Genomic DNA, 455162 nt, shown 5'->3' on the forward strand with positions numbered 1-455162 from the left:
CCAGGCTCTGGTCCACCGGACGGGTCGACAGGCGCAGGTAAGCGGAAGTCCCGTCGGGACGGCCGAGCCGCGAAAGCGAAGCCAGCAGGGTCCACTCGACGTCCAGCGCGAACGCGGGCTCGTACGTCACGCAACCCGGCTGCTCCAGCCCGACCGACGGCGTGGTCACCGACTGGTGCGCACCGCCTTCGGGTGCGAGCGTGACGCCGGACGGGGTACCGACCAAAATGGACTGTCCGCCGCCGTAGATGCCGAACGACCACGGTTCCAGCGCGCGCTCCACGAAGGGGTCGTAAAGCACCCCGATCGGCAGCAGCGGACGGCCCCAGCGCGACCACGTCGTGCCCAGTTCGCCGAGCGCGCTCACCAGGTTCACCTCGGCGATGCCCAGTTCCAGGTGCTGTCCGCTGGGCCGCTCGCGCCAGTGCAGGATCGTTTCCGGGTCGTCGGCGAACCAGTCGACGCGCTCCTGCGGCGACCACACGCCGACCTTGTTGACCCAGCCGCCGAGGTTGGTGCTGGACGAGACGTCCGGGCACAGCGTCACCACGAGTTCCGCGGCCTCGGGCGCTTCGCGGGTCAGGTCGAGCAGCGCGCGGCCGAGCGCGGCCTGCGTGGTGGTGCGGCCGGACGGCGTGCGGCCGATGTCGGACGGCAGGGCCGGAACCGGTTGCAGCTCAACGGGTTCCCGTTCCAGCCGGGCCGCGGTCGAAGCGCACAGCTGCGCGGCCGCGGAGCCCTCGGCGAACTTCTGCCACGGGTTGTCCGGCGAGATTCCGACGCGCTCGGCCAGCGAGCCCAGCTGCTCGGCGGTCAGCAGCGACGAGTGGTTCTGCGGGTGTCCTTCGCTGGCGAGGCCGAATCCCTTGACCGTATAAGCGAAAACGACGGTCGGCCGGTGGTCGTCGATGGCGTCGAACGTGTCCAGCAGCGCGGACAGGTCGTGGCCGCCGAGGTTCCGGATGGCGGCGTGCAGCGTGTCGTCGTCGAGGGTGTCCAGCAGCGGAGCCAGTTCCGGCGTCGTCAGGCGTTCGCGCAGCTGCGCCGGGGTGCAGCGGAGCAGCCGCTGGTACTCCGGGTTCGACATCTCGTCGATGCGCCGGCGCAGCGCCGAACCGCCCGGCCGCTCGAACAGGTCCTGCAGCAGCCGCCCGTACTTGACGGTCAGCACCTGCCAGCCGGCCGCCTCGAACATGCCCTGCAGCCGGGTCGCGCCGATGTTCGGGACCACGCGGTCGAGCGACTGCCGGTTCAGGTCGACGATCCACACGACCTCGCCCAGTTCGGCCACGTTCGGGTCGAGGACGGCTTCCCAGCACGCGCCCTCGTCCAGTTCCGCGTCGCCGACCAGCGAGTACTGCCGTCCGGCGCCCGCGCCGCCGCCGTGCGATTCGACGTAGCGCCGTGCCAGCGCGCCCCAGATCGGGGCGGTCGCGCCGATGCCGACCGAACCGGTGGAGTAGTCGACCTGGTCCGGGTCCTTCGAGCGCGACGGGTAGCTCTGCAGGCCGCCGAACTCGCGCAGCGTCGTCAGGTACTTCTCGTCGAGGTCGCCGAGGAGGTAGTTGATCGCGTGCAGCACGGGGGAGGCGTGCGGCTTGACCGAGACCCGGTCCTGCGCGCGCAGCCGGGCGAACCACAGCGCGGTCATGATCGACACCATCGAGGCGCTGGACGCCTGGTGCCCGCCGACCTTGAGCCCGGTCGGATTGGGCCGCACCCGGTTCGCGTGGTCGATGATCGCGGTCGACAGCCACAGCACCCGGTCCTGCACCTCGCGCAGGACGGTCACCGTGTCGTTGTCCGGAAGGCGTTCGGGGGCGGCGCTGCTCACGAAGGATCGGACCTTTCTTGGGCGGAAAGTTCAGGCCAGTCCAGCAGAGCTGGGTAGGGTGCACAACAAGCGCGTTCAACATTGCGCAGAACGCCCAAGTCAGCACCGCACGGTGCGGAGAGGATTGCGCAGCATGCCCAGCACTCAGCGGCTCGACGCCACCGACGCCCGGATCCTGCTCGCGCTCGGCCGCACCCCGCGCGCCACCGCGGTCGCGCTCGCCGACGAACTGGGCCTGTCCCGCAACACCGTGCAGAGCAGGCTCGCCCGGCTCGAGCAGGGCGACGCGCTGCGCTCGGCCGAACACCGGATCGATCCGGCCGCGCTCGGCTACCCGCTCACCGCGTTCGTGACCGTGCAGGCGCGGCAGCGGCTGCTGGACGAGGTCGGCCGCGCGCTCGCCGCGGTGCCCGAGGTGCTGCAGGTGCGCGGATTGACCGGCGCGCAGGACCTGCTGGTGCACGTGGTCGCGACCGACGCGGACGACCTGTACCGGATCGCCGGGGAAATCCTGGAGATCCCCGGCGTCGAGCGCACCAACAACGCGCTCGTCATGCGCGAGATGGTGCCTTACCGGCTCACTCCGCTGCTCGAGCGCGCTGCCCAGCGCTGAGGGTCACGTCTGGTCGTCGGCCGCGCGCTCACGGCGGTGCTGCAGCATGGTCCGGTGCGCCCAGACCAGCAGCGGCGCGGCGAGCAGTCCCCACAGGAACCAGCCGGTCTCCCCGCCCATCAGGCCGAAGACCAGCATCATCGCGGCGGTGACCTCGGCGAGCACGAGGATCTTCTGCCATCGCCGGGTCTGCACCGGCGGCACGCCTTGGCTCAGCGTCGCGGCGAACACGGGGTCGCTCGCGGCGAGTTCCTCTTCGATCTTCCGCAGGGCGCTGCGGTCGCGATGGGGCAGCATGATCCCCTCCTCGGGCAGGACGGGCCGGTGATCGCTCAAGTACCAGTGGAGTACCCGGCCGGGGGCGCCGTCAAGCCCGGGTTTTCGCAGGAATAATCGCCCGCGCCCGGGGCCGTTGCAAACTGAAACACGTTCTAATACCGTGCCGGGGGTGAGATACGGGATCGTGCTGTTCACCAGCGACCGGGGCATCTCCCCGGCGGCGGCCGCGCAGGCCGCGGAAGAGGCCGGGTTCGCGACCTTCTACGTGCCCGAGCACACCCACATCCCGATCCGGCGGGACGCCCCGCATCCCCGGACCGGCGACTCCTCGCTGCCGGACGACCGCTATCTGCGCACGCTCGACCCGTGGGTCGCGCTCGCCAGCGCGGTGCCGGTGACCTCGACGATCCGGCTGGCGACCGCGGTCGCGCTGCCGGTGGAGAGCGACCCGATCACGCTGGCCAAGACCGTGGCGACGCTGGACCACCTGTCCGGCGGCCGGGTCACGCTCGGCGTCGGGTTCGGCTGGAACACCGACGAGCTCGCCGACCACGGCGTGCCCGGGAAGCGGCGGCGGACTGCGCTGCGCGAGTACCTCGAGGCGATGCGCGCGCTGTGGACTGAGGAAGAGGCGAGCTACGCGGGCGAGTTCGTCGAGTTCGGGCCGAGCTGGGCGTGGCCGAAACCGGTGCAGCCCAAGGTGCCGGTGGTCGTCGGCGCGGGCGGCACCGAGCGCACGTTCCGGTGGATCGCGCGCCACAGCGACGGCTGGCTGACCACGCCGGGCGAGGGCGACATCACTGGGAAAGTCGCGCAGTTGCGCGAAATCTGGCGCGAGGAAGGCCGCGAGGGCGAGCCGGAGGTGATCGCGCTCGGTCCGCGCCCGGATCCGGAGGGGCTCGCCAAGCTCGAGGAGGCGGGCGTGACCGAGGTCGTGTTCGGGCTGCCGGACCGCTCGCCGGGCGAGGTCGAAGCGTGGCTGGACCGGCTCGCCGGGAAGCTCGGGCAGCTGGCCGGAGCCTGACCGCGTCCATTTCGCACGGCGCTACCTCGTTAAGAAGAAAACCGCGCGCTGAAATCGCGAATAGCGCCTGAACGGGTGAACTGGGCGTTCGCGCGTCATTCCGGGGAACGCCTTCCCTCTTGTTTCGTGTGGCGGTGACCGGCCGGCACGCCCCCCGACCGGCCGGTCACCGCTTCGCCCGTCCGCGGCGGCGAGGCGAATGGCGCCGCGGGGCGCCGCCCGGGACACTGGTCCGGTGCGCATTCCCGTTCCCCGGACCGAAACGTGACCCCCGAACTGGCCGAACTGGCCGCCGCCCATGGAGTCGCCACCCACTACGAAAACTCCGACCAAGTCGAAGTACAGGTAGATCCCGACGTCGTGATCGCGGTATTGGCGCAGCTGGACGTCGATGCCAGTACTCCACAGGCAATTCAGCGAGAATTGGCCGCGGTGCAAGAAGCGAGCGCGGCGCGCGTGCTGCCGCCGACGGTGGTGGTGCGCGCCGGGCAAGAACGCGAACTCGGCCAAGCCGCGAGGATTGAGCTCGAAGACGGCACGACGCGTGACGTCGGCGCCACCCTTCCGGCTGACCTTCCGCTCGGCTGGCACCGGATCAAGACCGCGGAGCAACGGGTTTCGCTGGTCGTCGTCCCGGACCGGCTGCCCGCGGTGCCGCCCGCGTGGGGCTGGATGCTCCAGCTTTACGCGCTGCATTCCGAACGGTCGTGGGGGATGGGCGATTTCGGCGATCTCGCCGAGATGGCGTCCCGGTCGGCCGCCGAGCTGGGCGCGGGCGTGCTGCTCGTCAACCCGGTGCAGGCGATCAGTCCGGCGCATCCGGTCGAACGGTCGCCGTATTCGCCGTCGAGCCGCCGGTTCGCGAACCCGCTGTACCTGCGGGTGACCGACACCGAAGCGTTCGCCCGCGCCGACGAGGACACCCGGCGGCGGGTGCTGGCGCTCGCGCCCGATCCGATCGGCGAGCTGATCGACTACGACGCCGTGTGGACCGCGAAACGGGCCGCGCTCGAGCTCTTGCGCCCGCACCATCCGCACCCGGTCGACCTGGACGACGACCTTCGCGATTTCGCCGCGTTCGGCGCGCTCGCCGAGGTGCACGGCAGCGATTGGCGCGAGTGGCCCGAGCCGTTGCGCGATCCCGGCAGCGCCGAGGTGGCCGCCGCGCGCGAGGAGCTGGCCGAGCGGATCGAGTTCCACGGCTGGCTTCAACAGCTCTGTCACGAGCAGCTGGACACTGTCCGCCGTGCCGCGCGCGAGGCGGGCATGCCGGTCGGCGTCGTGCACGACCTGCCGGTCGGCGTGCATCCGGGCGGCGCGGACACCTGGGCGCTGCGGGACGTTTTCGCCGCCCAGGTGCGGGTCGGCGCGCCGCCGGACGCGTTCAACCAGCAGGGCCAGGACTGGAATCTGCCGCCGTGGCGGCCGGACCGGCTCGCCGAAGCCGGGTACGCGCCGTTCCGCGACGTCGTGCGCGGCGTGTTGCAGCACGCCGACGGGATCCGGGTGGACCACGTCGCCGGCATGTGGCGGCTGTGGTGGATTCCGCCGGGCGAACCGGCTGGTCGCGGCACGTACGTGCATTACGACGCCGAAGCGATGCTCGGCGTCCTCGCCCTGGAGGCGCACCGTGCGGGCGCGGTCGTGGTGGGGGAGGACCTCGGCACCGTCGAGGACACCGTCACCGAGACCATGCACGAACGCGGCCTGCTCAGCTCCGCGGTGCTGTGGTTCCAGCGCGACTGGGACGCGCCCGGCAAGCCGTTCGTCCGCCCGGACCGCTGGGACCCGGACGCGATGGCCAGCATTTCGACGCACGACCTGCCGACCGTGTCCGGCTGGCTCGACGCCGAGCACGTCCGGGTCCGCGCCGAACTCGGCCAGCTCGACCGCCCGGCGGAGCAGGAGTACGCCGAGGCGGCGGCCGAACGCCGGGCGTTGCTCGAACTGGTTGCGAGCGAAGGAATTCCGGACGACGACTTGGTGGTCGCCCTGCACACGCTGCTCGCCTCGGCGGCGTCGCGGCTGGTGCTCACCGCGCCCGCGGACGTCGCGGGCGAACGGCGCCAGCCGAATCTGCCGGGCACCGTGGATGAGTACCCTAACTGGCGCATCCCGCTTCCCGTCACCGTGGACGGGTTCTTCGCCGATCCGCGGGTGCGGGCGGCGGTCGCTCCGCTGGCCGCGGCCCGCCCGCTGCGCTGAACCCCCGAAAAGCCTGTCCGGACAACGTAAACCGATGCCCAAGGAGAAGCCCTGTGCGGCCCTGGCCCGGAAAGCCCTACCCGCTCGGCGCGACCTACGACGGCGTGGGGACGAACTTCGCGCTGTTCTCCGAGGTCGCCGAGCACGTCGATCTCTGCCTGTTCGACGACGAGGGCAACGAAACCCGCGCGCGGCTGGAGGAGGTCGACGGGTTCGTCCACCACGGCTACCTGCTCGGCGTCGGCCCCGGGCAGCGCTACGGATTCCGGGTCCACGGGCCGTACGACCCGAGCCGCGGCCTGCGCTGCAACCCGGGCAAGCTGCTGATCGACCCGTACGCCAAGGCGCTGTCCCGCGGCGTCGACTGGTCCGAGGCGCTGTTCAGCTACCGCTTCGACGACCCGGAACAGCTCAACGAGGACGATTCGGCCGGTCACGTGCCGTACTCGCTCGTGGTGAGCCCGTTCTTCGACTGGGCCAACGACCGCGCGCCGCGCGTGCCGTATCACGAGACGGTCATTTACGAGACGCACGTGCGCGGCATGACGATGACGCACCCGTTCGTCCCCGAGCGGCTGCGCGGCACGTACGCCGGGCTGGCGCACCCGGCGGTGGTCGAGCACCTGCAGAAACTCGGCGTGACCACGGTGGAGCTGATGCCGGTGCACCAGTTCGTGACCGACCACGGCCTCGACGAGAAGGGCCTGCGCAACTACTGGGGCTACAACACGATCGGGTACTTCGCGCCGCATGACGCCTACGCCGCGATGCAGGGCCAGGGCGGGCAGGTGCAGGAGTTCAAGGGCATGGTCCGCGCCCTGCACGAGGCGGGCATCGAGGTCATCCTCGACGTGGTCTACAACCACACCGCCGAAGGCAACCACCTCGGCCCGACGCTGTCCATGCGCGGCATCGACAACGAGGCGTACTACCGCCTGGTCGAGGACGATCCGCAGTACTACATGGACTACACCGGCACCGGGAACTCGCTCAACGTGCGCAGCCCGCACACATTGCAGCTGATCATGGATTCGCTGCGGTACTGGGTGACCGAGATGCACGTGGACGGCTTCCGGTTCGACCTCGCCTCCGCGCTGGCCCGCGAGTTCTACGACGTCGACCGGCTGTCGACGTTCTTCGACCTCGTGCAGCAGGACCCGATCGTGAGCCAGGTGAAGCTGATCGCCGAACCGTGGGACGTCGGGCCCGGCGGCTACCAGGTCGGCAACTTCCCGCCGCTGTGGACGGAATGGAACGGGCAGTACCGCGACACCGTGCGCGACTTCTGGCGCGGCGAACCGTCCACCCTCGGCGAGTTCGCGTCGCGGATCACCGGTTCGTCGGACCTGTACCAGGACGACGGCCGCCGCCCGTTCGCGTCGATCAACTTCGTCACCGCGCACGACGGGTTCACGCTCACCGATCTGGTGTCCTACAACGAAAAGCACAACGAGGCCAACGGCGAGGACAACCGCGACGGCGCGGACGACAACCGGTCGTGGAACTGCGGCGTCGAGGGCCCGACCGACGACGAAGAGGTGCTCGCGCTGCGCGCCCGGCAGCGGCGGAACCTGCTCGCCACGCTGCTGCTGTCGCAAGGCGTGCCGATGCTGCTGCACGGCGACGAACTGGGCCGGACCCAGCAGGGCAACAACAACGCCTACTGCCAGGACACCGAACTGTCCTGGATGGACTGGGAGCTCGCCACGGAGAACGCCGACCTGGTCGAGTTCACCGGCGCGCTCGCCGCGTTCCGCAAGGCGCACCCGGTGTTCCGCCGCCGCCGGTTCTTCCAGGGCAAGCCGGTGCGCAAGGGCGAGGAACTGGGCGACATCGCCTGGTTCACCCCGGCCGGCGAGGAGATGACCGAGCAGAACTGGGACGACGCGTTCGGCAAGTCCGTGGTGATCTTCCTGAACGGGGAAGGGATCCCGGACCTCGACCCGCGCGGGATGCCGGTGGAGGACGATTCGTTCCTGCTCGCGTTCAACGCGCACTGGGAGGACATCGCGATGACGCTGCCGGGCAACGGCTACGGTCGCGAATGGACAGTCGTGGTGGACACCCGGACCGGGGCGGTCGGGGACTGTGGCGTCGAACCGGTCGAAGGCGGCGGCAAGTTCACGCTCGCCGCGCGTTCGCTCGTGGTTCTCCAGCGCACGGCGAAGGAGAGCGAATGAGCACGCCGTCCTCGACGTACCGGGTGCAGTTGCGGCCGGAGTTCGGCTTCGCCGACGCCGCCGCGATCGTGGAGTACCTGCGCGAGCTGGGCGTCGGGGCGTTGTACGGCTCGCCGATGCTCGACGCGACACCCGGGTCGACGCACGGTTACGACGTCACCGATCCGACGCGCGCCCGGGGAGAACTGGGCGGCGAAGAAGCGCGAAAGGCGTTGGCAGCGCGGCTGAAAGACGCCGGGCTCGGGTTCGTCGTGGACATCGTGCCGAACCACATGTCGGTCGAGGTCGCGAAGGCGAACCAGTGGTGGTGGGACGTTCTCCGGAACGGCCGGGAGTCGCCGTACGCGTCGTTCTTCGACATCGACTGGAGCCGCGGCAGGCTGCTGCTGCCGGTGCTCGGCGAGGACAACGACGTGCTGACCGTCGAAGGTGACGAACTCGTCTACTACGACCATCGTTTCCCGATCGCGCCCGGAACCGGCGACGGCACGCCGGCCGAGGTGCACGCGCGCCAGCATTACGAGCTGGTCGGCTGGCGGCGCGGCAACCGGGAGCTGAACTACCGAAGGTTCTTCGACATCACGAACCTGGCCGCGGTCGCCGTCGAGCGGCCGGAGGTGTTCGCCGAAACGCACGGCGAGGTGCTGCGCTGGGTGTCCGACGGCGACGTCACCGGCCTGCGCGTGGACCATCCGGACGGCCTCGCCGACCCCGGCGGCTACTTCCGGCGGCTCCGCGAGGGCGCGCCCGGGGCGTGGCTGGTCGCGGAGAAGATCCTGCACCCGGGCGAGGCGCTGCCGCAGAGCTGGCCGGTCGACGGGACCACCGGATACGACGCGTTGCGCGAGATCACCGGGGTGTTCGTGGACCCGGCCGCCGCGTCGGTGTTCACCCGGCTTGCCGCCGAACAGGGCGTGCGCACCGACTACCACGCGGTCGAGGAGAACGCGCGGAGGTTGGTGACCGACGGCATCCTGGTCGCCGAGGTGCACCGGATCGCGGCGCTGCTGCAAGGCGTGGACGCCGGTGCGGCCCGCGCCGCCGTCGCCGAGGTGATGATCGCGTTCCCGGTCTACCGTTCGTACCTTCCCGAGGGGGCCGGCCACTGGGCGACTGCCGTGGCGCGGGCCCGCAAGCGGCGGCCGGAACTGGCCCCGGCGCTCGACGCGCTCGACAGCCAGGTGCGCGGCGCGCCCGACGGCGAGCTGGCGACGCGGATCCAGCAGACGTCCGGCATGGTCGTCGCGAAGGGCACCGAGGACACGACCTTCTACCGGTTCACCCGGTTCGCCGCACTGAACGAGGTCGGCGGCAACCCGGACCGGTTCGGGCTGAGCACCGGGGAATTCCACCCGCTGGCCGCGGGCCGGGCGGCCGCGGCCCCGGCCACGATGACCACGCTGACCACGCACGACACGAAGCGGTCCGAGGACACCCGCGCCCGGATGGCGGCGCTCTCGGAGGTCGCGGACGAGTTCGCCGTCGCGGTCCGCCGCTGGACGGCCGCGCGCGGGATCGACGAGCCCGCGCTGAATCTCCTGGCCTGGCAGACGCTCGTCGGCGCGTGGCCGATCTCGCCGGAGCGGCTGCGCGACTACCTCGACAAGGCCGCGAAGGAAGCGAAACTCCGCACCTCCTGGACGGAGCACGACGAGGGCTTCGAACGCGCCGTCGCCGAGTGGCCGTCCGCGGTGCTGGACGACGCCGCTTTGGCGGCCGACGTCGAGTCGTTCGTGAAGCGGGTGCGCGGCGCGGGCTGGACGAACTCGCTGGGGCAGAAGCTGCTGCAACTGGCCGGACCCGGCGTGCCGGACGTTTACCAGGGCACCGAGCTGTGGGACTACTCGCTGGTCGACCCGGACAATCGCCGCGAGGTCGACTACGCCGCCCGGCGCGCCCTTCTCGACCGCATCCAGGGCGGCGAACAGCCGGAGATCGACGAGACTGGCGCGGCGAAACTGCTGGTGGTGCACCGCGCGCTGACCCTGCGCCGAGACCGGCCGGAGCTCTTCACCGGATACCGGCCGCTGCAGGCCGAAGGCGTTGCCGCGGAACACCTTCTGGCCTTCGAACGCGGTGCCGGCCTGACCGTCGCGGTCACGCGGCTGCCGCTGGGTCTGGACCGGGCGGGCGGCTGGCGCGACACCGTTCTGCCGCTGCGCGCCGGGGAATGGACCGACGTGCTGACCGGTCGCGGGGTCGGCGATGCCCCGCAGGCGTCCGCGTTGTTCGAGCGGTACCCGGTCGCGCTTCTGGTGCGGGAGGACTCCTGATGTTCCGCGTATGGGCCCTGTCGGCCGAGCGCGTCCGCGTCCGCGTGGACGGAACCGACCACGAGATGACCGCCGCCGGGGACGGGTGGTGGCAGGCCGACGTCACCGGCACCGATTACGCCTTCTTGCTCGGCGACGACGACCGCCCGCTGCCGGACCCGCGTTCGCTGCGCCAGCCGAACGGCGTGCACGAAGCGTCGCGGGTCTACGACCATTCGGCGTTCGAGTGGACCGACCAGTCGTGGACCGGGCGGCAGCTGCCCGGCGGCGTGGTCTACGAACTGCATGTCGGCACCTTCACCGAAGCGGGCACGTTCGACGCGGTCATCGACCGGCTCGGGCACCTGGTCGACCTCGGCGTCACGCACGTCGAACTGCTGCCGGTGAACTCCTTCGACGGCACCGCGGGCTGGGGCTACGACGGCGTCCTGTGGGGCGCGGCGCACGAACCGTACGGCGGTCCCGACGGGCTGAAACGCCTGGTCGACGCGTGTCACGCACGCGGGCTCGCGGTCCTGCTCGACGTCGTCTACAACCACCTCGGCCCGTCCGGCGCTTACCTCGACCGGTTCGGCCCGTACTTCGCCGGCCGCACCGACTGGGGCGCCGGGCTGAACCTCGACGGCCCGGGTTCCGACGAAGTCCGCCGCTATGTCATCGACAACGCGCTGGGCTGGCTGCGCGACTTCCACTTCGACGGCCTCCGCCTGGACGCCGTGCACGCGCTGGTCGACAACCGCGCCGTGCACCTGCTGGAGGAACTGTCCGCCGAGGTCGACGCGCTCTCGGCGGCCCTGAACCGCCCGCTGACGCTGATCGCCGAGTCCGACCAGAACGACCCCAAGCTCGTCACGACGCGCGACGCCGGCGGCTACGGCCTGCACGCGCAGTGGTCCGACGACCTGCACCACGCGCTGCACGTCCGGCTCACCGGCGAAACCACCGGCTACTACACCGATTTCGCCGAGCCCGGCGCGCTGGCCAAGACCCTGCGGGAGGCATTTTTCCACGCCGGGACCTGGTCGTCGTTCCGCTCGCGCGTCCACGGCCGCCCGCTGGACCGGCGCGTCGCCCCCGGCCACCGGTTCCTGGCGTATTTGCAGGACCACGACCAGATCGGCAACCGCGCGACCGGCGACCGGCTGTCCGCGACCGTTTCGCCCGGTCTGCTCGCCTGCGGCGCGGCGGTGGTGTTCTGCTCGCCGTTCACGCCGATGCTGTTCATGGGGGAGGAGTGGGCCGCGGAGACGCCGTGGCAGTTCTTCGCGTCGTTCCCGGACCCGGAACTGGCCGAGGCCGTCCGCACCGGCCGCCGCCGCGAGTTCGCCCGGCACGGCTGGGGCGAAACGGACGTTCCCGACCCGATGGACCCGGCCACCGTCGCCCGCTCGCGGCTCGACTGGACCGAACCGGGCAAACCGGGCCACCGGGAAATCCTCGGCCTGTACCGGACGCTGATCCGCCTCCGCCGCGCGCATCCGGAGCTGACCGATCCGCGGCTGGACCGCGTCGTGGTGGAGACCCCGCCGGACGATGCGTGGCTGATACTGCACCGGGGCACGCTGCGCCTGGCGTGCAACTTCGGAGCGAAGCCGGTCGAGGTTCCGGTGGCGGGGGAGGTGCTGGCTTCGTGGGGCAACCCCGAGGTCGGCGACGCGACGGTGCTGCCCGCGGAGTCGTTCGTGCTGGTCGCTACCCGGTGTAGCCCTGCAGCATCTTCGTGAGCGTCTCGGCCATCCGGTCGCGAAGCTCTTGCGGCGCAACCACTTCCGCCAACGGACCGAGCCGCAGCAGGTCGTGCACGGCTTGGTCGGGCTGCTCGACCGGAACGATCACCCGAGTCCACCCGTCCGCTTCGACAACGCCGCCCGCAGCCGCGCGGGCAACCGCAGGTTCGGCGAGCTGCGGCAGGAGTCGCATCCCTTCCGGCGACACCCGCAGTACCGCCTCGCCACGGTGCCGGCGGGCGTCGAAATCGTCGAGGTACTCCGACCAGTAGCCGCCCAGATCGAACCCCTCGGCCCGGTCGAAGGTCTCGTCCAGCATCGCCGCCTCGACGATCCGCGCCACCCGGTAAGTCCGGAACTCGCCGGAATGCCGGGCGACCAGGTACCAGTGCCCGGCCTTGAGCACCACACCGTGCGGCTCGACGGTCCGGGCGACTTCGCGGGGCGCGGCCCAGCGCTGATACCGGATCCGGACGCGCCGCTGCTGCCACGCCGCGTCCGAGACCGTCGGCAGCTGCGGCGTGGCCTCCCTGTCGTGGTACCAGGACGCCGCGTCCAGATGGAACCGCTCGCGGACCCGGTCGGCGTGGGACCGCAGTTCGGCCGGGAGCGCGGCCAGCAGTTTGCGCTCCGTGTTCGCCGCGACCGGCCCCAGCCCCAGCCCGGAAGCCGCGGCGGGCAGCCCGGTGAGGAAGAGCGCCTCGGCTTCTTGCCTGGTCAGACCGGTCAGCTGGGTGCGGTACCCGTCGACCAGCCGGTATCCGCCGTCGTGGCCGGGCTCGCCGTACACCGGGATCCCGGCGGCGCTCAACGCCTCGATGTCGCGGTAGACCGTGCGCGGCGAGACCTCCAGCCGGGCGGCCAGTTCGGCGGCGGTCCTCGGCTGGCGGGCCTGCAGCAGCAACAGGAGGGAGACGAGCCGGCTCGCGCGCATGCGGCCAGCATGCCCCGGTCCACTGACAGAACCTGTCAGGGATCCCGAGGGCACGCCCGGCGCGAACCCCTACTGCCGCCGCTGTCGGCCCAGGTCATCACCCCTGCTCCGGGCAAGTTCAGCCAAGCGCCGGAGCCCGTCGCCGCCGAGGGTTTGAAAGGATCGGCGCATGGCACAGCGACCCGCATCCGACAACCAGGTCCTCGCCGGACGTCCGTTCCCGCTCGGCGCCCACCCGGAGGCGGGCGGCGTCCGGTTCGCGGTGACGTCCGCCGTCGCCGACGCGGTCGAGGTGTGCCTCATCGGCGACGACGGTTCCGAGCGGCGGATCGAACTGACCGAACGCACGTTCGGCGTCTGGCACGGGCTCGTCCCGGGCGTCACCGTCGGTCAGCACTACGGCTACCGCGTGCACGGCCCGTACGACCCGGCGCACGGCTACCGCTGCAACCCGGCCAAGCTCCTCGTCGACCCGTACGCGCGCCGGATCGACGGCAAGCTCGCCAGCCTGCACGCCGCGCAGGGCTTCACCGGGGACCCCGAGCGCGGTCCGATGTCCACTGTGGACTCGCTGGGGGCGGTGCCGCTGTCGGTCGTCGCCTCGCCGGGCGGGCAGGACACCGGGGTCAAGCCCGAGGTGCCGTTCGAGGAGTCGGTGATCTGCGAACTGCACGTGAAGGGGTTCACCCAGCAGCATCCCTTCATCCCGGAAGCGCTGCGCGGCACGTACCTCGGCCTCGCGCACCCGGTCGCGATCGAGCACCTGACCCGGCTCGGCGTGACGACCGTCGAACTGCTGCCGGTGCACGCGTTCGCCGACGAGCCCGCGCTGATCCGCTCGGGGCGGCACAACTACTGGGGCTACTCGCCGCTGGGCTACTTCGCGCCGCACGCGGGCTACGCGAGCGAACCGGGCCGCGAGATCGAGGAATTCCGCACGATGGTGGCGGCCCTGCACGCGGCAGGCATCGAGGTGCTGCTCGACGTCGTCTTCAACCACACCTGCGAGGGCGGCCCGGACGGCCCGACGCTCTCGCTGCGCGGCCTCGACGCCCCGGCGTACTACCTGCACACCCGCCGCGGGCACATGGCCGACCTCACCGGCTGCGGCAACACCCTCGACGCCGGTTCGCCGACGGTCGTCCGGCTGGTCACCGATTCGCTGCGGTACTGGACGCAGGAGATGGGCGTCGACGGGTTCCGCTTCGACCTGGCGAGCACGCTCGGCCGGCCGCGCGGCGAGATGTTCGACCGCGAGTCGACGATGCTGACCGCGATCACCACCGACCCGGTGCTGTCGCGCTGCAAGCTGATCGCCGAACCGTGGGACGCGACCGGCGAGGGCTACCGCGTCGGCGACTTCGGCGCGCAGTGGGCCGAGTGGAACGGCCGCTACCGCGACACCGTCCGCGACTTCTGGCGCGGCGCGACCGGCGTGCGGGACCTCGCGTACCGGCTGTCCGGCTCGTCCGATCTGTACGACCACAACCTGCGCCGCCCGTGGCAGTCGATCAACTTCGTCACCGCGCACGACGGCTTCACGCTGCGGGACCTGGTGTCCTACAACGAAAAGCACAACGAGGCCAACGGCGAGGACAACCGCGACGGCACGAACGACAACCGCTCGTGGAACCACGGCGCGGAGGGCGAGACCGACGACGCGGCGATCGTCGCGCTGCGCACCCGCCAGGCGCGCAACCTGTTCGCGACGCTGCTGCTGTCCACCGGCACCCCGATGTTCACCGCGGGCGACGAGATGTGGCGGACCCAGCACGGCAACAACAACGCCTACTGCCTCGACGACGAAACGTCGTGGGTCGACTGGACCCCGACCGAGGCCTCGGAGCCGATGCTCGACTTCGCCCGCCGCGTGGTCCGGCTGCGCGCGCACAGCCCGGCCTTGCGGCAGCCGGAGTTCTTCGAGGGGCGCACCACGGTCACCGGCAAGCCCGATCTCGTCTGGTTCCGCCCGGACGGCGAGGAATTCGACGAGATCGACTGGTTCGACGAGGACCGCCGCACGCTCTGCATGTGGATCGACGGGTCGAACAGCCAGGCGCGCAACCGCGAGGGCGCGCTCGTCACCGACCACTCGTGGCTGCTGGTGCTGCACGCGGGCGCGGAACCGGCGGAGATCGTGCTGCCCGGCCCGGAGTACGGCGAGACTTTCAAGCCCACTTTGGACACCAGCACCGCCGACGGCACCCCGGCCAACCCCGGAGTGCTGGAGCCGAAGGCGCGGATCACGGTCGAGGCGCGGTCGCTGCTGTTGCTGCGCGCGCCGCGGGACACGGTGGAGATCCCGCAGCTGTAAGGAGCCCGAGTCCGAGAAGTCCGGGCGCTTCGCGTGATCGCCGCGGGCGTCATGGGGCATCCTGACTGCAGTCAGCCGCCGCCGAGAAACCGTCACCCGGACATCCGCACCGATACTCACCGGTAATCACCGGAACGCGCCGCCGATTGTTAACGCAATTCGGCGAGCGTGTTGCGGGCGGGGGACGGGAATGCGTCCGGGAGTTCCGCCGAATGGGGGCGTTTCGCCCGACCGGGTGGCGGGAAAATCAGAAAAAGGCCCCGCTGTCAACGGCTTTGGAGGAATCAGGCACACTGACCGTGCTCGCGGAAGCACACTCCGACCACCCTCCCACCCACCGTGAAAAAGGGGCATCGCCATGACCGGCAGGCTCGGGATCGACGACGTCGCACCCATTGTCAGCTGCGGCCGGTATCCGGCCAAAGCCGTTGCGGGCGAACATTTCCCCGTCACCGCCACGGTCTGGCGGGAGGGCCACGACGCGGTCGCCGCGACGGTCGCCTGGCGCGGTCCGGGCGACCGCGCCGCGCGCCAGACGCGGATGGCCGAACAGGGCCGCGGGCTCGACCGGTTCGGCGCGGTGATCGTGCCCGACGCCGAGGGCATGTGGACCTACCGGGTGGACGCGTGGAGCGATCCGTGGGCCACCTGGGAACACGCGGTCGAGGTGAAGATCGCCGCCGGGCAGGGGCCGGGGGAGCTGGCGAACGACCTGGAAAGCGGGGCGCTGCTGCTCGACCGCGTGTCCCGCCGCCCGGAGCGCCGGGCCGAGCGCCCGCTGCTCGCCGGTGCCGCGGCCGCGCTGCGCGACGACGAACGCGATCTCGCCGAGCGCGTCGGGCCCGCGCTCTCGCCCGAGGTCCGCCAGCTCATGCACGACTTCCCGGTGCGCGAGCTGATCACCAAGGGCCGCGTGCTGAAGCTGTGGGTCGACCGCAAACGCGCCGCTTTCGGTTCCTGGTACGAATTCTTCCCCCGCTCCACCGGCGGGGTCGACGCGCTGGGCCGCGCGGTGCACGGCACCTTCGCCACCGCCGAGCGCGAACTGGACCGCGTCGCGGGCATGGGTTTCGACGTCGTCTACCTGCCGCCGGTGCACCCCATCGGCCGGGTGAACCGCAAGGGCCCCAACAACACTCTCGACGCGACGCCGGACGACGTCGGCTCGCCGTGGGCGATCGGCGCGGACGAGGGCGGGCACGACGCGATCCACCCGGAGCTCGGCACGCTCGAGGATTTCGACGCCTTCGTGGCGCGCGCGGAGGAACTCGGCCTCGAGGTCGCGCTCGACCTCGCGCTGCAGGCCGCGCCGGACCACCCGTGGGTCGTCAAGTACCCGGAGTTCTTCACCACCCGCCCGGACGGCACCATCGCGTACGCGGAGAACCCGCCGAAGAAGTACCAGGACATCTACCCGGTCAACTTCGACAACGACCCGCGCGGCATCTACGACGAGGTGCTGCGCGTCGTGCTGCACTGGGTGTCGCACGGGGTGCGGATCTTCCGGGTCGACAACCCGCACACCAAGCCGCCGGACTTCTGGGCCTGGCTGATCCAGTCGGTGAAGGACGCGCATCCGGACGTGCTGTTCCTCGCCGAGGCGTTCACCCGCCCGGCCCGGCTGTGGGGACTCGCGAAGCTCGGTTTCACCCAGAGCTACACGTATTTCACCTGGCGCACCACGAAAGAAGAGCTCACCGAGTTCGGCACGGACCTCGTCGAGCACTGGGACCACGGCCGGCCGAACCTGTTCGTCAACACTCCGGACATCCTGCACGAATCGCTGCAGCACGGCGGCCCGGGCATGTTCGCGCTGCGCGCCGCGCTCGCCGCGACGATGTCGCCGACCTGGGGCGTGTACTCCGGCTACGAGCTGTTCGAATCCGAGGCGGTGCGGCCGGGCAGCGAGGAGTACCTCGACTCCGAGAAGTACCAGCTGCGCCCGCGCGATTTCGCCCGCGCGCTCGCCGAGGGCCGTTCGCTGGAACCGTGGCTGACCCGGCTCAACGCCGTCCGCCGCGCGCATCCGGCGCTGCAGGGCATGCGGTCGCTGCGCTTCCACCACATCGACAACGACGCGCTGCTCGCTTACTCCAAACAGGACCCGGCGACCGGCGACACGGTCGTCGCGATCGTGAACCTCGACCCGCACGACGCGCGAGAGGGCACGCTCTGGCTCGACCTGCCCGCGCTCGGCTTCGACTGGACCGAGCGGCTCATCGCGCACGACGAGGTCACCGGCGAGACGTGGGACTGGGGCCAGGCGAACTTCGTCCGGCTCGAACCGTGGCGGGCGGTGGCGCACATCGTGGCGCTGCGCCGCAGGCTCGCGGCCTGACGCCGCGGCCGCTCCGACCCCCGTGGTTATGCCGGAGCCGAACGGGATAACCACTACTCAGCACACGCGACTCACGACAAGGTGGAACGGATGGACGAGGAGAGCCGGCCCGGCGCCGCGGCGGGACTGGCGGATGTGCCGCACACGGGGGAGGCGGTGACCGCCGACGGCCTGCTGGTCGAACCGCAGGCGGACGACTTCGCGCACGCGCACGCGGCGCCGAAGGACCCCGAATGGTTCAAGAGCGCGGTGTTCTACGAGGTGCTGGTGCGCGCCTTCGCCGATTCGAACGGCGACGGCACCGGCGACCTGCGCGGCCTGGCGGGCAGGCTGGACTACCTCGCCTGGCTCGGGGTGGACTGCCTGTGGCTGCCGCCGTTCTACGCCTCGCCGCTGCGCGACGGCGGTTACGACATCAGCGATTTCCGGGCCGTGCTGCCGGAATTCGGCAGCGTCGAGGACTTCGTGTACCTGCTCGACGAGGCGCACCGGCGCGGCATCCGGGTGATCACCGACCTGGTGCTCAACCACACCTCGGACGCGCATCCGTGGTTCCAGCAGTCGCGCTCGGACCCGGACGGCCCCTACGGCGACTACTACGTGTGGAGCGACGACGATTCCCGCTACGCCGACGCGCGGATCATCTTCGTCGACACCGAAACGTCGAACTGGACCTACGACCCGGTGCGCGGCCAGTTCTACTGGCACCGGTTCTTCACCCACCAGCCGGACCTGAACTACGAGAACCCGGCCGTGCAGGACGCGATGATCGACGTGCTGCGGTTCTGGCTCGACATCGGCATCGACGGCTTCCGCCTCGACGCCGTGCCGTACCTGTTCGAACAGGAAGGCACGAACTGCGAGAACCTGCCGCGCACGCACGATTTCCTCAAGCGGTGCCGCAAAGTCGTCGACGACGAGTACCCCGGCCGGATCCTGCTCGCCGAGGCGAACCAGTGGCCCAGCGACGTGGTCGAGTACTTCGGCGACGCGGAGTCCGGCGGCGACGAATGCCACATGGCGTTCCACTTCCCGCTGATGCCGCGGATCTTCATGGCGGTGCGCCGGGAGTCGCGGTTCCCGATCTCGGAGATCCTGCTGCAGACGCCGCAGATCCCGTCCGGCACGCAGTGGGGCATCTTCCTGCGCAACCACGACGAGCTGACGCTCGAGATGGTCAGCGACGAAGAGCGCGACTACATGTACTCCGAATACGCCAAAGACCCGCGGATGAAGGCCAACATCGGCATCCGCCGCAGGCTCGCCCCGCTGCTGGACAACGACCGCAACCAGCAGGAGCTGTTCACCGCGCTGCTGCTGTCGCTGCCCGGCTCGCCGGTGCTCTACTACGGCGACGAGATCGGGATGGGCGACAACATCTGGCTCGGCGACCGCGACGCCGTCCGCACCCCGATGCAGTGGACCCCGGACCGCAACGCCGGGTTCTCCACCTGCGACCCCGGCCGGATCTACCTGCCGGTGATCATGGACCCGGTGTACGGGCACCAGGCGCTGAACGTCGAGGCGCAGGCCGACAACGCGGCGTCGCTGCTGAACTGGACGCGCCGGATGATCGAGGTCCGCAAACAGCACCACGCGTTCGGCCAGGGCGATTTCACCGACCTCGGCGGCTCGAACCCCAGCGTGCTCGCCTACCAGCGCCGGTGGCTGCGCCCGGACGGCCGCGAGGACGTCGTGGTGTGCGTCAACAACCTGTCCCGTTTCCCGCAGCCGGTGGAACTGGACCTGTCCGCGCACCAGGGCGCGACGCCGGTCGAGCTGACCGGCGGGGTGCGCTTCCCGGACATCGGCGAGCTGCCGTACCTGCTCACGCTGCCCGGCCACGGGTTCTACTGGTTCCAGCTGCTCGAGCCGGAAGAATGAGGTGAGTCCGCTGTCACCCCACGGTTCCCCGCCTGACCTGTCCGACCTGCCCGAACCTCCCGAGCTGTCCGGGGCGCTGGCCGCCCTGCTGCCGGACTGGCTGCCCGCGCAGCGCTGGTTCGCGGGCAAGGACCGGCCGGTCGACGAGGTCCGCCCGGCGAGCCTCACCGTGCTGGCGGGCCCGGATCCGCTGCTGGTGCACGCGGTCGTCGACGTGGTGCAGGGCGACCGGACCGAGCCGTACCAGCTGCTGGTCGGCCGCCGGTCCAGGGTTCCCGAGGTGGCGTCGGCGGCGCTGCTCGGCGAGCGGTTCTACGAGGCGAGCGGCGACGCGGACCTCACCGCCGGGCTGCTGGACCGGATGGCGGCGGGCGGGTCCGCCGGGACGCTGCGGTTCGCCGCGGAACCGGACGCGACGCTCGAACCCGGGCTGCGCTCGCGGCCGATCACCGCGGAGCAGAGCAACACTTCGCTCGTTTACGGCGGGCAGTACATCCTCAAGCTGTTCCGCAAGCTCAGCCCGGGCCTGAACAAGGACCTGCTGCTGCACCGCGCGCTGCAAAGCGCGGGCTGCAAGCACGTGGCGCGCGTGGTCGGCTCGATCTCCGGCGAACTGCACGGCGAACCCGCGACGATGGGGATGCTGCAGGAGTTCCTGCCGGACGCGGTCGACGGCTGGGCGATGGCGACCACGAGCGTCCGGGACCTGCTGGCCGATCCGGACCAGCCCGCGGCCGAGGCGGGCGGCGACTTCGCCGGGGAGTCCGAGCGGCTCGGCGCCGCGGTGGCCGAGGTGCACGCGGACCTCGCGACCGCGCTGGGCACCGAGCCCGCGGACGGCGACGAGCTGGACCGCACGGTGCGCGCGATGACCGAACGGCTCGACCAGGTGTCCGAGGCGGTCCCGGAACTGGCGGTGCACGCGCCCGCGCTGCGCGAGGTGTTCGAGGCCGTGCGCGCGCACGAGGCGCCGATCTCGCTGCAGTACATCCACGGCGATCTGCACTTGGGCCAGGTGCTGCGTACCGTCAACGGATGGCTGTTGCTGGACTTCGAAGGCGAACCGGCCGCCCCGGTCGCGGAACGGCACGCGCTGCGCTCGCCGCTGCGCGACGTCGCGGGCATGCTCCGGTCCTTCGACTACGCGGCGCACCAGCGGCTCGTCGGGCAGCCCGAGAACGCGGACGTGACCCGGCACGCGATGGAATGGGCCCGCCGCAACCGCGCCGCGTTCTGCGCCGGGTACGCCCGCGCCGGCGGCCCGGTCGGCGACCCGCAGGAGCACGCGGACCTGCTTCGCGCCTTTGAACTGGACAAAGCGGTGTACGAGGTCGCCTACGAGCACGCGAACCGGCCGGACTGGCTGAGCGTGCCGCTGGCGGCGATCGCCCGCAGCACCGACGGAAGCGAGTGACCCCCGTGAACGCTGTCCCCGCGGATCTGCCCTCGGCGGCCCCGTCTCCGCTCGACATCGACCGGCTGCTGGCGGGCGAGCACCACGACCCGCATTCGGTGCTCGGCGTGCACACCGCCGGCGGCGACATCGTCGTGCGTGCGCTGCGCCCGGGCGCGACGTCGGTGTCGGTCGTCGCGGGCGAGCGCCGCGTTCCGCTGGACCGCGTGGCGGACGCGCTGTTCGCCGCGACGCTGCCGGAGCACCCGGGCGACTACCGGATCGAAGTCGGCTACGACAACCACACTGTCGTCACCGACGACCCGTACCGCTGGCTGCCGACGGTGGGGGAGCTGGACCAGCACCTCATCGGCGAAGGACGGCACGAACGGCTGTGGGACGTGCTCGGCGCGCACGTGCGCCGGTACGACACCCCGAACGGCGTCGTCGAGGGCGTGTCCTTCGCGGTGTGGGCGCCGACCGCGCGCGGCGTGCGGGTGATCGGCGACTTCAACGCGTGGGAGGGCCGCGGCCACCCGATGCGCTCGCTCGGGTCCTCGGGCGTGTGGGAGCTGTTCGTGCCCGGCGTGCCGGTCGGCAGCTGCTACAAGTTCCGCATCCTCGGCGCGGACGGGCACTGGCACGAGAAGGCCGACCCGATGGCGTTCGCCACCGAGGTGCCGCCCGCGACCGCGTCGAAGGTGACCGAATCGGAGTACACCTGGGGCGACGGCGACTGGGTCGCCCGGCGCGAGGCGACCGACTGGGCGGACGCGCCGATGAGCGTGTACGAGGTGCACCTCGGCTCGTGGCGGCCCGGGCTCGGCTACCGCGAACTGGCCGACCAACTGGCCGACTACGTCGAGGAAACCGGCTTCACCCACGTCGAATTCCTGCCGGTGGCCGAGCATCCGTTCGGCGGCTCGTGGGGCTACCAGGTCACCTCCTACTACGCGCCGACGTCGCGCTTCGGTTCGCCGGACGACTTCCGGTACCTCGTCGACCACCTGCACCAGCGCGGCATCGGCGTGCTCGTCGACTGGGTCCCCGCGCATTTCCCGCGCGACATCTGGGCGCTTGCGCGGTTCGACGGCAGCCCGCTGTACGAGCACGAGGACCCGCGCCGCGGCGAGCAGCCGGACTGGGGCACGCTCGTGTTCAACTTCGGCCGCAACGAGGTGCGCAACTTCCTCGTCGCGAACGCGCTGTTCTGGCTGGAGGAGTTCCACCTCGACGGCCTGCGCGTGGACGCGGTCGCCTCGATGCTGTACCTCGACTACTCGCGCAAGGACGGCGAGTGGCTGCCGAACGAATACGGCGGCCGGGAAAACCTCGACGCGGTGCGGTTTCTGCAGGAGCTGAACGCGACTGTCTACAAGCGACACCCGGGCGTCGTGATGGTCGCCGAGGAATCCACCGCCTGGCCCGGCGTCACCCGTCCGACGCATCTGGGCGGCCTGGGATTCGGCTTCAAGTGGAACATGGGGTGGATGCACGACACGCTCCGCTACCTGTCGCACGAGCCGATCCACCGGGCGTACCACCACAACGAGATGACCTTCTCGCTCGTGTACGCGTGGAGCGAGAACTTCGTGCTGCCGCTGTCGCACGACGAAGTGGTGCACGGCAAGGGTTCGCTGTGGGAACGGATGCCGGGCGACGACTGGAACAAGGCCGCCGGGCTGCGCTCGCTGCTGGCGTTCATGTGGGCGCATCCGGGCAAGCAGCTGCTGTTCATGGGCGGCGAATTCGGCCAGCCGCGCGAATGGTCGGAGTCGCGGTCCCTGGACTGGCACCTGCTGGAAACCCCGCTGCACCGCGGAGTGCGCGACCTGATCCGGCAGCTGAACGCGATCTACCGGGACACCGCTGCGCTGTTCAGCGGCGACGTCCGGCCCGACGGCTTCCGCTGGATCGACGCGAACGACTCGGCCGGAAACGTGCTGAGCTTCCTGCGCCTGGGCGCGGACGGCTCGCGGCTGGCCTGCATCGCGAACTTCGCCGGAGTGCCGCACCACGACTACCGGGTGGGCCTCCCGTCGGCGGGCCGGTGGACCGAGGTGCTGAACACGGACGCGGAGTCCTTCGGCGGATCCGGGGTCGGGAACCTGGGCGCGGTGGAGGCGACCGAGGAGCCGTGGCACGGCCAGCCCGCGTCGGCGGTGCTGCAACTGCCGCCGAGCGGGGTGTTGTGGCTGCTGGAGGAGCGTCCGTCCGTCGAGGAGTGACCCTTTCGGCCCACTGCCGCTGGTCGTGAGGTGGCCCTGCGTGAGGGTGGCCCTCACGCACGGCGGCGGGTCGTGAGGGGAACCCTGGGGGAGTCAGCGTCTGTGAGGGTGGCCCTCACGGACGGCGGCGTCGGGTCGTTAGGGGAACCCTGCGGGAATCAGCGTCCGTGAAGGTGGCCCTCACGGACCTCGCCGAGACCGGCCCGGCGCGCCAGGCCGGTTTCGGCCCGGACCGGTGCCGGTTGCCCGTCCATCCCTCCCGGATTGCCCGGAATTCCTCCCGTCAGCGCCTTTCGCCGGTCGCGGTCGGAAAATGACCCACGCGACGTCTTGCCGGTGAAGGCGCTGGTGGGCATACTTTGTTGCCATCCACAACAAACCCGGGGTGGCGCCGCCAGGCCGCCCCTCGAGTGATTGAGGGATGACAATGACGTCCACGCCCACCTCCTCCCGCTGGCGGCGGCTCGCGATCCCCGCGGCGCTCGCCCTCGCCGGCGCGGTCGCGCTGACGCCCGCGGGGCACGCCGCCCCCGCCGCCGCCGCCCCGGCCGCCGGGTTCTCCGACGATTTCGACGGCCCGGCGGGTTCGCCCGCAGACGGCAGCAAGTGGACCTACGAAACCGGCGACAACAACGGCAACAACCACGAACGGCAGTGGTACACCGCGGGCGCGGCGAACGGCGCGCTCGACGGCCAAGGCCACCTCGTGATCACCGCGAAGAAAGAGAATTCCGGCAACACCTGCTGGTACGGCGCGTGCCAGTACACCTCGGCGCGGCTGAACACGTCCGGCAAATTCAGCCAGGCGTACGGGCACATGGAAGTGCGGATGAAACTGCCGCGCGGGCAAGGGATGTGGCCGGCGTTCTGGATGCTCGGCGGCGGGCAATGGCCGGACGACGGCGAGATCGACGTCATGGAGAACATCGGCAAGGAGCCGAACACCGTGCACGGCACGATCCACGGCCCCGGCTACTCGGGTGCGGGCGGCATCGGCGCGGCGTTCAACGGCCCGAATTTCTCCGACGACTTCCACACCTACGCGGTCGACTGGTCGCCGAACAAGATCGTCTGGCTGGTCGACGGGCAGGCCTACCAGACCCGCACCCCGGCGGACCTCAACGGCAAGAAATGGGTGTACGACCACCCGTTCTTCCTGATCCTCAACCTCGCGGTGGGCGGCGACTGGCCGGGCGACCCGGACGGCAGCACGCAGTTCCCGCAACAGCTGGTGGTCGACTACGTGCACGTGAGCTGACCACCCTCGCCGCCGGAACCACGGCGGCGCGGAGAAGGCGCGGTCTCCGCGGGCCCCGTCCGGCTCTTCCCGAGCCGGGCGGGGCTTTTCCGTGCCCGGTTCCGGGTACACAGCTTCCGCACGGATCACGGCAAGGAAAATCTCAGGTAGCGGGTGTTTGCTGAGCTGGCGGAGGGTGACGAGACGCGGGAGCGGACGATGAACGAGCAGGAGCGCGGCGGGCACGACCAGGGACAGCCCGGCTACGGCGGGCAGGCGCATCCTTATTCGCCGGGGCAGCCGTACCAGCAGGGCTGGGCACAGCAGCAGGCTTGGGGCACTCCGCCGCCCGGCGCGTACGGTCCCCAGCCGGGCGGCCAGTACGCCGGTCAGCCTTATCCGACGCAGCAGCTGCCGCGGCATCGTGCACCACACCCGTTGCGGACCGCGGCCGTCACGGTCGGCGCGATCGTGGTGGCGGTCGCCGTCGGGCTCGGGGTCGGGCATTTCGTGTGGACGCCGTCCGCGCCGTCCGGCGTGTCCGGGAACCAGAACTTCGGCTCGATCGGCAACCAGACCAACCCGTCGAACACGGCGATCGACCCGCAGGCGATCGCGAAGAAGGTCAGCGCGGGCATCGTCAACATCAACACCGAGCTGGGCTACCAGGGCGCGGCCGCGGCGGGCACCGGCATCGTGCTCACCTCCGACGGCGAGGTGCTCACGAACAACCACGTCGTCGAGGGCGCGACCAGCATCAAGGTCACCGACATCGGCAACGGCCAGACGTACACCGCCTCCGTGCTCGGCTACGACCGCAGCCACGACGTCGCGGTGCTCAAGCTGGCCGGCGCGTCCGGGCTGGCGACGGAGACGCTCGGCGATTCGTCGTCGGTGAAGGTCGGCGACGCGGTTGTCGGCCTCGGCAACGCGGGCGGTGCCGGGGGAGCGCCGATCCCGGCCGGCGGGCGGGTGACCGCGCTGAACCAGTCGATCACCGCGTCGGACGAATCGAACAGCTCGTCCGAGAAGCTGCAGGGCCTGATCCAGGTCGACGCGAACATCCAGTCCGGCGATTCCGGCGGCCCGCTCGTGAACGCGCAGGGCCAGGTCGTCGGCGTGGACACCGCGGCGTCGGCCGGGTACCAGTTCAACGGCGGCGGACGGCGCGGCCACGGCGGGCTCGGCAACGGCTTCCCCGGCGACAACTCCCAGGGCTCCCAAGGCGGCTCGCAGGGCTCCCCGGGCGACTCGCAGGGCGACGGCTCCCAGGGTTCGAGCGGGAACGAGGGCTACGCGATCCCGATCAACCAGGCGATCTCCCTCGCCCACCAGATCGTCGGCGGCACCGGCTCCGACACCGTCCACATCGGAAAGAGCGCGTTCCTCGGCGTGACCGTCAGCGATGCCGGACAGCAGCAACAGCAGGGCGGAACCGGTTCGGGCGCGGTGATCCAGCAGGTCGTCCCCGACGGCGCGGCCGCGAAGGCCGGCTTGGCCGCCGGCGACGTGATCACCGCGGTGGACGGCAAAGCAGTCGACTCGCCCACCGCGCTGACCACCCTGATGGACCAGCACCACCCCGGCGACAAGCTGACGGTGACCGTCGTCGGCCAGACCGGTCAGCAGCAGGATGTCACCGTCGTGCCCGCCGAGGGCCCCGTGGGCTGACTCGCCGGCGGTCCGGACGGCTGGATCGATCAGTCGTCCGGATACCGCGTGTCGAGCGAAACCTCCTCCCACGCCGCGAGATCGGCGAGCTGCTGCTCGAGCTTCGCCCGGATCCGGGCCACCGCCTCGGGCCCGAGCGGCAGCCGCAGCGGCGCGTCCGGGGTGTCGACCAGTTTGAGAATGGCCTCGGCGGCCTTCGCCGGATCGTTCGGCTGCGCGCCGTCCTGCGCGGAAAACCGTTGGCGCATCACGCCTGCCGGGGTGTCGCGGTAATCGTCGATGGGCTCGGAGAACGTCATCGACCGCCCGGCGAAGTCCGTCCGGAACGGCCCCGGTTCCACCAGGCTCACCCGGATCCCCAGCGGCGCGACCTCCCCGGCGAGCGCCTCGGACATCCCTTCGAGCGCGAACTTCGACGTCGCGTACAGCGCGTGCCCCGGGTTCCCGACGACTCCGCCGACCGACGACAACTGCACGATGTGCCCGCTGCGCTGCGCCCGCAGATGCGGCAGCACCGCACGCGTGACGTTGAGGACGCCGAACACGTTGGTCTCGAGGACCTGCCGGGCCTGCTCGTCGGTCAGTTCTTCAAGCGCCCCGACCAGCCCGTGCCCGGCGTTGTTGACCAGCACGTCGATCCGCCCGTACTCGGCGATCGCCGCGCTCACCGCCGCTTCCACCGACGCCGGATCAGTGACGTCCAGCCGGGCCGTGAACGTCTTCAGGTCTTCGAGCACACTCGTGTCGCGAGCCGTGGCCACGACCTTTTCTCCGCGCGCCAGCACGGTTTCCGCGAGCACGCGGCCGAATCCGCTGCTCGCTCCCGTGATGAACCAGACGCGTCCGGACATTGCGGACCTCCCCAGGACCAGTTACTTTGATACTCAAATCAAACTACCTTGAGTATCGAGGGAGTGTCCAGTTGGACTCAGTGGGGGCGGGCCTGCCCGAGTGGCTGGCCGTGATGCCCGACGGCGTGGACGAACAGGTCGAAGCGGCCCGCCAGCGGATCGGACGGCTGTCGCGGCAGTTCGAGCAGGTACTGCGCGGGGTCGCGGAGGAATACGGCTTCAGCGTGGGGGATTGGCAGGCATTGTCGGCGTTGCACCGCTCCGGCCGCGCGGCCGTCCTCACGCCCAAGGAACTGGCCGACCGCCTAGGCGTCACCTCCGGAACCGTCACGGTCCGCGTCGACCGCCTGGAACGGGCAGGCTTGGTAGAACGAGTCGCCGCGTCCTCGGACGGCCGGAGCCGCCCCGTCCGCCTGACCCGCAAAGGCCGCGCCCGCTGGGCCGCCGCCACCCGGAAACGCACCGAACGGGAACGGTCTCTGTTCAACGCGGTCCTGAACGAGGCCGACCTGTCCGACCTGAACGCTCTCCTCTCCCGCCTGCTGACCCGCTTCGAAACCGAGTTCGGCCTGTCCTCCCAGCACGATGCCCTCCGCCCCGAGTGACAGTTTTTTGTCGGTGGGCGGCGCTAGCGTGAGCGGTACCTGACTGGAGGGAAGATCCGATGACCACTCTCGACAACCGGCCGAACACCGCACTGCTAGTCGTCGACGTCCAGAACGGCGTCGTCGAGGACTCGCACGAACGAGACAACGTCGTGGCGAACGTGGCCGCACTGGTGGACAAGGCCCGGGAGGCCGAGGTTCCCGTGGTGTGGGTCCAGCACAACGGCGAAGGCTTGGCTAAGGGAAGCCCGGAATGGGGCCTGGTCCCGGAACTGACGCCGTCGCCGTCCGAGCCCTTGGTGGAGAAGACGTACGGGGATTCCTTCGAAGACACCACCCTGGAGTCGATCCTCGCCGAGTTGCGGATCGGACACCTGGTGGTCAGCGGAGCCCAAACGGACGCCTGCATCCGCTCCACCCTGCACGGCGCCTTCGTCCGCGGCTACGACGCGACCTTGGTGAGCGACGCCCACACCACGGGCGACCGCACGAAGTGGGGCGCGCCGCCGCCCGCGCAGGTCATCGCGCACACCAACTTGTATTGGACCCACCAAACCGCCCCCGGCCGGACTGCGGGCACTGTCGCCACGAAGGAGGTCGCCTTCAAGCCTGGCGCGTGAGACCGGCGGGGATCCTGGAAGGTTGCCGCGGGGCGGAGTCTTTCGCGTCCGGCACGTGGGACCGGCGGGCTGCGGGCTGGAACTGTCGTCCGGAGCCGGAGCAGCCCTGGTCGCGAGAGGTCACGGCTCGGAGCGTGAGACCGTCTACGGGAGCTGGAGGCGGAGGGACTCGAACATCATCCAGCCCGGGTCAGCCGATCTGCACGGGGGAGCGCGAGCCGAACCCACAAGGCGGAGAGCCGGGACCGGCGGATCGTCCGTGCCGGGCGGCGCGCGACGTCTCGCACGCGGAGCGTGCGCTGGCCGATTGCGTTCGCGGGGTGAGCTCGGCTGGTGGGCTGCGGCTGGCCGGGCGCGTTCGCGGGGCGGACTCGGTCGGCGGGCTGCGGCTGGCCGGTTGCGTTCGCGGGGTGAGCTCGGCTGGCGGGCTGCGGCTGGCCGGTTGCGTTCGCGGGGTGAGCTCGGCTGGCGGGCTGCGGCTGGCCGGTTGCGTTCGCGGCGTGAGCTCGGTCGGCAGGCCGCGGCTGGTCGGGCGCATGCGCGGGGTGGGCTCGGCTGGCGCGCGACGGCTGGCCGGTTGCAGTTGCGGGGCGGACTCGGTCGGCGGGTTGCGGGTGGCCGGGCGCATTCGCAGGGCGCGCCTGGCTCGGTGTCGGGCGGCGGGCTGCGACCGGCCGAGCGGGTCTGCGAGTTGAGCCTGGCTGGAGGGCCGGAGCAGGTCGGAGCGGAAGCCAGCTTGCCCGGTCGAACCGGGCCGGTCGTCCCGGTTCAGCGGAATGCCGGAGCGGGCCGTCGTACGGCGAGGGCGGCATCCCGCAAGTGACCCCAGCGCTCAACCCCGCGGTGCGCTCGAATCGTCATGCGGTCCGTGGCGCCCGGTCATGCTCGTGCGACACGAACAAGACCGATTCAGTCGCACCGCCGATCCATCCCCAACCCCGCCAACCGCACAGTGCACGGAAACCAAGCAAGCATTTGTCCGTCACATCCAACGAGTCAATCCCGCTTGCTCGCAACCGAAACCCTCTCACTCACCGGAACCCGACAACCCCGAGCCGCCCCTCCCCTCGCGAGCCGACCGAGCCGGAAACCCCTCTGCCACCACGGCTTTCCCCGCCAGACTCCCCGCCCGAAGACCACGAACCCGCGCCCTGTACCGGAAATGCCCGCCCGCCATGCCCCAGGGTCCCTCCGCACCGTGCGAAGCCGACCAGTTACGGTGGCGTGCGTGTCCTCGTTCCGTCCGGTGAGCGTGTCTTCGGGGAACCGGCGGATCAGCTGGGACCTCGTGCGCGGTGGGTGCGTCGTGCTGGTGCTGCTGTACCACGCGACCTTCATGAGCGTCGTCGTGCATCCCGAGCTCGGGCCGCGGCGGTTCGTGTTCCCGCATCAGATCGGGGCGAGCCTGCTGCTCGTGATTTCCGCGTACTTCGCCGCCGTCACGATCGGGCGCGGGTCGCTCGGCCGGTACTGGTGGGGGCGGATCGCGCGGTTGCTGCCGCCGTTTCTCGCCGCCGTCGTCGTGATCTACTTCGCGCTGCGGTACCTCTCGCCGCCCGGCTGGTTCAGCCCGCGGTTCGGCGACCTCGTCGGCAACCTGCTGATGCTCTGGAACTGGAAACCCGCCGTCTACCCCTTCCTCGACGGCTCGCACTGGACGATTCCCCTCCAGCTCATGGCGTTCACCGTCGCCGCGCTGCTCTATCGCGGCAGCTGGGGGCACGGCCGCAAGTTCCGCGTCGTCATGTGGGCCGCCCTGCTCGTCCCGCTCGCGCAGTGGCCGCTGCGCATCTCCGGTCCGCCCGAGTGGTACCGGGTCGTCGTCGACGGCTTCGGATTCCACCGCTGGCACCTGTTCGTCGCCGGCATCGCGGTCTGGCTCTGGACCAAAAAACGGGTGTCCACGACCGAATTCGTGCTGCTGGAAGTCCTGTGCGTCACCGCGCACGCCCTGCACGGCGCGGCCGTCACCCCGGCCGGGATCGACGTCGAATGGGGCTCGACGCTCGGCATCGCGACCGGGATCGCGGTGATCTCGCTGGCCGCGGCGGGCCCGGACTGGAACCGGTTCCTCCCGGCCTTCGTCCAGCGCGCGATCACCTGGTTCGCGGGGATCTCCTACGGCGTCTTCCTGATCCACCAGGCCATCGGCTACCTCGTGCTGCACTGGCTGTCCGGCTTCGGCGTCGACCCGCTGCTGCAGACCGCCGCCATGATCACCACCGGCGTCGTCCTCGGCTGGGCCCTCACCCGCCTGGTCGAACGCCCCGCCCACCGCTTCCTCATGCGCGGCTACGACACCTGGACCGCCCGGCGCCGGCCCGGCGACGAACCAGTCCCAGTCACCGCGGGACCCCGCGCCTGATCAGGTCCGCAGGCTAGGCCCGGAGTCCGGCACCCCGGCATAGTCGGGCAGTTCGACGCCGTTGATCGCGCGATCGATCAGCGCGGTCAACGCCTCCATATCCGGCTCCGGTGCCGGTTCGGCGTCCGGCCGCGGGACGGCGCGGCTCTCCGCGTGCAACCGGCCGATCTCCTGGTTGGCCTCGACGAACGAGCGCATCCGGGCCTCGTACCCAGCGAACCCGACCCCGGGATCCCACTGGGCGGCAGCCAGTTCTCCGGCGAGCAGATAGGCGCCGACCAGAGCCAGCCCGGTGCCCGCACCGGACATCGGCGACGAGCTGTACGCCGCGTCGCCGATCAGCCCCACCCGGCCGTCCGACCAGCGGTCCATCACCACCTGGGCGACCTGGTCGAGGTAAAAGTCCGGGGTGTCGTCCAGGTGCGTGAGAATGCGCGGCGCGAGCCAGCCCAGCCCGGCCGTCTGCTCGCGCAGCAGGCGTTTCTGTCCCTCGACATCGCGGTAATCGACGTCGAATCCGGCCGCGGGGAAGGTGAACATGGCCATCGCCCTCGTGGCGTCCCGGATCGGCCGCAGACCGACGGCCCGCGCGGACGCCTGGTCCTGGTACTCGATGAACCAGCGGTCCAGCCCGAACTCGTTGGGCACGCTGTAGAAGGCCAGCACGAGCCCGAGATGCCGGACGAACTTCTCGCGCGGCCCGAATACCGCCGCGCGCAGTGCCGAGTGCAGCCCGTCCGCCCCGATCACCAGGTCGAAGCGCCGCTGCCCGCCGCTCGCGAAGGTGACGTCGACGCCGTCCGCGTCCTGGACGAGATCGGCGATCCGGTCGCCGAAGACGTACTCGACGCCGTCGCGGGTGTCGTCGTAAAGGACCTGGGACAGGTCTCCCCGCAGGATCTCGATTTCCGCGATGTACCCGTCGCCGCCGTCGTCGTCGGCGCGGTAGGTCTCCAGCACGTTCCCGTCGACGTCCACGGTGTGCGCACCCGCGGTGTCCGTGCGGGCCGCGCGCACCGCCTCGTCCAGCCCCATCCGCCGGATGACCTCCTTGGCCACCCCGCGCGCATCGACCGCCTGACCGCCGGGACGCAAGCCAGGAGCCCGCTCCACCACGGTCACCTCGGCTCCCCGCCGACGCAGCCAATGGGCCAACGCAGGCCCCGCGATGCTCGCTCCGGCCACCAACACCCTGCTACCGCTCACCGCGGCCCCCCTCGCCTCCGGATGACGGTGGGGAGTCTACGGCGAGCGACGCCCGCGCAGGCGCTCCGCAGCCATCGAGGGCGGATGGCCGGGTGCCGCGATCGAGGGCCGACACGGGGTTGCCAGCCGCGAAGGTGCCAACCGGCGAAGTTGTGCCAGACGGCTCCAGGCTGAGAGGGAGCGAGCCCGCGAAGATGCGAGCCTGCGAAGGCGTCGGGGCGCGAAGAAGGTGCGAGCCCGCATGGGTGCCAGGCCCCAAAGACCGCCAGGTCGCGAGGGTGCCAGCCGTGAAGGCGTCAGGCCGCGAAGATGCGAGCCCGCGACGGCTCCAGACTGCGAAGGCGCGAGCCCGCCGAGGTGCCAGCCCGCAAAGGCACGAGGCGGCAAAGACACCAACCCTCGAAGTCGCCAGCCCCGCCAAGGCACCAGCCCGCGAAGTGTCAGCCCGCGAAGTGTCAGCCCGCGAAGGTGTCAGGCCGCGAAGGTGCCAGGCCGCGAAGGTGCCAGCCCGCGAAGGTGCCAGCCCGCGAAGATGCCAGCCGCGAAGGTGCCAGCCCGCCAAGGCACCAGCCCACAACGGCATCAACCCGGCCACCAACCCGCGCACTCCTCGCCCTACAACGCGAACGCGATGCCCCGCACCACCAGCGCCGCGAAGAACACCACCGTGAACGCCAGGTCGAATCCGACCCCGCCCGCCCGTACCGGCGGCAGCACCCGGCGCACCGGGGCGATCACCGGTTCGGTGGCGCGGTGGCTGATCCGGCGCACCTGGCCGAGCCACGCGGGCCCGGTCGCGACCAGGCGGGTCCAGTCCAGGACCATCCGCACCACCAGCACCACGATGAACACGGTCAGGACATACCCGACCAGGGTCCCGATCAGGCTCATCGCACACCTCGCGTCTCCGGCAACGTTCTCACCCCCTCCAACGTCCGGCGGTCCCGCGAAGTGTCCGGTTCACCGGATTTCTCAGCCGATTGCCAGGATCCGCCCGATCGGGTATCGAGGAGAGTTCCGGGGAAGGGAGCGGCGGGTGCGCAGTGCGGCGTGGTTCGGGGCGTCCGGCCGGGCGGGGATGATCCACCGCTCGTGGATGCGGTCCCAGGGGTTCGGCCCGGAGGTGTTCGACGGCAGGCCGGTGATCGGGATCGCGGTGAGCGCTTCCGAGCTGGCCCCGTGCAACGTCCACCTCGACCGGGTCGCCGAGGCGGTCAAGCGCGGCGTCTGGCAGGCGGGCGGCTTCCCGCTCGCGTTCCCGACGATGGCGACCGGCGAGACGCTCATGCGCCCCACCGCGATGCTCTACCGCAACCTGATGGCGATGGAGGTCGAGGAGCTGATCCGCGCCAATCCGCTCGACGGCGTCGTCCTGCTTTCCGGCTGCGACAAGACGACCCCGGCGATGCTGATGGGCGCGGCGAGCGTCGACCTGCCCGCGGTGATGGTCACCGGCGGCCCGATGCTCAACGGCAAGTTCCGCGGCGGCGACGTCGGCTCGGGCACGCACGTCTGGAAGTTCGAGGAAGAGCGCAAAGCCGGCCGGATGACCGAGGAGGAGTGCTTCTTCGCCGAAGGCTGCATGGCCCGCTCGAACGGCCACTGCATGACCATGGGCACCGCCTCGACGATGGCCTGTCTCGCCGAAGCGCTCGGCATGCAGCTGCCCGGTTCGGCGACCTGGCCCGCGGTCGACGCGCGGCGGTTCGAGACCGCGCAGGCGGCCGGGCAGCGGATTGTCGCGATGGTGCGGGAAGACCTGCGCCCGTCCGGGATCCTGACCCGCGCGGCGTTCGAGAACGCGATCCGCGTCAACGCGGCGATCGGCGGGTCCACCAACGCGATCGTGCACCTTCTCGCGCTGGCCGGGCGCGTCGGCGTCCCGCTCGCGATGGGCGACTTCGACGAACTGGGCCGAGCCGTCCCCACGTTGGTGAACCTGATGCCGTCGGGGAAGTTCCTGATGGAGGATTTCTGTTACGCGGGAGGGGTTCCCGTGGTGCTGACGAGGCTCGCCGAAGCCGGGCTGCTGCACACCGACGTCCAAACGGTCGCCGGAAAGACGAGAGAACCCGCGGAGTGCTGGAACGACGAGGTGATCACGACTGTCGACGCGCCGTTCCAGCCGCCCGGCACCGGAACCGCTGTGCTCACCGGGAATCTCGCCCCGGAAGGCGCGGTGCTGAAGCAGTCGGCCGCGTCGCCGGAGCTGCTCACGCACACCGGCCCGGCGCTGGTCTTCGACACCGCCGAGGACTACCACCGCGTCGTCGACGATCCGGACCTGCCCGTCACCCCTGAAACGATCCTCGTGATCCGCGGCGCGGGCCCGAAGGGCTACCCGGGCATGCCGGAGGTCGCGAACGTCCCGGTGCCGAAGAAGCTGATCGAACGGGGGATCACGGACGTGGTGCGGATCTGCGACGGCCGGATGTCCGGCACCGGCTACGGCACGGTCGTGCTGCACGTGAGCCCGGAATCGGCGGTCGGCGGCCCGCTCGCGCTCGTCCGCACCGGCGACCGGATCACGCTCGACACCCCGGCCCGCCGGCTGACCCTGCACGTGCCCGACGAGGAACTCGCCGCCCGCCGCGCAGCGTGGACGCCGCCGGAAAGCCCGTACCGAAGCGGATACACCTGGCTTTACCGCGAGCACGTCACCCAGGCCCACCTCGGCGCGGACTTCGATTTCCTGCACGGCACCCGCGGTTCCGCCGTGCCGAGGGATTCGCACTGATGCGCCGCCTCCTGAAAACCGCCGCGGGCTGGCAGGTCACCGACGGCGAGTCCACCGGCGCACTCCCGCCCGGGACAACGCTCGGCTCCCTGCTGGCACTGTCCGCCGAAGACTTCGCCGAAGCGCTGGCAGTCGAGCTGACGCCGGGAGAACCGGGCGAGCCGCGAGCGCCGGTCGACGATGACACCGAGGTGTGGGCCGCTGGAGTCACCTACGAGGTGTCGCGCGAGGCGCGGATGGAGGAGAGCGGCGACGCGGACGTCTACGCCCGGGTCTACGAAGCGGAACGTCCGGAGCTGTTCTTCAAGAGCGTCGGGCACCGCGTGCGCGGGCCGGGGGAGCCGATCGGCGTCCGCGAAGATTCCACTTGGGACGTTCCGGAACCCGAATTGGCATTGGTGTGCAACGCGAACGCGGAGATCGTCGGCTACACGATCGTCAACGACGTGAGTTCGCGCAGCATCGAAGGCGAGAACCCGCTGTACCTGCCGCAGGCCAAGATGTACCGCGGCTCGTGCGCGGCCGGGCCGTGGATCGTGCCCGCGCAAGACATCCCGGATCCGTATGCGCTCGGCATCACCGTGTCGATCCACCGCGCCGGAGGGCTGCTCTGGGCAGGGGAGACGTCCACCGCGCGGCTGCACCGCCGGTTCACGGATCTGGTCGCGTGGCTCTATCGCGGCGACGTTTTCCCGCGCGGAGCCGTCCTGGCCACCGGTACATCCGCCGTTCCCGGCCCGGACGTCACGCTCGAGGCGGACGACGAGGTCACCATCATGATCGAGGGCATCGGCGCCCTCCGGAACCCGGTCCGGCGGGGCTGGTTCGCCTGACCTCCTCTTGACGCGGCCCCGCGCGTTCGGTTATTCAATCTCAGTTCACATATCTGTGGAGTATTCATATTCTTGAACGGAGTTGCGGTGCTGCCTCCTTCCCGGTCTTCCCGTCCGCGTCGTCTCGCGGCGGTTCTCGCGACGGTCGCGGGGCTGCTCGCGTCCACTGCCGGAGCGGCGACCGCCGCGCCCGCGCCGAGGTCGTGTTCGTTCGTCTGCGTGCCGGACACTGTGGTGCTCGACGGCCTGCACCTGGCAGGCAACAAGATCGGCCTGATGGCCGGCAACCCGACGCTGCGCACGTCGCTGTCGAACCTGCTTAAGCAGGCCGACGACGCGCTGACCAAGGGCCCGTGGACGGTCGTCGACAAGGAGCGCGTCCCGCCGAGCGGCGACAAGCACGACTACCTCAGCCTCGCCCCGTACTACTGGCCGAGCCAGCCGAAAACGCCGGAAAACCCGCAGGGCTGCCCGTACGTCGACCGCGACGGCCAGGTCAACCCCGAGATGAAGAACGTGCCGGACAAGGCCGAGCGGCTCGTCGCGTTCAACTCGATCTACCAGCTTTCGCTCGCCTGGTACTACACCGGCAAGGCCGAGTACGCCCAGCGCGCCGCGCTCGACCTGCGCACCTGGTTCCTCGACGCGGCAACGAAAATGAACCCGAACCTGAACTTCGCGCAGGGCATCCCGTGCAAGACCGACGGGCGCGGGATCGGCATCATCGAGTTCTCCTACACCTTCACCCAGGTCCTCGACGCCGCGCGGATCCTCGAAGCGGGCGCGCCCGGCTGGACGAAGGCCGACGGCAAGGCGTTCCGCGGCTGGTCGGCCGACTTCCTGACCTGGTTGCGCACCAGCAAGAACGGCACCGACGAGGCGAAGGCGACCAACAACCACGGCACCTTCTACGACCTGCTGACCGCGGCGACCGCGAGCTACGTCGGCCAGCGCGACCTGGCCCGCACGATCGTCCGCGACTCCGGCAAGGCCCGGATCGACCACCAGATCGCCGCGGACGGCGGCCAGCCCGAGGAATCCACCCGCACGCGGACGTACCACTACCACACGTTCAACCTGGTCGCGCTGACTCGCCTGGCGCAGCTGGGCAAGCACCTGGGCGTCAACCTGTGGGGCTACCGGAATCCGCAGGGCGGCAGCATTTTCGCCGCCGTCGACCACCTGCTCCCGGCGGCGACCGGGGCCGCGCCGTGGCCGTTGCCGGACATCCATTTCATCCAGTACGCCGCCCTCGACAGCGTGCACGCCGCCGCCGACGCGGGGGACTGGAAGGCCCGGGCCGCGGTCGGCCGCATCCCGGCCCCGCCCGGCGGCGACCTGTTCCCGGTGCGCCCGGCGGCCGAGCAGCTGGACGACGTTTCCACCACCTGAGCCCGCTTTTCACCCGGACGCGGCACCCGCCGCGTCCGGGTTCCCGGCGGCGGTCATGGAACGATTCAGAAGGACCGATTCGCCGGAACGGGAAAGGGAAACGCCGTGATCAAGACCAGCCGGAGCAACGGCTCCGGGGCCCGGCGGGTGACGTTCGTCCTGCCGCTCGACACCCCGCCCGGCCCGGTGAGCGTGGTCGGCGACTTCAACGACTGGCAGCCCGGACGCCACGAACTCCGCAAACGCTCGAACGGCACGCGCTCGGCCGCGGTGGAAGTCCCGCCGGGCGCCCGGATCCGCTTCCGCTACCTGGCCGACGGCGGCCGCTGGCTGGACGACCCGGACGCCACCGCGCGCGACGGGCGGGATTGCTTGTACGTCGCGGATTGACCCGGCCCGCGGGGCGCGGTCGGTTGCGGCGAATGCGGCTCGGCTCCCGCGAACGAGGCGGGGATCGCACTCTGCTCGCCGGGCGGGATTGCCTGTACTTCGAGGGCTGATTCGGCCTGCGTGGCGGGCGCGGGGGGTTGCTGCGAATGCGGTCGGCTCCCGCGAACGGGGTGGGGGGGCCGCGCTCTGCTCGGCGAACGGGGCTGCCTGTACATCGCGGACTGGCCCGGTCTGCGCGGCGGGGCGCGGGCGGTTGCGGCGAATGCGGCTCGGCTCCCGCGAACGGGGCGGGGAATCACGCCTTGCCCGGTGAGCGGCCGAAGGTTGCTTCGCGCGTGGGCGATTCCTCGGTGCCGGACAAGATTTCCGGCGGTGAACGCTCGCTCCGGAGCGACATTCCCCCAGAGCGACCTTTGCCCCCGGAGACCGACGTTGCCTCCGCAACGACGCGTGCCCCGGCGAGTAGCTCGTGCGGCGTGCATCAGGCGAACGACGTCTGAGCAACCCCACGCAAAGCTGGGCACGCAGCGATGGCCCCAGCGAAAGTCATGCAGCGATCCTCGCGTGCGTTTAAGCCGGTGAGAACCAGCACCCCCAAGCACGAACCCTGAGCCACACCTCACCCCGCTCTAGTTTTGGAGCATCCGCTCCATTACCATCCACCCATGCCCCGCCCCCGGATCCACGATCCCGAGCTGATCCTCGACACCGCCGAGCGTCTCATCGCCGACCTCGGTCCCGAGGCGCTCACCGTCCGGCGGCTCGCGCTGGAGGCGGGCGTCCCGAACAGCACGATCTACCACGCCTTCGCCAACCTCCCCGCCCTGATCGGCCGGACCTGGCTCCGCGCCGCCACCTTCTTTCTCGACGAACAAGAACGGCTGGTCGACGAAGCCGCAAACCCGATCGAAGCAGTGGTCGCAGCGGCCGACACCCCAGCCGTAGTAGCCGACGCACGACCGGACGCGGCGCGGATGATGATCGCCGTCCCCTCGAAGCGGGTGCTGGGGCCGCAGCTTCCGGAAGACGTAGCGGAAGCCTTGCACGCCTTGGACAAACGCCTCGTCCGCCTCTTGGTCCGCCTCGCCCGCCAGCTCTGGAACCGCGGCGACGGGCAAGCCGTAGAAGTCATCACCGCCTGCGTCGTGGACCTCCCGACGGCCCTGCTCCGCCGCGAACTCGCCACCGGTCCCGCCAGCAGGGAAAGCCGGGAACGGCTGGCCGCGGCGGTCCGCGCGATCCTCGCACTCCAACCCCCGGAAAAGTCCAGAAAGGACTGAAATGCCCACCCTCACCACCACCGGCGCCGTCCACGTTCTCGACTTCGGCGCCGACGAAAACCGTTTCGCCCCAACGTGGCTGGAGGAAGTCCACGCGCACCTCGACACGGTCACCGCGGGCAAGGAACCCGCCGCGCTCGTCACGATCGGCAGCGGCAAGTACTACTCCAACGGCCTCGACCTCGACTGGCTCACCAGCCACCCCGGCGACGCGGGCAAATACGTGACCAGCATCCACGAACTCCTCGCCCGCGTGCTCGCCCTCCCGGTCCCGACGATCGCGGCGGTCAACGGGCACGCTTTCGGCGGTGGCGCGATGCTCGCGATGGCTCACGATTTCCGCGTCATGCGCGAGGACCGCGGCTACTTCTGCTTCCCCGAGGCCGACATCAACCTCCCCTTCACGCCAGGGATGGCCGCGCTCGTCCAGGCGAAGCTCACCCCGGCCGCCGCAGTCGCGTCGATGACCACTGGGAGCCGGTTCGGCGGTCCGCAAGCGAAGGCGCTCGGCCTGGTCGACGCGACCGCCGCGCTGGACGACCTGCGGACGGCCGCGGTCGACCGGGTCGCTCCGCTCGCGGGCAAGGACCGCGGCACGCTCGGGGCGATCAAGTCCACTATGTTCGGTCCGGCGCTGACCGCGTTGCGGGAGGCGGGGAACTGATCGGGTAGGCTCGCGTACGCGCGGCGGTGGGGCTCGCCGCTCCGGGAATCGCCCGGACAACCGCGGCCGGGGGCCGCCAACAGTCCCTACTCGAACGGTGACGCGTGTCCGTGGAGTAGGAGAAGACTGTGCCTGAAGAACCTCTCGACCCCGACGTCGACCTCCGGGATCCCGTGCAGCAACGCGAACTCGTCCGGCACCACGTGTCGGTGCTCGGGGTGATCGCGCTCGGCGGCGGGCTCGGCGCGCTGGCCCGCTACGGCCTCGCCCAGGCCCTTCCCACCGAGACCGGCGGCTTCCCGTGGGCGACCTTCTGGACGAACGTCGCCGGCTGCTTCCTCATCGGCGTGCTGATGGTGCTGGTCACCGAGGCGTGGTCGGCGCACCGGCTGGTGCGGCCGTTCCTCGGCGTCGGCGTCCTCGGCGGCTTCACCACTTTCTCCACGTACGCGGTCGAAGCGCGCAATCTGCTGCGGCCGGACACCGTGCCGGTCGCCTTCGGCTATCTCGGCGGAACGCTCGCCGCCGCGCTGCTCGCCGTCCTGCTGGGCCACGCGATCACCCGCAAGCTGGTCCCGGTGGAGGTGGCTGTCTGATGACCGTCCTCCTCGTCTTCCTCGGCGCCGCGGTCGGAGCACCGATGCGGTACCTGACCGACCGGGCCGTCCAGTCCCGGCACCAGAGCCTGTTCCCGTGGGGCACGTTCACCGTCAACCTGATCGGCTGTGTCCTGCTCGGCGGGCTCGCCGGTGCCGGGACTGCGCTGCCCGCGGCGGTTTACTCGCTGCTCGGCACCGGATTCTGCGGCGCGCTCACGACGTACAGCACGTTCAGCTACGAAACCGTCCGGCTGGTCGAGCGCCAGTCGTACTTCGCCGCGGCGGCGAACGTGGTCGTCAGCGTCGCGGCGGGCGTCGGCGCGGCGGCGTTCGCGTACGAGGCTGTCCACGCCTTGGTCGGGTAAGAGTGCGGGTTGCACAGCCGGATGGTCCAGGCTGTGCAGATCGCACGGTGACCTCGCCGGAGCTGCTGCTTACCGTGCTGGGAACCGTTCCCCTCCAGGATGAGGAGGTCGCCATGGCCTCGGCTGTCGGTGTCGACGATTACGCGCTGACCAGGGTGCCCGATTCCGCCCGTTACTCGTGGTGGTCGGTCGCTGTGCAGCGGTTCGGCCAGGTTTCCGCGCTGTCGCAGTTCCTGCTCGGCGCCACCATCGGCTTCGGGATGAGCTTCGGGAACGCCGTGCTGGCGTTCACGCTCGGCTCGGTCATCCTCGAGCTGATCACCATTCTCGTCGGCGTGATCGGCGTCCGCGAAGGCCTCACCACCTCGATGATCGCGCGCTGGACCGGCTTCGGCCGCGGCGGTTCCGCGCTCATCGGGCTGGCCATCGGGATCAGCCTGATCGGGTGGTTCGGCATCCAGTCCGCGGTGTCCGCGCAGGGCCTCGCCGCGCTGGTCGGCGGACTGCCGGAGTGGGGCTGGGCGCTCGTGTTCGGCCTGGTGGTGACCGCGATCGTGGTCCGCGGCTTCCACTCGATGGCGTGGACGGCGTACCTGATGGTGCCCGCGTTCCTGGTCCTGGTCGGCTGGTCGGTGGTCTCCGAACTGACCCGGCACGACCTCGGCGCGCTCGTGGCGTCCGCGCCGCCCGGCCCGACGCTGTCGCTGTTGCAGGGCACGACGCTGGTCGCGGGCGGGTTCATCGTCGGCGCGGTGATCACGCCGGACATGACCCGGTTCAACCGCACCACCGGCGACGTCGTCAAGCAGACGCTCGTCGGCGTCACCCTCGGCGAGTACGTGATCGGCCTGGCCGGCGTGCTGCTCGCGCACGCGGTCGGCACGGCGCAGATCACCACGATCGTCACGTCGTCGGTCGGCTGGGTCGGGCTGCTGATCGTCATCGCGGGCACGATGAAGATCAACGACTGGAACCTGTACTCGTCCGGGCTCGGCGTCGTGAACTTCATCGGCACCGTCTCCGGGAAACGGGCGCACCGCGGCCTGGTCACCGCCGTGCTCGGCGTGGTGGGCAGCGTGCTCGCCGCGGCCGGGATCCTCTCGAAGTTCACCGATTTCCTGACCGTGCTCGGGGTCGCGTTCCCGCCCATCGCCGGGATCATGGTCGCGGAGTACTTCGTGGTGAAGCAGTGGCGCGGCGACCTGGAGGAGGCCAGGGCGCGGGGCGCGGTGCCCGCCGACGCCCCGGTGTGGGTGCCCGCGACGATCGTCGTCTGGATCGCCGCCGCGCTGTTCGGCGAGTTCGTGGACTGGGGGCTGCCCAGCATCAACTCGCTCGTCGTCGCTTTCGTTCTGTACGTGGCCGCCGGGAAGCTCGGCCTGGTCCGCGGGGTCGGCAAGAGCCGGACCGCGGACGCCGAACCGGCCCCGGCCGCCTGATTCCGTCACCTGGAAGGGGATTTCTCCGTGCGCATCGGCATCGACGTCGGCGGGACCAACACCGACGCGGTCCTGCTGGACGGCCGCGAGGTGCTCGCCTCGATCAAGACCAGCACCACCGAGGACGTCACCTCGGGCATCGTCGCCGCGATCGACGGGCTGCAGCGGCAGCGGGCGTTCGACCCGGCCGCGGTGCGGGCGGTCATGATCGGCACCACGCACTTCATCAACGCGCTCGTCGAGGCGCACCGGCTGGCCCCGACCGCGGCGGTGCGGCTCAGCCTGCCCGCGGGCGCGTCGCTGCCGCCGATGGTGGACTGGCCGCAGCGGCTGGTCGACGCGGTGTCCGGGCGCAGCTACCTGGTGCACGGCGGCCACGAGTTCGACGGACGGCACATCGCCGAACTGGACGAAAGCGAACTGCGCAAGGCCGCCGACGACATGGGCTCGGCCGGCGTGCGCAGCGTCGCGATCACGTCGGTGTTCTCGCCGGTGAACGCGGAGTTCGAGGCCCGGGCGGCGGAGATCATCTCGTCGCAGCTGCCGGACGTCGCGATCTCGCTGTCCCACGAAATCGGCCGGATCGGCTTGCTGGAGCGGGAAAACGCGACCGTCATCAACGCCGCGCTGCGCGAGCTGGCGGCGCACATCGTGGACGGTCTGGCCGCGTCGGTGACCGGCGCGGGCATCACCGCGCCGCTGTACCTGAGCCAGAACGACGGCACGCTGATGGACGTCGACTTCGCCCGCCGCTACCCGGTGGCGACCTTCGCGTCCGGCCCGACGAACTCGATGCGCGGCGCGGCGGTGCTGTCTGGTTTGGATACTTGCGCGGTGGTCGACGTCGGCGGCACCACGAGCGACGTCGGCGTGCTGCGGCAGGGCTTCCCGCGCGAGGCGACCACGGACGTCAGCGTCGCCGGGATCCGCACGAACTTCCGGATGCCGGACGTCCTTTCGATCGGCATCGGCGGCGGCAGCCGGGTGCGCGGCGACGCGTCCGGCGTGACCGTCGGACCGGATTCCGTCGGGTACGAGCTGACCTCGAAGGCGCTCGTGTTCGGCGGAGACACCTTGACCGCCACGGACATCGCGGTCGCCGCCGGGCGGGCCGAGATCGGCGACCCGGCGCTGGTCGCGCACCTCGACCGGGACTTCGTGCGGGCCGCGCTGGACCGGATCGCGGCGGACGTTTCCGACGTCGTGGACCGGATGCGCACGTCGTCCGAGCCGCTTCCGGTGGTCGCCGTCGGCGGCGGCTCGGTGCTGCTGCCGGACGAGCTGGCCGGTTCCGGCGAGGTCCGCCGGCCGGACCACTACGCGGTGGCCAACGCGATCGGCGCGGCGATCGCGCAGATCGGCGGCGAGGTCGACCGGGTGTACGTGATCGAGCCCGGCCGTCGCGAGGCCGTGGTGGACGAGGCGAAGCAGGAAGCGGTCGACCGTGCGGTGGCCGCCGGGGCGAGCCCGGCGTCCGTCGGCATCGTCGACTTCGACGAGGTGCCGATCCCGTACCTGCCCGGCAACGCGACCCGGATCCGGGTCAAGGCGGTCGGCGACTTGCAGCTGGGGGCGTGAACGATGGCTGAGATTACCGAGAAGGACTTGGACGACATCGCGCGCGGCGCGGCGATCCTCGGCACCGGAGGCGGGGGAGACCCGTACATCGGCCGGCTGCTGGCGCATTCCGCGGTCCGCGAGCACGGTTCGGTGCCGCTGGTGAAACTGTCCGAATTGGACGACGACGCCGTGGTGCTGCCGGTCGCGATGATGGGCGCGCCGACGGTGATGGTGGAGAAACTGCCGTCCGCCGAACAGGTCGGGCTCGCCGCCCGGACGCTCGCCACCTATCTGGGCAAGGAACTCACGCACATCGCCTGCGCCGAAGCGGGCGGCGTGAACTCGCTGATCCCGGTCGTCGCGGCGGCGCAGCTCGGCCTGCCGCTCGTGGACGCGGACGGCATGGGCCGCGCGTTCCCGGAGCTGCAGATGGTTTTGCCGACCCTGTACGGAATCCGCGCGACCCCGATGTCCATCGCGGACGAGAAGGGCAACCGCGGCGTACTGGACACTGTGGACAATCACTGGGCGGAGCGGCTGGCCCGGTCGGCGACCATCGACATGGGCTGCTCGGCGATGATCAGCAACTACGCGATGTCCGGCGCGCAGGCCCGCGAATCGATGGTGCCCGGAACGCTGACTTTGTGCGCGGAACTCGGCGCGCTCGTGCGGCAGGCCCGCGAGGAGCACGAGAACCCGGTGGATCGCGTGGTGGAGCGGCTGCGCGGCCGGACGCTGTTCAGCGGCAAGGTCGTGGATGTCGCCCGCCGCACCGTCACCGGGTTCGCCCGCGGCGAGGCCCGGCTGTCTGGCATGGACGGTGACACCGGCACGGAAATGCTGCTGCGGTTCCAGAACGAGCACCTGGTGGCCGAGGTCGACGGCGAGGTGCGCGCTTCGGTGCCGGACCTGATCTGCACGCTCGACCGCGAATCCGGCGAGGCCGTCACCACCGAAGGCCTGCGCTACGGCCAGCGGGTCACGGTGATCGCGGCTCCGGCGGACCCGCGCTGGCACACCCCGGAAGGCATCGCGCTGGCCGGTCCGCGGTACTTCGGCTACGACCTGGACCCGATCGGGGTCGCGGGATGAGCTGGACCCTGACCGAAGACCACCTCGAGGATCTCGCCCGCGGCGCGGCCGTCCTCGGCACCGGTGGCGGCGGCGACCCGTACGTCGGGCGGCTGCTGGTGCGCGAGGCGATCCGCGAGCATGGACCCGTCACCGTGCTCGACCCGGACGACCTGGACGACGACGCCCTCGTCATCCCGACCGCGCAGATGGGCGCGCCGACCGTCGTGCACGAGAAGCTCCCGAACGGCGCCGAACCCGAGCTTGCCTTGCGGGCGCTGGAAAAACACCTCGGCACGAAGGCCGACGCGACGATGCCGATCGAATGCGGCGGGATCAACTCGATGATCCCGCTGGTCGTCGGCGCACGGCTCGGGTTGCCGGTGGTCGACGCCGACGGCATGGGCCGGGCGTTCCCGGAGCTGCAGATGGAAACGTTCGGCGTGTACGGCGTCCCCGGTTCGCCGATGGGCATCGCCGGGGAACGCGGCGAAACCACGCTGATCGACACCGGCGCCGACAACCGGCGGATGGAATGGCTCGCGCGCGGGATTACCATCCGGCTCGGCGGGGTCGCGCACATCGCCGAGTACTCGATGAGCGGCGCGGACGTCAAACGCACCGCCGTGCCGCGGACGCTCTCGCTCGCACTGAGCGTCGGCCGGGCGATTCGCCTTGCCCGCGAAGGGAATGCCGACCCCGTGGCTGCGCTGGCGACCGCGCTCGGCGACACGTTGTACTCGCATCTGCGGGTGTTGTTCCGGGGCAAAGTGTCCGATGTGGAGCGCCGGACCGAAGAAGGATTCGCTAGGGGACGCGCGGCGGCGGTGTCCTTCGACGGTGAGCACAAGCTGGAAATCCTGTTCCAGAACGAGAACCTGGTCGCGCTTGTCGACGGCGAGGTGCGCTGCATGGTGCCCGACCTGATCTGCGTGCTGGAGGCGGAATCCGCCGAGCCGATCACCACCGAGACGCTGCGTTACGGCCAGCGGGTCACGGTGGTGGGAATCTCGACGCCGCCGCTCATGCGCACTCCGGAGGCGCTAGCCACGTTCGGCCCGTCCGCGTTCGGCCTGGCGCACGATTTCATACCGGTGGAGGTGGCTTCGTGAGTTCGCTGGACGGCCGGGTGGTCGTGGTGCTCGGCGGCGGGTCCGGGATCGGGCTGGAGGTCGCCCGGCGTGCGACGGCGGCTGGCGCGCTCGTCCACCTCGGCGGCCGGACCGGCGACAAGCTCCGAGCCGCTGCGGCGGAGCTGGGTCCGACCGCGACCTGGCAGGCGGTGGACACTACCGACCAGGCGTCGCTCGCCGAGTTCTTCGGCGCGCTGGACGGGGTCGACCACCTGTTCACGCCCGCCGCGTCCTACACCGTCGGCCCGATGCGGGACCTGAGCGACGCGGAGGCGGAAAGCCCGTTCGTCACCAAGTTCTGGGGCCAGTACCACGCGGTGAAGCACGCCGCGCCGAAGCTCTCGGACGACGCTTCGGTGGTGCTGATGTCCGGGGTCGCGAGCGTGCGCCCGCCCGCCGCGGCACCGGCGTACATCGCGTGCAACGCGGCGATCGAGGGGCTCGGCCGCGGGCTCGCGGTGGAACTGGCACCGGTCCGGGTGAACGTCGTGTCGCCGGGCACGATCGACGGGAACCTGTGGGCCGGGCGCCCGGCGGCCGCGCGGGAGGCGAGTTTCGCGCAGTACCGCGCGGACACCCTGCTGCACCGCGTCGGCCGGGAGTCCGAAGTGGCCGATGCCGTGCTGTACCTGTTCACCAGCACTTACACCACCGGTTCGACGCTGTATCCGGACGGCGGCTACAGCTTCCGCTGATACGCTGACCAGCCATGCGCATCACCGCCGCGGACGTGCCGGCACTCGAACGCGGCGTCGCGCTGCTCGGGTCCGGCGGGGGCGGCGACACCGTCACTGCGGCGGTGCTGCTGCGGCGGCTGACCGAATCCGGCCGCGAACCGCTCGTGCGCCCGATCGCGGACCTGCCGCCGGACACCCTGGTGGTCCCGGTCGGAATCGTCGGCGCGACCGCCGCGTTCGCCGAGAAACTGCCGAGCGGCGACGAGTTCGCCTCGGCGATCAAGGCGATCGAACGCTGGACCGGGCAGCGCGCGCAGGCGTTGATGACCATCGAGATCGGCGGTCTCAACGGCCTGCTTCCGCTGGTGATCGCCCAGGAGCTGGGGCTGCCCTGCGTGGACGCGGACCTGTCCGGACGCGGGCTGCCGCGGCTCGACCAGCTCTCGGTCGCCGCGACCGGCCGCGGCGTCGCCCCGGCCGCGATGGCCGAACCCGGCGGCCGGGTGGTGGTGCTCGCCGCCGCGGCGGCCTCGGTGGTCGAGAGCGGGATCCGCGCGTTCCTGGCCAGCTCCGGCGGCTGGGCGGCGATCGCGCTGGCCCCGATCCCGGCCGGCGAGCTGGCCGACCACACGGTGCCCGGCACGACGAGCGAGGCGCTCGCCCTCGGCTCCCGCGTGCTCGCGGCGGGGGAGAGCCCGGACCTCGCCGCGCTGGAAACCGCCCTGGACGGCCAGGTTCTCGCCCGCGGCCGGGTGCTGGAGGTGTCGCGGCACATCGGCCCCGGCCAGCACGGCCACCCGGGCTTCGGCCGCGGCTCGGCGACGCTGGCCGATCACCGCGACGGCGCGCTGCTGCGGCTGGAAATGGAGAACGAGTACCTGCTCGCGCTGCGGGACGGGCTGCCGGTGGCGTCCACTCCGGACGTTCTCTCGGTGCTCGACCGCCGCACCGGCGTCCCGCTGCAGTGCGACGCGATCCGCGCCGGAGTGGAGGTGGACGTCGTGTGCCTGGCCGCGTCCCCGTTCTGGACCGACCCGCGACGACGTCCGCTGCTGGAGCCGCGCGCATACGGAATCGACTGCGATCCGGTGGTAGCCCAGTGATTCTCCGCCAGCTGCTCGCGCTGCCTTCGTGGGCTGGTCCCGTCCGGGTGTGCTCCGGAGAGTCCGGTTTGGACCGTCCACTCAAGACGGTCAAGGCCGCGCTCGACGCGTCCGGCACGCCCGCTCCCGGCGAACTGGTAGTCGTCGTCCGCCCGCTCGGTTCCGATTGGCAGATCGACGCACTCCTGCGCCGCTGCGCCGACGCCCAAGCCGCCGGAGTCCTGCTTCCCGGAGCCGAACCCCTTGCCGCGTCACGACTCCTGGCCGAACGGCTGTCGGTTCCGCTGCTGGTCACGTCCGCCGATCCGCTCGATCTGCTCGTGGACGCCCGCCTCGCCCTGGCCGCCCCGGACATCGACCGCGCCGAGGCAGTGCTCGCCGCACATCGCGCGCTAGGGGAGCGGTTGCGGCCACCCGAAGAAATCGTGACCGTGCTGCGCCGACTGCTGGACGCTCCCGTCGCTGTCCTCGACGACCGCGGCGAAGTGCTCGCCGGAGAACTCGCCGAGGCCGCCCGCGTGCGAGTGCACGAGCCAGTCCCGCAACGCGTCACCCTCGCGGACGGCGTTCTGCTGGCGCATCCCGCAGTGCTGCCGCAGCCGTCGGTCTGGCTGGCCGCCGAGCTGACCGGCGCGAAGGCCCCGCGCGCGGACGTCGTCGCCGCGACGCTGGCCGTCGCCGCCGGTGCCGTGCAGCGCTGGCTGCTGGCCCACCGCCTGGAACTGGAACGCGACGCCCGTTCCCGGTCCGCGCTGCTGGGCGACCTGCTGCGCCACGACACCGAACCCGGTGCCGACCTGCGCCGACGCGCGGCAGACGCGGGCTGGCGACTCGGCGGCTGGCACGTCGGCCTGCGCATCGGCGTGCCCGCAGACGTCGACACGGTCTCCCGCACGCAGGAGGTCGTGCGCGCGCTCCGGGCGGAGTCGATCGACGCGGTCACCGTCGAACACGGCGAGGGCTGGACCGGCTGGGTCACCTTCGAACAGGAACCGACCGCGGAACGGGTGCGGGCGCTGTCCGCGCGGCTGCGGGCGGTGCACCACAGCCTGCGCCGCACCCTCGACGCACACCTCGGCGTCGGCCGCCCGCACGCCGACGGTCTCACCGCGACAGTCGCCGAAGCCACCGACGCCGCGCGCCTCGCCGCGACCCGTCCGGAGACCGGGCATTTCCTGCACGTAGACCAGCTCGGCATGGCGCAGCTGCTTCTGGAATGGACGCGCACGGACACCTTCGAGCCTGCCGCGCGTGCGTTGCTCGCTCCGCTGGTTTCCGTGCCGGGCGATCTGATCCGCACTCTCGCGGCGTATCTCGACGTGGAGTCTTCGCTGGCGGAAACCGCGACTGTGCTGGGGATTCACCGGAACACGGTCGCGGCGCGGATCAGCCGGATCGAGCAGTTGCTGCAGGTCGACCTGTCGCGTCCGGACGAACGGCTGGCGCTGCATCTGGCCGCTCGTGCGGTGATCCTCGCCCGGTCCGGTGAGTAGTACTGACAGGACCAGTTACGGCCTTGGGCAGCGCCCGGGCGGAAGGCAGACTCGAGGCATGGGCAAGAACGACCTGGGCGATTTCCTGCGGGCCCGCCGCGGCGGGCTGAAGCCGGACGAGATCGGTCTTCCGGACGGATTCGACGGCGGACGGCGGGTTTCCGGCCTGCGCCGCAGCGAGGTCGCGCAGCTGGCCGGGGTCAGCACCGAGTACTACACCCGGCTGGAACAGGGCCGCGCGCGGCAGCCGTCCGAGCAGGTGCTGCACGCACTCTGCGACGCGCTGCGGTTCGACGACATCGAGCGGCGGCATCTGTTCGCTCTCGCGGGCGCCACGGCCGAACGCCTCGACCAGGCCGAGCATGCGTCCCGGCTGCGTCCGGCGCTGCGGCAGGTGCTGGACTCGATGGAGCTCGCGTCGGCGTTCGTCAGCGACCGGAACCTGACGGTCGTCGGCGGGAACGCGTTGTGGGCCTTGCTGTTTCCCGACGTGGCCGAGTTGCCGCGACGGGAACGCAGCATGGCGCGCTGGACGTTGCTCGATCCGCGGGCCCGCCTGGTGTGGCGGGACTGGGAACGCGTCGCCCGCGACTACGTGCACGGGCTGCGGCTGGCCGCGGCCGCGCAGCCGCGGAACCAGCACATCGCCAACCTGATCGGCGAGCTGATGATGCGGTCGCCCGAGTTCCCGGCGTGGTGGTCGGAACACCGCGTCCAGGAACGCAGCACCGGTCTCAAACGCCTGCGCCATCCCGTCGCCGGAGATCTCGAACTCCAGTACGAGATCTTCACCTCGGTCGCCGACCCGGGCCAGTCGATGGTCGTCTACAGCGCGCCGGCCGGTTCGCCTTCGCAGGAACGGCTGCGGCTGCTCGCCAGCTGGGGCCGCGAACCGGCCGCTCCCGCCGAGTCCTGACCTTCGCCCATCCTCGGGCCCCGCTGTCCTCGCGGGGTCCATGCCGTCCTGCCATTTTCACGAAAGGACCTTGAGCAGTGAGCAAAACTTTCCTGATCACCGGCGTCAGCACCGGCCTCGGACGGGCCGTCGCCCGACGCGCCCTCGCCGCCGGACACCAGGTCGCGGGCACCGTGCGCACCCAAGCGCACGCGGCCGATTTCCGGGCACTGGACCCCGAACGCGCCCGCGCCTTCGTCCTCGACCTGACCGACGCGGACCGGATCGTACCCACCGTGCGGGAGGTCGAAGCGGAACTGGGCCCGGTCGACGTGCTCGTCGCCAACGCCGGATACGGGCTCGAAGGCACCTTCGAGGAATCGTCGATGGCGGAGCTGCGCCGCCAGTTCGAGGTCAACGTCTTCGGCACGGTCGCGACGATCAAGGCGGTCCTGCCCGGCATGCGCGAACGGCGCGACGGCCAGATCTTCGTGATCACCTCGATGGGCGGGCACACCACGTTCCCCGGCCTGGCGTTCTACGAGGGCAGCAAGCACGCGCTGGAAGGCATCACCGACACCCTCGCCCAGGAGGTCACGCAGTTCGGCGTGCGGGTGACCGCGGTGGCTCCCGGCGCGTTCAAAACCGACTGGGCGGGCCGGTCGCTGGTCCGCGCCCCGCGCAGCATCGCCGACTACGACGCCCTGTTCGACCCGATCCGGACCCGCCGCCAAGCCCTCGCCGGACAGGGGATCGGCGACCCCGACCGCGCGGGCGACGCGATTCTGCGGCTGCTGGACGTGGAAAACCCGCCGGTGCACCTGCTGCTGGGCTCGGACGCGCTGCGGCTGGTCACCGCCGGACGCCAGCGCGTGCAGGAGGACTTCGACGCCTGGCAGGACCTGACTCTCTCCACCGACTCCGTCGACGGCGGCGTCACCGTGGCCTGATGCTCGCCGGTGCGGGGAACCCTGGGATGGCAAGGGGGTTCAGGGTTCCCCGCACCGCGGGTCAGACGCGCCCGCGCACGAGGTCGATCAACCGCCCGAGCACGTGCTCGCCCGACGCGCGGAGGCCGTTGTGCTCGTACTCGTTGGTGATCCACGGCCGCAGCGTCGGGATCAGCCGCGCGGTTTCCTCGGAGAACACCCGCTCGACGTACATGTCGTTGGCGTAGATCGCGGCCGCAGCCGGGACCGTGCACTCGCGCAGCACGTCCGCGTCGTACAGCCGCGGCCACTCGTGCGCGGCGAGCAGTTCGGCGGTCTCCTTCATCGGCCGGAGGCTGTGGAGGTCGTCGAAGAGCGAGGGGAACACGTGCTCGCCGGTGAACAGCGTCCGGTCGGTGCGGAACTCGTCCGGCAGCACGCGCTCGGCGGACCAGCGGGTGGCGAACCCGTCGGAGTACGACGACTCGTGGATGACCGAATACAACGGATTGCGCGCACTGAACGGCAGCGAGCTGGCGACGTCGTAGGCGAAGGCGGGGGACTTCGGGTCGCGTTCGAGCAGGTAGTGCAGCGCCTCCTCGCCGCCGCTGGCACCGAAGAGGTAACCGAGCTGCTGGAACAACCGCGCGGTCAGCGGACTGCCGTCGGGCAGGACCACGGCCCCGTCGTCGAGCAACGGCAGCAGCGCTTCGACGCGCTCGCGATCGCCCGGGTAGCGGAGGTAGTACTGGCGGTTGCGCTCGAGGAGATTGGCGAACGTCGCGGTGTAGACGTCGTCCGGATGCCGCGCGATCGGCGGCAGCCCGCCGGTGAAGAAGGCCTCGGCCAGCCCGTCGGGGTATTGAGAAAGGTAAGCGAGCGTGCAGAACCCCCCGAACGACTGGCCGAGCACGCTCCACTTCTCGACGCCCAGCTGCTGCCGGATGAACTCCGCGTCGCGCACGATCGCGTCCGCGCGGAAGTGGGTGAGATAGTCGGCCTGCTCGGCCGGAGTGCCCGGCAGCGTGCCGACCGGCGTGGAGCGCCCGGTGCCGCGCTGGTCGAGCATCAGCACCCGGTATTCCCGCAACGCCCGCGGCAGCCAGCTCGGCGCGCCTCGCGACGGCCGCGGCGCCTCGTGCCCGGGACCGCCTTGGAGATACACGAGAAACGGCCGGTCGAGCCCGTCCGGATCAGCGACCTCGCGCGCGAAGACGGTGATCTTCGCGCCGTCCGGACGGGAATGGTCGAGGGGGACGGAGAACTCGTGCTCGGTCAGCACGAGGCCGGGAATGCGCACGGTGGTTGCCATACGGGCGATTCAACCAGAACGGGCGACGGGGAAGCCACGGAGTTTGGCAGGGCGGGTCTATTGTGGACGGTCGTGCTGCCGGGATTGGCCAGCCGAGCCCGGTGGCGGATGCTTGCCGCGCGCCCGTCCCGGTCTTTCCCGCTTGGCTGCGCCGCTGCGGCGCGGAGTGTCCGCCGCGCTGAGCCCAAGCCGGGAAACGGCGTTACTCCTTGCCCATCGACCGGCGGATCTCGGCCAGCTTGTCCTTCGCCGCCTCCTTGCGGTCGGCGATTTTCTTGTCCAGCGACTGCAGATCCTCCGGCCCGCCGATTCCCGCGAGCTCCTGCGAACCGACCGAAATGGTGTAGCGCTTCTCGATCCGGTCCCGCACGAAGTCGAACGACGGGGCGCCGTTGTCGCTGTAGTCGGGCTCGGGGAGGTCAGCGGGCGGCGTGCCGGGACTCTCCACGATCTCCGCGTCGAGCGGCTGCTGCTCGCCGGGCTTGTCCGCGCTCATCGTCTCGCCTCTTCTCGGTTCGTCGGCTCCGCCTTCGACCCTAGCCGACCTCGCGCGGACGGGTGGATGTTTCGCCGCCGCCGGTGTGCGGTAGCCCATCAGGGAGAGAAAGGAGCCCGCGATGCTTCGCCCCCGCTCGACCGCGCCGCCCGCCCCGCCCGAGCCCGTCCCGCCAGGCCCGGTGGAACCCGATCCGGTGACGCCGGGACCGGACCGCCCGCTTCCCGACCCCGAACCCCTCCCGCCGGAATCCGAACCCGGCCCCGAACTGGCGACGGCCGGTCCGTTGTGGACGGTGCGGCCGGAGTGATCGGGGTGCTCCGGCGGGCAAGCCTCATCCGGTAGCCAGGTCGCCTGGCGGGCCGAGTTCTCCGCCCAGCAAGCCTCCGAATCCCCGTAGCCAGGCCGGAGCGAGCCGGGTTCTCCTGCGGGCAGGCCTCCTGATCCGGTAGCCAGGTTGCCAGGCGAGTCGGGTTCTCCGGCGAGCAGCCGTCCCGATCCGGTAACCAGGTCGCCTGGCCAGCCGGGATGCGGAGGGGCTGGATTCTCTGGCGAGCAAGCCTCCCGATCCCGTAACCAGGCCGCCTGACCAGCTGGGACGCGGAGGGTCCGGGTTCTCCGGCGAGCAAGCCCCGGTCCCGTAGCCAGGCCCAGGCGTCCGGCCAACCGGGATGTGGACGGTCCAGCCGGAGCGAGCCGGGTTATCCAGCAATCAACCCCTCCCGATCCCGCAGCCAGCCGGGCATCGCGAGCGAGCCCTCCGGATCAGCCGCGGAAGCCACCAGCCTCCAGGGCCGCGTCCACCTTCGCCCGGTGCGCCTCCGCCCACTCGTCGAGCGTCTGCGCCTCCTCCTTGGCCAGTTTCGCCCGCGCGTCCGCCAGCACCTGCGCCGCATCGGCCGCGGGCACCACGACCACGCCTTCCTCATCCGCCACGACTATGTCCCCGGGGTGCACCGTCACCCCGCCGCACCGGGCGGGCTCGCCGAGCGGCGTCACCTTGGCTTTCGTCCCGGGAATCGGGATCACGCCCCGCGCGAACACCGGGAAACGCGCCTCGCGGACCTCCGACAGGTCGCGGATCACGCCGTCCAGGACGAAGCCTGCGATGCCGCGGCGCTGGGCGGTCGCGCAGACGTTGCCGCCGGCCAGCGCGTAGTCGACGTCGCCGGATTCCGCGACGATCACCGCTCCGGCGGGCGCGCGGTGGATGGCCGCGTGCAGCATGAGGTTGTCTCCCGGCGGGCAGCGCACCGGGTACGCGGGCCCGGCGATCCGCGGCGCCGGACCCCACAAGGGCCGCACGCCGTAGTCGAGCACCTGGCCGCGGCCGAGCAGGTCGGCGAGGGTCGTGGTCGGGATGTCGGCGAAACCGTCTTCCATGGACGGCGATGCTCTCACGCACGGCCCGGCCGGATACCGTTCCGTGGCACCGATCACGGAGGAGAAGATGGCTTTCCGGCACACCGTCGCGACGTCCCCGGTCGGCGACCTCACCCTGGTCGCCGACGGCAGCGCGCTGGTCGCCGTCTACTTCGACGGCCACAGCCGGACCCCGCGTTTCCCGGACTTCGGCCCGCGCGCCGACGACGGTTTCGCCGACGCGACTCGGCAGCTCGACGAGTACTTCACCGGCCGGCGCCGGACCTTCGACCTCGAACTGGACCTGCGCGGCTCCGAGTTCGAACGCCGCGTCTGGCAGCTGCTCACCCGCATCCCCTACGGCGAGACGCGCACCTACCGCGACCTGGCCGTCGAACTGGGCGAGCCCGGCGCGGCGCAGGCGGTCGGCAACGCGAACGGCTGGAATCCGCTGAGCATCGTCGTGCCGTGCCACCGGGTGGTCGGCAGCAGCGGCGGTCTCACCGGGTACGCGGGCGGCGTCGACCGGAAACGGTTCCTGCTGCAGCTGGAGGAACCGCCCGCCGACGACGCCGGACGCCTGTTCTGAGGCTTACCCCAGCGAGGCGCGACCGTGCTTCCAATACCCCTGGAACGAGATCGCCTGCTTCGGCACCCTGCGCTCGCGCGTGAGGAACCGCCGCGCGCCGGTGGCCAGCCCGCTCTCCCCGGCGACCCACGTGTAGCCCGGAGGATCGGAAAGATCGAGCTGGCCGAGGACGTCGAGCGCGAGCCGCCCGGGCAGCCGGTCGTCCTCGCGGACCAGCCACTGCACTTCGGTGCCGAGCGGCACGTCGACCGCCTGGATGTCGTCCCGCGCCCCGACTTCCAGCAAGACGGTGGCCCGCAGACCCGGCGATGACTCCAAGATCGCCAACGCCGCCGGAATCGCGCTCTCGTCGGCGAGAAGGAGCTGCGTGACGCCCTCCGGCGGCAGATAAGTGATCCCCTCGTCGAGAATCCCGACCTCGTCGCCCGGCCGCGCGTTCTCGGCGAACTGCGAGGCCGGACCGCCGTCGCCGTGCACCGCGAACTCGATGTCCACCTCGCCGGGCCGCGTCGCCCGGATCGTGTAATTCCGCACCCACGGCCGGGACGCGGCGCTCATGAGCATGTGCTGCGCGAGCCAGCGATTGCTCGAAGCGGTGGGAAGACGGAGCCCGCGCTGCCCCTCGCGCGGGAAGAACAACCGGCACCATTGATCGAACCCGAGCGGCGCGAAGTCCTCGAGATCCTCCCCGCCGACGGTGAGGGTGACGAAATGCGTGGACGTCCGTTCAGCTCGCAGCACGGACGCCCGGAGCAGCCGCCTGCTGTCAGGCGTGCGGCGCTGGGGGAGGGTCGGCATGGTGGGTCCCGCTTCACTTAGGTAAGGCTTACCTGTCTCACGCTAGCCAGTGGTGCGACGAGACGGCAAGGGCCGAAATCTCCCTGGTCGAAGCTGTGTGTACTCCTCGCCTAATGCGGATGCGTCCGTTCGGGCCAGCGCATCGGGTGTCACGCTCTCCTGTTGATCACTCTCCGTATCACTCTTGTGGGTGACTGTTGACTGCTCAATAACCAGGGCTGGTGTGACACTTTGTGTATGCCTGCGTGGCGGACTGGGGTGCCGAGCTCGAGTTTCTCCGGCTGGCGACTGTGCGAATGAACGTGCATCTTCCCGTGTCAGAGCCGGTTCGCCGCAGTTAGCGGGCACGCCAAGAGGTCTGGACAAGTCGCGGCTAGAGTGTCCGCCGGATGTCGAATCGGTGACCGCGAAGAGTAGCGAAAACCGTCACTCGAACCGCTGGGCGACGCTGAGGGACCGTTCACCGCGACACTGCCAGTAGAGCTGGCTGGTGACGCACCGTCTTCGCCAGGATGAGCGCATCCGGGACCCGCTCCGCACGACGGCTGGGGCTCCGGACAACCGTCGGGGCCGGTCCGCCGGCCGGAAGAGAAAGGGATGACGACCTCATGACGGTGGTTCCCTGCCTCGCCGACCAACCGCGCCGAACCGGCGAGCCGCCCGCGCGGGCGGAAGGCGCGGTGCTGGTCCGGGAGCCTCAGCCGAATCGAGGGTCCGCTGGGGAAGCGGCGCTGCCTCGCGACCCGGAGAGCCTGGCGCGGCCCGCGGAGAAGATGCAGGACAGCGGCGCGAACGAGCAGGAAAAGCCCCTGCCGCCGGACGACGCGGCCGATGCAGATGCCAGCGCGGCCGCGGGCGGCGCAGCCAAGCCAGGTGCCGCGGCGAAGCCCGCCCTGGCTGCAGGCGACTCGGCGAAACCCAAGCTGGCTGGCGGCACTGTAGCCGAGCCCGCCCGGTCCGGCGAGGCAGCATCAAGCGGCTTGGCGAACCCCAACCCGCCCGCAAAAACCACAGCCGACCCTGCCCGGGCCGGCGACGGAGCGGCAAGCAACCAGCGGATTCCCGACCCGCCCGCGAACACCGCAGCCGACCCTGCCCGGTCCGGCGACGCGGCGGCAAGCAATCAGACGATTGCCAACCCGCCCGCGAACACCGCAGCCGACCCTGCTCGGTCCGGCAAGGCAGCGGGGAGCGGCTTGGCGGACCCCAGCCCGCCTGCAAGCTCCACAACCGACCCCGCCCGGTTCCGTGGCGCAGCGGCAAGCAACCAGACGATTCCCAACCCGCCCGCAAGCACCGCAGCCGAGCCCGGCCGTTCCGGTGAGGCAGGGCCAAGCGGCTCGGCGAAACCCAAGCTGCATGGCAGCACGACAGCCGACCCCGCCCGTTCCGGCGACACAACGGCAAGCAAACAGCCGCTCCCGGCCGCCCCCACCACCCCGCAGCCGCCCCACCGAACCACCCCGACCCCGACCACCCCGCCCGAGTCCGGGTCGTCGTCGACTGCGATCCCTTCTCCCGTCCTCCTCGCCGGGTGGCGACCAGGGAAGAGATGGTCGCCTCCGCGCACCGCGTGCTGGCTCGGCGCAAGCCCGGGCGGCATCGCAAGCCCGACACTCGCGAGCCCTGGATGTCCCGGGCCGCGGATTTCGTCGTCGCCTGGGCGGCCACGCTCCGGATGGCGTTGCTTCTCCTCGCCGGGACCGCGTTCCTCAGCGGTCTCGTGCTGATGAACAGCCCCATCGCGGGCGCCGCGGTGACCCTGGTCGCGGGCGTCGCGGCGTGGGCAGCCCGGCCGCGGAAGTCGCCGACGCATCGCTGCTGAAAAATGTCGAACCCGCGCCAGGCCGTTCGACGAGGATGTGACGGCTGGACGAAGCCAGCCCCAACCGAGGAGCGGTCAATGCGTTTCCTGATGATGCACCGGCTCGACGAGAGCGCCCCCGAGGCCTGGAACCCCAGCCCCGAGTTCATGGAGAAAATGGGCGCGTTCATCCAGGACTGGACCGAACGCGGCATCCTGATCACCGCCGAGGGCGTGCACCCGTCGGAGAGGGGCGCGATCGTCCGCAAACCTCGCGGCGCGGCCCCGAAGGCGACGGACGGGCCGTTCACCGAGGCCAAGGAGGTCATCGGCGGGTTCGCCCTGGTCAACGCCGCGGACCGGGCGCAGGCGGTCCAGTACGCGAGCGAGTACGCGGACCTGTTCGACGAGATCGAGGTCGAGGTCCGCCAGGTCGTGGAGTTCGACGACCTCCCGGACCTGACCGCGGAATAGCCCAGCGCGCCGGGCATCCGGCGGCATTCTCGAGCCAGGTCTTTGTCATTCGTTGACCCGCACCGCGTCTCGGGCGGATCTTCGTTCCGGGGGAACGGGGTCCGAGGAGGCAGCGGTGCGGGTCATGCTCACGGCGGTCCTGACAACGATGTCGGCGCTGCTGCCGGTCCACGCGAAAGCGACCCGGCCGGCGGCGAACATCGTGGTGTGCAACAAATACTGCGACGACCGCGCTGCCGACCAGGCGTCCAGCGACCGGATCGCAGTCACGACGGCGCTCGACGACCGCGTCCTCCAGTTGCACTTCGCCGACGCAGACCCGATGGGCTGGGCCGTCGTCGACCACTCGCGCCCCGGCGACCGGGTGTGGCTCGACCGGTCCTTCGACGGCGGCGCGACCTGGGACGGCGGCGCGCAGCTCGGGCTCACCACCGCGCCCTCCGGGGTCGGCGGCTGGCGCACCCAGATGTACAACAACGACGACTGGAACAACCGCGGCGTCGGCGCCCTGCGCGCGTGCGGCAGCGCCATCGACACTGGCCGCATCGCTTGTACGCCTTGGGCGCGCACCCGCTGGAACGCGGCGAACCGTGCGCAAGCGGCGGCGACCGCGATGATGGCGCTCTACGACAACAGCACCGGCTACTTCCGCAACGGCGGCGGCTGGGGCACCGCGGTGTCGCTCGCCGCGGTGATCCGCAACGCGTCGGTCAGCCGGATGGCCAGCTACGACTACGCGATGGCGACGACGTACGACAAGAACGTCAACGCCGGCCGCGGCCAGTTCCGCAACGAGTTCTCCGATGACACCGGCTGGTGGGCGATGGCGTGGCTCGACGCCTACGACCGCACCGGCCAGCAGCGCTACCTAGCCACGGCGAAGGCCGATGCCGACCACATGCAGACCTTCTGGACCAGCGACTGCGGCGGCGGCATCCACTGGAAAGAAGGCCTGACGTACAAGGCGTCCATCTCCAACAGCCTTTACATCGAGGTCAACGCGACGATCGCCGACCGCACCGGCGACGCGACCTACCGGACCCGGGCGCAACAAGGCTGGGATTGGTTCCGCGGCAAGGGACTCATCGGGTCCGACGGTCTGGTGGTGGACGGCGTCGACGGTGCCAGCTGCGCCGCGGTCGGGCAGCGCTACACCTACAACCAAGGCGTATTCGTTTCCGGCCTCACAGCGCTGTCCAAGGTGACCGGAGACCAGAACCTGATCAGCACTGCCCGCTCAGTGGCCGACGAGACGACCCGCACCGGGTCGTTCTTCACCGGCTCCGACGGCATCGTCCACGACCCGGGCGAGGGCAGCAGCTGCACCGACGACGGGTCGTACTTCAAAGCCGGACTCGTCCGCGGACTGTCCGAACTGGACGCCGCGACAGCCGACGCGCCCTACCGGGATTTCCTGGCCAGGCAAGCGGATTCCGCCTACGCCCATTCCCGCAACGACTTCGACCAGTACTCGCGTGCGTGGTCCGCCAGCGGGGACAAAGGCCCGGGTTGCCAGGCCGCGGCGCTCGTCCTGATGACCGCCACGTACTAGCCCCGTTAGTGACCGACAGCACACCCGCCTCCGCAAGGCCCGTCCGGGTACGGTTGACGGTGCCACGGAATCCTGCGTGGTGCGTGCGGACGGGGAAGGGCGATCGTGGAGCTGAAGGTCGGGTACAAGGCGTCGGCGGAACAGTTCGGGCCTCGCGAGCTGGTGGAGTTCGCGGTGCGGGCCGAGGAGCTGGGGCTGGACTCGGTGTGGGTGTCGGACCATTTCCTGCCGTGGCGGCACGAGGGCGGGCACGCGCCGTGGGCGCTGGCGTGGATGCCGGCGGTGGCGGAGCGGACCAGCCGGGTGCTGATCGGGACGAGCGTGCTGACGCCGACGTTCCGGTACAACCCGGCGGTGATCGCGCAGGCGTTCGCGACGATGGCGCTGCTGTCGAACGACCGGGTGATCCTGGGCGCGGGCACGGGCGAGGCGTTGAACGAGATCGCGGTGTCGGGCCGGGAGTGGCCGGAGTTCAAGGAGCGGTTCGCGCGGCTGCGGGAGTCGGTGCGGCTGATGCGCGAGCTGTGGAGCAAGGACAGCGTCGACTTCGAGGGCGACTACTACCAGCTGGTCAACGCGAAGATCTACGACCGGCCGGAGCGTCCGGTGCCGGTGTACATCGCGGCGGGCGGTCCGGTGGTGGCGAAGTACGCGGGCCGTGCGGGCGACGGGATGATCTGCACGTCGGGCAAGGGCATGGACCTCTACACCGAGAAGCTGATGCCGGCGATGGCCGACGGCGCGGCCGCGGGGGAGCGGGACGCGGCGAAGGTGGACCGGATGATCGAGATCAAGATGTCGTACGACCGGGATCCGGAGAAGGCGCTGGCGAACACGCGGTTCTGGGCGCCGTTGTCGTTGAGCGCGGAGCAGAAGCACACGGTGTCGTCGGCGGAGGAGATGGAGCGGCTGGCGGACGAGCTGCCGATCGAGCAGGTCGCGAAGCGGTGGATCGTCGCGTCCGACCCGGACGAGGCGGTCGCGCAGATCAAGCCGTACCTCGACGCGGGCCTGAACCACCTCGTGTTCCACGGCCCCGGGCACGACCAGGAGCGTTACCTGTCGCAGTTCGCCGAGGACGTGCTGCCGCGGCTGCGCGCGCTGTCCTGACCGCGGTTTCCCGTCTTCGCTAGGGAAAAGGCCGGTCCGAGGTCCGCACCAGGCGTGCGGACCCCGGCCGCGGTCACTGCCGCCTGAACCGCCTTCTGCGGGCCGCCACCAGGAAGGCCGTGCCTCCGGCGACGAGCGCCCCGCCGAGGATCAGCAGCATCGGCAGGAGCGGAATCCCGGTCGAGGCCAGCGAATCCGTGTCCGTCGCGTCCGAGGCGGGCGGATGGGCTGCCGGGGGAGCCGGGTTCGGGCTCGTGCCCGGTGGCGCCGACGACGTGGGCGGACCCGGCGGCAACGGAAGATAGACGCCGGCGTCGATGGTGTGGTCGACCCCGCCCGCCTCGGCGGGAGCGGTCACCGGCGCGTAGCCGTTGCAGAGCGGTCCGGACTTCGGCGGCACGACGTTCGAATCGTGCGCCCGGTCCGGTCCGGCGGTCGGGAGCGTGAACCGCAGATCGGTCGCCGGCGGCGTCCCGGGCACGTTGTCGGTCGCCGCGGTGCAGACGTCGAACTGCACGGTGTACTTCTCGCCCGGCTTCAGCTGGTATTCCGCGCCGACGCCGCCGAAGTAGTACTCGCCCGCCTTGTCGGTCCGGGTGCTGGCGACCTTCGCGCCGTCGGCGTCCAGCAGGTTGACCGTCGCCTTGGCGAGCGGGACCTCGTCGGTGCGGTTCGGGTCCTGGACGCCGTTGTGGTCGCCGTCGAACCACACGAGGTTGCCGATCTGGATCGGCGCGTTCGCCGCCTGGTAGGCGATGTCGCCGAGGCCGCCCGCCTTGCCGAAGCTGTTCGCCGGGCCCACGAACGCGTACCCGTGCTTCGGATTGTCCTGCCCCGGCCCGATGCCGGAGTCGACGTCGTAGTAGCCGACGCCGTCGGAGCTGACGTACTGCGCCGGGTCCATCTGGGTGCTGATCACCCATTGCTGCTGCGGGACGTAGGCGACCGACCCCTGCGAGGACTCCTGGTGCACGCCGTTGCCGGACCGGTTCGGATCGTAGAAGTCGCCGGGGAAGTACTCGACGACGCCGGGCGGTTCGTGGCCGTTCGTCTCGGGCTTGCCGTGGTTCGGGCAGGCCCCGGTGCCTTCCCAGTCGTATCCGCCGCCGGGCGCCGCGCACGCCATGGTGATGTCGCCGCCGGACATCCCGGTCCGGACCGTGTCGTCGGTGGGCCGCGGGTCTTTGCCGGAGCCGAAGACGTCCATGAACCGGTCGCGGAAGCCGAGGATCATCGAGCCGTCGCGGGTGAACGCCAGGCTCGCCAGTTCCGGCTGCGGGTTGATCCCCGCGCCCTTCCGGATGAACTTGTCCCACGAGGAGAACGAGGTGTCCCAGGGGTTCCAGTGGTCCATGCTGTCGTCCGGGTCCGGGACCGTGATGACGTAGCCGCGCCGGTAGTCGAGGCCGTGGGTGAGGACCGGGGTGAATTTCGCGCCGTCGTAGGTGTAGACCACGGCCTTCAAATCCTCGCGCCGCTTAGTGCTTTCCGCCGAGCAGACGCCGCCGACGTACAGTTTCGCGTCGTGCGCGGCGACCGCGAACGGCCGCCAGTCGTTGGGCACGGCACAATCCGGGGCCGGGATCGGGACGGTCTTGCCCGGTTTCGCGGTGGCTCCGGTCGCGTCGAAACTGAGCAGGCTCCGGGTCGCCAGGCTCACCGCGTACAGCGTTTTGCCGTCCTCGGTGAGCGCGATCCCGCCGAGGCTTTCTTTTCCGGGGACGTCCACGAAGTGCTGGTCTTTGAGCATGTCGACCTTGCCGTGCGCGGTGACCTCGGCATCCGGCACTTTCGCGAACAATGTGGGCGCGCCGCCGCCGAGCGGCGTGGTGTAAATAGCGCCGCCGCCTTCGGGGCCGTAGGTGGTGAAGCGTTTCGCGAACGCCGCCTGGAAAATGCGGTCGCGGTATTTGTCGTAGGCCAAGCCCCACGTGGTGCCGACCTGGGCCTGGGTGTTCAGCACGGTCGGGCAGGCCGAGTCGGCCGGGCAGGTGCCGCGGAGACTGCGGTCGAAAGCGACCAGCGCGCGGCTGTTCGGATCGGGCGCGCTGCCGTCGCTGTTCACCGCCGGGCTTTGCACCGGAACGTAATACCGGGCGTCGGGCGGAGTGTGGTCGGCCGGGTTCCAGACGCCGGTGATCACCGAAACGTCTTTGCCTTCCCGCAGATCCACGAACGTCGTGAAACTGTCGAAGTGGTTTTTCTCCGTCGACGCGGGCGCGGCCCGCAAATACGCGCGATACGGATCCGGAACGGAAACGTCGACGCGGTACCGGCCGCCGGCGAGCGGGGCGGCCGGGTCCACCACGACCTTGCCCGCCGCGTCGGTGCGGCCGCGCACCTGATGTCCGGCGGGGTCGGTGACCAGCACGGACATGCCCGGCTGCGGGGTGTCCATGGCGGCGTTGACGATGCCGGTGCCGAAGAAATCCCGGAGCACCTGGACGGTCAGCGTGCCGTCCTCGGCGGCAGCGGCGGCGCCGGTGGTCACCGTCATCGTGCTGCCGCCCAGCATTAAGACAGCGGCGGCGGCGCGCGCCAGCCTGAATCTGCCACTCGGTCTTCTGCCACCTCGGGTCATGACTGCGGGATCTCCGTTCTCTGCGCGGAATATTCGCGCGGCGTGGCGCAAAGCTGTAACAGTGAACCAGAAAACGGTCAGTCCGGGTACGGCACCGGGACACACGGACCGGGTGAATCGAAAACCCTGCTACGGTCACTCGCTGTGCTGGGAAAACGGATCGCGCGCCGGTGGATCGTCGTCGCCGCGGCAGTGACAGTCGCGCTCGGCGCGGGAATATTCTGGTATGCCGCCGCGGGTTCCCCGGATTCCGGCCCGCGCGCGGTCACCGCGGACGAGGCGAGCCGGCTCGCGATCGCGCGATTCCGCAATTACCAGAAACAAGGCCGCTCGGTGACGATCAGTGTCCCCGGCGCGGCGGGCGAACTCGTGATTACCGGTTCGGCCGATTACCGCGCCAAGTCCGGTTACGGAGTGCTGAAAGGCAAGGGGCGCAACGACTCCGGCAATGGTCTGATCCGGTGGACCGCCAGCCGGATCGAACTGCGCCCGCTGGCCGTCGTCCCGGATTTCCCTCCGGGGAAACCGCCTTCGGACGGCTGGTTCGGCCGCCCGCTCAACCCGTCCGCGGGCGCACTCGACCGCGCATTGGCGATTCTTCTCGGCCTCGGCAGCGACCGGCCGGACAACGCGCAATTGCTGCCGCAGAACGGTGCCGAATGGGTAGCGGCCGATCAGGTGAACGGACATCCGGTCGACGTCTTCACCGGCCCGGATTCGCGCGACCGCCCCGGCAGCGCGGGAAAAGTCCGGTACTGGCTCGACGCGGACGGCGTCATGTACCGGGTGCAGGCCGCGATCCCGGGAGAAACGGATCCGGTCGTCATTTCCTTCGACACGCACGAATTCACCGCGGTGCCTTCTGTTCGGTGAGGTTTTCTTCGAGTGCGGTGTTGTCGCGGGTTGGGCGATTCCTTAAGCGGCGGCCACGGACGCGCGGTCGGCCAGCAACGACGCCGCTGGTGCTTGGATTTTCGCGACGTCCGGAAACTCCGGCACTGCCGGGACGACCGTGGGTCCAGCCGTGCGCGCGTCCGGAAACTGCGGCTGCAACGGCGGCGCCGCGACCTCGGTAAACGGAATTCCCGCGGGCGGTTTCGCCCTCGTCCACATCCCCGAGGGCGAGGCGGCGGCCGCGGGACAAGCGGCGCTGGTCGGCAGTCCCTCCGGAATCGTGTGCAGCGGCCCGGAATCAACGCAGTTTCCGCTGCCCTTGGTCGCGCCGGGGAACGTCCAGCCGACGTCGAGGCCGTTCGCCGCGAAGACGTCGCCGACGATCCGGTTGCCGTTCGGCGGAATGTCCTGGGTCGCGGTGAGGACGACCCCGGCGTTCGGGTTCCCGGCGATCCGGTTGCGCAGCACCTGGTTGCCGCTGCCGCCGTCGATGCCGATCCCGATGCCCCAGCCGCCGTCGGCCTGCTCCGGCGTCGCCGCCTGCCCGTTGGCCGCGACCAGGTTGCCCGCGAGCACGGAATCCTGCTGCGGCAACAGCTTCTCCTGGTGATCGGAGTTGCTGGTGGCCCCGACCCGGTTCCCGCTGAACCGGTTCCCGACGACGTACATCTCGCCGCTGGCGTTCGTCCCCTCGTACCCGACCGCGTTGAGTTCCGCGACGTTGTCCCGCACCACCGTCCGGCACGGTTTGCATTGGCCGACATAGATTCCGGAATCAGCGCCGCCGGACGCGTAGGACTGCTCGATCACTCCATTCTGCGCGGAAAACGCATAGATTCCGTAGAGCCCGTTGCGGGTCGCGGTGACGTGCGAGACCAGGAACGAACTGAGGAAACGGATCGGCTCGTCCCCGGTGTCGTACCCGCCGCCGTGGCCCGGCAGCCCGTCGGCGGCTTTACCCGAACCGGTCACGAGCACGCCGTTCTGCGTGTGATTCCGGACGGTCAGATTCTCGACGGCGACGCCCGGCGCGGACACGACGACGCCGTTGTCCCGCTTCAGCTGCCCGTCGACGACCACTTTTTCCCGCACTTCGCCGCGCAGCGTGACCCTCGGCGTCGTGATTTTCACCGTTTCGTGGTACTCGCCGGGCGCGACGAGCACGAGATCTCCCGCCTGAGCCAGGGAAACCGCGGCGGAAATGGTCGGCGCGTCGGCCGGAACGCGGATCGTGACACCCGCCCCGTCCGGCCGGTGCCCCTCGGCGGAGGAAGAACCACAACCGCTGACCAGCGCGGCGGACAGCCCCAGGATCGCCACCATGGCGAGAAAACGCATGCGCCCAGTCTGGCATGAGCGCCGGTTTCCGTTGGGGTGATTGTCAGCCGGGGCGGCGGTCGGGCGCTTGGTTGGGGTTGTGCTGCGCGGGCGCGGGGGAGTGGGGTGCGCTGGCGGCCGGGTGCGGGATCGGGTGTTGTTCGGCCGGAGTCGCGGGAAATGCGGAGACGGGCGTGATGAGGGGGGCGGCAGTTGAGCGCGGGGAACGGATGGTGCGTTGGCGAGGTCGCGGGTGGTGGGGGACTGGCGATGAGGTCGTCGGTTGAGCGCCGGGTGCTGCGGGATTCGCGGGTGCTGGGGTTGGCGGTTCAGCGCGGAGTGCTGCGGGATTCGCGGTGTGCTGGGACTGGAGATGGGGGGGTCGGTTGAGTGCGGGGGGGATTCGTGGGTGCGGGGGAGGGAGTGGTGGGGGTCGGCGGTCGGGTGCGGGCGTGCGTCCTGCGCTGCCGGAGTCGCGGCGCGTGCGGGATCGGGGGTTGCGAGTTGGGGCGGGCGCCGCGCTGCCGGACTCGCCTACTTCCGCCGTTGATGCAGCAGCGGCATGCGGTTCATCTCGGGGTAGCGGACTCTGCCGGGACTCTCGTCGCGGGTCGCGAGCGGTGCGCCACCTCGCCGGGCTGCCGAGCAAACACCCGTTTGCCGAGCCGAATTCGCCTGCCGCATCGGGATCTGTCACGCTGCCCGTCGTGAATTCCGCTGAGCGCCGCCCTTCCCGGCGGGCTTTTCTCGGGGCGGCGGTGACCGCCGGACTCGCCGCCGGGTGTCATGCGGCTCCCGTGTCCGACGTCGAGAACCGGTCCGGTCCGATTGTGCCTACCGGGGCGCATCAAGCCGGGATCATCGCGCCGCAGCAGCCGCAATCGCATCTTTTGGTCGTCAGTGCGGAGGTTTCCGTTGCACCAGGGCCACTTCTCGCCGGATTGGGGCGGCAGATCCTGGCTGCGACTGCGGGGAAGGACGAGCGGCTGCTGGGCTTGCCCGCGGGCGACCTGACCGTGACGGTCGGGGTCGGGCCGAGGCTGGTCCGGGCCGTGGATCCGCATCTGCCGGGCGCGCAAGACCTCCCTCCGGCCGCCCGCGAGGAGATTGCTCCTGCCGACCGCGGCGGGGATTTGCTGCTTCAGATCTGCGCCAGCGACCCGTTGGTCCCGCCGATCGTCGCGGCTGCGCTCCTGGCGACGCCGGGCGTGCGCGAGCGCTGGCGGCAGTCCGGAGCGCGCGGGCCGCACATCCCGGTCTCGGACGGGCAGACCGCGCCGAGGAACGTCTTGGGGTTTGTCGACGGGATCGTCGGCCCGCGCACGCCGGTCGAGCAGCAGCGGGATCTGTGGATCGCCGGACCGGCGCCGGTGGCTGGCGGCACGATCGCGGTCGTCCGGCGGATGGTTCTCGATGTGGCGCGGTTCGCGGCGTTGCCGGTCGCGGAGCAGGAAGCCGTGTTCGGCCGCCGGAGGGACACCGGGGTTCCGCTGTCGGGCGGCGCCATCGGGGACGGGCCGGAGCTGGGCGCGAAAACGCCGGACGGCCGTTATCTCGTCCCCGCCGGCGCCCATATCCGCCGGGCGCACGCGAACGTCGTGGGGGCGGGGCTCATGCTGCGCCGCAGTTACAGCATGGACGCGCCGGCGCCCGGCCTGCTGTTCGTGAGCTTCCAGAACGATCTGCACACGTTCACCGCGACGCTGGCGAGCATGGAGGCGGCGGACGAGCTGCTGCCGTTCACGACCACCACCGCGAGCGGGACCTTCCTGGTCCTTCCCGGCTTCGACGAACACCGGCCGCTGGGGTCGACCTTGCTCCCGGCGTGAAGCACGGGGGCACGGAAAAGCCCTGCCTCTCCGAGGAGAAGGCAGGGCTTCCAAATAATGCTGGTGCGCGATACTGGGATTGAACCAGTGACCTCTTCCGTGTCAGGGAAGCGCTCTCCCGCTGAGCTAATCGCGCGAGGTGGAGACGGGATTCGAACCCGTGTACACGGCTTTGCAGGCCGTTGCCTCGCCTCTCGGCCACTCCACCGCATGGGGCTTTAGCCCTCCGAGCGGACGACGGGATTCGAACCCGCGACCCTCACCTTGGCAAGGTGATGCGCTACCAGCTGCGCTACGTCCGCACTACCTCGGGTCCGAGGCGGTGCCGGTATTCCGGTCCGCACCCCGTCGCCGTGGTGTGAAGAAACCATATCGGACCCCGGCAACCGTCCTGGCACCGGGGGGTTGTTGGCCCGCTCGCGGGCCGGTGATCAGGCCAGATCGTTCGGGATCAGGTGGGTGAGCGCGTCGTCGACGTCGACCCACAGGTGCTCGTTGCCCGGCAGCACGACGTCGTACGTGCGGTCGAGGAAATCGGCCAGCTCCTGCGCGGACGCCTCGAACATGGCGTGCCCGGACGGCGAGTTCAGCTCGATCAGGACCGACTCCGGGTCCTCCACCGAGGGCCGGATGCGGACGTCCCCGTCGCCCGCGTCGGCGAGGAGGCCGTCGGCGAGCAGGTCGCGCGCGTAGACCCATTCGACCCAGCCGGCCCGCCCGGTGCGGAAGGCGGCGACGACGGCATAGGGGTCGCGGGTGTCGTAGCGCAGCTCCACCTTCACCGGAACCGCCGGGGTCCGCGGCGCCAGCAGGTCGAAGACCGCCGTCGAGCGGAGCGTCACGTGATCGTTGCGCATCGTCGTACCCTTCGTCTCCCTTCCCGGCCCGGACGACCGAGGACAACGGTGAGACGCACCAGGAGCCCGGATCCGTCGCGAGTGCGCTCGAGATCACCCGTTCGAGACCGTCTGCCCCGAGGTCCGTCCGGTCCGTCGCCGTCCGTGCCGCGCAGCCTTCAGCGGGCGCCCGGTGGGGAGCCACCAGTACATCTTGCGCGGTTCGGCCGCTGTGCGATAGCACCGTCGCACGGATGTCGCGGACGCCCGCACGCGCCCCCGCCCGGGCAAGGCCTTGGTTAGCTCGGGATTGTTCGGACGGTATTCGCTGGCAGACGCGCTGTAGTCGGATCAAACCACCCGTTTGCAGGCCCCCGAAAGTCGTGGGGTAGGCTGGATCCGCACCGCGAGCGGGCGATTAGCTCAGCGGGAGAGCGCTTCGTTCACACCGAAGAGGTCACTGGTTCGATCCCAGTATCGCCCACCAGCAGCATCCGATGGCCTGCCGACGATCTTCGCCGGCAGGCCATCGGCGTCTCCAGGGCTGGCCGCTCCCGTCCGGGCTGACACGTTGCGTCGCGCATGGCGTGCGCGAGAAGACGGTGGGGCCAGCCAGTTCAGGAACCTCTCGTCGAGATCCGGCACTGCCCGTCGGCGCACGTCCGTTCCAGGCGGCCCCGCGAGAGCGTCTGCGCCAGCCCGATCGCCCAGCACGTCGGACATCCGCGCAGGGCCAGCACGCCCGCGGGCAGGAACAGCACGCTCGCCCATCCGAGCACCGGGGCCAGCGCGATCGACGCGGCGATCAGGCCGAATCCGATCGCCCCGCGGGCGAGATGGACGGGCAGGGACTTGCTGGCGAACGACGGTCGGGTGCTCATCGGTCTTCCTCCGGGAGATCCAGGCGGGCGCGCACGGCGGTGCGGGCACGGTGCAGGCGCGACTTCATCGCCGCCGTGCTCAGGCCGAGCGACTTGGCGACGGTCTTACCCGGCAGACCCTGGATGTCGCGCATGATCAGCACGCCGCGCTGATCGGCGGGCAGCGCGGCGACGGCGGCGGACAGACGTTCGACCTCGAGCCTGCTCAGCACGTCTTCCTCGGCGGACGGGCCGGCTGCTTCCGGGACCGGCTCGTCGCGCTGCACCAAAGCCCGCGCCCGCCGCAGGCATTCGTTGCGCACGATCCGGAACATCCACGACGCGAGCGCGGCCGTCGCCCGCAGCGTTCCGATCTTGCGGAACAGGACGATCATCGCCTCCTGCGCCGCGTCCTCGGCGTCCTGGCTGCTCGCGCACAACGAGAACGCGAACCGCCGCACGTGCGGGTACGCGCCGGACACCAGCACGGCGATCGACGCCTCGTCGCCGCGCTGCGCCGCCGCCACGAGCTGCTCTGCCGGCCAGGGCTCAGCCACGCTTCGACCTTCCGCGCGCTCGCAGGAAACCACGCAACTGCACACCAGGACCGCCACGACTGCCGCCGCGACAATGATCAGGGTCATCGAGCCTCCTTCGTCGTGCCGGCCTCGTGGCCGCACGTCCATAAGAGCGACCGGCCCGGCGAAAGGATTCGGCCTTCGCCGCACGAGGTTCGGAAGCTGTGCTAATTTAGCCGTGCGCCCCGTATGGGCCTACGCATGGAGGTAGCGGCTAACCAGCCAGCACAGAGATCGGGCTCTCCGTCTCTCGCAGTTCCGCGGATCCGTCGACCGGATCGCTGCGCCATGCCTTGTGCCTGCGGGGTCTTTTCGCGTGCCCTTTTCTGTGCTCGACTCCTCCTTTCCGAAAACCCGAAAGGAATTGTGTGAGCAACGATTTTCACCGCCGGCTGATCGCCGAGTTCCGGGCGAATCGCGGTGCCCTCGGCGGCATGTTCGAAGGCTGGTCGCTGGCGGTGCTGACGACGACCGGCGCGCGGACCGGCCTGCCCCGAGAGGTGCTCCTCGGCTACCTGGAGATCGAGGGAAACGGAGTGGTCGTAGCCTCGGCGAACGGCGCGGACCGCCATCCCGGCTGGTACCACAACATCCGCCGGAACCCGCTGGTGACCGTCGAGGTGGGCGGCGAGACCTACCAGGCGATGGCGGCCATTCCGCAAGGTGCCGCGTACGAGAAGCTTTTCGCGCAGGTAATCGCGCAGGCTCCGGGTTACGGCGATTACCAGGCGAAGACGACCCGGGAAATTCCGGCGGTTGTTGTGCATCGGATCGACGAGCGCGTCAAAGGAATGGGCGATTGGCTCGTCGAAGTGCACCAATGGTTTCGCGCGGAGTTGCGGGCGTTGCGCGAGCAGGCGGACGACCTGGCCAACGGCCGCGCGACGGCGATCGTCCGGCCGGAACCGGACCTGGCGCAGGAGATGCGGACCCACTGCCTCAGCTTCTGCACCGCGCTGCGCAGGCATCACGTCGGCGAGGACTCCGTGGTTTTCCCTGCGCTGGCCGAGCAGTTCCCCGCGCTCGCGCCGGTGATCGCGCAGCTCGCCGAGCAGCACCAGGTGGTGGCGCGCCTGCAGGACTCGATCCGGGAACTGGTCGAGAGCTTCGTCCCCGGTGAATCCGACCCGGTGCGGCTGCGTGCGGAGTTGGAGCGGCTCGCCGGTGAGTTGGAGGCGCACTTCGAGTTCGAGGAGCAAGCGGTGGTGACTGCGCTCAATGCCACGGCTGCCGCTCCGCCGACTGCCTGAGCCGAGGCAGCTTCATTCTGGGAGGGGGCGCTCTCCGATTCGGAGGGAGTGAGCCAGGACTCGGCCGGGTGTCCAGTGTGGACTTGATCGCGGTGAGAACACGGCGGCAGTCCGCGAAAAATGTGCGGCGGACGCCCGGCCCGGCAGGTGGAGGGCCTCCTCGGATGGTTCAGACCAGCCGAATGGCCGCAAACCGGGCGGCCCTCCGCATTCCGGAGCGGATTGTGCTGCGGGCAAGGGAAATCGGCGGGTCGGCGGAGAGCTTGTGCCCGAACGGCGGTTGGGGCCGGGCGCATGCTCGGGTGATGACCCGCGCGGGGGAGCTGATTTGGCTGCGGGCTCGCTGGGCCGTTCGGTGTAGGTAGTGGGAAACTTGACTACAGCGGGTAATTTCCGTTGCCGGGTGAGCGTGACCCATCGTGACATCCCCGTTATCTTCCCGGTGCTTCCTGACGGGAAAGACTCGCAGGCCGTGGCTGGAAAATCTCTGTAACACCGCTCGCTGACCACCCGATACCTTGGCGAGTGTCACACCTTCGGCGACGTGGAGCCGGACCGTCTCGTGATCACCGGTTGTGATCATCGGCCCTGACTCAGCGTGCCGGTGGCGATCAGGTCCGGGGAGCTTGCGCAGCGCGGGAGGACTGATGGAAGAACCGGTGCGGTCATGGCCCGCGGACAGCGTCGGGCTGCCGCGGGTCGACCTCAGGGCGGTTCCCGCGCCGCCGGTCGACGTGGCGGTGCCGCCGCCCGGCCGGGTCGCGGAAGACCGGCTCGACTCCGCCGCCGAGCACCGGCTGGAGCCTGTCGGCAAGCACCGGCTCGACCCCGCCGCCGAGGACCGCGTGGATCCCGCCGCGGAAGACCGGCTCGATCCCGTCCCGGCGTCCTCGCCGGAAGAAGGCGATCCGCCGAAAACGCACGCCGCGGAGTGGGAGAAACGCTACCGCCGGACGGTCATCGTGTCGGATCTCGTCGCGGCGTGCGTGGTGATCGCGATCAGCGCCTTCGTCATCGACCGGCTGGCGCCGCACGACATGCACGCGTTCGGCACCGCGTTCGCGATCCTCTGCGCCCTTCCGGCCAGCCGGGCCTGGAGTGCCCGGGTGCTGGGGGAGGGTCCCGAGGAGTACCGCACGCTGGGTCGGGCGCTGATCACTGCGGCGGTCTTGGTCGCGTTCGGCGGACTGCTGTTCGGCGCGCTCGAAGTGCAGCCCTGGGTGTTTTTCGTAGTCCCCGCTGTCGCCTTAGTGCTGTTTCCCCAGCGATACGTGCTCCGCCAGATCTTGCACCGGAGACGGCGGCGCGGGCTGTGCCTGCTGCCGGTCATGGCGGCGGGCAGCGCGGAAACGGTCGCGGACCTGATCAAGCGGACGCGGACCGAAGCGCACGTCGGATGGCGGGTCGAGGCGGTCTGCACGTCCACCGGGCACGGGGAGATCGACGGGGTTCCGGTCGTCGGGCGGCTGGAGGAGCTGTCCCGGCACGTGCGCCGCGGCGGGTACCGGGTCGTCGCCATCACAGCCGACCAGTACTGGAATCCCGAGCGGCTGCAGCGGCTCGCCTGGGATCTCGAAGGCACCTCGTCGGAAATGGTCGTCGCGCCGGTGCTGATGGAGGTCGCCGGGCCGCGGCTGAACGTCAGCGGAGTCCTGGGCATGCCGCTGCTTCGGGTGACCGCGCCCGCGTTCACCGGCGGGCGCCGGTTGGTCAAAGAGGTCGTCGACCGCTGCGGCGCGACCTTGCTGCTGGCGCTGTTCTCCCCGGTGCTGCTGGCGATCGCGGTGGCGGTGAAGGCGGGCGACCGCGGTCCGGTGGTCTACCGGCAGCGGCGCATCGGCAAGGACGGCGAAGCGTTCACCATGCTCAAATTCCGCACCATGGTCGTGAACGCGCACCTCATCCGGCGCGACCTGGAGAACGCGAACGAAGGCGCAGGGCCGCTTTTCAAAATGAAGAAGGACCCGCGGGTCACCAAGGTCGGCGGGCTGCTGCGCCGGTACTCGCTCGACGAGCTGCCGCAGCTGTTCAACGTCGTCTCCGGGCGGATGTCGCTGGTCGGGCCCCGGCCGCCGCTGCCGGAGGAGACGGCGACGTACGCTCCGGCCGCGCGCCGCAGGCTGCTGGTGAAGCCGGGGCTGACCGGGCTGTGGCAGGTGAGCGGGCGCAGCGACCTTTCCTGGGACGAGAGCATCCGGCTCGACCTGCGCTACGTCGAGGACTGGTCGCTGGCACTGGACCTGGTGATCCTCTGGAAGACCTTCCGCGCGGTCCTCGCCGGGCAGGGCGCCTACTGACCTGCGAAGATCGTTCCTTCCGCGGCCGCCGGCCCCGTAACGGGCCGGCGGCCTTCCTGTGCGCTGAGTCACAACCGGGCCGTGAGCGAAATAGTCAAGCGTTCAACCATGTTGGTGCCGTGCGTAGGCGACAGCACGGAAGGAACGCCGAACCGATGACTACTTTCGCAGAGTCCCAGCAGCTGCAGGTGCCCGCCGAGGTGCAGGACCTGCTGTTCCGCGAGGCGCGCACGGCCAACAGCTTCAGCTCGGAGCCGGTGACCGACGAGCAGGTCCGCGCGATCTACGACCTCGTCAAGTGGGCCCCGACCTCGATGAACACCCAGCCGCTGCGCGCGCTGGTGATCCGCAGCGACGAGGCCAAGCAGCGCCTGCTGCCGCACATGGCCGAGGGCAACCGCGCGAAGACCGAGGCCGCGCCGCTGACCGTGATCCTCGCCGCGGACGTCGACTTCCACGAGAACATCCCGCAGACCTTCCCGCACAACCCCGGGGTGAAGGACATGTTCGCCGAGGAGTCCGGCCGCGTCGAGTTCTCCAAGCTGAACTCGCTGCTGCAGGTCGGCTACTTCATCATCGGCGTGCGCGCCGCCGGGCTGGCCGCGGGCCCGATGACCGGCTTCGACGCCGCGGGCGTCGACAAGGAGTTCTTCTCCGGCAACAACTGGCGTTCGCTCGTCGCGGTGAACATCGGCAAGCCGGGCGAGAACCCGTGGTTCGACCGCCTGCCGCGGCTCGACTTCGACCAGGTCGTCGACACTCTCTGATCCTTCCCGCGCCGCCGGGAGGCCGCCCCGCACGCCCGGGGCGGCCTTTCGGCGTCCGGGGGCAGTGTTGGCTGACGGCGGTCGAATCGGCGAACCCGCCGACGGCTAGCATCAGCGGAAGCCGTTTCAGTCACATCTCCCAAAGGAGTCCGATCGTGTCCCAACCGTCGTCAGCTGCCGCCGTACCCGCCCCGCGCGTGGTGGTGCCGGCGGGCACTACGGCGGGCGCCGCGGTGCGCGAAGCCGGGCTGCCCACCAAGGGCCCGGACACGATCGTCGTCGTCCGCGACGCCGATGGGAAGCTGCGCGACCTCGCGTGGGCGCCGGAAGCCGAAGCCCAGGTCGAGGCCGTCGCGGCGAACACCGAGGACGGCCGCAGCGTGATCCGGCACTCCGCCGCGCACGTGCTCGCCCAGGCCGTGCAGCAGGAATTCCCGGACGCCAAGCTCGGCATCGGCCCGCCGGTGCGCGACGGCTTCTACTACGACTTCGCCGTCGAAAAGCCGTTCACGCCCGAGGATCTGCAGAAGCTCGAGAAGCGGATGAAGCAGATCGTCAAGGGCGCGCAGCAGTTCTCGCGCCGCGTGTTCGCCTCCGCCGACGAGGCCAAAGAGGAACTGGCGAACGAGCCGTTCAAGCTCGAGCTGGTGGACCTCAAGTCCGATGTGGACGCTGTGGACACCAGCGAGGTCATGGAGGTGGACAGTTCCTCCTCTGGCGAGCTGACCATCTACGACAACCTCGACCCGCGCACCAAGGAGCGCGTGTGGAGCGACCTCTGCCGCGGCCCGCACGTGCCCACCACCAAGTTCATCCCGGCCTTCAAGCTCACCCGGGTGGCCGCCGCGTACTGGCGCGGCAACGAGAAAAACCCGCAGCTGCAACGGATCTACGGCACCGCGTGGGAATCGGCCGAGGCGCAGGACGCCCACCTCGAGCGCATCGCCGAGGCGGAGCGCCGCGACCACCGCAAGCTCGGCGCGGAGCTGGACCTGTTCTCCTTCCCCGAGGAGATCGGCTCCGGCCTGCCGGTGTTCCACCCCAAGGGCGGCATCATCCGCCGCGAACTGGAGAACTACTCGCGCCGCCGCCACGAGGAGGCCGGCTACGAGTTCGTGAACACGCCGCACATCTCCAAGGGCGACCTGTTCCACACCTCCGGGCACCTCCCGTACTACGCGGACACCATGTTCCCGCCGGTGCAGTTCGAGGAAGAGGACTACTACCTCAAGGCCATGAACTGCCCGATGCACAACCTGATCTTCCGCTCGCGCGGGCGGTCCTACCGCGAACTGCCGCTGCGGCTGTTCGAATTCGGCACCGTCTACCGCTACGAGAAGTCCGGCGTCGTGCACGGCCTCACCCGCGTGCGCGGCCTGACGATGGACGATTCGCACATCTACTGCACCAAGGAGCAGATGCCGTCCGAACTGCGGTCGCTGCTCAAGTTCGTGCTGGACCTGCTGGCCGACTACGGCCTGTCCGACTTCTACCTCGAACTGTCCACCCGGGGCGACTCGGACAAGTTCATCGGCGAGGACTGGGAGTGGGAGGAGGCCACCGAGACGCTGCGCCAGGCCGCCGTCGACTCCGGCCTCGAACTGGTGCCGGACCCGGGCGGCGCGGCCTTCTACGGCCCGAAGATCTCGGTGCAGGCGAAGGACGCCATCGGCCGCACCTGGCAGATGTCGACCATCCAGCTCGACTTCAACCAGAACAAGCGGTTCGGCCTCGAGTACACCGCGTCCGACGGCAGCCGCCAGCGGCCGATCATGATCCACCGCGCGCTGTTCGGCTCGATCGAGCGGTTCTTCGGCGTGCTGACCGAGCACTACGCGGGCGCGTTCCCAGCGTGGCTGTCGCCGGTGCAGACGGTCGCCATCCCGATCACCGCCGACCAGGTCGAGTACCTGCGCGGCGTGGAGAAGGCGTTGCGCGCCAAGGGGATCCGCGTCGAGGTCGACGCGAGCGACGACCGGATGCAGAAGAAGATCCGCACGCACACCACGCAGAAGGTGCCGTTCCTGCTGCTGGCCGGCGCGAAGGACGCGGAGGCGGGCGCGGTGTCGTTCCGGTTCCGCGACGGCGGCCAGATCAACGGGATCCCGGTGGACCAGGCGGTCGACGCGATCGCCGAATGGGTCGAGCGCCGGGAGAACGCGTCGCCGTCGGCCGAGGCCGTGGAGAAGATCCTGAAGTGACCGAGCCGGAACTCGTCGAACAGGACGGGGTCGGGGTCCCGGACGCGCTGCAGCGGCTGTGGACCCCGCACCGGATGGCCTACATCCGCGGCCAGGACAAGCCCGAGGGCGAGGAGTCCGACGGCTGCCCGTTCTGCCGTCTGCCCGGTCTCGGCGACGACAAGCGCGCGCTGATCGTCGCGCGAGGCGAAACCGTGTTCGCGGTGCTGAACCTGTACCCGTACAACCCGGGGCACCTGATGGTGGTCCCGTACCGGCACGTCGCGGACTACCCGGACCTGACGCCCGAGGAGACGCGCGAGCTGGCCGAGTTCACCCAGCACGCGATGGGCGTCATCCGGGCGGTCTCGGCGGCGCACGGGTTCAACATCGGGATGAACCAGGGCGTGATCGCCGGGGCGGGCATCGCCGCGCACCTGCACCAGCACCTGGTGCCGCGCTGGGGCGGCGACGCGAACTTCATGCCGGTGATCGGGCACACGAAGGTGCTGCCGCAGCTGCTCGGCGAAACCCGCGACCTGCTCGCGGGCGCGTGGTGAGGCCCGTAGCGCGGCGGTAATTGAGTGCTCAACCAGCGTATGATGACGATATGTCCGAACCACGCTGGCTGACCGACGAAGAGCAGCGGGTCTGGCGCGCCTACGCCCAGGCCAGTTCGCTGCTGCACGCCCACCTCGAAGGACAGCTGCAGCACGAGTCGGGCATGCCGCACACGTACTACGAGGTGCTCGTCGCGCTGTCCGAAGCGGAGGGACGGCGGCTGCGGATGAGCGAACTCGCGTCGGTGCGCGGTTCGTCGCGCAGCAGGCTGTCGCACGCGGTGGCGCGGCTGGAGGCGAAGGGCTGGGTCCAGCGCGAGTCGTGCCCCACGGACAAGCGAGGGTCGTGGGCGGTGCTCACCGACTCCGGGTTCGCCGCGCTGGAGGAGGCCGCGCCCGGGCACGTCGAGGCGGTCCGGGAGACGCTGTTCGACCAGCTGAGCGCCGAGCAGGTGCGCCAGCTCGGCGAGATTTCCGAGGCGATCCTGGCCGGGCTGCGGCCCAAGTGCCAGGCCGTCCGGGAGGCCGAGGAGGCGGCTGAATTGGCCGCGCCGCTCGCCGAACTGCCGAAATCCGGCTGACGTTCCGGCGGGTCGCGGGCGGGCGGGTCCGGTTCGGACAGCGGGGTCGATAGGCTTTCGTCGCCCACCCGCCCCCGAATCAGGTGCACAGACGAGGAAGATGCTCAACATTTTCGCCCGTGCCTCGGTCTCCCGTGTGACGGACCCGATCGGCGCCGCCCTGGTCCGCGCCGGACTGACCCCGAACGCGATGACCGTGCTCGGCACCGCGGGCGCCGTCGCGTGCGCGCTGGCGTTCTTCCCGCAGGGGATGCTGCTGTGGGGCACGTTCACCGTGTGGGGCTTCGCCATGCTCGACCTGCTCGACGGCGCGATGGCCCGCGCCCGCGGGTACGGCACGCCCTTCGGCGCGGTGCTCGACGCGACGTGCGACCGGCTGGTCGACGGCGCGCTGTTCGCCGCGATCGCGTGGTGGTGCTTCGTCCAGGACCACAACAACCGGGCCGCGGCCGCCGCGCTGATCTGCCTCGTGCTGGCCCAGGTCATTTCCTACGTGAAGGCGCGCGCCGAAGCGTCCGGCCTCGAAGCCGACGGCGGGCTGGTGGAACGCGCGGAGCGGCTCATCATCGCCCTCGTCGGCACCGGGCTGCACGGCTTGGGCGTGCCCTACACCGTCGAGATCACGCTGTGGCTGCTCGCCGTGCTGTCGGTGGTCACGCTGCTGCAGCGGGCCGCGGCGGTGGCGAGCGCGGCGCGGGCGGCCGCGGCGAAACAGGCCGACTCATCGGCAGGCGGGGCGCAACCGTGAGCACACTGTCCCAGCGGCTCAGCGAGTTCGGCTACGCGACGGGCTGGCGGTTCGTCCGGCGGGTGCCGAAGTCGTTCGGGTCGGCGACCTTCGCCTTCGGCGCCGACATGGCCGCGCGGCGCGGCGGCGGGGGAGTGCGGCAGCTGCGCGCCAACCTCGCGCGCGTCGTGCCGCAGGCAGGCGAAGCGGAGCTGGACGAGCTGGTGCGGCGCGCGATGCGGTCGTACGCGCGGTACTGGTTCGAGACCTTCCGGCTCCCGGCGATGGACCACGCGGCGGTCGCGAAGCAGGTGACGGTGACCGGCGCGGAGAACATCGACGCCGCGCTCGCCGAGGGCAACGGCGCGGTGATGACGCTGCCCCACAGCGGGAACTGGGACATCGCCGGAGTCTGGCTCGCGAGTTACGCGGGCACCTTCACCACAGTCGCGGAACGGCTCAAGCCCGAATCGCTGTACCGCCGGTTCGTGTCGTTCCGGGAGTCGCTCGGCTTCGAGATCGTGCCGCTGACCGGCGACAGCGCGGCGATGCGGCTGCTGCTGCGGCGGCTGCGCGAGAACAAGGTGGTGGTCCTGCTGGGGGACCGGGACCTGACGTCGTCCGGGATCCCGGTGCGGTTTTTCGGCGAGCAGACCCACCTGCCGCCCGGCCCGGCGCGGCTCGCGGCCACCACCGGCGCGGCGCTGCTGCCGACCGGCTGCTGGTTCACCGAGGACGGCTGGGAGATCCGGATCCACCCGCGCATCCGCGTCACCGCGCGGGCCGAGGTGCCCGCCGCGACACAGGCGCTGGCCGACGTGTTCGCCGGCGACATCGCCGCGCATCCGGCCGACTGGCACATGCTGCAGCCGTTCTGGCCCGCCGACGCGGCGGCGACGGCGCTGGAAGAAGCGAGCTGACCCGGGTGGCGCGCGGGTTGAAGATCGGGATCGTGTGCCCGTACTCGTTCGACGTTCCGGGCGGGGTCCAGGGACACGTGATCGACCTGGCGAAGGCGCTGCTCGAACGCGGGCACCGGGTGTCGGTGCTGGCCCCGGCGGACGAGGACGCGCAGCTGCCGGATTTCGTGCACCCGGCGGGCAAGGCGCTGGGGATCCCGTACAACGGCTCGGTCGCGCGGCTGCAGTTCGGGCCGGTTTCCTACGCCCGGGTGCGGCGCTGGATCCGGGACAACGGCTTCGACGTGCTGCACCTGCACGAACCGGCCGCGCCGAGCCTGTCGCTGCTGGCGCTGAAGGTCGCGGACGGGCCGATCGTGGCCACCTTCCACACCGCGACGACGCGCTCGCGGACGCTGGCGGCGTTCCAGCCGGTGCTGCGTCCGCTGCTGGAGAAGATCACCGCGCGGATCGCGGTGTCCGCGCTGGCCCGGCGGGTGCAGGTGGAGCACGCGGGCGGCGACGCGGTCGAGATCCCGAACGGCGTGGACGTCGACTTCTTTTCCCGCGCGCTGCCGCTGGACGGCTACCCGCGGGCGGGCGGGACGATCGGGTTCGTCGGCCGGTTCACCGAACCGCGCAAGGGCATGGACGTGCTGCTGGAGGCCGCGCGGCGGCTGCTGCCGGAGTTCGAGGACCTGCGGCTGCTCGTGGTCGGCCGCGGCGAGCCGGAGCAGTTGCGGCGGATGGCCGGGCCGCAGCTGTGGCCGCACATCGAGCTGCTGGGCCAGGTCGACGACGAGACGAAGGCGCGTGCGCTGCGCAGCGTGGACGTCTACTGCGCACCCAACACCGGCGGCGAAAGCTTCGGGATGATCCTCACCGAGGCGATGGCGGCGGGAACCGCGGTGCTGGCGAGCGGCCTCGACTCGTTCCGCCGCGTCCTCGACGACGGCCGCGCCGGAATGCTCACCACGACCGGCGACCCGGTCTCCCTGGCCGACGGCCTGCGCGAACTCCTGGGCGACCCGGCGCACCGCGCGTCGCTCGCCGCCGCGGCAGGAGAGCGGGTGACCGCGTACGACTGGGGGGTCGTGGTCACGCAGGTGCTGCGGGTGTACGAGACGGCCATCGCGGCGGATCCCCGGCTGGTCGCGGCGGGGGAGCGGGAGCTCGCGTGACGGTGCTGGTGTGGCTGCTCGTGGCGGCGGCCGCGATCGTGGTGCTCGGCGGGCTGTTCCTGGTCGCGACTGCGAACCGGCTCGACCGCCTGCACGTCCGGACCGACGCGGGCTGGGCCGCTCTGGAAGCCGCTCTCGCGCGCCGAGCCGTGGTTGCCCGAGCCGTCGCCGCGGTCCTGCACGACGGTGCTGAACTGCACGCTGCAGCCGCTCGCGCCGAAGCTGCCGCGCGGCCGGACCGCGAGGCCGCGGAGAACGAACTGACGCTGGTCCTGGCCCCGATCGACCGGTCCCGGCTGCCGGTCGTGCTCGCCGAGGAACTGACCGACGCCGAACACCGCGTCGTCATCGCCCGCCGCGTGCACAACGACGCGGTGCGGGACACGCTGGCGCTGCGGCGGCGGCGGAAGGTGCGGTACTTCAAGCTCGCCGGGACCGCGCCGCTGCCGGAGTACTTCGAATTCGCCGAGCCGGACCTCTGAGGCAGACTGAGGCGCATGACGACCGAACCCGATGCCTGCGCCGTCGCACACGGCGAGGTCGAAGAACCGCCCGCCGAACGGACCCTGGTGGCCGTGTTCGCCTCGCCGGTGGCCCGGTACCTGCTGCGCTACGCGGCCGACCTGGGCTACCACGCCGTGCTGTTCGAGCCGGACGAGGCGCGGGCCAGCGATGTCCCGGAAGGCGTCGAAGTCCGCACCACCGCGCCGTCTCCGGGAGCGGACGCGGACGTCGTCGTGACCGACCACCACCGCCCGGAACTCGGAACAGTCCTGCAAGCCGCACTGGCGACGCCGACGCGGTGGGTGGGCGTGCTGGGCAACCCGCGGCATCCGGGACCGCACGTGGAAGCCCTGCGCGCACTGGGCGTGGCGGAACCGGACATCGCGCGGGTGCACCGGCCGGTCGGGCTGAACATCGGCTCGCGCACCCCGGCGGAAATCGCGATCGCGACGCTGGCCGGATTGGTGGCGGACCGCAACGGGCGGCCGGGCGGCTTCGAGTTCTGACTCGCGAGCGGCGATGCGCCCCAATGCCACATTGGGTGCGTCCCATGCACCCAATGTGGCATTGGGGCGCTTGCCTCGTGGCAGGTCGTGAGCGGCGGTGCCGGTTCTAACCGGCATCAACACGCACGAGACGCGCTCAGGTCGGTACCGCCGCCCCCTGCGGCATCGGCTCGAACCGGGCGTGCCGCCGGGTGAACGTGGCCGTTCCCGAGGTCAGCGAGCGCAGATCCACCGCGTACCGCAGCAGTTCCGCCGCGGGCACCTCGGCGTGCACGACGGTGTGCCCGCCTTCGCCGGATTCCGTGCCCAGCACGCGGCCACGGCGGGAGGACAGGTCGCCCAGCACCGTGCCCAGGTGTTCGTCCGGCAGGCTCACCTCGACCGTGTCCAGCGGTTCCAGCAGCGAGATCCGGCTGGCCGCCGCCGCTTCCCGCAGGGCGAGCGCGCCCGCGGTCTGGAACGCCGCGTCCGACGAGTCGACGCTGTGCGCCTTCCCGTCGGTCAGCGTCACGCGCACGTCCACCACCGGATAGCCGTCCTGGACGCCGCGTTGCAGCTGCGCGCGCACGCCCTTCTCGACGCTCGGGATGAACTGGTGCGGCACCGCGCCGCCGACCACCTTGTCCACGAACTCGAATCCGCCGCCGCGCGGCAGCGGCTCGACTTCGATGTCGCACACCGCGAACTGCCCGTGCCCGCCGGACTGCTTCACGTGCCGTCCGTGGCCTCGCGCCGGTTTCGCGAACGTGGCGCGCAGGCTGATCCGCACCGGCTCGGTGCCGACGTCCGCGCCGCCCGCGCGCAGCCGCGACAGGACCACCTCCGCGTGCGCCTCGCCCATGCACCACAGCACGAGCTGCCCGGTTTCCGCGTTCCGTTCCAGGCGCAGGGTCGGATCGCCCGCGACGAGCCGGGAAAGGTTGCGGGACAACGTGTCCTCGTCGCTGCGGGACTTCGCGACGACGGCGACCGGCAGCAGCGGTTCGGGCATCCGCCACGGTTTGATCAGCAGCGGATCGTCCGGCGACGACACCGTGTCGCCGGTTTCGGCGGACCCCACTTTGGTGAGCGCGCACAGATCGCCCGCGACGCAGAACGGCACCTCGCGCAGGTTCGCGCCGAGCGGCGAGTAGAGGTGGGCGACGCGTTCGTCGGCGTCGTGGTCTTCGTGGCCGCGTTCGGCGAGGCCGTGGCCGGAGACGTGCACCGGGTGCTCCGGCCGCAGCGTCCCGGAAAACACCCGGACGAGCGAAACCCGTCCCACGTACGAGTCGACCGCGGTGCGCACGACCTCGGCGGCGAGCGGCCCGTCCGGATCGGCGGACAGCGCGGCGTGCTCGGCGCCGTCGGGGCTGGTCACGCCGGGCGGGGTGTGCTCCAGCGGCGAGGGGAAGGCGCGCACGATGCCGTCGAGCACCTCGGCGAGCCCGACCCCGCTGGTCGCGCACACCGGGATGACCGGGTGGAACGAACCGCGCGCGACGGCCGTCTCGAGGTCGGCGATCAGCACGTCCTCGGCGATCTCCTCGCCGCCGAGGTAGCGGTCCATGAGGGTCTCGTCCTCGCTCTCGGCGATGATGCCCTCGATCAGCTCGTTGCGGGCTTCGGCGAACTCCTCGGCCACGGCCGGGTCCGGCTCGCCCACGCGCGGCGGGTAGCCGGCGGAATAGTCGTAGCGGCGCTGGGTGACGAGGCCGACCAGGCCGTCCGGCGCCGGAAGGTACAGCGGCAGCACGCCCGCGCCGAAGGCGGCTTGGCAGGCGGCGATCTCGGCGAGCGGGTCGGCGCGGTGGTGGTCGAGCCGGGACACGACGACGGCGCGCGGCATGCCCACCGACGCGCATTCCTCCCACACCGCGACGGTGGCGGCGTCCACGCCCTCGGCGGCGCAGACGACGAACAGCGCGGCGTCCGCGGCGCGCAGCCCGGCGCGCAGCTCGCCCACGAAATCGGCGTACCCCGGGGTGTCGATGAGGTTGATTTTGTGCCCGGCGTGCAGCACCGGGGCGACGGAAAGCCCGACCGAGCGCTGCTGGCGCACCGCGGCGGGGTCGTGGTCGCACACCGTGGTGCCCTCGACGACCGAACCGGCGCGCGGCACCGTGCCGGACGCGGCGAGCAGTGCCTCGGTGAGCGTGGTCTTCCCGGAACCGGAAGGCCCGACGAGGACGACGTTGCGCACCTTGGCGGGGTCGTCCACAGCGACGGCGGCCCCGGGGTCGGCACTCCTGTTCTGCTTGTCGGCCATGACGGCCTCCTCAGCGACGGCGGATGGAAGAACTGTGTCTCCGATCACACACCCGCGACCCGCCGGGAAGCAAGGCGAACGGCCCGGGACCAGCCGTTCGCTGACCGCGGGATGCGGGCGCGCCAGTCCGGTCGAGTCCACTGTGGACAGCGGAAAGCGTACTGTCTACAAAGGATTCACCGGCTCATTGCCGCCGGATTCATCCGGAACGCCGGACTGCTGCCGGGGTGGGCGAGTGGCGATTCTTGGGCGGAACGCGGAATTTCCGGAAAGCGGGCACCGGAAATGGGGACCCATGCGCCGAAGTTGATAAATTAACGACCTTCGTCGGTTGTCCGGAGTGGGAAAAAACCCGACTCTTGGCGGGGTTCGATCCCATTCCACTTCCGAATCCGGCCCCCACCCCCGGGCCTGATCCGGCCTGTCCGGAGGAGAACACCGCCGATGAAATCGCGCCGACCGCTCGTGCTGCTCGCAGCCGGGGTGCTGGCCGGGGCCGTCACCACGGCCACCGCAGCACACGCGCAACCGCTCGAACCGCAGAGTCCGCAGGCCGCCGAAGCCATGGCGGCCACCGCCGCGCAGGCGCTGGTCGCCTCCCGGCCCGCCGCGCTGCACGCCGGCAAGGACGACGTTTTCCAGCAGCACAAGGTGATCTCGTCGGTCAACGGCCTGAAATACGTGCCGTACGACCGCTCGTACAAGGGTCTCCCGGTGATCGGCGGCGACTTCGTCGTGGCCACGAACTCGGCCGGGCAGGTGCTCGCCACCTCGGTCGCGCAGACCGCCGCGATCGACCTGCCCAGCACGTCGCCGAAGCTGACCGCCAAGCAGGCCGAAGCGATCGCCCGCACTCAAGTGCCCACAGTGGACAGCGTGCAGCCCGCGACGCTCGCCACTTATGCCTTGGGCAGCCCGAAACTCGCCTGGACGACCCGGGTGACCGGGCGGAACGCGGAAGGGCCGAGCAAGCTGGACGTCGTCGTCGACGCGATGACCGGAAAGGTTCTGCACACGCAGGAACACGTGGCGTACGGCGACGCGCAGGGCGTGTGGAACGGCCCGGAGCCGCTGCACCTCGACACGTCCTCGGACGGCGCGGGCGGATACTCGATGACCGACCCGAACATCGCGAACCTCAGCTGCCAGGACGCGGACACCCAGCAGACCTTCACCAAGTCGACGGACAGCTGGGGCAACGGCGACGAGACCGACCGGGAAACCGGCTGCGCCGACGCGCTGTACGGCATCCAGCAAGAGAACAAGATGCTGTCGCAATGGCTGGGCCGCAACAGCTTCGACGGCAACGGCGGCGCCTGGCCGATCCGCGTCGGCCTCAACGAGCAGAACGCCTACTACGACGGCACCCAGGTCCAGGTCGGGAACAACACCGCGGGCCAGTGGATCGGCTCGCTCGACGTGATCGGGCACGAGTTCGGCCACGGCATCGACGACCACACCCCGGGCAGCATGTCCGGCAGCGGCACCCAGGAATTCGTCGCGGACGTCTTCGGCGCCTCGTCGGAGTGGTTCGCGAACGAGCCCGCGCCGTACGCGGTCCCGGACTTCCTTGTCGGCAACCAGGTGAACCTCGTCGGCAGCGGGCCGATCCGCAACATGTACGACCCGTCCCAGCTCGGCCACGCGAACTGCTACGACAGCTCGATTCCCGGCACCGAGGTGCATGCCGCGGCCGGCCCCGGCAACCACTGGTTCTACCTCCTCGCCGAGGGGTCGAACCCGACCAACGGCCAGCCGACCAGCCCGACCTGCAACAACTCGACGGTCACCGGGCTCGGCGTGAAGACCGCGGTGCAGATCTTCTACAACGCGATGCTGCTCAAGACCAGCGGCAGCTCCTACCAGAGCTACCGCACCTGGACGCTGACCGCGGCGAAGAACCTGTTCCCCAACGGCTGCACCGAATTCAACTCGGTGAAGGCGGCGTGGGACGCGGTGAGCGTGTCGGCCCAGCCGGACGAACCGACGTGCGGCGCGGTCGGCACGACCGGTTCGCGGGCTGTTTCCGTTCGATGAACCGAAACTGATTTCCCCGCCGATCAGGCGCGGGGGACGAGCATTCGTCTCCCGCGCCTGATCGGTATTTTCCCGCCGGAAGATTGAGCGCGGAAAATTCCGCCGGGAATTCGCTGCGCAATTGTTCCGGGAACGGTTACGGCACCCCGGCGAGCCGGAGCAGCGCCGCCGTCGCCGCCGCTGCGATCACGACCACCACGAACGGGGCCTTCCGCCACGCGAGCACCCCGCCCACCAGCACGCCGGCGGGCCGGGCGATTCCGGCGAATTCGTGCCCCTCGGTCAGCGCACTGGTCGCGACCAGCGCGGCGAGCAGCACCACCGCCGACAGCGTCATCAGCCGTTCGGCCCTCGGGGACAATCGCACTTTCGTGCGCAGCAGCGGCCCGGCGAGCCGGAACGCGAACGTCCCGGCCGCCAGCACGAGCGTCGCGATGATCAGTTCCGCGCCGTCCATCAGTGCGCTCCTTCCAGGGACTTCGGCTCCTTCGCGGCGGCGCCCGCGACCACTCCGACCAGCGCCAGCAGCACCGGCAGGCCCGCCGGGAGCAGGGGAGTGGCCGCGAGCGCGACCACCACGCCGATCAGCACCGGCAGCCGCGACGCCCGGTCCTTCAGCGATGGCAGCACCAGCGCCAGCAGCACCGCCGGGAAGGCGGCGTCCAGGCCGAACGCGTCGGTGTCGCTGATCGCGGACCCGGCGAACGCGCCCACGACGACCCCGAGGTTCCAGCACACGAAGAGCCCGGCGCCGCACGCCCAGTACGCCGCCCGCCGCCGGGCCGCGTCGCGCTGGGTCAGCGCGAACGCCACCGATTCGTCGATCATCAGGTGGCTTCCGGCCAGCCGTCCGAGCAGCCCGCGCCCGAGCGCGTCGCCGACCGCGAAGCCGAACGGCACGTGCCGCGCGTTCACCAGCAGTCCCGCGGCCACCGCGGCGAGCGGATTGCCGCCCGAGGCGACGATGCCGACGAACATGAACTGCGACGCGCCGGCGAAAACCAGCAGGGAGAGCAGCATCGGCGCCCACAGCGGGAAGCCGGAGCCCACCGCGATGGCGCCGTAGGACACGCCTACGAGGGTGTCGGCCAGGCACACGAGACCGATGTCGCGGGCGAGGCCGCGGTCGAGTGTTCGCCAAATCGAACGCATAGTGTCCTATGCTGAACACGTCGGGGCCTGTTCGTCAAGGCGAACGAGAAGACTGATGGAGCGAACACACATGCCGAACGAGAGCACGGGTGCGCCGCTGGAGATCATCGCGGCGTCCCTGCGCCGCGAGCGGGCCCGCGCCGGCCTCTCGCTGACCGAGGTCGCGCGCCGGGCCGGCCTGGCGAAATCCACGTTGTCCCAGCTGGAATCGGGGGCGGGCAACCCGAGCGTGGAGACGCTGTGGGCGCTCGGCGTCGCGCTGGACGTGCCGTTCTCCCGGCTGGTCGAACCGGAGCGGCAGGAGGTGAAGGTGATCCGCGCGGGCAAGGGCCCGACGGTGTTCGCCGAACACGCCGACTACGCGTGCACGCTGCTGTCCGCGTGCCCGTCCGCGGCTCGCCGGGACATCTACCTGGTCAGCGCCGAGCCCGGCGTCCCGCGGCGGTCGGATCCGCACATGAGCGGCGTGGTCGAGCACACCGTCCTGTGCGCCGGCCGCGCGCGGATCGGCATCATGGACGACCCGGTTGAGCTGCTGCCGGGGGACTACATCTGCTATCCGGGGGACGTGCCGCACATCTTCGAGGCACTGGAACCGGGGACGTTCGGGGTGGAGATCTCCGAGTACAACTGAGCGCCCGCGCAGCTCAGGTTCAAAGCCGTGAGGGGAACCCCGACGGAATCAGATTCCCCCAGGGTTCCCCTCACGTACCGCGGCGGGCACCCGCGCGAAGGCGACGAGATCGCGGCCCATTGCTAAAGCGCGAGCCGTCCGATGCTGCCGGACTCGTCCGTATCGAGTCCTTCGAGGCCGCGCGACCAACGCGGTCGTCTACAGCGAATGCGCGCGGATCCGCGTTTACCCGGGCGAACCCACTGGGGTCGAATGCCGCTTCACCAACCCGGTTTTCCCCGGGACGACGCTGTCGGTCCACGCGGGCCGGACGCTTCGCGATGCCGTCGCCTTCGAGGTCCGCACGACAGACGGGACACCGGTTCTCGCGGACGGCGTTCTCGCGTTCTCGTGAATGGCACCTGTACACCGGCGTCCGGATAGCGCAGAGTCCCTGTCGGACGAAACCATCGGCCAGGAGGTGTGATGACCGGCGAGGAAATCGTGCTAGGTCCCCTGCCCAAGGGGATCACGCCCGCCCGCGAGGGCATGCGGAACAAGGTGTGGAACGTGCTCGGCCACACCTACTCGATGAAGGCGGCCAGCGAATCGAGCTTCGCGTTCGAGACCCTCGATCCGCCCGGCACCGGGGTGCCGCCGCACGTCCATCCGACCCAGGACGAGCACATCTACATCCTGGAGGGCGTCTTCACGCTCTACCTCGACGGCCAGTGGGAGACCGCCGGTCCCGGCGACACCGTGCGGATGCCGAAGGGGCTCCCGCACGCTTATTACAACCGCAGCGAGGGCATGACCCGGGGGCTGTTCTGGGTGAGCCCGGCGGGGAAGCTCGCGACGCTGTTCGACAAGCTGCACAACCTGACCGACCCGGCCGAGGTGGTCCGGGTGTCGGCGCTGCACGACGTCGACTTCCTGCCGCCCGGTTCGGTGGAGGGCGCCTGACCTCAGGTGCGGTTCACCTGCTGCTGGGACGCCCCGGAAGCCTGTGCGTAGCCGCTGACGATCGCGTCGAGCGTCGCCGCGTCGATGACGTCCTCGAGACGGTCGAAGCCGTCCGGCGCGCGCCGCTCGACCTCGTCGATGACGTTTTCCGGGCCGCCCCGGCGGTTGCGCAGCACGATCTCGCCGGTGGCGGCCAGCCGGTCGGCTTCGTACGCGCGCAGCGCCTCGGCGGGATCGGCGTGCCGCGTCAGCTGCGCGGCGAGACTGGACGCGTCGAGAATCGCCTGGCCGGCGCCGTTGGAGCCCATCGGGTACATCGGATGGGCGGCGTCGCCGAGCAGCGTCACGCGTCCGTGCGACCAGGCGGGCAGCGGATCCCGGTCGCACATCGGGAACTCAAAGATCTCCTCGGTGGCCTCGGCCAGCGCGGCGTGGTCGACCTCCGGGCACCGGAACTTCCCGACGTGCCGGGCGAGCTCCGCGCGGTCGCCGGGCTTGGCCCAGTCCTGCCGGTCCGGGGGAGGGTCGCCGGGCCGCCCGGTCTGAACGCAGACCGCCCAGTTGGTGAGCCGGGTGCCCGCGCTCCGGCCCGGCCCGATCGGGTAGATCACCAGCTTGGCCGCGGTGCCGCCGGAGACGATCATCGAAGCGCCGCCGCCGAACGCGGGCCAGTCGGTGGCGCCGCGCCACATCAAGACCCCGTTCCAGCGCGGCGGCCCTTCCTCGGGGAACAGGAGTGACCGCGCGGCCGAGTGGATCCCGTCGGCCGCCACCAGGACGTCCCCGGCCACGGTCACCTCTTCGCCGCTTCCCCGCTCCGCGAAACGCACCCGCACGCCCTGCGCGTCCTGCTCGAACCCAGTCAGCCGATGCCCGGTCCGCACCGCCTCCGGACCGAGGCGGGTCTGGACCGCTTGCAGCAGCATGTTCCGCAGCCTGCCGCGGTGCAGGCAGTACTGGGGGAGCGTGAACCCGGCGTCGAGCCCGCACGGCTTGCGCAGGATCACCTGCCCGAGCCGATGGGTGTAGAACAGCTCGCGGGTGCGGATCCCGATCTCGTCCAGCTGACCGAGCAACCCGAGCGCGGCGAGCTCCTTGACCGCGTGCGGCAAGGCATTGATCCCGACCCCGAGCTCGGCGACGCGGGTGCTCTGTTCGTACACCGCGCATTCGATGCCTTCGCGGTGCAGCCGCAGGGCAGCGGTCAGCCCGCCGATGCCCGCGCCGGCGATGACGACCTTCACGTGCGGCCTCCCGTCCTCGACTGCCCAGGGTGGCGGAGAGCGGGGTGGCGCGCTACCGCCGACCGGAGGTGCGACGGATTCGCTCTGGTGCGGACAGCTTTCGTAACGGTCGATCGGGTCATTGCGACTTGTGTGCTGCGATCGAGAAGAAAGCCTTCGGTGCGGTCGCGTCGTCATGCTGATCGACCGGGAGTTCCTTGATGAGACCAAGTTCGTCGTTGCTGCTCTGCGCGGTGGCGACCGCAGCGGCGCTTTCCGCCGGCTGCTCCGGGAATGGCGATGCCGCGGTGGCGAGCGCACCGCCAACGGTCACCGTGACCGTTACTACGGAGGCGTCGTCCGCCGCGCCGTCCATGCCCGAGGCGGCACAGTCCGCCGGGTCGACCGGCCCGCGGGGCAATCCGGTGAAGAAGGTCGGCGAGGTCGTGCACTTCTCGCGTTCTTCGGCTGTCGCGCCGACGGATCCGTCGTTCACCGTCACCAAGATCGCGAAGCAGCGGTCGAAGTACGGCTCCGAACAGGTCATGGCGGTGATGGTGCACGTGGAGACCAGCACCGACTCCGAACTGAACAGCGGCCTGAGCCTGGCGCTGGGCCCGGTCGTCTACGTCACGGATCCGGACAGCAGCGAGAGCAAATCGCCGCACGGGGCGATGCGGCTGGGGGAGATGCCGGGGACGTTCGGCCGAGACAAGAAGTACGACTTCGGGTTCGAGTACAAGCTCGCGGACGTGTACGACCACGGATGGCTGACGATCAACAGCAACGGCGGGCCGGGTTCGGGGATCGACATCCAGTACGACCTCCGTTGAGTATTGCCGCTTTCCTCAACGAGTTCCCGGCAATCACCGATCGAAGCGATTCAGCCGAAGGGCCCCGGCCCGGCGGCGACGTCGCGATTGGACAGTCCTCGTCCGAGCGGGCGCAGGACGGCGCCGCTGCGGGGCGGGAAACCGCGGAGAGTTCGTGGCCCCGCCCTTCGCGGGGGCGGGGCCGATATCGGTCAGGCGCGGATCTGCTTGGCTCCGCCGCTGCCGCCGATGGCGATCTTGCGCGGCTTGGCCTGTTCGGCGATCGGCACCCGCAGGGTGAGCACGCCCGCGTCGTAGTCGGCTTTGATGCTGTCGGTGTCGAGGGTGTCGCCGAGGAACAGCTGGCGGGAGAACACCCCGCGCGGCCGCTCGGAGACCTGGACCTCCGCGTCCTCGCCGTACTCGGGCCTGCGTTCGGCCTTGACGGTCAGCACGTTGCGCTCGACGTCCAGGTCGATCGACTCCGGCGCGACGCCGGGCAGGTCGAACTGCACGACGTAGTCGTTGCCGGACCGGTAGGCGTCCATCGGCATCACCGCCGGACGGGTGGCGGTGCCGTTGCCGCCGAAGAACTGCTGGGTCAGCCGATCGAGCTCCCGGAACGGGTCAGTTCGCATCAACATGACCATGCGCCTCCCTTTCTCCTTCCCACGTGCCCGCCGCCGGGGCGGGCGTTCGCTTGTCGGGGCTGTCGCGGAGATCCGGCCCCGCCGGACGCAAGCGGCGGGGCCGGAACCAGTTCGGGTGAAAAGCAACCGTGCTGTGCTGTGCTGTGCGGCGACGGGGCGGTCGCGGGACCACGTCACGAGACGCGATGCCGGGGCTGTGCGAGCCTCTTCGGCCGGGCGTCGTGGCAGACCTTCCCCGTCTCCGGTATCACCTCCCCAGAGATGTCACGGCTGTCGGGTGTGGCGCCTGCTGTTCGCCGGAGGAGAACGCTCCCGGTGCTCGGGCGGCCAAGCCCGCCACACGCTCGCCGGAACCCGCTCCTCGGCTGCGTTTCCGGTGCTGCGCGGGGGAAAGTCGTTGGGGTGCAACGGCGGGAGCACGGCGGCGGTCACGATCGCCTCGAACTCGGCGCGCAACCAGACCGGATCGGCGCAGATCAGCTCGACGAATTCGCGGGCAGTCGCGCCTTGGCGGCTGATGGTGTCCGGCATCGTCGATCACTCCCAGGCTACGTGGTTTCGGCACCCAGGTCAGCTATCGCGTATATCCATTTCTATAGCGCGCACTGGAGATTGTGTCAAGCGGCGAGTGCAGACAATTTTGTCCACGGCCGGGCAGGCCGCGTCGGCCGCCGTCTCGGTACTGTCCCTTCCCATGCCCACCACCGAGGTCACCGCAGATCTGGTCCGCGACCTGCTCCGGGACCAGCACCCGGATCTCGCCGGTCTGCCGATCCGCGAGGTGGCGGGCGGCTGGGGCAACCAGATGTGGCGGCTCGGGGACGAACTCGCCGTCCGCGTGCAGCGCATGGACCCCACCCCGCAGCTTCAGCTCAAGGAGCGCCGGTGGCTGCCGGTGCTGGCCCCGCGTCTGCCGCTCCCGGTGCCGGCGCCCGTGCGGTTCGGCGAACCGTCCGAGCGTTTCCCGAAGCACTGGACCGTGATGACGTGGGTCCCCGGCGAACCGCTCGACCACGGCACGATCAGCCGCGGCGCCCACGCGGCTGACACGCTCGCGGATTTCCTCCGGGCACTCCACGTGGAAGCCCCCGCCGACGCGCCGATCGCCGCGGATCGCGGTGCCCATCCCCGGGATTGCGCGGGCGGCTTCGAGGAGTTCTTTAAGGCTGTTGCTCTCGACAGCCTCGCGGACGACGTCCGGGCAGTCTGGGACGACGCCGTCGCGGCCCGCGCGTGGGAGGGTCCGCCGGTGTGGGTGCACGGCGACCTGCATCCGGCGAATGTCGTTGTCTCGGAAGGAACCCTCTCGGGCATCGTGGACTTCGGGGACCTATTCGCCGGAGACCCGGCGTGGGATCTCGCCGCCGCCTGGGTGCTGCTGCCCGCGGGCACGGCCGCGCGGTTCTTCGAGAGCTACGCGCGGGCGGACGAGGCGGCGATCCGGCGTGCCCGCGGGCTGGCCGCGACGAAGAGCCTCTTCCTGATCCTCATGGGACAGAACGGGGACCAGGGCCTGCCCGGCGGGAAACCGCACTGGGGTCCTGCGGGCCGGGCGGCGCTGGAGCGGGTCTTGCGGGGGCTTTGACGGGTCAGTCCCACCACAGCGCGACGGCCAGCTCGCGGCGGGCGGCTTCCGCGTAGAAATCGCGCAGAATGGCATGCTGCTCGCCCAGAATTTCCGCCAGGTCGCCGATCACGTCCAGCGCGATCGAGCCCAGTTCGGCCTCGATCTGCTCCGGGTCCGACGGCACGGCGGCGCGGACCTCCTCCGGAGTGATGCCGTGCAACGCTTCGGCCACCGCCGCGACGTGCCGGGGCTCCAGCGCGGTCACCGGATGTCCGTCGATCGAGTAGAGAACGTCTCGGTAGGCCGGATTGACTTCTTCGTCACCGTCGAACCCGCGCCGCAACAGCGCGAGGGTCTGGTCGTCGGCTCCGGCCAGTTTCCAGGCTGGTTTCAGGGTGGCTGGCCACCAGTTCAGGTCGCAGTAGTCCCTTTTCGGAACCGCCGTGAAAGAGCACAGCTCGCCCAGCGTTTCCGCCGACTGCCGACAGGCGGCGAGATGCGCGGCGGAAATGCGGGCGAGCTGCTGGGTCACGGCCATGCGCTGATTATCGTCCACGGAGGATCCGACGCCGCGAGGACGCCAAGTCGGCGACTTACAGCTTCGCCGCGAGCTCCGTCCACCCGGGAGCGCCGATCCGGACGAACATCGGCGTCGTGTCCAGCGGCGCCGCGTAATCGTGCAGGGTCCGGCCGCCGATTTCGACTCGCTTGGTGTGCGGGTCGAACCACAGTCCCGAAGGCAGCGCGATGTCGCGGGAGGCGCCCGCGGTGATCATCGGGGCCGCCAGCAGGGCGGGGCCGAGCATCCACTCGTCGTCGACGGTGTCGAAGCGGTGGTCGGCGGGGAAGTCGAAGTACACCGGCCGCATGATCGGCGTGCCGTCCGCGACCGCTTGCTGTACCTGGGTTTTCAGGTAGCCCGCCAGTTTTGCGTGGGTGCGGACCGCGTCGGCGTACAGTTTCGCGGTGTCGGCCGGGTAGGCGACCGGCTTGCCGGTGGTGGTGTCGACCGTCGTCACCGGGGACGTCGACGCGTACATCAGCGGCATCAGCGACGCGGCCTGCGCCCAGCGCACGAGCACCTCGCGCGACGGCGGCGGCATGCTGTTCGAGCCGCCGATCATGTCCGTCTCGACGAACGGGTAGCCATTGGCCGAGATCGCCGACGCCCGGCGCAGCGAGGTGCGCAGGCCGTTCCACGTGGTGTCCGCGTCGACCGCCCGGATCACGAAGCCGTAGCGCTGGTTGCCCCAGTGCGTGCGGATGCCCGCGCCCTGCTGGTCGAACGCGTCGGTCATGTCCGCGCCGAGCTTCTGGTAGTCCTGCGGGGTCAGGTTCCCGGTGGCGGCGCAGCGGTCGTCGAAGAAGCGGGTGTCGAACTTGAAGCCGTCGACGCCGTAGTCGGCCATCAGCTTGCGCAGGTTGCCGGTGTACCACTCGCGGGCCTGCGGATTGCCGAGGTCGATGATGCCCGCGGTGCCGTTCCACCAGGTCACCGTGCACGGCTGGGCCGGATTTCCCTTGGCGCGCACCAGATAGCCGTGGTCGCGGGCGTAGGCGTAGTTCGCCGAGTCGAGGTTGATCCAGAACGTGGTCCAGAGGCCGAATTTCTGGCCCATCGCGTGGATGCCGTCGGCCAGTTTCTTCGGGTCCGGGAACGTCTTCGGGTCGAAGGTCAGGTTGCCGTAGTTGGATTCCCATTTGTCGTCGAGCTGCACGGTGTGCCCGGCGACGCCCGCGGCTTTCAGGTCCCGTGCCCACGAAAGCACTTTGTCCTGGTCGATGTCGCGGTAGTACTGCGCCCAGGAATTCCACAGTGGACTCGCGTACTCGGCGTCGGTCGCGTCGCTCTTGGCGGGCTTGCCGACCTCGCCGACGTAGTCGTCGTACACCGCTCGACGGTTCGACTCCACGAACACCGTGCTCGAGTATTCCGCGGAGTTCGTCACGGTCAGGTCGGCGCGGCCGCCTGCCATCGCGACTTTCATCGGCTGCGCGGTGCGAACGAAAAGCCCGACCGATTTCGAGGTGAAGAAGTAGGGTTCCTGCATCATGTAGCTGGCGGGGGAGAACTCCGGCTCGTCCACCGTTCCGGCGGAAAGCGGATACGGCTGGGCCTTTCCTTCGCTGGTTTCGCCGCCGCCATACCAGTAGCCGGACGTCGTGAGGTCGAAGTGGGTCGCGCGCTGTCCGGCGGCGAGTCCGTCGACTGTCCACTTCAGATCGAACCGGTCCTGGTGCGGGGTGATCCGCAAGGTCACCGGGCGGCCCGCCGTGCTGTCGGCGGTGGCGACGACGGTCGCGCCGTCTCGCGAGATCGACCGCACGCGCGTTGCCACGCCGCTGTCGAAGGTGAACGCGTCGGACGCGGTGCGCAGCAATTGTTCGCCGCCGCGCGTAAGACTCAGGCCGAGGCGGGCGGTGTCGATGCGCAGCTGGTAGCCGGGGGAGTCGGGACCGCGCGGCACGGAGATCGAGGTGAGCGGTTGCGCCGCGGCAGGAGTCGCGACGGAGCCGGTGAGGATGAGCCCGGCCGCCGCGTACGCGAGTCGTCGAGGCACTGGAGCCTCCTATTCTGCGTGAATATGCTCAAGGTGACGCTCGAACTTGCAGTAGTAAGCACATCGCGCAGCGGCTTTGTCAAGGCCCGGTGAGCGGGAACGCGGCGCGGAACGGGGGTGTCCTGAATGGACCCGGGCACGACAGAGCCGCCGTCCGCGGGAGCAGCGGCGGACGGCGGGCCGGAGCCGGGTTTCAGGCGATCTGGACCGGGATTCCGGCGGCCTTGAGCGCGGCGGTGACGTCGGGATCGGCGTCGCTGTCGGTCACGACTTCGTGGATGTCGGTGATGTCGCAGATGCGGGCGAAGGCGCGGCGGCCGAGTTTCGAGCTGTCCGCCACCGCCACCACGCGGGCGGCGTTGTTGACCATGAGCCGGTTGATGTCCGCTTCGCCTTCGTGGCAGGCGAACGCGCCCGCGGCCGGGTGCAGCGCGTCCACGCCGAGGAACAGCAGGTCCAGGCTGAGCTGGCTGAGCACCAGGGTCGCCAGCGGGCCGCTCAGTTCGAAGGACTGCGGGCGGGCGACCCCTCCGGTGACGACGATCTTCATGTTCGGCCGCACCGCGAGCTCGTGGGCGATGTTGAGCGCGTTGGTCACGATGGTGAGGCCGGGGGCGTCGGCGAGGTCCGCGCGCATGGCCAGCGCCCGCGCCACGCCCGCGGTCGTGGTGCCGCCGTTGAGGCCGACGACCATGCCGTTGGACACCAGTGCCGCGGCCGCGGCGCTGATCCGCTGTTTTTCCGGGGCGTGGCGGGCGGTTTTGTACCGCAGCGGCAGGTCGTAGGCGAGGTCGTTCGCGACGGCTCCGCCGTGGGTGCGGGTGAGCAGCTGCTGTTCGGCGAGATGGTCCAGGTCGCGGCGGATCGTGGCGGCGGAGACGTTCAGCTCCGCGGCCACCTCTTCGACGTCGAGTTTCTCCCGCTTCGCCAAGAGGTCCAACAGTGTGCTCAACCGTTCATGCCGAGCCATCGGCTTGTGCTCCCTTCGACCCATTCCCTGCGCGCCCGCCGCCGCGCCATTGTTCACCCATCTGGCCGGTCGCGCTCATCCGGCCCCACCACCGGTTTTCATCCGGAAATCGTATTCGGCGGGCAGCGGGCCAGGCGAGATCGCGTGCCACACATCGCTCAGCGACGTCTCTCCCTCGCGGATCCCGGGCACGGTGAAGCCGCGCTCGTAGACCTCGCGCGCCCCTTCGAGATCGCCGAGCGCGAGCGAGGTTCGCGCCCGCAGCAACGCGAACCGGCCCTCGGCCGGCCACGGTTCGAGCATTTCCCGTGCGGCGCCGGGATCTCCGGCGGCGAGCTGCGCGGCGACGGCTTCCACGGCGAGCGGAGCCAGTTTCGGCAGCAGGTCCAGTGCCTGCCGGTAGTACTCCGCGGCGCGCGCCGGATCGTCCTGGGCGACGGCGAGGTTGCGCCACGCCCAGCCGTTCGGCTCTGCCTCAAGCGACCGGTGCCACGCGGCCTTCGCGCCGTCGCGGTCGCCTGCCGCCCACCGCGCGATTCCCCGGTGGTACCAGGTGAGCCAGCCCTCGCCGGGTACCGCCTCCAGCAGTTCTGCCCAGTGACGGTTGACCAGGGTGTCCGGCGGTTCGGCGGCGGGGTCGGCCCGGGGTGCCACGCCATCGAGCAAATCCAGCCACGGTTGCTGGGCCGCGCCGAGACTGTCCTCGGGAAACGGCGTCCCGGGGAGTTCCGTCAGCATCCGGCGGGTTTCCAGCGCGCCCCAGCCGGATCCGGTTGCCAGGAGTTCTCGTGGCGCGGCATCGGCGGCTGCACGCCATTCTCGCCAGCGCCGGTCCAATTCCTCCGCGGCGGGCAGTTCGGCGGCGACCGAGGCGAGCGCGGCGGGCCAGTCCGGTCCGTGCGTGATCTCCGGGTCGGCCGCGACCGGGCCGTAGCTTTCCAGCCAGTCCCACGAGGCGCCCGCGGGCAGCCGCAGGTGTTCGAGCTGCGTCCGCGCCAGCCCGGCCTGGATTTCGAGGTAGCCCTCCATGCCCGGGGCGAGCCATTCCTGCCACCGCCGCCCGCCCGCGGATTCGCCCCACACGAACAGTTTCCGCCCGCGCAGCCGCGCCGTGGACGCCTGCCCGAGCCCGTATCCGGCTGCGTCGACGGCGGCGATCCACGGCGGACCGTCGACCTCGAAGAAGTAGTCGGCCGCCGTCTGTGCCCGGGCGGGATAGGTGAGTTCGTCCGCGACGTCGACGAGTTCCAGCCGCCCGGAGTAGCCGTAGTGCCAGGCTCGCGCGGCCGGGGCCAGCACGCGGGTCCCGGCCGTCTGCGTCACCGCGGTGTTGGACCACCAGTACACCGGCACGTCGTGGGCGTGCGGGTTGCGGATCCGCACGCCCACGAACAGCTGCCGCGACCCGTCGGGAAGCCAGAAATCCAGCTGATACGGCAGGTCGCGGGTGCGTTCCCACTCCCAGAGCCGCAGCACCGGTTCGCCGCCGGGGCCGGGTGCTTCGGCGGCGAACATCGGCGCGCAGGTCAGCGTGGTGTGCCCGGTGCTGCCGAGGTTCCACTCGACGCCGCCGGCGAACCACGCGTCGCGCAGCGCCAGGTTCGCCGGCTGGAACACCGGGTTGCGGTACACCAGGTCCCGGCCGGTTTCCTTGTCCAGCAGCGAATGCAGCCGCCCGCCGAGCCCGGGCAGGACGGTGGCGCGCAGCCGCTCGTTCTCCAGCACGAGCGCGGGCAGCCGCTGTTCCGTCCGGTCGCGGCCGTACCCGTCCTGCATCCGGCACGGCAGCACCGTGTCCAGCCTGCCGTAGGAAAGGTTCGCCGCCAGGTCCGCGGGCAGTTCGTCCACGTTGGACACCGAAGCCGCGGGTTCGGTCCGCAGCAGCGGCGGCAGCGGGTTCTCCGGGCCGAGTTCGGCCGCCGGGAGCACGAGTTCGGTGCGGCTGATCGTGCTCATGCGTCCGGCAGCCGTTCGCCGGTGGCGGCGTCGAACAAGTGCGCCGCGCCGGTCCGCGGGGCCAGTGAGATTTCCTCGCCGCGCTTCCACGGTGCCATGCCCGGAGTACGGACGGTCAGCACCCGGTCCCCGGTCCGGCAGTAGAGGTACTGGTCGCTGCCGAGTTCCTCGACCACTTCGACGACCGCGCGGTATCCGGCGCCGCCGATGTCCCAGCCTTCCGGGCGCACGCCGACGACGATCCCCGGCCCGGTCAGCGCGGACCGCTGGGCGGGGGTGAGCGGGAGCGTGCCGTCGCCCGCCGCCGCGCCGGAACCGTCCACTGTGGTCTCGATGAGGTTCATCGCGGGGGAGCCGATGAAGCCCGCGACGAACACGTTGCGCGGCCGCTCGAACAGCCCGACCGGGGAATCGCATTGCTGCAGCACGCCGTCGCGCAGCACGGCCACCCGGTCGCCCATGGTCATCGCCTCGATCTGGTCGTGCGTGACGTACAGCGTGGTGGTGCCGAGCCGCCGTTGCAGCGAGGCGATCTGCGTGCGGGTCTGCACCCGCAGCTTGGCGTCCAGATTGGACAGCGGCTCGTCCATCAGGAACACGCTCGGCTCCCGCACGATCGCCCGGCCCATCGCCACCCGCTGCCGTTGCCCGCCGGACAGCTTCGCCGGGCGGCGGTCGAGGTATTCGGTCAGGTCCAGGGTGGTCGCGGCTTCGCGGACGCGGCGGTCCCGTTCGTCCTTCGGCATGCGCGCGAGCTTGAGGTGGAAACCGATGTTCTCCGCGACGGTCATGTGCGGGTAGAGCGCGTAGTTCTGGAACACCATCGCGATGTCCCGTTCCTTCGGCGGGAGTTCGGTGACGTCCTTGTCGCCGATGCGGATCGAGCCCTCGTCCACGCCCTCCAGCCCGGCGAGCATCCGCAGGGTGGTCGATTTGCCGCAGCCGGACGGGCCGACCAGCACGAGGAATTCGCCGTCGGCGACCTCGAGGTCGAGCCCGTCCACTGCGGGGCGTTCGACCCCGGCGTAGTAGCGGGTGGTGTCGGTGAAGCTCACGGTGGCCATCGAAGTCCTACTTTCCGGCGCCGAGGGTCAGGCCGGTGATGATCCGGCGGGCGAGCACGACGTAGAGCAGCAGCATCGGGAGCACGACGATCGCCACCCCGGCGATCAGCCCGCCGTACTCGGACTGGTAGCTCGCCGCGCCGTAGAAGGTGAACAGCGCGCGCGAGAGCGTGAAGTGGGCCTGGTCCTTGAGGAACACGATCACCAGCAGGGTTTCGTTCCACAGCCCGATCGCGTTGAGCGTCAGCGCGGTGACCACGCCGCCGCGGGCCAGCGGCAGCACCACCGACACGAACACCCGCACCGGCGAGGCGCCGTCGAGCACCGCCGCCTCTTCGATTTCGTCGGGCAGCGACCGGAAGAACCCGGTCAGCAGGAACACCGTGAACGGGATCGACAGGGCGACGTAGAGCACGAACAGCCCGTATTGGTTGTCCAGGTGGATCTCGCTGAACGCGACGAAAAGCGGGATGATCACGGTCTGGAACGGCACCCCCATGCCGATCGCGACGCCGTTGGTCAGCACGCCCGAACCGCGCACCCCGAGCCGGGTGAGCGCGTATGCGCACGGGGCGGAGACCGCGACCGTGGCGATCGTCGCCAGCCCGACGAGGACCACTGTGGACAGTACGGCGTCGCCGAATCCGGCGTTGTTCCAGGCGTAGACGAAATTCCGGAACGGCTTGCCGACGTGAAACCATTGGTACGGCAGGGCGAACGGCTTGGTGAAGATCTCCACCGGGGTCTTGAACGACGCGGTGATCAGCCAGTACAGCACCAGCAGGTTGCCCGCGGTGAACAGCCACACGAGCACGGAGCCGAGCAGCCGCAGCGGGCTGAGCCTGCGGCTGCCGGGAGCCGGGCGGGGACGGCGCGGCGGGGTGCGCCGGGGCTTGCCCGGGGCGGAGCCGCGCGGCGGTGCTTCCGTGACGGTCACAGGGTCTCCTTCAGAACTGGATGGCGTCACGGCGCATCAACCGGCGCAGGAGGACGACGAGGATCGAGACGAGCGCGATCATCGCGACCGCGCAGGCGCAGGCCGCGCCGAAGTCCGGCGTGCCGTTCGAGCCGAAGGTCCGGTCGAACACGTAGATGCCGAGCGTCCACGCCCGGTTCGGCGGCGCGTAGGTGCCCGGCCCGGCGAGCACGAAGACGAGTTCGAAGATCTTGAGCGCGTTGATCGTCCACAGCACCCCGGCCACGCCCACCACGTCCCAGGTGAGCGGGAGCGTGATGGAGCGGAACTTCTGCCAGGGCGAGGCCCCGCCCAGGTCCGCGTCCTCGTAGAGGTACGGCGGGATCTGGTCGACCGCGGCCATCAGGATGGTGATGTAGAAGCCGGAACTGGCCCAGATCAGCGACGCGGTCACGACGCCGGTCACGTTCTCCGGCGCGAGGAACTTCGCCGCGTCCGCGCCGAGGTGCTCCAGCACGTAGTTGGCGAGCCCCTGTTTGCCCGGCTGGTACTTGAACACGAAGCCGAGGAACATGCCGAGCGCGACCGGGGCGACGATGTTCGGGAAGAACAGGATCGCCCGCACGATCTTCCCGCCGCGCATGTCCCGCAGCACCATGGTGAACAGGAACGCGAGCAGGAAAGTGCCGATGCCGCCGAGGAAGACGTAGATCAGCGTGTTGCCGAAGGCGTAGCGGAACGCGTCGCTCTGCCACATCCGCACGTAGTTCCCGACGCCCTGCGGCCGCGGCGTGTCGCCCGCGCCGGACCAGCTGGTGAAGCTGAGCACCACGGTCGCGATCGTCGGCAGCACCAGGAACGCGAGGTAGAGCGCCAGCGCGGGGGCGGCGAACGGCCAGAACAGCTTGCGTTTGCGGCTCAGGTGCGGCCCGAGCGCGGGCCGCCGCCCGGCCCGGGCCGCCTCCGTGACAGTCGCCATCAGTGCTGGTTCTTCCAGAAGGCGGCGGACTTCTGCGCGAGCTGCGCCACGAACGCCTCCGGGGTCAGCTGTCCCTTGAGCAGCGCGGTGTCGGCGGGGTCGAACACGTCGGTCTGCCATTTGCCGCCGGCGATCGCGTCGATGCCGTCGTACTGCAGCACGTGCTCCTTCTTCTGGTCGTCCATCACGGTCTTGACCGGCTTCAGGTCGTCCGGCACCGCGAGGTCGGGCCGGGGCACCAGGTTGTCGGCCACCGCGGGGATGCCGGCGAGGTTGCCCTTGTTGAGGAAGTAGGCGATGAACGCCTTGGCCGCGTCGGCGTTCTTGGCCTTCTTGGGCACGGCGAAGCCGATCGACATCTGCTCGACGGTGTCGTGCGTGGCGCCGGGCGGCATCGGGAACTGGAACGAGCCGTAGTCGATCTTCGTGCCCGCGCCCTGCTTGTCCAGGTATTCGCGGGTTTCGCTGGGCGCCCAGGTGCCGACGTACAGGAACCGCGCGTCGCCGTCCGCCCAGCGCTGCTGGATCTGCGGGAACTTGGCCGCGTCCCAGCCGTCGATGAAGTACTTCGAGATCCGCGCGGTCTGCGCGGCGGCCTCGCGGAACCCGGGCACGTCGGTCCACGCGCGGCCGGTCGGGTCCTGCGCCGCCTTCGCCAGCCCGCCCGCGCCGACGTAGCGTTCGGCCAGCTGGGTGAAGTAGTACATGTTGTAGAACGGGATGTCGCCGTCCTGGCTGACCGCCGCCTTGCCGTCCGCCTTCGCCTTGTCGAACAGGCCGATCAGCTCGTCCACGGTCTTCGGCTGGCCGAGCGCGCCGCCCGCCGTCGCCTTGTCGTACCACCAGGCGCTGGACTGGATCTCGTACGGCACGAGGAAGCTGTGCCCCTCGTGGTCCTTGTTCTGCGGGAAGTCGTACGAGGTGAGGGAGAGGACGTCCTTGACCGTCTTGTCGCCTTCGCCGATCTTCATGCCGTACACGTCGTCGAGGCTCTGCGTGCCGCCCGGGGTCATGATCGCCGCGCCGACCTTGCTGACGTCCTGATCGAACAGGTCGGGCACGGTGCCGGTGTTGAGCGCCGGGACCAGGTTCTGGGTGTAGGCCTTGCGGCCGAGCCACTGCACGTCGACCTTCACGCCGGTCTTGTCCTGGAAGCACTTCAGCGCTTTTTGCAGCACCTTGCCCTGCGGCTCGTCCGCGGTCCACATGGACCAGTACACGAGCTGCCCGCCGCCGGCCGGTTTCGCCGCCGGCTCCGGACAGGGCGAGGAAAGGAACTCGGCCGCGCCGGGGAGCGCGTTCTCCCCGGTGCCGTCGCCCGCCGCGTCGCCGCTGCCGCACCCGGCGAGCAGCAGCGTCGCCGCTAAGGTCGAGCCCACGAGCTTGTGAAACCGCATCAGCCACCACCTGATCGAGGTCGAAGACCACACACTCAGTGCGTGTTGCTGCGCATTTTTGGCGCTTACCAATCACTTGTCAACATTTTCTCTCAGGTTCGCGGTGGCATCGTGACCCACGGGCGGAAACGGCCCGACCTGCTCGAAGCAGGTCGAATGGCGGGTTGACAGTGCACAATCGATCACTAAAGCTGTGTGAACTTGTTCGTTCTTGTCGGTTGTTGATGCCGATCGCCTGCGAGGAACCGAGCCATGCCACGCTTCCGCACTTCGTTGACCGCCGGTGCGGTCCTGGCCCTCACCGCCGGGACCTGCACCGTGCCCCTGGCCGCGCACGCCGACCCCGGCTACTCCGTGTCGGTCGGGGCCGTCGCCGAATACCCGTACCCGACGGACACCCCGGCCGCCCCGTTCCTGGACCGGGACGGGACCTTCTATTTCCAGCAGTCCGCCGCCCTCTACGGCAAGGACGGCCTGCGGGTCTGGGACTTCTACACCGGCAAGGACTTCGACTCGGCCAAGCGCGACGCGAGCCTGAGCGACGCGGTGAACCCGGCCGAGCCGCGCGACCGCAACAACGACACGACCTGGCGGTGCAACACGAGCCCGACCGGACGCGAGGCGACCGACCCGCCCGCCGGGTCGAGCTACACCCAGAAGAACTTCTGCGATCTCGTCGGCGCCTGGGTCGATCCGGATACCGGTGACTGGTACGGCTTGGTGCACAACGAGTTCACCCCCGAACCCTTCGGCGCCTATTCGTTCTCCCACTACGACGCGATCGACTGGGCGGTGTCGGCCGACCGGGGCCGCACCTGGCGGATCGGCGGGCACGCGATCACGTCGCCGTACTCGACGAAACGCGGCGACACGGCGGCGTTCCCGAACGAGACGTTCGACTACGGCGATGGCGATCCGCGGCTGTTCGCCGATCCGAAGTCCGGCTACTTCTACGTCTATTACGGTTCCCGCGTCGTCACGAAGGCCGGTCAGGGCGGCGGCGGGTTCAGCGGCCTCGCGCACGTGGCCCGCGCGCCGATGTCCGGGAAGATGGGCACCGGAACGTGGCAGAAGTGGTACGACGGCCGATGGGCGCAGCCGGGGGTCGGCGGCAAGGAAAGCAACCTCGTGCCCACGGACGTCGACCCTCTCGGCTACACGCCGTCGGAGAAGGACTACAACCCGGCGAACACCGGCACCGCGGCCCAGCAGGTAGCCGCCGGAACGCTGCCGCGGAAATCCGACCTGTTTGTCATGAACATCGCCTACGACGCGCACCTCGGGCTGTACATCGGCGAGCCGGAGGCGGTCGATGCGGTCGGGCCGCAGCGGTTCTACGCGACCGAGGACCTGGCGAACCCGAAGTGGCGGCTGATCGGCGACACCGGTTCGTACCGGGACCAGTCGTGGTACCGCTGGTTCGTCGACTCGGGGAGCAAGACCACCGGGACGATCGTGGGCAAGACCTTCCGGTCGTATTGCTCGATCTCGTGCACGGACGGCCGCGACGGCGTTTACGCGGACGTGACCATCACGTCCGCCGCACCGGCCGCCTCCCCGGTCGACCCGAACCGCGTCTACCGGATCGGCTCCGGCCGCGTGCTCGCCCAGTCCGGCCGCACCGGCACCACGTCCGTGCCCTCGTGGCTGGCCGGCGATGGAGCGAACTGGCGGTTCACCCCGGTCGGCGACGGTTCTTACCGCATCACCAACGCCGCGAGCGGTCTGGCACTGGGAGTTCCGGGCCGTGCCTGGGGGACCGCGCCGACCCTGAGCGCCGGTTCCGGCGTTGCCCAGCAATGGTTCCTGGTCCCGGCGAACGGCGGGACACGGCTGGTCAACCGCTCCAGCGGGCTGGTGCTGGCGCTTTCGGCCGAGCCGGGACGGCGGAGCGAGACCACGCCGGTGCGCGCTTGGACCGACCGCACCGGCAGCCTGGCCGGCGACGGCCGGACCGCGGGCGAGCAGATCGTGCAGCTGACGCCGCGCCGCTGACCTCATCCGCCTGTCCGTGAAGGGCTCCTTGAAGGAATCTGATTCCCGCAAGGAGCCCTTCACGGACGGTCAGGCGATCGCGACAGTGAAAACGTGCAGCGCCGAGTTCGACGGCAGGGTGACCGCGACGGCCCGTTTGCCCGGGTCGAGCGGGACGGAATTCGCGAACACCCGGTAGGCCACCGTCGGATAGGCCGGACCGGACTTCGTGTTCTTGCCCTGCACCGAGGCGACCGTGGTCGCGCCGTACTGGGCCGGGTCGGCGCAGCACCAGTTCGGGAAGCCGAGTTCGGCCTGGCTCGTGCTGCCGTCGGCGTACCGGACGACGACCTGCCCCTTCGCCGCGGACCCGGTCCCAGTGCCGGTCAGGACCAGCTTGGCGCCGCTGCCCTGCACGGCGACGGTCTGGCCGCCAGCGACGACGTTGTCCGGCTTCCCGGTCCCGGCGTTGGGCCAGGTCGCCTGAGCGCCGTCCGCGGTGAACTGCGCTCCCGGTTTCAAGCCCGCTTCGGCGAGGCCCTCCGCGCGGAAGCTGCTGCCGCTGCCGTCGAGGTCGCCGTTCGCGGCGTGTGCCGCGTCAGTGACCCCGACGTTCCCGTACGCCGCGGCCACCGTCGCGTACGGCACCGTGACCATCGCTGACCCGGTCGCTTCGTGCGTGCTCAGCCGGGCCTGGTACTTCGCGGTGGCGGTCAGCTCATAGTCCGCCGGACGCAGACCCGCGTCCGGGGTGAGCCGCACCGGCACCTGCACCGTCTGACCCGGCCACACGAGCGCCGGAGCCTTCGATGCCTCCGCGTGGAAACCGTTGGCCTGCACGGACAATGCCACGTCACGCACCGGCAGTGGGGTGCTGTTGGTGAAGCTGGCGGTGGCCGACACGGCCTGGCCCGGAGCGGCCGTCGCGGGAGCGGAAAGCCGCACTGAGGCGTTGTCGTCGGCGGGGAAGAACCCGCCGACCGCGCTTGCCCCGAGCAACCGGATGTCCTGAGCGGCACCGGAATCGACCGAGCCGGTCTTCACCCGCACCACGCCGCGCGCGGACGGGTCGTACCACCAGCCGGACGGGGCTTGGTCCAGCTCCGCCTTGCTGGCGTACTGCCGCAGCATGCCGTGGCCGCCTAGTACCGCCGCCGGCTTCGTTCCCGTGTGGACGGACAGCTGGTAGTTCCGCGCCGCCGGTTTGCCGGGATAGGACCCGGCGCTCGCGCCGATCCCGACGGTCACCGTGCCCGGGCCGGATTCCGGCGCGTCTACCGTGAACGTCTGCCGGGCCTGCTCGCCGCGCTGGTAGCCGCGCGTGACGCCGTCGTCCTCGGTGAGGGTGAAGCTGCTCTTGCCCTGCGGGTACACGTCGACGTCCAGCCGGCTCTTGTCGCGGGTCTGCCAGGACGTCGTGCCCTCCGCCCACATCGGCACGACAGCGCCGCCGCGGACGAACAGCGGCAGCTTGTCCAGCGGCGCGTCGTAACCGTCCACAGTGGTCGGGCCGGTGTAGGTCTTGCCGCTCCAGTAGTCCGTCCAGGTGCCCTTGGGCAGGTAGATGCCGTTGCGCACGGACGAACTGTCGTAGACCGGGGCGACCAGGAAGTCCGTGCCGGACAGGAATTCGTACTTCGCCTTGTCGGTCCAGGCGTTCGGGTCGTCGGGATACTCCAGGGCCAGCGGCCGGACCTGGCCGACGCCGGTCTGGTGCGCCTGCACCGAGTAGCTGTAGGTATAGGGCAGCAGCCGTTCCTTGAGCAGCAGGTACTTGCGGTTGATCGAGGTGAACGGCTCGCCCTGGCGCCAGGGCTGCTTGTCCGACTTCGCCCAGCCGTCCATGGTCATCGCGACCGGGAGGAAGGACTTCCACTGCAGGTCGCGGACGTAGGTCTGCGGGCTGCCGCCGAAGATGCCGTCGATGTCGCCGGTGTTGTAGGCGATGCCGGACAGCGTCGAACCGGCGTAAGTCGGGATCTGCCACTTGATGTAGTCGTAGGAGCCGGACTGGTCTCCGCTCCAGAGCACGCCGCATCGTTGCGCGCCCGCCCAGCTCACCGGCTGCCAGACGAACCCGCGCGCGTCGCTGTTGTCCTCGATGCCCTTGTGCGCGGTGTCGCAGGCGTCGAGGGCGAACTGGTACCCGGGGCCGACCCAGGCGACGTCCAGTTTGCGCACGCGGACTCCGGCCTTGACCTCCTCGGCCTGGTTGGGCACGCCGTTCTCGGTCCAGAGGCCGAGCTGCATCTTGTTGTCCCGCAAGCCTTCGCCGGTCTGCTGGAGGTTTTCGTATCCGCAGCCGTAGCCGTCGTTGACCAGCATCCAGCCGTTGGGCATGCCGTGTTCGGGATAGCCCTCGGCGACCTGCACCGCGTCGAGGGTGTGCCGTTCGCCGCGGTTCGCGTTGTGCAGGTAGCAGTCGGAATCGCCGGTCTCCAGGCCGTAGATGGGTGGGAGGAACGGTTTGCCGACCAGGTCGGTGTAGCCGGAGATGACGTCCTTGAGCCCGTCGCCGACGACGTAGGTGGCGTCGAAGCGGCGCTCGTCGTGGGTCGTGCGGACCGGATCGGCGAACGAGTAGCTGCCGGGGGAGAAGGTGTTGCGCAGCACGCCGTACCCGGTCGTCGAGGCGTAGAACGGCTGGGAGTTGGGCGCGCCGCCGTCGTTCCAGTTGTCGTCGGCGAAAATCTTGATGGTCTGGTCGCGGTGGCTGAACCGGCCGTTCTGCTCCCCGCCGCCGACGTACTGTTCGGCGGCGCCGCGGGCGAGCGTCTGCGTGGTGGTGTCCCCGGTCCAGGACAGCGGCGCGGACTCGGCCCAGAGCTGCTTGCGGTCCGCGCCGTCGTAGAGGGCGAACTTCAACGGGTGCTTGTAGGCGCGGAGCGTGGCCTTGCCGGTGCCGATGGCCCAGTAGGCGCCGCGGTCGGTGCGCTTCGGCGGCACGGGGGCCTTGCCGTTCGGCAGCACGATCTTGCTGCCCGCCGGATCGGTGAAGGTCCCGTCCGGCGCGAGCCAGACCCGGACGGCAGCCGCCGAGGGGAAGCTGACCCGGACGGCCGCGGCGCCCGCGGTCAGGGTGGTCACCGGGCCGTCGGCGGAGACGCCGGTCAGGTCGCCGAGCCGCCCGGCGGGGGCGGTGGCGGCGTGGGCGGAGGAGGGGGTCGCGACGGCCAGCAGAACCAGCGCTGAGCCCAGACATCGCAGGGATTGCATAAATATGCTCATTGCATACCTCTCTTGCGCATTAAAATGCACATGGCGCTTCTGTATAGCGCACTCAGGCAACGAAAGTCACCGGCCGAAGCGGTGGAGCAGACTTCCGTCGGTATCGAGGTCCGGGGGTGCCCGCCAAGCCGGATCTGGTGGGCGGCAGGCAGATCCGCGCGGTGCCGCTTTCCGGCACCGCGTCAGCCTGGCCCGAACCTCCCGGTTTCCTTACCCGGCCAGCAACCGGAGCAGCCGCGCCGTCTCCGCCGCCACCGCGGAACGGCCGAGCCGTACGTACTTGCGCGGGTCGACCGCCTCGGGCTGTTCGTCCAGGAACTGCCGGACCGCGCCGGTGAACAGCCCGTTGAGGTGCGTCGAGATGTTGATTTTCGCCATCCCGGCAGCCACCGCGCCGCGCAGTTCGTCGTCGGAAAGCCCGGAGGAGCCGTGCAGCACCAAGGGAACCGGGACGGCGTCCCGCAGCCGCGTCACCAGTCCGCGGTCGACCGAGGCGGTGCGCGACAGCATCGCGTGCGACGTGCCGACCGCCACGGCCAGCGCGTCGACCCCGGTGGCGGCGACGAACTCCGCCGCCTCGTCCGGATCAGTGCGGGCGCCCGGCGCGTGCACGCCGTCCTTGCCGCCGACCTCGCCCAGTTCGGCTTCCACCGCGACTCCCGCCGCGTGGCAGAGGTCCGCCACCTCGCGGGTGCTGCGCACATTGTCCGCATAGGACAGTCGCGAACCGTCGTACATCACGCTGTGCACGCCCAGTTCGATGCCTTCGCGGACCAGTCCGGTGTCCTCGATGTGGTCGAGATGCACGAGCACCTCCACCGACGCCCGGCGCGCGATCTCCAGCGACGCCGCGGTGATCGGGGCCAGCCCGCCGTGATAGGTCACGCAGTTCTCGCTGATCTGCAGGATCACCGGCAATCGCGCCTGTTCGGCTCCGGAGACGATGGCCTCGGCGTGCTCCAGCAGGATCACGTTGAACGCGCCCACCGCGCCGCCCCGGTCCTGGGCCGAGGCGAGCAACCGGGCGAAGGCGGGACGGGTGATCATGCGGACGCTCCGTTCAGGAATCGGCGGTACGCGGACAGATCGATCTCTCCGGCGACCGGACGCAACACCGCGGCCGCACCGGCCGCGGCGGCCTGGCGCAGCGCCTCGTCCAGTGGCAGCCCGCGCACGAGCGCCGCGGCCAGTCCGGCAGTCGCCGCGTCCCCGGCACCGGTGGGGTTGCCGCGCACACCGGGCACGCCAGGAACCGAGATGACCTCGGCCCCGGTGTAGGCGGCGATGCCGTCCTCACCGCGTGACACCACAACCAGCCCGGCCCCGAGCCTGGACAACTCGGCGGCACCCGAGGCTGCATCGACGGCACCGGTGGCGGACAGGAGTTCCTCTCGATTCGGCTTAACATCGGCCCCGGCCCGCGCGGCGGCCAGCAACGCGGGCCCGGACGAATCGACCAGTGCCCGGACCCCGGCTTCCCGGGCCAGCCGAACCCAGTCGCCGACCAGTTCCGGCGCGGCGTTCCGGGGCAGGGAACCGGAAATCACGAGCAGCTCCGCGTCCCGCAGCCGGGTGGCGAGTAACGCCGCGAACCGTTCCCATTCGGCGGCGGACAGTTGAGGCCCCGGCTCGGCGTACACCGTGGGATGTCCGTCGCCGATGACCGTGACCGTCGACCGGGTCTCGGCTTCGCACGCAATCGCGTCGAACGGAACCGCCAGCGCCGAGCCGAGCCAGCGTCCCGCGTCGCCGTCGAGCGGGAGCACTGCGTGCACGGGAATGTCCAGTGCCGCAAGGACATGGGCGACATTCACGCCTTTGCCGCCAGCGCGCCGCTGCACGTCGAGCACCCGGTTCGTGCCGCCGAGGATGTGGGCGCCGACCCGGTAGGTGATGTCGACCGCGGGGTTGGGCGTGGCGACGATGATCATGGCAGTGCCAACAACGTCGCACCCACCACAGCAGCCCGATCCCCGTGGTGCGCCTGGACAATCGCAGGCGCGCGCAGCGCCCCGAGCCGATGCGCGACCTCGCGGGCGAGCGGGTCGAGCAGCAGCGCACCCGCCTCGGCGAGGCCGCCGCCCACGACCACGGTCGTGCAGCCGGCCACGGCGGTCGCCCAGGCGATCGGCTCCGCGAGCGCGCGGACGCACTCCTCCCACGCCTCGACCGCCGCCGGGTCTCCGTCGCGAACCCGTGCGGCGACAGCGGCCGCGTCCGAGGCTCTGGCTCGGCGCGCGAGTCCGGACGCCGACGCGACCTCCTCGACGCGCCGGCCGTCGGGCAGTCGGATCTGGCCGACTTCGCCTGCCCACGGGCCCGCGTCGAGCACCTCGCCGCGCACCACCAGCGCGGTCGCGAAGCCGGTGCCGACCGGGGCGAACAGCACCGGTCCCGAGTCGCCGGCCGCCGCTCCGGTGCGGGCTTCGGCGAGCGCACCCGCGCGGACGTCCTGCCCGAACGCGAGCGGGACGTCGAGGCGAGCGGAGACGAGGTCGTGGACCGGGACGTCGTCCCAGCCGAGATTGACCGCCTTCACGCACCGTCCGGCGCGTTCGTCCACGATCCCCGGGACCACCAGCCCCACCGCCTCGACCGGATAGCGCGCGGCGGCCCGGGCCACCAGGTCGGCGAGCGCCGCGGGGTCGCCGAACGGGGTCGGTTCGCGCCATTCTGCGGACACGGAACGGCCGTCGGTCACGCGCATCTTCACGGTCGTGCCGCCGACGTCGACGCCGAGGACGGCCATCAGGCGAGGATGACCGAACGGGTCAGCGACCGCGGCCGATCGGGATCGAGCCCGCGCCGCCGCGCGAGCGCCACCGCGAACCGCTGCGCCACGACCAGCCCGGCGAGCGGGTCGAGGTCGTGGTGCACGAACCGGGCCCCGGTGCGGGCGATCTCGGCGGCCAGCCCGTCCGGGGTCTCGCCGAACGACCACACGAGCCTGCCGGGCTGCGCGATGGCGATCGGGCCGTGCCGGTAGTCCATCGCGGGATAGGCCTCGGCCCAGAACTGCGCCGCTTCCCGGGTTTTGAGCGCGGCCTCGCAACTGATGCCGACCGCGGCCGCGCGCCCGATGAAGGTGACCTGTTCGGCGTCGAGCAGATCGTCGACCGGTTCCAGCAGCGCGCGTTCAGCCTGCCGCGCCAGCTCGTCGATGTCGTCGCCGAGGCCAGCGCGCAGCAGCGCGAGCGTGCTCGTGGCGAAGCGGGTCTGCACCACCGAACGTTCGTCGGCGAACGGCAGCTCGACCACTTCCGCCGCGACCGAGGCCGCCGGCCCGTCGCCCACCGCGGTGATCAGCGTGGTGGGCTGCCCAGCCAGCGCGGAGAGCAGTTCGATGATTTCGGTCGTGGTGCCGGACCGGGAGATCGCGACCACCCGGTCGTACTCCCGGCCGGCCGGGTACTCGGACCCGGCGAACGCGTCGGTGACGCCGAGGCCCCGCTGCTCCCGCATGGCGGCGTAGCTCATCGCGACGAACCAGCTGGTGCCGCATCCGACGACGGCCACCCGCTCGCCAGGCTGCGGCAGCACTCGGGCGGCGGGCCCGGCGCAGTCCGCGGCGGCGCGCCACATCTGCGGCTGGGAGGCCAGTTCGGCGGCAACAAAGGAACCCGGCGCGGAAAGCGCATCGGACTCGGAGGACTCGGTCGAGAACGACTCGGGGGAGGACGGCTCTGACATGAAGGCCCTTCGGTCCGTGAACTGAGCGCGGCCCTCAGTGTAGACGATCGTTTCTGCGTGAAGTGAGCGATTTGCATCATCTTCAATCATCACGGATGGACTGTTGTGAGCGTCCGAACGTCGCGGAGCGGCAACGCGGCTACGAGCGCTGCCTGGTTTGGCCGTAGAAGGGCAGAACGTAGAAAAGCGCGAGCGGTGAGGGACGGGTGTCCCTCACCGCTCGCGCAGTCAGTTCAGATGGAGCGGCTACGTCACCAGCCGCGCTCGGCGAGGCGGTGCGGCTCCGGCACGTCCTCGACGTTAATTCCGACCATGGCTTCGCCGAGCCCGCGCGAAACCTTCGCCAGCACGTCCGGGTCGTCGTGGAACGTCGTGGCCTTCACGATCGCCTCCGCGCGCTGCGCCGGGTTGCCGGACTTGAAGATGCCCGAACCGACGAACACGCCTTCCGCACCGAGCTGCATCATCATCGCGGCGTCGGCCGGGGTGGCGATGCCGCCCGCGGTGAACAGCACGACCGGGAGCTTGCCCGCCTCGGCCACCTCGCGGACCAGCTCGTACGGCGCCTGCAGTTCCTTGGCCGCGACGAACAGCTCGTCCTCGGGCAGGGACTGCAGGCGGCGGATCTCGCCGCGGATCTTGCGCATGTGCGTGGTCGCGTTCGAGACGTCGCCGGTGCCGGCCTCGCCCTTCGAACGGATCATCGCCGCGCCCTCGGTGATGCGGCGGAGCGCTTCGCCGAGGTTGGTCGCGCCGCAGACGAAGGGCACGGTGAACGCCCACTTGTCGATGTGGTTCGCGTAGTCGGCGGGGGTGAGCACCTCGGACTCGTCGATGTAGTCGACGCCGAGCGACTGCAGCACCTGCGCCTCGACGAAGTGCCCGATCCGCGCCTTCGCCATGACCGGGATCGACACCGCTTCGATGATGCCGTCGATGAGGTCCGGGTCGCTCATCCGGGCGACGCCGCCCTGGGCGCGGATGTCCGCGGGGACGCGCTCCAGCGCCATGACGGCGACCGCGCCCGCGTCCTCGGCGATCTTGGCCTGGTCGGCGGTCACGACGTCCATGATCACGCCGCCCTTGAGCATCTCCGCCATGCCGCGCTTGACCTTCGCGGTGCCGGTGACGGTCTGGGGTTCGGCGTTCTGCTGCTGCGACACCTTGCGGGCCTTTCTCGGGGGAGCTGAATGGGTCTTCTCCTCCAGCGTAAGACGACGGTGGACCGCTGAGGCAGGCCATTGCGCGGCTATCTCGGAAGGCCACTTTCCACGCCGAAAGATCCACTTGGGCTCGGTCACTTTTCCTCCGGGAAGCGTTGACCTGGGGCTTCCGGAACGGCCTACCATGGGAGACGAGGCCGGCCCGCAGGAGACGGGCTGCCTCGATGCCAGGGGAGACCACCTTCGAGGTGGCCACTGGCGACAGATTTCAGCAGTCCACTTCACGTCGGCCCGGGAGCGGCCGCCGGAGCGCTCCGCGAGTGGGCGGCGGCCCCGGTGCTGCCCGCCTGACCTGCCCGGTTGCGTTCCGGACGGCCCCCCTAAGCTGATGCGAACGTCTCACGGGAGGTCGGGTGGCGACAGCTACGGGAGCACGGCCGGCGGTCGGCGTGCTCGCCCTGCAAGGCGCCGTGCGCGAGCACGTCGCGATGCTGGAGAGCGCGGGGGCGCGCGCGGTTCCGGTGCGCCGCCCGTCCGAGCTGTCCAAGGTGGACGGCCTGGTGCTGCCGGGCGGGGAGTCCACCACGATGTCGCGGCTGCTCGAGACCTTCGAGCTGCTCGAACCGCTGCGCGAGCGGATCGCCGGCGGCCTGCCCGCGTTCGGCTCGTGCGCCGGGATGATCCTGCTGGCCCGCCAGGTGCTCGACGGGCGCCCGGACCAGCAGCAGCTCGGCGGGCTCGACGTCGTCGTGCGCCGCAACGCGTTCGGCAGGCAGGTCGACTCCTTCGAGGCCGACCTCCCGTTCGCCGGGCTGCCCGGCGGGCCGCTGCACGCGGTGTTCATCCGGGCCCCGTGGGTCGAGAAGGCGGGAGCCGGGGTCGAGGTGCTGGCCACCGTGCCGGACCCGGAGGACCCGCCGGACGGGCCGAGGGCGGATAGGATCGTCGCCGTCCGGCAGGGGGCGGTGGTGGCCACGGCGTTCCACCCGGAGATCACCCGGGACGAGCGCGTGCACCGGCTGTTCGTCGAGCTCGTGCGGAAAGCCTGAGCAAGGATTGCGGCGGCCGCGCCGGGAGGCACGCGGCCGCGGGAACAGATGGAGGAAAGATGAGCGGCCACTCCAAGTGGGCCACGACGAAGCACAAGAAGGCGAACCTCGACGCCAAGCGGGGCAAGCTCTTCGCGCGGCTGATCAAGAACATCGAGGTCGCCGCCCGCACCGGGACCGGGGGAGGGGACCCGGACGGCAACCCCACGCTCTACGACGCCATCCAGAAGGCGAAGAAGAACTCCGTCCCGCAGGACAACATCGAGCGCGCGCGCAAGCGCGGCGCCGGCGAGGAGGCGGGCGGCGCCGACTGGCAGAACATCACGTACGAGGGCTACGGCCCGAACGGCGTGGCGGTGCTGATCGAGTGCCTCACCGACAACAAGAACCGCGCCGCGATGGAGGTCCGCACCGCGCTCACGCGCAACAACGGCTCGCTCGCCGACCCGGGTTCGGTCGCCTACATGTTCAACCGCAAGGGCGTCGTGATCATGCCCAAGGCGGACGCGACCGAGGACGACGTCCTCATGGCGGTCCTCGACGCGGGCGCCGAGGAGGTCAACGACCTCGACGAGAGCTTCGAGATCGTCTCCGAGGGCACCGACCTCGTCCCGGTCCGCAAGGCGCTGCAGGAAGCCGGGTTCGAGTACGAATCGGCCGAGCTGACCTTCCTGCCGTCGGTGAGCGTGCCGCTCGACGTCGACGGCGCGAAGAAGGTCTTCAAGCTGATCGACGCGCTCGAGGACTGCGACGACGTGCAGAACGTCTATGCCAACTTCGACGTGTCCGACGAGGTCATGGCCGAGGTGGACTGATCTCGGCGGTGGGACGGGCAACGTCTACGCGCTGTGCCGGATTCCGCGTCTCCGTCGAGGTCATGGCCGAGGTGGACTGATGTCGGCGGTGGGACGGGCAACGTCTACGCGCTGTGCCGGATTCCGCGTCTCCGTCGAGGTCATGGCCGAGGTGGACTGATCCAATCGCACGCGACACGGCCGCGCTCCCGGCACTCCGGGGGCGCGGCCGTTTTCGTGCAAGGTTTCCCTTGCCGCGCAACGGAAACCGCGAAAATCCTTGGCGCAGGCGGAAAATGACCGGCGCGGGGACTGGGCTCGGGCGCGCGGGTGGGGCAGAATGTCCGCCGTGACGACCTCCGCCCTCACCGAGCAAGAGCAGAGCCTCATCGCCTGGATCGAGACCCAGGCAAGGGAACGGGGCAACGCGGTCATCGCCGTGCCCGCCGACGACCAAGGGGCCGGCTACTGCTTCACCGCGTGCGCGTGGGCGTTGCACAACGTGCCCGAAGCGGTCGTGATCGGGCTGCCCGACCACATGGCCCCGGTGCTGCTCGACGCGTACGTCGACCGCTCCGCCAACGGCGAGATCTTCGAGGTCGGCAAACGCTACGACGATTTCTTCGAGGGCGCGCCGGTGATCTTCGAGCGCGTCGCGAAAGGCCACTACCCGGAGTACTTCGGGTCCGCGTTCCTCGTCTACCCGGACGGCGACTTCCCGGCGCTGCAGATGATCGTCGCGACGCCGGACGGGCACTTCCCGTGGCACGCCGACGCGCCCGAGGGCTTCGCCGAATGGCAGCCGGTGCTCACCGAAAGCGGCGACCCGGAGAGCTGGACCCCCGGCGTCGACGGCCCCTGACCGCGGCTCCCGGCTAGCCCAGCGCGGCCAGGTCGTCGGCGGCGTCCGGAAAGCGCTCGGCCAGCGTCGCCGGATCGGCGAACTCCACGCAGTCGTCGGTGTAAGGCGGCACCACCACGGTGCCCAGCAGGCTCCACGCGCCCAGCGACACCGTGGCCTGCCATGTCCCCGCGGGCACCACCACCTGCGGGCGCTCCCCGGCGGCCACGTCGCTGCCCAGTACCGGGCGCGTCACCTCGCCGTCCGGATGCAGCAGGAGCATCCGCGCTGGCGAACCGGCGTGGTGCACGAACACCTCGACCCGGTCGAGCCGGTGCGGCGCGGAGATCTCGGGCGCGGTGAGCAGGTAGTAGATCGCCGAACCTTCGGGGGCGCGCCAGCTTTCCGCGAACCGGCCGCCCTCCACCGGCAACGGTTCCAGCCCCAGGTGCTTGACGTAGTCCTCCGGTCCCGGCATGGCCCCATCGTGCGCACGGAGCGGATCCGGCGTCCACCTCGGCCGCCGTTTTCGCGTGTCCGTCCGCCGGGCCGCGCTCGGCGACCGTTAGCCTGCATCTCGAACTAATGTTCGCGCGGGCGAAGGAGAAACGGTGCGGGTGCTCGGGGTCGACCCCGGTCTGACCAGGTGCGGCCTCGGCGTGGTCGACGGCGGCAAGGGCCGGTCGGTGCGCCCGGTCGCGGTCGGGGTCGTGCGCACGCCCGCCGACCAGGATCTCGCGCAGCGGCTGCTCGGCGTCGCCGACGAGGTGGAGCGCTGGCTCGACAAGTACCGGCCCGAAGCGGTTGCCGTCGAGCGGGTGTTCGCGCAGCACAACGTCCGCACCGCGATGGGCACCGCGCAGGCGGGCGGGGTCGTGGCGCTGTCGGCGGCGCGGCGCGGGCTGCCGGTCGTCTTCCACACGCCCAGCGAGGTCAAGGCCGCCGTCACCGGGTCCGGCCGCGCGGACAAAGCACAGGTCACCACCATGGTGATGCGGCTGCTCGGGCTCGAGGTCAAACCGCATCCGGCGGACGCGGCCGACGCGCTCGCGCTCGCCATCTGCCACCTCTGGCGCGAGCCGATGCGGGTCCGGCTCGCCGAGGCCGAGGCCCGCGCGGCCGAACTGGTCCGCGCGCACAAGGCGCGGCTCGCGGCCGCGGCCAAGGCGGCCGGAACCACCACGAAGCAGAACGAAACAGGAGCACGACGATGATCTCCTCGGTACGCGGCGAAGTGCTGTCCGTCGGGCTCGACCACGTGGTGGTCGAGGTCGGCGGCGTCGGCCTCGCCGTGCAGGCCACCCCGGCGACGCTGGCCACGCTGCGCCGCGGCGAGCAGACGCGGCTGCACACCGCGCTGGTCGTGCGCGAGGACTCGCTGACCCTCTTCGGGTTCGCCGAGGAGGACGCGCGCGAGCTGTTCGGCCTGCTCCAGACGGTGTCCGGGATCGGGCCGCGGCTCGCGCTGGCGACGCTGGCCGTGCTGGAGCCGGACAAGCTGCGCGCGGCGCTCGTCGAAGGCAACATCACCGTGCTCACCCAGGTCCCCGGCATCGGCCGCAAGGGAGCCGAACGGCTCAGCCTCGAACTGCGGGACAAGGTCACCGCGCTCGGCGGCGCCGCCGACGCCCCGGTGGTGACCGCGCCCGGCGCGCTGCGCGGCGAGGTGGTCGAAGCACTGGCCGGGCTCGGTTTCCCGGCCAAGCAGGCCGAGCAGGCGGTGGACAAGGTGCTGTCCGAGGGCGACGGGCACACCACGTCGTCGGTGCTGCGCGCGGCGCTGGCCGCGCTGGGCCGCAAGCGGTAGCCGCCGATGAACCACGAAGTCACCGAGTTCGACACCGGCGGGTACGAGGCGGACGACGAAACCCTGTCCGCGCTCGCCCAGACCGGCGAACGCGACCTGGAAACCTCGCTCCGGCCGCGCAAACTGGACGAGTTCGTCGGCCAGGAACGCGTCCGCGAGCAGCTGGAGCTGGTGCTGGAGAGCGCCCGGCGGCGCGACGTCCCGCCCGACCACGTGCTGCTGTCCGGCCCGCCCGGCCTCGGCAAGACGAGCATGGCGATGATCGTCGCCGCCGAACTGGGCGCGGCCATCCGGATCACCTCCGGGCCCGCCCTGGAACGCGCGGGCGACCTGGCCGCGATGCTGTCCAACCTCGCGCCCGGCGACGTCCTGTTCATCGACGAGATCCACCGCATCGCCCGGCCCGCCGAGGAGATGCTGTACCTCGCGATGGAGGACTTCCGGGTCGACGTCGTCGTCGGCAAGGGGCCGGGGGCGACCAGCATCCCGCTGGAGATCGCGCCGTTCACGCTGGTCGGGGCCACCACCCGGTCCGGATCGCTGACCGGCCCGCTGCGCGACCGGTTCGGCTTCACCGGCCAGATGGAGTTCTACTCCGCGGCCGAGCTGGAACTGGTCGTCCGCCGCGCCGCGACCATCCTCGGCATCGAAATCGACCGCGACGGCTGCGCCGAGATCGCCGGCCGTTCGCGCGGCACCCCGCGCATCGCCAACCGGCTGCTGCGCCGGGTCCGCGACTACGCCGAGGTGCGCGCCGACGGCAAGGTGACCCTCGAGGTCGCGCAGGCCGCGCTGAAGGTCTACGACGTCGACGAACTGGGCCTGGACCGGCTGGACCGGGCTGTGCTCGGCGCGCTGACCCGCTCGTTCGGTGGGGGACCGGTGGGCATTTCGACGCTCGCGGTCGCCGTCGGCGAGGAGGCCACCACCGTCGAGGAGGTGTGCGAGCCTTACCTGGTCCGGGCCGGTATGCTCGCCCGCACTCCGCGCGGCCGGGTCGCGACCGCGGCCGCGTGGCACCACCTCGGGCTCGTGCCGCCGCCGGAAGCGGGACGTCCCGAGGCGGGCGGTCCGACGCTGTTCGACCAGGCCTGACAAGGGCGGACAGCGGCCCGGGTGGTGGCGTTTCCGCCGGTACCTGGCACACTCGAACACAGCACATCCGTCGAAACCGGACGCGGGCAGCCGAGAAAGGCGTCCGTCGAGGAGAGTCATGAACCAGTTACTGCTGCCGTTGCTGCTGCTGCTCGTGGTGGCCGTGCCGCTCGTCATGGGCACCCGCAAGCAGAAGAAGCAGCAGGCGGCTCAGCAGGAGATGCAGAACAGCATCGCCCCGGGCGACCGCGTGATGACCACGTCGGGCCTGTACGGCACGGTCGCCGACACGAGCAGCGAGACCACGATCGACATCGAGATCGCGCCGGGCGTCGTCACCACCTGGCTGCGGCTCGCGGTGCGCGAGAAGGTCGAGCCGGTCGTCGAGACCGAGGAGAACGAGGACTCGGCCGAGACCGAGACCGCGGGCATCGAGTCGGCCGCGCCTGCCGCGTCGTCTTCGGAGGCCCCGGCCCAGGAGTCGATCTCCGCCGAGGAGAAGCAGACCTCCGGTGCGCAGGTGGCGCCCCCGCTCGAGCACGGGAAGAAGTAGCCTCCGGGCTTCACCGGGCAGTGATCCGCCCACAGCCTACGAAAGTCGGTACGGGCGAACGCCGGGCTCACGCAGCACCGAGTACTGTCTCGGTGCTGCGTGCGTGTCCGCCGTCATAGTTCACGCCCAGCCGCGTCCGGGGGACCCCCTTCCGGCTCGCGCACCCGAACCACTTGGGGTCCATCCAGTCCGTGCCAGTTCGAGGAGACCGAAGCACAGTGGCACCATCGGCCGGGCATCTCCGCCCGGGACGCTATCTCGCCTTCTTCGCCCTGATCGTGGTCGTGCTGTACGCCTTGGTGTTCTTCACCGGCAGCGGCAAAGCGACGCCGAAACTCGGCATCGACCTCCAGGGCGGCACCCGGGTCACGCTCACCGCGCGCACGCCCGACGGCGGCCAGCCCACCCGCGACTCGCTGAACCAGGCGCGCCAGATCATCGAGACCCGCGTCAACGGGATCGGCGTCGGCGGCACCGAGGTGGTGCTCGACGGCAACAACATCGTGATCACGGTGCCGGGCGAGCAGGGCGACGAGGCGAAGAACCTGGGCCGGACCGCCAAGCTCGGGATCCGCGAGGTGATCACCTCGGTCCCGAACACCCCGGCCGCGCCGCCCTCGGCTCCCGCCTCCGGCGCCCCGAGCGCCCCGGCGACCGCGCCGAGCAAGCCCGCCGGCGGCGGGGGAGCGGAAGGCGCCCCGGCGCAGCAGCCGCCGAGCACGACGCCGTCGGCCCCGGCCTCGGGAGCAGGCGGCCAGGACGCGGGCAAGAACCCGATCGAGCAGGCCCGCGCCGTGCGCCAGGCTCCCGCCCTGATGCCGAAGGACCCGAAGAACCAGCAGGAGGCCGCCGCCGCGCAGGCCGCGCAGCAGAAGGCGCTCGCCTCGCTCACCTGCGCGCCGAACGCCGCGGACCCGCTGGAGGGCAACGACCTGCCGAACCAGCCGCTGGTCACCTGCGGCGACAAGGACGCCACCAAGTACGTGCTCGGCCCGGAGATCATCCCCGGCACCGAGATCGCCAACGCCAACTCCGGCTACGACCAGCAGCGCGGCCAGTGGATCGTCGACCTGAGCTTCAAGAGCGCGGGCGGCAAGACCTGGGGCGACTTCACGTCGGCCAACATCGGCAAGCAGGCGGCGTTCGTGCTCGACACGGACGTGGTGTCCGCGCCGACCGTGCAGAACGCCATCCTCGGCGGCAACACGCAGATCACCGGCAAGTTCACCCAGACCGACGCGAAGAACCTGGCGGACATCCTCAAGTACGGTTCGCTGCCGCTGTCGTTCGACTCGTCCGACGCCACCACGGTGTCCGCGACGCTGGGCTACGCCTCGCTGCAGGCCGGCCTGATCGCCGGCGCGATCGGCCTCGCGGTCGTGTTCGTCTACTGCCTGTTCTACTACCGGCTGCTCGGCATCCTCACGATCTGGTCGCTGGTGCTGTCCGGGCTGCTCGTCTACGCGGTGCTGGTGCTGCTCGGGCGGTGGATCGGGTACACGCTCGACCTCGCGGGCGTCGCCGGCCTGATCATCGCGATCGGCATCACCGCGGACTCGTTCGTCATCTACTTCGAACGCCTGAAAGACGAGATCCGGGAGGGCCGGACGTTCCGGTCCGCGGTGCCGCGCGGCTGGGCGAGGGCGCGGCGCACGATCCTGGCCTCGGACGCGGTCAGCTTCCTCGCCGCCGCGATCCTGTACATCATCGCGGTCGGCGACGTGCAGGGCTTCGCGTTCACCCTCGGCATGTCGACGGTGCTCGACCTGGTGGTCGTCTACCTGGTCACGCATCCGCTCGTGGCGATGGTGTCGACCTCGAAGTCGAAGTTCCTGTCCAACCCCCGGAATCTCGGCCTCGGCGCCGTCCAGAAGCTCGGCGCGCAGCGCAAGTCCACGCGCCCCGCTCCCGGCCGCCGCGCGAACGTGAAGGAGGCCTGACGTGAGCGACGAAACCGCGGGCGTCACCTCGGACAGCCCCGACGGCCCGACCGGCCAGGGCAGCACGGCGGCCCAGCCCGCCAAGAAGGAAAGCTTCTTCCACCGGCTCTACGTCGGCACCGGCGCGGTCGACATCGTCGGCTCGCGCAAGCGCTGGTACATGTTCTTCGCGCTGCTGCTCCTGGTGTGCATCGGCTCGATGATCTTCCGCGGCTTCAACGTCGGCATCGAGTTCGAGGGCGGCACGCAGATCCAGCTGCCCGCGCACGGTTCGCACGGCCAGATCACCCAGGACCAGGTGATCAAGTCGTTCAACACCGCGCTGGGCGAGGCGCCGGCGGAGACCCAGACGGTCGGCACCGGCAACGCGTCGACCATCCAGACCCGCTCCGAGACGCTGACCGCGGACCAGGTCGCGAAGGTCAAGAAGCAGATCTTCGAGGACCTCGGCCCGATCGGCAGCAACGGCAAGTCGAGCGAGCAGGCGATCAGCGACAGCGCGGTGAGCGCGTCGTGGGGCGACGAGATCTCGCGCCAGGCCCTGATCGCGCTCGCCGTGTTCCTGGTCGCCGTCGTGATCTTCCTGGCGATCTACTTCGACACCAGGATGGCGTTCGCGGCGCTCATCTCGCTGCTGCACGACATCGTGGTCACCGCGGGCGTGTACTCGCTGGTGGGCTTCGAGGTCACGCCCGCGACGGTGATCGGCCTGCTGACGATCCTCGGGTTCTCGCTGTACGACACCGTGGTGGTGTTCGACAAGGTCCGGGAGAACACCCGCGGCCTGCTCGGCCTGTCGCGGCGCACGTACGCGGAGGCGGCGAACCTGGCGCTGAACCAGACCCTGATGCGGTCGTTCAACACCGCGTTCATCGCCCTGCTGCCGATCCTGGGCCTGCTGATCGTCGGCTACATCCTGCTCGGCTCGGGCACGCTGCAGGACCTGGCGCTGGTGCAGCTCACCGGTACCTTGGTGGGCGTCCTGTCGTCGGTCGCGCTGGCGACCCCGCTGCTGGTCGACTTCAAGATGCGCGACCCGCAGTACCGCCAGCAGGCCGAGCGCGTCGCCGCCCGCCGGGCGAAGGCAGCCAAGCGCGAAGCCGCCGACGACGACTTCGACTCGGCCGACGAGGACCAGCTGGCCGCCGAACTCCGCAAGGAGAAGGCCATGGCCGCCGCGGCCGGCGTCCCGGCGCGGCACCCGAAGCAGCGTCCGTCGGGGAAGAAGAAGCGCTGACCCCGATGAAGCTCGACGAGGCATTGGACCTGATCGCCGAAGTCCCGGACTTCCCGGAACCAGGCGTCCTGTTCCGCGATCTCAGCCCGCTGTTCGCCGACGGCCCCGGCTTCGCCGCCGTCGCCGACGCACTGGCGAACACCCTCGACCCGGCCACCGACCTGGTGGCCGGAGTCGAGGCCCGCGGCTTTCTCTTGGCCGCAGCAGTCGGCTACTCCCGCGGCATGGGCGTGGTGCTGGTGCGGAAACCAGGCAAACTCCCGTCGGTAGCAGGCCGAGTGGACTACTCCCTGGAGTACGGCACCGCCAGCGTCGAACTCCCCGCCAACGTCGTAAAACCAGGCCAACGCATCGCAGTCATGGACGACGTCCTGGCCACCGGCGGCACCGTGGCAGCAACGGCGAAACTCCTGGAAGACGCAGGCGCAACGCTCACCGGCATTTCAGTAGTACTGGAACTGGCAGCACTCAACGGCCGCGCCGCCCTGGACGGCCGCACAGTGCACACCCTCCGCACCGTCTAGCCTCCCGCAGACTTGTCCGTGAGGGCCACCCTCATTGACCCTGATTCCCTGAGGGTTCCCCTCACGCCCCTCCTCCCGGCCGTCAGGGACCCCTTCACGGACTTGGATTCCCTCAAGGAGCCCTTCACAGCCCGCCCCACCTCACTGCCGGGGATGCCGCCCCAATGCGGCATTGGGTGCATCCCACGCACCGAACGCCGCATTGGGGCGCTAGCCCCGACCCCATCCCAACCGCACCGGTGCACCCAACGAGCGAGGCGCCCAGCCCCTCCCGCGCACCCCGATACGAAGCTCATCTGCGGTTCGGGGGTGCTTGTCAAGGCATCTTTCCCGCCTTGACAAGCACCCCCGAACCGTCAGCACAATCAAGCTTCGGGGTGCCCCACGCAACCAAAAGCCGATGTCGCCGCCAGGCGACGAGCCGAACAACTCACCCCAACACCCCGTCACCACCCCGACCAAAAGACCAACCGGTTACCCTGAAGGTTCGAGGCCGCACGAAGCAGCTGGAGGTGCGGGTGAGCCAAGAGCTCGACGCCAACGTCCCCGCCAAAGGCGGTGCGACTCCCGCCAGGAACGGCGCCACCGCCGCGGACACCGGGCGGCCCAACGGAGCCGCGCCCAACCCCTCCGCGACCCGCCGCGTCCGCGCCCGCCTGGCCAGGCGGATCACCGCCCAACGAGCCGCCCCGGTCAAACAGGTCCTCGAGCCCCTGGCGGTCATCCACCGCGAACTCCACCCGAACTCCGACCTGGGCCAGCTCCAGCGCGCCTACGACGTAGCCGAAGAACTCCACCGCGAACAACGCCGCAAATCCGGCGACCCGTACATCACCCACCCCCTCGCGGTAGCCACCATCCTCGCCGAACTGGGCATGGACACCACCACGCTCGTCGCAGCTCTCCTGCACGACACCGTGGAAGACACCGGCTACTCCCTGGAACAGCTCAAGGCCGATTTCGGCGACAAGGTCGGCGAGCTGGTCGACGGCGTCACGAAGCTGGACAAGGTCAAACTCGGCACCTCGGCCGAGGCGGAGACGATCCGCAAAATGGTGATCGCGATGGCGAAGGACCCGCGCGTCCTGGTCATCAAGCTCGCCGACCGGCTGCACAACATGCGCACGATGCGCTTCCTGCCGCCGGAGAAGCAGGCCCGCAAGGCGCGCGAAACGCTCGAGGTGCTCGCCCCGCTGGCGCACCGGCTCGGCATGGCCACGGTGAAGTGGGAGCTGGAAGACCTCGCGTTCGCGATCCTGCAGCCGAAGAAGTACGACGAGATCGTGCGGCTGGTCGCCGACCGCGCGCCGTCGCGCGACACCTATCTGCGCAAGGTGATCGCGGACCTCACGAACAACCTGGTGTCGTCGCGGATCACCGCGAAGGTCGAGGGACGGCCGAAGCACTACTACTCGATCCACCAGAAGATGATCGTCCGCGGCCGCGACCTCGACGACATCCACGACCTGGTCGGCGTGCGGATCCTGGTCGAGGACGTGCGCGACTGCTACGCCGCGATGGGCGTGGTGCACGCGCTGTGGCAGCCGGTCCCCGGCCGGTTCAAGGACTACATCGCACAGCCGCGGTTCGGCGTCTACCAGTCGCTGCACACGACGGTGATCGGGCCGGACGGCAAACCGCTCGAGGTGCAGATCCGCACCTACGACATGCACCGCACCGCCGAGTACGGCATCGCCGCGCACTGGCGGTACAAGGAAACCAAGGGCACGCACGCCAGCAACAACGCGATGGAGCTGGACGAGATCGCGTGGATGCGGCAGCTGCTCGACTGGCAGCGCGAGGCCGCGGACCCGGGCGACTTCCTCGAATCGCTGCGCTACGAACTGGCCGCGCGCGAGATCTTCGTGTTCACGCCGAAGGGCGACGTCATCACGCTGCCGGCGGATTCGACGCCGGTGGACTTCGCGTACGCGGTGCACACCGAGGTCGGCCACCGCTGCATCGGCGCGCGCGTGAACGGCAGGCTGGTCGCGCTCGAGCGGAAGCTCGAGAACGGCGAGGTCGTCGAGATCTTCACGTCCAAGGCGGAGAGCGCCGGGCCGAGCCGCGACTGGCTGCAGTTCGCCGGTTCGCCGAAGGCGCGCGCGAAGATCCGGCAGTGGTTCGCGAAGGAACGCCGCGACGAGGCGATCGACGCGGGCAAGGAAGCGATCACCAAGGAGATCCGCAAGGTCGGGCTGCCGATCCAGCGGCTCGTGTCGGCGGAGTCGATGGGCTCGGTCGCCACCGAGCTGCGGCACGGCGACATTTCGTCGCTGTACGCGGCCGTCGGCGAGGGCCACACGAGCGCGAAGCACGTGGTGCAGCGGCTCGTCGCGCTGATCGGCGGGGTCGAGGAGGCCGAGGAGGAGCTGGCCGAACGGGCCACGCCGTCCACGGTCACGCGCCGCCGCGGTTCGAACGACGTGGGCGTCATCGTGAAGGGCGCGAGCGACGTCTGGGCGAAGCTGGCACGCTGCTGCACGCCGGTGCCGGGCGACGAGATCCTCGGCTTCGTGACGCGCGGCGGCGGCGTGAGCGTGCACCGGACCGACTGCACGAACGCGGACGACCTGCGGACCCAGCCCGAGCGCTTGGTCGAGGTGGAGTGGGCGCCGTCGTCGTCCTCGGTGTTCCTGGTGGCGATCCAGGTCGAAGCCCTCGACCGGCACCGGCTGCTGTCGGACGTCACGAAGGTGCTGGCGGACGAGAAGGTGAACATCCTGTCGGCCTCGGTGACGACCTCGCGGGACCGCGTGGCGGTGAGCCGGTTCTCGTTCGAGATGGGCGATCCGAAGCACCTCGGGCACGTGCTGAAGGTCGTGCGCGGGGTCGAGGGTGTGTACGACGTGTACCGGGTGACCTCGGCTTCGTAGGTCAGAACGCCGTGGCGACGAGCGCGGCCAGCGGTGGGAGTGCCTGGGCGAGTGCCCCGGCGCGTCCCGCACCGCGTGGGCGGCTCAGCGCGAGCAGGTCGGACACGCCCAGTGCGATGCCGGCGAGTGTCATGAAGGCGCAGCTGTAGAGCAGGAGCACGCGTCCACCCGCGGGGTCGCCGGTGTGCAGCAGCACCAGTCCGGTCGCCGGTCCGGCGGCAAGGAACAGGTTGTACCAGCCGACGTTGAACGACCAGAGCCGCGTGGCGGGCAGGTTTTCCGCAGGGATCCGGAAAATGCCCGCGTGCACGCCCGGGCGTTCGAACAGCAGGACTTCCCACGCGAAGGCCAGCAGGTGGACCAGAACGGCGATCCCGGCGAACACCTGCACCGCGGCGTTCACGGCGCCTGCTCCGCGAAGGCGACCCCGTGCCGCGCGGCGATGGCGCCGAGCAGCGGCACCGCGTCGGGCCACGGGGCGCCGGACGGGACGGTGGCGTCGATTTCGCGGAAGAACCGGCCCATCGCGTCGTCCGGGGTGAGCACGAGGAACTTCGCGTGCGGCGTGTGCACCGTGAAGGTGTTCGGGGTGCCTGCCGGGATGTGCACGAACGAACCCGGCCCCAGGTCGTGGAGTTCGCCGTCGAGGCAGACGGTGATCCGGCCGGACAGGACGTAGAGGCCCTTCGTCCACGGGTCGGCGTGCGGCGGGACGGCGGGGCCGCGCGGGGCGTCGATCTCGAACAGTTCGTAGCCGCCGGTGTCCGCGGCGGACGCTTTCACCGTCGCGGTCGAGTCTTGCGTGTCCAGTTCCGGGCCTTCGCCCGCTGCGCTGAGAGTCATGCCGCCGAAGGTAGAAACGCCGGGGGAGCGGGACCATCCCGGAATTCAGGGATACCCGCGCGGGAGGAGCGCGCGCATACTTCGTCGGGTGTGGGAAGGCCGGGCGCGGAGCGTGCGGCGGGAGCTGGCGGCTCTCGCCGCGGCCGGTCGCGGGGTCGCCGAGCTGCACGGCGCGGCCATCGAACTGGTCGAGCGGATCGTGCCCGCCGAACTGACCTGCTGGGCGTCGCTGGACCCGGACACCGCCGTGATCAGCTCGATGACCAGCGGCCGGGCGCGGATCCCGGGGCAGTACGAACCGCTGCTGGCGACGTACGAGTACGACGGTGCGGAACCGCACGCCTTCGCGCAGCTCGCCCGCCGTTCCGTGCCGGTGGCGCGGCTGTCCGACCTGCCACGCCGCGAACGCGAGCGCAGCGGCCGGTGGACGCAGGTGTGGCGGCCGCTCGGGCTGGAGAGCGAACTGCGCGTCGGGTTCCGCGCGGACGGCGTCTGCTGGGCCGCGGCAGGTCTGGTGCGCCGCGGCGAGTTCAGCGACCGCGAGGTGGAATTCCTGCTGTCGATCGGGCCGACGCTGGCCGCGGCCACCCGGGTGGCCGCGCTGGCGCGAGGGGCGGCTCCGGCGGCGGAACCGGCGATCGTCGTGGTCGGTCCGGACGGTCGCCGCCGCGGCGCGACTGACGGGGTCGCCGCGTGGGAGTCCGAATTGGACGCGATCGCCGACGGCCGGTTCGCGGTGCTGCTGCGCGCGGTCGCGACCGGGGCGCAGGCGGCGGCGAGCGGGACGTTCCGGGCCCGGGTCCGCGACGCGCACGGCGGCTGGATTGTGTTGCAGGCCAGCAGATTGGTCGCCGCCGACGACGCACGCGACCTCGTCGTGACGATCCGCCGCGCTTCCGGCGGAGAGCTGCTGGACGTGCTGCTCGCGGCGTATCGGCTGACCGCGCGCGAACGCGACGTGTGCCGGGAAGTCCTGTCCGGACTGTCCACTTCGGACATCGCGGCCCGGCTGGGGATCTCGGCGAACACCGTGCAGGACCATCTGAAGTCGGTGTTCGGCAAGGTCGGCGTGCGCAGCCGGGGCGAGCTGACCGCTCGGCTGTCCGGTTAGCCCCGGTGACCTGTCCCACAGCGGGACGGTGGTGCGGGCGCATTAGGGTGCTGGGCATGACGGACGGACTCGAGTTCACCCGCGACGGCGCCGTGGCCCGGCTGACGTTCTCCCGCCCGGAGAAGATGAACGCGATCACCCGCGGCATGTGGGCGGCGATCCCGGGCGTGGCGGCCGAGGTCGAGGCCGATCCCGAGCTGAAGGTGCTCGTGCTGACCGGGGCCGGACGGCATTTCTCCGCCGGTGCCGACATCGGCGAGTTCCGCGAGTTGCGCTCGACCGCCGAGGCCGCCGCGAAGTACGACGAGGCCGTGGACAGCGCGGTGGCGGCGCTGACCGCGATGCGGAAGCCGACCGTCGCGATGGTCCAGGGCAACTGCATCGGCGGCGGCTGCCAGATCTCGGTCGCCTGCGATTTCCGGTTCGCCGCGGACGACGCGCGCTTCGGCATCACCCCGGCCAAACTCGGCATCGTCTACCACTTCGCCTCGACGCGGCAGCTGGTGTCGCTGGTCGGTCCGGCGAACGCCAAGTACTTCCTGCTGTCCGGCGAACTGGTCGACGCGCCCCGGGCGCGCGAGATCGGGCTGGTCAACGACGTTTTCCCGGCCGCGGACCTGGACTCCGCGACGGCCCGGTTCACCGAGACCCTGTGCGGGCGGTCGCAGGCCTCGGTCCGCGGGATGAACCGGATCATCGAGAAGATCGTCGCGGGGCAGGAGAAGACCGACGACGAGGTCGAGGAGATCCGGCTCGCCGCGCTGCACGGGGAGGACTACGCGGAGGGCGTGGACGCGTTCCTGAACCGGCGCGCGCCGAAGTTCACTTACCGCTGACCGGCACGGATAACCCGTTGACGGCTCAGCGAGACTGAAGCTTGTGGCGCTGACCATCCATCACCGCAGTCAGAACCCGGAGATCTTCCGGGCGACCGACCACGCCGACTTCGACCGGTCGTGGCCGGTGTTCATGCAGCACAACCCGACCGGGCACCTATATTACGGCGAACTCGACCCGGTCGCCGACTACGTGCTGCTCGCGACCGACGGCGACGAACCGGTCGCCAAGGCCTACTCGACACCGTTCGCGTTCGGCGGCCCCGGCCGCGAGACGCTGCCCGACGGCGGGTGGGACGAGGTGATCCGCTGGCAGCACGCCGACCGGCTCGCCGGCCGCGAACGCACCGCGGCGACTGCGCTGGAGATCGTCGTCCGCAAGGAACGGCAGGGCACCGGACTTGCCTCGGTGATGGTGAACGCGTTGCGGGACAACGCTTTCCGCCTCGGGCACGACGTGCTCTACGCCCCGGTGCGGCCGTCGCAGAAGGCGGACGAACCCGAGACGCCGATGAGCGAGTACGCGTACCGGGTGCGCGACGACGGCTTGCCTTACGACGCGTGGCTGCGGGTGCACGTGCGCGCGGGCGGGCGGATCGTGAAGGTATGCCCGGTGTCGATGACCATCCCCGGCACGCTCGCGCAGTGGCGGGAGTGGACGGGGCTGCCTTTCGATGCGGATGGCCCGGTGGTCGTGGAAGGTGCGTTGAGTCCGGTGCTGGTGTCGGTGGCGCAGGACTCGGCGGTGTATGTCGAGCCGAACGTGTGGGTGGAGCACCGGAGGCCGTGAGGCTGGGTCAGATCTCGTCCCAGGGGGCGGCTTCGTAAGCCGTGGTCAGCAGTTCGGTGGCGGTGGGCGAGGTGCGCAGCGGGACGTCGTCGACCGAGGCGACCAGGCGGCCGATCGTCGCCGAGTTGGTCAGGAACATCGCGTCGAACTCCGGGAGTTCCGCCGGGTAGACCGGCCGCGTCTCCTGCGGCACCCCGGCAGCGCGCAGCTGGTCCTCCAGTACCAGGTACGTGATTCCCGGCAGCACCTTGGCTTCCGGCCACACGATCGTCCCGTCGCGCAGGAAGCCGACGTTCCAGATCGTCGCCTCGCTGATCCGGCCGTCGTCGGCAAGGAACACCGCGTCGTCGTAACCGGCGAGGACGGCCGCGCGCGAATGGTGCGTCAGGCCGAAGCCGCCGAGATGCTTCACGTGCGGCAGATCCCGTTGGTAGGAAACGGATCGCAGCCGCATCGGCGTGGCGACGTGCGAGCGCGGCGGCGCGGTGCGCACGAGGATTTCGGGCGTCATCGCGGGGTCGTGCGGAGACGAGCGCGAGAAAATGATCACCCGCACCGACAAGTCGCCCTGACCGGCGACGAGCCGCCGGACGTAGCGGCGGACCAGGTCCGTGTCCAGTTCGCTGCCGAACACCTCGCGGGTGTTCGCCGCGAGCCGGTCGAGGTGGAAGCGGAGGCCGCGCACGCGCCCGTCGCGGACCTGCATCGCGGTGAAATGGCCGTAGCTGGTCGCTGCGGCGGCGAGATCGGCGGCGCCAGGAGCGGCGCCGCCGATCTCGACCCGGCCGGTCACGTCAGGAAACCGTGACCGCGGTGAACTTGACCTGCTGCTTGGGCTCGCCGGTCGACCCGTCCTGGCCGATCGCGCCGATGCCGTTCTTCGCGATCTTGTCGAGCACCTTCAGGCCCTCGTCGGAGATGCTGCCGAAGATCGTGTACTGCGGCTGCAGCGGCGCGTTGCCGTAGACCATGAAGAACTGGCTGCCGCCGCTGTTCGGCTGGCCGGTGTTGGCCATCGCGAGGATGCCGCGGCCGTACTTCGCGGTGTCGATGAACTCGTCCGGCACGGTGAATCCCGGGCCGCCGCGGCCGTCGGTCGTCACGTCGCCCTTCGCGTCCGGGTCGCCGCACTGCAGCATCTGCAGGTCGGTGACGCCGAGCCGGTGGCAGATCGTGTCGGTGTAGAAGCCCTGCTTCGCGAGGGCCTCGAACGCCTGCACGGTGCACGGCGCGAGCGCGCGGTCGAGCGTCATCGGGATGTCGCCCTGGGTGGTCTTCATCGTGATGTTCACGGTCCCGGACGAGGACACGCTCTTGCCGTCCGGCGCGGTCGCCTTCTTGCCCGACGGCGGCTTGCCGCTCGGGTCGGCCGGGTACGAGCACGTCGTCGGGTTCGGCAGCGCCTTGGGGCGCTTGGGGAGCGCGGTGCGCTCGGTGGGGATGTTCGTGACGCTCGGGACCGGCGGCGCGGAACTCGACGGCGGCGCGGCGGCCTGCTGGTCGCCGCTGCCCCCGCTGTTCACGATCCACACCACGAGACCGGCGACGATGAGGACCACACCGCCGACCACTCCAGCGCCCACGATCTTGCGTCGCTTCGCCTGTTCCGCCCGGCGCACGAGCTGCCGCTCGAGTTTGCGCTTTGCGGCTTCTCGGCGCTGCTGGTTGGTCGCCACCCGCCCTCCAGTTTCCGCTCGAAGTCACACGTCTGAGGTAGCGGCAGTGTATGGGCACAGCCTGTTAGGACTCCGTACAGGGGCGGCTAGTCTTCACCGGGTCGTGATCAAGGCCGCTTCCGGGGAGGAGGGTTCGGTGCTCGTCGCCGGGTTCGCCGCGGGTCCGCTGCGCTCGAATTGCTATCTGCTGGCCCCCGCCGCCGGGGGGCCGTGCCTCGTCGTCGACCCGGGCGAGGGGGCCGCCGGGCCGCTGGCCGAAGCGCTGGCGGAGCACGACCTGACGCCGGTCGCGCTGCTCGCCACGCACGGCCATCCGGACCACGTCGGCGCGGCCGCAGAGCTTTCGCGCGCTTTTGCCGCACCGGTCCGGCTCCATCCGGGCGACGCCGACTGGTACGACGGGCCCTTCGAACCGCTCGCGCCGGGAGAGATCGAGACGGCCGGGCTGACGCTCGGCGTGCTCCCGCTGCCCGGGCACACGCCGGGTTCGGTGGCCTTCACCGTCGAGACCGGCGAGGGTGGCAGGCTGGTGTTCACGGGGGACACGCTTTTCGCCGGATCGGTCGGGCGCACCGGCGGATCCGGCGCCGACCTGGAGAATTCGTTGCGCACACTGCTCACGCTCGCCGACGACACCGTCGTGCTGCCCGGCCACGGACCGGCCACGACCATCGGCCGCGAGCGCGCCGCCAACCCCTTCGTGCCGGGAGCCGCGCAGTGATCGAGAAGCCGGCGGAACGCCTGCCGCTGTTCGCCGACGAGCCGAAGCTGCGCCGGCGCCGCGCGTGGTCCGGCGTCTTCGGCGTGCTGATCCTGGCCGCGGCGTTCGGCGGGATCGCCGGGTTGATCGGCGGACAGCTGACCGGGCTGATCGTGGCGGCGGTCGTCGCGCTGCCGCTCATTTACGTGGTCCTCTACGCGTACCGCCGCCGGATCTGGCTGGAAGGCACGACGCTGGTGGTGCGCACGTGGGGCATCCGGCGGGTGGACCTGCTTTCCGCACCCAGGCTGGACGTGGTGATCAGCGACGTGCGCGGCACCCGGACCGTGGCGCTGCTGGTGAACGCGGGCCACCGGCGGCGCGCGGTGAAGCTCGACCTGGCGGTCTTTTCCGGAACCGGCGGACGAGAGCTGGGAGCGCTGCAGCTGCGTCGGCTGGCGGACGCGGTGCTGAACAACACCGAGGCGAACGGGCTGGTGTTTTCGGAGCTGCTGGTTGCGGAGCTGCGGGCGGAGGCTCGCGGGGACGCGGTGGCGGAACGGCCCTTGTACCGGCTGGCTTCGGCGGCTCCTTCGGGGAAGTATTTGCAGCGGTTTCCCATGGAGGCGGTTAGCCGCTTTGTCGCGACGTTGGGTTGAGTTGGCTGGGGTTGAGCTGGCCGAGGTTGAGCTGGCCGGGGTTGAGTTTGGGAGTGGATCTCACCGGCTGTGTTTGATGGCGCCGGCTCCGCCGTCGCGTGCGGGATCGCCTTTATGCCGACGTTTGGGCTGAGCGGCGGGAGGGGCCTGCGGCCTGTCCCGCCGCTCAGCCCAAACGTCGGCGCGATCCCGCAGGCCGTCCACGCGGGCGTGGATGCGGTCCAGCTGGTCGGTCAGCTCGGGGAGTTCTTCGGCGACGTAGGAGAGCAGCCGTTCGAGGTGGCGCAGGGTCGCGCGGACCTCGTCGAGTGCGGTGGCGATCCGCGGGACTGTTTCGGCCGCTTCCAGCACCGACGCGAACAGGCGGCGGATCAGGTGCACGGTGACGCGGGGTCCGGCCAGGACGGCTGAGAACACAGCCCCTCCTCGGGTGCGGGGTCGCGGTCTTCGTACCTCATCCGCGACGCCCGCGCCCGGCCGGGTCAGTCCCCGTGTGGCTAGTGTGATTCAGCGGGTTTGGTGGTGCTGATGAGGTGCTCCACGGGCTCGCGGGCGGCGATCAAGGCGGCCAGGACCGTCGTCACCGGCACGGCCGCGACGATGCCGACCGAACCGGCCAGCGTCCGGATGATCTCCGCGGCGATGTCCTCGCTGCCGAGCAGCGCACCGAGGCCGACGCCGGAGATCGCGGAGTACAGCATCACCGGCAGCGCGGCCCCGGCGTAGGCCATCACCAGCGTGTTCACCGCGGAGCCGACGTGGTCGCGGCCGATCCGCAGGCCCGAGCTGTACAGCTCGCGCCAGCTGAGCGAAGGGTTCGCGCGGCGCAGTTCCCAGACCGCGCTGGTCTGGGTGATCGTCACGTCGTCGAGCACGCCCAGCGCGCCGATCACGATCCCGGCCAGCAGCAGGCCCCGCGCGTCGATGCCGTGGCCGAGCGAGGCGATCAGCGTCGTGGTGCTGTCGTCGAGGCCGGTGAGCGACGCGGCGGCGGAGAAGATCGCCGACAGGATCCCGATCAGCGCGAGGCTGACCAGGGTGCCCAGCACGGCGACCGAGGTTCTCGCGGACAGGCCGTGCGTCAGGTACAGGGCGAGGAACATGATCGCGCCCGCCCCGGCGATCGCCACCACCAGCGGGTTCTCCCCGGCGAGGATCGAGGGCAGCACGAACAGCACGATCACGACGAAGCTCAGCACCAGCGCGACCAGCGCGGCCAGCCCCTGCCAGCGGCCGAGCACTAGCACGGCCACCGCGAACAGCGCGGCGAGCAGGACCAGCGGCGTGCCGCGCTGGAAATCGACGAGCGTGAACGACTGCGGATCGAGCGGATTGCCGCCGTTGTAGGCGAGCACGACCTTGTCGCCCGCGGAGAACCGCGGCGTGCTCGGCTCGATCGGGACGGTCAGCCGCACCGGTTTCCCCGCCGCCGGGCCGTCGGACATCTGCAGGTCGACAGTGAGGCACGGTTTCGTGTCCGGGTCCGGCTGCGAGCCGACCTGGACCTGGCCGGGCTGCAGGCACGGGCCGGACGTCGCGGTCGTGATCGCCGCCTGGACCGGCGTGCCTTGCGGCACCGCGCTCTTCGGCAGCGAACTGCCCCACGGGTACAGGACGATCATGCCGACGACGGTCGCCAGCGCCAGCGGGGCGAGAAGCCAGATCAGGAGTTTGCGGACCCGCTGCGACGCCGGGGCGGCCGGGCCGTGGCCGTGCCCATGACCGTGGCCGTGCCCGGCGGGCGGCGGAATTTCCTTGGCCGGAGCGGGATCGGGACTGTCCTTTTCGGACTGCGGCGGCCGGGCCGGGGGACGGCGGCGGGTGCCGGGAGGCGGGGTGTCGCCGGGGCGGCGGGGCAGGCGCAGCTCGCCGGATTGGGCGCCGCTGCGGGAATCGGCGGAGCGCGGGGTGCCCGGTTGCGCGGAGCGCGCGGCGCCGGGTTGGGCGGGCCGTGGCGCGGCGGCACGCGGACGCCGGGGTTCGCCGGGCCGTTCGGCTCGCCGTCCCGGTTCGCCGGTGCGCCCGGGATTGCCTGATCGCTCAACGGCTTGCCCAGACTCCGCCGATCGCGCGGGATTGCGCTCGACGGGCCGCCCGGGCTCACCCGGTCGGCCGGGTTCTGCCGATCGCTCAACGGCTCGGCCGGACTCTGCCGATCGTTCGGGGTTGCGCTCGACGGGTCGTCCAGAGTCCGCCGATCGCTCGGGGTTGCGCTCGGGCCGCCCGGGTTCCGCCGATCGCTCGGGGCTGCCGGGCCGCTCCACCGGCCATCCGGGATCGCCGGTGCGTTCAGGATTGCTGGGTCGTCCGGGCTCAGCCGCCCGTCCGGGGCGCTCGGCCGCTCGCCCGGGGTCGGCTCGGCGCACCCGGCGCGGTCCCTCCGACCGGGCGCGCGGCGGCGCGGCGGGTGGCACGGCGGAGGACGGGGACGCGGGTTCGCCCGGCACTCGCGGCAGCGGGCCGGTGTCGTCGGGGTCCTGGTCGGGGTAGTCGTGCGGTGCCACGGCGGACATCCTGCCCTCCCGGCTCGCGGTTCACCCGTACCGGGTGGGGGAGGAAGCGGGCGTTTCGTTCAGGCGTGCGCAGAACGCAGGTGCACTCGCCGGTAAGCCGAGGGTGGGGTGTCGAAATGGTCCAGGAACGCTTGCCGGAGCGTCTCCGTGGAACCGAAACCGCAGCGTCGCGCGATCGCGGCGAGCGGGAGGTCGGTGCCGGACAGCAGGCGGGCGGCGTGTTCCGCGCGCACGGTCCGCACGTATTTCCCCGGCGTGGTGCCGAGGTGGGCGTCGAACAGCCGGGTCAGCTGGCGGGTGCTGATGCCGGCCTGGTTCGCGAGCGCGTGGGCGCCGAGGTCGTCGGCGAGGTGTTCGGCGACGTACGCGGTGAGGTCGCGGACCTGCCGGTGCTCCGGCGGCGGACCCGCGAGGAACATGCTCACCTGCGCCTGGTTTCCGGGCCGCTGCAAGTACGTGACCAGCGACCGGGCGGTCTCGCGGGCGAGCGTCGGGCCGTGGTCCTCCTCGACGAACGCGAGGGTGAGGTCGAGCCCGCTGGTGACGCCCGCGGAGGTGTAGACGTCGCCGTGCCGCACGAAAAGCGGCACCGGGTCCACGGTCACCGACGGATATTGCTCGGCGAGCCGCGACGCGTGCGACCAGTGCGTGGTGGCGCGCCGGCCGCTCAGCAGCCCGGCCGCGGCGAGCACGGTCGCCCCGGTGCAGACCGACGCCGTGCGCTTGCTCTGCTGCGAAAGCCGTCGCACGTGGGCGAGCAGCCGCTCGTCCTTGGCGGCGGCGAGATGGCCCAGCCCGCCCGCGACGACGAACGTGTCGAGCGGCCCGCGGACCTGGTCGATCCGGACGTGCGGGGCGAGCGTGAGCCCGGACTGGCAGGCGAAGGGGAGCCCGTCGACGGTGGCGAGCCGGACCTCGTACGGCCGGGCCGCGCCCAGCCGGGTGGCGGCGTCGAAAACGTCGGACACGCAGGCGATGTCGAGCAGTTCGGCGTCGGGGTACCCGAGGATCACGACCTGCCGGGCGGTACTCGGCATGGCCGCACCGTAGCAGCTCGCCCGGCCGGATCAACCAGGTTCGCAGGATTCCGGACACGCGTGTCCCGTGAGGCCCGCGGGCTCGGGAGGGTGGCGGCATGACCCAGAAAACCTTCGCGTTCGTCGTCTACCCCGGCCTGACGCCGCTCGACCTGGTGGGACCGCTGCAGGTGATCGCCGGCTACGCGGCGGCCGACCAGTCGGTCCGCGTGGCGGTCGTGGGCGAAACCCTGGAACCCACCGGCACTGACACGCCGTTGCGGATCGCGCCGAGCCACACCTTCGACCAGGTTCCGGACCCGTCGTGGGTGCTGGTCCCCGGCGGCGGCGCGCCGACGCTGCGCGCGCTCGGGGACGAGAAGCTCATCGGCTATCTCCGCCGCGCCGCGACCTCCGCCGAGCTGATGACCTCCGTGTGCACCGGTTCGCTGCTGCTGGGCCAAGCGGGGCTGCTTGAGGGCCGTGAGGCGACCACGCACTGGACGTTCCTGGAGACCCTGCGCGCGTTCGGCGCCACGCCGGTCCGGCAGCGCTGGGCGGACACCGGTTCGGTGATCACCGCCGCTGGCGTGTCGGCGGGCATCGACCTGGCGTTGCACCTGGTGGAGCGGATGAGCGGAGCGGACACTGCGCGGCTCGTGCAGTTCGGCATCGAATACGACCCGCAACCGCCGCTCGGCCCGCTTGACTGGTCGCTCGCTCCGCGCGAGCAGATGCGGCCGTTCGTCGACCACTCGGTCCGGGAGGGTCTCGCCGGTCAGCCGGAGCTGCGGGACAAGCTGCTGGCGCACCAGTGACGTTCCGGTGAATTGCCCCACCCACCTGGGGCAGCACGGTTTGCCCGGGCCGCGCGGACGCGTACCGTTCCGCCAATGGGTGCTCGCGGGGCTGCCGGTCTGACCGTCTTCACCAGCCGGAGGGACGGGGACATCGTGCTGGTCACGGCGGCGGGGGAGATCGACATCGCGTCGGTGGGGCAGTTCCGCTCCGCGCTCTCGGCTGCCTCCGGGGCGGGCGGCAAACTGGTGGTGGACCTGTCGCGGGTCGGCTATCTCAGCTGTGCCGGGCTGCGCGCGCTCGAAGAGACGAGCCGCGCCCGGCCCGCGCTTTCGATCGTGGCGACCGGACCGCTCGTGCTGCGCGCTTTCGCCGTCTCCGGGATCGAGGCCCCGGTGCGCAGCGGCCTGCGCGAGGCGTGCGCCGCCGCGGGGGCGTGAATCCCCGGCCGGAATCTGGGTACCCGTGGGGTGGAACCGAGATCTGCTGAGGTGATCCCAGATGTCCACCAGCACGATGTCCGGCAAGACCGCGGTCTCCGGGGGCGCAGCGGGCCTCGCTGTGCTGGCCGGGCTGTACCTGATCGCCGCGCCGTGGCTGCTGCGCTTCGGCGGGGCGGCCGAACTCGCGGTGAGCAACACGGTCGCCGGGCTGGCGATCGTCGTTTTCGCTGCCATGCGGGCGCGGGATTCCGGCGCGCAGGCGCTGACCTGGGTGCTGCCGGTGCTCGGCGCGTGGGCCGCGGTGTCTCCGTTTCTCCTTCGCTACGGCGACGAGACACTGCCGTCGACCGGCGCGGTGATCGGCAACGTGATCGCCGGGGTCCTCGTGGCGGCCGGCGGCGCGGCGTTGCTGCTGCGCCGCCGCTGACGTCAGCTGAGCGCGTCGGCGAGCCAGCGGCTCCAGACCGCGGTTTCGGCGGTCTCGTCGACGTCCGGCCGGAACAGGTGATGTCCGACCGCGACCGGCATGCCGAGCAGCGACCGTTCGTGGAACCGGTAGAGGGCGTCCTCGGTGCGGACTCCGGCGTAGTTCGGGGTCGAGTAGTCGAGGACGCCCTCGACCGCCGCGTCGCCGACGCTGAACTGGACCGGTTGCCCCGCTGAGGGTTCGGCGGGCAAACCGAGCGCCGCCAGCAGCTTCGGCCAGGCGTCGCGGCTCGCCGACGAGGCCGGGCCGTCCGCGGTCACGTACGTCGCGAAGCGGCCGGGGAAGTGCGCCAGCAGTTCGGCGAGCGTGTGCAGGTACATCTCCCAGCCGACGGCGAAGGACTCGTGGTACTCGTCGTCCCAGCCGTCCTGGACGAACCCGCGGTGCACGAACCGGAGTACGGAAGTGCCGCCTTCGGCCGCTTCCACGAGGAACTCCATCGCGTCGAACGTGCCGTCCTCGGCGGCTTCGCCCCGGTAGGCGAACCTGCGCGGGGGATCCCACGCGGTGATCTCCGCCTCGGTGCGCATTTCGCCGAGGCTGAACCGGATCCGCTTCGCCGCGGCGTCGACCTCGTGGCGGCCCATGAACCACGAGTCGATGCCCGGCCCGGTCGCGACGGCCTCCCACACGGCCTCGGGCTCCGCGGGCAGCTGAACCTCTTTGCGCACCTCGAACTCGCGTGGCATCTGCGGCGTCCCTCCTCGTGGTCGTCCCGATCACCGTGCCATTGACAATAATACCTGTCAATGCGGTGGCGGTTCCCCTGATCGGTGCCAGACTGCGAAGGGACTCTCACGAAGGGACGCAGAAGCATGGCGACGGTGGCCGACCAGTTGATCGACGTTCTGGTGCAATCCGGGGTGCGCCGGATCTACGGGGTGGTGGGCGACAGCCTCAACCCGGTGGTGGACGCGGTGCGCCGCACCGGGGGCTCGGCGCGCGGCGGGATCGACTGGGTGCACGTGCGCAACGAGGAGGCCGGCGCGTTCGCCGCCGCGGCCGAGGCGCAGCTCACCGGGCGGCTCGCGGTGTGCGCGGGCAGCTGCGGGCCGGGCAACCTGCATCTGCTGCAAGGGGTTTACGACGCGCACCGCTCGGGCGCGCCGGTGCTCGCGCTCGCGTCGCACATTCCCTCCACGCAGATCGGGACCGGGTTCTTCCAGGAGACCCATCCGCAGCAGCTGTTCGCGGAGTGCTCGCACTACTGCGAGATGGTGAGCTCGCCGGAGCAGATGCCGCGGCTGGCTCGGATCGCAGTGCAGAACGCGGTCGGGCGTCGCGGTGCCGCGGTGCTGGTGCTGCCTGGCGACGTGTCGCACGAGCCCGCCGCGCACGCCACCGGCGAGTCGGCTTCGCTGGGGAGCCCGCCTGCTGTGGTGCCTGCGGAGGCTGACATCGCTCGGCTCGCCGATCGGATCGATCGGGCCGAGAAGGTCATGATCATGGCGGGTGCTGGTTGTCGCAATGCGCACGACGAGGTGCTCGCGCTCGCGGAGGCGGTCGGGGCTCCTGTGGGGCATTCGTTGCGGGGCAAGGAGTTCGTGCAGTACTCGAATCCGTTCGACGTGGGGATGAGCGGGTTGCTCGGGTACGGGGCCTGTTACGAGGCGATGCACGAGGCTGATCTCGTGTTGCTGCTGGGCACGGACTTCCCGTACGACAACTTCCTGCCGCAGCGGAATACCGTGCAGGTGGATATCGATCCGGCGCGGATGGGGCGTCGATCGGTGTTGGAGTTCGGGGTGCAGGGGGATGTCGGGGCGACGATCCGGGCGGTGCTGCCTCGGTTGCGCGAGCGCAGTGACCGGTCGTTCCTGCATGCCATGCTGCGCAAGCATGAGCGGGGGCTGCAGCGGGTGGTCGATGCTTACACCAATGAGGTGTCGAAGCACATTCCGTTGCATCCGGAGTACGTCGCTGACGTGCTGGATGAGGAAGCTGCTGAGGACGCGGTGTTCACTGTGGACACTGGGATGTGCAATGTGTGGGCGGCTCGGTATATCACGCCTAATGGGCGGCGGCGGATTCTCGGGTCGTTTGTGCACGGGAGCATGGCTAATGCGTTGCCGCATGCCATTGGGGCGCAGGCTGCTGATCCTGGGCGGCAGGTCGTCGCTATGTGCGGGGACGGTGGGCTGGCGATGTTGATGGGGGAGTTGTTGACGCTTAAGACGCATGCCTTGCCCGTTAAGGCTGTGGTGTTCAACAACTCTTCGCTCGGGATGGTGAAGCTGGAGATGCTCGTGGACGGGTTGCCGGAGTTCGGCACCGACCATGATCAGGTGGATTTCGCGGGGATTGCCCGGGCGGCCGGGTTGTATGCGCGGCGGGTGGAGAAGCCCGGGGAGGTTCGGGACGGGATCCGGGATATTCTGGCGCATGACGGGCCTGCGGTGCTGGATGTGGTTACGGATCCTAATGCGTTGTCTATTCCGCCTAATATTACTGCTGCGCAGGTTAAGGGGTTTGCGTTGGCGGCTAGTAAGACTGTGTTGAGTGGGGGAGTGGGGAAGATGCTGGAGTTGGCTAAGTCTAATTTGCGGAATATTCCTCGGATTTGAGGGGGTGGGTGCTGGGCGGCTCGTCGCCTGGCGGCGACATTGCGCGCGGTGGTTGCGTGGGGCACCCCGAAGCTTGATTGTGCTGACGGTCGGTGGGTGCTTGTCAAGGCGGGAAAGATGCCTTGACAAGCACCCACCGACCGCAGGGGAGCTTCGTATCGGGGTGCGGGGGAGGGCTGGGTGCCTCGCTCGTTGGGTGCATCGGCTGCGGTTTAGGGCCGTGAGGGGAACCCTGAGGGAATTGGATTCCCTCAGGGTTCCCCTCACGTACGTGGGTTTGCTTTTTTTATTCCGTTTCTGCCATGGCTTCTGCGAATTGGGCTGCGTACAGGCGGGAGTAGGCGCCGCCTGCGTTGATGAGGGTTTCGTGGTTGCCTTGTTCTACGATGTTGCCGTTTTCCATTACCAGGATTACGTCTGCGTCCCTGATGGTGGACAGGCGGTGGGCGATCACGAAGCTCGTGCGGCCGGTGCGCAGGGAGTTCATGGCGTGCTGGATCAGGACCTCGGTGCGGGTGTCCACCGAGCTGGTCGCCTCGTCCAGGATGAGGATCGCCGGCTTTGCCAGGAAGGCTCGGGCGACCGTGATCAGCTGCTTTTCGCCTGCGCTGACGGTGCCGCCCTCGTCGTCCAGGACGGTGTCGTAGCCGTCGGGGAGGGTGCGGACGAAGCGGTCCACGTAGGTTGCCTTCGCGGCTTCGATGACCTCTTCGCGGGTCACGTTGTCCGCGCCGTACGCGATGTTTTCCGCGATCGTGCCGCCGAACAGCCAGGCGTCTTGCAGGACCATGCCCGTCTTCGAGCGCAGTTCCTCGCGGTCCATCGCCTTGATGTCGACGCCGTCCAGAGTGATCCGGCCGCCGTCGATTTCGTAGAAGCGCATCAGGAGGTTGACCAGCGTGGTCTTGCCCGCGCCGGTCGGGCCGACGATCGCGACCGTGTGGCCGGGGTCGACCGACAGCGACAGGTCTTCGATCAGCGGCGTGTCCTTCAGGTAGCGGAACGACACGTGCTCGAATTCGACCTGCCCGCGCACGACCTCCGGGCGCTGCGGGTGCTCCGGCTCCGGTTCCTGCTCCTTGGCGTCCAGCAGCGCGAACACCCGCTCGGCCGAGGCGACGCCGGACTGCAGCAGGTTCGCCATGCTCGCGATCTGCGTGACCGGCTGGCTGAACTGGCGCGAGTACTGGATGAACGCCTGCACGTCGCCCAGCGTCAGCGTGCCCGAAGCGACCCGCAGGGCGCCGACGACGGCGACCAGCACGTAGCTCAGGTTGCCGATGAACATCATGCCCGGCTGGATCGTGCCGGAGATGAACGACGCCTTGAAGCTCGCCTCGTACAGCGCCTCGTTCTGCTGCCGGAAGACCTCCTCGGCCTCCTTGCCTCGGCCGAAGACGTGCACCAGCGAGTGGCCCGAGTACATCTCCTCGATGTGCGCGTTGAGCTTCCCGGTCGTCGACCACTGCCGGATGAACTGCGGCTGCGCGCGTTTGCCGATCTTGGCCGCGACGAACACCGACACCGGCACCGTCAGCAGCACGATCGCGCCCAGCAGCGGCGAGATGACGAACATCATCACCAGCACGCCCAGCACAGTGAACAGCGACGTGACGATCTGCGACAGCGTCTGCTGCAGCGACTGCGCCAGGTTGTCGATGTCGTTGGTGACCCGGCTCAGCACCTCGCCGCGCGGCTGGCGGTCGAAGTAGCGCAGCGGCAGCCGCGCGAACTTCTCCTCGATGTCCTGGCGCAGCCGGAACACCGCGCCCTGCACCAGGTTCGTCGTGAGCCGCGCCTGGATGACGCCCAGGAACGACGCGAAGACGTACAGCGCCAGTACGATCATCAGCACCTGGCCGACCGCGGTGAAGTCGACGCCGTGGCCGGGCATCAGGTCGACGCTGGTGAACATGTCGGCCAGGGTGTTCTCCCCGCGCGCCCGCAGGCCCTCGATCACCTGCTCCTTGGTCGCGCCCGCGGGCAGATGCCTGCTGGTCACGCCGGCGAAGATCAGGTCCGTCGCCCGGGCCAGCACCTTCGGGCCGAGCACGGTCAGCGCGACGCCGATCGCGCCGAGCACCAGCACTCCGGTCAGAGCCGCCCGTTGCGGGCGAAGCAGCCGCAGCAATCGCGCTAGCGAGCCTTTGAAGTCGAGGGCTTTCTCCGCGGGCATGCCCGCGGACATCATCCGGCCGGGTCCCGCTGTGGGTTGCGGCCGGGTCTTGTCGCGCGCGACGGCGGCTGGTTCGTCGTCGTCGTGCGCGGTCGCGGTTTTCGTTTCCTCGCTCACGCCGCCTCCTGCTCGGTCAGCTGCGAAAGCACGATTTCCCGATAGGTTTCGTTGGTGTCCATCAGCTCGTGGTGGGTTCCGGTGCCGACGACGCGGCCGTCGTCGAGCACGATGATCCGGTCCGCGCCGCGGATCGTGCTGACCCGCTGCGCGACGATGACGACCGTCGCGTCCTGGGTTTCTTCGGTGAGCGCACGGCGCAGCGCGGCGTCGGTGGCGTAGTCGAGCGCGCTGAACGAATCGTCGAACAGGTAGATCTCCGGCCGGTGCACCAGCATCCGCGCGATCGCGAGCCGCTGCCGCTGCCCGCCCGAGACGTTGGTGCCGCCCTGGGCGATGGGGGAGTCGAGACCCTGTTCCATCCGTTCGACGAAGTCCTTGCCCTGCGCGACTTCCAGCGCGTGCCAGAGCTCCTCGTCCGTCGCGTCCGGATTGCCGTAGCGGAGGTTGCTGGCGACCGTTCCGGCGAACAGGTACGGCTTCTGCGGCACCATGCTGACCACCGACGACAGCACTGTCGGGTCGAGCCGGCGCACGTCGACGCCGTCCACCCGGACCGAGCCCTCGGTGGCGTCCATCAGCCGCGGGATGAGGTTGAGCAGCGTCGTCTTGCCGCTGCCCGTGCTGCCGATGATCGCGGTGGTCTCGCCCGGCCGGGCGAACAGGGAAACGTCGTGCAGCACCGGCTTTTCCGCGCCGGGGTACCGGAATCCGACGCCGGTCAGGTCGAGGTGGCCGCGCTCGGCCGCGGCCGCGACCGGCTCGTCCGGCGGGCGCACGCTCGACTCGGTGTCCAGCACCTCGGTGATCCGCTCGGCGCTGACCTCCGCGCGCGGCACCATCATGAACATGAAGGTGGCCATCATGACCGCCATCAGGATCTGCAGCAGATAGGCCAGGAACGCGGTGAGCGCGCCGATCTGCATGGCCCCGCTGTCGACCCGCTGCCCGCCGAACCACAGCACGGCGACGCTCGACACGTTCACCACCAGCATCACGGTGGGGAACATCAGCGCGATCAGCCTGCCGACCCGCAGCGACACGGTGAACAGCTCGTCGTTGGCCCGGCCGAAACGCTCGCGCTCGTGCTTGTCCCGCACGAACGCGCGGATCACCCGGATGCCCATGATCTGCTCGCGCATGACCTGGTTGATCCGGTCGAGGCGCACCTGCATGAGCCGGAACGCCGAGCGCATCCGCATGACGATGAGCCCGATCGCGACGCCCAGCACCGGCACGATGACGACGAGCAGCGACGACAGCGGGACGTCCTGCTGCAGCGCGAGCAGGATGCCGCCGACGCACATGATCGGCGCGGACACCATCAGCGTGAAGGTGAGCGCGGCGAGCAGCTGGATCTGCTGGACGTCGTTGGTGGTGCGGGTGATCAGCGACGGCGTGCCGAACTTCCCGATCTCGCGGGCGGAGAACGCCTGCACGCGGTGGAAGACTCCGGCGCGGATGTCGCGGCCGACGGCCGAGGCGGTGCGGGACCCGTAGTAGACGGCCCCGATCAACCCGGCGATCTGCACCAGTGTGATCAGCAGCATCACGCCGCCGATCTTCACGATGTAGCCGGTGTCGCCTTTGACGAGGCCGCCGTCGATGATGTCGGCGTTGAGCGTGGGCAGGTACAGCGCGGCGATCGTCTGCACCAGTTGCAGCGCGACGACGACCCACAGCGCCGCCCGGTAAGGGCGCAGGTAGCTGCGCAACAGTTTGACCAGCACGGTCGGGTACTCCCCCAAAAAAGTGAATGGCGTCGGTTCGGGTCTAGCGGGCCGCGGCGGGCGCGGCGAGTGCCGGCATCCCGGCGGCGGCCTCCCTCAGGAGGCCGGTGAAGGCCGATACGAACTCTTCGTCGGAGTAGTCCGAATTGAGCCAGGTTTCGAAGGCGATGCGCGAAGCGTTCTGCACAATGCTCGCCATCAGCCGGGCGTGCAACGGATTTGCGTGCTCGCCCGCCCGCTCGGCGATGGCGTCGGCCAGCACCCGCTCGACGGTGGCGAACGCGCGCAGCATCTCGGCGAACAGCGCGCCGTTCTCCATCAGCGCGCGGACCCGCCGCACTTGCTCGCGCTTCGGGCGGTCGTCCTCGTTGAACCGGGTGATCGAGGCGTTGACGACCGCGTCCCACAGCGGCTCGTCGGCGGGCCTCGCCAGGAGCGCTTCGCGCACGTTCTCCTGCCGTTCGACGATGAACGCGCAGACAGCTTCCTCCTTGCTGGAAAAGTAGTTGTTGAAGGTGCGCGGGGAGACGCCCACCTCGTTCGCGATGTCCTCCACCCGCAACTGGTCGACGCCCCGCTCGAGCGCGATCCGGAGCGCCGCTTCGGCGAGCGCCCTCCGCGCGGCTCGTTTCTTGCGCTCGCGCAGGCCCAGGGGTGCGGTGGTGGTCACCGGGTCGAGAGTAGCAGCGAAAGTTGCGCGATGCGAAAAATTATGCGGACCGCGAAAAGTTGCGTTCTCGCAGGGGGCGGGTCGAGGTGCGGAGACGGCGTTCTCGCTGTGCCAGGATGAACACATGTTCGATGGCTTGCGCACGATCGTGTATCCCGCCGCCGATCTGGCCGCGGCCAAGGAGTGGTGGACGCGGGTGCTCGGGGTGCCGCCGTACTTCGACGAGCCGTTCTACGTCGGGTATAGCGTCCACGGCTACGAACTGGCTCTCGATCCGAACGGCCGCGCGGAAAACGGCGACGGTCCGGTGACGTACTGGGCAGTGCCCGACGTGGAAGCCGCCGTGGCGAAGCTGATCGAGGAGGGCGCGGCCGAACACTCAGCGGTGACCGATTTCGGCGGCGGGATCCGCACCGCACTGGTGCGCGCGCCGGACGGGAACCTGGTCGGGGTGATCGAAAACCCGCATTTCCCGGGCACTCCGGCTTGAGAAGAGCGCTGGCCGCGGCCGTCGTGCTGGTGCTGCTCGGCACCGGACTGGTCGCGGCTCAGTCGTCGGCGCCGACGCCGCGGACGTATCTTCTCGGCGCGCTGAACCTGCTGCGGACGCACTCGATGGACCGGGACCGGGTGGACTGGCCGCGCGTGGAGGCCGAGGCGTTGCGTGCCGCGGAAGGGGCTTCGACCTTCTCCGAGACCTATCCGGCGATCCAGACGGTGATCTCCGAACTGGGCAATCAGCACACGAAACTGCTCAGCCCCGCGCAAGCGAAGGCACCGCTCGCGACGACGATCGCGGTGCCGTCGAGCCGAGTCGAGAACGGCGTCGCGATGCTGACGATTCCCGGCCTCATCGCCGACCCGGCGGGGGAGCGCCGGTACATCGAGGCCGGGGCAGCGGCGCTGCGGGCGGTCGAAGCGCAGGCCACGTGCGGGTGGATCGTCGATCTCCGCGACGACACCGGCGGCACCATGTGGCCGATGCTGACCGTGCTGGCCCCGTTGCTGGGGGACGGCGTCGCGGGCTCGTTCGCCGGGCCGGGGCTGGCTCCGCAGTTCTGGACCGTCCGCGACGGGCGGTCCTGGTCGGGCGAGCGCCCGGGCACGGAAGAGGTCAATCCGGTCCGGCTGAGCCGCCCGGCGCCGCCCGTCGCGGTGCTGACGTCGCGTGTCACCGCGAGTTCGGGCGAAGCGACGCTGATCGCCTTCCGCGGGCTCGCCCGGGCCGCGACGTTCGGCGGCCCCACCGCGGGGTACGCCACCGGCAACGACGTCTTCGATCTGGCAGACGGGGCGAAACTGCTCGTCACCAGCGTGGCCGACGTAGACCGGACCGGGCGGGTATACGGGCCGGTCCCGATCGCGCCCGACTTCCCGACGCAAGACCCGGAGACCGCCGCCGGTGAGTGGCTGCGCACTCGCGGCGCCTGTGCGTAGGGGCCCGGACCTGCGCGGACTGTCGGATTCGGACGATCGCGGCTACGGTGGTCACCGAGCGTGAATACGTACCGGCGGACGGCGGAGGTGCGCGGCATGCGGTCGATGTGGAAGGGCTCGGTGTCCTTCGGGCTGGTCAGCATCCCGATCCAGCTGTACGCGGCGACCGAGAACAAGAACGTGTCGCTGCGCCAGGTGCACGTCGCCGACGGCGGGCGGATCCAGTACAAGCGGTTCTGCTCGATCGACGGCGAGGAGGTGCCCTACTCCGACATCGCCAAGGGCTACGAGTTGCCCGACGGCGAGATGGTCGTGATCACCGACGCCGACCTCGCCGAGCTGCCGCTGCCGACCCAGCGTTCGATCGATGTGCTCGAGTTCGTGCCGCTGGAGTCGATCGACCCGATCCGGTTCGACCGCACCTACTACCTGGAGCCGCAGAAGAACGCGGTGAAGCCGTACGTGGTGCTGCGCGACGCGCTGCAGAAGGCGAGCCACGTGGCGATCGCGAAGGTCGCCGTGCGCCAGCGGGAGAGCCTGGCGCTGCTGCGGGTCGTGGACGACGTGCTCGTGATGACCACGATGCTGTGGGCCGACGAGGTCCGGGTCCCGGATTTCCCGTTCCTGCACGAGGATCCGCCGCAGGTCCGCCCGCAGGAGGTGACGATGGCGGGGTCGCTGATCGACTCGCTGTCGGAGCCGGTGTTCGAACCGGAGAAGTACTCGGACTCCTACCGGGAAGCGCTCGAGGCGATGATCGAGGCGAAGGCGGGCGGCGGCGAGACGGTCGGCGCGCCGAAGCAGGGGGAGAAGGCCGAGGTCGTCGACCTGATGGCGGCGCTGGAGGCGAGCGTCTCGGCGGCGAAGAAGACCCGCGGGCCCGCCAAGGAGACGAAGAAGGCCGCCGGCGACGGCAAGGCGGCGGCGAAGAAGCCGGCGTCGCGGGCCCGGCGGCCGAAGAGCGCCTGAGTCCGCCGCGGGGTGTTCCGCGCCGCGGAACAGTGAAATTTCACTGCTGCCGTCCGGAAAATGCCGATCGTCACGCCGGGTGAGCGACTGCGGCGGACTTCACCGGACCGGGGCGCCGACACGCCGCCGGGTATCCTGCGACGGCGAGATTTCCAGTGGTACCAAGGAGGAGTCCGGCCCCGGAGCAACGGGGCCGGGGACCCGAATACCTGAGCGGAAGGCGGCTGAGCATGGAGTGCGCGTTCTGCACGAGCGGCATCGACCACTGTCACGGCACCCTGGTGGTCCACCCGGACCGCGGGTTCAGCGAGTGCACCGATCCGTCCTGCCTCGACCTGGACCGGGTCCGGCACGGCCTGATCATCGACTGTCACACCCTCGACGCGGGGTGCGCCTGCACCGGAGCGGAGAAATCCCTGCTGCGGCAGGCTTCCTGACCGTCGCCGGGGCCCCGGCCGCCACGCTGCGCGGCCGGGGCGGCTTTACCCGATCGGGTAGCTTGCCGTGTACAAGCTGCTTGGCGATGTGCTAACACTACCGGGGGTCCTTCGGCTCTCCCTCCCCCTCGGAGCCGGAGGACCCCTTTTTTCCCGGCGAGGCCGGCGGCGCGGTCAGTAGCGGTAATGGTCCAGTTTGTACGGTCCGTCCACGTCGACGCCGATGTACTCCGCCTGTTCCTTGCTCAGCTTGGTCAGCCGGACGCCGAGCGCGTCCAGGTGCAGCCGCGCGACCTTCTCGTCCAGGTGCTTCGGCAGCCGGTACACGTCGTTCGCGTACTCGCCGGGCTTGGCGAACAGTTCGATCTGCGCGAGCACCTGGTTCGCGAACGACGCGGACATCACGAACGACGGGTGCCCGGTCGCGTTGCCGAGGTTCATCAGCCTGCCCTCGGACAGCACGATGATCGCGTGCCCGTCCGGGAACCGCCACGTGTGCACCTGCGGTTTGACCTCGGTCTTGACGATGCCCGGGACCTTCGCCAGCCCGGCCATGTCGATCTCGTTGTCGAAGTGGCCGACGTTCGCCACGATCGCCTGGTGCTTCATCCGCCCCATCTGCGCGGCGGAGATGATCCCGAAGTTGCCGGTGGTGGTGAGGAAAATGTCGGCGCGCTCCACGACGTCGTCGAGTTCGACCACGTCGAGCCCGTCCATCGCGGCCTGCAGCGCGCAGATCGGGTCGATCTCGGTCACCACGACGCGCGCGCCCTGTCCGCGCAGCGCCTCCGCCGCGCCCTTGCCGACGTCGCCGTACCCGCACACGACGGCGTACTTCCCGCCGATCATCACGTCCGTGCCGCGGTTGAGGCCGTCCGGGAGCGAATGGCGGATTCCGTACCTGTTGTCGAACTTCGACTTCGTGACCGAGTCGTTGACGTTCATCGCCGGGAACAGCAGTTCGCCGGTAGCCGCGAGCTGGTACAGCCGGTTCACGCCCGCCGTGGTCTCCTCGGTGACCCCGCGCATCGCGCCGGCGATCCGCGTGAACCGCTGCGGGTCCTCGGCGAGGCTGGCCGCGAGGGTGCGCAGCAGGATCCGGTAGTCCTCCGGGTCGTCCTCGTGCGCGGCGGGCACCGCGCCCGCCTTCTCGAACTCGGCTCCCTTGTGGACGAGCAGGGTCGCGTCGCCGCCGTCGTCCAGGATCATGTTCGGCAGTTCGCCGCCGGGAAAACGGAAAAGCTGGTCGGTGCACCACCAGTATTCGTCGAGGGTCTCGCCCTTCCACGCGAATACCGCGGTGCCCTCGGGACGCTCCGGCGTGCCGTTCGGCCCGACGACGACCGCCGCGGCCGCCTCGTCCTGGGTGGAGAAGATGTTGCAGGACACCCAGCGCACCTCGGCGCCGAGCGCGACGAGCGTTTCGATCAGCACCGCGGTCTGCACGGTCATGTGCAGCGAGCCCGCGATGCGCGCGCCCTTGAGCGGCTGGGCGTCCGCGAACTCGCGGCGCAGCGCCATCAGGCCGGGCATTTCGTGCTCGGCGAGGTCGAGCTGGATGCGTCCGGCCGCGGCGAGCGACAGGTCGGCGACCGCGAACTCCAAGGCGTCGACGGTACGCAGGGTGGGCGACATTTTTCCGTTCCTTTCAGGGGTTTTTGGGGCATGACGGAGCACGGGCACCGTGCCGGTGCTCGGAAAACGGAGGCGCGCGCGGTGCGGATCAGGCCAGAATGGCGGGCATGGCAGAGCGCGCGTTGAGTTTTGGGGCAGTGGCGGAGGCGTACGAGCGGTACCGCCCGGGATATCCCGCCGAGTTAGCCGAAAAGGTGCTGGACTACGCGGGTGCGCCGGTCTCCGACGCCCTCGAAATCGGGGCGGGGACAGGGAAAGCGACCCGGTTGTTCGCGGGACGGGGGATCGCGGTCACCGCGACCGATCCGGATCCGGCGATGCTCGCCGAACTGCGCAAGCACCTGCCCGCCGACGTCGAGACCCGCCGCGGCGCGCTGGAGGACCTGCGGCCGGACCGGCAGTACGGGCTGGTGTACTCGGCCGCGGCGCTGCACTGGACGGACCCGGCCGGGCGGTGGCCGCGCATCGCCGCCCTGCTCGCGCCGGGCGGGGTGTTCGCGTCGATCGGCGGGCCGATCGGGCCGGCGGATCCCGTTGTGCGGAAAGCGGTCGACGACGCTCAGGCCCCGTTCCTGGAGAGCGCTGAGGTCCCGTCGCCGGACGGCACGCCGCCGGAGAACGCACTGCAGTGGCCGGGCACGGAACTCGAGCAGTCCGAGTTGTTCGCCGACGTCCGGCAGGTCGTCGTCCAGGAACGGATGACGGTGAGCGCGGACGAGCTGATCGGTCTGTTCTCCACGGTTTCGGCGTACCTGGTGCTGCCGATTTCGGTGCGGGAGCAGGTTTTCTCGCGGATCCGGCAGGTCCTGCCGGAGACGGTCGACCTGGTCGCCGACCACACGGCCCACCTCGCGCGACGGCGCTGAGGGGGCCGGAACACCGAGTGGCACGCGACACCTCCTGAACCAGGAGGCGCCCTTCTCTCGAAGTCCCGCGGGCCGAGCGTGGCGGGGAAACCCCGTCGCAGCGCCTCTCGGCCCGGAGCCGCGCCCCGGCGGGCGCGTCGGTTTCCACCTTGGCAAGCCCGGTCGGGACCTGTCAAGCGCGCGGGAATTCGGCGCGGACGCCGAGCAGCCGCACCGGTTTGCCGAAAGCGAAGCGGCCCAACAGGTCTTGCGCCGCCGCGGCGAGCACCGCCGGATCCGACGACGGTGCGGGCAGCGTCACGCTGTGGGTGTGGGTGAGGAACGGCGCGAACCGCACCTTGACCGCGACGCGCGCCGCCGGACGTCCCTCGTTGGCGACGTCCTGTGCGACGCGTCCGGCCAGGGTCGCGGTCTCCCTGGCGATGGCGTCCGGGTCGGTGAGGTCTTGCTGGAATGTCGTTTCCCTGCTTCGGGAACGCGCGACGTACGGGGTCGCGCTCACCTCGGCGTCGCCGATGCCGCCGGCCAGCAGCCGGTACCACGGACCCAGCTTCGGACCGAACCGCGCGGCGAGCGCGTCCGGGTCGGCGGCGGCGAGGGCGAGCACGGTGGAATACCCGGCTTCGGCGAGTTTCTTCGCGGTTTTCCGGCCGATTCCCCATAACGCGTCAGTGGGCCGTTCCGCCATGACGTCCCACCAGTTTTCCTGGGTGAGCCGGTAAATTCCGGCCGGTTTCGCGAACCCGGTGGCGAGTTTGGCGCGGAGTTTGTTGTCGCCGATTCCGACCGACGACGAAAGCCCGGTTTCCTCCTCTATGCCGCGCCGGATTTCGGCGGCGAGCGCTTCGGGATCGTCGGCGGTCGCGCCGAGGAAGGCTTCGTCCCAGCCGAGCACCTCGACGACCACCGGGAACTCCCGCAGCCGGGCCATGACGCGGTCGGAGACCTCCTGGTACGCCGGGGCGTCGACGGGGAGGAGGACCGCGTCCGGACAGCGTTTGACGGCCAGCCGCAGCGGCATGCCGGAATCGACGCCGAACTCGCGCGCCTCGTACGACGCGGTCGCCACGACGGCGCGCTCGGCCGGATCGCCGTTCCCGCCGACGATCACCGGCCGCCCGCGCAGCTCCGGCCGCCGCGCGACCTCGACGGCGGCGATGAACTGGTCGAGGTCGACGTGCAGCACCCAATCGGACACTGGACCAGTGTGCGGTGCGCGGGGCCGGCGGCGCATCCAGAGGCGCCGGGCCGGTTGGTCGCGTGGCGTCCCCGCGGGAAGTACGTGAGGGGAACCCTGGGGGAATCAGATTCCCGGAGGGTGGCCCTCACGGACTTCTCCGGGCCGATCGGGCGAAGTCACCCGCGGCAGCGCGCGACGTGCGCCGCGACCCCGCCCGCCGCGGCGAAGAGGGCACAGACGGTCAGCGCCGGGCTCGACGCGGCGATCCCGGCGACCAGGAGACCGCACGCGGCGACGTCCAGCAGGATCGCGAAGGCGGTCAGCAGCGCGGCGGAGCGGGCCGGTTTGCCGCGGCGCAGGGCGGCGGCCAGCTCCGGGTCGCTGGTTTCGAACCAGCGCTCGATCTTGTCCAGCTCGACGCGTTCGTGGTGACTGAGCATGGAGTCTCCTTCGGCGGCCCGCGTGCCGTCCCGGAGGAAGTACCCGCTCCGTGCCCTGGTGAATCGGGTCACCCCCGATTCACCCGACTGCCCGAACTCCGCGCGGAATCCGGCGGTTCCGGTCACGGTGCGCGGTCGGCCGGACCGTCCACAAAGGTCACGGAGCGCAAGCGGGCTCCGGTCCGGTGTAGCCCTCCCGTGACGAATCGTCGATGCCGACCTCGCACGGGATCGACGGGTCCACGCGGTTGCCTTCGACGTGGGCTCCGGTGGAGTGGATGGCCAAGCCGATCGCGTGGTCCGGGCCCGCCGCGAAGGTGTTGCCGGTGATAGCGGCCTGCTGTACGTCCTCGAACATCAGCGTCTGCGAAGCCACGAGCGTTTCGCAGAAATTGTCCTTGATCAGGAAATCCGTGGTGTGGCCTTTTCCGTCGCCTTCGCCGTCGTTCGGGCCCTCCGCCATCAGGCACATGTTGTCGATTTTCTCGCAGCGGTTTCCTTCGATCCGGACGTGATTGCTCGGCGGGCTGTCGCTGGAGAAGGTCTGCATGCAGTCGGCGTGCGCGCCGTCGCGGTTCGAGGTCTGGCTGATCGTGTTGTGCTCGATGGCGATGTAGTCGCCGAAGAACCGGATGCCGTCACCGTCTCCGCCGTGCGGGGCGGTGATTCTGGTGTTCTTCAGCGTCACGTGGTCGCCGCGGATTTCCACGCCGGGCGCGGACGGTCTTTCGAGGGTGAATCCGTCGACGACGACCCAGTCGGCGTCGACGTCGATGCCGGGGACGGATCTCCCGCCGCCGGAATAGACGCGCGGGTGGTCCGGCGTGCCGCCTGCGGTGATGTGCAGCCGGGAACCGGCGTGCGCGGACGGGGCGAAAGCCGCGGCCAGCACCGCGGTGACGGCCAGGACGAGGGTGCGCATGGGTCTCCTCTTCTTCGCTCGGACGGGGGACGCGGCGAAGATAGGGCCGGACGGCGGGAGGGGTCCCCGGGCCGCTTCCGGCGAACGCGCGTGATGCAGTATCGTTACTGCGAGTTACCTCACAGGGGTCGGACCACGCCGAGGGGAGCGTCGGTGCACGGGGACCAGCTCATCGCGGACCGGTACCGGCTGCTGGAGCGCGTCGGCAGCGGCGGCATGGGCGTCGTCTGGCGGGCGCGCGACGACCGGCTCGGCCGGGAGGTGGCGCTCAAGCAGGCCCGGCTGTCCGACGTGGTGAGCGGGCGGACGCTGCGCCGCGAGGCCCGGCTGGCGGCCGGGGTGCTGCACCCGAACGTGGTCACCTTCTTCGACGTCGCCGCCGACGGGGACGAGCTGTGGCTGGTGATGGAGTACGTCCCGGCGCGCAGCCTCGCGGAAATCCTCGCCGCGGAAGGAAGACTGCCTGCGCGCACGGTCGCCGAGATCGGCGTGCAGATCGCGGCGGCGCTCGGCGCGGTGCACGCGCACGGCATCGTGCACCGCGACGTCAAGCCGGGCAACGTCCTGATCGCCGCCGACGGCCGCGCGAAGCTCACCGATTTCGGCATCTCCCGTTCGGTCCGCACGGACGAGACGGTCACCGATTCGCCGCTCATCGGCGGCACGCCGGACTACCTCGCCCCGGAGGTCGCGCAAGGGCATCCGCCCACCGCGGACTCGGACATTTTTTCCTTGGGGGCAACGCTTTTCGCCGCCGTCGAGGGCGCGCCGCCGTTCTCCGGCGGCAACGAGTACGCCACCATCCGCCGGGTCGCCGAGGGCGCGGTCCCGCGGGCGCGGCACGCGGACGGTCTCGCGCCGGCGCTGGAACTGCTGATGCGGCGCGACCCCGCCGAACGCCCGACCGCGGTGTCGGCGGGGGAACTGCTCGCGGAGGGAATCGACGCGCTGCCGGTCGACGTGCCGAAACGGCGGCGCACCCGGCGCGGACTGCTGCTCGCCGGAGTGGCGGCCGCGGCGGTCGCGGTCGTGGTCGCCACGTATTTCGTGACGCGCCCGGCCAAGACCGAGGCGACTCCGCCTGCGGCGCAGCCGAAGCTCGGAATCGGTCCCGACCCGCGGGCCGCCGACCCGTGCCGGCTGGTCGATCCCGCGCCGCTGAAGCCGTTCGGCGATCCGGAAGTGGTTCCCGACTACGGGAACTTCAACCGCTGCGACGTGCTCCTGCATCACGGCGACCGCGAAGCGGACGTCCTGGTGGAGCTGGAGGACCCGCCGGGTTCCGCGATCGAGGGCGCGCAGTCGAAGTCCGGGCCGTTCGCGGTTTTCGCCGCGTCGTCGCCGGACCAGTGCGAGCGGACGATTCAGCTGCAGGACCGGTTCGCGGTGAAGGTGACGGCCAAGCAGAACGACGGGTACAACCTCGACCTCTGCCGGGCCGCCGACACCGCGGTCGCTTCGGCGACGAAAGCCATGGCCGCGGCTGGGGTTCCGCCGCGCGCGACGGCGTTCCCGGCGGGTTCGCTGGCGTACATGGACGCGTGCTCGCTCCTGGACTCGATCGGGATCTCCGCCACGGCCGGGGTCGAGGCGCCAGTCCGGATCGAGCGCGGCTTCGGCGGCTGGTGGTGCGACTGGAAGAGCCCGGCGAGCGACCGCTCGGTCACCGTCATGTTCGACCGGGACCAGCCGCCGGACAGCACGACCGGCCAGCTTGTGCAGGTCGGCGGGCACGACGCGTATCTCAAGACCGACGAGTTCGCGACGGACACCTGCCAGGCGGTCCTCGTCTACCGTTCCTACACCGACGCGCACGGGGACCCGAGGGTGGAACGCCTTCGGGTCGTGGTGCACGGAAAACCGCCCTCGGAGCGGCTGTGCGCGCCAGTGTCCACATTGGCCGGTTCGCTGGCCGGAAAGCTGCCGAAGACATGACCGCGTTTCCCGGCGGCCCGCCGGAAGAGCTGGGCCCGGACCACGGCAGCCTCGCGCACGGCGTCCCGCCCTCGCCGCCGGGCACGATCTTCGCGCTCGCGGTGACCGGCGGCGTGCGGATGCCGCCGCGCGACGGCAGGCAGGTGCTGTTCGGGCGCAACCGCGACGACGTGCACGTGTGCGTCGGCGAGGACGACCGGAAGGTCAGCCGGCAGCAGGGGTTCCTGGTGCGCCGCCGGGATTGCTGGTGGATCCACAACACCGGGAAGCTGCCGATCCGGCTGCCCGGTTCGCGGCTGCTGTTCCCCGAGGAGGAACCGGTGCCGCTGGCCGAGGGCTACACCGCGGCGTTCGTGCGCGGTTCGGCCGGGCGCGAGCACCTGCTGGAGGTGTACGTCGCGGGCGCGGACGGGCGCCGCCCGGATTCGCGGCCGCAGGACGTCACCGAACCGCCGCGGATGTGGCGGCTGACGCCGGACGAACGGCTCGTCCTCGTCTCGCTCGCGCAGCGGTATCTGCTGCAGGACCAGTACCCGCAGCCGCTCGCGTGGCGGCAGGTCGCGGCGCAGCTGTCCGAGCTCAAACCGGAAGGACGCTGGAGCGGCAAGCGCGTCGAGCACCTCGTCGGCGCCGTGCGCGCCCGGCTGGCCCGCGCCGGGGTGGCCGGGCTGACCAGGGAAGAGGTCGGCGAACCGGTCGGGAACGCGCTCAACGACAACCTCATCAAGGAACTCCTGCTGTCGACGTCGCTGGTCCCGCCGGACCTGGCTTTGCTCGAACCCGGCGACGATCCGGGAGGGGTCCCGGCCCCGCCTGCTTGACTCGCGGTGCGCGGCGGATCCGGCCCCGCGCCCCCGGCGGGCCGTCGCGGCCGACCGGGGTCCGGCAGCGGCTCCGCAGGGGGTGTCCGTGGCAGGGGAGGCGATGCGGACGCTGCCCGCGGGACACCCGAGCCTCGCGCTCGGGTTCGCGTCGCCGCCGGGCACGCTGGTGGTGCTGGGACGCGCGGGGGGAGTCCTGGTGCCGCCGGCGGCGCGGGGGCCGGTCACGTTCGGGCGGAACACCGCCGAGGTGACGGTTCCGCTCGGCGAGGACGACCGCCGGGTCAGCCGCCGCCACGGCGTGCTGGAGCGGCACGCGGGCCGGTGGTGGGTGCGAGCGACCGGCAAGGTGCCGCTGCGGCTGCCGCGGTCGCGGCTGGTGTTCGCCGGGGCCGCGCCGGTTCCGCTGCCGCCCGGCTATCTCCCGGTGTACGCGCGCGGTTCGGGGGACCGCGAGCACGTGCTGGAGATCCGGATCGCCGACGGGACGCCGTCGCCGCTCCCGGCCGGGCGGCTGCGGCCGGACGAACGGCTCGTGCTCGCGATGGTGGCGCGCGCGTTCCTGCGGCGGGAGGAACGGCCGCGCCCGGTGCCGGTTCGGCTGGCCGCGAGCCGGTTGTCCGCGCTGGATCCGGACGGCGGGTGGACCGCGGAAGCGGTGGCGGGGGTGCTGGATTCGGTGCGGTTCCGGTTCCGGCCGGGCTCGCCGGACGAGGATCTGGTGGCGGCGCTCGTTTCGGCGGCGGTGCTGGTGCCGCCGGACCTGGCGTTGCTGTCGCCCGAGCTGCCGCCGGTGGGGGAGGAAGGGTGGATGCCGTCCACGTGGGGGAGTTAGCCGGTCGTCCGGCCCGGTCGAGCGGAGTACGCTTGCCGCGGCCGCGATCCCGGTGCGGCCCAGACGGGCGATCGGGCGCCGGACACCGGGAGTTTCCGCCGCCCGCGCCCGTACCAGGCGTTGTCGCTCCCGAATGGGCGGGGGAGCCGCAGAGGTCCGTGAGGGGAACCCTCACGGAATCAGATTCCGTGAGGGTTCCCCTCACGGGCAGCTCGGTCGGAGTGCGGGCGGGGCAGGTTCGCGGAGGCGATGCCTGCGAAGCGATGCGGATCATCGGCCGTCGGCGCTGCCCTCGCCGCTGAGAAACCTCATCGGGCGGAAGCCAGCCATCCGGGGAACGAGCTGCGCGGGACCGGCGGCGAACAATTCCCGGCGTCCGGCCATGCCCGCGAGCCGACGTGACCTTGGCCGCAGTCCGGGACCGCGTTTCTGTCGGTGGTTCTGAGTAGGGTCGGAGTCACCGAGGGGAGAGGAGTTGCCCGATGACGACAGTCCCGCAGGTGCGCACGCGAGTACGGATCCCGTTGCGGTTCGGCGAAGGGCCCGCGGTCGAGTCCGAGGCGGTCACGTTCACCGGGCTGTCCGACGGGCTCGAGCATCTTGCCTTCGTGCTGGGGAAACCCGGCCCGGTGCCGTTGGTGCGCCTGCATTCGGAATGCCTCACCGGAGACGTCTTCGGATCCGCGCGCTGCGATTGCGGCCCGCAGCTGGCGGAGTCGGTCGCGCGGATTTCCGAGGCGGGCGGGTACCTGCTCTACTTGCGCCAGGAGGGTCGCGGAATCGGGCTGTACAACAAGCTCGACGCGTACGCGCTGCAGGATTCCGGTCTGGACACCTACGCGGCGAATTCCGCGCTCGGCCTGCCGGAAGACGCCCGCGACTACACCGCGGCCGCGCAAATGCTCAGCCTGTTCGGCGTTCAGCAGCTCGATCTGCTGTCGAACAACCCGGACAAGGCGGCTCAGCTGGCGCGGCACGGCATCGACGTGCGCGAACGGGTCCGCACCGGCGTTTTCGCGAACGAGAACAACGTCCGGTACCTGCGCGCGAAAGCCGAGCAGACCGGGCACACGCTCGCGTTGCCGTTCGAGGACTGGCCGGCTAGTTCGGCGGTGTGAGGGCGGAGATCCGGGTGAGGCCGGCGTCGCCGCGTCGCCAGTCGAGGGTGCGGAGGGCCAGGTAGCGCACAGGCTGGGCGAGCGCGACGGAGGCGGTGCGTTTTCGGTCGGGGCGGGCAGCTTCGGCGTAGGTGAGGCCGTCGGTGCTGGTCTCGATCATGGTGGCGGGCACGCGTCCTGCGGTCCAGGCGAGTTCGACGGTCGCGATCTGAAGCGGTGCGCCTAGGTCCACCACCATCCGGCCGCCAGGGCCGGGTTGCCAGGCTGTCGCCGGGTTGTCGTCGACGGCGGCGTCTGGGCTGGTCATCCCGGGCGGCAGCGGTTCGGCAGGGAAGGTCACGGCCCCGAGTGCGCGGTCGTTCAGCGGGTACGGCCGGATCTCGGCGAAGACGACCGGCACGGTGCGGCGCGGCGGCAGCGTGACGATGCGCGGACGGCCGCCGGTCGGAGTCACGGTCACGACTGCCGGGAGCAGTCCGGGCGGCGCGGTCAGGTCGACTCGGCTGGCGTCGTGCACTACCGCGGTCAGGCCGGGCGGGACGGCGCTGCCGGACCTGCCGCGCACGGTGAATCGGGGCGGTTCGATCCGGCCTTCGGCGGGGGCCAGTTCGTAGCTGAACGAGCTGCCGGACGCGGTGACCTTTTGCGTGCCTCGGTACAGGAGCAAGGCGGTGCGATCCTGGGGCAGGGAAGCGGTTCCGGTCGCGATGCGGTCGGAAAGGTTGGCCAGCACCAGGAAATCGTCCGTGACGCTCGCGTGGACTCCGGAGGCGGTGGCGCGAGCGCGCCGGGCGAGCTTCGGCAGGTCCGCGCGTCCGGGGTACAGCTCGGCCAGCAGCGGCGCGGGCGCACCGGCGGACAGCGTGACGTGGTCGTTCGTGACGGTGAGCGGATTCGGGCTGGTGACGACGATTCCGGCCCGGCCGTCGATGTCGAGCCAGCCGCCGGTGCTGTGCAGCGCGGGCTTCGGATAGGTCGCGACGGAGGTCCAGGCGACGCCGTCGGGCGATGTTTCGATCCGGTACTTCCGCCCGGCTGCGGCCTCCCAGCTCAGCCGGACCCGGTCAACCCGTTGTGCCGCACCGAGATCGACGGCAAGCCAGCTGTCCGCGCGCGGTCGGTCCGATGTGGACACTGCCCAACGCGTGGCGGAATTGCCGTCGGTGGCGTACTTCGCCTCCTTGCCCGGCGCGGCCGACGACGCGGACGCGGTTCCGGCCAGGGCGAGATCAGGGCCGTCGCCGTTGTGGACTTCGAATGACCAGAGCGAGTAGCCGTACTGCGGATCCGGCTGCACGCCGAGCATCCGCACATGGCGCGCGATCACCGGTGGGAAGGTCAGGTCGTCGGTGCGCGCGCCGGTCGGCCCGGACTGTGCGGCGAGCGTCACCGAGCCCTCGGCGGCGGTGTAGGTGCGGTCGCCGTCGAGGCCGGGAACGCCTGGCATGGCTAGGTTGTAGACGTTGAGCACGCCTTCGTCCGACGTGACGCCGGTGCTGGCGTAGACCGCGGCACCGGTGGGGAGCGTGGCGAAGGCGGCGTACCCGGTGTCGAACCGCAGCACGCCGAAAGTGCCGTCAAATCCGTCGCGGACTTTGCGGTACGTCGTGGCGTGGCGTTCGCGCACGGCGATGTTCGTGGCGGGCAGCAGCATCGGGTTGGCGCCGCCGAGGACGAAGAGCCAGTCGTCGTGGTTCGGCTGCCAGGCGAATTTCACGAAGCCGGGTTTGGTGACGGTCGCGGCCCACGCGGCGGGGGAGCGCTGCGCCAGGAGACCCGGCCCGGTCCCGAAGTCGGCGGCGCGAGCGGCGTGGGCGTCGAATTCGTCCTTGCGTACCGCGTTGACCGGGCCGCCGTGCCCGGCGCGCCATTCGTGCAGCAGGTAGCTGATGGCGAGTTCGGCGCGGGCCTCCGGTTCGTACTTGGGTTCGCCGGAGAACTTCGTGATCCGGTCGACCGGTGGGTACGCCTGGTACGGCTCCAGCCGCGCGGCGAGCTGGGCCTCGGCGTAGGCGGCGTGCCGGTCGCCGAGGACTTGCGCGCGGAAGGCCAGCGGGATGACGTCCCGGCCGTAGAGGTGTTCGCGGTCGGCGACCATCGGCATCAGCGGTTCGCCCGCGTCGCTGGTCATCAGGAGCATGGTGCGCCACAGCAGTTCGCCGTTCGGCTGCGAGGTGAGCACCTCGGGCAGCGGGACTCCGGCAGTGAGGAAGTGCATCGCGTTGCGGCCGGACGTGCGCCAGAGTTCTTCCTGGTAGTGCGGGCCGAACGAGCCGTGGTTCTCGACGAGGAACGTGTCGTACAGGTTGGTCGCGGTGTTGGCGCTGACCGGCTTTCCGTCGACGAGCCGGGGGTTCGCCAGATCCGCCGCGGGCAGGCCGCCTTCGTTGCGGCTCCAAGAACCGAAAGCCGCGCGCCATTCGGGGGCGCGCGGATCGTCCGGCGCCCAGGCGAGCGCGGGGGCGAGCGACTGCGCGTAGACGCCCATCTCTTCCAGCTTGGTGTCGCCGACGTAGCCGCCGCGCAGGCCGTTGGGCGTCCAGTCGCCGGAGGCGGGGTCGTTGCCGGTGCCGAGGCCGGCCGTGTAGGCGGCCTGTTCGGTGGCGATGCGTTCGACGTTCCGTTGCGTCGCCGCGTCCAGCTCTGTCCACAAGAGACGGGCGGCGAGCTGGAAGTAGGACTGGAAGGTGGTGTCGAAGAACAGTTTCCGGCCCCACTCGGTCCCGCCGGTGAGCCGGTTCGAGGCGGCGAAGTGCTTGATAGTGGCGAGGGTGTGCGCGCGGAGGGTTTCGCGGTCGACTCCGGCGACGGCGGCGTCGTAGCCGTCGCGGGTCAGCAGGAGCGCGTTGCCGAGGACGACCGCGAAGGTGAAGTCGCGAGCCGGGTAGATCCCGGCGGCGCGGTCGAACTGCTGCTCGGCCCAGCGGGTGTGCCGGAGCAGGACCCGCAGGTAGGTCGCGGCGACGGGATCCGGAGCGGGCCGGGCCGCCGCTCGCGCTGTTCCCGAGGCCAGGAGGACCGCGGCTCCGGCGCCCGCGAAACCGAGCGCCTGCCGCCGGGTGAACCCGTCCATCCCGCGTCCTCCCGAACCGTTGACAACCTTGTCAGCGCGGATTCTCTGCGGCGGCCGGGCGACCGGGCAACCCTCCCGGCCGATCCCGTCCGGTTTCGGACAATGTCGTATAACGCCCTATACGTTGCGCCGATGAGCTTCGGCCCGGCTGGCGGGCGTCCGGGAGCGGCATGTTGAGATGACAACGTGATCACTGGCCCCGGCGGATTCCTGCTCCTCGTGCTGGCCGGGGTCGGGGCCGGGCTGACCGGCGCGACCGCGGGCCTGGCGTCGCTGGTGTCGTACCCGGCACTGCTCGCCGCCGGACTGCCGCCGGTCGTCGCCAACATGACCAACACCGTCGCGATGCTGGGCACGACCGCCGGGGCGGCGGTCGGCGCGCGTCCGGAGTTGAAGGGGCAAGGCCGACGGCTGCTGCCGTTGTGCCTGATCACCACGGCAGGCGGGGCATGCGGCGGGCTGGTGCTGCTGGTCAGCTCGCCGGACGCGTTCACCGTCGTCGTGCCGTGGCTGATCGGCGGCGCTTCGGTCGTGCTGATGGCCGGTCCGCGGCTGCGACGCATGGCCGAGCACAGCGAGCACCGGGGAATCGGCCCGCTCACCGGGATCGCCGCGTTCCTGGTCGGGGTGTACGGCGGCTATTTCGGAGCCGCGGCCGGGGTGCTGATGCTCGCGCTGCTGACGACGGTGTGGAGCCAGTCGCTGGCCCGCACGAACGCGGCGAAGAACATCGCGACCGGCACCGCGAACCTGATCGCCGCGCTGGTGTTCGCCTTCACCGGAAAGGTCTTCTGGCCCGCGGCGATCGCGGTGTGCCTCGGCTCGGTCGCGGGCTCGTGGCTGGGCTCGATCCTGGTGCGCTACCTGCCCGCGACGCCGCTGCGCATCGCGATCGGACTGGGCGGGCTTTCTTTGGCGGTGGTGCTGGGTTGGCAGGCTTGCTCGGGCTGAGCAACAGACGGATGTCTGGCCGCTACTGCGGGGACAAGACGGAGGGGCGCCGAAATGACTCAGCCAACCGAGGTTGACTACGTCCCCGCCGCCAGAGCACTCCGGCTGCTCCAGCGCGCACACGATCGGTGGCGGGAAGATCTCGCTGCGTTCGACGGCAAACGTTTCGAGGACGGGCTGACCCGCGAGGAGGCGGGACTTCTCCTGCACGGCGGAGCCGTGGAGGCGCTCGTTCGGGTGCGGGGCCTGTCCGATTGGTGCGACACCATGCCGGGCTACAGCGCTCGGCATATGGCCGGGTCCCGCTATGCGGTGAACCGGTCGATCCGCCAGCTGGTCGATTTCACGGAGGTGGCTGGTGCGATGCGCTTCCCGTTGCGGCCTGGCAAGAGCGGCATCTTCACCACGTTCGCAGAGGTCCGTTGGGCCGGGGAGCAGTTCCTGCCTCCTGAGGACAGTGAACTGCGCGGCCAGCTCCCGCTGCGCAGAGCCTGTTTGGAGCACCTCGCCGGTCAGAACATCGCGGGCACGCTGAAGTCGCTCCGGACCTGGTTCGAGGAGCGACTCCCAGCGGGGGACCCACGGTCGCGGAAGCCGCCTGCCGCGCCCCGGTGATCACCGAACCGCCTCAGCCGCCGACCCGATCCGATCCGTGCGCTATCTTCCGCCACGCCGCCGCAGACTCTCCCGCACCGCGGTTTCGGCGTGGCAGATCCGTTCGGGCTGACGCGGGGCGGCACATGCGGGCATAGTCGGCGGGGTACCCGAGCAGGAGGACAGATGAGCATTGTCGGCACCCGGGTGGTGCGCGTCGAAGACGAGAAGCTGATCACCGCGGGCGGAACGTACGTCGACGACCTCAAGGAAGAAGCGCTGGACGGCGCCGTGCACGCGGTCTTCGTGCGCAGCCCGATCGCGCACGCGCGGATCGTCGGCATCGACGTCGAGGAAGCACGCACCGCGCCGGGCGTGGTCGGGGTCTACACCGCGGCCGATCTCGATCTCGGACCGGGCAAGGCCGGGCCCGTCGCCGAGCCGTACCTGGCGAAAGACGTCGTGCGGTACGTCGGCGAGGCGGTCGCGCTGGTGCTCACCGAGGAGCGGTACCAGCTCGCCGACGCCGCCGAACTGGTCGATGTGGACTACGACCCGCTGGACGCGGTCGCGGACTTCGACACCGCGCTCGCCGACGAGACGCTGGTGTTCCCGGACCACGGCACCAACGTGGTCCACACGAACGGCCCGGAGGAGTTCGACGATTCGGTGTTCGAGGGCTGCGAAGTCGTCGTCACCGAGGAAATCCTCAACCAGCGCGTGGCCCCGGCCCCGGTCGAGCCGCGCGGGGCGGCGGTCGCGTGGGGCGAGGACGGGCGGGTCACGCTGTGGCTGTCCACGCAGAACGCGCAGATCGGCCGGAGCATGGTGGCCGGCGGGCTCGGCATCGGCGAGGACCTGGTGCGCGTGATCACGCCGGACGTCGGCGGCGGGTTCGGCGCGAAGATCGGCGCGGATCCGGAAGCGGTGCTGCTCGCCTGGGCGGCGAAGCAGGCCGGACGCGCGGTGCGGTGGGCCGAATCGCGCAGCGAGAACCTCACCTCGATGACGCACGGCCGCGCGCAGCGCAACACCGTCACCATCGGCGGCAAACGCGACGGAACCGTGCTGGCGTACCGGCTCGACGTCCTCCAGGACACCGGTGCGTACCCGCGGGCGCTGTTCCTGCCGACGCTCACCGAGATGATGGCCCCGGGCGTCTACCGGTTCCCGGTCGTGCAGACGCGCAGCCGCGGCGTGGTCACCACGACCACGCCGATCGCGGCCTACCGCGGCGCGGGCCGTCCGGAAGCGACGGCTGCGGTCGAGCGCGCGATCGACCTGTTCGCCGCGGAAATCGGCATGGACCCGGCCGACGTCCGGCGGGTCAACTTCATCCGGCCCGAGGAATTCCCTTACCAGACACCGACTGGCGGCTCCTACGACACCGGCGAGTACGCCGCGGCGCTCGACAAGGTGCTCGACGCGGCGGGATACGCGCAGCTGCGCGAAGAACAGCGGAAGCGCCGGGCCGCCGGGGATCCGGTGGCGCTGGGGCTCGGCATCGCCGCGTACGTGGAGATCACCGGCGGCGACGCGTCGGGCGAGAGCGGCCGGGTCGACGTGCACCCGGACGGTTCGGTCACCGCGTGGACCGGCAGTTCCCCGCACGGGCAGGGGCTCGGGACGTCGCTGGGGATGCTGCTGTCGGACCAGCTGGGCGTGCCGCTGGACAAGATCACCGTCCGGCACGGCGACACCGACGAGGTCCCGCGCGCGATCGGCACGTTCGGTTCGCGGTCGCTGCAGCTCGGCGGTTCGGCGATCCGGCAGGCGGCCGAGGAGGTCGTGGCGCAGGCCCGCCAGGTCGCGGCCGAACTGCTCGAAGCCGCGCCGGACGACCTGGAGCTGGACGCCGAACGCGGCGTGTGGCAGGTCCGCGGCGCGCCGTCCAGCACGACGCTCGACTGGGCCCGCGTCGCCGCCGAGGCCGACGGGTTCACCGCGGACGTCTGGTTCGGCGACGGCGCGCCGACGTTCCCGTTCGGCGCGCACCTCGCGGTCGTCGAGGTCGACACCGAGACCGGCAAGGTCGAGGTCCGCCGGCTGGTCGCGCTCGACGACGCGGGCCCGATCGTGAACCCGCTGACCTTCCGCGGCCAGCGGCACGGCGGGCTCGGCCAGGGCATCGCGCAGGCGCTGCTCGAGGTGATGAGCTACGACGCGGACGGCAACCCGACGACGGCGACGCTGGCCGACTACTCGTTCGTCACCGCGCCCGAGCTGCCCGATTTCGAACTGGTGGACATGGAGACGCCGACGACCCGGAACCTGCTGGGGGTCAAGGGGATCGGCGAGGCGGCGACCATCGGGTCGACGCCCGCGGTGCACAACGCGGTGGTGGACGCGCTCGCCCACCTCGGCGTGGCGCACCTGGACATGCCGACCACCCCGCTGCGGGTGTGGACGGCCCTGAACGACGCTAGGAAGGCGAACTGACGTGCGGGTCTCGATCGAGGTGAACGGGAAGACGGTCGAGCAGGAGGTGCCGGACCGCACCCTGCTCGTGCACTACCTGCGGGACACCGCGGGGCTCACCGGCACGAACATCGGCTGCGACACCACGTCCTGCGGGGCGTGCACGGTGCTGCTCGACGGCGAATCGGTGAAGTCCTGCACGGTGCTGGCCGCGCAGGCGGACGGGCACGAAGTGACCACTGTGGAGGGTCTCGCCGGGGACGAGGGGCTGCACCCGGTGCAGCGCGCGTTCCGCGAGCAGCACGGCCTGCAGTGCGGGTTCTGCACGCCCGGCATGATGATGGCGACGGTGTCGCTGCTGAAGGAAAACCCGAAGCCGACGCGCGACGAGGCCCGCGCGGCGCTGGAGGGCAACCTCTGCCGCTGCACCGGCTACCACAACATCGTGAGCGCCGTGATCGACGCGTCCGGACAGGAGGTGGCGCAGTGATCCCGGCCGGGTTCGTCTACCGGCGCGCGTCCACTGTGGACGAGGCGCTCGCGCTGCTCGCCGAGCACGGCGAGGACGCGAAACTGCTCGCGGGCGGGCATTCGCTGCTGCCGCTGATGAAACTCCGGTTCGCCGCGCCGGAGGTCGTGGTGGACATCGCGCCGCTGCGGGAGCTGAAGTTCGTCCGGACCGACGGCGACGAGGTGGTGATCGGGGCGCTGTCCCGGTACCACGATCTCGAGCACGACCCGGTGCTCGCCGAGCACGCGCCGCTGATCGCGCACGTGTCCGGTTCGGTCGGCGACCCGCAGGTGCGCCATCGCGGGACGATCGGCGGGTCGCTGGTGCACGCCGACTCGGCGGCCGACCTGCCCGCGGCGGTGCTCGCGGCGGACGGCACGCTCGTCGCGCGCGGACCGCGGGGGGAGCGGCGGATCCCGGCCGCGGAGTTCTTCCTCGGGCCGTTCACCACGCCGCTGGAGCCGGACGAACTGCTCACCGAGATCCGGCTGCCGAGCCAGGCCGGACTCGGCTGGGGCTTCGAGAAGTTCACCCGCCGGGCCATCGACTGGGCGATCGTCGGCGTCGCGGTCGCCGGGCGTTCGGTCGGCCTGATCAACATGGGCGGCATGCCGCTGCGGGCGTCGGCGACCGAACGCGCGCTGGCCGACGGGGCGACCGCGGCGGAGGCGGCGAAACTGGCCGCGGAGGACACCTCGCCGCCGGACGAACCGCACGCCACGGCCGAGTACCGCCGGCACCTCGCGCGAGTCCTCACCGGCCGCGCTCTCGCTGCCGCCGGAATCGCCTGACCCGTCCGTGAAGGACTCCTTGGGGGAATCTGATTCCCCCAAGGAGTCCTTCACGGCTTTCCGTGCCGGGAAAGCGACGGCTGATTTCCGCCAGCGACGGACCGGCGGCGGTGGCCAGACTGGGCGCTGTGAACACGACTTTTCCCGCGCACACAGCGATCGAGCCCGGCATCCTCTACTTCGGCACCCCGGTGGTGCTGCTCTCGACGTCCAATGAGGACGGTTCGGCCAACCTGGCCCCGATGTCGTCGGCGTTCTGGCTCGGCTGGCGCGCGATGCTCGGCCTCGGCGCCCGCTCGAAGACCACGCTCAACCTCCTGCGCACGCGCGAATGCGTGCTGAACCTGCCGTCCTCGGCGATGGCCGCCGCGGTGGACCGGCTGGCGCTGACCACCGGGTCCGATCCGGTGCCGCCGCGCAAGGAAGAGCGCGGCTACTTCCACGTCGCGGACAAGTTCGGCCGCGCCGGGCTCACGCCGGTGCCGTCCGAGACCGTCGCGCCGCCGCGGGTCGCCGAGTGCCCGGTCGCGATGGAAGCGGTGCTGGAATCCGTGCACCCGTTCGCCGAGGACGACGAGGCGCAGCGCGGCGGCATCGTCGGGCTGGAAGTGCGCGTGCAGCGGGTGTTCGTGCACGACGACATCCGGACGCCGGGCACGGACGACCACGTCGACCCGGACGCGTGGCGGCCGCTGATCATGAGCTTCCAGAAGCTGTACGGGCTGGGGCCGCAGGTGCACGAGTCGACGCTCGCGCAGATCCCGGAGCGGATGTACCGCTCGCCGGACATCGAACGGGCGCGCGGAGTCTCCTGACCCCGTGTCCACTGTGGAGCGACGACCCGGCGAAACGAGGGCGAAGAACAGGCGAACAACTCGGTAAAACCGGGCACCGCAAGGGGCCGCCGCGATCCGCGGCGGCCTTTTGTCAGCTTTCTCGCATCAAGGAATTTCCGCCGCTTCCGGGTCGCGCGTCAAGCGGCGCGCGCGGCGAAACCGCAGGTCGTGTCTCTTCGGACATGGCCCTCGGTACATTGGGGCAGCCGTCCCCGTGGTGATCACCGCCCCCTGCCGGACTGATAGTCTTTCCCCATTGCGAATCCCAGGCACGGCAACGCAATTCGGCGTCACTCGCAAGGGTGCCGGAGCGGCCGTGCCCGACCCGGCTGTGGGAAGGATGCCCTCGGGATGGCGGACAGGTTCGAGTTCGTTCTCGACGTCGTCGAAGCTTTGGTGATCGGGGAGGCGACCGGCGGGAACATCCGCCAGTTCCCGCTGCGGATCGGTACCGTGCCCGCGGAACCGGACCGGTACGTCCAGGTCGCGAAGGTGGTCAACGACGCGATCGAGGCGCGCAGGCTCTCCAGCGGAGACGAGCTGAGCCCCTACGTGCGCACCGCCTTCGACCTGCTCGCGAAGCCGCGGGTGTCGGTCGCGGTCAGCGGGATCGACGGGCTCGGCGCGGACATCGCGGTGGTCGCGCTCACCGACGGCAGGCAGGCGCTCGGGATCACCCAGGACCCGAAGACCGACGAGCTGCTGTTCTCCCTCTTCGACGACGAGGAGCTCGTCGAGGTGATCGCCGGCGTGCTGCCCCAGGCGCGCCCGGCGAGCACCGGCGCGCACACGATCCGCCAGGCGGCCTCGCAGGAGGTCTCCGCGATGACCGCGCGCCGGCGGGCCGAGGCGGCCGAGGACGAGGAAGAGACCGACGCGTTCGGGATGATCGAGGTCAGCGGGCGCGTGCAGCCGCGCCGCCCGGACCCGCGGGTCTCTCGCGCCGCCCCCGGCGGGGTCGAGGTGCTCGAACGCGTGCTGGCGCAGCCGCGGCTCGGCGGCGGGCACATCGCGGTGAGCGGCTGGGGCCGGCACGGCGAGCGGCGCGGCGGCGCCCCGATCGGGTGGCTCGACACCGCCGACGGCCGCTACCTGATCAAGTCGGCCGTCAGCGAGGCGGGCGACCTGACCGCGGAGTACGTGCCCGCCGGGAGCCGCGAGCTCAAGCGCGCCGTGCAGCAGGCGGTTTCCGAGGTTTACTGATCATTCCCCCTTGCAAGCGGCGACAGTTCACGAGGAGAACGAGGTCCCGATGACCGACGAGGCACCGATGGCGATGGAAGCGAGGACGGCCCCCGTGGCCCCGGTGGGCTTCTCGCTGCCCGCGCGCCAGCTGAAGACGCTGGCCGAGCGCGGATCGTTCGCGGTGGACGACAGCACCGGCGACAAGATGATCGCCGCGCTCCAGGGCGTGCTCGACGCGCTCGAGGCGCACGTGCACCTGATCGAGAAGATCGCCGGGGTGCCGGCGATGTCGAAGAGCCCGGCCGGGATGTTCGTCAGCAAGCACATGGCCGAGACCGCGCGCGACCAGCAGGGCCTGGTCACCCAGCTGCAGGCGGCGCACCGGGAGTTCCCGACCTACGTCGAGGCGATCAAGCTCGCGAAGAAGAACTACAAGGAGCGGGAGCACAGCTCGCGGGAGGCCTTCGAGCGCATCCACCGCACCGCCGAGGAACAGGGCTGAAGGGGAGACCAGTGGCCGACAAGAAAGCACCGACCGCCGAGTCCGTCTCCGATCCGTCCTCGACGGACTACGACCCGGGCAACACCGCGCTCTACAACCCGACGCTGGACCCGTCGTCGAAGTACTACATCGGCCCGGTCCGCCCGGACGACGTGGCCTCGGGCGACCAGCTGCGCGAGGACGCGACGACCAAGATCGACGCCATTTTCAACGGCTGGCTGCTGCCGAACGTCCAGGGCAAGGCGCGCGACCAGCTGATCCAGGCGATGTACCAGCGGAACCTGGAAGAATCGAAGAAACATCTCGGCAAAGACCTCGAGATGCGCGATCCGGGCGCCGCGCCGAGCACCGACTGGAAGAACGCGACGCACGAGCAGATGATCCAGGCCATCACCACGGACGCGGACCCGGCCGCGGTGGCCGAGTCGTCGGAGGCGTGGGTGAGCCTCGGCAACGAACTGGCGACGCACCAGAAGAACCTCGGCGACGCGATCAACGCGAGCACCTCGAACTGGAAGGGCGACGCGGGCGACGCGGCGCGCGTGCACCTCGCCAACGTGGGCAAGTGGCTCGGCACCACCGCGCAGGGCGCGACGCTCACCGGGCGCCAGCAGGAGGTGCACTCGCAGGCGCTCAACGAGACGCAGAAGGCGATGAACGCCAACCCGCCGGTGCAGTTCTCGGCGCAGGACGCGAACAAAGTCCTGATGACGATCAAGGACCCGACCGCGTACGTCCTGGCCTACTCCTCGGCGATGAAGACCTTCACCGACCAGCAGGCCGCCCGCGAGCAGGCCGCGCAGATCATGACGCGGTACGACCAGACCATCGGCGGCGCGGTGGCGACGCCGCGGTTCGCCGAACCGCCGAAGCTGCCCGCCGAGACGGAGCGGTTCCGGCCCACGATCCAGGGCACCCCGATGAAGCCCGGCGGGGGCGCGGGCGCTCCGGGCGGGGTGCGGGTCGGCCCGGACGGCCGCCCGATCGGCCCCGACGGCAACCCGATCGGCCCGCCCGGGACCACGGTCGGCCCGAACGGGCAGCTCATCGGACCGGACGGGCGCCCGCTGGGTCCCGACGGCAAGCCGATCGGCCCGGCGGGCACCACAGTGGGCCCGAACGGGCAGCCGATCGGTCCCGACGGACGGCCGATCGGACCGGACGGCAAGCCGTACGGCGGCGGAAGCGGCGGCCCGGGCAGCGTCACCGGCGGACCCGGCGGGCAGCAGCCCGAGCACAGGTTCGACCCGGCGTCGCTGAAGATCCCGGAGGGCGGCCCCGGCGGCGGAAGCCCGGGCGGCGGCGGCCCCGGCGGGTCGTTCCCGCCGATCCCGGGTTCGGGCGACCCCGGTTCGACGAAGGCGCAGGGCTTCACCCCGCCGAACATCCCGCCCATCCCGGGCGGCGGCGGGCCCGGCGGCTCGACCTTCACTCCGCCGAACATCCCGCCGATCCCCGGCGGCGGCAACCCGGGCGGCGGCCCGGCCTTCACCCAGCCGCCCATCCCGACCATTCCGACCGTGCCGACCGGCAAGGACGGCGACCCGTACAAGTCGAACCCGTACAAGCCGCAGCCGTTCAAGCCCTCGATCCCCGAGGGACCCGGCGGGATCAAGCCGTTCAACCCCGGCAAGATCGGCCCGGACGGCAAACCGCTGTTCCCGGGCGGCGGCACCGGGCCGAGCGGGGAGAAGCTCGGCGGCATCGGCAAGGTCGGCGGCGTCAACGGCGAGAGCATCAGCAGCAGGCTCGGCGGCGGCGCGGGCGGACTCGGCGGCGCGAAGGGCGGCCCGGGCTCCGGAGGCGCGTTCAGCGGGGCGGGCGGTTCCGGCCCGGCCGAGGAGGGCGTCGCCGGGCGCGGCGGTTCCGGTTCGGGAGCCGCGGGCGGCAAGGGCGCGGCCGGCGCTCCCGGCATGGGAGCCATGGGCGGCGGCAAGGGCGGCAAGGGCCCGGAGGACAAGGAACACAAGGTCGCGAGCTTCGTCGAGGCGGACGACCCGTCGTTCTTCGCACCCGACGAGGTCGTCGCCCCGCCGGTGATCGGCGACTGGAAGAACAAGGACTGGAAGTGAGGCGGTGATGAGCGGAGGCGCACAGGGGTTCCGCGTAGAACCCGACGACCTCGTGGCGCACGCGAGCCACCTGGACGGCCTGGTGGACCGGCTGAACACCGCGGCGCAGGCGGCGGACTACGCGATGTCCGACGACGCGTACGGGCTGCTGTGCGCGTTCCTCCCGCCGATCATCAACCCGACCGGGGAGAAGGCGAAGGAAGCGATCAGCGGGGCGATCGAGGGCGTCCAGGCGACCGCGGACAACGTGCGGACGGCCGCGAAGTCGTACCAGGAGGGCGACGAGGGCCAGTCGAAGCCCTTCAAGAAGGTGGCGACCGAGGGGATGCTCAGCAAGACCGACAGCGGGGAGCTCAAGGAGCGGTTCCGGGTCGGCGGCGTGCAGGCTCCGACCGGGCAGAACGTGCCGTTCACCCGGGACGCCATGCCCGCGGAGGCCCGGTACGAGAGCGCGGAGCCGTTGCAGCCGAAGGAACGGGTCGACGTCGCGCCGGACGAGACGTAACGAAACGGTGGCGCTCTCGCGGCGCGGCGGCGGGCGGGTACCGTCAACGGACGGCCCCGCCCGTCGCGGCGAGGACTAGACCCGCCCGCAGCGGCGCGGGTGACGGGATTCGAGGAGAACGAAAAGCATGACCAGCGCGGGTGGGCTGGGCGACCTGATCAGGGACCCCGACGACGCAATCCGGCGAATGGACGAATGGGCGGCCGGGTTCGCCCGCAAGGCGGAGCGCTACGCGGCGGCCCAGCAGGAAACCGAGCAGCTGCGGCTGACCGCGACGAGCCCGGACGGGACCGTCAAGGTCACCGTCGGGGCCGACGGGGTCGTGTCGGACCTGGTGTTCAGTTCCCGCACGCGCACCATCCCGCCGGAGGAGCTCTCCAGGATGGTGCTCGAGACGATGCGCAAGGCGCAGTCGGGCATCACCGACCGGGTGGCCGAGGTCATGGGCCGCAGCCTCGGCGACGAGGACCCGGACACGCGCGCCGTCATGCTCGATTCGCTCCGCAACCGCTTCCCGGACCCCGACCCGGACCCGGCCGACCAGGCCGACGCCCCGGACGAGCAGCCGGAGCCGCCCGCGTCGCCGCCCCCGGCAGGCGGAGCGAACCGTCCGCCCGCGTCGCCGCCCGCACCGGGCGGGCCCGCTACGCCGCCGCCGGGCCGCCGTCCGGGCGGCATCGACCCGGACGAGCAGGACAACAACCCCTGGTGAGTCCTGGCGCTTAGGTGCGCAGACGTTCGTGAGGGGAACCCTCAGGGAATCAGATTCCTTCAGGGTTCCCCTCACGCACGTCAAGACCCGCGCACTGTCCTGTGTGGACTGTCCGATGTGGACGCCGAGGTCAGAGAACCTGTTTGCGGTCGGCCAGATAGCGCAGGTACAGCAGCGCCAGCACCGCGCCGCCGACCAGCACCTTGCCCCACTCCGCCGGGTCGGCGTAGGCCGGGCCGCACGAAGGGGGCGAGTCCTGGCCCGGGCCGCACTCGCGACGGGGTCCGGCGGAGAAAAGCGGCTGCCACACCAGGAACACCCCCACGGCCAGCACGCCGAACGCCACCAGCACCTGCACTGACCGCCGCGACACCGCAGACCCCCTCCGCCTGAACACGAAGAAGATCGCCGTGGCCCGGTGCCGTGTTACCGGGCATGCCGGATAGTCAGAGCTGCGGCAGCGGAACCTCGGCCGCCAGGTCCTCGGGAGCCGACAGCCGCCACGCCTCGTACACGAGTTCGGCCAGTTCGTCGGCCTCGATGCCGCTCAGTTGCACCACCACCCAGCCGAATCCGCCGGACGTGAACTGCTCCTCGAACACGTCCGGCCGTTCGGCGACGAGCGCCTGCTGTTCCGCGATGGTCTGCTTGAGCCCGACCGTGTCCGTGCGCGGCCAGTGGTAGCCGAAGCGCTTTCCGCGCACGCTGAACGACGTGTAGTCGCGGCCGCTGCCGCGTTCGACCTCGCGCAGCTTGCGGATGATCCGTTCGAAATCCTTGCTCGGCACCGGTCCCGGCCCCCTCCGTCGTGGACCCGGCCATCTTACGGCGGCGGATCCGCGCGGTTCGGCTTACGGTGGTGCGCGGAGGTGCCCGAATGTCCGAAGTGGCCGGCGGCATGCCGCCCGCGATCGAGCCGATGCTGGCGTCGCCCGACGGCGGCACGCTGCGCGACGGCCCGGCGTACGCGTACGAGTTCAAATGGGACGGTTACCGGGCGACCATGCGCGTCGCCCCGGACGGAAGCACCCTGCTGACCAGCCGCAACGACAACGACTTCACCACCAGGTTCCCGCAGCTGGCCGGCGCGCTCGGCGACGCGCTCGGGGGACGGCCCGCGGTGCTGGACGGCGAGATCGTCGCGCTCGACGAGCACGGCCGCCCCGACTTCGGGCTCCTGCAGAACCGCACCTGGCAGGCGGTCGCGTACTTCGCCTTCGATCTCCTGAGCTTCGGCGGCGAAAGCCTGCTCGACGCGCCGTACGAGGAACGCCGCGAGCGGCTCGCCGAGATCGAACCGCCGGACCGGCAGCTGGTCGCGATCACGCCCTGGTACCGGCACCGCGATCTCGCTGCCGACGGCATGACGCCGGCCGGTCTGCTGGACGTCGCGCGGAAAATGATGCTCGAAGGCTTGATGGTGAAGGCCCGCACGTCGCGGTACCACCCGGGACGGCGCAGTCCGGACTGGCTCAAGCATCCGCTGGTGCAGACGACCGAGGTGATCGTCGGCGGCTGGCGTGCGGGCCAGGGCAGGCGCGAGGGCACGATCGGCGCGCTGCTGCTGGGCGCGCACGACCCGGCGTCGGGGGAGCTGCGGTACCTCGGGGACGTCGGCACCGGCTTCACCGACGCGATGCTGAAAGACCTTCAGGCGCAGCTGGTTCCCTTGGAGCGCAAGACAAGCCCGTTCGCCGACCAGGTGCCGCGGGACCGGGCGCGCGGCGCGCACTGGCTGAACCCGGAGGTCGTCGGCGAGGTGGTGTACCGCCGTCTCACCCCGGGGGACGGGCGGTTGCGGCACACGGCGTGGCGGGGGTTGCGGCCGGAACGGCGTCCGGACGAGGTCGAGGTTCCGGCACGGTAGCGGTCACCCGGCGTCGCGCAGTCCGGTGATCAACAGCCCGGCCAGCCGGCGCGCGTCGTAGCTGTCGTCGGCTTCCGCGCCGATGCACAGGTTCCCGACGCCGCGCATCAGGTGCACCGCCTCCAGGTCGGTCTGGATTTCCCCGGCCTTCGTGGCCGCGTCGAGCAGTTCGGTGCACACCGGGACCAGCCGCTCGAGGAAGTACGCGTGCAGTGCCTCGAAGCCGCTGTGGTCGGACTGCATGATCCCGGCCAGCCCGTGCTTCGTGACGAGGAAGTCGACGAACAAGTCGATCCACTGCGCGAGCGCGGCGTGCGGGGACGCGTTGTCCGCCAGCAGCTTCGGGCCCGCGTCGGCGCACGCTTCGACCTGGTGCCGGTAGACCGCGATGATCAGGTCCGCGCGGGTGGGGAAGTGCCGGTAGATCGTGCCCACGCCGACGCCCGCCCTGCTCGCGACGTCGCGCACCGGCGCGTCCACTCCGGACTCGACGAACACCGCCGCCGCCGCGTCGAGCAGGGTTTTCTCGTTGCGCCGGGCGTCCGCCCGTTTCGCCCTGGCCCCCGCGTTCTCGCCCACGTGCCGCTCCCTCCGCATGCCGCCGGTAGACAAGCGGAACAGTGTTCCGTATAGTTACCGGAGCAACGTTCCGTTTGCTCATGATGCCAGACCGGGCCCTCGGCCACCACACCCATTCGTGCCCGGACGGCGAAAGAAGGTATTCCCATGTCCGCTGTACAGCTCCCGGCTCCGGCCGTCTCGGTGAAGCCCGTGCGGCTCGACGCGCCGGGCCGCGGCGAGGACCTGCTGGTGCGCGTGTCCGCCCCGGCCGCCGGGCAGGACCTGCCGGTGATCGTGTTCTCGCACGGTTTCGGCTCGTCCCTGGACGGTTACGGCCCGCTCGCCGACTACTGGGCCGCGCACGGATTCGTTGTCGTGCAACCGACTCACCTAGATTCGCGGACCCGCGCGCTGCCCGCGGACGACCCGCGCACGCCGGTCATCTGGCGGTTGCGGGTCGAGGATCTGCGGCACGTCATCGACCAGCTCGACACCGTCGAAGCGGCGCTGCCCGGGCTGGCGGGGCGGGTCGACCACAGCCGGATCGCCGTCGCCGGGCACTCCTGGGGCGCGCAGTCGGCGAGCATGCTGCTGGGCGCGCGCATCGTCGAGGCGGACGGCAGCGTCGGCGAGGATCTGTCCGATTCGCGGGTGTCTGCCGGGGTGCTGTTCGCCGTCACCGGCGTCGGCGGCGCGGACCTGTCGCCGTTCGCTGCCGAGCATTTCCCGTTCATGAGCCCGGATTTCACCGGACTGAAGGTGCCCGCGCTGATCGTCGCGGGCGACCAGGACGACTCGATGCTGTCCGTGCGCGGCCCGGACTGGTTCACCGACGCGTACCGGCTCAGCCCGGGGGAGAAGAGCCTGCTGACGCTCTTCGGCGCGGAGCACTCGCTCGGCGGCATCTCCGGCTACGAGGCCAAGGAAACCACCGACGAACACCCCGAACGCGTCGCGCTGCAACAGCGGCTGACCACGGCGTATCTCCGCAGCGCGCTCATTCCCGGCGACGACAGCTGGACCGGCGTCGAAGCCAGCCCGCTCGGCCGCGTCGAATCACACGAGTGAAAGGACTTCCCGCGATGACCACGAAGCCGCAGTTCGGCATCATGACCGCGCCGATGCAGACCAGCTACGCCGCGCTCCAGCAGGTCTGGCGTGAGGCGGACGCGATCCCGGCTATCGAGCACGCCTGGCTGTTCGACCATCTCCTGCCGATCGCCGGAGAACTGGACGGCCCGATTTTCGAAGGCTGGACGCTGCTTTCGGCGCTGGCCGCGCAGACCGAACGGCTCAGGCTCGGGCTTTTGGTGACCAGCAACCGATTCCGCCCGCCGGCGATGCTGGCGAAGATCGCCGCGACCGTCGACGTCGTGTCCGGCGGACGGCTCGACTTCGGCATCGGCGTCGGCTCCCGGCCGAGCCATCCGCTGGCTCGCCGGGAGTACGAAGCGCACGGCCTGCCGTACCTGGAAACCGGCGACGCGGTGGGCCGGTTCGCCGAGGCGTGCACCGTGATCCGGAAGCTGTGGACCGAGGACAAGCCGTTCGATTTCGCCGGCGAACACGTCCAATTGACCGGTGCGTTCGGCAACCCGAAGCCGGTGCAGCGCCCGCATCCGCCGTTCGTCATCGGCGGCCGGGCCCGTGCGACGCTGCGGGTGGTCGCCGAGCATGCCGACGTCTGGAACATCCCGGGCGGGGACATCGCGGACGCCGTCGAACGCAACGCGATGCTGAACGAGTACTGCACGGAAATCGGCCGCGACCCGGCGGAGATCACGCGCTCGATCCACCTGCCGGTGTCCTACGACGACCCCGCTCTCACCCGGGCGGCGATCGGGGAGGCGCTGGAGGCCGGGTTCAGTCACGTCGTGCTGGGGCTGTCCACGCCGTACCCGGCCGGGGTCGCGCAGTGGGTGGCGGACGAGTTGATCGCCAAGGCGGGTTAGGCGGTTTCTCAGCGGGCGGCTCGCTGGAGCCGAAGCTGCCAGCTCAGCCCGGCGTCCACGTTCCGTCCGCGGGAGGAACCGAGTTTCCGCGAGAATGGCCCCATGAGCGAACCCGCACCGCAGGTGCTCGACGATCTGCTGGCCCTCGCCCCGGTCGAGGAGGGAAAGCTGGGCCACCGCACGGTGCTCGACGCCGACGGCGTCCGGGTCATCGTGCTCGCGTTCGAGCAGGGCCACGTCCTCAAAGAACACCGCGCACCCCGCGCGCTCCTGCTGCAGGCCCTCGACGGGCATCTCCGGCTCACCGCCGCCGGGCAGACTGTCGACCTGCGGCCGGGCGGGGTGGTGCACCTTCCGCCGTCGATGCCGCACGCGGTGGAAGCGGTCGCGGACTCGCGGTTGTCGTTGACCCTGCTGGGCGGCTGAAGCGCCCGCCTTCCGGTGGTCGACCGGAGGGGATCCGCCGTGCCAAGATGACGCGCCTGAACGAGAAGGGGGCTCGGCAGTGGTGCTTGAGCAGGAAGTGAACACGGCGGGGCGGATCCGGCGGGTGGCGCTCGCCAGCGCGATCGGGACGACCATCGAGTGGTACGACTATTTCGCCTACAGCACGGCGACCGCCCTGGTCTTCAACAAGCTGTTCTTCCCGTCGCTTTCCCCGGCGTCCGGCACGCTCGCCGCGTTCGCGACGCTCGGGGTCGGGTTCGTCGCGCGGCCGCTGGGCGGGATCGTCTGGGGCCACTTCGGCGACCGCGTGGGGCGCAAGGCGATGCTGGTCGCCTCGCTGGTGCTGATGGGGCTCGCGACCGCGGGCGTCGGCGTGTTGCCGACCTACCACCAGGCCGGCGTCATCGCGCCGGTGCTGCTCGTCGTTCTCCGGGTGCTGCAAGGGGTTTCGGCGGGCGGCGAATGGGGCGGCGCGGCGCTCATGGCGGTCGAGCACGCGCCCGAGGGCAAACGCGGCCGGTACGGGTCCTTCTCGCAGATCGGTGTCCCGGCCGGGCTGATTCTGGCGCAGCTGGTGTTCTTCGCGGTGAACAACTCGCTGTCCCCGGACGACTTCCGGTCGTGGGGCTGGCGGATCCCGTTCCTGGTCAGCCTCGTGCTGGTGGCGGTCGGGCTGGTGATCCGGCTGCGCGTGGAGGAAAGCCCGGTGTTCGCGAAGCTGCGCAGCAGCGGCGAGCGGAGCCGGCTGCCGATCGTGGAGGTGCTGCGCGCGCGGCCGAAGCAGGTGCTCGCCGCGGCGGTCAGCTTCATCGCGAACACCGCGCTGGGCTACATCTTCTTCGCTTACCTGCTGTCGTACGGCACTTCGGTGCTGAAGCTGTCCAGCACGACGATGCTGGTCGTGGTGATCGTCGGCAGCGTCGTGTGGCTGGTGAGCATCGTCGCGGCGGCGATCTGGTCGGACTCGGTCGGCCGGAAACCCGTCTATCTCGCCGGTTCCGTGCTGCTGGTCGTGTGGTCGATCCCGTTCTTCCTGCTCGTGGACACCGCGCAGCCGTGGCTGCTGATCGTCGCGGTGGCGGTGCTGAACGTCGGCCTCGGCGCGACTTACGGACCGCAGTCGGCGCTGTTCTCGGAGCTGTTCGAATCCCGGTTCCGCTACAGCGGATCGTCGTTCGCCTACGCCGTGGGCGCGGTGCTGGGCGGCGGGTTCGCCCCGCTGATCGCGGCCGCGCTGCAGAGTTCGACCGGGACGTCGTTGTCCGTGTCGCTCTACATGGTGGGCGTCGGCGTGCTCAGCCTCCTTGCCGTGCTGGCGTTCCCGCGCAAACCGCTGGTGCCGGTCACAGCAGAGTGAGCGGCACCGCGTCGGCCATCCGCTGGTACCCGGCGTCGTTCGGGTGCAGGTGGTCGCCGGAGTCGTAGGCGGGAAGCATCGCGAGCGGATCGGCGGGATCGCGCACGGCGGCGTCGAAGTCGACGACGCCGTCGTAGATCCCGCTGGTCCGGATGAACGCGTTCACCGCCTGCCGGGTCTTCTCCAGCGTCGGGTCGTAGATCTTCCAGCCTTTGAACGGCGTCAGCGTGCCGCCGATGACCCGGATGCCCTGCGCCTTGGCCTGCGCGACGACCTGCCGCAGCGCGGAGACGATCATCGCCGGATCGGTCTGGTGCGGGTTCTGCTGGATGTCGTTGATGCCTTCGAGCACGATCAGCGTGCGGACGTCGCCGCTGGTCAGCACGTCGCCGGCGAGCCGGGAGAGGGCGTTGCGCCCCGAGGTGCCGCCGTCGAGCAGCAGCCGGTTGCCGCTGATCCCGGCGTTGAGGACGCCGAGCCGTCCGTGCAGCCGGTCGCTCAGCAGGTCCGGCCAGCGGCGGTTCGCGCCGGGCGTGGAGTGCGCGCCGTCGGTGATCGAATCGCCGAGCGTCACGACGGTGCCGCGCGCGGGCCCGCGGACGTCGACCTCGCTGACGTAGTGCCACACCGCGGTTTGCTCGGTGAAGGACGCGCCGGACTCCTCGGCCGCGAAGTCGCCGGCGCGGGTGAAGAACGACGTCTGCTGGGCGAGCGGATGGTAGGTGACCGGACCGGACGGCGTCGGCACGTACGTGGTCACGAGGAGGTCGGCGTCGGCCGGAACGCGCAGCCACGCCGGGTCGCTCAGCACCTCGGCCCCGGGCGGAACGACCACAGTGGACTGTCCGCCGAACGTCAGCGTGCGCATCGTGCCGCCGGCCGCGCGCGGACCGTCGGCGGCGACGGCGAGCGTCACGTGGCCGAAGGTGAGCGGCGCGGTGCCGAAGGCGTTGGAAAGCCTTACCCTGGCCTGATTCCCGCCTGCGCTGGTGTGCACGACGTTGCGGATCGAGTAGTTCGGATACCCCTGCGGCGTGTTCGCCACCGCGGCCGCGGGCGACGCCGCCCACGTGCCGACCCAGCCGTGCGCCGCCAGGTCGCCCTCGGCGCTGCTCGACGCGGTGACCGAGCCCAGCGTGAGCACGGCGGCCGTGCCCAGAATCAGGATCCGTTTCATGGAGACACTGTGCGCGCGCCCGCGCGCCGCGGCATCCGCGGTCCCGGTCATCGGGTCGACAGAAAACCGGACAGGTTTTGCCTCCGGACGGGGGATACGACGGTGGTGGACCAGCCGAAAGGGGTTCACCATAGAGTGATGACAGAATCACAATGGGTATCGTTGTCCGGAAGTCTGCGTCCCGCACTGGCCGAAGCCGAGGTGCTCGGCCCGCTCGACGCGGATGCCACCGTCACCGCGACCGTCGTCCTGCGGCGCCGCGCCGAACTGGATGTGGCCGCGCTGAGCGAGCCGCTCGCCCCGGAGGACTTCGCCGACCGCTACGGGGCCAGCGCCGACGATCTCGACCTGGTGCGTACCGTCCTCACCGACGCCGGGCTCACCGTCACCGACACGCACGCCGGATCGCGCCGCGTCTCGGTCCGGGGCCCGGCGCGCGCGATGACGGCCGCGTTCAAGACCGAACTGAACCGGGTCCGCCACGGCGAGTCCGGCGAATTCGCCGCGCGCACCGGGGAACTGGAAGTGCCCGCCTCGCTCGGGGACGTTGTCGTCGCCGTGCTCGGCCTCGACGAACGGCCGCAAGCGCGGGCGATGTTCCGGCTGCACAAGGAAGCCGCCGGACAGGGCTACACCCCGGACCAAGTCGGCCAGCTGTACGGGTTCCCGGCCGACGCCGACGGCACCGGGCAGACCGTCGCGGTCATCGAACTCGGCGGGGGATACAAGCCGGAGGATCTCCAGAAGTACTTCGCCGGCTTGAAGATCACCGAACCGAAGGTGACCGCGGCCGGGGTCGACGGCGGCAAGAACGCGCCGACCGGCGACCCGAATTCGGCCGACGGGGAAGTGCTGCTCGACATCGAGGTGATCGGCGCGCTCGCCCCGGGAGCCGCGCAGGTCGTGTACTTCGCGCCGAACACCGACCAGGGCTTCCTGGACGCGGTGAGCACCGCGGTGCACGCGACGCCGACGCCGGTCGCGGTCAGCATCAGCTGGGGACAGTCCGAGGACCAGTGGACGCCGCAGGCCCGCACCGCGATGGACCAGGCGTTCGCCGACGCCGCGGCGCTCGGCGTGACGGTGTGCTGCGCGTCCGGCGACAACGGCAGCGCCGACGGGCAGACCGACGGGGCACAGCACGTCGATTTCCCCGCGTCGAGCCCGCACGCGCTCGCCTGCGGCGGCACCAAGCTCGACGGGACCCCACCGTCCACAGTGAACTCGGAGACGGTCTGGAACACCTCCGGCGGCGGGTCGACGGGCGGCGGCGTGAGCGACGCGTTCCCGGTGCCGGACTACCAGCAGGCCGCGGGCGTGCCCGCTCGGGCAGGCGACGGAAAACCGGGCCGCGGCGTCCCGGACGTGGCGGGCAACGCGGATCCGGCGACGGGGTACCAGGTCCTGGTCGACGGACAGCAGATCGTCGTCGGCGGCACGAGCGCGGTTTCGCCGCTGTGGTCGGCGCTGCTGGCGAGGCTGGCGCAGTCGGCGGGGAGCGGCTTCGGACTGGTGCACAGCAAGCTGTACGCCGGTGTCGGCGCGGGCAAGGTGCAGCCGGGATTCCGCGACATCACCGAGGGCAGCAACGGCGCGTACTCGGCCGCCGCCGGCTGGGACGCGTGCACCGGGCTCGGGGTGCCGGACGGGGCGGCGCTGCAGAAGGTTCTGGGAGGTAAAGCGTCCTGAATGGACAGTCGGGACCGGTCGGCCGCTACTGGCTGTCGCGGTCGAGGAGTTCGATGATCCGGCCGAGCGAGGCGTTCACCGAGGCGAAGCCCTGTCGCATCTCTTCTCGGAGGTCGACCTGGTCTTCGCGAAGCGCGTTGAGCGTGCCTGTGTGAGCGCATCCGCGACGAGCGGCGGGATCGCTCGCATCATCGTCAGCCATGCCGTCGATACTACGAAGCCGGTGGCTGCTCACCGCGGATCGGGCAGGCCGATCCGCACTGGCCCCGGCAGCCCGTGGCGACGGATGCGAAATCCGTCCACCGCGAGTTCGTCGTCGTTCGCAACCTTTCGCTCCGCTCGCCCGTAGAGGAGAGGGGAGCGAAAGGCGGGAGCGGACGGATGCGCGGGAAGATCGTCGCGATCGTGCTGGCCGGGGCGGCGGTGGTCGCGGCCGGGTGCGGAGCGCCGGCGGAACCGGAGGCCCAGGCGGCCGGGCTGCCGCTGGCGCCGTCGCCGGAACTGCCGACGCCGCCGGTGCGGCACACCCCGCCGAGCCCCTCGTGCTCAGTGGTCACCGGTGCGTGCGCGAGCCTTTCGCTGCGGCGCGCGTGGCTGATGGAGAACGGCAGGGCGGTGCGGTCGGTCCCGATGGAGCCGGGCGGGCCTGGCCAGCCGACTCCGGTCGGGACGTTCCGGGTGGCGTGGAAGGACCGCGTCCACCGCAGCGACGAGTACGGCGACGAGATGCCGAGCTCGGTGTTCTTCGCCCCGGGCGGCATCGCGTTCCACGCCGGGCCGCTCGACCGTCCGTCGCACGGCTGCATCCACCTCGCCGACGAGGACGCGGCGCTGTTCTTCGACCGGCTGCCGGTGGGGGCCGAGGTCGAGGTGGACAGGTGACCGGCCGGGTCAGCCCGCCTGGCCGATGTTGACCATCCAGGAGATGCCGAACCGGTCGGTGCAGGCGCCGAATTCGTCGCCCCACATCTGCTTTTCCAGCGGAACCGCCACCGTTCCGCCGTCGGACAGCTTTTCCCAGCAGCGGCGCAGCAGGTCGCCGTCGTCGCCGCTGAGGCTGATCGAGATGTTCGTGCCCGGGTTGTGCTCCATGCCGGGCGGCACGTCGGAGGCCATGAGCGTGAAGCCGTTCTCGCCCTCCAGCATCGCGTGCATGATGTTGTCCGCGTTGCCGGCCTCCGCGGGTGCGCCTGCCTCCCCGTAGGTGTTCAGCGCGAGATCGCCGCCGAACAGGTCGTGGTAGTACTCCATCGCCTCCCGGGCGTTGCCCGCGAAGCTGATGTACGGGTTGAGTTTCGAGGCCATCGGGTCCTCCTCAGGTGCTGGACAGGCCCGAATCGTCGCAGATCCGCGGGGGCGCGACAACGGGATCGAGCCCGGTCGGGCGACCCCCGTCGCGGGCGTGCTCAGGGGTCGCCGGTGAGCTTGTCGCGCAGTTGTTCGAGCGTCTGCGACAGCAGCCGGGACACGTGCATCTGGGAGATGCCGACCTGCTCGGCGATCTGGGTCTGGGTGAGACCGCCGAAGAACCGCATCACCAGGATCGCGCGCTCCCGCTTCGGCAGTTCGCGCAGCAGCGGCTGGAGGGCCTCGTGGTTCTCGATGTGCTCGATCTCGGGGTCGTCGCTGCCGAGCGTGTCGGCGAGCAGCAGCGGTTCGGCGTCGTCGTGCACCGGCTTGTCCACCGACAAGGTCTGGTACGCGTGGCCCGCGACCAGCCCTTCGTGGACCTCGGAGAGCTCGAGGCCGAGGTGCTCGGCCAGTTCGGTGGGCGTCGGCGCGCGGCCGAGCGTCTGCGACAGGGTCGCCGAACCCCGGCTGAGCGCGAGGTGCAGTTCCTTGAGCCGCCGCGGCACGCGGACCGACCAGCCGGTGTCGCGGAAGTACCGGCGGATCTCGCCCATGATCGTGGGCACGGCGAAGGACAGGAAGTCCGGGCCGCGGTCCGGGGTGAACCGGTCGATCGCGTTGATCAGGCCGATCCGGGCGACCTGGACGAGGTCCTCGCGGGGTTCGCCGCGTCCGGTGAACCGGGTCGCGATGTGCTCGGCGACCGGCAGGAATTCGGTGACGAGCTGTTCGCGCAGCCGCGGCCGCTGCCCGTCGTCGGCGGGCAGAGCGGCGAGCTCCTCGAACAGCGGCGCGGTGTGCGCGTATTCGTCACGGTGGCGGGTGACGGGCTGCTGGTTCACCCGCTCGCCTCCCGGTGCAGGTCGAGGTCGAGGGTCAGCGCGTACCCGTCGTCGGCGGCGTCCGGCACGCAGCGCGCGGACACGTTCGCGGCCAGCGTGGTCAGCACGTGCCAGCCGAAACTTCGCTCGCTCGGCGGCTCCGGCTGCCGGGTGCGCGTCTTGACGGTGAACCGGATCCCTTCGGGCGAGACAGTGAACTGGCAGGTCATCGCCGCCCCGGGGGCGGCCGTCGAAACAACCTGGGCGCACGCCTCGTCGACCGCCATCTTGGCGTCGGCGATGGCGTCGAGCCCGTAATCGGCCCGCGCGGCGACCGCCTGCGCGAGCATGCGGACAAGCGGGATCTGGTAAGTCTCCGCCGGAAGCCGCAGCTCGATCACCTCGTCGAGCAAACGGTCCACGGCTGGCATGCCGCCGCTGGCGCGGCTGCCGGGTCCCTCGTCGTTCATGGCTCCCGCATACCCAGACAGGGCCCGATCGACACCTGCGCCAGGGATTCCGGTTTGTGCGCCGCGGCACGTTTACGGCGGGCTCGTGCCGGTCCGCGCCGGCTGCCCGGGTGAATCCGGCGTGATGCGCGCGGCGATTTCGCGTGACAAAACGCCGGACGTTGGGTAGTCAGCAGGGAGGACCTTTTCGGAAGCGGGGTGACCCCCATGGTGCAGGTGCGCGTGCAGGGACTGGCCGTGGTGGCGCAGGAGTCGGCGCCGGTCGTGCTGCTGCGCGAGGAATCCGGCTCGCGCCGCTGGCTCGCCATCACCATCGGCGCGCCGGAAGCGCAGGAACTGGCCGCCGCGCAGGAACACGTCGTGTCCGCGCGGCCGGGGACGGTCGAGCTGATCATCGAGGTGCTGGCGGCGCTGGGCCAGAGCGTGGAACGGGTCGAGATCACCCAGCTGCTGGACAGCATCTTCCACGCGGACCTCGTCCTGTCCGGCGGCGCGCGCGTCTCGGCCCGCCCGAGCGACGCGATCGCGATCGGCCTGCGCACGCATGCCCCGCTGGAAGTCGCGGAAGCGGTGCTCGACGAGGCAGCGGTCGACGTGACGGTGGCGGCGGGCGACGAAACCGCTCTCGACGCGGCTGCCGACCTGGAGGAACCGGCCGAGGCGACCGAGGACGAGATCCGCCGCTTCCGGGACTTGCTGGACGACGTGAGCCCGGAGGACTTCCGCGACCCGGACGCGTGAGTCTCGGTCCGTGGTTCGCCGCTTGCGGGATCTTCTGGACGAGGTGAGCGCGGAGTTTTTCCGCGACGCGGACGCGTGAGCTTCGGCCCGCAGTTCGCTGCTTGCGGGATCTGCTGGACGAGGTGAGCGCGGAGGACTTCCGCGACGCGGACGCGTGAGTTCTCGGTCCGTGGTTCGCTGCTTGTGGGATCTGCTGGACGACGTGAGTGCGGGGTCTTTCCGCGGACGCCCTCGGGTTCGTTGTCTGCCGGTTCCGGGATTTGGTGGGCGAAGTGAGCGCGGAGGTTTTCCGCGATCCCGACGTGCGGGCCTTGGCCCGCGGTCCGCTGTGTCCTCAGTGGACGGTCAGGCCTTCCCGGCGGGCCGGGGCAGCGGGATCTCGGTGAGCCCCTCGGCGGCGCCGGACCGCACGCAGTCCAGGGGGAAGAGCGAGAACAGCCGCCGGACCGTCGGGGCGGTGCCCTGGTCGACGTAGAAGTCCTTGTCCGCTCCCGCAGCCAGGAGTTTCAACCGGATCAGGACGCGCAGCCCCGCGACGCCGAGGAAGGTCGTCCGGCGCAGGTCGACGATCACCAGGCTGACGGTGCTCCGCAGCCGCGCCTCGACGACCTCGGCCAGCCGGGGCGCGGTGGCCAGGTCGACCTCCCCGGAAACCTCGACGACGGCGGTCCCCGGAGCGGGGTGGCCCACGCGCAGCCGAAGCATCCCCGTCGGGTCCGAGGGAAGCGCGGGCAGTCGGGCAATGTGCGCGGCGGTCATCACGGCACTCTCTCTGAGCCGCGCACAGGGCTGCGGCGGAATGCCGGACCGGCCGGCACCGGGCATCCCGGAGCGCGGGACGTATCACGGTGGCTGGAGGCTCAACCACCCCCCACCGTAGCTCTCCCGAGCGGCCGAGGGAAGCCGCCGAAGGGGGACGACCGGCGGGCGGGCGGTGGTTGAACGATCAGGCAACTGCGGGGGATCGCTGGTGTGCGGGCTGGAAACGGTGGCGGGAAAGATGATTCGGTGGCGGCGGGGGAGTTTCTCGCTGGCAGTGGCAGTGGCGGGGGTCGGGTGGAGAGGTGCTGAGCGGATTTCGTTGCCGTGCACGAGGACACTCGCGGCCGGGTTCGGCCGTGCCTCAACCGGCGGGTGCGGTTGTCCCTCGGCACGGGAAGACTTCCGCGCCCCGCTGGCCCGGATAGCCCCGATCTGCCGCTGCCGCACGGGCAATCCCAGACGGTACGAATCCGGCTACCGCGCGCAAGCCCAGCTGGTTCCGCGTTGCCGCGACACGGCTGTTACGGCGGCACCAATTCGGCCACCGCGCAAGCCCAACGACAATTTGGCTACCGCGCAAGCTCAACCGGCTCGGCTCTGCTGCGACACCTCCGTTCTCGCCGGGTACTCGCGCCCGGTCCGGCGGCGCGGGTTCGGCTGCTGCGCGCGAGCACAACTGGCTCGGCCGCGCCTCGAGGCGGTTGCTGCGCTCCCGCAGGCGTGGTCAGGCGAGGTGGGCTTGGTTGCTGCGGGCGAGCCCAGCTGGCTCGACCGCACCTCGAACCGACAGGCACCCGCACCGCGTGAACCCCGCCGCCGTAGGCAAAGTCCTGCCCGGTCAACCCCCGATCCGAGGCGGTCCGGCGTCCACGACCTTCAGCGAGAGATCCAGCGGATCGAAGTGGATCAGCGATTCCATCCACCACGTCATCCCCGCCTCCGCGAGCGCCGCGAGATCCACCGTCGCCGGTTCCTCCCACGCCGGGCTCGCGTTGCCGGACACCGCGACCTCATAGGGACGATCCGACGGCCGCACTCGAGCAACCAAACTGGCCAGCTCCGCAGGCGGCAACGGCTGAGGCCCAGGAAGCGGGAAAATCCCGTCACTCCCCGCGGCGGCACGCCGGAGAACCCGCTCATGCTGGGTCGTGCATGCAGTCCATACCGGAATGGGGTACGGCTCCGGGTCGGCGGCATCGAGGGACACCCGGTAATGCGAGCCCTCGTGCCGCAAAGCCTCCCCGGCCCACATCGCGCGGATGATGTCCATCGCCTCGTCCGTTCGCGACGACAGTTCGGCGGGCGAGGACGGATCGCCGAAGCGGCTGAAGTCGCCGGTTTCGTCCGAGCCGATGCCGGTTCCCAGGATCAGCCGGCCGCGGGACAGGCGGGCGAGCGTCGCGGCTTGCCGGGCCAGGAGCCACGGGCGGCGGCGGCTCGGCGGCGTGACCATCGGGCCCAGCAGCACCGTGCTGGTCGCCTGCGCGATGGCGGCCAGGGTGGTCCACGTGTCGGCGATCGGCGGCATCGCGGGCACCACGTGGTCCCACAGGAACACGCCGTCCCAGCCCGCGGCTTCGGCTCGGACGGCCAGGTCGACCAAGGCGGCCGGATCGCCGAACGGGCCGAAAGGCGGCAGGTAGAGGCCATAGCGGACGTGGTCGGTCATAGGAGATCCCCCTCCGGATCGGTTGAACAGCACCGTATCGGGAGACACCGACAAAAAACGGGCCCGAGATCTTCTTCCGGCATCCGCCGTTCGGACGTTGCCCGCTCACCAGACCCTAGGTTACGGTGACCTATGTGTGGACCGACGTGCTCCTGCTCGCGAAGCTCGCCGAGCGGCCGTGGCACGGCTACGAGCTGCGCAAGCAGATCGAGGAATCCAGCGGCCGCACGCTGTCGAACAACTCGCTTTACCCAGCGCTGCGGCGCTTCGCCGAGGCAGGCGCGGTGACCCGGACCGCCGAGCCGCAGGAGGGCCGTCCGCCGCGGCACGTGTACACGATCACCGACGTCGGGCGGGAGCTGCTGCACGATCTGCTCGCCGACCTGCCGCCGGAGCTGGCGGGCGATCCGGCCGAGTTCCTGGCGCGGCTGGCGGGATTCGGCAGGCTCACCCCGGAGGAACGGCTGCGCGTGCTGGACGCCCGCCAGGCCGCCGTCGCGGCGCAGCGGGACCGGCTCGCCAAGCTCGGCGCGGGGCAGGCCGATCCGTGGAGCCGGCTCGTGCTGGCCGAGGTGCAGCGTCGCGCCGAGAACGAACAGGACTGGCTCGCGTCGTTGCGCACGCGGGCGGGCTGACCCGAGGAGGACCCCGCATGTCTACCCCCACCCAGCTGCCGTTCGCGAGGCCGAACGTCCTGGACATCGCGCCGCTGTACGAAGTCCTGCGCCGCGAAGGCCCGATCGTCCCGGTGACGACCCCGGCGGGCGACCCGGCCTGGCTCGTCACCGCGTACGAGCAGGCCCGGGAAGTGTTCGCGGACAACCGCTTCGGCCGTTCCCACCCGCATCCCGAGGACGCCTCGACGGTCTCCGACGCCGCGGTGCTCAACGGGCCGCAGGGCGATTTCGAGACCGAGGAGCGGGAGCACGCCCGGCTGCGCCGCCTGCTCGTCCCGGCGTTCTCGGCGAACCGGATGCGCCGCCTCGGCAGCCGGATCCAGGAACTGACCGATCGCTGCCTCGACGGGATGGAAGCCGCGGGCTCGCCGGCGAATCTGCACGAGCACCTGTCGTTCCCCTTGCCGGTGCTGGTGATCTGCGAACTCCTCGGCGTCCCGTACGAAGACCGCGAGAAGTTCCGCGACCTCTCCGACCGCATCGGCGTGCTCGACAGCGGCGGCGACGCCGAGGTGGCGATGACCGAGTTCACCGCCTACATGTCCGGCCTCGCCGACGCGAAACGCGCCGACCCGGGCCAGGACGTCGTCTCGGACCTGGTCGCCGCGCAGGCCGACGACCCGACGTTCACCGACGACGACCTCGGCAGGCTCGCCGCCGGATTGCTGTTCGCCGGCCACGAGACCACGTCGAACCGGATCGACCTCGGCGTGTTGTTCCTGCTCACCGACCTCGCCCGCCGCGACGCGCTGGCCGCCGACCCCGATGCGCGCGTGCACGCCACCGTCGAGGAGATCCTGCGGATGTCCGCGCCCGGTGGGCTCGGGCTGCTCCGGTACGCGCACGAGGACGTCGAGATCGGCGGCGTCCGGATCCCGCGCGGCGACGCGGTGATGATCTCGACCGCGTCCGCCAACCGCGACCCGTCGGTGTTCGCCGACGCGCACGAGTTCGACGCGGACCGCAAACCCAACTCCCACATCGCTTTCGGCTACGGCGGCTACTTCTGCATCGGAGCCAGCCTCGCCCGCACGGAACTGCGCGTGGTGTTCACGACGTTGTTCCGCCGCTTCCCGAACCTCCGCCTCGCCGTGCCCGCCGACGAGCTGGAAGTGCGCTCGAACCGCCTCACCGGCGGGGTTTCGCAGGTCCCGGTTGTGTGGTGACGTCAGACTGACTCGATCGTGGCGCTTCCGGTGTTGACGAACGGATGCGTGGCACTCACGGTGATCGTGCCGGGGGTGCCGCGCATCGAACGGACCCACACCGCGGCCGCACCGCCGAGCGCGCCGAAGTCCAGGTAGGGGTCGCCGATCAGCACGCCGGGCCCCGTCGCCGAGACCGCCAGCACCCCGCGCGCATGCGGACGCGGAGCGCCGTACCGGTCGAGCAAGCGCAGCGCGACCCGGGTGGTGTCCGCGCCGTCGGCGACGAGCTGGTCGTCGTCGGCGGTCACCGTGATCGTGTCGTACGCCGGGTCCGCGCTGAATCGCCTGCGCAGCACGGTTTGCCCGCCGATCCGGCCTTCGATCGTCAGCTCCGGGCGCGCTCGGCCGTTCACCCGCAGATCCACCGGGAACGGCGGATACGCCAGGTGCGGAAACCGGGCGCGATCAGGGTGCACGGTGACCGGGCGCTTGCCCGCGACAGTCACCACCAGCACCTCGCAGTTCGACCAGATGATCGCGTCGCGACCCGGCCCGCCCGGCGGGGAGCCCGGGCCGAAATCCCAGTAGAAGGCCGGTTCGATCACCGCGCCGCGGGACGGATCGCGTTGCGCCCGGTAGAACGCCGCGCCCAGTTTGGGGATCCGGAAGAAGTCCATCACGCCGGGGTATTTCACGCCGCGATAGTGGTGGTACCAGCCGGAGGGATAGTCGAAACCGCACCAGCCCAGCAGGCCGCTGTAGTGCGGATCGGACGCGGCGTGGTCGTGCACCCAGGCGTGCAGCATGCTCTGTTCCCGTTGCACCGCCGGGGGATCCGTCCGCCGGAAGTACGCGGAGCCGACGAGCGTGCCGATCGCTTCGCTGACCAGGTACGGAACCCCGCGCCGCGGCGGGCGCAGCGGAGGCGGCGAACCCGGCGGACGCGGGCGGCTGTAGTCGTTGAACGAGAACACCCCGCCGGCCGCTTTCACCGGGTACAGCGGCGAAACGTAACCGCGCTCGCCCGCGACCGCGCCGGTGCACGGCCGCATCGGGTCGAGTTCCGCGGCGAGCTGGTCGGTTCTCCCGTACAGCGCGTATTGGCCCAGCGTCTCGTTCACCCGGGTGCCCCACACGACGATCGACGGATGGTTGCGGTCGCGCACGATCATGTCGTGCACGTCGCGCACCGCCAGCTCCTGCCACGCGGTGTCGCCGACGTGGTCCCAGCCCGGCAGTTCCTCCCACACCAGGATGCCGAGTTCGTCGCAGGCGTCGAGGAACGACGTCGCCTGCGGATAGTGCGAGCAGCGCACCATTGTGCAGTTCAGTTCTTCTTTCAGCAGCTGAGCGTCCCGGCGCTGCACCCGGTCCGGCATCGCGCCGCCGACGAACGGGTACCACTGGTGCCGGTTGAGCCCGAACAGCTTGAGCGGCCGCCCGTTCAGCCGGAAACCGTCCACAGTGAACTGAGCGTCGCGCAACCCGGTGCGCACGGGGTAGGTGTGCACCTTCCGGCCGTCGACCGCGAGGGTGACGAGAATGTCGCACAACGCCGGATCGTCCAGGTCCCACAACTGCACCGCCTCGAGGCCCTGCAACGACACCGTGACCTGGGTGTCGCCCTTCGGCAGGCCGGTGAGATCGGTGTAGGAGGACGCGACTTCCGCACCGTGCTGGCTGAGCGTGGCGGTAAGCCGAACGGGGCCTTTGACCGCCTTCGCCGAATCTACCGTGCAATGCAGCAGCACCTCGCGGTTCGGCGTCAGCACGGCGATCTGCTGCGCGTACACATCGGACAGATACGTCTGCGGTACGCCGGTCAGCCGGACTTCGCGGTACAGCCCGGCCGGCTGGTAGAAGTCGATGGCCGTCGGGTGCGGGAATTCCGGCAGATCCGGCGGCGTGTTCTGCTGCCAGCGGCCGTCGACGACCACCGCGAGCACGTTGTCCTTGTCCGTCAGCAGGCCGGTGACCTCGCAGCGCAGCGGCAGGTAACCGCCGCTGCGCATCGCGACGCGGCGGCCGTTGAGATACACGGTCGCCGCGCTGAGCACCCCGTCGAACTGGAGGAACGCCCGGTTCCGGCGCAGCTGCGCGGGCGCGAGGAAATGCTGCCGGTACACCCAGACGTGCTGCCAGTCCGACGGGTCCCAGTCCTGCCAGGACAGCGGAACCACGCAGTGCGGCACCGAAACCAGCGCCATCGCGCTGTCGTCGAAGTCCGGATCGGTGCTGCCCGCCGTGTACGGCCCGAAAAGCCAGTCCGCGCCGAACCCGTCCCGCGCCACCGGGGGCGCGGGACGGGAAAGCGCGGCCGCGAGCGCGCCCGAACCGGCGAGCACCGCGCCGGCCCCGAGCAGGAAACCTCGCCGGGGGTGCGCGGCGAGCCAGGGGGCCCGCCCGGAAGATTCGTCCGTCATCCCCGCCGACGGGCGATTCCGGGACGGGGCGCGGAAGATCCGCCGGAAAGCGTCGACGCGTGCATGGGCGCGAGCTTACTTCCCGTGCTGTTCAGAAAAGGTCAGCTGTTCAGCAGAGGTCGGCGAGCCGGTCGACCTGGCCGGGATCGCTGCCCCAGCAGTAGAGCATCACCTCGTCCGCGCCGAGATCGCGGTACGCGCGGACCGCGGCGCGGATGTCGCCGGGCGTGGTGAGCATTCCGCTCACCATGTGCTCCGCCATTTCGGTGAACGCGTAGTACGCGTGCATTGCCGTTTTCGCTTCGTCCGCGACGGAATCCGGGCCGACCGCGACGTTCACCTGCGCGACGAGCCGCGGTTCGCCCTTGCGGCCGTGGTCCCGCCAGTCGCGGCGCACGGCGTCGAACAGCCCGCCGACCCACGATGGGGGAGCGGCGGCGAGCAGCCCGTCGCCCCAGCGGGCGACGCGGGCCAGCGCCTGGGGTTTGAACGCGCCGATCAGCAGCTCCGGGCCGCCTTCGCGGGCCGGTGCCGGGCCGATCGGACCGGCCTCGGTGCTGTACGGCGCGCCGGACCACAGCCGGTACAGGTCGGCGAGCTGCCGGTCGAGACGGCGGCCGCGCTCGCGCAGCGGGGTGCCGGCGGCGTGGTGGTCGTCCTCGCGGCCGCCGACGCCGACGCCGAGCACGAACCGGCCGCCGCTCATCCGGTCGAGCGTGGCGGTCTGCTTGGCGAGCAGCGCGGTCTCGCGCAGCGGGGCGAGCAGGACCTCGGTCTGCAGCCGGATGCGGGTGGTCGCGCCGGCCAGCACGGCGAGCGCGGTGAGCGGTTCGGGATTGTCGTAGACGAGGCGGTCGAGCAGCCCGAGCGTGCTGAACGGGCCGGCGTCCGCGCGGCGCGCCCAGTCGAGCAGGGCGGCGGGGTCGCTGACGGGCAGGCCAATGCCGATGGACATCGGAGAACCTCCGGTAAAACGGGTCGACAACTACAGGGTTGCCGCCCGCTCCTGGACCTGAATGTCTTCAAGCTGGCCGGTCCGCTCTGCGGCGTACTTCCGGGGACCGTTCCATCGGAGTGCCCGCAGCTTATCCGGCGGCGCTCGGGCTGGGCAACGCGTTTTCCAGCACGGCCAGCAGCTCGGTGAGCGCGGGGCCGAGCGGCAGGTCCGCGCGGACGGTCGCGTGCTCGTCGCCGCGGGTCTGGCCGCGGTTGACGATCACCACGGGTTTGCCGGCTTTCGCGGCCCGCCGGACAAACCGCAGGCCGGACATGACCGTGAGCGAAGATCCGAGCACCAGCACCGCGGATGCCTCGTCGACCATCCGGTAGCACCGCTCCACGCGGGTGCGCGGCACGTTCTCGCCGAAGAACACCACGTCCGGTTTCAGCACTCCGGAGCAACTGGTGCAGGGCACGGTGCGAAAGGTGCGGACGACCTCCTGGGCGAGCTCGACGTCGCCGTCCGGGTTGATCCGCGTTGCCACGGCGCCGAAATCCGGATTCGCCGCGCGCAGCCGGGCGTCGAGGTCTTCGCGCGCGGTGGTGCGGCGGCAGTCGAGGCAGACGACGCGGTCGAGGTTGCCGTGCAGTTCGACCACGCCGGGAGTGCCAGCCGCGCGGTGCAGGCCGTCGACGTTCTGGGTGATGACGCCGGAGACCCAGCCGCCCGCGCGCAGTGCGGAAACGGCTCGGTGCCCGTCGTTCGGCGCGGCCCGCGCGATGGTGCGCCAGCCGAGGTGGCTGCGCGCCCAGTAACGCTGGCGGCCCGCCTCGCTGGCGACGAATTCGCCGTACGTCATGGGCGTGTGGTTGCGGAGACTGCCGGTTTCGCCGCGGTAGTCAGGTATGCCGGATTCGGTGGAGAGGCCCGCGCCGCTGAGCACGAGCACCCGCCGCCCGGCGACGATCTCGGCCACGTCCGCGACCGTGCCCGTGCGAGGCAGCGGTTCGCCAGGTCCGGCCCAGGTCAGCGTCGGTCGCGTGCGCACGCCGCCAGTCTAGCGACCGCTCTCCCGGAAACCGGGCGATTGGTTTTCCGCGCGGCTGGGTACCAAAGGCCACATGTGGTTCGCGCTGGCTACCCCCGTGGTCGTGATGGTCGCCGCCGTGCTCATGGAATCCGTGGAGCGACATTGCCTGCGGACTCCGAGCGGGGCGGTCCGGCGTCCGGTCGAACGGGCGGCGCTGCGGGAAGCGTCGATGCCGGTCGTAGCCGTCGGGGCGGCTCGGCTCAGGCAGCGGACCGCCTGAACGCCCACGGGCCGGAGGGGCCGGTGTTCTTGGGAGGAACACCGACCCTCCAGCCTGCGGGCGAGGCCCGCGCTCTCCCCGTCGGGGTGGGAGAGCGCGGGCCCCTTTTTTCTTCAGGCGCGGAACCCGTTGGTGTTCTAGCGAAACCTAGCGCGCGGCGTCCTGGGTGAGCTGCCGGTACCAGTCGTCGTACGGGTGGTTGGTCGCCGGGTAGTTGACCAGCGGATCGGTGGCCAGGCCGGCGTTGTCGAAGTCCCAGCCGCGGACGACGTGCCCGCTCTTGCGCGCAGCGACCAAAAACGCTGAATCCTTCGCCGGAGCCCCGTAGAACAGCCCGTCCTGGAGCTCAGCCGGGTCGCCCTGCTGGTATTCGTCGAACGCCACCTGCTGGTACTGCACACGGCCGCCGGCGACGAGATCCGTGGAGTACCGCAGGGTTTGCACCGGGGTGGAACCGTCGGCGCCGGTGACGACAGAGATTCGCCCCGCGTTTGCCTTGTCGTAACGCGGATCGGACGTTTTCGCGTTGCCGGTCCAGGTCACGGTCTCGCCGGAGAGGGTGCCGCGCCACTGCCAGTTCTGGTCGCTCGACTGGCTGCGGTGGATTTCGCGGAGCCCGGAGCTGGTGAACGCAACGGTCGGCAGCACGCCGTTGTCGTACTGATGGCTTGCCGACCAGCGGATTTCGCCGTCCGCGCCGAGCTGTCCGGTGTGGTACCAGAGGGTGGTGGCGCTCGGCGACTGGTGCACCTCGACGATCCGGCCGGAGTCGTCCAGCGCGACCGCCGGGGTCTGGCCGCTGTCGTAACGGCCGTGGCGCTGCCACGTGACGCGCCCGTCGGCGCCGAGTTGCCCGGTCCAGTACCAGAGCGCGCCGCCGCCGGAATCGTGCACCTCGACGACCTGGCCGCGGCTGTTGACCGCGACCGCCGGGTGGTACCCGACGTCCCGGCGGTACGCGGCGCGCGTGCCGCCGTCGCCCGACAGCAGCGGGAGGACTTTGCCGCGCAAGGAATCCGTGGTCGCTCCGGTCCGGTAGGCGGCGGGGGAGAGCAACCGCGGCCCGAATGCGGCACTCAGTTCGGCGTTGACCGCGGCCAGGTTTCCGGCGGCGAACGAGTCGTTGTCGGTGAGGTCGTCCTTCAGGTCCAGCATGACGACGATCGGCGCCGCGTCCGGGTGCGCGGCCGACCAGGTGTTCACCACGCCGAGCCAGTCGCGGAGGCTGTCGGACGCGGGGTTGCCCGCGTGGTCGACCAGGTCGCCGGGCGAGCTGTGGCCGATCCCGTAGTCGTGCCGGGTGGCGTAACCGTTGTCGTGGATGTCGAATTCGATGAACCGGACACCGTGGTCGAGCTGGTAGGAGATGGACCCCTTCGCTCCGTCGACGTTGCCGGAGTAGCTGTTGTGCGTCGCGGCGAAGATGGTGTCGGAGAAGGGCTGCGCGGCGTTCGCGGGCGCGGCGCCGAGCGCGGTGACGGCGGCAGCGGTGAGCGCGATGGTGCTTAATCGGTGCATTCAAACCCCCAGGTCGGCTGGACAACCGGCGAAATACTGGCGATCTTGGCAGAGATTCATGGCATGTTCTGGGGATGCAGGAAAACGACGAGGAAACCTTCGCCGGGCACGTCGCCGAGCTGTTGTCCGGTTTGCCCGGAGTCGAAGCGGTGGCGCTGGGCGGTTCGCGGGCGCGCGGCACCCATCGGCCGGACAGCGACTGGGACTACGCGGTGTACTACCGCGGCGCGTTCGACCCGGACGACCTGCGCGCGCTCGGCCTGCCGGGCGAGGTGTCCGGCCTGGGCGAATGGGGCGGTGGGGTCTTCAACGGCGGCGCGTGGCTGACCGTGCAGGGACGGCCGGTGGACGTGCACTACCGCGACCTGGACGTGGTCGAGCACGAGCTGGCCGAGGCGGAGAAGGGCCGGTTCCATTGGGAGCCGCTGGCGTTCCACCTGGCCGGGATCCCGAGTTACCTGGTGGTGGCGGAGCTGGCGCTGAACCGGGTCGTGCGCGGGGAACTGCCGAGGCCAGAGTATCCGGAGCTGTTGCGGGAAAACGCCCCCAAGTTCTGGCGCGCTTCGGCGGCGCGGACGTTGGAGTACGCGAAGGCCGCGTACGTGCGGCACGGCCGGGTCGCGGAGGCCGCGGCGTCGGTCGGCGTGGCGGCGATGCAGACCGGGCACGCGGTGCTGGCCGCGAAGGGAGAGTGGGTGACGAACGAGAAAACCTTGCTGGAACGGGCGGGTTTGCGCGCACTGGACGACGTGGTGGCGGGGATGGGGCACGACCTGCCGGGGGCGTTCGCGACCGCGTGCGCGTTGCTCGGCCAGGCGGGCGGAGCCGCGTAACCCGGAAAACCCTGATGGCGCAACGGTTTCCGCTCGCCAAACCTCGCCGGACGGCACGGATCCGTTTCATTTCGCCGGTTTCGGGTATATGACCGCAGCACGGCTGCGGCCGCCGCGCCGTGGCGAGCCGCACCTGCTGAACGGAGGAACGCCCTATGCCAGAGTCCGAGCCGGTCGCGAAGGATCCGGACAAGGGATACGTAGCGCTGCTCGGCTGGTCGCTCAACGCGGTCGAGGCGCTCGACCGGTTCGACCGCCGCTACGTCGTGGTCGCCCCGGACTGGGCGGAGAAGTACTGCGTGGAACACGACATCCCGTACGTGTCGTGGAATTTCGAGCGGCTCAACGACCGGTCGATGGAGATCGCCGAGATCCTGCACGAGGAAGGCGTCGACGTCGCCATCCCGCTGTTCGAGGAGACGGTCGAGTGGGCGGGCGCGATCAACTCGGTGCTGATGGACAACCCGCGCCTGTTCGGCCAGGCGATGCTGCTGCGGGACAAGGCGCTGATGAAGCGGCGCGCGCAGCTCGGCGGCATCCGGGTCGGGATCTTCGAGGAGGCGCACGCCCGAGACGACGTCGTCCGGTTCCTCAAGCGGGTCAACCAGACGCTGCTCAAGCTCGACGGCGACCCGAACGACCCCATCCACCTCAAGGCGTTCGACAAGGCGGGCTGCCTCGGCCACCGCGTCATCCGCACCCCGGACGAGATCGACTCGATCCCGGAGGAGGAGTTCCCGGTCCTGATGGAATCGCACCTCGACGGCTGGGAGTTCGCGGTCGAGGCGTGGATCCACAACGGCAAGGTCAAGTTCCTGAACATCTCGGAGTACGTCACGCTCGGCTACTCGGTGTTCGTGCCGGCGACCCCCGAGCTGGAGCGGTACCGGCCGCAGATCACCGCCCAGATCGAGAAGCTCGTCAAGACCTTCGACATCGAGTTCGGCTTCGTGCACCCGGAGTACTTCGTCACCAGCGACGGCGAGATGTACTTCGGCGAGGTCGCCTACCGGCCGCCCGGGTTCAAGGTCTTCGAGCTGCTCGAACGGGCCTACGGCTTCAACGCCTACCAGGCGCTCGTCCTGTCCTTCGACCCGAAAACGACGGAGGAGGAGATCGACGCCTTCTTCCCGCGGGAGGTCGTCGACGCGACCGGCGTCGCGGGCTGTTTCGGTGTGTACCCTCGCCGTCGGGTGGTCAGCGAGCTGCGGATCCCCCAGCAGACCGAGGACGACGACTACTACGAGTCGCACGACCTGACCGCGCCGCTGGAGGAGACGGTCACGAAGAGGACCGCGTTCGGCACGCACTGGGGTCTGCTGTACTTCTTCGGGGACGACGCCTACCGGATGCGCGACCTGCTGAAGGAACAGGAAGAACTGGACTTCTACGTCTGAGCACGGACGAGTCCGCCACCCCGACCGAAGGACGCACTTGGAGCCGAACGCCGACGTCACCGGCACGACTGCGACGCTGGCCAAACGCGTGGCGTCGCTCGACGACGCGGTCGCGGCCATGGCCGCGACCCGCGACTTCGGCAAGCACACGAAGCTGCGCCGGGTGCTGGAGGCGCTGCGGCGGGTGCTGCTCCAGCCGGACGGCGCGGCCGCGGTCCGGGCGAGGGCGCGGGCGCTGGAGGAGGCCGGGGTTTTCCAGGGCACCGACTGGGACACCCCGGAGATCCTGATCCCCGCGCTGGTCGGCCCTGGCCTGCACAGCGGGAACTCCGACACCGTGGTGATCGAGGCGACCAGCGAACTGCGGATGCTCGCGGTCGCGTGCGGCGACTACGAGCATCCGACGCTGCCCGCCGAGGACGCCCGCGTGTTCCTGTCGCAGGTGCTCGGGGCGAACCTGGAGCTGCTGTTCACGCCGCCCAGCGAAGCGGAGCGGACCCGGCAGGGCCGGACTGCGCAGCTGATCCGCGACCTGCTGCGGTACCTCGCCGACCAGATCGGCTACGACAGCATCCTGGACAAGGTGGTCGAGGAGATCTGGCGGATCCTGCGCCAGCGCCCGATCCAGGTCGACCAGGTCAAATCGCTGATCACGCGGATCTCGATCTACCGCGGCGACCCGGACGTCGACCTGGGCGGTTCGTCGGTGCAGGGCCTCGACCGGCTCATCACCAGCCTGTTCGGGACCACCGAGGCGTGCCGGGAGGACCCGGGCGTCGACGTCTTCCGGGCGCGGCTCGAGGCAATGGACGCGGCGAGCCTGCAGTACGAGGCGACCGGGTTCGCCCGGGCCATGCACGACACCGGCCTGGTGTCGCCGTACCACGCCGAACTGCTGCGGTACCTCGCGCACGAGAGCGACTACCTCGTCGGCGAAGCGCTCGGCCTGTCCGACGTGGGCCGGAACTGCCTGATGCGCTACCACGACCTGGTCCACCGGCTGATCGAGGAAGCCGTGCACCCGCAGACCGCGCAGTGCGTCTACGGGCTGGCGCTGCTGCTCGACCGCGGCATCCTCTACGAACCGCCGGTCGTGCCCGCGCTGTGGCGGCAGCTTGCGCTGGAGCTGTCGACCGCCGCCCGGGAACGGCTCGCGCTCGTGTTCGGCGACCAGCCGAGGCCCGAGGCGCGGCTGCTCGCGGGCGTGCTATCGATGCTGGGCCAGCCGCTCGGCGTCGGACAGGGCGACAACCCGACCTGCCAGTCGGCGCGGGCGCTGTCGATGTGGGCCTACAACGACCCGGACTACCTGCTGCAGGTCGTGGTGTGGGCGGCGCGCGACGACGAGGTCGTCATGCACTTCGAAGGACAGCCGGTGTCGTCGAAGGAAAGCGGGGCCGGGCTGTCCGAGTCGCTGCCCGCCGACCTGGACCCGGTGTCGTCGCTCGTGGTGCCCCATCTCGACCGGATCTACGCCGAGATGGGCCGCCGCTGCGCCGACCGGCCGGGCGACCCGCACCGCTGGGTCAACCCCGAGTTCCACGGCTGGTGGGCCGCTCGGGGCTTCCGCATCAACGTGGACGTCGCCACCGGAAAACTGATCGACCTCGACGACTTCCTGCGGCAGTTCCACGCGAGCTACCACCCGTCCTACAACGGCGAGCAGCCGCTGATCCACCCGCAGCCGGCCGGGATCGCGGTCACCGACAGCGCCGCCCGCTACGTCGGCTGGCACGCGATCACGATCCTGCGCATCGCGCCCGATCCCGACGACGTGATGCGGGTGTACTTCTACAACCCGAACAACGACAGCGGCCAGGACTGGGGCGACGGCGTGGTGGTTTCGACCGCGGGCAGCGGCGAGCGGTTCGGCGAGGCCTCGCTGCCGTTCGACCAGTTCGCGTCCCGGCTCTACATCTTCCACGTCGACCCTCGGGAACACGGCGAGCCGGAGAAGGTGCCCGCCGAGGACGTCGCGCGGATCATCGGTTATCTCGAGCGCAGCTGGGGCGCGGACCGGCTGCCTGCCGGGAGTTTGCAGGCGGAGCCGCCGCAGAAGTGACCCTCTGCTGTCCACAATGGACTGTGGGCTGTTTTCGCGGATCCGGTTTTTGTCGGTGGTGCCTGTCATCATGGCCGCAGTCGATCTTGGAGGCGTGATGACAGGCTTACTGACCGAGTTGGCATGGCTGGATGATTACGGGCCGCTGCAGGACATCTTCTGTGTTTCGTTCGTGCGCGGGCTCGATCCGCCCGAGGTGGTGCGGCGGTTCGGTGGCGTCGGCGGCGAGCAGATGACGTTCGGGGAATTGAACAATCTGGTCGCCGGGTACGTCGCGCAGACCCAGGGCGGGAACGGCGGAGGGTACGTCGGCGTGGTGTCGTCCGGCGAATGGAGTGTCGCCGTCGAACCGTGGGGGTGGCAGGGGAATTTGCCGGAAGTCGTTGCCAGGCTTTCGAAAGACTGCGAGGTCGTTGCTGTGAACCGGCACGACTACGCCGAGGCGCACTTCGTGCACGCGGTGGACGGCACGGTCGTCGCTGGTTTCACTCCGCGCCTGCCGAGCCGGACGTACGGCAGCGAACCGGACCGGCTGCTCCCGGTGATGCGCGAGGCTGGGTTGGATCCTGGCCGGGATGAACGGCCGTCGAACCCGATAGCTGCGGCTTTCGCGGTGGCGGCGGGGGTGACCGGGGTGGTGTTTACGCCGGAGATGTTGGAGCGGTTGTTGCTGGTGGGGGATATCCGGACCTAGGTGCGTCGCATCTGCTTGCCGTGCTGGGGCTTTTGGTGACCGGCGACCTGCGATTGGTCAACGTGTTTGCTGGCCGGGATGTCGTGGTCAGGAGACGAGCACCTGGCGGTTGAGTGTGACGGCAGCTGGTGGACTGCTTCTGGCGCTCGCCGGTCGAGGCTCGGCGGAGGGCCGATTAGTCGTGCCCGGTTACCGCATGAATCGGTTCTGCCCGGTGCTGATCGCGCTGTTGCTCCGCGAACTGAGACGTGTTCCGGGCGGGTGGGCGGTGCGGTTCTGTGGTGTGTTTGCGTGCTTGAGTAGGGAGGTGGGGCGTTACGTCCGGCATTGATTCGGCTTCCCGTGGGGTGAACGGCGGTGCGTCGGGTCCGTGAGGTCGGTGCGCGGTGTGGTTCTGCCCTTCCTTGTGGCGCAACCTTCGCGAGGTTCGTGCGCGACTCTGCGAGTTCGGTTCTGTCCAGCTGTAATTCGGCTCCGGTATCCACGTCACGGCCTCTGCCGGGTCGAGCGGGGCGGTTCTGCTGTCCGGTTAACCGTCGTGAGGCTTGCGCGCGGTTCTGATGCGAGGTTGGTGTGCGACTCTGCGAGCGAGTTCGGTTCTGTCCGGGAGCAGTTCGGCTCCGGGATCCCCGCCGTGGCGTCTGCTGGGTCGGGCGGGTGGTTCTGCTGTCCGGCTGACCGTCGTGAGGTTCGCGCGCGGTTCAGGCGCGAGGTTGGTGTGCGGCTCTGCGAGCGAGTTCGGTTCTGTCCAGCAGCACTTCGGCTCCGGAATCCCCGCCGCGGTCTCTGCCGGGTCGAGCGGGGCGGTTCTGCCGTGCCCAGCTAACCGTCGTGAGGCTTGCGCGCGGTTCAGAGCGTGAACTCGGCTCCATCCGGCGGCACGTCCGCTCCAGCGCCGACCACCGCAGCGTGCTCCGCGCCGTGCGGATCCACGACGGGGTTCGTGTTGTTCAGATGCGTGTAAGCCCACCGGCCGACCCCTGGGCGGTTCGCGAGCATCGGCAGCGTCGTGGTGATCGGCACGTGGCCCATCGCCTGCTGGGCGGCTGGGTTGGCGCTGTCGGTCGCCGTGCTGAATTCGCTGCCGCTGTAGAAGGTGCCGTCCAGGAGGACGAGGCTCGCGCCGTCGGTGAACTCGTCGAAGCCGGGTGGCCAGGTGCGCAGGCAGGGCGCGTAGACGAGCGTGCCGCCGGTTGCCGGGTCGTGGATGCGGTAGGCGACGACCCACGGGCCGGGACGGGCGGAGGCGCGGGCGTATTTCGGTTGTTTGTCGCTGATCGGGAAGGAAGTGATCACGAGGCCGTCGAGGGTGGTTTCGGTGGAGGCGTGCCAGGTCCAGTCGTGGTACTCGCCGATGATGGGACGGGCCGGGAAGTGGTCGGTCAGTGCGTGCAGGGCGGCGGCGGGGGCATGGACGGTCAGCGCCGTCGCCTCGCGGAGCATGAGCAGGCCGAGGGTGTGGTCCAGCTCGGCGTCGGTGAGCAGGACCGTCCGCAGGGGCGTCTCGCGCGGGCCCGGTCCGGCTCGCAACGCTGGTGTGGCCAGGATTTGCGCGCGGATGTCCGGTGAGGCGTTGAGGAGGTGCCAGACACGGCCCTCCGCGCTGAAGGCGACGCTGTCCTGCGTACGCGAAGGCGAGCCGGACGTGCATTGCGAGCAGGCGCAATTCCACTGGGGAAAGCCGCCGCCGGCCGCGGTGCCCAGGAGGATGACCTTCATCGGGCTGGGCCACGCATAATCAGGTCCGGAGTGGACGGTGCGGTGAGAATGAGGTCGACCATGCCGCGGTGCGGGGAGCGGGAGCACACGGGGTCGGCGTTCGCCGCGTCGCCGGTGAGCTGGAATGCCTGGCAGCGGCAGCCGCCGAAGTCGGTGGCGCGGCGGTCGCAGGTGCGGCACGGGTCGCGCATCCAGTCCTCGCCGCGGTAGGCGTTGAAGGACTCCGAGCGGTACCAGATGTCGGCCAAGGCGGTCTCGCGGACGTTGTCGAGCGTGAGCGTGGTGATTGCGCTGGCGGCGGGGCAGGGCAGGACGGTGCCGTCGGGCGCGATGGTGAGTTGCCGCGCGCCCCAGCCGTGCATGCACGGTTTGGGGAACGGCTCGTAGTAGTCGGCGACGACGTAGATGATTTCCATCGTGCCGCGGAGGCGTTCGACGGCTGCGCGGACGATGGGTTCCGCGGCGGCGAGTTGCGCGCGGGTCGGCATCAGCGCGTCGCGGTTGCGCAGGGCCCAGCCGTAGTACTGGGTGTTGGCCAGTTCGAGCCGGTCCGCGCCCATCGACTCGGCGAGCGCGATGATGTCGGCCAGCTGGTCGTGGTTCTGCCGGTGCAGCACCACGTTGACGGTCAGCGGCAGGCCCGAGGCTTTCACGAGCTCGGCGGCGGCCAGCTTCCGGTCGAAGGCTTTCGCGCCGGCGAGCAGGTTCGCCCGGTCCGGGGTCGCGGCTTGGGCCGAGAGCTGGACGTGCGCGAGACCTCGGTCGACGAGATCGGTCAGCCGGGACTCGGTCAGGCCCAGGCCGGAGGTGACGAGGTTGACGTAGCAGCCGAGGTCGCTCGCGTGCGTGACGAGATGCGGAAGGTCGGGGCGCGCCAACGGTTCTCCGCCGGAGAGGTGGACCTGGAGCACGCCCAGTTCCCGGGCCTGGGTCAGTGCGTCGATCCATTCAGCGGTGGACATTTCCGCGGACCGGCTGACGAGTTCCACCGGATTCGAGCAGTACGAGCAGTGCAGGGGGCAGCGGTGCGTCAGTTCGGCGAGCAGCCCGAGCGGTGCGGTCACGTCCATTCGATCACCCGCCGTTGTCCGAACCGGGCCAATACGGTGAGGACGTCACTCTCCTGGACGCCTTGATAGCGGCTGCGCAAGGTGGCGACGATGCCGGACACCGAGGTGGCACCGTCGCAGAGTTCGAGGACCGCGGTGGCGGTGGAATTCGGTACCAGCACGCCTTCCGGGAACAGCAGCACCTGCGTCCCGCGCACGTGATCGAACGTCAGGCGGACGCCGACGCGCAGTTTCGGCACCGATGCGGTCGTGATGGTGTCCATCGGCTCACTCCTCGGCCGCAGCGCGTTCGATGGCGTCGAGCATCGACCACAGGACATCGCACTTGAACGACAGCGCGGCCACCGCTTTCTCCTGCTGTTCGCGCGTGACGCAGTGCTGTACGACAATGTCCAAAGTGTCCTTGCCCTCGCCGGAAACCTTGTCGATCCGGTTGGTGAAGTACGCCAGGTCGGCGCGGGAAATCCAGGAATAGTTCGCCAGGACGTCGACCACCCGCTGCTGCATCAGGTGCCCGGCGAACATCTCGGTCAAGCCGGAGGCGACGGCTTCCACCCAGGGTTTGGTGCGTGCGAAGGTGACGTAGGCGTCGACGGCGAACCGGACACCGGGGGCGACGTGTCGCTCGTCGAGGACTTCGGCGCGGTCCAGGCCGACCGCGGCGCACAGTCGCAGCCAGCGTTCGGCTCCGCCTTCGCCTTCGACGGCGCCGTCGTGGTAGACGATCCGGTCGAGCCAAATCCGGCGGATTTCCGGGATCGGGCAATTGCTGATGATGGCCGCGTCTTTCTGCGGCAGCACGCATTGGTAGTACCAGCGGTTCGCGGCCCAGAGCCGCAATTCGCGCTCGGTCAGTTCGCCGGCGTGCATCCGCCGGTGGAACGGATGGCTGCCCCAATACCGGTCGGCGAGGCCGCGCAGGGCTCCGGTGAACTCCGCCGGACTCATCGGGTGCACAGTGGACATTCGCTCCTCCGGGATTCTCGCTCAGCGGTAAGGTTTTCCGGGACGGACGGGACCGCGGCGGACCGGTCCCGTCCGGCGGGTCACTCCTCCCGGCGGGCCGCGTAGGCGGTGACCTCCATCGGGGTTTCGTACTCGACGAAGTCGGGTGCGGTCCACATCTCGACGGGTTCGGGCATGGGAAACTCGCTTTCCTTCGGTGGTGCACCGGTGAGCGGGGCAGTGGTCCCCGCCCCGAACGCCGTCACCCTAAAAGCGCACGGCGGCCGGTCGCCAGGGGTGCGGGGCGATTTTCCCGCCGACTTTATAAAGGTTCCTTCCTATGGCGCAGCGCCGGTCACGCTGGGGCGCCGCCGCCGGTTGTCCGCCCGACAGAAACCTTGCGGCGGCGCGGAAACCTCCTTACGCCGCTTGACATCGGGCCCGCGAACGGCCGAATAATAGGGTTCAAGTGCGGGTGACAACGATGTCAGAGGCTACGGGAGCGACGTGACCCAGGTGAATCGCAGGCGGTTTCTGTCCGGCGGGATTGCTGTCGCGAGCGGCGGTGTGCTCGGCGCGTTGGGAGTGTCCGGCACCGCCGAGGCAGCTCCGGACGCGCGTCCGCCTCAGGTCGGCGGCGAGATCGGCAGTGGCTGGACCTTTGTCGCGGCCGACGGCACGGCTGCGGACGGGAGTGTGCTCGCCAGCGCGAAGGACGTCGCTGGGTTGAAGCCCGCCGTTGTCCCGGGGACTCCGCTGACGAGCATGATCGCCAACGGCGAGTATCCCGATCCGTTGTACGGCCACATCGTGACCGACACCGTCCCGGACACCCTCAAGGACACCGGCTACTGGTACCGGGTCGCGTTCCGGGTGCCGCGGCTGGTGCCAGGGCAGCGGTTCTGGCTGCAGTTCGACGGGATCAACTACCTCGGGACTGTGTGGCTCAACGGGACCAGGGTCGGCACGGTCGAGGGCGCGTTCAAGCGCGCGGTCTTCGACGTCACGGACATCGTGGCCGAGGCGGACGGGGTCGCTTGGCTGGCGGTGCTGGTCGGGAAGCTCGACTACACCGATCCGCCCGCATTGCCGAGTTACGCCAGCGGGGTGACGCGCGGCGGGCGCAACGGCGGTCCGACCGGGATCACGCTGAAGAACGGGCCGACGTTCTTCTGCACCGCCGGGTGGGACTGGCTGCCCACCATTCCGGACCGGGATCTGGGGATCTGGCAGCCGGTCACCTGGCGTACCACGGGGCCGGTGCGGGTGGCTGATGTCCAGGTCACCTCGACGCTGTCGCAGGATTTGCGGACGGCGGAGGTCTCGGTCTCGCTCGCGGTGGACAGTGCTGCCGGGAAGTCCGTGATGGTGACGGGGTCCCTTGACGGGCGGGGGTTCCGGCGGACGGTCAGTGTTCCGGCGGGGGCGTCGTCGGTGAAGCTGACGTCGAAGGAGATCGCCTGTCTGCGGGTGGATCGGCCGAAGCTGTGGTGGCCCAACGGGTATGGGGAGCCGTATCGGTACCGGCTGACGGTCGGGGTCGAGTCCGGCGGGCAGGTGCACGACGAACGGACGGTGGACTTCGGGATCCGGCGGATCGAGTACACGACGCCGATTCGGTCGCCGTCCGGGGCGGTGACGCAGTGTCTGGCGATCACGGTCAACAATCAGCCGATCCTGGTGATGGGCGGGAACTGGGGGCTGGACGAGGCGCTCAAGCGGATCCCTCGGGAGCGGTTGCGGGCGCAGGTCCGGTTGCATCGGGACGCTAATCTCAACTTGATCCGGAACTGGAACGGGCAGAGCAGTACCGAGGACTTCTTTGCTGCCTGCGACGAGTACGGAATTCTGGTCTGGCAGGACTTCTTCTGTTCCACTGAGGGGCCGCCTGCGGAGAATATTGAGCGGGATCTCGCCAATATCCGGGATTGCATTGTGCGGTTTCGCAATCATCCGTCGATCCTGCTGTGGTGCGGTGGCAACGAGGGGCCGCCGCCGCAGCCGTTGATCGACGGACTGGACGCGCTGGTTGCCGAGCTGGATCCGCAGCGGGTGGTGTTGACTAGTTCTGCCGGGGATACCGGGGAGAATCCGGTTGACGGGTACCGGTCTGGCGGGCCGTACCACTGGGTGCCGCCTGCCAAGCATTTCGCGTTGAATGACGGTACGCAGTGGCCGCCGTTTCATAATGAGGTCGGGTCTTATTCTATTCCTACGTTGGAGTTCATGCGGAAGATGCTTCCGGAGGCTTCGTGGGAGCATCCGGATGATTTCTGGGCTGATCGGGATGTCAACGGGAACGGCGGGAATGGGGGTGGTGCGGGGTATCTTCGGCTGACTGGCGAGCGGTATGGGGAGGTCCGGAATCTTGCGGATTTCGCGCGTAAGTCGCAGTTGATGAATTACGAGTGTATTCGGGCTATTTACGAGGCTCCGGTTGCTTATATGCGGAGTGTTGGGCCTTATCCGCGTACTGGGGTCATCATGTGGATGACTAATCCTGCGCAGCCTAGTTTTGTCTGGCAGATGTACAGTCATGATTTGGAGGCGCATTCGTCGTTCTATGCGGTTCAGCATGCTTGTCGGCGGGTTAACGTGGTGCTGGATGCGCGGAACTTCGATGTGATTGTGGCTAATCATTCCCGGGCTGTGGTTCGGGGGAGTGTTGAAGCCTCGTTTTACGGGGTCGACGGGGTGGAGTTCGCTCGTGCCTCGATGCCGGTGGGCGGGGTGGCTGGGTCTGACCGTGCTGTGGTTGGGCGGGCGGCTTCGGAGGTTGGTGCTGCGCCGTCTGAGGTTGCTTTTGTTCGGTTGGTGCTTCGGGATTCGCGTGGATCGGAGGTTGTTCGGAGTTTCTATTGGGTGGAGAAGCCTGGGCTGGAGGCTGGGTTTGCCGGGTTGGAGGGGATGCCTGGGGCGGCTGTTTCGGTGATCGCCGGGGTTTCGCGCGGGGGCGACGGGGCTGAGGTGGCGGTGGATGTGCGGAATGTCGGCGAGTCGGTGGCGTTGATGGTGCATTTGCAGGTTTATGACGTGCGGACTGGGGAGCGGGTTCTTCCTGCGACGTTCAGTGACAATTATTTGAATTTGGTCGGCGGGGACGCGGCGAGTGTTCGGGTTCGGTTGGATGAGGGGCAGGTTCGGCGGCATCCGCGGGTTGGGGTTCGGGTGGATGGGTGGAAGCTTGATCAGGGGGCGTCTCGGTTGCGGGGGCGAGGGGTGGAGGTGACGTTCAATCGGGATGCTTTGGAGGTGAGTCCGGAGGTTCGGACGTTTCGGGGGTGAGGTTCGGCTCGTCGCCTCCGGCGACATTGCTTTGAGGGGTTGCGTGGGGCACCCCGAAGGTTGATTGTGCTGACGGTTCGGGGGTGCTTGTCAAGGCGGGAAAGATGCCTTGACAAGCACCCCCGAACCGCAGGGAGGCTTCGTATCGGGGTGCGGGGGAGGGGCTGGGTGCCTCGATAGCGGGTGCATCGGCTGCGGTCTCGTGGGTGGTCGGGGCTAGCGCCCCAACGCCACATTGGGTGCATCCGACGCACCCAATGTGGCGTTCGGTGCGTGAGATGCACCCAATGCCGCATTGGGGCGGCATCCGAGCGGCGGGCAGCCGGGCGGGTCCGTGAAGGGCTCCTTGAGGGAATCCAAGTCCGTGAAGGGGCCCCTCACGCCCGGCGGCTGGTCGTGAGGGGAACCCTGAGGGAATCAGAGTCAATGAGGGTGGCCCTCACGGACCTCGGGGCGGGGAGCGCCGGGCTCGCGTCCAGTGTGGACGGTCCGGGGGAAGTTGGGTTGCCGTGTTCGCGGGACTGGCGGATGATGGGCGGCCAGTCCCCGTCCTGTTCCACCGCAGCCCCGGAGGCACGCGATCGCCGGCAACGCCGCCGAACCCGGGCGCACGGTCTTGAGCCGCGCGTTCGCGGTGCTGGATTCGTTTCTTTCCGGCCGACCCGAGCAGACTCACGGCGAGATCACCCGGGCGACCGGGCTCGCGCCTGCCACGGTGCATCGGCTGCTGGCCGAGCTGACCGGGTGGGGCGCGTTGGAGCGCACCGGCCGAGGGCGGTACCGGATCGGGCTTCGGTTGTGGCAGCTCGGGGCGCAGGCACCGGGCGGGCGGGAGCTGCGGGACGTCGCGCTGCCGTTTCTGCAGGATCTGCTGCAGGTGACGCACGAGGTCGTCCATCTGGTCGTGCTGGACGGGGACCGGGCGCTGTATCTGGAAAAGCTCGAGGCGCATCCGGATGTCGTGGTGACCTCGCGGGTCGGGCTGCGGCTTCCGTTGCACGCGGCGGGGCCGGGCAAGGTGCTGCTCGCGCACGCGCCGCCGGAATGTCTCGAGAGCATTCTCGCCGGCGGGCTGGAGCGCAGGGCCAGCGGGACGATCACGGACCCGGCGCGGCTGCGGCAGGTGCTGGCGGAGGTCCGGCTGCAGGGGTTCTGCATCTCCCGCAACGAGATGACCGAGGGCGCGTCGTCGGTCGCTGCTCCGGTGCGCGGGCCCGGCGATCAGGTCGTCGCGGCGATTTCCGTGGTGGTGCCCAGTTGCACGCCGAATCTGTCGCCGCTCGTGCCGGTGGTCCGGATGGCCGCGCTGGGGGTCACGCGGGCGTTGCAAGGCTGAGGAACTTTTCCGCTGAGTGGAAGAGGGGCTGGGCGGCGGAAGATCGAGCCGGGAGACTCCGGACCGCTCGTTGCCGTCACTGCCGAGGAGAAGTCCGTGAGCCCTGCCCCGACCGTTCGCGACGCCGCGTTCGACGTGCTGCGCCGGTTCGGCGCCACGACGGTGTTCGCCAATCCCGGGTCGACCGAGATCGCGCTGCTCACCGACCTGCCCGACGACCTCGAGTTCGTGCTGGCGCTGCACGAGGGTTCGGTGGTCGGCATGGCGACCGGCTGGGCGCTCGCGAACGACCGGCCCGCGGTCGCGATCCTGCACACCACCGCGGGGCTCGGGAACGCGGTCGGCGCGCTCGCGACCGCGCGGGTCAACCGTGCGCCGCTGGTCGTGCTCGTCGGGCAGCAGGACCGCCGCCACCTCGCGCTGGAGCCGTTCCTCACCGGCCATCGGCTCGACGATCTTGCCCGGCCCACGCCGGTGTGGATCGCGGAACCGCCGCGGGCGCAGGACGTTCCGGGCGCGCTCGCCCGCGCCTGGCACGAGGCGCGCGAGCACCGCGGCCCGGCGCTGGTGATCGTGCCGATGGACGACTGGTCGGAGCTGGCGGGCGTGGACGAGCCGCTGCCCGCCCCGGCGAAGCTGGTCCGCGCGAACGCCGCCGAGCCCGCGGTGCTGGCCGAGCTGGCGGAATTCCTCGGTACCGCAACCAATCCGGTAATCGTGACGGGTGCGGGGGCCGACGACGCCGAATCGTGGCGCGGCCTGACCACGCTGGCGGAAAAGCTCGCGTGCCCGGTGTGGCAGGAGGCGTTCGGGGCGCGCGCCGGATTCCCGCAGGACCATCCGCAGTTCGCCGGGCATCTGCCGCCGGGCCGGGAAGGACTGCGGAAAGCGTTGTCCGGACACGACGCGGTGCTGTCGGTCGGCGCACCGGTTTTCCGCCAGTACCCGCGCGAACCGGGACAGCTGACCGAACCGGGCACCCGCATCGCGGTGGTCACGGACGATCCGAACGAAGCGCACCGCAGCCCGGTCGACCTCGCCGTGCTGGCGCGGCCGTCGGCGGTGTGCGGGCCGTTGGCGGAGCTGGTTCCGGCGCGGGAAGCGGGCACCGAAAAGATCGGCCGGACGGTCGAGTTGCCCGGGGCGCCGGAGGCGGGTGCGCCGCTGGGACCGGACCACGTGTTCGGCCTGCTCGCGCGCCGATTGCCCCAGGACACGGTGCTGGTCGAGGAATCGCCGTCGAGCCGTCCGCTGCTGCACGCGTACGTCCCGGCGCGCGAACCGCTCGGGTTCCTCAGCGCGGCCATGGGCGGGCTGGGCTTCGGCATTCCGGCGGCGATCGGGCTGCGGATGGGCGGGCTGAAGCGTCCGGTGGTCGCGGTGATCGGGGACGGTTCGTCGCTGTACTCGATCCAGTCGTTGTGGAGCGCCGCGCATTACGGCGTCGGCGTTCTCGTGATCGTGCTGTCCAACGGCGGCTACGCGATCATGGACAAACTCGCCGTGCGGCACGGCGAACGCACGGCCGGGGGCGGAAAAGCGCCGTGGCCCGGGTTCGATGAGGTCAGCGTGAGCGGGCTCGCGAAATCGCTCGGCTGCCCGGCGCGGCGCGCGGAAACCTACGAGGAACTGGAGTCGGTGTTGAACGAGGTGCTGCCGACGCTGGCCGCGCGCACGGAGCCGCTGGTGCTGGAAGTGGCGGTGACGGCATGACGTTGCTCGGAACCGGATGGCAGGGCCGGATCTTCTCCGGCGGCTGGATCCCCGGCGCAGGCGGGGAATACGACGCGGTCGAGCCCGCTACCGGGAACACCCTGGCCCGAGTGGGCGCGGCGGCTCCGGAAGACGTCGCCAACGCAGCGGCGGCGGCGCAGGAAGCACAGCGGGAGTGGGCTGCGAAGCCATACGACCAGCGGGCGCGGGTGCTGCGCCGGGCTGCGCGGCTTTTCGAGGACCACGGCGACGAGATCGACGACTGGCTTGTCCGCGAATCCGGTGCCACGCGGGCGTTCGCGCAGTTCCAGACCCGCGCGGTCGCGGCCGAGGAATGCCACGAGGCGGCGGCGCTCGCCGCACATCCGTACGGGGAACTGTTGCGTTCCAGCCAGCCTCGGCTGTCGATGGCGCGCCGGGTTCCGGCCGGGGTGGTCGGCGTGATCTCGCCGTTCAACGCGCCGGTGATCCTCTCCATCCGCGCGATCGCGCCCGCCTTGGCGCTCGGCAACGCGGTGCTGGCGAAGCCCGACCCGCGCACGGCGGTGTGCGGCGGTGTCGTGCTGGCCCGGATCTTCGAGGAAGCCGGTCTGCCCGAAGGCCTGTTCCACCTGCTGCCCGGCGGCGCGGACGTCGGCGCCGCGCTGGTCGAGGACCCGCTGGTGCGCGTCATCGCGTTCACCGGTTCCACGAACGCGGGCCGCAAGATCGCCGCGGCGGCGGGGGAGCGGCTCAAGCGCGTGCACCTCGAACTCGGCGGCAACTCGGCGCTCGTCGTGCTCGCGGACGCGGACGTCGAACAGGCCGCGTCGGTCGGCGCGTTCGGTTCGTTCAACCACTCCGGGCAGATCTGCATGGCGACCGGACGCCACCTGGTCGCCGCCGAAATCGCCGACGACTACGCGGCCGCGCTCGCCGAGCACGCGGCCAAGCTGACCGTCGGCAACCCGGCGACCGGCGACGTCGCGCTCGGCCCGCTGATCGACGCGGGACAACGCGACCGCGTGCACTCGGTGGTCACCGGGAGCGCGGAGGCTGGCGCGAAGATCGCGACCGGCGGCACCTACGAGGACCTGTTCTACCGCCCGACCGTCCTCACCGACGTCCCGCTCGCCGCGCCCGCCTACGCCCAGGAGGTGTTCGGCCCGGTCGCGCCGGTCGTGCCGTTCTCCACAGTGGACGAAGCAGTGCGCCTGGCCGGCGGTACCGAGTACGGGCTGTCGCTGGGCATCCTGACCCGGGACGCCGCGCGGGGGCTGGCACTGGCCGAGCGGATCCCGTCCGGTCTGGTGCACGTCAACGACCAGACGGTCAACGACGAGGCCCTCGCCCCGTTCGGCGGGGTGGGGGATTCGGGAACCGGCTCCCGGCACGGCGGCGCGCAGGCCAACCTGGAGGCGTTCACCGAAACCCAGTGGGTCACCGTGCGCGGCGACCTTCCGCAGTACCCGTTCTAGAAGCAATCCGGCCCAGGTCCCCTCCGACGACGCAGGTGATGACATGACGGTCTCGACTGATCCCCGGGCGCGCCACGCCCGCTGGGTGGCCCCGCTGTGCTGGACGGCGGTGGCGCTCGAAGGGTTCGACCTGGTGGTGCTGGGCGTCGTGCTGCCCGCGCTGCTCAAGGACAAAGCGTGGGGGCTCGACCCCAACACGGCGTCGCTGATCTCCGCGGTCGGGCTGCTCGGCGTGGCGGTCGGCGCGTTCTCGATCGGCCCGCTCAGCGACCTGTTCGGCCGGCGGGGAATGATGCTGCTGACCGTGGCCAGCTTCTCGGTCTGCACGCTGCTCTGCGCGTTCGCGAACGGGCCGTGGCTGTTCGGCGTGCTGCGGTTCCTGGCCGGGCTCGGGCTCGGCGGCGTGCTGCCGACCGCGCTGGCGCTGATCACCGAGTACGCGCGGATCGGCCGCGGCGGCAGCGCGACCACCGTGCTGATGACCGGCTACCACGTCGGCGCAGTGCTCACCGCGCTGCTCGGAATCCTGGTGCTGCAACGGCTCGGCTGGCAGTGGATGTTCGTCATCGGGGCCGCGCCCGCACTGATCCTCGTGCCGCTGATGATGAAGTTCCTGCCCGAATCGAAGGCGCTGGAACGGGCGAAGGAAGCCCGGCGCAACCGCAACCCGCTCGGCGTCCTGTTCCGGCACGGCTACGGCCGCGCGACCATCGCGTTCTGGGTGACGTCGTTCATGGGGCTGCTGCTGGTCTACGGCCTGAACACCTGGCTGCCGCAGATCATGCGCGCGGCGGGCTACGAACTCGGCGCGGCGCTGGCGCTGCTGCTGGTGCTGAACGTCGGCGCGGTCATCGGCCTGCTGGTCGGCGGCCGGGTCGCGGACAAGATCGGCTACCGCCGTTCGACCATCCTGTGGTTCGCCGCGGCGGCGGTGTTCCTGGCGCTGCTGAGCATCAAGCTGCCCGGGGCGAGCGTGTACGCCGGCGTGCTGCTGGCCGGGATCTTCACCTTCAGCTCGCAGGTGCTGGTCTACGTGTACATCGCCCGCGTGTACCCCGCCGAAGCACGCGGCACCGGGCTCGGCGCGGCGAGCGGGATCGGCCGGTTCGGCGCGATGTCCGGGCCGCTGGTGACCGGGCTGCTGCTGTCGGCGGGGCTGGCGTATCCGTGGGGCTTCTACCTGTTCGCGGCGGTGGCGGTGATGGGGGCGCTCGCGATCGCGGCGGTGAACCGGGACCCGGCTCCGGACGCCCCGGCGGACAGCCCGGCGCCGCGCGTGGAGACGGCTCCGGAGAGCTGAGCTATTCGGCGGTCGTCTGGGCGATCCGGTCGCTGTCGGTGTCGTAGTCGAAGAGCTCGGCGTACCGGCCCCAGTCGATCGCCGTGTCCAGTTGCTGCCGGGCGTCGGCGGCGGAGAAGCCGCGGCGGAGCAGGTCGAGGAAGAACTCCGCGCGCAGCGTGCCGTCCGAGCTGGCGGTGAGCGCGTTGACGATGGTGCGGACCAGTGGCGCCCGGTCGCGGACCTGACCGGCGAAGATCTTCTTGCTGGTCTGGATGTCCGCGGTGGTGAAGGCGGTGCCGACCGGGGTCAGGTGCAGGTCGCCGCCCGCCACGAACAGGAGGTCGAGCAGGGCTGCCGCGTCGACGAGCGGCAGCAGGTCGTCGACCTCGAAGCTCAGTTCGGCGGCGAGATCCGGCAGGTCGGCGTGTCCGCCGCGGGCGTGCACCAGTTCCACGAGCCCGGCGAGGCCGCCGACCGACGCGGGCGGCAGCGGCCGTGCGGTGGGCGTGGCCTGCGCGGGTTCGACGGCCGCCGGATCGCGTCCGGTCAGCAGGTCGTAGAGCCGTTCGACCAGCGCGGCGAACGCGGGGGATTTGCGGTCGCGCGGCCGGGCGAGGTCGATCTCCACCTCCGCACGCAGCTTCCCGGGGTTGGCGCCGAGGACCAGCACCCGGTCGGCGAGCAGTACTGCCTCCTCGATGTTATGCGTGACGATGCAGACGGCTTTCGTCGGGAAATCGTCGCGCTGCCACAGGCTCATCAGTTCGGTGCGCAGGTTTTCCGCGGTCAGCACGTCGAGCGCGGAGAACGGTTCGTCCATCAGCAGGACGTCCGGTTCGAGCACAAGCGCACGGGCGAAGCCGACGCGCTGCCGCATCCCGCCGGAAAGTTCCTTGGGGTATGCGGATTCGAAACCGTCGAGGCCGATCAGGTCGATCGCCTGCAACGCACGGTCGCGGCGCGATTTCGGCGGGATGCCGCGCGCGGCGAGGCCGAGTTCGACGTTGTCCTGCACGGTCAGCCACGGCATCAGCGCGAACGTCTGGAACACCATCGCGGTACCCGGATTGGCGCCGTCGAGTTCTTCGCCGCGATAACGCACGGTGCCGCGGGTCGGGCCGATCAGCCCGGCGATCGTGCGCAGCAGCGTCGATTTCCCGCTGCCGGACCGGCCGAGCAGCGCGACGATCTCGCCCGCGCGCAGGTCGAGCGTGATGTCGTCGAGGACGCGCAGTTCGTCACCCGCCGAACCGGGGAAGCTTTTGCTGACGTGCTCGACGGACACGAGGACTTCGGACATGAGGATACCTTTCAGGACAGGGAGAACCGGCGTTCGGCGAGGCGGTACAGCCGCCGCCAGAAGAGCCGGTTGAGGCCGACGACGTACAGGCTCATCACCGCGACGCCGAGCAGGATCCGCCCGGAATCGCCGGAGCCGGTCGCGTCGGCGATGTACGCGCCGAGGCCGGTCGCGGTGAGCGTGACCCCGTTGTAGGACACGATTTCCGCGACGATGGAGGCGTTCCACGCGCCGCCCGCCGCGGTGATCCCACCGGTGACGTAGCTCGGGAAGATCGCGGGCAGCACGAGCCGACGCCACCACAGCGCTCGCGGCAGCCGCAGGTTCGCCGACGCCTCGCGCAGGTCGTGCGGAATGGCCGAAGCGCCCGCGATGACGTTGAACAGGATGTACCACTGGGCGCCGAGGCTCATCAGCAGGATGCCGCCCCAGTCCAGGGAAATCCCGGTCGCCACGAGCACGGCGGTGATCAGCGGGAACAGGAAGTTCGCCGGGAACGACGCGAGCACCTGCACGACCGGCTGGGCGAGCCGCGACACCCGCGGGTTCATCCCGATCCACACGCCGATCGGCACCCACACGAGCGTGCCGACGACCACCAGCGTCACCACCCGTGCGAACGTGATCAGGCCGAGCAGCAGCACGTGCCCGATCTCGCCGTATCCGGTGGTCTCGCCGATGAACAGCACCATGCGCACCGCGCCGTAGAGGATCAGCCCGAAAACCACGACGCTGAACACGATGTCCGCGGCGCGCCGGCGGGCGGGGGAGAACCGCAGCGGGTACTCGGCGAGCCCGAAAACCGCCAGCGCGCGGTCGAGCGGGAACACCAGTTTGCCGAGCACCCGGCCGAGCAGTGCCGGGATCCGCGAGCGGCGCAGCAGGTCGAGTACCAGGCTGCGAGGTGCCTCGGCGGCTTCGGAGTTTTCGATGCGGAACCGCTCCGACCACGCGGTGAGCGGTCGCCAGAACAGCACGTTCACACCGACGACCAGGACCACCATCGCACCGACGGCCAGCAGCACCTTGCCGAGATCGCCCTCTTCGGAAGCGGTCGCGACGTACGCGCCGATTCCGGGCAGCGCGAACTTCTGGTTGTTGACGCTGAGCGCTTCGGAGGCGGTGAGGAAGAACCAGCCGCCGCCGAAGCTCATCATGCCGTTCCAGACCAGCGGGATCAGGCCGCTCGGCACGTCGACGCGCCAGAACCGCTGCCAGCGGGACAGCCGCAGCAGCCGGGACGCCTCGTCGAGGTCGCGCGGCTGCGAGACCAGCGAATGGTGGAACGCGAAGGTCATGTTCCACGCCTGCGAGGTGAAGATCGCGAAGATCGACGCGCATTCCAGGCCCAGTTGCGAGCCGGGGAACAGCGCGATGAACCCGGTGATCGTCACCGACAGGAACCCGAGCACCGGCACCGACTGCAGGATGTCGAGTGCGGGAAGCAGGATCTTTTCCGTGCGCCGCAGCCGGGCCGCCGCGGTCGCGTAGACGAAGGTGAATCCGACCGACAGCACGAGCGCGACGAACATCCGCAGCAGCGAACGTCCGGCGTAGTAAGGGAGTTCGGCCGGATCAGTGGACACTGTGGACGGTGCGGTCGCCGGAGTCCACGCCGTGGCGGCACCGTGCGCGAGCCGCACGATCAGCCACAACGCCGCGGCGGCGCCGAGGAACACCGCCACGTCGGCGACCGTGCGGCGCGGCCGGACGAGCGCGCCGCGGGTGGGGAAGGTACGCAGCATTGGTCTAGTTCTCGCTGTCCTGGTCGGTGTAGGAGAGTTCGGCTTGCCAGCGCACGCTGGTCACCGACGGCTCCATGGACAGCCGGCTCACCGCCGACTCCATTTGCTTGTCGTCGCGCTGATCGGCGGACAGTTCGGCGCGCACCTGCACCTGCCCGGCGGTGTCGGTATTGGTGCTGGTGACCGATTGCAGCGCGAAATCAGTGCGTGCCAACGCCTGCACGAGCAACGCGCGCACGTGCGCTTCGGAATCGTCCTTGGTCACCGCCAGGAAGGTGTACGACGTCGGGGTTTCGCGGCCGGTCGCCGGACGACGGTCGACCACGCGGCCGAGCGGGCGCAGCGCGATGTTCACCGCCATCACCACGGCGGTGCCCGCGCCAGCGGCTGTGTACAGCCCGGCTCCGGCGAGCGCGCCCACCGCGGCGGAGCACCACAATGTCGCCGCTGTGTTGAGCCCGCGCACGGTCAATCCTTCGCGTAGAATCACGCCCGCGCCGAGAAAACCGATTCCGGAAACAATTTGCGCGGCAACCCGGGTGGGGTCGGCGCTCGCTCCGCTGAAACCGTGCGCGGACAGCAGCACGAACAGCGTCGCACCGGCCGCGACCAGCGCGTTCGTCCGCAAGCCGGCCATCCGGGCACGGTATTGGCGTTCAAATCCGATCACTGTGCCGAGGCCCACTCCGGCGCCAAGGCGCAGCAACATCTCCGCAGTCGTCATCTGCGCTCCCACTGGTTGGTGCGAAAAGTTCAGAAATAGTCGGGAAAAACCGGAAAAAGGACGGTTACCACCACGCGCGCTGGCGTGCGTAACCGCGTTTCGCTGCCTGGGCGGCCAGCGCGTACCCGGCCAGCACGAGCACCAGCCACAGCAGGTAGCTGGCGGGCAGCGCCTGCATGCGCAACGGCCCGGCGAGCGGCGACAGCGGCACCAGCAAACCGACGAGCGCGGCGGCTGCCGTCGCCAGCACGACCGGGCGGCTGGCGCGCAGGGGAGTCCCGCGTCCGCGCAAGACAAGCACGACCAGCAGCTGCGAGAGCAGCCCCTCGCCGAACCAGCCGGTCTGGAACAGCAGCGGATCCGCGCCCGCGCCGAAGACGTGCCACAGCACGGCGAACGTCGCGAGGTCGAACAGCGACGACAGCGGGCCGAACACGAGCATGAAGCCGGTCAGCCCGCGAGCGTCCCAGCGGCGCGGTTCGCTGAGGTAGTCCTCGTCCACCCGGTCCCACGCGAGCGCGAGCTGAGCCAGGTCGTAGAGCAGGTTCGACACCACGAGCTGGATCGGCAGGATGGGCAGGAACGGCAGGAACGCGCTCGCGGCGAGCACCGACAGCACGTTGCCGAAGTTGGACGCGGCGGTGATGTTGACGTACTTCAGCGTGTTGCCGAGCGTCCGCCGTCCTTCGGCCACGCCGCGGGCGAGCACGCCGAGGTCGCGTTCCAGCAGCACGAGGTCCGCCGCGTCCTTGGCCGCGTCGGTGGCGGTGTCCGGAGCGATCCCGACGTCGGCGGTGCGCAGCGCGGTGACGTCGTTGACTCCGTCGCCGACAAAGCCGACCGCACGGCCGTTCTCGCGCAACGCGGTGACCACGCGGGCCTTGTGCGCTGGCGTGAGCTTCGCGAATACGGTGGTGTCCTTGACGATCTCGCGCAGTTCGGCGTCGTCCGCCGCTTCGACCTGGCGGCCGAGCACGACCTCGCCGACCGGGATGCCCGCCGAATCCGCGACGCGCGCGGCCACGTGCCGGTTGTCGCCGGTCAGCACCTTCAGCGCGACCCCTTGCTCGCCAAGGGTTTTCACCGCGTTGACGACGCCGTCGCGGACCGGGTCGACGAATCCCACGAAACCGACGAGGATCATCTCGTTCTCGTCAGTTTCGTCAAATCCGCCGAGCCTGGGTTCGACTTCCCGCGCGGCCACCGCGAGCACCCGCATGCCGTGTTCGGCGTACGCGCGCACCAGTTCCTCTGCGCCGATGCGGGCGGCGTCGTCGAATTCGGCGACGACACCGTCGCGGCGCGCGTGGCTGCAGCGCGGCAGGATCTCGTCCGGGTCGCCCTTGCTGATCAGCAGGTGCTCGCTGCCGCGCCGGACCACGACGCTGGCCCGGCGGCGCGCGTGGTCGAAGCCGATCTCGGCGACGCCGGTGAACAGCGCGTCGGCGACCAGGTCGTCTTCGCCGTCGAACAGCGTCTCGATCGCCTCGTCCAGTCGGTCGTGCCGGTCGGTCTGGAAGCGCACCGCGAGGCCCGCGTACTCGGCCGCTTCGCCGTCCGGGCTGCCGGAATAGTCGACGCTGTGCGCGTAGGCGATCCGGTCCTCGGTGAGGGTGCCGGTCTTGTCGACGCACAGCACGTCCATCGCGGCGAGATCCTGAATGGCGTTGAGCCGCTTGACAATCACCTGCCGCCGGGACAGCGCGGCCGCGCCCCGGGCGAGGTTCGTGGTCACGATGACCGGCAGCATCTCCGGCGTGAGACCGACCGCGACGGCGACCGCGAACATCCCGGCCTGCGCCCAGTCCCCGGTGACCGTGCCGTTGACGACGAGCACGATCGGCACCATCACCAGCATGAACCGCACGAGCGTCCACCCGACGCGGCGCACGCCGGCGTCGAAGCTGGATTCCGCCCGCGGCTCGGCGGATTGCTTGGCGAGCGCGCCGAAGTAGGTCTCGCTGCCTGTTGCGGCGACCACTGCGGTCGCCGTTCCGCCGACCACCGATGTGCCCGCGAAGGCGAGCGCGGGCGTCTCAACGAGTTCGTGTTCCTCGTGCTTACCGGGCCGGGGCGCCCGCTTCGCGACCGGCAGCGCCTCGCCGGACAGCGCGGACTGGTCGACCATGAAGTCTTTGGCTGCGACGATGCGCACGTCAGCCGGGATCACGTCGCCGGGCCCGAGCAGCACGACGTCTCCCGGGACGAGGTCCCCCGTGGGCACTTCGCGCTCGCTACCGGGAAACTCCGCCGCCGCGCGCCGACGCACGGTCACAGTGGTGGTGATCTGATCGCGAACCGCGCTGATCGCGCGCTCGGACCGGGACTGCTGCCAGAAGCGGAGGCCGACGCTGAGCACGACCATCACGCCGACGGTCACCGCGCCGCGAATGTCGCCGACGCCGGCGAAAACCACGCCGAGCGCGGTCAGCAACGCGACGAACGGGCTCCGCGCGGCGGCCCAGAAACGGGCAGGCGCGCGGTCTGTGCCGTCGATGCGGTTCTCGCCGAAGCGGCGCAACCGTTCGGCCGCCTCGTTTTCGGTGAGGCCTTTGGGCGAGCTGTCGAGATTCCGGAAAAGAGTGAGCACCGGCGCGTCGCCGTGGGCGCGCAGGGCGGGAAAGCGGGTCATCGGTCGTCCCCTCGAGGTCTGCTGGGCGGCAGCGGACCGCGCGGGGTGCGTCCGGACCTAGATGGCTGCCGGGGTTCCCGCACGGTCGTGCCGACTACTTCCTTCGCCGGTCACCCGGCTCACCTCCTCCGCAAGACTCATCGGCCGGCGTCAGCGCGCCGGCCGGGGACCAGTAGAGCGCAGATCACGAAAACAGTCAAACACTTGTGCAAGTGATGGGGGCTAAGTCACGCTGAGAGCCCACCCGAGAGGATGTCCGTCGTGTCCACCCCATCCCAGCCCCCGCTGGAACCGCTCCCCGCCGACCTGCTGCAAGACGCCGCCGCGACGTTCGGCCTGCTCTCCGCGACCGTGCGGCTGCACCTGCTGTGGCTGCTGTCCCACGGAGAGCGCGACGTCGGCACGCTCGCCGAGGAGACCGGCCAGACCGTGCCGACCGCCAGCCACCACCTGGGCAAACTCAAACTCGCCGGCCTCGTCCGCGCCCGTCGCGAGGGAAAGCGGCAGGTCTATGTGCTCGACGATCCGCACGTGCGGCACATCGTCCAGCTGGCGGTGCAGCATCACCAGGAACTGTCCGGCGAGGCCGGGCGGCGCAGCAAGGGCGCTTGAGCTTTCCGGGACGTAGAGTCGGGCCATGGCCGAGCTGAACTTCTACTTCGATCCGGTGTGCCCGTTCGCGTGGATGACCAGCAAGTGGGTCCGCCAAGTCGCCCGCCAGCGCTCGTACTCGGTGGACTGGCGGTTCATCTCGCTGCGGTTGCTGAACGCCCATCTGGACTACTCGACGCACTTCCCGCCGGAGTACGACGCTTCGCACACGTCGGGCCTGCGGTTGCTCCGCCTGGCAGCCGCGGTGCGCGCTTCACAAGGCCGCGAGGCGGTCGGTCCGCTCTACGAGGCGCTGGGGGAGCAGAACTTCGAAAGCGGTCTGGTCGAGGACACCGCCGAGGCCCGGGCCGCGCACAGCACCCGCTCGGCGGCTGCGACGGCCCTTGCGCGCGCTGGCCTTCCGACAGACCTCGCGGACGCGGTCGACGATGCTGCGTGGGACGCGGAGATCCAGCGGGAGACGGACGAAGCCCTTTCGCTGACCGGGAAGGACGTCGGGACGCCGATCCTGCACTTCCAGCCGCCGGAGGGAGTCGCGTTCTTCGGGCCGGTGATCAGCCGCTTGCCGTCTGATGAGGAGGCGGTGGAGCTGTGGGACCACGTGGTGGGGTTGGCGGCGTTCCCGGGCTTTGCCGAGCTGAAGCGGAGTCTGCGGGAGATGCCGCAGCTGCCGTCGTTCGGGGTGGGGGCGGGGGAGACCGGTCGGGAACAGGATTGGCATGGCGGGAGCAGGAGGCTGAAGAAGTAGGCGGCTGGAGAAGCGCGGATGCGTCTTATGCGTCCGCGCGGGCGACCGAGCCGTTGTCGGTCACGGCGTACACCTCGATGCCGAGCAGGGCGCGCACCCTCGCGGGAACCCGAAGGGTGTGCCACTTGACGCTGTCCGGCACGACGATCGCATACCGTGCGCCAGGCGTGCCGAACTCGCTCATCCGACGCAGGATTTGGCCCCAGAGGATGTCGGCGTCGATGCCCTTGTCCTGAGTGGCGCCCTTCGCTTCGACATGCAGCCGGTCGCCGGCGCGGATGGCGTAGAGGTCCAGGTAGCGATCCGGGCCGGGGCTGATCGTCCAGCCGTCGCGTTCGAGCCACGCCGCGAACGCGGTGGCCACTTCGTTCTCCGTCATGCTGCCCGCCTATTCACCCGTCGCAGCTGATCACGGCAACTGTCGACTTCGTTACACCGTCGGAGAATTTCATCCCCCGAACGCGCGAACCTGACACACTGGGAGGTGACGACAACTCCGGGAGTGTCCATGTCGCGCGACAGCTATCGGACAGTTCGTACACCGGACGGCCTCACCCTGGCCAGCACCCTCACCGAGCCGGACGGCAGAGCGCGCCGGGCTGTGTTGCTCGTGCAAGGGGCGAGCGTCACCCGCGAGGAAGGCGGGTTCTTCACTCGCCTTGCCGACCACCTGGCCGAGGTCGGCATAGCGTCGCTGCGAGTCGACCTTCCCGGGCATGGCGAAAGCGAAGGCCGCCAGGAAGATCTGACGCTTTTCGCGCTGCTCAACGTGATCCGGGCCAGCATCGAGCACCTTTCCACCGCTGTCCCGGGCGTGCGGACGTCGCTCGCAGCGGCCAGTTTCTCCGGCGGCGTCGCGGCGTACTACGCGGCCAAGCGACCGGACGACGTCGAGCGGCTCGTCCTGTTCAACCCTCTCATCGACTACCGCGCGCGGTTCATCGAGGAGAAGTCCGCGTGGTCGGCGGACGGCTACCTCGACGACCACGGCGCCGCCGATCTCAAGCAGCAGGGCTATCTCGGTCACGGGCCTGGCTTCCGGCTCGGCCGGGCGCTGCTCAACGAAGCGTTCTGGTTCGAGGCCCGCGAAAACCTGCCGCGCATCACCGCGCCGACGCTGATTGTGCACGGCACCGAGGACACCTTCGTCCCGGTCGAGTCGTCGCGGGCCGCGGATCGCGAGCTGACTTGCGAACACCGGCTGCTCCAGCTTGACGGGGCACAGCACGGCTTCGCGGTCCACGACGATCCCGGGTACGCCGATCCGCAGACCCAAGCCTGGCAACGGCAGGTGATCGGCAAAGTCCGGGAATGGCTTCGCTGACGGGTCAGCCGTTGAGCGCCTCGCGCAATTCCCGGACGTCCGGGCGGTTGTGCCACGGCTTCAGCACTTCCACGACCCGGCGGAGTTCTTCCTTGGTGCGGCGGGAGTTCGTTTCCGCGGCTCGCTGAGCGGAGATGAGGCCGGTTTTGGCTGCTTGGTCCGGTTCGCCGGAAAGGGCCAGCGAGTTTGCCATGAGGGACAGGAAGAAACCGTAGTCCCGCCGGGAGAATTGGGTTTCCTTCAACGTTTTTTCGTACAGCTCCACCGACCGGCGCGGTTCGCCCGCTTCGGTGTAGCAGATCGCGGTCTGCATATTCAGGAGAGTCGCGTTGAAGTGCGCGCCCAGCGGCGATTCGGCCGGTCCGGCGTCGTCCAGCAGTTTCCACGCGACGTCGAGGGTGCGGTTGACCTGATCGGCCGACGCGCCGAGCATCGCCTCCGCGCGGGCTTCCTGCTGGGCGGCTTCAGCCTGCAGGCGCCGGGGGAGCGACCAGGGGCCATTGCGCACCGCCCTGGTGAGGATGAGCATCCGCCGCGGATCGCGTTCGTCGTAGGCGACCTGGGCTTTTTTGAGCAGAATGTAGCCCTGCATGGTGCCATCGCCCGCCGCCTGCGCCCATTCCATCGCGCGGTCGTGCCAGTACAGCGAATCTTCCATTTGCCTGCGGTCGCGGTAGAGCCAGCCGGCGAACTCCGCGCCCTCCGAACCGATTCGCAGCAGGTCCCGCTGATCCTCGGGCACCGCGTCGCGGGCGATGCGGTCGATGATGTCCAGCACGCCCAGCGTCATCGGGAGCGTTTTGGCCGGACCGCGTTCGCCGTCCTCGTATTTGTACTGGTCGAGCTGCCGCCGGAAATAGTGCGTGACGGTTTTGTCCATGTACCGCCGGGGATTCTCCAGCGCTCGCGCGACGTGCTCGGCGCTGCCTATTCCCAGCGCGGGCAACGCCGCGACCGGCAGGCCGTTCTTGAGCAGTGAGCGGCGACTGAGCGGGCTCATGGCGTCCCATTCTGTGGTCGGAACCGCTGGCGGGGCCGCGTCGCCGGGTGCGGGCACGAGCCGGGCGAGGACGCTGGCCGCGACGGTCGCCCGGTCCAGCGGCAGCGCGACCGGACGCCCGTCCACGACGACGGGCAGCAGGACGCTCGGCGCTCCCGGCGGCCTGCGGAGGTCCGCCGGGGTGCCTTCCCGGAGCAGTTCCTCCAGCCGGGCGGGGCTGATGCGCAGCAGCCGGGCGAGCCGGTCGCGGCGGTGCGGACGCGGCTCGGACCGGCCGGATTCCCAGGCGCGGATGCTTTTTTCGTCGGCGGGCAGCAGCGCGGCGAGCTTTTCTTGCGTCAGGTTCGCCGCTTTGCGTGCCCGGACAAGTCCTTCTCGCCGTTCGCCCATGGGCGACACCCCTTCGCAACAACGCGGGGTCGCTAGGTTACCGCAGGTCACCGTGTGCGGGGCAAGACGATTCGCTCGGTTGCCGCCCGCTTTTCGCCCGGTTTGCTGGCTGGTCCAGGCCACTGGCCGGCCCCATGGTGGGGAGGCACCGCGAAGACACTTCCGCAGCTGAGAGGTGGATCGCATGAAGGCGGCATCGACGCTCGGCGAGGCGGCCCGCACCGGCCATCCGGCGGTGGTCATCGGGTGTTGCGTGCTCTTGCTGCTGGTACTGCTCTCGATGTGGCTCTGGCACGCACGCCGGCCGGTGCCGCCCCCGCGCGGAAAGCTGACCGTCCGCGACCTCCAGGCCCGGCTCGACTACGAGGTCCAGGCCGAGATCGAACAAGCCCGGCTGGCCGAATTCCGCCGGACGGCCGAGGAGGCCGCGGCCGAACGCGCCGGCGAGGACACCGACGTCATCCCGAAAGTCGACGACACCGTCCCGCGGGAGGCCGACAACCCGCGAAAAGGGGAGAAACCCGATAGAGCTCGGTGCGGTTAGGAGCGTCCCGCCCATCGCTCACCGCACCGTTATGCCTGCCCCAGCCTGGCGCGGCACGCCACCTCCCCTGGGCTGGGGCAGGCCTCATCGAGGCGGGCCGGACCGGTTGATCAGCGCCACAAGGCCGCCGCGGCGCGGGCATAATCGGCGAAGGAGACCGGCGGCCGGCCGGTGATCCGCTGGACGTCGTCGGTCACGTCGGCGGCCCAGTCGTTGCGGATGCCTTCGTACATGGCGGCGTAGAAGTCGGCGACCGGACCGGGCGTGCCCCCGCGGAGCAAGGCGTCGCGGAACTCGGCCGGGTCCATCGCCTGGTACCGCACCGGTTTTCCCGCGGCCTCGCCCACGATCGCGGTCATGTCCGAAAAGGACAGTGAATCGGGTCCGGTCAGCGAGTAGGTCTTGTGCTGATGTCCGTCCTCGGTCAGGGCTGCCGCGGCCGCGGCGGCGATGTCCTCGACGGAGATCGGCGCGACGCGGCCATCGCCCGCGGGAACCGCGACGACCCCGGTGCGGATTCCGTGCAGGATCGCGGGGTGTTCGGAGAAGTTCTCGGCGAAGACGTTGGGGCGCAGAATGGTCGCGGGCACCGGTCCCGTTTCGAGGAGCCGCTCGGCCTCGTCCAGCGGGAAGCCCTCGGCGGCCAGCCGCGCCGTCGTCGTCGACAGGTGGACCACCCGGCGAACCCCGGCGCTCTTGGCGTCGTCCAGCAGCGCCGCGACCTCGGTCGTGGGGTCGGGGCTGATCGGAAGCCACTGGTAGATCGCGTCCACGCCGTCCAGCGCGGGCGGGTACGTCGCCGGGTCGCTCCAGTCGAAGCGGACCGGCGTCGCCGAACCCTCCGGTCTTCCCGGGACCCGGACCGTGTGCCCCTGCTCGGCCAGCAACGACACAACCCGGCGTCCGGTGCGTCCGGCCGCGCCGAGGACAAGAACTGTGGTAGGCACGCGTTCCTCGCAAGGTAGGGTCGAATCGGCAACCACTTCACCGTATGAACGGGTTATCGACGCGCGCCATGACAGCTCTCGACAGATTCATATCCGTTCAGCGCGACGGCGGAGCGAATCGGGTATGGCGATGCCGGTGAAAGCGGTCGGCCGTGACCACGTGGCGGACGTCGTGGGCGACATCGTCGCAGCCCTCCGGCGCGGCGGCGTCGTCTACGGCCGGGCGTTGCTGCGGGCGCCTTGGGGCCTCGCGTTCGAGTCGCGTTCGATAGCCACGATCTACGTCGTGATCGCCGGTTCCTGCGTGCTCGTCCCCGACAGCGGAGAGGTGCTGCAGCTCGCCCAGGGGGATGTCGCGTTGCTGCCGTCCGGCGCCGGACACGTCGCGGCCGACACTCCCGGCCGGTCAGCTCGCACCGTGCGCGAACTGTTCGGCGCCGACCTGGAGGAGCTGTCGGCCACCGACCTCGTCATCGAGGGCGACGGTCCCGAGACCGTTCTGGTCTGCGGCGCGTACCTGCTCGAACCCTCGCCGCAGCACCCGTTCCTGGCATCTTTGCCCGACGTCGTACGTGTCACGGCGAGCCAGATGCGCGGCACTTCGCTCGCCGCCGCCGTCCAGTTGCTCACCACCGAGGTCGACCACGCCGGCCGCGGCACGCCCGCCGTGGTGGCGTCGCTGCTCGACCTGCTGTTCACCTACACCCTGAGGTCCTGGTTCCTCGGCCAGCCCGACCAGCTGGCCGGGTGGGCCCGCGCGCTCCACGACCCGGCGGTCGGCCCCGCGCTCGCGCTCTTGCACGACGATCCCGGCAAACCCTGGACGGTGGAGGCACTCGCGCACTCCGTCGGCGTCCCGCGGGCCCGGTTCAGCCGCCGATTCACGTCGACTACCGGGCACACCCCGATGGAGTACCTCGGCATCTGGCGGATGACCGTCGCCGCCCGCCTGCTGCGCGAGGGCCCAGCCCCGCTGCGGCAGATCGCCCGGAAGGTGGGTTACGACTCGGAATTCGCGTTCGCGCGTGCTTTCAAACGGGTCGTCGGTCAGGCTCCCGGTCGTTATCGCGCGATGCACCGTCGCGATGAGGGTGCCGCTGATACGCGGTGATGACGGCAGGTTTATTCGCTGGGCAGGGCGGCGCGGCGCGCGATCACGTCCGCGGTTCCGCCTGTCGCTTCGAGCACGCGAGCCAGGACTAGCCGAGCCGCTTCGGCAGCGTCCTTGCCCGCCGATTTCGTCAGCCGCGCATCGAGTTGCTGCCGTATCCGGCGGCTGTCGTTAACGAGCCGCCAACCGCGGTCGGTGAGCTGGGCCCGGCGCACCCGGCTGTCGGCGGGATCCGGCACTCTCGCGACATAGCCGAGCCGCTCCAGTTCGAGAAGATGCTTCGAGGCCGCCTGCTGGGTGACGCCGAGAAGACCGGCGAGTTCGGAAACGGTGGGCGACCGGTCGATCAGGTGCTGGATCACGTACCCGTGGGAGTTGCGCACGCCGGGGTGGCCCGCCTCGTGCAGCTCCGCCAGGATCGCCCGGTTCGCGGAACTGCCCGCCAGCCAGGCGAGGGTGGCGAGGTCGAGATCGGCCGGGTCCAGGGGAGTCACGGTGCCTACCATGCAATTGACAACAAAGGTTGTACAACTATAGTTGTTCTTATGGACAGCGACCCGGTTGCCCTTGCGACGTCTCTGCTGCGGGCGCTCGAGGCCGGGCAGTGCGGCGAGAATCTCCGGAAGTACTTCGCCCCGACGGCGTCGACCGTCGAGCATCCGAACCGGCTCAAGCCCGCGGGCGCTCGCGCCACTCTGGACCAAATGCTCGCGGCGTCGAAGGCAGGTGCCGGGCTGATGGCCAGCCAGCGGTACGACGTGCGCTCGGCCGCGGCGGTGGGGGACACCGCGATCCTTCGCCTCACCTGGAGCGGGGTGATCGCGCGTGACGCGGGCCCGTTCCGCCGCGGCGACGAAGTCGTCGCTCACATCGCCCAGTTCGTCGAGACCGCCGACGGCCTGATCACCTCGATCGAGACCTTCGACTGCTACGAACCGTTCGACACCCAAGTCGTATAACGACCTATACGCCATCGCAGGAGAGCGTGGCAATCTCCATGCCCGCCAACCGCTCGGTGCTCACCACTACCTCATACGCCTGGAGAAGACCCCCGCGAACCTCGATCCTGAGCACCCCCGCCAACCGTCCGGCGGGAGCGAGCACCAGCCCGACATCCCCGTCGATCAGCGCGAGTTCAGCCAACCGCGCAGTCCCGGCGAACAGCTTCGTCCCCTGCGCGACCTCGTCCGCCCCGCGCAACACCGCGGCCGCCCCCGGCGGCAGCATCGCCGGATCGGTGCGCCGCACGACATCCGGAGCGAGCACGGTCAGCAACGTCGCCATGTCCCCGCCCCGGGCCGCTGCCAAGAACGCCGTCACCACTTTCCGGTGCTCGGCCAGCTCCGCCACCGGCACGACCGGTTCGCCGCGCACCCGCAATCGCGCGCGGCTGGCGAGTTTCTTGGCGGTCGCGGGCGTCCGGTCGAGGATCGGGCCGACCGCGTCGAACGGCACCGCGAACAGGTCGTGCAGCACGAACGCCACCCGTTCGGGCGGGGCGAGCCGGTCCAGGACCACCAGCAGCGCCCGTCCGACCTCGCCGGCCAGCAGGATCTCGTCCTCGGGCACAGCGCCGCCGGCGGCGTCAGGCACCGCGGAGACGGGCGTTTCGCGGCGGGCGCGCAGGGCGTCCAGGCACAGCCGGGACACCGCCGTGGTGAGCCAGCCGCCGAGGTTGTCGACGCCGGACGTGCGATTCAGCCGCAGCCACGACTCCTGCACGACGTCCTCGGCCTCGGCCGCGGAACCCAGCATGCGGTAGGCCAGTGCGTGCAGCCGCGGGCGCTCGTCCTCGAAGCGCCGCGCCAGTGCGTCGTCCATCGGTCACCTTTTCCCGTCTCGATCCGTCATGGGAGTGCCGGCCCGAGGACCAAGGACGAGGAGAGGAACCGGATGACCGTCATGCTAGCGCCCTTGCTGCACGTCGATTCGAGCGCCGACCGCGAGGCGTCGGTGAGCAGGCAGCTGGGCGCGTTGTTCGCCGACGAGTGGCGGAGCGGCGGCGGGACCGTGCGGCACCGTGACGTGTCCGCCGAACCGGTGCCGCCGCTGCGCGAGGCGTACGCGCGGCTCGGCCGCCGGGTGGAGCGCAAGGGAGTGCTGTCGCTGGAAGACATCGCGACGCTGATCGCGGACGACGACGAACAGCGCGAATGGGACCTGACGCTGCCGCTGGTGAACGAGGTGCGCGAAGCCCGCGCCGTGCTGCTCGGGGTGCCGATGTACAACTTCGGCGTGCCCGCGACGCTCAAGGCGTGGATCGACCGGATCAGCTTCCCCGGCGTGTTCGCCGATCCGGAAACCGGCCGGAAACTGCTGGCGGACAAGGACTTCGTGATCGTCAACGCCCGCGGCGGCGGATACGGTCCCGGCACGCCGCGCGAGGCGTTCGAGTTCCAGGAGTCGTATCTGCGCGCCTATCTCGCCGACAAGGGCGTGGAGCGGCTGGCGTTCGTGTCGCAGGAGTTCACCCGGGTCGGCGACGTCCCCGCGCTGGACGGGCTCGAGGACCTGGCCGCCGCGTCGCGCGCGGCGGCCAGGTCCCGGGTCGTCGAGCTGGCGCGGGCTATCCGGTGAGGTCGGAGCACTTCCGCGCGTCCGGATCCTTCGCTCCGCCGGGCGACCACCGCACGTTCGCGAACGACGCGGAGAACGGGCCGTCGGTGTAGACGAGGAACGGCGTGTCGATGCTCTCGAAGTCCAGCCCGCTCGCGAAGCAGGACAACGGGATCTTCACCGTCGACTTCTGCCCGGCGGGCAGATCGCCGAACAGCTTCGTCGCGTTGACCTCCGACGAGCACGGATAGACGCAGTGCAGGCTGACGACCGTCCGGTTCACCGGCGGCGAATGCACGATCACGTCGAACTCGAGCGCGCCGTCGGCGTTGGGATATCCGCGCAGATCGTCAGTGCCGCCGGGATGCTGCGAATACAGCTGTGCCGCGCCGGTGCCGGTCCACGTCGCCTTCAGGCCGTCGCCCTGGACGTTGACGTCGGCCGGGACCACGGTGATCTCCGGATGCGAAGCGGTGCCGTCCGCGCCGATCTCGGTGCCGCCCCAGTTCGACGCCGAACCGATGAAACTCTTGTACGGCGCGACATCCGTGCGGTCGTAGATCGGCAGGTCCTCGGTCGCGGTGCCGCCGCCGTCGGTCGCACCGCAGCGGGCCGGGCCCTCGGTCTCGTCGAGTTTGCCGACGGTGGTCCGCTGGTTCGAGGTGAGGCCGTAGCCGAGCTTGAACAGCGGGTCGTAGCCGGGACTCCACGGGTTGAGCGGAGTCTGGCAGGCGCTCTTCGGCCACGAGTAGGACAGCTTGCCGCGGTATCCGCCGTGGTCCTTGCCGCGCACCAGCATGTCCGCGACGCCGCCGCCTTCGGTGCCGGGCAGCCAGGCGGCGACGAACGCGTCGGAACGGTTGAGCTCCTTGTTGACGTACAGCGGGCGGCCGCTGACGTACACCGTCACCACCGGAGTGCCCTTGCCGCTGACTTTGTCCAGCACCGCAAGGTCTTCCGGATACAGCTTCGCCGCTTCAAGGCTCTTCCGCTGCAGATCGCCGACGCCTTCCGCGTACGGAGTCTCGCCGACAACAGCGATGACCGCGTCATAACCCTTGGGGTCGACGGTGCCTGTGGGGTCGAAGGTGACGTTGGCGAGATCCTCCTTGAGCCCAGCGAGGATCGAGGTCGCTCCGGGGAAGTCCGCGTTGGTGTTCCCGGTGCCCTGCCAGGTCAGCGTCCAGCCGCCGGTCTGGTTCGAGATGCTGTCCGCGCTCTTGCCGACCACGAGCACCTTCGCGTTGCGCGCCAAGGGAAGCACGTTGCCGTTGTTCTTCAGCAGCGTCTGCGACTTCCGCACCGCGTCGCGCGCGAGTGCCTTGTCCGTCAACGCGTCCGGCGAACCGGCGTACCAGCGCTGCGAAGGCTTGCGCTCCTCGAACAGCCCGGCGCGCATCTTGACCCGCAGGATCCGGGTGACCGCGTCGTCGATGCGGGACATCGGGATCTCGCCCCCGCGCACCTGCGCGACCGTGTTGGCGATGAAGTCTTTCCAGTCGTTCGGGACCATCACGACGTCGATGCCCGCGTTGATCGCGCGCGGGCAGCTGGAGTTGGTGCAGCCGGTCACCTGGCCGATGCCGTTCCAGTCCGACACGACGAGGCCGTCGAAGCCCATCTTGCCCTTGAGGATCTGGTTGAGGACCTTGTCGCTGCCGTGGATCTTGCCCTCGTTGATGCCGAGGTCGGGGTTGGTCCAGCTGTTGAACGACGCCATGACCGTCTGCGCGCCCGCGGCGAGCGCGCCGTAGTAGCCCTGGCCGTGCAGGTTGATCATGTCCGCTTCCGACGAAGCGTTCACGCCCTGGTCCTGGCCGTTGGTCGTGCCGCCGTCGCCGATGAAGTGCTTGGCGGTGCCGATCACGCCGTTCGCGCCGATGCGCAGGCGGGCCCCGGCTTGCAGACCGTTCATGGCCTCGTACCCGTAGGCGCGGGTGATGCGCGGGTCCTCGGAAAAGCCTTCGTAAGTGCGGCCCCAGCGGTCGTCCTGCACGACGGCGAGAGTCGGCGCGAACGCCCAGTCCTGGCCCGTCGCGCGGATCTGCCGCGCGGTCGAGTTCTCGACATCGCGCACCAGGCACGGATCGTGCGCCGCGCCGAGCGCGATGTTCTGCGGGAAAACAGTGGAGCCGTGCACATTGTTATTCCCGTGCACGGCATCTATGCCCCAAATTACCGGGATCTTTGTCCTCGTGGCCTTGGCCGCGTCCCAATAGGAATCCGCGAGCTTCAGCCAGTCCTGCTGGCTGGCGTGCTTGTTCCCGCCCGGCCACGAGCCGCCGCCGTTGAGCACCGACCCGATCGAGTACTGGGTGACCTCGGCGGGCGTGATCGCGGCGATCTCGGGCTGGGTCATCTGCCCGACTTTTTCCTCCAGCGACATGCCGGAGACGATCTGCCTGATCCGCCATTCGTCGACCGGGTTCTTCGGCATCGCGCTGCGCACCTTGGGCCAGTCGGCCAGCTGGGGCAGCGAGTCTTCGATGCGGGCGCACCCGTTGCGGTCGAGCGCGGGACGGCCGATCTCCGGCTGGCGCGGGGGAGGGGCGGCCTGGGCGGCCTGGGCGGGGACGAGCCCGCCCAGGAGGACGAGCGCGGCGAGCGCGACCCGGTTCCGGGCGCGCGGGGAATGTGGAGGTCTGGCCATCGACAGTCCGTTCTGCGGAGGGCGGCCCGGAGCGGGCCCGGTGATCCTGACCGGGCAAACCGGACTCCGTCAATCCGCCGACCGCAGTGGTTCAGTCCAATAACCGGACAGGAAACGGGACATTCGCGCGGCGCGGGCGCAGGGATAGATTGATCTCGTACGCACTGCAATCAATGGAGGACAAAGCGGATGCGCAAGGAAAAGCCAGACGTTCCGGCCGCTGACGGGACCGCGGACGCGTACTTGGCCGTGCCGGACGGCGGGCCGCATCCCGGGGTGCTGCTCTTCCCGGACGCGTTCGGGCTGCGGCCGCGGATCGAGGAGATGGCCGACCGCATCGCCGAGAAGGGCTATGCCGTGCTCGCGCCGAACCTGCTCTACCGCGGCGGCCGGACGCCGCTGGTGGACTTCGCCGCGCTGGAAGACCCGGAGCGGCGGGGCGAGGTCTTCGGCAAGCTGATGCCCATGATCGAGGCCCTGGACACCGACGCGATCACTCGCGACGCGGAGAAGTACCTGGACTGGTTCGCCGCGCAGGACGGCGTCGCGCCGGGGCCGGTCGTGATCACCGGATACTGCATGGGCGGCACGAACGCGCTGCGCGTGATCGAGGCGTTCCCGGACCGGGTCAAGGCGATCGCGTCGTTCCACGGCGGACGCCTCGCCACCGACCAGCCGGACAGCCCGCACCTGCGGGTCGGCTCGATCACCGGCGAGGTGTACTTCGGGCACGCCGACCAGGACCCGTCGGCCACCGCCGAGCAGATCAAGACGCTCGAGCACGCGCTCGACGAGGCCGGGGTGACCTACCGGTCGGAGGTGTACGAGGGCGCGTCGCACGGGTTCACGATGTCGGACACGGCCGCGTACCACGCCGAGGGCGAGAAGCGCCACTGGGAGAACCTGTTCGCGCTCCTGGAGCGGGTGCGCTGACCTGCGGAAGAGCAGGGCCCGGCACGCGGGACGCGCGCGCGGCCGGGCCCTGCGCGCGGAATCGGCGGCGGCCGTTTACGCTGGCCGCATGGCCGAAGGTGCGCTGTGCCGCGAACCGGTGGAGCTGACCGGGCGCGAGCGCTCGGTCCTGCGGAGCGTCGCGGTCCGCGGGACGGAGCCCGAGCTGTTCTGCGAGCTGGAGGCCGGGCACGGCCACGAGCACGCGACGCCCGTCGGCGGACGCGGCGAGGAGCCGCTGATGTGGCTGCGCTGGTGGCCCGGCCGCCGCGTGCTGGAGACCCGCGCGCGATGCGGCGCGGAGTCCGACGAGGGCGTTTTCTGCCGGGTGCCCGGCGGGCACGAGGGCAGCCACAGCTACGAGCTGGCCGAGCCCGAGGAGGCCTGGCCGCTGGCCGACGCGGGCCTGTTCGCCGGCCGCCGGTAAAGTCGCTCGACATGCGCGAAGGCTTCCAGGACGACCTGAAACAGCTCGACGGGCGTCTGGCGGCGATGGCCGAGGCGGCGGCGGAGGCGATGCGCCGGGCCACCCGGGCGCTGCTGACCATGGACCTGCCGCTGGCCGAGCAGGTGCTCAGCGGCGACGCCGACCTCGACGACCTGCGCGCGACCTGTGAGGACGAGGCGTATTCGCTGCTCGCCCTGCAAGCCCCGGTGGCCGGCGACCTGCGCGCCGTGCTGGCCGCGGTGTACTGCGCGGAGAAGCTCGAGCGGATGGGCGACCTCGCCGCGCACATCGCGGGCACCGCGCGCCGCGGCCACCCGGAGCCGACCGTTCCCGCCGACCTGGAGGCGGTGTTCGCGGAACTGGGCGAGGTCACCTCGGCGATGGCCGAACGGCTCGCCGACCTCGTGCACGGCGAGGCCCGCGGCGGCTACGCCGAACTGAGCCGCGCCGACGAGCGCGTGGACGAACTGCACGCCCGCGTGATGGCGACGGTCACCGCCCCGGACTGGACGCAGGACCAGCGGATCGCGGTCGCGCTGAGCCTGCTCACCCGTTTCTACGAGCGTTTCGCCGACCAGGCGGTGTCGGTCGCGAAGCGCCTGGAGTTCGCCGCGACGGGCGATCTCCCGGGCTGACCTCCGGCGGCGGACCGGCCTGGGCCTGGTTCGACGGACGCGGCGGCGGCGAACCCGCGGCGCGGCCCTGCGGTGGACCGGCCGGACGCGGCTGCTGCCGAGCCGGACGGACCGGCGGCTGCGCGGGCGGACGGTTCTGCGGCGGGCCTTCGACGGGCCGGGCCTGGGGCATCGGTTGCGAGTTCTGCCGCCCCGGAGCGGGTGCGTCCGCTCCGCGAGGCGGCGGAGTCATGCGGGGCGGCTGGGGGTTTTGCCGTCCGGAAGCCGGGACGTCCGCCGCACGGGGCTGGGGCGCGGCAGTGCGGATCGGCTGGGAGTTCTGCCGTCGCGGTGCCGGCGCGTCCGCCGCACCCGGTTGTGGCGCGGCGGTGCGGAGGGGCTGCGAATTCTGCCGCCGGGGCGGCCGGACGGGGCGACCGCTGGCGTCGCGGGCTTCGGGCGGGCCGACGCGGCGAGTGGGAGGCGCACCCGCGTCGCGAGCACCCGGCCGAGCACCTGCGGCCTGGCCTGGCGAAGCGTCGCCGTCCGGATCGGGCCGGGCCGTCGCAGCCTCCGCGCCTTCCGGTGCCACGCCCAGCAACCCGAACGGCACTTTGCCCGCGAACCGCCGCACGAGTCCGGCGGCCGGACCCAGCGCGTATCGCTGCAGCAGCAACGCCATCCCGGCCCCGAGCGCGAGCCCGATCAGGACGTCGTGCGGATAGTGCGCCCCGACGAACACCCGCGAGAAGCCCATTGTCGCCGCGAAGGCCGCGAGCCACGGCGCGCCCTTGTGCCAGGCGAAAGCCCCGCCGAGCGCGACCGCGGCCGCGATGGTGGAGTGGTTGCTCGGGAACGACCAGTCGCCCGGCGGCGGGCAGGCGCCGACGATCGCGTCCGGCGGAAGTCCCCGGCAGGGCCGCTGCTCGTGGACGAAGGCCTTGATGATCTCGCTGAGCACGTAAGCGACCACGGTGGCTGCCGGAACGAGCAGCGCCGCGGCCATCCGCTCGGGCGAGCCGGTCCCGCGCGCCCGCCACCAGAGCCACGCGAAGAACGGGGCCACGAGGACCAGGCCGTAGTGCGTGTACGCCAGCACGAGAGACTGCACCCAGCCCGGCATGGCGTGGGCGAAATGGGTGATCGCGTCGTACGTCTCGCTGCTGGAAGCTCCGGCCGTGGTCGCCATACAACCCCTCTCCGGTCCGCCGGTTCGCCTGGCGGCCATCTCGCGTTCACCCGAAGGTCACGAGCGTACCGAGCGGCGGAGGGGAGCCGGCGACGCCCCGCGAGTCCGCGGGGACGCTCCGGGACAGGTCAGGAGTCGGTGGTGTGCTCGCAGGTCACCGGCTTGCCGGGACCGGGAGCGCTCGCCTTGGCGAGTTCCTTCGTCTTGTCCAGCAGGATCCGGCAGCGCAGCGTCGCGGCGGTCGACGGCGTGGCGGTGACCGAGGCTTTCTGTCCGGCGCTGACCACGACGTCCTGTTTCCACGGCAGCCCGAGCGGACCGGTGAGCTGGTGCGGCGCGACCTTGTCCTCGTAGCGGTTGCCGGACTCGCCGTAGGCGACGCCGGTGGCCGTGGTCTGCTGGTCGGAGGTGATCTCGTAGGTGATCGCCCACGACTTGCCGGTCGGGTTGGAGCACGCGGCCAGCCCGGCGAGCGCGACGGCCGCGCAGGTGGCGGAGAGTGCCTTGGTGATCACGCTGGGACTGTACCGGAGCCCTTCTTCCGCAGCCCGGCGAGGAACGCCCGCGCGGCCGGTTCCTCCCGCGCGGCCTGGGCGAGGATGCCGAACTGCAGCATGGTGACCACGAGCGACGTGCCGCCCGCGGACACGAGCGGCAGCGTCACGCCGGTCACCGGCAGCGCGCCCGCGACGTAGCCGATGTTGATCAGCGCCTGCGCGACCAGCAGCAGGGTGGTGGTCCCGGCGACGAGCCGCACCCACGGATCGGCGACCCGCGCCGCGGTGCGCAGGCCGATCACCGCCAGGTAGCCGAACAGGCCCAGCACCACGAGACAGCCGGCGAACCCGAGTTCCTCGCCGACGAGCGCGAAGACGAAGTCGTTCTGGACGTCCGGCAGATAGCTCCACTTCGCCGCGCCGCGGCCGAGCCCGACGCCGAACCAGCCGCCGTCGGCGAGGGCGTATTGCGCCTGCTGTGCCTGGTAGCCGCTGCCGCTCGCGTCGGGATTCGGCGAAAGAAAAGAAAGGATGCGCGCGAGACGATAACTGGCGAAAAGGGCAAGTGCGACGATTCCGGCGACCCCGCCGGCGAGAATGGCGGCGAACAACCGCTTCGGCGCGTCGGCGAACCACAGCAAGCCCAAGGTGATCAGCGCGAGCGTGACTGTGCCGCTGAGATTCGGCTGGGCCAGCAGCAGTGCGCACAACGCGAGCGTCACCGGGATCAGCGGCACCAGCAGATGCCGCCAATGGTGCAGCACCTTCTCTTTTGACACGAGCAAATGCGCGCCCCAGAACACGAGCGCGACCTTCGCGATTTCCACCGGCTGCAGGGTGAACGGCCCGGCGGAAAGCCAGCGTTGCGCGCCGCCGTGATCGGAACCCAGCGGGGTCAGCACCAGAAGCAGCAGCACCACCGCGGCGGCGAGCGCCGGGGTGGCGGCCTTGCGCAGCCGGGAAAACGGGACGCGCAGACCGAGCACGAAGGCGACGACGCCGAACGCGACGAACGTCAAATGCCGGAAAAAGGCTTGGTACACCCCGGTTCCTGGGGCAGGGGAGGACGACAGCGCCATCACCGCGCCGAGCAGCGTCAGCAGCGCCCAGATTCCGACGATGATGCGGAACGACGCGAGCGGATGCGCGAAAAACTGCCCGATTGCGTGCCGTGCCTGTTTGCGGTCCCGTTCGGTTGGCGATTCCACTTGCGCGAGTGTGTGCCGTATCCGCTTCGCGGTGGCCGACCGACTCGCCGGTGTGCGGAAAATTACCGCTCTGATTTCCGATTGGCCTCGTCGACCTCGGCCATGTGTTCTTCCGCCCACGTGCGCAGCGCCGCGAGCGCGGATTCCAGCGACGTGCCCAGGGCGGTAAGCCGGTAATGCACCCGCGGCGGCACCGTGTCCTCGACCCGCCGCGTGGCGAGGCCGTCGCGGACAAGGCTTTGCAGCGTCACCGAGAGCATTTTCTGCGACACCCCGGGGATGCGGCGGCGAAGATCCGCGAAGCGCACCTCGTCCGGCGCGGCCTCGGCGAGGATCTTGACCGTCATCGACGTCCACTTCGTCCCGATCCGGTCGAGCAGCCGCCGCGTCGGGCAGGCCGGGTCGAACAGATCGCCGCGGGCGGAGGGGGTCACCTCGGGCTCACCACCTGTCGGGAAAGTGCCGTCTTGGCGGCATCCTTGGAGTTACCTACCGTGTGCTGGTAACCAATGGTAACCACAGGAGGCGCGATGAACGCGGTGCGGCAGGTCGAAGCGAACGGGGTCCGGCTGAACGTCGCCGTCGCCGGGAACGGTCCCGCGCTGGTGCTGCTGCACGGATTCCCGCACACCTGGCAGCTGTGGAGCAAGGTCATCCCGGCCCTCGCCGAGCGGTACCGGGTGCTCGCGCCGGACCTGCGCGGGCTGGGCGCGAGCAGCCGTCCGGAGAGCGGCTTCGACGCTGGGACGGTCGCCGCTGACGTCGCGGGCCTGCTCGACGCGCTGGGGGAGCCGGATGCCGACGTGGTGGCTATCGATCTGGCGGTTTCGAGCGCGTTGCTGCTGGCGTTGCGGCAGCCGGAGCGAGTGCGCCGCCTGGTGCTGATGGAGTCGCTGCCCTGGGGTTTCCCGGCGAGCCCGCCGTGGTGGTTCGGCTTCCACGCGGTGCCGGGACTGGCCGAGACTGTCCTTAATGGACACGAGGCGGACTACGTCGGCTGGTTTCTCGAACAGGGCACGCTCGGCCGCGGCGTTCCGGCGGAGGTCCAAGCGGCCTTCGCCGAGGCGTACACCGGCACCGACGCGCTCCGTTGCGCCTTCGAGTACTACCGCGCGATGCCGGAAAGCGCCCGGCAGCTGACCGAAGCGGCGGCGAAGCGGCTGACCGTCCCGACGATGGCGATCGGCGCGAACCCCGTGGGCGACGCGCTGGAGCAGCAGGTGCGCCCGATCGCCGACGACCTCACCGGCCACGTGCTGGCCGACTGCGGGCACCTGATCCCGTTGGACCGTCCGCGCGAGTTCCTCGATCTCCTGCTGCCGTTCCTGTCCCGGGAGATACTGGCCGGGTGTCGTTGACGTCCGAACTGGCCGACCCGCGCGGGAAACTCGCGCGCTGGTGCGCCCGCGTCTTCACCGGCACCGCAGCGGCCGCGCGCCGGGTCGAGGAGGCGGCGAACGGCGTCCGCCCGGTCCGTCCGGCGCTCGCGCGGCCGCCACGGCAGCACTGGGCCGAGATCGGCGGTGCGTTCGGCCAGCGGATCGCCGACCTCGTGCAGCCCGCGCCGCCGTACTACGCGCTGCTCGGCATGGTGCGGGCGCAGTGGGGCAGCGGCCCGTGGGCGCACGCGCAAGCCGCCCAGTACCCGACGCACGACGAGCTTCCGCCGGAGTACCAGGCGCGGGCGCTCGGCATCCGTCCGGCCGCGGCGACCTGGCTCGACCTCGGCGACGGGCTGCCGGACGGCGGGGCGCTGCCGGGCGCCGAGGAGCTATGGGGCGAACTGCTGGGACGCGCGCGCCGCTACCAGGCGCAGCACGCCCCGCCCGGCATGCTCGGCGGACCGGGCGCGGAAGCCGGGCTGGCGCGGACGAACTGGGTGCTGTCGGCGTGCGAGGACATCTACCGTTCGGGCCGCATCGACCCTCGCCTCGCCCGGGTCGTCGACGGCGGCGGCACGATCGCGGACCTGCGCGCCCTGCCCGCCGACGCACGGGTGACCGAGCTGGCGGAACTCTCGAAACGCTTACACGACAACGGCGCGCTGTGGGAACTGCGGCGGCTCGGTGGCGCCCCGCCGGAGGGCTATCCGCTCGGGATCGCCGGGCCGACCATCGTGCCCGGCTGGGCCGACGGCGACCTCTTGCTCGGGAAGCTCGACCCCGAAGCGGGGATCGCCGACGGCACGCTGCTGGACGTGAAGACCGTGCTGACCGTCGGCGATCCGGACCGCGCCGGGCGCTGGCTGTGGCAGATCCTGCTGTATGCCTGGCTCGACGTCGCCGACCTCTACCGGATCCGGGAGGTCGGGCTGCTGCTCGGGCGGCACGGCAAGCTGGTCTGCTGGCCGGTCGACGAGCTGGCGGCGGACCTGCTCGGCGGCGACGGCCTGGTCGATCACCGCCGCGACGAGTTCAGGGACATGGCGCGCGGGCTGCTCGACTCGGCCGGGCTGAGCTTGGCCGACGGCTGAACCGCGGGCTTCTTCCCCGCGCCGCGGCCGGCGAAGCACACCGCGCCGAGCACGATCACGCAGCCGACGAGCTGCAGCGGGCCCGGCCGTTCGCTCAGCAGCAGGAAGCCGAACGCGACCGCGCCGACCGGCTGCAGCAGCATCATCGTCGCGCCGGTCGAGGCCGCCAGCCGCGGCAGCGCCCCGGCGATCAGCAGCCACCCGACGACCTGGCCGACCAGGGCGAGCGCGGCGAACCAGCCGAGCGAGGGCAGGCTCGGCGCCAGGTCGAGGCGGCCGAACGGCAGCCCGAGCACGACGGAGACGAAGCCCGCCGACACGGTGGCCAGCGACAGCGAGCGGACCTGCGTCGCGGGGGTGCTGCTGAGCCGGAGCAACAGCAGGTACGCCGAGTAGCCCGCTCCCGCGGCGAGCGCGAAAACCATGCCCAGCACCGGGTTCGAGCCGGTCATCGACGAGCCGAACACGCCGCCGGCGAGCACGATCCCGCCGATGAGCGTCGGCGCGACGAACTTGAACCGCGGGTCCGGCCGCTCCTTGAGGAACACGAACGCCAGCAGCGGCACGATCACCACCTGCACCGAAAGCAGCATGGTCGCGACGCCCGCGCCGACGCGCGGGATCGCCTCGCCCCACAGGACGAAGTCGAGCCCGAGGCCGAGCCCGGCCAGCAGCGGCAGCAGGATCTTCGCGCGCTTGCGGGTCCGCCGCGCCTCGCTGAACGCGAGGATCGCGAGCAGCGGCAGCGCGAGGGCGCAGCGCCAGAACGCGCTGGTCGCGCCGCTGGCCCCGGAAACCTTGATGAGCACCGAGGTCAGCGCGATGCAGAGGCAGCCCGCCGCGGCCAGCAGCCGGGGGTCGGCGCGGCCGGTGAGCGCGGCGATCGGGCCGGCGGCAGGCAACGAGGCGGATTCGGTGGTCATGCCTTCTATGGTGGGGGCGCTAACTATCAAGGACAAGTGAATGTTCCTGCGTAAAATCCGGTAGCATTCCTACCGTGTTCAGTGTGGATCGGATGCGCGCCCTGCACGCGGTCGCGCAGCACGGCTCGGTCGCCCGCGCGGCGGCCGCGCTGCACGTCACGCCGTCGGGGGTGTCGCAGCAACTGGCGAAACTCGAACGGGAAGCGGGGCTGGCGCTTTTGGAGCCGCGCGGCCGGACTGTGCGGCTCACGCGCGCCGGGCAGGTGCTGGTCGGGCATGCCGAACGCGTGCTGGCTCAGCTGGCCGAGGCGCGCACCGATCTCGAGCGGCTGCGCGAGGACGTCTTCGGGCCGCTGCGGATCGGGTCGATCGCGACGTGCGTGCACGCGCTGCTGCCGCCCGCGCTCGCCATGCTCACCGAACAACACCCGAGGCTGAACGTGACGCTGGGCGAGGGCGAAGCCGAACAGACGCTGCCGAAGGTGCTCGCCGGGGACCTCGACGTGGCGGTGTTCGAAAGCTGGGCGGACCGGCCGACCGTGGTGCCGGCGGGGATCACGCAGGTCACGCTGTTCTCCGACGTCGCCGATCTCGCGCTGCCCGCCGGGCACCGGCTCGCGCACCGCCGCACGGTCGATCTCTCCGAGGTGGACGACGTGTCGTGGATCAGCTGGACTGGCCGTTCCGGCTGCTACGAATGGCTCGTGCACGTGCTCCGTTCGCAGGATCTGGAGCCGCGGATCAGTTGCACCATCGGGAGTTACGTGACGCAGCTGGCGCTCGTCGCGGGCAACGTCGGCGCCGCGCTCGTCCCGCGGCTCGCCCGCGGACCGGTGCCGGACGGCGTCCGGATGCTCGCGACGCGGCCGGTGCTGAACCGCACGATCATCGCCGCGTGCCGGTCCGGCGAGGAGGCGCACGGCGGGGTCCGGGCGGCGCTGGAGGCGCTCGGCGAGGCGTCGGCGGCTTATGTGAACCGCTGAATCTCGGTGCGCGGCTGCCTTTTCCGGCCGGTTCGGCCCTAGAGTCGGAATCGACGAGCAGGGGAGCCGCCCATGACTGCCGAGGATGCCGCCCGTGCCTTGCGGGCCCGACTGCCCGCCGGGCAGGTGCACACGTCCGGCCCTCAGTACGAATCGGCGGCGGCGGTCTGGAACGCCGCCGTCGTCGCGCGTCCGGCGGTGGTGGTCGAATGCCGGCGCACGGCGGATGTCCAGGCTTCGGTGCGTGCCGCGCGCGAGCTGGGTCTGCCGCTGTCGGTGCGCAGCGGCGGGCACGACTGGGCCGGACGCGCGATCGCGGACGGCGGGATCACGCTCGATCTGCGTCCGCTGAACCGGGTCTCGGTCGATCCCGGGCGGCGCGCCGCGGTGGTCGGCGGTGGCGCCCGGGCCAACGATGTGCTGGCGGGAGCGGAGGCGCACGGCCTGACCGCCGTCGTGGGCACGATCGGCACGGTCGGGTTCGCGGGGCTCGCGCTCGGCGGCGGATACGGTCCTTTTCTGGGCAAGTACGGCCTCGCCTCGGACAATCTGCTCGGCGCCGAGGTCGTGCTCGCGGACGGCGAGGTCGTGGTCGCCAACGCTTCGCGGTTGCCGGACCTGTGGTGGGCGTTACGGGGCGGCGGCGGGAATTTCGGCGTAGTGACCGCGCTCGGCGTGCGCTTGCACGAGGCACCGCAGATCACGACCGGCCCGGTCTGGTACCCGGCGTCGGACGCGGCCAGGGTTTTCGCTGCGGTAGCCGAAATCCAGGCCGACGCGCCGGACGAACTCACCGTGCAGACCGGTGTCCTCGCCGGTGCCGACGGCTCGCTGTGCGTGCTGGTCTGGCCGACCTGGTGCGGGGCCGCGGATCCCGAGGGCTTCCTCGCCCGCCTCGGACCCCCGCTCGCCTCGCAAATCGAGCCGGTGTCGTCCTATGCGGCGGAGATCGCGCGGCGGGACGCGATGTTCCCCAACGGCCGTTCAGTCACCATCCGCACGCGGTCGCTTCCGGCGTTCACGCCCGAGGCCGCGTCAGTGCTCGTCTCGGGCGCGGAAGCCCGGACCTCGCCGATGTCCGGACTGTCGATCCACCACTTCCACGGCCTCGCCGCCCGGATTCCGGCCGCGGACACGGCGTTCCCCGTGCGGGAGGACCACCTCATGGTCGAGATCCTCGGGCTGGGGGAGGGCAACGACGACCGAGCCTGGGCGGATGCCACGTCGGCGGCCTTTGCCCCCTATGCGTTGCCCGGCGCGTACGCGAACCTGCTGGGCCCGGACGTCCCTGCGGCGAACGTCTTCGGCCCCAACTCGGCCCGGCTGCGGGACGTCAAACACCGCTACGACCCGGACGGGGTTTTCCGCGCCATTCCGCTGGGCTGACCTTTTTGCCGAGTACATTGGTGAAAAAGACGGCGGAAGGAGGCGGGCCGTGGCGTATGTGATCGCGGAGCCGTGCGTGGACGTGATGGACCGGGCGTGCGTCGACGAGTGCCCGGTGGACTGCATCTACGTCGGCGAACGCTCGCTGTACATCCATCCGGACGAATGCGTCGACTGCGGCGCGTGCGAACCGGTGTGCCCGGTCGAGGCGATCTATTACGAGGACGACCTTCCGGACCGCTGGCGGATTTACGCCGAGGACAACGCCCGGTTCTTCAGCGAAACCCTGCCCGGCCGCGACGCGCCCCTCGACAGCCCCGGCGGCGCGGTGAAGCTCGGCGACCTCGGGGTGGACACGCCCTTGGTCGCCGGGCAGCCGCGGCCGGACGTTTCCGCGCAGCAGTAGTTCGCCCCGCGCGCTTCTGCGGGAACGACCCGCCGTACCCCGCTTCGAATGGCGGAGAAAACCTCATTCAACTCGGTTAAACTGGTCGGCATGAGCGAGCAGACGCTGACCGATCCGCCCGCCTCCCGCGCACTGGGCGAGAGCCGGGCCCGAGTGCTGGCCGCACTGCGATCGGCGGACGCTCCCGTAGCGGTGCAGGACGTCGCCGAGCAGGTCGGCCTGCACGCCAACACCGCGCGGTTCCACTTGGACGGCCTCGTCGAATCCGGCCTCGCCGAACGCCGAACGGAAGACCGCACCCGCCCCGGCCGCCCGCGGACGGTCTACGCCGCGATCGCCGAGGAAGCAGCCGAGGGCCGCCGCAGCTACCGCCTGCTCGCCGAAATGCTGACCGGCCTGATCGCGGAAAACGTCGCCGACCCCGGGAAAGCCGCGGAATCCGCAGGCGAAGCGTGGGGCCGCTACCTGGCCGACCGCCCGCCCCCGACTCACCGCGTCGACGAGGCCGAGGGGATCCGGCGACTGTCCACCGTGCTGAGCGACGCCGGCTTCGCTCCGGACCCGTCGGGTTCTCCAGAGCAGCCGGTGATCCGGTTGCGGCACTGCCCGTTCCGCGAGATCGCGGAAGAACGCCGGGACGTGGTGTGCGGGTTGCATCTCGGGCTGATGCGCGGGGTGCTGGAGGAGGTGCGAGCGCCACTGACGGCGGAGCGGTTGGAGGCGTTTGTCGAGCCGTCGTTGTGTTTGGCGCATTTGAAGCCTGCTGGTAAGCGTCGTCGCTGACCATGCGCATCGCTTGATATTCCGTGGCCGGTCGCAGATTCGCAGTGACCAAGTGAGACTCCGTCAGCGAGATGCAGCGGCTACGCTTAGGGAGCGGATTCGAGGGGGTCGACGAAACCCCGCCTGCGAAGTGCGGTGACCGTCTTCTCTTGCACAGCAAGCAGTTCGCGATTGCCGGTTAGATGCGGGCGTGGATTTGCGGTGGTCAATGGATTTTCGTCCGGGAAGTGCGGTGACGCGCAGCAGGCAGGTCTGCGGCGGCCGGTGATGCGCGGATTCGCGGGCGACTAACGAAGTTCCGTCTGCGAAGCGCGTGGCTGCGCGGACTCTCTGATGCACGGGTAAGCCCGTCTGCAACGGCCAGTCAGGCGCGAGACGCGGATTCGCGGTGACCAACGCAATTCCGCCCGCAAAGCGCAGCAGCCGGGTGCGTGTTTCCCGTTGCACAGCAAGCCGGTCCGCGGCGGCCGGGGCGGGGGAGACCGGCCGCCGCGGGGAGGCGCGCCGAAGGGGGGTCGGCGCGGGTATCGGGGGTCAGGCCGGGACCGCGGCGCGGCCGATCCGGACCTGCCACTTCTCCGGCCCGGATTCCACGTACTCCCACGTGAAATCCTCGCCGTGCGTGGCGGTGAACTCGCGGCGCAGCGGCTTCGGGTCGTGGTTGTTGACGAGCACGAACGATTCCCCGGGCGCGAGCCGCGCGTAGCGGCCGAAGATGCGCGGATGCCGGGTGCCGTGCGGGATTTCGCGGACGTCGAGGACTTCCGCGCGGTCCAGTTCGCCGCCGTCGAGGAGGGTGCGGAGGTCGTTGACCAGGATGGGGACGTCGGCGCCGGGGAGATCGGCCAGCGCGGGCAGCAGGACGCTGGTTTCGGCGTCGAGATAAGCGCCGAGAAGCGCGTCCAATGCCTGCGCGGCATGGCTGACCTGGGCCGAGGTGTCGGATTCCCGCAGTTCCTCGACGGTGCGGAGCACGGCGTCCTGAATCCGCCGCAAGGCGCGGACCAGCAGGCGCGTCGCGGGGGCGCCGGCGGCGGTCGCGTTGAGGACGCGGTCCGCGGCGGACAGGTACTCGGTCAACCGGCCCGTCGCGAACTCGATCAGCCGGGCGTTGGCCTCCTCGCGGGCGCTGCCGTCGAGCTGAAGTTCCGTGACCACGGCGGCTTTTTCCCGGTACTGGGCCAGCACCCGGCCGGATTCGGCGCGGAGGGCTTCGCTGGCGCGGAACGCGGGGTCGGTGCTGGTGCCGCTGATGTACACCTCGGACGAGCCGGTCACGGGAACCTCCCGGAAAGAGTATTTACGAGAATACTAGTGCAAAAGAACGGGCTTGCGGGCGTGACCTGGGACTCAGGTCGGGCCGATCCGCGCGAGGACGAGTCCGACCGGGATGCTGACGAGCAGCAGCACGACGAGCGCCTGGAAACCGTGCCGGACCCACCGGGTGCGACCGTCCGGCGAACTGCCGCGCACGCCGAGAACCAGCAGTGCCAAGCCGACGACCAGAACCGCGCCGCCGACGTCCACCACGGGCGTCACCCCGGAGAGCGTTCCGCCTAGTACGACGGCATTTCCAAGATTCCAAGCCGCGACCTGGGCGGCGACTAGCCGACGGGACGGCAGCGCCGGGGCGAGCAATGCCTGCCCGACCCCGAGTCCGAGCTGGGCGATCCCGCCGACGAGGACCAAGTACGCGACCGCCCACGCACCATGCGGCGTCGGCTGCGGGGCGATGACCGCGGACGCCAGCCCGCCAGCGATCGCGCACCCGAGGCCGAGCACGGCGAACGGGGCCGCGGCGGCGATGCGGGGAGTCATAGATCCAAGTTAGCCTAGTGAAAAAAGAACGGCTCGGACCGGTCGGCATACTGCGGGCTGGACCGGAAAATTCCCTGCTGTGACGGGATTCGCGCCAGGTCGGCAGCGGGCGCGGGCGGCTGTTAGGTTCGCGGACGTGACAACAAACGCGATGCGGGCAGTCGTCCACGAGGGCGCGGCGGGAGTCGGCGGGGTGCGGGTCGCGGAGGTTCCGGCACCGGCGCCCGGTCCGGGTGAAGTGCTGGTCCGGCTGAAGGCGGCCGGGCTGAACCACCGGGATCTGTTCATCGTGGACAGTCGCGGCCCGGCTGACCCCTGGACCGTGCTGGGCTCGGACGGTGCCGGAGTGGTCGCCGCCGCCGGTGCGGACGCCGCCGTCGAGGTTGGTACCGAGGTCGTCATCAACCCGTCCCTCGACTGGGCCGAGCCGGACGTGGTCCCGGAAGTCCCCGCCATTCTCGGAGTGCCGACGAACGGCACGCTGGCCGAATACGTCGTCGTCCCGGCGCGCAATGTCGTGCCGAAACCCGAACACCTGAGCTGGACCGAAGCCGCCGCCCTCCCGTTGGCCGCGCTCACCGCGTACCGGGCGCTGTTCACTCGCGGCGGGCTGACCGCAGGGGAACACGTGCTGCTGCCCGGCATCGGCAGCGGAGTTGCGACTTTCGCCCTCGCCATGGCGAAAGCCGTGGGCGCGACGGTCAGCGTCACCTCCCGCAGCCCCGAAAAGCTCGCCAGGGCAACGGAACTGGGTGCCGACCGCGCGATCGGCAGCGGCGGCGACTGGGCCGCCGAACTCGGCGCACCGGTGGACCTGGTCGTGGACAGCATCGGTTCGGCGACCTTCGACGCCTGCCTCTCCGTCCTCCGCTCCGGCGGCCGGATGGTGACGCTCGGCGCGACCACCGGCCCGGATGTCGCGCTGTCGCTGCGCAATCTTTTCTTCCGCCAGATCAGCCTGCTGGGCACGTCGATGGGCAGCGCGCGGGAGTTCGCGCAGATGGTCGCGCTGGTCGCGGAACATCGCGTACGTCCGGTGGTGCACCACGTCTACGACCTGGCCGACGGGCCGCGTGCGCTGGCCGATCTGGCGGCGGGGGACCAGTTCGGCAAGCTGGTGGTCGCGATCGGCTGACCTCGGCCGTTTTTGTCGGTGCCTCGTGGTGAACTGTGGGCACGAACCAAGGGAGGGGAACCCTGATGAGCAAGCGCTGGAATCCCGAGACGGTCGCGGGCCCGGTCGGCCGCTACAGCCACCTCGCGCAGATTCCTGCTGATCACGAGCTGGTCGTGGTGGCCGGGCAGATCGGCGCACGACCGGACGGCACGCTCGCCGGGCCGGACGCGGAAGCACAGACGCGCGAGGCGCTGGCGAACATCGAACGCGTGCTCGCCGCGGCAGACGCCGGGCCGGAGCATCTGGTGAAGATTTTCAGCATGGTCGCCGGCACCGAGCACCTGCCCGGTTTCCGCGCCGCGACGGGGGACGTGTTCAGCCGCTGGTTCCCGGAGAGCGACTGGCCGACGCAGTCGCTGATCGTAGTGTCCGCGCTCGCGAAACCGGAGCTGGCCGTGGAAATCGAGGCGATGGCCGCGGTGCCCCGATGACCGTCACGCTCGGGCCGCTGCGAATCGATGCGGTCACCGAACTGGACCACTGGCCGTTCGCCCCCGCCGAGCTGTTCCCGGCTGTCACGCCCGAACAACTGGGGGACCACCGCGGCCACCTCGACCTGTCGATCACCACGTACCTGGTGCGCACGCCGGACCAGACGGTGCTTTTCGACGCCGGGAACGGCAACGCGAAGGAACGCCCGGTCCTGCTGGCACATCACCAGTTCGACACGCCGTACCTGGACCGCCTGGCCGCGACGGGCGTCATGCCGGAGGACGTCGACGTCGTCATCGCGACCCACCTGCACCCAGACCACTGCGGCGGCTTCACTCAACTGGTCGACGGTTCGTGGGACCCGACTTTCCCACGCGCCCGGTACCTGATCGCGGCCGACGAATACGCCTGGCTGCAAGAGGTGCACGCCGCGGCCCCCGAAGGCGGGGTGGCAGCCGACCTGGCGAGGACATTCGAAGACAGCGTCCTCCCGGTGGTGGAGGCAGGCCTGGTCGAATTGATCGACCTCCCATACGAGGTAACAGATGGCATTACCCTGCGTTCCCTGCCCGGGCACACCACCGCCCACCTGATCGCCGAACTCAGCGGCGGCGGTCAGCACGCGCTGGTGAGCGGAGATGTGCTGCACCACCCGTTCCAGTTCTCGGACCTGACACTGGCCCAAGGCGGCGACGTAGACCCAGTCGCTGCCGCGGAGTCCCGACGGACGCTGTGCGAACTGGCCGTCGAACGAGACGCCCTTCTCCTGCCCGCGCATTTCGGGCCCGGACGAATCGACCGCGCCAGCGACGGTTTCCGCTACCACCCTGCCCCGTTAGGAGTCGCCTGAGTCTCTGCTCGCGGGGCCGTGTCGATTCGACGCCGCCCCGTTCGACGCATAGGCATGACTGACTACGAACCGACCTCGACCCGCAACCTCGACCGCTACGGGAACGCCCCGCTGCCGTGGAGCCGCGCCCGCGACGTCCTGGTCGCCGACACCCCGACCGCCGACCTGACGTTCTTCGTCGCGACCGTCCGCCCAGACGGCCGCCCCCACTCGGCGGGCGTGGGCGCGGTCTGGGTGGACGACGCCCTGTACTTCGTCGGCGGCCCGGGCACGCGCCGCTCGCGGAACCTCGCGGCCAACCCGGCGTGCAGCATCTCGGTACGCCTGCGCGGCCTGGACCTGGTCCTCGAGGGCGACGCCCACCGCGTGGTGGACACCGACACCGTGGCGCACCTAGCCGAGGTCTACCGCTCCGGCGGCTGGCCAGCGACGGCGTCCGGGGATGCTCTGACGGCACCCTTCAGCGCTCCGAGCGCAGGCCCGCCGCCGTGGCACCTGTACCGGCTCACCCTGCGCCGCGCGGTGGGAGTCGCTTCGGAGGAACCACACGGAGCGACGTGCTGGGAGTTCACCGGAGCTTGAGCCCGCGGCCCGATCCCGCGGCGGGTGTCGTCGGCGGAGCTGTCTACCGGGAGTTCGCGGGCGCCGACGGGCGTCTGCCGGACGACGAGCCGTCGCCGACTTGGTTGCTGCCGTGTGCGGGGAACCTGTTTGACGGCGAGGCTGACACAGTCCGCGCGCGAGACCGCGGTGGCGTTGGCCGGTCCCGTGCGCGGCGAGTCTGCCGGGTGCCGAGAGCCGCGTGCGGGGAGTCTGCGGGACACGGAAGCGCGCCGCGGCAGGCGGGCTGTGGCCGCGTGCGCGTGACGATGAGTCTGTCGTGACGGTGATGGCGGCTGCCGCGTGCGAAGTGGCCGTGGCGGGGCGGGCTGCCGTGGCGTGCGGGTGGCGGCGAGTCTGTCGTGGCGGCGATGGCGGCTGTCGCGTGCGGAGTCTGCCGGGTCGGGAGGTTGGCCGTGGCGGGGTGAGTTGCCGTGGCGTGCGGGTGGCGGCGAGTCTGTCGTGGCGGCGATGGCGGCTGTCGCGTGCGGAGTCTGCCGGGTCGGGAGGTTGGCCGTGGCGGGGTGAGTTGCCGTGGCGTGCGGGTGGCGGCGAGTCTGTCGTGGCGGCGATGGCGGCTGTCGCGTGCGGAGTCTGCCGGGTCGGGAGGTTGGCCGTGGCGGGGTGAGTTGCCGTGGCGTGCGGGTGGCGGCGAGTCTGCCGTGGCGGCGATGGCTGCCGCGGCGTGCGGAAGTCTGCCCGGCTGGGAGCTTCGCGGCACCGGGTGCAGGTGAGCGCGCGTGACGGCGCATCCGCCGTGGCGACGATGGCTGCGGCCCCCAACCGATCACCCCCGCCCGTCAGGTCCTTCCCAGTCCAGCAGCAACTCCCGCAGCCCGGCATTCATCCGCTCCTGCTCCGCGCGCGGCAAAACCCCCAGCAACCGTGCCTCCGTCTGCGTCTTCATCCCGAACACCTCCTGCGCCCGCGCCAGTCCCTCGTCGGTGAGGCTCACCAGGATCTGCCGTCGGTCGGCCGGGTCGATGTCGCGGCGGACCCAGCCTTTGCGTTCGAGTCCGGCGACGCGTTTGGTGACCCCGCCGGACGTCAGGCGCATGCTGTCCAGCAGCTGCCCGGCCGAAAGCCGATACGGGGGACCGGCTCGTTTGAGGGCGCCCAGCAGTTCCACTTCCCACAGGCCGACCCCGAAGGCGTCGAATTCGCGGCGCAGTTCCGTTTCCAGCAGCCGGGCGGCGCGCAGCAGGCGGAAGCTCAGCGCCTTGCTGACCCGGTCTTCCTCGCGCACGCCGGTGATCTGCGCCATGACTCCGTCGACGTGGTCCCGCTCCGCTGGCATGGGCGAGTATTCTAACACCAGTAATTATCTTACCGGTCTCGAATCAGGACGGTCCGTGCACGCTTCGCCTTCATCCGAGCCCGATCCGCAGCGCTGGCGCGCCTTGTGGGTGTGCCTCATCGCGGGGTTCATGACGCTGCTCGACGTCAGCATCGTCAACGTCGCGCTGCCCTCGATGGAGCACGGGATCGGCGCGACGCCCGCGGACGTCTCGTGGGTCGTGTCCGGCTACGCGCTCACGTTCGGGCTCGCGCTGGTGCCCTCGGGGCGGCTCGGCGACGACTACGGGCGCCGCCGGATGTTTCTGCTCGGGCTGGCGTTGTTCGTGGCTACCAGCGTGCTCTGCGGGGCGGCCCCGAACGCCACCTGGCTCGTCGTCGCGCGGCTCGGGCAGGGCGTCGCGGGCGGGTTGCTGAACCCGCAGATCATCGGACTGATGCAGCAGCTGTTCTCCGGGCGCGAGCGGGGCAAGGCGTTCGGCGCGTTCGGGGCGACGGTCGGGCTTTCCACCGCGATCGGGCCGGTGCTCGGCGGGTTGCTGATCCAGGGCATCGGCGTCGACCAGGGGTGGCGCTGGGTGTTCTACGTCAACCTGCCGATCGGGATTCTCGCGATCCTGTTCGGGCTGCGCTTGCTGCCCAAGGACGCGCGCAGCGGCCGGAAACGGACGCCGGACCTGGTCGGCAGCGTGCTGCTCGGCGTGGCGGTCGTGCTGGTGATGCTGCCGCTGATCGAGGAAGAGGAACAGGCGGCCGCGCCGCGCTGGTGGCTGATGGGCGTCGCGGCCGGGCTGCTCGTGCTGTTCGTGCTGTGGGAGCGCTGGCTCGGCAACCGCGGCAAGCAGCCGCTGGTGAACCTGAAGCTGCTGACCGTGCGCAGCTACTCGATGGGTTCCGCGCTCGGCATGGTCTACTTCGCCGGATTCACCGGGATTTTCCTGGTCCTGACGCTCTTCTTCCAGCAGGGCCTCGGCTACACGGCGCTGCAGGCGGGCGCGGCGATGCTCGCGTTCGCGATCGGCTCGGCGATCTCGCCGACCATCGGCGGGCGGCTCGTGCACCGGTTCGGCAGGCCGATGGTCGTGCTCGGCACGCTGCTCGTGGCGATCGGGCTCGCCGCGACCGCGTGGCTCGTCCGCGACTACTCGGGCGCGAACACCGCGTTCGTGCTGGCCGGGCCGTTGTTCGTCGGCGGGTTCGGCAGCGGGCTGGTGATTTCGCCGAACTCGACGCTCGCCCTGGAAGAAGTCCCGCCCGCGGAAGGCGGCACCGCGGCCGGCGTGCTGCAGACCGGTCAGCGGATCGGTTCCGCGGTCGGCACCGCGCTCGGCGGGTCGCTGTTCTTCGGCGAGCTCGGGCGTTCGCACGGGGACTACCACTCGGCGACCGCGCTCGGGCTGATCGGGTCGACCGCGCTGGTCGGGCTCGCGTTGCTGTTCGGTGTCGTGGACATCCTGCTGTCGCGGACGCGCAAACGCCGCAGCACAACGCAAAGTGCGCCGCCCGCGGCAGTTTCCGGTGCGGTGAGCGGCCTCGCGCCCGCGGAAACCGCGGCTGTTTCGTTGACGTCCCTGGAGACCCACGAAGTACGCCGCACCACCACCGGCGCGGACAACACGTTCGCCCTGGACGCTCCGGCGGGCTCGTATCTGCTGCTGGTCCAGGCAGGCGGCCGGGAGCCGGTGGCTCGCCATGTCCAGGTTGGCGCCGAGCCGGTGCGCGAGGATGTCGAACTGGCGCGGTCGGTCCGGCTCACCGGCACCGTGCACGCGGTCCGGGGTCCGTTCCCGGGCGCGCAGGTCGCGGTGCTGGACGCGAAGGGCCAGGTCCAGCGCGTCACGGTGACAGACGAGGCGGGCCACTACACCGTCGAGGACCTGTTCCCCGGCGAGTACACCGTCGTCGTGACCGGATATCAGCCGGTCGCGGAACCGGTGCAGCTGACGACCGAGGGCCCGGCCCGCTTCGACCCGTTGCTGCGCTTGGTTTCCGCGGACAAGGCCTAGTCGGAGACGAGCGCCAGCACCGCGAGGGCCTGGTCCCGCATCGCGACGTCCAGGAACGTCCCGTCGGCGAGCGCGATCGCGCCCACCCCGGCCTGAGTGGCACCGTCCATTCGGGACAGCACCTCCCGCGCCCGCGCGACCTCCTCCGCCGTCGGCAGGAAAGCCGCGCGGATCGTCAGCAGCTGCATCGGGTGTATCGCCGTGCGGCCGCGGAAACCTAGCGCGCGCCCGGCCCGGCAGCTTTCCGCCAAGCCGTCGAGGTCGCGGACGTTCGCGTACACCGACATCGCCGGCGGGGGCAGCCGCGCGGCGCGGGCGGCGTTCACGATCCGGCTGCGCGCCCAGGTGAGCCCGGCTTCGTCGGCGAGCCGCAGGTCGGACCGCAGATCCGCCTCGCCGAGCCCGAGCGACGCCGTCTGCGGGGAAGCGAGCGCGATCTCCAGCGCCCGCTCCACCCCGAGCGCCGACTCGATCAGCGGGTGCAATTCCCGCCCCGGCAAGGCATCGGCGTGCGACCGGACATCGAGCGAACTCTCGACCTTCGGCAGCCGCGTGCCCACCCATGTCGGCAGTGCGGCGACCGCGGCCACGTCCGCCGCGTGCCACGGCGTGTCCGGGTGGTTGATCCGCACCTGCACCGGCCGCGACGCGGGCACCTCGGCCAACAGCCGCATCGCGTTGTCCCGTGCGGCGTCCTTCTGCGCGGGAGCGACGGCGTCTTCGAGGTCGACCAGCACGACGTCGGCGTCCGAGGCGAGGGCTTTGGCGACGCGGTCGGGTCGGTCGGCGGGGACGTAGAGCAGGGTCAGCGCGGGCGTCATACCGCTCCTTCCGCCCGAAGCTCGGCGATCCGCGACGCCGTGAAGCCCAGCGAACCGAGCACCTCGTCGGTGTCCGCGCCGTGCGGACGTCCGGTGAAGCCGATGACGCCGTCGTTGTCCGACAACCGGAACAGCGGCCCCTGCATCAACGTCGTGCCCAGTTCCGGGTCCTCGATCTCGTGGATCGTGCCCAGCGCACGAAACTGCGGGTCGGCGACGATGTCGGCCGCGTCGTAGATCGGCGCGACCGCCGCCTGCGCTTCCTCGAAGGCCGCCACGACCTCGTCCCGCGTGTGCTGCGCGATCCAGCCGCCGACAGCCTCGTCCAGCACGTCCGCGTGCGCCGCCCGGTCCGCGCCGGTCGCGAACCACGGCTCGTCCGCGAGTTCCGGACGGCCGACCAGCCGCACCACGCGTTCCGCGATCGACTGCGCCGACGTCGACACCGCCACCCACTGCCCGTCGCTCGTGCGGTAGGTGTTGCGCGGCGCGTTGTTCGTGGACCGGTTGCCGGTGCGCGGCTGGACCGTGCCGAGCTGGTCCCATCGCGTGATCTGCGGTCCGAGCATGGCGAGAATCGGCTCGATGATCGCGACGTCCACGACCTGGCCGCGACCGCTGGCGGTCCGCCCGGCGAGCGCGACCATGATCGCGTACGCGGTGGCCAGCGACGCGACCCCGTCGGCGAGCCCGAACGGCGGCAGCGTCGGCGGCCCGTCCGGTTCGCCGGTGGCCGCGGCGAATCCGCTCATCGCCTCGGCGAGCGTGCCGAAACCGGGGCGCGGGGAGTACGGCCCGAACTGGCCGAATCCGGTCACCCGCGCGAGAACCAGCCCGGGGTTGCGCGCGGACAGCTCCTCGTAGCCGAGCCCCCAGCGTTCGAGCGTGCCCGGCCGGAAGTTCTCGATCACCACGTCCGCGGTCTCGGCGAGCGCCAGGAACACCTCGCGCCCGCCGTCGCTGCTCAGGTTCGCCGTGACGGTGCGCTTGTTGCGCCCCAACGTCTTCCACCACAGGTTGACGTCGCCCTTGGCCACCCCGTGCGTGCGCGACGGGTCCGGTCGCGACGGATGCTCGACCTTGATCACCTCAGCGCCCATGTCGCCGAGGTGCATCGCGGCCATCGGACCGGCGAACAACGTCGACGCGTCCACCACCCGCAGCCCGGCAAGCGCCCCGGCGGATGCTTCCCTCGACACGGTCATCGCTGCACGTCCCATGCGCAGCGGAAGCCGACGGTCGCGCCGCGCGCCAGCCCCAACCCGGGCAGCAGCAGCTTCACGCTGTAGTCCGGCGCGTGCCGTCCGCCCTCGACGTACCACTCGGAACCCTCGGCGCGGTAATCGCTGCCGCCCTTGAGCATCACGAACCGGGTCCTCCCGTCGGAGTGTTCGCTTTCGGTCCAGTTCCACACCGCGGGCGTGCCGCGCCGCAGCCCGCCGGTCTCCCCGGCGAGCTGCCATTCGTCCTCGGTCGGCAACCGGCCGCCGCGCCACGCGCAATACGCCCGTGCGTCGTCGAGGTCCACAAAGGTCACCGGCTCGTCCGGGGCGAGAGGACGGCCCTCGGCCCAGTGCGCGAGGAACCGGTGCGGCTCGACCGGCTGATACCCGGTAGCGGCAAGGAATTTCGCGAACTCGCCGTTCGTCACCTCGGCAGCGGCGACCGCGACCGGCGACGCCAGCGAACCGTCGCGTTGCAGCGTCCGGGCGTCGTGCAGCCGAGGCGGCAGCGGCTTCCACTCGTCCACATACGGCGCGCCCTGGTACATCCCGGTCTCGCGGCCGCGGTACCGGACCGTCAGCACATACGGCCCGGCAGGCACCACGACCGCGTCGTCCTCGGGTGTACCGTTCGTCGGCTGCGGCTGGACCCGCGACGCGAGCCGATGCGGGAAACGCGCGTCCGGATCGTGCGGGAGCGTCGCCACTTGAGACAGCCACGAGGGCTCCGCCGCGCCATCGGCGACCCGCAGCAACGCCGAAATGCCGCGCGCGGGCACGCGTCCGTCGGCGAACAGATCGATGACCGGACCGTCCACAACAGACCCGAGATAGTCCGAGTCGGAGCGGTTCACCACCGTCCACAGTGTCCAGTCGCCGAGTTCCCAGCGCGACGCGTAAACCCCGGCGGCTTCGGCCTCGGGCGTCAGCGGCGCCAGCGGCGTCCACTCGCCCTCGCGCAGCAGTTCACCCGCCGCACGCTGCACAGACACCATCCGGCGCACCGTCGCTGCGTCCCGCTGTGACCATCCGACCCACACGCCGAACACGACTTCCCACACCATCACGCCGACGCCGTTCAGCCACGCCGACTGCAGCTCCTCGGTGTGGTCGCGGTGCCATCGCCGCACGTGGTGCTGCATGTGCCGCCGCTCGTACCAGTGCGAACGCAGCACGCCCGGGACCGGCGAATCGGCGAAGAACTGCGCCCACGACGCCGAATGGTCCTCGATCCGCTCGACCGGCAGCTTCGATTCGCCCTCCAGCACGACCCCGGGCCGCGCGCGTTCGAGCTGCTCGACCAGCGCGGGGTCAGCCTTCTTCAAAGTGTCCAGGAAGACGCCGTCCGCGCCGAAATCGGCCAGCACCGCGGACAGTTCCACGGCGTCGTCCTCGCCGCGGCGCGTGCCGACGTCCCACGGGTTGTAGTCCACGAACACCCGCATGCCTGCCGAATGGAACGTCTCGACCAGTTCGCGGAGACCGGGCACGTCGCGGTAGAAATCCCACTGGTTGCGGTCGTCGAGGCCTATCACCGGGTACGCGTGCCACAGCACGACAGCGTCGAGGCCGCCGAACCGCTGGTGCGCGTCGGCGAGGAACCGCTCCGGCGTGAACCGGTGCTCCTCGAACGAATACAGCAACTCGTCCCACAGCCATACCTGCGCGACCGTGTGGCATCCGGCGGCCCACGCGGCTTCCGGCCGGTCGTAGGCGCGGCCGTGGTAGCTGTGCCGCTCGTGCGCGTCGGCACGCCACTGCCGCAGCCGGGCCCGCCATTCCGGCCGGTCGGCGGGATCCGCCGGGCCGACGAAGATCTTGGCCTCGTCCAGCGCCGCGAGCTGCTCGGGGGAGAGCGGCGCGCCGAGCGGGACCTCGGTCGGCCGGTCGATCGGGCGCGGGACGAGCGGGTCGAACACGTAGGTCATCGGGCGTTTCCTCCGGCCGCGAACTCGGCGACCTCTGCGACGGTCGGGACAGCGGATTGCGCGCCGGGCCGGGTGACGGCGAGCGCTGCGGCGGCCCCGGCGCGTTCGGCGGCTTCGCGGAGCGGACGCCCCTCGGCGAGCGCCGCCGCGAGCACGCCGCAGAACGTGTCCCCGGCACCGGTGGTGTCCACCGGGGACACTCGGAAGCCGGGCAGGTGCACGATGTCCTGCTCAGCGACAACACAACCGGCCGCGCCGAGCGTGATCACCACGGCGGGTGCGCGCTGTTGCAGCATCCGGGCCAATTCCTCTGGCGCACCGGACGCACCCGCCAGGTCGGCCGCCTCGTGCTCGTTGACCACCAGCACGTCGAGGTCGAGATCCGGCAGCGGCCGGGACGGCGCGGCGTTGAGCACCATCCGGGCGCCAGCTCGCCGGGCCGCGGCGGCAGCGGTCACGGCTTCGATCGGAATCTCCAGTTGCGCGAGCACGACGTCCGCCGCGGCGATCCGCTCCAACTGCTGCCCGGCAAGCGAGAGCCGCGAGTTGGCCCCGGGCGCGACCACAATGGAGTTCTCGCCGTCCGGCGAGACCATGATGAACGCGGTCCCGGTCGCACTGTCCACTCGCGACACCAGGTCCGTCCGTACCCCGGCGTCCGTCAATGACGCCAGCAGAAAGTCCGCGCCGTCGTCCGGCCCGAACGCGCCGAGGAAGGTCGTCTCCGCGCCACCGGCGAGCGAAGCGGCGACTGCCTGATTGGCTCCCTTGCCACCCGGACTGCGCCGCAAATCGCCGCCGAGGACGGTCTCGCCCGCGCCCGGATGCCGCGGAACGTCGACCACCAGATCGACATTCGCCGACCCGACCACCACCACTCGCCCAGTCATCTCGGCACCCCGGCCGTTCGTGCCGCGAGGTCGGTGATCCGCTGCTCGCCGCCGGGCAACGACGTCGCGATCCGGTTGTCGAGCGGCTTCGTCCACTGCTCGCCGATCCCGTCGAGCCCCACCAGCGCACCGACCACGCCGCCGACCGTCGCGGCCGCGGAATCCGTGTCCCATCCAGCCGTGACGGCGAGCGAGATGCTCTGCCCAAAGTCGCCATCGCCGCAGGCCAGCGCGTACGCGATCACCGCCGCGTTGTTCAGCACGTGCACCCAGTGCAGGCCGCCGTACCGGGCATGCAACCGGTCCAGCCCGTCGTCGTAAGCCGCGGCTTCTCGCCCGAACCGCACCGCTTCGGCCAGCCGACTGTCCGGCGGCAGAACGGTTTCCGCCGCATCGAGGACACTGTGGACGGAGTCGCACACCATCGCCGCCGACGCGAGCGCAGCCGCCCACATCGCGCCGTAAATGCCGTTCCGGGTATGGCTGAGCCGCGCGTCCGCCCACGCGAGCCGCGCGGCACCGCGGACGTCGCCGGGGGAGACCCAGCCGAAGACGTCGGTCCGGATCAACGCGCCGATCCACTCGCGGAACGGGTTGAGGTGCGTCGCGGTCTCCGGCACCGGTCGCGCGTCCAGCAGATTCCGGTACGCGGCGCGCTCGGCGGTGAACACCCGCCCGGCCGGAAGCTGCTCCAGCCAGAGCTGCGCGACGTCGTCCGCGGTGAACTCGCGGCCGTGCCGTTCCAGCAGCGTGAGCGCGAGGATCGGGTAGTTGAGGTCGTCGTCCTCCGGCATCCCGGAGATGTTCTCCTCCAGCGAAGTCGGCGCGGACCGCCGGTTCCACGGCCACCGCGCCGCAACGTCGTCCGGCAGGCCGACCGCGGTGAACCAGCGGTCCAGCGGCCAGCGTCCGGTCGCGCGCAGGATCTCCTCGATGCCCTCTCGCGGGATCTTCTCCACCGGCTTGCCGAGCAGGCATCCCGCCGCCCGGCCGGTCCACGCGCCGAGCGCGCGGTCCGCGGCGGGGGCCGGGAGCACCGGCGCGGGCGGGAGCAGCGCCACGATCTCGTCCCATCCGTCCGGCTCGTGCGGCGCGGGCGGGCAGGGGAGCGCGGCCAGTTCGTCCAGCAGCGTCCGGGCCAGCGCCCGCAACGCTGGGGGCGCCGGCCGCGGTCCTGCCCCGCTCACCGCGGGCACCGGATCACCGCCGGCGGCGATCCAGCGCTCCCGCACCGAGGTCACGTCCTTGCCCTCCACAGTGGACTGGACGAACTCGTGCGCGAGCAGGTCTTCGGGCTGCGCCCAGGTCAGCCTCATGCCGCGGCCAGCGCGTCGAGAGCGGCGAGCCGCGCCTGGACCCGCGCGCGGTCGGCCTTGACGATGTCCGCCGCGGCCGAAGCGAGCAGCCGCCCGGTCTCGCGCAGGTCCATCTTGCTGGCCTCGCCGATCGGGTCGATCCACTCGTCCGGCACCGAGGCCGCCCCGCCGAGACCGGCGCAGAGCGCACCCGCCATCGACGCGATCGAATCGGCGTCCCGGCCGTAGTTCACCGAAGCCAGCACCGCACCGCGGTAATCGCCCTGATGGCCCAGCACAAACCCCAGCGCGGCGGGCAATTCCTCGATCGCCTTGGTCCGCGACGGCCGCCGCGCGTCCATCGACATCTGCCGGTACTCCGGCCCGACCGAATCGAACGGCGCGACCACCTCGCGGATCTTCCGCGCGAGCGCACGCTCTTCGTCGTCGGTCTTGGGCGCGGCGTTCCACCCCTGGAAGGCATCGACCACCGCCCGCATCGCCGCCAACGTCCCGTCGTGCGACACCGCGAGCGCAGCCTGCACGACGTCGTCGATCGAGGCACCCGGCGCGACCGAGGCGGCGACCATCGCGGCCAGCACCCCGGCGGCCTCCCGCCCGTAGCTCGACTGGTGCGGCGCGGTCAGGTCGATCGCCTCGGCGTACGCGGCCTGCGGATCACCCGGGTTCACCACCCCGACCGGTGCGATGTACATCGCCGCACCGCAGTTCACGATGTTGCCGACGCCCGCCTCACGCGGGTCCACATGCCCGTAATGCAGCTTCGCGACGATCCACTTCTCGGCGAGGAAAACCCGCTGCAGCAACAGCGCCGTCGACTCCAGCTCCGGCACCCAGCGCGGTTCGCCGATCATCAGCGGCACCAGGTCCTCGGCCATCGAGTACGCGTCGAGGTGCGCGCGACGTTTCGCGTACACCTCCACGATCGCGCGGGTCATCAAGGTGTCGTCGGTGATGTGCCCGTCGCCCTTGTGGTACGGCGCGATCGGGCGGGCGTCCCGCCAGTTCGGGTACCACGGCGGGACGATCCCGGTCACCCGGCCGCCGTGGCGCTCCTCGATCTGCTCGGGCGTCCACCCTTCGGTCGCGCCGCCGAGCGCGTCCCCCACTGCCGCGCCGGTGATCACTGCCACCGCGCGGTCCTCCAGCCAGGTCACCGGCTTGTCCCTTCATTCCCCGGCACGGGCATGCGGCCCGCGCCTGTCGTGCGCGCCGGGACCGGAGCAAGCGCCCGGCCCCGGCGCGGCGGTCACTTGCCGACGCTCTTCCAGCCGTCCTTCAGCTGCTGCGCCAGCGTGTTCGCGTCGATCTGGTTCGCCAGGAAGCGCTGGTAGGCGGGCGTCGCGACAGTGTCCTTCCACTGCGCGTACTTGCCGGCGAACAGATACGGCGCCGAGGTCAGGTACTTGCCCGAGGCCAGGATGGTGCTCCAGCCCTTCTTGGCGCCGAGCTTCTTGTCCAGCGCTTCGCGAGCGGAGTTGCTCGCCGGGATCAGCGTGTCGGCCTCGTTGAGCGCGGCGAGGTTCTCGGTGCTGGTGAAGAAGTCCAGGAACTTCGCGGCCTGCTCGACGTGCTTCGAGTCCTTGTTGACCGACAGCGTCTGCGGGTTCGCCGCCTGCGCCGGTCCGGCCGGACCCGCGATCGGCGGCAGCGCGACCCAGTCGAGGTCCTTCGGCGCGTCCTTCTCGATGTTCGCCGCCTGGTAGGAGCCCTGGACGGTCATCGCGACCTGGCCCGCGTAGAACGGGGCCAGCGCCTTGCCGCCGGACTGGGTCAGCGTCACCGGCAGGATCGAGTGGTCCGTCGCGTTCATGTCGTGCACCAGCTGCGGCAGCGCCATTTCGCCCTGGCCGACGGTGATCTGCGCCTGGTCGCCGGTGCCCTCGAAGTACTTGCCGCCGAACGCCGGGGCCATCGCCACGAACGTCGCGGTCGGGCTCGACAGGCCCCAGCCCAGGCCGTACTTGCCGTCCTTCGTGGCGGTCTTGGCCATCTGGCGCAGCTGGTCCCAGGTCATCGTCTCGCCGGTCGGGAGCTGCGCGCCGGACTGCTCCAGCAGCTTCTTGTTCGCGAAGACCACATAGGACTGCAGCTCGGTCGGGTAGGCGACGACCTTGCCGTCGACCGTCACCGAGTCGAGCACGCCCTTCGGGATGTCCGCGCGCTTCTGCTCGGACAGATACGGGGAGAGGTCGGCGAGGTAGCCGTCGGTCGCGAACGGGCCGATCCCGGCCGCCTCGTAGTGCACGATGTCCGGCGCGGTGCCCGCGTTGAACTGGGTGATCAGCTTGTCGTAGGCGCTGTCCCAGCCGGCCTGGACGACCTTCACCTGCGTGTCCGGATGCGCCTGGTTCCACGCCCCGACGATCTTGTTCGTGGCGGCGATCGCGGCGGGCTGGTCCGACAGGGACTGGAACGTGAGGGTGACCGGGCCGCCGTCCCCGCTGTCCCCGCCGCTGCCGCCGCACGCGGCGGCGAGCAGGCTGGTGAGGGCGAGGCTGGCGGCGACTGCCGCGCGTCGTGTCTTCATCGACCGACCTTTCGAACTGTTTCCGATGGGGTTGGGGCTCATCCCTTCACCGCCCCGGCCATGAGGCCGCCGGTGAGCCGCTTCCGCAGCAGGCTGAAGAAGGCGATGCTCGGGATCGCCGCGAGCACCGCGCCCGCGGCCAGCGGACCGAGGGCGACCTTGCCCTCGCCGCCGATGAACATGGTCAGCGTGATCGGCAGCGTGTAGTTCTCCGGCGACTGCAACAGCACCAGCGCGAAGAAGAACTCGTTCCACGACGACACGAAGCTGAACATCGCCGTCGCGACCACGCCGGGGGCCAGCAGCGGGAACACGATGGTGCGCAGCACGGTGAACCGGTTCGCGCCGTCCATCGCCCCGGCCTCCTCGAGTTCCACCGGGATCGCCGCGACGTAGCCCTGCAGCATCCACAGCGCGAACGGGAGGATGTAGGTGGTGTGCACGAGCGTCAGCCCGACGAGGCTGTCGGCGAGGCCGAGCGTCCGCAGCACGAGGAACAGCGGCAGGATCACCAGCACCACCGGGAACACCTGGCTGACCAGGATCCAGGTGACGCCCGCGACGCGCAGCTTGCCCTTGAGCCGCGCCAGCACGTAGGCCGCGGGCACCGAGATCAGGATCGCGAGTACCGTGCTGGCCAGCGCGACCAGCAGGCTGTTGAACGCAGAATGCAGCAGGCCCTGGCGGGAGAGCGCCTCGCCGTAGTTGTCCCAATGCCATTCGCTCGGGATCAGGTTGACCGACAGCGAGTTCAGCTCCGCCGACGACTTCACCGACGCGGAAATCAGCCACAGCAGCGGAAAACCGAGGAACAGCAGGTACAGCACGAGAGCCAGGTACTGCGCGGGGCGCACGGACCAGCGCATGGATCACCGCCCCCTTTCCGGGCGGTCGCCGCGGAACTGCGACCGCAGGTAGATCGCGAGCAGCGCGACGACCACGATCACGAGGACCAGCCCCATCGCGGCGGCGTAGCCGATTTCGCGGTTCTTGAACGCTTCGAGGTAAACGAACAGCACCGGAACCATGGTTTTTCCGCCCGGGCCGCCCGCGGTGAGCACGTAAACGAGCGAGAAGGAATTGAAATTCCAGATAAAATTGAGGGAAGTGATCGAACTGACGATCGGGCGCATGCTCGGCCAGGTCACCGCGGTGAACCGCCGCCACGCCCCGGCTCCGTCCACCGCTGCCGCCTCGTGCAGTTCAGCCGGGATCTGTTGCAGGCCAGCGAGAAGCGTCACGGTGGTCTGCGGCATGCCGACCCAGACGCCGACCACGATCACCGCGGGCAGGGCGGTGTTGAAATCGCCGAGCCAGTTGATTCCGTCCGGCAATCCGATGCTGCCGAGGAACGCGTTGAGCGGACCGCCGTTGGCCGAGTAAATCATTTGCCACATGATCGCGACGACCACCGGCGGCATCGCCCACGGAATGAGCGCGAGCACCCGCGTGAGGCCCTGGAGCTTGAGGCCGGAATTGAGCAGCAGTGCGAGACCCATCGCGGCGGCCAGCTGCAGGACGGTCACTCCGACCGTCCAAATCAGACCGATCCGGAGCGAGTCCCAGAACAGCGAGTTCCCGCCGAGGCGGACGAAGTTGTCGATCCCGGCGAAGCCGAAGTCCGGATGCCGCACCAGGCGGGTGTCGGTGAAGGCGAGCACGATGCCGATCACCAGCGGGGCCACCGACAGCACCAGGATCGGGATCAGCGACGGCATCACCAGCGCGATCGCCTCGCGCCGGCGGGTGCGGGCCTGGGTGGTCTTCTTCGGGCGCGGCGGGGGAGCGGGGGCGACCCGCGGCTGCGTCGCGGTGGTCATTCTGCGTCCTCCGCGGTCTGGTCCGGAGTGGATTCCCGGGTGGACTCCCGGACGAACAGCTCGGTCCCGACCGAGATCTGCTGCGCCGGAGCCTCCGCGTCGTCGGTGAGCCCGAGCATGAGCCGGGCGGCGGCGCGCCCGCGCTCGGCCGAACCGAGGGACACGCTGGTCAGCCGGGGCAGGAAAACCTGCCCGAGCTCGGTGTCGTCCATCCCGGTGACGGCGACGTCGCGCGGGATGCTGAGCCCGAGTTCGTGGGCGGCGCGGATGGCTCCGATGGCGAGCAGGTCGTTGGCGGCGACGATCGCGTCCGGCCGTTGTGGACGGTCGAGCAGCTTCCGCGCCGCCTCGATCCCCGCCGCGACAGTGAAATCGGCGGCGACCTCGACGTCCGTCTGCGCGGAGAAGTCCTTTGCGGACACTGCCTCGTCGAATCCGCGCTGGCGCGAGGAGCCCGGCGTGGTGTCGAGCGGCCCGTTGAGGAACCCGATCCGGCGACGGCCCAGCGAAACCACGTGCTGCACCGCCGCGCCGATCCCGGCCGCGGAATCGGTGGAGACCGAACTGATCCCGCGGTCGCTCATCGCCCGGCCGATCACCACGACCGGCACCGGGGCCCGGCCGATCTGCTCGATCAGCTCGTCGTCGGTGCGCAGCGGGATCACGATCATCCCGTCGACGAACCCGCCGTGCAGGCTGTGCATGAGCTCGGCGGTCGACGCCGCGGTGTCCCCGGTGGACATCACCACGACCCGGTACCCGTGCGGTGCCAGGACTTCGTGGATGCCGCGCATGATCTCGACGTAGACCGGGTTGCCGATGTCCGCCACCGCGAACGCGATCTGCGAGGTCTTCTTCAGCCGCAACGACCGCCCGATCGCGTCCGCGCTGTACCCGAGCTCCGCCGCGGCGGCCCGCACGCGCTCGACCATCGCCTTGCTCGCGCCGGACCCGTGCAGCGCGCGCGAGGTCGAAGCCAGCGACACGCCGGCGCGCTCGGCCACCTGGATCAGCGTGGCTCGGGTTGACGTCATCGTCCCTCCCAGTCGGACACAGCAACAGCGGCGGAAACCGCTGTTGGAAACGTTTCCAAGCTACGCTCTGGATGGTTTGGAAACGTTTCCAAGCGGTGGCGGAATCATGTCACCCGGATGGCTGACGTGTCAACGGAGCAGCCGCGGGGGCCGGGGATCCGTGACGTCAGCGTGATGTGCCGGTGTGGCGGCGCGACGGTCGGCCGCGGCTCCGCGCGGGGCGAACTCGGCTGCGGACGGCGGGATTTCCTCGGTCAGTTCGGGTTGTTCACCTTGCCGGTCGTTGACGAGGCCCGCGCTTGCTCCGGGTTAGAGCGATCGCCAGTCGGCGCGGACGACGTCTGCCGCCGAGGGAGCGTTCTCCGGATCGGTCAGCCACTGCAGCGCGGTCCCGACGAGCAGCGAGTAGTAGTGCGCGCCGATCGCGTGGACGTCCTTCGGGTCGGCGTCCGGTCCGAGGTCGCCGAAGGCCTTCGCGAGCGAGACGCGCGCCTGTTGCTGGCCCTCCGCGTTGATCTTCCGGATCGTTTCGTCGTGCTGTAAGTAGCTGACGCTCTCGAAGTTCACGAACCACAGTTCGCGGTGCTCCTGAATGGACTCGATGATCCGCGCCCAGCGCCGCTCCGGCCCGGCTTTCTCGTCGTCCGGATCGGAGAGGACGGCGAACAGCAGCTCGCCCCACTCCGCGTTGAGGTCCTGCAGCGCCTGCGTGAGCAGCTGTTCTTTCGACCCGAAGTGGTAGTTGATCGACGCCTGGTTCGCCCCGGAGGCGGCGACGAGGTCGCGCACCGTAGTGCGCGCGTAACCGGCCTTGAGGAGGCATTCCCGGGCGGCGGTGATCAGGTTCTCGCGGTGTCCCACGCGTGCTACCGTATCAGGTAAACGTTCGTTTTAAACGATCGTTCATAACTCTGGGAGGACTCGAGATGACCGCACCCGCGATCCGCATCCGGCGGCTGCGCTGCCGCTTCGACGGCGAAGGCGGCCCGGTCGGCGCACTGCGGGGCGTGGACCTGGACGTTCCGCGCGGTGCTTTCGCCGCGATCATGGGCCCGTCGGGCTCAGGGAAAACCACGTTGCTGCACTGTGCGGCTGGTCTGCGCACCCCGACCGAGGGGACCGTCGAACTGGACGGCACGGATCTGTCCACTTTGGATGAACCACGGCTGGCGGAACTGCGCCGTCAGCGGATCGGTTTCGTGTTCCAGCAGTTCAACCTGCTGCCCGCGCTGACCGCGGAGGAGAACATCGAACTGCCGCTGCGGTTGGACGGCCGTGCTCCGGACCCGCAGCGCACTGCGGCGTTGCTGGCGCAGGTCGGCCTCGCGCAGCGCGGGGGACACCGGCCGGGACAGCTTTCCGGCGGCCAGCAGCAACGGGTGGCCGTGGCCCGGGCGCTGGTGACGGACCCGGAGGTGGTGTTCGCCGACGAACCGACCGGCGCGCTGGACATCCGCAGCGCGCGGGAAGTACTGGGCCTGCTGCGGCATCTGGCGGACCGGGGACAGACGATCGTGATGGTGACGCACGACCCGGTGGCCGCGTCTTATGCCGACGCGGTCCTGTTCCTGGCCGACGGCCTGGTGGTCGACCAGCTGGCCCGGCCCACCGCGGCGGCGGTGGCGAACCGGATGGCGGTGCTGGTCGAGTCCGCGGAGCGAGCCGCGAATGCCGTGGGTGCTCGGTGATCCGGCGCGAATGTCCGGTGACCACAGCAAGATCGAAGGGGGATTGACATGCTGAGACTGGCTCTACGGCTCTTCGGCCACCATCGGGCCGCCGCGGTGGCCACCGGTCTGGTCGCGCTCGTCGGGATGGCGCTCGTGGTCGCGATGACCGCCCTGCTCGGAACCGGCCTCTCCGGCGGCACCGCCGCTGCCGATCGGGGCTTCCTCACCCAGTTCCCGCTGATCCTCGGCGGCTGGGTGGTGGCGATCGTCGTGTTCGCGATGGTGTCGACGATCGGCGTCACGCTCGTCGGGCGGTCCGGCGAGATCGGCGGATTGCGGCTGATCGGTGCGGCGCCGCGGCAGATCCGCGTGCTCGTTTCGATGGAAACCCTCGCGATCACCGCCGTGGCCGCGCTGCCCGGACTGGGGCTCGGCTACCTGCTCGGGCTCCTGCTGCTGACCGGCGTGCGGTCGACCGGGCTCACCTCGCCGCGTACGTCGTACGCACCCGGCATCGGGCTGCCGCTGCTCGGCGTCGCGGTGGTGCTGCTGGCCGGAGTTCTCGCCGCGTGGATCGGCAGCCGCGGCCCGGCTCGGCGGAGCCCGGTGGAAGAGGCGTCGTCCGGCCCGCGCCGGGCCAGGTCGGCGCGGCCGCGGCGGATCTCCGCAATGGTGTTGCTGGCAGCGGGTTTCGGCTCGGCAAGCGCGGTGCTCGCCCTGCCTGCCGACAGCATCGCGACCACCGGCCTGACAGGTCCGGCCGTAGTGCTTTGCTCGATCGGGTTCGCGATTCTTGCCCCGGAACTGATCGCCGCGGCCAACCGGATCGTCGGCCGGCTTTCGCGCGGGGCGAAGAACGCCGAGTCGCACCTGGCGGGCGTGAACCTGCGCGCGGCTCCGGAACGCGCCCGTCCGATCGTCACTTTCCTGACCCTGCTGGTCGGCGTTTCCGCGGGCACGCTCGCCATGCAGGGCATCGAAAACCAGCACAGCGTCCCGGGCAGCACCGCCGAGGTGCTGGCGTCGATCAACTACCTGGTGGTCGTCCTGATTTCGCTGTTCATGGCGATCGCGCTGACCAACAACCTGGTGGCAGCGATCGGCGACCGGCGGACCGAGTTCGCGACGCTGTCGCTGATCGGCTCGACCGTCCGGCAGGTCCGCGGCATGCTCCTGCGCGAAACCGCCGCCGCGGCCGTGCTGGCGATCGTCGTCGCGGTCGTGGGTTCGGTGCTGTGCGTGCTGCCGTTCTCGATCGTCAAGACGGGCGGTCCGGCGGCCGCGTTCAGCGTCTGGCCGTTCCTGGCGAGCGCGGTGTTCGGGGGAGGAGTGGTGCTGCTGGTGACGGCTTTGGCCGGGGCACGGGTGATTCGCGCCGCAGCGGTCGCTGGGTAGCCGGTCGCTTGCGATACTCGGGGCATGATCTTGATCGTCCTCAAAGCACAGATCCGTCCCGAGAAGCGAGCCGAGTGGCTGGAAGGCATCGAGCGCTACACCGCGAACGTGCGGAGCGAACCGGGCAACGTCTCGTTCGACTACTACCAGAACGGCGGCGACGAGAACGAGTTCGTCATGGTCGAGGTCTTCGCCGACAGCGCCGCCGGGGACGCGCACGTCGCGACCCAGCACGCGCAGGAGTTCTTCCCGTTCATGTCGACGGTCGTCGCGAAGAAGCCCGAGATCAACTACCAGAACCTCGACGGTGCGGCCTGGTCGGAAATGGCCGAGGTCACGCCGGTCGACTAGCCGGACGGCCGATCGCGGTGGCCAGCAGGTCGCCGCGATCGGCCATTTACTCCACAGTGGACACTTCGGGCAGACTCAGCTGCGGCGTTCCACCCGCTGCGACTGCTCGACGATCTGATTCAGTGCCGCGATGTGCGCACGCAGCGCCTGGTGCCCGGAACCGCTGAGGTTGAGCCAAGTTCGCGGACGTTTGCCCACGTACCCCTTTTTGACTTCGACGTATCCGGCGTTGGCCAGGTTCGCGATCTGCTTGGACAGCGCGGAATCCGACAGCCCGGCCGAGTCGCGGACCCAGCTGAACTCCGCCCACTCGGTCCCGGACAGCAACGCCGCGATGGACAGCCGGGTGGGGTCGAGCAGGAGCGGATCCAGATCAGGCATGGCCATGCGGCGCGCCTCCCGAACGGCTGCGCCGGATCAGCGCGGCCAACCCTCGCCGCAAGTGCTGTCCGAACCCGATCAGCGCGATCGCCAGTACTGCGCCCAGGATTGTGTTCCCGTAAGGGATCTGTATGTGCAGCAGCGCCAGCGCGACGGCCGCCGCCACGCACACGAGGACGAAGACGAGCGCGATGGCGAACCTCGGCCGGATCGCGGACTTGTCCACTCGCACGCGGTGACCCAGCACCGCCGCACCTCGGCGGGTGCGCAGCATCAGCACGTAGCCCACGACGAGCACGGCCAGGACGAGGCCCTTCCACCCGGCTGCGCTGGGCAGGAAGTCCGCCGAAGCCAGATACAGGAAGACGACGAGCGCGAAGACGACGTCCACCCACTTCGCGCCGTGCAGTTCGTCCAGTGCCTGGTCCCTGCGGTGGTCGACGTCCCGCAACGCGCGGGCCGCCTCTTCCGGGGAGGGTTGCTCAGCCATGGCCGCCTCCTTGTCTGTCCGAGAGTACTTGCTTGAGGAGAAAGTACCCCGTCACTTTCCTCTTAGGCAAGTACTGGCTTGGCGGGGAACAGCGTTGGGCTGGCGCGGTTCGCCGTGGGGGGCGGCTGCGGCTGATGGGGTGCGCGCGGTCCCGGACCGGCAGCGGGAAGGCGGCCGCCAGGCTCGACCTGGCGAGTGTTGGAGGTGCTGCGAAAAGCGGCGGTGGGAACTGGCGGCTGCCAGGTTCGACCTGGCAAGTGCTGGACGCGCCTGGGGAAGCGCGGCTCATCTCGGCGGCGGGAACGGGCGGCCGCTGGGCTCGCGCGTGTTGGAGGTGCTGCGAAAACGGCGGTGGGAACTGGCGGCCGCCGGGCTCGACCTGGCGAGTGCTGGACGCACCGGGGAAAGCGCGGCTCATCCCGGCGGCGGAAACGGGCGGCCGCCGGGTTCGCGCGTGTTGGAGGTGCGGCGAAAGCGCGGCTCATCCCGGCAGCGGGAACGGGCGGCCGCCAAGCTCGCGAGTGCTGGACGCACGGCGAAAAGCGCGGTGCATCCCGTCGGGAGTCAGCCCTCGCGCCGAGTCGACCCCCGAAGCCGCAGTTCCGGAGTCAGGAACACCGGCCCCGCAGGCGTTTCGGCGCCCGACAGCCGCGCCAGCATCAGGTCGACCGCGCGTTCGGCCAAAGCTTCGTGCGTCAGGTCCATCGCGGTGATCGGCGGCGCGCTCGTGCGGGCGTGTTCGCTGTCGGTCAGCGCGGCGAGCAGCAGATCGTCCGGGATGCGCAGGCCCTGTGCGGCCGCGGCGTCGGCGATGAGCGGGGCGAAATCGCTGGTCGCGACCACGATCGCGTCCGGCCGGTCCGGGCCGGACAGTAAGGGCTGCACCAGTTCGGGCACGTCCCCGGGAGTCAAGCCCTCGCTGAGCAAGGCGGTCCGCGGCGGCAGTGCGCGCCGTTTGCACCACGCGAGATAGGTTTCGCGCGGCCGCCGGTTCCAGGCGTTGTCCTCGGTGCCCGACAGCAGCAGCACGTCACGCGCGCCCTGGTCGTAGAGGTGGTCCAGCAGCGCCTCGACCACCGGCGGGTAGTCCAGCCGCACCGCCCACGGCAGGTCCGGTTGCTCCGGGTCCTCCTCGACGGTCACCACCGGCAGGCCGCGGCCGAGCAGTTCGGCCAGTGCGGTGTCGCCGCCGTAGGGGTGGGCCACGATGCAGCCGTCCATCGGCACGCTCGCCACCGCCGGGTCGTGGAGGTCGGGGACGTGGATCAGGCCGGTCTTGTGCCGCAGCATCTCGGTCGCGATCGAGCCGACGAGCCGGTTGAACGTCTCGGCGCGGTCGGGCGTGCCGGCCACCGCGTAGCGCGGCCGCAGGATGAGCCCGACCAGCCCGGACCGGCCGGTGCGCAGCGAGCGCGCGTTCGGGTTCGGGTCGTAGCCCAGCTCCGCCGCGGCCTCCCGCACCCGCGCCTTGGTCGCCGCGGAAATGGGCCTGCGCCCGGAAAGCGCGTGCGAAACCGTGCTGATCGAAACCCCGGCGCGCTCGGCGACCTCCCGGATCGTCACCGGCCGTTTGCCGCCCTCGGTCTCCACCGTCGTTCCCCTTCGCGCTGCCTCCGGACGGCCCAGTATCGCCCACCGGCCGGCCCAGGAGGGCTTGACACCGCACCGGCGCGCGGGTTTGATGCCGCGAAAGCTCATCAAAACGTTTTGATGATGATAGGAGGCGCCATGGCCGCCCCGCACGAGCCCGCCCCGCCCACCGCCGCCGCGCCGACCGTCGGCGACGTCTGCACCGGGATGGGGCTGACCCGACGGCATTGGCTCGCCGGATCGGTGCTGTTCTTCGCGTTCGTCGTCGAGGCTTGGGAACAGGTCGGGCTGGTCTACGTCTCGAACGGGATCGCGGGCGAATTCGGCGTGGACAACACGAAACTGGGCTGGGCCCTGTCCGCGGTCGCGTTCGGCATGGTGCCCGGCGCGCTGCTGTGGGGCGGGCTGATCGACCGGCTCGGCCGCCGCCGCGTGACGGTCGCGAGCCTGCTGATTTACGCGGTCCTCGCGCTGGCGGCGGGACTTTCGCCGGCGTTCTGGCCGTTCGTCGTGCTGCGGTTCCTGTCCGGCGTCGCGTTCGGCGGGGTTTACGCGGTCACGTTCCCGTACTTCCTCGAACTGCTGCCGACCGCTCGCCGCGGCCAAGGCGCGGTCGCGCTCAGCATCGGGTTTCCGATCGGCACGCTGCTGTGCATCGGCGTGAGCCAGTCGCTCGGCACGATCAGCTGGCGTGCGGTCGCCGTTGTCGCCGCGCTCGCCGGGCTGTGGGCGTTCGCCGTGCTGCGCTGGGTGCCCGAATCGCCGTACTGGCTCGCGCGGCGCGGGCGGCACGCAGAGGCCGCCGCGGTCTTGCGCGGTCTCGGTGCGGAAATCCCCGCCGACACAAGGTTTTCTGTCGAGGACGCCGACCGCAAGGCGGGCGCGGTGCGCAACCTGTTCCGTTCGCCGGTGCGCCGCCGGTTCCTGCCGATGCTGCTCACGTCGTTCACCTTCAGCTGGGGTTATTGGGGTTTGCAGACCTGGCTGCCGGTCCTGCTGCAGAACCGAGGGCTGAGCGTGTCCGGCGCGCTGTGGTTCGTCGCGGTGACGCAGGTGGTGTCCGTGCCCGGCTACCTGCTCGCCGCGTGGCTGACCCGACGGCACGGGCGCAAGCGGATCTTCCTGCTCTTCGCGCTGGCCTCGGCGATCGGCGGGGTGCTGTTCGGCCTCGCCACCGGTTCCACGCAGCTGTACGCGGGCAACCTGATCCTCGCGTTCTTCTCGCTCGGTGCCTGGGGCATCTGGAACACCTGGTCGGCCGAGGTGCTGCCGACCGGGCTGCGCGGCGTCGGCTACTCCTGGTCCACCTCGGCGATCCTGCTGGCGAACACCGTTTCGGTGCCGGTGATCGGCGCGATGATGGACCACGGGGTGGCGTCGTCGCTGACCGTCGCGTCGATCGTCGCCTTCCTCGTCGTGGCGCTGCTCGCCGTCCTTCCGCTGCCCGAGACCGAGGGTCGCGCGCTCACCTGATTTCCCTTATCCGACAAGGAGTTCCCATGACCTACCGGGTCGCCATGGACATCGGCGGCACCTTCACCGACGTGGTCGTCCACGACGGCGCGACGCAGCGGCTGCGCGCGGGCAAGGTGCTCACCACCCCCGACGACCTCGCGCGCGGCGTTTTCGGCGCGCTGGAAGGGTTCGACCTGCCGTTCGCGGAGGTCGAGTTCTTCGTGCACGGCACCACGCAAGGCCTGAACGCGCTGCTCGAACGGCGCGGCGCGAAGGTGCTGATCCTGACCACGAAGGGGATCGGCGACGTCTACCGGATCGCGCGCGGCAACCGGAACCGGCTGTTCGACCTGCATTACCGCAAGCCCGCCCCGCTCGTCGGCCCGGAAGCGGTCGCGGAGGTCGCCGGACGGCTCGACGCCACCGGCGCGGAGCTCGAACCGCTCGACGAGGACGCCGTGCGGCTGGTCGCGAAACGCGTGCGCGAAGAGGGTTTCGAGGCCGTCGCCGTGTGTTTCCTGTTCTCCTACCTGGATTCCGGGCACGAGCGCCGCGCCGGGGAGATCCTGCGGGACGAACTCGGCGACGACGCGCTGGTCGTGCTCTCCCACGAGGTCGCGCCGGAATGGCGGGAGTACGAGCGGACGTCGACCGCGGTGCTCGAGGCCTACACCGGCCCGTCGGTGCACCGCTATCTCGACCGCATCGAAGCGCGGTTCACCGAGAAGGGCCTGCACGTCCCGGTGCACGTCATGCAGTCCTCCGGCGGCCTGGTCAACGCGGGGTTCGCGCGGCGGCATCCCTTGCAAACCCTGCTGTCCGGCCCCGTCGGCGGCACGATGGGCGGCGTCGCGGCGGCGAAGCTGCTCGGCCGTCCGGACCTGATCTGCGTCGACATGGGCGGGACCTCGTTCGACGTCTCCCTGGTCATGGACTACGCCGCCGACGTGTCGCCGGACGGCGAGGCGGAGGGTTTCCCGCTGCTGATGCCGCTGGTCAACCTGCACACCGTCGGCGCGGGCGGCGGTTCGCTCGCCTACGCCGAGGGCGACGCGCTGCGGGTCGGGCCCGAATCGGCGGGCGCGGTGCCCGGTCCGGCGTGCTACGGCCGCGGCGGCACGCAGGCGACGGTCACCGACGCGAACTGCGTGCTCGGCCGGGTCGATCCCGAGTCGTTCGCCGGCGGCGGCATGCCGCTCGACCTGGACGCCGCGCGCACCGCCGTCTCGACGCTGGCGCAGCAGCTGAGCATGGACCCGATCGAGTTGGCGTCGGGGATCTGCGACGTCGGCAACGCCAAGATGGCGCAGGCGATCCGGACCCTGACCGTCGAGCACGGCCGCGAACCGGGTCAGTTCGCGCTGCTCGCGTTCGGTGGAGCCGGGCCGATGCACGCGGCGTTCATCGCGCAGGAAATCGGCATCACCGAGGTGATCGTGCCGCGGTTCCCCGGCGCGTTCTCGGCGTGGGGCATGCTGGAGGCGGACGTCCGGCGGGACTTCACCATGCAGTTCTTTGCCAACGGAGCCGAACTCGACACGCGCGCGTTGCGGGTGGCGCTCGATTCGCTGCGCGATCAGGCGCTGGAAGCGTTGCAGGAGCAGGGAATCCCCGAGGATCGTCGCTCGGTGACGCACGGTGTCGACATGCGCTACGAGAGCCAGGACTACACCCTGACTGTGCCGATCCTGGACGACGACCCGGTTGACAGCCCCGATTTCCTGCCCGCCGTCGAAGCGCGGTTCGCCGAAATCCACCACCAGCGGTACGGCCACGCTACCCCTGGCGCGCCCGTGCAGTTCGTCGCGCTCCGCACCACCGGACACGGCGTCGTCGACCGTTCTGCGGCGGCTGCCGAAGCGAGCGCAGAACGGCCGGATCCGGTGGTTCGCGACGTCGTCTTCGCCGGACAGCCGGTGCCCACCACGATCGTGGCGCGCTCGTCGCTCGCGCCCGGCAGCCGGTTGGCCGGACCCGCGATCGTGCACGAGGAAACCGCCACCACGGTCGTCCCGCCGGACGCCGAACTCGCCGTCGACGACCGCGGCTTCCTGGTCGTCACCCTCGCGGCCGCCGGCCACCTGCAGGAGGAACACGCGTGAGCATCAGCCCCGTCACCACCGAAATCATCCGCTCGGCGCTGATCCAGGCGGCCGAGGACATGAACATGACCCTGATCCGGTCGTCCTACACGCCGACGATCTACGAGGGCAAAGACTGCGCCGTCGCGCTGCTGGACCGGAATCACCGGGTCCTCGGCCAGTCCTCGGGGCTGCCGATTTTCCTGGGGAACCTGGAGATCTGCACCAGCCACACCGAGGATCTGTTCGGCGCGGACGTCTGGCAGCCCGGCGACGTGTGGGTGCTCAACGACTCCTACATCGGCGGCACGCATCTCAACGACTGCACCGTGTACGCGCCGATTTTCGTCGGCGACGAACTGGTCGGTTTCGCGGCTTCCCGGGCGCACTGGATCGACATGGGTTCCAAGGACCCCGGCGGGTCGATGGATTCCACGAACATCTACCAAGAGGGCCTCCGGATGGGTCCGACGCGAATCGTCGCGGGCGGCGTCGAATGCATGGACATCCTGCGGTTGATCGAGACGAACGTGCGGTTTCCGTACGTGACCCTCGGGGACATGCGCGCGCAGATCGCCTGTGCCCGGATGGGCGTGCGGCGCCTCGGCGAGTTGTTCGCCCGCTACGGCGCGGAAACCGTCGACGCCGCGCGCGAGCAGATCTTCGCCCAGACCGAACGGCTGGAACGCGAACGGATCGCCGCGATACCGGACGGCGAATACGAGGCGACCGGCTACCTGGACAACGACGCGATCGACCCGGACACGCCGCTGAAGGTGCGCGTGCGGGTCGTCGTCGAGGGCGAATCGATGACGATCGACCTCACCGACTGCGCCGACCAGGCCACCGGCCCGGTCAACTGCGGCCGCTCCCAGGCGATTTCCGCCGCCCGGGTCGGGTACAAGCTGCTGATTTCGCCGCAGGTCAGCCTGAACGGCGGTTCGTTCGCACCGCTGGACGTCCAGGTCCGCGACGGGTCGATGCTCGGCGCGCGGGAACCGGCGGCGTGTCAGTACTACTACTCGAGCCTCGGCATGCTGATCGATCTCGTGGTGGCCGCGCTCGCGCCCGCGATGCCGGACCGCGTCGCCGCGGCCAGCTACGGCGATTCGATGATCGTGCAGTTCGCTGGCGACCACCCGCGGACGGGCGAGCCGTTCGTGACCCTGGAAGCGACCGTCGGCGGCTGGGGCGCCTGGGAAGGCGGTGACGGGGAGACGGCGCTGATCAACAACGTCAACGGCTCGCTGCGCGACCTGCCGGTGGAGGTGGTCGAAACGCTGTATCCGGTGCGGGTGAACGAATACCGCATCCGCACGGGCTCGGGAGGCGCGGGCCGCTGGCGCGGCGGGGACGGGGTGATCCGGGAGTACGTGATGGAAGCGGATCAGGACCTGTCGCTGTGGTGGGAGCGATCGGTGACCCCCGCGTGGGGCCTGTTCGGCGGGTCGTCCGGTGCGCCGCCGCGGGTGGTGCTGAATCCGGGGACGCCGGAGGCACGGGAGATGTTGAAGGTGAACAGCCTCCGGGTGCGGCGCGGGGACGTGCTGCGGTGCGAGTCTGGCGGGGGAGGGGGGTTCGGGGTGCCGGAGGCTTAGCGGGCGCTTTTCCACTCCAGGCGCGCGCGACGAGTGTCTAATGTGGAGCGTCAGCTAGCAGGCCGGTCTCGCGCAGGTGGTCGAAGATGACCTGGTCGACCGGGGACACCTGGCTCCGGTCGGCGTAGGTCAGCCAGACGATTTCCTCGATCTCGCTGCTGGGGGTCAAGGCGCCGCGGTAGTCGGCGGTGTAGCAGGTCATCCGGACAAGGGTGCCTGCTGCGTGGCCGTGCGCCTGGGCTTGGAAAGTGCCGAAATGCTTCGCGCTTTCGGGTGTAATGGCGACGGCGAGCTCCTCGTCGATTTCGCGGATGAGAGTCTGGAGATCGGTCTCGCCGGGTTCGCGTTTGCCGCCGGGGAGGTAGTAGACGTCCTTGCCTCGGGAGCGGGTGCTGAGGATCCGGCCCGCGTCGAACCGGATCCAGGCGATCTTGTCGATGACCGTCACGGGCATCCCTCCGTTCGCCGGTGAACGTAGCTGCGACGGTGATGCCGGTTCAACTGGATAAGCTGGCGCCGCGATGAAATCTCCCTTGGATCGCCGTTCGGTGCTCTTCCTTGACGTCGACGGAACGCTGCTTCCCTTCGGACCTGGCTGCGAGCAGCGCGAGGCGGATCCGCTGCGGCGGCTCGATTCCCGGTGGGGGATCCGGCTCGCCTCGCTGCCGGTCGAGCTGGTGTGGGCGACGACGTGGGAAGACGAGGCCAACACCGAGCTCGCGACTCGGCTCGGGCTGCCGCCGCTGCCGGTCGTGCGCTGGCCGGAGCGCTCGCCGGCGGAGGAGCGCGAAGACCAGTGGTTCGGCATGCACTGGAAGACCCGGACCTTGGTTGCCTGGGCCGACGGGCGTCCGTTTGTCTGGGTGGACGACGAGATCACCGACGGCGACCGGGAGTGGGTGCTCGCTCGGCATCCCGGCCGTGCGCTGCTGCACCGCGTCGAGCCAGGACGTGGTCTCGCGGAGGAGGATTTCGCGGTTATCGGCGACTGGCTGAAGGCAAGCTGAAAACTGGCGCTCAGCGTGGTGCCGCGGAGCGGCCGAGGCCGGTTTGGCGGACATACCGCGATGGCGGACACGGTCGCTCCGCGATGAACGCGAGTCGTTCGGGACTGTTCATCAGGCTTCGCCGCGGAGAGCTTCCGCGAGCGCGCGTCGGCACAAGGAATCCGCTCTGCGGGTCGTCTCGGGCAAGCGGTACTTCGGGGCCAGCGCCAGCGTCGCGTCGCAGGCCTCGGCCAGGCCGATCCGGTGGCCGACCGACACGAAGACCGGCTTGACGTCCGGGCGCGTGCGCAGGGCGCGGCCGACCACCTCCGTGCCGTCCAGCAGTGGTGACCAATCGCCGCGCAAGGGGCCGGGTTGGGCGTAGGAGAAGGTGAACGGCGTTTTGGCGACTCCGGCAGTCGGGAGACCGGTCAGGACGCCGAGGTGGCTGGCCAAACCCAGCCGGCGCGGGTGGGCCAAGCCGTAGCCGTCGCAGAGGACCAGGTCTGGGCGGTGGCGCAGCGCGGCGAGGGCGTCCAGGACCGGCGGGAGTTCGCGGAAGGCGAGCAAACCGGGGACGTACGGGAAGCTGACCGGTCCGGCCGCGGTCGATTCTTCTACCGTTTCGTGAGAGGCGAAGTCGACCAGTACGGCGGCTGCGACGACCACGTTCCGTTCGTCGTCGTAGGCGACGTCGACTCCGGCTACCAAGGCACCGTCGGCGAGGGCTGGGCCGGTCGGGTCTACGAGGGTGCGCAGGCGGTGTTGTTCGGCGAGAGCGTCGGCCTCGGTGGCGGGCCAGGCGGGCATCGGGTTCCTCAGGCGGGAAGAGGCGGAAGAGATCTTCGTGAGGAAAGCTAGCATCAGCGGACCGGCGATCAGGGGAGAGAAAACCATGTCCGGTCGGCCTCCGGTCTTGAGGCGACGGGTGTTGTGCGCTCTCCTCTTCGCCACCGTGCTGCTGGCGGCGGGGTGCAGACAAGAGAAATCCCCGGCGCGCGGTGTGGAAGCGCCGCTCGCGCTGGTCTACAACGGGCCGCAGGGGTGTGCTGAGTGCGGGCCCGCGGTCGCCGATCTGCTGCGCGGGGCGCCGCAGCATTACCGGGTCGAGTATGTGGGTCCGGGAACGGGCAAGCCGCTCACGGCGGCGGTGCTGGCGGAGGCGCAGTTGTACGTTCAGCCGGGCGGCGGGCAGGACCTCGACCGGACCTGGCGGGACTTGGCCGGATCGGCCGACGCGGTGCGCGACTGGGTTCGGGCCGGCGGCAGCTATCTCGGGCTGTGCTTCGGCGGGTATCTGGCGGGCCGCGATCCGGGGTTCGGGCTGTTGCCGGGGGACACGCACGGGTACGTCGGTTCGCCGGGCGCCACGGTTCCGGACGAGCGCGACACCGTCGTCGAGGTCAGCTGGCGCGGACAGCGGCGGCACATGTATTTCCAGGACGGGCCCGCGTTCCGGCTGGACGAGGGTGCCGCCGCGGCGGTGCTGGCGACTTATCCGAACGGGGCGGCCGCGGTGGTCGTCGCGCCGTACGGCAAGGGGCGGGTCGGGGCGAGCGGGCCGCATCCGGAGGCCGACGCGTCCTGGTACGACGAGGAGGGGCTCGCCAATCCGGACGGCGTCCGGCTGGATCTGGCGTACGAGCTGATTCAGGCGACTGTCTCGCGGTAGCCAAGAATGCATTTCCGACAGCTCAGGGGAACTCAAGCGGGTGACTTGTGCGCCCGGCCGTGCTTTCGAGTTGTCGGCGGCGGTTCGCGTTGATTCGATGCGATCATGGTGCGCTGGGCGGGTGGGAGCGGGAAAGCGGTCCGGCGGTTCGCCGTGCAGGTTCTCGTGACGGCGGTCGCGGTATCGGGCCTGGTGGTGGGCGGTGCTGCTCCCGCGTCGGCGCAGACGTGGCCGGTCGAGGGCGAGCAGAGTCCGTCCGCATTCGACTGCGACCACCTTTATTACAGCAATTTCCGCTCGGGCATGCAGTTCCGCACCGACGCCGCCGGGGACGCCGAGATCCAGAACACGGTAATCAGCAAACGGGCGGGCAGCGGGCTGCCGGATTACTGGTCGACCAATATGGCGCTCGGCAAGGACCCCGACTCCGGCCGTCCCGCCGCGTTCTACTCGAATTACACGAGCGCGAACCGCACGCTCTACAAGCACGTTTCCGGCACTGACCAGGTCACCGACGAGATCGCGGGCGGCCAGGCCCGCGCGCTGCCCGCCGGGGTGAACTGGGGCGGGATCACCGCGGACCCCAATACCGGGATGCTGTTCGGCGCGCAGAACGGCGGCGCGCCGAAGCTGTTCGGGATGAACCTCTCGACCGGCGCGACGACGGTCTGGACCCGGGGCTCGAACCTCACGCCGGTGCCGTCGAACGATCCCGTTTTCCTCGGCGGATCCCCGGTGCCGGACCTGTTCGTGGACGCCGACGGCGGCGCGTACTACGGCATTTCCTACGGCGGCTCGACCTACGTCTACCGGCTCGACCCAGCCACCGGGACCACGACGCGGGCGGTGCGCGTCGTCGGGCCGGGATCGGGCAACGGGTTCAACAACTACGGCATGGCCTACTTCCACGGCTCGATCTACCTCGGCTACTACGGCGGCGCACTGTACAAAGTGGACTCGCGGACCGGCGCGTCGACGCTGGTCCCCGGCGGCAACGCCCAGGACAACCAGGTCGGCCGGATCACGTCCGAATCCGGCGGCTCCTGGCCGATCACCGACCTGGCGAGCTGCGCTATCGCGCCGAACCTGACCTCCCGCCTCGTGGTGGGCAAGACCGCCAGCGAGCAGACCGCGAAACCGGACGACACCGTGCGGTACACGGTGACGATCACCAACGAGGGCGACGCACCCGCCCCGGCCGCGCGGCTCACCGACGACCTGAGCGCGGTCCTCGACGACGCCGCGTACAACGACGACGCGGCCACCACGACCGGCGGCGCGCCGACGCCGACCCAGCCGGGCTACGACGGCCGCAAGCTGACGTGGACCGGTGCGATCGCGCCGGGCGAGACCGTCACCATGACCTACTCGGTGACCGTCGGAAAGCCGCCCGGCGGGGACAAGAAGCTGACCAACGTCGTGACGGTGCCGGAGAGCAATTGCGCTGAGGCGTCGCAGGATCCGGCGTGTTCGACCGTCGTGCCGATCGCCACGCTGAAGATCGCGAAGCACGCGTCGCCCGCCAATCCCAGCCCGGGAAGCGTCGTCTCGTACACGGTCACCGTGACCAACGACGGCACAGCGGATTGGGCCGGGGCGAGCGTCACCGACGATCTGACCGACGTCCTCGACGACGCCACCTACAACAACGACGCCAAGGCCACCGGATCCGGCACGATCAGTTACGAGCCAGGACGGGCGCTGCGCTGGACCGGCGACGTCAAGGCAGGCACCACGGTCACCATCACGTACTCGGTGACGGTCGCCGACCCGCCGAGCGGAAACCGCCGCCTGACCAACCGGGTAGTGGGCCCGGACGGCTCGAACTGCGGCACGGACCCCGAGTGCACCACGGACGAACCGATTTCCGGCTTGGTGATCCGGAAATCCGCCTCGCCCGCCGCCGCGAAGCCGGGCGACACCGTCACGTACACGATCACCGCCGAGAACATCGGCGGCGCGACGGCGACCGCGGTGACGCTGACCGACGATCTCACTGGCGTGGTCGACGACGCTGCCTACAACAACAATGCCGCCGCCACGATCGGCGGCGTTCCGGCATCGACGCAACCCGGCTACGACCCGAACGCGGCGAAACTCACCTGGACCGGCGACATCCCCGCCGCCCAGACCGTCACGATCCGCTACACCGTCACGGTGCACTCGCCGCCGCGCGGGGACCACCAACTGCGCAACACCGTGACTGGCCCCGAGGGTTCCAACTGCCCGCCGGACAGCACGGACTGTGCCACCGAAACCCCGATCGGCGCGCTCGAACTCAAGAAGACCGCCGACAAAACCGACGCCAAACCCGGCGAGCGGGTCCGCTACACCGTGACCGTGCACAACATCGGCGAAGCCGCCTATCCGGCCGCGACGTTCACTGACGACCTGTCCGGCGTCCTCGACGACGCGACCTGGAACGACGACGCGACAGCCACGTCAGGCACCACGTCCTTCACCGCCCCGCGATTGACTTGGACAGGCGACGTCCCGGCCGGTGCCACGGTCACGGTGCGCTATTCCGTCACAGTCGGCACCCCGCCCGCCGGGGACAAGCACCTGCGCAACCTCGTCACCGGACCCGACGGCTCGACCTGCCCGCCCGGCACCACCGACCCGGACTGCGGCACCGACACCGGCGTCGGCGCGCTCGAATTGTTGAAGACCGCGTCGCCCGCGACCGCGCAGCCCGGCGACAAGGTCACGTACACGGTGACCGCCCGAAACCCCGGCACCGCAACGTATCGAGGCGCGAGTTTCACCGACGACCTGAGCCGCGTCCTGGACGACGCGACCTACAACAACGACGTGACAGCCACCGCGGGCACCGTCGCCTACGCCGAACCCACCCTGACCTGGACGGCCGACCTGCCCGCGGGCGCGACCGCGACGATCACCTACTCGGTCACCGTCGGCGCGACGCCCGCCGGTGACAGCGAACTCCGCAACGCGATCACCGGCCCGGTCGATTCCAGCTGCCCGCCCGGAAACACCGACCAGGAGTGCAATCCGGTGACCCCGGTCGCCCGCCTGCACGTCAAGAAGACCGCGACGCCGTCCGACCCCCGGCCCGGCGACACCGTCACCTACACCGTGCTGGTCGCCAACGACGGCAAGGCCGCCTACCGCGGCGCGACCGTCACCGACGACCTGACCGGCGTCCTCGACGACGCGAACTACCACAACGACGCGCACGCGACCAGCGGCACAACCGCTTACACCGCACCGAAACTGACCTGGAACGGCGACGTCGAAGCCGGTGCGACGGTGACGATCACCTACACCGTCACCGTGCACGACCCGCCGCGCGGCGACAAGAAGCTCGCCAACGCGGTCACCGGCGGCGGCAATTGCCCGCCCGGCGGGCACGATCCGGACTGCGGGACGGTCACGCCGTTGCCGGAGTTGAAGATCACGAAGACCGCGACCCCGGCGGAGATCAAAACCGGCGACCGGGTCAGCTACACGATCACCGTCGAGAACGTCGGCGAGGCCGACTACCGCGGCGCGTCGGTCGCCGACGACCTCTCGGGCGCGCTCGACGATGCGACCTACAACGGCGACGCCAAGGCGGACATCGGCACGGTCGCGGTCGCACCGCCGAACCTGACCTGGACCGGAGACCTGGCCAAGGGTGCCACCGCGACCATCACCTACTCGGTCACCGTCACCAACGCGGGCGACCACCGGCTGGTCAACACCGTCACCGGAACCGGCTCGAACTGCCCGGAGGGCTCGGCCGATCCGGACTGCCGCGTGGTGCTGCCGAAGCCGCACCTGCGGATCACCAAGACCGCCGATCCAGCGATCGCCCAACCCGGCGGAAAGGTCGCCTACACCGTGACCGTGCGCAACCTCGGCGAGGCACCGCAGCCGGACGCGTCGTTCACCGACGACCTGTCCGGCGTCCTGGACGACGCCGCCTACAACGGCGATGCCACGGCGACCGCCGGAACCGTCCACTTTGCTCAACCCCGTCTACAGTGGACTGGCCCGGTCGCGGCGGGCGAGCAGGTCACCATCAGGTATTCGGTGACCGTCGGGGATCCGCCGCGGGGCGACCGGATCCTGCGCAACGCCGTCACGAGCCCGGACGACACGAACTGCCAGACCCGCGATCCGGCGTGCGGCACCGAAACCCCGGTGCGCGAGATGACGATCGCCAAGCGCGCAGGCGTGTCGACAGCGAAGCCGGGGGAGAAGGTCACCTACACCGTCGACCTGATCAACACCGGCACCGCCGCCTACCCGGACGCGGCGTTCGTCGACGACCTTTCCGACGTCCTGGACGATGCCACGTACAACCAAGACGCCCAAGCAACCAGCGGAACCGTCGAGCAGACCGGGTCGCGGCTGACCTGGCACGGGACCCTGGCGGTCGGCCAGACCGTCACGGTCACGTACTCGATCACCGTCAACCCCGAAGCCGCAGCCGGGAGCCATCTGCGCAACGTCGTGGTCTCCCCGAATCCGGGAACCAGCTGTGTCACCGGGACCGAATCCGGCTGTTCCACGGACACTCCGGTGACTCCAGGGGTGCCGCCGACTGGTCCGCCGAGCACGCCGCCGCTGGCCTCGACAGGCACGCCGGTGCGGAATCTGCTGGCCGGCTCGCTGTTCAGCCTGCTCACCGGCTTCGTCCTGCTGGTTGCCGCACGACGACGCAGGAAGCGAAGCTGAAAATCGTTGGCGGACCGGCGGTGAAGACGGCAGGGTCCGCGGTGTGACGATCTTCCTGGTGACCGGCATCCAAGCGGCGGGCAAGTCGACGGTGGCGCAGGCGCTCGCCGAACGGCTGCCGAAATCCGTGCACGTGCGCGGCGACGCGTTCCGGCGGATGGTGGTCAACGGCCGGGTCGAGATGGGCCCGGCCGACCCGCCCGCCGAGGCGGTCCGCCAGCTGCGGCTCCGGTACGCGCTCGCGGCGCGGGTCGCGGACGGGTACGCCGACGCCGGATTCACCGTGGTGCTGCAGGACATCGTGCTCGGCGAGCACCTGACCGAGATGGTCGGCGCGCTGCGCACGCGCCCGTGTTACGTCGTGGTTCTGGCACCGAGCGCCGAGGTGGTGGCGCAGCGCGAAGCGACGCGGGGGAAGGTCGCGTACCAGCCGGGCGACACCGGGATCGCCGGGCTGGACGCGTACTTGCGGGAGAAGACCCCGCACCTCGGGCTCTGGCTGGACACGTCGGAGCTGACCGTCGGGGAAACCGTGGCCGCGATTCTTGCCCGCGCCGAAGCCGAAACGGCGGTCTGACCGGCGTCAGTTCGGCGGCTGCTGCGGTCCCTCGCCCGGGTTGGACTGCGGCGGCAGCGGCTGGGAGTAGCCGGACTGCTGACCGGGGTCCTGCTGGGGATATCCAGGCTGGGGCTGCGCGGGATAGCCCGGCTGCGCGTATCCGGCCTGCGGATACCCGTACCCGGTCTGCGGATACCCGGGCTGTCCGCCCGTCGGATACCCGCCCGGCGCGAAACCGGGCTGCGGCGCGCGGCCGCCCTTCGCGATGCCGAGCACGACCAGCAGCCACGACAGCACTTCGAGCACGCTGAGCGTGAGGCCCACGATCGTGAAGATCGTCGTCATCTCGGAGGTGCTCAGGTGGTCCGACGCCATCCACGACGCGACGTTCGCCAGCATGATCCGCCAGACGATGTCCAGCGCCGTGGTGACGAGCATGACCGCGAAGGCGGCCACCATCAGCCCGGAGCCGCCGCGCGAGCGCCGGTTGATCGAGAGGATCAGGCCGAACAGCCCCACGATCAGCAGCAACGCCTGCGGGAGGATCTGGAGCACAGTGTTGGTGAAGGTCGTCATGCCTGCTCTCCGCTCGAGGAACGTCGGGCAGATCCTAGGGCGCGGCCCCGTCCGGCGCGGCCGGTTCGCCGAACATCCCGGTCTCGAAACGGCTTCAACTTCGGTGCGCGGGACGATATCCGGCGAACCGCTCGTCGACCTCCCCGGCGGTCAGGCCGAAATCGGCGAGGTCGTAGCGGTGCCGCGGTTTCGCGTCCCCGGTGCGGCTCCGTTCGTGCAGCGCGGTCATCGCTTCGCGCGCTTGCGGGGCGAGATTCAGGCCGAAGTGCTGGTAGACGCCCTCGACGGTGCCGATCGGGTCGGCGACGAAGTCCTCGTACCGGACGTCGCAGAACTGCGCGGGATCGTGCCGGGCGCGGGCGGCGGCGAACTGTTCCGCGCCGCGGGCCCACAGATCGAGCTGGCTGCGTCCGACGACCTCGCCGCGGAAGGTGTCCGACCAGCCCTCCGACGCCTGTTCGGTGAGGCTGCAGACCGAGGCGATGATGGTGCTGGGCGCGCGGTGGGTCTGCACGATCAGCGCGTCCGGGTAGACCTCCAGCAGCGCGTCGAGGGCGAACAGGTGGCTGGGGTTCTTAAGCACCCAGCGGCGGCCGGCGTCGGGCAGGCCGATGAGCTGGAGGTTGCGCCGGTGCCTGCGGTAGGCGTCGGTCCAGTCCTGGCCGTCGAGCCAGCGCGAGTAGCCGGGCACGTGCGCGAGGCATTCGTACGAGACGGATTTCAGCGACTGCCGCAGCAGTTGCCAGCATTCCTCGACCTGGTCGGCCGACATGTGGTGCAGGCCCATGAACTCCGGATGCTCGACGTGGTGCTGTTCGTATCCGGCCTGGATCGCTTGGAAGACCGGGTTGTCCGGCCACGTCTCGCGCGGCGGGCGCGGCTGCGGCATTTCGGTCAGCCACACCTCGAGGCCCTGGTGCGCCGGGTCTTCGGTCAGCAGCCGGTGCAAGGCCGTAGTCCCGGTGCGCGGCAGGCCGGTGACGAAGATCGGCCGGTCGATGGGCACGTCGGCATACTGCGGATGCTGTTTCCACGAGGCTTCGCTCAGCAGCCGCGCGACCAGCGCGCCGCGCAGGAAAGCCCGGTGGACTTTGTTGCCGTACGGGGTCAGATCCGCTTCGGTGGCATAGGAATCGAGCAGCACGCGGAGGCCTTCGAGGTGGTCGTCGCCGCCGAAATCGTCGAGGCCGGTGAGTTTCGCGGCGGACGCGTGGAGGTCTTCGACCGTGCCGACGCTGTCTCGTCCTGGACGCATGCTCTTCCCCTCAGTGATGGTATTCGCCGGCGTTGACGTCGAGGCATTGCCCGGTGACGCAGCGGGCGAGCGCGGACGCGAGGAACACGACGGTGTCGGCGATCTCGTCCGGTTCCGGGAGACGGCGCAGATCGATCGTCTCCGCTGTCTCCGCGTACACCTGCTCCGCGGGCACGCCGCGTTCCTTGGCCAGGTAAGCGAAATACCACTTGAGCGAATCCGCCCAGATGTAGCCCGGGGCGACCGAATTGACCCGGATCCCTTGCGGGCCGAGTTCCGACGCGAGGCTCTGCGCGAGCGCGAGCAGACTCGCCTTGGCCATTTTGTACGCGCCGAAAGTGCGGCGGGAATGCCGCAGCACGGCCGAGTTGATCATCACGACCGAACCGGCGCTTTCGGCGAGCGCGGCGGTGCAGAGCCGGGTCAGCCGGAGCGCGGCGAGCACGTTGGTCTCGAACCCGGCGCGGACCGCGTCGAGGTCGACTTCGGCGAGGTCGGTGATCGGCGGGATCGCGAAAGCGTTGTTCACCAAGGTGTCCAGCCGCCCGAACTCGTTCAGCGCGGTCTCGACGAGCCTGGTCGCCGAGGCGTCGTCGGTGATGTCGGTCGGCGCCTGCACGGCGCGGCGGCCGAGCGCTTCGACTTCGGCGGCGACCTCGGCGAGCCGCGATTCGGTGCGGGCCGCGAGCACGACGTCGGCCCCGGCGGCGGCGGAACGCAGGGCGATGGAGCGGCCCAGCCCGGGGCCGATTCCGGACACGAGAACGACTTTGCCGGTCAGGAGGTCCATGGGTCAGCCCAGCATCCTGGCCGCCACGGCAGCCTGTCGCGCGGCGATCCGCTCCGCCCATTCCTCGGGGGTCACGCGAGCCTCCTTGTGGTACGGCAGCCGGTCAGCGAGTTCGCCGAACTTCACGACCTCGACCTCCGGACCGTCCTCGGCGGTCAGTTCCCGGGAAAGCCGCTGCCAGCGGATCTGGACGTAGCCGCGGTCGTGCCCGGTGCGTTCGAGCCAATTCGCGACGCCGGGGTCGCGTTCGCTGATCACGAACCGCATCCTGCCGTCCGGGTCGACGCGGGCCTGGTCGGCGGTGAGGCTGGTCTGGTGGTTCAGGTAGTCCAGCGAGACATACCAGGTGCTGCCGAGCTGGATGCCCTGGTACGGCGCGTCCGAGCGGGGCACGGTGACGATCATGACCTCGTCGTCGGCGAGTTCGTAATGCCCGGCCGAGGAGTACTGCGTGGGCAGGCCGCCGGGCGTGCTGCGCGGTTCGGTCATCGTGTTCACCGGCAGGTTCAGGTAGAACCACTTGGGGAAGGCGAGGAACGTCTTGATCCGGCTGAGCAGGATCTTTCCGGTGACGCCGTAGCGTTTCTCCATCGCGGTGCGGGTCAGCGCGGGCGGCGCCTGGCCGGTGGTATCGGCGCAGCGGAGCTGGATCGTGCCGCGGCGTTCGGTCGCCCAGTCGCTGTAGACCTCGCGGACGACGAGCATCGACGACCCGGGGCCGAGCACGAAATAGCCGGGCTCCGGGTCGGGTTTCGCCGGGCCGAAGCGGATCTCGAAGGAACCGTCGGCGGCGATGGGGATCTCGCGGTCGTCGAAGGCGGTCATGCTGTCGGGCACCTCGACCGGCGTGTAGTCCCCGTTGAGGACCTGGAAGCTGAGGTCGGCGGTGGTGCCCCGGGTGCCGGTGACGACGTACTCGCGGTCCTCGCGGATGTTCGCGTTGAAGTACAGGGTGTCCGGGTTGTCCAGGCCCATTTTCGTGTACGGGCCGGTGGAGAGGGTGAAGTACGGGAAGTCCCGGTCGTAGGCCCACGCGGTCTGGACCGAGGCCCGGATGCTGCCCGCGAGGTAGTCGTACCCCTCGACCAGGTCCTGTTCGGTTCGGACGTGCGGCGCCTCGGCGATGATCTTTTCGGCTTCGGCGATCGCGCCGGCGAGCGGTTCGGTCAGCACCGGAGACTCCTCACTGGTCCAGATCTGTACCGGAGTGGTACGTTCACGGTCGGTTGAGACTAGAACGTGTTCTAAGGACGGGTCAATGGCGGTTACCCGGCGCTCGCCGCCGACGCAACGGGTCGTGCGGCTGCTGGACTATTTCGCGGCCCGGCCGGGCCAGCGCTTCGGGCTGTCCGCGCTGGCCCGCGAACTGGACCTGAGCAAGCCGACCTGCCTCGGCATCCTGACCGAGCTGACCGCGAGCGGTTACGTGGTCCGCGACCCGAGGACCACGACCTATCGCCTGGGGCCGGCGATGATCGCGGCCGGACGCGCGGCGGGAGAAGGCTTCGGCGCCAGCGAAATCGCCCGCACGCACCTGGAAGAACTCAGCGCCCGGTACGAGGCGACCTGCACCGCGTCGGCGGTGGTCGACGGGCGCATCCTGATGCTGCAGAGCGCCGGGCCGGGCAAGGTGCGGCTCGGCGAGACGTATCCGTTCGCGCCGCCGGTCGGGCTCATGTACGTGCTGTGGGACGCCGATTCCGCCTTCGACGCGTGGCTCGCGACGCCGCCCGCGGTGCCGGTCCGGCTGGATGAGACGTACCTGCGGCGTGTGGTCGCGGAGTGCCGGGAACACGGGTATCTGGTGGAAAGCCTGACGTCGGCGGGCCGTCGGCTCTACACCCTGATGGCCGGGGTGGCGGCCGGCGATCTGCCGCCCGAGGTGCGCGGACTGGTCGGCGAGCTGGTGTCGAGCCTGGGGGAGCGGGTGTACCTCGGCGCGGACCTGGAACCGCGGAAGAAGCACGCGGTGAGCCTGGTCGCCGCCCCGACCTTCGACGCGTCGGGGCGGCAGGAGCTGGTGCTGACGTTGTCGGTCGGGGAGCCGATCACCGGCGCGGAAATCGCGCGGCGGGGTGCGGCGCTGGCCGCGGTCGCGGACGCGGTGACCGCCGAGGCGGGCGGGGTCCGTCCGGATCAGGCGGGCTGACCCCACATGTTCGCCGTCAGCTTCCAGCCCGGCTGGTCCTTCATCGAGACCAGCGTTTCGTACAGCCGCTCGTACCCCGTGCTGCTGATCCGCCAGACGCCGTCTTCGCGCCGATAGGTGTCCTCGTAGTACGCGGCGCCCTCGATCACCACCCGGTGCTCGGCGACGATCACCTTGTCCTGGAACAGCCACCGCCCGGTCGCGGTGTCGCCGTCGATCTCGATCTCCGGGTGGCCGGCGAAGTGCATCGTCGTGATGCCGGGGCCGACGGTGGTGCGCAGGAACCCCATCAGCGCGTCGCGGGTGTCGAACTTCAGCGGTTCGCCGTAGGAGGGCGTGCCGTAGTGCACGCGGGCGTCGGCGGTGAGCGTCTCCGCCATCTCGTCCCAGCGCTTCAGGTCGAGGCACCGGAGGTAGCGGAATTTCACGCGGCGGATGTCTTCGAGTGCGGCCAGGTCCATGCGCTCAGGGTCCTCCGCCGCTTGACCGAGTGCAAGAACCTGTTCTACTTTTCTGTCCTCGAACCTCGGAAGGGCGGATCCGATGGCGTCCCAGGCACCCCCGGCTTACGAGCTGAGCCACCTCGGTGCGCTCGAAGCCGAAGCCGTGCACGTCTTCCGCGAGGTCGCGGCCACCTTCGAATGGCCGGTGCTGCTGTTCTCCGGCGGGAAAGACTCGATGGTGATGCTGCACGTCGCGGCGAAATCGTTCTGGCCCGCGCCGTTGCCGTTCCCAGTCATGCACGTCGACACCGGGCACAATTTCGACGAGGTGATCCGGTTCCGCGACGAAACCGTTGAGCGCTACGGATTGCGGCTGCTGGTCGCGAGCGTCCAGGACGACATCGACGCGGGTCGCAGCGTCGAGGATCCGAAGGCGGGCCGGAATCGGCTCCAGACAGCGACATTGCTGCGGGGCATCCGCGAAAACGCCTTCGACGCGGTGTTCGGCGGCGCGCGCCGCGACGAGGAGAAAGCCCGGGCCAAGGAACGCGTGTTCAGCTTCCGCGACGAGTTCGGGCAATGGGATCCCCGGCGGCAGCGTCCGGAATTGTGGAATCTCTACAACGGCAGGCATCGCAAGGGTGAGCACATCCGGGTATTCCCGCTGTCGAACTGGACCGAGCTGGACATCTGGCAGTACGTCGAAGCCGAAGACGTGACCCTGCCGTCGCTGTACTACGCGCACCGCCGGTCGGTGGTCCAGCGCGACGGGATGCTGCTCGCCGACACCCGGTTCCTCACCGTCGCCGAGGGCGAAGTTTCTTATCCGGCAACGGTTCGCTTCCGCACGATCGGCGACGCGACCTGCACCGGGTGCGTCGAATCGACCGCTTCGTCACCGGCGGAAGTGGTGGCCGAGGTCGCCGCGACGCGGGTGACCGAACGCGGCGCGACCCGGGCCGACGACCGGATTTCCGAGGCCGGAATGGAAGACCGCAAAAAGGAAGGCTACTTCTGATGAGCGCCGGGGACCGGGTCACGACGGTGCGGCTCGCCACCGCGGGCAGCGTGGACGACGGCAAATCGACCCTGATCGGCCGGCTGCTGTTCGATTCGAAGACGGTGTTCAGCGACCAGCTCGAAGCGATCGAGCGCACCAGCCGGGACCGCGGCGACGCGTACCCGGACCTCGCCCTGCTCACCGACGGCCTGCGCGCGGAACGCGAACAGGGCATCACTATCGACGTCGCGCACCGGTATTTCGCCACGCCCAAGCGGAAGTTCATCATCGCCGACACCCCGGGACACGTGCAGTACACCCGGAACATGGTCACCGGAGCGTCCACTTCGGACGTCGCGCTGATCCTGGTCGACGCGCGCAAGGGCGTGCTCGAACAGTCGCGCCGGCACGCGTTCCTCGCCAGTCTGCTGGGCATCCGGCACCTGGTGGTGTGCGTGAACAAAATGGACCTGGTCGACTGGTCGCAGGAACGGTTCGAGGAAATCCGCGAGGACTTCCGCCGGTTCGCGATGAAGTTGCAGACCCCGGATCTGACGTTCGTGCCGATGTCCGCGCTGCACGGCGACAACGTGGTGCACCGGGGCGCGAGCATGCCTTGGTACGAAGGCACTTCACTGCTGCACCACCTGGAACAGGTGCACGTCGCTTCCGACCGGAACCTGGTCGACGCGCGTTTTCCGGTGCAGTACGTGATTCGCGAGCACAGCCGGGATTTCCGCGGCTACGCCGGGACGGTGGCGGGCGGCGTCTTCAAGCCCGGCGACGAAGTGACCGTGCTGCCGTCCGGATTCACCACGACCGTGCGCGCGATCTGGGGACCCGGCGGGGTCGAGGTCCCCGAGGCGTTCGCGTCGCTGGCGGTGACCATCGAGCTCGCCGACGAACTGGACCTCAGCCGCGGCGACCTGATCTGCCGTCCGGGCAACCGTCCGCACGTGGGCCAGGACGTCGACGCCATGGTGTGCTGGTTCTCCGACCAGGCCTCGCTTGCTCCGGGCGCGAACTACCTCGTCCGGCACACCACGCGCGAGACCAAGGCCGAGGTCCAGGCGCTCGACTACCGGCTGGACGTCACCACGCTGCACCGCGACGAGACGGCGGAGTCGTTGTCGCTCAACGAAATCGGCCGGATCCGGCTGCGGACCCGGCAGCCGCTGCTGTTCGACCCCTACGCCCGCAACCGGCCGACCGGCGGATTCCTGCTGGTCGACGAACACTCGGGCGACACCGTCGGCGCGGGCATGATCACCGGCCCGAGCGCGACCGCGCCGAACGTGGTCTGGCATCCCGCGGCGGTCTCGCGCGACGAACGTGCGACCCGCGGCCGGACAGTCTGGCTCACCGGGCTGTCGGCCTCGGGCAAGTCGAGCGTGGCCGTGGAACTGGAGCGCAGGCTGGTCGCCTCGGGCCGCCCCGCGTACCTGCTCGACGGCGACAACCTCCGGCACGGGCTCAACGGCGACCTCGGCTTCGCCCCGGCGCAACGAGCCGAGAACATCCGCCGCGTCGCGGAGGTCGCGAAGCTGTTCGCCGACGCCGGGGTGGTGGCGGTGGTGTCGTTGATCAGCCCGTACCAGGCGGACCGCGAACTCGCGCGAACCGTGCACGAAACCGCCGGTCTGCCGTTCTTGGAGGTCTTCGTCGACACTCCGCTCGAAGTGTGCGAGGACCGCGATCCGAAGGGCATGTACGCGAAGGCGCGCGCGGGCGAAATCACCGGGTTCACTGGAGTGGACGCGCCGTATGAACGCCCCGCGTCCCCGGATCTGGTGCTGCGCCCGGAAGACGGTGACCCGGCAGCGATGGCTGCGCTGGTTCTCGACGCCCTGGAGCTGTCAGCCGATGAGCGTAAGGCGTGACGTCGTTCGCGCTAGGCGGCGGAGACGTCTTGGATGATGCGGCGTGCGAGCGCGGCTGAGGATCCGGGGTTCTGTCCGGTGTAGAGGTTGCGGTCCACCACCACGTGCGACTTCAGCGGCAATCCCGAGGTGTAGTCCGCGCCCGATTCCTTGAGCCGGTCTTCCAGCAGCCATTTGGCTTTCCACGCGAAGGGGTTGACGCGTTCTTCGATGTTGGACAGGCCGGTCATCCGGTAGCCCGCGAAGGGCCAGCTGCCGTCCGGGTTTCTCGCGGCCAGCGCCGCCGCCGGAGCGTGGCACAGCAGCGCGAGCGGCCGGGCCGAGGAGAGCCGTTTGGTCAGCAGGGCGCCGGAAACCGGGTCGACGGCGAGGTCTTCCATCGGGCCGTGGCCGCCGGAGTAGAAGACGACGTCGAAGTCGTCCGGGTCCAGTTTGGACAGGTCGGCGGGGTGTTCCAGGACGGGGGAGAGGCGGTCGAGTTCGGCGCGCAGTTTCTTGGCGGTGTGCGGGAGCACGCCGCCTTTGACGCCGAGGCTGAGCTGGTCGGCCACGGGCGGTTTGCCGCCGGGGGTGGCGACGGTGACGTCCCAGCCTTCGTCGGTGAACAATGTGTAGGGGACGACGAATTCCTCGGCCCAGAACCCGGTGGGGTGCTCGGTGCCGTCCTTCAGCGTCCAGACACGGGCGGCGGAGAGCACCTGCAGAACCTTGGTCATCGCGAAACTCCTTGCTGGGGAACCGAATACGGGACCGGCAGGTGCAGGGCGAGCTGGCCTTCGGCGAGCACGTCCAGCCGGACCGGGCGGGTCGGCTTGAGCGAGCGCAGGTCGTGGCTCATCCGGCCGCGGCCGAGCTTGAGATCGACGTCGCGCGGGAAGGACGTGCTGCCGGACGACAGCGCGTTGGTCTGGCTGAGCGTCGAGTGCCAGGCGCCGTTGATGGTGGTGTACGAGGTGAGCGTCGAAACGCGTTCGCCGCTGGGGTGCCTCGTCTGCGCGGGCGTGGCGGCCGACAGCGCCAGGTCGAGTTCGCCGGCGTCGTTGGCGACCCGCGCGGTGGTGCGGTTCGCGTCGATGTCGACGTCCAGTTCGGTGACCCACTTGGGGAAGCCGTAGCCGTCGTGGCCGCGGACCTGCGCGATGTCGGTGTTGACCGGCAGCGAGAGGACGTAAGTGTCCAGGTGGTCGTTCTTGAGCGCGGCCACCAGGTCCACGAACCCGAGCTTCCCGTGCCGCGCGGGCCGGACCGCGACGCCGACGGCGGCCTCGGTGTAGAAGTCGATGTCGCACACGTCGTAGCGGAAGAACATCACCGACACCAGGCCGAGGCCGGGCGCGACCTCCAGCGGCGCCAGCTCCCGCGGCAGCCGGGCGCGGATCGCGCGGGACCGGGCGAGCATGGTCAGCCGGGCCGAGGACATCCGGTAGTAGAAGTTCGGCGTCAGCGTCGGGCCGATCGGCGACTCGACCTTCGTCTTGGGCAGGCCGCGGAAGAACTCGACGCCGCTGACGCGCGGGTCGCGGGCCACCTCGTCGAGGTCGGTGTCCATCCGGTAGCGGTCGAACAGCCCGCTCTCGGGAACGGCGACGCGGCGGCCGCCGAGGTCGACCTCCACTGTTCCGGTCCTCGCCGGGCTGTCCTGGCTGGACGGTGCCATCGGGGTGCTCCCTCACGTCATGTGTGCAGTGCTTACATCAAGGTAGGCTGCGATGTGAGCACTGTCAACACCGGGAGTCGTCAGTCACCCGGCCGGGCGGCGAAGACTGCGGTGAAGGACGCTCGGACCTGGTTCGCGACGTCGTCGGCGGAGGTGCTGGCGAGCTTGCCGTCAAGGTGCAGGCAGGCCAGTCCGTGCACCAATCCCCATCCGCCGACGGTGATGCTGGCCAGGTCGGCGTCGGGGAACACGTTCGCGACGGCGCGGGCGAGCGTCTCGTGCACCGCGGCTGCCGCGGTGACGCGATCGTCGTTCGTGTCGTCGCAGGCGTTGCCGAACATGAGCCGGAACAGCGCTGGGCGGCGGAGGGCGAAGTCGACGTACGCGACGCCCAGTTCGGCCAGCTCGGCGACCGTTTTCGGCGTGGTGTCGGCTTGGTTCAGGTCGGCATCGAGGTCGCGCAGACCCTGGGCGGCCAGCGCTGATTCCAGGGCGTCGCGATCGGCGAAATGCCGGTACGGGGCGGTCGGGGAGACGCCCGCTTTCCGGGCGACCGCCCGCAGGGAGAACTGCTCGCCCTGCTCGAGCATCCCCATCGCGGTCGTCAGCAGGGCTGCCCGCAGATCGCCGTGATGGTAGCCGTCCTTCGTGGAAGTTGACACTGCTTACATCGCCTCCTACTCTTATGTGAGCACTGCAAACATACCGCATGGAGCGAAGGAATCATGACGACCTCGCCGCTGTTCACGCCATTCGCGCCCGCCCACGGGCCCGCGCTCGCCAACCGGATCGTCAAAGCGGCCATGGAAGAGAACATGGCCGGCCCCGGGCAACTGCCCGACGAGCGCATCCGCCGCCTGTACCGGCGCTGGAGCGAAGGCGGCGCCGGACTGATCATCACCGGCAACGTGATGGTCCACGCTGAAGCGATGACCGGGCCGGCGGGCATCGTCCTGGACGACCAGTCGCCGCTGGAGCCGTTCCGCGCGTGGGCGGACGCGGCCAAGAGCGGCGGTGCACGGGTGTGGATGCAGATCAACCACCCCGGACGCCAGGTGATGGCGAACATGCCCGGCGTCGCGTGGGGTCCGTCGGCGGTCAAAGTGAACCTCGGCAAGCAGAGCAAACGGCTCGCGCAGCCGACCGAGATGACAGCAGTCCAGATCGGACAGACTGTGGCGAGGTTCGCCGAGACCGCGCGTCGTGCCGAGGAGGCCGGGTTCGACGGGGTCGAGATCCACGCCGCGCACGGATACCTGCTGTCACAGTTCCTGTCGCCGCTGGTCAACCGGCGGACCGACGAGTGGGGCGGGAGCCTGGAGAACCGGGCGCGGCTGCTGCTCGACATCGTGCGAGCCGTGCGCGACGTGGTCTCCCCGGCGTTCGCGGTCGCGGTGAAACTGAACTCGGCGGACTTCCAGCGCGGCGGGTTCGACGCCGCGGATGCGAGCCGGGTGATCGAGATGCTGGCTCCGCTCGGTGTCGACGTGGTCGAGCTGTCCGGCGGCAGCTACGAAAGCCCGGCGATGTCGGGTCGTTCGGCCGACGAGCGCACGGTGGCGCGAGAGGCGTACTTCCTGACTCTGGCCGAGGAACTCGCCCAGACGAGCCCGCTGCCGTTGATGCTGACCGGCGGCATCGTCCGGCGGCCGGTCGCCGAGCAGGTACTGGCCGGGGGCATCGACCTGGCCGGGATGGGGACGGCGCTGGCGGTGGATCCCGACCTGCCGAAGAAGTGGCTCCACGGCGAGGATGCGGCGGTGGAGCTGGCACCAGTGGCGATCAAGGACAAAGCGCTGGCTTCGGCCGCTGGGATGGCTCGGGTACGTCGGCAGCTACGGCGGGTCGGGGCGGGCCGTACGCCGCGGTTGCGGACGAATCCCAAGCTGGCGCTGGCGAAAGAGACCGTCCTGCAGCAACGCGCGTTGCGTCGCTACCGCGGCTGGCTCGACGACCGAGGCGTCAGCAGGACGTTTTCGGCACCGCAGTCGTGACCGCCTTGTTCCACGCTGTCGCGGTGGATCCGTCGGCCCTGATCTCGACGACCGGGAACGGCTTCTCCACCGGGTTGCCGTACTGCGCCTGATCGGGGCTGAACTGGATGGTCCCGCTCGCACCCTGGACGGCGTTCTGGCAGCGCATCTCCTCGATGAGGCCGATTTGGGACAGCGGCGTGCGCACCACCGTGTCGGCGTTGCCGTTCGCGGCGCGGCGGGCGGCCATGACGGCGACCATCATGGCGTCATGGGCGAGGATGCCTTCGCCGCTGCCGAGGTCGGCGACGGAGAACGTCAGCGGGGCGGCGCCGTCGTCCGCGCGGACGGTCTGGCCGTCGCACACGCCGGGTTTGCCGGTGAAGACCGACTGGAAAGTGTTGTAGGCGGCCTGTTCGGCGCTGCCGTTGCACGGACCCCATTCGTCCGGGCTGGCGAGCGAGGTGAACAGCACGCGGACGTGGCCGCCGCGGACGGCGTCGCGGAGGCTGGCCTCGTTGATCGCGGAGCCGCCGTCGTCGCCGGTGACGACGGTCAGTTTTCCGTTGGCGCACGGCGTGTTCCCCTGCGTCCAGGACTGCACGAACGGCCCGAGGTCGGTGCCGCGGCCGGTGAAGTAGACGACCGTCGGCGCGACTGAGCAGAGATTTTGGTTCAGGTACGCGAACTGGGTGAGCAGCGGGTCGGCGCGGGAGACGTCGTGCGGCAGCGCGCCCGGCGAGGTGAACGGGAACCGGTGCGCGGCGGGCATTTCCTTCACCGCCCGCGAGCCGAGGGTCTGGGTGTAGTCGTCGCCGGGGATGTTGTCCTGCACGATCGCGACCCGCGACGGATCCGGCTCGATGCTCGCGATGAACCGGGCGGCGGCTGCCACGGAATGCGTGTTGGTGGGCGAGGTGCGGAAGAACCCGGTGTTGAGCTTGCCCTCGGGGGTGAGGTTCATGGTGTCCCCGGTGACGGTCGCGCCGATCACCGGCAGATGCGCCTGCGCGGTCAGTTTCGCGGCCGCCGCGCGGGTGTTGTCCATGCTCTGGCCGAGCCCGATCACCGAGACCACGTGGTTGCCCGCCGCGTGCTCGGAAATCTTGTCGACGGCCTCGGACCAGCTCGCGTACTGGCTGCCCATGTTCGCCAGGAACAGCTTCACCTTCGGCACGCTGCCCTGGAACGCGGCGGTGTGGTTGGCCCGCCACGCCCCGGCGATCGCGCCCTCGATGTCCGGGTACAGATCGGGATAGAGCCGGGTGTCGACGCCCTCGTTCGGCGACATGTCCTGGAACAGCACCACGGACACGTAATTGTCCGTGATCGCCGCGTTGTTGGCCCGGACCGCGGCTTCCAGCTCCCGCATGTGCTCCGGCTCGTTCTGCCGGAACTGCGCGCTGTCCAGGTTGATGCCGACGCACGCGTCGTTCGCGTCCGCGGTCATGCCTTCCCCGCACCGCGCGAACAACGGCGGGACGAGCAGGCCCGCGGCGACGAGGACGACCACCGTCAGCGTGGCGAAACTGGTCGCCAGCACCGGACGCCGCAGCACCCAGTAGGCCAGCCGCGGGAATCGGTAGGTGAACCAGCGCAGCAGCTTGCGAATGCGGTCCATCACGCTCCTGTCGGGAAAGAGGCTTTCACCGGCCGCCGAATTGCGCGGCGGCGTCGGTCAGCGCGTCGGTGTCGTCACGGGCCGCGTAATTGCCGGCCAATCTGGTGAAGTTCTTGGAGATCCGCTGGTCGTGCGCCGGGCTGGGAACGGTGTGCGGATCGTGGTAGAGCCAGAGCCGCGCGACGATGCTGGTGATCGCGGCTTCGGCGGACTCCCGTCCCGGCTGCCCGTCCGGCACGAGCTTCGCGACGCTGTCGTCGGTCGGCTCGACCGCGGCCAGGCGGCACGGCGCCCGCGTGATCTGGTCGACCAGCCGGACCCAATCCGGGTGCCCGCTCTTGGCGAATTCGGTGACCAATTCGTCGACGACGGCCGCGAAGTTGTCGCAGGCGAGGGCGTAATACAGCCGCCGGGCCTGGTCCTCGGCCTCGCCGGTCGGCTCGGCGCAGGTGTTCGCCATCCGCCGGAACACCTCGGCCCACGTCATGGCTACCGGATGGCGGTCGGCGGCGCTCTGCGCGTGCAGACCGGCCAGCAGGCAGGCGAGGAGCCACGGGTGCAGGGCCGCCGGGTGTTCCCGCCCGGGGACGGCGACCGGCCACAGCCGCGAGGGCCGGGCGGCGAAGGTGCTGACCCACAGGTTTTCCCGCAGTGCGCGCAGGATGTCGTTCGCGTCGGGGAAGGCGGCCGGATCCAGCGGGGCCGACTGTCCCGGCTGGCCGAGCCGCACCCCCACCGCGACCGCCTGCGGAACGACGGCCGGCAGCGAGTCCGCCAGCAGCGACCGGGGCAGGAAAGAGGTCAGCGCGCGTTCCCACAGCGCGATTCCGTTGTGCGGCTGGAACAGCAGCGACCGGGCGGGCGGGCCGGCGTCGTCCGGCAGTTCGCCGGCGCGGCGGCCGATCTCCTGCGCGGCGGCGGGCAGGCCGCCGGAGAGCCGCTGGACGAACTCGTCGAAGACAGCCGGTTCCCAGCCGTCCGGCGGGGTCGGGGCGAGCTTGCGCAGCACTTCGGGACCGGGCGGGTCCAGCCACACTGGATACCACGCACGGGTCGGGGAGTCGCCCCGGTCGGCAGTGGCGGCGAGATGATGGGTCCACTGCTTGAAATCGGCCTGGGAGAGCAGAGGGATCGGCCGCTTGTCCGGGCAGTCCGCCTTCGTCCGCCACGGTTCCCGCCACCAGTGCCCCCAGGCGGACGACCACCGGTCCATCGCCGCCACGATCAGCAGCGGATCGCGTTCAGGCAGCCGATTCTGCCGTGCACGCACGAACGCGGAGAGGAATTCGCGGCCGGCGGGGGTGGCATCGACGTTGTCGATCAGCAGCGCCCAGGCGTGCTCGTGCGGGACGTCCTGTCTGTGCGGGGCCAGGCATTCGCACCGGCGCACCGGCGTCGTCCATTGATCGGCACTGCGCGACAAATCGGTCAGGAACGCGTTCAGCACGTGTGGGACCGGGTCCGAACTGCGCTGGCTCAGGTCGATCAGCGAGTCGATCGTGCTGGCTCCCTCCAGCAAGCCGCTGAACCATTTCAGCGCCTGCCGCACGCTTCGCCGCCGCCGGTTCGCGAGCCGCAGCAGCGCGCCGATTCCGCTGCTGACCGCTTGCTGGACGGCGGGTCCCGGCACCTGCGCGCCGATCCCGGACAGCGACAGCGCGAACCGGACCGCCTCGCCGGCCAGGTCCGCGACCGGGTGCTCGTCGCCCTGGTGCAAGTAGCTCCCGACGAGCTGGAGGACGTGCGCCCGGGCCGCGTCCCGGTCCTGCGGCAGGGTTTCGTTCAGTGCCAGCAGGGAAAGCCCGACGCGGTGGAAGGCCGGGTCGCGCGGCAGGTTGTCCCAGTGCCGGGCGAGTAGGAAGGACACGTACGCCGCGGCGGAGATCGGATCGGCGACCTGGGCGTCCTGGAAATCGAGCCGGGCGTGGACGAGCGTGCCGCCGCAGGCTCCGGAGATCGTTTTGAGCGCGGTGCTCTTGCCCGAACCCTTCGGCCCGAGCAGCGCGACGACCGGCTCCGGCACGGCCGTTCCCGCCGCTGGTCGCCGGAAGGCTTGCCGGACAAAGAGTTCTGCGGCGGTCAGCACGTGCGGTTCCCCCAGGTCCTGCCGTTCGGCGCGCGATGCGGTACGAGGCACGGCAGAAGGTGTATCGGTTCAGATGTGGGCCGTGTCACAGGTTTCGCGGCGGTTCACTCCAAAGTGTGGCCCTCGCGGTCGCTCGCGCAAGCGGCTGTCCGGGGGTGTTCTGCTAAGCGGAAGTCAGGATCCGCCACGATCGGGCGAAGGGTTCCGTTCGGCGCGTTCGCGGGCGCTTTCTTGTCGGGGCGGCTGCTTAAAGTGCGGGGCATGGCAGTGGACGAGCGCGAACGGGCGCGACGGGTGCTGAGCTTCGCCCTCGAGGTGGCGATGCAGATGTTCCGGCAGGGCATCGAAACTGCCGTCGTCGTGCGCACAGTCCGCGGGCTGGCCGCGGCGGGCGGCATCGAGGATTTGCGGATTTCGGTGGGAGTACGGGCAATTCACCTCCAATACTGCGGCGGCGGGGGAGAACCGCTGGTGCTGTTCGGGAGCGTGCAGGCGAACGACGCGCGCGACATCGGCCGGATGGGAGATTTGGAGGCGCTCGCCGTCCGCGCCGCCGCCGGTACGATTTCGCCTGCCGAAGCCGAGCGCGACGCCGGAATCCTCGCTCAAGCGGGGCCGACTTGGCCGTGGTACGTAAGTTTGCTCGGCGGATGCCTGCTCGCCGCGATGATTTGCCTTCAGGCGAACGGAACCGCGCTCGCCGCGGCGGTGTCGGCCGGGTTGTTCGTTCTCGCCAACCGGGTGGGTTGGGCGTTGAGCACGGTCGGCATCGCGGAGTTCTTCCAGGTCGCGGCCAAAGCCAGCACGGTGCTGGTCGTCGCGATCTCCTTGCTGTCGCTCGGAGTGCTCACCGGGCACGAGGCGGCGAGCCTTTCGGCGGCGAACCTGGTGCTGCTGTTGCCGATCCTGTCGCTGGTGTCGCTGGTCGAGGACGCGGTCGGCGACTTCCACCTGATGGCGGCCGCCCGGATCGTGACGGTCCTGCTGCTCACCGGGGCGATCGCGACCGGCGTGATGGTCGTGGTGTCGGTGGCGAACGACCTCGACATCCTCGGCGCGGCCAGCCGGGTGCAACTCGCCGCGCTGCCGCTGGCCCTGGTCCCGGTGACGGCCCTGGTGGGTGCACTGGGCAACGCGATCCTGATGGGCACGCCCGCGCGCTGGTGGCTGCTCGCGTGCGGGGCCGGGATCGTGACGTCACTGGCCAACTGGACGGGCCGGTCCGCGCTCGGCCTGTCGGCTCCGGTGTCGATTTTCCTTGCCACGACGGTGTTAGGTGTGCTGGCGGGGGTGGCTTCGCGGACGCTGAAGGTGCCGACCGCGGTGGTCACGATCCCGGGCTTGACGGGTGCGGTGCTGCCGGGGCCTGCGCTGTATTTGAGCCTGTCGCAGGTATTCGCACGGATCCCCGGCGCCTGGGACGCGGTAGCGGAGGCGATTGTGTCCACCGCAGCGATCGGGGTCGGCGTTGTGCTCGGGTTGCAGCTCGCGGCTTTGCGCCGACCTGAGGCTGCGGTGTCGGGGGCTCCTCTTGCTTAGCCGAGGGCGAAGAATGTGGAGGTTCCTGTCGTGGTTGTCTCGACCACGCTTGCCTCGGTTGCTGCGGTCTGTGCTTCCGAAGGTCGGCGCTGGCCGGAGGCCAACTGTCGCCGCGGTATCACCAGCCGCTGCGGTAGAAACTCCGCGAGACGTAACTGCTGGCTTCCTGCGCCCGCACCGCGCGCAGCTCTTCCTTCATCGCCCGCGCCTGCCTCATCAGTGGATCGTCGCTGGGCGCGCGTCCGTCGCCGCGCAGCCGTTCGGCGTGGTCGAGTACCGCGTGCTTGCACGTGATCCCCTCGGCGCTGGCCGGTCGCCAACTGTCGCTGCGGCATCACCATCCGCTGCGGTAGAAACTCCGCGACACGTAACTGCTGGCTTTCTCTGCCCGTACGGCGCACAATTCGTCCTTCATCGCCCGCGCCTGCCTCGTCAGTGGATCGTCGCCGGGCGCGCGTTCGTCACCGCGCAGCCGTTCGGCGTGGTCGGGCACCGCGTGCTTGTCGGTGATCCCTTCGGCGCTGGGCGGACGCCAAGTGTCCCCGCGGCATCACCACCCGCTGCGGTAAAAACTCCGCGACACGTAACTGCTAGCCTCCTCCGCCCGCACTGCGCACAGCTCTTCCTTCATCGCCCGAGCCTGCTTCACCAACGGATCATCGCCAGGCGCGAGCGCCAGCAAATCGATGACATGCAACGCCTCCTGCACCCGCCCGTCACCGCGCAGCCGTTCGGCGTGGTCGAGCACAGCCTGCTTGTCCGTGATCGCCTCCGCGCGGGCAGCGGCCGCGACGTCCGGGCGGGACGGGTGCAGGGTCGTCGGGTTTCCGTCCCACCACCCGGTTTCCGAGCGGACTATGTCCCGGACGATGTACTCCCGGTGCCCGTAGTGCTCGCGCATCCACGGCACGTCGAACAACTCGGCCGGGTACCGGAGATCGTGCACGATGTCGTCCATCCTCCGGCCCCGGTTGAGCTCGTCCACCACCGCGCTGCGCAGCCACCGGAGCGCGGCGGCGGTCATGGTGAGCTGCCGGACCGGGTCCTCGCGCACCACCGGGCCGAATTCCGGCACCAGGACCGCCGGGTTGAGTGCGGCGAGCCGGTCCAGGGTGTCGGCCCAGCGGACGGTGTCGCGCATGGTCCGCATGGGCGTCCCGATGTTGGGGATGCCGTTGATCACCGCGGCACTGCCGTACAGAACCCGTTGGGAAGGCAGCCACACTGCGGTCACGTCATCGGTTTCGGAGGGCGCCCACAGCAGCCGGACGTCCGGGGTCAACGTCAGCGCTTCCCGGTAGGTCTGGTCGGGGAAGGTGAGCGGCGGGGGAGCCGACAGATCGTCCATCGGACGGCGGAACTGCCGGGTGTTGATGTGGTTCTGCAATCCGGCCGTCTCGAGATACCGCTGGTAGCGCCGGACGACGTTCTCGTGCGCCACGACGGTCGGGCGGCGTTCGCCGTGCGCGGCCGCGTAATCGAAGAATCCGGGAACGCCGTAGTTGTAGCCGAGATGCCCATGGCTGTAGACGATCCACCGCACCGGTTCGCGCAGCTGGTCCAGCACCGGCGCGACAAGGTCCGGGGACGGTCCGGTGTCGACCACGACGAGGCCCGACGCGGTTTCCACCGCCAGGCTGTTGCCCTGCAAGCCGATCGAGCGCACGCCGGGCGCGACCTCGGTGATCCGGCCGCTGCCGTAGAGCGGGTTTTTGGTGTCCTGGAAAGGCATCAGCGAACCACCTCGGTGCGGAGCCCGAGCCGCCGCGCGGTGCGGTCGGGATTGACGAAGAAGACGGCCAGCAGACCGCCCGCAATGGACAGCAGGCCGCTGATCGTGAAGGCGAGCGTGAAGCCGCTGACCGGCGACGAAGCGGCCTGGATCAGCCGTCCGGTGAGGTACGGGGCGAGCAGTCCGGCGGTAGTCACCAGGCCGACGGTGATGGACAGCACCGCGCCGCGCTGGCGGGTCGGGCTGATCTCGGCGTTCATCGTGACGCCGAGCGCGAACACGACCCCACCCAGGCTGAACGCGACGGTCAGCAACGCGATCTGGAACCAGCCGCCGGTGTGCGGGAACAGCAGCATCGCGAGCCCGGAGATCAGCACCGCGATCCCGCCGAGCACGCCGCGCGCCACCCGGCTCGACACGCCGCGCCGCATCAGCCGGTCGCTCAGCGCGCCCTGGGCGAGGTTGAACACGACCGAGGCGATCCACGGCAGCGCGACCAGGGTCCCGGTGGTCACCGTGCTGTAGTGCAACGCCGTTTCCAGGTAGTGCGGCACCCACGCGACCAGCACGGCCAGCGCCCAGTACGCGGCGAATCCGGCCAGGAACCCGCCGAGCCAGGTGCCGTTCAGCAGGATCCGCCGGTACGGGACACGCGGTTCGTCCGCTTCGGACTTGACCGCGTTCGCGTGCACCGACGCGGTTCCGGCGACCTTGCCCTCCCGCCCGAAGATCGCCCACAGCACCGACCACAGGAGGCCGACGACGAGCAGCGCGAAGAACGCCCACCGCCAGCCGTACCCGACGATCAGCGCGGTCAGCAGCGGCGACGCGAGCGCCACGCCGATGCCGGAACCGGCGTTCAGCAACGCGCTCGGCAGGCCGCGTTTCTCGTTGGGGAACCACTTGTACGCCGCGTGCATGGCCAGCGGGTTCGCCGGGCCCTCCGCGGCCCCGAGCACGATCCGGCTGACCAGCACCGCGCCGAACCCGACAGTGCCGAGCATCGGGGCCTGCGTCAGCGCCCAGACGACCCCCAGCACCAGCAGGATCCACTTGGTCGGCACGCGGTTCGACACGAAGCCGACCACGATCGCGGAAATACTGAACAGGAAGTAGAACCCGCTGCTGATCAGGCCGTACGCCTCGGGCGACAGGCCGAGATCGTGCATCAGCGGTTTCGCGGCGAGGCCGAGCACGGCCTTGTCCGCGAAGTTGATCAGCATGAACACCAGCAGCAGCCCGGTGACGACCCAGCCGCGGGCGCTGGTGCCGCGGGTGCGCGCGCCGGCGGCGGTTTCGGCGGGGAGAGCGGGAGCGTTCATCATGGGGTCCCCATTTCAACGTCGTTGTCGGACGGGGTGGTGCGGAAGGCGGGTCAGAAGGCCCAGCGGGTGCGGCCCGCGGTGCGGGCGCGCAGTTGTTCGGCGCGGTCGGTTCCGTCGAGCACGGCTTGGGATTCGGCGGCGGCCCAGGCGTAGACGCCCTTGGCCATCGTCGAGGTCGCGGCCTTTTCCAAGGCGGTGAACACTTCCGCGCGGGCGGTGTGCGCGGTTTCGTCGTCCGGGGCCGCGTCCACGGCGAGCTGGGCGAAGTGCCCGGCCAGCCGGTGTTCGCCGGCGGTGAGCAGTTCCCGTGCTCGCGCGGCCAGCCGGTCGGAGCCGCCGGACAGGTCGGCGAGTTCGCGGGACAGCTCGGCGCGGCGCGCGGGTTTGAGGTTGGCCGGGTTGCCGTCGTACCAACCGCCGTAGAGCCGCCAGACGTTGCGGACGACGAACTCCGGCTCGTCGTAGGACGGTTTGAGATACGGCTTGGCCAGCAGTTCGGCGGGCGCGGTGACGCCGTGCACGACCTCGTCGAGCGTGGCTCCCGCGTTCATCGCGTCCACGGTCTGGTCGTGCAGGGTCTCGAGGAACTCGGCGGTGTCGGACAGCGCGGTCCGGATGCGGTCCGCGCCCACGATCGGCACGCCGTGCCCGGGCAGCAGCAGCTCCGCGCCCAGCCCAGCCATCCAGCGCAGCGCCCGCGCCCACTCGGCGGCGTAGCGCTGGACCTTCTGCGGGTTGCCCGGGTTGGGGGAGGACCAGATGAAGAAGTCGCCGCAGCACAGGATTTTCCGGTCGGGCAACCACGCGATCGTGGCGTCGTCCGTCTCGCCGCGGCCGTGCTTCAACTGGACGTCCAGGTCGCCGATCCGCAGGGTCGTGGTGTCGCGGTAGGTGACGTCGGGGTGCCGGTAGCGGTCCGGCCAACGGAATCCGGGCGACTGGAACTGCCGCTGGTTGATCACCGTGTTGTAGCCGCGGGTGCGTTCGTACCGCTCGAAGCGCGGCGGCGTGTTCTCATGGGCCAGCACGGACGGGCGACGCCAGCCGCGCTCCTCGGCTTCGAGGTCGAACGGGCCGACGCCGAAGACGTGGTCGATGTGGCCGTGCGAGTAGACGGCGGTGTGCAGCGGCGCGTCGGTGCGGGCCCGGGTTGCGCCGAACAGGTCCTTCGCGGTGCGGCGTTCGCCGGTGTCGAAGCAGAACAGGCCGTCGGCGGTGGGGAAGAGGAAGACGTTGCCGAACGCCGGCCACATCCAGACGCCCTCGGCCAGCTCGTGCAGACCGTCCTTGCGCAGCGTGCCGGTGTGGTAGACGCGGGTGTCGGCCTCGCCTCGCCAGACCTTGTCGGCGTAGTCGAGCAGGTCAGTCACGGGATGCCTCCTGAGCGTTCTCGGTGAAGAGCGCGTCGACGGCGACCAGGTCGTCGCCGGTGACGCAGAGCGGGTTGAGGTCGGCTTCGGCGAATTCCGGATGGTCGCCGAGGATGCGGACGAGCCCGTCGATCCCGGCGGCGACGGCGGGGACCGGTGCGGCGAGGACGTCGCCGGCCCACGCGGCCAGTTCCGTCCGCTGCTCTGGGGTAGCCGGGAGCAGCAGCGCGCGCCGGGGTGCGGTGGGGTCTTCGGCGCGGTCGCCGCCGGCGCCGAGGACGATTGCCGTGCCGTACAACGGGTCTCGTGTCGCCCCGAGGGCGAGCTCGGCGGTGTGCGGCAGCAGGGGTTGCACGACGAGGGTGCGGTCCGGGTCGGTGGAGACCTCGTCCAGCCGCGCTTGGAGGGTGTCCAGCACCGCGGGCAGTTCAGCCGCCGTGACGCCGACGCGGACGAGTCCGGCCCGGGCCCGGTGCGGCACGTCGGCGGCGTCGCCCTTGACCACATACGGCCCCGGCCAGCCGTTTTGTCTTATCTTGGCGGCAAGATCGACCCCGGCGACGGTGTCCACGTGCGGGATGCCAGCGCCTTCCAACAGCGGAATGGCACGCAGTTCAGTCCACACTGGACGGTCATCGGCCGCGGCGTGGTGCGCGGGCTCGGGGACCCGGTCGGGCACCAGCACCCGAAGCCGACGCACGAGAGCGCCGATGCTGGGCAGCACGGTGTCCGGCCGTCCGACGCTCGCCAGCTCGCCGGGCGGCGCGCAGGCCCAGACGAACCACGTCGGCGTCCGCATCGCAGCGGCGGCCGCGGCCAGCCGGTGGTAGGGCTCGCGGAACCGGTCGCCGAACGTCAGATAGAGCACGACGCCGTCCAATTCCGGGTCCTCGTCGAGCGCGCCGAGCAGATCGCCGACCCGGTCGAGCCAGCGGTCGATGTTGCCGCCGAGGTCGACGGGGTTCTCGTCGGCGGCCTCGACGCCGCCGACCTCCGCGAGTTTCGCGCGCGTCGCACCGGAAAGCGGCGGAATCCGCACTCCCAGCGCGGTCAGGTTGTCGGCGAGGATGCCGCCCGCGCCACCGGACATGGTGAGCACGGCGAGCCTTGGTGCCGGGGGAAGCGTCGTGCCTTTGCGGGCGCAGAGCACCGCGTCCACGAGTTGGTCGTCGTCGGTGACCAGGTGGATTCCTTCCTGACGGCACAGCGAAGCGAGCAAGAAGTGATCACCGGCGACGGCCGCCGTGTGCGACAGCGCGGCCTGTCGTCCGGCGGCGCTGCTGCCCACCGCGAGCGCGACCACGGTCTTGCCCGCCGCTCGCGCCTGACGGCCGAGCGCGCGGAGACCATCCGCGTCACGCACGCCTTCGAGGTAGAGCACGAGCACCTCGACGTCCGGCTGGTCGAGCAGATCGCTGCCGATTTCGTGGCTGGACAGGCAGGCTTCGTTCCCGACGCTCGCGTAGTAGGAGTAGCGGATCCCGGCCTGTTCGAGCAGGTCAGCGAGCACGAACCCCATCGCGCCGCTCTGCGTGACGATCGCGATCGGACCCGGCGGCACGCGCTCGCGGTCGAGGAAAACCGTCGTCGACAGCTGTACTCCGGCCGGGTGGCTCACCACGCCCAGGCAGTTCGGGCCGAGCACCGGCAGGTCCCCGGCGGCTTCGCGCAGTTCGTCTTCCAGCGCGGTGTTGCCGCCCTCGGCGAAACCCGACGCGAAGACGACGACCGCTCCGGAGCCGAGTTCGCGCGCCTCCCTGACCAGCGCGGGAACCGTTTCCGCCGGGGTCGCGAGGACCACGAGGTCGGGGCCGTAGCCGATCTCGGCGAGCGAGCCGACCGTGCGGACGCCGGGCAGATCGAGCGGGCGGCGGGAGACCGCGAAGACCTCGCCGCCGTAGCCGCCGCGCAGCAGCCGGTCCAGCGCGATCCGTCCCCAGGAGAGCGCGGTGGTCGCGGAAACGCCGACCACGGCGACCGATTTCGGGCGGAACAGCGGCTCGCAGCGCATCGGTGCGGGACCTCCTGTGATCGCGGTCATGGACACAACCCCAACTGTCGCCGCTGGCCTCTCCAGCTGGTAGCGCACATTGCCCAGGTTTTCGGCTACCGTGCTGTGACATGTCACAACTGTCGTGGCGCAGCTTCGAGCACCGGCTGCCGAAGCTGGCCGAGCGGACGATCCGCCGGTACGTCGAGACCTCGCCGCACTACCGCGGCAAGGCGCCCGCACACCTGCACCAGCACATGGCGCACACGGTCCGCGAGTTCGGCCGGATGTTCTCCCGCGCGGCGCGGGAGGGGAACGAGCCGCGCGAGGACGAGCTGGAGCTGTTCCGGCAACGCGGCCGGGAGCGAGGCGCGGAGGGGCTGCCGGTCGGCGAGTTCGTGCACGCCTACCTCCTGGTGGCCGAGGAGATGTGGGCGGAGGTCGACGACCTGTCCGGCGGGTCTCCGCCGGACGGAGCGGCGGCGGTGCTGCTGAAGTGCACGCACCGGGTGATGAACGCGGCGGTGCAGGCGCACCAGAAGGAATTCCAGACCGCGGACCACGAACAACGCGAGGCGGCGCGGGCGCTGGTGCGGCGGCTGGCGGCGGGGGAGTCGATCCCGGAGCCGGCGGACGTCCGGCTCGCCCCGGCGTACGGCGTGCTGGCGCTGCGATTCGCCGTCGACCCAGCGGATTCCGTCGGCGACGCGGTCGGCCGCCATCTCGCCGGGCAGCGGAAGGTGCGGTTGCTGTTGCAGCACCTGCGTCGCGAACTGTCCGGAGACGTGCTCGCCGCGCTGGATCCCGACGGCGGCCTGCTGTTGCTTCCGTCCGGTTCGGACAATGCCGAAGCGGTGCTGGACGAGGCGCGGCTGGCGGTGCCGCGAGCGCACCAGACGACGGGCGTGGAGATCACCGGCGCGTTCGCCCACGCGGCCGAACTGTCGGAAATCCCAGCGGCGGTAGCGGAAGCAGAGCGGCTGCTGCGGTTGAACTCGGTCCCGGACACCGTTGCGGTCCTTGCGGATCACCTCTTCGAATACCAGCTGAACCACGACAGCGCGGCCACCCCGCAGTTGCGCGCGCTGGCGGCGCGGCTGGATGGCGAGCCTGATCTGACGACGACGCTGCGGACGTATTTCGAGACAGACTTCAACCGTCGCGAGACCGCGCGGAAGCTGCACGTCCATCCGAACACAGTGGACAATCGCCTGTCGCGCATCGCCAACCTGACCGGCGCGGATCCGCGCACCGCCAAAGGACTTTTGCTGCTCGGCGCTTCGCTGGGACTGACGGGCTGATCACTCAGCGAGGGTGGCGCTGCCGTTGGGACCGGTCACCGTGACGCGGATGGTGCGTGCGGACGGCAGCTGCGCGATGGTGACCTGCCAGGTCTGCGGTATCCCGACGTCGAGGGTCTGCAAGGCTTTCCGCACCAGGCGCGGGATCTCGGTGACGGGCAGGGTGCGCAGGTCGAATCGCGGGACCTGGACCCCGGTCGGGGCGAAGACGACCGTCAGCCGGTGCTCCTGGACGACCGCGGTGAGCGTCTGCGAGACGTCCGTGGCCTGGGCCAACCCGTCGACGGCGCGGCGCAGCTCTCCCTCGTCCAACAACGATTGGTCGGGGCCGACGTCGACCGTCGCGGACCCCGAGGAGGTGGTCTCCGTGGAGGACGCGGGCGGCGATGACGGAGCTTCCGGAGCGAACAGTTCGGCGCGGAAGAGCCCGAGAACGGTGCCCGCGCCGAGCAGTATCCCGACAAGGGTGAGGGCGCCGGCCGCGCACCCCTCCGGCGGCGGGGCGACCAGAGCGGACTCGGGAGCGGGTTCGATGACCGCTTCCGCCGCCCGGCGCTGCCATTCCGGCGTCGGGTTGTCCACGAGCCGGACCTTCCACGGCCGCTCCGGCGGGTAAGCGACCACCAGGACGTCGCCCTTGCGGTAGCTCGGGAGATCGACCAGGTTGACCGTGCGGGTCGCCGTCGCGCGATGCGCCGGCTCCCCGTCCGGCGCCACCGTGAGGACGAACTCGACCGGGAGATCGCCCGTTTCGGTGCCGCCGGCGCGGAGGCTTTCGATCCGGGCGAGTGCCACTGTCGGCGGGACTGCCGCCTCGCGGGCGCGTCGCGGCAGGCCGCCGAGCCAGACGAGAACGCCGTAGCCGAGCGGAATTCCGAACCCGGCCACGAACAGCGGAACACTTTCGACGATGATCCCGACGACGAGCGAGCAGACGGTCGCTCCGACGACGATGCCGGTCAGGAAACCGAGCGCGATCGTGCGCATGGACGTGCTCCAGACTTGGTCAGCGGGAAACCGGTTCCACCAGAACGGCTTTCGGGTCCTGCGGGTCGTAGCGGACCCGCACTGCCGAACCCTCGGAAGGGGCTTGGAAGAGCGGCGTGATCATCGTGGTCACGGCCTCGCGCTCGCCGGTCTCGGTGGGAAACCGCACGTGAACGCTGAATCGCGGATTCCCCATCACCCAGACGTTGGTGAAATCCACCCGGGTGAGGACGCCCGTCGCCTGGCGGCCGCAGTGCCGCAGCGCCTGCTCGCGATCGTCCGCTTCGGCCGCGCGGAGGAAAGACCGCAGCAGCACCACGATCAGGACCAGCGCGATGAGCCCGGACACCGCGGGCACCAGAAACGGCTCGTAATAGATCACCCAGTCCACATCGGACCATGGCTCGGCCTTGCCGTCGAGGAAGGGCAGCCGTTCGCCCACCGATTCCGGCGGTGTCCACGACGGAGCCGCCACGCCGCTGCCCAGCGTCACGCCGAGCGCTGCCGCCAGTGAGCTGGCCCGGAAGCTGATCCCCATGCGGCGCAACGACATCCCGCCGCCCCACAGCATCGCGAATCCCAGCGACGACGCGATCGTGACCGCCAGGCTGAAGAACAACACGAGCGAACCCGCCGGTCCCGCGTCGGCCCCCCACGCGCCGACGCGGTTCAGCGACATCAGCCGGAAGCCGTCCAGCAGCCCGAGCGCGCCGGACCAGCCGGCGACCGCCCAGGCGAGCGTCGTGGGAATCCCGAGAAGCCACAGCCGCCGGCTCGACGCCCGGTTCTGTTCAGGGTCCTCCGGGAGCCCGAATGCCAAGGAGTTGAACACCGCGGCCGCCTACGCGATCGGGCCGAACACGGCGACCTTCGCCGGATCGGCGGGGTCGAGACGGGCTTCGTGCCGGGTGCCGGGCGCGTACTGCTGGATCGTCGCCTGCGGGGTGATCAGCGGGGTGACCGTCCGGTACATCATGCCGTCGGCGCGGGTGACCTCCAGAGTGGCGGTGTACTGCGCCTGCCCGGCGACCGTCCGGCCGGTGGGCTCCAGCGCGCGGATCACCAGGGTGGCCTTCTCGCCGGTGTCGTACAGCCGGCGCAGTTCGGTGCCGTAGGCCTGCAGTTCCTGCTGCTGGCGCAGCTGCTCCTGCATCGGCAGCGCCAGGAACGCAGCCATCTCGGGGTCGGCCGCGACGTTGCGGTACGCCTGCGCGGCGAGCTGCGGCGTCGGCAACTGCGGCGTGATGTCGTGCCCCTGCGCGGCGGCCGCCTGCCGGAACTGCTCGGCGTGCTGCTGGAAGTCCTGCGCGCCCTTCGCCATGCCCTGCTGGGTGGCTTCGTTGATTTTGTCGCGGATCTTCTTGAACATCGGGTGCCCTTTCGCTGTGCCGGTGTGCTGGACACAGCTTCGGGCGGGCGGGCTGCTACCGAACCCAAGTTTTGGCGTCGTCGGTGGCGTCGAGGCAGGTCAGGGCTGCCCAGAAGGCTGGGGAATGGGCTGGTTCGGGCCGTTCGCGCCAGTGGGCGAGCCGGGTCCGCTGCCACGCGCACAGCTCGGCAACCGGGTCCGTTCCGGCAAGCGCGGTGTCCACGGCGATGATCAACTCAGCCATCGGATCCGCGCCCGGCACCGCGGCCGACGTCGGCAGCGCCCACACTGTCGCGGCCACCAGACCGGCCCCGGAGGCGACCGCGGCGAGCAGGACGCCGAACGGTTCCGGCAGGCCGAAGTCGCTCGCGCTGGCGCAGCCGATCAGCGCGACCCGCGCGGGCATGTCCACTCCGGACAGCGCTAGGTCCGCGGCGGTGAACGGCCGGTGCGCCCCGATCGGCGCGGCGGTGCCGGGCAGGTCGGCCGAGCACGACAAATGCAGCGCGGTCTGCGCACCGTGGACGTCCTGGATGCGGCTGACGTGCCCCGCGAACACCAGCCGCGAACACGGTTCCGCCAGCAGGTCGGCGAGGAGCCGGCGGTCGGTGTCGGTGCGGCGGACCAAGTCGAGGCCGCGCTCTGCGGCGGGGCGGACCGGGCCTGCGGCGAGTTGGGCGTCGAGGTGGCGGATCAGCGGGGAAGCGGCGGTTTGCTTGCCGAGCACGGATCCCAGTTCGCCGAACGCGCTCTGACCGGGGATCCGCGGGTCGAGCAGGTAGACGGGCGGCCCGCCGGGAGCCGGTTCGCGGCGCGGGATTCCGGCGGGGGCGAGCAGCGAGACGTCGGCGAGGTCGAGGATTCGGACATCGCTGTCGAAGCAAGTGTCGACGTCGTCGGCGTCGAGCGCGTGGTCCGGGCGACGGTCGGGCAGGGCTAGCAGGCCCCACGGAACCGCGGCGAGTGCTGGGGACGGCTGGATTCGCAACAGCGGACGCGTGGCGCGACGGAGTTGCGCGACGAGATCGGCGGGCAGGAGGTTGAGCGCGAGGACGCGAGCAAGGCGTTGCTCAGCGGCGAAGCTGCCGAAAGCGTCGAGCGAACGACGGACCGCGTCCGCGACCGGCTCGCTTTCGCGCGGTGTCGGGGAAGCCTCGGCGAGGAAGCCGCGCGCGGTGTCGACGAGATCGGCGTCGATGGGGTGCGTGTGGACGGTGTCGAGGTCGCTGGTGGCGCGCCAGCTGAGGTAGGTGTGCCCGGCGTCGGCGTAGCGCAGGATGAATGTCTCGCGACCGGGTGCGGCGGCGGGCCAGGTCTCGACAGTCCCCGGTGCCGATCCGCATCCGTAACGCTCGGCGGCCAGTTGGGACCAGGCGTCCAGCTCCATCGGCGAGGACGGTGACCAGCGCAGCCCGGGTGGCGGGGCGAGCCGGAGCGGTAGCGACGAGGTGACCGAACCCAATGCTGCCAAGGGAAGCTGACCGTCCTCGACCGGCGGTGCCAGCGCGGGGAGCGTGCCGGTCAGGTTCAGCGAACGGTCCTCCGGATACGCCCCGACCGCGCACGCGCGTTCGATCAGCTCCGCGGTCAGCCGCGTTTCGCGGAGTTGGGTCAGCAGGACCATCAGCAGCTCCGCCGCTGGGCCCGCGACGCTGTTCGCCCACGCTGTGCGGGCCTGAGCCGACGCGAACGCGAACCGGTACTCCTGCGCGGCGAGGGTCACCGGCAACAGCAGGTCCAGCACCGCCCGCGGGTCTTCGCCGCGTTCGTAGCCGATCGCGGCCGCGAGGTAATCGGCTCGCAGGCACTCCAGCCATTCGCCCGACTCGCGCGCCGCCGCCTGGAGCTGGGCCACGTGCTCTTCCGCCGACGTCCAGTCGCCGTCGGCTGCCGCACAGCGAGCCAGCGCCGCGACGAGCCGTCGCGCGCCGGGGGTGTCGCCGTTCGCGGCCCACAGCTTTCCCGCGTGCTCGAACTGTTCTCGCGCCTGTGCTGCAGCACCGGCGAGCAGGAGCAAGCTGCCCAGCGCGTAGCTCGCCTCGGCCACGTCGCCGGTCACCCCCGCCGCCGCGAGTTCGTCTCGGGCCTGGACGATCGCCGCCATCGCGCCGCGGAAATCTCCGTCGAGCGCGCGGGTTTCGGCCAGGCTGATGGCGAATTTCGCCGCTGTCGGACCTTCGTGCCGGGCGTTGAGCCGCAGGAAATCCGCCGTCGCGTCCGCTTCCTCGCCGCCTGCCTGGCGGATCCGGGCGCGTTCGGCCCGCGCCATGGCTTGCAGCGCCGCCACCTGGTCACGCACCTCGGCTATGTCCGCGAGGCGGTCCAGGCTAGTCAGGATCTCGTCGATCGCGTCCCGCGCGCCGGCCGGGTCCCCGGCGGCCACCTGCACGCGCACTTCGAGGATGCGCAGCTCCAGCTCGTCGGCACCGTGCGGGTCGAGTTGTTCGCGCGGGAACTGGCCGGGTTCGGCGGCCTTCCGGAACGCCGCGCGCCGCCGCTGATCCGCCAGCAACTCGCGTGCCCTGGCGAGGTCACCCTCCTCTGTGGACAGTGAGATGAGGACGCGTTCCGCTACCTCGCGAGAGCCTTCGATCATCCGCAGTTCGGCGTACTGTCCGAAGTGGACTATCGCGGCGGTGCTGACCGCGAAGACGTTGAGGACGGCTTCCGCGCACTGGCGCGCATTGCGGAGGTCGCCCGCGGAGTAGCAGACCGTGGCCAGATCGCTGACCGCGGCGACTTCGAGGCTGACGCGGTCGAGCTGCTGGGCGAGCTGTCGCATCCGTGCATAAGCCCGCTGTGCACCGGCGACGTCCCGTGCCGCGGCGAGTTTCTTGGCCTCGTTCTGGATGGCGAAGGCTTTGGTGAGTAGCGCATCGTACTCGGCTTGGCTCAGCGAGCAGGCGGGCAATTCCTGGTACGCCATCGGGTCGAGACCGAAATGCCTTGCGACACAACGACAGTTGTAGCCGTGCGACACCGCATCGGCCAGATCCGCGGGCAGTGGCCGGTCCGGCGACGCGAGCGGAGGCGGCAACCCCACGAGCACGTCAGAACTCCTCGTCGGCTGCGGCTCGCTCAGCCAAGGTGCGGGCCTCCGGCGGCAACGATTCGCGGGCCCGCACCAGGGAGATCACCTCAGCGCGGTCCTCGGACGTGGTGCCGTCGACGTCCGGGTCTGCCGCGCCGACGATGAGATCGATCCGGCCGGAGGACGTCGCTGCGAGCCTGGCACCGGCTTCGTCCAAGTCGGTCGTTCCAGCGAACCCTGCGCTGCCCAGGTGCAGGGCAACCTCGGCGAACGGCTCACCGTCGTGGGTCGCCATCGCGGTAAGCGACGCGTCGTTGAGCGCGCCCGAGACCTCGACATCGAGCCGGGCAGCGGTCCTGGTCGCGACGATCCGCCAGGCCACCGTGTCCTCCGCGGCGTCCAGAACACCGGGCGGCACCCGCGCCCAGTCGACACTAGCGCGTCCCTCGGCCAGTACGCCCTCGCCAGACGCGGCGGGGCCGGAACCCGCCGCCAAGGCGTACGCACGTTGCCCTGGAGCCACCCGCGCCGCCAGTGAGGCCGCGGCTTCGGCCCGCTCGAGGTCGTCCTCGCGGTTGAACCAGGCCGAAAGCTGCTCGCACAGACGGCGTACTTCATCGGCCACCGGTCCGGCCACGGCGACCAGACCCGCGCTGACGGCCTGGTCGAACAGCTCAGCCGGGGTGGCCTCGAACCCGTCGAGCAGTCCCTCGGCGACGTCCGCGGTCGCGACGGCCGCTTCGAAATCCAGCAGCGCCGGATCAAGCGACGGGATTCCGATCAACGGGCTGGCAGGCCACCAACGCCGAGCCCACAGCAGCAGTGCGAGGCGGGCCAACTCCGGGCTCGCCGGGACGTCGACGTATCCGTCCCGGAGCGCGGTCAAGCTGGCTTCGGCACCGACGAGCCTGGTCAGCCATGGTTCGGCCGCGCTGGCGTCGGTGAGTTCGATCCGCATCGACGGCGCCGAAGGGCCCAGCAGATCCGCTAGCGCGAAGCGAATGAGGCCGCCGTCCGCCGCGAGGACCGGAGTGTGCACCGGATGGGTCACGACGCGGCCTCCAATCGCGGCAGGTTGGCGACGAGTGCGCGGCGCACTTTCGTCCGCAGGTCCAGTGAGGTCGACCGGACCACCCCGGTGAGGAGGTCTCGGAAGTCGTCCGGGACCTCTCCGCTGACGTCGAAGCCGTGCAGCCGCGCCCACAACCGGGCGAGGAAGCGCTTCGCGAATTCGCGCAGTTCCCGGAGGATCTCGGCGTCCGGCTGCGCGGTGAGGGGCGTCGAACCGGCCAGCGCCCGGCGTGCGTACAGCACGTATCCCTCCCGCGCGACCTGAGCGTTGAGCCGCTGGGCGAAGCCCGGGAGGTCGCGGGGCCCGTCGAGCGGCCGGAGCGCGGGCGCGAGGACGACGCCGAGCACGAAACACGTTGCCAGAACAGGCAATTCGAGCCCGAACCCGGCGGCCGCACGCCTCAGTTCTTCGTCGATCAGGTCGGCGACAGCGTTCTGCCCGTCCACCCGGCGCAGCGTCGCGCGGACCCGCCGTTCGATGCTGCGTTCGAGAAGCCCGTTCCCCGTTTCGTCGCGCTGGCTCAACGGAGGTACAGCAGTGCGTTCGCCGCGTTGCAGGCCGAGATCAGGCGTGGGCAGACCGGAAATCTCGCGGACGGCCCGGGTGAGCACGGCAGTACCGCCGGGCTGCCGCAACGCGAGACCGAACGCGTGCCCGGCGGGAGAGTCGGCGAGCTTCTGCCAAGCCTCGTCGGTGAAGCCGTCGGCGACCGCGTCGAGCAGCGCGACGAACGCTGCGGGAGATCCGTCCGGCGCCGCAGCCCAGCGACGGCGCAATTCAGCGGTCAGCTCAGCGGCGCGCTGGGGATCAGCGAGGTACTGGCTCACCTGATCGACCCCGGCCGCACCGTCTTCGCCGTGCCACTCGCGCAACGCCGCCGCGGCCCGCTCCGGCGCGGAGTCGTCCGGCATGCCGAAGCCGGTCGCGAGTTCGTAGGCGAGGGGAAAACACACGTCCTGAACGTTCCCCGCAGTGATGCGCAACGCCCGCCGCTGCCGCTTCAGGTGGGTGAACCACGCTGCCGTGGCGCGCAGCCGAGCCGAATCGGCCAGCAGCAACTCGGTCACTTCCGCCGCGGCGGCCGGATCCAGCAGCGGACGGCCCAGCCGGGTCCGCGCCGCGGTGCGGATCACGAGCGGGTCGATGATCTTCTTGATCGTGCGGGTCAGCGGCCCGCCGTCGGCCGCCGAAAGCACCTCGACGTTCGGGATCCGCTGCCAGGCCCGCGCGAGAACAGCCGAGCGCAGCTGGGACTGCCCCTCGCCTGCCGTCATCACGCCCCCTCGCTCCGACTGCACTTTATCCTGCCGGGCAGTTCCGCATCCGCGCGGAATTCGCGCACTCAGCCGTTCCCTCCACGATCGCGGCTTCGACGGACAACCCCGCGCCACGCTGGAACGCCTCGGCGAAGCCGGATTCCGAAAGAGCCGCTTGCGCGGCGGCGGTGATGCGGTCCGTGTCGCCGCGTTCGGCACGGGGGAGCGGAGCGTCCACCCGGCGGCGGGCGGCGTCGGCGGCGCCCAGCAGCAGTGCGGCGCATTCAGCGGTGCCCTTCCGAGCGGCGGCTCCCGCCAAGCCTTCCAAGGACAGCGCCAGCGCGCGCGGTTCGTCGAGCGTCCGGGCGGTGTCCAGGCTCCGGAGATGAAAAGCTGTTGCCTGCCCTGCATCGCCGCGGAGTTCGGCGACAAACCCGAGCTCCGCGTACAGCAAATGGTCCCCGGCCAAGGAGGACAGACCGGCGTAGCTGTCGCGGATGTGGTGCAGGTGCTTCTCGGCAGTGTCGAGGTCGCCGGAGCGGCGCGCACCGAGGGCGAGGCCCATCTCGGCGTGGATCTGGCCGTAGGTGTAGCCGTGTTCGACGGCGATGCGGTGCGCCTGCCGGTGCAGGTCGCGCGCGCGTTCCCAGTCGCGCTCCAGCAGCGCGAGCCTGCCGAGACCGGACAGCCGGGCGGACACCTCCGCCTGCAGGTCCAGTTCGCGGGCGATCGCGAGGCCGGCGCGCTGACGGTCCGCCGCGTCCTGGTAGTCGCCCTTGATCTCGGCGAGGGCGGCCAACGGCGGAATGGTCTGCATTTCGCCCCAGCGGTCGCCGAGAGCGCGGAAGAGCGCGGCGCTGCGGACGCCGTCGCGGCCGAGACCGGCGAGGTCGCCGCGGACCAAGGCGAGCATGGCTCGCAGGCCCAGCGCCGCGGCGACGCCCCACTGGTCGTCCTCGGCGGTGAACAGATCGAGGGCGAGGGCGTTCGTTTCGGCACTGGCTGTCGCGTCGCCGACGCTGAACAAGCTGTAGGCCCGCAGCCACAGCGCACGACCGCGGCGGATCGGGTCGCGAATGGCCGCGGCGTCGGCAGGGGCGGCGGCCTGATCGCCGGTCAGCAAGGCGAAAGCGTGGTGCAACACAGCGAGTTCCGCGTCCGGGGATACCGCGTCGAGAACGGTCGAGAGGGCGCGGCGGCCTTCGGCGAGACGACCGCGAAGCAGCCACCACCACGAGAGCGCCGTCGCCAGCCGGACGGCCTCCTCCGTGGCGCTCGCGCGGACCGCCTCGTCCAAGGCCGCGCGCATGTTCCCTGCTTCGGCGTCCAGACGCGTGAGCCAGGTTCGCTGTTCGTCGCCGCGCAACCGGGGCTCGGCTCGCTCGGCGAGAGCCAGATAGTGGCGCAGGTGCCGGATGCGGGTTTCGGCAGCGTCCGACGTTTCGTGGAGGCGTTCGGCGGTGTAGGCGGCGACCGATTCCAGGAGCCGGTAGCGGATCCCGGCGGGCCCGTTCGCGACGACGACGAGAGAGCGGTCCACGAGCCGCGTCACGAGGTCGAGCACCTCCTCGTGCCGGACGCCGTCTCCCGCGCACACCGCTTCGGCGGCTTCCAGGTCGCAGCCGTCGCGGTGGATGGCCAGTCGCCGCAACACGATCCGCTCCGGTGCGCTCAGCAACTCCCAACTCCAGTCGATCACCGCGCGCAGAGTCTGCTGCCGGGCCGGGGCACCGCGCTTTCCCCGGGTCAGGATCGAAAACCGGTCGCTGAGCCGCGTCGCCAGCTCGCGGACGCCGAGGCCGCGGACGCGGGTGGCGGCGAGTTCGAGCGCGAGCGGGATGCCGTCGAGCCGACGGCAGATTTCGGTGACGGCCTCGAGATCGGCGGGCGCGCAATCTTCCGGCTGCCGGGGAAAACCGGGCGCGGACGCGGCGGCCCGTTCGACGAACAGCCTCACCGCTTCCGTCGTCGGCAGCGGTTCCACGGCGAAGACGCCTTCGCCCGGGAGGCCGAGAGGTTCCTGGCTGGTGGCCAGAATTCGCAGTCCAGGTGCGGAGTGCAGGAGCAGTTCGGTGAGTTCGGCGGCGGCGTCGACCACGTGCTCGCAGTTGTCCAGCACGAGCAGCGCACGCCGGTCGCGCAGTGCGGCCGCGAGACGCCGCGTCGGTGCGGCGGCCCCGGTGCTTGGCGGTGTCGCGGAGGAGCCGTCGCGGATGCCGAACGCGGCTGCGGCAACTTCGGCGAGATCGTCGGCCGTCCCGTCGCGCACCCCGGCGAACTCGACCAGCCGGACGCCGTCCGGGAATTCCGCCGCGGCTTCGGCTGCGGCCGCGACGGCCAGGCGCGACTTGCCGACCCCGCCGGGACCGGTGAGGGTGACGAGCCGCGTCGTGCCCAGCAGGCCGCTTAGCTGCGTGAGAGCTTGCTCCCGGCCGATGAGCGGGGTGAGCGCGCTGGGCAGGTTGCTGTGCGGGCGCGGTGCGGCGGCGAGCGGGGTGAGCGCGCTAGGCAGGTTGCTGTGCGGGCGCGGTGCGGCGGCGAGCGGGGTGAGCGCGCTGGGCAGGTTGCTGTGCGGGCGCGGTGCGGCGGCGTGCGGGGTGAGTGCGTTGGGCGGGTTGCTGTGCGGCTGCGGTGCGGTGGCGGCGAGCGGGGTGGGCGGGTTGCCGTGCGGCTGCGGCGCGGCGGAAGCGAGCCCGGTGGGCAGGTCGCCGTGCGGAAGCGGTGCGGTGGCGGCGAGCCCGGTGGGCAGGTCGCCGTGCGGAAGCGGTCCGGCGGCGGCGTGCGGGGTGGGAGGGTTGCCGTGCAGCTGCGGTGCGGTGGCGGCGAGCCCGGTGGGCAGGTTGCCGTGCAGTTGCGGTGCGGTGGCGGCAAGCGGGCTGAGCAGGTTGCCGTGCGGCAGCGGTCCGGCGGCGAGCCCAGGATCCTGCCGGAGCATCGCTTCGTGCAGGGCACGCAGCTCCCGGCCGGGGTCGACGCCCAGCTCCTCGGCGAGGCGTTCGCGCAGTTCCGCGTAGGACGCGAGCGCATCGCCCTGCCGCCCGCTCAGGTACAGGGCTCGCATCTGCACCGCGCGCAAGCTTTCCCGCAGCGGGTGCTGGGGCACGAGGACCCCGAGTTCGTCGACCGCGGCAGCGTGCTCTCCCGTTTCCAGCCAGGCTTTCGCCCGTTCCTCCGCCGCGGTCAGTCGCTGCTCGGTCAGCCGGTGCGCGTCCGCCCGCGCGAAATCCTCGTCCGCGAAGTCCGCGTACGCCGCTCCGCGCCACAACTCCAGCGCCTCGGTGAGCAGCGCCGCCCGGCTGCGCGGGTCCGGCGTCGAGCGGGCCTTGGCGACGAGTACGCGGAACCGCCGGGCGTCGAGGTCTTCGGAGTGCTCGATCCGCAGCCGGTATCCGGCGGGCTGGCGTTCCAGCCGGTCCCGGCCGACGACTCGGCGCAGCTGGGACACTTTCGCCTGCAGCGCGCCGAGGGGCTTGCCCGGCAGCTCAGTGCCCCACAGGTCGTACAGGAGCCGGTCGGCGGAGACCGGCCCGCCGTCGCTGGCCAGCAACACCGCGAGCAGCCTGCGGACCTTGGCCTCGGGCACGGCGACCGGTTCCCCCGCGTCGTCCCACACCGCCAGCGGGCCGAGAACCCCGAACCGCATCCCGTCGCCCCCGCGCTGTCGTCAGATCGCCGTCAGCCGATCGTAAGCAATCCCGAAGCCCCCGTCCGCAGAGTGGTCGCCGGGGCGCGGAAGGAACGGTCCGACGACCGGGTCCGGAAGCGACCTCCACCAGCAGTCACTTCCAGAAGAGAAGCCGGAGCATGAGCACCACACCAGAATCCACAGTGGAGATCGCAGCAGGAGAAGACCCGGCCGGACCGCGGTTTCCGCTGTTCGCGCTGCTCGCCCTCGCCACCGCCGTGTTCATCACGAGCCTCACCGAAACCTTGCCCGCCGGCCTGCTCCCCGCGATGAGCGGTTCGCTGGGCGTGAGCGAGTCCGCGACCGGCCAGACCGTCACGATCTACGCGCTCGGCACGGTGCTGACCGCGATCCCGCTCTCCGGAGCCACCGCGGGCTGGCGCAGGAAACCGCTGCTGCTGACTGCGATGGCCGGATTCGCCGTCGCCAACACGGTTACGGCGCTGTCGTCCGAGTACTTCCTGACGATGGTTGCGCGGTTCGTCGCGGGTGTCGCAGCCGGGCTGGCCTGGGCGTTGCTTGCCGGGTACGCGCGGCGGATGGTCCCCGCCCATCTGCAGGGCCGGGCGATCGCGATCGCGATGGCGGGCATCCCGGTCGCGCTGTGCCTCGGCGTGCCCGCCGGGACCTTCCTCGGCCAGGCCGCGGGCTGGCGCACCGCGTTCCTCGCCATGACCGGCCTGACGGCGCTGCTGCTGGTCTGGATCGCCGCCGCGGTGGCGGACTTCCCCGGCCACCGCAGCGGCGAGCGGCCGAAGCTGCTGCCGACACTGCGTATTCCCGGAGTCGTCCCGGTGCTGTTCGTGACGCTGGTTTTCGTGCTGGCGCAAACGATCCTGTACGCCTACATCGCCACCTTCCTCGCCGGGCTCGGCATGGGCGGAAGCACCGACCTCGTCCTGCTCGCCTTCGGCATCGCCTCGATCGCGAGCATCTGGCTCGTCGGCGCGCAGATCCACCGGCGGCTGCGGCTGCTGACCATCGTCAGTTCGCTGCTCGTCGCCGCGGCTGCGCTGCTGCTGGCCACCATCGCGCACGATCCGGTGCTGGTTTACGCGTCGGCGGTGCTCTGGGGTCTCGGCTGGGGCGGCGTGCCCACCCTGCTGCAGACCGCGGCGGGGGAGGCGGGCGGCGAATCCGCCGACGCCGTGCAGGCGATGCTCGTGACCCTGTGGAACGTCGCCATGGCGGCGGGCGGCGTCGTCGGCGGGGTGCTGCTCGGCCTCGCGGGCAGCGGCTCGTTCCCGTGGACCGTGCTGCTGCTGATGCTGCCGGTGATCGTGGTCGTCGTGGCCGCTCGCAGGCACGGCTTCCCGGCGGAAACCCAGGGCTGACCGGGCGCACGACCCGCCCGCGGAGCTCAGGTCGAGACCAGGCTCGTGACGGCCCAGGTGACGCACCCGACCCCGGCGATCTCGAGAACGATCGCGACGAGCAGGGTCCGCGCGGTGCTGATGTTGATCGCTCGCGAGTTCTGCAGCACCGTGAGCCGGGTTTTGGCGACTTCCCTTTCCGCGTAAATCGACGGCGCGTTCCAGTAGCGGTCCTTGGCGATCAACGGCGTGAGGTTTTTCAGCGCGATCGCGTCGCTTCTTCGGGGCGCGTTAGTGAAGATTCCGGCGGCCGCGGCGAGCACCAGCAGCGCGGCCGCCAGGTACAACGGAAGCTTGACCGCGTCCGGGAGCACGAAGTTCTGGGCTTTCGTCGACAGCGCGGAGAGCCCGAAAAGCAGCGTGACCAGCGTTCCGGAAGAACTGATCACCGCCAGTCCGCGGACCTGCAGGGAACTCGCGTTCGCGCGAGCGTTGTCGATCTCTTTGTCTATCAGGCTCGCGATGACCGGCCCGGATTTCTTCGCGCTGTCCGCCGGTTCGGGCCCGGCGGTCATTTGTCGCGGTCTTCCGCGGGGTCAGGAAGAATGCCTCCGTCGAGGACTTTTTCGGTCCCGATCGTCGGATAGTCGAATTCCGACTGAGGGGACGGCGGCGCGGCCGGGATCGGCGGGGTCGTCTCTGTGCGGTCGTCGTCGGACACGGCGTCCTCCGGGGTTCGGCAGTGCCGGATTCTGTGCCAGTGAGTCGCCGTGCCGCGGTGTTTCGTTACCCGGGCGGAGGTCAGCCCGCGGTGGGCGGTTGATCCACGAGCTGCGCCAGATACAGCTGCTCGCCGAGTTTGTCGATCAGCTCCAGCTGCGTTTCCAGGTAGTCGACGTGGTGCTCCTCGTCGAGAAGGATTTTCTCGAGCAGGTTCGCGCTGCCCGCGTCGCCGTGGGCGCGGCACATCGGGATGCCGGGCCGGAGCCGGTCGAGCACGTCGATTTCGATCGCGAGGTCCGAGGAGAACATCTCGGGGATCGTCTGGCCGACGTTGATCGGCAGGAGCCGCTGGTAGTTCGGGAGGCCGCCGAGGAGCAGGATGCGGTCGGTCAGCCATTCGGCGTGGTGCATTTCCTCGATCGACTCGGCGCGGGTTTGCGCGGCCAGCTTCGTGAATCCCCAGTTCGCCTGCATGCGGGCGTGCAGGAAGTACTGGTTGATCGCGGTCAGCTCGCTGGTCAGCTGCTCGTTGAGCAGCGCGAGAACTTCGTCGTCGCCTTGCATCGTCCGCACCTCCGGCCTCGACCGGTCCGGATGCTACCCACGCGTGATGCGCCTCACAACCGGAGCGGAGCGTGCCGGTCAGGCGCTGTGCGCGAGGTCCTGCGGTGCGGCGCGCTCGAGAAGGACCCGGTTCAGCCGTTCGTGACAGGTTCCGCAGCCGGTCCCGGCGGCGCAGCGCTCGCCGATCTCCTCGACGCTGCGGGCTCCGGCCATGACGGCGGCCTCGACCTGCGGCATCGTCACAGCCGCGCAGACACATGCGTACATCGCCGACGACACCCCTTTGCCGGTCCGGGTGATTAGGTAAGGCTAAGCACAACAGATCAACTGGGGTCTGGCAAGGCGCGGGCCGAGTGGCCGCGGTCACGCGGGGCGGGCGACCGCGGCATCGGCCGAGGGGCTCGCGGGTGACGCCCGGGCCGCCAAGAATCCCCGTCAGTCGCGTGTGGACTGCGGACGCGAGCTGGAACTCGGTTTTGCGGCATCGCCGGGCGAGATCGCGGCCCGGCCCGGTCACTCGCGGTGCAGGCGGCGCAGCGTGGCCGGAAGGTCGAGGCCGAAGTCGTCCTTGTCGTCCGCCCAGCGCGACATCACCTCGGCCGCGCCGATGGCGAGGGCGTCCGGGAGACCGAGCGCCCGTGCGGTTTCGGCGACCTCCAGCATTTCCGGCGCCCATCGCCAGGCCCGCGCGGCCGCGGAAGGCAGCCCGTCGGTGTCCGCCAATGCGTTGCCGCCGAAGGCGTTCGCTTCCTTGAGCAGGTGGTCGCCGACGCCGTAGTCGTCGGCGATCGCATGGCTGACCGCGGCCAGCGCACGCGAGGCCTTCTGGAACGATCCGTAGGCCATCTTCACCGCGCTCGCCGCGCCGATCCGTCCGCCCAGCGGCACCGGTTCGGCCCTGCTGCCGGCCAGCAGTCCCCGCACCAGTTCGACGGCTTCGTCCGGGCCGGACAGGTAGACGCGGGCGGTCGAGCGCTCGTCCGGGGGAGGACCGATGATCGATCCGTCCACCACGGTCGCGCGGACCCGGCCGGCGATCGCGACCGTCCGATGCGGACTGATCGCGTTCGCCTCGACGCAGATGCCGCGGTAGTCCCCGAGACATCCGGCGACCTCCTCGGCCGCGGCGGGCGGGCAGATCGAGAACACGACCGCGCTCCGTTCGAGGAGCTGGGGAATCGTCTCCACCGCGGTCAGCCCGGTCTCCTCGGCTCGGCGCGCGGTTCCCGCCGACCGCCCGGCCGGGCACCACAACACCCGATGCCCGCCCGCGATCAGTTGCGCCGCGATCGCCGAACCCATCCGGCCCGGATGCAACAGCCCCACCGTCGTACCCGTCACCGCACGGGTATACGTCACCCAGGACGGTTCCGCCACCTTCGCGCTAGGCAGGCCTGGAAACGCCCGATTCGGCGCGCTGCCGGAGGATCCGCGCGGCGTGCTCGCCCCACCGCAGGTTCTCCTTCTCGAACGAGATTCCGCGCAGCAACGTCAGATAAGGCCCGACGCGGTCGTTCTCGCGCAGATAGTCGCTTTCCGGCCGGCCGTCCAGCATGCGCTCGCGCAGCCGCTCGAACCGGGCGAGCTTGGCGCGGCTCCACTCCATGCGCTCCTCGACGGCGGCGATCACGGCTTCGGCGTCGCCCGCGTCGCTTCCCTGCACCTTGACCAGGAGGTCGTCCCGGATCGTGGTGGGCTGGACCGGCGTCGCGGTGAACTCGTGCAGCGCGCGCCGCCCGGCGGGCGTAAGGCGGAACACGCGCTTGTTCGGCCGGCGCTCCTGCTCGACGACGCGCGGCGCGATCATGCCCTCGGTCGAGAGCCGTTCGAGTTCGCGGTAGAGCTGCTGCGGGGTCGTCTGCCAGAAGTTGGCGACCGACGCGTCGAACGACTTGGCCAGGTCGTAACCGGAGAACTCGCCCTCCAGCAGAGCGGCGAGGATCGCGAACTTCAAGGACACCTGGACACGGTAACACCCCGGTGATTAATCTCGGCTGCACCTAATCAACAAAGTTAGTAGGAGGCAGCGTGCACCCGTTCCGCAAGGCCGTCGAAAGCGGCGACCACACCGCCGTGGAAGCCCTGCTCGCCGACGACGTGACCTTCACCAGCCCGGTCGCGTACCGGCCGTACCCAGGCAAGCCGGTCACCTCGGCCATCCTGCGCGCCGTGAGCCGGGTTTTCGCCGACTTCCGCTACGTCCGGGAGATCTCCAGCGCCGACGGGCACGACCATGCCCTGGTCTTCACTGCGAAGGTGGGGGACAAGGAGATCAACGGCTGCGATTTCCTGCACACCGACGACAACGGGCTGATCGACGACTTCGTGGTCATGGTGCGCCCGCTCTCCGCGGCGACGGCGCTGAGCGAAGCGATGGCCGCCCGGTTCGAGCAGATCAAACAGGAGGCCGGTGCGTGACCATCCGTTACGTGGCCTTGGGCGACAGCCAGACCGAGGGCATCGGGGACGGCGACGAGGCCACTGGCCACCGCGGCTGGGCGGACCGGTTCGCCCAGCATCTCGCCGCGACCGGCGAGCGGGTGGAGTACGCCAACCTCGCCGTCCGCGGACGCCTCGCGGGCCAGGTGCGTGCCGAACAGCTCGCTCCGGCCCTGGCTCTGCGGCCGACGCTGGCCACCGTGGTCGCCGGAATGAACGACGTGCTCCGCCCCGGCTACGACGCCGGCGCCGTGGAAGCGCACCTGACGGCCATGTTCGCCGCACTCACCGCCGCGGGCGCCGAAGTGGTCACCCTCGCCTTCCCCGACCTCGGCCGAATCGCGCCGATCGCCGCGCCGTTGCGCCCGCGAGTCGCTGATCTCAACCGCCGGATCCGTTCCTCGGCAACCCGATACGGGGTAACAGTCGTGGACTGCGACCGGCACGAGGTCGCCAGCGACCCACGCCTCTGGTGCGCGGATCGCTTGCACGCCAACCCGATCGGACACGCCCGCATCGCGGCGGCCGTCGCGCACAGCCTCGGCCTCCCCGGCAGCGACGACAGCTGGAGCGCCCCGCTGCCGCCCGCCGTCCGCGAACCGGTGTGGCGCACGGTCGGCGCGGAACTCCGGTGGCTGGCGGAGTTTCTCGGCCCTTGGCTGGTCCGGCGGTTGCTCGGCAGGTCTTCCGGGGACGGCCGCAGCGCGAAACGTCCATCGCTGCTTCCCGTGTGAGCGCGAACCCGTCGCGGTCTGCCGCGGCTCAGCACGGGGAGCGGCAACGCCGATCGAGACGGCCCGCCGCCCGGAAAGGCGGCGGGCCGTCCAGGCGTCAGTGCTTCCCGTTCACCACGGCCGCGGAAGTGCCGCCGCGCCGTGCCGGTTCCCCGGCGGCCAGCAGCTGTCCGTGCGGCAGGAATTCGATCCCCGCCGCCACGCCGATGCTGCCGGCGTTCTTGAACTGCTGCCCCAGCGCCTCGAGACCCTTCACCACGGGCAGGGCGAGGAATCCCGGTTCGGCGTCCGTGGTCGCCGCGTTGCGCTGGGAGGCGCGCGGGGCGGCGATCGCGTCCGGCAGGGTCATGCCGAGGTCGAGCCGGTTGACCAGGATCTGCAGGACGGTCGTGATGATCGTCGCGCCGCCCGGCGAACCGACCGCGAGGAAGGGTTTGCCGTCGTGCAGCACGATCGTCGGCGACATGCTCGACCGCGGCCGCTTGCCCGGCGCGGGCAGGTTCGGGTCGGGCGCCGAACCCTGCGTCGGGGCGAAGTTGAAGTCGGTGAGCTCGTTGTTCAGCAGGAACCCGCGTCCCGGCACGGTGATCCCGCTGCCGGCCAGCTGCTCGATCGTGTTGGTGTAGGACACGATGTTGCCCTGCTTGTCGGTGACGACGAAGTGGTTCGTGTGCTGCTCATTGCTGTCCGAGGACGCCGCCGGAGCGGTGGCGCAGCCCGAACCGGTGGCGTACGGATCGCCCGGCGCGACCGGGCTCGACCCCGCCTTGGCCGGGTCGATCAGGCACGCGCGGGTCGCGGCGAACTGCTTGGAGAGCAGTTGCTGCTGCGGCACGTTGACGTAGCGCGAGTCGCCGATGTACCGGTTGCGGTCGGCGAAAGCGAGCCGGCTCGCCTCCAGGTAGTGGTGCAGCGCCTGCGTCTGGTCCATTGTGGACATCGGGAAGTTGCCGAGGATGTTCAGCGATTCGCCGACGGTGATGCCGCCGCTGGACGACGGCGCCATGCCGTAGACGTCGTAGCCGCGGTAGTTGATGTGCGTCGGCGTGCCGTCGAGTGCCCGGTACGCGCGCAGGTCGGACAACTGCATCGGGCCGGTCAGCGGGGTCGCGGTGCCCGGCGCGGCCGGCGGGTTCTGCACCGTGCGCACGAGATCGCGGCCCACCGAGCCGCCGTAGAACGCGCCGATGCCCTCTCGCGCGATCTGCCGGTAGGTCGCGGCGAGATCGGGGTTCCGCAGCACGGAACCGGCCTTCGGGGCGGCTCCGCCGGGCAGGAACAGCTGGGCGCTGGGGGAGAAGTGGTCCAGCTTCGCCGCCACGGACTGCGTCTGCCGCTCGAACTCCGGCGTGACGACGAACCCGCGCTGCGCGACCTTTTCCGCGGGCTTGAGGTTGTCCGCGAGACTGAACTTGCCCCAGCGCTGCAGCGCACGCTGCCAGGTGGCGAGCATTCCCGGCACGCCGACGGACCGGCCGCTCTCGACAGCGGTCTCGAAGGCGTACGGCTTGCCGGTGGCCGGGTCGATGAACATCGACGACGAGTCGCCCGCGGGTGTGGTCTCGCGCCCGTCGATGGTGGACACGGTCTTGGTGCGGGCGTCGTAGTAGACGAAGTACCCGCCGCCGCCGAGCCCGGCGACGTACGGGTCGGTCACGCCGAGCGTCGCGGCGACGGCGACCGCGGCGTCCGCTGCGGTGCCGCCCCGGCGCAGCACGTCGATCCCGGCCTGGGTGGACTCGACGGTGTCGGAGACGACCGCGCCTCCGGAACCCTGCGCTACCGGAGTCGGCGGCGGCGCCGGTCTCGCCGAGGCAGCGGGCGCCGCGGCCAGTGCGCAGACGGCGGCGAGCCCGGTGGCCATTGTGGAGGTGAAGATGCGCTTCACAGGCATGGCAACCCTTTCTCGGCGGTGTGCCCAGGACCCCGGACCGGGCGCACCGGGTAAAGCGGCGGTGAAACCAGGGAGGTCCTGTTTAGCATCCGGCGCGCCGAGATGACAGAAGCTTCGCGGCGGCGGGGTCAGCTCCGGCCGGCGGGCTTCTCCGGCGGCAGCCCCAGCAGCCGCAGGTACATCCGGGTGAGATCGGCGAGGATCCGGTCCCGGCGTTCGGGGTGCCGGGCCAGGACGGGCGCGAGGACCGCGACGAGACCGCCGCCGCCGAGCGAGACCGTCTCGGGGTCGGCGGCCGGGTCGGCCAGCCCTCGCTCGGCGAGCCGCCGGATGTAGCGGCCGCCCCGTTTCGTGGGCAGCTCGTGGATCTCCTCGCGCAGTTCGGCCATCGCCGGGTCCGCGATCGCCTGGTGGTCGAGAACGGTCAGGAACGACAGGTTTTCCGCGTACGCGTCGAGGTACGCGGTGGTGGTGGCCGCCGCCACCGCCCACGGGTCGTCCGGGTCGAGGCCGGTCAGCTCCTGCGCCTGCACCAGCTGGTCGCGCACCTGGCGCGCGAGCACCGCGAAAACCTCCTCCTTGGCCGCGAAGTACACGTAGAACGTGGCGCGCCCGACCCCGGCCTCGCGGGTGATGTCCGCGACCGTGGCCAGCGCGAAGCCCTTCGTTTCGAAGACGCGGCGGGCGGCGGCCAGCAGGACGTGCCGGGTCGCGCTGTCGGCGCGGTCGAGCTTCTCGCGCACGGCCCAGGTTCCGGATGCCATGGGCGCCAGCATACCTATTGACGTTGACGTCAATGTCAACGCAGGATGAGGGCGGCTCACGTCCCGAAGGAGCAGCCCTTGCCTTCCGTCCTCATCGCCAACCGCGGCGAGATCGCCCTTCGCGTCCTGCGCGCCGCCCGCGCTCTCGGCTGGCGGGCGGTGGCCGTCAAAGCCGCCGAGGAGCCCGACGGCCCGGTGCACCGGCTGGCCGACGAGGTCGTAGTGCTCGCCGGGGACCGGCCGTATCTCGACGCGGACCAGCTCGTGTCGGCCGCCGAACGCACCGGCTGCGAGCTGCTGCATCCGGGCTACGGCTTCCTGTCCGAAAGCGCTGCGCTGGCGGAGCTATGCGCGGCGCGCGGGGTCCGGTTCGCCGGGCCGGACGCGGCGGTGCTGCGGACGTTCGGAGACAAGGCGGACGCGCGGCGGCTGGCGGAGAAGCTCGGTGTGCCGGTGCTCCGCTCGACCCCGGACGTCGCCGCGGCGGAGGCGTTCCTCGCGAGCCTCGGCGCGGGCCGCGGGGTGATGGTCAAGGCCGTCGCGGGCGGCGGGGGACGCGGGATCCGGCGAGTCGTCGACGCGGCCGAACTGCCGGGGGCGATCGAGCGATGCCGGTCGGAGGCGTTGCGGGCGTTCGGCGACGACACCGTGTTCGTGGAGGAGCTGGTGCCGCGGGCGCGGCATGTCGAGGTGCAGATCGTCGGCGACGGCACGGGCTCGGTCAGCCACGTGTGGGATCGCGAGTGCAGCCTGCAGCGCCGCCACCAGAAGGTGGTCGAGGTCGCGCCCGCCCGCACGGTGCCCGAAGAGTGCCGGGCGCGTCTGCGCGACGCGGCGGCGAGGATGACCGGCGCGGTGTCTTATCGCGGATTGTGCACCGTCGAATTCCTGGTCGACGCGGACGATCCGGCGCGGTTCGCGTTCCTGGAGGCGAACCCGCGGATCCAGGTCGAGCACACCGTCACCGAGGCGGTCACGGGACTGGATCTGGTGGTCGCCCAGCTGCGGATCGCGGCGGGCGCGACGCTCGCGGAACTCGGGCTGGCGCAGGAAGACATCCCGCCCGCGCGCGGGACGGCCGTGCAGTGCCGGGTCAACCTGGAGGAACTGCGGCCGGACGGCACGGCGCACGCCACGGCCGGGCGGATCGAGGCCCTGGACCTGCCGGGCGGGCCGGGCGTGCGGGTCGACACCGCCGCGCACGCCGGCGCGGTCGCGACCACGACGTACGACTCGCTGCTGGCGAAAATCGTCACGCACGTCCCGTCGGCAGACCTGCCCGCGGCAATCGACGCCGCCCGTTCGGCGCTGGCCGAGGTGCGGGTCGACGGACCGGGCACGAACGCGGACTTCCTCCGGGAACTGTTGTCCCGCGACGAAGTCCGGCAGGGATCGGCGACCACGTCCTTTGTGGACGAACACCTCGCCGAACTGGTGCCGGAACACCGTCCGGCCGCGACGGAAGGCGACGGGATCGCGGCCGACTTCGCCGGTTCGGTGGTCTTCGTCGCCGAGTCAGGCGCTCGCGTCGCGGCTGGCGACCCGGTCGTGGTGCTCGAAGCGATGAAGATGGAACACGTGCTCGCGGCGCCGGTCGCGGGCGTGGTCCGGTCTGTCCACATCGGAGTCGGGGACCTCGCCCGGCCCGGCCAGCCGCTCGTGGAACTGACCGCGGACGCCGACCAGCACGGGGCGAGCAGCGGACCGGCCGAACCGGACCCCGCGCACGTGCGGCCGGACCTCGAAGAAGTGCTGGAGCGGCACCGGGTCGGTCTCGACGAGGCACGTCCGGAAGCCGTGGCGAAGCGTCGGCGCACCGGGCACCGGACCGCGCGGGAGAACATCGCGGATCTGTGCGACGACGGCAGTTTCCTGGAGTACGGCGCGCTGGTGATCGCCGCGCAACGCCAGCGCCGCACCGAAGCGGACCTGATCGCCGCCACCCCGGCGGACGGCCTGATCGCGGGAATCGGCACGGTCAACGCCGAGCACACCGCCGACGCGCGCTGCGTCGTGCTCTCCTACGACTACACCGTGCTCGCCGGCACCCAGGGTTTCATGAACCACGAGAAGACCGATCGCATGCTGGATCTCGCTGCGCGGCAACGGCTTCCGCTCGTCCTGTTCGCCGAGGGCGGCGGCGGGCGGCCGGGCGACACCGACGTGGTGACGGCGGGCGGGCTCGATCTCGACACGTTCGCCGCGATGGGCAGGCTCAACGGGCTGGTGCCGACTGTCGGCATCGCGTCCGGCCGCTGCTTCGCCGGAAACGCGGCGCTGCTCGGGGTGTGCGACGTGGTGATCGCGACCGCGGACGCGAACATCGGCATGGGCGGCCCGGCGATGATCGAGGGCGGCGGCCTCGGCGTGCACCGGCCGGAGGAGATCGGCCCGGTTTCGGTGCAGGAACCCAACGGCGTGCTCGATCTGGTCGCCGCGGACGAGGCCGAGGCAGTGGAGCTGGCGCGGCGGTACCTGTCGTACTTCCAGGGCGACCGTCGCGAATGGACAGTCGCGGACCAGCGCCGGTTGCGGCACGTGGTGCCGGAAAACCGGGTCCGGGTCTACGACGTGCGGCGCGCGATCGAGCTGCTGGCCGACGAGGATTCGGTGCTGGAGCTGCGCCGCGGATTCGGAGCGGGCGTCGTCACGGCACTCGTGCGCATCGAGGGCAGGCCGATGGGCTTGCTGGCCAACAACCCGCGCCACCTCGGCGGTGCGATCGACGCCGACGCCGCGGACAAGGCCGCCCGGTTCCTGCAGCTGTGCGACGCGCACGGGCTCCCGGTCGTGTCGCTGGTGGACACACCGGGATTCATGGTCGGCCCGGACGCCGAGCGGACCGCGACCGTGCGCCGGTTCGGCCGGATGTTCGTCGAGGGCGCGCATCTGGACGTGCCGATGGTGGGCGTGGTGCTGCGCAAGGCGTACGGGCTCGGCGCGATGGCCATGGCGGGCGGCGGGTTCCGGGTGCCCGAAGCGATGGTCGCGTGGCCGACCGGCGAGGTCGGCGGGATGGGCCTGGAGGGCGCGGTGCGGCTGGGCTACCGCCGCGAACTCGACGCGATCTCCGACCACGCCGAGAAACAGCGCGAGTTCGACCGGCTTCTCGCCGAGAGCTACCGCCGCGGCAAAGCGCTGGCCGCGGCGACCGTGTTCGAAATGGACGACGTGATCGACCCGGCCGACACCCGCGCCTGGATCACCCGGACGCTGCCGCGCGAGCGCACGGCCGGTCCCCGCAAGCGCATCGACACGTGGTGACGAAGGAGTCTCACATGGACCTCGAGACCTATCTCGACGACGTCCGCGCTCGCCAGGCCCGGGTACGGCCGGCGAACACTCCGGACCGCCTCGTGCTGCCGCTCGGCGAACTGAGCATTCCCGGGCACGTCGACCACTGGGCGCGGGAACGGCCCGACCAGCCCGCGATCGTCTACGAAGGACGGACGATCGACTACCGCGAGCTCGCCGGCCTGGTCGCCCGGGTCGCCGGATGGCTGGCCGCCGCGGGCGTGCGGGCAGGGGACCGGGTGGCGGTGGACCTGCCGAACTGCCCGCAGTTCACCGTTGCGATGCTGGCGGTTCTGCGGCTCGGCGCGGTGCACGTGCCGGTGAACCCGATGTTCCAGCGGGAGGAACTCGTCTACGAACTCGCCGACAGCGGCGCGACGGTCCTGGTCGCGGTCGACACCGTGCTGCCGGTCGTGGCGGCCGCGCTGCCGGAGACGCGGGTGCGGCAGGTGCTCGTGACGGCGCTGGGGGAGTTGTCGGCGGCAGGCGGTTCCCCGGTGCTGCCCACCGGTTTCGCCGCCACCGCCTGGGCGGAAGCGGCCGCGCACCCGCCCGCGCCGGAGCACCCGGCCGACCTGGACGCGTTGGCGGCCTTGAACTACACCGGCGGGACGACCGGCCTGCCCAAGGGCTGCCAGCACACGCAGCGGCACATGCTCTACACCGCGGCGACGGCCGTGGCGGCGACCGGACACACCGTGGAGACCGGGTACGTGCCGTTGTGCTACCTGCCGGTTTTCTGGATCGCCGGCGAGGATCTGGGAATCCTGAACCCGATCGTCCTCGGCGGCACGTCGGTGCTGATGACCCGGTGGGACGCGGAGGCCGCGCTGACGGCGATCGAACGGCACGGCGTGACGTCCATGGTCGGCACGGTGGAGAACTACCTCGAACTCCTGGAGCGCCCCGACCTCGCGGCCCGCGACCTGTCCAGTCTCAAGATGCCGATGGCGGTTTCGTTCGTGCGCAAGCTGACCCAGGACGTGCGCGCGGCGTGGCGCGAGGCCGTCGGCGCACATTCGGTCCTTTGCGAAGCGGCGTACGGGATGACTGAGACGCACACCTTCGACGCGACGCCGTACGGCATGGCGGACGAGGACCAGGACCTGTTGGCGGAGCCAGTGTTCTGCGGTGTCCCGATGCCCGGCACAGACCTCGCCGTGGTCCGCTTCGGCACGCTCGACCCGCTTCCGCTCGGCGAAGCGGGGGAGATCGTGGTGCGCAGCCCGTCGGTGATGACCGGTTACTGGAACCGCCCCGACGCGACGGCCGCGCAGTTGACCGGCGGCTGGCTGCACACCGGCGACAACGGCCGTCTCGACGAGAACGGCTGCCTGCACTATCTGGGGCGGGACAAGGACTTGATCAAGGTCAAAGGGATGAGCGTGTTCCCGGCCGAGGTGGAACTCCTGCTGTCCCGGCACCCCGCGGTCCGCACCGCCGCGGTCGTGCCCGCGGAGCATCCGGAATCGGGACAGGTGCCGGTGGCCTTCGTGAGCCTCGCCCCGGACGCGTCGGTGACCGCCTCAGACCTGCGCACGTGGGCGAAAACCGCGATGGCGCCGTACAAAGTGCCGCTGGTGGAGGTCGTCGGCGAGTTCCCGATGACCGCGACGGGCAAAATCCGCAAGACCGAACTCTCCGCCCGGGCGCAGCGCGTCGCAGACGAGCACTGAACCCAGCTCGGCTTTCGGTCAGGACGAAACCCCTTCGTGCCGGAGCGCCCACCGGCCGGGTTTCGTAGGAACCAGACGAGACCGGATCCCGGCTTCGGCGAACTCGCGCTCCAGATCAGCGAAATTCTCGCTGTAGACGGACCAGCCCTCGTGATGGACCGCGACGACCTGGCCGACGTCGAGCAACGCGGCCACGTCGGCGGCCCGGGCCGAGGTGAGCGTCAGCGCCCTCCCCGCGTTCTTGCCCGGCACCCGCGCGGCCCCGGCGTGCAGAACCGCGACGTCGATCCGGGGAAACGCGGCCCCGATCGCCTTGACCGGCCCGATGCCCGCGTTGTCGCCGCTGACGTACACCGTGGGCAGCCCGGCGGATTCGAGGACGAACCCGTGGACTTCGGTGTTGATGTTGCCGGCGTCGTCGCGCTCTCCGTCGAGTGGGCCGTGCTGCGCCGGAACCACGTGCACGCGCACCTCCGCTATCCCGTGCACCTCGAAATCGCCAAGCCCGATCGCCGGAGCCCCGAGGCGCTCGGCACTCTGCCTGCCCGTGACGATCAACGGAGCGCGCCGGGCGAAAACCCGGCCCTCGCGGTCGAAGTTGTCCCAATGGAGGTCATGGCTGAGGAGAACCGCGTCCACCCTCCCCAACGCGGCGGGCGAAACCGCCGGTCCCTCGGTCTTGCGGTACGCGCCGTAATCGCCGGGCGGATCGAAGGTCGGATCGGTCACGAACCGCAGCCCGCCGTAGTCGATGACCGCGGTCGGTCCTCCGATAGTGCCGATCGCGAAACGGTGCCGGTCCGACGTGATGTCTTCGCTCATGCAGCCACCATACCTAGAGGTAGGTATGGTTGGGGCGTGAGCGACAACCGCACGAAGCTGATCGAGACGGGCGCAGAGTTGATCTGGCAGTCCGGCTACACAGCGACGAGCCCGCGCCAGGTGATGGCCGCCAGCGGGGTCGGCCAGGGCAGCTTCTACCACCACTTCCCGGCGAAGACCGACCTGGGAGCAGCCGCGATCGCCGCGAACGCGAACGCCGTCGTCGCAGCCGCGGAGGCCGCCCTCGCCGGAACGGAACCCGGTCTAGTCCGATTGCGCCGCTACCTGCTGGACGAGCGAGACGCGCTCGCCGGATGCAAGATCGGCGGTCTCACGCACGACCGCGCGGTGCTCGACGACCCGCATCTGATCGAGCCCATCGGTGAGGCTTTCCGCCGGGTCGCCGAACTGATCGAGCCCGCGATCCAAGACGCCCAGGAAGCCGGTGCCGTACGGGCCGACCTCCCGGCGGCGGAGCTGGCGACGATGGTGCTGTCAGTAGTCCAGGGCGGCTACGTCCTGGCCCGCGCCCGCTCGGACGCGAGCCTCCTTCGGCAGGCCGCTTCCACCGCGTACGCACTGCTCGCCCGCGGTTGACGCCAGGCGAACTCTTTTGTTCTCCGGCTTGGCACCAGGTGCGCAGCTACGAGAACAGCTTGGTGAGCCGATCAAGGAGCTGGCCGAATCTGCCGACGTCAAGCGGATCGTTCCACCCGGGCGCCTCCACGATGCCGATGCCGTCGTCGACGCCGTTATAGAACATGAAGTCCGCCCAGCCGCCGGCGAACAGCACGATGATTCCCAGCTGCGTGCCTTTGGCGAGCTCGACACCGATCGAATCGACGTCGGCGACCGTCGCGCGATCAGTCGTGATCCGGTGCGGCCATCCGTCGCACTCCCGCCAGGTGGTCTCGCCCGCGACAATGCCGAGCCTGCGCCAGCCGACCCGCCGTTGTGCGATCTGCTGCTCGGCGGCGTCGAGGTCGATGTTGTTGTCCACGAAGCCAGTCTGGCCGTGGTTCTGAATCATGGACCGTCCGGCAGCTGCCTGCGACGTCGCCGGGGAATCGCTCCGGCCGGAAGCGCGGCATCGAGCACGAGCGCCGTGTCAGCGACCAGGCCGGTCAGCGTCGCAGCCAGCCTGTACAGCCCGGTGCCCTCCACCATCGCCCCGCCGTCGGGGGAGATGCCGCAGGCCCGCATCTCGGCGACCAGACTGTCGGGGCGGCTTCCTGTCCGGACGGAGGGATTGATCGGGTCGAACTGGCACCACTGTTCGCCGTCGCGCCAGTAGCTGAAGTTCTCCATCCCCGATCCGGTGCGAAAAACCTGCACGACCTCACGCCCGCGGGACAGCGCGGCGAGGATCTCCGATTTGGTAGCCGCCAGGGATTCCAGCTCGACGACCACCGCCCACTGACCGTCCTGTGCGACACGAATGCCGCTGTTGGTGCTGTCTGTCAGGTCGCCCAACGAGAAGGGCGTAGCCACTGTCCCAAACGGCTGCGCGGCGAGCACCCTGAAGATCTCGTCCAGGGATGCATCCCGGACGAAGGTCAGGCACACCATGACCACCGACGGATCATTGGCCCAGCCGAAAGGTTCGTCCCCCACATCCGACACCCGGGAATGCTATCCGGCCCGCAACCCGCTTTTCCCATTGATCGGGGTAGAGACCGGACCACCATCCACATCGGACGCGACGGGGTCCCCATCTGGTCCCCAAGCGGCTGCTGGGGACGTCGTGGGCAAGACCAAGTCCCCGAAGCAAAAAAGCCGCCCGACCTGGGTTCTCACCCAAGTCAAGCGGCTTGTTCGTCCGGTCGGGCTGACAGGATTTGAACCTGCGACCCCTTGACCCCCAGTCAAGTGCGCTACCAAACTGCGCCACAGCCCGGACTCCTCACTCCCCGAGGAACCCCTCGTGAAGTGCGATGCGACTACTCTAGCGGGTCCTCCAACCGCCCCTGCAACGAGGTCTCCTTTATCTCCTGACCTGCACAAACCGGCATAAAAACCGACCCCGGCACAAGGGGCAGCGAAGCCGCATCAGCGGCCGCTGAACCGAGCCTTCCCGGGGCCCTCAGCGAGGAACGACTTCACCGCGCCCCGCAAGTCCTCGGTGTTGTACAGCTCCGCCGCGATGGCCGTCACGTGCTCGTTCGCCTCCGGCACCCCGCCGTGTTCGAAGTGCGCCAGGATCTGCTTCGTGGCGGCATGAGCCCGCGTCGGTCCCTCGGCGAGTTGCCGCGTGAATTCCCGGGCAGCCTCGTCGAAGCCTTCGTCTGGCAGTACCCGGTTGACGACATTCCATCGCTCCAGCGTGGCGGCGTCGAAAGGAGTGCCGGTGAAGACGAACTCCTTCGCGCGGGCGACCCCGGCCCGGGCGGCTAGGCGTTGGGTGCCGCCCATGGTGGGGGTCAGGCCGACGACCTTCTCGACCAGGCCGAACTTCGCGCGGGAGGACGCGAGCAGCAGATCGCAGGCCATCGCGACCTCGAAAGCCCACGTCAGGCAGAGGCTGTGGGCGGCGAAGACGGTCGGGAACGGCAGTGCGGCAAGGCGATCCGGGAGGCTGAGCATCTCGTCGAACAGCACTTTGGCTTCGGCCGCAGAAGACTGGGCGTCGAACAGTGCGACATCGACGCCGCCGCTGACGACGCGGCCTTCGGCGCGGATCAGGAGGGCTCGGGCGGGGGTTTCCTCCAGCGAGCCGATCGCGTCGAGGAGCGCGTCCTGCAGCGGCTTCGTGTACAGGTTGAGCGGCGGTTCGTCGATGGTGAGCACGGCGAGCCCGCCGTCGCGTTCCAGCCTCGTCATGCTTGCTCCTCGTTCGCGGTGAGTTCGTCCCAGTACGCCTGCGCTGCCGGCCGCCATTCCACGTGTTTGCGGTGGAACAGTTCAGCTGCCTTGGCTCCGCTCCAGCTCGCGGGCAGCAGCTCCGCGGGCAGCTGCGGGTCGAGGAACGGGAAACGCCGCCACTCGTGCACCAGTTCGGTCTGCGCGCGCAGCACTGCCTGCGCGCCCGAGGGCGACACGCCGGTGAAGCGGTCGATGAAGTCCTCGTACCGGTCGGTCAGCTCGGACAGGTCCCACGACCGCGCGACCATGCTTTCCTGGTCGCCGATCGCGCCGTACTCCGCGGTGAAGGACATCGCCTGCGCCTCGAGTCCCAGCTCCGCGACGATCTTCTGCGCCTCGGGCTCGCGGCTCGGATCGGGGCTCACCCAGACGCCCGCCACCGGCGAACCGAAACCGGCCCAGGTGAGGCGGGTGCGGAGGCGGTGGCGCAGGTCGCGTTTCGCCTCCGGCACCGAGACGATCAGCATCAGCCAGCGGTTTTCCCAGGCGTGCGCGTCGCGGCCGAAGGCGTATATGCGCTCGGCGCCCTCGGTGAGCAGCCGCCGCCCGGGCGGGGTCAGCGACCACCGGACGCGGCGGCCGATGCGCTCGGACACCAGCCAGCCCTCGCCCGCGGACCGGGCCAGCGCCTGGCGCGCGGACTTCTCCTCGATGTCGAGCATGCCGAGCGATTCGACCAGGATCGACGTCCACACCGGACGGTCGCGGGGCAGCACGTACTCGCCCAGCACGGTCATCAGCAGCGACCGCGCGCTGGCGTGGCTCACCTCGCGCCGCCTGCTGACGGTCGGCCGGGGAGCCCGCTGCTTCCCCTGTCCGAACGGGACCGGGGCGGGTTCCGCCATCGCTTTTCACCGACCTCACTGCTCTTGTTGGACCCGGCAACCCGCCCAGAGTACCCACTCGGAGTGACGGAGCCGACACGCGGCACGCTGCGCGCGGGCTCCCCGTAAACTCGGCTCCGATATGAGCGCCACACTCGTCGCGAAGGACCTGGCCGCGGGCCACGGTGACCGCGTCCTCTTCTCCGGTCTCGATCTCGTCGTCGCCCCTGGCGAGGTGATCGGGCTGGTCGGCGTCAACGGCGCCGGGAAGTCCACCCTGCTCCGGACGCTGGCCGGGCTGGCCCGCCCGGAATCCGGGGAGGTCCGGCTGAACCCGCCTACCGCCACCGTCGGGCACCTGCCGCAGGAACCGGAGCGGCGCGAGGGCGAGTCGGTGCGCGCCTTCCTCGCGCGGCGCACCGGGGTCGCGGCCGCGCAAACCGCACTCGACGCGGCGACGGACGCGCTGACCGCGGGCGAGGACGGCGCCGACGACGCATACGGCACCGCGCTGGACCGCTGGCTCGCGCTCGGCGGCGCCGACCTGGACGACCGCGCCGGCGAGGTCGCCGCGGACCTCGGGCTGGCGGTCGACCTCGACCAGCCGATGGTTTCCCTCTCCGGCGGGCAGGCCGCGCGCGCCGGGCTGGCGTCGCTGCTGCTCAGCCGCTACGACATCTTTCTGCTCGACGAGCCGACGAACGACCTCGACCTCGACGGGCTCGCCCGGCTGGAACGGTTCGTCACCGGGCTGCGCGGGGGAACCGTGCTGGTGAGCCACGACCGCGAGTTCCTGGCCCGCACGGTGGACCGCGTGGTGGAGCTGGACCTGGCGCAGCAGCAAGTGAAGACGTACGGCGGCGGGTACGAGTCCTATTTGGAGGAACGGGCGGTCGCGCGGCGGCACGCGCGCGAGGACTACGAGGAATATGCCAATACCCGGGCGGCGCTGGAGGCCCGGGCGGGCATGCAGCGCGCGTGGATGGAGAAGGGCGTCAAGAACGCCCGCCGCAAGGCGACCGACAACGACAAGGTCGGCCGCAAATTCCGCAGCGAGGCCACCGAGAAGCAAGCTTCGAAGGCGCGCCAGACGGACCGGATGATCGAGCGGCTCGACGTCGTCGAGGAGCCCCGCAAGGAGTGGGAGCTGCGGATGGAGATCGCGGCCGCTCCGCGCGCGGGCGCGGTGGTCGCGACGCTGCGGGGCGCGGTCGTGCGGCGCGGCGAGTTCACCCTCGGGCCGGTGGACCTGCAGATCGACTGGGCGGACAAGGTCGCCATCACCGGGGCGAACGGCGCGGGCAAATCCACGCTGCTGGCGGCGTTGCTGGGCCGGCTGCCGCTGGACGAGGGCGACGCCGCGCTCGGACCGGGCGTGGTGGTCGGCGAGGTCGACCAGGCCCGCAGGCTGTTCCTCGGCGACCTCCCGCTGGCGGACGCGTTCGCGCAGGAGGTCCCGTCGCTCGCCGACGCGGAAGTCCGTACCCTGCTGGCGAAATTCGGGCTCAAGGCCGCACACGTGCTGCGTTCGGCCGCGACGCTTTCGCCGGGCGAGCGCACCCGGGCGGCGCTGGCGCTGCTGCAGGCGCGCGGCGTCAACCTGCTGGTGCTGGACGAGCCGACCAACCACCTGGACCTGCCCGCGATCGAACAGCTCGAGTCCGCTTTGGACAGTTACCCGGGCACGCTGCTGCTGGTGACGCACGACCGCCGGATGCTGGACGCGGTTTCGGTGACGCGGCGGCTGGAAGTCGACGGGGGCAAGGTTTCCGAGCGCTAGAACGGAACCGCGGTCACTTCGGTGCGCCCGCGGACCACACGCCCGTCGCCGCCGCCCGCTTGGCGTAGTCGGCGAAACCCCTCGGCTCGCGCCCGATCGCGCGCTGGACGCCGTCGCTGAGGAAGCCGGTTTTCCCCCGGTGCAGCCATTCGAACGGGCCTGCCTGCATTTCCGCCGACGCGCGGTCGTAGCCGCGGCCGATCAGGCGGCGCACGTACTCCGGTATCTCCACCGGCATCTGCCTGATCTCCCGGCCGGTCGCCCTCGCGATCTCGGCTACCGCCTCCGGGAACGTCAGCGGTTCCGGTCCGGAAAGTTCGTAGGTCTGCTCCTGATGCCCGTCTTCGGTGAGGGCGGCGACGGCGACCGCGGCGATGTCGGTGGCGTCCACGAAGGGCACTGCGCCGTCGCCGACCGGGATCGCGACTTCGCCGTCGCGCAGTTCGGACAGTTTCGGGTCTTCCTCGAAGGTCTGCGCGAACCAGCACGGGCGCACGATCGTCCATTCCGCGCCGCTCTCGCCGGCCGCGCGCTCGCCGTCGATCACCGCCTGCGCCCAGGGGCCGTACGGGGTTTTCAGCAGGTAGTCCTCGCCGTCGTCGCCGCGGCCGGACAATGCCACGATCCGCCGGACTCCCGACCGCACCGCCAGTTCCGTGAACTCCGCGGGATCCGCCGTGCCGACCACGCCCCATACGTTGAGGTACAGCGTGTCCGCCCCGGCGAGCGCGGGCTGCCAGGTGGAACGGTCCGCCCAGTCGAAGCGGACCGGGCTGGACCGGGAGACGGGCCGCGCCGCGTGCCCCAGTTCCCGCAAGCGGGCCACCACGTGCCGGCCGACCTTTCCGGTCGCGCCCATCACCAGTACAGCGCTCATGCCGCCAGGCTAGCGGTGTGAGGTAGGTAAGGCTAGCCTAACTTGAATCTCGGCCTCGGACCCGGCTCGTCGCGGAGGTGGGGTCCGAGGCCGAGGGCGGCGGCTACGGACGGTCGGTGAGATACCCGCCCATGGTCGTGAAGTACTCCGCCGCCGACAGTTCCCGATCGTCAGCCGTCCGGACGCGTTCGATCCGGAGCCCCGGCGACTGGCCGCGCCGTGCGTCGCGTCCGGCGACGATCACCACGCCCTCGCCTTCGCGGATGAAGATGCGGCCCGGGGTTCCGCCGTAGTGGCCGTCCGAAACCGAGGCGCGCACGATGCGCAGTTGCTCGCCGCGGTGGTAGGCGAAGGCGTTGGGGTACGGGTCGGATTGGGCGCGCACCAGGCGGTCCAGTTCCTCGGCGGACCAGGTCCAGTCGATGAGGCTGTCGCGCGGGGCGCGTTTGTGGAAGAAGCTCGCCTTGGTCCGGTCCTGCGCGATGGGGACCACCGTGCCGGATTCGATCAGGCCCAGTGCTTCGGTCACGAGCGGTTCGATGAGATCCACGGTGCGGTGGAACAGATCCGTGGCGGTGTCGCGCGGGCCGACCGCGACCGCGCGCTGGGCGACGATGTCGCCGGCGTCGAGTTCGTCGTTCATCATGTGCGCCGTGACGCCGACTTCCGGCTCGCCGTTGATCAGAGCCCAGATGATGGGGGAGAAGCCGGCGTACGCGGGCAGCAGCGAGTCGTGCACGTTGAGGGTGCCGTGGCGCGGCAGGTCGAAGATCTCCGGCGGCAGCCAGGTGCGCCAGTTGTTCGCGACGATCAGGTCGAGGTCCGCCGTCTTCAGTTCGTCGAGCAGTTCCGCGTCGTCCGGGCGGGTGCGCAGCAGGGTGCGGATTCCGTGCTCCTCGGCCAGTCCGGCGACCGAATCGCTCCAGATCCGTTCGTAGGCGTGGTCGCTCGGCGGGTGGGTGACCACCAGCCGCACGTCCTGGCCTGCGTCGAGGAGGGCCTTCAGGGTGCGGTGTCCCCAGGTCTGGTAGCCGAACATGGCCACGCGCATCGGCGGTGCACCTTTCGTGGTCGGGACGAACATCACCCAGACAGTACTAGTTGAGGCTTACCTAAGTTAGGTTAGGGTTTCTTGAGCATTGGTCAGTCGAGAACGGTGATGCGGCAGTGCCGCGCTAGGGGACTTTCATGTCACGAGCAGGGGCCGAGGACAGCCAGGTGCCGGTGTACGACGTGGTCGGAGTCGGGTTCGGGCCGTCCAACCTCGCGCTCGCGATCGCCCTCGCCGAGCACAACGCGGGCTCGGGGGAGACGGTCACGGCGCACTTCCTGGAGCGCCAGCCCCGCTTCGGCTGGCATCGCGGGATGCTGATCGACACCGCGACCATGCAGGTGTCGTTCCTCAAGGACCTGGCGACGATGCGGAACCCGGCGAGCGCGTTCACCTTCCTGAACTACCTGCACGAGAAGGGGCGGCTGGTCGATTTCATCAACCACAAGACCCTGTTCCCGCTGCGCGTCGAGTTCCACGACTACTTCGAATGGGCCGCGGCGAAGGTCGACGACCTGGTGTCCTACGGCAGCGAAGTCGTTTCGGTCGAGCCGGTGCACGACGGCGCCGAGGTCGCGTTCTTCGACGTGCGCGCCCGCGTGGACGGCGAAATCACCGAGCTGCGGGCGCGGAACCTCGTGCTGGGCACCGGATTGCGCGCGAAACTGCCGGACGGGGTCGTCGCCGGAGACCGGATCTGGCACAACAGCGAGCTGCTGGACCGCGTCGAGTCGTTGCGCGGCACGGACGCGCGGCGGTTCGTGGTGATCGGCGCCGGGCAGAGCGCGGCCGAGGTCGCCGCCTTGCTGCACGACGAGTTCCCGCGTGCCGAGGTGTGCGCAGTGTTCGCGCGCTATGGCTACAGCCCCGCCGACGACAGTGCGTTCGCCAACCGGATTTTCGACCCGGAGGGGGTCGATTCCTTCTACGCGGCAAGCGAACCGGTCAAGGAACGCCTCATGCGCTACCACGGCGCGACGAACTACTCCGCGGTCGACCTCGATCTCATCGACGAGCTGTACCGGCGGCGCTACCAGGAAAAGGTGCTCGGCGTGGAACGGTTGCGGCTGTTCAACGTCTCGCGTCCGGTCGAGGTCGCCGACCAAGACACGCACGTGCGCGCGACGGTCGAATCGCTGGCGACCGGCGAGCGTTCGGTGCTGGACGCCGACGCGGTCGTCTACGCGACCGGCTACCTGCCCGCGGACCCGACGCCGCTGCTCGGAGGCTTGGCCGGTCACTGCCGCCGCGACGGCGAGGGCCGGTTGAAGGTCGAACGCGACTACCGGATCACCACCGACCCGTCCGTGCGCGGCGGGCTCTACTTGCAGGGCGGCACCGAGCACACGCACGGGATCACGTCGTCGCTGCTGTCGAACACCGCGGTGCGGGTGGGCGAGATCCTGCAGTCCATTGTGGACCGGCGGGCGGCTGGAGCGGATCCGGTGGAGTACGCGGTCAGCGGGATCCGCTGAGGCAGGGAAAGGACTGAGCGATGACGAATCCGTTCGAAAACCCCGACGGCGTTTACCGGGTCCTCGTGAACGACGAGGGCCAGCACAGCCTGTGGCCGGATTTCGTGGCCGTGCCCGACGGGTGGCGGACCGCCTTCGGTCCGGACGTGCGGCAGGCCTGCCTGGACCACATCGAGCGGACCTGGACCGACCTGCGCCCGCTTTCGCTGCGCCGAACGTCCTGAAGGCCGTGAGGGGAACTCGACCAGGGTTCCCCTCACGGACGGTGGCTGCGCAGGCCGGACCAGGCGGTCCAGAGCGTGGCGTACCGGCCTCCGGCCGCGACCAGTTCGTCGTGCGTCCCGGACTCCACGACCACTCCGGCGTCCAGAACGACAATGCGGTCCGAAGCCGCTGCCTGGGTCAATCGGTGCGCCACGATCAGGCCGGTGCGTCCTTCGAGTGCGGCGGCTGCAGCGGCTTCCAGCGTTTTCGCCCCTGCGCTGCCTGCCTCAGCCGTCGCCTCGTCGAGGATCGCGACCGGCGGATCGGCGAGGACCAACCGTACGAGCGCGAGCTGCTGAGCCTGCGTGACAGTCAGCCGATGCCCGCCCTCTCCGACGACCGTCGCGAGCCCGTCCGGCAATGCCTCGACCCACCCGGCCGCGCCGACCTTGGCCAGTGCTGCCTGGAGGTCTCCGTCGGTGGCTTCTGGCGCGGCGAGGCGGAGATCGTCGGCCAGCGGCCCGCTGAAGACGTGCACTTCCTGGCTGATCAACGCGACCGCGCGCCGGGTGGCGGCCGGGCCGAGCTGGTCGAGCGGAACGCCGCCGATGGACACCGTGCCGCTGCTGGCCTGGTGGATCCCGGCGATCAGCTTGGCCAGCGTCGTCTTCCCGGCCCCGCTCGCCCCGACCAGCGCGATGCGTTCGCCCGGCGCGACCTCGAGGTCGACGTCGCGCAGCACCGGATGGTCGTCCACATAGGAGTGTCCGACGCCGGCTGCCTTCACTGAGGCGTCGACGGGACGGCCGACGCGGGTGGGTTCGGCCGGTGCGGGCAGATCCGCGACGCCGATCAGCCGGGACAGGCTCGCGGTGGCCGCCTGCGCGTCGTCGACCAGCGCGAGTGCGGTGTTGATCGGCCCGAACAGGCTGTGGAAGTACAACGCGGCCGCCGTCGCGACGCCGACCGTCGCGAGATTCGCGCCCACCAACAGAAAACCGGCCGCCAGTACCGCGGAAAGGCCGACGAACTCGGCGAGATTCAGCCGGCCGTAGAACCGGGTGGCGAGGCGGACTCCGCGCAATGCCAGCTCGACCGCGCCGTTAGACCGTTCGCGGACCCGGTCGACGTGCGCGTCCGCGAGCCGGAATGCGCGGACGGTTTTGGCACCGCCGATGGTGTCGAGAAGCTGTTGCTGCTGCGCGCCGACGGCGGTTCGCTGGGCGGCATACAACGGGGTCGCGCGGCGGACGTACCAGCGGACGGTGTGGAGCTGGATCGGGACCGCCAGCAGGGCGGCGGCGAGGAAACGCCAGTCGAGGATCGCCATCGCGACCAGGGTCAGCACGATCGTCAGCACCGAACGGGCGAGCGCGGGCAGCGCTTGCCGGACCGCGTCGGCGACGACGGAGACGTCGTTGGTGACCCGGGCGGTCAGGTCGCCGGAACCGGCTTTTTCGACCTGCTCCAGCGGCAGGCCGAGGGCGCGGTCGATGAACCGTTCGCGCAGGTCGGCGAGCATGGTTTCGCCGAGCCGGGCGAGCATCGAGACGCCGATGGCGGTGGCGACCGCGGACGTCGCGGCGACCAGGACCAGACCGGCGATCGGGTACGCGAGCGCGGCCGCGGGCTGCCGGGTGGCGACGAGGTCGACGACGCGGCCGAGCAGGGGAGCGGTGAGCAGGCCGATCGCGGTCGCGCCGACGACGAAGGCGAAGGACCCGATCGCGCGGGCTTTCGCTTGCCGCAGGAGGTCGAGCAGGACGGCCCGGATGCGCGGGCCGGGGGCGGTGGGGAGGAGTTCGCGTTGGGTCATGGGAGGACCGCCGTTCGGTGGGCGGGTTTGGGGTGGGTGCTTTGGGTGGTGATGTGGCGGTGTTCGGGGAGTGCGGTGACGACGATCGTGGTGTGGTGGGGGCGCGGTTCCGTGACGTGTTGGGTCATGGGAGGACCGCCGTTCGGTGGGCGGGTTCGGTGTGGCCGAGTTCGGGGAGTGCGGTGACGACGATCGTGGTGCGGTGGGGGCGCGGTTCCGCGATGTGTTGGTTCATGAGAGGGCCGCCGTTCGGTAGGCGGGTTCGGTGTGGACGGGTTCGGGGTGGGTGCCTTGGGTGGTGATGTGGCCGTGTTCGAGGAGTGCGGTGACGACGATCGTGGTGCGGTGGGGGCGAGGTTCCGCGACGCGTTGGGTCATGAGAGGACCGCCGCTCGGTAGGTCGCGTTCGTGCGGACGAGTTCGGGGTGGGTGCCTTCGGCGGCGACCTGGCCGTCCTGGAGGAGTACGACCCGGTCGGTGACGGCGAGCAGCGCCGGGCTCGTGGTGACCACGATGGTGGTGCGGGTGCGGCGAAGTTCCGCGACCCCGGCGGCGATGCGGGCTTCGGTGACGGTGTCGACGGCGGTGGTCGGATCGTGCAGCACCAGGACCGGAGCTTCGGTGGCGAGGGCGCGGGCGAGGGCGACCCGTTGTCGTTGTCCGCCGGACAGGGAGCGGCCGCGTTCGGTGACGGTGGTGGCGGTGCCGGAGGGGAGAGTCGCGGCGACCTCGTCGGCGGCTGAGGCGGTGAGCACTCCGTCCGGGATGGCGGGCATGCCGCCGCGGACGTTGTCTTCCACGGTGCCTTCGAAGAGGTCTGTGTCGTGCGCGGCGACTAGGACGACCTCGCGGACTCGGTCGGGGTCCACAGTGGACAGATTCACCTCGTCGACGTGGACGGTGCCGGCGTGTGGATCGGCGAAGCGGCCTAGGCAGTCGAGGAGATCGGTGGCCGTGGCGGGGTCGGTGGTGACGATGCCGAGCAGTTCGCCGGGCGGGACGGTGAGGTCGAGTTCGTTGAGTTTTCCGTGCGATACCGCGGAAAGCTCAACGCTGCCTGTCGCTGGGGCGGGCAGTTCGCCGGTGCCGTCCGGGACTGCGGGAGGTGTGCTGAGCACTGCGGCGACTCGGGCGGCGGAAGCGCGGCCCTGGGCGAGTTGGCCATTGACCCAGGCGAAGATGGTGAACGGCGTCTGCAGGAACTGCGCCAGCCCGACCGCGGCGACGAGGCCGCCGACGGAGATCTCGCCGTTCGCGGCGAGCGAGCCGCCGAGGAGGGCGACGATCGCGATGAAGATCCCGGTGAGCGCGAGCAGGGCGCCGTTGTGCCACGCCTGCGCGCGAGCCGCGCGGATGGTCGCTCGCAGGGAATCCCGGCTGGTGCGTCGATACCGCGCGGTCGCCGCCGGTTCCGCGCCGATGCCTTTCAGCACGCGCAGCCCGCTGACCAGGTCGGCCGCGACCCCGGAGGCGTGCGCGGCGCGTTCCTGTTCCAGTGCGCTGCGCTTCTCCAGCGGTTTCCCGATGAGATGGGCGAGGAACAGCAGCGGCGGGGTGCCGAGAAGGACGAGCAGCCCGAGCGGCACCGACATCCGGAGGAGCACGACCGCGCTCACGACCAGCCCGGCGAGCGCGGCGATGCCGAACGGAAGCACCGCGTTGATCATCCCGACCCGGCGGGCGTCCGAGGTTCCGACGCTCACCAGTTCCCCGGCGAGCGCACCGTTCTCCGCGCCGCCGCGAGGATGCAGGACGCGACGGCTGACCGCGAGCCGGATCTCGTGCGCGGCCCGCTCGGACGCGCCCTCTGCGGCCCGCGCGCCGAAGCGGTAGCTGGAGGAGAGCACCAGGAAGACCACCGCCAGCACGGCCAGCCAGCCGAGGAGCGTCAGCACGGAGCTGTCGGCGACGGCCCGGTCCAGCACCACGCCGATCACTACCGGGACGAGCGCCTCGCCACCCTGGTGCCCCGCCGCGAGGACGGCTGCGGCGACGACGGATTTCCGTTGTCCGGCGATCGCACTGCGCAGGACGTCCCGGCCGGTGGTCATCGGCGCCTCCGTTCGTGCGGACGAGGCCGGTCGGGTCGCCGGTTCCTCCCTTTCGTCCGCTGGAGAAGGCTAGCCTAACCTTTCACCAAGACCGTGTCGGGCGGCGTCATCGGCGGACGTCGCGTCCCGCGGGCTCTGCTTCCGGCGGCTGGTCTCCGACGGAGGCGACAGCCGGTTCGGGCTCGCCGAAGCGGGCCAGGGCCAGCGCGGCGGCCACGGCGAGGACGAAGCCGATCAGTGCGACCACGGCGAACCCGGGCCGGGTCCGGTCGCCCAGCAGCAGGACGCCGATCAGCGACGGCATGACCGTTTCGCCGAGCACCATCATCGCGGTGGCGGTGGTGACGCTGCCGCGTTGCAGTGCGGTGGCGAAGAACAGCATGGCCAGCGCGCCCGCCACCGCGACGACGTACAGCGCGGGGTCGCGCAGCAGGTCCAGCGGCGCGAGGCTCTGGATGACCCGGCCCGCCACCGCGACCAGTCCGAAGCACAGCCCGGCGACCAGCCCGAGCCCAGCGGTGCGTACGCGGTCGCCCGCGCGCCCGACAAGGAGACCGGCGATCCCGAGAACCACGGCGGCACCGGCGAGCGTCAGGCGGAAACCGAGGCCGACCTCGCTGGAACCTTCGCTTTCCGCGGACGAACCGAGCAGCGCGAGCCCAGCGACCACGACGCCGACGGCGGTCCATTCCCGCGCCCCGAGCCGGACTCCGAACACCCGTACCGCGACGGCCGTCACCGCCAGGCTCGCGGCTTGCGTCGCCTGGACCAGAAACAGCGGCAGGACGTGCAGAGCAGCGATCTGCGCGACGAAGCCGACGCCGTCGAGCAGCAGTCCGACGACGAACTTCCACTGCTTCAGCACCCGGAGCAGCAAACGCGGGTCGACCCCGGCGCCGCCCTCGTCCGGCGCGGCCTTCGCGGCCACCGCCTGCATCACCGAAGCGACGCCGTAGGCCACCGCGGACAGCAGCGCGCACAGAAATCCCCACACCATGACGCCGAGCGTATTCCTCTCCGGCGCCAGTAGGGTCGGGGCCATGGCGGAGGCAGAACGGGTCTGGCCGGATCCGCTCGACGGCGACGAGATGACCGTGCAGACGCGGTTCCTCGACTTCCTCCGGGCGACCGCGGTGCAGAAGATCACCGGGCTGGCCCGGGAGCAGGCGGCCGCGACGCCGCTGCCGAGTTCGCCGCGGACCAGCGCGCTGGGCGTGCTCAAGCATCTGACCGCGGTCGAGCGGTGGTGGCTGGTGATCGAGGCGGGCGGCTCCGACGAGCCCTCGCTGTGGCCGTGCTCGCCGGACCCGAGCTGGGACTTGACTCCGGAAGACGACGTCACGACCGTCGTCGCGGCGTATCGGGCGGAAAGGGAACGGGCGGCGGCAGCGCTGGCCGGGCTTTCGCCGGAGGACCGCACGCGCCGGTCGGGGGAGTTCACCGTCCGCTGGGTGCTGGCGCATGTCGTGCAGGAGACCGCGCGGCACGTCGGGCATCTCGACGCGCTGCGGGAACTGGCCGACGGCTCCGTGGGGGAGTGACGTTACGCTGCGGGCATGGCAGACCAGCTCTACTTCCGCCAGTTGCTCGCCGGCCGCGATTTCGCCGTCGGGGACGCCGTCGCGACCCAGATGGTGAATTTCGCTTACCTGATCGGGGACCGCGAATCGGGCGAGGCGGTGCTGGTGGACCCCGCGTACGCGGTGGGCGACCTGGTCGAGACGCTGGAAGCCGACGGGATGCGGCTGACCGGCGTGCTCGCGACGCATCACCACCCCGACCACGTCGGCGGCGACATGATGGGCTTCTCGCTGCCCGGGATCGCGGAACTGCTCGCGCTGCGGCCGGTGCCGATCCACGTCAACGCGCAGGAAAGCGAGTGGGTGCGCCGGGTGACCGGCGTGTCGGACACCGACCTGCGCGCGCACGAGCACGACGACGTGGTGACGGTCGGCTCGATCGACATCCGGCTGCTCCACACGCCCGGGCACACGCCGGGCAGCCAGTGCTTCCTGGTCGGCGACCGGCTGGTCTCCGGGGACACGCTGTTCCTCGAGGGCTGCGGCCGGACCGACTTCCCCGGCGGCGACGCGGACGCGATTTTCCGCAGCCTGCAATGGCTGGCGACGCTGCCCGGCGACCCAGTGGTGTACCCGGGACACCAATATTCGCCAGAGTCTTCGGCGTCGCTGTCCCGGGTGAAGAGCTCGAATTTCGTGTTCCGGCCCCGGTCGCTCGAGGAATGGCGGATGATGTTCGGCGGCTGAGCCAGGCCGTCGCCGGTCCGGCTCGGCGGAGAGTGCTTGCTGTGCCTGGAAAAAGTACATGGTGATCTTGTACCCCACGGCACCGACAATTTCGTGACGCCCACGCGCCGGTGTTCGGCAGCGGACCGGGAAACCTGTCCCGGATCCCGGGCACAGGGCTGCCCGCCCGGTGAACAAAACCCGTACACCGCGGCACGGATTCCAGTGCGTGAGAGCCGTCCGGCCCGACATTGACTTCACCCGTCCGGGGATCGAAGCTCGGGGACATGAAGCGCGGCGTCCTCCTCGTGTGCCGCCTGCACGTCGACCTCCGGCAGCAGGCGAGCGCGGTCTGTCTGACCCGCGGCTGAATCCCTTTCCCTGAACCGAAAACCCCACCCGGGAGAAATCCGTGTCGATTTCCACCACGGGCGTGCTGCCGCGCGCCGAAACGGCCGTGCCCAAGCGCGCGCCGCGGCGGCTGCCGTCGCCGCGCCGCTGGATCAGCCCGGTCGCGCTGGTCGCGGCGTGGCAGATCGCCAGTTCGACCGGCGCGTTGCCGCCCGACAAACTCAGCTCGCCCTGGACTGTCCTGCAAGCCGGAGTCGACGTCGCCCGCAGCGGCGAACTCGGCAGCGCCTTCGCGGTTTCGCTCGGCCGCGTCGGCGCGGGATTCGCGCTCGGGGCGCTCGCCGGACTACTGCTCGGGGCCGTCGCGGGGTTGTCCCGCTGGGGTGAGGCATTGGTCGATCCGCCGGTGCAGATGCTGCGGACCTTGCCGTTCCTCGGGTTGATCCCGTTGTTCATCCTGTGGTTCGGGATCGGCGAAGAGACCAAGATCTTCCTGGTGGCGCTGGGCGTGGCGTTTCCGCTGTACTTGAATGTCCACTCGGGAATCCGCACCGCCGACCCGCAACTCGTGGAAGCCGCGCGGGCACTGGGATTCACCCGCGCCGAACGGCTGTGGCACGTCGTCCTGCCAGGCGCGTTGCCGCAGGCTCTGGTCGGGCTGCGGCAGTCGCTCGGGGTCGCGTGGCTGGCGCTGATCGTCGGCGAGACGGTCAACGCGGACGCCGGGATCGGTTATCTCATCAACAATGCCCGCGAATTCCTGCGCACCGACGTCGTGGTGGTCGGGCTCGTGGTCTACGCCGTGCTGGGCCTCGTCACCGACGCCCTCGTCCGGCTGCTCGAAAGGAGGGCCTTGCGATGGCGAGCCCGGTAGTCGAGGTCCGTGACCTCGCGAAGAAATTCGGCGACCGCACTGTCCTCAACAGACTCGACCTGGACATCGGGCGCGGCGAGTTCGTCGCGCTGCTCGGGCGGAGCGGGTCCGGGAAGTCGACGCTGCTGAAGGTGCTGGCCGGGCTGGATCAAGAGATCGAGGGCACGGCCGCCGTGGACGGCACGGTTTCCGTCGCGTTCCAGCAACCGCGGTTGCTGCCGTGGCGCAAGGTCTGGCGCAACATCGTGCTCGGCCTGCGTCCGGACCACGACCGCGCGGTCGCGGAGAAAGCGCTGGCCGAGGTGCGGCTGGCGGAGCATGCCGACAAGTGGCCGCTCACGCTGTCCGGCGGTGAGGCGCAACGGGTTTCGCTCGCCCGGGCCTTGGTCCGCGAGCCGGATCTGCTGCTCCTGGACGAACCGTTCGGCGCGCTCGACGCGTTGACCCGGCTGGCGATGCACCGGCTCGTCGAAGACCTGTGGCGCACGCACGAGCCCGCCGTGTTGCTGGTGACTCACGACGTCGACGAAGCGCTCGTGCTCGCCGACCGGATCCTCGTCCTGGGCGACGGCCACATCGTCGCCGAACACGTGCTCGGCCAGCCGCGTCCGCGGAAGGCCGCCGACCACGCCGAGGTGCGCAGCCGCGTCCTGGCCGATCTGGGAGTGACCGAAGGTGCATCTGCGTAACGTCCTGGCCGCAGCGCTTCTGCTGACCGGGCTCGCCGCCTGCTCGTCGTCCGCTTCGGACGGTCGCGCGCCGGTTCCCGCCGCGGTTTCGCCCGCGGAGCTGAAGAAGGTCACGCTGCGCGTCGGCGATCAGAAGGGCGGGGTGAAATCCCTGCTCACCGCGGCGAATCAGCTGACCGGCACGCCGTACCGGATCGAATGGTCCACGTTCACTTCCGGGCCGCCGCTGCTGGAGGCGGCTTCGGCGGGGGCGATCGACGTCGGCCGGGTGGGCAATACGCCGCCGATTTTCGCGGCCGCGTCGAAGGCGAAGATCTCCGTGGTGAGCGTGGCGAAGAGCAATGTGGAGCGGGAAACCATTCTGGTGCCGCCGGATTCGCCGCTGACGGATGTCGCTTCCCTGCGGGGCAAGACGGTGGGTGTCGCGAAGGGGAGTTCGGCGCACGGGCAGCTGCTCAACACGCTCAAGAAGGCTGGTCTCTCCACCAAGGACATCAAGATCTCGTTCCTGCAGCCGTCCGAGGCGTTCGCGGCGTTCACACAGCACCAGATCGACGCGTGGGCGATCTGGGATCCCTACACCGCACAGGCCCAGATCGACGCGCATGCCCGCGTGCTCGCCGACGGCCGCGGCGCGTCCAACGGGCTCGCTTTCGAGACCGCCAGCACGACCGCGCTGGCCGATCCGGGCAAGAACTCGGCGATCAAGGATTTCGTGCAGCGCGTGGTGAAAGCCCAGCTCTGGTCCAATTCGCACCCCGACGAATGGGCGCGCGCGTGGGCGGCGGAAACCGGGTTGAAACCGGAGGTGGCGAAGAAGGCCGTCTCCGCCGGAAGGGACCGGCCGATCCCGCTGGACGACGCCGTCGTCGCGTCCGAACAACAGCTCTCCGACGCGTTCACGAACGAGGGCACGCTGCCCGGGAAGGTCGACTTCGCGGCGTTCGTCGACCGCCGCTACGGGCCCGACATCGAGGCCGCGAGGAGGAACGGATGAGCCTGAAACTGCACTGGTTCCTGCCGACCACCGGGGACGGCCGGACGATCGTGGAACGCTTCCACGCCAGCAAGTCCCAGGGCCCGAGCGCGCAGCGACCGGCGGATCTGGACTACCTCGCGCAGGTCGCGCGCGCGGCCGAACAACTGGGTTTCGAGGGCGTGCTGACCCCGACTGGCACCTGGTGCGAGGACGCCTGGCTGACCACCGCCGCGCTGATCCGCGAGACGAGCAGGCTGAAGTTCCTGGTCGCGTTCCGGCCGGGCGTCATCTCGCCGACGCTCGCCGCGCAGATGGCCGGCACCTTCCAGCGGCTGTCCGGCGGCCGGGTCCTGCTGAACATCGTGACCGGCGGCGACGCGGTCGAACAGCGCCGGTTCGGCGACTGGCACGACCACGACGCCCGGTACGCCCGGACCGACGAGTTCTTGTCGATCGTGCGCGGCGTGTGGTCGGGAAAGCCGTTCGACTTCGCCGGCGACCACTTGCGCGTCGAAGGAGCCACGACGCTCGCCGCGCCGGATCCGGTGCCGCCGCTGTACTTCGGCGGTTCGTCGTCGGCGGCGCTCCCGGTCGCCGCGCGGCACGCCGACGTCTACTTGACCTGGGGCGAACCGCCCGCGCAGGTCGCGGAGAAGATCGGCAGGGTGCGGGAACTGGCTGAGCGGGAGGGTCGCACGGTCCGGTTCGGCGTCCGGCTGCACACGATCGCGCGCGACACGTCGGCGGAGGCCTGGGCGGAGGCGCAGAAGCTGCTGGACGCGTTGAGCCCGGAGCAGATCGCGAAGGCGCAGTCGCAGCTGGCGGCGAGCGAGTCGGTGGGGCAGCGGCGGATGGTCGCGCTGCACGGCGGCCGGGCCGGGACGACGGCGCGGGAGCTGGAGATCCATCCGGCGCTGTGGGCCGGGATCGGCCTGGTGCGCGGCGGTGCGGGGACGGCGCTCGTGGGGAGTTATGCGGAGATCGCGGACTTGATCGAGGAGTACCGCGAGGCCGGGGTCTCGGAGTTCGTGCTGTCCGGGTATCCGCATCTGGAGGAGGCGTACTGGTTCGGCGAGGGGGTGCGGCCGGAGCTGGCTCGGCGCGGGTTGCTGGACGCGGGACCGGTGGCGGTGCGGGCGGTGCCGGGGGAGCGGGCGGTGGCTGCTCTGTAGGGGAGCCGGGGTCCCGGCAGGAACGCTCACGGCAGCAGGTGGGGCACCTCGTTCCGGCGGCGCAGCGCGAGGTGCATCATCGCGCGACCGCCGAGTTCGAGGTCGTCCTCCAGGGCCTTCAGAGCGGTCTGGCCGCCGACGCGGAGCTGGTCGACGAGGTGCCGGTGCGTCGTCGCCAGGTGGGCCGCGGAGGACTCGGCGCGGATCGTCGCGAGCATGCAGTTCAGTTCGTTCTCGCAGGCCCGGTGCGCGGCGAGCACGCGAGGATTCCCGCTGGCCTTCACGATTTCCGTGTGCACCGCGCTGTGTGCCTCGATCACGTGCCGCCACGGGGTTTCGGCGGTCATCGCTTCGAGTCGCCGCACCGCTTCGTCCACCGCGTCGAAGTTCGCGTTCTGCAGCAGAGCCAGCCGGAGCGCACCGAGTTCCAGAATGGAGCGGTACGAGCACATCGCGTCGATGCGTTCGGTCGTCACCGCGGGGACGACGATGCCCTTGTTGCGCTGGTGTTCGAGGAGGCCCTCGGACACCAGCGTCTGCAGGCCGGACCGCACCGAATGCCGTCCGGCGCCGAAGCGGGCGCTCAGCGATTCCTCGGTGAGCCGCGTCCCGGGCTCGAGGAGGCCGTCCAGGAGGTCGTCGCGGAGGGCTTGCGCGATGCTTCCCGGCGTACTGCCCGCCTGTTCGCGCACTTCGCCACTCGTTTCAGCAGAACTTCCCACAGCGACTGCCGATCTTAGCCGAGCCCGCCGTCACATCCGGGCGGGCAGCCGCAGGGAGGCGTGTTCCGCCGTGATCTCGTCAGTGCGCTTGACGCCGAGAAGCCGCAACGTCCGCACGTACTCGGCGCGGAGGATCTCGATCGCGCGCTCGACGCCTTGCTCGCCGGCCGCCATCAGGCCGTACAGGTAGGCCCGGCCGACCATCGCGGCCGACGCGCCCAGCGCCCGTGCGGCAACGAGGTCCGCGCCGGTCCGGACGCCGGTGTCGAGGATGACCTCGCAGTCGTCCCCCACGGCGTCCACGACGCGCGGCAGCAGTTCGAGCGGGGTCGGCGCGCGGTCGAGCTGGCGGCCGCCGTGGTTGGAGAGCACGAGGGCGTCGACGCCGGAAGCGGCCATCTCCTTGGCGTCCGCGACGCTCTGAATCCCTTTGACGACCAGCTTTCCCTGCCACAGCCCGCGCAGCCACCGCAGGTCTTCGACGGTCAGCGACGGGTCGAACATCGTGCCGATCAGTTCCTCGACGGTGCCGTCGAAGTTGCTCAACGCGGCGAATTGCAACGGTTCGGTGGTCAGCAGGTTCATCCACCAGGACGGCCGGACCGCGATCCCGGCGAGGGTGCGGACGGTCAGCGTCGGCGGGATCGTCAGTCCATTCCGGACATCGCGCATCCGCGCCCCGCCGATCGGGGTGTCGACCGTGAGAACGAGCGCCTCGTACCCGGCCTGAGCTGCGCGTTCGACCAGCGCTTCGCTCGCGGCGCGGTCCTTCCAGAGATAGAGCTGGAACCACTGCCGCGCGGACGGTGCGCTGGCGCGGACGTCTTCGAGATCGGTGGTGCCCATTGTCGAGAGCACGTACGGGATCCCGGCGCGGGCGGCCGCGCGGGCGACGGCGATCTCGCCCTCGTGGTGCATCATGCGGGTGAAACCGGTCGGTGCCAGCACAAGCGGCAGCGCGGACTGTCCACCGAGGACGGACGTCGCCGGGTCCACCTCGGTGACGTCCTGCAGCACGCGCGGATGCAACTCGACGTTTTCGAAGGCCCGCCGTGCCCGGCCGAGGCTGATTTCCTGCTCCGCCGCGCCGTCGACGTAGTCGAAAACCGGCCGCGGCGTGCGGCGGCGGGCGATGGTGCGCAGGTCGTCGATGGTGTGCGTGGTGGCGAGGCGGCGCTCGCGGACGTCGAACCGGGGCTGCCGGAATTTGAGCAGCGGCCGGATCTCCGACGGCCGGGGCAGCCGCCGCTTGATCGCCCGCCGGGGCAGGTGCTCGGGTTCGAACGTGGTCATCCGCTGCCTCCTGGCCGCCGGGGGATCGGTACACAATCGCGAATCGGTGAACTTCGTGCTCCATCGGCGCTCGCGCGATTCATGGGCAGGAGGAGTGAAACACGGCCCCATCGGGAGCGCAAGGATTGTGACACAATCAGCGGTGCGCGGCCTCCAGCGCGCCGAGCGTGTCGAGGTCGTGCTCGAGCGCGTGCCGGGCCAGCGCGGTCCGGTTCGGGCAGTCGAGCTTCACCAGCGAAGACTCGACGTGGCTGCGCACCGTCCGAACTGCGATCCCCAGTGCCACCGAGATCCGCTCGTTCGACCATCCGCGCGCGACCAGACCGACGACATCCAGTTCCCGCCCGGTCAACGGCCCGGGATCGGGCAGGCGGGAAATCCGCAGCAGCACTCCGTCCGGACGGCGCGCCCGGACGAGCACCTGCCACCAGACGCCGTCCGCGTCCCGATGGCGGAATCCGGTCCGCTCGCCCGTGGTGCACCGCGCGGCGAGCCGGGCCTCGTGTTCGCTCAGCGGCAGGCGCTCCATCGCAGCCGAGCGCACGTCGACCTTCGCCGGAGAGACGAGCAGGACGACGTCGGCCGCGGGGTCACCCGGTTCCGCACCGGGGTCGGCCAGCGCGGCGAAATCATGAGACAGCATCGTGAGCGCGAGGACGGATCCGTCGTCCAACGGCCGATCGTGGAGGGAACTCAGCGCGACGAAGCTGCGCTCCGGACCGGAACCGGGCGAGAGCGGCAGCGTCACGCCTTCGCGGAAACCGTAGGGCTGGATGCCTTCCCGGTACGTCCTGGTCTCGTGGACCTCCGGGATGTCGACGAAGCGCAGCGGCAGGCCCAGCCGGGTCGCGCGCAGGTGGATCGGGCACTTCCAGCGGTAGGTCGTGGTCAGGTAGCCGAGCATGTCCGCGGGATAGCCGAGGTTGACCGTCGTGGTGTGCTGTTTGCTGCCGCTCACCAACGCGACGCAGGCGAAACCGAGTTTGTCCCGCACTGCGCGGAGCGGGGTTTCGACGGGCAGTTCGCCGCGGCCCGCCGCGCGCACGTCCCGGGCGAGCCGGGCCCACCACTGCACATCCGCGGTCATTTCCGCACCTCCGCTGCCGGACGGAGCATGAACGGCCGCCGCCGCGGATGTCAACGGGACGCACATCCGCGGCGGCGACGGAACGGCTTTTCGGCCGATGCCGCCGCCCGCGCCCGCTCATAGCCTTCCGTTCCCCGGCTGAAGGAGACTTCGATGAACCTTGACGAATACGCCGCCCTCGACGCGACCGCACTGGCCGCGGTCATCGCCTCCGGGGAGGTCACCGCCGAGGAGGTCGCGGCACTGGCGGTCGAAGCCATCGGCAAGGTGAACCCGGAACTGAACGCGGTCGCCGACGGCCCGTTCGAGCGCCCGCTCGACTACTCGCGCGACGGCCGGTTCGCCGGAGTCCCGTTCGCGATCAAGGATCTCGTGCTGCACGCTGCCGGAGTGCCGACCCGGATGGGCACGCGGATGCTCGGGCAAGGCATCGTGCCGCCGGCGGACACCCACCTGATGGAGCGCTTCCGCGCGGCGGGCCTGGCGACGCTGGCGGTCACGACCACGCCGGAGCTGGGGTTCAACGGCAATTCCGAAGCGCTGGTCTACGGTTCGACGCGCAATCCGTGGAACACCGGGCACAGCGCAGGCGGATCCAGCGGCGGTTCGGCGGCGCTCGTCGCGGCCGGGGCACTCCCGATCGCGCACGCCAACGACGGCGGCGGGTCGATCCGCGTACCCGCGGCCTGCAACGGCCTGGTCGGACTGAAGCCCAGCCGCGGCCGGGTGCCGACCGGTCCGGACTACGCCGATCCGTTGTACGGCATGGGGGTGGAACTCGCGGTGTCGCGGACGATCCGGGACACCGCGGCCCTGCTGGACGAGGTCGCGATGAGCTATCCGGGCGACCCGTACGTCCTCGCCCCGCCCGCGCGCCCGTGGCTCGACGAGGTCGGCGCCGATCCCGGACGGCTGCGCATCGGCCTGCACACCGAATCCTGGGCGGGCAGCTACGTCGACCCGGAGGTGGCGCGCGCGGTCGAAGCCGTGGCCGAGGTGCTCGAAGCGGCGGGCCACCACGTCGAACGCGCGACGCCGGTCTTCGACTGGGAAGCGTTCCTGCACACGAATCACGTGCTGTGGTCCGGATTCCTGGCCGGTTCGGTCGCCGGGATCGAAGAGCTGACCGGGGTCGCGGCGAGTCCCGAGAATCTCGAACGCACCACGTGGGCGTGCGTCGAGTACGGCCGTTCGATCAGCGCGATGGAACTGACCGCGGCGTTGGGCGCGATGAACGCCGTTTCCCGGGAGGCAGGCCGGTTTTTCAGCGGATACGACCTGCTGCTGACCCCGACGATCACCACCCCGGCGCCGCCGCTGGGCCGTCTGGACGCGAACGCGGATCTCACCGCGGCCGAGTGGACGAAGCAGCTTTTCGACGTTTGCTCGTTCACGCCGTTGTTCAACCTGATCGGTGCTCCGGCGATCAGCCTCCCGCTGGGCGAGTCCTCGCGGGGGTTGCCGATCGGAGTGCAGCTGGGCGGGCCGGTGTGTTCGGAATCGTTGCTGCTGCGGGTCGCCGCGTTCCTGGAGGAAGCGATGCCGTGGGCAGCCCGGCGACCCGCAGTCCACGCCGCTACTGGGACCGGCACGTCCTGAGGTAGCTGAGGAACGACGCCTGCAACCCGGTCACGTGCGTTTCGCGCAAGACCTCGCTGGTGACGGCGGGCGACGTGACGCGGTGCAGGAACGTGGCCGCGTGTTTCGCGAGGTTCTGGTAGACGGCCAGGTCCCCGAAAAGCTCCCGGTCGTTGACGGTCACGTGCAGCTTGGCGGCGGGCCGCCGGTCGCCAAGCTCGCGGAGTTGAGCGAAGACCTGGCTGTCTTCACCGATAACGCCGGGGCTGCCCGCTCCGACGCTCTCGAAGAGCGGGCAGCCGCTGAGCCAGGCGTACAGGCTGAAAAGCCCGCCGTAGGAGTAGCCGAAGAGGCCGTGACCGCTCTCGGCCGTGCCGTAGTCGCGTTCGATGCGCGGGTGGAGTTCTTCGGCGAGGAAGGCCAGGAACGCGTCGGCGCGGGTGTCGCGAAGTTCGGCGAGGTAGGCGTCGGCCTCCTCGCGGGTCATCCGGCCCGTGCTGACGCCCATCTCCACGGCATCCACGAATTCCGGGGCGACGGGTTCGCCGGGCGGCACGAGGTCGCGGTTGCGCAACCGCGCCCAATGCTGCGCGTCCTCGCCCGCGTAGCCGACGCTGACCTGCAGGTACGGCTGGATCTGCTGCATGGGATCCGCCTGCGTGACGATCAGCGGGGCGGTCTGGCCCACGGCCCAGTTGCCGTCGAGCACGTAGACGGCCGGTGCCCGCGTCGTGGCGGGGTCGTAGCCCGGCGGCGTGGTGACCCAGACGCCGTAGTCGTACCCGCTGCCGGAACGCATTTCGAAGTATTCGGTGTCGGCGAAGCAGCCGTGCCACAGGGTGCTCATCGGAGGTCCTTCACTACGCGTCCGGCCTGGACGACGACGATCGCGTTGGCCGGGTCGGAGAAAAGCTGCGGATTCTCGAGCGGATTTCCGTTCCAGAGCACGAAATCCGCCTGAAAGCCGGGAGCGATGACTCCCACTTCGCCGGCAAGGCCGAGGATCTCGGCGTTGGTTTTCGTGGCTGCCACGAGAGCATCCATCGGCGTCTCCAGACCGGCTCGCAAGGCGAGTTCTTCGCCTCGGTGGTGCTGGGCCGGCCCGATGAGGTCAGACCCCAGCCCGATCCGCAGCCCGGCCTTCTTGGCGACAGCGAGCGCCTCGGCCATCCGCTCGCGAACGCCCAGCACTCGCTCGCGGATCGACTCGTTGAGGCCAGTGCTCGCGGTGTCTCGAAGCAGTTGTTCAACGACGGCGAACGTGGGCACCAGGGCAACGTCGTGCGCGGCCATCAAGGCGGCTGTCGGCTCGTCGATGTCGGTGCCGTGCTCGACGCAGCGCACCCCGGCCTCGACGGCGTTCCGGATGCCTTCGTTGTTGTGCGCGTGAACCGTCACGTAGGTGCCGCGCGCGGCGGCTTCTTGAACCGCGACAGCGATTTCTTCGCCGGTGAACTGGGTGTCGGTCAGCTGGTCATGCGAGCTGACCACCCCGCCGGTCACGCAAAGCTTCAAGAAAGAGGCTCCGCGACGGAAGGCCTCGCGCACGTTGCTGCGCAGCTCGTTCGCGTTGCCCGACTGCATGGACAGGGCGCACAGGCCCGGGATGTGATGGTCGCTCCACCGTTCGGTCGGCTCCCATTCGGCTCCGTAGTAGCCGTGGCCGCCGGTCTGGCATTGAACCGGTCCGCACGACAGCACGCGCGGCCCCCGGACCTTCCCCTTGGCGATCGTGGTGACGACGCCGCCGTCGATGCCGCCGGTGTCCCGGACCGTCGTGAACCCGGCGTCGAGCGCCGCGCCGGCCGTGGCGAAGATGTCCGCCGCGAGCTCGGCGGTACTGAGCCGAAACGCGAACTGCGGTTCGATCGGGCTCGACAGCCCCAGGTGGACGTGCGCGTCGATCAGGCCGGGCGTCATCGTCAGCCCGTCGGCAGCGAAGCGCTCGCCGGACGCGTCGGACTCCGCGATCACCCCGTCTTCGACCGTGACCGTGACCTCGGCGGGATCTCGCCCCGACCCGTCGACGACCGTCGCGCCGACTACCTGAAACCGTCCCACGAGCTGTCCCTCCGCCGTTGCACCGTTCTTTTCCAATGGATAAACTGCGGAGGTGACCTTGTCAAGCACGGAACCCCAGGGCGACGCCCGCGAGCGTCTTCTGGCGCGGCTTCTCGACGCCTTCGACGGGACGCTTCCCTCACCGGAGGTCTCGCTGCGCGAGGTCGCCGCCCGGGCCGACACCAGTCATGCCCTGCTGCGCTACCACTTCGGATCGCTGCCGGGGGTCCTGGCGGCGATGCTCAAGGCGCAGCGAACCCGCGACAACGAGGCACTGTTCGAGACGGCTCGCGACAGCACCTTCGACGAGTTCGTCGTGGCGATCTGGCGGACCTATACCCGCCCGGAGCAGCTGTCTCGGGTTCGCGGGTTCTTTCATGTCGCAGGGCTGGCGGCGTACCGGCCGGAGGACTTCCGCGAGCTGGTCGAGTCGCTGGACGACCTGACGAAGATGCTGGCTTCGCTCGCGGAACGCGAGGGGCGGAGTGCCAGGGATGCGCTGACGATGGCGACTGTTGCCGTCGCGGCGATTCGTGGTTTGTTGTTGCAGGAGGTGCTGACTCCGGAGGGCCATTCGGAGGATGCGGTCGCGTTGATCCTCCGGATGAGCAAGGGCTGATCAGGTCTCGGAAACCGTCCGCGACAACGCCAGTGCCACCGTCCGCACCGCGGGTGCGACGCGTTCGGTGCGCATCCGCGTTGCCCATCCGGAGATCGACACCGCGGCCACGGCGAGTCCGTTCGCGTCGACCAGCGGGCTCGCCGCGCAGACGACGCCGACCCCGGATTCCTCGCGCTCGAAGGCGATCCCGTCTGACCAAGATGCTGGCTTTGCTCGCGGAACGGCAAGGGCGCAGTGTCAGGGAGGCGCTGACGATGGCGACCGCCGCCGTTTCGGAGGATGCGGCCGCGTTGATCCTCCGGATGAGCAAGGGCTGATCAGGTCTCGGAAACCGTCCGCGACAACGCCAGTGCCACCGTCCGCACCGCGGGTGCGACGCGTTCGGTGCGCATCCGCGTTGCCCATCCGGAGATCGACACCGCGGCCACGGCGAGTCCGTTCGCGTCGACTAGCGGGCTCGCCGCGCAGACCACGCCGACGCCGGATTCCTCGCGCTCGAAGGCAATCCCGTCCTCGCGGATCCGCGCCAATTGGCGGCGCAGCAGCCCGGGCGCGGTGATCGTTCGCGGGCTGACCCGGGGCAGCCCGGCGTCGATCACGCGCGTCACGACGTCGTCGGGGGAGCAGGACAGGATCGCCTTCCCGACCCCGGTCGCGTGCGCGGGAAACCGCCCGCCGGTGCGCGAGGGCAGATCCGGCGCGTCCGGCCCGCGCAGCACGTCCAGGTACACCACTTCGGTGCCTTCCAGGACCGCCAGATGCACCGTGTTCCGCGTGGCCTCCCGCAGATCCGCCAGATACGGCCGAGCCGCCTCCACCAGGCCGCGGCGGCGCACCGCGAGCTGGCCGATCTCGAAGAGCCGCAGTCCTAATCGGACCGAGGTGCCGTCGCGTTCCAGCAGGCCGGTGTCGGCCAGGTGCCCGGCGAGCCGGTGCACGGTCGTCTTCGCCAGCCCGGTCCGGCGCGCCAGCTCGGACACGCCGAGCGCGTCGTCGCCGGGGCGGAAGGCTTCCAGCACGGCGGCGACCCGCGCGGTCACGAGCCCGTCGCCGTTCCGTCCAGTGGTACGCATGGGTTGAGTGTGCCCCATCCCGGCGAGCACCGTGGCGGCATGGCGGAACGCAAGGTGACGGCCGCGATCGTCGGCCCGGGCAACATCGGTACGGACTTGCTGGCAAAACTCCAGCGCAGCGAGCACGTGGAAGTGCGCTACATGGTGGGCGTCGACCCGGCGTCGGACGGGCTCGCCCGCGCCGCGAAGCTCGGGCTCGAGACGTCCGCCGAGGGCGTCGACTGGCTGCTGGCGCGCGCGGAACTGCCGCAGCTGGTGTTCGAATCGACGTCGGCGAAGGCACACAAGGCCAACGCGCCGCGGTACGCCGAGGCCGGCATCCGCGCGATCGACCTGACGCCCGCCGCGGTCGGCCCGCTGACCTGCCCGGCGGTGAATCCGCCCGACCAGCTGACCGACCGCAACGTCAACATGATCACCTGCGGCGGCCAGGCGACCATCCCGATCGTGCACGCGGTTTCGCGGGTGACGCCGGTGTCGTACGCGGAGATCGTCGCGTCGGTGTCGTCGCGGTCGGCCGGACCGGGCACGCGCGCGAACATCGACGAGTTCACCGAGACCACCTCGCACGCGATCGAGAAGGTCGGCGGCGCGGACAAGGGCCGCGCGATCATCATCATCAACCCGATGGACCCGCCGATGATCATGCGCGACACGGTGTTCTGCGCGGTCGACCCGGACGCCGACTTCGACGCGATCAGCGAATCCGTGCACCGCATGGTGAAAGACGTCCAGCAGTACGTGCCGGGCTACACGCTCAAGGCCGACCCGCAGTTCGACCCGCCGCGCCCGGACTGGAGCGGCAAGGCCCGCGTGGGCGTCTTCCTCGAGGTCGCGGGCAACGGCGACTACCTGCCCAAGTACGCGGGCAACCTCGACATCATGACCGCCGCCGCCGCGCGCGTCGGCGACCTCTTCGCCGCTCAGGAGGTGGCCGCGTGAACAACACCGACGTCCGGCTGGTCGACACCACCCTGCGCGACGGCAGCCACGCCATGGCGCACCAGTTCACCGAACAGCAGGTCCGCGACACCGTCCGCGCGCTCGACGACGCGGGCATCTCGCTGATCGAGGTGACCCACGGCGACGGCCTCGGCGGCTCGACCTTCAACTACGGCTTTTCCTTGGTGGACGAGCGAAAGCTGATCGCCGCCGCGGTCGACGAGGCGAAGCAGGCGAAGATCGCCGTGCTCCTCCTGCCCGGCCTCGGCACGGTCACCGACCTGCGCGCGGCGGCCGACCTCGGCGCGGGCGCGGTGCGGATCGCGACCCACTGCACCGAGGCCGACGTGTCCATCCAGCACTTCGGCGCGGCCCGCGATCTCGGCCTGGAAACCGTCGGATTCCTGATGCTGTCGCACATGTCGACGCCGGAGGACCTCGCGAAGCAGGCCCGGATCATGGCCGACGCGGGCTGCCAGTGCGTGTACGTCGTGGACTCCGCGGGCGCGCTGATCCTGGACGACGCGTCCGACCGGGTCGCCGCGCTCGTCGCGGAACTCGGCGACGACGCCCAGGTCGGCTACCACGGGCACCAGAACCTGAGCTTCGGCGTCGCCAACTCGGTGCTCGCGTACCGCGCGGGGGCCCGGCAGATCGACGGTTCGCTCGCCGCGCTCGGCGCGGGGGCGGGCAACTCGCCGACCGAGGTCCTGGCGGCCACGTTCGAGCGGCTCGGCATCAAGACCGGCGTGGACAAAGACGTGCTGATGGAAGCCGCGGAGAACGTGGTGAAGAAGTACCTGACCCGGCTGCCGGTGATGGACCGGTCGTCGATCATCCAGGGCTACGCCGGCGTGTACTCCAGCTTCCTGCTGCACGCCGAACGCGCCGCCGAGCGCTACGGCGTCCCGGCGCACGAAATCCTGTACAAGGTCGGCGAGGAACGCTACGTCGGCGGTCAGGAGGACATGATCATCGACATCGCGCTGCGGCTGCGCGACGAGCGGGCAGCCGCTCAGTGAGCCCCCGGGTCGAAAGCGTCCGCGTCGAGCACGAGCTGCACGCAGTGCTCGACGAGACGCTCGCGGCTCACCTTCAGCGTGCCGTCGAGGTAAGCGATGAACACGTTGCTGAGCGCGCCGACGAGACCGATCGCCACCAGCTGGCGGCCGGTTTCGTCGCCGCGCGACAGCTGTTCGCCGACAAGCGTGGTGAACGCCGGGAGCAGGTGCAGGCCGCGCTGGGTCAGCGCCGGATCGGTCAGCGGCGCGAGCAGAAGCACGCGGCCCTTGCGCGGGTCGTCCAGCACCAGCTCCACGAACGCGGTCACGGCGCGTTCGGCCCGGCGGCTCGGATCGGCTTCGCCGGACACCGCGTCGGCCAACGCTTTCCTCGCCTGGTCGCCGACGTCCTCGTACACCGCGGCGACCAGGCTTTCGCGGTCGGCGAAGCTTTCGTAGAAGTACCGCTCGGTCAGTTTCGCCGACCGGCACACCGCGCGGACGCTCACCGCCGCGCTGCCCTGCGCGCCCAGCAGGTCGAGCCCGGCGGCCAGCAGCTGGGCCCGGCGCTGGGCCTTGCGGTCGTCCAGCGTCGTGCCCGCCCACGTGCGGCCCGGCATGCCCCGCTCCCGTCCCGAGTTGACCACAGATGTTGTCACATCCTAACCTGACAACAGCTGTAGTCACTTCGCCGACCCGCCGAGGAGCCGCGATGAGGGACGCACCGGAGCCGCTGGGACCGGACTCGCTGACCTGGAAGTACTTCGGAGACTGGCGCGGGCTGCTGATCGCGCTGTGGGCCGGGTCGATGCAGAACATGCACCCGGGCCTCGGCGCGGGCGTCGAGGAGCATTCGAGGTTCTTCGAGGAGCGCTGGCAGCGGCTGTTCCGGTCGCTGTACCCGATCGGCGGCGTGGTCTACGACGGCCCGCTCGCGCACCGCACGGCGCTGGAGGTGCGCGGTTACCACGACCGGATCAAGGGCGTGGACGCGAAAGGCCGCCGCTACCACGCGCTCGACCCGGACACGTATTACTGGGCGCATTCGACGTTCTTCGTCAGCACCGTCCTGATCGCCGACCATTTCATGGGCGGCATCGGCGAAGAGGAGAAGCGCACGCTGTTCGACGAGCACGTGCGCTGGTGGCGGATGTACGACATGACGATGCGGCCGGTGCCGGAATCGTGGGAGGACTTCCAGCGGTACTGGAAGCACATGTGCGCCGAGGTGCTGGAGGACAACAAGGCCACCCGCGACGTCCTCGACCTCCGCGGCATCGCGAAACCGCCGTTCCTGCCGTGGCTTCCGGATCCGCTGTGGAAACCGGTCGCGAAGATCATCGCGAAACAGTTCGTGTGGCTGACCGTCGGACTGTACGACCCGGAAGTGCGCGACCTGCTCGGCTACCGCTGGACCGCACGGGACGCCCGCCGGCACCGCCGCGTGGGCAAGCTGATCAACGCGGCGTTCTCGCTGCTACCGCACGACCGCCGCTACCATCCGCGGGCACGGGCGGGCTGGCGGCGCGCCCGCGGCGAACTGGCCCCGGGGACGCCGCCGGTCGAAACCCCGCGCCGCAATCTTCCCCCGCTCGCCGAGCGCGGGAAACCGGAGCACTACTCGCCGGACGTGCCGTGAAGGGCTCCTTCCGGGACTCTGCTTCCCGGAAGGAGCCCTGCACGGGCTTCGAGATCAGGAGGGCTTGATGAAGCTGGGCTTTCACCTCGGGTACTGGGGGAGCGGGCCGATCCCGGGCGCGCAGGAGACCGTGCTCGAAGCCGAACGGCTCGGATTCGACTCGGTGTGGTCGGCCGAGGCGTACGGGTCGGACGCGTTCACCCCGCTGGCCTGGGTCGGCGCGGCGACCAGCCGGATCAAGCTCGGCACCAACATCGTGCAGATGTCCGCGCGCACCCCGACCGCGACCGCGATGAGCGCGCTGACCATGGACCACCTGTCCGGCGGACGGTTCGTGCTCGGGCTGGGCGCGTCCGGGCCGCAGGTGGTGGAGGGCTGGTACGGCCAGCCGTATCCGAAGCCGCTGGCGCGCACGCGCGAGTACGTCGAGATCGTGCGCAAGGTGCTGGCCCGCGAGGAACCGGTGACCCTCGACGGGCAGTTCTTCCAGCTGCCGCTCAAGGGCGGGACCGGACTGGGCAAACCGCTCAAGCCGACCGTGCACCCGCTGCGCGCCGACCTGCCGATCTACCTCGCCGCCGAAGGCCCGAAGAACGTCGCGCTGGCCGCGGAGATCTGCGACGGCTGGCTGCCGCTGTTCTTCTCGCCCAAGTCCGACGGCTTCTACCGGGCCGCGCTGGAGGAGGGCTTCGCCCGCCCGGGCGCGCGGCGGAGCGGCCTGGACGGGTTCGAGGTCGCCGCGTCGGTGCCGGTGATCGTGCACGACGACGTCGAGGAGGCGGCGAGCTTCATCAAGCCGGCGCTGGCGCTGTACATCGGCGGGATGGGCGCGAAGAGCGTGAACTTCCACCACGACGTGTTCGCCCGGCTCGGCTACGCGGACGTGGCGGACAAGGTGCAGGAGCTGTACCTGGCGGGGCGGAAGGAAGAAGCGGTCAAGGCGATCCCGACTTCGCTGGTCGAGGACACTTCGCTGATCGGCCCCGCGGAGAAGATCCGCGAAGAGCTGGCGGCGTGGGAAGCGACGGTGGTGACGACGCTGCTGCTGCGCGGGGACGCCGGGTCGCTGGCGAAGGCGGCGAAAGCGCTGTCCTGACGAGAGAAGCTCGTGAGCGGCGAGGCCGGTCAGAACCGGCACCGCCGCTCACGAGGCGGTAGTCGGCCCGGTACGGCCAGTGCATCACGACGGTGGCACGATTCCTCCCGACCACTACCCGGAACCGGCGAAGATCCATTAGGCATGCGTTCGTCGTTCCGCCTTGGAGGAGGACCTTTGGCGTCGCTGTCCCGCCGCACGAGATTCCGCTACTCGCTCGGCTCCTTCGTCACCGGCGGGTTCGGCACGGTGCCCGGGCTGCTCCTGCTCCCGTACCTGACCGACACCATGGCGGTGCCCGCCGCGGCGGCCGGGATCATCGTGTTCGTGCCCAAGGCGTGGGACGTGGTTTTCAACCCGGTCGCCGGGCGGCTGTCCGACGCCGACCTCGCGCGCACCGGCAGCAGGCGGCGCTTCCTGCTGCGCGGCGGGATCGGTGTCGCGATCCTGTTCTTCGCGTTGTTCGCGCATCCCGGCTTCGGCACGCCGGTGTGGGACGCGACGTACGTCGTCGTGATGTTCTTCCTGTGCGCCACCGCGTACGCGTTCTTCCAGGTGCCGTTCAACGCGCTTCCGGCCGAGCTGACCGATTCCGCCGAGGAACGCACGAAGCTCACCAGCGTCCGGATCGGCGTGCTGGCGGTCGCGGTGCTGGTGTCCGGCGGCGGCGCCCCGGCGATCACCGACCTGCTGCCCGGCGTGGCGGGCTACCGGGTGATGGGCCTGGTGATGGCGGTGATCATCCTGGCCGCCACGCTCGGCGTCTACTTCGGCCTGAAGGGCGCGCCGGTCGGCTCGCTGCGGCCCAACACGGTGCGGCTCAAGGAATTGGCGCGCACCATCGCGCAGTGGCGTTCGTTCCGGTGGCTGATGGGCGTCTACTTCATCCAGGCGCTCGGCATCGGCACCGTGCTGGCCGCGATCCCGTACTTCGCGCAGCACGTCCTCGGCGACCCGAGTTACCGCACCTACCTGTTCGTCGGCTTCGTCGGGCCCGCGCTCGTCACCATGCCGCTCTGGCCGCGGGTGGGCGCGCGCTGGGGCAAGCTCGCCGGCTTCCGGATCGCCACCACGTCGTTCTTCGTCGGCCTCGTGGCGATGTACTTCGCCGACCGGCTCCCGTTCGCCGCGACGCTGGTGTTCGTCGCGCTCGCCGGCGTCGGCTACGCGGGCATTTCGGTGTTCCCGCTGGCGATCCTGCCGGACCTGATCAGCGCCGAGGAGGAGCGGACCGGCGAGACCAGGGCGGGCGTGACGGCCGGCGTGTGGACCGCGTCCGAAACGCTCGGGCTCGCGCTCGGGCCGGGATTGTTCGGGCTCGTGCTGCAGGGCGGGAGTTACGTGTCGAGCACCGGCACGACCGCCGTCCCGCAGCCGCACTCGGCGATCACCGCCATCGTGATCGGCGCGTCGGTGCTGCCCGCGGTGCTGATCGCGCTCGGCATCCCGCTGCTGCGCCGTTCGGTCCTGGAGAAGCAGGCGTGAACGACGTACTGGCGCGGCTGCGCGAACTCCGCTCCGGCGACCTGCCGACGCACGGCGGGCGCACGCTCGCCTACGTGTACGACAGCGGACTGTCCGAAGTGGACGAAATCGCCGCCGCCGCGCACGCGCTGGCCAGCTCCGCCAACGGACTCGACCCGACCGCGTTCCCCAGCCTGCTGCGGATGGAGAACGACCTGGTCGCCCGCGCGGCCGGACTGCTCGGCGGGACGCCGGAGACGGTCGGCACGGTGACGTCCGGCGGCACCGAATCGTGTCTGCTCGCGGTCCTCGCCGCCCGCGACGCGCGGCCGGACCTCGCTTCGCCGTCGATCGTGCTCCCGGAGACCGCGCACGCCGCGTTCCACAAGGCCGCGCATCTGTTCGGGGTGCGGAAGATCGTGGTGCCGGTCGATCCGGAGACCTTCCGCGCGGACCCGGCGGCGATGACCGCGGCCATCGACGACTCGACCGTGCTCGTCGTGGCGAGCGCGCCGTCGTACGCGCACGGCGTCGTCGACCCCATCGAGGAGATCGCCGCCGCCGCTTCGGCACGCGGGGTGCGCATGCACGTGGACGCGTGCATCGGCGGCTGGGTGCTGCCGTACTTCGCGAAGCTGGGCGCGGACTTGCCGCCGTTCGACTTCCGCGTTCCGGGCGTCACCAGCATTTCCGTGGACCTGCACAAATACGCCTACTGCGCCAAGGGTGTCTCGGTCTTGCTGCACGCCTCGGCGGAACTCCGGCGCACTCACTACTTCGCCAGCGCGGCCTGGCCCGGCTACACGATGCTCAACCCGACGCTGCAGAGCACCCGCTCCGGCGGTCCGCTCGCCGCCGCGTGGGCCGTCGTGCACCACCTCGGCGAGGACGGTTACCTCCAACTGGCCTCGCGGACGCGGGAAGCCGTCGGACGGATTCGTGCTGGCGTGGCTTCGATTCCGGGCCTGCGCGTGCTGGGCGAGCCGGTGTCGACGCTGGTCGCGTTCACCGGCTCGGACGGCTTCGACCTGTTCACCGTCGCCGACGAGATGAAGGCACGCGGCTGGTACGTCCAGCCGCAGTTCGCGCACGGGACTTCCCCGCTGAACCTGCACCTCACCGTCACCGCCGCGAACCACGGCAGCGAGCCGGAATTCCTCGCCGACCTGGCGGCCTCGGTCGAGGCGGCGCGGACGGAAGGCTCGGTGCGGGTCGATCCGGACGTCGCCGCGTTCGTGGCCGCGTTGGACCCGGAAACGTTGACGTCTGAGCAGTTCGGTGGGCTGCTCGCTGCGGCGGGCCTGACGGGTGGTGGCGGGTTGCCGGAGCGGATGGCTCCGGTCAATGCGTTGCTGGCGGTTGCGCCGGAAGCATTGCGGGAGCGGCTGCTGGTGGAGTTCCTCGGCGCGCTGTACACGCCGTCCTCGGAGTAGCGCAACCGATCGGCCGGTCGCCCGTCCAGGGATCGTGGGGAGTTCCGAGGAAAATCGAAGACCGGGTTTGGTGCGGGCTGCAGTCGTCTTCGGGTGCGGCTGGCTGCCCTTGGCCGCGGTGAAGTACTTCGCCGTCGGTCTCGGCCGGGCTATTCCGTTGCCCGAGATCCTGTACCTCGCTCCGGCGTGGCTGCTCGCCGCGATCGGGACCGCAGTCAGCGCGCGGATGGCGACGCGCAGGCTGGGCCGACGCGGCACGGCCGGGTGGGCGGTGGCCACCGCCGCGGTGATCGCGCTGATGGTCTGTGTCAACTGGGTGCACTTCCATGCCACGACCTGGTACGCGATGCACCGGTCGGAGTACGCCGCCGTGCTGCGCGATGCCGAACACCGCGTGCCGACCGAGCCGTTGCCCGAAGACGTCTTGTCGATCGACACCGGGAACGGCCCGCGGGTGTGGTATATCCGCGTCTGGAAGGGGTTTCTCGCGTGCTCGGCCGGATACGCGCACTTCGACGGTTCCCCGGAGAAGTACATGCCCGGCGTGGTGATCGACTCGCACGACTACCTCGACGACGGCCTGGGCTGCGCCCTCCATCCCGCGGTCGAGGTCGGCGACGGCTGGTGGTGGGTCGAGTAGTGGCCGCACCCGGCGCCCGGTCGTGATTCCGGACCGGTGCGCCGGGTCAGCTGTTCAAGGCCCTCAGCCGCGGGGCAAGGCGCGTCCGAGGAGCGGCACCAGGTTTTCCCAGTGCTGCCGCAGCGCGGCGGGATCGAACGTGTCGGTGTCGGCCATGGTGAAGCCGTGGACCGTGCCGGGGTAGATCTCGGACGTGCAACTGACCCCTGCGGCATCGAGTGCGCGGTTGAGTTCGGCGAGAGTTTCCGTCGTCAGATCGGATTCCGCGTGGCCGAAGTGCGCTTCCGCGGTGATCCGGGAGAAGACCTCGGGCCCGGCAGCGCCGACCGGGGCGTGGAATCCGGCGACGGCGGCCACCTGATCCGGATGGGCCGCAGCGGTGCGGACCGCGAGAAGGCCGCCGATGCAATAGCCGGTGACCCCGACCGGTCCGGCGCTGACTTCGGGCTGGGCGGCGAGGAATTCGAGATAAGCGGCGGCGTCGCGAAGGACCAGTTGGGGGGTGTGCGCTTCGATCATGGACAGCACACGAGCGAAAACGCCGGGACGCTCCTCCGCTCCGATGAACTCCGGAAGTTCGAGCACTGGCGCCGGGCCGTGCCGGTAGAAGTAGTTGGGCACGAGCACGTAATAGCCGTGTCCGGCCAGTTCTTGGGCCATCTCGCGGATTACGGGCCGGATCCCGAAGCCGTCGGCGTACATCAGCACGCCGGGGTGCTGTTCGCCGTCGGCGGGGAACGCGGCGAACGCGTCGGCCTGGCCGTCAGGGGTGGGGATCCGCAAAGTCTTGTCGGGCATGAATTCTCCTGTCGTCGGTTGAGGTGGCTGTCAACACGACGAAGCAGGCGGGGCCCGCGCGGCGCTCAGGAGAGCACCGGGTAGCCGATCCGTGAGTGGCGCGAGGCCGTCCCGGTAGTCATCGCTGATCAACCTAGCCGATCTCGCGGCGCCGGTCGACCCTCTCGGCTTGACGTCAAGTCCGCTTGATGTCGAACACTGGCGGTGATCGACACGAGCGCTGGAGGCGGCGATGAGCAAGGCGATGGGGTTCCGCGAACTGGGCGGGCCGGAAGTGCTGCGGCTGGAGGAGGTGGCGGAACCGCGTCCCGGGCCGGGGGAGGTCCGGATCCGGGCGAAGGCGGCGGGGGTGCAGGCGTTCGACATCGCGGTGCTCGCGGGACTCATCCCGGTGCCGGAACCGGGCGCGTTCACCGTGCCGGGCAACGAGTTCGCCGGAATCGTCGACGAAGTCGGGGAAGGCGTCGAAGGGTTCGCGGCGGGCGACGAGGTGCTCGGCTTCGGGCGGCTGGGCGCGTATCAGGAACTGGTCGTCGCCGGAGCGGACCAGGTGGTGCCCAAGCCGCCGGAGATGCCGTGGGAGGTCGCGGGCGCGTTCACCGCGGCGGCGCAGACGGCGGAGATCGCGATCGAGCGGATCAACGTCGGTCCCGGCGACACGGTGCTGGTGCACGGCGCGGCGGGCTCCGTCGGGGCGATGGCGGTGCAGCTGTCCCGGTTGCGTGGCGCGAAGGTGCTCGGCGTCGCGCGTCCGGCGTGGCACGAGCAGGTGCGGGCACTCGGGGCGATTCCCCTTGCCTACAGCGAGGATTTCGTCGAACGGGTGGCTCCGCACGGCGTCACGGCGGCGATCGACGGGGTCGGCGGCGTCGCGCTGGAGTACACATTGGACCTCATTGAGGACCGGTCCCGGATTCTCACCCTGGTCGAGCACGACCGCGCCGACGAGCTGGACATCAAGCTCACCGTGAACGACCGCTCGGCGGCTCGCCTCGCGCGGTTGGCGGCCCTGTACGCGAAAGGCGAGCTGACGCATCGCATCATGGCGACCTTCCCGCTCGCCGAAGCCGCCGAAGCGATGCGGACCTATCAGGCGGGGAACATCCACGGCAAGATCGTGCTCACCATGGACTGACCTAGTCCTGGTGAAAGTACCGCTTCCCCCGCGACGCGGACGCCAGCGCGGCGACCAGCGCCATCGCCGCGGCCGCGACGAACACGGTGACCAGTCCGTCGTGGAACGGCCCGGAAATGAGGGTGGGGAAGAACTCCTTGCCGGTCAGCGCGGCGGAATCGGCGGGGGAGAGCTGGCCGAGCACGCCGGGGCCGACCAGGTGCGCCACCGGGTTGCTGCCCAGGAACGCGGCGAAGAGGGTGCTCACCGGCGGCAGCTGGGCGATGTTCGCGGCGACGTCCGCCGGGACGCCGTGCGCCTGCAGCCCGCCGGTGAGCGTCGCGGGCAGCGATCCGGCCAGCCCGGCGATCATGAGCGAGAAGAACACGCCGATGGACAGCGACGTCCCGGAGTTCTGGAACGTCGAGCGCATGCCGGACGCGACGCCGCGCTGGTTGTCCGGCACGCTGCTCATGATCGCCGAGGTGTTCGGCGCGGAGAACATGCCCTGGCCGATCCCGCTCAGCACGAGCAGCAGCGCGAACGCCGGGTAGCTGAAGTCCACCGGCAGCGCGAGCAGTCCGAGGAAGGACCCGGCGACCAGCAGCAGCCCGCCGGTGGAGAACAGCCGCGCGCCGAACCGGTCGGAGAGGAAGCCGGACACCGGTCCCGCGATCAGGAACCCGGCGGTGAGCGGCAGCAGGTAGATCCCGGCCCACAGCGGGGTCTGCTCGTAGTCGTAGCCGTGCAGCGGGAGCCAGATCCCCTGCAGCCAGATGATCAGCATGAACTGCATCCCGCCGCGCGCGATCGCGGTGAGCAGCGCCGCGAGGTTCCCGGCGGTGAAGGCGCGGATGCGGAACAGCGACAGCTGGAACATCGGCGACGGCACTTTGGTCTCGATCACGCAGAACCCCGCCAGCAGCGCGATCCCGGCGCCGAGCCCGCCGAGCACCCACGGGTTGCCCCAGCCGGTGGCCGCGCCGCCGTAGGGCTGGATGCCGTAGGTGATCGAGGCGAGGATGACCGCGGTGCCGAGCGCGAAGGTCACGTTGCCGCCCCAGTCGATCCGCGACCGCTGCGGCGTGCTGATCTCGCGCAGGCTGCGGATCGACCAGACGGTGCCGAAAATGCCGAACGGCACGCTCACCCAGAACACCGCGCGCCAGTCGAGTTCGGCCAGCAGCCCGCCCGCGACCAGGCCGAGGAACTGCCCGGCCAGCGCGGTGATCTGGTTGACGCCCAAGGCCATTCCGCGCTGTTCGCGCGGGAAGGCGTCGGTGAGGATCGCGGCGGAGTTCGCGGTGAGCATCGCGCCGCCGACGGCCTGCACCACCCGCCAGCCGATCAGCCACAGCGCCCCGCCGCCCGCGTGGAACGGGTCGAACGACAGGGCCACCGAGGCGGCGCTGAAGATCACGAACCCGATGTTGTACATCCGGACGCGGCCGAACATGTCGCCGAGCCGCCCGAGCGTCACCACCAGGACCGCGGACACCAGCAGGTAGCCGAGGATCATCCACAGCAGGTAGCCGATGTTGGCCGGGGCCAGCGGGTCGAGCCCGATGCCGCGGAAGATCGCCGGCAGCGAGATGATCACGATCGACCCGTCCAGCGCCGACATCAGCACGCCGAGCGTCGTGTTGGAGAGCGCGACCCACTTGTAGCGCCCGCCGTGCCGTGCCTGGGTGTCGATCGTCCGGTCCGCCACAATCGACAGCCTAGACTGATAAACCTAGCCTGTTCAACTCGTGCGAAACGGACGAACCATCCTGGTAGCGACGGACTCCTGGCTGCCCTTCCCGTTTGTGCCGACGATGGGAGCGGGGCGAAGGAGGATTCGGTGAAGGCTGCTGTGCTCAGGGAATTCGGGCGCCCGTTGTCGGTCGAGGAGGTCGCGGAGCCGGTGCCGGGCACCGGGGAGGTGGTGGTGGACGTCGTCGCGGCGCCGGTGCTGCACTACACCGCCGAGGTGGTCAGCGGCGCCCGGCGGTACGCGCTGGAACTGCCCGCGATCCTGGGCACCGGCGCGGTCGGCCGGGTGCGGTCAGTCGGCCCCGACGCGACGAAACTCCGGCCGGGCGATTGGGTCCGCTGCGATCCGACGGTCCGCTCTCGTGACGACGCGGTGACGCCGGACGTCGTCCTGCAAGGTTTGACCGCGCGCGGCGACGGGGGATTGGCTCTGCAGCGCCATTTCCGGAACGGCGGGTTCGCCGAGCAGATCATGGTCCCGACGGAGAACGCGGCCCCGCTGGGCGAGATCGACGAGGCCGACGCGGGCCGGTGGGCCGCGCTCGGGATCTGCTTGGTGCCGTACGGCGGACTGCTCGACGGCGGATTGCAGCCGGGGGAAACGGTGCTGGTGAGCGGCGCGACCGGCACGTACGGCGGGGCGGCGGTGGCTGTGGCGCTCGCGATGGGCGCGGGTCAGGTGATCGCGCCGGGCCGGAACCGGTCCGCGCTGGCCGATCTGGAACGGCGCTTCGGCCACCGCGTCCGGACAGTCGTGGTGAGCGGCAACGAAGACGAGGACCGCGAGGCCATGCTCTCCGTGGCGGGACCAGTGGATCTGGTGCTGGATCTGCTGCCGCCGTCCGCGTCGGTCACCGCCGTGCGCGCGGCCGCGATGACGGTCCGGGAGTTCGGCCGCGTGGTGCTGATGGGCGGGATCGGGGACGACCTCGCGCTGCCGTACCCGTGGCTGATGCTGAACAGCGTGACGGTGCGGGGCCGGTGGATGTACCCGCGCGACGCGGTGCCGAAGCTGATCGCGCTGGCCCGATGCGGACTGCTGGACTTGACGCAGTTCTCGGTGGACGAGTTCGCGCTGTCCGCGGTCGGCGAGGCGGTGGAGCACGCGGCTGCGGTAGGTGGCCGGTTCCGGCTCACGGTGGTGCGGCCGTGAGCCGGAACTGTCCTTAGTGGACGCGGACCGGTTCCCATTCGGGGAACGGGTCGTCGGTGGCGAGGCTGTCGGAGAGGCAGGTTTCGAGCGCGTCGAGGAGCGCGGTGTGCTCGAGTCCGATGCCGATGAGCACCAGCTCCTGCCTGGGCCCGTCAGCAACGCCCTGTGGTTCGAACCGTGCGACGCTGCCTGCCTGTGACCACAGCCCGAGCGTGCCCGGCCGAGTGCTGAGGCTGAAGAATCCCTTCGACCGCAGCACCGTGCCGAACTCGCCGGAGTCCAGTCGCGAGGTCACGAACTCCCACAACCGCACCGGGTCGAACGCGCGCGCGGAGCGGAACACGACGCTGGAAATGCCGTACTCCTCGGTCTCCGGCACGTGATCGCCGTTCAGTTCCGCCACCCAGCCCGGCGCTTCCTGCGCGCGTTCGGCGTCGTACCGGCCGGTGCCGAAGACCCGCTCCAGCGGCACCCGGCCGAACTCGGCGGACACGACGTCGGCGGCCGGGTTGAGGCGGCGCAGGGAGGCGAGCAGCCGGTCCCGTTCGGCCGGGGTGACGAGGTCGGTTTTGTTCAGCAGCAGCACGTCGGCGAACTCCACCTGGTCCATCAGCAGGTCGCTGACCGTCCGCTCGTCGCCCTCGTACTGGTCCAGCCTGCGCTCGGCCAGGCTGTCCCCGCGCGCCAGTTCGCGCGCGAAGTTCGCCGCGTCCACCACGGTGACCATCGTGTCCAGCCGCGCCGACGACAGCACCGGGGAGCCGTCGTCGGCGGGGAAGGAGAACGTCGCCGCGACCGGCATCGGCTCGGAGATGCCGCTCGACTCGATGAGCAGGTGGTCGAACCGGCCGTCGTCGCACAGCCGGGCGACCTCGTCGAGCAGATCCTCGCGCAGGGTACAGCAAATGCACCCGTTGGTCATCTCGACCAGCCGCTCCTCGGTCCGCGACACGCTGTCCCGCACGAGCGCGGCGTCGATGTTGACCTCGCTCATGTCGTTCACGATCACCGCGACCCGCAGGCCCTCGCGGTTGGCGAGGATCCGGTTGAGCAGCGTGGTTTTCCCGGCGCCGAGGAATCCGGAAAGGACAGTGACCGGGACGCTCACCGCTCGAGCCGCTGGAAGTGCTTGATCAGCTTGCGCGGCACCAGTTTCCGCTCGCCGTCCACGACGATCGGCACCAGGTCCGGCGCCGCCGCCTTCCACTGCGAGCGGCGGGACCGGGTGTTGCTGCGGGACATTTTCCGCTTCGGGACGGCCATCAGCGCGCACCCCCTGCGCGGCGCTGCCCGTACCGGCGGTGGAACTTCTCGACCTGGCCCGCCGAGTCGAGGATCCGCTGGGTGCCGGTCCAGAACGGATGCGACCACGAGCTGATGTCCACCACCACCAGCGGATAGGTGTTCCCGTCGGACCATTCGATGGTCCGGTCGGAGGTGGCGGTGGAGCGGGTCAGGAACGCGTCGCCGGTCGACGAGTCCTTGAAGACCACCGGGTGGTAGTCGGGGTGGATGCCGGGTTTCACAGGGTTTCGTCCTTCTGGTTGGCGGCGTTCGCGTGCCGGTCGGGTTCTTCGGTTTCTTCGCAGGGGTCCTCGTGCCAGTCCCCGAACGGGTCGGGGTAGGCGCGCCAGGCCGCTTCGCCTTCGGCGAGTTCGGCGTCGGTGAGCAAGGCGGCTTGCAACGCGCTCTCGATTTCCGCGGGAGCGGCTTGGTCGGTGACGATCACCAGCTCCTGCGCGCGGTCGCCGTGCACCGGGTCCCAGCGCAGCGAGGCGAGCGTGCGGCGTTCGGGGGAGACGTCGGCCCAGTCCGGTCCGTCCGGCGAGGCGAGCCACGGGCCGGCGTGCCCGATGCCGAGCCCGCCGCCCGCCGATTCGATCCAGAACGCGACGTCCGGCTGACTCGCCACCCAGGCCCGGCCACGAGTGCGGACCACGCCGTCGAGCAGCAGGTCGATCGCCTCGTGCAGCCGCTCCGGATGGAACGGGCGCTGCGCGGTGAACCGCAGCAGTTCGATGCCGCAGTCCGGGTGCAGTGGCGGAGCGCCGCGCAGCAACGCGCCGTGCAGGTCGGTGACCTCGCCGCGGCGGGCGTCGGCCGGGATCGCGGCGAACAGCCCGGCGGCGTCGGTGCGGGCCAGCTCGACGCGCGGGACGGACGGCGCGACCCGGTCCAGCACCGCGGCGGATTTGGCCGCGCACCACGCGTCCGGCGCGGCTCCGGCGAGCACGAGCACGTCCGCGGATTCCACTTGGGACAGTGCGACCTGCGCGACCGTCCGCTCGTCTTCGGGGCTGCCCTGCAGGCCGCGCTCGGCGAGCAGGTCGTCGCCGGTGACGTCGGCGAGCCAGGTCGCGCAGTCCAGCACGGTGAACACCGCTTCGAGTTCGACGTCGTCGCTCACCGGGCGGTCGCCGACCAGCACGTTGCGGATCGCCCAGCTCACCGGCTCCGGCTCCATCGCCTCGTCCAGCCGCACCACGATGCGGTCGACCTGCGGCATCCGGGCCAGCCGGCGCAGCAGCGGCAGCAGGTCCTCGCGCAGCGTGCAGTTGACGCAGCCGTGCGCGAGTTCGAGCGGGGTCAGCTCGTCGCGCCCGCGCAGCAGGATCCGGCGGCGGACGACGCCGGAACCGATGTCGCGCAGGTCGTGGTGGACGACGGCGGTGCCGGGGCTCGCGCGGAGCAGGAGCGCGGCGAGGTCGCCGGTGCGGGCGATCCCGCTGCAGAGCACGAGCGGGACACGCGGACGTTGGGGCACTGGATCTCCAGACGACGGGGCGGGGTACGGTGACGAGCGTAGTTGAACATGAATGTCACTATCAACTTGGGAGGGTCCGTGTCAGCCGTGTGCCAGGTCACCGGCCGCAAGCCGGGCTACGGCAAGCAGGTCTCGCATTCGCACCGCCGCACGTCGCGCCGGTGGGAGCCGAACCTGCAGACGCGCCGCTACTACGTGCCGAGCCTCGGCCGCACCGTGCGGCTCAAGGTGTCGGCGAAGGGCATGAAGACGATCGACAAACGCGGCATCGACGCCGTGGTCGCCGATCTCGTCGCGAAGGGAGCGAAGTTCTAGATGGCGAAAAGCACCGACATCCGGCCGATCGTCAAACTGCGGTCGACCGCGGGCACCGGCTACACGTATGTCACCAAGAAGAACCGCCGCAACAATCCGGACCGGATGGTGTTGCGGAAATACGACCCGGTGGCGCGCAAGCACGTCGAATTCAAGGAAGAACGCTGATGGCGAAGAAGTCGAAGATCGCGAAGAACGAGCAGCGGAAGGTGATCGCCGCGCGGTATGTGGAACGCCGGCGCGCGCTCAAGGCGGTGATCGCGTCGCCGTCCGCCTCGGCCGACGAGAAGGCGGACGCAGTGGTTGCGCTGCAACGGATGCCGCGCGACGCGAGCCGCACGCGGATTCGCAACCGCGACGCCGCCGACGGCCGCCCGCGCGGATACCTGCGGAAATTCGGGCTGTCCCGGGTGCGCATGCGGCAGATGGCGCACAACGGGGAACTGCCCGGCGTCTCGAAGTCGAGCTGGTGATCGCCGTGCCCAAACCGGACCGCACGCCGCGCCGCCGCCCGAATCCCTTCCATACGGCCGGAATCACCCAGGTCGATTGGAAAGACGTCGACCTGCTGCGGAAATTCATCTCCGACCGCGGCAAGATCCGGGCCCGCCGGGTCACCGGATTGACGCCGCAGCAACAGAAACAGGTGGCCACCGCGATCAAGAACGCACGGGAGATGGCGCTCCTGCCGTACCCGACGGCGGCGCGGAGCTGAAAAAACCGGATGCGGGCAGCGGGCCGGGCGCGGGACGATAACGGCACGAAACGGGCGTCGCACGTGGATGTCCTGAAACCGGAAAGGTCCGCGTTGTGCACGCCCAGCTCACGGTCACGCCTGCCCAGCTGCCCGACATCCTGCTCACGACCGCCGTCGTCCGGCCGGTCTTCCTCTGGGGCGCGCCCGGAATCGGGAAGTCGTCGCTGGTCCGGGAATTCGCGGCGGCGCTCGGCCTCGAATGCGTGTCGCTGCTCGGCACCCAGCTCGCGCCCGAGGACCTGATCGGCGTCCCGCAGATCGCCGACGGCCGCAGCCGGTTCTGCCCGCCGGAGCAGATCGCCCGCGACGAGCCGTACTGCCTGTTCCTGGACGAGCTCAACGCCGCGTCCCCGGACGTGCAGAAGGCGTTCTATTCGCTGATCCTCGACCGCCGGATCGGCTCCTACGAGCTGCCGCCCGGTTCGGTGGTGATCGGCGCCGGGAACCGCGCCACCGACCAGGCGCTCGCCCGGCCGATGGCCTCGGCGCTGGTGAACCGGCTGGTCCACCTCCACCTGCGCGCGTCGGCGGGCGACTGGCTCGCCTGGGCGGCGGGCCACGACATCCACCCGGCGGTGGTCGAGTACCTGACCCAGCGCCCGGACCACCTGTGGAGCCAGCCGCCGAAGACCGAGGAACCGTTCTCCACGCCGCGGTCCTGGCACATGCTGTCCGACCTGCTGCACTCGGCGGGCGATCCGCTCGACGACGAGACCGCCGGGCTGCTCGCGTACGCCACGCTCACCCCGCAGCACGCCGGAGCGTTCCGGTCGTACCTCAAGGTCGCGCGGCACGCCTACGACCTGGAAGCCATCCTCAAGGGCGACGCGCGCTGGCCCGCCGAGCCGGACGAGCGCGACCTGCTCTACTTCCTCGCCGAGACGTTCCGCGTCCGGCTTGCCCGCGACCTGCCCGCGGACAAGCGGCACGCGTCGGCGGCGGTGCGCCAGTTCGCGTTCCGCGCGAAGAGCCTGCTGGTGGAACTGGCGGAGATCTCGCTGGAGATGGCGCAGCTGGTGATCGCGGATGACGAGGCGGGCAACCCGCGCCTGCCGTCGTGGTTCCTGGTCGAGGCCGCGCGCGATTTGCCGCGGCTGGTGGCGGCTCGGGCATGAGCAGTGTCCGTTCCGACGCCCGCCTCCGGGAACGCCGCAACAAAGCGATCGACGCGGGCTGGGCACTGGTCCGCGCGAACACCGTGCTGAAGCGGCTCGCGGAGCGCGCGAGCCTGGACCGCGTCAGCCTGACCGGCGCCGAGTCCTGGGCCGTTGTCGCCGACACCGGACTGGTCACCGCGAACCGCGCCCGCGACGCCGATCCCGCCGAGTGGGCGTGGGTGTTCGCGCATCTGCTGCTGCATCTCGGCCTCGGCCATCTGGACGAGGAACAGCTCGCCGAGGCGGACGCGATCACCGCTGACCGCGCCGTCGACGCGAGCTACAGCGCGGCGTGTTGCGTTGCGGTGCACCGGTTCGCGGAGGCGGTGCGGGTCGGGACGCCGCTCACGCTCCTGCCCGAACTTCCCGGCACGGACGAGCTTTCCCTTGCCCGCTCTTGGCGCGACACCGGCGTCCCAGAGGTCTTCCGCGCGCTCGGCACCGGCGGCGACCGGCCGTGCCTCGCGCTCGCGGAGCCGCCGAGCCGCTGGCACGTCCAGTACCACGGGAAGTCCGCGCCGTGGACCGAGCGGTTCGCGCAGGGCCTGATCGCCTCGGCCACGGAGGCGATGGAGCGGGCCGCCGACGCGCGCGGCCAGACCCGGCACCGGCGGACCCTGGGGGAGTGGGACCGCGCGCTGGGCTGGTTCGCGTCGTCGTTCCCGCTGCTGGGCGCGGTGGCCGCCGGGTTCACGCTGATCGCCGATCCGGAGGTGGTCCGCGCCTGGGACATCTCGGTCGCGGCGGTCGACGCCGAACACGGCGAGATCTACGTCAACCCGCACGCCGCGCTGACCGCCGAGGAATGGCGGTTCGTGCTCGCGCACGAGATGCTGCACGCCGCGCTCCGGCACGACCGCCGCGCGCTCGGCCGCGACCCGTACCTGTGGAACGTCGCCTGCGACTACGTGATCAACGGCTGGCTGGTCGTCCTCGGCGTCGGCGAACTGCCCGGCGACGGGCTGCACGATCCGCAGCTCGCCGGGCTGTCCGCGGAATCGGTGTACGACACGCTGACCACCGACCTGCGCCGCGCCCGCAAACTGCGCACGCTGGGCGGCCGCGAGGCAGGCGACGTCCTCGGCGACTGGCTGTCCGAACCGGACACCGCCGCCCGCCGCTCCTCGCGCCGCGCGGAACCCAAGCCGCTGCCGTGGCGCGAGGGCGACCGGGCCGGCGGCGTCGACCTGGACGAGTTCTACCGCCGCGCGCTCAGCCAGGGCCTGGTCTATCACCACGCGCAGGGCCGCGGCCTGCTGCCGCTCGGGCTGGAACAGGAGATCCGCGCGCTGGACCACCCGCCGCTGCCGTGGGACGCGCAGCTGGCCCGGTGGTTCGACGAGCACGTCCGGGCCGAGCGGCCGGTGCGCAGCTACGCGCGGGCGTCGCGCCGTCAGTCGGCGACGCCGGACATCCCGCGCCCGGGCCTGGTCCGTCCGGAACGCGTCGACCGCCGCGCGACCTTCGGCGTCGTGCTGGACACGTCCGGGTCGATGAACGCGGAACTGCTGGGCAAGGCGCTCGGCGCGATCGCGTCGTACGCGCGGGCCCGCGACGTCCCGGCGGCCCGGGTGGTGTTCTGCGACGCGGCCGCTTACGACGCCGGATACCTTGCGGTGGAAGACATCGCGGGCCGGGTGAAGGTCCGCGGCCGCGGCGGCACCCGGCTGCAGCCCGGGGTCGACCTGCTGCGCCGCGCGCCGGATTTCCCGGCGGACGGCCCGGTGCTGATCATCACCGACGCGCAGTGCGACCACGTGCGGCCGTTGCGGGAGCACGCGTTCCTGGTTCCGCGCGGCGCTCGGCTGCCGTTTGTGCCGCGCGGTCCGGTCTTCCGGGTGGAGTGAGCGACGATGCGCGGACCCGTCGGTGACATGTCCGAATTGCGAAGCGCGCGGGCGGACTCAGCGGCCTGAGCCACACTCCGGCGTGGCATGACCCACGCTCGCCGTGCGAGACCGCGCCTCGCCCATATGCTTCCGCGCATGGACGACCCGCACTACCTTTCCGGCCTCAACCTGACCGGCCGCCGCGTCGTGGTGTTCGGCGGCGGTTCCGTCGCCCAGCGCCGGCTGCCCCGCCTGATCAGCGCGGGCGCCCGCGTCGAACTGGTGTCGCCGCACACGACGCCGTCGGTGCAGGGGATGGCGGACGCGGGCGAACTGGTGTGGCATCAGCGCCGCTACGCCGAAGGCGACCTGAAGGACGCCTGGTACGCGCTGGCCTGCACGAACGACCCGGAGACCAACGCCGCGATCTGTGCCGAGGCCGAGCGGGAACGCGTCTTCTGCGTCCGCGCCGACGAGGGCGAGTCCGGTTCGGCGGTGACCCCGGCGACCGGGCGGCACGGCGGTCTCCTGTTCGGCGTCCTGTCCGGCGGCGAGCCGCTCCGCTCGGCCGCGGTCCGCGATTCGATGCTGGACGGCCTGCACGCGGGCACCATCGAGGACGGCCGCCAGCCGCATCCGGAAGGCACGCTGCCCGGCGTCGCGCTGGTCGGCGGCGGGCCCGGCGACCCGGACCTGATCACCGTCCGCGCCCGGCGGCTGCTCTCGCGCGCCGACGTCGTGGTCGTCGACCGGCTCGGCCCGCGCGATCTGCTGGACGAGCTCGCGCCGGAGGTCGAGGTCGTCGACGCGGCGAAGATCCCGTACGGCCGCGCGGCGAGCCAGGACGTGATCAACCGGACGCTCATCGAGAAGGCCAAGGAAGGCAAGTTCGTCGTCCGGCTCAAGGGCGGCGACCCGTACCTGTTCGGGCGCGGGTTCGAGGAGGTCCAGGCGTGCGCCGAGGCGGGCGTGCCGGTGACCATGGTCCCGGGCATCACCTCGGCGTTCGCGGTGCCCGCGGTGGCCGACGTGCCGGTGACGCACCGCGGGGTCGCGCACGAGGTGGTCGTCGTGTCCGGGCACGTCGCGCCGGGGGACGAGCGGTCGCTGGTGGACTGGTCGCTGCTGGCCCGGATGCGCGGGACGATCGTGCTGATGATGGGCGTCGAACGGCTGCCGAAGTTCGCCGCCGCCCTGCTCGAGGGCGGCCGCCCCGGCGACACGCCGGTCGCGGTGATCGAGGACGGGACGATGCGGACCCAGCGGGTGCTGCGCTCGACGCTCGCCTCGGTGGCCGAGGAAGCGGCGGCCGCGGGAGTCCGCCCGCCGGCGGTGATCGTGTTCGGCCCGGTGGCCGGGCTGGACCGGAATCAGCCCGGATAACGCAGACAGCGGGCCGTCCGCGCGCGAAGATGTCCGGTATGACCTTGCCTGCCCTGCCCGAGGAGTCCTTCCGGCGCGTGCTCTGCGTCGTCGCGCACCCGGACGACATGGAGTACGGCACGTCCGCGGCCGTCGCGCGCTGGACGGCGCGCGGCATCGAGGTCGGCTACCTCCTGCTCACCCGCGGCGAGGCAGGCATGCCGAACCCGCCCGAGGAGACGGCCCGCCTGCGCGTCGCCGAACAGCGCAACGCGTGCGCGGCCGTCGGCGTCGAGCGCCTCACCGTCCTCGAACACCCGGACGGCGTGCTCGTCTACGGCCTCGACCTGCGCCGCGACATCGCCCGCGAGATCCGCCGGTTCGAGCCCGACGTCGTGCTCGGCTGCGGATTCGACGTCGAAACTCCGTACGGCTTCGACCAGGCCGACCACCGCGCCGCCGGACTCGCGACCCTCGACGCGATCCGCGACGCGGGCAACCGGTGGGTCTTCCCGGAGCAGATCGACGACGAGGGCCTCGCTCCGCATTCGGCGCGCTGGTACCTGGTCCCGGGACTTCCGGGTTCCGGGGCGACCCACGGCGTCGACATCACCGGAGAGCCGCTGCGGCGCGGCGTCGCTTCCCTGGAGGCGCACGCCGCGTACCTGGCCGCGCTTCCGGACCACCCCGCGCCCGCCGACTTCATCCCGCAGTTCACGGCGATGAGCGGCAAGGCGATGGGGGTGGCGCACGCGGTGCTGTTCCGCGCCCACGACCTCCAGGCGCCGCCGGAGTTCCCCGAAGCCGACCAGAACTGACCCCGGCCGGTCGGAAGTCTGAGGGAGCCCGGCGGGACGCTGCTTCCGCAGGTCTCCCTTCCTTGCCGGGCGCGGGTCGGGAGGGTGCCTTTCGCGGACGAGCCCTGCCGCGGGAACGCACCCAATGCCGCATTGGGTGCACTAGCCCGGCCCCCGCGAGTCCCAAGCCCGCTCGCCCTAGTGCCCCACCAAGTCCGTGAAGGGCTCCTTGAGGGAATCAGATTCCCGGAAGGAGCCCTTCACGGACCGCGGGGGCCGGGCTCAGGCGGGGTAGCGGCGAAACGCGAAGTCCCGGATCGCCGCGCTCAGCCGCTTCGGGTCGAACCGCAGCTCGACCGGGCTGCGGGCCTGGACGAACTCGGCGTTCGGCAGGTCCTCGGCCAGGCTGCCCGCGTCGCCGAACGGGTGGATCGGGTCGCCCTCGTGCCCGATCACCAGCGTCGGCGTGGTGATCGTGCCCCGGATCGACTTGGGCGGCGCGACCCGGCCGAACAGCACGCCGTGCAGCAGCGCGGCCATCGGCGCCGGTTCCTGGCTCAGCGTGTCCGTGATGACGTCCACCCACTGGTTCCCGTGCGGCACCAGATGCGCGGCCAACGCCACCCCGCGCACCGTCGCGGGCAGGAAGCGCGCGGCGAACAACAGGGGTGCGAAGGTCAGCAGCCCGGCGATGATCGCGTTGTCCAGCACCGGCATTTCGACCACCAGCCCGCGCACCCGCGACGGGGCGGCCACGGCCACCTCCAGCGCCACGTTCGCGCCCAGCGAGGTGCCGCCGACCACCGCGTCCTCGATCTCCAGATGGTCGAGCAGCGCGACGGCCTGTTCGCCGAACGCGGGCATCGAATAGCGCCACGACTGCGTCGGCCGGTCCGAATCGCCGTGGCCGAGCAGGTCGAGGGTCACCACGCGGAACCCCGCGCGGGCGAGCCGCCTGGCCAGCGGCGCGTGCATCCGGCGGGTGAACATGATCCCGTGCATCAGCACCACGACGCGGTCGCCGCTGCCGTATTCGGTGTAGCACAGGCGCTGGCCCTCGTGCCGGAACGAGCCGGACAGCTCGATCGGCCGGGCCTTGCGGGCCGCCGCGGGTTCCGCCGGCGGGGCGTCGGCGACGGGCACGGGTGCCGGGTCCATACGGGCGCCTCCCTCTCCACCTCGGGTCTCCAGGAAAGCATCCCGCAGCGCCGTTGGCACAGTGTCAACCGGATGGGCTGGGGTCGGGGGGATGAGTCAAGATGATCGGCATGACCGAACCAGTAGCCGCCCTTCCCGAACTCGCCTCGCTCCGCGTCGACCTCGACGGACCGGTCGCCGAGGTGACCCTGCTCGGCCCGGGCAAGGGCAACGCGATGGGCCCCGACTTCTGGCGCGAGCTGCCGCTGGTGTTCGCCGCCCTCGACGCCGACCCGCGCGTGCGCGCCGTCGTGCTGACCGGAAGCGGCAAGCACTTCTCCTACGGCCTCGACCTGCCCGCGATGATGGGCGGCTGGGCCCCGCTGCTGGCGGGCGACGCGCTGGCCGGGCCGCGCACCGAGTTCCACCGCGAGGTCCAGCGGCTGCAGCAGGCGGTCAGCTCGATCGCCGAATGCCGCAAACCGGTGGTCGCCGCCGTGTCCGGCTGGTGCATCGGCGGCGGCGTGGACGTGATCACCGCCGCCGACATCCGCCTGGCCAGCGCGGACGCCAAGTTCAGCGTCCGCGAGGTGAAGGTCGCGATCGTCGCCGACATCGGCAGCCTGCAGCGGCTCGCGCCCATCATCGGCGAGGGGCACGTCCGCGAGCTGGCGCTGACCGGCAAGGACGTCGACGCCGCGCGCGCGGAGAAGATCGGCCTGGTCAACGACGTGTACCCGGACCAGGAGACGCTGCTGGCCAAGGCCCGCGAACTGGCCGCGGAGATCGCCGCGAACCCGCCGCTGGTCGTCCAGGGCACCAAGCAGGTGCTGTCGGCGAACACCGAACGCCAGGTCGCCGAGGGCCTGCGCTACGTCGCCGCGTGGAACTCCGCCTTCCTGCCGAGCAAGGACCTCCAGGAAGCCGTCCAGGCCTTCCTGGAGCGACGAGCGCCGGACTTCAAGGGCGAGTAAAACAGGCACGGGAAAGCGAGCACGAGGAGTACGACGTGAGCAACGGCGCTGAGGTCACCGGCTACCAGGCATTCCGCGCGGCGCGGGACTATCTGCAGGCCCACCGCTTGGACTACGAAACCGCATACCGCGAGTTCGCGTGGCCGCAGCTGGACGAGTTCAACTGGGCCACGGACTGGTTCGACGCGATCGCGGCGGACCCGGCGAACGCGCAGCGGTACGCGCTGTGGATCGTGGAAGAGGACGGCACCGAGAACCGCTGGACGTTCCCGGAGATGTCGGCCCGGTCCAACCAGGTCGCGAACTGGCTGCGCGGCCTCGGCGTCGCGCGCGGCGACCGGGTGATCGTCATGCTCGGCAACCAGGGCGAGCTGTGGGAGACCATCCTCGCGGCGATCAAGCTGGGCGCGGTCGTGATCCCGGCGTCGACGCTGCTCGGCCCGGCCGACCTCGTGGACCGGGTGGAGCGCGGCAACGCCAAGCACGTGATCGTGCGCGACGTCGACGCGGAGAAGTTCGCCGACGTCGCCGGCGACTACACGCGGATCGCGGTCGGCGAGCCGGTTTCCGGTTGGCACGCCTTCGAAACCGCGTATGCGTCCTCCGCCGAATTCACCCCGGACGGGGTCACCCGCGCCGAGGACCCGCTGCTGCTGTACTTCACCTCGGGCACCACCGCGAAGCCGAAACTCGTGCAGCACACGCACGTTTCCTATCCGGTCGGCCATCTGTCCACAATGTACTGGATCGGGCTGGAACCGGGCGACGTCCACCTCAACATCTCGTCGCCGGGCTGGGCCAAGCACGCCTGGAGCAACTTCTTCGCTCCGTGGAACGCCGAAGCGACGGTGTTCCTGTACAACTACGCGCGGTTCGACGCGGCCGCGCTGATGGCGCAGATGGACCGCTGCGGCATCACCAGCTTCTGCGCGCCGCCGACGGTGTGGCGGATGCTGATCCAGGCCGACCTCAGCGCGCTGCGGACGCCGCCGAAGAAGGTCGTCGGCGCGGGGGAGCCGCTCAACCCCGAGGTGATCGAGCAGGTCGAGAAGGCGTGGGGCGTCACCATCCGGGACGGCTTCGGGCAGACCGAGACCAGCGTCCAGGTCGCGAACACGCCGGGCCAGGACGTCGTGGCCGGGTCGATGGGCCGCCCGCTGCCCGGGTTCGCGGTCGCGCTGGTCGACCCGGTCACCGGCGAGCGCGCGACCGAGGGCGAGATCTGCCTGGACCTCGCGCACCGGCCGGTCGGCCTGATGGCGGGCTACGCGGACGACGACGAACGCACCTCGGCCGCCTTCGCGAACGGCTACTACCACACCGGCGACGTCGGCTCGATCGACGAACGCGGCTACATCACCTACGTCGGCCGCACCGACGACGTCTTCAAGGCGTCGGACTACCGGATCTCGCCGTTCGAGCTGGAGAGCGTCCTGCTGGAGCACGAGGCGGTCGCCGAGGCGGCCGTGGTGCCCGCGCCGGACCCGATCCGGCTGGCCGTGCCCAAGGCGTACGTCGTGCTCGCCTCCGGGCGCGAGCCGAACGCCGAGACCGCGCGCGAGATCCTGGCGTACGCGCGGGAGCACCTCGCGCCGTACAAGCGGATCCGGCGGCTGGAGTTCGGGGAGCTGCCGAAGACCATCTCGGGCAAGATCCGCCGGGTCGAACTGCGCGGCCGGGAAGGCGGCGAGCGGCCCGAGGGCGAGTTCCGCGAGGACGACTTCCCGGACCTCAAGTCCTGAGCCGCGGCGGCGGTCCCGGTCCTATTCGGCCGGGACCACCGCCGCCAGCACGGTCTGCTCGCCCTTGCTGCACGTGGTGCCGCCCTGCGCGGCGGGCGGGCCGGACACGCACAGCCAGCCGTCGACGGTCGCGTTGACCGGGTTGTTCGAGCCCGCCGCCTGGCGGCCGTTGATCGCCTGGTGGAACTTCTTGACGAGCGCCATCGCGTCCGCGCACGGGATGGCTTTGTTGTCGTAGACGTACAGCGTCATCCCGCTCGCCGCGGTGACCGTGCCGCACGTGCCCGGAGTGGACGGCGGCGCCTGCTTTGACGGTTTCGGCGCGGCCGCGGTGCTGCTGGGCGCGGCGGGCGGGCTGCTCGCGCCCGCGGTCTGCGGCAGCGGCGGGGGAGCGTGCGTGCTCGGCGCGACCGAGGCGATAGCGGAGGGCGCCGACGACGCGGCTGCCGGTGGCGCTTGATCCCCCGAACAGGCGGTGAGCGCGGGCAAAACCACCACAGCCGCGCACAGCGGCCCGTACACGGTTTTCGACGGGAGCACCGCGATCCTTTCTCCGGGGTCGCGCCCATTCTGGCCCCTGGCGCCCCCGCTGAGCGGCACCGACACACCGGAGCGGTGCCGGTTGAGTCTACTGTGGACGGTTGGTTTCGCTTTCCGGACGGGGAAATCCGCATCGCCGGGACGCATCGTTCGGAGGAATCCGTCCCGGGGCGGTTAACGCTCGGCGGTCCCGCGCCGACGTAGAGGGCAGGCGCCCCGCGCGTTCCAGGTCCCCGAAGCCCGACGCCAGAGAGCACGAGTCACCGAGAGCATGAGCACCGAAACCGCCCCCGCAGCCGAGACCGACGCCCCGACCGACCCGCCGACCGAACCCTGCAGCGTGGTGTGGTGCGGCGGCCGCCCCTACGTGCTCGAAGCCGGAGCCGTGCGCCCGCGCTGGGTGGGCACCGACGGCCGCGGCCGCCCCGAAACGCTCAGCAACGCGCAGCTGCAGCGCCGCGGCTGGAGCCACCGCCGGGCGGCCAGCAGGCGACGCTCCCGCTGAAACTTCCGCCGGACGGCGGCCGGAACCGGGGAGCGGTCCCGGCCGCCGTCCGGCGGATCCGCGGTTTTTCCCGGCGCTGCACCGATTCACCCGCTACGGCGGCTCGGCCGCGGCATCGATTCACCCGCCGTGCTGGCCCGCCTGCCGCACCGGGTTGCCGCACTGCCTTGCTGCGGCACCGGTTCGCTCACCGTGCTGGCTCGCCTGCCGCGCTGGCCCGCCTGCCGCACCGGGTTGCCGCACTGCCTTGCTGCGGCACCGGTTCGCTCACCGTGCCAGCTCGCCAGCCGCGCCGGACCGGCTGCCGCACCGCCTTGCTGCGGCGTTGGCCCCCCGCCCTGTTGCCCTCCCCGCTGCTCCGATTCGCCCGCCGCGCCGACGGAATCGTTCCAGCGCCGAGCCGAACGGATCCGGCCGCGCCGATTCGCCGTGCACCGCGCGCCGTGCAGCGAGGTGCGGGTGCGCGGCGGGCCCGCCGCAGCGCGCCTCCCCAAGACACCGCACCGGCGGCGAGACCCACCCCGGCCTCGCACAGCGCCCGTCAGCCGAAGCGAGAAACCCGCCGCCGCGCATGCCCCAACGCCGCACCAGACCAGGGCACCCCGTGACCTCCCGCGCCCGAACCCACCCCCAGCACAACCGAACCCCCGCCTTTCACCCGCCAGGACAAACCTCGCGATCCCGTCCGCTCTAGGCTGACCGGCGTGACCACGGTCCCCGACGAGCCCCAGACCGAGCCCTCCCTGTGGCGGCAGGCGCTCAACGTCCCCAACCTGCTGTCGCTGCTGCGCCTGGCGGGCGTCCCGGTGTTCCTGTGGCTGCTGCTCGGCCCGAAGGAGGACGGCTGGGCGCTCGCCCTGCTGATCTTCTCCGCGCTCACCGACTGGCTCGACGGCAAGCTCGCCCGCTGGCTCGACCAGATGTCGCGGCTCGGGCAGCTGCTCGACCCCGCCGCGGACCGGCTCTACATCCTCGCCACGCTCGTCGCGTTCCTGATCCGCGACATCATCCCGTGGTGGGTCGTCGTGCCGCTGGTGCTGCGCGAGCTGGTGCTCGGGGTGTGCGTGGTGCTGCTGCGCCGCGGCGGGTTCGCGCCGCCCGAGGTCACCTACATCGGCAAGGGCGCGACCTTCGTTCTCATGTACGCCTTCCCGTTCCTGCTGCTCACGCAGGGCGGCTCGGACGTCGCGGCGGTCGCGCGGCCGATCGCCTACGCGTTCATGGTGTGGGGCGGCGTCCTGTATGTCTGGTCCGGGGCGCTCTACGTCGTGCAGGCGGCTCGCGCGCTGCGCACCCGGTGATGGAAGATTGTCGGCACGAAAGCCAGCACCAGGAAGGGGAGCGGCGTTGACCACTCCGGAAGAACTGCGCTACACCGAGGAGCACGAGTGGGTCGCGACCCGCGAGGGTTCGCTCGTGCGGGTGGGCATCACCGAGTACGCGCAGGACCAGCTCGGCGACGTCGTGTTCGTCGACCTGCCCGAGGTCGGCAAGCAGGTCGGGGCGGGCGACGCGTTCGGCGAGGTCGAGTCCACGAAGAGCGTCTCGGAGCTGTTCGCGCCGGTCGACGGCGAGATCGTGGCGGTCAACTCGGCGGTCGCCGATTCGCCGGAGCTCGTCAACTCCGACCCCTACGGCGAGGGCTGGCTCGTGGAGATCCGGCTCGACGACCCGGCCGGTCTCGAGGCGCTGCTCGAGGCCGAGGCGTACCAGGCCCTCATCAAGGGCTGAGCCGTTCGGCCGGGCCCCGGAGCCTCAAGGGGAGCCCGAGGGTTCCGGGCCGGTCGGGCACGGTACGTTGACAGCTGCACGTTCTTGGTCGATGACAACACTTCATGCGTAGAGGAGAGCTCAGGTGAGCACGAACGACGGGCCCGGCGTTCCCCCGGAGCAGTCTCCGGAGCGGACCTCTGTCTTCCGGGCCGATTTCCTGGCCGACATGGAAGGCCAGCAGGAGTCCGCGCCGGCCGCCGAGGCACCGGTGCAGGGCGTCGACGCCCTTCCGCCGGGTTCCGCCCTCCTGGTCGTGAAGCGCGGGCCCAACGCGGGCTCCCGCTTCCTGCTCGACCGCGACACCACCAGCGCGGGACGGCACCCCGACAGCGACATCTTCCTCGACGACGTCACGGTTTCCCGCCGCCACGCGGAATTCCGGCGCGAGGGCGGGGAGTTCGTCGTGATCGACGTCGGCAGCCTGAACGGCACCTACGTCAACCGCGAGCCGGTCGACCAGGCCGTCCTCGCCGGCGGCGACGAGGTGCAGATCGGCAAGTTCCGCCTGGTCTTCCTGACCGGCCCGGGGCACGGGGGCCAGGGGGCGCAGTGACGGCGGCCGGGCAGCCCGGTCGTCAGGAGGCCCGGCGGGACGGGTTGAGCATCGGGGCGGTGCTCGCGCAGCTGCGCGGGGACTTCCCCGATGTCACGATTTCCAAGATCCGCTTCCTCGAGGCGGAAGGCCTGGTCCGCCCGGGCCGCACGCCCTCGGGGTACCGGCAGTTCTCGCCGGCGGACGTGGAACGCCTGCGGTACGTGCTGTCCGCGCAGCGCGACCACTACCTCCCGCTCAAGGTCATCAAGGAGCAGCTCGACGCGGCCGACGCGGGCGCGCAGCCGCCCGCGCCGGTCCCGTCGGCTCCCCAGCTGCCGCGGCGGCTCGTGCCGCTCGGCGACGGGAGCGATCCGGCGGGACTGCCCGCGGCGGCGGACTTCGAGACCGGGCCGGACACCCGGCTCACCCAGGAAGACCTGCTGGAGCAGGCGGGCATCGACGACGCGATGCTCGCCGAGCTGTGCCAGTACGGCCTGCTGCGCCCCGGCGCGGCGGGTTTTTTCGGCCCGGAATCGGTCCTGATCGCCCGCACCGTCAAGGCGATGACCGAATTCGGGCTCGAACCGCGGCATCTGCGCGCGTTCCGCGCCGCGGCCGACCGCGAGGTCGGCCTGCTGGAGCAGATCGTGACCCCGGCGTACCGGCATCGTGACGCGGACGCGAAGGCGCGCGCGGACGAGGTCGTGCGCGAGCTGGCCGCGCTGTCGGTCACGCTGCACACGCTGCTCGTCAAAGCCGGCATCCGCGGCGTCGCCGGCGATTGACCCTTATGCCCGAGACGCGTTTTCGTCTCACTTGTCAATGACTGAACCTCAGCGCCGGGATGCCGTACCGTGAGAGACGGTTCGCGAGACCACGAACCGAGAATGTCCGCTGCGAGCGAGCACAGCGCCCGGATGACGGGTAGCGTCGGAGACAACGGTCGTCAGCCGTCGCCAGCGCTGCGGCCCGTGTGCACGAGAGGGAGGCGAAGCCCGATGAGCGAGATGCGCGTCGTCGGAGTGCGGGTCGAACTGCCCGCGAATCAGCCGATCTTGTTGCTGCGGGAGACCGAGGGCGAGCGGTACCTGCCGATCTGGATCGGCTCGGTCGAAGCCACCGCGATCGCCCTGGAACAGCAAGGCGTGCGGCCCGCCCGGCCGCTCACCCACGATCTGCTCAAAGAGGTCATCGGCGCGCTCGGCCGCGAGCTCGAGCAGGTCGTGATCACCGACCTCAAAGAAGGCACGTTCTTCGCCGAGCTGGTCTTCGACGGCGACATCCGGGTCTCGGCCCGCCCGAGCGATTCGGTCGCGCTGGCGCTGCGGATCGGCGTCCCGATCCACGCGGTCGACGCGGTGCTCGAGGAAGCCGGCCTGATCATCCCGGACGAGCAGGAGGACGAGGTCGAGAAGTTCCGCGAGTTCCTCGACTCCGTGTCCCCGGAAGACTTCCGCGGCGCCGACACCTGATCGCCCCTGCCCGGCGGTCTCCCGCCGGGCACGAGCTCACCGCGCGGTCGCGCGGGCGAACAGGTCCGCCAGTTCCCGGCCGTACCGGTCCAGGTCCACGGACGGATCGGCGGCGTAGGCGGCCGCGACCCCGTCGATGGCCTGCGCGATCGACAGCGCCACGATCTCCGGCGAGATGTCGCCGAACGCCCCCTCCTTGCGGCCCTGTTCAAGCTGCCGCTGCAGCGCGCCGGTGCGCAGCTGCCCGACCATGACGCCGGTCATCGCCCAGCCGTCGCGGTCGTCGGCGTGCGCGGCCATCTCGACCAGCACCCGTTCGCATTGCGGGTAGTCGCGCAGGAACGCGACCGAAGTCTCGATGTACGCGCGCAGGTTCCCCGGCCGGTCCGCCGGGTCGACGCCTTCGCTGCGCTCGCGCAGGTATTCCGATTTGGTCTCGGACACCGTGCTCAGCACCGCCTGCATGAGGCCGGCCTTGTTGGTGAAGTGGTACGAGATCAGCCGCGTGCTGCTGAGCCCGGCCCGTTCCTTGATGCGCGCGAAGGTGGTGCGCGCGTACCCGTAGTCGGCGATCGTGGCGATGGTCGCGCCGATGATCTGGGCCCGGGTGGTGGCCTCGGTGACGCTCAGGCCGAGTTCGGCTTGCGTGTCGATGTTTACTTGCATGAGTAATAAGTTACTCAGCCGAGTAAAAAAGGTCAATCCCGTACGGCGAACGGGCCAAAGCCTCGACACGGCCTCGAGGTCCGCCGCGCGTCGCGTTGACCGGCTCGCGGCGCAGCCTTACCGTCAAAGGCGGTAAATCGCCACGATGTGATTCGCCGACCCGGCGCGCTCGTGGCAGTTTTCCCCGGCCGATCCCGATCCTGGGCTCGACCGGCCTGTCGAACGCCCCGCCGCGAGGCCGGGCGAGGGGAGGCTTGCGGTGGTCGAGGCTGGTCGTCCGGAGATACCTGCCGGACCTGTCGCCGACGGCGAGCAGGGCGAGCTGTTCCCCGACGCCTCGCTGCCCGACGAGCTGGTCGGCTACCGCGGTCCCGCGGCCTGCCAGATCGCCGGGATCACCTACCGCCAGCTGGACTACTGGGCGCGCACGAAGCTGGTCGCGCCCAGCATCCGGACGGCGCACGGTTCGGGGTCGCAGCGGCTGTACTCGTTCAAGGACATCCTGGTCCTCAAGGTCGTGAAGCGCCTGCTGGACACCGGGGTCTCGCTGCAGAACATCCGCGTCGCGGTCGACCATCTGCGCGTGCGCGGGGTGCGCGACCTGGCGAAGGTCACGCTGTTCTCCGACGGCACCACGGTGTACGAATGCACGTCGCCGGAGGAGATCGTGGATCTGCTCCAGGGCGGCCAGGGCGTGTTCGGCATCGCGGTCAGCGGGGCGATGCAGGAGATCAGCGGCACCATCCACGAGTTCCCGGCCGAGCGCGCCGACGGCGGACTGGTCGAGGCCGTCGTGCCGGACGAGCTGACCCAGCGCCGCAACGCCCGCCGCACGGGCTGATCTTCGTCCGCGCTAGACTGGGCGCGCGGTCGACGAACCCGCGCGGGAGAGACCGAACCGGCATCCCCGGTCCGGCGCCGAAGGAGCAAGTCCTCCCCGGAACCTCTCAGGCACCCTGGACCGCGCGGACGAGACGCCTCTGGAAAGCGCATCGGCAGGAGACCACCAGCCGGTGCCGCCGACGGTGCAAACCCGGCTATCCACGCGGGTGAAACTCTCAGGCGCCCCGCGGGGTACGGACAGAGTGGGGAGGGCCACGCCTGTTTCGCGGCGTGGCGGCTTGGCCGGGTGAGGTTCAGACCTCCCGGGTGGTCTGAACCTCGTGCCTGTGGTCAAGACCACATCCCCGGCGTTTCCGGCGGCTCAGCCCGGAATCTTGTCCAGGAAGCCGTGCACCTTGGCGATCCGGCCGTCGGCGATCTCCACGACGTCGAACCCGATCGCGATCGGCTCAGCGGCGCCGGGAGCGCACAGGTGCCACTGGAACCGCGCGAGATCGTGGTGCGCGTCCGGCTCCGCGGGCAGGCTGAAGACGAGTCCGGCGAACTGCGCCTGCGCGCCGCCGATGAATCCGTCGATCTCGTCCTGGCCGGCGACCGCGCCGAGCGGATCGGTGTAGGTCGCGCCCGGCGCGAAGACCTCTGAGACGAGCTGGCGGCGCCGCTGCGGGTCGGTCTCGTTCCAGACGTCGACGTAACGGCGGGCGAGGTCGGCTGCGGTCGGTGCGGTGGTGGTCATGTCGGGGTTCTCCTTGTGTTGTCCCGTTTTCGGTAGGGCCAAGCCTGGCCGACGATCGGCGGCTGGTCGATTACGCGGGAGGTAATCGGCTGGCCGTGCTAAACCGGGGCATGGACTACGGCCGGATGGCGATCGACAGGCAGCTCGGGACCTTCCGCGAGCTCGTGACGCGCAACGAGCTGGTGCCGGAAGTGCTGGCGCGGGCGGCGAAACTGGCTCTTCCCGGCTGGTACCTGACCGCGGGCTGCCTGTGCCAGACCGTGTGGAACGTGGTGACCGGACGCCCGCCCGCCGAGGGCATCAAGGATTACGACCTGTTCTACTTCGACGACTCGGATCTCAGCTGGGACGCGGAGAACGCGGTCATCGAGGAGGGCGCCCGGAGGTTCGGGGATCTCCCGATCACGGTGGAAATCCGCAACGAGGCACGGGTGCATCTCTGGTACGAGGACCGCTTCGGCGTCCCGTGCGCGCCGTACCCGTCCACCGAGGCGGCCATCGACTCGTTCCCGTCCACGACGCCCTGCCTGGGGATCCGGTTGGCCGAAGGAGGGGAGTGGCAGGTCTACGCGCCGCACGGGTTCGCGGACATGTTCAATCTCGTCGTCCGGCCCAATCCCGGACACGCGCCGCGGAGCAGTTACGAGGCGAAAGCCCGGCGCTGGCAGGAACAATGGCCGGAGCTGACCGTCCTGCCTTGGCCCGGTTGACGGGGGTGCCGGCGCGGGCGTACTTTCGATACGCAACGGGAGCGTATCGAAAAGAGGCATCGTGTCGGAGGAGTTCTCGGTGGGCAGGCCGCGTGATGCCCGAAGGGATGCCGCGATCCACGAGGCGGCCTTGGCGCTGCTGCCCGAAGTCGGCTACGACCAGTTGTCCATCGAGGCGATCGCGGCCCGCGCCGGTGTTGCCAAGACGACGGTTTACCGGCGGTACCGCGACAAGGCGGCCGTCGTCGCGGCGGCAGCGGAGCAGCGGCAAACCTCGGCTCCGCCCGAGGCCGTGTCCGGCGGACTGCGGGAAAACTTGCTGGCCGTCGTGCGGTGGCTGGCGCGCGAGATCGCCGAGCAGGAGATCGGGGTGCTGGGCGCGCTGTTCGCGGGGATGCGCAGCGACCCGCGGCTCGCGGACGAGATGCGCCGGATCCTGCACCGAGACCAGGCGGCGATGGCGGATCGGGTGCGGCGCACCGCATCGGCGCCTGGTGCGGCCGAGTTGTTCGCTGAGGTCGCGCCGGGAGTGATCGTGCACCGGATCGTCTTCGCCGGCGAACCGTGTGACGACCGGTTCCTGCGGCATCTCGTGGACGACATCCTGCTGCCATTGCTGAAGGGAGTCCGGAGATGATCGTGATCACGGGGGCGACCGGCGCGCTCAACGGGGCGACTGTGGAGCATCTGCTCAAGCGCGTCCCGGCGGAGGAGATCGGCGTCAGCGTCCGGGATGCCGCCAAGGCGCGGCACCTCGGGGACCGGGGTGTACGGGTGCGGCAGGGGTCCTACGAGGATCCCGAGGCACTGCGGAAATCGTTTGAAGGGGCGGAAAAAGTCCTGCTGGTCTCCTCGAACGATCCGCACGCGGACGGGGTCAGTCTGCATCGTGCCGGCGTCGAGGCGGCGGTAGCGGCCGGGGCGCAACGGATTCTGTACACCAGCCATCAGAATTCCCGGATGGACACGCCTTTTCCGCCGGGTCCGGAGCACGCGGCGACCGAGCGGATCCTCGCCGGGTCCGGGGTCGCGTGGACCGCGCTGCGCAACGGTTTTTACGCGCACAGCATCGGCTGGCTGCTCGGGAACTGGCGGGAGGACGGGGTGATCGCGGCCCCGGAGGACGGCCCGGTTTCGTGGACCGATCGGGCTGATGTCGCGGAGGCGGCGGCGGTGATTCTGGCCGGGGACAGGGAGTTCGACGGGCCGGTTGCGCTGACCGCGCGGCAGGCGGTGACGTTCGACGACGTGGCCGAGCTCGCGTCGCGGGTCAGCGGGCGTGCGGTGCGGCGCGTGGTAGTAGCGGACGAGGAGTGGGTCGCGGGCGAGCCGGAGGAGGTGGCGCGGATGAAGCTGTCGATGTTCGAGGCCTCCCGGCAAGGTCACTTTGCCGAGACGAGCCCAGTACTGGCCGAGCTTCTCGGCCGCGAACCACGCGGAATCACGCTCTAGCACCGAAAAACTCCCGGCAGAAAGTGCGAAACGTCTCCGCCCGCCGAGTCAGCCGCGCACCCTCCGCGCGGGCCAGCACGACCGGAGTCGTCGGGACTCGCTCGCGCAGCGGACGTACCGCGAATGGCGTGCCCTCGACGGAAAGTTCCAGCGGCGGTCGCTGCACCGAGAGGGTGTAGCCGAGTCCTCGAGCCACTAACGCGCGAGCGAGTTCGAAGCTCGTCGTGCGGTGTGCGACCGGCATCGGCAGGCCGACCGCGGCGAAGACGTCCCGGAAATAGCGTTCCGACGGCGGTACGTCCAGCAGGATGAACGGCTCGTCGGCCAAGGCGCGCAACGAAACCGTCTTCCGGCGCGCCAAGGGATGCGCCGACGGGAGGAGCACGCTCGGCGGCTGGTCGTAAAGCTGGTCCACTGCGATGCCCGGCACGAGATCCTGCCGGTACAGCACGGCGAGGTCGCAGCGGCCTTCCCGCAGGAGATGCTGCAGGTCCGGCAGGGTTCCTTCGACGAAGGAGACGTCGACTTCCGGGTGCTGGGTGCGGAAAGTCGCCAGCGCGGCGGGGACGTGGAGTGGCGCGAGAGGGGTGTAGCAGCCGAAATTCAGGCGTCCGGCGAGGTCTTGGCCGTAGTCGCGGGCGGTGGTGCCGAGTTCCGCCACCGAGGTGAGCACCGCGCGGGCCTCGCCGACGACCTGGCGGCCGGCGTCGGTCAGCGCGGTCGTGCGGCCGGGGCCGCGGAGGATGAGCTGGACGCCCAAAGTCCGTTCCAGCGAAGCGATCGCCAGCGACACCGCCGACTGCGACACGTGGCAGCTGTCCGCGGCCGCGGTGAGGCCGCCGGTGTCCGCGACCGCGACCAGGTACTCGAGCTGGCGCAACGAGGGAGACATCAGTTCAGCTTATGTCCTTCACCAGAAATGTGAACTGGACCGATGACCGCCGACGCGGCAGGGTCGGGGCATGACCCGGCACCAGCACCCGTTCGTCCCGTACGCGCCGCCGCGGCTGTCCCCGGAGGAGAGCCTCGCGCGCGGGCAGGAGCTGTACCGGCTGCTCGACCGCCGCCGGTCGGTCCGCTGGTTCTCCCCGGACCCGGTGCCGCTCGAAGCGATCGAGACCGCGGTGCGGATCGCGAACACCGCGCCGAGCGGGGCGCACCACCAGCCGTGGACGTTCGTCGCGACGGCCGACCCGGACGTCAAGCGCGCGGTGCGCGAGGCGGCGGAGGTCGAGGAGCGGAAGTTCTACCGCGAACGCAACGCGCCGGACTGGCACGCGGCGCTCGCCCGGCTCGAAACGGACGAGCACAAGGAATTCCTCGAGGTCGCGCCGTGGCTGGTGGTCGCGTTCGCGCAGAAGAGCACCCCGCTGCCGGACGGTTCGCTGCGGAAGAACTACTACGTCAACGAGAGCGTCGGGATCGCGTGCGGCATGTTCATCACGGCGCTGCACACGATGGGGCTGGCGACGTTGACGCACACGCCGAATCCGATGGGTTTCCTCAACGAGGTTTTCGAGCGGCCGGTGACTGAGCGGCCGTACATCTTGTTCCCGGTGGGTTATCCGGCACCGGATTGCGAGGTGCCGGATCTGGACCGCAAGCCGCTGGCGGAGGCGTTGGTGGTGCACGCGCCGTTACCTCAGGGGTAATGGTCTCCCAGCGCGCGACCCCGTAGCTTCGGACGCGTGACGACCACGGTGAAGGCCCCGATCGGCGAACTGCTCCGGGAATGGCGCGACCGCCGCCGCATCAGCCAGCTCGATCTCGCGATCTCGGCGGACATCTCGACGCGCCACCTGAGCTTCGTGGAGACCGGCCGGTCCAAGCCGAGCCGCGACATGGTGTTGCGGCTGGGCGAGCATCTCGACATCCCGCTGCGCGAACGCAACCGCCTGCTGCTCGCCGCGGGCTACGCGCCCGCCTACGGCGAGTCCGACATCGGAGCGCCGGAAATGACCGTGATCCGCGAGGCCGTCCGGCGGCTGCTCGCCGGGCACGACCCGTATCCGGCGGCGGTGGTCGACCGCGGCTGGAATCTCGTCGACGCCAACCTCAGTCTCGGCGTGCTCACCGAGGGCATCGCGCCGTCGCTGCTGACCGGTCCGGTGAACGTGCTGCGCGCGACGCTGCACCCGGACGGGATGGCGCCGCGGGTGCTGAACCTGGGGGAATGGCGCGCGCATCTGCTGGGCAGGCTGCGCCGTCAGGTCGAGCAGACCGCCGACGCCGGGCTCGCCGAGCTGTTGGAGGAGCTGCGCGGGTATCCGTGCGACGACGAGGTCCCCGAGGTGGAGATCCCCGGCCCGGGCGACATTTTCGTGCCCTTGCGCTACCGGCACGGGGATCTGGAGCTGACGTTCTTCAGCACGGTCGCGACCTTCGGGACGCCGCTGGACGTGACGGTCGCCGAGCTGGTGATCGAGTCGTTCTATCCGGCCGACCCGGCGACGGCGGCGTTCCTGCGCGAGCGCGTGACCGGCTGAGCGCCGCTACGATCGGGGCCATGCGGGCGTTCGTGGTGACCGGACCGGGGGAGGCCGGGCCTGCCGAGGTGCCGGAGCCGGAGGCCGGGGTCGGCGAGGTCGTGGTCGACGTGGAGCGGGCCGGGGTGTGCGGCACCGACGTCGAGTTCTTCACCGGCGAAATGCAGTACCTCGCCGACGGGCACGCCCGGTACCCGATGCGGCTCGGCCACGAATGGTGCGGCACGGTGTCGGCGGTCGGCCGGGGCGTGCATCCGGCGTGGGTGGGCCGCCGCGTCACCGGCGACACGATGCTCGGGTGCGGGGACTGCCGGCGGTGCCGGGGCGGGCATCAGCACGTCTGCGCGGACCGGCAGGAGGTCGGCATCCGCGGCGGCCGGGCGGGAGCGCTGGCCGAACGCCTCGCCGTGCCGGTGCGCTCGCTGCACGAACTGCCGGACGCGGTGGATCCCGTCGCGGGCGCGCTGGCCGAACCGGGCGGCAACGCCTTCCGGGCGGCGCGGGCGGCCGCGGGCGAACGGGTGCTGGTCCTCGGCCCGGGGACGATCGGGTTGCTCACCGCGCTGTTCCTCCGGGCCGCGGGAAGCGAGGTCCATCTCGTCGGCGCGACGCCGTGGTCGGTGGAATTCGCGCGCGGTTTGGGTTTTTCCGCCGGGACGAGCGTACCCGAGCCGCCGTTCGACGCGGTGGTCGACGCGACCGGCGACCCCTCCGCGCCCGCGCTCGCCGCCGAGGTGGTCGAATCGGCGGGCCGGATCGTCTGCATCGGGCTGTCCGGGCGGCCGAGCCTGCTGGACACGAGGATGCTGGCGTTGAAGGACGTCACCGCGATCGGCGTGCTGAGCGGTTCGCCGGGCTTGGCGCAGGCGATCGACGCGTACGCGTCCGGCGAGGTGGATCCGCGGCCGCTGGTGGCGGCGACGGTCGGCCTGGGCGAGGTCGCGGCGGTACTCGGCGGGGAGCGGCCGGCGGGGGCGCCGAAGATCCACGTCGACCCGCGCCGGTAACCAGGTTGCCCGGCGGGCGCGGAAACGAGAGGGTCGGGGCATGAGTGCCGACCTGACTTTCCGCCAGCCGACCGAAAACGACCACGCGCGCGTGCTCGCCGCGCTGGGACCGTGGTGGGGCGGCCTGAAGGGCGAAGCCGGTGCGCAGGAGCGGGCGCTGCTGGTGCCGCGGCTGTACTTCCAGCACTTCACCACGACGAGCCGCCTGGTGGAGCGTCCGGACGGGACGCTGGCGGCCTTCCTGATCGGCTTCGTCTCGCAGACCGACCCCGACACCGCCTACATCCACTACGTCGGCGTCGACCCGGCGCTGCACGGGCAGGGGATCGGCCGTTCGCTGTACGAGTGGTTCTTCGGGCAGGTGCGGGAATCGGGGGTGCGCAAGGTGAAGTGCATCACCAGCCCGCAGAACACCGCCTCGCGCGCGTACCACGCCCGGCTCGGGTTCGAGGTGTCCGACGTACTCCCAGATTACGACGGGCCGGGTCTGGACCGGGTCGCGTTCACTCGCAGCATCGCGGCCTGACTCCCGGCAGAAGGCGGATCCGGCTTCGGGAGCGGGCTGGCCGGGTATGCGTGCGGCATGGGAGGACGAAGACCGGAGGAGCTGGAACCCGGCGAGACGGTGCTGTGGACCGGCCAGTCGCCGCCGGAACGGAAAAACCGGTGGCTGCGGCTGGGATTCCTCGGGTGTGTGCTCGGACTGTTCGTGCTCGGTGCCGCCGGGGGCTGGGACATCGTGTTCCGCGTCGCGGGGATCGCGCTGACCTGCACGCTGCTTGAGCGGTACAGCATGAAGAGGACGCTCACTCGCGGCCGCTACACCGTCACGACCCGGCGGATCCTGGTCGAAGGCTCGTGGTGGGGGCGGCCGATCTGGCGCACTGAGCGCCTGGCGGATCTCGTGAAGCCTTCGATCACCGACTACCGGGGCGGCCGGGCAGTCGAGTTCGGCGACCGGGAGAAGCGCGAACTCACCGGGCATCGCGCCAGCGGGGCGCTGATCGCCCCGCTGGCGCTGTTCGTGGGCGATGAGGCGAACCAGGTGCTCGAAGTGGTTCGCGCGGCGCAGAAGCGCTGAGCAGGTCGTCGGTTCACCGGTCCAGCCGGTTGAGCGCGTCCGCGAGCTGCCGTCAGGTAGGCGAGAACCGCGTCCGGTCCCGGGCGCACGGAGAGGGTGCGCGAGACCGCGGTCACCGGGCTTCGATGACCGTCCGGAACTGTTCGGCAGCCCGCTCCACCTTCTTCTGCGGATCGGCCAGCAGCGAAGCGACCGCCTCGCCGAGTTTGCCTGCCGGGGGCTCGTATTCGAGGGAGATCTCCACGCCGGTGCGGCCGTGGCCCTTGTCGTCGAACCGGACGACGCCGGAGTTGCGCACATCCGGATCGGCGTCGTCGACCGTGGTCCAGGCGATCTTGCGCGGCGGCGCGTCCTCGACGATCCGGGCCTGCCATTCCACTGTGGACCCCGCGGGTCCGTCGACCTTCCACCGGGTGCGCGTCCCGTCGCCGTCCAGGGCTTCGACCGACTGGACGTCGGAGAAGAGCTCCGGCAGCCGGGTCAGCGGACGCCACCAGTCGTAGCACGCCTGCGCGGGAGCGTTGACCTCGACGTAATGCGCTGCAGCAGCCATGGGCACCTTTCCTCGGAGTTCAGCGAAGTCTTGCCGAACTCCCCGGCTACCCGGCTGATCGGAGGCGCAAACCGTCCGGTGGTTACGAGAGTTCCTTGCGGGGCAACGGAACGAGACGGACGTCGAGGGTCCGGTCGAGTCCGAGCAGCCGGAGGGGACGCAGCACGGCGCGGTGGAGCGCCAGCACCGTGAAGGACACCTCCGCGAGACGAGCCGTGTGGTCGGCCGCCAGCAGGACGGACAGCCCGCGGCAACTGCAGAACGTGACGGCGCCCAGATCGGCGATCACTCCGCCGGGCGACTGGGCGATCGCCGTGACGGTGTGCTCGAAAAACGTGTCAGCGCTTGAAGAATCGAGGTCTCCGGAGACCGCGACGACCGTGCTGTCGTCGGCGGTGCTGACGGTGATGTCCGCGAGGGGCGCTGCGCCGGTGGGCAGCCTCGCCGGGCGAACGGGGTGAGTCATCGGGGGCCTCCTGCGGACCGGCGGAGGCGGACCGGCGCTGGACTGCCTCGCTTGTGCTGGGCGGCCGGCTCCTTGCTGAACCGATGCTGCCACGGTAGCTGCGCCGCGGAATTCCGACAACCAGGCACCGCGCGCCCGGGGGATCCTCGGTTTCGCTGCCTGGTCAGGAGCGCTGTGCGAACGCGTCCTCGGCTGCCCGGACGCGCGCCGGTTCCAGCAGCGAGCGCTGCCGGTCCGCGCGCAGCAGGAGGGCGTCGAAATCCACGTCGGCCAGCCGCTTTCCCAGGTTCGCCGAGTCGCGCAGCGTGGTCCACAGGATCTTCTTGCCCTCGATCCCCATGGCCAGCGCCTCGAGTTCCCAGAACCGGCTCAGCGGCGAGTGCGACGTGATCCTGCCGTTCAGCTTGAACCGTCCCAGCCGCTCGGCCACGATCGCGAGCCCGGCTTTGACCGGGTTCGCCCGCACCGGAACTGCCTGCATGATGCCGCGGAAAGTGTCGACGTCCTCCGCGATCGCCGACGCCACCTCGCGCAGCGGCGTCTCGAATTCGGTGCCCTGGTTGGTGCGGGCTGCCCGGCGCGCCAGCTCGCGCCAGGCCAGTCCCATGGCCAGCTGGTCGTTGAGGTAGATCCCGAGCAACGTGTCCATGCGGGCGGGGATACCCGGCCGGGCGGCGGGTAACCGGCGGTCGCGCAGCGGTCCACAGTGGACCGATCGGCTTCGGCGCGGAACAGGACGTTTCGCCGCGCCGGTGCCGGGTATCAGGGCGGAATGTCTGTGCGAGCTGTGGTGATGGACGAGTTCGGCGGCCCGGACGTCTTGACGCTGCGCGAGGTCGAGCGTCCCGGGCCGGGGCCGGGCGAAATCCTGGTGCGCGTGTTCGCGTCCGGCACGAACCCGGTGGAGGCGAAGATCCGGCAGGGGGTGGCGATACCGGATCTGGAACTGCCCGCGGTGCTGGGCGGCGACGTCTCGGGCGTCGTGGCGGCAGTCGGCCCCGGGGTGACTGACTTCGCCGAGGGCGACGAGGTGTTCTACACCCCGGAAATGGCGTCCCGCCTGGGCAGCTACACCGAACTGAACGTCGTCTCGGCGGCCATCGCGGCGCCCAAACCCCGCGGGCTCAGTCACGTCGAGGCGGCGGCGATCCCGCTCGCCGGCGGGACGGCGTGGGAGGCGATCGTCCGCCGGCTGGCGGTCCGGCCGGGGGAGACGGTGCTGGTGCACGCCGGTGCGGGCGGGGTCGGCTCGTTCGCCGTGCAGTTCGCGGTCGCGGCGGGTGCCCGGGTGCTGGCGACGGCGGGCCCGGACAACCAGGATTTGCTGCGTGACCTGGGTGCCGTTCCGATCGACTACCACGAGGCCGACCCGATCGAAGCGGCGTTCGAGCACACCGGCGGCCAGGGCGCCGACGCGGTGCTGGACCTCGTCGGCGGGGAGAACGTCGCGAAGAGCTCCGCCGCGGCCCGGGCGTTCGGCCGGATCGCGACGGTGCTGCCGCCGAAGGGCGAGCTGCGCTCCCTCTACCAGCGGAATCAGCAGCTGCACGGGATCCTGCTCACCCGGGAACGCCGCCGGCTGGAGGAGCTGACGCCGCTGTTCGAGCGCGGCCAGGCCCGTCCCGTCGTCGACCAGGTCCTGCCGCTCGACCAGGTGCGCCAGGCCCACGAACGGCTCGATTCCGGGCACGGGCGGGGGAAGACAGTGCTCGACCTGGCGTGACCGGCGACAGAAGGGCAGGTCTCCGGGCCTGTCGCACCGCGGCGTCCGGTCGGGCGTGCGGAACTGTCGGACGGCTGGGTTAGCCTTGAGGGGCAAGGTGAACCGAGCTGTCCGGCGGACGGCAGAGGTGAGGTAGTGATCGTGGTGGCCGCGAAGATGTCGGTGTTTCCTTCGGGGCGTCCATGAAGTACTCGGAGCAGGCGTTCCTGCATCCGGCGCTTTTCTACCGAAGCACCGAGGAGTTCACGGCCGGGGTGGTCGCGTTCGTCCGCGAGGGGCTGGCGGCGGGCGAGCCGGTCGCGGTCGCCGCGCCGCCGGAGCACGTGAGCCTGGTCCGGGCCGAGCTGGGCGCGGACGCCGAGCGGGTGCTGCTGGTCGACATGACCGAGGCGGGCCGCAATCCGGGCCGGATCATCCCGGGCGTGCTGCGCGCGTTCGCCGACGGGCATCCGGACCGGCACGTGCGGATCGTCGGAGAGCCGATCTGGGCGGGCCGGTCGCCGGCGGAGTACCCGGCGTGCGCGCAGCACGAGGCGTTGATCAACCTGGCGTTCGAGGGCCGCTGGGCGACCATCCTGTGCCCGTACGACGCCGAAGCGCTGGGCGCCACCGAGCTGGCCGACGCGCTCCGCACGCATCCCTGGCTGATCGACGGCACGGGGGAGTGGCGATCGAGCGGCGACTACGCGCCCGACGCGGTGGTCGCCGACTACAACCGCGAGCTGCCGCCCCCGCCCGGTGCCCGGTCCTTCGTCGTCGCCGAACCCGACCTCGTCGACCTCCGGGCGGTGACCGCCGAGACCGCGCGGCGGCACGGCCTGCCCGAGGACCGGGTCGAGGACGCGGTGATGGCGGTGTCGGAGCTGGCGGTCAACAGCGTCGAGCACGGCAGCGGGGCCGCGGTGGTGCGGCTGGGGTTCGCCGACGGCGAGCTGGTCTGCCAGGTCCGGGACGAGGGCTGGCTGGCGGATCCGATGGCCGGTCGCGTCCCGGCTGCCCCGGACCAGGTCCGCGGCCGGGGTCTGCTGCTGGTGAACCATCTGGCGGATCTGGTGCGGATGCATTCGGATCCGGCGGGGTCGACGGTGGAGGCGCGGTTCGCCGCCGGGTGAAGCTGCTTGGTGCGGGTGGCTTGGGCTAACGGGTGAGGGAAGCTATTCGCGGCAGCTGGCGATATCGAGAAGGCGGCCGGGGACCGCTGGTGGTGAACCACCTCGCGGACCTGGTGCGGATACATTCGGACCCGGTGGAGGCGCGGTTCGCTGCCGGGTGAGGCCGCTTGGCGGGGGCGGCTTGGGCTGACGGGCGAGGGAAGCTATCTGCGGCAGCTGGCGATGTCGAGAGGGCGGCCGGGGTCTGCTGCTGGTGAACCATCTGGCGGATCTGGTGCGGATGCATTCGGATCCGGCGGGGTCGACGGTGGAGGCGCGGTTCGCCGCCGGGTGAAGCTGCCTGGCGGGGGCGGTTTGGGCTGACGGGCGAGGGAAGCTATCTGCGGTAGCTGGCGATGTCGAGAGGGCGGCCGGGGTCTGCTGCTGGTGAACCATCTCGCGGATCTGGTGCGGATACATTCGGACCTGGTGGAGGCGCGGTTCGCCGCCGGGTGAAAACGCCTGGCGCGCGCGGCTTAGGCTGACGGGGCGAGGAAAGCTATCCGTCTGGCAGGAGAGTGCGAGCGTGACCGCGGCAGCTGGCGACATCGAGAAGGCGGCCGGGGTGCTGCGCGCCGGGGGCTTGGTGGCCTTCCCGACCGAGACGGTCTACGGCCTGGGCTCCGACGCCTCGGACCCGGCCGCGGTGTCCCGCATCTACCAGGCGAAGGGCCGACCGCCCACGCATCCGCTGATCGTCCACCTCGCCGCCGCCGGGCACCTGGACGGCTGGGTCGAGAAGGTGCCCGAGCCCGCGCGGCTGCTGGCCGAGCAGTTCTGGCCGGGACCGCTCACCTTGGTGCTGCGGCGCGGCCCGCGCGTGTCGTCGGCGGCGACCGGCGGGCTGGAAACGGTCGGGGTGCGCGTCCCGGACCATCCGGTGGCGCTCGCGCTGCTGTCGGCGTTCGGCGGCGGCGCGGCGGCCCCGTCGGCCAACCGGTTCGGCTCAGTCAGCCCGACCACCGCCGAGCACGTCCGCGCGGAGCTGGGCGAGGCCGTCGATTTCATTCTGGACGGCGGTCCCTGTCAGGTCGGTGTCGAGTCCACCATCGTCGACGCCACCAGCGACACCCTCAGGGTGCTGCGGCCCGGCGGCGTGCCGCGGGAAGACCTCGAAGCGGTGCTCGGGAGTTCCCTCGAGGTGCCGTCCGTGAGCCCGATCCGGGTTCCGGGCCAGCACCCGTCGCACTACGCGCCGCGGGCCCGGGTGATTCTCGTCGAGCCCGACGAGGTGGCCGCCGAAGCGGAGCGCGCGCGGAAACTCGGGCACCAGGTGGGTGTCTTCCTGCCGCCTTCCCAGGACGTCGCAGCGCCGGGGGCGCACGCGGTGGTGGCGGTTCCGGCTTCGCTGGCCGAGTACGCGCGCGGTCTTTACGGCTTTCTGCGCGAGCTGGACCGGAAGGGCTGCGACCTGATTGTCGCGTCGCTGCCGGAGGAGAAGGGGCTGGGGCTCGCGATCGCGAACCGGCTTCGCCGCGCCGCGGGGCCGCGCGGCTGAACGGGCCGCTCCGTCGGTAGTCCACAGTAGACAGTCCGGCCGGGAACGCCCGCCGCCGGTTCCGGCGTGCCCCGCTCCGGCGGAAGATCGTGCCGGGTAGGCTTTTTCCTCGGTGCGTTAAGCAGGCAGCGTCCACAACTCCCTGGCTGAGGCGCGCCCTGCGCCCGGTCCGGCCCGCTCCTAGGAGTGCGTGTGGCGACCGCCGAGAGCCGAGCATCCCGTCCGGCGCAGAGATGCGCGGCCAAGCCCGATCCGGGCGATTTCGGGCGAAACGTGGTCGTGCGGCTGCCGTGACGGAGCTGAAGATCGCCCCTCGGCACCTCGGGGATGCCGTGGTGCTGACCTTGCCGGACCGGCTCGCGAAGACTCACTCGGCCGAAATCGTCGAGGCGCTGCACGCGGCGGGCCGCGCTGTCGCGCCGGGCCCGCGCCTGGTGGTGGACCTGCGCGGGATCAGGCCGCTGACCGCGCTGCTGGCCCGGGCATTGGTCTCGTTCGCCCGCGATCGCGACTGCGTGCTGGTGGCGGCACCGGATCAGGCCACGAGGCTGGACAGCGCTGATCCGGACGCGGCCGTCCGGCGGGCCGCGTCGCTGGCGGAGGCGCTGGCCGAACCCGGTGACGTCCGGCAGCCGTTCGCGGCGAGCGGCGCGGTGCGGTCGCTCGCCTTCGACAGCGACGATCTCAGCCGGACCGAAGCGTTCCTGAGCAGCGCGTACGCGCCGATGCGGATCGGCAGCGACACCGGCCACGCGCGCACGCACATCAGCAGGCACGCGGTGGACGGCCTGAGCGCCGACCGGCTCGACCTGGCTTTCGAGATGAGCTACGCCGTCGAGCCGCTGGGCACGATCTGCCTGTGCGACCTCGAATCGGGCACGATCGAGGACCACATCGTGCACGGCTGGCCGGAAGCGGAGACGTTCGGCCCTGGGGATCTGGTGTCCTTCTCGCCCCCGGACCGGCCCTACACTGGGCGGATCGCGCGCGCCAAATACAGCATCACCATGCTGGATCCGACCCTGCTGAGCCAGGCCGCGGGCGTCGACCGGCCGGTGCGGCTCCTCGACCACCGGCCGGTCGACGCCAGCGCCGCCCAGCACCTGCGGTCCACCGTCGCGCATTTGCGCGACGACGTCCTCGGCGTGCCCGGCGTCGGGGAGAATCCGCTGGCTGTGGCGACGGCGGCGCGCTACCTCGCCATAGCCGTGCTGAACGCGTTCCCCCACACGGCCTCCGCAGAGCGCACCGGGGACGGGCTCGACGCCCATTCGCAGACGCTCCGCCGCGCGATTTCCTTCATCGAAGCCAATCTCGACCGGCCGATCGACATCGCGGAGATCGCCGCGGATGCCCGGGTCTCGGCCCGCGCGGTGCAGTTGGCCTTCCGCAGACATCTCGGCACGACTCCGATGGCCTACCTGCGCCGGGCCCGTCTCGATCGCGCCCGAGCGGAACTGCGCGCCGCCGTGCCGGAGCAGGACACCGTCGCCCGGATCGCGGCCCGATGGGGCTACGCGCCCAGTGTGTTCGCCGCCCACTACCGGGCCGCGTACGGCGAGTCGCCGTCGTCGACGCTGCACCGGGACACAGCCGAGCAAGTTCGTTTCCCTGGCAGCCGGGGCTTCGTTCGGACGGCGATCGCGGTGAAAAGCGAATCCGGTGCGGCTGATCGCGCCAGGCCGGACGCCGCGGACCGGTTCGAGTCGCTGAGCAGGATGCTGTTGTCCGCGAGCTCGGTCGCGGACGTGCTGCGCCAGGTCGTGGAAGCGACCGCGGCGGCGGTCACCGGGGCGGACTGGGTCAGCGTCACGGTGCTGGGTTCCGACGGCCGCTTTTCCACCGCTGCCCGGACCGGGAAGACCGCCGCCGAGCTGGACCGGATCCAGTACCGCGACGGGGAAGGCCCCTGTGTGGAGGCGGCCCGCGCGGACGGCCCGAGCTATGTCGCGAGCGCGGACCTGGCGGCCGAGGCCCGATGGCCCCGGTTCACCGCCGCCGCGCGAGCCCTCGGCTGCCGCGCGGCGTTCTCCACCGAACTCCCGGCAGCTCCCGGCCTCGACCGGGCGGCGGGCTCGCTGACCATCTATTCGCGCCGCGCGGACAGCCTGGCCGAACCCGACCGCCGCATCGCGCTGCTGCTGGCTACGCACGCGTCGCTGGCGCTGGCGAACACGCACCTGCGGAAGACCGCCGAACTGCGCCGCGCCGAGTTCCGGCGAGCCGTCGACACGCGGGACGTCATCGGGCAGGCCAAGGGCATCCTGATGAACCGGGAGGGCCTCACCGCGGAGGAAGCGTTCGACCTGCTGCGGCGGACTTCGCAGGACCTGAACGTGAAACTCGTCGAGGTGGCGCGCACGCTGACCGGCCGCCACAGCGAACTCGGACAGGAGTGACGGTTACCGGGCGGCTCCGCCGGCCTCGGGTCTTGACCGGCGGAGCCTCGGTCCCGGTCTCCTGCGCGCCGGAGGCCGACCCTGGTCCCCGGCTACCCGTTCGCCGGGAATTCACACAAGCCGGACGGATCGGGACGGAAACCGGCGGGAGTCAGAGGTCGAGTTCCCGGTGCCGTTCGGTCACCGTGCGGGCGAGTTCGACCAGCTTGACGTTCAGGTCCTGGGACGTGCGGCGCAGGATGTCGAACGCCGCGTCGGCGGTGACCCCGCGCCGGTTCATCAGGATGCCCTTGGCCTGCCCGATGAGGTCGCGGCTGTCGACGGCGCGCTTGAGGTGGACTTCCTTGAGCGCGGCCGCGGTGTGCGCGGACGATCCGGAGAGGGCGAGCGAGGCGTGCGAAGCCAGGATGAGCGCGCTGTCGACGGCGTCGTCGTCGAACGCCCCCGGCTCGCGGCTGTAGAGGTTGATCGCGCCGGGCGGCAGGTCGGACTTGGCGTCCGGCAGCAGCGTCGTGGCCAGCAGCGAGCCGAACCCGAGCCGCCCGGCGCGCACGCCGAATTCGGGGAAGGCGTCGGACTCCGGAAGGTTGTTGGTCAGGGCGTGTCCCGGCCGTTCGTGCCGGGCGGCTTCGAGGCACGGGCCCTCGCCGGTCTGGTACTGGATCCGGTCCAGCTCCTCGGCGGCCGGGTCGGTGCAGACCGGGGTGTGGAACCCGCCGTCGGACGACCGCAGGGTGATGCTGGCCAGATCGGCTTGCGGCACGATCCGCAGCGCGGCGGACACCACGCGCTCCATCGCCTCGTGCAGGGAGTCCGCGTCGAGCAGGAGAAGCGCGAGCGTGCCGAATTGCCGGGAGAGCGGGCCGTCGAGGGCCACGCCGCTGCGGGCCCAGCCGTCGACGGCCGGTTCCGCGCAGAACGCGACCCGGTCGGCTTCCCAGCCCTGATCGGTCTGCGTGTCGGCGTCCGTCACCCCGGCCTCCTTTGCCGCTGCCCGCCACCGGGCCGCACCGCCGGACTTTACCGGGCCGCTAAACCGGACCGGCGGACTGGAGGACGGGCGGACGCGAAGCGGCGGCCGGAACCGCAGTCCCGGCCGCCGCTCGGCGCCGCAGGTCAGTCTTTCACGCCTTTGACGGCGTCCTTGACCTTTTCTCCCGCTTGCTTGAGCGCGCCCTTCGCTTGTTCGGCCTTCCCCTCGGCCTGCCACTGTTCGTTCCCGGTGGCGTTGCCGAGCGCTTCCTTGGCCTTGCCCTTGAGCTCCTCGGCCTTGTGTCCGGCGGTGTCGCTCATCGTCGATGCCCTCTTTTCGTGTCCGGGGAATCGCGGATTACCCGCTGAAGGCAGTGCGCAAACCGGCCGCGCGGTCAGCGGGGCGCCTTCGCGGCGGCGACGTACTGATTGGCTTCCGGCAGAAAGGAAAGGACCACGCCGAGCACGGCCAGGGCGGTGCTGACGTAGCCGATGACCGTGCTCTGCCCGGCCAGCAGGGAAATCACCTGGAGCGCGGTGAGCACGGTGAGCACGATCCTCGCCCAGTTGCGGCCCGCGCGGAGTTTGAACGCGAACAGCAGGCGCAGCAACGCGATCACGACCGCGATCACCACCCCGACGACGATCCCGATCGTGACCGCCTGGTCGATCTGGGCGTCGGTGAGACGTGCGGCGTTCTGCCCGTTCGCTCTTCGCATCGCGTCGGCCAGCGCGTCATGCGCGAAAAACAGGAACACGGCTCCGGCCAAGCCGACGAGCGTCGCGGCGACGAACGCCCAGAAAGCGACCGTGATCACCGCGGGGCGCGGCGGGGCTTCGGCGGGAGTTCCGGCGGAAGGGGACGGGTAAGCAGGCATGTCAGTCATGAAAAAACGGTGGCACAGCACACGAAACCCCGCACGGCAAGCGCGAAACCGGGCCGGGAAAACTGCGCGGCGGGCGACTTCGCGCGCCATTCCCGGGATTCCGGTTTGCCGCCTCCGCTCCGCGGGTATCCAGTTCCGGAGAACTGCCGGGAAATCGCCGCGGAATTCGCGGGCAGCGCCGAAAGATTGGCAAGACGTCGCGCGGGTACCTGTCCCCGGACAGGCGCAGTACGGCCGAGAGGAGGTCAAGCGATGAGTGTGGACGAGTTCCAGCCCAGCCGCTTGCCCGCGCGCGCCGCGTCGCCGGAGGGCGCGATCCCGCGACTGGACCTGATGCTGACGCAGGATTCCACGACGTTGCGCGGGATCCGGGACCAGGCAGCGGCGTTCGTGCGCGGCCGCCGCCCGCACACTGACGCGGACGCGGTGGCGGACGTGCGCCTCGTGCTCGACGAGATGGCCTGCAACGCGATGCGGCACGCCCGTCCGCCGTGCACTGTGGCCCTGTCCTTGCCGGGAGACCGGCTCCTGATCGAGGTGTCCGATTCGCTTCCGGTCCTCGCCCGCTACCGGGAGGGGTACGAGGGCGGCGGACGCGGATTGGCCTTGATCAACGCGATCGCCGTGCGCTGGGGCCAGACGCCCCGGGAAGGCGGGAAGACCGTCTGGGCCGAACTGGCCCTCTGATCCGCTATGTTGCGGCAGTGGACATCCAAGTGGTGGAGGGGGCGCTGCTCGAGGCGCCGACCCGCGCGGTCACGGGAATGGACCGGCGGGCGTTCGGGGAGTTCGTGGGACCGCGGGGGGAATTGGCTTCGTACGCGCTCGGTTGGACGACCGGCGCGGACCCGCACGTCGCGCGCTTGTCGGTCGGGATCGGCGCGGGCAACCCCGGCGGCGGGACCTTTCACGCGGTCATCTTCGACAACGAAGAGGGGCACGCCTTCTCTTTGACCGACGACCCGTTCGAACGCGTTCCGGAAGGCGGTCCGGACCTGACGGCGGACCAGGCGCGCGCTCACCCGGACCTGCCGTTCGTCTGGGCGGTCGCCGATCTGGTCGTGGAGCGCGACCGGCGGGCGTGGTGGCTGCTGCACTGGCTGCTCGGAACGCCGTGCGTCCAGACCGCCGAGGTTTTCGAGCGCCAGGAGCCGATTCTGCACGTCCGGCACGACGCTGCCGACGGCGTCTGGCTTCTCTCCGGCGCATCCGAGCCCGACCGCGGCACGGCGAAGGTCGGCCATCTGCATCACGCCATCGACGAAGACCAAAGCCTGCTCGACGTCCTCGACCTGGAACCCGGAGGCAGCGCGTTCCGCGCGGACTCCGGATCCCCCTGGAGCGGCAGGGGTTAACCGCACGAAAGTTCGTGAGGGGAACCCTCAGGGACGGTGATTCCCTGAGGGTTCCCCTCACGTACCGCGTCAGGCGCGGGCGAGATACTCCGCCGCTGCCCGCAGGCTCACGTAGGAGCCGCTGAACGTGTCGATCCGCGGCGCGGCACCGGCTTCCGGCCCCGGCACCCCGGTCTCGACCCGAATGTAGTCCACAGTGGACAGACCGGCCAGGAACTCGCGCACCGCCGGGTGCCGGTGCGCTTCCCGGGTCACCACCACGATGCTGTCCACCGACGAGGCTTCGGCCACCACCGTCGCGACGTCGTCCGGGGACACCGAAAGCGTCCGGGTGCCCGGAACCAGTTCCGCCAGATGCGCGCCCAGCCCCCACGGCATCGGCCCGGCGGCGATGCCCGGTTCGGTCTGCACGTCCACCACGAGCGACCGGCCGGCCAACCGCGGCGTGCCGGTGATCCGCAAGGCGGCCCGGGCGGCGGACAGGCCGAGCGAGTAGTCCACCGGCTGCACCGCGGCGGGAGCGGGGGAGGAGCCCAGCGAAGCGGTCCGGGCCGCGGCGTCGGCCAGGCGCGCCAAGGAAAGCCGCCCCTCGGTCACCGCCGCGACGATCGCTTCCGCGGTCCGGTCCAGCGTCTCCGCGTCGAACGCGGCCCCGCCGAGGCACAGCGCGTCCGCGCCGCCCAGGAGGGCCCGGACCGAAGCCTCGCCGATCCCGTCGTGCCTCCCGTACGCCCCGGAGATGGCACCCATCTCCAACGCGTCGGTGATGACCGCACCGGTGAACCCCAGTTCGCCGCGCAGCACGTCGACGAGCGCGGTCCGGTTGAACGTCGCCGGTTCCTCGCCCCATTCCCGCACGACGAGGTGCCCGGACATGACCGTCCGGACGCCCGCCTCGATCGCCGCGGCGAACGGAACCAGTTCCACCTCCCGGAGCTCGGCGGCGGTCCGCGGCAGCACCGGCAGCGAGAGGTGCGAATCCTCGGTCGCCGCACCGTGTCCGGGGAAGTGCTTCGCGCACGCGGCGACCCCGTACTTCTGCATGCCGGTCACGAACGCCGCGACGTGCGGAGAGGCGGCCGCCGGGTCCGAGCCGAACGCCCGCACGCCGATGACCGGATCCTCCGCTGCGAGCGTGAGATCCGCGCACGGCGCGAGGTTGACCGTGACCCCGCACGCGGCGAGCCGCTCGCCGAGAGCGGCCGCGACGGACGCGGTCAGCTCCGGATCCCCGGCCGCGCCGAGTGCGAGCGGGCCGGGCACGAACGAGCCCTTGCCGACGTCGAGGCGGGTGACGTCGCCGCCCTCTTCGTCGATCCCGACGACCACGCCGTCCCGCTCGGACCGCAGCGCCGAGGTGAGCGCGGCGACCTGTTCGTCGTCGACCACGTTGCGGCCGAACAGGATCACGCCGCCGAGCCCCTCGGCGAGCCGGCGACGCACCCAGTCCGGCGCCGTGGTCCCGGCGAATCCGGGCAGCAGAACGGCTTCGGCCAGCCGGCGGGTTTCGGACAGGTCAGCCACCGTCATCCCTTCACCGCGCCGGCGGTCATGCCGGACACGAGTTTCCGTTGCACGATCAGGAAGAAGATCACCGCGGGGATCGCGTAGATCACCGAGGCCGCCATGACGCCGCCCCAGTCGATCGAGAACGCCGTCTTGAACGACGACAGCCACACCGGCAGCGTCTGCTTCGACTGGTCGCGCATGAACACCAGGGCGAACAGGAATTCGTTCCACGCGGTGATGAAGCTGAACACCGACGTGGTGACCAGTCCCGGCCCGAGCAGCGGCAGCGTGACCCGGCGGAACGCGCCGACCCGGCTGCAGCCGTCGATCATCGCGGCCTCTTCGAGGTCGTACGGGATGCCGTTGACGAACCCGTAGAGCATCCACACGGTGAACGGCAGCGACGTCGCGAAGTACACCAGCAGCAGCGACGGCAGCGTGTTCAGCAGCCCGATGTCGCGCATCAGCAGGTACATCGGGATGAACAGCGCCGAGAGCGGGGCCAGCTGCGCCACCAGGATCAGCAGCAGGAACCCCTTGCGGCCGCGGAAGCGGAAGCGCGCCAGCGGGATCGCCGCGAGCACGCCCACCACCAGCGCGGCCAGCACCGCGCCGAGCGTCACGATCAGGCTGTTGGTCAGGTACGTGACGAACCCGGGCTTGGTCAGCGCCGAAGCGAAGTTCGACAGTGTCGCCGAGGTCGGGATCAGGTCGTACTTCGGCGACAGCACGTCGCCCGGCGTCTTGAGCGACGTCGTGAACATCCAGTACGTCGGGAAGAGGAACAGCAGCGCCACGAGGATGCCGGCGGCCGACACCAGCACCCGGGCGGGCAGGGACTTCCTCATGCGATCTCCCCGTCCTTGGTCCGGACCAGCAGCTGCACGTACCGGCCGGTGACCAGCAGGAGCAGCACCAGCATGATGGTGGCGATGGCCGCGGCGGAGCCGAAGTGGCTGCCCGCGATGCCCTTGAGGTACTGCAGGATCGCCAGCGTCGTGCTCGCGCCGTCCGGGCCGCCCTGGCGGATGGCCCACACCTGGGCGAACATGTTGAAGTCCCACAGCATCGACAGGAACGTGACCATCGTCAGGATCGGCCGGATCGCGGGCCAGCTGACCGCGCGGAACGTCTGCCACGGCCCGGCCCCGTCGATGCCCGCCGCCTCGTACTGCTCGCGCGGCACGCCGATGAGGCCCGCGTAGAGCGTGAACGCGACGAACGGCACGGCCTGCCACAGCACCAGCAGCCCGATCACCACGAGCGTGCTCGTGCCGGTGGAGAACCACGAGTACCCGATGAACGAATGGAAGCCCAGCCGGTCCAGCGTCTTGTTGAGGATGCCGTACTGCTGGTCGAAGATCCACTGGAACACCGTGGTGGTGGCGATGACCGGCACCGCCCACGCGAGCACCAGCGAAACCTGCACGAAGATCCGCAGCACCGGGTTGAGGTGCCGCATCAGCACCGCGATCAGCAGCGCCACGAGCAGGGTCCCGGCGACGAGCGCGCCGGTGAAGAGGATCGTGCGGAGCGCGACTGCCCAGAACTCGGGGTCGGACAGCACGTCGGTGTAGTTCTTGAAGCCGATCCACACCATCTTGCCGGTCACCAGCTCGCGCAGGTCGAGCTGGCGCAGGCTGATGCCGAGCATCTGGACGGTGGGCCAGCCGAGCAGCACCAGCACGGCCGCGAGCGCGGGAAAGATCAGCAGGTACGGCATGAGCCGTTCGCTGAACCAGCCGCTTCCCCGCTTCCGCGCCGCCCCGACGTGCGCCGATGCCGGCGGGGTCGCCCCCGCCGGCATCGGCTTGTCCTTCGTCGCGGTCATCCGCCGATGATCTTGTCGAGGGCCGTGTTCGCGTCGGCCGCCGCCTGGTCGAGAGTCTTCTTCCCGGTCAGGTACGCGGTCAGCATGTCCTTCAGCGGGTTCTGGCCGGATTCGACCTCGCCCCACTTCGGGCTGGCCGGCATCGCGCGGCCGTTCTTCGACGCCTTCGCCATCACCGCGCCCAGCGGGTCCTTGTCCAGGGCGCTGACGTCGGTGGAGGTGCCCGGCACGTAGCCGCCGGCGGCGAGCTGCGTCATGTACTTGGTGCTGGTCAGCAGCTTCAGGTAGTCCTTGGCGAGGTCCTGGTGCTTGCTGTTGAGCGGGACGACCAGGTTCGAGCCGCCGAGGAACACCGGGGCGGTCTGGCCCGCGGTCTTCGACGGGATCGGGAACGCGCCGGTCTTGGCGGTGATGCCCGGGTCGGTCTTGGCGGCAGTCGCCACCTCGTTCGGGGTGCCGATGAACATGGCGACCTTGCCCGCGCCGTAGATGCCCGCCTGCTGCGGCGTGGCCTCGTCGTTGTCCTTGGGCGCGGTGGTGCCCGAGGAATCCACGAGCTTCTTGTAGAACTCGAGGCCCGCCTTGGCTTCCGGCGTGTTGAGCGACGACTTGAACGACTTGCCCTCGGCCTTGGCGATGTCGCCGCCGTTGTCCCAGATGAACGACGACAGCGCGTACCAGTTCTGGCCCGGCATGTAGAGCGGCTGGAACTGCGGGTCGCTGCCGAACTTCGTCTTCAGCTTCGCGATGTCCGCGAGCCATTCGTCGTTGGAAGCGGGCGGCTGGGTGATGCCGGCCTGCTCGAACATGTCCTTGCGGTACATGACGACGCGGTTGGCGGCGTAGAACGGCACGCCGACGGTTTTGCCGTCGTACTGGCCGGACGCCTTGAGCCCGGCGAGCCACTGCCCGCCGTTGAGGTTGTTGACGTCGCCGGAGAGGTCGGCCAGCACGCCCTGCGCGGCGAACGCGGGCGTCTGGGTGTTGCCGACCTCGATGACGTCCGGCGGGGTGTCGCTCGCCAGCGCGGTGGTCAGCTTCTGCTGGATGCCGTTCCACTGCTGGATCTGGTAGTCGACCTTGACGCCGGGGTGGGCGGCTTCGAATTCCTTGTTCAGGGCGGCGGTCAGGCTGTCCGGCGCGGAGCCGGTCATGAGCCAGACCGTCAGCTTGCCGTCCTGCGCGCCCCCAGCGCTCGAGGCGTTCTCACTCCCGCCCGAACCGGCACAGCCGGCCGTGGCGAGCGTGATGGCGGCGGCTCCCGCCGCCAGCATGAGCCAGCGCTTCACGTGTCTCGTCCTTTCGGTGCCCGGTCGTCGGCGACCGGGGCTGAATGACAAATGGTGTAGACCAATGTCCAGCAGAGTGGTCCGGACCACAGCCGGTGTCAAGCCGGTTGCCAAGATGTTGCGAAGACGTCCGCCTGGTTGACGCTGTGTGTCCGGGCGATTACCGGCGCTGGCGCGAAAACCGCTGGTAAAGGGCGATTTCCACAGTGCGGGCAAGGGTTTCCGGCGCGGGGGAGTTGTTCGTGAACGGCTCGCCGGGCCGGGCGTGTCGCGCGCCGCGGGCGGGTCTCGAACAGTTCCGGACGAACGACCTTCGGCCCTTGCGCGACGGCAAGACTTCGGATCCGGGACGACCGCTGTCCGGTCTGGGCGGTCCAGCCGCTCCGGCGCGGCCGAGCGTGATCACCCGCTGCTACGAGTGCCGGAATCGCCGCCGACAGTGACCCGGGGTGGGTGAGTTTCATTCCGGCGCGGACCGGGCGCACCCCCGGTGACCTCGGAAAACCTCTTGTGTACCACGCGTCACATCACTCCCAGTGGTTTACAGGCGTCCCGCGTGTCACACACACTGGGGCTCGCCCAGGTGATCCGGTGCCGCTCTTGGGGAAGAGAGGCGGACGGCCGGAGCGCTCCCAGGGCGGGAAAAGAAGAGGGAGTAGAGGATGACGGGCTCCGGGCGGATAGCGGCTCGGGCGGGTGCGGTCGTCGCGGCGGCAGCGGTGGCTGCCGTCGGTGCGCTGGGGCTGCTGCACGCGCCCCAGGCGGTGGCAGCGCCTGCCGAGGTGCCGGGCATGGACGTGTCCGGGCACCAGGGCAATGTGGACTGGAAAGCGGCCTGGAACGCGGGCGCGCGTTTCGCGTACGTCAAGGCGACCGAGGGCACCGGGTATCGCAACCCGTACTTCGCGCAGCAGTACAACGGTTCTTACGACGTCGGGATGATCCGCGGCGCGTACCACTTCGCGCGTCCGGACGTGTCCGACGGCGCGACCCAGGCGGACTATTTCGTCGCGCACGGCGGCGGCTGGTCCGCGGACGGCCGCACCATGCCGCCGATGCTGGACATCGAATACAACCCCTACGGCTCGACCTGCTTCGGCCTGTCCAAGCCGGCGATGGTTTCGTGGGTGAAGTCGTTCTCCGAGCGGCTGCACGCGAAAACGTCGCGCTGGCCGATGCTCTACACCACGACCGACTGGTGGAAGACCTGCACCGGGAACTCGGCGGCGTTCGGCGACACGCATCCGCTGTTCATCGCCCGGTACGCGCAAAGCGCGGGCCCGCTGCCCTCGGGCTGGCGCTACTACACGATCTGGCAGTACTCCGACTCCGGCAACAAGCCCGGCGACCAGGACTCGTTCAACGGCTCGATGGAGCAGCTGATCAAGCTCGCCGGCGGCGAAGCCCCGAAGAGCGAGGCCCCGGTGCCGCCGAAGCCGAGCACCTCGACGAAGCCGCCGACGTCGGCCAAGCCGACGACGAGCGCGCCGCCGACGTCCTCGGCGACCAAGACTCCGACGAAGACGCCGACCAGTTCGGCCACCGCGTCGCCTTCGCCGAGCACCACGACGAAGCCGAGCCCGACGACGTCCAGCAGTCCGACGTCCTCGGCGACGAAGCCGCCCGCGTCCACCTCGTCGACCGCGGCGAAGAAGGACATCAGCGGTCTCGTCTGGGCGGGCGGAAAGCAGGCGAACCCGCCGGGGTCGCTGTCGGACGCCAAGCACGCCGACTCGCTCACCGCCCGCGTCCACGAGGTCGCCAAGGTGACGCCGAAGGCTTCGGCTCCGCAGAAGGTCACGACGAGCCAGCCGACGCAGACCTCCGCGCCGGAAGCCAGCCAGCCGAAGCAGCAGGCGCTCGCGAAGACCGGGGTGAGCACGCCGCGGCTCGCGGTGTTCGGGGCGGCGTTGCTGGTGTTCGGGGCGATCCTGATGACGTTGTCCCGGATGGTGGCGCGACGCTGATTCCGGCCGGGTCCGCACTCCGCGCACGGAGCGCGGGCCCGGCCGTTAGGCTTCGCGGCGTGACCACCACTCGACCCGCATCGCGCGGTTTCCCCGGCGCGGTGCTCGCCATCCGCTTCCTGACCGAACTGGCGCTGCTGGCCGGTCTCGCGGTCGCCGGCGCGCGGCTGGGCGGGAACGTGTTCCTGAACATCTTGTCCGCGGTGCTGTGGCCCGCGCTGGCGGCGGCGATCTGGGGGCTCGTGATCGCGCCGAAGGCGAAGCGGCGCAGTCCGGAGCCGACCCGGTTCTTCCTGGAGGTCGCGCTGTTCGCGGCCGCGGCGCTCGGGCTGATCGCGTCCGGGCTGCTGGTCGCGGGGATCGTGCTCGGCGTCGCCGGGATCGCGGTCGCGGTGGCCGTGCGGGTGTGGGCGAAAGACGGCTGAGCGGATTTCCCGAGCGGGGACCGGTCCCGGCCGCGGATCAGTACGGTGCGCGCATGGAACTTCGCACTGCTGCCCGGACGGTGTTCGCGCCGGTCGCGCTCCTCGCCGCACTGACCGCGTGTTCGGGCAGCCCCGCCCCGGCCCCCGCGCCCGCGCCGTCGTCTTCTTCCGCCGCGCCGGTCAAGGAACAGGTGCCGGATCGCCAGCCGCACACGCTCGTGCTGAACGCGACCGGTTCCGGTTCCCTGAAACAGATCACCTACACCTTGGACGGCGTCACCAAGGAAACCGGGCAGGTGAAGATGCCGTGGCGGCAGTCGCTCACCGTGCCCGCCGACGGGAAACCGCACCAGTGGACGCTGGAGATCACCTATTCCGGCGCGAGCGGCCAGGTGGACATGTACTCCGTCGTGGACGGCAAGGAATCCGTGCACACCGCGAGCGGCGGGCACGGGAACGTCACCGGGTCGGCCTCGATCGGCGGCTCCGTGGAGGGCTGAGCGCTCAGGACGGGCCGGAGTCGTGGTTCCACCAGTCGATCATCGCGAACGGCTCGGTGCCGCGGTGCGCGACCGCGAGGATCCCCGACTGGTCGTCCGTCCACTTGAGATAGCGCTCGCCGCTGGGCCGGAGGGTCGCGCAGGCGAGGCGTCCGGTGCGGCCGCCGCGCGCGTACGGGCGGTCGGCGGCGAAATCGGGCGGCTGGTCGGTGCACGCCTTCTCGGTGGTCTGGGTGCTGTTGAAGACCTGGTTCATCGTGGCGGCGTCGGGCAGTTGGTAGTAGACGACCAGTCCGGCGCCGCTGGTCTGTCCACACGCGACAGCGGCGTCGGCCTGCACCGCGCCGAGGTCTTGCCAGCGCTGGTCCGCGGACGGGCGCACGCAGTTGATCCGCGAGGCGGGCGGGATCCGTTGCAGCAGCGCGTTTTCCGCCGGCGTCGGGAACGCGGGCGAGGACTCGCGGTTGACCTGCGCGACGATCCGGCTCAGCGGCGCGAGATGCCATTGCGTCCACCAGCCGCCGGTGCCTTCCGGGCTCGGGCCGGCGACGTGGCCGAGGACGTGGAAGGAGTCGAGGCTCCAGTCGATCGCGACGGTGCCTTCCCGGCCGGGACGGCAGAGCACCTGGCCGAGGTCGACGCTCAGCCAGTCGAAACGGGTGGTGCTCGGCGACGCGCCCGGACAGGGTTTCCCGCTCGGCGCCTTCGCGGCGGTGACGAGACCGTCGAAGCTGGCGCGCAGCGTCCGGGTGTCGGGGAAACGGTAGTAGGACACGTCGCGGGCGCCGGTCCCGCGTGGTGTGCAGGTGATTCCGGCGATGGCTCCGGGGTAGTTGCCGAGATCCGCTGGTGCCGCGCGGTGGCATTTGTTCCCGGCGGCGATCTCGGCGAGGGCGGTTTCGTCCGGGGTCGGGAATGCCGGTGCCCCGGTCCAGCCGACCCAGGCGGCGCGCAGGGCGGCGTCGTCGTTCGCCGAAGCCGTGGCAGTGGTGACTGCGCGGGCGGCGTCGTCCTTCCAGACCACCATGGACTGTCCGCCTCCGGCATGGCAGAACACGCGGCCGAGGGCGGGGCCGGTTGCCGGGTAACGATGTTCGGCCCCCGAAGCGACGGCGCAGTCTCCTTGCCCGGCCGTCTCGCCGACGCGGGACAGCAAGGCGGAGTAGGCGTCGGCGGCTTGTTTCTGGTCGGCGTACAGCGCGGTCGTCGCGGCGCGGCCGGACGGGTCGTGACAGGTGATCGTCGCGGTCGCGCCGGAGACGGGTGTGTCCGCGGTCGCGCAGTCGGTCCGCAAAGCGGCGGGCATCCGGGCGAGCGTGGTGTCGTCCACCCCGGACAGGGCACCGGTGGTCAGCGAGGCGACGAGCAGCCCGGCCGCGGCGACCGCCGGGACTCCCGCGCGCAGCAGCCACCGGCGCCGCCGGTCCCAGCGTTCAGCGGCGACCAGATCGTCGACCAGCGCGGTGCAGGTCGGATGCCGGGCGGCCGGATCGGTGCTGAGCGACCGGCGAAGCGCGCGCACGCCGGGGTGGCCGAGTTCGGCGTGGTGGCCCGGGGGAGCGCCGGCCAGGCATTCGCAGAGCACGCAGGCGAGCGAGTACACGTCCGCCGCCGGTCCGGCCGGTTTGCCCTGGCGTTGTTCGGGCGCGGCGTAGCCGACGGTGCCGAGGAACGCGCCGGTCGCGGTGAGCTGCGTGAGGTCTAGCTGGCGGGCGATGCCGAAGTCGCACAGGTACGCGCGGCCGTCGGCGTCGAGCAGGATGTTGCCGGGTTTGACGTCCCGGTGCACGAGCCGCCGGTCGTGCGCCGCGTCGAGGGCGGCGGCGATCTCGCGGCCGATGCCGAGAGTCTCCTTGAACGACAGCGGACCCCGGTCGGCGAGCGTCCGCGCGAGGTTCGTGCCCCGCACGTACTCCATCGCGAGGTAGCCGAGGTAGCCGTCTTCGGTGAACCCGGCGTCCAGCACCGGGACGATGTTCGGGTGCTCGAGCTCGCGCGCGATCCGGGTTTCGCGCTCGAACCGGGTGCGGAATCCGGGCACCGCCATGAACTCCGGGCCGACCACCTTGAGCGCCACCGCGCGCCCGTCCGTCGTGTCGGCCGCCTCGAAGACCTCGCTCATCCGGGTGCGCGCTAGCTGGCGGACGAGCCGGTACCGGGGCAGCCGGCCGGTGATGTCCGGCCGGTCGAGCGTCGGTGCTTCGGTCTCGTCCACGCGCCCCTCCCCGGGTGGTGCCGGAGAGCCTACCGAGGGCCGCCGCCGGTCCTGCTTGCGCGCGCCGCGCCGGTGGATGAGACTCCCGCTATGCCGAGCCCGTTCAGCGCCGAAACGGCGGAAGCGATCCAGCACGCCCGCCAGCATTCCGTCGGGGATCTCCTGCGGCGCACCGCGTTGCGCCTGCCGGACAAGCTCGCGATCGTCTCCGGCGAGCGCCGCGCGACCTACCGCGAGTTCGACGCGGCGGTCAACCGCTGCGCGCACCGGCTCGCCGAGCGCGGCCTCGCGAAGGGCGACCGGCTCGCGCTGCTCAGCCGCAACTGCTGGGAGTACGCGGTGCTCGTGTTCGCCACGGCCAAACTGGGCGTGGTGCTGGTGCCGGTGAACTTCATGCTCGGCGCGGAGGAGGTCGCGTTCATCCTCGGCCACGCCGGAGTGTCCGGGCTGATCGCCGAGGACGCCTTGCTCGACACCGCCGCGGAGGCGTTGAAGCGCTCCGGCCGCACCGACGCGCTGCGGGCCCGGATCGGCGGCAGCGGCGGCGAATGGGAGAGCATCGCGGACTGGATCGACGAGCCCGGCGACGAAACCGCGCCCGCGGTGCTGGTGGCGGACGACGACCCGCTGCGGCTGATGTACACCTCAGGCACCGAATCGCGGCCGAAGGGCGTGCTGCTGTCGAGCCGTTCGCTGATCGCCCAATACGTCTCGTGCGCGATCGACGGCAGCATGACCGGCGACGACATCGAGGTGCATTCGCTGCCGCTCTACCACTGTGCGCAGCTGGACTGTTTCCTGTCGGTCGACGTCTACCTGGGCGCGACGAGCGTGATCCTGCCCGGCCCGGACCCGGCGGCGCTGCTGGCCGCGGTGGAACGGGAACGCGCGACGAAGCTGTTCGCGCCGCCGACGGTGTGGATCTCGCTGCTGCGCCACCCGGCGTTCGACACGACCGACCTGTCGAGCCTGCGGAAGGGCTACTACGGCGCGTCGCCGATGCCCGCCGAGGTGCTGCGCGAACTCGCGCGCCGCCTGCCGGACGTGCAGCTGTGGAACTTCTACGGCCAGACCGAGATGGCCCCGCTCGCCACGATCCTGCGCCCGCACGAACAACTCGCGAAAGCGGGTTCGGCGGGCCGGGCGTCCATCAACGTCGAAACCCGGATCGTCGGCGAGGACGGCCGCGAACTGCCGCCCGGCGAGGTCGGCGAGATCGTGCACCGCAGCCCGCACGCGACGCTCGGCTACTACGAGGACGAGGAGAAAACCGCGGCGGCCTTCGAGGGCGGCTGGTTCCACTCGGGCGACCTCGGCGTGCTGGACGAAGAGGGCTATCTCTCGGTGGTGGACCGGAAGAAGGACATGATCAAGACCGGCGGCGAGAACGTCGCGAGCCGCGAGGTCGAGGAAGCGCTGTACCTGCTCGACGGGATCGCCGAGGTCGCGGTGTTCGGCGTCGCGCACCCGCACTGGATCGAAGCGGTCACCGCGGCGATTGTGCCGCGCGAGGGCGTCACGCTCACCGAGGACGAGGTGCTCGCGCACGCCCGGCAGCACCTGGCCGGGTACAAGTGCCCGAAGTACGTGGTGTTCGTGGACGCGCTGCCGAAGAACCCGAGCGGGAAGATCGTGAAGCGCGCGCTGCGGGAAGGGCACGCGGACCTCGCAAAGGCGTGACGCCCGGACGCGAAAATGAGCTGTGCGGCGGGCTTCCGGCAGGAAGACTGGCCCGATGATCCGTCTCGTCGAACCGCCCCGTCTCGTCTTGCCCACGACTGCGGTGCGGACGTCGTACCTCGTCGGAGAGCAGGCTGACTGCTTGCTCGAAGGCCGTCCGACCGAATGGCTGGACGAGGCGAGCGACGACTTCGCCGGGTTCGTCGCCGCCCGGCGCGGAGTGCGGCAGCGGTGGGGAGTGCCGTCCACGATCTTCTGGTACGTCTCCGGCGAGTACTACCTGGGCACCCTGGTGGTCCGGCACGAACTCACCGCCGAACTCGCCGAAGCGGGCGGGCACATCGGGTATCACGTGGTGCCCCCGTGGCGGCGGCAGGGCCATGCCACGCGGATGCTGGCCGCCGGGCTCGCGGAATGCCGCGGCCTCGGTCTGGACCGCGTCCTGCTGACCTGCGCCGAGGACAACGAACCCTCGCGCCGGGTGATCCTCTCGAACGGCGGCGTGCCAGATGGTCGGAAGCGGGGCGAGGACCGGTTCTGGATCGACCTCGAGGGTGCCGCGCAGCTGACCGGCGAGGTCAGTCGGCGAGGTAGCGGCGGGTGACGGCGTTGTTGTAGCGGGTCAGCAGCCCGGCGAAGGCGTCGAGTTCGCCGGGTGTCCGGTCGCTCGGCGGTTGCGCGATTGCGTTGGGCCGGTCGTCCGGCGAGGTCAGTCGCTGAGGTAGCGGCGGGTGACGGCGTTGTTGTAGCGGGTCAGCAGTTCGGCGAAGGTGTCGAGTTCGCCAGGCGTCCAGTCGCCCAGCAGTTCCCCGACGGTGGATCGCCGCCGGGCCCGGGTGCGGTGCATGAGGTCGCGGCCGTGGTCGGTCGGGGTGATGACGCAGCGTCTGCGGTCGTCGCTGACGGGGTTGCGTTCGGCCAGTTCCTTGCGGAGCAGGGCCGAGACCTGCCGTCCGGCGGTGGACGGGTCGAGGCCCAGCGCGCCGGCCAGGGTGCCGATGTCGGCGGGGCCCAGGTCGTCGAGCGTGCGCAGGATCAGGTACTCGGCCTGGTCCAGTTCGGCGTAGACGTCGGTGCGGCGGCGCAGCATCTCGAAGTTGCGCACCAGCACCGCGGTGGCGCGTTCCAGCACGTCGAGCGGTTCGGGGGGCTGGTCCATGGCCCGGGTCCTCCGATGAGCCGAAGAGGCGTCGCGGAAATATCGGTATCATACCGGTGATCGCGCACGAGGACGGGAAGGCGGGGTGGATGCTGCCCAGGGCAACGGAGATCCGGGACCGGGTGGCCGCCTCGGACCCGGGGCTGAGCCGGTTGCGCTCGGCGCTCGCGGCGACCGTGTCGATGGGCACCGCGTTGGGGGTGGAGTACCTGCTGGCGCATCTCACCGGCGCGGATCCGAAGGGCGCGCTGGTCGGGATGCTGCTCGGCGCGGTGGTCGCGATGATGGGGTCGATGGCCCTCGGCGACTCGCCCGCCTGGACCAAGGTGAAGACCGCGGTGTTCTTCCCGGTCGCGTTCGGGGCCGGGATGGCGCCGGGAGCCGCGGTCGGCGCGCATCCGGACCTGATGCTCGTCGTCTTCGTCGTGGTGATGTTCCTGGCGGTGTTCGTCCGCCGGTTCGGGCCGGTTTTCTTCTTTTACGGCTTCATGGCCTGGATGGGCTATTTCTTCGCGTCGTTCCTGCACGCCAGCGTCGCGACGCTGCCTTCGCTGCTGCTCGCCGTGGTGGTGGCGTCGGCGTGGGTGCTGCTGTTGTCGCTGACGGTGCTGCGCACCAGCCCGAAACGCACGCTCGGCCAGGTGGTGCGCGCGTTCGACGCACGGGGCCGGGCGCTCGCCCGGTCCTGCGCGGATCTGCTGAGCAGCCCGGACCCGCATCAGGACGCGCGGCTCCGACGGCGAGTGCAGCGGCGGCAGGCGCGGATCGCCGAAGCGGCACTGATGATCGAGGCGTGGTCGGCACAACCCGGTGCGGTGCCGGAAGGTTTCTCGGCGGCCGCGCTCCGGCGCGCGATGGTCGACGCGCACCATCTGCTCGACCAGCTGGCGACCTCCGCGTGCGCGCTCGTCGACAGCGGTTCCGGACTGACCGTGCTGGCGGCGGAGGTGTCCGACCGGCTGGCCCGGCACGACGACCGGGGTGCGGCGCAGGTCGCGTACCGGCTGGCCGCGCTGGCGGAGCGGACGGGCGGCACGGCGGGCGGGTGGTGGCCCGCCCGGCACTTCGCGGCGGCCGCGCTCGAACTTGCCTCAGTGCTCGAACGGGCGCGGCGGCCCGGTGCGACCGGGGCCGAACCCGTCGACGATTTCCAGCCGGCGGTGGGCCTGGTCTTCGGCGCGCTGCCGGGTTCGGCGGCGGCCGCGGGCGAGGTCCCAGCCCGGCACGCCGGGTGGAACCCGTTGTCCCGCCTCGATTTCGTGAGCAGGCAGGCGGTGCAGGGCGCGATCGCCGGCGCGCTGGCGATCCTGGCGGGCAAGCAGTTGTCCGACGCCCGCTACTACTGGGCGGTGCTGGCCGCGTTCGTCATGTTCACCGGCACCGCCACCCGCACCGAAACCTTCCTCAAGGGCTTCAACCGGGTGCTCGGCACGTTCGTGGGACTCGCCGCGTCGATCGGCCTGGCCGCGCTGACCGCGGGCAACGCCGCGGCGGTGCTGGCGACCATCTGCGCGAGCATGTTCTTCGGCTTCTACCTGATCCGCCTGTCGTACGCGTACATGATCTTCTTCGTGACCATCATGGTCGGCCAGCTCTACAGCGTGCTGCACGAGTTCTCGCCCGGCCTGCTCCTGCTGCGGCTGGAGGAAACCGCGATCGGCGCGGCGGTCGGCCTGCTGGTCGCGCTGCTCGTGACCCCATTGTCCACTCGGGACACCGTGCGCACGGTGCGGAACAACCTCCTCGGCGCGCTGCACGAGGTGCTGACCGCCGCCGCGGCGCGGCTCGAGCGGAAACCCGGCGCAGAGGCGGACTTCGACGCCCTCGCCCGCGATCTCGACCACCGGCTGTACCAGCTCGCACTGGTCGCGCGCCCGCTGACCCGCCCGGTGCTCGGCGGCACGACCTCGCCCCGGTTGCGGCACCGGTTGTCGCTCTACGCCGCGCTGACCACGCACGGCAGGGCGCTCGCGGTCGCGATGCGGTCGCCCGGTTCGTGCACTCGGCATCCCGAAGGCCCGGTGGCGGCGTGCACCGCGCTCGCCGAGGCGGTCGAGGAATTGACCGCGGCTCCGCCGGGAACGGGTCGACCGGCCGCGGAGGGCCCGCTGGCGCGCGCCGACGTGGCCCTGTTCGCGTATACCCCGGCTGCCGCCGGAGAGCGGGCGAAAGACCCGGCTTTGCGCGCGCTGAGCCACCTTTACCACGTCTTGTGCGATCTGGCCGCGACCGGATCCGCCAGCCCTCGGAGGCTGTCGGCGCTGCCCGCGCCGACGGTCCCGCGGCTGTACCGGCAGGTCCGCGCGGGGATCCCAGGGGAGGCTCCGAGCGCGTGACGCACAGCGCGCTCAGGCGAGCGTTGCTCCGTAGGCGGCGAGCACAGGAGGCAACGGCTGGAAGAAGCTGACCTGGTTGTTCCCGCCGGACAGCACCCCGTACCCGACCCCGGCGTGGAACAACGGGCCGCCGCTGTCGCCGGCCCCGACCGGGATGTCCGTGGCGATCGTCCCGACGACCTGCTTGCCGTCGCCGAAGTTCACGGTCTGGTTGAGGCCCAGGACCTTTCCGCACGTCTTCTTCGTGGTCATGCCGCTCTTGCACACCAGTTGCCCCACCTGCGGGGTGCCTGCGCGCAGGATCCGCTGGGTGCTGCCGTTGTACAGATCGACCTGGCTGTGCCCGGAACCGGAGCGGTCCTCGACGCGGCCGTAGTCGGTCACCGGGAAGTGGCTGTCCACATTGCGCCCGATGTCTTTCCAGTCGAGCCCGTGCTCGGTGCAGTGCCCCGCGGTGAGGAGGTAACGGACGTCCTTGACCAGGATCGCGAACCCGGCCGAGCAGTAGTAGGGCTCGCGCCCAGGGCCCGGCGAGACGGTGTACATCGCGTCGCCGCCGTTCACTGCCGCACCGGCCGCCGAGGCGGGCGGGCTGACCAGCAAGACGGCCGCGAAAACGAGCACTCCGGCCAGCTTGCGCGAGCAGCGAGACATCGGCGGGTCCTTCCGTCCACAGGAGACTGGCTACGTGCGCCCAGTCCAGTGCCGGGCGGGCGGCGGCACAAACGGAGTCAGCCGACCGTCCCGAGACTGCGTCCGAACGGGTGACAACAAGGCTGGCCGGACAGGTGTCCGCACGGCACACTGGCCCGGGCCGCGCGACCGCCGGTGACCTGCGCGAACACCACGTATTCCCGGGGGAGGTGCGATCTTGCCGGCGTCTCACGATCCGGGAAGGGCACCGCCGTCGTGGTGAATTTCCTTCGGGTTCTTTACTGTCACGTCGTCAAGTAACGCTGATCTGCATAGGGAACCGTTGTCCGACATCCTGTCGCCGGGCGGCGCCGGGGTCCCGGCGGCCGCTCCGGCCTCCCGGAACCTGTGGCGCGCGTTGCGGCACGACCGCTGGGCGCAAGCCAGCGCGGTCGTCATCGTGCTGGTGATCGTCACCGCTCTCGCGGCTCCTCTGCTCGCCCTGATCGAGGGCCAGGATCCGTACACGTACCACACCGACCTGCTCAATCCGGCCGACGGCACCGGCGCGGGATTCCTCGGCGGCATCAGCGGCAGCCACTGGTTCGGCGTCGAACCGCTGACCGGACGGGACCTCTTCGCGGTCGTCGCGTACGGCGCGCGCACGTCGTTCCTGATCGGGCTCGCCGCGACCGCGGTGTCGATGCTGCTGGGCGTGCTGCTCGGGGCGAGCGCCGGGTACCTCGGCGGCTGGTGGGACACCGCGGTGAGCCGGGTGACCGACGTGCTGCTCGGGTTCCCGCAGCTGATCTTCATGATCGCGCTCGGCGCGGTCGCCCCGCAGTCGATCCCGCGGCCGCTGCTGCTGATCGCGGTGATCGGGCTGTTCGGCTGGCCGCGGGTGGCCCGGGTGGTCCGCGCGCAGACGCTGAGCCTGCGCAACCGCGACTTCGTCAAGGCGGCCCGGGCGCTCGGCGCGGGCGGCGTGCACGTCTTCCGCCGCGAACTGCTGCCGAACCTGTGGGCGCCGATCATCGTGCTGGCGACGGTGAGCATCCCGGCCAACATCGGGCTGGAAGCCGCGCTGTCGTTCCTCGGCGTCGGCATCCCGCCGCCCACGCCGAGCTGGGGCCGTTCCATCAGCGACGCGATCAACTGGGTGCAGACCGATCCGATGTTCCTCATTTTCCCCGGCGCCGCGCTGTTCGTCGCGACGCTCGCGTTCAACATGCTCGGCGACGGGCTGCGCGACGCCCTCGACCCGAAGACGGCGGTGCGCCGGTGAACCGCACCCTGCGTTTCGTGGGCATCCGCCTGCTGGGCATGCTCGGCGTGCTGCTCGTGGTCAGCTTCGGCACCTTCGCGGTGTTCTACCTGCTGCCCACCGACCCGGCGTACATGTCCTGCGGCAAGCCGTGCACGCCGGAGAACCTGGCGCTGGCGCGGGAGTTCATGGGCTTCGACAAGCCGTGGATCCAGCAGTACTTCGACTTCCTCGGCGGCATCTTCACCGGCCGCACCTTCGGCGCCGGCGTGACGGCGATCGTCTGCTCCGCGCCCTGCTTCGGCTATTCGTTCCAGCAGAGCGAACCGGTGCTGACGCTGATCGGCGACCGGCTGCCGATCACCGTCTCGCTGGCCATCGGCGCGTCGGTGATCTGGCTGATCGCCGGGGTCGCGACCGGGGTGTTCTCCGCGCTGCGGCGCGGGAAGTTCGCCGACCGGGCCGCGATGACGGTGACGCTCGCCGGGGTGTCCGCGCCCGCGTACCTGGTGGGGCTGCTGGGAATCCTGCTGTTCGGCTTCACGCTCGACGTGGTGCCGGTGAGCGGCTACGTGACGTTCGCGCAAAGCCCGGTCGACTGGGCGTGGCACCTCGTGCTGCCGTGGCTGGTGCTGGCGTTCATCAACGCCGCGGTGTACGCCCGGCTCTCGCGCGGGCAGATGCTCGAAATCATGGGCGAGGACTTCATCCGCACCGCGCGGGCGGTCGGCCTGCCGGAGCGGACGGTCGTCGGGAAATACGCGCTGCGCAACGTGTTGCTGCCGGTGGTGACGGTGTTCGCGGTCGACCTCGGCGCGCTGCTCGGCGGCGCGGTGATCACCGAGCGGGTGTTCGCGCTGCCCGGGCTCGGCGGGCTGCTCGTCGACGCCGTGCACCAGGTGGACCTGCCGGTGCTGATGGGCGTCAGCCTGTTCGCCGCCTTCTTCGTCGTCCTCGCGAACTTCGCGGTGGACGTGCTCTACGGGGTCCTCGACCCCCGCGCTCGGCTCGGTTCGTGAGAAAGGGAACGGAAAAACCATGGATCGCAGGGACTTCCTGAAGGCGCTCGGCATCACCGCCACGGTCACCGGGGCAGGGGCGTTCCTCGCCGCGTGCAACGCGAACGAGCAGTCCGGCGGCGGGGGAGCGGTCGCGGTTTCGTCCGGCGGCACGCTGTACATCCTCAGCGACACCACCTCGCAGCACCTCGACCCGGCGAAGAGCCAGAACCTGGCGATCACCACGATCAGCCTGGTCCACCGCAGGCTCACCGCGTGGAAGACCGCCGGGGACGGCCCGGCGACCGTGGTCCCGGACCTCGCCACCGACACCGGCCGGGCGAGCGCGGACGGCAAGACCTGGACCTACACGCTCAAGGACGGCCTGAAGATGGCCGACGGCACGCCGATCACCAGCGCCGAGATCAAGTACGGCATCGAGCGGTCGTTCGACTCGGCGTTCTCCGGCGGACTGGGCTACCACAAGAACCTGCTCGCCGGCGGCCCCGGCTACAAGGGCCCGTTCAAGGGCGGCGAACTGGCGTCGATCGAGACGCCGGACCCGAAGACGATCGTGTTCCGCCTGGCCCGCCCGTACGGCGACTGGCCGTGGATCGCGAGCATGCCCGCGTTCGCGCCGGTGCCGAAGGGCAAGGGCACCGACGCGACCTACGACACGAAGCCGGTCGCGTCCGGCCCGTACCAGGTCGAGACGTACCAGAAGGGCGTGCAGGTCAAGTTCGTCCGGAACCCGAACTGGGACGCCAAGACCGACCTCGCGCGCACCGGCCTGCCGGACTCGGTGGTGATCCAGATGGGCCAGGACACCGGCGTCGTCGCGAAGCGGCTGCTGGCCAGCCAGGGCAACGACGCGTTCGCGTTCGGCTCGTCGTTCGTGAACCCGGCGCAGCTGGCGCAGATCCGCACGAACCCGGCGGCGAAGAACCAGCTCGTCACGTCGAAGTCGGGCGCGCTGGCCTATCTCGCGCTGAACACCAAGCGCGGCCCGCTGGCGAATCCCAAGGTGCGCCAGGCGTTCCAGTACGCCGTGGACAAGACCGCCTACCAGGTCGCCGCCGCGGGCAGCGCGGACCTGGCCGGTCCGATCGCGACGACGCTGATCACCGAGGGCATCGCCGGGCGCGAGGTGTACGACCTCTACCCGGCCCCGCCGAACGGTGACGTGGCGAAGGCGAAGCAGCTGCTCGCCGAAGCGGGTTTCCCGAACGGCATCGACAACCTGGACTTCCCGGTGTCGACGGCCAACAACGAGGCGGACAAGGCGCAGGCGATCCAGGCCGCGCTGCAACGGGCGGGCATCCGCGCGAAGCTGCGCCCGCTCGACGACGAGGCGTGGACCACGCTGGTCACCGGCAACGACGGCAACTACGACCTGACGCTGGGTTCGTGGCAGCCGGACTTCCCGAGCGCCAACGCGAACATCGAGCCGCTGTTCGGCACGTCGGAGATCGGCAACGGCGGGTACAACGAGTCGCGCTATTCGGTGCCCGAGGTGGACGCGCTGATCACGCAGGCACAGGGCACGGTCGACCCGGCCGCGGCCGGGAAGCTGTGGGCGAAGGCCGACAAGCGGATCATGCAGGACTCGCCGGTGGTCCCGCTGATCTACACGCGCAACTCGTTCCTGCACGGCGCGAAGGTCGGCAATTTCGCGATCGGCGCGTTCCCCGCGTACCCGAACTACCTCCAGATGGGCCTGGCGAAGTAATCCCGTGTCCGAGCAGCTGCTTTCCCTGCGCGACGTCTCCGTCCGGTTCGGTTCCGCCGAAGCGGTGCGGGAGGTGACATTCGATGTGCGCCCCGGCGAGGTCGTCGCCCTCGTCGGGGAATCCGGTTCCGGCAAGTCGGTCACCGCGCTGTCGCTGCTCGGCCTGCTGCCGGACACCGCGACGGTCACCGGCTCCGCGGTGCTCGACGGCCGCGATCTGTACACAGTGGACGGTCCGGCGCTGCGCGCGGTGCGCGGCGGCGAGATCGGCATGGTGTTCCAGGAGCCGATGAGCGCGCTGAACCCGGTGTTCCGGATCGGCACGCAGCTCGTGGACGCGGTCCGGGCGCACCGGAAGGTGTCGCGGGCCGCGGCGCGCGAGCGGGCCCGGGAACTGCTGGAGCTCGTGGAACTGGACGCGCGGCGCGTGCTGCGGGCGTACCCGCACGAGCTGTCCGGCGGGCAGCTGCAGCGGGTGGTCATCGCGATCGCGCTGATCCACGACCCGAAATTACTGGTCGCGGACGAGCCGACGACCGCGCTGGACGTCACCGTGCAAGCCGGGATCCTGCAGCTGCTGCGGTCGCTGCGGGACCGGCTCGGCACGGCGATCCTGCTGGTGACGCACGACATGGGCGTGGTCGCGGACGTCGCGGACCGGGTTGTGGTGCTGCGCGAGGGCCGGGTCGTCGAGCAGAACACCGCGGCCGGGCTGTTCGCCTCGCCGCAAGCCGACTACACGCGGGAGCTGCTGGATTCGGTGCTGTCGCTGGGTTCCGCGCCCGGCGGTGCGGTGCGGCCGGCGTCGGCTCCGCTGGTGTCGGTGGAGGATCTCGCGGTGACCTACCGGGTCGGCGGCGGCGCCCCGCCGGTGCGCGCGGTCGACGGCGTGTCGCTGACGATCGGGACCGACGAGGTGCTCGGTCTCGTCGGCGAATCCGGTTCCGGCAAGAGCACGATCTCGTCCGTGCTGACCGGTCTGGTCGCTCCCTCGGCGGGCTCCGTGCGGATCGACGGCGTGGACGTCGCGCGCGCGTCGGCCCGGCAGCGGCGGGAGATCCGGCGGCAGATCGGGATCGTGTTCCAGAACCCGGCCTCCGCGCTCAACCCGCGCGCGACGATCGGTGCGAGCATCGCCGAACCCCTGGTGGTGCACGGCGAACGCGGCGAGCACCGGGAACGGGTCGCGGAACTGCTCGCCGCCGTGCGCCTGGACCCGGGCTGGAGCAACCGGTACCCGCACGAACTGTCCGGCGGGCAGCGGCAGCGGGTCGGGATCGCGCGGGCGCTGGCGCTGCGGCCGCGGCTGCTGATCGCGGACGAGCCGACGAGCGCGCTGGACGTCTCGGTGCAGGCCTCGGTGCTGGACCTGCTGGCGGACTTGCAGCGGGAACTGGCCTTCGCGTGCCTGTTCATCAGCCACGACCTGGCGGTGGTGGAGCGGGTCGCGGACCGGGTCGTCGTGCTGCACCACGGCAAGGTGGTCGAGGAGGGCCCGGTGGCGTCGGTGCTGGGCTCGCCGCGGGAGGACTACACGCGCCGATTGGTCGCGGCGGCTCCGGTGGCGGATCCGGAACGGCAGCGGGAACGCCGGGAGGCTTGGCGCGCGCTGTCCGGCTGACCGATGAGTTTCGGCCCTTCCGGGAGTCGGTACGGCAAACGGAAGGGGCTGAGATGGGAAAGCTGCTGTACTCCGCCGCGATGTCGCTGGACGGGTTCATCGCCGGGCCCGGCGGGGACATGGGATGGCTCGCGCCGTACACCGGGGACGCCGCCGACGACTTGGCCGCGGAGGTCGGCGCGCTGCTGGTCGGCCGCCGGACGTTCTCCGGCGACGACCCGTATCGCGGCACTGAGGGCGAAGGCAAGGCTTTCGGCGGCGGCTGGGACGGGCCGCAGGTGGTCTTGACCCGGGCTGACGCGCCAGCGGTGCCCGGGGTGACGTTCTGCTCCTCGCTGGAGGAAGGTGTCGCGACGGCGCGGGCGGCGGCGGGGGAGAAGACGGTGAACGTGCTGGGCGCTTCGGTCGGGCGGGCTTGCCTGGAGGCTGGCCTGCTGGACGAGGTCGTGGTGGTGGTGATGCCAGTGCTGCTCGGCGGCGGGGTGCGGTTGTTCGAACGGCCGGGCCCGCCGGTGCGGTTGGAGTTGCTGGCGCAGCGGGGGACGAGGCTGCGGTATCGCGTGCTGGCTTAGCGGTCCTCGAAGCGGGTGATCGCTTCCAGTACTGCCGTTCCCATCGACGGGCTGCCAGTGTGCCCCGCGTCGTCGATCACGACGAGTTCGGCGTCCGGCCATGCCTGGGCGAGCTGCCACGCTTTCCGCAGCGGTGCGCTGAGGTCGGCGCGTCCGTGGATCAGCACCGCCGGGATGCCGTGCAGCAGGTGGATGTCGCGCAGCAGCTGATCGTCCTCGAGCCAGGCGTGGTGGCGGTAGTAGTGCGCGCAGAGGCGGGCGAGCGTGATCAGTTCGTCGTCCGGGCCCGCGCTGAACTGGCCGGTTCGTCCGCCGACCCATTCGTGCGAGATCACCGCGTCTTCCCAGGCGCACCAATCGCGGGCGGCGCGGAGCTGCACCGCGCGGTCCGGGCTGGCGAGGAGCTGCGCGTACCCGGCGAGGAGGTCTCCGTCCGGGTCGGGCGCGCCTGCCCGGAACGCTTCCCATTGCGCGGGCAGCAGCCGCCGGACGTCGCGGTAGAGCCAGTCGATCTCGTCCGGCGACGAGGTGAACGCGGCGACCAGCACGATGCCGCTGACCCGTTCCGGATGCCGCTGCGCGTAGGCCAGCGCGAGCGTCGCGCCCCAGGAACCGGCGTAGAGCAGCCAGTTCTCGAAGCCGAGGTGGACGCGCAGCCGCTCCATGTCGGCGATCAGGCGGTCGAGGGTCTGGTGCTCCAGGCTCACCGCCGGGTCCGCGACGCTCGGCGTGCTCCGTCCGCAGCCGCGCTGGTCGAACACCACGACGCGGAACTTCTCCGGGTCGAAGCCGCTGCGGCCGAAGCTGCCGCCGCCTCCGCCGGGGCCGCCGTGCACGCACAGCACCGGCTTGCCGGAGCCGCTGGCGTCCCAGTAGATCTGCTGTCCGTCGCCGGCGTCGAGCATGCCGGTCGCGTCGGGTTCGACCGAAAACGGCCGCATCGCGGGCCTCCTCCCCGGGCCGGAAACCCGTCGAGCGTACTGGATCACGCCCGAGCCGGGTTTACAGCGCGGACCGGGGGTCCCTAGGATCTGGCGCGCCGGAAGCGCCGCGGACGCGCGGCCCCGGAGGGGTGGAGGTCTGGATGGGGAACCCGGAGTCCGGCAGCGACCTCGAGTCGGTCGCGAATCTCGTGCGGCTGTCCGAGACGGCGCCGATGCCCCGGATCGACGGCAGCGAACCCCCGCCGCTGGTGCGCCGCCGGGCCGACAGCGCCGACGAACCGACCTCGGCGTTCGGCGGGGTCCTCGACGTTTCGACCGGCTCCCCGGCCGAACAGCTCGCCAAACGCGGCCCGGCGCCCGTCGCCGACCCGCCCGCGCTGGCCGCCGAGACCGCGCCGCCCGCCCAGCGAAAGCCGCGCTACGGCCTCTTCGCCGGCGCCGCGGTGGTGGTGTGCGCGGGGCTGGGCTCGTGGGCGTTGTGGCCGTCGGCGTCCGGCGGGACGGACTCGCAGCCGGTGCAGCCGCCGCCCGCTCCGGTCCGCACCACGTCGTCCGCGCCGCCCGCGGTGAGCACGCTCAGCGCGTCCCCGGCACCGGCGAGCGACCAGGTGCGCGACACGGTGATCCGGGCCAGCAGCCGTCCCGCGACGACCGCGCCGCCGCGCGTCCAGCCGACGCAGAACCCGCAGCAGGACGGCCAGAACCAGTCCCACGACTCGATGGAAGACGCGTTCCGCTCGGCGGTCAGCTCGTACATGGAGCAGTGGGGCGACGGGCCGCGCCGCTGGCACGGCTGAGCGGCAGTACTACTCTGAGTAGGTCACTGCCGACCGACCGCTCCGCGAGGTGTCCATGACCGGCTCGTCGTCCCCGTTGTCGCCCAGCCAGGTGCCGGTGGGGGTGGACCCGAACCGCCCGAGCATCGCGCGGATCTACGACGGGTTCCTCGGCGGGAGCCACCACTACGAGGTGGACCGCGCGGTGATGGAGAAGATCAGCACGGCCGTCCCGGAGGCGGTGCACATCGCCCGCGGCAACCGCGGTTTCCACAACCGCGTGCTGCGCATGCTGGCGAGCCAGACCGACATCCGCCAGTTCCTCGACTGCGGTTCCGGCCTGCCGACCGCCGAGAACACCCACCAGATCGTCCAGCGCTACCACCGCGACGCGCACGTGGTGTACGTCGACAACGACCCGGTGGTGCTCGCGCACGGCCGCGCGCTGCTGGAGGACAACGACTTCACGCACATGGTCGAGGCCGACATCTTCGAGCCGCGGGCCGTGCTGCGGCACGAAACCGTGCGCGAGTACATCGACTTCTCCGAGCCGGTCGCGCTCCTGCACATCGGCACCATGCACCACTACGAGGGCGACGGCGCGGTCGAGGTGATGCGCGAGTACATCGACGCACTCGCGCCCGGTTCGTACGTCGCCATGGCGCACTTCTACGACCCCGAGGTGCCGGAGCTGACCGCGGTCGCGAAGCGGATCGAGGAGATCCTCGTGTCCGGACCGCTGGGCGCTGGGCGGTTCCGGACCCGCGCGGAGATCGAGGCGATGCTGCCCGGTCTCGAACTGCTCCCGCCGAGCCGGACGGACGGGCCCGGCTTGTCCGTGGCGGACGAGTGGTGGCAGGACGGTCCGAGGCTGAAGCCGCTGAGCGACGCCGCCCGGTGCGTGGCCGGTGTGGTGGGCCGGAAGGTCTGACTCCTACGCCGGTTGCGGGACTTCCGCGACCGGCGCGGGTTGCCTGCGGGCGACGAGGTAGCCGACGAACCCGAACCCGATCAGCACCGCCAGGGTGCCAGCGGTGAACAGCTCGAAGGTCAGCCGCGACACGCCCCAGGTGCCCTCGAAGTCGTAGGGCACCCCGAGCGCGCGGTCCAGCACCCCAGGCACCACCGTCTGCCACGCGCCCAGCAGGATCCACGCGTAGATCAGCACCGAGCTGACCCACAGCCCGATCCGTCCGCCGGGAACCCGGAACGGGCGGTCCGCCGCGGGGTATTTCCGCCGCAGCACCAGGATTGTCGGGAAGATCAGCAGGTACGACAGCAGCAGCGTGCTCACCGCGATGTTGAGCACCACCGCGAACACCGCCGAGGCCGAACTGCTCTGCACGATCGTCGCCACCACCGTGAACGCGGTCGCGACCACGCCGGAGAGCAGGTTGACCCGCAACGGCGTGTTGAGCTTCGGATGGAACGCCCCGAACCACCGCGGGAATGCGCCGTCGACCGCGGCCATCGCCTGGATGCGGTCCGAGGCGATCATCCACGAGCAGCCCTGGTTCAGCAGGACGAAAATGAACACGACGGCGGCGAGCGTCAGCATCGCGTCCGAAGCGCCGCCGTAGACGGAGAACACCTGGCGCACCGCGTCGAGGAACCCGCCGAGCCCGTTGATCTTGTCCGGCGGCATCACCAGGACGATGCCGAAAACCGGCACCAGGTAGCACAACGCCGACACGAGACCGGAAACGCCGACCGTGATCGGGACATCGCGCCGCGGGTTGTGCATCTCCTCCGCGGCGCCGTTGGGCGCCTCAAACCCGACGAGGGCGAACATCAGAACCGGGACCACGGCGAGGAATCCGCCGATGGTGGGGGAGAAGGCCAGCGAGCCGTGGACGCCGTTGCGCGCCGCGTAGATCGCCGCGGTGACGGCGAAAAGCACCACGAGCCCGACCTTCAGCAAGGCCCCGGCGGCGATGAACCACTTGCCGTACCGCAGGCTCACCACCGCGCCGAGGATCGCCAGCCAGATGAAAACCAGCTTGAACGCGTAGTCCGCGAACCCGCCCGGCGAGGCCGGCACGAGGTACTGCTGCCAGGTCGCCGCCGCGAGGAAGGTGATCGATCCGCCGAGCCACACCGGGTTGGTGATCCAGTACAGCAGCGTGCCGAGCGCGGCGGGCAGCTTCCCGAACGCGAGGCGCAGCCAGACGAACGGCCCGCCCTCCGCCGGGAACGCGCTCCCCAGTTCGGCCATGACCAGGCCGTACGGGAACAGGAACAGCACGAGGAGCACGGCGGTCCAGGTGACCGCCTCCGCCCCCGAGGTCGCGATCTGGCCGATGGTGTCCACCGAGATGATGGCCGCGATCGCGAGGAAGATCGAGTCGATCCGGCGCAGATTCCGGCGCAGGTTTCCGGATTCGCTGTTGACGAAGGTGGGTTCGGACACGCTTCACCGCCTTTGGTGAATCGAGGGAGGGAGTCAGGCTTCGGTGTTCTCCAGGTCTTCCTTGTGCAGCAACGGGGTTCCGGCGGTCTCGCGCATCGAGAACGCGGCGACGAGACCGACCGCCGCGGCGGCCATCAGGTACGGGCCGGGCACGAGCGTGCTGCCGGTCGCGGAAATCAGGACGGTCATCAGGTACGGCACGGTGCCCGCGAACAGCGCCGCGGTGATGTTGTACGCGATGGACAGTCCGCTTTGCCGGGTGCGGGTCGGGAAGATCTCCGCCGACCACACCGCGTAGGTGCCGAGGATCGCCGCCAGGATGGCGCCGAGGGCGAGCCCGCCGATCCAGGTGCCGACGAGGCCGGTGCGCATCAGCAGGTAGGCGGGGATGGCGAAGACGAACAGCGCCGCGCCCGCGCCGATCAGGACCGGCCGTCGCCCGACCCGGTCGGAAAGGCGGCCGAAGAACGGCACGAGGACCAGCCCGACGAGCGAGATCACCGTGGACAGTGCCGCCGCGCTGCCGGACGAGTGGCCGAGGTAGTCGGTCTCGTAGGTGACCAGGTAGGTGAGCACGGCGTAGAACGGCACGTGCATCATCGTCATCAGCCCGGCCGCCTGGAGCAGCTGCTTCTTGTTGTGGCGGAACAGTTCCCGGACCGGGCTGCGGGGCACGTTGTCGGTCGCTTCGAGGGCGCGGTACTCGGGCGTGTCCTCGATCTTGCTGCGGATGACGAACCCGATGATGCCCAGCGGCGCGGCGATCAGGAACGGGACGCGCCAGCCCCACGACGCCAGCTGCGCGTTCGTCAGGCCGATCGACAGCAGCAGGAACACGAACGAACCGGCGAGGAAGCCCAGCAGCGAACCGACTTCCAGCCAGCTGACGCCGAACCCGCGCCGCCGCCGCGGCGCGTACTCGGCGAGGAAGCTCGCCGCGCTGCCGAATTCGCCGCCCGCGGCGAGGCCCTGCAACAGGCGCAGCAGCACCAGCAGGATCGGGGCCGCGATGCCGATCGTCGAGTAGCCCGGCAGCAGGCCGATCACGAGCGTGGCCCCGGACATCACGAAGATGACCACCGACAGTGTGCGCTTGCGGCCGATCTTGTCGCCCAGCGGCCCGAAGATCAGCGCGCCGACCGGCCGGATCCCGAACGACACCGCGAAGACGCCGAACACCGCGAGCAGGCCCGCGGTCGAGTTGCCCGCCGGGAAGAAGACCGAGGCGATGGTGCCGGCGAGGTAGGCGTAAGCGGCCCAGTCGAACCAGTGCACGAAGACGCCGACGGCACCGGCCGCGACGCTGCGGCGCAACGTGGCGGGATCGGCGCTCTGTTCGGCGAGGTCGGGCGCCGGAGAGGCGTCGGATGCGGTCATGAATGGCCTCCTTGGACCGGTTCTCCGGGAGGACGCTAAGAGCGGCCCACGGCATCTAACAAGAAGTAATAAGCAAAGCAATGCATCGGTTCGAGTTATGCAGAAGCGCTGAGCTGTGCCGATACGAGGGGCTGACGGCGGCGAAACACCGTGTTCACGTGCGGGACGGCCCGCCGGTGAGGGCCTGCGGGGTGATCAGCGCACCCACCTGGTCGTCGGTCAGCAACCGCCGTTCCCGCACCAGTTCCAAGGCGGGGCGTCCGGTTTGGTGCGCTTCCAGGGCGAGCCCGCACGCGGTTTCGTAGCCGAGCGCCGGGCTCAGCGCGGTGACCAATCCGGTCGAGGTGGCGACGAGATCGGCGAGGTGCTCCCTGCGCGCGGTGATGCCGCGTACGCAGTGTTCGGCGAGCACCCGGGCGCCGGCGGTGAGGTGGTCGAGCCCGGCGGTCAGCGCTCGCGCGATGATCGGTTCGAAGGCGTTGAGCTGGAGCTGCCCGCCCTCGGCGGCGAGCGTGATCGTCACGTCGTGGCCGATGATTTCGAAGGCGATCTGGTTGACCGTCTCCGGGACGACGGGGTTGACCTTGCCCGGCATGATCGAGGACCCGGCCTGCCGGGCGGGCAGTTCGATCTCGCCGAACCCGGCCTGCGGCCCGGACGAGAGCAACCGGAGATCGTTGCAGATCTTGGACATTTTGACCGCCACGCGTTTCAGCACGCCGGACAGCTGCACGAACACGCCGACGTCCTGGGTCGCTTCGATCAGGTCGGGCGCGGAGACGAGCGTCGCGATGCCGGTCAGCTCGCGCAGGTGCGCGACAGCCCGCTCGCGGTATCCGGGACGCGCGTTGAGGCCAGTGCCGATCGCGGTGCCGCCGAGGTTCAGCTCGTGCAGCAGCAACCGGGCTTCGGCGAGCCGCTGTTCGTCCTCGCCGAGCGTAGCGGCGAACGCGCCGAACTCCTGGCCGAGCGTCATCGGGACGGCGTCCTGCAGCTGGGTGCGGCCCATCTTGAGGACGTCGGCGAACTCGATCGCCTTGTCCGCGAAGGCTTCCCGCAGCCCGGCGAGCGCGGCGAGCAGTTCGGCGAGATGCCGGTCGAGGGCGAGTTTGACCGCGGTGGGGTAGACGTCGTTGGTGCTCTGGCCGAGGTTGACGTGGTCGAGCGGATGCAGTTTGGTGTACTCGCCGCGGGCGTGGCCGAGCAGTTCCAGGGCGCGGTTGGCGATGACCTCGTTGGCGTTCATGTTCGTCGACGTCCCGGCACCGCCCTGGATGAGGTCGACGACGAACTGGTCGTGCAGCCGACCGCCCCGAATTTCCGCGCACGCCTGCCCGATCGCCGCGGCTCGCTCCGGGGAGAGGGCCCCGACCTCCGCGTTGGCCCGCGCGGCGGCCTCCTTGACGGTGGCGAGCGCGGCGACGAGATGCGGCCGGTCGGCGAGGGTTTCGCCGGTGATGGGGAAGTTGACCAGCGCACGGGCGGTGTGCGCGCCGTAGTAGACGTCGCCGGGCACGCTGATTTCGCCGAGCATGTCGTGCTCGGAGCGGGTGCTGGACATCGGTGTCCTTCCCGGTGCAGGAGGTTCAGAGGGTGCGGTCGACGCCGGTCCACGCCAGCGCGATGGCACCGTCGAGCAGGGCGCGCTCGGCGGTGCCGCCGACGCAGTGCGCGGCGAATTCGCGCTGGTGGTTGATCGCGGGCAGCGACCCGATGCCGATGTAGGAATGAATCGCGGGCACGACCTGCGAGACGTTGCCCATGTCGGTGGACGCGCGGTTCATCCGCGACGCCGTGCCGTCCGGCGCGAACTCGCGGCCGAGTTCGAGGGCGTTGGCGCGATAGGCGGCCAAAGCCGGTTCATCGGCGCAGAATTCGGCATACGGCTTGCTCTCCGGCTCGACGCTCAGCTCGCAACCGGTGGCGAGTGCCCCGGCTTCGAAGGCCCGCATGACGCGTGGCTCCAATTCGGACAGTTCCGCCAGCGTCTCGGCTCGTACGTACCACCGGCCGGACGCGTGCTCGGGGATCGCGTTGGGGGCGTCCCCGGCGTGCGTCACGATCCCGTGCACGCGTGCCGAGGCCGGAAGTTGTTGCCGCAGAAGGCCGATCGCGACCTGGGCGACGGTGAACGCGTCGGCGGCGTTGACCCCGGCTTCGGGATACGCGGCCGCGTGCGCGGACTTGCCGGTGTAGGAGATCTTCGAGTGGCTGACGGCGAACGGCCGCGCTTCGGCGACGTCGACCGGTGCCGGGTGCACCATCATCGCGAGGTCGACCCCCGCGAAAGCGCCGCGCTCCAGCAACTCGATCTTCCCGCCACCGCCCTCCTCCGCCGGGGTTCCGTAGACCTCGACGGTGATCCCGAGGTCGTCGGCGACTTGGGCGAGACCCAGCGCGGCCCCGATTGAGCTGGCCGCGATGAGGTTGTGCCCGCACGCGTGGCCCAGGCCGGGCAGGGCGTCGTACTCGGCGCACAGCGCGATCCGCTTGGGCCCGGAGCCGAAGCTGGCGTGGAACGCGGTGTCCAGACCGAGGTACTTCGCCGTGACCGCGAACCCGGCCCGGTCGAGCAGTTCCGGCACCGCGGCGGCCGCGCGATGCTCTTCCCACGCGGTTTCCGGATCCGCGTGCAGGCGCTCGGACAGCTGGATCAGCTCGGCGGCGTGCCGCTCGACCACGGCGCGGGCGGCCGCTTTGGGCGTGGCCATCACTCGTCTCCCGGCACGCCGTAGGACGGCGCGGCCGCGGGGTTCAGGCCGCGGGTGACGTAGTCGTCGCGCTGGGGGAGCCAGACGTCGAGGAGCTCGGCGAGCTGCTCGATCGGCTCGTCCGCCCAGTCCACGCGCAGATCGGTAACCGGCCAGTCCGCCCCGGACACCACGACCAGCCCGGCCGACCGCACCGGGCCTTCCTCGCCGCCCGCCGCGAGCCCGGCCCGCATCGCCGCGACGAGCCGCTGTTCCAGCTCGCCCGTCGAGTCGGCGAAAGCGTCCACCATGGACCGCGGAATGTGGTCGCCCGCCAGCATGTTGCCCGCCACGACCACGCCGTCCGCTGTCGCTGACGCGTGCGTGCCGAGGGTTTTCGAGCCGCTGTAAGCGAAACCGGGCCCGGTCTGGCCGAGCACGGTCAGCTGCCGGTACTCGATGTGCTCCGCCGCCGACGTGACCTCGGCCAGCGCCTTCTCCGGGTCGCCGTGCTCGGCGAGCCGGTCCAGCAGCCGTCCGCCGAGCCGCGGGTCGGTGATGTTCTGCGAGGCCGCGGCGCCGAGGCCCGGGCGCAAGTGCGCGACCCGGGCGACGACCGCCGGACTGGACGAGCTGGCCGCGATGCCGAACCGGACGGTGCCGCCGGACGTGTCGCGGGCGACGATCGAAAAGGTCACTTTTCCTCCTCCGGGATCACCGCGATGGCGTCGATCTCGCACAGCCACTCCGGCCGGGCGAGCGCGGACACGACCACGCCGGTCGAGATCGGGTGCACGCCCTTGGTCCAGCGCCCGACGGTGCGGTAGACCGCCTCGCGGTAGCGCGGGTCGACCAGGTAGATGGTGAGCTTGACCAGATGCTCCATCCGGCTGCCCGCTTCTTCGAGCAGCATCTTGATGTTCGCCATCGCCTGTTCGGCCTGCGCGGCGACGTCGCCGATCCCGACCGATTCGCTCGTGTCGAGGTCCTGCCCGATCTGGCCGCGCACGTAGACCGTGCCGTTGGCGACGACGGCCTGGCACAGGTCGTTGTCGAGGTTCTGCTCCGGGTAGGTGTCCCGCGTGTTGAACGGGCGGATGCGACGGTGGACAGTCACTGCGGGGCCTTCCGTGCGGCGGTCGTCGGACGCCTCAGCCTGACCGCGCCGCCGAGGTTCTGTCCAGTAGATGTTTCCGGACCAATGCATCTGTTGGATCGATGCACTCTGCATCGGGAAATCAGATCTTGAGTGCCGGAAACATCTGTTGGACACGGGCAGTGCGGGCCGTGAGGATCCGGGGAGGCGGCGCTGAACCGCGCCGGAGCCGGAGCGGAGGTCTGGGATGTCGAGCGAACAGGTGGAGGCCCTCGTCGTGGGCGGGGGACAGGCCGGCCTGGCGATGAGCGAGCACCTGAGCGAGTGCGGCGTGCCGCACGTCGTCCTGGAACGGAACCGGATCGCCGAACGCTGGCGCTCGGAACGGTGGGACTCGCTCGTCGCGAACGGCCCGGCGTGGCACGACCGGTTCCCCGGCCTGGAATTCCCCGACGTGGCCCCCGGCGAGTTCGCGTCGAAGGAGCAGGTCGCGAACTATTTCGAGGCGTACGCGGAAAAAATCGCCGCTCCGGTCCGCACTGGAGTGGAGGTGACGTCCGTGCGCCGGCACGAGGGCAGGCCCGGATTCCGCGTCGAAACCTCGGACGGCGCCCTCGACGCCCGGTACGTCATCGCCGCGACGGGCCCGTTCCAGCGTCCGGTGATCCCGCCGATCGTGCCCGCCGATGCCGGACCGGTGCAGTTGCACTCCAGCGGGTACCGGAACCCCGGGCAGCTTCCCGAAGGCGCGGTGCTGGTGGTCGGCGCGGGTTCGTCAGGCGTGCAGATCGCGGAGGAACTCCGCCGCGCCGGACGCGAGGTCTACCTGTCCGTCGGCCCGCACGACCGGCCGCCGCGCAGCTACCGCGACCGCGACTTTTGCTGGTGGCTGGGCGTTCTGGGCAAGTGGGACGCCGAGACGCCGCCCGCCGGAGCGGAACACGTCACCATCGCGGTGAGCGGCGCTCGCGGCGGGCACACCGTGGACTTCCGTGCACTGGCCGGGCTCGGCATCACGCTCGTCGGCATGACCGGTGCCTATGCCGAAGGCAAGCTCAGCTTCGCGACCGACCTGGCGAAGAACATCGCGGCGGGCGACGAGAATTACCTTGCCCTGCTTGACGAAGCCGACGCCTACGTGGCCCGCAACGGCCTCGACCTGCCCGAGGAACCGTCCGCCCGCGACCTGGGCCCGGACCCGGCGTGCGTCACCGATCCGCTGCTGGAACTGGATTTGGCCGCGGCCGGGGTGACCTCGATCGTCTGGGCCACGGGGTTCGCCGTCGACTACAGCTGGCTGCAGGTGGACGCCTTCGACGAGAACGGACGGCCGAAGCACCGTCGCGGAGTGTCGGTGGAGCCGGGCGTGTACTTCATCGGCTTGCCGTGGCTGGCGCGGCGCGGGTCGAGTTTCATTTGGGGTGTCTGGCACGACGCGAGGTTCGTGGCCGATCACGTGGCGATTCAGCGCGGGTACCAGAGCCAGCCCTCGACGGCGGCGAGCCAGCGGTCCGACACCCGGGAATGAATGCGGTGCCGGACGCTGACCTGGACCGTTTTCGCCGAGAACGAGCGGATCCCAGGTCCTTCACGGACAGGTCACGACCTGTCCGGCCCAGGAGAGCCCGCCGCCGAAGGCGAACAGCAGCACCGGCCCGCCGGACGGCAGCTCGCCGCGCGAGACCATTTTGGACAGTGCGAGCGGGACGGACGCTGCCGACGTGTTGCCGGAATCCACCACGTCACGGCCGATCACCACGTCCTCGCGCAGTTCGAGCCGGGCGGTCAGCGCCTCGATGATCCGCAGATTCGCCTGATGGGTGACGACCCCGGCGAGGTCGGTGGTGGCGATGCCCGCGCGAGCGCAGGCTTCCGCCGCGACGGCGGGCAGCTCCTGGGTCGCCCAGCGGAACACCGACTGGCCGTCTTGCGCGAACGCGGGCTGCCATTCGTCCACGAGCCGGACCAGCTGCCGGCGCGTCGGGTCGGAGCCCCAGACGACCGGGCCGACCGCCGGAGCGTCCGCCGCGCTGAGGATTGCGGCACCCGCGCCGTCGCCGAGGAGGACGCAGGTGCTGCGGTCGGTCCAGTCGGTGATGTCCGACATCTTCTCCGCGCCGATGACCAGCGCGTGCCGGGCCGCACCGGCTTGGACGGCGTGGTCCGCGGCGGCGAGCGCGGTGCAGAAGCCGGCGCATCCGTTGTTGAGGTCGAAACATACCGCGGCCGGGATGCCGAGACGGCCCGCGACCTGGGCGGCGATCGACGGGCAGCGGTCGATCGCGCTGCAGGTGGCGACCACGACCAGGCCGATCTCGCCGGGGTCGAGCCCGGCCCCGGCGAGTGCCTTCGCGGCGGCTTCGGTAGCCAGGTCGGCGACCGAGCCGTCCGCGATGTGCCGGGTGGCGATGCCGGTGCGGCGGCGGATCCACTCGTCGGTCGTGTCGACCATGTCTTCGAGGTCGGCGTTGGTCAGCACGCGGGCGGGCTGGTGGTGGCCGAGCGCGGTGATGCGGGAAGCGGGCATCTGGGTCTCCTCACGGGGTCCGGCTCAATATAGCGACCGATCGTTCGTAATCTATAGTGGTTTCATGAGTCCCCGGAAGACCGCCGCCGAGACCCGCCACACCCGGCAGCGCATCCTCGACCTCGGCCTGGTGCTCGCCTCCGCCGAAGGCCTGGAGGGGCTGACCATCGGGCGGCTCGCCGCCGAGCTGGGGATGAGCAAGGCGGGCGTGATCGGCCATTTCGGCACCAAAGAGAGCCTGCAGCTGGCCGTGATCGACGCCGCCGCCGAACTGTTCGTCCGCGAGGTGCCCGAACGCGCCCGCGGTGTCCCGCGCGGCCTGCCCTACCTCCGGGCGGCGGGGGAGGCCTGGATCTCCTACCTGGAACGCGACCTGCTGCCCGGCGGCTGCTTCTTCACCGCGGCGGCGGCCGAGTTCGACGGCCGCGAAGGACCGGTGCGCGACGCCGTCGTCCGGATGAGCGCGTTCTGGCAGCGGGAGCTGCGGGTCAACATCTGGCGCGCGGTGAGCCTCGGGGAATTGCCGCCGGACACGGACATCGACCAGCTGCTCTACGAGATCGTCGCGATCATGCTGGCGCTGAACCATTTCCGGCAGCTGCACCGCGATGTGCAGGCTGCGGCTCGCGCGCGTCGGGCGTTGGAGCGGCTGCTTTGACGCGGATGTTCGCTCAGGAGGAGTACTGCGCGCGGAATTCCTGCGCCCGCCGGGTGAGTTGAGGTCCGCGCATCGTCGTGCAGCTGCTCTACGAGATCGTCGCGATCATGCTGGTGCTGAACCATTTCCGGCAGCTGCACGCCGATGGCCAGGCGGCGGCCCGCGCGCGCCGGGCGTTGGAACGGCTGCTTTGACGCGGATGTTCGCTCAGGAGGAGTACTGCGCGCGGCACAGCTCCCGGAATTCCTGCGCCCGCCGGGTCAGCCGAACCCCGCGCATCGTCGCGAGCACGATATCCAGCGACGGAACGTCGTCCGTCAGCGCGAGCGGCACCACGCTCGCCCCCGCGTAAGTCGTGTCCGCAGGCGGACGCTGGTTGAGCAACGCGAATCCGTGCCCGGAAGCCACCAGCGCCCGCACCGTCTCGTATCCGCTCGTCCGGTGCCGAACCCGCGGGGCCACCCCGGCGTCGCTCAGGATCGACTGCAGGTACTCCCGGCTGTGCGGCAGATCGAGCAGCACCATCGGCTCCTCCGCCAGCTCGTGCAGCGACACCTTGCGGCTCTTCCGCCGGGCGAGCCGATGGTCCTCGGAGACGAGCGCGTACGGCGCGGCGGTGCCGACCACCTCGCGGTCGATGTCGTCGTCGAGGTCGTAGCCGTACAGCATCGCCAGCTCGGTCTCGCCGGCTCGCAACGCGGCCTTGAGCGCCTTGTGCTCGCCCTCGCGCAGGGACACGTGCACACGCGGATGCCGGGTCTCGAACTCGGCCAGCAGGCTCGGCAGGCGGAACGGCGCGAGCGTGGTGAAGCAGCCTACGGTGAGCGTGCCGACCAGGTCGGTGCCGGATTGCCGCGCGGTTTCGACCAGCTCCGCGCCGTGCGCGAGGAAATCCAGCACCCGCTTGTAGAACTCCTCGCCGGCGGTGGTCAGGCTGAGCCCGCGGGCGTGGTGGCGCAGCAGGAACTGCACGCCCATTTCCTTCTCCAGCTGCGCGATCGCCGTCGAAACGGCCGACTGCGAAACCATCAGCTCCTTCGACGCGGCCGTCATGCTCAGGTGCCGCGCCGCCGCCTCGAAATAGCGCAGCTGCACGAGGGTGAAGGAAGGCTCGCTCATGCCGACATCCTGCCTCAGTGGCAGCAGCCGGGATGCTGCGGTTTCGGCGCGGGCGTGTCCAGCGCGGGGTTGACGTCGAAGAATCCGCTGGGCTTGAGCGTGAACCCGGTGTGGTCGACGGGCATGATCGGCCAGTCCTCGGTGCGCGGGTAGTGCGTGAGCCCGAAGGTGTGCCACACGACGAGGTCGGCGCCGTCGAGGTCGCGGTCGGCCTGGATCCAGGTGTCGATGCCGGTGTTGCCGTCGTTCTGGTTGACGTACTCGCCCGCCGGGAAGCGTTCGTCCTCGGCATACGCGGTGACCCAGAGGTGCTTGCGGGTGAAGGCGGCGCGGCGGGCGATCGAGGACGCGTCGTCGGCCAGCAACGGCGGCAGGCCTTCCGGATGCAGCGTGTACCCGACGGGCTTGCCGAGGGTGTTGCGAGACTCGGGATTGCTGATCCGCCAGGTGCGGCCGAGGTTGCCGTCGGCGAGCCGGGCGGCCTCGGATTCCTTGGCCAGCCTGGTGATCTTGCGGGTGAAAGCGTTGCCGTGCGGATTGCCCGGGCCGATAGGGACGCGTTGCGCGTCGATTTCGTCGACGGCGTTCGTGAGGCCGTCGACCATCATGTCCAGCCGCGCGGAGAACAGGTGCTGGTGGAACGGCGCGCCGATGCCCGGGGCGATTTCGGCGGCCCACGGGTAGTCGTCGTCGGCCGGAAAGGCCGAGGTGAAGACGATCCCGGTGGCCTTGCACTCGAGTTCGATCGTGCCGTCGAGGTAGAGGTACCAGTAGAAGCCGTAGTCGTAATTGCCGACCGTCACGAAGAACGAGATGACCAGCCGACGCTGCCGACGGGTGGAAACACTGCCGTTGTAGTGGTCAGTGTGCTTCCACAGCACGCCAGCGTCTTCCTCGTGCATGCAGATCGCGTTCGCGATGGTGTGCGGATGCCCGTCGTCGTCGTGCAGGACGGCGTCGAAGTAGCGGATCTCGCCGAGACAATCGCAGCCAAGCGTCAGCGAGTTGGCCTCCTTGCCCAGCGAGTACTCGCCGGCGTCGAAGTAGTTCTGCCAGAACCGGACCGGGCTCGGATCGCCGTACGGCACGACCATCTCGGCGACCGACGCGCGGTAGACGACCGGACGCAGCCGGTCGCCGTCCTGGAAGCCGATTTGGTGCAGGGTAAGGCCTTCGACCGCGTTGAAGCCGATCCGGAACTGCCACTTCTCCCACGTGACGACATCGCCGTCGACAGTGAAGCTCGGCCCCTCGGGCTGGGTGATCACGATGGGTTTCTGCGTGTCGCGGACGGGTCCGTCGAGGTGGTAGTCGTAGGCGGTGCGCGGGATGTCGGCCGGGCCGTCGTCGATGAGGTCGTGCACGCGGCCGGAGATCAGGTCGACGTAGGCGACGACGCCGTCGATCGGGTGCGCCCAGAGGTTGTCGTCCTTGTTGAGCTGGAGGAAGGCCAGGCAGCGCACGAGCCGCAGCCCGGTCTCGCCGGGGATGTCGAAGCATCCGGCGCTCAGGGCGGAGATCCGGACCGAACGGGGTTCGTCGATGCCGCGGCGGCGCATCGCCGCATTCCACGCCTCGTCCTTCCAGAGGATCTCCTCGACCAGGTCGAACTCCTCGTGCAGGATCGGCGGCTGCCCCTCGGCGACCACGTCCACCGCCCGGTCGGCCACGACCTCGCCGCTGGTCAGCGACACGACCGTTTCGCGCACCGCGCCGGTCCGCCGGTCGAGCAGCAGCGAACGGACGCGGCGGTCGACCGGGTCGCCCGGCTGCCAGGCCAGCACGGCCGCTTTCGCCGGTTCGAGCAGCGAGACGAGCGCGAACCGGGTGCTCTCGGTCGCGATCCCTGCTCCGGCCAGCAGCGCGCGGTTGCGGGCGACCTCGTCTTCGGTCAGGCGCGAGAGGGGGTGGGCCATGCGCGTCTCCTCATTCTTTGCGGTCTGTCGCAAAGAATGCGCGCTGCCGGTCCGGGAGGCAAGGCCCTTACGGGGCGGGTTCTCCGGAAGCGGTACTGGGTTTTTCGATGCACGTCATCAATAATCCTGGACGTGGCACGACCCAAGGACCAGGCGAAGCGGCGCGACGAGCTGGTGGCGGCGGCCGCCCGCGCGATCCGGACGCGGGGGCTGGCCGGGCTCCGCGTGCGCGACGTCGCCGAGGAGGCCGGGCTGTCGGCAGGCTCGGTCAGCTACTACTACCCGGACCTCGACGACCTGCTGTTCGAACTGCACCGCGACGCGGTCGACCGGTTCTACTGGGCGCGAGCGCGCGCCGCGGAAGCCGAGGACGATCCGGTCCGCCGGCTGGTGCGGCTGGTCGACGCGGGGCTCCCGGCAGGGGAGGGCGATCCGCTGAGCCGGGTGCTGTACGAAATGCACGTCCACGCGGCGCGCAACCCGGCGCACGCGGTGTTGATGACGGCCTTGTGGGACCGCGAGGTGTCGCTGTACTCGGCCGCGCTCGCCCACGGTCAGGACACCGGGGCGTTCCAGCTGCGGTCGCCCGTCGCGGACATCGCGGCGAACGCCGTGGCGCTGGAAGACGCGTACGGCCTGCATCTCGCCGGGCGCAACACCAGCCTGTCCGCAGCCAGGACACGCGAGCTGCTGCTCGGGTACCTGGCTGTGGAAACCGGACGCGACCTCGGTCAGGCGTAGGCCGTCCAGACCGTCTTGAGGCCGGTGTACTTGTCGAACGAGTGCAGGGAAAGGTCGCGGCCGAAGCCGGACTGCTTGAAGCCGCCGAACGGGGTCGCGGTGCTGAGGACATCGCGGTGAACGCGGTGGCCCTCGAGGACGCTTACGGCCTGCATCTCGCCGGGCGCAACACGAGCCTGTCCGCAGCCAGGACACGCGAGCTGCTGCTCGGGTACCTGGCTGTGGAAACCGGACGCGACCTCGGTCAGGCGTAGGCCGTCCAGACCGTCTTGAGGCCGGTGTACTTGTCGAATGAGCGCAGGGAGAGGTCGCGGCCGAAGCCGGACTGCTTGAAGCCGCCGAACGGGGTCGCGGTGCTGAGCGCGTCCACTGTGTTCACCGAGACGGTCCCGGCGTGGATTCCGTCGGAGACGCGGTGCGCGCGGGCGAGGTCGCGGGTCCAGACGGACGCGGCGAGGCCGTACGGGGTGTCGTTGGCGAGGCGGATCGCTTCGGCTTCGGTCTCGAACGGGAGCGTGGCGAGCACCGGCCCGAACAACTCGTCGGTGACCAGCGGATCGTCGGCGGCCAGGCCGGTGACGACGGTCGGGTCCAGGAACGCGCCGCGACGCGTGCCGCCCGCGAGGACGGTTCCGCTGCTTGCCTCGACGGCAGCCAGCACCCGCGACGCGGCGTTCTCGTCGATCATCGGACCCAGTTTCGTGGCCGGGTCCAGCGGATCCCCGGGCACCCACTCGCCGACCTTCTCCCGCAGCCGGGCGAGGAATTCGTCCGCCGCCGATGCCTCGACGAGCAGGCGGGTCGTGGCCGAACAGACCTGGCCGGAGTTCGCGCAGAACCCGAACGCGACCAGATCCGCCGCGGCGCCGAGGTCGGCGTCGGCGAACACCACGACCGGGCTTTTGCCGCCGCATTCGAGCCAGACCTGCTTGAGGTTCGACTCCCCGGCGTAGCGCAGGAACAGCCCGCCGACCGGCGTCGATCCGGTGAAGGCGAGGACGTCGACGTCCGGATGCCTTCCCAGCGCCTGCCCCGCGGTTTCGCCGAAGCCGGGCACGACGTTGAGCACCCCGTCCGGAATCCCCGCCTCCGCGGCCAATTCTCCCAGCCGCAGCGCGGACAGCGGCGACTGCTCGGCCGGCTTGAGGACGACGCTGTTGCCCGCGGCCAGCGCCGGGGCGAGTTTCCACCCGGCGATGTCGAGCGGGAAGTTCCACGGCACGACCGCGCCTACCACTCCGAGCGGCACCCGCCGGATCGCCGCGAAATTGCCCGGAGGGGTGGGCGCGACCTCGTCGTAGCGTTTGTCGAGCGCTTCGGCGTACCAGGCGAAGCATTCGGCGGTCGCGGGCACGTCCTGGCCGAACGTGTCCGAGATCGGCCGGCCGACGTCCAGGGTGTCGCAGAGCGCCAGTTCCGGTCCGTGCGCCGTGATCAGCTCGGCCAGCTTCAGCAGCCGTTTCTTGCGCTCGGCCGCCGCGAGCCGGGACCAGCGGCCGTTCTCGAACGCGCGTCGCGCGGCGGCGACCGCGGCGTCGATCTCGTCCCGGCCGCATTCGGCCACGTGCGCGACTGGGTGCCCGGTGGCGGGGTTGACGTCGGCGAAAGTCTTGCCGGACTTGGCTTCGAGCCAGTCACCGTCCACAAAGGCCGCTGTGCGGGGCCGCAGTCGCGCGGCCTCGTGCACCCAGTCGCCGTGGTTCATTCCCGGAACCGCCTTTCGTCGCTTCCGTTCACTATCACCAGCTCACGGGGTGCGGGAAAGCAGAGCTTTTCGCTGCCCTGCATCGGGTCAATCGATGCAGGCCGACGAGCCCGGCGCGCAACGCCGAGGTACGTGAGGGCCACCCTGAGGGAACCAGATTCCCTCAGGGTGGCCCTCACGCACCTCCAACGAGAGCGAAGCCACGGCGCCCGTGTCACCGAGCCAGCTCCCACAGCGACGCCCATTGCCCGGCGGTCAGGTCGCGGGGGAGTGTTTGCGGCGACAGCCGTTGCCGGGCAAGCCAAGTCCGTGCCGCGCGGACGCTGAGGCGGCCGGTGCGGGGCAGGATCCCGCCGAGCCCGCGGCCGCGTCCGGTGAAGACTTCGCGGACGAACTCCTGGTACTCCGCCTGGCCGGTGACGAGCGGTTCCGGGCGGCGGGTGATCACGAGGATCCCGCCGTCCACGGCCGGGCGAGGACGGAAGGCGTGCGCCGGGACCCGGGCGGGGACGGCGAACTCGAACCACGGCCACCAGGCGGCGGTCATCTGGGAGGCGCCGCCGATCCCGGCGCGGCGGCGGGCGACTTCCCATTGCACCAGCAGCACCGCGAGTTCCCAGTGCGGCTGCCGGAACAACCGGCGCAGGGCCGCGGTGGTGAGGTGGAAAGGAAGGTTGCCGACGACGGTGTGCGGAACGTCGGGCAGCCGGTGCCGGAGGAGGTCGCCGTGGACGACCTCGACGTGGTCGCCGGTGCGCCGGGCGAGGCGGCGGGGGTCGAGTTCGACCGCGGTGAGCGGGCGGCCGGTGCGGCTGAGCGGGACGGTCAGCGCGCCGTCGCCCGCGGCGAGTTCCACGAGAGGGCTGGTGGTGCGGGCGGCGGCAGTGCAGACAGCGGCGATGACGGCGGGGTCGGCCAGGAAGTTCTGGCCGAGCTCGTGCCGTCCGCCGAAGGGTCGGGCAGACATAAGGGTGCGTACTCCGCGCGTGAGGAAGCGACCCGGGCGCCAGGACAGGCAGCCCGGACGGACAACGGGAGAGCGCGACGGAGCGGTGTGCGTCCGGCGCTCAGGCGTTGCGCAGGCGAGTCAACGCGCAGGCGGAGAAAAAGGCACCCATGGCCGGAAGCCTAGCCGACCGGCCCGGCGGGTCGCATCCGGTTTTCGCGCAGGCGAATCCCCGCGGGCCGCGTGCCTCTTCCGGAATTCGGCGGCGGCTATTATTTCCCTGGTGGGCGAACAATTCGCGCCCATTCCGCCGCGCCCGTGAGAACGGTCCTCTTACGACGGAAGTACCCGCTGATTCCGGTCGGCAAACTGACACGAAACGGGGTCGCTCGGCTGAGGGGTATGACGCTTGCGCGGGGCTGTGACCAGCCGGAGAGTGGGACGCGGAGGAGAAATTCCGATTCGGGAAATGGAGTGGATCCATGGTACGCGCAATGCAGCCGCAGGACCTCGTCGACAGCACCGTGATGGACAATTCCGGCAGCAAGATCGGCAAGGTGGGCACGGTTTATCTCGCCGACGACACCAGGCGGCCGGAGTGGGTGACGGTGAAAACCGGGCTGTTCGGCCAGAAGGAGAGCTTCGTGCCGCTCTCGGGCGCGGACATGGAGAGCGACGGCCTGCACGTCCAGGTCGCGAAGGACCAGGTGTCCGACGCGCCGCGCATCGACGCCGAGGGCCATCTCTCCGAAAAGGAAAGCGTCGAGCTGTACAAGTACTACGGCCTGCCTGCTCCGCGCGCGGGGAACGGCGAGAACATGCGGGACCGCGGCCGCGACGCGGCAGCCGGTGGTGCGGCTGGCGGTGCGGCAGGCGGTGTCGCGGGCACGACGCGGCCGACCGGCCGGGACACCACCCAGGCCAAGGGACGCCCGACCGCCGAGCACGCCGCCAGGGGCGGGCGGCACGACGCGTCCGGCGCCGGCGAAGTGGTGCGGTCCGAGGAACACCTGCGGGTCGGCACCGAACAGGTCGAAACCGGCCACGTCCGGCTGCGCAAGTACGTGGTGACCGAGGACGAGCAGGTGACCGTGCCGGTCACGCACGAGGAGGTCCGCGTGGAGCGCGAGCCGATCACCGACGCCAAGGCGGCGGGCCGGACCGAGATCGGCGAGGCTGAGCAGGACGTCGTGCTGCACGCCGAGAAACCGGTGGTGCAGAAGGAAACCGTGCCGGTGGAGCGGGTGCGCCTGGGCACCGAGCAGGTCACCGAGGAGCAGACCGTCCAGGGCAAGGTCCGCAAGGAGCGGATCGACATCGACGACGACACCAAGCGGGGCAGGAAGTCCTGACCTGCCCGCGCCGCGGCTGTCTCCCGCCGGAGCCGTTCCGGACGGGAGGCGGCCGCGCGCGTCTGGTTATCGTCGTGAGCGGCTGGCTTTGAGGAATTCGCGGTTGAGGTTCGCGATGCTGGTCAGCGGGATGCCTTTGGGGCAGGAGGCGACGCATTCGCCGGTGTTGGTGCAGCCGCCGAAGTCGGCTGAGTCCATGGTTTCCACCATGTCGAGCACGCGTTGAGCGCGTTCCGGCTGGCCCTGCGGCAGCGAGTTCAGGTGTGCCACCTTTGCCGAGGTGAACAGCATCGCCGACCCGTTCGGGCAGGCCGCGACGCACGCGCCGCAGCCGATGCAGGTGGCGTTGTCGAAGGCGAGGTCCGCGTCCGGCTTCGGCACCGGCGTCGCGTGCGCTTCCGGTGCGCTGCCGGTCGGGGCGGTGACGTAGCCGCCCGCCTCGATGATCCGGTCGAACGCCGATCGGTCGACCACCAGGTCCTTGATCACCGGGAAACCCTTGGCGCGCCACGGTTCCACGTCCAGCACATCGCCGTCGCGGAACGAGCGCAGGTGCAGCTGGCAGGTCGTGGTGCGTTCCGGGCCGTGCGCCCGGCCGTTGATCACCACGCCGCACGAACCGCAGATGCCCTCGCGGCAGTCGTGGTCGAACGCGATCGGCTCGGCGCCGTCCTCGATGAGGTGCTGGTTGAGGACGTCGAGAAGTTCCAGGAACGACATGTCCGGGCTGGCGTCGTCGACCGGGTAGTCGACCAGCCTGCCGTCGTCGTCCGGGCCGGACTGGCGCCAGACCCGCAGGGTGAGTTTCACGTGTAGCTCCGCTGGGTGGGGTGGACGTGCTCGAAGTTCAGGATTTCCTGGTGCAGTACCGGCTTTTCGCCGTGCTCCCAGGCTGAGACGTACGAGAACCGCTCGTCGTCGCGCTGCGCCTCGCCGTCTTCGGTTTGGTGTTCCTCGCGGAAATGGCCGCCGCACGATTCCTCGCGCACCAGTGCGTCGAGCAGCAGCAATTCGGCGAGTTCGAGGAAATCGGCGACGCGGCCGGCCTTCTCGAGTTCCTGGTTCAGTTCCGCTCCGGTCCCCGGGACGCGGACGTCCCGCCAGAATTCGGCGCGCAGCTCCGGAATGCGGTCGAGCGCTTTCCGCAGGCCTTCGGCGGACCGGGACATCCCGCAGTGGTCCCACATCAGGTGGCCCAGTTCGCGGTGGAACGAGTCGACGCTGCGGGTGCCGCGCACCGACAGCAGCCGTTCCAGCCGGTCGCGCACCGCGGTTTCCGCTTGCGCGACCGCGGGATCCGCCGGGTCGAGCGCGGGGAAGCTGCCGCGGGCGATGTAGTCGTTGAGCGTGGCCGGGAGCACGAAGTAGCCGTCGGCGAGACCCTGCATCAGCGCGGACGCGCCGAGCCGGTTCGCGCCGTGGTCGGAGAAGTTGGCCTCGCCGATCACGAACAGGCCGGGCACCGTGCTCTGCAGGTCGTAGTCGACCCACAGCCCGCCCATCGTGTAGTGGATCGCCGGGTAGATCCGCATCGGGACCTCGTACGGGTTCTCCGCGGTGATCCGCTCGTACATGTCGAACAGGTTGCCGTACTTGGCTTCCACCGCCGGGCGGCCCATCCGCTCGATCGCGTCCGCGAAGTCCAGGTACACGCCGAGCCCGCCGGGACCGACGCCGAACCCGGCGTCGCAGACGTTCTTCGCGGCCCGCGACGCGATGTCGCGCGGCACCAGGTTGCCGAAGCTCGGGTACATCCGCTCCAGGTAGTAGTCCCGTTCGGACTCCGGGATCTCCTGCGGCGGACGCGGGTCCTGCGGCTGCTTCGGCACCCAGATCCGGCCGTCGTTGCGCAGCGACTCGCTCATCAGCGTCAGCTTCGACTGATGTTCGCCCGAACGCGGGATGCAGGTCGGGTGAATCTGCGTGAAGCACGGGTTCGCGAAGTACGCGCCGCGCTTGTGCGCCCGCCAGATCGCGGTGGCGTTGGAGCCTTTCGCGTTGGTGGACAAGTAGAAGACGTTGCCGTAGCCGCCGGTCGCGAGCACGACGGCGTCCGCGAGATGCGTGGTCACCTCACCGGTGACCAGGTCGCGCGCGACGATCCCGCGCGCCTTGCCGTCGGACACGATCAGGTCCAGCATCTCCGTCCGCGGGTGCATCTCCACGCCGCCGGCGTCGATCTGCCGCGCCAGCGCCTGGTACGCGCCGAGTAGCAGTTGCTGCCCGGTCTGGCCGCGCGCGTAGAACGTGCGCTGCACCTGGACGCCGCCGAACGAGCGGGTGTCGAGCAGCCCGCCGTACTCCCGGGCGAACGGCACGCCCTGGGCCACCGCCTGGTCGATGATCTGCGTGGACACCTGCGCCAGCCGGTACACATTGGACTCCCTGGAACGGAAGTCGCCGCCCTTCACCGTGTCGTAGAAGAGCCGGTAGACCGAATCGCCGTCGTTGCGGTAGTTCTTCGCCGCGTTGATCCCGCCCTGCGCCGCCACCGAGTGCGCGCGTCGCGGCGAGTCCTGGAAACAGAACTGGACCACGTGGTAGCCCTGTTCGGCGAGCGTCGCTCCGGCGGACGCCCCGGCGAGACCGGTGCCCACCACGATCACCCGGTGCCGCCGCCGGTTGGCCGGGTTGACCAGCTTCGCGCCGAAGCGGCGGCTGTCCCAGCGGTCCGCGATCGGGCCATCCGGCGCTTGCGTGTCGGCGATCGGCTCGCCGAGCGTGTATTCGCTCATGTCAGGCCACCCATCCCGCCATCACGGCGATCGGCACGATCAGGAAGCCGCCGGTGATCACGACGGCGAGGACGAACCCGGCGGTTTTGAGCGCCCGGTCGCGGGTTTTGCTGGTGATGCCCAGCGTTTGCGCCGCGCTCCAGAAGCCGTGGTTGATGTGCAGGCCGAGCATGAGCAGCGCGACGATGTAGATCAGGTTGACCCACCAGACCTGGAAGTCCGCGACGATGTTGTGGTACGGCTGGCCGTCGCGGAAGTCCTGGTTGGCCACGCCGACGGTGAGGTCCAGGATGTGCCACACGATGTAGAGCGCGAGCGTCGCGCCGCCCCAGCGCATGGTGTGCGTCGCGAAACTGGCCTTGCGCCGCTGTCCGTGCGCGTACTTGACCGGACGCGCTTGCCGGTCCCGTTTGGACAGTTGCACCGCCGCGACCACGTGCAGCACCAACGCGATCAGCAGCACGACCCGCTGGATCGAGAGGTACCAGGCGTTCTGCAGCACCGGTTCGCCGATGGTGCGCAGCCAGGCCGCGTAGTCGTCGAAATGCTGCGGTCCCAGGAAAACCTTGAGGTTCCCGGCCATGTGCACGAACAGGAACGCGACGAAGATCAGGCCGGTGACGGCCATGACGACTTTCTTGCCGATCGTCGAACGCCAGAACGTCACGAGCGCCGGGCGACGGCGGGGCGGAGCGGGTGCGAGTGCCACGGAACCGACGGTAAGTCGGCGCTGACGAGAGGGCAAACACATGATTTCTCTCGACAGGATAGGCAGCACCTATGATGACGGTCATGCAGTTCCAGCAGCTGGCGTATTTCCTGGCAGTGGCCGAGACGCGGCATTTCACTCGCGCCGCGGAACAGATGCGTGTGGCGCAGCCCTCACTGTCGCAGCAGATTCGCGCACTGGAACGGGATGTCGGCGCGGGGCTGTTCCACCGGATCCGCGGGAACGTCACGCTCACCGAAGCGGGGGAGACGTTGCTGCCGATCGCGCGCCGGATCCTCGCCGAGACCGAGACGGCGTACCGGGCCATCCGGGAACTGGACGAACTGGGCCGCGGCCGGGTGCGGCTGGGCGCGACGCCGAGCCTGTGCACCGGCCTGCTGCCCGCGATGCTCGCCGCGTTCCGCCGGGACTATCCCGGGATCGAGCTGGTGCTGCACGAAAGCGGCTCGCGGGACCTGCAGACCGCGCTGTCGGAAGGCGGGCTGGACCTGGCGATGATCGTGGACAGCCGCGTCCACGACGATCCCCGGCTGGAGAGCCGCGCGCTGTTCGTCGAGGACCTGGTGGTGATCTCGCCGAAGGACGCGCCCGCGCCGGTGCGCGGCCGGATGCCGATCGCGGCGCTGCGGGACCGGCCGCTGGTGATGTTCCGGCAGGGCTACGACCTGCGCGAGGCGACCGTGGCCGCTTGCCGCGCGGAGGGTTTCGACCCGCTGTTCGCCATCGAAGGCGGCGAGATGGACGCGGTGCTGGAACTGGTCCAGGCCGGACTGGGCTTGGCGGTCGTGCCGAGCACCGTGGTCGGGGACCGGTTCCGCCGCACGCAATTCACCTCGCCCGGACTCAGCCGGGTGGTGCGGCTGGCGTATCGGCGGGATGTCGAACAGCCGCGCGCGGTGCGGGCGTTGCAGGAGGCGGTGGTGCAGTACCTGGGCGGCGGGGTGGCGCAGTTGCCGCCTGGTACGCGTCCGCTGGTGGGCCGGTGATTCTGCGGGCGAGCAAGAACGCGCTGGTATGCCGACGAGGCGGCGGGGTGGCTCAACTGCGGCCTGGCACGCGTCCGCTCGTCGGCCGGTGATCAGCGGGCGAGCGAGTCCAGCACCAGGCCGATCAACCGCTGCGTTTGCGGTTCTTCGCAGTGCTGCGCGGAATACGCGATCCCGCCGATCAGCACCAGCACGTCGTCGGCGCGCACGTCGTCCCGGAGCGTGCCGTCCGCTGCGCCTGCGGACAGGAGCTCGCTGACAGCGTCGACGAGCAGCTTCCGGCTGTCCGAGTAAGGATCGACGCCGGACGCGATCACCGCGTTGAGCGCTTCGGACATCCCGTGCTTCGCGCTGACATAGGCGAGGAAATGCGTCAGCCACTCCCGCAGCGCTTCCGCGGCCGGGTGCTGCGCGAGGAGCGTCGATGCCTGTTCGCAGACCACCGCGAGCCGATGCCGGTAGGCGGCGTCGATCAGGGCTTCGCGGGTCGGGAAGTGCCGGTAGAGCGTGCCGACGCCGACCCCGGCCTGCTTGGCGATCGCTGCCGGCGCCGCGTCGAGGCCTTCCGCGGCGAAGGCCTTCGCGGCGACTTCCAAGAGCCGGGCGCGGTTCTCGAGCGCGTCTCGGCGGGGGCGGCGCGGGGC

424 protein-coding genes, 5 tRNA genes, 3 pseudogenes and 2 riboswitches (2 of these 434 running past the window's edge) are annotated in these 455162 nt (G+C 70.6%); of the genes and pseudogenes, 233 read left to right on the plus strand and 199 right to left on the minus strand.

Annotated features, from left to right (window positions below; genetic code table 11):
• Window positions 1-1834, minus strand: the 5' portion of a protein-coding gene (locus FKO37_RS22845; protein WP_037815538.1) for a pyruvate dehydrogenase. The gene continues 482 nt to the left of window position 1, outside the view; 1834 of the gene's 2316 nt are visible here — the first part of the coding sequence; its start codon is at window positions 1832-1834; the stop codon falls past the left edge of the window.
• Between the two features lie 133 nt (window positions 1835-1967).
• Here FKO37_RS22845 and FKO37_RS22850 point away from each other — a divergent pair, with 133 nt between their 5' ends.
• Entirely contained in the window at window positions 1968-2447 is a 480-nt protein-coding gene (locus FKO37_RS22850; RefSeq protein ID WP_037815539.1) for an Lrp/AsnC family transcriptional regulator, read from the plus strand.
• A gap of 3 nt (window positions 2448-2450) precedes the next feature.
• Here the strand turns inward: FKO37_RS22850 and FKO37_RS22855 are convergent, their stop codons facing one another.
• Window positions 2451-2744 (minus strand): DUF3040 domain-containing protein, encoded by a 294-nt coding sequence (locus tag FKO37_RS22855; protein ID WP_238605719.1) that lies wholly within the window; start codon window positions 2742-2744, stop codon window positions 2451-2453.
• Window positions 2745-2895: 151 nt separating this feature from the next.
• Between FKO37_RS22855 and FKO37_RS22860 the strand changes: the two genes are divergently transcribed.
• From FKO37_RS22860 to treZ, 5 genes are all read left to right on the plus strand, one after another.
• On the plus strand, window positions 2896-3750 hold the full coding sequence (locus FKO37_RS22860) for a TIGR03619 family F420-dependent LLM class oxidoreductase (RefSeq protein WP_037815542.1): 855 nt from the start codon (window positions 2896-2898) through the stop codon (window positions 3748-3750).
• A 264-nt stretch (window positions 3751-4014) separates the two neighbouring features.
• Window positions 4015-5955 carry a 4-alpha-glucanotransferase gene (gene malQ / locus FKO37_RS22865; protein WP_037815543.1) on the plus strand — a complete coding sequence of 647 codons (1941 nt, stop codon included), beginning with the start codon at window positions 4015-4017 and terminating at the stop codon, window positions 5953-5955.
• Between the two features lie 53 nt (window positions 5956-6008).
• Window positions 6009-8135, plus strand: a complete 2127-nt coding sequence (gene glgX / locus FKO37_RS22870) for a glycogen debranching protein GlgX (RefSeq protein WP_037815545.1) — start codon at window positions 6009-6011, stop codon at window positions 8133-8135.
• Window positions 8132-10408, plus strand: coding sequence for a malto-oligosyltrehalose synthase (gene treY / locus FKO37_RS22875; RefSeq protein WP_037815547.1), 2277 nt, complete (start codon window positions 8132-8134; stop codon window positions 10406-10408). The genes glgX (FKO37_RS22870) and treY overlap by 4 nt, the downstream gene beginning before the upstream one ends.
• Complete coding sequence (gene treZ, locus FKO37_RS22880) at window positions 10405-12132, plus strand: malto-oligosyltrehalose trehalohydrolase (RefSeq protein WP_238608321.1); 1728 nt, start codon at window positions 10405-10407, stop codon at window positions 12130-12132. The genes treY and treZ overlap by 4 nt, the downstream gene beginning before the upstream one ends.
• On the opposite strand, the gene FKO37_RS22885 is transcribed toward treZ, so the two are convergent.
• Window positions 12101-13069: a YafY family protein gene (locus FKO37_RS22885; protein ID WP_037815550.1), complete on the minus strand. Its 969-nt coding sequence runs from the start codon at window positions 13067-13069 to the stop codon at window positions 12101-12103. The two genes, treZ and FKO37_RS22885, sit on opposite strands and share 32 nt — an antisense overlap.
• Before the next feature lie 169 nt (window positions 13070-13238).
• On the opposite strand from FKO37_RS22885, the gene glgX (FKO37_RS22890) reads away from it, so the two are divergent.
• The 7 genes and pseudogenes from glgX (FKO37_RS22890) (at window position 13239) to FKO37_RS22920 (ending at window position 26134) form a co-directional block, all read left to right on the plus strand.
• Window positions 13239-15383, plus strand: a complete 2145-nt coding sequence (gene glgX / locus FKO37_RS22890) for a glycogen debranching protein GlgX (RefSeq protein WP_134668104.1) — start codon at window positions 13239-13241, stop codon at window positions 15381-15383.
• A 358-nt stretch (window positions 15384-15741) separates the two neighbouring features.
• A complete protein-coding gene (locus tag FKO37_RS22895; RefSeq protein ID WP_238605720.1) occupies window positions 15742-17721 on the plus strand; it encodes an alpha-1,4-glucan--maltose-1-phosphate maltosyltransferase in 1980 nt (659 codons plus the stop codon).
• A 90-nt stretch (window positions 17722-17811) separates the two neighbouring features.
• A complete protein-coding gene (treS, locus tag FKO37_RS22900) occupies window positions 17812-19605 on the plus strand; it encodes a maltose alpha-D-glucosyltransferase (protein WP_037815557.1) in 1794 nt (597 codons plus the stop codon).
• A 1-nt stretch (window position 19606) separates the two neighbouring features.
• Window positions 19607-21019, plus strand: coding sequence for an aminoglycoside phosphotransferase (locus FKO37_RS22905; RefSeq protein WP_374204379.1), 1413 nt, complete (start codon window positions 19607-19609; stop codon window positions 21017-21019).
• Window positions 21020-21024: 5 nt separating this feature from the next.
• Complete coding sequence (gene glgB, locus FKO37_RS22910; protein WP_037815659.1) at window positions 21025-23226, plus strand: 1,4-alpha-glucan branching protein GlgB; 2202 nt, start codon at window positions 21025-21027, stop codon at window positions 23224-23226.
• Window positions 23227-23653: 427 nt separating this feature from the next.
• Window positions 23654-24481 (plus strand): annotated as a pseudogene (locus tag FKO37_RS22915) (family 16 glycosylhydrolase); the annotation flags it as partial.
• 201 nt (window positions 24482-24682) lie between these two features.
• A complete protein-coding gene (locus FKO37_RS22920) occupies window positions 24683-26134 on the plus strand; it encodes a S1C family serine protease (RefSeq protein ID WP_037815660.1) in 1452 nt (483 codons plus the stop codon).
• Window positions 26135-26163: 29 nt separating this feature from the next.
• Here the strand turns inward: FKO37_RS22920 and FKO37_RS22925 are convergent, their stop codons facing one another.
• Window positions 26164-26985 carry an oxidoreductase gene (locus FKO37_RS22925; protein ID WP_037815562.1) on the minus strand — a complete coding sequence of 274 codons (822 nt, stop codon included), beginning with the start codon at window positions 26983-26985 and terminating at the stop codon, window positions 26164-26166.
• An 80-nt stretch (window positions 26986-27065) separates the two neighbouring features.
• Here FKO37_RS22925 and FKO37_RS22930 point away from each other — a divergent pair, with 80 nt between their 5' ends.
• The 3 genes from FKO37_RS22930 (at window position 27066) to FKO37_RS22940 (ending at window position 30575) form a co-directional block, all read left to right on the plus strand.
• Entirely contained in the window at window positions 27066-27590 is a 525-nt protein-coding gene (locus FKO37_RS22930; RefSeq protein WP_037815563.1) for a MarR family winged helix-turn-helix transcriptional regulator, read from the plus strand.
• Window positions 27591-27649: 59 nt separating this feature from the next.
• Complete coding sequence (locus tag FKO37_RS22935; RefSeq protein ID WP_037815565.1) at window positions 27650-28210, plus strand: cysteine hydrolase family protein; 561 nt, start codon at window positions 27650-27652, stop codon at window positions 28208-28210.
• A 1228-nt stretch (window positions 28211-29438) separates the two neighbouring features.
• A complete protein-coding gene (locus tag FKO37_RS22940; RefSeq protein ID WP_238605721.1) occupies window positions 29439-30575 on the plus strand; it encodes an acyltransferase in 1137 nt (378 codons plus the stop codon).
• On the opposite strand, the gene FKO37_RS22945 is transcribed toward FKO37_RS22940, so the two are convergent.
• Together FKO37_RS22945 and FKO37_RS22950 are read right to left on the minus strand one after the other, a co-directional pair.
• A complete protein-coding gene (locus tag FKO37_RS22945; protein ID WP_051729107.1) occupies window positions 30576-31781 on the minus strand; it encodes an FAD-dependent monooxygenase in 1206 nt (401 codons plus the stop codon).
• 615 nt (window positions 31782-32396) lie between these two features.
• Window positions 32397-32672 carry a YggT family protein gene (locus FKO37_RS22950; protein ID WP_037815567.1) on the minus strand — a complete coding sequence of 92 codons (276 nt, stop codon included), beginning with the start codon at window positions 32670-32672 and terminating at the stop codon, window positions 32397-32399.
• Between the two features lie 145 nt (window positions 32673-32817).
• Here FKO37_RS22950 and FKO37_RS22955 point away from each other — a divergent pair, with 145 nt between their 5' ends.
• From FKO37_RS22955 to FKO37_RS23035, 17 genes are all read left to right on the plus strand, one after another.
• Window positions 32818-34518 (plus strand): IlvD/Edd family dehydratase, encoded by a 1701-nt coding sequence (locus tag FKO37_RS22955; RefSeq protein ID WP_308196542.1) that lies wholly within the window; start codon window positions 32818-32820, stop codon window positions 34516-34518.
• A complete protein-coding gene (locus tag FKO37_RS22960) occupies window positions 34518-35351 on the plus strand; it encodes a fumarylacetoacetate hydrolase family protein (RefSeq protein WP_238605722.1) in 834 nt (277 codons plus the stop codon). Before FKO37_RS22955 ends, FKO37_RS22960 begins: the two co-directional genes overlap by 1 nt.
• 87 nt (window positions 35352-35438) lie before the next feature.
• Window positions 35439-36743: an alginate lyase family protein gene (locus tag FKO37_RS22965; RefSeq protein WP_051729108.1), complete on the plus strand. Its 1305-nt coding sequence runs from the start codon at window positions 35439-35441 to the stop codon at window positions 36741-36743.
• 105 nt (window positions 36744-36848) lie between these two features.
• Entirely contained in the window at window positions 36849-37133 is a 285-nt protein-coding gene (locus FKO37_RS22970; protein WP_134670334.1) for an isoamylase early set domain-containing protein, read from the plus strand.
• A gap of 665 nt (window positions 37134-37798) precedes the next feature.
• Window positions 37799-38413: a TetR/AcrR family transcriptional regulator gene (locus FKO37_RS22975; RefSeq protein WP_238605723.1), complete on the plus strand. Its 615-nt coding sequence runs from the start codon at window positions 37799-37801 to the stop codon at window positions 38411-38413.
• Window position 38414: 1 nt separating this feature from the next.
• Complete coding sequence (locus FKO37_RS22980; protein WP_037815577.1) at window positions 38415-39077, plus strand: enoyl-CoA hydratase/isomerase family protein; 663 nt, start codon at window positions 38415-38417, stop codon at window positions 39075-39077.
• Window positions 39078-39205: 128 nt separating this feature from the next.
• A complete protein-coding gene (crcB, locus tag FKO37_RS22985; RefSeq protein ID WP_037815578.1) occupies window positions 39206-39673 on the plus strand; it encodes a fluoride efflux transporter CrcB in 468 nt (155 codons plus the stop codon).
• Window positions 39673-40041 (plus strand): fluoride efflux transporter CrcB, encoded by a 369-nt coding sequence (crcB, locus tag FKO37_RS22990; RefSeq protein ID WP_037815581.1) that lies wholly within the window; start codon window positions 39673-39675, stop codon window positions 40039-40041. The genes crcB (FKO37_RS22985) and crcB (FKO37_RS22990) overlap by 1 nt, the downstream gene beginning before the upstream one ends.
• A gap of 113 nt (window positions 40042-40154) precedes the next feature.
• Entirely contained in the window at window positions 40155-41480 is a 1326-nt protein-coding gene (locus FKO37_RS22995; protein WP_037815669.1) for a cytosine permease, read from the plus strand.
• Window positions 41481-41507: 27 nt separating this feature from the next.
• Window positions 41508-43058, plus strand: coding sequence for a hydantoinase/oxoprolinase N-terminal domain-containing protein (locus tag FKO37_RS23000; protein WP_037815583.1), 1551 nt, complete (start codon window positions 41508-41510; stop codon window positions 43056-43058).
• Between the two features lie 3 nt (window positions 43059-43061).
• Window positions 43062-44132, plus strand: coding sequence for a DUF917 domain-containing protein (locus FKO37_RS23005; protein ID WP_238605724.1), 1071 nt, complete (start codon window positions 43062-43064; stop codon window positions 44130-44132).
• Window positions 44129-45223 carry a DUF917 domain-containing protein gene (locus tag FKO37_RS23010; RefSeq protein ID WP_238605725.1) on the plus strand — a complete coding sequence of 365 codons (1095 nt, stop codon included), beginning with the start codon at window positions 44129-44131 and terminating at the stop codon, window positions 45221-45223. The genes FKO37_RS23005 and FKO37_RS23010 overlap by 4 nt, the downstream gene beginning before the upstream one ends.
• Window positions 45220-45939, plus strand: a complete 720-nt coding sequence (locus FKO37_RS23015; RefSeq protein ID WP_238605726.1) for an SDR family oxidoreductase — start codon at window positions 45220-45222, stop codon at window positions 45937-45939. The genes FKO37_RS23010 and FKO37_RS23015 overlap by 4 nt, the downstream gene beginning before the upstream one ends.
• 14 nt (window positions 45940-45953) lie before the next feature.
• Window positions 45954-47024 (plus strand): DUF917 domain-containing protein, encoded by a 1071-nt coding sequence (locus FKO37_RS23020; protein WP_238605727.1) that lies wholly within the window; start codon window positions 45954-45956, stop codon window positions 47022-47024.
• Window positions 47021-48517: a PucR family transcriptional regulator gene (locus FKO37_RS23025; protein WP_037815589.1), complete on the plus strand. Its 1497-nt coding sequence runs from the start codon at window positions 47021-47023 to the stop codon at window positions 48515-48517. The genes FKO37_RS23020 and FKO37_RS23025 overlap by 4 nt, the downstream gene beginning before the upstream one ends.
• 58 nt (window positions 48518-48575) lie before the next feature.
• Window positions 48576-49433: a helix-turn-helix transcriptional regulator gene (locus FKO37_RS23030; protein ID WP_043835920.1), complete on the plus strand. Its 858-nt coding sequence runs from the start codon at window positions 48576-48578 to the stop codon at window positions 49431-49433.
• A gap of 77 nt (window positions 49434-49510) precedes the next feature.
• A complete protein-coding gene (locus FKO37_RS23035; RefSeq protein ID WP_037815592.1) occupies window positions 49511-50362 on the plus strand; it encodes an oxidoreductase in 852 nt (283 codons plus the stop codon).
• Between the two features lie 61 nt (window positions 50363-50423).
• Here FKO37_RS23035 and FKO37_RS23040 read toward each other — a convergent pair whose 3' ends face one another.
• Window positions 50424-51653, minus strand: a complete 1230-nt coding sequence (locus FKO37_RS23040; RefSeq protein WP_238605728.1) for an alpha/beta fold hydrolase — start codon at window positions 51651-51653, stop codon at window positions 50424-50426.
• 202 nt (window positions 51654-51855) lie between these two features.
• Window positions 51856-52149 carry a hypothetical protein gene (locus FKO37_RS23045; RefSeq protein WP_238605729.1) on the minus strand — a complete coding sequence of 98 codons (294 nt, stop codon included), beginning with the start codon at window positions 52147-52149 and terminating at the stop codon, window positions 51856-51858.
• A gap of 121 nt (window positions 52150-52270) precedes the next feature.
• Between FKO37_RS23045 and FKO37_RS23050 the strand changes: the two genes are divergently transcribed.
• Window positions 52271-52459, plus strand: a complete 189-nt coding sequence (locus FKO37_RS23050; RefSeq protein ID WP_043835915.1) for a hypothetical protein — start codon at window positions 52271-52273, stop codon at window positions 52457-52459.
• 455 nt (window positions 52460-52914) lie between these two features.
• Here FKO37_RS23050 and FKO37_RS23060 read toward each other — a convergent pair whose 3' ends face one another.
• A complete protein-coding gene (locus FKO37_RS23060; protein ID WP_304512205.1) occupies window positions 52915-53532 on the minus strand; it encodes an RraA family protein in 618 nt (205 codons plus the stop codon).
• A 43-nt stretch (window positions 53533-53575) separates the two neighbouring features.
• On the opposite strand from FKO37_RS23060, the gene FKO37_RS23065 reads away from it, so the two are divergent.
• On the plus strand, window positions 53576-54100 hold the full coding sequence (locus FKO37_RS23065; RefSeq protein WP_374204381.1) for a methylated-DNA--[protein]-cysteine S-methyltransferase: 525 nt from the start codon (window positions 53576-53578) through the stop codon (window positions 54098-54100).
• 3 nt (window positions 54101-54103) lie between these two features.
• On the opposite strand, the gene FKO37_RS23070 is transcribed toward FKO37_RS23065, so the two are convergent.
• Complete coding sequence (locus FKO37_RS23070) at window positions 54104-54898, minus strand: siderophore-interacting protein (RefSeq protein WP_238605730.1); 795 nt, start codon at window positions 54896-54898, stop codon at window positions 54104-54106.
• A gap of 1534 nt (window positions 54899-56432) precedes the next feature.
• On the opposite strand from FKO37_RS23070, the gene FKO37_RS23075 reads away from it, so the two are divergent.
• The 4 genes from FKO37_RS23075 to fgd all read left to right on the plus strand — a co-directional run bounded on the left by FKO37_RS23075 (window position 56433) and on the right by fgd (window position 59838).
• On the plus strand, window positions 56433-56723 hold the full coding sequence (locus FKO37_RS23075) for a hypothetical protein (RefSeq protein ID WP_134731346.1): 291 nt from the start codon (window positions 56433-56435) through the stop codon (window positions 56721-56723).
• Window positions 56724-56801: 78 nt separating this feature from the next.
• Complete coding sequence (locus tag FKO37_RS23080) at window positions 56802-57176, plus strand: YciI family protein (protein WP_107051095.1); 375 nt, start codon at window positions 56802-56804, stop codon at window positions 57174-57176.
• Window positions 57177-57300: 124 nt separating this feature from the next.
• On the plus strand, window positions 57301-58728 hold the full coding sequence (locus FKO37_RS23085) for a glycoside hydrolase family 76 protein (RefSeq protein ID WP_238608324.1): 1428 nt from the start codon (window positions 57301-57303) through the stop codon (window positions 58726-58728).
• A 105-nt stretch (window positions 58729-58833) separates the two neighbouring features.
• Window positions 58834-59838: a glucose-6-phosphate dehydrogenase (coenzyme-F420) gene (gene fgd / locus FKO37_RS23090; protein ID WP_037815606.1), complete on the plus strand. Its 1005-nt coding sequence runs from the start codon at window positions 58834-58836 to the stop codon at window positions 59836-59838.
• A gap of 73 nt (window positions 59839-59911) precedes the next feature.
• Here the strand turns inward: fgd and FKO37_RS23095 are convergent, their stop codons facing one another.
• Window positions 59912-62335, minus strand: a complete 2424-nt coding sequence (locus FKO37_RS23095) for an SdrD B-like domain-containing protein (protein ID WP_051729119.1) — start codon at window positions 62333-62335, stop codon at window positions 59912-59914.
• A 228-nt stretch (window positions 62336-62563) separates the two neighbouring features.
• Between FKO37_RS23095 and FKO37_RS23100 the strand changes: the two genes are divergently transcribed.
• Entirely contained in the window at window positions 62564-63292 is a 729-nt protein-coding gene (locus FKO37_RS23100) for a hypothetical protein (protein WP_238605731.1), read from the plus strand.
• Between the two features lie 42 nt (window positions 63293-63334).
• Here the strand turns inward: FKO37_RS23100 and FKO37_RS23105 are convergent, their stop codons facing one another.
• Window positions 63335-64651 carry a nitrous oxide reductase family maturation protein NosD gene (locus FKO37_RS23105; RefSeq protein ID WP_051729110.1) on the minus strand — a complete coding sequence of 439 codons (1317 nt, stop codon included), beginning with the start codon at window positions 64649-64651 and terminating at the stop codon, window positions 63335-63337.
• A gap of 686 nt (window positions 64652-65337) precedes the next feature.
• Here FKO37_RS23105 and FKO37_RS23110 point away from each other — a divergent pair.
• A complete protein-coding gene (locus FKO37_RS23110) occupies window positions 65338-66459 on the plus strand; it encodes a Dyp-type peroxidase (RefSeq protein ID WP_037815683.1) in 1122 nt (373 codons plus the stop codon).
• A gap of 61 nt (window positions 66460-66520) precedes the next feature.
• Here the strand turns inward: FKO37_RS23110 and FKO37_RS23115 are convergent.
• The 4 genes from FKO37_RS23115 to FKO37_RS23130 all read right to left on the minus strand — a co-directional run bounded on the left by FKO37_RS23115 (window position 66521) and on the right by FKO37_RS23130 (window position 67316).
• Window positions 66521-66595: transfer RNA gene (locus tag FKO37_RS23115), tRNA-Val, on the minus strand.
• A 1-nt stretch (window position 66596) separates the two neighbouring features.
• Window positions 66597-66667: transfer RNA gene (locus tag FKO37_RS23120), tRNA-Cys, on the minus strand.
• Between the two features lie 21 nt (window positions 66668-66688).
• Window positions 66689-66761, minus strand: a tRNA-Gly gene (locus FKO37_RS23125).
• 129 nt (window positions 66762-66890) lie between these two features.
• Window positions 66891-67316, minus strand: a complete 426-nt coding sequence (locus FKO37_RS23130; protein WP_005159130.1) for an SsgA family sporulation/cell division regulator — start codon at window positions 67314-67316, stop codon at window positions 66891-66893.
• A 391-nt stretch (window positions 67317-67707) separates the two neighbouring features.
• On the opposite strand from FKO37_RS23130, the gene FKO37_RS23135 reads away from it, so the two are divergent.
• Window positions 67708-67782 (plus strand) — tRNA-Val (locus FKO37_RS23135).
• Between the two features lie 130 nt (window positions 67783-67912).
• On the opposite strand, the gene FKO37_RS23140 is transcribed toward FKO37_RS23135, so the two are convergent.
• Window positions 67913-68176, minus strand: coding sequence for a hypothetical protein (locus FKO37_RS23140; protein ID WP_037815611.1), 264 nt, complete (start codon window positions 68174-68176; stop codon window positions 67913-67915).
• Entirely contained in the window at window positions 68173-68799 is a 627-nt protein-coding gene (locus FKO37_RS23145) for an RNA polymerase sigma factor (RefSeq protein WP_240014237.1), read from the minus strand. The genes FKO37_RS23140 and FKO37_RS23145 overlap by 4 nt, the downstream gene beginning before the upstream one ends.
• Window positions 68800-69101: 302 nt before the next feature.
• Here FKO37_RS23145 and FKO37_RS23150 point away from each other — a divergent pair, with 302 nt between their 5' ends.
• The 11 genes from FKO37_RS23150 (at window position 69102) to FKO37_RS23200 (ending at window position 80185) form a co-directional block, all read left to right on the plus strand.
• A complete protein-coding gene (locus FKO37_RS23150) occupies window positions 69102-69983 on the plus strand; it encodes a nitroreductase/quinone reductase family protein (RefSeq protein ID WP_037815617.1) in 882 nt (293 codons plus the stop codon).
• A gap of 647 nt (window positions 69984-70630) precedes the next feature.
• Window positions 70631-72280 carry a sugar transferase gene (locus FKO37_RS23155; protein WP_238605732.1) on the plus strand — a complete coding sequence of 550 codons (1650 nt, stop codon included), beginning with the start codon at window positions 70631-70633 and terminating at the stop codon, window positions 72278-72280.
• Window positions 72281-72435: 155 nt separating this feature from the next.
• Window positions 72436-73047, plus strand: a complete 612-nt coding sequence (locus tag FKO37_RS23160; protein ID WP_238605733.1) for a malonic semialdehyde reductase — start codon at window positions 72436-72438, stop codon at window positions 73045-73047.
• A 155-nt stretch (window positions 73048-73202) separates the two neighbouring features.
• Complete coding sequence (gene thrS / locus FKO37_RS23165; protein ID WP_037815625.1) at window positions 73203-75248, plus strand: threonine--tRNA ligase; 2046 nt, start codon at window positions 73203-73205, stop codon at window positions 75246-75248.
• Complete coding sequence (locus FKO37_RS23170; protein ID WP_037815627.1) at window positions 75245-75787, plus strand: HIT domain-containing protein; 543 nt, start codon at window positions 75245-75247, stop codon at window positions 75785-75787. The genes thrS and FKO37_RS23170 overlap by 4 nt, the downstream gene beginning before the upstream one ends.
• Before the next feature lie 50 nt (window positions 75788-75837).
• On the plus strand, window positions 75838-76368 hold the full coding sequence (locus FKO37_RS23175; protein ID WP_037815629.1) for a MarR family winged helix-turn-helix transcriptional regulator: 531 nt from the start codon (window positions 75838-75840) through the stop codon (window positions 76366-76368).
• A gap of 100 nt (window positions 76369-76468) precedes the next feature.
• Entirely contained in the window at window positions 76469-77116 is a 648-nt protein-coding gene (gene pgsA, locus FKO37_RS23180; protein WP_037815631.1) for a phosphatidylinositol phosphate synthase, read from the plus strand.
• A complete protein-coding gene (locus FKO37_RS23185) occupies window positions 77113-78015 on the plus strand; it encodes a phosphatidylinositol mannoside acyltransferase (RefSeq protein WP_037815633.1) in 903 nt (300 codons plus the stop codon). The genes pgsA and FKO37_RS23185 overlap by 4 nt, the downstream gene beginning before the upstream one ends.
• Before the next feature lie 17 nt (window positions 78016-78032).
• On the plus strand, window positions 78033-79175 hold the full coding sequence (locus FKO37_RS23190) for a glycosyltransferase family 4 protein (RefSeq protein WP_037815685.1): 1143 nt from the start codon (window positions 78033-78035) through the stop codon (window positions 79173-79175).
• Window positions 79172-79657, plus strand: a complete 486-nt coding sequence (locus FKO37_RS23195) for a hypothetical protein (RefSeq protein WP_043835892.1) — start codon at window positions 79172-79174, stop codon at window positions 79655-79657. The genes FKO37_RS23190 and FKO37_RS23195 overlap by 4 nt, the downstream gene beginning before the upstream one ends.
• A gap of 15 nt (window positions 79658-79672) precedes the next feature.
• On the plus strand, window positions 79673-80185 hold the full coding sequence (locus tag FKO37_RS23200) for an XdhC family protein (protein ID WP_238605734.1): 513 nt from the start codon (window positions 79673-79675) through the stop codon (window positions 80183-80185).
• A 136-nt stretch (window positions 80186-80321) separates the two neighbouring features.
• Here FKO37_RS23200 and FKO37_RS23205 read toward each other — a convergent pair whose 3' ends face one another.
• Window positions 80322-82433 carry an elongation factor G-like protein EF-G2 gene (locus tag FKO37_RS23205; RefSeq protein WP_238605735.1) on the minus strand — a complete coding sequence of 704 codons (2112 nt, stop codon included), beginning with the start codon at window positions 82431-82433 and terminating at the stop codon, window positions 80322-80324.
• A 444-nt stretch (window positions 82434-82877) separates the two neighbouring features.
• Here FKO37_RS23205 and FKO37_RS23210 point away from each other — a divergent pair, with 444 nt between their 5' ends.
• Window positions 82878-84470, plus strand: a complete 1593-nt coding sequence (locus tag FKO37_RS23210) for a M4 family metallopeptidase (RefSeq protein WP_238605736.1) — start codon at window positions 82878-82880, stop codon at window positions 84468-84470.
• A gap of 136 nt (window positions 84471-84606) precedes the next feature.
• Here FKO37_RS23210 and FKO37_RS23215 read toward each other — a convergent pair whose 3' ends face one another.
• The gene (locus tag FKO37_RS23215; RefSeq protein ID WP_238605737.1) at window positions 84607-84927 is read right to left on the minus strand and encodes an AzlD domain-containing protein; all 321 of its coding nucleotides are present in this window, start codon (window positions 84925-84927) and stop codon (window positions 84607-84609) included.
• Window positions 84927-85622 carry an AzlC family ABC transporter permease gene (locus FKO37_RS23220; RefSeq protein WP_238605738.1) on the minus strand — a complete coding sequence of 232 codons (696 nt, stop codon included), beginning with the start codon at window positions 85620-85622 and terminating at the stop codon, window positions 84927-84929. Before FKO37_RS23220 ends, FKO37_RS23215 begins: the two co-directional genes overlap by 1 nt.
• Window positions 85623-85692: 70 nt before the next feature.
• Here FKO37_RS23220 and FKO37_RS23225 point away from each other — a divergent pair, with 70 nt between their 5' ends.
• The gene (locus FKO37_RS23225) at window positions 85693-86256 is read left to right on the plus strand and encodes a helix-turn-helix domain-containing protein (RefSeq protein ID WP_037815642.1); all 564 of its coding nucleotides are present in this window, start codon (window positions 85693-85695) and stop codon (window positions 86254-86256) included.
• Window positions 86257-86721: 465 nt separating this feature from the next.
• Complete coding sequence (locus FKO37_RS23230) at window positions 86722-87198, plus strand: cupin domain-containing protein (protein ID WP_037811256.1); 477 nt, start codon at window positions 86722-86724, stop codon at window positions 87196-87198.
• Between the two features lie 2 nt (window positions 87199-87200).
• Here the strand turns inward: FKO37_RS23230 and FKO37_RS23235 are convergent, their stop codons facing one another.
• Together FKO37_RS23235 and FKO37_RS23240 are read right to left on the minus strand one after the other, a co-directional pair.
• Window positions 87201-88442 (minus strand): FAD-dependent monooxygenase, encoded by a 1242-nt coding sequence (locus FKO37_RS23235; protein WP_238605739.1) that lies wholly within the window; start codon window positions 88440-88442, stop codon window positions 87201-87203.
• Between the two features lie 118 nt (window positions 88443-88560).
• Window positions 88561-88755, minus strand: a complete 195-nt coding sequence (locus FKO37_RS23240) for a hypothetical protein (protein WP_238605740.1) — start codon at window positions 88753-88755, stop codon at window positions 88561-88563.
• 1 nt (window position 88756) lies between these two features.
• On the opposite strand from FKO37_RS23240, the gene FKO37_RS23245 reads away from it, so the two are divergent.
• Window positions 88757-89254, plus strand: a complete 498-nt coding sequence (locus tag FKO37_RS23245) for a hypothetical protein (protein WP_238605741.1) — start codon at window positions 88757-88759, stop codon at window positions 89252-89254.
• A 191-nt stretch (window positions 89255-89445) separates the two neighbouring features.
• Here the strand turns inward: FKO37_RS23245 and FKO37_RS23250 are convergent, their stop codons facing one another.
• Together FKO37_RS23250 and FKO37_RS23255 are read right to left on the minus strand one after the other, a co-directional pair.
• A complete protein-coding gene (locus FKO37_RS23250; RefSeq protein ID WP_238605742.1) occupies window positions 89446-89877 on the minus strand; it encodes an Hsp20/alpha crystallin family protein in 432 nt (143 codons plus the stop codon).
• Window positions 89878-90147: 270 nt separating this feature from the next.
• A complete protein-coding gene (locus FKO37_RS23255; RefSeq protein ID WP_037811260.1) occupies window positions 90148-90414 on the minus strand; it encodes a hypothetical protein in 267 nt (88 codons plus the stop codon).
• 163 nt (window positions 90415-90577) lie between these two features.
• Between FKO37_RS23255 and FKO37_RS23260 the strand changes: the two genes are divergently transcribed.
• Window positions 90578-91468, plus strand: coding sequence for an aminoglycoside phosphotransferase family protein (locus FKO37_RS23260; protein ID WP_238605743.1), 891 nt, complete (start codon window positions 90578-90580; stop codon window positions 91466-91468).
• A 4-nt stretch (window positions 91469-91472) separates the two neighbouring features.
• Here FKO37_RS23260 and FKO37_RS23265 read toward each other — a convergent pair whose 3' ends face one another.
• The 8 genes from FKO37_RS23265 to FKO37_RS23300 form a co-directional block, all read right to left on the minus strand.
• Window positions 91473-91988, minus strand: a complete 516-nt coding sequence (locus FKO37_RS23265) for a YfbM family protein (protein ID WP_238605744.1) — start codon at window positions 91986-91988, stop codon at window positions 91473-91475.
• Window positions 91989-92043: 55 nt separating this feature from the next.
• On the minus strand, window positions 92044-94011 hold the full coding sequence (locus tag FKO37_RS23270; protein WP_238605745.1) for a TIM-barrel domain-containing protein: 1968 nt from the start codon (window positions 94009-94011) through the stop codon (window positions 92044-92046).
• Between the two features lie 193 nt (window positions 94012-94204).
• Window positions 94205-94981, minus strand: a complete 777-nt coding sequence (locus FKO37_RS23275; protein WP_037811263.1) for a DeoR/GlpR family DNA-binding transcription regulator — start codon at window positions 94979-94981, stop codon at window positions 94205-94207.
• Between the two features lie 75 nt (window positions 94982-95056).
• Window positions 95057-96937, minus strand: a complete 1881-nt coding sequence (locus FKO37_RS23280; protein WP_238605746.1) for a DUF5107 domain-containing protein — start codon at window positions 96935-96937, stop codon at window positions 95057-95059.
• Window positions 96934-98001 (minus strand): ABC transporter ATP-binding protein, encoded by a 1068-nt coding sequence (locus tag FKO37_RS23285; protein ID WP_134661817.1) that lies wholly within the window; start codon window positions 97999-98001, stop codon window positions 96934-96936. The genes FKO37_RS23280 and FKO37_RS23285 overlap by 4 nt, the downstream gene beginning before the upstream one ends.
• A 7-nt stretch (window positions 98002-98008) precedes the next feature.
• Complete coding sequence (locus FKO37_RS47580; RefSeq protein ID WP_238605747.1) at window positions 98009-98938, minus strand: carbohydrate ABC transporter permease; 930 nt, start codon at window positions 98936-98938, stop codon at window positions 98009-98011.
• Window positions 98939-98948: 10 nt separating this feature from the next.
• Window positions 98949-99896 (minus strand): carbohydrate ABC transporter permease, encoded by a 948-nt coding sequence (locus tag FKO37_RS23295; protein WP_037811270.1) that lies wholly within the window; start codon window positions 99894-99896, stop codon window positions 98949-98951.
• The gene (locus FKO37_RS23300; RefSeq protein WP_238605748.1) at window positions 99896-101293 is read right to left on the minus strand and encodes an ABC transporter substrate-binding protein; all 1398 of its coding nucleotides are present in this window, start codon (window positions 101291-101293) and stop codon (window positions 99896-99898) included. Before FKO37_RS23300 ends, FKO37_RS23295 begins: the two co-directional genes overlap by 1 nt.
• A gap of 252 nt (window positions 101294-101545) precedes the next feature.
• On the opposite strand from FKO37_RS23300, the gene FKO37_RS23305 reads away from it, so the two are divergent.
• Entirely contained in the window at window positions 101546-103288 is a 1743-nt protein-coding gene (locus tag FKO37_RS23305; protein WP_238605749.1) for an RICIN domain-containing protein, read from the plus strand.
• 69 nt (window positions 103289-103357) lie between these two features.
• On the opposite strand, the gene FKO37_RS23310 is transcribed toward FKO37_RS23305, so the two are convergent.
• The 6 genes from FKO37_RS23310 to pdxS all read right to left on the minus strand — a co-directional run bounded on the left by FKO37_RS23310 (window position 103358) and on the right by pdxS (window position 111348).
• The gene (locus tag FKO37_RS23310; protein WP_238605750.1) at window positions 103358-106483 is read right to left on the minus strand and encodes a TIM-barrel domain-containing protein; all 3126 of its coding nucleotides are present in this window, start codon (window positions 106481-106483) and stop codon (window positions 103358-103360) included.
• Window positions 106484-106705: 222 nt separating this feature from the next.
• Window positions 106706-107542 carry a class II fructose-bisphosphate aldolase gene (locus tag FKO37_RS23315; protein WP_238605751.1) on the minus strand — a complete coding sequence of 279 codons (837 nt, stop codon included), beginning with the start codon at window positions 107540-107542 and terminating at the stop codon, window positions 106706-106708.
• The gene (locus FKO37_RS23320; RefSeq protein WP_134727312.1) at window positions 107539-108426 is read right to left on the minus strand and encodes a 1-phosphofructokinase family hexose kinase; all 888 of its coding nucleotides are present in this window, start codon (window positions 108424-108426) and stop codon (window positions 107539-107541) included. The genes FKO37_RS23315 and FKO37_RS23320 overlap by 4 nt, the downstream gene beginning before the upstream one ends.
• Entirely contained in the window at window positions 108423-109244 is an 822-nt protein-coding gene (locus tag FKO37_RS23325; RefSeq protein ID WP_238605752.1) for an ROK family protein, read from the minus strand. Before FKO37_RS23325 ends, FKO37_RS23320 begins: the two co-directional genes overlap by 4 nt.
• The gene (locus FKO37_RS23330) at window positions 109244-110077 is read right to left on the minus strand and encodes an SIS domain-containing protein (protein ID WP_238608326.1); all 834 of its coding nucleotides are present in this window, start codon (window positions 110075-110077) and stop codon (window positions 109244-109246) included. The genes FKO37_RS23325 and FKO37_RS23330 overlap by 1 nt, the downstream gene beginning before the upstream one ends.
• Window positions 110078-110436: 359 nt before the next feature.
• Window positions 110437-111348 (minus strand): pyridoxal 5'-phosphate synthase lyase subunit PdxS, encoded by a 912-nt coding sequence (gene pdxS, locus FKO37_RS23335; protein WP_037811282.1) that lies wholly within the window; start codon window positions 111346-111348, stop codon window positions 110437-110439.
• A 413-nt stretch (window positions 111349-111761) separates the two neighbouring features.
• On the opposite strand from pdxS, the gene pdxT reads away from it, so the two are divergent.
• From pdxT to FKO37_RS23350, 3 genes are all read left to right on the plus strand, one after another.
• Window positions 111762-112397, plus strand: coding sequence for a pyridoxal 5'-phosphate synthase glutaminase subunit PdxT (gene pdxT / locus FKO37_RS23340; protein WP_308196543.1), 636 nt, complete (start codon window positions 111762-111764; stop codon window positions 112395-112397).
• Between the two features lie 59 nt (window positions 112398-112456).
• Window positions 112457-113212: a YebC/PmpR family DNA-binding transcriptional regulator gene (locus FKO37_RS23345; RefSeq protein ID WP_037811285.1), complete on the plus strand. Its 756-nt coding sequence runs from the start codon at window positions 112457-112459 to the stop codon at window positions 113210-113212.
• A 319-nt stretch (window positions 113213-113531) separates the two neighbouring features.
• Window positions 113532-114053, plus strand: a complete 522-nt coding sequence (locus FKO37_RS23350; RefSeq protein ID WP_037811286.1) for a DUF4262 domain-containing protein — start codon at window positions 113532-113534, stop codon at window positions 114051-114053.
• A gap of 13 nt (window positions 114054-114066) precedes the next feature.
• Here the strand turns inward: FKO37_RS23350 and FKO37_RS23355 are convergent, their stop codons facing one another.
• Window positions 114067-114510: a cupin domain-containing protein gene (locus FKO37_RS23355; RefSeq protein ID WP_134661809.1), complete on the minus strand. Its 444-nt coding sequence runs from the start codon at window positions 114508-114510 to the stop codon at window positions 114067-114069.
• A 133-nt stretch (window positions 114511-114643) separates the two neighbouring features.
• On the opposite strand from FKO37_RS23355, the gene ruvC reads away from it, so the two are divergent.
• The 8 genes from ruvC to FKO37_RS23395 all read left to right on the plus strand — a co-directional run bounded on the left by ruvC (window position 114644) and on the right by FKO37_RS23395 (window position 124064).
• Window positions 114644-115246, plus strand: a complete 603-nt coding sequence (ruvC, locus tag FKO37_RS23360) for a crossover junction endodeoxyribonuclease RuvC (protein WP_037811289.1) — start codon at window positions 114644-114646, stop codon at window positions 115244-115246.
• Window positions 115243-115839 carry a Holliday junction branch migration protein RuvA gene (gene ruvA, locus FKO37_RS23365; protein ID WP_037811291.1) on the plus strand — a complete coding sequence of 199 codons (597 nt, stop codon included), beginning with the start codon at window positions 115243-115245 and terminating at the stop codon, window positions 115837-115839. Before ruvC ends, ruvA begins: the two co-directional genes overlap by 4 nt.
• Window positions 115840-115845: 6 nt before the next feature.
• The gene (ruvB, locus tag FKO37_RS23370) at window positions 115846-116934 is read left to right on the plus strand and encodes a Holliday junction branch migration DNA helicase RuvB (protein ID WP_051728840.1); all 1089 of its coding nucleotides are present in this window, start codon (window positions 115846-115848) and stop codon (window positions 116932-116934) included.
• A gap of 118 nt (window positions 116935-117052) precedes the next feature.
• A complete protein-coding gene (gene yajC / locus FKO37_RS23375) occupies window positions 117053-117487 on the plus strand; it encodes a preprotein translocase subunit YajC (RefSeq protein ID WP_167756704.1) in 435 nt (144 codons plus the stop codon).
• A gap of 218 nt (window positions 117488-117705) precedes the next feature.
• Window positions 117706-119427, plus strand: a complete 1722-nt coding sequence (gene secD, locus FKO37_RS23380) for a protein translocase subunit SecD (protein WP_238605753.1) — start codon at window positions 117706-117708, stop codon at window positions 119425-119427.
• Between the two features lies 1 nt (window position 119428).
• Window positions 119429-120664: a protein translocase subunit SecF gene (gene secF, locus FKO37_RS23385; protein ID WP_238605754.1), complete on the plus strand. Its 1236-nt coding sequence runs from the start codon at window positions 119429-119431 to the stop codon at window positions 120662-120664.
• Between the two features lie 5 nt (window positions 120665-120669).
• Window positions 120670-121188, plus strand: coding sequence for an adenine phosphoribosyltransferase (locus FKO37_RS23390; RefSeq protein ID WP_238605755.1), 519 nt, complete (start codon window positions 120670-120672; stop codon window positions 121186-121188).
• A 518-nt stretch (window positions 121189-121706) separates the two neighbouring features.
• Entirely contained in the window at window positions 121707-124064 is a 2358-nt protein-coding gene (locus tag FKO37_RS23395; RefSeq protein WP_134661805.1) for a bifunctional (p)ppGpp synthetase/guanosine-3',5'-bis(diphosphate) 3'-pyrophosphohydrolase, read from the plus strand.
• A gap of 1 nt (window position 124065) precedes the next feature.
• On the opposite strand, the gene FKO37_RS23400 is transcribed toward FKO37_RS23395, so the two are convergent.
• The gene (locus FKO37_RS23400; RefSeq protein ID WP_037811300.1) at window positions 124066-124467 is read right to left on the minus strand and encodes a DUF1304 domain-containing protein; all 402 of its coding nucleotides are present in this window, start codon (window positions 124465-124467) and stop codon (window positions 124066-124068) included.
• Entirely contained in the window at window positions 124464-124907 is a 444-nt protein-coding gene (locus FKO37_RS23405; protein ID WP_238605756.1) for a cupin domain-containing protein, read from the minus strand. The genes FKO37_RS23400 and FKO37_RS23405 overlap by 4 nt, the downstream gene beginning before the upstream one ends.
• Window positions 124908-124995: 88 nt before the next feature.
• Here FKO37_RS23405 and FKO37_RS23410 point away from each other — a divergent pair, with 88 nt between their 5' ends.
• Genes FKO37_RS23410 through FKO37_RS23420 form a run of 3 tightly spaced genes read left to right on the plus strand, consistent with a single transcriptional unit; the run spans window position 124996 to window position 127644 of the window.
• On the plus strand, window positions 124996-126018 hold the full coding sequence (locus tag FKO37_RS23410) for a helix-turn-helix transcriptional regulator (RefSeq protein ID WP_238605757.1): 1023 nt from the start codon (window positions 124996-124998) through the stop codon (window positions 126016-126018).
• A gap of 56 nt (window positions 126019-126074) precedes the next feature.
• On the plus strand, window positions 126075-126854 hold the full coding sequence (locus FKO37_RS23415; RefSeq protein WP_167753920.1) for an enoyl-CoA hydratase/isomerase family protein: 780 nt from the start codon (window positions 126075-126077) through the stop codon (window positions 126852-126854).
• Window positions 126855-126897: 43 nt separating this feature from the next.
• Entirely contained in the window at window positions 126898-127644 is a 747-nt protein-coding gene (locus FKO37_RS23420) for an N-acetyltransferase (RefSeq protein WP_238605758.1), read from the plus strand.
• A 7-nt stretch (window positions 127645-127651) separates the two neighbouring features.
• Here FKO37_RS23420 and FKO37_RS23425 read toward each other — a convergent pair whose 3' ends face one another.
• A complete protein-coding gene (locus FKO37_RS23425) occupies window positions 127652-128437 on the minus strand; it encodes an aminotransferase class IV (protein ID WP_238605759.1) in 786 nt (261 codons plus the stop codon).
• A 1-nt stretch (window position 128438) separates the two neighbouring features.
• Window positions 128439-129320, minus strand: a complete 882-nt coding sequence (locus FKO37_RS23430; RefSeq protein ID WP_037811311.1) for a peptidylprolyl isomerase — start codon at window positions 129318-129320, stop codon at window positions 128439-128441.
• A gap of 136 nt (window positions 129321-129456) precedes the next feature.
• Between FKO37_RS23430 and FKO37_RS23435 the strand changes: the two genes are divergently transcribed.
• Together FKO37_RS23435 and FKO37_RS23440 are read left to right on the plus strand one after the other, a co-directional pair.
• Window positions 129457-130041 (plus strand): MBL fold metallo-hydrolase, encoded by a 585-nt coding sequence (locus tag FKO37_RS23435; protein ID WP_238608328.1) that lies wholly within the window; start codon window positions 129457-129459, stop codon window positions 130039-130041.
• On the plus strand, window positions 130038-130679 hold the full coding sequence (locus FKO37_RS23440; RefSeq protein ID WP_238605760.1) for a hypothetical protein: 642 nt from the start codon (window positions 130038-130040) through the stop codon (window positions 130677-130679). Before FKO37_RS23435 ends, FKO37_RS23440 begins: the two co-directional genes overlap by 4 nt.
• 60 nt (window positions 130680-130739) lie before the next feature.
• Here FKO37_RS23440 and FKO37_RS23445 read toward each other — a convergent pair whose 3' ends face one another.
• From FKO37_RS23445 to FKO37_RS23455, 3 genes are all read right to left on the minus strand, one after another.
• Window positions 130740-131096 carry a hypothetical protein gene (locus tag FKO37_RS23445; RefSeq protein ID WP_238605761.1) on the minus strand — a complete coding sequence of 119 codons (357 nt, stop codon included), beginning with the start codon at window positions 131094-131096 and terminating at the stop codon, window positions 130740-130742.
• Window positions 131097-131176: 80 nt separating this feature from the next.
• Window positions 131177-132544 (minus strand): YibE/F family protein, encoded by a 1368-nt coding sequence (locus tag FKO37_RS23450; protein WP_238608329.1) that lies wholly within the window; start codon window positions 132542-132544, stop codon window positions 131177-131179.
• Window positions 132545-133251: 707 nt separating this feature from the next.
• Window positions 133252-134229, minus strand: coding sequence for a GlxA family transcriptional regulator (locus FKO37_RS23455; RefSeq protein WP_037811315.1), 978 nt, complete (start codon window positions 134227-134229; stop codon window positions 133252-133254).
• A gap of 98 nt (window positions 134230-134327) precedes the next feature.
• Between FKO37_RS23455 and FKO37_RS23460 the strand changes: the two genes are divergently transcribed.
• The 3 genes from FKO37_RS23460 (at window position 134328) to FKO37_RS23470 (ending at window position 135876) form a co-directional block, all read left to right on the plus strand.
• A complete protein-coding gene (locus FKO37_RS23460; protein WP_238605762.1) occupies window positions 134328-135026 on the plus strand; it encodes a DJ-1/PfpI family protein in 699 nt (232 codons plus the stop codon).
• Between the two features lie 75 nt (window positions 135027-135101).
• Window positions 135102-135446: an STAS domain-containing protein gene (locus tag FKO37_RS23465; protein WP_037811322.1), complete on the plus strand. Its 345-nt coding sequence runs from the start codon at window positions 135102-135104 to the stop codon at window positions 135444-135446.
• Between the two features lie 61 nt (window positions 135447-135507).
• Window positions 135508-135876 (plus strand): SPW repeat protein, encoded by a 369-nt coding sequence (locus FKO37_RS23470; protein WP_037811323.1) that lies wholly within the window; start codon window positions 135508-135510, stop codon window positions 135874-135876.
• Between the two features lie 2 nt (window positions 135877-135878).
• On the opposite strand, the gene FKO37_RS23475 is transcribed toward FKO37_RS23470, so the two are convergent.
• Window positions 135879-136625: an SRPBCC domain-containing protein gene (locus FKO37_RS23475; protein ID WP_037811324.1), complete on the minus strand. Its 747-nt coding sequence runs from the start codon at window positions 136623-136625 to the stop codon at window positions 135879-135881.
• A gap of 126 nt (window positions 136626-136751) precedes the next feature.
• Here FKO37_RS23475 and FKO37_RS23480 point away from each other — a divergent pair, with 126 nt between their 5' ends.
• Window positions 136752-138500: a pyruvate dehydrogenase gene (locus FKO37_RS23480; protein WP_134661862.1), complete on the plus strand. Its 1749-nt coding sequence runs from the start codon at window positions 136752-136754 to the stop codon at window positions 138498-138500.
• A gap of 286 nt (window positions 138501-138786) precedes the next feature.
• Here the strand turns inward: FKO37_RS23480 and FKO37_RS23485 are convergent, their stop codons facing one another.
• The 3 genes from FKO37_RS23485 to FKO37_RS23495 all read right to left on the minus strand — a co-directional run bounded on the left by FKO37_RS23485 (window position 138787) and on the right by FKO37_RS23495 (window position 143193).
• Complete coding sequence (locus FKO37_RS23485) at window positions 138787-140676, minus strand: ABC transporter ATP-binding protein (RefSeq protein WP_205669803.1); 1890 nt, start codon at window positions 140674-140676, stop codon at window positions 138787-138789.
• A 113-nt stretch (window positions 140677-140789) separates the two neighbouring features.
• On the minus strand, window positions 140790-142523 hold the full coding sequence (locus tag FKO37_RS23490; protein WP_238605763.1) for an ABC transporter ATP-binding protein: 1734 nt from the start codon (window positions 142521-142523) through the stop codon (window positions 140790-140792).
• 43 nt (window positions 142524-142566) lie between these two features.
• The gene (locus tag FKO37_RS23495) at window positions 142567-143193 is read right to left on the minus strand and encodes a TetR/AcrR family transcriptional regulator (protein ID WP_037811329.1); all 627 of its coding nucleotides are present in this window, start codon (window positions 143191-143193) and stop codon (window positions 142567-142569) included.
• Window positions 143194-143317: 124 nt separating this feature from the next.
• Here FKO37_RS23495 and FKO37_RS23500 point away from each other — a divergent pair, with 124 nt between their 5' ends.
• The 4 genes from FKO37_RS23500 to FKO37_RS23515 all read left to right on the plus strand — a co-directional run bounded on the left by FKO37_RS23500 (window position 143318) and on the right by FKO37_RS23515 (window position 146036).
• A complete protein-coding gene (locus tag FKO37_RS23500; RefSeq protein ID WP_037811331.1) occupies window positions 143318-143683 on the plus strand; it encodes a VOC family protein in 366 nt (121 codons plus the stop codon).
• Window positions 143680-144630, plus strand: a complete 951-nt coding sequence (locus FKO37_RS23505) for a S41 family peptidase (protein ID WP_238605764.1) — start codon at window positions 143680-143682, stop codon at window positions 144628-144630. Before FKO37_RS23500 ends, FKO37_RS23505 begins: the two co-directional genes overlap by 4 nt.
• Before the next feature lie 96 nt (window positions 144631-144726).
• On the plus strand, window positions 144727-145599 hold the full coding sequence (locus FKO37_RS23510; RefSeq protein WP_037811333.1) for a Ku protein: 873 nt from the start codon (window positions 144727-144729) through the stop codon (window positions 145597-145599).
• A 230-nt stretch (window positions 145600-145829) separates the two neighbouring features.
• Entirely contained in the window at window positions 145830-146036 is a 207-nt protein-coding gene (locus FKO37_RS23515; protein ID WP_037811335.1) for a hypothetical protein, read from the plus strand.
• A gap of 174 nt (window positions 146037-146210) precedes the next feature.
• Here FKO37_RS23515 and ahcY read toward each other — a convergent pair whose 3' ends face one another.
• Entirely contained in the window at window positions 146211-147671 is a 1461-nt protein-coding gene (gene ahcY, locus FKO37_RS23520; protein WP_134727328.1) for an adenosylhomocysteinase, read from the minus strand.
• Between the two features lie 107 nt (window positions 147672-147778).
• On the opposite strand from ahcY, the gene FKO37_RS23525 reads away from it, so the two are divergent.
• Window positions 147779-148537 (plus strand): trans-aconitate 2-methyltransferase, encoded by a 759-nt coding sequence (locus tag FKO37_RS23525; protein ID WP_238605765.1) that lies wholly within the window; start codon window positions 147779-147781, stop codon window positions 148535-148537.
• A 37-nt stretch (window positions 148538-148574) separates the two neighbouring features.
• Window positions 148575-148652, minus strand: a riboswitch (S-adenosyl-L-homocysteine riboswitch).
• A 57-nt stretch (window positions 148653-148709) separates the two neighbouring features.
• Here the strand turns inward: FKO37_RS23525 and FKO37_RS23530 are convergent.
• From FKO37_RS23530 to FKO37_RS23540, 3 genes are all read right to left on the minus strand, one after another.
• A complete protein-coding gene (locus FKO37_RS23530) occupies window positions 148710-149771 on the minus strand; it encodes a DNA polymerase IV (protein WP_051728842.1) in 1062 nt (353 codons plus the stop codon).
• Window positions 149772-149893: 122 nt separating this feature from the next.
• Window positions 149894-150157: a DUF3040 domain-containing protein gene (locus FKO37_RS23535; protein WP_037811598.1), complete on the minus strand. Its 264-nt coding sequence runs from the start codon at window positions 150155-150157 to the stop codon at window positions 149894-149896.
• A gap of 157 nt (window positions 150158-150314) precedes the next feature.
• Window positions 150315-151079 (minus strand): right-handed parallel beta-helix repeat-containing protein, encoded by a 765-nt coding sequence (locus FKO37_RS23540; protein ID WP_037811342.1) that lies wholly within the window; start codon window positions 151077-151079, stop codon window positions 150315-150317.
• A gap of 153 nt (window positions 151080-151232) precedes the next feature.
• Between FKO37_RS23540 and FKO37_RS23545 the strand changes: the two genes are divergently transcribed.
• From FKO37_RS23545 to ribA, 4 genes are all read left to right on the plus strand, one after another.
• Entirely contained in the window at window positions 151233-153014 is a 1782-nt protein-coding gene (locus tag FKO37_RS23545; protein WP_238605766.1) for a serine/threonine-protein kinase, read from the plus strand.
• Window positions 153011-153835 carry a hypothetical protein gene (locus FKO37_RS23550; RefSeq protein ID WP_051728843.1) on the plus strand — a complete coding sequence of 275 codons (825 nt, stop codon included), beginning with the start codon at window positions 153011-153013 and terminating at the stop codon, window positions 153833-153835. The genes FKO37_RS23545 and FKO37_RS23550 overlap by 4 nt, the downstream gene beginning before the upstream one ends.
• 88 nt (window positions 153836-153923) lie before the next feature.
• A complete protein-coding gene (locus tag FKO37_RS23555; protein ID WP_238605767.1) occupies window positions 153924-154670 on the plus strand; it encodes an FHA domain-containing protein in 747 nt (248 codons plus the stop codon).
• Between the two features lie 482 nt (window positions 154671-155152).
• The gene (ribA, locus tag FKO37_RS23560; RefSeq protein WP_134661786.1) at window positions 155153-155788 is read left to right on the plus strand and encodes a GTP cyclohydrolase II; all 636 of its coding nucleotides are present in this window, start codon (window positions 155153-155155) and stop codon (window positions 155786-155788) included.
• Here ribA and FKO37_RS23565 read toward each other — a convergent pair.
• Window positions 155772-158861 carry a discoidin domain-containing protein gene (locus FKO37_RS23565; protein ID WP_238605768.1) on the minus strand — a complete coding sequence of 1030 codons (3090 nt, stop codon included), beginning with the start codon at window positions 158859-158861 and terminating at the stop codon, window positions 155772-155774. The two genes, ribA and FKO37_RS23565, sit on opposite strands and share 17 nt — an antisense overlap.
• A 186-nt stretch (window positions 158862-159047) precedes the next feature.
• On the opposite strand from FKO37_RS23565, the gene FKO37_RS23570 reads away from it, so the two are divergent.
• The 11 genes and pseudogenes from FKO37_RS23570 (at window position 159048) to FKO37_RS23620 (ending at window position 169938) form a co-directional block, all read left to right on the plus strand.
• Complete coding sequence (locus FKO37_RS23570) at window positions 159048-159812, plus strand: sulfite exporter TauE/SafE family protein (protein ID WP_238605769.1); 765 nt, start codon at window positions 159048-159050, stop codon at window positions 159810-159812.
• A gap of 54 nt (window positions 159813-159866) precedes the next feature.
• Window positions 159867-160427 carry a hypothetical protein gene (locus FKO37_RS23575; RefSeq protein WP_238605770.1) on the plus strand — a complete coding sequence of 187 codons (561 nt, stop codon included), beginning with the start codon at window positions 159867-159869 and terminating at the stop codon, window positions 160425-160427.
• A gap of 165 nt (window positions 160428-160592) precedes the next feature.
• The gene (locus tag FKO37_RS23580; protein ID WP_238605771.1) at window positions 160593-162845 is read left to right on the plus strand and encodes a xanthine dehydrogenase family protein molybdopterin-binding subunit; all 2253 of its coding nucleotides are present in this window, start codon (window positions 160593-160595) and stop codon (window positions 162843-162845) included.
• A 1-nt stretch (window position 162846) separates the two neighbouring features.
• Window positions 162847-163314, plus strand: a complete 468-nt coding sequence (locus tag FKO37_RS23585) for a (2Fe-2S)-binding protein (RefSeq protein WP_037811353.1) — start codon at window positions 162847-162849, stop codon at window positions 163312-163314.
• The gene (locus FKO37_RS23590; RefSeq protein WP_238605772.1) at window positions 163311-164126 is read left to right on the plus strand and encodes a xanthine dehydrogenase family protein subunit M; all 816 of its coding nucleotides are present in this window, start codon (window positions 163311-163313) and stop codon (window positions 164124-164126) included. Before FKO37_RS23585 ends, FKO37_RS23590 begins: the two co-directional genes overlap by 4 nt.
• A gap of 128 nt (window positions 164127-164254) precedes the next feature.
• Window positions 164255-164941, plus strand: coding sequence for a flavin reductase family protein (locus tag FKO37_RS23595; protein ID WP_238605773.1), 687 nt, complete (start codon window positions 164255-164257; stop codon window positions 164939-164941).
• A gap of 372 nt (window positions 164942-165313) precedes the next feature.
• A complete protein-coding gene (locus FKO37_RS23600; RefSeq protein WP_238605774.1) occupies window positions 165314-166165 on the plus strand; it encodes an ESX secretion-associated protein EspG in 852 nt (283 codons plus the stop codon).
• A 49-nt stretch (window positions 166166-166214) separates the two neighbouring features.
• Window positions 166215-166649, plus strand: a complete 435-nt coding sequence (locus tag FKO37_RS23605; protein ID WP_134661780.1) for a hypothetical protein — start codon at window positions 166215-166217, stop codon at window positions 166647-166649.
• Window positions 166650-166660: 11 nt separating this feature from the next.
• A complete protein-coding gene (locus FKO37_RS23610) occupies window positions 166661-168721 on the plus strand; it encodes a hypothetical protein (protein ID WP_238605775.1) in 2061 nt (686 codons plus the stop codon).
• Between the two features lie 7 nt (window positions 168722-168728).
• Window positions 168729-169028 (plus strand): annotated as a pseudogene (locus FKO37_RS47420) (type VII secretion target); the annotation flags it as partial.
• Between the two features lie 325 nt (window positions 169029-169353).
• Complete coding sequence (locus tag FKO37_RS23620) at window positions 169354-169938, plus strand: YbaB/EbfC family nucleoid-associated protein (protein ID WP_238605776.1); 585 nt, start codon at window positions 169354-169356, stop codon at window positions 169936-169938.
• Window positions 169939-170068: 130 nt separating this feature from the next.
• Here the strand turns inward: FKO37_RS23620 and FKO37_RS23625 are convergent, their stop codons facing one another.
• Together FKO37_RS23625 and FKO37_RS23630 are read right to left on the minus strand one after the other, a co-directional pair.
• Window positions 170069-170311, minus strand: a complete 243-nt coding sequence (locus FKO37_RS23625; protein ID WP_037811365.1) for a hypothetical protein — start codon at window positions 170309-170311, stop codon at window positions 170069-170071.
• A gap of 73 nt (window positions 170312-170384) precedes the next feature.
• Window positions 170385-170726, minus strand: coding sequence for an MmcQ/YjbR family DNA-binding protein (locus FKO37_RS23630; protein WP_037811366.1), 342 nt, complete (start codon window positions 170724-170726; stop codon window positions 170385-170387).
• An 89-nt stretch (window positions 170727-170815) separates the two neighbouring features.
• Here FKO37_RS23630 and ligD point away from each other — a divergent pair, with 89 nt between their 5' ends.
• A complete protein-coding gene (gene ligD, locus FKO37_RS23635) occupies window positions 170816-171805 on the plus strand; it encodes a non-homologous end-joining DNA ligase (RefSeq protein WP_238605777.1) in 990 nt (329 codons plus the stop codon).
• A gap of 3 nt (window positions 171806-171808) precedes the next feature.
• On the opposite strand, the gene FKO37_RS23640 is transcribed toward ligD, so the two are convergent.
• Window positions 171809-172402: a TetR/AcrR family transcriptional regulator gene (locus FKO37_RS23640; RefSeq protein WP_374204463.1), complete on the minus strand. Its 594-nt coding sequence runs from the start codon at window positions 172400-172402 to the stop codon at window positions 171809-171811.
• A gap of 129 nt (window positions 172403-172531) precedes the next feature.
• On the opposite strand from FKO37_RS23640, the gene FKO37_RS23645 reads away from it, so the two are divergent.
• The 4 genes from FKO37_RS23645 (at window position 172532) to FKO37_RS23660 (ending at window position 176122) form a co-directional block, all read left to right on the plus strand.
• Window positions 172532-173434 (plus strand): chlorophyllase, encoded by a 903-nt coding sequence (locus FKO37_RS23645; protein WP_238605779.1) that lies wholly within the window; start codon window positions 172532-172534, stop codon window positions 173432-173434.
• A gap of 14 nt (window positions 173435-173448) precedes the next feature.
• Window positions 173449-174318 (plus strand): LLM class flavin-dependent oxidoreductase, encoded by an 870-nt coding sequence (locus FKO37_RS23650; protein ID WP_134727339.1) that lies wholly within the window; start codon window positions 173449-173451, stop codon window positions 174316-174318.
• Window positions 174319-174420: 102 nt separating this feature from the next.
• Window positions 174421-174744 (plus strand): cupin domain-containing protein, encoded by a 324-nt coding sequence (locus tag FKO37_RS23655; protein ID WP_238605780.1) that lies wholly within the window; start codon window positions 174421-174423, stop codon window positions 174742-174744.
• A 79-nt stretch (window positions 174745-174823) separates the two neighbouring features.
• On the plus strand, window positions 174824-176122 hold the full coding sequence (locus FKO37_RS23660) for an MFS transporter (RefSeq protein ID WP_238605781.1): 1299 nt from the start codon (window positions 174824-174826) through the stop codon (window positions 176120-176122).
• Here the strand turns inward: FKO37_RS23660 and FKO37_RS23665 are convergent.
• Complete coding sequence (locus FKO37_RS23665; protein WP_238605782.1) at window positions 176109-177299, minus strand: SGNH/GDSL hydrolase family protein; 1191 nt, start codon at window positions 177297-177299, stop codon at window positions 176109-176111. The genes FKO37_RS23660 and FKO37_RS23665 overlap by 14 nt on opposite strands.
• 162 nt (window positions 177300-177461) lie before the next feature.
• Here FKO37_RS23665 and FKO37_RS23670 point away from each other — a divergent pair, with 162 nt between their 5' ends.
• A complete protein-coding gene (locus FKO37_RS23670; protein ID WP_238605783.1) occupies window positions 177462-178988 on the plus strand; it encodes a protease pro-enzyme activation domain-containing protein in 1527 nt (508 codons plus the stop codon).
• A gap of 25 nt (window positions 178989-179013) precedes the next feature.
• Here the strand turns inward: FKO37_RS23670 and FKO37_RS23675 are convergent, their stop codons facing one another.
• Window positions 179014-179190 (minus strand): hypothetical protein, encoded by a 177-nt coding sequence (locus FKO37_RS23675; protein WP_167753923.1) that lies wholly within the window; start codon window positions 179188-179190, stop codon window positions 179014-179016.
• 179 nt (window positions 179191-179369) lie between these two features.
• On the opposite strand from FKO37_RS23675, the gene FKO37_RS23680 reads away from it, so the two are divergent.
• Window positions 179370-179870, plus strand: coding sequence for a L,D-transpeptidase (locus tag FKO37_RS23680; protein ID WP_238605784.1), 501 nt, complete (start codon window positions 179370-179372; stop codon window positions 179868-179870).
• Window positions 179871-179879: 9 nt separating this feature from the next.
• Here FKO37_RS23680 and FKO37_RS23685 read toward each other — a convergent pair whose 3' ends face one another.
• From FKO37_RS23685 to FKO37_RS23695, 3 genes are all read right to left on the minus strand, one after another.
• Window positions 179880-180293: a VOC family protein gene (locus FKO37_RS23685; protein WP_238605785.1), complete on the minus strand. Its 414-nt coding sequence runs from the start codon at window positions 180291-180293 to the stop codon at window positions 179880-179882.
• Window positions 180294-180394: 101 nt separating this feature from the next.
• On the minus strand, window positions 180395-181180 hold the full coding sequence (locus tag FKO37_RS23690; protein ID WP_037811378.1) for a SigB/SigF/SigG family RNA polymerase sigma factor: 786 nt from the start codon (window positions 181178-181180) through the stop codon (window positions 180395-180397).
• Complete coding sequence (locus tag FKO37_RS23695; protein ID WP_238605786.1) at window positions 181177-181629, minus strand: ATP-binding protein; 453 nt, start codon at window positions 181627-181629, stop codon at window positions 181177-181179. Before FKO37_RS23695 ends, FKO37_RS23690 begins: the two co-directional genes overlap by 4 nt.
• A 207-nt stretch (window positions 181630-181836) precedes the next feature.
• On the opposite strand from FKO37_RS23695, the gene FKO37_RS23700 reads away from it, so the two are divergent.
• Window positions 181837-182370: a bifunctional nuclease family protein gene (locus FKO37_RS23700; RefSeq protein ID WP_037811381.1), complete on the plus strand. Its 534-nt coding sequence runs from the start codon at window positions 181837-181839 to the stop codon at window positions 182368-182370.
• Window positions 182371-182715: 345 nt separating this feature from the next.
• Here FKO37_RS23700 and FKO37_RS23705 read toward each other — a convergent pair whose 3' ends face one another.
• A complete protein-coding gene (locus tag FKO37_RS23705) occupies window positions 182716-183129 on the minus strand; it encodes an STAS domain-containing protein (protein WP_238605787.1) in 414 nt (137 codons plus the stop codon).
• An 841-nt stretch (window positions 183130-183970) separates the two neighbouring features.
• Entirely contained in the window at window positions 183971-184801 is an 831-nt protein-coding gene (locus FKO37_RS23710; protein WP_238605788.1) for an LLM class flavin-dependent oxidoreductase, read from the minus strand.
• Window positions 184802-184926: 125 nt separating this feature from the next.
• Here FKO37_RS23710 and FKO37_RS23715 point away from each other — a divergent pair, with 125 nt between their 5' ends.
• Both FKO37_RS23715 and FKO37_RS23720 read left to right on the plus strand, forming a co-directional pair.
• A complete protein-coding gene (locus FKO37_RS23715; RefSeq protein WP_107051004.1) occupies window positions 184927-185436 on the plus strand; it encodes a PadR family transcriptional regulator in 510 nt (169 codons plus the stop codon).
• A gap of 17 nt (window positions 185437-185453) precedes the next feature.
• A complete protein-coding gene (locus FKO37_RS23720) occupies window positions 185454-186644 on the plus strand; it encodes a cytochrome P450 (protein ID WP_238605789.1) in 1191 nt (396 codons plus the stop codon).
• Window positions 186645-186646: 2 nt separating this feature from the next.
• Here the strand turns inward: FKO37_RS23720 and FKO37_RS23725 are convergent, their stop codons facing one another.
• The 3 genes from FKO37_RS23725 to FKO37_RS23735 all read right to left on the minus strand — a co-directional run bounded on the left by FKO37_RS23725 (window position 186647) and on the right by FKO37_RS23735 (window position 191037).
• Complete coding sequence (locus tag FKO37_RS23725) at window positions 186647-189049, minus strand: glycoside hydrolase family 2 protein (RefSeq protein WP_238605790.1); 2403 nt, start codon at window positions 189047-189049, stop codon at window positions 186647-186649.
• A gap of 109 nt (window positions 189050-189158) precedes the next feature.
• On the minus strand, window positions 189159-190004 hold the full coding sequence (locus FKO37_RS23730; RefSeq protein WP_238605791.1) for an LLM class flavin-dependent oxidoreductase: 846 nt from the start codon (window positions 190002-190004) through the stop codon (window positions 189159-189161).
• A 130-nt stretch (window positions 190005-190134) separates the two neighbouring features.
• Complete coding sequence (locus FKO37_RS23735; RefSeq protein WP_238605792.1) at window positions 190135-191037, minus strand: NAD-dependent protein deacetylase; 903 nt, start codon at window positions 191035-191037, stop codon at window positions 190135-190137.
• A 73-nt stretch (window positions 191038-191110) separates the two neighbouring features.
• Here FKO37_RS23735 and FKO37_RS23740 point away from each other — a divergent pair, with 73 nt between their 5' ends.
• Window positions 191111-191299, plus strand: coding sequence for a hypothetical protein (locus FKO37_RS23740; protein WP_238605793.1), 189 nt, complete (start codon window positions 191111-191113; stop codon window positions 191297-191299).
• A gap of 147 nt (window positions 191300-191446) precedes the next feature.
• Here the strand turns inward: FKO37_RS23740 and FKO37_RS23745 are convergent, their stop codons facing one another.
• Window positions 191447-192817 carry a hypothetical protein gene (locus tag FKO37_RS23745; RefSeq protein WP_238605794.1) on the minus strand — a complete coding sequence of 457 codons (1371 nt, stop codon included), beginning with the start codon at window positions 192815-192817 and terminating at the stop codon, window positions 191447-191449.
• A 74-nt stretch (window positions 192818-192891) separates the two neighbouring features.
• Between FKO37_RS23745 and FKO37_RS23750 the strand changes: the two genes are divergently transcribed.
• The 4 genes from FKO37_RS23750 (at window position 192892) to FKO37_RS23765 (ending at window position 197803) form a co-directional block, all read left to right on the plus strand.
• A complete protein-coding gene (locus tag FKO37_RS23750) occupies window positions 192892-193650 on the plus strand; it encodes a nucleotidyltransferase domain-containing protein (RefSeq protein ID WP_238605795.1) in 759 nt (252 codons plus the stop codon).
• Window positions 193651-193805: 155 nt separating this feature from the next.
• Complete coding sequence (locus FKO37_RS23755) at window positions 193806-195047, plus strand: acetyl-CoA carboxylase biotin carboxylase subunit family protein (RefSeq protein ID WP_238605796.1); 1242 nt, start codon at window positions 193806-193808, stop codon at window positions 195045-195047.
• A 37-nt stretch (window positions 195048-195084) separates the two neighbouring features.
• Entirely contained in the window at window positions 195085-197109 is a 2025-nt protein-coding gene (locus FKO37_RS23760; protein ID WP_238605797.1) for a hypothetical protein, read from the plus strand.
• Window positions 197110-197179: 70 nt separating this feature from the next.
• Complete coding sequence (locus FKO37_RS23765; RefSeq protein WP_238605798.1) at window positions 197180-197803, plus strand: DUF6461 domain-containing protein; 624 nt, start codon at window positions 197180-197182, stop codon at window positions 197801-197803.
• 849 nt (window positions 197804-198652) lie between these two features.
• On the opposite strand, the gene pqqB is transcribed toward FKO37_RS23765, so the two are convergent.
• The 5 genes from pqqB to pqqA all read right to left on the minus strand — a co-directional run bounded on the left by pqqB (window position 198653) and on the right by pqqA (window position 201734).
• On the minus strand, window positions 198653-199522 hold the full coding sequence (gene pqqB / locus FKO37_RS23770; RefSeq protein WP_037811403.1) for a pyrroloquinoline quinone biosynthesis protein PqqB: 870 nt from the start codon (window positions 199520-199522) through the stop codon (window positions 198653-198655).
• The gene (pqqE, locus tag FKO37_RS23775) at window positions 199519-200592 is read right to left on the minus strand and encodes a pyrroloquinoline quinone biosynthesis protein PqqE (RefSeq protein WP_037811404.1); all 1074 of its coding nucleotides are present in this window, start codon (window positions 200590-200592) and stop codon (window positions 199519-199521) included. Before pqqE ends, pqqB begins: the two co-directional genes overlap by 4 nt.
• The gene (pqqD, locus tag FKO37_RS23780; RefSeq protein ID WP_037811406.1) at window positions 200583-200855 is read right to left on the minus strand and encodes a pyrroloquinoline quinone biosynthesis peptide chaperone PqqD; all 273 of its coding nucleotides are present in this window, start codon (window positions 200853-200855) and stop codon (window positions 200583-200585) included. Before pqqD ends, pqqE begins: the two co-directional genes overlap by 10 nt.
• 4 nt (window positions 200856-200859) lie before the next feature.
• Complete coding sequence (gene pqqC / locus FKO37_RS23785; RefSeq protein ID WP_037811409.1) at window positions 200860-201558, minus strand: pyrroloquinoline-quinone synthase PqqC; 699 nt, start codon at window positions 201556-201558, stop codon at window positions 200860-200862.
• 80 nt (window positions 201559-201638) lie between these two features.
• Entirely contained in the window at window positions 201639-201734 is a 96-nt protein-coding gene (gene pqqA, locus FKO37_RS23790) for a pyrroloquinoline quinone precursor peptide PqqA (protein ID WP_037358081.1), read from the minus strand.
• Window positions 201735-202044: 310 nt separating this feature from the next.
• Between pqqA and FKO37_RS23795 the strand changes: the two genes are divergently transcribed.
• The 5 genes from FKO37_RS23795 to FKO37_RS23815 all read left to right on the plus strand — a co-directional run bounded on the left by FKO37_RS23795 (window position 202045) and on the right by FKO37_RS23815 (window position 210628).
• Window positions 202045-204822: a sugar-binding domain-containing protein gene (locus tag FKO37_RS23795; RefSeq protein ID WP_238605799.1), complete on the plus strand. Its 2778-nt coding sequence runs from the start codon at window positions 202045-202047 to the stop codon at window positions 204820-204822.
• Between the two features lie 616 nt (window positions 204823-205438).
• A complete protein-coding gene (locus FKO37_RS23800) occupies window positions 205439-206158 on the plus strand; it encodes an IclR family transcriptional regulator (RefSeq protein ID WP_078870404.1) in 720 nt (239 codons plus the stop codon).
• A 96-nt stretch (window positions 206159-206254) separates the two neighbouring features.
• Window positions 206255-207871: a thiamine pyrophosphate-dependent enzyme gene (locus tag FKO37_RS23805; RefSeq protein ID WP_238605800.1), complete on the plus strand. Its 1617-nt coding sequence runs from the start codon at window positions 206255-206257 to the stop codon at window positions 207869-207871.
• Window positions 207868-209328, plus strand: a complete 1461-nt coding sequence (locus tag FKO37_RS23810) for an aldehyde dehydrogenase family protein (RefSeq protein ID WP_238605801.1) — start codon at window positions 207868-207870, stop codon at window positions 209326-209328. The genes FKO37_RS23805 and FKO37_RS23810 overlap by 4 nt, the downstream gene beginning before the upstream one ends.
• A 43-nt stretch (window positions 209329-209371) precedes the next feature.
• The gene (locus FKO37_RS23815) at window positions 209372-210628 is read left to right on the plus strand and encodes an aromatic acid/H+ symport family MFS transporter (protein ID WP_134727353.1); all 1257 of its coding nucleotides are present in this window, start codon (window positions 209372-209374) and stop codon (window positions 210626-210628) included.
• A 1-nt stretch (window position 210629) separates the two neighbouring features.
• Here FKO37_RS23815 and FKO37_RS23820 read toward each other — a convergent pair whose 3' ends face one another.
• The 4 genes from FKO37_RS23820 to mgtA all read right to left on the minus strand — a co-directional run bounded on the left by FKO37_RS23820 (window position 210630) and on the right by mgtA (window position 217011).
• Window positions 210630-211910 carry a nitrate/sulfonate/bicarbonate ABC transporter ATP-binding protein gene (locus tag FKO37_RS23820; protein WP_134661751.1) on the minus strand — a complete coding sequence of 427 codons (1281 nt, stop codon included), beginning with the start codon at window positions 211908-211910 and terminating at the stop codon, window positions 210630-210632.
• Window positions 211911-211921: 11 nt separating this feature from the next.
• Window positions 211922-213655 (minus strand): ABC transporter permease subunit, encoded by a 1734-nt coding sequence (locus FKO37_RS23825; RefSeq protein WP_134661750.1) that lies wholly within the window; start codon window positions 213653-213655, stop codon window positions 211922-211924.
• 4 nt (window positions 213656-213659) lie between these two features.
• A complete protein-coding gene (locus FKO37_RS23830) occupies window positions 213660-214379 on the minus strand; it encodes an MgtC/SapB family protein (RefSeq protein WP_037811423.1) in 720 nt (239 codons plus the stop codon).
• A 64-nt stretch (window positions 214380-214443) separates the two neighbouring features.
• Window positions 214444-217011 carry a magnesium-translocating P-type ATPase gene (gene mgtA / locus FKO37_RS23835; protein ID WP_238605802.1) on the minus strand — a complete coding sequence of 856 codons (2568 nt, stop codon included), beginning with the start codon at window positions 217009-217011 and terminating at the stop codon, window positions 214444-214446.
• Between the two features lie 252 nt (window positions 217012-217263).
• Between mgtA and FKO37_RS23840 the strand changes: the two genes are divergently transcribed.
• Together FKO37_RS23840 and FKO37_RS23845 are read left to right on the plus strand one after the other, a co-directional pair.
• A complete protein-coding gene (locus FKO37_RS23840; protein WP_051171745.1) occupies window positions 217264-217623 on the plus strand; it encodes a helix-turn-helix transcriptional regulator in 360 nt (119 codons plus the stop codon).
• Between the two features lie 25 nt (window positions 217624-217648).
• Window positions 217649-218371, plus strand: coding sequence for a DsbA family protein (locus tag FKO37_RS23845; protein WP_037811430.1), 723 nt, complete (start codon window positions 217649-217651; stop codon window positions 218369-218371).
• Between the two features lie 25 nt (window positions 218372-218396).
• Here the strand turns inward: FKO37_RS23845 and FKO37_RS23850 are convergent, their stop codons facing one another.
• Entirely contained in the window at window positions 218397-218750 is a 354-nt protein-coding gene (locus FKO37_RS23850; protein WP_134727358.1) for a hypothetical protein, read from the minus strand.
• A gap of 129 nt (window positions 218751-218879) precedes the next feature.
• Here FKO37_RS23850 and FKO37_RS23855 point away from each other — a divergent pair, with 129 nt between their 5' ends.
• On the plus strand, window positions 218880-219695 hold the full coding sequence (locus FKO37_RS23855; protein WP_238605803.1) for an alpha/beta hydrolase: 816 nt from the start codon (window positions 218880-218882) through the stop codon (window positions 219693-219695).
• A gap of 4 nt (window positions 219696-219699) precedes the next feature.
• Here FKO37_RS23855 and FKO37_RS23860 read toward each other — a convergent pair whose 3' ends face one another.
• Window positions 219700-221085, minus strand: coding sequence for a helix-turn-helix transcriptional regulator (locus FKO37_RS23860; protein WP_238605804.1), 1386 nt, complete (start codon window positions 221083-221085; stop codon window positions 219700-219702).
• Window positions 221086-221269: 184 nt separating this feature from the next.
• On the opposite strand from FKO37_RS23860, the gene FKO37_RS23865 reads away from it, so the two are divergent.
• Window positions 221270-221629, plus strand: a complete 360-nt coding sequence (locus tag FKO37_RS23865; protein ID WP_238605805.1) for a hypothetical protein — start codon at window positions 221270-221272, stop codon at window positions 221627-221629.
• A gap of 110 nt (window positions 221630-221739) precedes the next feature.
• Here FKO37_RS23865 and FKO37_RS23870 read toward each other — a convergent pair whose 3' ends face one another.
• A complete protein-coding gene (locus tag FKO37_RS23870; RefSeq protein ID WP_238605806.1) occupies window positions 221740-222576 on the minus strand; it encodes an NmrA family NAD(P)-binding protein in 837 nt (278 codons plus the stop codon).
• 130 nt (window positions 222577-222706) lie between these two features.
• Here FKO37_RS23870 and FKO37_RS23875 point away from each other — a divergent pair, with 130 nt between their 5' ends.
• On the plus strand, window positions 222707-223687 hold the full coding sequence (locus FKO37_RS23875) for an AraC family transcriptional regulator (RefSeq protein ID WP_238605807.1): 981 nt from the start codon (window positions 222707-222709) through the stop codon (window positions 223685-223687).
• A gap of 11 nt (window positions 223688-223698) precedes the next feature.
• Here the strand turns inward: FKO37_RS23875 and FKO37_RS23880 are convergent, their stop codons facing one another.
• Window positions 223699-224181, minus strand: coding sequence for a MarR family winged helix-turn-helix transcriptional regulator (locus FKO37_RS23880; protein WP_238605808.1), 483 nt, complete (start codon window positions 224179-224181; stop codon window positions 223699-223701).
• A 51-nt stretch (window positions 224182-224232) separates the two neighbouring features.
• On the opposite strand from FKO37_RS23880, the gene FKO37_RS23885 reads away from it, so the two are divergent.
• Window positions 224233-224646, plus strand: a complete 414-nt coding sequence (locus FKO37_RS23885) for a nuclear transport factor 2 family protein (protein ID WP_238605809.1) — start codon at window positions 224233-224235, stop codon at window positions 224644-224646.
• A gap of 4 nt (window positions 224647-224650) precedes the next feature.
• On the opposite strand, the gene FKO37_RS23890 is transcribed toward FKO37_RS23885, so the two are convergent.
• Window positions 224651-225508, minus strand: coding sequence for a sigma-70 family RNA polymerase sigma factor (locus FKO37_RS23890; protein ID WP_238605810.1), 858 nt, complete (start codon window positions 225506-225508; stop codon window positions 224651-224653).
• 72 nt (window positions 225509-225580) lie between these two features.
• Between FKO37_RS23890 and FKO37_RS23895 the strand changes: the two genes are divergently transcribed.
• Window positions 225581-226264: an FMN-dependent NADH-azoreductase gene (locus tag FKO37_RS23895; RefSeq protein ID WP_238605811.1), complete on the plus strand. Its 684-nt coding sequence runs from the start codon at window positions 225581-225583 to the stop codon at window positions 226262-226264.
• Here the strand turns inward: FKO37_RS23895 and FKO37_RS23900 are convergent.
• Window positions 226254-228893, minus strand: coding sequence for an exo 1,3/1,4-beta-D-glucan glucohydrolase (locus FKO37_RS23900; protein WP_238605812.1), 2640 nt, complete (start codon window positions 228891-228893; stop codon window positions 226254-226256). The two genes, FKO37_RS23895 and FKO37_RS23900, sit on opposite strands and share 11 nt — an antisense overlap.
• 189 nt (window positions 228894-229082) lie before the next feature.
• On the opposite strand from FKO37_RS23900, the gene FKO37_RS23905 reads away from it, so the two are divergent.
• The 3 genes from FKO37_RS23905 to phoU all read left to right on the plus strand — a co-directional run bounded on the left by FKO37_RS23905 (window position 229083) and on the right by phoU (window position 230927).
• The gene (locus FKO37_RS23905; RefSeq protein ID WP_238605813.1) at window positions 229083-229826 is read left to right on the plus strand and encodes a dienelactone hydrolase family protein; all 744 of its coding nucleotides are present in this window, start codon (window positions 229083-229085) and stop codon (window positions 229824-229826) included.
• Between the two features lie 88 nt (window positions 229827-229914).
• Window positions 229915-230271 (plus strand): hypothetical protein, encoded by a 357-nt coding sequence (locus FKO37_RS23910; protein WP_037811451.1) that lies wholly within the window; start codon window positions 229915-229917, stop codon window positions 230269-230271.
• A gap of 11 nt (window positions 230272-230282) precedes the next feature.
• Entirely contained in the window at window positions 230283-230927 is a 645-nt protein-coding gene (phoU, locus tag FKO37_RS23915; RefSeq protein WP_238605814.1) for a phosphate signaling complex protein PhoU, read from the plus strand.
• On the opposite strand, the gene FKO37_RS23920 is transcribed toward phoU, so the two are convergent.
• The 4 genes from FKO37_RS23920 to FKO37_RS23935 all read right to left on the minus strand — a co-directional run bounded on the left by FKO37_RS23920 (window position 230839) and on the right by FKO37_RS23935 (window position 234234).
• Window positions 230839-232095: a phosphatase PAP2 family protein gene (locus FKO37_RS23920; protein ID WP_238605815.1), complete on the minus strand. Its 1257-nt coding sequence runs from the start codon at window positions 232093-232095 to the stop codon at window positions 230839-230841. The two genes, phoU and FKO37_RS23920, sit on opposite strands and share 89 nt — an antisense overlap.
• A 128-nt stretch (window positions 232096-232223) precedes the next feature.
• The gene (locus FKO37_RS23925; protein WP_037811455.1) at window positions 232224-232610 is read right to left on the minus strand and encodes a hypothetical protein; all 387 of its coding nucleotides are present in this window, start codon (window positions 232608-232610) and stop codon (window positions 232224-232226) included.
• Window positions 232607-233800: a putative lipid II flippase FtsW gene (gene ftsW, locus FKO37_RS23930; protein ID WP_238605816.1), complete on the minus strand. Its 1194-nt coding sequence runs from the start codon at window positions 233798-233800 to the stop codon at window positions 232607-232609. The genes FKO37_RS23925 and ftsW overlap by 4 nt, the downstream gene beginning before the upstream one ends.
• A gap of 62 nt (window positions 233801-233862) precedes the next feature.
• On the minus strand, window positions 233863-234234 hold the full coding sequence (locus FKO37_RS23935) for a helix-turn-helix domain-containing protein (protein WP_134727368.1): 372 nt from the start codon (window positions 234232-234234) through the stop codon (window positions 233863-233865).
• Window positions 234235-234330: 96 nt separating this feature from the next.
• Between FKO37_RS23935 and FKO37_RS23940 the strand changes: the two genes are divergently transcribed.
• A complete protein-coding gene (locus FKO37_RS23940; protein ID WP_238605817.1) occupies window positions 234331-235158 on the plus strand; it encodes an alpha/beta fold hydrolase in 828 nt (275 codons plus the stop codon).
• Window positions 235149-236273 (plus strand): hypothetical protein, encoded by a 1125-nt coding sequence (locus FKO37_RS23945; protein WP_238605818.1) that lies wholly within the window; start codon window positions 235149-235151, stop codon window positions 236271-236273. Before FKO37_RS23940 ends, FKO37_RS23945 begins: the two co-directional genes overlap by 10 nt.
• On the opposite strand, the gene FKO37_RS23950 is transcribed toward FKO37_RS23945, so the two are convergent.
• Window positions 236198-237196, minus strand: a complete 999-nt coding sequence (locus FKO37_RS23950) for a DMT family transporter (RefSeq protein ID WP_037811463.1) — start codon at window positions 237194-237196, stop codon at window positions 236198-236200. The genes FKO37_RS23945 and FKO37_RS23950 overlap by 76 nt on opposite strands.
• Before the next feature lie 92 nt (window positions 237197-237288).
• On the opposite strand from FKO37_RS23950, the gene FKO37_RS23955 reads away from it, so the two are divergent.
• From FKO37_RS23955 to FKO37_RS23970, 4 genes are all read left to right on the plus strand, one after another.
• A complete protein-coding gene (locus FKO37_RS23955; RefSeq protein WP_240015261.1) occupies window positions 237289-238179 on the plus strand; it encodes a LysR family transcriptional regulator in 891 nt (296 codons plus the stop codon).
• A gap of 72 nt (window positions 238180-238251) precedes the next feature.
• Window positions 238252-239565, plus strand: a complete 1314-nt coding sequence (locus FKO37_RS23960) for an FAD-binding oxidoreductase (protein ID WP_238605819.1) — start codon at window positions 238252-238254, stop codon at window positions 239563-239565.
• 49 nt (window positions 239566-239614) lie between these two features.
• Entirely contained in the window at window positions 239615-239971 is a 357-nt protein-coding gene (gene fdxA / locus FKO37_RS23965) for a ferredoxin (protein WP_043828753.1), read from the plus strand.
• 90 nt (window positions 239972-240061) lie between these two features.
• A complete protein-coding gene (locus tag FKO37_RS23970) occupies window positions 240062-240754 on the plus strand; it encodes a metalloregulator ArsR/SmtB family transcription factor (protein ID WP_238605820.1) in 693 nt (230 codons plus the stop codon).
• Between the two features lie 534 nt (window positions 240755-241288).
• Here the strand turns inward: FKO37_RS23970 and FKO37_RS23975 are convergent.
• Both FKO37_RS23975 and FKO37_RS23980 read right to left on the minus strand, forming a co-directional pair.
• Window positions 241289-242032 (minus strand): DUF2249 domain-containing protein, encoded by a 744-nt coding sequence (locus FKO37_RS23975; RefSeq protein ID WP_037811473.1) that lies wholly within the window; start codon window positions 242030-242032, stop codon window positions 241289-241291.
• Between the two features lie 72 nt (window positions 242033-242104).
• A complete protein-coding gene (locus tag FKO37_RS23980; protein ID WP_037811474.1) occupies window positions 242105-242572 on the minus strand; it encodes a hypothetical protein in 468 nt (155 codons plus the stop codon).
• A 136-nt stretch (window positions 242573-242708) separates the two neighbouring features.
• Between FKO37_RS23980 and FKO37_RS23985 the strand changes: the two genes are divergently transcribed.
• From FKO37_RS23985 to FKO37_RS24000, 4 genes are all read left to right on the plus strand, one after another.
• Window positions 242709-243707, plus strand: a complete 999-nt coding sequence (locus FKO37_RS23985) for a zinc-binding dehydrogenase (protein ID WP_238605821.1) — start codon at window positions 242709-242711, stop codon at window positions 243705-243707.
• Window positions 243708-243772: 65 nt separating this feature from the next.
• Window positions 243773-244180: a RidA family protein gene (locus tag FKO37_RS23990; RefSeq protein WP_238605822.1), complete on the plus strand. Its 408-nt coding sequence runs from the start codon at window positions 243773-243775 to the stop codon at window positions 244178-244180.
• A complete protein-coding gene (locus FKO37_RS23995) occupies window positions 244177-245031 on the plus strand; it encodes an MBL fold metallo-hydrolase (protein ID WP_238605823.1) in 855 nt (284 codons plus the stop codon). Before FKO37_RS23990 ends, FKO37_RS23995 begins: the two co-directional genes overlap by 4 nt.
• A gap of 54 nt (window positions 245032-245085) precedes the next feature.
• Window positions 245086-245613: a pyridoxamine 5'-phosphate oxidase family protein gene (locus FKO37_RS24000; RefSeq protein WP_238605824.1), complete on the plus strand. Its 528-nt coding sequence runs from the start codon at window positions 245086-245088 to the stop codon at window positions 245611-245613.
• An 805-nt stretch (window positions 245614-246418) separates the two neighbouring features.
• On the opposite strand, the gene FKO37_RS24005 is transcribed toward FKO37_RS24000, so the two are convergent.
• A complete protein-coding gene (locus tag FKO37_RS24005) occupies window positions 246419-246928 on the minus strand; it encodes a MarR family winged helix-turn-helix transcriptional regulator (RefSeq protein WP_037811479.1) in 510 nt (169 codons plus the stop codon).
• 55 nt (window positions 246929-246983) lie between these two features.
• Here FKO37_RS24005 and FKO37_RS24010 point away from each other — a divergent pair, with 55 nt between their 5' ends.
• On the plus strand, window positions 246984-248933 hold the full coding sequence (locus FKO37_RS24010; protein ID WP_238605825.1) for an MFS transporter: 1950 nt from the start codon (window positions 246984-246986) through the stop codon (window positions 248931-248933).
• Here the strand turns inward: FKO37_RS24010 and FKO37_RS24015 are convergent.
• The 11 genes from FKO37_RS24015 to FKO37_RS24065 all read right to left on the minus strand — a co-directional run bounded on the left by FKO37_RS24015 (window position 248930) and on the right by FKO37_RS24065 (window position 261356).
• A complete protein-coding gene (locus tag FKO37_RS24015; protein ID WP_238605826.1) occupies window positions 248930-249754 on the minus strand; it encodes a CoA ester lyase in 825 nt (274 codons plus the stop codon). The two genes, FKO37_RS24010 and FKO37_RS24015, sit on opposite strands and share 4 nt — an antisense overlap.
• Window positions 249751-250959 carry a CaiB/BaiF CoA-transferase family protein gene (locus FKO37_RS24020; RefSeq protein ID WP_238605827.1) on the minus strand — a complete coding sequence of 403 codons (1209 nt, stop codon included), beginning with the start codon at window positions 250957-250959 and terminating at the stop codon, window positions 249751-249753. Before FKO37_RS24020 ends, FKO37_RS24015 begins: the two co-directional genes overlap by 4 nt.
• Complete coding sequence (locus tag FKO37_RS24025; protein WP_238605828.1) at window positions 250956-252905, minus strand: SUMF1/EgtB/PvdO family nonheme iron enzyme; 1950 nt, start codon at window positions 252903-252905, stop codon at window positions 250956-250958. Before FKO37_RS24025 ends, FKO37_RS24020 begins: the two co-directional genes overlap by 4 nt.
• A complete protein-coding gene (locus FKO37_RS24030) occupies window positions 252902-253795 on the minus strand; it encodes a ribokinase (protein ID WP_037811488.1) in 894 nt (297 codons plus the stop codon). The genes FKO37_RS24025 and FKO37_RS24030 overlap by 4 nt, the downstream gene beginning before the upstream one ends.
• On the minus strand, window positions 253792-255111 hold the full coding sequence (locus FKO37_RS24035; RefSeq protein ID WP_037811489.1) for an ADP-ribosylglycohydrolase family protein: 1320 nt from the start codon (window positions 255109-255111) through the stop codon (window positions 253792-253794). The genes FKO37_RS24030 and FKO37_RS24035 overlap by 4 nt, the downstream gene beginning before the upstream one ends.
• Complete coding sequence (locus tag FKO37_RS24040; RefSeq protein WP_238605829.1) at window positions 255108-256268, minus strand: ADP-ribosylglycohydrolase family protein; 1161 nt, start codon at window positions 256266-256268, stop codon at window positions 255108-255110. The genes FKO37_RS24035 and FKO37_RS24040 overlap by 4 nt, the downstream gene beginning before the upstream one ends.
• Window positions 256269-256360: 92 nt before the next feature.
• A complete protein-coding gene (locus FKO37_RS24045) occupies window positions 256361-257641 on the minus strand; it encodes an ABC transporter substrate-binding protein (RefSeq protein ID WP_037811492.1) in 1281 nt (426 codons plus the stop codon).
• 38 nt (window positions 257642-257679) lie between these two features.
• On the minus strand, window positions 257680-258507 hold the full coding sequence (locus tag FKO37_RS24050) for a carbohydrate ABC transporter permease (RefSeq protein ID WP_043828767.1): 828 nt from the start codon (window positions 258505-258507) through the stop codon (window positions 257680-257682).
• A 3-nt stretch (window positions 258508-258510) separates the two neighbouring features.
• Complete coding sequence (locus FKO37_RS24055) at window positions 258511-259461, minus strand: carbohydrate ABC transporter permease (protein ID WP_134661721.1); 951 nt, start codon at window positions 259459-259461, stop codon at window positions 258511-258513.
• Window positions 259458-260495 (minus strand): LacI family DNA-binding transcriptional regulator, encoded by a 1038-nt coding sequence (locus FKO37_RS24060; protein ID WP_134727381.1) that lies wholly within the window; start codon window positions 260493-260495, stop codon window positions 259458-259460. The genes FKO37_RS24055 and FKO37_RS24060 overlap by 4 nt, the downstream gene beginning before the upstream one ends.
• Window positions 260496-260804: 309 nt before the next feature.
• Entirely contained in the window at window positions 260805-261356 is a 552-nt protein-coding gene (locus tag FKO37_RS24065) for a TetR/AcrR family transcriptional regulator (RefSeq protein WP_238605830.1), read from the minus strand.
• Window positions 261357-261421: 65 nt separating this feature from the next.
• On the opposite strand from FKO37_RS24065, the gene FKO37_RS24070 reads away from it, so the two are divergent.
• From FKO37_RS24070 to FKO37_RS24080, 3 genes are read left to right on the plus strand one after another with little or no spacing between them, the layout of a single operon-like run.
• Window positions 261422-262183: an ABC transporter ATP-binding protein gene (locus FKO37_RS24070; protein WP_238605831.1), complete on the plus strand. Its 762-nt coding sequence runs from the start codon at window positions 261422-261424 to the stop codon at window positions 262181-262183.
• Window positions 262184-262231: 48 nt separating this feature from the next.
• Window positions 262232-263560 carry an FtsX-like permease family protein gene (locus FKO37_RS24075; protein ID WP_238605832.1) on the plus strand — a complete coding sequence of 443 codons (1329 nt, stop codon included), beginning with the start codon at window positions 262232-262234 and terminating at the stop codon, window positions 263558-263560.
• Between the two features lie 24 nt (window positions 263561-263584).
• The gene (locus FKO37_RS24080; protein ID WP_037811504.1) at window positions 263585-263911 is read left to right on the plus strand and encodes a putative quinol monooxygenase; all 327 of its coding nucleotides are present in this window, start codon (window positions 263585-263587) and stop codon (window positions 263909-263911) included.
• Between the two features lie 75 nt (window positions 263912-263986).
• On the opposite strand, the gene FKO37_RS24085 is transcribed toward FKO37_RS24080, so the two are convergent.
• From FKO37_RS24085 to FKO37_RS24095, 3 genes are all read right to left on the minus strand, one after another.
• Entirely contained in the window at window positions 263987-264298 is a 312-nt protein-coding gene (locus FKO37_RS24085) for a transcriptional regulator (protein WP_238605833.1), read from the minus strand.
• Window positions 264285-264782 carry a hypothetical protein gene (locus FKO37_RS24090; RefSeq protein ID WP_238605834.1) on the minus strand — a complete coding sequence of 166 codons (498 nt, stop codon included), beginning with the start codon at window positions 264780-264782 and terminating at the stop codon, window positions 264285-264287. Before FKO37_RS24090 ends, FKO37_RS24085 begins: the two co-directional genes overlap by 14 nt.
• A gap of 564 nt (window positions 264783-265346) precedes the next feature.
• Complete coding sequence (locus FKO37_RS24095; RefSeq protein WP_238605835.1) at window positions 265347-266372, minus strand: LacI family DNA-binding transcriptional regulator; 1026 nt, start codon at window positions 266370-266372, stop codon at window positions 265347-265349.
• Window positions 266373-266510: 138 nt separating this feature from the next.
• Between FKO37_RS24095 and FKO37_RS24100 the strand changes: the two genes are divergently transcribed.
• Genes FKO37_RS24100 through FKO37_RS24110 form a run of 3 tightly spaced genes read left to right on the plus strand, consistent with a single transcriptional unit; the run spans window position 266511 to window position 271506 of the window.
• Window positions 266511-267845 carry an MFS transporter gene (locus tag FKO37_RS24100; RefSeq protein WP_238605836.1) on the plus strand — a complete coding sequence of 445 codons (1335 nt, stop codon included), beginning with the start codon at window positions 266511-266513 and terminating at the stop codon, window positions 267843-267845.
• A 26-nt stretch (window positions 267846-267871) separates the two neighbouring features.
• Window positions 267872-269929 (plus strand): hydantoinase/oxoprolinase family protein, encoded by a 2058-nt coding sequence (locus FKO37_RS24105; RefSeq protein WP_238605837.1) that lies wholly within the window; start codon window positions 267872-267874, stop codon window positions 269927-269929.
• Entirely contained in the window at window positions 269926-271506 is a 1581-nt protein-coding gene (locus FKO37_RS24110; RefSeq protein ID WP_238605838.1) for a hydantoinase B/oxoprolinase family protein, read from the plus strand. Before FKO37_RS24105 ends, FKO37_RS24110 begins: the two co-directional genes overlap by 4 nt.
• A 37-nt stretch (window positions 271507-271543) precedes the next feature.
• Here the strand turns inward: FKO37_RS24110 and FKO37_RS24115 are convergent, their stop codons facing one another.
• Window positions 271544-271954 (minus strand): NUDIX domain-containing protein, encoded by a 411-nt coding sequence (locus FKO37_RS24115; RefSeq protein WP_238605839.1) that lies wholly within the window; start codon window positions 271952-271954, stop codon window positions 271544-271546.
• Between the two features lie 73 nt (window positions 271955-272027).
• Between FKO37_RS24115 and FKO37_RS24120 the strand changes: the two genes are divergently transcribed.
• Window positions 272028-272513, plus strand: coding sequence for an HAD domain-containing protein (locus FKO37_RS24120; protein ID WP_238605840.1), 486 nt, complete (start codon window positions 272028-272030; stop codon window positions 272511-272513).
• A gap of 111 nt (window positions 272514-272624) precedes the next feature.
• Here the strand turns inward: FKO37_RS24120 and FKO37_RS24125 are convergent, their stop codons facing one another.
• A complete protein-coding gene (locus tag FKO37_RS24125) occupies window positions 272625-273302 on the minus strand; it encodes an endonuclease V (protein WP_238605841.1) in 678 nt (225 codons plus the stop codon).
• A gap of 85 nt (window positions 273303-273387) precedes the next feature.
• Between FKO37_RS24125 and FKO37_RS24130 the strand changes: the two genes are divergently transcribed.
• From FKO37_RS24130 to FKO37_RS24140, 3 genes are all read left to right on the plus strand, one after another.
• On the plus strand, window positions 273388-274164 hold the full coding sequence (locus FKO37_RS24130) for a BPL-N domain-containing protein (protein ID WP_238605842.1): 777 nt from the start codon (window positions 273388-273390) through the stop codon (window positions 274162-274164).
• A 105-nt stretch (window positions 274165-274269) separates the two neighbouring features.
• Window positions 274270-278847, plus strand: a complete 4578-nt coding sequence (locus tag FKO37_RS24135; protein ID WP_238605843.1) for a DUF11 domain-containing protein — start codon at window positions 274270-274272, stop codon at window positions 278845-278847.
• Between the two features lie 43 nt (window positions 278848-278890).
• A complete protein-coding gene (locus FKO37_RS24140) occupies window positions 278891-279424 on the plus strand; it encodes an AAA family ATPase (protein WP_238605844.1) in 534 nt (177 codons plus the stop codon).
• 6 nt (window positions 279425-279430) lie between these two features.
• On the opposite strand, the gene FKO37_RS24145 is transcribed toward FKO37_RS24140, so the two are convergent.
• From FKO37_RS24145 to FKO37_RS24160, 4 genes are all read right to left on the minus strand, one after another.
• Window positions 279431-279982, minus strand: a complete 552-nt coding sequence (locus FKO37_RS24145; protein WP_238608425.1) for a hypothetical protein — start codon at window positions 279980-279982, stop codon at window positions 279431-279433.
• Window positions 279983-280076: 94 nt separating this feature from the next.
• Entirely contained in the window at window positions 280077-281237 is a 1161-nt protein-coding gene (locus FKO37_RS24150; protein WP_134727391.1) for a sulfotransferase, read from the minus strand.
• Window positions 281238-281247: 10 nt separating this feature from the next.
• Window positions 281248-282027 carry an SDR family oxidoreductase gene (locus FKO37_RS24155; RefSeq protein ID WP_238605845.1) on the minus strand — a complete coding sequence of 260 codons (780 nt, stop codon included), beginning with the start codon at window positions 282025-282027 and terminating at the stop codon, window positions 281248-281250.
• 3 nt (window positions 282028-282030) lie between these two features.
• Window positions 282031-283200, minus strand: a complete 1170-nt coding sequence (locus tag FKO37_RS24160; protein ID WP_238605846.1) for a hypothetical protein — start codon at window positions 283198-283200, stop codon at window positions 282031-282033.
• Between the two features lie 85 nt (window positions 283201-283285).
• Between FKO37_RS24160 and FKO37_RS24165 the strand changes: the two genes are divergently transcribed.
• Window positions 283286-284176: a helix-turn-helix domain-containing protein gene (locus FKO37_RS24165; RefSeq protein WP_134727393.1), complete on the plus strand. Its 891-nt coding sequence runs from the start codon at window positions 283286-283288 to the stop codon at window positions 284174-284176.
• Here the strand turns inward: FKO37_RS24165 and FKO37_RS24170 are convergent.
• Window positions 284164-284637, minus strand: coding sequence for a nuclear transport factor 2 family protein (locus FKO37_RS24170; RefSeq protein ID WP_134727394.1), 474 nt, complete (start codon window positions 284635-284637; stop codon window positions 284164-284166). The two genes, FKO37_RS24165 and FKO37_RS24170, sit on opposite strands and share 13 nt — an antisense overlap.
• Window positions 284638-284719: 82 nt before the next feature.
• Between FKO37_RS24170 and cysD the strand changes: the two genes are divergently transcribed.
• A complete protein-coding gene (gene cysD, locus FKO37_RS24175) occupies window positions 284720-285637 on the plus strand; it encodes a sulfate adenylyltransferase subunit CysD (RefSeq protein WP_134727395.1) in 918 nt (305 codons plus the stop codon).
• A complete protein-coding gene (cysC, locus tag FKO37_RS24180) occupies window positions 285637-287499 on the plus strand; it encodes an adenylyl-sulfate kinase (protein ID WP_238605847.1) in 1863 nt (620 codons plus the stop codon). The genes cysD and cysC overlap by 1 nt, the downstream gene beginning before the upstream one ends.
• Window positions 287500-287510: 11 nt before the next feature.
• Here cysC and FKO37_RS24185 read toward each other — a convergent pair whose 3' ends face one another.
• From FKO37_RS24185 to FKO37_RS24195, 3 genes are all read right to left on the minus strand, one after another.
• Window positions 287511-288215, minus strand: coding sequence for a type 1 glutamine amidotransferase domain-containing protein (locus tag FKO37_RS24185; protein ID WP_238605848.1), 705 nt, complete (start codon window positions 288213-288215; stop codon window positions 287511-287513).
• Entirely contained in the window at window positions 288212-289156 is a 945-nt protein-coding gene (locus FKO37_RS24190) for an acetoacetate decarboxylase family protein (RefSeq protein ID WP_037811535.1), read from the minus strand. Before FKO37_RS24190 ends, FKO37_RS24185 begins: the two co-directional genes overlap by 4 nt.
• Before the next feature lie 80 nt (window positions 289157-289236).
• On the minus strand, window positions 289237-289818 hold the full coding sequence (locus tag FKO37_RS24195) for a TetR/AcrR family transcriptional regulator (protein WP_037811537.1): 582 nt from the start codon (window positions 289816-289818) through the stop codon (window positions 289237-289239).
• A gap of 63 nt (window positions 289819-289881) precedes the next feature.
• Between FKO37_RS24195 and FKO37_RS24200 the strand changes: the two genes are divergently transcribed.
• Window positions 289882-291150 (plus strand): NADH:flavin oxidoreductase/NADH oxidase family protein, encoded by a 1269-nt coding sequence (locus tag FKO37_RS24200; RefSeq protein WP_037811539.1) that lies wholly within the window; start codon window positions 289882-289884, stop codon window positions 291148-291150.
• On the opposite strand, the gene FKO37_RS24205 is transcribed toward FKO37_RS24200, so the two are convergent.
• Both FKO37_RS24205 and FKO37_RS24210 read right to left on the minus strand, forming a co-directional pair.
• A complete protein-coding gene (locus FKO37_RS24205; RefSeq protein ID WP_134727399.1) occupies window positions 291119-292750 on the minus strand; it encodes an ABC transporter substrate-binding protein in 1632 nt (543 codons plus the stop codon). The two genes, FKO37_RS24200 and FKO37_RS24205, sit on opposite strands and share 32 nt — an antisense overlap.
• Before the next feature lie 25 nt (window positions 292751-292775).
• Window positions 292776-294887: a hypothetical protein gene (locus FKO37_RS24210; RefSeq protein ID WP_238605849.1), complete on the minus strand. Its 2112-nt coding sequence runs from the start codon at window positions 294885-294887 to the stop codon at window positions 292776-292778.
• A gap of 210 nt (window positions 294888-295097) precedes the next feature.
• Here FKO37_RS24210 and FKO37_RS24215 point away from each other — a divergent pair, with 210 nt between their 5' ends.
• The gene (locus tag FKO37_RS24215) at window positions 295098-296375 is read left to right on the plus strand and encodes a threonine/serine exporter family protein (RefSeq protein ID WP_238605850.1); all 1278 of its coding nucleotides are present in this window, start codon (window positions 295098-295100) and stop codon (window positions 296373-296375) included.
• A 334-nt stretch (window positions 296376-296709) separates the two neighbouring features.
• On the opposite strand, the gene FKO37_RS24220 is transcribed toward FKO37_RS24215, so the two are convergent.
• From FKO37_RS24220 to FKO37_RS24240, 5 genes are read right to left on the minus strand one after another with little or no spacing between them, the layout of a single operon-like run.
• Complete coding sequence (locus tag FKO37_RS24220) at window positions 296710-296868, minus strand: hypothetical protein (protein WP_238605851.1); 159 nt, start codon at window positions 296866-296868, stop codon at window positions 296710-296712.
• A 57-nt stretch (window positions 296869-296925) separates the two neighbouring features.
• The gene (locus FKO37_RS24225) at window positions 296926-298107 is read right to left on the minus strand and encodes an alkyl sulfatase dimerization domain-containing protein (RefSeq protein ID WP_238605852.1); all 1182 of its coding nucleotides are present in this window, start codon (window positions 298105-298107) and stop codon (window positions 296926-296928) included.
• On the minus strand, window positions 298107-299432 hold the full coding sequence (locus FKO37_RS24230) for an MFS transporter (protein WP_238605853.1): 1326 nt from the start codon (window positions 299430-299432) through the stop codon (window positions 298107-298109). Before FKO37_RS24230 ends, FKO37_RS24225 begins: the two co-directional genes overlap by 1 nt.
• 50 nt (window positions 299433-299482) lie before the next feature.
• Window positions 299483-300802, minus strand: a complete 1320-nt coding sequence (locus FKO37_RS24235; protein ID WP_238605854.1) for an alkyl sulfatase dimerization domain-containing protein — start codon at window positions 300800-300802, stop codon at window positions 299483-299485.
• On the minus strand, window positions 300795-302843 hold the full coding sequence (locus FKO37_RS24240) for an acetate--CoA ligase family protein (RefSeq protein ID WP_238605855.1): 2049 nt from the start codon (window positions 302841-302843) through the stop codon (window positions 300795-300797). The genes FKO37_RS24235 and FKO37_RS24240 overlap by 8 nt, the downstream gene beginning before the upstream one ends.
• Window positions 302844-302923: 80 nt before the next feature.
• Here FKO37_RS24240 and FKO37_RS24245 point away from each other — a divergent pair, with 80 nt between their 5' ends.
• Complete coding sequence (locus tag FKO37_RS24245; protein WP_238605856.1) at window positions 302924-304093, plus strand: CdaR family transcriptional regulator; 1170 nt, start codon at window positions 302924-302926, stop codon at window positions 304091-304093.
• Here the strand turns inward: FKO37_RS24245 and FKO37_RS24250 are convergent, their stop codons facing one another.
• From FKO37_RS24250 to FKO37_RS24280, 7 genes are read right to left on the minus strand one after another with little or no spacing between them, the layout of a single operon-like run.
• On the minus strand, window positions 304094-305080 hold the full coding sequence (locus FKO37_RS24250; protein ID WP_238605857.1) for a hypothetical protein: 987 nt from the start codon (window positions 305078-305080) through the stop codon (window positions 304094-304096). It lies immediately after the preceding gene.
• 19 nt (window positions 305081-305099) lie between these two features.
• A complete protein-coding gene (locus tag FKO37_RS24255) occupies window positions 305100-305912 on the minus strand; it encodes a DUF3592 domain-containing protein (protein ID WP_238605858.1) in 813 nt (270 codons plus the stop codon).
• A gap of 9 nt (window positions 305913-305921) precedes the next feature.
• Window positions 305922-306449: a hypothetical protein gene (locus FKO37_RS24260; RefSeq protein WP_238605859.1), complete on the minus strand. Its 528-nt coding sequence runs from the start codon at window positions 306447-306449 to the stop codon at window positions 305922-305924.
• A gap of 55 nt (window positions 306450-306504) precedes the next feature.
• On the minus strand, window positions 306505-309498 hold the full coding sequence (locus FKO37_RS24265) for a CHAT domain-containing protein (protein ID WP_238605860.1): 2994 nt from the start codon (window positions 309496-309498) through the stop codon (window positions 306505-306507).
• Between the two features lies 1 nt (window position 309499).
• A complete protein-coding gene (locus FKO37_RS24270) occupies window positions 309500-310531 on the minus strand; it encodes a hypothetical protein (protein ID WP_238605861.1) in 1032 nt (343 codons plus the stop codon).
• Window positions 310528-311826 carry a hypothetical protein gene (locus FKO37_RS24275; protein ID WP_238605862.1) on the minus strand — a complete coding sequence of 433 codons (1299 nt, stop codon included), beginning with the start codon at window positions 311824-311826 and terminating at the stop codon, window positions 310528-310530. Before FKO37_RS24275 ends, FKO37_RS24270 begins: the two co-directional genes overlap by 4 nt.
• Before the next feature lie 25 nt (window positions 311827-311851).
• Window positions 311852-315451: a BTAD domain-containing putative transcriptional regulator gene (locus FKO37_RS24280; protein ID WP_238605863.1), complete on the minus strand. Its 3600-nt coding sequence runs from the start codon at window positions 315449-315451 to the stop codon at window positions 311852-311854.
• 161 nt (window positions 315452-315612) lie between these two features.
• Between FKO37_RS24280 and FKO37_RS24285 the strand changes: the two genes are divergently transcribed.
• A complete protein-coding gene (locus FKO37_RS24285) occupies window positions 315613-316827 on the plus strand; it encodes an MFS transporter (protein ID WP_238605864.1) in 1215 nt (404 codons plus the stop codon).
• 26 nt (window positions 316828-316853) lie between these two features.
• Here the strand turns inward: FKO37_RS24285 and FKO37_RS24290 are convergent, their stop codons facing one another.
• The 6 genes from FKO37_RS24290 to FKO37_RS24315 form a co-directional block, all read right to left on the minus strand.
• A complete protein-coding gene (locus FKO37_RS24290) occupies window positions 316854-317381 on the minus strand; it encodes a hypothetical protein (protein ID WP_037811560.1) in 528 nt (175 codons plus the stop codon).
• On the minus strand, window positions 317378-317527 hold the full coding sequence (locus FKO37_RS24295; protein WP_158714465.1) for a hypothetical protein: 150 nt from the start codon (window positions 317525-317527) through the stop codon (window positions 317378-317380). Before FKO37_RS24295 ends, FKO37_RS24290 begins: the two co-directional genes overlap by 4 nt.
• Before the next feature lie 80 nt (window positions 317528-317607).
• Window positions 317608-318093, minus strand: coding sequence for a bacterioferritin (gene bfr / locus FKO37_RS24300; protein ID WP_037811561.1), 486 nt, complete (start codon window positions 318091-318093; stop codon window positions 317608-317610).
• A gap of 78 nt (window positions 318094-318171) precedes the next feature.
• The gene (locus FKO37_RS24305; RefSeq protein WP_037811628.1) at window positions 318172-318360 is read right to left on the minus strand and encodes a bacterioferritin-associated ferredoxin; all 189 of its coding nucleotides are present in this window, start codon (window positions 318358-318360) and stop codon (window positions 318172-318174) included.
• 246 nt (window positions 318361-318606) lie between these two features.
• Window positions 318607-319434, minus strand: a complete 828-nt coding sequence (locus FKO37_RS47585; protein WP_238605865.1) for a DUF1932 domain-containing protein — start codon at window positions 319432-319434, stop codon at window positions 318607-318609.
• 43 nt (window positions 319435-319477) lie between these two features.
• Complete coding sequence (locus FKO37_RS24315) at window positions 319478-320053, minus strand: PadR family transcriptional regulator (protein ID WP_037811562.1); 576 nt, start codon at window positions 320051-320053, stop codon at window positions 319478-319480.
• Window positions 320054-320121: 68 nt separating this feature from the next.
• Between FKO37_RS24315 and FKO37_RS24320 the strand changes: the two genes are divergently transcribed.
• Window positions 320122-320511 carry a nuclear transport factor 2 family protein gene (locus FKO37_RS24320; RefSeq protein WP_037811563.1) on the plus strand — a complete coding sequence of 130 codons (390 nt, stop codon included), beginning with the start codon at window positions 320122-320124 and terminating at the stop codon, window positions 320509-320511.
• Entirely contained in the window at window positions 320508-321266 is a 759-nt protein-coding gene (locus FKO37_RS24325; protein WP_238605866.1) for an SGNH/GDSL hydrolase family protein, read from the plus strand. The genes FKO37_RS24320 and FKO37_RS24325 overlap by 4 nt, the downstream gene beginning before the upstream one ends.
• Before the next feature lie 97 nt (window positions 321267-321363).
• Here FKO37_RS24325 and ggt read toward each other — a convergent pair whose 3' ends face one another.
• Window positions 321364-323160 carry a gamma-glutamyltransferase gene (gene ggt, locus FKO37_RS24330; RefSeq protein ID WP_238605867.1) on the minus strand — a complete coding sequence of 599 codons (1797 nt, stop codon included), beginning with the start codon at window positions 323158-323160 and terminating at the stop codon, window positions 321364-321366.
• A gap of 128 nt (window positions 323161-323288) precedes the next feature.
• Window positions 323289-323924 carry a TetR/AcrR family transcriptional regulator gene (locus tag FKO37_RS24335; protein WP_238605868.1) on the minus strand — a complete coding sequence of 212 codons (636 nt, stop codon included), beginning with the start codon at window positions 323922-323924 and terminating at the stop codon, window positions 323289-323291.
• Between the two features lie 78 nt (window positions 323925-324002).
• Between FKO37_RS24335 and FKO37_RS24340 the strand changes: the two genes are divergently transcribed.
• Both FKO37_RS24340 and FKO37_RS24345 read left to right on the plus strand, forming a co-directional pair.
• Window positions 324003-327188 carry a carboxyl transferase domain-containing protein gene (locus FKO37_RS24340; RefSeq protein ID WP_238605869.1) on the plus strand — a complete coding sequence of 1062 codons (3186 nt, stop codon included), beginning with the start codon at window positions 324003-324005 and terminating at the stop codon, window positions 327186-327188.
• Between the two features lie 14 nt (window positions 327189-327202).
• Entirely contained in the window at window positions 327203-328894 is a 1692-nt protein-coding gene (locus tag FKO37_RS24345; RefSeq protein ID WP_238605870.1) for an AMP-binding protein, read from the plus strand.
• Between the two features lie 18 nt (window positions 328895-328912).
• Here FKO37_RS24345 and FKO37_RS24350 read toward each other — a convergent pair whose 3' ends face one another.
• Entirely contained in the window at window positions 328913-329716 is an 804-nt protein-coding gene (locus tag FKO37_RS24350; protein ID WP_238605871.1) for an MBL fold metallo-hydrolase, read from the minus strand.
• Window positions 329717-329752: 36 nt separating this feature from the next.
• On the opposite strand from FKO37_RS24350, the gene FKO37_RS24355 reads away from it, so the two are divergent.
• A complete protein-coding gene (locus FKO37_RS24355) occupies window positions 329753-330313 on the plus strand; it encodes a TetR/AcrR family transcriptional regulator (RefSeq protein ID WP_167756305.1) in 561 nt (186 codons plus the stop codon).
• Between the two features lie 46 nt (window positions 330314-330359).
• Here the strand turns inward: FKO37_RS24355 and FKO37_RS24360 are convergent, their stop codons facing one another.
• The 5 genes from FKO37_RS24360 to FKO37_RS24380 form a co-directional block, all read right to left on the minus strand.
• Window positions 330360-330716 (minus strand): hypothetical protein, encoded by a 357-nt coding sequence (locus FKO37_RS24360; protein ID WP_238605872.1) that lies wholly within the window; start codon window positions 330714-330716, stop codon window positions 330360-330362.
• A 26-nt stretch (window positions 330717-330742) separates the two neighbouring features.
• Window positions 330743-331339, minus strand: coding sequence for a DUF6461 domain-containing protein (locus FKO37_RS24365; protein WP_238605873.1), 597 nt, complete (start codon window positions 331337-331339; stop codon window positions 330743-330745).
• A gap of 200 nt (window positions 331340-331539) precedes the next feature.
• Window positions 331540-331613 (minus strand) — tRNA-Pro (locus FKO37_RS24370).
• 152 nt (window positions 331614-331765) lie between these two features.
• On the minus strand, window positions 331766-332536 hold the full coding sequence (locus tag FKO37_RS24375) for an enoyl-CoA hydratase/isomerase family protein (RefSeq protein ID WP_238605874.1): 771 nt from the start codon (window positions 332534-332536) through the stop codon (window positions 331766-331768).
• The gene (locus tag FKO37_RS24380; RefSeq protein ID WP_078870119.1) at window positions 332533-333423 is read right to left on the minus strand and encodes a PaaX family transcriptional regulator C-terminal domain-containing protein; all 891 of its coding nucleotides are present in this window, start codon (window positions 333421-333423) and stop codon (window positions 332533-332535) included. The genes FKO37_RS24375 and FKO37_RS24380 overlap by 4 nt, the downstream gene beginning before the upstream one ends.
• A gap of 121 nt (window positions 333424-333544) precedes the next feature.
• On the opposite strand from FKO37_RS24380, the gene FKO37_RS24385 reads away from it, so the two are divergent.
• A complete protein-coding gene (locus tag FKO37_RS24385) occupies window positions 333545-335182 on the plus strand; it encodes an ABC-F family ATP-binding cassette domain-containing protein (protein ID WP_238605875.1) in 1638 nt (545 codons plus the stop codon).
• A 13-nt stretch (window positions 335183-335195) separates the two neighbouring features.
• On the opposite strand, the gene FKO37_RS24390 is transcribed toward FKO37_RS24385, so the two are convergent.
• Together FKO37_RS24390 and FKO37_RS24395 are read right to left on the minus strand one after the other, a co-directional pair.
• Window positions 335196-336059: an NAD(P)H-binding protein gene (locus FKO37_RS24390; protein WP_037805648.1), complete on the minus strand. Its 864-nt coding sequence runs from the start codon at window positions 336057-336059 to the stop codon at window positions 335196-335198.
• A 103-nt stretch (window positions 336060-336162) separates the two neighbouring features.
• The gene (locus FKO37_RS24395; protein WP_238605876.1) at window positions 336163-337110 is read right to left on the minus strand and encodes a methionyl-tRNA formyltransferase; all 948 of its coding nucleotides are present in this window, start codon (window positions 337108-337110) and stop codon (window positions 336163-336165) included.
• A gap of 137 nt (window positions 337111-337247) precedes the next feature.
• Here FKO37_RS24395 and FKO37_RS24400 point away from each other — a divergent pair, with 137 nt between their 5' ends.
• Together FKO37_RS24400 and FKO37_RS24405 are read left to right on the plus strand one after the other, a co-directional pair.
• Window positions 337248-338585 carry a lysine N(6)-hydroxylase/L-ornithine N(5)-oxygenase family protein gene (locus tag FKO37_RS24400; RefSeq protein WP_238605877.1) on the plus strand — a complete coding sequence of 446 codons (1338 nt, stop codon included), beginning with the start codon at window positions 337248-337250 and terminating at the stop codon, window positions 338583-338585.
• 20 nt (window positions 338586-338605) lie between these two features.
• Complete coding sequence (locus FKO37_RS24405) at window positions 338606-338809, plus strand: MbtH family protein (protein ID WP_238605878.1); 204 nt, start codon at window positions 338606-338608, stop codon at window positions 338807-338809.
• A 32-nt stretch (window positions 338810-338841) separates the two neighbouring features.
• Here the strand turns inward: FKO37_RS24405 and FKO37_RS24410 are convergent, their stop codons facing one another.
• The 4 genes from FKO37_RS24410 to FKO37_RS24425 form a co-directional block, all read right to left on the minus strand.
• A complete protein-coding gene (locus tag FKO37_RS24410; RefSeq protein WP_238605879.1) occupies window positions 338842-340605 on the minus strand; it encodes an ABC transporter ATP-binding protein in 1764 nt (587 codons plus the stop codon).
• A gap of 231 nt (window positions 340606-340836) precedes the next feature.
• Window positions 340837-340983 (minus strand): hypothetical protein, encoded by a 147-nt coding sequence (locus FKO37_RS24415; protein WP_167753936.1) that lies wholly within the window; start codon window positions 340981-340983, stop codon window positions 340837-340839.
• On the minus strand, window positions 340980-342656 hold the full coding sequence (locus FKO37_RS24420) for an ABC transporter ATP-binding protein (RefSeq protein ID WP_238605880.1): 1677 nt from the start codon (window positions 342654-342656) through the stop codon (window positions 340980-340982). The genes FKO37_RS24415 and FKO37_RS24420 overlap by 4 nt, the downstream gene beginning before the upstream one ends.
• A 106-nt stretch (window positions 342657-342762) precedes the next feature.
• The gene (locus tag FKO37_RS24425) at window positions 342763-343653 is read right to left on the minus strand and encodes a hypothetical protein (RefSeq protein ID WP_134661650.1); all 891 of its coding nucleotides are present in this window, start codon (window positions 343651-343653) and stop codon (window positions 342763-342765) included.
• A gap of 43 nt (window positions 343654-343696) precedes the next feature.
• On the opposite strand from FKO37_RS24425, the gene FKO37_RS24430 reads away from it, so the two are divergent.
• From FKO37_RS24430 to FKO37_RS24455, 6 genes are all read left to right on the plus strand, one after another.
• On the plus strand, window positions 343697-344197 hold the full coding sequence (locus FKO37_RS24430) for a DUF664 domain-containing protein (protein ID WP_238605881.1): 501 nt from the start codon (window positions 343697-343699) through the stop codon (window positions 344195-344197).
• Window positions 344198-344212: 15 nt separating this feature from the next.
• Window positions 344213-344923, plus strand: coding sequence for an MBL fold metallo-hydrolase (locus tag FKO37_RS24435; protein ID WP_238605882.1), 711 nt, complete (start codon window positions 344213-344215; stop codon window positions 344921-344923).
• Window positions 344924-345314: 391 nt separating this feature from the next.
• Window positions 345315-346127 carry an ABC transporter permease gene (locus tag FKO37_RS24440; RefSeq protein WP_238605883.1) on the plus strand — a complete coding sequence of 271 codons (813 nt, stop codon included), beginning with the start codon at window positions 345315-345317 and terminating at the stop codon, window positions 346125-346127.
• On the plus strand, window positions 346112-346816 hold the full coding sequence (locus FKO37_RS24445; RefSeq protein WP_238605884.1) for an ABC transporter ATP-binding protein: 705 nt from the start codon (window positions 346112-346114) through the stop codon (window positions 346814-346816). Before FKO37_RS24440 ends, FKO37_RS24445 begins: the two co-directional genes overlap by 16 nt.
• A complete protein-coding gene (locus FKO37_RS24450; protein ID WP_167756312.1) occupies window positions 346803-347813 on the plus strand; it encodes an ABC transporter substrate-binding protein in 1011 nt (336 codons plus the stop codon). Before FKO37_RS24445 ends, FKO37_RS24450 begins: the two co-directional genes overlap by 14 nt.
• A complete protein-coding gene (locus tag FKO37_RS24455; protein ID WP_238605885.1) occupies window positions 347810-348967 on the plus strand; it encodes an LLM class flavin-dependent oxidoreductase in 1158 nt (385 codons plus the stop codon). Before FKO37_RS24450 ends, FKO37_RS24455 begins: the two co-directional genes overlap by 4 nt.
• A 26-nt stretch (window positions 348968-348993) precedes the next feature.
• Here the strand turns inward: FKO37_RS24455 and FKO37_RS47590 are convergent, their stop codons facing one another.
• The 3 genes from FKO37_RS47590 to FKO37_RS24470 all read right to left on the minus strand — a co-directional run bounded on the left by FKO37_RS47590 (window position 348994) and on the right by FKO37_RS24470 (window position 352069).
• Window positions 348994-349659: a GntR family transcriptional regulator gene (locus FKO37_RS47590; RefSeq protein ID WP_167756313.1), complete on the minus strand. Its 666-nt coding sequence runs from the start codon at window positions 349657-349659 to the stop codon at window positions 348994-348996.
• Window positions 349660-349719: 60 nt separating this feature from the next.
• Entirely contained in the window at window positions 349720-350982 is a 1263-nt protein-coding gene (locus tag FKO37_RS24465) for an alpha-hydroxy acid oxidase (RefSeq protein ID WP_238605886.1), read from the minus strand.
• 136 nt (window positions 350983-351118) lie between these two features.
• Window positions 351119-352069, minus strand: a complete 951-nt coding sequence (locus FKO37_RS24470; protein ID WP_238605887.1) for a LuxR C-terminal-related transcriptional regulator — start codon at window positions 352067-352069, stop codon at window positions 351119-351121.
• 153 nt (window positions 352070-352222) lie between these two features.
• Between FKO37_RS24470 and FKO37_RS24475 the strand changes: the two genes are divergently transcribed.
• On the plus strand, window positions 352223-353668 hold the full coding sequence (locus FKO37_RS24475) for an amidase (RefSeq protein WP_238605888.1): 1446 nt from the start codon (window positions 352223-352225) through the stop codon (window positions 353666-353668).
• Here the strand turns inward: FKO37_RS24475 and FKO37_RS24480 are convergent.
• Together FKO37_RS24480 and FKO37_RS24485 are read right to left on the minus strand one after the other, a co-directional pair.
• Window positions 353646-354494 (minus strand): alpha/beta hydrolase, encoded by an 849-nt coding sequence (locus FKO37_RS24480; protein WP_238605889.1) that lies wholly within the window; start codon window positions 354492-354494, stop codon window positions 353646-353648. The genes FKO37_RS24475 and FKO37_RS24480 overlap by 23 nt on opposite strands.
• A complete protein-coding gene (locus FKO37_RS24485; protein ID WP_134727454.1) occupies window positions 354491-355708 on the minus strand; it encodes an amidohydrolase family protein in 1218 nt (405 codons plus the stop codon). The genes FKO37_RS24480 and FKO37_RS24485 overlap by 4 nt, the downstream gene beginning before the upstream one ends.
• A gap of 52 nt (window positions 355709-355760) precedes the next feature.
• On the opposite strand from FKO37_RS24485, the gene FKO37_RS24490 reads away from it, so the two are divergent.
• Window positions 355761-356327 carry a TetR/AcrR family transcriptional regulator gene (locus FKO37_RS24490; RefSeq protein WP_134661639.1) on the plus strand — a complete coding sequence of 189 codons (567 nt, stop codon included), beginning with the start codon at window positions 355761-355763 and terminating at the stop codon, window positions 356325-356327.
• On the opposite strand, the pseudogene FKO37_RS24495 reads toward FKO37_RS24490, so the two are convergent.
• Window positions 356328-356522: pseudogene (locus FKO37_RS24495) on the minus strand (IclR family transcriptional regulator C-terminal domain-containing protein); the annotation flags it as partial. It abuts the gene before it with no gap.
• A 125-nt stretch (window positions 356523-356647) separates the two neighbouring features.
• A complete protein-coding gene (locus FKO37_RS24500) occupies window positions 356648-357403 on the minus strand; it encodes an IclR family transcriptional regulator (protein ID WP_037805676.1) in 756 nt (251 codons plus the stop codon).
• Between the two features lie 39 nt (window positions 357404-357442).
• Here FKO37_RS24500 and FKO37_RS24505 point away from each other — a divergent pair, with 39 nt between their 5' ends.
• Together FKO37_RS24505 and dmpG are read left to right on the plus strand one after the other, a co-directional pair.
• On the plus strand, window positions 357443-358345 hold the full coding sequence (locus FKO37_RS24505) for an acetaldehyde dehydrogenase (acetylating) (protein ID WP_037805678.1): 903 nt from the start codon (window positions 357443-357445) through the stop codon (window positions 358343-358345).
• Window positions 358342-359367 (plus strand): 4-hydroxy-2-oxovalerate aldolase, encoded by a 1026-nt coding sequence (dmpG, locus tag FKO37_RS24510; protein ID WP_308196544.1) that lies wholly within the window; start codon window positions 358342-358344, stop codon window positions 359365-359367. The genes FKO37_RS24505 and dmpG overlap by 4 nt, the downstream gene beginning before the upstream one ends.
• On the opposite strand, the gene FKO37_RS24515 is transcribed toward dmpG, so the two are convergent.
• Window positions 359361-359966, minus strand: coding sequence for a TetR/AcrR family transcriptional regulator (locus tag FKO37_RS24515; RefSeq protein ID WP_238605890.1), 606 nt, complete (start codon window positions 359964-359966; stop codon window positions 359361-359363). The two genes, dmpG and FKO37_RS24515, sit on opposite strands and share 7 nt — an antisense overlap.
• Before the next feature lie 92 nt (window positions 359967-360058).
• Here FKO37_RS24515 and FKO37_RS24520 point away from each other — a divergent pair, with 92 nt between their 5' ends.
• The 5 genes from FKO37_RS24520 to FKO37_RS24540 all read left to right on the plus strand — a co-directional run bounded on the left by FKO37_RS24520 (window position 360059) and on the right by FKO37_RS24540 (window position 365618).
• A complete protein-coding gene (locus FKO37_RS24520) occupies window positions 360059-360985 on the plus strand; it encodes an oxygenase MpaB family protein (protein ID WP_238605891.1) in 927 nt (308 codons plus the stop codon).
• A gap of 67 nt (window positions 360986-361052) precedes the next feature.
• Window positions 361053-362081, plus strand: a complete 1029-nt coding sequence (locus tag FKO37_RS24525; RefSeq protein ID WP_134661635.1) for an LLM class F420-dependent oxidoreductase — start codon at window positions 361053-361055, stop codon at window positions 362079-362081.
• 177 nt (window positions 362082-362258) lie between these two features.
• Window positions 362259-363566 (plus strand): MFS transporter, encoded by a 1308-nt coding sequence (locus tag FKO37_RS24530; protein WP_037805686.1) that lies wholly within the window; start codon window positions 362259-362261, stop codon window positions 363564-363566.
• Window positions 363563-364978 carry an aminotransferase class V-fold PLP-dependent enzyme gene (locus FKO37_RS24535; protein WP_238605892.1) on the plus strand — a complete coding sequence of 472 codons (1416 nt, stop codon included), beginning with the start codon at window positions 363563-363565 and terminating at the stop codon, window positions 364976-364978. The genes FKO37_RS24530 and FKO37_RS24535 overlap by 4 nt, the downstream gene beginning before the upstream one ends.
• Window positions 364979-365048: 70 nt before the next feature.
• Window positions 365049-365618, plus strand: a complete 570-nt coding sequence (locus FKO37_RS24540; protein WP_238605893.1) for a hypothetical protein — start codon at window positions 365049-365051, stop codon at window positions 365616-365618.
• Between the two features lie 63 nt (window positions 365619-365681).
• Here FKO37_RS24540 and FKO37_RS24545 read toward each other — a convergent pair whose 3' ends face one another.
• Entirely contained in the window at window positions 365682-366416 is a 735-nt protein-coding gene (locus FKO37_RS24545; RefSeq protein ID WP_238605894.1) for a dienelactone hydrolase family protein, read from the minus strand.
• 232 nt (window positions 366417-366648) lie between these two features.
• On the opposite strand from FKO37_RS24545, the gene FKO37_RS24550 reads away from it, so the two are divergent.
• Window positions 366649-367551: an NADP-dependent oxidoreductase gene (locus FKO37_RS24550; protein ID WP_238605895.1), complete on the plus strand. Its 903-nt coding sequence runs from the start codon at window positions 366649-366651 to the stop codon at window positions 367549-367551.
• Window position 367552: 1 nt separating this feature from the next.
• Here the strand turns inward: FKO37_RS24550 and FKO37_RS24555 are convergent, their stop codons facing one another.
• Complete coding sequence (locus FKO37_RS24555; RefSeq protein WP_308196545.1) at window positions 367553-369241, minus strand: MFS transporter; 1689 nt, start codon at window positions 369239-369241, stop codon at window positions 367553-367555.
• A 132-nt stretch (window positions 369242-369373) separates the two neighbouring features.
• Here FKO37_RS24555 and FKO37_RS24560 point away from each other — a divergent pair, with 132 nt between their 5' ends.
• Window positions 369374-370438 carry a zinc-binding dehydrogenase gene (locus tag FKO37_RS24560; protein ID WP_238605896.1) on the plus strand — a complete coding sequence of 355 codons (1065 nt, stop codon included), beginning with the start codon at window positions 369374-369376 and terminating at the stop codon, window positions 370436-370438.
• A 13-nt stretch (window positions 370439-370451) separates the two neighbouring features.
• Here FKO37_RS24560 and FKO37_RS24565 read toward each other — a convergent pair whose 3' ends face one another.
• Genes FKO37_RS24565 through mrf form a run of 4 tightly spaced genes read right to left on the minus strand, consistent with a single transcriptional unit; the run spans window position 370452 to window position 373202 of the window.
• Window positions 370452-371546 carry a GTP-binding protein gene (locus FKO37_RS24565; protein WP_238605897.1) on the minus strand — a complete coding sequence of 365 codons (1095 nt, stop codon included), beginning with the start codon at window positions 371544-371546 and terminating at the stop codon, window positions 370452-370454.
• On the minus strand, window positions 371543-371701 hold the full coding sequence (gene rpmF, locus FKO37_RS24570; protein WP_037805693.1) for a 50S ribosomal protein L32: 159 nt from the start codon (window positions 371699-371701) through the stop codon (window positions 371543-371545). Before rpmF ends, FKO37_RS24565 begins: the two co-directional genes overlap by 4 nt.
• Window positions 371701-371964: a type B 50S ribosomal protein L31 gene (locus FKO37_RS24575; RefSeq protein WP_134727464.1), complete on the minus strand. Its 264-nt coding sequence runs from the start codon at window positions 371962-371964 to the stop codon at window positions 371701-371703. Before FKO37_RS24575 ends, rpmF begins: the two co-directional genes overlap by 1 nt.
• On the minus strand, window positions 371961-373202 hold the full coding sequence (gene mrf / locus FKO37_RS24580) for a ribosome hibernation factor-recruiting GTPase MRF (RefSeq protein ID WP_134727465.1): 1242 nt from the start codon (window positions 373200-373202) through the stop codon (window positions 371961-371963). The genes FKO37_RS24575 and mrf overlap by 4 nt, the downstream gene beginning before the upstream one ends.
• A gap of 78 nt (window positions 373203-373280) precedes the next feature.
• Between mrf and rpmB the strand changes: the two genes are divergently transcribed.
• The 8 genes from rpmB (at window position 373281) to FKO37_RS24620 (ending at window position 379440) form a co-directional block, all read left to right on the plus strand.
• The gene (gene rpmB / locus FKO37_RS24585; RefSeq protein WP_009078885.1) at window positions 373281-373517 is read left to right on the plus strand and encodes a 50S ribosomal protein L28; all 237 of its coding nucleotides are present in this window, start codon (window positions 373281-373283) and stop codon (window positions 373515-373517) included.
• The gene (rpmG, locus tag FKO37_RS24590) at window positions 373518-373685 is read left to right on the plus strand and encodes a 50S ribosomal protein L33 (protein ID WP_037805699.1); all 168 of its coding nucleotides are present in this window, start codon (window positions 373518-373520) and stop codon (window positions 373683-373685) included.
• On the plus strand, window positions 373685-373990 hold the full coding sequence (gene rpsN, locus FKO37_RS24595; RefSeq protein ID WP_037805700.1) for a 30S ribosomal protein S14: 306 nt from the start codon (window positions 373685-373687) through the stop codon (window positions 373988-373990). Before rpmG ends, rpsN begins: the two co-directional genes overlap by 1 nt.
• A complete protein-coding gene (gene rpsR, locus FKO37_RS24600) occupies window positions 373987-374232 on the plus strand; it encodes a 30S ribosomal protein S18 (protein ID WP_037805702.1) in 246 nt (81 codons plus the stop codon). The genes rpsN and rpsR overlap by 4 nt, the downstream gene beginning before the upstream one ends.
• 95 nt (window positions 374233-374327) lie before the next feature.
• On the plus strand, window positions 374328-375389 hold the full coding sequence (locus FKO37_RS24605) for an AAA family ATPase (RefSeq protein WP_238605898.1): 1062 nt from the start codon (window positions 374328-374330) through the stop codon (window positions 375387-375389).
• On the plus strand, window positions 375386-377278 hold the full coding sequence (locus FKO37_RS24610; protein WP_238605899.1) for a hypothetical protein: 1893 nt from the start codon (window positions 375386-375388) through the stop codon (window positions 377276-377278). The genes FKO37_RS24605 and FKO37_RS24610 overlap by 4 nt, the downstream gene beginning before the upstream one ends.
• A 138-nt stretch (window positions 377279-377416) precedes the next feature.
• Window positions 377417-378643 carry a uroporphyrinogen-III C-methyltransferase gene (gene cobA / locus FKO37_RS24615; protein ID WP_037806542.1) on the plus strand — a complete coding sequence of 409 codons (1227 nt, stop codon included), beginning with the start codon at window positions 377417-377419 and terminating at the stop codon, window positions 378641-378643.
• Window positions 378644-378672: 29 nt separating this feature from the next.
• Entirely contained in the window at window positions 378673-379440 is a 768-nt protein-coding gene (locus FKO37_RS24620; RefSeq protein ID WP_238605900.1) for a PIG-L deacetylase family protein, read from the plus strand.
• Window positions 379441-379701: 261 nt separating this feature from the next.
• On the opposite strand, the gene FKO37_RS24625 is transcribed toward FKO37_RS24620, so the two are convergent.
• Window positions 379702-380577, minus strand: a complete 876-nt coding sequence (locus FKO37_RS24625; RefSeq protein WP_043834334.1) for an alpha/beta fold hydrolase — start codon at window positions 380575-380577, stop codon at window positions 379702-379704.
• A 110-nt stretch (window positions 380578-380687) separates the two neighbouring features.
• Between FKO37_RS24625 and FKO37_RS24630 the strand changes: the two genes are divergently transcribed.
• Together FKO37_RS24630 and FKO37_RS24635 are read left to right on the plus strand one after the other, a co-directional pair.
• On the plus strand, window positions 380688-381530 hold the full coding sequence (locus FKO37_RS24630; protein WP_134661622.1) for a crotonase/enoyl-CoA hydratase family protein: 843 nt from the start codon (window positions 380688-380690) through the stop codon (window positions 381528-381530).
• A gap of 35 nt (window positions 381531-381565) precedes the next feature.
• Window positions 381566-383272, plus strand: coding sequence for an AMP-binding protein (locus FKO37_RS24635; RefSeq protein ID WP_037805710.1), 1707 nt, complete (start codon window positions 381566-381568; stop codon window positions 383270-383272).
• Window positions 383273-383293: 21 nt separating this feature from the next.
• Here the strand turns inward: FKO37_RS24635 and FKO37_RS24640 are convergent, their stop codons facing one another.
• A complete protein-coding gene (locus FKO37_RS24640) occupies window positions 383294-383524 on the minus strand; it encodes a hypothetical protein (RefSeq protein ID WP_037714276.1) in 231 nt (76 codons plus the stop codon).
• Window positions 383525-383537: 13 nt separating this feature from the next.
• Between FKO37_RS24640 and FKO37_RS24645 the strand changes: the two genes are divergently transcribed.
• The 7 genes from FKO37_RS24645 to FKO37_RS24675 all read left to right on the plus strand — a co-directional run bounded on the left by FKO37_RS24645 (window position 383538) and on the right by FKO37_RS24675 (window position 388097).
• A complete protein-coding gene (locus FKO37_RS24645) occupies window positions 383538-383732 on the plus strand; it encodes a hypothetical protein (protein WP_134727471.1) in 195 nt (64 codons plus the stop codon).
• A 351-nt stretch (window positions 383733-384083) separates the two neighbouring features.
• Window positions 384084-384317: a hypothetical protein gene (locus tag FKO37_RS24650; RefSeq protein WP_037805714.1), complete on the plus strand. Its 234-nt coding sequence runs from the start codon at window positions 384084-384086 to the stop codon at window positions 384315-384317.
• A 704-nt stretch (window positions 384318-385021) separates the two neighbouring features.
• On the plus strand, window positions 385022-385618 hold the full coding sequence (locus FKO37_RS24655) for a CDP-alcohol phosphatidyltransferase family protein (protein WP_043834337.1): 597 nt from the start codon (window positions 385022-385024) through the stop codon (window positions 385616-385618).
• A 46-nt stretch (window positions 385619-385664) separates the two neighbouring features.
• Window positions 385665-386048 carry a glycine cleavage system protein GcvH gene (gene gcvH / locus FKO37_RS24660; RefSeq protein WP_037805718.1) on the plus strand — a complete coding sequence of 128 codons (384 nt, stop codon included), beginning with the start codon at window positions 385665-385667 and terminating at the stop codon, window positions 386046-386048.
• 124 nt (window positions 386049-386172) lie between these two features.
• Window positions 386173-386643, plus strand: a complete 471-nt coding sequence (gene garA / locus FKO37_RS24665) for a glycogen accumulation regulator GarA (RefSeq protein WP_009078859.1) — start codon at window positions 386173-386175, stop codon at window positions 386641-386643.
• Window positions 386640-387410 carry a MerR family transcriptional regulator gene (locus FKO37_RS24670; RefSeq protein ID WP_063697699.1) on the plus strand — a complete coding sequence of 257 codons (771 nt, stop codon included), beginning with the start codon at window positions 386640-386642 and terminating at the stop codon, window positions 387408-387410. Before garA ends, FKO37_RS24670 begins: the two co-directional genes overlap by 4 nt.
• Before the next feature lie 213 nt (window positions 387411-387623).
• Window positions 387624-388097: a bifunctional nuclease family protein gene (locus FKO37_RS24675; RefSeq protein ID WP_009078856.1), complete on the plus strand. Its 474-nt coding sequence runs from the start codon at window positions 387624-387626 to the stop codon at window positions 388095-388097.
• Between the two features lie 36 nt (window positions 388098-388133).
• On the opposite strand, the gene FKO37_RS24680 is transcribed toward FKO37_RS24675, so the two are convergent.
• Complete coding sequence (locus tag FKO37_RS24680) at window positions 388134-388763, minus strand: TetR/AcrR family transcriptional regulator (RefSeq protein WP_238605901.1); 630 nt, start codon at window positions 388761-388763, stop codon at window positions 388134-388136.
• 259 nt (window positions 388764-389022) lie between these two features.
• Between FKO37_RS24680 and FKO37_RS24685 the strand changes: the two genes are divergently transcribed.
• The gene (locus tag FKO37_RS24685) at window positions 389023-389604 is read left to right on the plus strand and encodes a MerR family transcriptional regulator (RefSeq protein WP_009078853.1); all 582 of its coding nucleotides are present in this window, start codon (window positions 389023-389025) and stop codon (window positions 389602-389604) included.
• A 33-nt stretch (window positions 389605-389637) separates the two neighbouring features.
• Window positions 389638-389737: riboswitch (glycine riboswitch) on the plus strand.
• A 230-nt stretch (window positions 389738-389967) separates the two neighbouring features.
• Here the strand turns inward: FKO37_RS24685 and FKO37_RS24690 are convergent.
• Entirely contained in the window at window positions 389968-390342 is a 375-nt protein-coding gene (locus FKO37_RS24690) for a nuclear transport factor 2 family protein (RefSeq protein WP_238605902.1), read from the minus strand.
• Window positions 390343-390467: 125 nt separating this feature from the next.
• Here FKO37_RS24690 and FKO37_RS24695 point away from each other — a divergent pair, with 125 nt between their 5' ends.
• The 3 genes from FKO37_RS24695 (at window position 390468) to FKO37_RS24705 (ending at window position 392504) form a co-directional block, all read left to right on the plus strand.
• Window positions 390468-391052, plus strand: a complete 585-nt coding sequence (locus tag FKO37_RS24695) for a nucleotidyltransferase family protein (protein WP_238605903.1) — start codon at window positions 390468-390470, stop codon at window positions 391050-391052.
• Window positions 391053-391113: 61 nt separating this feature from the next.
• Entirely contained in the window at window positions 391114-391689 is a 576-nt protein-coding gene (locus tag FKO37_RS24700; RefSeq protein WP_238605904.1) for a TetR/AcrR family transcriptional regulator, read from the plus strand.
• Entirely contained in the window at window positions 391686-392504 is an 819-nt protein-coding gene (locus tag FKO37_RS24705; RefSeq protein ID WP_238605905.1) for an NmrA family NAD(P)-binding protein, read from the plus strand. Before FKO37_RS24700 ends, FKO37_RS24705 begins: the two co-directional genes overlap by 4 nt.
• Here the strand turns inward: FKO37_RS24705 and FKO37_RS24710 are convergent.
• The gene (locus FKO37_RS24710) at window positions 392494-393396 is read right to left on the minus strand and encodes a LysR family transcriptional regulator (RefSeq protein ID WP_238605906.1); all 903 of its coding nucleotides are present in this window, start codon (window positions 393394-393396) and stop codon (window positions 392494-392496) included. The genes FKO37_RS24705 and FKO37_RS24710 overlap by 11 nt on opposite strands.
• Before the next feature lie 70 nt (window positions 393397-393466).
• On the opposite strand from FKO37_RS24710, the gene FKO37_RS24715 reads away from it, so the two are divergent.
• Genes FKO37_RS24715 through FKO37_RS24735 form a run of 5 tightly spaced genes read left to right on the plus strand, consistent with a single transcriptional unit; the run spans window position 393467 to window position 397078 of the window.
• Window positions 393467-394156, plus strand: coding sequence for a nitroreductase family protein (locus FKO37_RS24715; RefSeq protein ID WP_238605907.1), 690 nt, complete (start codon window positions 393467-393469; stop codon window positions 394154-394156).
• A gap of 36 nt (window positions 394157-394192) precedes the next feature.
• Window positions 394193-394990 (plus strand): helix-turn-helix domain-containing protein, encoded by a 798-nt coding sequence (locus FKO37_RS24720; RefSeq protein ID WP_043834352.1) that lies wholly within the window; start codon window positions 394193-394195, stop codon window positions 394988-394990.
• Between the two features lie 20 nt (window positions 394991-395010).
• On the plus strand, window positions 395011-395997 hold the full coding sequence (locus FKO37_RS24725) for a zinc-binding dehydrogenase (RefSeq protein WP_238605908.1): 987 nt from the start codon (window positions 395011-395013) through the stop codon (window positions 395995-395997).
• Between the two features lie 40 nt (window positions 395998-396037).
• On the plus strand, window positions 396038-396523 hold the full coding sequence (locus tag FKO37_RS24730; RefSeq protein ID WP_238605909.1) for a GNAT family N-acetyltransferase: 486 nt from the start codon (window positions 396038-396040) through the stop codon (window positions 396521-396523).
• 57 nt (window positions 396524-396580) lie between these two features.
• Window positions 396581-397078, plus strand: a complete 498-nt coding sequence (locus FKO37_RS24735) for a hypothetical protein (protein ID WP_238605910.1) — start codon at window positions 396581-396583, stop codon at window positions 397076-397078.
• Window positions 397079-397190: 112 nt separating this feature from the next.
• Here FKO37_RS24735 and FKO37_RS24740 read toward each other — a convergent pair whose 3' ends face one another.
• From FKO37_RS24740 to FKO37_RS24750, 3 genes are all read right to left on the minus strand, one after another.
• Window positions 397191-397631 carry an SRPBCC family protein gene (locus FKO37_RS24740; RefSeq protein WP_037805741.1) on the minus strand — a complete coding sequence of 147 codons (441 nt, stop codon included), beginning with the start codon at window positions 397629-397631 and terminating at the stop codon, window positions 397191-397193.
• 82 nt (window positions 397632-397713) lie between these two features.
• Window positions 397714-398097 (minus strand): STAS domain-containing protein, encoded by a 384-nt coding sequence (locus FKO37_RS24745; RefSeq protein WP_238605911.1) that lies wholly within the window; start codon window positions 398095-398097, stop codon window positions 397714-397716.
• 163 nt (window positions 398098-398260) lie between these two features.
• Window positions 398261-398746 (minus strand): hypothetical protein, encoded by a 486-nt coding sequence (locus tag FKO37_RS24750; RefSeq protein ID WP_238605912.1) that lies wholly within the window; start codon window positions 398744-398746, stop codon window positions 398261-398263.
• Window positions 398747-398869: 123 nt separating this feature from the next.
• Between FKO37_RS24750 and FKO37_RS24755 the strand changes: the two genes are divergently transcribed.
• The 4 genes from FKO37_RS24755 (at window position 398870) to FKO37_RS47595 (ending at window position 404868) form a co-directional block, all read left to right on the plus strand.
• On the plus strand, window positions 398870-399820 hold the full coding sequence (locus FKO37_RS24755) for a zinc-binding dehydrogenase (protein WP_238605913.1): 951 nt from the start codon (window positions 398870-398872) through the stop codon (window positions 399818-399820).
• Between the two features lie 182 nt (window positions 399821-400002).
• Window positions 400003-400932: a sensor histidine kinase gene (locus FKO37_RS24760; protein WP_238605914.1), complete on the plus strand. Its 930-nt coding sequence runs from the start codon at window positions 400003-400005 to the stop codon at window positions 400930-400932.
• Between the two features lie 565 nt (window positions 400933-401497).
• Window positions 401498-402469 (plus strand): L-threonylcarbamoyladenylate synthase, encoded by a 972-nt coding sequence (locus FKO37_RS24765; RefSeq protein WP_238605915.1) that lies wholly within the window; start codon window positions 401498-401500, stop codon window positions 402467-402469.
• Between the two features lie 290 nt (window positions 402470-402759).
• Window positions 402760-404868 carry an ANTAR domain-containing protein gene (locus tag FKO37_RS47595; RefSeq protein ID WP_308196546.1) on the plus strand — a complete coding sequence of 703 codons (2109 nt, stop codon included), beginning with the start codon at window positions 402760-402762 and terminating at the stop codon, window positions 404866-404868.
• A 151-nt stretch (window positions 404869-405019) separates the two neighbouring features.
• Here FKO37_RS47595 and FKO37_RS24780 read toward each other — a convergent pair whose 3' ends face one another.
• The 3 genes from FKO37_RS24780 to FKO37_RS24790 form a co-directional block, all read right to left on the minus strand.
• Complete coding sequence (locus FKO37_RS24780) at window positions 405020-405841, minus strand: ANTAR domain-containing protein (RefSeq protein ID WP_238605916.1); 822 nt, start codon at window positions 405839-405841, stop codon at window positions 405020-405022.
• A 143-nt stretch (window positions 405842-405984) separates the two neighbouring features.
• Window positions 405985-406161, minus strand: coding sequence for a CsbD family protein (locus FKO37_RS24785; RefSeq protein ID WP_067587345.1), 177 nt, complete (start codon window positions 406159-406161; stop codon window positions 405985-405987).
• Between the two features lie 74 nt (window positions 406162-406235).
• Window positions 406236-406727, minus strand: coding sequence for a hypothetical protein (locus tag FKO37_RS24790; protein WP_238605917.1), 492 nt, complete (start codon window positions 406725-406727; stop codon window positions 406236-406238).
• A 252-nt stretch (window positions 406728-406979) separates the two neighbouring features.
• On the opposite strand from FKO37_RS24790, the gene FKO37_RS24795 reads away from it, so the two are divergent.
• Window positions 406980-407414 (plus strand): ATP-binding protein, encoded by a 435-nt coding sequence (locus tag FKO37_RS24795; RefSeq protein ID WP_238605918.1) that lies wholly within the window; start codon window positions 406980-406982, stop codon window positions 407412-407414.
• Window positions 407415-407431: 17 nt separating this feature from the next.
• Window positions 407432-408082, plus strand: coding sequence for a hypothetical protein (locus FKO37_RS24800; protein WP_238605919.1), 651 nt, complete (start codon window positions 407432-407434; stop codon window positions 408080-408082).
• Window positions 408083-408151: 69 nt separating this feature from the next.
• Here FKO37_RS24800 and FKO37_RS24805 read toward each other — a convergent pair whose 3' ends face one another.
• Genes FKO37_RS24805 through FKO37_RS24820 form a run of 4 tightly spaced genes read right to left on the minus strand, consistent with a single transcriptional unit; the run spans window position 408152 to window position 412711 of the window.
• A complete protein-coding gene (locus tag FKO37_RS24805) occupies window positions 408152-409612 on the minus strand; it encodes a glycoside hydrolase family 3 protein (RefSeq protein ID WP_238605920.1) in 1461 nt (486 codons plus the stop codon).
• Window positions 409609-410439 (minus strand): carbohydrate ABC transporter permease, encoded by an 831-nt coding sequence (locus FKO37_RS24810; protein WP_043834374.1) that lies wholly within the window; start codon window positions 410437-410439, stop codon window positions 409609-409611. The genes FKO37_RS24805 and FKO37_RS24810 overlap by 4 nt, the downstream gene beginning before the upstream one ends.
• Window positions 410436-411422 carry a carbohydrate ABC transporter permease gene (locus FKO37_RS24815; protein WP_238605921.1) on the minus strand — a complete coding sequence of 329 codons (987 nt, stop codon included), beginning with the start codon at window positions 411420-411422 and terminating at the stop codon, window positions 410436-410438. Before FKO37_RS24815 ends, FKO37_RS24810 begins: the two co-directional genes overlap by 4 nt.
• The gene (locus tag FKO37_RS24820) at window positions 411419-412711 is read right to left on the minus strand and encodes a sugar ABC transporter substrate-binding protein (RefSeq protein WP_134727490.1); all 1293 of its coding nucleotides are present in this window, start codon (window positions 412709-412711) and stop codon (window positions 411419-411421) included. Before FKO37_RS24820 ends, FKO37_RS24815 begins: the two co-directional genes overlap by 4 nt.
• A 662-nt stretch (window positions 412712-413373) precedes the next feature.
• On the opposite strand from FKO37_RS24820, the gene FKO37_RS47600 reads away from it, so the two are divergent.
• From FKO37_RS47600 to FKO37_RS24835, 3 genes are read left to right on the plus strand one after another with little or no spacing between them, the layout of a single operon-like run.
• A complete protein-coding gene (locus FKO37_RS47600; protein WP_308196547.1) occupies window positions 413374-414678 on the plus strand; it encodes a lysozyme in 1305 nt (434 codons plus the stop codon).
• A 59-nt stretch (window positions 414679-414737) separates the two neighbouring features.
• The gene (locus FKO37_RS24830; RefSeq protein WP_238605922.1) at window positions 414738-415103 is read left to right on the plus strand and encodes a YrdB family protein; all 366 of its coding nucleotides are present in this window, start codon (window positions 414738-414740) and stop codon (window positions 415101-415103) included.
• A 53-nt stretch (window positions 415104-415156) separates the two neighbouring features.
• The gene (locus FKO37_RS24835) at window positions 415157-415603 is read left to right on the plus strand and encodes a hypothetical protein (protein WP_238605923.1); all 447 of its coding nucleotides are present in this window, start codon (window positions 415157-415159) and stop codon (window positions 415601-415603) included.
• Between the two features lie 4 nt (window positions 415604-415607).
• On the opposite strand, the gene FKO37_RS24840 is transcribed toward FKO37_RS24835, so the two are convergent.
• Complete coding sequence (locus FKO37_RS24840; protein WP_238605924.1) at window positions 415608-417818, minus strand: serine/threonine-protein kinase; 2211 nt, start codon at window positions 417816-417818, stop codon at window positions 415608-415610.
• A gap of 90 nt (window positions 417819-417908) precedes the next feature.
• On the opposite strand from FKO37_RS24840, the gene FKO37_RS24845 reads away from it, so the two are divergent.
• Window positions 417909-419498 (plus strand): acyl-CoA synthetase, encoded by a 1590-nt coding sequence (locus tag FKO37_RS24845; RefSeq protein ID WP_238605925.1) that lies wholly within the window; start codon window positions 417909-417911, stop codon window positions 419496-419498.
• A gap of 55 nt (window positions 419499-419553) precedes the next feature.
• Window positions 419554-420102: a GNAT family N-acetyltransferase gene (locus FKO37_RS24850; protein WP_238605926.1), complete on the plus strand. Its 549-nt coding sequence runs from the start codon at window positions 419554-419556 to the stop codon at window positions 420100-420102.
• Window positions 420103-420207: 105 nt separating this feature from the next.
• On the opposite strand, the gene FKO37_RS24855 is transcribed toward FKO37_RS24850, so the two are convergent.
• The gene (locus tag FKO37_RS24855; RefSeq protein WP_238605927.1) at window positions 420208-420657 is read right to left on the minus strand and encodes a MarR family winged helix-turn-helix transcriptional regulator; all 450 of its coding nucleotides are present in this window, start codon (window positions 420655-420657) and stop codon (window positions 420208-420210) included.
• 56 nt (window positions 420658-420713) lie between these two features.
• Here FKO37_RS24855 and FKO37_RS24860 point away from each other — a divergent pair, with 56 nt between their 5' ends.
• Window positions 420714-422993 carry an FUSC family protein gene (locus tag FKO37_RS24860; RefSeq protein WP_238605928.1) on the plus strand — a complete coding sequence of 760 codons (2280 nt, stop codon included), beginning with the start codon at window positions 420714-420716 and terminating at the stop codon, window positions 422991-422993.
• A 12-nt stretch (window positions 422994-423005) separates the two neighbouring features.
• Here the strand turns inward: FKO37_RS24860 and FKO37_RS24865 are convergent, their stop codons facing one another.
• Window positions 423006-423647: a S1 family peptidase gene (locus FKO37_RS24865; protein ID WP_238605929.1), complete on the minus strand. Its 642-nt coding sequence runs from the start codon at window positions 423645-423647 to the stop codon at window positions 423006-423008.
• A gap of 322 nt (window positions 423648-423969) precedes the next feature.
• On the opposite strand from FKO37_RS24865, the gene FKO37_RS24870 reads away from it, so the two are divergent.
• The 5 genes from FKO37_RS24870 to FKO37_RS24890 are packed head-to-tail and all read left to right on the plus strand — an operon-like array spanning window position 423970 to window position 429810.
• Entirely contained in the window at window positions 423970-424911 is a 942-nt protein-coding gene (locus FKO37_RS24870; protein ID WP_037805769.1) for an ABC transporter permease, read from the plus strand.
• A complete protein-coding gene (locus FKO37_RS24875; RefSeq protein ID WP_238605930.1) occupies window positions 424908-425909 on the plus strand; it encodes an ABC transporter permease in 1002 nt (333 codons plus the stop codon). The genes FKO37_RS24870 and FKO37_RS24875 overlap by 4 nt, the downstream gene beginning before the upstream one ends.
• Before the next feature lie 19 nt (window positions 425910-425928).
• Window positions 425929-427617 (plus strand): ABC transporter substrate-binding protein, encoded by a 1689-nt coding sequence (locus FKO37_RS24880; RefSeq protein ID WP_037805771.1) that lies wholly within the window; start codon window positions 425929-425931, stop codon window positions 427615-427617.
• A gap of 4 nt (window positions 427618-427621) precedes the next feature.
• Window positions 427622-429238, plus strand: coding sequence for an ABC transporter ATP-binding protein (locus FKO37_RS24885; RefSeq protein ID WP_238605931.1), 1617 nt, complete (start codon window positions 427622-427624; stop codon window positions 429236-429238).
• Window positions 429239-429291: 53 nt separating this feature from the next.
• Window positions 429292-429810: a dihydrofolate reductase family protein gene (locus tag FKO37_RS24890; RefSeq protein ID WP_037805774.1), complete on the plus strand. Its 519-nt coding sequence runs from the start codon at window positions 429292-429294 to the stop codon at window positions 429808-429810.
• On the opposite strand, the gene pip is transcribed toward FKO37_RS24890, so the two are convergent.
• Window positions 429807-430751: a prolyl aminopeptidase gene (gene pip / locus FKO37_RS24895; protein ID WP_037805776.1), complete on the minus strand. Its 945-nt coding sequence runs from the start codon at window positions 430749-430751 to the stop codon at window positions 429807-429809. The two genes, FKO37_RS24890 and pip, sit on opposite strands and share 4 nt — an antisense overlap.
• 143 nt (window positions 430752-430894) lie before the next feature.
• On the opposite strand from pip, the gene FKO37_RS24900 reads away from it, so the two are divergent.
• Window positions 430895-431551, plus strand: coding sequence for a hypothetical protein (locus FKO37_RS24900; protein WP_238605932.1), 657 nt, complete (start codon window positions 430895-430897; stop codon window positions 431549-431551).
• Window positions 431552-431606: 55 nt separating this feature from the next.
• A complete protein-coding gene (locus tag FKO37_RS24905; protein ID WP_238605933.1) occupies window positions 431607-432461 on the plus strand; it encodes an SAM-dependent methyltransferase in 855 nt (284 codons plus the stop codon).
• A gap of 3 nt (window positions 432462-432464) precedes the next feature.
• On the opposite strand, the gene FKO37_RS24910 is transcribed toward FKO37_RS24905, so the two are convergent.
• The 6 genes from FKO37_RS24910 to FKO37_RS24935 form a co-directional block, all read right to left on the minus strand.
• The gene (locus FKO37_RS24910) at window positions 432465-433940 is read right to left on the minus strand and encodes an APC family permease (RefSeq protein WP_238605934.1); all 1476 of its coding nucleotides are present in this window, start codon (window positions 433938-433940) and stop codon (window positions 432465-432467) included.
• A gap of 33 nt (window positions 433941-433973) precedes the next feature.
• Window positions 433974-435317: an MFS transporter gene (locus tag FKO37_RS24915; protein WP_238605935.1), complete on the minus strand. Its 1344-nt coding sequence runs from the start codon at window positions 435315-435317 to the stop codon at window positions 433974-433976.
• 154 nt (window positions 435318-435471) lie between these two features.
• Entirely contained in the window at window positions 435472-436878 is a 1407-nt protein-coding gene (locus FKO37_RS24920; protein ID WP_238605936.1) for an aspartate ammonia-lyase, read from the minus strand.
• A gap of 25 nt (window positions 436879-436903) precedes the next feature.
• Window positions 436904-438028 carry a M20 family metallopeptidase gene (locus FKO37_RS24925; RefSeq protein WP_238605937.1) on the minus strand — a complete coding sequence of 375 codons (1125 nt, stop codon included), beginning with the start codon at window positions 438026-438028 and terminating at the stop codon, window positions 436904-436906.
• Window positions 438028-438705 (minus strand): DUF1028 domain-containing protein, encoded by a 678-nt coding sequence (locus FKO37_RS24930; RefSeq protein WP_238605938.1) that lies wholly within the window; start codon window positions 438703-438705, stop codon window positions 438028-438030. The genes FKO37_RS24925 and FKO37_RS24930 overlap by 1 nt, the downstream gene beginning before the upstream one ends.
• Window positions 438702-439124 (minus strand): RidA family protein, encoded by a 423-nt coding sequence (locus FKO37_RS24935; RefSeq protein ID WP_037805786.1) that lies wholly within the window; start codon window positions 439122-439124, stop codon window positions 438702-438704. Before FKO37_RS24935 ends, FKO37_RS24930 begins: the two co-directional genes overlap by 4 nt.
• A gap of 226 nt (window positions 439125-439350) precedes the next feature.
• Here FKO37_RS24935 and FKO37_RS24940 point away from each other — a divergent pair, with 226 nt between their 5' ends.
• Window positions 439351-440631 (plus strand): NAD(P)/FAD-dependent oxidoreductase, encoded by a 1281-nt coding sequence (locus FKO37_RS24940; RefSeq protein ID WP_238605939.1) that lies wholly within the window; start codon window positions 439351-439353, stop codon window positions 440629-440631.
• A 60-nt stretch (window positions 440632-440691) separates the two neighbouring features.
• On the opposite strand, the gene FKO37_RS24945 is transcribed toward FKO37_RS24940, so the two are convergent.
• Window positions 440692-441630 (minus strand): beta-ketoacyl-ACP synthase III, encoded by a 939-nt coding sequence (locus tag FKO37_RS24945; RefSeq protein ID WP_238605940.1) that lies wholly within the window; start codon window positions 441628-441630, stop codon window positions 440692-440694.
• Window positions 441631-441694: 64 nt separating this feature from the next.
• Between FKO37_RS24945 and FKO37_RS24950 the strand changes: the two genes are divergently transcribed.
• The gene (locus FKO37_RS24950) at window positions 441695-442288 is read left to right on the plus strand and encodes a TetR/AcrR family transcriptional regulator (protein ID WP_238605941.1); all 594 of its coding nucleotides are present in this window, start codon (window positions 441695-441697) and stop codon (window positions 442286-442288) included.
• A gap of 207 nt (window positions 442289-442495) precedes the next feature.
• On the opposite strand, the gene FKO37_RS24955 is transcribed toward FKO37_RS24950, so the two are convergent.
• Complete coding sequence (locus FKO37_RS24955) at window positions 442496-443407, minus strand: LysR substrate-binding domain-containing protein (RefSeq protein ID WP_238605942.1); 912 nt, start codon at window positions 443405-443407, stop codon at window positions 442496-442498.
• A 14-nt stretch (window positions 443408-443421) separates the two neighbouring features.
• The gene (locus FKO37_RS24960) at window positions 443422-445356 is read right to left on the minus strand and encodes a primary-amine oxidase (protein ID WP_374204392.1); all 1935 of its coding nucleotides are present in this window, start codon (window positions 445354-445356) and stop codon (window positions 443422-443424) included.
• Window positions 445357-445455: 99 nt separating this feature from the next.
• Between FKO37_RS24960 and FKO37_RS24965 the strand changes: the two genes are divergently transcribed.
• Window positions 445456-446064, plus strand: a complete 609-nt coding sequence (locus FKO37_RS24965; RefSeq protein WP_238605944.1) for a TetR/AcrR family transcriptional regulator — start codon at window positions 445456-445458, stop codon at window positions 446062-446064.
• A gap of 41 nt (window positions 446065-446105) precedes the next feature.
• Window positions 446106-446318: a hypothetical protein gene (locus FKO37_RS24970; RefSeq protein WP_238605945.1), complete on the plus strand. Its 213-nt coding sequence runs from the start codon at window positions 446106-446108 to the stop codon at window positions 446316-446318.
• On the opposite strand, the gene FKO37_RS24975 is transcribed toward FKO37_RS24970, so the two are convergent.
• Both FKO37_RS24975 and erm read right to left on the minus strand, forming a co-directional pair.
• Window positions 446309-447769: an aldehyde dehydrogenase family protein gene (locus FKO37_RS24975; RefSeq protein ID WP_238605946.1), complete on the minus strand. Its 1461-nt coding sequence runs from the start codon at window positions 447767-447769 to the stop codon at window positions 446309-446311. The genes FKO37_RS24970 and FKO37_RS24975 overlap by 10 nt on opposite strands.
• Window positions 447770-447983: 214 nt before the next feature.
• Window positions 447984-448736, minus strand: a complete 753-nt coding sequence (gene erm / locus FKO37_RS24980) for a 23S ribosomal RNA methyltransferase Erm (RefSeq protein ID WP_238605947.1) — start codon at window positions 448734-448736, stop codon at window positions 447984-447986.
• A gap of 461 nt (window positions 448737-449197) precedes the next feature.
• Here erm and FKO37_RS24985 point away from each other — a divergent pair, with 461 nt between their 5' ends.
• Window positions 449198-450067, plus strand: a complete 870-nt coding sequence (locus tag FKO37_RS24985; RefSeq protein WP_238605948.1) for a DUF2382 domain-containing protein — start codon at window positions 449198-449200, stop codon at window positions 450065-450067.
• 66 nt (window positions 450068-450133) lie between these two features.
• On the opposite strand, the gene FKO37_RS24990 is transcribed toward FKO37_RS24985, so the two are convergent.
• From FKO37_RS24990 to FKO37_RS25000, 3 genes are read right to left on the minus strand one after another with little or no spacing between them, the layout of a single operon-like run.
• Entirely contained in the window at window positions 450134-450877 is a 744-nt protein-coding gene (locus FKO37_RS24990) for a succinate dehydrogenase/fumarate reductase iron-sulfur subunit (protein WP_238605949.1), read from the minus strand.
• The gene (locus FKO37_RS24995) at window positions 450874-452802 is read right to left on the minus strand and encodes a fumarate reductase/succinate dehydrogenase flavoprotein subunit (RefSeq protein WP_238605950.1); all 1929 of its coding nucleotides are present in this window, start codon (window positions 452800-452802) and stop codon (window positions 450874-450876) included. Before FKO37_RS24995 ends, FKO37_RS24990 begins: the two co-directional genes overlap by 4 nt.
• A gap of 1 nt (window position 452803) precedes the next feature.
• On the minus strand, window positions 452804-453511 hold the full coding sequence (locus FKO37_RS25000) for a succinate dehydrogenase cytochrome b subunit (RefSeq protein WP_238605951.1): 708 nt from the start codon (window positions 453509-453511) through the stop codon (window positions 452804-452806).
• Between the two features lie 83 nt (window positions 453512-453594).
• Between FKO37_RS25000 and FKO37_RS25005 the strand changes: the two genes are divergently transcribed.
• Complete coding sequence (locus FKO37_RS25005) at window positions 453595-454518, plus strand: LysR family transcriptional regulator (protein WP_134661579.1); 924 nt, start codon at window positions 453595-453597, stop codon at window positions 454516-454518.
• A 92-nt stretch (window positions 454519-454610) separates the two neighbouring features.
• On the opposite strand, the gene FKO37_RS25010 is transcribed toward FKO37_RS25005, so the two are convergent.
• Window positions 454611-455162 carry the 3' portion of a TetR/AcrR family transcriptional regulator gene (locus FKO37_RS25010; protein WP_238605952.1) on the minus strand. Its footprint extends 9 nt past the window's final position, so only the last 552 of its 561 coding nucleotides appear in the window; its start codon lies off the right edge, out of view — the gene reads right to left on this strand; the stop codon is at window positions 454611-454613.

The sequence above is a fragment of the Amycolatopsis sp. Poz14 genome, assembly GCF_006704225.1.
Taxonomy (GTDB): domain Bacteria; phylum Actinomycetota; class Actinomycetes; order Mycobacteriales; family Pseudonocardiaceae; genus Amycolatopsis; species Amycolatopsis nivea.

Coding starts and splice junctions, on each gene's coding strand:
- FKO37_RS23355 (WP_134661809.1), bottom strand. CDS start 114,510: ATGCCGGGACCGGAGGACTACGTCAAGCACCTGGGGCTGGAACCGTTG.
- FKO37_RS24200 (WP_037811539.1), top strand. CDS start 289,882: ATGACGACCTCGCCGCTGTTCACGCCATTCGCGCCCGCCCACGGGCCC.
- FKO37_RS24150 (WP_134727391.1), bottom strand. CDS start 281,237: ATGCGTCCAGGACGAGACAGCGTCGGCACGGTCGAAGACCTCCACGCG.
- FKO37_RS24925 (WP_238605937.1), bottom strand. CDS start 438,028: ATGGCCACGCCCAAAGCGGCCGCCCGCGCCGTGGTCGAGCGGCACGCC.
- FKO37_RS47600 (WP_308196547.1), top strand. CDS start 413,374: ATGACGGGCTCCGGGCGGATAGCGGCTCGGGCGGGTGCGGTCGTCGCG.
- FKO37_RS23600 (WP_238605774.1), top strand. CDS start 165,314: ATGGCGGACAGGTTCGAGTTCGTTCTCGACGTCGTCGAAGCTTTGGTG.
- treY (WP_037815547.1), top strand. CDS start 8,132: ATGAGCACGCCGTCCTCGACGTACCGGGTGCAGTTGCGGCCGGAGTTC.
- FKO37_RS24805 (WP_238605920.1), bottom strand. CDS start 409,612: ATGACGGTGGCTGACCTGTCCGAAACCCGCCGGCTGGCCGAAGCCGTT.
- FKO37_RS24085 (WP_238605833.1), bottom strand. CDS start 264,298: ATGGCCATGCCTGATCTGGATCCGCTCCTGCTCGACCCCACCCGGCTG.
- FKO37_RS24470 (WP_238605887.1), bottom strand. CDS start 352,069: ATGACCGCGGATGTGCAGTGGTGGGCCCGGCTCGCCCGGGACGTGCGC.
- FKO37_RS22980 (WP_037815577.1), top strand. CDS start 38,415: ATGCCCACCCTCACCACCACCGGCGCCGTCCACGTTCTCGACTTCGGC.
- pip (WP_037805776.1), bottom strand. CDS start 430,751: ATGCGGCCGTTTTCGGTCGAACCCGACGCGACCGGCATGCTCGACGCC.
- FKO37_RS23940 (WP_238605817.1), top strand. CDS start 234,331: ATGAACGCGGTGCGGCAGGTCGAAGCGAACGGGGTCCGGCTGAACGTC.
- FKO37_RS23105 (WP_051729110.1), bottom strand. CDS start 64,651: ATGCGTTTTCTCGCCATGGTGGCGATCCTGGGGCTGTCCGCCGCGCTG.
- FKO37_RS24790 (WP_238605917.1), bottom strand. CDS start 406,727: ATGACTGACATGCCTGCTTACCCGTCCCCTTCCGCCGGAACTCCCGCC.
- FKO37_RS23010 (WP_238605725.1), top strand. CDS start 44,129: ATGAGCTGGACCCTGACCGAAGACCACCTCGAGGATCTCGCCCGCGGC.
- FKO37_RS23455 (WP_037811315.1), bottom strand. CDS start 134,229: ATGCCGAGTACCGCCCGGCAGGTCGTGATCCTCGGGTACCCCGACGCC.
- FKO37_RS24410 (WP_238605879.1), bottom strand. CDS start 340,605: ATGACCCAACGCGAACTCCTCCCCACCGCCCCCGGCCCGCGCATCCGG.
- FKO37_RS22885 (WP_037815550.1), bottom strand. CDS start 13,069: ATGCGCGCGAGCCGGCTCGTCTCCCTCCTGTTGCTGCTGCAGGCCCGC.
- FKO37_RS23885 (WP_238605809.1), top strand. CDS start 224,233: ATGGACAGCGACCCGGTTGCCCTTGCGACGTCTCTGCTGCGGGCGCTC.
- FKO37_RS23695 (WP_238605786.1), bottom strand. CDS start 181,629: ATGAACGACGAGGGACCCGGCAGCCGCGCCAGCGGCGGCATGCCAGCC.
- FKO37_RS24245 (WP_238605856.1), top strand. CDS start 302,924: ATGTCACAACTGTCGTGGCGCAGCTTCGAGCACCGGCTGCCGAAGCTG.
- FKO37_RS23675 (WP_167753923.1), bottom strand. CDS start 179,190: ATGGCTGACGATGATGCGAGCGATCCCGCCGCTCGTCGCGGATGCGCT.
- FKO37_RS24230 (WP_238605853.1), bottom strand. CDS start 299,432: ATGATGAACGCTCCCGCTCTCCCCGCCGAAACCGCCGCCGGCGCGCGC.
- FKO37_RS24955 (WP_238605942.1), bottom strand. CDS start 443,407: ATGAGCGAGCCTTCCTTCACCCTCGTGCAGCTGCGCTATTTCGAGGCG.
- FKO37_RS24305 (WP_037811628.1), bottom strand. CDS start 318,360: ATGTACGCATGTGTCTGCGCGGCTGTGACGATGCCGCAGGTCGAGGCC.
- FKO37_RS23540 (WP_037811342.1), bottom strand. CDS start 151,079: ATGCGCACCCTCGTCCTGGCCGTCACCGCGGTGCTGGCCGCGGCTTTC.
- FKO37_RS24975 (WP_238605946.1), bottom strand. CDS start 447,769: ATGAACCACGGCGACTGGGTGCACGAGGCCGCGCGACTGCGGCCCCGC.
- FKO37_RS23860 (WP_238605804.1), bottom strand. CDS start 221,085: ATGGGCGAACGGCGAGAAGGACTTGTCCGGGCACGCAAAGCGGCGAAC.
- FKO37_RS24940 (WP_238605939.1), top strand. CDS start 439,351: ATGTCGAGCGAACAGGTGGAGGCCCTCGTCGTGGGCGGGGGACAGGCC.
- FKO37_RS23320 (WP_134727312.1), bottom strand. CDS start 108,426: ATGATCATCGTCGCCACGCCCAACCCCGCGGTCGACATCACCTACCGG.
- FKO37_RS24275 (WP_238605862.1), bottom strand. CDS start 311,826: ATGACGGCAGGCGAGGGGCAGTCCCAGCTGCGCTCGGCTGTTCTCGCG.
- FKO37_RS22995 (WP_037815669.1), top strand. CDS start 40,155: ATGGCCTCGGCTGTCGGTGTCGACGATTACGCGCTGACCAGGGTGCCC.
- FKO37_RS24735 (WP_238605910.1), top strand. CDS start 396,581: ATGGGAGGACGAAGACCGGAGGAGCTGGAACCCGGCGAGACGGTGCTG.
- FKO37_RS23415 (WP_167753920.1), top strand. CDS start 126,075: ATGACGGACGGACTCGAGTTCACCCGCGACGGCGCCGTGGCCCGGCTG.
- FKO37_RS23765 (WP_238605798.1), top strand. CDS start 197,180: ATGGCCGCAGTCGATCTTGGAGGCGTGATGACAGGCTTACTGACCGAG.
- FKO37_RS24995 (WP_238605950.1), bottom strand. CDS start 452,802: ATGAGCGAATACACGCTCGGCGAGCCGATCGCCGACACGCAAGCGCCG.
- FKO37_RS23725 (WP_238605790.1), bottom strand. CDS start 189,049: ATGACGGACGAATCTTCCGGGCGGGCCCCCTGGCTCGCCGCGCACCCC.
- FKO37_RS23330 (WP_238608326.1), bottom strand. CDS start 110,077: ATGTGGCGCGCCGCCGCGGACTGCGCCGGGCCCGCCGCCCGAGTGCTG.
- FKO37_RS24890 (WP_037805774.1), top strand. CDS start 429,292: ATGGGAAAGCTGCTGTACTCCGCCGCGATGTCGCTGGACGGGTTCATC.
- FKO37_RS22925 (WP_037815562.1), bottom strand. CDS start 26,985: ATGTCCGGACGCGTCTGGTTCATCACGGGAGCGAGCAGCGGATTCGGC.
- FKO37_RS23705 (WP_238605787.1), bottom strand. CDS start 183,129: ATGACCGCCGCGCACATTGCCCGACTGCCCGCGCTTCCCTCGGACCCG.
- FKO37_RS24225 (WP_238605852.1), bottom strand. CDS start 298,107: ATGCCTTTCCAGGACACCAAAAACCCGCTCTACGGCAGCGGCCGGATC.
- FKO37_RS23030 (WP_043835920.1), top strand. CDS start 48,576: ATGGGCAAGAACGACCTGGGCGATTTCCTGCGGGCCCGCCGCGGCGGG.
- FKO37_RS23910 (WP_037811451.1), top strand. CDS start 229,915: ATGGCCGAAGGTGCGCTGTGCCGCGAACCGGTGGAGCTGACCGGGCGC.
- FKO37_RS23405 (WP_238605756.1), bottom strand. CDS start 124,907: ATGACTCTCAGCGCAGCGGGCGAAGGCCCGGAACTGGACACGCAAGAC.
- cysC (WP_238605847.1), top strand. CDS start 285,637: ATGAGCGCCGGGGACCGGGTCACGACGGTGCGGCTCGCCACCGCGGGC.
- FKO37_RS23710 (WP_238605788.1), bottom strand. CDS start 184,801: ATGACCGACCACGTCCGCTATGGCCTCTACCTGCCGCCTTTCGGCCCG.
- ribA (WP_134661786.1), top strand. CDS start 155,153: ATGACGACAGTCCCGCAGGTGCGCACGCGAGTACGGATCCCGTTGCGG.
- FKO37_RS23620 (WP_238605776.1), top strand. CDS start 169,354: ATGACCAGCGCGGGTGGGCTGGGCGACCTGATCAGGGACCCCGACGAC.
- FKO37_RS23850 (WP_134727358.1), bottom strand. CDS start 218,750: ATGACGGAGAACGAAGTGGCCACCGCGTTCGCGGCGTGGCTCGAACGC.
- FKO37_RS23605 (WP_134661780.1), top strand. CDS start 166,215: ATGACCGACGAGGCACCGATGGCGATGGAAGCGAGGACGGCCCCCGTG.
- FKO37_RS23265 (WP_238605744.1), bottom strand. CDS start 91,988: ATGGCCGTGACCCAGCAGCTCGCCCGCATTTCCGCCGCGCATCTCGCC.
- FKO37_RS24855 (WP_238605927.1), bottom strand. CDS start 420,657: ATGGACCAGCCCCCCGAACCGCTCGACGTGCTGGAACGCGCCACCGCG.
- FKO37_RS23820 (WP_134661751.1), bottom strand. CDS start 211,910: ATGTCCGAAGTCCTCGTGTCCGTCGAGCACGTCAGCAAAAGCTTCCCC.
- FKO37_RS23130 (WP_005159130.1), bottom strand. CDS start 67,316: ATGCGCAACGATCACGTGACGCTCCGCTCGACGGCGGTCTTCGACCTG.
- FKO37_RS24280 (WP_238605863.1), bottom strand. CDS start 315,451: ATGCGGTTCGGGGTTCTCGGCCCGCTGGCGGTGTGGGACGACGCGGGG.
- FKO37_RS22935 (WP_037815565.1), top strand. CDS start 27,650: ATGACCACTCTCGACAACCGGCCGAACACCGCACTGCTAGTCGTCGAC.
- FKO37_RS24505 (WP_037805678.1), top strand. CDS start 357,443: ATGGCGGAACGCAAGGTGACGGCCGCGATCGTCGGCCCGGGCAACATC.
- FKO37_RS24035 (WP_037811489.1), bottom strand. CDS start 255,111: ATGAGGCTGACCTGGGCGCAGCCCGAAGACCTGCTCGCGCACGAGTTC.
- FKO37_RS23980 (WP_037811474.1), bottom strand. CDS start 242,572: ATGACTCCCCGCATCGCCGCCGCGGCCCCGTTCGCCGTGCTCGGCCTC.
- FKO37_RS23390 (WP_238605755.1), top strand. CDS start 120,670: ATGAAGCTCGACGAGGCATTGGACCTGATCGCCGAAGTCCCGGACTTC.
- FKO37_RS24240 (WP_238605855.1), bottom strand. CDS start 302,843: ATGACCGCGATCACAGGAGGTCCCGCACCGATGCGCTGCGAGCCGCTG.
- FKO37_RS24745 (WP_238605911.1), bottom strand. CDS start 398,097: ATGACTCACCCCGTTCGCCCGGCGAGGCTGCCCACCGGCGCAGCGCCC.
- FKO37_RS23535 (WP_037811598.1), bottom strand. CDS start 150,157: ATGCTCAGTCACCACGAACGCGTCGAGCTGGACAAGATCGAGCGCTGG.
- FKO37_RS23650 (WP_134727339.1), top strand. CDS start 173,449: ATGACCACGAAGCCGCAGTTCGGCATCATGACCGCGCCGATGCAGACC.
- FKO37_RS23460 (WP_238605762.1), top strand. CDS start 134,328: ATGACCCAGAAAACCTTCGCGTTCGTCGTCTACCCCGGCCTGACGCCG.
- FKO37_RS23145 (WP_240014237.1), bottom strand. CDS start 68,799: ATGACCCTGATCATTGTCGCGGCGGCAGTCGTGGCGGTCCTGGTGTGC.
- FKO37_RS23730 (WP_238605791.1), bottom strand. CDS start 190,004: ATGTCCATCGGCATTGGCCTGCCCGTCAGCGACCCCGCCGCCCTGCTC.
- erm (WP_238605947.1), bottom strand. CDS start 448,736: ATGTCTGCCCGACCCTTCGGCGGACGGCACGAGCTCGGCCAGAACTTC.
- FKO37_RS23990 (WP_238605822.1), top strand. CDS start 243,773: ATGAGCAAGCGCTGGAATCCCGAGACGGTCGCGGGCCCGGTCGGCCGC.
- ruvB (WP_051728840.1), top strand. CDS start 115,846: ATGAACCACGAAGTCACCGAGTTCGACACCGGCGGGTACGAGGCGGAC.
- FKO37_RS23830 (WP_037811423.1), bottom strand. CDS start 214,379: ATGACGACTGCGGAGATGTTGCTGCGCCTTGGCGCCGGAGTGGGCCTC.
- FKO37_RS23345 (WP_037811285.1), top strand. CDS start 112,457: ATGAGCGGCCACTCCAAGTGGGCCACGACGAAGCACAAGAAGGCGAAC.
- FKO37_RS24015 (WP_238605826.1), bottom strand. CDS start 249,754: ATGACGCCCGCGCTGACCCTGCTCTACGTCCCCGCCGACCGACCCGAC.
- FKO37_RS24705 (WP_238605905.1), top strand. CDS start 391,686: ATGATCGTGATCACGGGGGCGACCGGCGCGCTCAACGGGGCGACTGTG.
- FKO37_RS23080 (WP_107051095.1), top strand. CDS start 56,802: ATGCGTTTCCTGATGATGCACCGGCTCGACGAGAGCGCCCCCGAGGCC.
- FKO37_RS24710 (WP_238605906.1), bottom strand. CDS start 393,396: ATGTCTCCCTCGTTGCGCCAGCTCGAGTACCTGGTCGCGGTCGCGGAC.
- rpmF (WP_037805693.1), bottom strand. CDS start 371,701: ATGGCCGTCCCGAAGCGGAAAATGTCCCGCAGCAACACCCGGTCCCGC.
- FKO37_RS24715 (WP_238605907.1), top strand. CDS start 393,467: ATGACCCGGCACCAGCACCCGTTCGTCCCGTACGCGCCGCCGCGGCTG.
- pgsA (WP_037815631.1), top strand. CDS start 76,469: ATGCTCAACATTTTCGCCCGTGCCTCGGTCTCCCGTGTGACGGACCCG.
- FKO37_RS23750 (WP_238605795.1), top strand. CDS start 192,892: ATGCAGGAAAACGACGAGGAAACCTTCGCCGGGCACGTCGCCGAGCTG.
- FKO37_RS24385 (WP_238605875.1), top strand. CDS start 333,545: ATGAGCGCCACACTCGTCGCGAAGGACCTGGCCGCGGGCCACGGTGAC.
- FKO37_RS23040 (WP_238605728.1), bottom strand. CDS start 51,653: ATGGCAACCACCGTGCGCATTCCCGGCCTCGTGCTGACCGAGCACGAG.
- FKO37_RS23485 (WP_205669803.1), bottom strand. CDS start 140,676: ATGCCCGCGGAGAAAGCCCTCGACTTCAAAGGCTCGCTAGCGCGATTG.
- FKO37_RS24260 (WP_238605859.1), bottom strand. CDS start 306,449: ATGTTCAAGAAGATCCGCGACAAAATCAACGAAGCCACCCAGCAGGGC.
- FKO37_RS23500 (WP_037811331.1), top strand. CDS start 143,318: ATGTTCGATGGCTTGCGCACGATCGTGTATCCCGCCGCCGATCTGGCC.
- mgtA (WP_238605802.1), bottom strand. CDS start 217,011: ATGACCCGCTTTCCCGCCCTGCGCGCCCACGGCGACGCGCCGGTGCTC.
- FKO37_RS23865 (WP_238605805.1), top strand. CDS start 221,270: ATGAAGGCGGCATCGACGCTCGGCGAGGCGGCCCGCACCGGCCATCCG.
- FKO37_RS23810 (WP_238605801.1), top strand. CDS start 207,868: ATGACGTTGCTCGGAACCGGATGGCAGGGCCGGATCTTCTCCGGCGGC.
- FKO37_RS23845 (WP_037811430.1), top strand. CDS start 217,649: ATGGCCGAGCTGAACTTCTACTTCGATCCGGTGTGCCCGTTCGCGTGG.
- FKO37_RS24070 (WP_238605831.1), top strand. CDS start 261,422: ATGACCGCACCCGCGATCCGCATCCGGCGGCTGCGCTGCCGCTTCGAC.
- rpmG (WP_037805699.1), top strand. CDS start 373,518: ATGGCGAAAAGCACCGACATCCGGCCGATCGTCAAACTGCGGTCGACC.
- FKO37_RS24950 (WP_238605941.1), top strand. CDS start 441,695: ATGAGTCCCCGGAAGACCGCCGCCGAGACCCGCCACACCCGGCAGCGC.
- FKO37_RS23350 (WP_037811286.1), top strand. CDS start 113,532: ATGTCCGCCGTGACGACCTCCGCCCTCACCGAGCAAGAGCAGAGCCTC.
- FKO37_RS24435 (WP_238605882.1), top strand. CDS start 344,213: ATGGCAGACCAGCTCTACTTCCGCCAGTTGCTCGCCGGCCGCGATTTC.
- FKO37_RS24650 (WP_037805714.1), top strand. CDS start 384,084: ATGAGCACCGAAACCGCCCCCGCAGCCGAGACCGACGCCCCGACCGAC.
- FKO37_RS24480 (WP_238605889.1), bottom strand. CDS start 354,494: ATGAGCACCCTGTGGCACGGCTGCTTCGCCGACACCGAATACTTCGAA.
- FKO37_RS24405 (WP_238605878.1), top strand. CDS start 338,606: ATGACGAATCCGTTCGAAAACCCCGACGGCGTTTACCGGGTCCTCGTG.
- FKO37_RS23575 (WP_238605770.1), top strand. CDS start 159,867: ATGACTCAGCCAACCGAGGTTGACTACGTCCCCGCCGCCAGAGCACTC.
- treS (WP_037815557.1), top strand. CDS start 17,812: ATGGACGAGGAGAGCCGGCCCGGCGCCGCGGCGGGACTGGCGGATGTG.
- FKO37_RS23225 (WP_037815642.1), top strand. CDS start 85,693: ATGCCGAACGAGAGCACGGGTGCGCCGCTGGAGATCATCGCGGCGTCC.
- FKO37_RS24985 (WP_238605948.1), top strand. CDS start 449,198: ATGGTACGCGCAATGCAGCCGCAGGACCTCGTCGACAGCACCGTGATG.
- FKO37_RS24550 (WP_238605895.1), top strand. CDS start 366,649: ATGAGCAAGGCGATGGGGTTCCGCGAACTGGGCGGGCCGGAAGTGCTG.
- FKO37_RS24030 (WP_037811488.1), bottom strand. CDS start 253,795: ATGACTGGGCGAGTGGTGGTGGTCGGGTCGGCGAATGTCGATCTGGTG.
- cobA (WP_037806542.1), top strand. CDS start 377,417: ATGGACGACCCGCACTACCTTTCCGGCCTCAACCTGACCGGCCGCCGC.
- FKO37_RS24005 (WP_037811479.1), bottom strand. CDS start 246,928: ATGCCAGCGGAGCGGGACCACGTCGACGGAGTCATGGCGCAGATCACC.
- pqqB (WP_037811403.1), bottom strand. CDS start 199,522: ATGAAGGTCATCCTCCTGGGCACCGCGGCCGGCGGCGGCTTTCCCCAG.
- FKO37_RS23855 (WP_238605803.1), top strand. CDS start 218,880: ATGTCGCGCGACAGCTATCGGACAGTTCGTACACCGGACGGCCTCACC.
- FKO37_RS23140 (WP_037815611.1), bottom strand. CDS start 68,176: ATGAGCACCCGACCGTCGTTCGCCAGCAAGTCCCTGCCCGTCCATCTC.
- FKO37_RS24080 (WP_037811504.1), top strand. CDS start 263,585: ATGATCTTGATCGTCCTCAAAGCACAGATCCGTCCCGAGAAGCGAGCC.
- FKO37_RS22950 (WP_037815567.1), bottom strand. CDS start 32,672: ATGAGCCTGATCGGGACCCTGGTCGGGTATGTCCTGACCGTGTTCATC.
- FKO37_RS23515 (WP_037811335.1), top strand. CDS start 145,830: ATGGAGTGCGCGTTCTGCACGAGCGGCATCGACCACTGTCACGGCACC.
- FKO37_RS24795 (WP_238605918.1), top strand. CDS start 406,980: ATGAGTGTGGACGAGTTCCAGCCCAGCCGCTTGCCCGCGCGCGCCGCG.
- FKO37_RS23815 (WP_134727353.1), top strand. CDS start 209,372: ATGACGGTCTCGACTGATCCCCGGGCGCGCCACGCCCGCTGGGTGGCC.
- FKO37_RS24165 (WP_134727393.1), top strand. CDS start 283,286: ATGGCGGTTACCCGGCGCTCGCCGCCGACGCAACGGGTCGTGCGGCTG.
- FKO37_RS23050 (WP_043835915.1), top strand. CDS start 52,271: ATGCTTCGCCCCCGCTCGACCGCGCCGCCCGCCCCGCCCGAGCCCGTC.
- FKO37_RS23305 (WP_238605749.1), top strand. CDS start 101,546: ATGCCACGCTTCCGCACTTCGTTGACCGCCGGTGCGGTCCTGGCCCTC.
- ggt (WP_238605867.1), bottom strand. CDS start 323,160: ATGCCTGTGAAGCGCATCTTCACCTCCACAATGGCCACCGGGCTCGCC.
- FKO37_RS24865 (WP_238605929.1), bottom strand. CDS start 423,647: ATGTCTCGCTGCTCGCGCAAGCTGGCCGGAGTGCTCGTTTTCGCGGCC.
- FKO37_RS24500 (WP_037805676.1), bottom strand. CDS start 357,403: ATGCGTACCACTGGACGGAACGGCGACGGGCTCGTGACCGCGCGGGTC.
- FKO37_RS24905 (WP_238605933.1), top strand. CDS start 431,607: ATGACCGGCTCGTCGTCCCCGTTGTCGCCCAGCCAGGTGCCGGTGGGG.
- FKO37_RS23510 (WP_037811333.1), top strand. CDS start 144,727: ATGCGGTCGATGTGGAAGGGCTCGGTGTCCTTCGGGCTGGTCAGCATC.
- FKO37_RS23825 (WP_134661750.1), bottom strand. CDS start 213,655: ATGCTGCGTACCTTCCCCACCCGCGGCGCGCTCGTCCGGCCGCGCCGC.
- FKO37_RS23060 (WP_304512205.1), bottom strand. CDS start 53,532: ATGGAAGACGGTTTCGCCGACATCCCGACCACGACCCTCGCCGACCTG.
- FKO37_RS23530 (WP_051728842.1), bottom strand. CDS start 149,771: ATGCGCCGCCGGCCCCGCGCACCGCACACTGGTCCAGTGTCCGATTGG.
- FKO37_RS24880 (WP_037805771.1), top strand. CDS start 425,929: ATGGATCGCAGGGACTTCCTGAAGGCGCTCGGCATCACCGCCACGGTC.
- FKO37_RS23285 (WP_134661817.1), bottom strand. CDS start 98,001: ATGGCCACCGTGAGCTTCACCGACACCACCCGCTACTACGCCGGGGTC.
- FKO37_RS22895 (WP_238605720.1), top strand. CDS start 15,742: ATGACCGGCAGGCTCGGGATCGACGACGTCGCACCCATTGTCAGCTGC.
- FKO37_RS23950 (WP_037811463.1), bottom strand. CDS start 237,196: ATGACCACCGAATCCGCCTCGTTGCCTGCCGCCGGCCCGATCGCCGCG.
- FKO37_RS23275 (WP_037811263.1), bottom strand. CDS start 94,981: ATGGCTCGGCATGAACGGTTGAGCACACTGTTGGACCTCTTGGCGAAG.
- FKO37_RS23900 (WP_238605812.1), bottom strand. CDS start 228,893: ATGGCCAGACCTCCACATTCCCCGCGCGCCCGGAACCGGGTCGCGCTC.
- FKO37_RS24215 (WP_238605850.1), top strand. CDS start 295,098: ATGGCAGTGGACGAGCGCGAACGGGCGCGACGGGTGCTGAGCTTCGCC.
- FKO37_RS24730 (WP_238605909.1), top strand. CDS start 396,038: ATGAGTGCCGACCTGACTTTCCGCCAGCCGACCGAAAACGACCACGCG.
- pqqD (WP_037811406.1), bottom strand. CDS start 200,855: ATGGACACCATCACGACCGCATCGGTGCCGAAACTGCGCGTCGGCGTC.
- FKO37_RS25005 (WP_134661579.1), top strand. CDS start 453,595: ATGCAGTTCCAGCAGCTGGCGTATTTCCTGGCAGTGGCCGAGACGCGG.
- ligD (WP_238605777.1), top strand. CDS start 170,816: ATGTCCGAAGTGGCCGGCGGCATGCCGCCCGCGATCGAGCCGATGCTG.
- FKO37_RS24545 (WP_238605894.1), bottom strand. CDS start 366,416: ATGCCCGACAAGACTTTGCGGATCCCCACCCCTGACGGCCAGGCCGAC.
- pqqC (WP_037811409.1), bottom strand. CDS start 201,558: ATGTCCACTGTGCACCCGATGAGTCCGGCGGAGTTCACCGGAGCCCTG.
- FKO37_RS23665 (WP_238605782.1), bottom strand. CDS start 177,299: ATGAAACGGATCCTGATTCTGGGCACGGCCGCCGTGCTCACGCTGGGC.
- FKO37_RS24045 (WP_037811492.1), bottom strand. CDS start 257,641: ATGAAGACACGACGCGCGGCAGTCGCCGCCAGCCTCGCCCTCACCAGC.
- FKO37_RS24640 (WP_037714276.1), bottom strand. CDS start 383,524: ATGACGCTGTACGTCTACGACAACAAAGCCATCCCGTGCGCGGACGCG.
- FKO37_RS24190 (WP_037811535.1), bottom strand. CDS start 289,156: ATGGCACCGTCCAGCCAGGACAGCCCGGCGAGGACCGGAACAGTGGAG.
- FKO37_RS24620 (WP_238605900.1), top strand. CDS start 378,673: ATGTCCGGTATGACCTTGCCTGCCCTGCCCGAGGAGTCCTTCCGGCGC.
- FKO37_RS24350 (WP_238605871.1), bottom strand. CDS start 329,716: ATGAGCGAAGACATCACGTCGGACCGGCACCGTTTCGCGATCGGCACT.
- FKO37_RS24425 (WP_134661650.1), bottom strand. CDS start 343,653: ATGGTGTGGGGATTTCTGTGCGCGCTGCTGTCCGCGGTGGCCTACGGC.
- FKO37_RS23215 (WP_238605737.1), bottom strand. CDS start 84,927: ATGGACGGCGCGGAACTGATCATCGCGACGCTCGTGCTGGCGGCCGGG.
- FKO37_RS23905 (WP_238605813.1), top strand. CDS start 229,083: ATGCGCAAGGAAAAGCCAGACGTTCCGGCCGCTGACGGGACCGCGGAC.
- FKO37_RS23960 (WP_238605819.1), top strand. CDS start 238,252: ATGACTGCCGAGGATGCCGCCCGTGCCTTGCGGGCCCGACTGCCCGCC.
- FKO37_RS22850 (WP_037815539.1), top strand. CDS start 1,968: ATGCCCAGCACTCAGCGGCTCGACGCCACCGACGCCCGGATCCTGCTC.
- FKO37_RS24000 (WP_238605824.1), top strand. CDS start 245,086: ATGACTGACTACGAACCGACCTCGACCCGCAACCTCGACCGCTACGGG.
- FKO37_RS23970 (WP_238605820.1), top strand. CDS start 240,062: ATGAGCGAGCAGACGCTGACCGATCCGCCCGCCTCCCGCGCACTGGGC.
- FKO37_RS22920 (WP_037815660.1), top strand. CDS start 24,683: ATGAACGAGCAGGAGCGCGGCGGGCACGACCAGGGACAGCCCGGCTAC.
- FKO37_RS23480 (WP_134661862.1), top strand. CDS start 136,752: ATGGCGACGGTGGCCGACCAGTTGATCGACGTTCTGGTGCAATCCGGG.
- FKO37_RS24285 (WP_238605864.1), top strand. CDS start 315,613: ATGAGCACCACACCAGAATCCACAGTGGAGATCGCAGCAGGAGAAGAC.
- FKO37_RS24060 (WP_134727381.1), bottom strand. CDS start 260,495: ATGACGTCAACCCGAGCCACGCTGATCCAGGTGGCCGAGCGCGCCGGC.
- FKO37_RS23160 (WP_238605733.1), top strand. CDS start 72,436: ATGACTACTTTCGCAGAGTCCCAGCAGCTGCAGGTGCCCGCCGAGGTG.
- FKO37_RS24845 (WP_238605925.1), top strand. CDS start 417,909: ATGCCGAGCCCGTTCAGCGCCGAAACGGCGGAAGCGATCCAGCACGCC.
- FKO37_RS24835 (WP_238605923.1), top strand. CDS start 415,157: ATGGAACTTCGCACTGCTGCCCGGACGGTGTTCGCGCCGGTCGCGCTC.
- FKO37_RS23895 (WP_238605811.1), top strand. CDS start 225,581: ATGACCGTCATGCTAGCGCCCTTGCTGCACGTCGATTCGAGCGCCGAC.
- FKO37_RS24900 (WP_238605932.1), top strand. CDS start 430,895: ATGGGGAACCCGGAGTCCGGCAGCGACCTCGAGTCGGTCGCGAATCTC.
- FKO37_RS24525 (WP_134661635.1), top strand. CDS start 361,053: ATGAAGCTGGGCTTTCACCTCGGGTACTGGGGGAGCGGGCCGATCCCG.
- FKO37_RS22855 (WP_238605719.1), bottom strand. CDS start 2,744: ATGCTGCCCCATCGCGACCGCAGCGCCCTGCGGAAGATCGAAGAGGAA.
- FKO37_RS23580 (WP_238605771.1), top strand. CDS start 160,593: ATGAGCATTGTCGGCACCCGGGTGGTGCGCGTCGAAGACGAGAAGCTG.
- FKO37_RS23875 (WP_238605807.1), top strand. CDS start 222,707: ATGCCGGTGAAAGCGGTCGGCCGTGACCACGTGGCGGACGTCGTGGGC.
- FKO37_RS23070 (WP_238605730.1), bottom strand. CDS start 54,898: ATGCCGACCCTCCCCCAGCGCCGCACGCCTGACAGCAGGCGGCTGCTC.
- FKO37_RS23475 (WP_037811324.1), bottom strand. CDS start 136,625: ATGCCACGCGAGTTCGAGGTGCGCAAAGAGGTTCAGCTGCCCGCGGAG.
- pqqA (WP_037358081.1), bottom strand. CDS start 201,734: ATGCCCGAACCCGTCGAGATGTGGACCGCACCCGACTTCGTCGAGTAC.
- FKO37_RS24335 (WP_238605868.1), bottom strand. CDS start 323,924: ATGGCATCCGGAACCTGGGCCGTGCGCGAGAAGCTCGACCGCGCCGAC.
- FKO37_RS24850 (WP_238605926.1), top strand. CDS start 419,554: ATGATCCGTCTCGTCGAACCGCCCCGTCTCGTCTTGCCCACGACTGCG.
- FKO37_RS24130 (WP_238605842.1), top strand. CDS start 273,388: ATGTCCGGTCGGCCTCCGGTCTTGAGGCGACGGGTGTTGTGCGCTCTC.
- FKO37_RS23720 (WP_238605789.1), top strand. CDS start 185,454: ATGTCTACCCCCACCCAGCTGCCGTTCGCGAGGCCGAACGTCCTGGAC.
- ahcY (WP_134727328.1), bottom strand. CDS start 147,671: ATGTCGCCCACCCTGCGTACCGTCGACGCCTTGGAGTTCGCGGTCGCC.
- FKO37_RS24915 (WP_238605935.1), bottom strand. CDS start 435,317: ATGACCGCATCCGACGCCTCTCCGGCGCCCGACCTCGCCGAACAGAGC.
- FKO37_RS24390 (WP_037805648.1), bottom strand. CDS start 336,059: ATGAGCGCTGTACTGGTGATGGGCGCGACCGGAAAGGTCGGCCGGCAC.
- FKO37_RS24785 (WP_067587345.1), bottom strand. CDS start 406,161: ATGAGCGACACCGCCGGACACAAGGCCGAGGAGCTCAAGGGCAAGGCC.
- FKO37_RS24810 (WP_043834374.1), bottom strand. CDS start 410,439: ATGAGGAAGTCCCTGCCCGCCCGGGTGCTGGTGTCGGCCGCCGGCATC.
- FKO37_RS24760 (WP_238605914.1), top strand. CDS start 400,003: ATGAAGTACTCGGAGCAGGCGTTCCTGCATCCGGCGCTTTTCTACCGA.
- FKO37_RS24400 (WP_238605877.1), top strand. CDS start 337,248: ATGTCACGAGCAGGGGCCGAGGACAGCCAGGTGCCGGTGTACGACGTG.
- pqqE (WP_037811404.1), bottom strand. CDS start 200,592: ATGGACGTGACCGCACCGCTCGGGCTGCTCGCCGAACTGACGCACCGC.
- FKO37_RS24430 (WP_238605881.1), top strand. CDS start 343,697: ATGGCGGAGGCAGAACGGGTCTGGCCGGATCCGCTCGACGGCGACGAG.
- FKO37_RS23250 (WP_238605742.1), bottom strand. CDS start 89,877: ATGTTGATGCGAACTGACCCGTTCCGGGAGCTCGATCGGCTGACCCAG.
- FKO37_RS24675 (WP_009078856.1), top strand. CDS start 387,624: ATGAGCGAGATGCGCGTCGTCGGAGTGCGGGTCGAACTGCCCGCGAAT.
- yajC (WP_167756704.1), top strand. CDS start 117,053: ATGAACCAGTTACTGCTGCCGTTGCTGCTGCTGCTCGTGGTGGCCGTG.
- FKO37_RS24740 (WP_037805741.1), bottom strand. CDS start 397,631: ATGGCTGCTGCAGCGCATTACGTCGAGGTCAACGCTCCCGCGCAGGCG.
- FKO37_RS23200 (WP_238605734.1), top strand. CDS start 79,673: ATGACGACCGAACCCGATGCCTGCGCCGTCGCACACGGCGAGGTCGAA.
- FKO37_RS24105 (WP_238605837.1), top strand. CDS start 267,872: ATGACCTACCGGGTCGCCATGGACATCGGCGGCACCTTCACCGACGTG.
- FKO37_RS24050 (WP_043828767.1), bottom strand. CDS start 258,507: ATGCGCTGGTCCGTGCGCCCCGCGCAGTACCTGGCTCTCGTGCTGTAC.
- FKO37_RS24380 (WP_078870119.1), bottom strand. CDS start 333,423: ATGGCGGAACCCGCCCCGGTCCCGTTCGGACAGGGGAAGCAGCGGGCT.
- FKO37_RS23470 (WP_037811323.1), top strand. CDS start 135,508: ATGTCCACCAGCACGATGTCCGGCAAGACCGCGGTCTCCGGGGGCGCA.
- FKO37_RS24395 (WP_238605876.1), bottom strand. CDS start 337,110: ATGCGCGTGGCCATGTTCGGCTACCAGACCTGGGGACACCGCACCCTG.
- FKO37_RS23155 (WP_238605732.1), top strand. CDS start 70,631: ATGGAAGAACCGGTGCGGTCATGGCCCGCGGACAGCGTCGGGCTGCCG.
- FKO37_RS23700 (WP_037811381.1), top strand. CDS start 181,837: ATGGTGCAGGTGCGCGTGCAGGGACTGGCCGTGGTGGCGCAGGAGTCG.
- FKO37_RS24610 (WP_238605899.1), top strand. CDS start 375,386: ATGAGCAGTGTCCGTTCCGACGCCCGCCTCCGGGAACGCCGCAACAAA.
- FKO37_RS24125 (WP_238605841.1), bottom strand. CDS start 273,302: ATGCCCGCCTGGCCCGCCACCGAGGCCGACGCTCTCGCCGAACAACAC.
- FKO37_RS23020 (WP_238605727.1), top strand. CDS start 45,954: ATGCGCATCACCGCCGCGGACGTGCCGGCACTCGAACGCGGCGTCGCG.
- FKO37_RS23280 (WP_238605746.1), bottom strand. CDS start 96,937: ATGAGCACGATCAGCCGCACCGAACTCGTGCTCCCGGCGGCCGAACTC.
- FKO37_RS24250 (WP_238605857.1), bottom strand. CDS start 305,080: ATGCGCACGATCGCGCTCGGTTTCCTGACCGGCATCGTCGTCGGAGCG.
- FKO37_RS23525 (WP_238605765.1), top strand. CDS start 147,779: ATGGCAGAGCGCGCGTTGAGTTTTGGGGCAGTGGCGGAGGCGTACGAG.
- FKO37_RS23565 (WP_238605768.1), bottom strand. CDS start 158,861: ATGGACGGGTTCACCCGGCGGCAGGCGCTCGGTTTCGCGGGCGCCGGA.
- FKO37_RS24625 (WP_043834334.1), bottom strand. CDS start 380,577: ATGGACCCGGCACCCGTGCCCGTCGCCGACGCCCCGCCGGCGGAACCC.
- FKO37_RS24290 (WP_037811560.1), bottom strand. CDS start 317,381: ATGACCGCCGGGCCCGAACCGGCGGACAGCGCGAAGAAATCCGGGCCG.
- phoU (WP_238605814.1), top strand. CDS start 230,283: ATGCGCGAAGGCTTCCAGGACGACCTGAAACAGCTCGACGGGCGTCTG.
- FKO37_RS23465 (WP_037811322.1), top strand. CDS start 135,102: ATGGGTGCTCGCGGGGCTGCCGGTCTGACCGTCTTCACCAGCCGGAGG.
- FKO37_RS24145 (WP_238608425.1), bottom strand. CDS start 279,982: ATGACGACCTTCACCAACACTGTGCTCCAGATCCTCCCGCAGGCGTTG.
- bfr (WP_037811561.1), bottom strand. CDS start 318,093: ATGCAAGGCGACGACGAAGTTCTCGCGCTGCTCAACGAGCAGCTGACC.
- FKO37_RS24690 (WP_238605902.1), bottom strand. CDS start 390,342: ATGACCACCACCGCACCGACCGCAGCCGACCTCGCCCGCCGTTACGTC.
- FKO37_RS24945 (WP_238605940.1), bottom strand. CDS start 441,630: ATGCCCGCTTCCCGCATCACCGCGCTCGGCCACCACCAGCCCGCCCGC.
- ruvA (WP_037811291.1), top strand. CDS start 115,243: ATGATCTCCTCGGTACGCGGCGAAGTGCTGTCCGTCGGGCTCGACCAC.
- FKO37_RS23295 (WP_037811270.1), bottom strand. CDS start 99,896: ATGGCGACTGTCACGGAGGCGGCCCGGGCCGGGCGGCGGCCCGCGCTC.
- FKO37_RS24020 (WP_238605827.1), bottom strand. CDS start 250,959: ATGACCGTGTCGAGGGAAGCATCCGCCGGGGCGCTTGCCGGGCTGCGG.
- FKO37_RS24100 (WP_238605836.1), top strand. CDS start 266,511: ATGGCCGCCCCGCACGAGCCCGCCCCGCCCACCGCCGCCGCGCCGACC.
- FKO37_RS23740 (WP_238605793.1), top strand. CDS start 191,111: ATGTGGTTCGCGCTGGCTACCCCCGTGGTCGTGATGGTCGCCGCCGTG.
- FKO37_RS24755 (WP_238605913.1), top strand. CDS start 398,870: ATGTCTGTGCGAGCTGTGGTGATGGACGAGTTCGGCGGCCCGGACGTC.
- FKO37_RS23890 (WP_238605810.1), bottom strand. CDS start 225,508: ATGGACGACGCACTGGCGCGGCGCTTCGAGGACGAGCGCCCGCGGCTG.
- FKO37_RS24520 (WP_238605891.1), top strand. CDS start 360,059: ATGAGGGACGCACCGGAGCCGCTGGGACCGGACTCGCTGACCTGGAAG.
- FKO37_RS23550 (WP_051728843.1), top strand. CDS start 153,011: ATGACCGCGTTTCCCGGCGGCCCGCCGGAAGAGCTGGGCCCGGACCAC.
- FKO37_RS24455 (WP_238605885.1), top strand. CDS start 347,810: ATGAGCCTGAAACTGCACTGGTTCCTGCCGACCACCGGGGACGGCCGG.
- FKO37_RS23085 (WP_238608324.1), top strand. CDS start 57,301: ATGCTCACGGCGGTCCTGACAACGATGTCGGCGCTGCTGCCGGTCCAC.
- FKO37_RS23840 (WP_051171745.1), top strand. CDS start 217,264: ATGTCCGTCGTGTCCACCCCATCCCAGCCCCCGCTGGAACCGCTCCCC.
- FKO37_RS24375 (WP_238605874.1), bottom strand. CDS start 332,536: ATGACGAGGCTGGAACGCGACGGCGGGCTCGCCGTGCTCACCATCGAC.
- crcB (WP_037815581.1), top strand. CDS start 39,673: ATGACCGTCCTCCTCGTCTTCCTCGGCGCCGCGGTCGGAGCACCGATG.
- FKO37_RS23325 (WP_238605752.1), bottom strand. CDS start 109,244: ATGGCCGTCCTCGGCGTCGACGTCGGCGGCACGACCGTGAAGATGCGC.
- FKO37_RS24155 (WP_238605845.1), bottom strand. CDS start 282,027: ATGGACCTCCTGACCGGCAAAGTCGTTCTCGTGTCCGGAATCGGCCCC.
- FKO37_RS24475 (WP_238605888.1), top strand. CDS start 352,223: ATGAACCTTGACGAATACGCCGCCCTCGACGCGACCGCACTGGCCGCG.
- FKO37_RS24075 (WP_238605832.1), top strand. CDS start 262,232: ATGCTGAGACTGGCTCTACGGCTCTTCGGCCACCATCGGGCCGCCGCG.
- FKO37_RS24415 (WP_167753936.1), bottom strand. CDS start 340,983: ATGACCCAACGCGTCGCGGAACCTCGCCCCCACCGCACCACGATCGTC.
- FKO37_RS24185 (WP_238605848.1), bottom strand. CDS start 288,215: ATGACCAAGGTTCTGCAGGTGCTCTCCGCCGCCCGTGTCTGGACGCTG.
- FKO37_RS24815 (WP_238605921.1), bottom strand. CDS start 411,422: ATGACCGCGACGAAGGACAAGCCGATGCCGGCGGGGGCGACCCCGCCG.
- FKO37_RS23005 (WP_238605724.1), top strand. CDS start 43,062: ATGGCTGAGATTACCGAGAAGGACTTGGACGACATCGCGCGCGGCGCG.
- FKO37_RS24630 (WP_134661622.1), top strand. CDS start 380,688: ATGACCGAACCAGTAGCCGCCCTTCCCGAACTCGCCTCGCTCCGCGTC.
- FKO37_RS23655 (WP_238605780.1), top strand. CDS start 174,421: ATGAGCGAACCCGCACCGCAGGTGCTCGACGATCTGCTGGCCCTCGCC.
- FKO37_RS23095 (WP_051729119.1), bottom strand. CDS start 62,335: ATGACGGTGACCACCGGCGCCGCCGCTGCCGCCGAGGACGGCACGCTG.
- FKO37_RS24205 (WP_134727399.1), bottom strand. CDS start 292,750: ATGGACCGCATTCGCAAGCTGCTGCGCTGGTTCACCTACCGATTCCCG.
- FKO37_RS24025 (WP_238605828.1), bottom strand. CDS start 252,905: ATGACCTACGTGTTCGACCCGCTCGTCCCGCGCCCGATCGACCGGCCG.
- FKO37_RS24725 (WP_238605908.1), top strand. CDS start 395,011: ATGCGGGCGTTCGTGGTGACCGGACCGGGGGAGGCCGGGCCTGCCGAG.
- FKO37_RS23955 (WP_240015261.1), top strand. CDS start 237,289: ATGCGCGCCCTGCACGCGGTCGCGCAGCACGGCTCGGTCGCCCGCGCG.
- FKO37_RS23260 (WP_238605743.1), top strand. CDS start 90,578: ATGCCCACCACCGAGGTCACCGCAGATCTGGTCCGCGACCTGCTCCGG.
- rpsN (WP_037805700.1), top strand. CDS start 373,685: ATGGCGAAGAAGTCGAAGATCGCGAAGAACGAGCAGCGGAAGGTGATC.
- FKO37_RS24515 (WP_238605890.1), bottom strand. CDS start 359,966: ATGCCGGGCCGCACGTGGGCGGGCACGACGCTGGACGACCGCAAGGCC.
- FKO37_RS23230 (WP_037811256.1), top strand. CDS start 86,722: ATGACCGGCGAGGAAATCGTGCTAGGTCCCCTGCCCAAGGGGATCACG.
- FKO37_RS23205 (WP_238605735.1), bottom strand. CDS start 82,433: ATGGCCGACAAGCAGAACAGGAGTGCCGACCCCGGGGCCGCCGTCGCT.
- FKO37_RS24750 (WP_238605912.1), bottom strand. CDS start 398,746: ATGGACACGTTGCTCGGGATCTACCTCAACGACCAGCTGGCCATGGGA.
- FKO37_RS24445 (WP_238605884.1), top strand. CDS start 346,112: ATGGCGAGCCCGGTAGTCGAGGTCCGTGACCTCGCGAAGAAATTCGGC.
- FKO37_RS24420 (WP_238605880.1), bottom strand. CDS start 342,656: ATGACCACCGGCCGGGACGTCCTGCGCAGTGCGATCGCCGGACAACGG.
- FKO37_RS23640 (WP_374204463.1), bottom strand. CDS start 172,402: ATGCGGAGGGAGCGGCACGTGGGCGAGAACGCGGGGGCCAGGGCGAAA.
- FKO37_RS23300 (WP_238605748.1), bottom strand. CDS start 101,293: ATGCGGTTTCACAAGCTCGTGGGCTCGACCTTAGCGGCGACGCTGCTG.
- FKO37_RS23745 (WP_238605794.1), bottom strand. CDS start 192,817: ATGCACCGATTAAGCACCATCGCGCTCACCGCTGCCGCCGTCACCGCG.
- FKO37_RS24055 (WP_134661721.1), bottom strand. CDS start 259,461: ATGACCACCGCGACGCAGCCGCGGGTCGCCCCCGCTCCCCCGCCGCGC.
- FKO37_RS23210 (WP_238605736.1), top strand. CDS start 82,878: ATGAAATCGCGCCGACCGCTCGTGCTGCTCGCAGCCGGGGTGCTGGCC.
- FKO37_RS24920 (WP_238605936.1), bottom strand. CDS start 436,878: ATGTCCAGCACCCGCTCCGAGCACGACATGCTCGGCGAAATCAGCGTG.
- FKO37_RS23175 (WP_037815629.1), top strand. CDS start 75,838: ATGTCCGAACCACGCTGGCTGACCGACGAAGAGCAGCGGGTCTGGCGC.
- FKO37_RS23645 (WP_238605779.1), top strand. CDS start 172,532: ATGTCCGCTGTACAGCTCCCGGCTCCGGCCGTCTCGGTGAAGCCCGTG.
- FKO37_RS23315 (WP_238605751.1), bottom strand. CDS start 107,542: ATGATCACCCGTCCCGCCTTCGCCCGGTTGCTCGCCTCGGCCCAGGAC.
- FKO37_RS23255 (WP_037811260.1), bottom strand. CDS start 90,414: ATGCCGGACACCATCAGCCGCCAAGGCGCGACTGCCCGCGAATTCGTC.
- FKO37_RS23045 (WP_238605729.1), bottom strand. CDS start 52,149: ATGAGCGCGGACAAGCCCGGCGAGCAGCAGCCGCTCGACGCGGAGATC.
- FKO37_RS24695 (WP_238605903.1), top strand. CDS start 390,468: ATGGCGATCGACAGGCAGCTCGGGACCTTCCGCGAGCTCGTGACGCGC.
- FKO37_RS22975 (WP_238605723.1), top strand. CDS start 37,799: ATGCCCCGCCCCCGGATCCACGATCCCGAGCTGATCCTCGACACCGCC.
- FKO37_RS24680 (WP_238605901.1), bottom strand. CDS start 388,763: ATGCAAGTAAACATCGACACGCAAGCCGAACTCGGCCTGAGCGTCACC.
- FKO37_RS23995 (WP_238605823.1), top strand. CDS start 244,177: ATGACCGTCACGCTCGGGCCGCTGCGAATCGATGCGGTCACCGAACTG.
- FKO37_RS23920 (WP_238605815.1), bottom strand. CDS start 232,095: ATGGCGACCACGGCCGGAGCTTCCAGCAGCGAGACGTACGACGCGATC.
- FKO37_RS22960 (WP_238605722.1), top strand. CDS start 34,518: ATGCGCCGCCTCCTGAAAACCGCCGCGGGCTGGCAGGTCACCGACGGC.
- FKO37_RS24465 (WP_238605886.1), bottom strand. CDS start 350,982: ATGACCACGTTCGAACCCGAGCACCTGCCCCGGCGGGCGATCAAGCGG.
- FKO37_RS23755 (WP_238605796.1), top strand. CDS start 193,806: ATGCCAGAGTCCGAGCCGGTCGCGAAGGATCCGGACAAGGGATACGTA.
- FKO37_RS23685 (WP_238605785.1), bottom strand. CDS start 180,293: ATGGCCTCGAAACTCAACCCGTACATCAGCTTCGCGGGCAACGCCCGG.
- FKO37_RS24170 (WP_134727394.1), bottom strand. CDS start 284,637: ATGGACCTGGCCGCACTCGAAGACATCCGCCGCGTGAAATTCCGCTAC.
- FKO37_RS24090 (WP_238605834.1), bottom strand. CDS start 264,782: ATGGCTGAGCAACCCTCCCCGGAAGAGGCGGCCCGCGCGTTGCGGGAC.
- FKO37_RS24135 (WP_238605843.1), top strand. CDS start 274,270: ATGGTGCGCTGGGCGGGTGGGAGCGGGAAAGCGGTCCGGCGGTTCGCC.
- FKO37_RS23680 (WP_238605784.1), top strand. CDS start 179,370: ATGCGCGGGAAGATCGTCGCGATCGTGCTGGCCGGGGCGGCGGTGGTC.
- FKO37_RS24345 (WP_238605870.1), top strand. CDS start 327,203: ATGGACCTCGAGACCTATCTCGACGACGTCCGCGCTCGCCAGGCCCGG.
- FKO37_RS23220 (WP_238605738.1), bottom strand. CDS start 85,622: ATGCGTTCGATTTGGCGAACACTCGACCGCGGCCTCGCCCGCGACATC.
- cysD (WP_134727395.1), top strand. CDS start 284,720: ATGGCGTCCCAGGCACCCCCGGCTTACGAGCTGAGCCACCTCGGTGCG.
- FKO37_RS24120 (WP_238605840.1), top strand. CDS start 272,028: ATGAAATCTCCCTTGGATCGCCGTTCGGTGCTCTTCCTTGACGTCGAC.
- glgX (WP_134668104.1), top strand. CDS start 13,239: ATGGCACAGCGACCCGCATCCGACAACCAGGTCCTCGCCGGACGTCCG.
- FKO37_RS23310 (WP_238605750.1), bottom strand. CDS start 106,483: ATGCAATCCCTGCGATGTCTGGGCTCAGCGCTGGTTCTGCTGGCCGTC.